This is a genomic window from Pseudomonas sp. B21-047 (genome assembly GCF_024748775.1).
GTDB classification, from domain to species: domain Bacteria; phylum Pseudomonadota; class Gammaproteobacteria; order Pseudomonadales; family Pseudomonadaceae; genus Aquipseudomonas; species Aquipseudomonas capeferrum.
On record NZ_CP087169.1, the window covers coordinates 682501 to 1143873 of the forward strand.

Sequence of the window (461373 nt, forward strand, 5' to 3'; positions counted from 1 at the left end):
GCCCAAGAGTTCATATCGACGGCGGTGTTTGGCACCTCGATGTCGGCTCATCACATCCTGGGGCTGAAGCCGGTCCCAAGGGTATGGCTGTTCGCCATTTAAAGTGGTACGCGAGCTGGGTTTAGAACGTCGTGAGACAGTTCGGTCCCTATCTGCCGTGGACGTTTGAGATTTGAGAGGGGCTGCTCCTAGTACGAGAGGACCGGAGTGGACGAACCTCTGGTGTTCCGGTTGTCACGCCAGTGGCATTGCCGGGTAGCTATGTTCGGAAGAGATAACCGCTGAAAGCATCTAAGCGGGAAACTTGCCTCAAGATGAGATCTCACTGGGATCTAGAATCCCCTAAAGGGCCGTCGAAGACTACGACGTTGATAGGTTGGGTGTGTAAGCGCTGTGAGGCGTTGAGCTAACCAATACTAATTGCCCGTGAGGCTTGACCATATAACACCCAAGCAATTTGCTCATGCAGATTGCGGTGGTGAAGACACACGAACCGAAAGTTCGAATGTACATCACAACATCACATATCCGAATTCGCTAGGCTGTCCATCTGGACGTTCTGGCAACAGAATTTCTTGACGACCATAGAGCATTGGAACCACCTGATCCCATCCCGAACTCAGTAGTGAAACGATGCATCGCCGATGGTAGTGTGGGGTCTCCCCATGTGAGAGTAGGTCATCGTCAAGATTCATTTCGCAAAACCCCTATCTGCGCAAGCAGGTAGGGGTTTTGTCTTTGTCTCGCACAAACACCGGGCTCAAACCGGTCAATAGTCGCCTCCCACATTTCGAGCCAGATCACTAGAATAGAGCCCACGCACCCTTTCAGAAGCTCGATATGCCCAACCCTGTCGAACCCGAAGCACTGGCCCACTTGCCGCTGGACGAACTCGTTGCTTGTCACGAATGCGACCTGTTGCTGCGCAAGCCAGTGCTGCAGCACGATGAAAAAGCCCTGTGCCCGCGCTGCGGCTATGAGCTTTACGCCCACCGGCACAATGTGGTCAACCGCAGCCTGGCCCTGGTACTGACGGCATTACTGCTTTTTGTGCCGGCCAATTTTTTGCCGATCATGCAGCTGCACCTGCTTGGCCAGACTTCGGACGACACGGTCTGGAGCGGGGTGGTGGGCCTGTACAATTCACAAATGCGCGGCGTGGCCGTGGTGGTCTTCCTGTGCAGCATGGCCATTCCTTTGGCAAAGTTGCTGTGCCAGTTGGCGGTACTGCTGAGCATTCGGCTGGATGTGGGGCGCAGCTATGGCCTGTTGTTCTACCGCATCTATCACCACTTGCGCGACTGGGGCATGCTCGAGGTCTACTTCATGGGCGTGCTGGTTGCGATCGTCAAACTGGTGGACCTGGCTGAACTGACCGTGGGGTTGGGGCTGTTCTGTTTCATCAGTCTGCTGTTGATTCAGGTATGGCTCGAAGTGGTGATGTCACCGCATCAGATCTGGAGTGCGCTTTCGGGGGAGGATCTCCATGCGGGCGATTGATGCAGGCATCCTGGTCTGCAATGAGTGTCACCAATTGAACAGGCAGGAGGCCGACAGCGCCTCGCAGACGTGCACGCGCTGTGGGGCCATTGTGCATGGCCGTCGACCGAACAGTATCGTGCGTACCTGGGCGTTGCTGATTGCGGCTTCCATTCTGTACATCCCTGCCAATCTGTTGCCGATCATGACCGTCAGCACCCTTGGCCAGGGTAGCCCCGATACCATCATGTCCGGCGTCATTACCCTGCTCAAGCACGGCATGGTGCCCATCGCTGCCGTGGTGTTCATCGCCAGTATTCTGGTACCTACCTTCAAACTGGTGGGTATTGGCTTGCTGCTGTACTCGGTTCAGCGCCGCCAGCCGCTTTCGGCGCGCCAACGGATCCTGATGTACCGCTTTATCGAATTCATTGGGCGCTGGTCCATGCTCGATATCTTCGTCATCGCCATCCTGGTGGCGGTGGTGAATTTCGGGCGAATTGCCAGTGTCGAAGCCAACCTGGGCGCTGTCGCCTTCGCCAGTGTGGTGATTCTGACGATGCTTGCTGCTTTAACTTTCGATCCCCGACTGATTTGGGATAACACGGAGTCGGATGACGACCATGAGTGACCTGCCTACGGCAAAAACCCGCCCAGCTTCGAACTGGTCGGCCATCTGGATCCTGCCGCTGATCGCGTTGATGATCGGGGGCTGGCTGGCATGGCAGGCCTACCGTGATGCGGGCGTGGAAATCGAGGTTCGCTTTACCACGGGTGAAGGGATCGTCGCCAACAAGACCGAAGTCATCTACAAGGGCATGCCGGTCGGCAAGGTGACGGCGTTGGTGCTGGATGCCAAGGGTGCCAACCAGGGTGTGATTGCCACCATTGAAATGAACAAGGCAGCCGAGCCGCACCTGACTACCGGGACGCGCTTCTGGCTGGTCAAGCCAAGCGTCAGCCTGGCGGGTATTTCCGGCCTGGAAACCTTGGTCTCGGGTAACTACATCGCCGTCAGCCCTGGCGAAGGAGAGAAGGCCAAGCGCTTCAAGGCCTTGTCTACGGCGCCGCCCTTGTCTGACAGTGAGCCGGGCTTGCACCTGACACTCAAGGCTGAGCGGCTGGGTTCGCTCAATCGCGACAGCCCGGTGTTCTACAAGCAGATCCAGGTCGGCCGGGTGAAGAGTTACCGGCTTTCCGATGACCAGGACACTGTCGAGATCAAAGTGTTCATCCAGCCGGCCTACGCCAGCCTGGTGCGCAAACACACGCGTTTCTGGAACGCCAGCGGTATCAGCATCGATGCCAGCCTGTCGGGTGTGAAGGTGCGCAGCGAGTCGCTGTCGAGCATCGTCGCCGGTGGCATCGCCTTCGCGACGCCGGAATACCGCAAGGACAGCCCGCCAACCGACCCCAGCCTGCCGTTTCGCCTGTATGAAGACTTCGATGCGGCCCAGGCCGGGATCCGCATCAAGGTCAAGCTGAGTGACTACGAAGGCCTGCAGGCGGGTCGCACGCCGGTGATGTACAAGGGCATCCAGGTCGGCTCGCTGAAAGCGCTGAAGATGGAAGACAACCTGGGCAGCGCCATGGCCGAGCTGACCCTCGACCCACTCACCGAGGACTACCTGGTCGAAGGTACGCAGTTCTGGGTGGTCAAGCCGTCCATCTCGCTGGCGGGCATTACCGGCCTGGAGGCCTTGGTAAAAGGTAACTACATTGCCATTCGCCCCGGGGAGAAGGGCGACAAGCCGCTGCGGGAGTTCGAGGCACGGCCCAAGGCGCCGCCGCTTGACCTGAAGGCGCCGGGCCTGCACATGGTGCTGTTCGCCGATACCCTGGGCTCGCTGGAAATCGGTAGCCCGGTGATGTACCGCCAGGTGAAGGTGGGCAGCGTGCAGAGCTACCAGTTTGCGCGCAACAGCAACCGGATCCTGATCGGTGTGCATATCGAGAAGGAGTACGAGAAGCTGGTGAACGGCTCATCGCGCTTCTGGAATGTCAGTGGCATTACCCTGACCGGTGGGCTGTCGGGCATCAAGATCAAAAGCGAATCCCTGCAGACGCTCATGGCGGGCGGTATCGCCTTCGACACGCCAAGGCCCGATGTGGTGCTCAAACGCCATATTCCACGCTTCCGGCTGCATGAGAGCCAGGAGGCGGTTAACCGGGCGGGTACATTGATCACCATTCGTGTGGACCGAGCCGACGGTTTGAAGCCGGGTACGCCGATTCGCTTCCGTGGCCTGGACGTCGGCAGCATCGAAAGTGTCGACCTGACTGCAGACTTGCAGGCCGTGATGTTGCGGGCACGCATTACCGAAGCGGCGGAGCGTATTGCACGCGTCGGTACGCAATTCTGGGTGGTCAAGCCTGCGTTGGGCCTGGTGCGCACCGAAAACCTCGACACCTTGATTGGTGGGCAGTACCTGGAAGTGCAGCCGGCGGCCAAGGACAAGGGCACCCAGCGCGACTTTATTGCCCTGGCCGATGCCCCGCAGGTTGCAGGGCCGGAAGTCGGCCTGCCGTTGACGCTCAGCGCCCCGCGGCGCGGCTCGATCAAGCCGGGTGTGCCGGTTACTTACCGTGAGGTCGCGGTAGGCAAGGTGACAGGCTTCGAACTGGGCCAGAGTGCCGACCGCGTGCTGATTCATATCCTTATCGAGCCGCGCTACGCAGCATTGGTGCGCAGTGGCAGCCGCTTCTGGAACAGCAGCGGGTTTGGTTTCGATTGGGGGCTGTTCAAGGGAGCCACGGTGCGTACCGAATCGCTGGAGACGCTCATCGATGGCGGTATTGCCTTTGCCACGCCGGATGGCGAGCAGATGGGCAACCCCGCGCGGCCGCAGCAGACCTTTGCCCTGTTCGACAAGGCAGAGGATCAGTGGCTGCAGTGGGCGCCGAAGATCCCGATCGCCAAGTGATTCAACAGGAGGGGCGCCCCGGCAAGGGCGCTCCTGCTAGAAGCGCGCGGGTAAACAGTTAAATCGCAGGCAACAAAAAACCGACCCTAGGGTCGGTTTTTTGACAAGCATGTCGCTTAGGCAGCTGCAGCTTCTTTCAGCGCCTTGATGTGGCCATTCAGACGGCCTTTGTGGCGAGCAGCTTTGTTCTTGTGGATGATACCTTTATCGGCCATGCGGTCGATTACTGGTACAGCCAGAACGTAAGCGGCTTGCGCTTTTTCAGCGTCTTTTGCGTCGATGGCTTTAACTACATTCTTGATGTAGGTGCGGACCATGGAACGCAGGCTGGCGTTGTGGCTGCGACGCTTCTCAGCCTGTTTTGCACGTTTCTTGGCGGAAGGTGTGTTGGCCACCGTCGAGCTCCTCGAAAGACTTTAGGTAAATAGCAAACAAAATAGGCCGCGAATCATGCCGATCAGTCGAACGGATGTCAAGGCCACCTGCAAGGTTCCGCCGAGCGGTGCGCCAACAAGAGGGAAAGATTCCTTTCTGCTGCGCGACCTGTAAACTCGGGAATTTTGGCTCCCCTGCGAAGGCGCGGGAGTATCGCACATTCGAACGCTCTCTGCAGCGTCCTCTGTCTCTGACGTGAATCTTTTCGATGAATTTGCTGAAATCTCTGGCCGCGGTCAGCTCGATCACCATGATTTCCAGGGTGTTGGGCTTTGTGCGCGACACCATCCTGGCGCGTGTCTTTGGTGCCGGCATCGCCACTGATGCCTTTTTCATCGCCTTCAAGTTGCCCAACCTGCTGCGACGGATCTTCGCCGAAGGTGCGTTCTCGCAGGCTTTTGTGCCCATCCTGGCCGAGTACAAGACCCAGCAGGGCGATGAGGCCACCCGTACCTTCATTGCCTATGTCAGCGGTCTGCTGACCCTGGTCCTGGCCTTGGTCACCGTCGTTGGCATCCTTGCCGCGCCTTGGGTGGTGTGGGCGACCGCGCCAGGGTTCGTCAACAGTGCCGAAAAATACGCACTCACCACCGACCTGTTGCGGGTGACGTTTCCTTATATATTGCTGATATCGCTGTCGTCCCTGGCGGGGGCGATCCTCAATACCTGGAACCGCTTCTCGGTCCCGGCGTTCACCCCGACCTTGCTGAACGTGGCGATGATCTTTTTCGCCGTGGTGCTCACGCCGTATTTCGACCCGCCGATCATGGCGTTAGGCTGGGGTGTACTGGCGGGCGGCCTGGCCCAGCTGCTGTATCAACTGCCGGCGCTGAAGAAGATCGGCATGCTCGTGCTGCCCCGCCTGAACCTGCGTGACACGGGTGTATGGCGCGTGCTCAAGCAGATGCTGCCGGCGATTCTCGGGGTCTCGGTCAGCCAGATATCGCTGATCATCAACACCATCTTCGCCTCGTTCCTGGTGGCCGGCTCGGTGTCGTGGATGTACTACGCCGATCGGCTCATGGAGCTGCCGTCCGGCGTGCTGGGCGTGGCGTTGGGCACCATCCTGCTGCCTACCCTGGCCAAGACTTACGCTAATAAAGACCGCGAAGAGTACTCACGTATCCTCGACTGGGGCCTGCGCCTGTGCTTTTTGCTGGTGTTGCCCTGCACCCTGGCAATGGCCATCCTCGCCGAGCCGCTGACCGTGGCGCTGTTCCAGTACGGCAAGTTCAGCGCGTTCGATGCGGCCATGACCCAGCGCGCCCTGGTTGCCTATTCTGTGGGCCTGTTGGCGATCATTCTGGTCAAGGTACTGGCACCCGGCTTCTATGCGCAGCAGAATATCCGCACGCCGGTGAAGATCGCGGTGTTCACGCTGGTCTGCACCCAATTGTTGAACCTGGCCCTGGTCGGCCCGCTGGCACATGCCGGGCTGGCCCTGGCGATCAGCCTCGGGGCTTGCCTGAATGCCGGCCTGCTGTTCTGGAAGCTGCGCAGCCAAGGGCTGTTTGAACCGCAACCCGGGTGGACCAGGTTCCTGTTCAAACTGGTGTTGGCAGTGACATTGATGTCGGCGGTATTGCTGGCGGGCATGCACTATATGCCGGCCTGGGAGCAGGGTGGCATGCTCGAGCGCTTCGTGCGTCTCGGGGTGTTGATCCTGGCAGGTATCGTCACGTATTTCGGCTGCCTGTACCTGTGCGGCTTCCGGCCTCGGCATTTCGCCCGCAAGGCCCTGCACTGAAGCCAAGCGCACGTCAGGCGTCGGTTTTTCGCATTCCACGCCACCCCCGGGCGCTGCTGCCTGTCACCGGCGCCCGGGTGTGGTTATAATCGGCCACTTTATGAGCAAGAAGCGCGTTATGCAGCTGGTTCGAGGTCTTCACAACCTGCGCCCCGAGCACCGGGGCTGTGTCGCCACCATTGGCAACTTCGACGGGGTTCACCGCGGCCACCAGGCAATCCTGGCGCGTTTGCGCGAGCGTGGCCAAGCACTTGGCCTGCCGACCTGCGTGGTGATCTTCGAGCCACAGCCGCGCGAATACTTTGCCCCCGATACCGCGCCGGCGCGCTTGGCGCGGCTGCGCGACAAAATCGAGCTGCTGGCTGCCGAAGGCATCGACCGGGTGTTGTGCCTGGCGTTCAATCAGCGCCTGAGCAAACTCAGCGCCGATGAATTCGTCAAAGCCATCCTGGTCGACGGCCTGGGCGTGCGTCACCTCGAAGTGGGCGACGACTTCCGCTTCGGCTGCGACCGCGCGGGCGATTTCGCCTTCCTGGTCGAGGCGGGCGACAAGTATGGGTTTACCGTCGAAGCCGCCAACACCGTAATCCAGGACGGCCTGCGGGTCAGCAGCACCGAAGTGCGCAAGGCTCTGGCCGAAGGTAACTTCGAGTTGGCCGAGCACTTGCTGGGCCGCCCGTACCGCATCACTGGCCGGGTCTTGCACGGCCAGAAACTGGCGCGCCAACTCGGCACGCCCACCGCCAACATTCAGCTCAAGCGCCGCCGCGTGCCGCTGTCCGGGGTTTACCTGGCCAGCATCGTAATCGACGGCAAGGCCTGGCCGGGTGTCGGCAATATCGGCGTGCGCCCCACCGTTGCCGGTGATGGGCGCCCGCACCTGGAGATTCATCTTCTGGATTATGCCGGCGACCTGTATGGCCGGCGTCTGACGGTGGAGTTCCACCACAAGCTGCGTGAAGAGCAGCGATTCGCCTCCCTTGAGGCGCTGAAGTCGGCGATCGACGCGGACATCGCCGCCGCACGTGCACATTGGCACGCTCAACCGCTAACGAAGAGCCTGAAATGACCGACTACAAAGCCACGCTAAACCTTCCGGACACCGCCTTCCCGATGAAGGCCGGCCTGCCTCAGCGCGAACCGCAGATTCTGCAGCGCTGGGACAGCATTGGCCTGTACCAGAAGCTGCGCGAAATTGGCAAGGATCGTCCGAAGTTCGTCCTGCACGACGGCCCGCCCTATGCCAACGGCAAGATCCACATCGGTCATGCGCTGAACAAGATCCTCAAGGACATGATCGTCCGTTCCAAGACCCTGGCGGGCTTTGATGCCCCGTACGTGCCGGGCTGGGACTGCCATGGCCTGCCGATCGAACACAAGGTCGAAGTCACCCACGGCAAGCACCTGTCTGCCGACCGCACCCGTGAACTGTGCCGTGAGTACGCCGCCGAGCAGATCGAAGGGCAGAAGACCGAGTTCATCCGCCTGGGTGTGCTGGGCGACTGGGACAACCCCTACAAGACCATGAACTTCGCCAACGAGGCCGGTGAAATCCGTGCCCTGGCCGAGATGGTCAAGCAAGGCTTCGTGTTCAAGGGCCTCAAGCCTGTGAACTGGTGCTTCGATTGCGGTTCGGCACTGGCCGAAGCCGAGGTCGAATACGCCGACAAGAAATCCCAGACCATCGACGTGGCCTTCCCGGCCGCCGATGCCGACAAGCTGGCCGCCGCCTTTGGCCTGGCCGCGCTGGCCAAGCCCGCCGCCATCGTGATCTGGACCACCACCCCGTGGACCATCCCGGCCAACCAGGCGCTGAACATCCACCCGGAGTTCAAGTACGCCCTGGTCGACACCGGCGAGCGCCTGCTGGTACTGGCCGAAGAGCTGGTCGAGGCGTGCCTCAAGCGTTACAACCTGGAAGGTTCGGTCATCGCCACCGCCCAGGGTTCGGCCCTGGAGCTGGTCAACTTCCGCCACCCGTTCTACGACCGCCTGTCGCCGATCTACCTGGCCGACTACGTCGAGCTGGGCGCCGGTACCGGTGTGGTTCACTCCGCGCCAGCCTACGGTGAAGACGACTTCGTCACCTGCAAGCGCTACGGCATGGTCAACGACGACATCCTCACGCCGGTGCAGAGCAATGGCGTGTACGTCGAGTCGCTGGACTTCTTCGGCGGCCAGTTCATCTGGAAGGCCAACCCCGCCATCGTCGAGAAGCTGAGCGAAGTCGGCGCGCTGATGCACACCGAAACCATCAGCCACAGCTACATGCACTGCTGGCGCCACAAGACCCCGCTGATCTACCGCGCCACCGCGCAGTGGTTCGTCGGCATGGACAAGCAGCCAAGCACCGGCGAGCCGCTGCGTGAGCGCGCGCTCAAGGCCATCGAAGAAACCAAGTTCGTCCCGGCCTGGGGCCAGGCGCGCCTGCACTCGATGATCGCCAACCGCCCGGACTGGTGCATCTCGCGTCAGCGCAACTGGGGTGTGCCGATCCCGTTCTTCCTGCACAAGCAGACCGGCGAACTGCACCCGCGCACTGTCGAACTGATGGAAGCCGTGGCCAAGCGCGTCGAGCAAGAGGGCATCGAGGCCTGGTTCAAGCTGGACGCCGCCGAACTGCTCGGTGACGAAGCCGGCCAGTACGACAAGATCACCGACACCCTGGACGTGTGGTTCGACTCCGGCACCACCCACTGGCACGTGCTGCGGGGTTCGCACGACATCGGCCACGCCACCGGCCCGGTCGCCGACCTGTACCTGGAAGGTTCCGACCAGCACCGTGGCTGGTTCCACTCGTCGTTGCTGACCGGTTGCGCCATCGACAACCACGCGCCGTACCGCGAGCTGTTGACCCACGGCTTCACCGTGGACGAAAACGGCCGCAAGATGTCCAAGTCGCTGGGCAACACCATCGAGCCGGAGAAGGTCAACAACACCCTGGGTGCCGACATCCTGCGCCTGTGGGTTTCGGCCACCGACTACTCGGGTGAGATGGCGGTTTCCGAGCAGATCCTGCAGCGCAGTGCCGATGCCTACCGGCGTATTCGCAACACCGCGCGCTTCCTGCTTTCCAACCTGTCGGGCTTCGACCCGGCCCGCGACCTGCTGGCCCCCGAGGACATGCTGGCCCTGGACCGTTGGGCTGTGGACCGCACGCTGCTGCTGCAGCGCGAGCTGGAAGAGCACTACAGCGAGTACCGTTTCTGGAACGTCTACTCGAAGATCCACAACTTCTGCGTGCAGGAGCTGGGTGGCTTCTACCTCGACATCATCAAGGACCGCCAGTACACCACCGGCGCCAACAGTGTTGCCCGTCGTTCGTGCCAGTCGGCGCTGTACCACATCAGCGAGGCGCTGGTGCGCTGGATCGCACCGATCCTGGCCTTCACCGCTGACGAAATCTGGCAGTACCTGCCGGGCGAGCGCAACGAGTCGGTGATGCTCAACGGCTGGTACCAGGGCCTGAGCGAGCTGCCGGAAGGCACCGAGCTGGACCGTGCCTACTGGGATCGCGTCATGGCGGTCAAGGCGTCGGTCAACAAGGAGCTGGAAAACCAGCGTACTGCCAAGGTCATCGGCGGCAACCTGCAGGCCGAAGTCACCCTGTACGCTGACGAAGGCCTGAGCGCCGACCTGAGCAAGCTGGGCGACGAGCTGCGCTTCGTGCTGATCACCTCGGCTGCGAGCGTGGTGCCGTTCGTGCAGGCACCGGCTGACGCCGTGGCTACCGAAGTCGAAGGCCTCAAGCTGAAAGTGGTGAAGTCCGGCCATGCCAAGTGCGGCCGTTGCTGGCACTTCCGCGCCGACGTCGGCAGCCACCCGGAGCACCCGGAAATCTGCAGCCGTTGCGTCGATAACCTGAGCGGCTCGGGCGAGGTGCGTCACTATGCCTAACCCGGCAGTGGGGCGCTTCGGGCGCCTTGCATGGCTTTGGCTGAGCTTGCTGGTCCTGGTCCTCGACCAGGCCACCAAGCTGTATTTCAACAACGCCTTGAGCATGTACCAGCAGATTGTGGTCATCCCTGACTACTTCAGCTGGACCTTGGCCTACAACACCGGCGCCGCTTTCAGCTTCCTCGCTGATGGCGCTGGCTGGCAGCGCTGGCTGTTCGCCCTGATCGCCGTGGTGGTCAGTGCCGTACTGGTGGTGTGGCTCAAGCGCCTGGGGCGCAACGAAACCTGGCTGGCCGTGGCGCTGGCGCTGGTGCTGGGTGGCGCCATTGGCAACCTGTACGACCGCGTCGTGCTGGGCCATGTGGTCGACTTCATCCTGGTGCACTGGCAAAACCGCCATTACTTCCCGGCCTTCAACGTGGCCGACAGTGCCATCACCGTTGGCGCGGTGATGCTGGCGCTGGATATGTTCAAGAGCAAGAAGTCCGAGGATCCGGTCCATGACTGACACCCGTATCGGCCAGAACACCGAAGTCACCCTGCACTTCGCACTGCACCTGGAAAACGGCGACACCGTCGACAGCACGTTCGACAAGTCGCCTGCCGTGTTCAAGGTAGGTGACGGCAACCTGCTGCCAGGTTTCGAAGCCGCGCTGTTCGGCTTCAAGGCCGGCGACAAGCGCACCGTCACCGTGGCCCCGGAAAACGCCTTCGGCCAGCCGAACCCGCAGAACGTGCAAATCATGCCGCGTTCGCAGTTCACCGACATGGAGTTGTCCGAAGGCCTGCTGGTGATCTTCAACGACGCCGCAAACGCCGAGCTGCCGGGCGTGGTCAAAGCCTTCGATGACGCGCAGGTGACCATCGACTTCAATCACCCACTGGCTGGCAAGACCCTGAGCTTCGAGGTGCAGATCCTCGACGTGAAGGCCTTGTAAGCCTGGAGCCGAGCATGCAAATCAAACTCGCCAACCCTCGCGGTTTTTGCGCGGGGGTCGACCGGGCGATCGAGATCGTCAACCGTGCCCTGGAAGTCTTCGGCCCGCCGATCTACGTGCGCCATGAAGTGGTGCACAACAAGTTCGTGGTCGAAGACCTGCGCAACCGCGGTGCCATCTTCGTCGAAGAGCTGGACCAGGTGCCGGATGACGTCATCGTCATCTTCAGTGCCCATGGTGTTTCCCAGGCCGTGCGCCAGGAAGCCGCTGGGCGTGGCCTGAAGGTGTTCGACGCCACCTGCCCGTTGGTGACCAAGGTGCACATCGAAGTCGCCAAGTACAGCCGCGACGGCCGTGAGTGCATTCTCATCGGCCACGAGGGGCACCCGGAAGTCGAAGGCACCATGGGGCAATACGACGCCAGCAACGGCGGCGCCATCTACCTTGTCGAAGACGAGGACGATGTCGCCAAGCTGCAGGTGCGCGACCCGGACCACCTGGCCTTCGTCACCCAGACCACGCTGTCGATGGATGACACCAGCCGTGTCATCGATGCCCTGCGTGCGCGCTTCCCGAACATCGGTGGCCCGCGCAAGGACGACATCTGCTACGCCACCCAGAACCGCCAGGATGCGGTCAAGCAACTGGCCGGTGAGTGTGACGTGGTGCTGGTGGTCGGTAGCCCGAACAGCTCCAACTCCAACCGCCTGCGTGAGCTGGCCGAGCGCATGAGCACCCCGGCCTATCTGATCGACGGTGCCGAGGACCTGCAACGTGCCTGGTTCGATGACGCAGCTCGCATCGGCATCACAGCGGGTGCTTCGGCCCCCGAAGTGCTGGTGCGCGGCGTGATCGAGCAGCTCAGGGCTTGGGGCGCCACCGGCGCAGAAGAGCTGGATGGGCGCGAGGAGAACATCACCTTCTCCATGCCCAAAGAGCTGCGGGTTCGCTCGCTGATCTGATCAGGCACCTGCGCACAAGGGCTCACTCAGTTCATCTGTGCGCAGGCTGACCCTGCCGCTGGTCGCCAGTACCACCCGGTACTGGCTGGCCGCTGCGCCAGCCTGGCAAATGTGCAATGTGCCACCCAGCAAGTTGGCGTTGCGCCCCTGTGGCACGCCCAGTGCGCTGAACTTCACCTGTTGTCCGGTATTCGCGACAATCCTCAGAGGCCTTACCAGGCGCTGCTCGCGCAGAACCTGCTGATTGTGCCCTAGCATCACGCGCCAGCCCTTGCCCCAATCACTTTCCAACGGCAGCACCAGCACCGCCTGGCCTTGCAGCAACGCGTGGCTGCGCGCGCTGCGCAGTGCTTGTGCCAGGTCGCGCGCTGCGGTTGCCCTGTGTAAGCCTTCAGAGAGGTCGTTGTAGGCCGGCATCCCCAGCTGTATCAGAACGGCCGCCATGGCCAGCGCCAACATCATTTGTATCAGTGTTGCACCCTGTTGCCGCACCGTGCATTTCTCCCTGGAAGTGCTTCGCTTCAGCTTCAAGGTCGCCGGGCAATTGATCCAGTCGCCCAGTGAGTAATCAGTTGCAGGAAAAGTCGCAGGGGGCGCAGGGATGCGAGCGATGGAAGGGGGCATGACGCTCCTCGAGGTATTACTGGCCATGGTGGTGGTGGCGGTGGGCATGTTTGCCGCTGGCGCCTTGCAGGTGCGCGCACTGCAGGCAACCGACAGTGCGCGGCACGATGCACAGGCCGCCTTGTGGGCGCACACCCGGCAGGAACGGGCCAGGGCCGCAGGCGAGCCGAAGGCGCAGCCATGAGCCGCACACAAGTCGGCTTCGGTTTGATCGAGGGGGTGCTGGCGCTCGCCATCGGTTTGCTGCTGCTGGCAGCGGCCAGCCAATTGTTCGTGTCTGCCCATGACACTTGGCGCCTGCAGGGCGCGGCCGCACGCTTGCAGGCTGATGCCCGCCTGGCGTTGCAACGCATGGCCCAGGACATTCGCATGGCCGGCATGTTCGGCTGCCTGCGCCTGCAGCCCGACGACTTCACCGACCCGCTAGCGCTTCAAGCCTTCGCCCAGCCCCTGCAGGTGGGCGCGAACAGCCTGAGCCTGGTAGTGGCCGAGCTGCCCGGGCACACCGGTGCCCCGGACTGGACGCTGCTGACCAACTGCATCGACGAGGCTCACGTGCACAGCGGGCGAGTTGATGGCAGCCAGCACCCCTTGGCAATCCCCATAAGCCAGCACCTCTATGTGCTGGATGGCACGACCTTGCGGTTCCGCCGACGAGGGGCTAGCCAGCCGCTGGTCGACCATGTGCGTGAGATGCGTGTGGCGTTTGTCGAAGCACCGCAAGGTGGGCGGGTGGATGTGCACCTGACGCTGTTCGAGCCCACCCTGGGCATAGAGCAGCAGCACGCCTTGAGCGTGGCGCTGCGCAATCCGCTGGCCGGCCCATGAAGCGCCAGCGCGGTGTGGTGTTGCTGTTGGCACTCGTGCTGAGCTTGCTGCTTGGCTTGCTCGCGGCCTCGGCCTTGCGCGATGCGCTGGTGGAGACCCGCATGGCTGGCTTGTGGCGTGACGGTTTCGAGGCACTCGAGCAAGCCGAGCAGGCATTGCTGGCAGGTGCCGCCCAGCTACAACTGTCACCGCCCCCAGCGTGCCAGCCCTGCCAACCACCACCGCGGCCGCATGACTTGCAGGGCAACTGGCAGGGCACCGCAAGCGGCTTCTTCCAGGTGCAGAACCTTGGCCGAAGTGACCGTGCCGCGCACCTGCCCGAGGGCCAGCAGGCTACCTTGTTCAGGGTCACCGCCGTCAGCCGGCAAGCCCGGTCGCGGCATGTACTGGAAGCGGTGTATGCGCTGTCAGGTGATGAGGTGCGGCGCATCCTTTGGCGGCAGCGATTGAGGGAACCCTGACATGCAGCAAGGCCTGAGCCTTATCGAGTTGTTGATTGTCGTGGCCGTGACCGGCATTCTGGCAGCCATTGCCTACCCCAGTTACAGCGAGCAGCTTCGGCGCGCCGCACGCAGCGAAGTGGTCGGTCTGCTGCAGGATGCCGCCCTACGCCTGGAGCGCCATCGCGTTCGCACCGGCCAATACGCCGAAGGCGACCCGGCACTGCCCAGCGGCAACCGTTACTACAGCCTGCACGCCCAGCGCGACAGCGACACCTTCTTGTTGCTCGCCCGCAGGCTGCCGCATGGGCTGATGGCGCAGGACCGCTGCGGTGACTTTCAGCTCGATCATGCAGGCGTGCACAGCAACCTGGGCAGCCTGGACAGCAGCGAGCAGTGCTGGGGAAGCTGAAGCATGAATGGTGCCCGGTGCATCGCGGTTTTACTTCAGGTGTTTGGATCGACAGATGAGCAAGCAAGTAGTGGTGGTCGGCGGCGGGGTTATCGGCCTGCTGACGGCGTTCAACCTGGCGGCGCACGTCGGGCAGGTGGTGGTGTGTGACCAGGGCGAGGTCGGGCGAGAGTCGTCCTGGGCGGGCGGCGGCATCGTCTCGCCGTTGTACCCTTGGCGCTACAGCCCGGCAGTGACCGCCCTCGCCCATTGGTCGCAGGACTTCTACCCACAGCTGGGCGAGCACCTGTTCGCCAGCACGGGTATTGACCCAGAAGTCCACACCACCGGCTTGTACTGGCTCGACCTGGACGACGAGGCCGAAGCGCTGGCCTGGGCGGCACGCGAGGGGCGGCCACTGAGTGCCGTGGATATCTCGGCGGCCTATGACGCGGTGCCGATACTGGGCCCGGGCTTCAAGCACGCCATCTACATGGCGGGCGTGGCCAACGTGCGTAACCCGCGGCTGGTCAAGTCGCTGAAGGCTGCATTGCTGGCATTGCCCAACGTGACCTTGCGCGAGCACTGCCAGATCACCGGCTTTGTTCAGGACGCTGGGCGCGTGACTGGCGTGCAGACAGCGGACGGTGTGCTGCAGGCCGATGACGTGGTGCTCAGTGCTGGCGCCTGGAGTGGCGACCTGCTGCGCACGCTTGGCCTTGAGCTGCCGGTGGCGCCGGTGAAGGGGCAGATGATTCTGTTCAAGTGCGCCGAGGACTTCTTGCCGAGCATGGTGCTGGCCAAGGGGCGCTATGCGATCCCGCGCCGTGACGGGCACATTCTGGTGGGCAGCACGCTGGAGCATGCCGGCTACGACAAGACCCCGACCGAGGATGCGCTGGCGAGCCTCAAGGCTTCGGCGCTAGAGCTGTTGCCGCAGCTCAAGGATGCCGCGGTGGTCGGGCATTGGGCGGGGCTGCGGCCGGGGTCGCCTGAAGGTATCCCGTATATTGGGCCGGTGCCGGGGCATGACGGGTTGTGGTTGAACTGCGGGCATTACCGTAATGGGTTGGTGCTGGCGCCGGCTTCGTGCCAGTTGTTTACTGACTTGCTGACGGGGGGGGCGCCGATCATTGATCCGGCGCCGTATGCGCCGGCGGGGCGTTTGGGCTGAGATTGCCGGGCCCGCTTGGCGGGCCTTTCGCGACGCAAGGCCGCTCCTGCAGGGGCGGGATCATTCAGCTTTCACGCCACTATCGGCGCCTGCAAATGCCGGCTCGGATAGTGCTGCTCATACACCTTGCACACCCGCAGCACCTGCTCATCGGCAAACCGCCCGGCGACCACCTGCAACCCCACTGGCAACCCTTCGCGGGTAAATCCGCACGGCACCGAAGCCGCCGGTTGCTGGGTCAAGTTGAACGGGTAGCTGAACGGCGTCCATTCCATCCACTGCGCCATCCCCGAACCGGGCGGCACGTCATGCCCCGCCTCGAACGCTACCCGTGGCAGCATCGGTGACACCAGCACATCGTAGCGCTGGTGAAAGGCATTCATCCGCGCAATCAGCTCAGCCCGTGCTTCCAGCGCTTGGGTGTACTCGCTCAGGCCCACCCGCGCCCCTTGCTCGGCTATCCCGCGCAGCCCTGGGTCGAGCAGTGCCCGCTGTTCATCGCCAAAGGCACTGGCCAGCCGCGCCGCGCCGGCGAACCACAGGGTGTTGAAGGTCTCCAACGGGTCAGCAAAGCCCGGGTCGACTTCCTCCACTTGCGCCCCCAGCCGGGCCAGGCGTTGCACCGCTTGCGCGACCAGCGCCTGAACCTGCGGGTCGACCTGCACGTAGCCGAAGTCGGCGCTGTAGGCGATGCGCAAACCGCTGAGGTCGTGGCCCTCGCCCAGCCATGGTGCCTGCCGCGGTGCCCCGGCCAGCCCGTCGCGGGCATCCGGGCGGGCTACGCAGTCGAGCATCAGCACTGCGTCGTCGACAGTCCGGGCCATTGGCCCGAGGTGCGACAGCACGGTCATGGCGCTGGCCGGCCATTGCGGCACGTAGCCGAAGGTGGGCTTGATGCCGAAGGTGCCGGTAAAGGCACAAGGAATACGGATCGAGCCACCGGCATCACTGCCCTGGTGCAGCACGCCCAGGTTCAGCGCGGCCGCCGCCGCCGCGCCACCGGAGGAGCCACCTGCCGTCAGGCGGGTATCCCAGGGGTTGCGGGTGATGCCGTAAAGCGGGTTGTCGGTTACCCCCTTCCAGCCAAACTCCGGTGTCGTGGTCTTGCCGACCAGCACCGCGCCGGCCTCGCGCATGAATGCAGTGAAGGGCGCATCGACGTCCCAAGGGCCTGCGCCGCTGGTGGTGCGGGAACCCTTGCGCGTGGGCATGCCACGGGTCAGGGTCAGGTCCTTGATCGACGCGGGCACACCGTCCAGGCGGCCACAGGGCTCGCCGCGTTGCCAGCGTTGTTCGCTGGCGCGGGCGGCGGCGCGGGCGCCTTCACCGTCCACGTGGCAGTAGGCGTTGACCGCTGGGTTGTGCTGGTCGATGCGCGCCAGTACATCGTCGATCACCTCGACCGGCGACAGCTGGCGGCGCTGGTACAGTTCAAGCAGTTCGACGGCGGTGAATTCGCCGATGGCAGTCTTGCTGGTCATCTCAATGCGCCCCCTGATTGGCGGCCTGGAACATGGCGCGCAGCAATACGTCGCAGCCGTCGGCCAGGTCCTGGGGCGCGGCGTTTTCGATTTCGTTGTGGCTGATGCCGCCTTCGCACGGCACGAAAATCATCCCGGCCGGGCCCAACTCGGCCAGGAAGATGGCGTCGTGGCCGGCGCCGCTGACGATGTCCATATGGCTCAGGCCCAGCTCGCGTGCACCCTGGCGCACGGCATCGACGCACTGCTCGGCGAAGTACAGGGGCGGGAAGTCGGCCGTCGGCGTCAGTTCGAAACGCAGCCCGTGCCGTGCCGAGCTGGCTTCGATCACCTCCCGTACCTCGGCGACCATGGCGGCCAGGTGGGTGGGGTCGAGGTGGCGCAGGTCGAGGGTCATGTGCACCTGGCCCGGGATCACATTGCGCGACCCCGGGTGCAGGGTCAGGCAGCCCACCGTGCCGCAGGCATGCGGCTGATGGGCGTGGGCCACACGGTTGACCGCCGCGACCACTTCAGCGGCGCCAACCAGCGCGTCCTTGCGCAGGTGCATCGGGGTGGGGCCGGCGTGGGCTTCGACGCCCGTCAGCACCAGGTCGAACCATTTCTGCCCCAGGCAGCCCTGGACCACGCCGATGGTGGTGCGCTGGTCTTCCAGCACCGGGCCCTGTTCGATGTGCGCTTCGAAATAGGCGCCCACGGCATGCCCGGTGGGCACGCGCGGGCCGGCATAGCCGATACGGGCCAGCTCGGCACCTACCGACAGGCCCTGGTCATCGACCTTGTCCAGGGTGTCCTGCAGGCCGAACTTACCGGCGAACACCCCCGAGCCCATCATGCACGGCGGGAAGCGCGAACCTTCCTCGTTGGTCCACACCACCACTTCCAGGGGCGCTTCGGTGGTCAGTTGCAGGTCGTTGAGGGTGCGGATAACCTCCAGCCCGGCCATTACCCCGTAGCAACCGTCGAACTTGCCGCCGGTAGGCTGAGTGTCGATATGGCTGCCGGTCATGACCGGCGGCAAGGCCGGGTTTCGCCCTGGGCGGCGGGCAAAGATGTTGCCGATGGCGTCGATGCTGACGGTGCAGCCGGCCTCGGTGCACCAGCGCACGAACAGGTCGCGGGCCTGGCGGTCGAGGTCGGTCAGCGCCAGGCGGCACACGCCACCCTTGGCGGTGGCGCCGAGTTGGGCCAGGTCCATCAATGATTGCCAGAGGCGCTCGCGGCTGACCTGTGCGCCTTGGCCGAGCAGGTGCTGCGAGGGGGCGATGCGGGTATTCATGGGCATTCTCCTTTCAGGCGCTCAGGGCCAGGTAGCGGTTTTTGATGCTTGGGTCGTCGCGGAACTGCGCGGCGCTGCCCTGGTAGGCCACACGGCCTTGTTCGAGTACGTAGTGGCGGTCGGCGAGGGCGTCGCAGACCATCAGGTTCTGCTCCACCAGCAGGATCGACAGGCCTTCACCCTTGATCCGCCGCAGGATCTTCACCAACTCGTCGACAATCACCGGGGCCAGGCCTTCGGTGGGTTCATCGAGAATCAGCAGCTTGGGGCCGTTGAGCAGGGCGCGGGCGATGGCCAGCATCTGCTGCTCACCGCCAGAGAGGGCGAAGCCGCCGTTGCGCCGCCGCTCTTTAAGGCGCGGGAACATGCTGTAGACGTCTTCGAGCTGCCAACGGCTGCCCTTGCGCACGGCGATCTTCAGGTTCTCTTCGACGCTGAGCTGGCGGAAGATGCCGCGATGCTCGGGTACCAGGGCGATGCCCTGGCGGGCAATGTCGAAGATTTCGCGGCCGACCAGTTGCTGGCCGTCGAAACTGATCTGCCCCTGACGAGGGCGCACGATGCCGAGGATGCTGCGCAAGGTGGTGGTCTTGCCGGCGCCGTTACGGCCCAGCAAGGTCACCAGCTCGCCGTCCCCGACCTGCAGCGAAACCCCTTCGAGCACGTGGCTTTTGTCGTAGTACGAATGGATCGATTCGACGTTGAGCATCAGGCGGCCTCTCCAAGGTAGGCGGTGCGCACGCGCTCGTCGTTGCGCACCTGTTCAGGGGTGCCCTCGACCAGGATCTGGCCGTGGCTCATGACGGTAATGCGCTGGCTGATCGACATGACGATGCTCATGTTGTGCTCGATCAGTAGCACGGTATGGTCGCGGCCCAGGTCGCTGATCAGGTCGGTCATCACTGGGATATCGTCGATGCCCATGCCCGAGGTGGGCTCATCGAGCATCAGCAGGGTCGGTTTGGCACAGATCGACATGCCCACTTCCAGTACCCGCTGCTGGCCGTGCGACAGCTCGCCGGCCAGGGTCTCGGCGCGGGCCGTGAGCTTCAGGCGTTCGAGCACCTGGTCGGCGGTGTTCCAGTGGCTGCGCTTGTGCTCCACGCTGCGCCAGAAGTTCAGCGCGCCCAGGCCGTCGCGGCCCTGGGCGGCCAGGCGCAGGTTTTCGCGCACCGACAGGTTCTGGAACAGGCTGGTGAGCTGGAACGAGCGCGCCATGCCCAGTGCCACCCGGCCGTGGGACGGCTTGCGGATGATGTCGCGGTCGTTGAAGAGGATCTTGCCGGCGGTGGCCTGGCGCTCGCCGGTCAGGCAGTGGAACAGGCTGGTCTTGCCGGCGCCGTTGGGGCCGATGACGGTGTGGATGGTGCCGGCGCGAACTTTCAGGTCGACGCCTGCGACCGCCTTGAACGGCCCGTAGGCCAGCTCCAGGTTACGGGTTTCCAGCAGGTAATCGCTCATCACAAGGTCTCCTTGGTCTTGGCTGGGGCCTTGTCATCGGCCGTACGCGACGCCAGCAAGCGCTTGCCGAGTGCCGCCAGCCCGCCCCACAAACCACCGCGCATGAACACCACCACCAGGATCAGGATCGCCCCCAGCAGCATCAGCCAGCGTGGCCACAGCTCCGACAGCACATCGCCCAGCACCACGATGGCGCCAGCCCCCAGCAGCGAGCCGAACAGCGAGCCGGTGCCGCCGACGATGGTCATGATCAGGATGTTTTCGCTCATCATCAGGTCGATGTTCGACAGCGGTGCGAAGTGCAGCAGCATCGCGTACAGCGCCCCGGCGATGCCGGTGATGGCGCCAGACAGCATGAACACCAGAATCTTGAAGTGGCGCGTGTCGTAGCCGATGGCGGCGGCGCGGGTTTCGTTCTCGCGGATCGCCAGCAGGGTGCTGCCGAACGGCGAACGGATCACCCGCAGGGCACCGGCGAATATCAGCAGGAACAGCACCGCGACGAACACATAGAAGTGCCGAGGGTCGGCTAGGTCGACCAGCACGTGGCCGGCGATTTCGATGTTGGGCCGCGGCACGTCGAGCAGGCCGTTGTCACCGCCGGTCCAGCCGCTGAGGGTGTAGGCCAGAAAGTAGGCCATCTGGCTGAACGCCAGGGTCAGCATGACGAAGTAGATGCCTGTGCGGCGGATGGCCAGGGCGCCCACCAGCAGCGCCAGGAAGGCACCGAACACCGCTGCGCCGCACAAGGCGCCGAGCATGCCCCACTTCAGGTGGATCATCAGCAGCGCCGCGCCGTAGGCGCCCACGCCGAAGAAGATGCCCTGGCCGAACGACAACAGGCCGGTGTAGCCGAGCAGCAGGTTGCAGGCCAGCGCCGCCAAGGCAAAGATCAGGATCTCGGTGGCCAGGGTGGCCGACGGCAAGATCAGCGGCAACGCCACCAGGCTGGCGAGCACCAGCAACAGCAGGGCAGGCGTGCGGCCAAGGCCCATGGGCAATGCAGTTTTATTGCTCATCGTCATGCTCTCCCGAACAGGCCATAGGGACGAACCAGGATCACCGCCGCCATGGCGCCGTAGATCATCAGGCTGGCGCCTTGCGGCCAGAGGCTGCTCATCATGCTTTGCACCACCCCCACCAGCAGCCCGCCGACCAGCGCACCGCCGAACGAGCCCATGCCGCCGATCACCACCACCACGAAGGCGATGCCGAGGATTTCCGGGCCGACGAAGGGCTGCGCGCCACGCAGCGGTGCAAACAGCACGCCCGCCACGCCGGCCAGGCCCACGCCCAGGGCGAAGGTCAGGGAGAACAGGCGGAAGATATTGGTGCCCAGCAGCGAAACGGTTTCGGTACTTTCGCTACCCGCGCGGACCAGCGCGCCGAAGCGGGTGCGCTCGAGCAGCAGCCACAGGCCCAGGCCGATCAGCGCGGCGAAGCCGATGAGGAACAGGCGGTAGTACGGGTAGATGAAATCACCGAGGATCAGCACCCCGCGCAGCTCCGGTGGCACGGCGATGTTCTTGCCCACCGGGCCCCAGATCAGCACCGAGGCCTCCTGGATGATCAGCGCGATGCCCAGGGTGACGAGGATCTGGAAGGTGTGCGGCAAGTGGTAGATGCGTTTGATCAGCAGGCGCTCGACCGCCCAGGCCAGCGCCGCCACCGCCAGTGGGGCAATCAGCAGCGCCAGCCAGAAGTTGCCGGTAATCGCCACCGCTGTGTAGCACAAGTAGGCGCCCAGCAAGAAGAACGCGCCGTGGGCGAAGTTGACGAAGTTGAGCAGGCCGAAAATGATCGTCAGGCCCACGGCGATGAGGAAGTAGATCATCCCCAGGCCCAGGCCGTTTAGCAGTTGGAACAGGTACAAATCGAGCATGAGTGTGCCCTCGACAGCGCGTGGTGCGGCTGCCTGTACGAGTGGTTTTGACTAACGCCGCGGCTTCAGGCCAGGGCGCAACCGGTGTGGTCGACTTCGATGAACGAGCGGCCGGCGCTGATGATTTCGGCCAGGTCGTCCTCGTCGCGCATCTGCGCCTGGGGCTTGCCGCGCAACAGGTAGTAGTCCTTGAGCACCTGGTGGTCGCCCGGGCGGATCAGCTCTTCGCCGGTCGGGCCCTGGAAGCGCATGCCCTGCAAGGCGGCACTGACGCTGGCGCCGTCCAGGCTGCCGGCTTTGGTAATGGCATCGAGCATCACCTTGGTGCCGATGTAGTCGGCCGCCAACGGGTAGTTGGGGTTGATGCCGTAGGCCTTGCGGGTGGCGGCGACCAGCTGTTTGTTGAGTGGCGTGTCGACCTGGTGCCAGTACTGCGCGCCCAGGTACACACCTTCGAGCACGTCGCTGCCCAGCTCCTGGAACTGGTCGAGCCCGGCCGACCACACCAGCAGCACCTTCATGCGGTCCTTGATGCCAAAGTTCACCGCCTGGCGCAGCGCGTTGGACGACTGGCTGCCAAAGTTCAGCAGCACCAGCACGTCGGGTTTGGCGGCGATGGCGTTGGTCAGGTAACCGGAAAACTCCTGCTCTTGCAGCGAGTGGTAGCTGTTGCCGATGTGCTCCACGCCCAACTCGGCGAACACCTTGCGGGCGTTTTCCAGCAACGCATCACCGAACACGTATTGCGGGGTGATGGTGTACCAGCGCTTGGCCTGCGGCAGTTGACGGATCATCGGCACCAGCGTTTCGCGGATGGCGCCATAGGTGGGTACCGACCAGCGGAAGGTCGACGCGTTGCAGTCCTTGCCGGTGATTTCGTCGGCGCCGACCGGCGTCATGAACACGCCGCCGGCCTTGTGGATTTCCTTCGATACTGCCAACGCCGAGGACGACAGCGTGCAGCCCTGGAAAAAGCGCGCGCCATCCTGGCCGATGGCTTCCTGTACCTTGCGCACCGCCTTGCCGGCGTTGCCTTCGGTGTCGATGACTTTGTACTTGAGCGGGCGCCCGAGTAGCTGCGGGTACTCGGCGATGGCCAGGCGCGACCCCATGTCGGCGTACTTGCCGTAACTGGCGAAGGGGCCAGACATGGACTTGAGCCCGTAGAAGGTCAGCGGTTCGTCGGCGAATGCCCGGTGCGCTCCCAACGGGAGGCTACCTAGGGCACCCAGGGCAAGGCCTGCCTTGAGCAGGGTACGTCTTTGCATGAGTAACTCCTTGGTTGTGGTTATTAGGCAGGAGTGGCAATGACAAAGCGGGTGCGGCCGGGCCTGTGCGCAGGCCTCTGTCCAGGCGGGTCAGTGGTGGTGGTCGAACTCCAGCAGGAAGTTGCGGGCAACCTCGCCTTCCAGCGCGGTCATGTGGTGCTCGGCGTCGCACATGTGTTCGTGCATCAGCCGGCGTACAGCGGGTTCGTCGCTGGCGCGCAGGGCCAGCAACAGTTGCTTGTGGTAGCCGATGTTGGCCGCAGCAAACTGCTGGCGCTTGGGCAGGTAGGCCTTTTTCAGCACCACCAGGTCGCGCAGCAGGTCGTTGAGGAACACCGCCATGAAGCGCAGCAGCGGGTTGGGGCAGCGATGCGCCAGCAAGGTGTGGAATTCCAGTTCGGCCAGGCGTTGCTCGCGCTGGCCCTCTTCGCTGTCTTCCGGGGTGCTGCAAAAATCGATGTTGGCTTGCAGCGCGGCGTAGTCGGCTTCGCTCAGCTGGCCCATGACCGACACGGCCAGCTCCACCTCGATGACCTTGCGCAACTGGTACACCTGCTCGCCATCCAGGTGCTGGAAGTGCAGGTGGTTACGCAGGGCGCGGCTGGCCGGCTCGGTGCCGACCTCGTTGAGGTAGGCGCCGCCGCTGGGGCCGGTGCGGGTGCTGACCAGGCCCTCGACTTCCAGGGCCTTGAGCGCTTCGCGGGCAGTGCCTTTGGAACACTCGAAATGCTCCATCAGCTCGCGCTCGGTGGGCAACCGGTCGCCGGGGTGCAGGGCTTCGGTGACGATCGAGCGCTTGACCGATTCGACGATGACGTCGGACAGCTTCTGGCGCTTGCGTTTGGGTTTGAGCATTTCGCTATTTTTCATATTTATGCGGATAAATAGGATTTAGCGAATTTTGCCCGGGTGGGTCAATGCTGGCGGAGGGGGAGGGGTCGTAAATGGTGCGAAAGGGTCGGGGAGGGATATGTGCGGGTAGTGCATACCCTGTAGAGGCAGGTGAACCCGCCCCCACAAGGTTTTGGGGTCAGTCTTGCCGGCCAGGGCCCTGTTGCAGGTGAGCCTGGCTGCAATACCACTCTTTGCCCTGCTGCAGCGCCCGGTCATTGGGCAGGTGCACGCCGCAATGGGCGCAGCGCACCATCTTCAGCGGGTCGTCGAGTTTGTGCTCCGGTTGCGATTGCTGGCTGATCTTGAACTTGCGCCACAGCCAGAACGCGGCGGCGATCAGGGCGATCCAGAAAAGTAGGCGAACCATGGTGTCCAGCTTGTCGAATGAAGAAGGCCACAGTCTAGGACGCAGCCAATAAAAAAGGGAGGCCTCAGGCCTCCCTTTCTACGTTTCGACACACTCAGTCAAACAGACCAAAGGTCATGTAGCTGAACCACGAACGGTCCTGTTCGGCTTCTTTCGGGCCTTCCGGCAGGATCACGTCGCCGTTTTCGTCCTTCGGCAGCAGCTCTTGCGGCATCTCGGCGCGAGCATCCTGGAACTGCTTGACCACGTCCTGGTTGGCGCGGGTTTCGCCCGGCGGCAGCGGGGTGTCGGTCTCGATCAGGCCCAGGGTTGCCTTGGACAACCAGCCACGGCCGTCAGACTCGGTCTGCTTGGGCTGGAACTCACCGTCAGCCAGGCTCGGGTGGTCGGGGTAGTTGAGCTTGAGGGTTTCCAGGCTGGTAGCGGCCAGTTCGTCCAGGTGCATCTTCTGGTAGGCCTCGACCATGATCGCGAGGCCGTCGCCGACCGACGGCGTTTCCTGGAAGTTCTCGACCACGTAGCGGCCACGGTTGGCGGCGGCCACATAAGCCTGGCGGCCCAGGTAGTAGTCGGCCACGTGGATCTCGTAGGAAGCCAGCAGGTTGCGCAGGTAGATCATGCGCTGCTTGGCGTCTGGCGCGTAGCGGCTGTTGGGGAAGCGGCTGGTCAGCTGGGCGAACTCGTTGTACGAGTCGCGCGCGGCGCCCGGGTCACGCTTGGTCATGTCCAGCGGCAGGAAGCGCGCCAGCAGGCCGCGGTCCTGGTCGAACGAGGTCAGGCCCTTGAGGTAGTAGGCGTAGTCGACGTTCGGGTGCTGCGGGTGCAGGCGGATGAAACGCTCGGCGGCGGACTTGGCGGCCTCCGGCTCGGTGTTCTTGTAGTTGGCGTAGATCAGCTCGAGCTGCGCCTGGTCGGCATAACGGCCGAACGGGTAACGCGACTCCAGGGCCTTGAGCTTGTTCACCGCGCTGGTGTAGCTGGAATTATCCAGGTCAGCCTGGGCCTGCTGGTACAGCTCGGCTTCGCTGAGGTTCTCGTCAATGACTTCCTTGTTAGAGGAACAGGCCGCGGTAAGCCCGAGGATGGCGATCAGCAGCAGGTGTTTCACTTGCATGGCGGCTTGCGTCCCTTTGACGGCCGCTGTCTTGGGCGGTGCCGTCCTGTTATGATGAGCGCCCCGGCCAACCCCGGGACAAAAGAAGCCGTATTTAACCACAAGCTCGCAGCCGAAACCAAAGGCTGTGCGCCCGCCGAATCGAGCATGTCCGAGATCATTCAACTTAGCGCAGAGGTACCGTCCGATCTGGGCGGTCAACGCCTCGACCAGGTCGCCGCCCAATTGTTCGCCGAGTACTCGCGTTCGCGGCTTACTACGTGGATCAAAGAGGGCCGCCTGACGGTCGATGGCGCCGTCGTGCGCCCTCGAGACACCGTCTATGGTGGCTCTGTGCTTGTTCTGGAGGCCGAACAAGAGGCCCAGGGCGAGTGGATCGCAGAAGACATCGAGCTGGACATCGTCTACGAAGACGACCACATCATGGTGATCAACAAGCCTGCCGGGCTGGTTGTGCACCCGGCCGCCGGCCATGCCAGCGGTACCCTGCTCAATGCCTTGCTGCACCACGTGCCAGACATCATCAACGTACCACGCGCCGGTATCGTGCACCGCCTGGACAAGGACACCACCGGTCTGATGGTGGTGGCCAAGACCCTGCAAGCGCAGACCCGCCTGGTCGAGCAGATGCAAAGCCGCAAGGTCAGCCGCATCTATGAGTGCATCGTGATTGGTGTGGTGACCGCCGGCGGCAAGATCGACGCCCCGATCGGTCGCCATGGCGGTATGCGCCAGCGCATGGCGGTAACCGACGGCGGCAAGCCGGCGGTCAGCCACTACCGTGTGCTCAAGCGCTTCCGTTCGCACACCCACGTGCGGGTCAAGCTGGAAACCGGCCGTACCCACCAGATCCGTGTGCACATGGCCCACGTTGGCTTCCCGCTGGTCGGCGACCAGACGTACGGTGGGCGCTTCCGCATTCCGCCGGCTGCCAGCCCAACCATGGTCGAGGCGGTCAAGACCTTCCCGCGCCAGGCGCTGCATGCGCGTTTCCTGGCATTGGCCCACCCGATTACCGGTGAAGTCATGAAGTGGGAATCGCCCTTGCCGGATGACTTCCTCTGGTTGCTGACGCTGCTGAACGAAGACCGCGAGAGCTTTATCGGATGAGTGGTCTGACGCAGGCGCTGCTATTGCCCGACTGGCCGGCCCCGGCCTCGGTTCGCGCTTGTGTCACCACGCGTCAGGGCGGCGTCAGCCTGCCGCCCTTTGACACCTTCAACCTGGGTGATCACGTCGGTGATGACCCTGCCGCCGTCGCCGAAAACCGCCGCCGCCTGAGCGATGCGTTCGCCATCCAGCCTGCCTGGCTCAAGCAAGTGCATGGCCTGGCTGTGGCGGATGCCGACCCGGCCGTGGTGGCCGAGGCCGACGCCAGCTGGACTGACCAGCCTGGCATCGCCTGCACCGTGATGACTGCCGATTGCCTGCCTGCGCTGTTCTGCGACCGTGCAGGCACCCGTGTGGCAGCGGCCCATGCCGGCTGGCGCGGGTTGGCGGGCGGGGTGCTGGAAGCGACCCTCGACCGTTTGGCCGTGCCGGCTGAAGACGTGCTGGTGTGGCTGGGCCCGGCGATTGGCCCGCAGGCGTTCGAAGTGGGCCTGGAAGTGCGTGATGCCTTTACCGCGGTGCACCCGGAGGCAGCGGCTGCCTTTGTTGCGGGTGCGCGGCCGGGCAAGCTGATGGCCGACATCTATGCGCTGGCGCGTATTCGCCTGGCGGCGCGCGGGGTGACGGCTGTGTATGGCGGTGGCTTGTGCACGGTCAGCGATCAGCGGTTCTTCTCGTATCGCCGTACCCCGCAAGGTGGGCGGTTTGCCTCACTGGTCTGGTTAGCCCCCCGCTGACTGCTCCGGCCACGCTGCTAATCCATCAGGTTGATATAGGTCAACCCCGCTACGCTTGAAACTTCCAGAATAAGCCTTATCTATAAGGTCATCTCAGGCAGGTTTCTTCATTAAAGGCGCTGTCCATCGCTCCGACCTGCCCTTACAGGAAGGTATCCCCATGCGAATAGACCGTTTAACCAGCAAGCTTCAATTAGCAATATCCGATGCCCAGTCCCTGGCGGTTGGCATGGACCACCCTGCCATCGAGCCCCTGCACCTGGTGCAGGCGCTGATTGAACAGCAGGGCGGGTCGATCAAGCCGCTGCTGATGCAAGTCGGCTTCGACATCAACAGCCTGCGCCAGGCGCTGGTGAAAGAACTCGACCAACTGCCGAAAATCCAGAACCCGACGGGCGACGTGAACATGTCGCAGGACCTGGCGCGCCTGCTCAACCAGGCCGACCGCCTGGCCCAGCAGAAGGGCGACCAGTTCATCTCCAGCGAGCTGGTGCTGCTCGCCGCCATGGACGAGAACAGCAAGCTTGGCAAGCTGCTGCTGAGCCAGGGCGTGACCAAAAAAGCCTTGGAAAACGCCATCAACAACCTGCGTGGCGGCGCGGCAGTCAACGACGCCAACGCCGAAGAGTCGCGCCAGGCCCTGGACAAGTACACCGTCGACCTGACCAAGCGTGCCGAAGAAGGCAAGCTTGACCCGGTGATCGGCCGTGACGACGAAATCCGCCGTACCGTGCAGGTGCTGCAACGCCGTACCAAGAACAACCCGGTGCTGATCGGTGAGCCTGGCGTGGGTAAAACCGCCATCGCCGAAGGCCTGGCCCAGCGCATCATCAATGGTGAAGTACCCGATGGCCTCAAGGGCAAGCGCCTGCTGGCGCTGGACATGGGGGCACTGATCGCCGGCGCCAAGTACCGCGGCGAGTTCGAAGAGCGCCTGAAGTCGCTGCTTAACGAGCTGTCCAAGCAGGAAGGCCAGATCATCCTGTTCATCGACGAACTGCACACCATGGTCGGCGCCGGTAAAGGCGAGGGCGCCATGGACGCGGGCAACATGCTCAAGCCGGCCCTGGCCCGTGGCGAGCTGCACTGCGTAGGCGCCACCACGCTCAACGAGTACCGCCAGTTCATCGAGAAGGACGCGGCCCTGGAGCGGCGCTTCCAGAAAGTGCTGGTGGAAGAGCCAAGCGAAGAAGACACCATCGCCATCCTGCGTGGCCTGAAAGAACGCTATGAAGTGCACCACAAGGTGGCCATCACCGACGGCGCAATCATTGCTGCGGCCAAGCTCAGCCACCGCTACATCACCGACCGTCAGTTGCCTGACAAGGCCATCGACCTGATCGACGAAGCGGCCAGCCGCATCCGCATGGAGATCGACTCCAAGCCGGAAGTGCTCGACCGCCTGGACCGTCGCCTGATTCAGCTGAAGGTCGAGTCCCAGGCGCTGAAGAAGGAAGAAGACGAAGCCGCGAAGAAGCGCTTGGAAAAGCTCCACGAGGAAATCGAGCGGCTGGAGCGTGAATATTCCGACCTGGAAGAGATCTGGGCGTCCGAGAAAGCCGAAGTGCAAGGCTCGGCGCAGATCCAGCAGAAGATCGAGCAGGCTCGCCAAGAGCTCGAAGCCGCCCGTCGTAAAGGCGACCTGAGCCGCATGGCCGAGCTGCAGTACGGGGTGATCCCGGACCTGGAGCGCAGCCTGCAGATGGTCGACCAGCACGGCAAGTCGGAAAACCAGCTGCTGCGCAACAAGGTCACCGAGGAAGAGATTGCCGAAGTGGTGTCCAAGTGGACCGGCATCCCGGTTGCCAAGATGCTCGAAGGCGAGCGCGAGAAACTGTTGAAGATGGAAGACCTGCTGCACCAGCGCGTGATCGGCCAGCACGAAGCCGTGACTGCCGTGGCCAACGCCGTGCGCCGTTCCCGCGCCGGGTTGTCCGACCCGAACCGGCCCAGTGGTTCGTTCCTGTTCCTCGGCCCGACCGGTGTGGGCAAGACCGAGCTGTGCAAGGCGCTGGCCGAGTTCCTGTTCGACACCGAAGAGGCCATGGTGCGCATCGATATGTCCGAGTTCATGGAGAAGCACTCCGTGGCTCGCCTGATCGGTGCACCACCCGGCTATGTAGGGTACGAAGAGGGCGGTTACCTGACCGAAGCGGTGCGGCGCAAGCCCTACTCGGTGGTGCTGCTGGACGAGGTGGAGAAGGCACACCCGGACGTGTTCAACGTGTTGCTGCAGGTGCTTGAAGATGGCCGCCTGACCGACAGCCACGGCCGTACGGTGGACTTCCGCAACACCGTGATCGTGATGACCTCCAACCTGGGCTCGGCGCAGATCCAGGAGCTGGTGGGTGATCGCGAAGCACAGCGTGCGGCGGTGATGGATGCGGTGGGTGCGCACTTCCGTCCGGAGTTCATCAACCGGATCGACGAAGTGGTCGTGTTCGAGCCCCTGGGCCGCGAGCAGATCGCCGGCATCACCGAGATCCAGTTGGGCCGCCTGCGTAGCCGCCTGCTGGAGCGTGAGCTGTCGCTCAGCCTGAGCCCTGAGGCGTTGGACAAGCTGATCGCAGTCGGTTACGACCCGGTGTATGGCGCACGGCCACTGAAGCGTGCGATCCAGCGCTGGATCGAAAACCCACTGGCGCAGTTGATCCTTTCTGGCAAATTCTTGCCAGGTACAGCGATTACTGCGCGGGTGGAAGGCGAAGAAATCGTGTTTGCCTGATCCCGCTGGCGAAAAAAAAAGCCCCGCACATGCGGGGCTTTTTTATGGCTAAGGGTTTTCTACAGCGTGCCGCAGCCCCTGTGGGGGCGGGTTTGCCCGTGTATAGGCCGGCCTGGACCCCGTAAAACCGGGGGCTTCCAACTTTTTTTGATAACTTGCTGAAAATTTTGAAAAATTTGCTTGCATCAAAAATCGAGTGCACCTAATATACGCCCCGCTGTCAGGCACTAAGCGAATCACCAGCAACATCGGTGTTAGCAAAACAACTTACAAATCAGTAAGTTGAATGAAAAAAAGGGGTTGACAAGCAAAACGAAGAATGTAGAATAGCCGGCCTCAGCAGCGACAACGCGAAAGCGGATAGCCAAAGAGATCGAAGCTAACACAGACTTCGAAGCAGTAAAGATGTACCGAAGTTCAGTTCCGCGATAGCTCAGTCGGTAGAGCAAATGACTGTTAATCATTGGGTCCCTGGTTCGAGTCCAGGTCGCGGAGCCAATCTCGGGGTGTAGCGCAGTCCGGTAGCGCGCCTGCTTTGGGAGCAGGATGTCAGGAGTTCGAATCCCCTCACCCCGACCATTTTCAGGGTCGTTAGCTCAGTTGGTAGAGCAGTTGGCTTTTAACCAATTGGTCGTAGGTTCGAATCCTACACGACCCACCATGTAAAGAGGGCATCTCGACAGAGATGCCCTTTTTCTTTTGCCTCGAATTCTACAAGGGCCGCTCCGGCATCTGTTGTAGGAGCGGCCTTGCCGGGGCGCCGGACCGGTCGGAAAGGGGCGCAAAGCGCCCCCAGCATTCTGTCAGTGCAGCTTCAACCGCGGCTCAGTACCGCGCCCAATCTTGCTACCCAGCATCATCATCGCCGTGCGGAAGAACCCGTACAGCGCCATCTGGTGCATGCGGTACAACGACACATAAAACATCCGCGCCAGCCAGCCTTCCAGCTTCACGCTCCCCATCAAGTTGCCCATCAGGTTACCCACCGCCGAGAAGCGCGACAGCGATACCAGCGACCCGTAGTCCTTGTACGCATACGTTGGCAGCGCCTTGTTCTCCAGCCGTGCCTTCAGGCTTTGCGCCAGCATCGAAGCCTGCTGGTGTGCAGCCTGTGCCCGTGGCGGCACGTTGCGGTCGGTACCCGGTTGCGGGCACGCGGCGCAGTCACCAAAGGCGAAGATGTTGTCGTCGCGGGTGGTCTGCAGGGTAGGGCGCACCACCAGCTGATTGATGCGGTTGGTTTCCAGGCCATCGATGTCCTTGAGGAAGCCCGGTGCACGAATACCAGCCGCCCACACCTTGAGGCTGGCCTGGATCACTTCGCCGTCCTTGGTTTTCAGCCCATCCTCGGTCACTTCGCTGACCGCCGCATTGGTCATCACCTTCACCCCGAGTTTTTCCAGGGTCTTGTGCACTGGCACGCTGATGCGCTCAGGCAGCGCAGGCAATACCCGCGGGCCAGCCTCGATCAGGGTGATGTGCATGTCCTTGGGCTGGATGCGATCCAGGCCATAGGCGGCCAGTTCGTGGGCGGCGTGGTGCAGCTCGGCGGCCAGCTCCACACCGGTAGCACCGGCGCCGACGATGGCCACGCTGATCTGTTCGCTGGCCACGTCACCGGCGTGGGCACGCAGGTAGTGGTTGAGCAGTTGCTGGTGGAAGCGCTCGGCCTGCTTGCGGGTGTCCAGGAACAGGCAATGCTGCGCCGCGCCCAGGGTGCCGAAGTCGTTGGTGTTGCTGCCCACGGCAATCACCAGGGTGTCGTAGCTCAACGTGCGCGCAGGCACCAGCTCGCGGCCCTCTTCGTCGAGGGTGGCGGCCAGTTGGATCTGCTTGCCTTCACGGTCCAGGCCGCTCATACGCCCCAGCTGGAAGTTGAAGTGGTTCCACTTGGCCTGGGCCACGTAGTTCAGTTCATCTTCCGAGGAGTTCAGCGAGCCAGCTGCCACTTCGTGCAGCAGTGGCTTCCAGATGTGCGTCAGGTTGGCGTCGACCAGGGTGATGTCGGCTTGCTTGCGCTTGCCCAGGCTTTTACCCAGGCGGGTCGCCAGTTCCAGGCCGCCGGCGCCGCCGCCGACAATCACGATGCGATGAGTCATGGGGATATCTCATAAGGTTTACGGAATTCTTGGCCCTGGGGGCCGGCCGCAAACTGCATGAGGAGAGGGCGAGCGCAAGGCAGCTCATAGCACCAGTCCACTCAACAGGCGGCTAATGAGGCCCAGACCAATGGTCACGGCCACCACCAGCACCAGGAGCAGCCATGGCCGGAAGGGCCTGCGCTCGACTTGGTGCTGGGGGGCTCGTAGATACTCATCGACACGACGCTGATCTTCCGGGTTCAGTCGGCTGGTCATGGTGGGCCTCGTCAGATAGACGTATGTGACTGCACAAACGCTACAGCGTTCGTGCAAGCGCTTGGAACAAATGATAATGCGTTCTATCGCTGGCGCCGAGTGTACGCCATCGCAAAGAGTCGCTGCACTGGATCAAAGACTGATGCCCACATCGAAGACAATGCTGCGCCCCAGGTTGCCGCGTAAAAAGTCTGGCGCATCGGGGTGGGCGAACAACACCCGGGCGAAAGTCGGCCCGACCAGCGACAACGAGCGCCAACCTTGGCGCAGGTATTCGGTAGGGGGCGGGAAGTGGGTGTTGAGGTCGAGCACTTCGCGCTTGAGGCTGGCGAAGGCGATGATGTCCAGCTCGTTCAGCTCCAGCCCGCGTTCGCGGTAGTTGTGCGCTTTTTTGCGCAAGGTCGGCGCCAGGCGCCCGAGCAGTTCCGTAGCGCTGATCCGCCGCGGGCGTGCTTCGCGGCGCACCAGTTGCGCCAGGGAAAACGCACTGCGCCGGCGCTGCAGCTCTTCGCGCCACTCATCGTTCAGGCGGCGGCCCTCGTCCAGCACGAAGAACACCTCGAATGCCGCATCGCGGAACAGCACATCCGGCGGCTCCTGGCCGGCCGGGGTGAAGTCTTCGCTGCGGTAGGGGATGTTCAACCCTTGCAGCAGGCGTTGGCATACCCAACGCTCACGCTCCCATTTGCGTGCATTGGACAGAAACGCATTGGCTTGTTCGGCCTGGATGGTAAGCAGGCGCAGGTAGTCTGAGTCATCCATGCAGACAAGCTTAGACGCTAATCGATGACGGTAAGATGCTGTTTGTGCGTAGAAATCAGCTCAACACCGGCCATTGCTGAACAACCCCCAGCAAGTGCACCAGGCCAAACCCCAGGCAGACCAGCGAGCTGACCACGATAATGGCCAGGTGCAACAGGCCGATCACAGCGTTGAGCAGCGCTGTCAGCAGCAGTGCGAGGTTGGTTCCTTCCGGCATTTTGAATGCGTCCTGCATCGCGGGGAGGCGCCAGCCTACCGCAGCCGGATGAACGGGAGAATGGGTGTAGACTCACTTTATCCACAAGGCTGAAAGGGGTATTTACCAGGTGATCAGTGCACAGGTGTTGTCAGACACCAGCCTCACGCTGGGCTGGCTGGGTTACGTGCCGCTGTTGCTCTGGGCGGCCAGCCGCGCCCGCTGGGTAGAGCTGTTCACCGACCGGCGCCGCCAGCACCTTCTGTTTGGTACGGTGTTCTGCCTGTTTGCCCTGTGGTTGGTCAGGCGCGACTTTGATACGGGCGTGTCGTATCACTTCATCGGCATGACGGCCGTCACCTTGTTGCTGGACTGGCCGCTGGCGGTGCTGGGCGGCTTTCTTGCGCAGTTGGGGTTGCTGGCGCTGGGGCGTCAGGACCTGGCGGCGCTGGGCGTCAACGGCCTGCTGTTGATTGGCCTGCCGGTACTGATTACCGAACTGTGCGCCATGGCGGTCGAACGTGCGCAACCGCGAAACCTGTTTGTGTATATCTTTTGTTCAGGGTTTTTTCCGGCAGCGTTGACGGTGCTGGTGTGTGTGTTGGCCGGGTTGGGGATTTTGTGGCTGGACGGGCGCTTTGCCATGCCGGAGTGGCTGAGTGACTTTGTCGGCTACCTGTGGCTGATGATGTTCCCCGAGGCGTTCATCAACGGCATGGTGATCAGTGCTTTGGTGGTGTTTTGCCCGGAGTGGCTGGAAACGTTCAACCGCACGCGGTACCTGCAGGCGCCGTGGAAAGAAGACGAACATTGACCGGCCCCGTCCCGCTGCACGACCCCTGTAGGAGCGGCCTTGCGTCGCGAAAGGGCCGCGCAGCGGCCCCCGGTTTCAGCGCCACCACAAATATTGCCGGGGCCGCTGCGCAGCCCTTTCGCGACGCAAGGCCGCTCCTACAGAGGCCAATACAGATGGCCAATACAGAGGCTTAGTGCCGCGGCTCCAGGTCCCCCGAATACAGCTCATCCTCGGACTCTTCCGACCCCGCGATCTTGTGTTCTTCCGCCGCCCAGGCCCCCAGGTCGATCAGCTTGCAGCGATCAGAGCAAAACGGCCGGCACGTGCTTTTCTCGTTCCATTCCACAGGTGCGCCACAGGTAGGGCAGTCGACGGTCAATGGCTGGCTCATGGCTGGCCTCCTCGTAAAGTCAGGTAAAAATGATGCAGACGGTCGATCTGCTCGTGCAACGCGGCAAGGTCGCGGTCATTGACCACCACATCGTCGGCATGGCGCAGCCGCTCTTCGCGGGCCAGCTGCGCATTGAGAATGGCCTGCACCTGCTCCGGGCTGGTGTTGTCCCGCTGCAGCGTACGTTCCACCTGCAACGCCTGCGGCGCATCGATCACCAGCACGCGCTGGGTCTTGCGATACTGGCCAGACTCGATCAGCAAGGGTGACACATACACGGCATAAGGCGATTCGGCCTTGGCCAGGTAGCTGAAAATCTCCTGCCCGATCAGCGGGTGCAGCAACGCCTCCAGCCACTGGCGCTGCGCCGGGTCGGCGAAAATCAGCTGGCGCAAGGCCGCGCGGTCGAGTTGGCCATCGTCCAGCAGCACGCCAGGGCCGAAGCGCTCGACAATGCTGGCCAGCGCCGGTCGCCCAGGCTCGACCACCCAGCGCGCCGCCTGGTCGGCATCGACCAGGTGCACGCCAAGCTCGACGAAGCGCTCGGCGGCGGCACTCTTGCCGCTGCCGATTCCGCCGGTCAGGCCCAGAATCCAAGGGGTGAAAGCTGCAGTGGTCATCAGAATCCAAGCAGTTGCATGTAAGAGGCGTATATTTCATCACCCCAGAGCACGGCAATCCACCCCGCAATTGCCAGATAGGGCCCAAATGGCATGGCCGTACCCATGGAATGCTTGCGCACCCGCAGCAGGTACACCCCAACCAGCGCCCCAAGCACCGACGACAGCAACAAGGTCAGCGGCAGTACCTGCCAGCCACCCCAGGCGCCGAGCAGCGCCAACAGCTTGAAGTCGCCATAGCCCATGCCTTCCTTGCCGGTAACCAGCTTGAACAGCCAGTACACCGTCCACAGGCTGAGGTACCCGACCACCGCGCCGCATAAGGCATCGGGCAAGGGCACCCATACCCCGAAGTAATTGACGATCAGCCCAAGCCACAGCCCCGGCAGCACGATGGCATCGGGCAGCAGTTGCTGGTCATGGTCGATCAAGCTCAGGGCCAGCAAGCTCCAGGTCAGCGGCAGCAGCACCAGTGCCTCGACGCTGGCCCCGTAGCGCCAGGCCACCACCATCGACAGCAGCGCACAACCCACCTCGACCAACGGGTAACGCACGCTGATGCGCTGTTTGCAGGCCGAGCAGCGCCCACGCAACGCCAGGTAGCTGAGCACCGGGATGTTTTCCCACGCCCGTATCCGGTGCCCGCATTGTGTGCACTGCGAGGCCGGCAGGCACAGGTCGAAACGCTCGTGCTCGGTCACCGGCAGCCCCAGCACTTCGTGTGCCTCACGCTGCCATTGGCGCTCCAGCATGATCGGCAGGCGGTACACCACAACGTTGAGAAAACTGCCCACCAACAGGCCGAGCACGGTCGCCAGGGTGATGAAGTAAACCGGCTCCATCGCCAGGAAGGTCCATAAAGTCATGTTCAGATCAAGCTACCCAGCTGGAAGATCGGCAGGTACATCGCCACCACCAGGCCGCCAACCAGCAGGCCCAGGACCAGCACGATGGCCGGCTCCAGCAGGCTGGTCAACTGGTCCAGCGCCTGGCTGACCTGTTCCTCGTAGTGGCTGGCGGCTTTTTCCAGCATCTGGTCCAGCGTGCCACTGGACTCACCGATGGCCACCAGCTGCACCAGCAGCGGCGGGAACAGCGGTTCGGCCGCCATCGCCTGGTTCAGCCCCTGCCCATTGGCCATGCCTTGGCGCAAGCGCTGGATCGCCTGTTGATGCAGCTCGCCACCACTGGCCTTGGCCACCGTCCCCAAGGCATCCAGCAGCGGCACCCCAGCGGCATAAGACGTTGCCAGGCTGCGCGCAAAACGCGCCAGCGCCGCCTGCCCCAGCAGCTTGCCGAACACCGGCAGGCCCAGCACCCGCTGAGTTATCCACAAGCGCGCCGGCCTGTGCTTGCGGTAAAGCTCGCGCGCAGCCACCGCCAACAGCACCGCACTTACCAGCAACACCGGTGCATGACGCCCCAGCCCTGTGGACAAGTCGATCACCCACTGGGTAAAGGCCGGCAGTGCCGCATCAAACCCCGCGAACAGGCTCTGAAACTGCGGGATCACCTCCAGTAACAAAACCGCCGAAACGCCCAACCCGGTCAGCAACAACAGCAGCGGGTAGATCATCGCCTTGCGCAACTTCTTGTGCAGGGCCAAGCGCTGTTCCAGCATGCCCGCCAACTGCTCCAGCTGCCGGTCGAGCGTGCCGGACTGCTCACCCACTCGCACCAGGTTGCAGTACAACGTATCGAACCACCCCGGGTGGCGCTGCAACGCATCCGCCAGCCCCAGCCCCGACGCCACATCCTGTTTCAATCGAACCAGCAACGCCGCCTGCGCCGCATCACAGCCACTGCGCCCCATCACCTCGAACGCCTGCAGCAGCGGCACCCCGGCTTTAAGCAAAGTCGCCAGCTGCCGGCTAAAACCCGCCGGGTCGGTTTTCTCCCGCCGCTTCGGCCAACGCCACGCCCGCCCGCCAGCAGGCCGCAAACGCGCCACCAGAATGCCCTGGCGCAGCAACCCGGCGCGCACATAAGCCGGGCTGCGCCCAGCCATTTGCCCACTGACGGCCAGGCCATCAGCGTTGGTGCCCTGCCAGGCGTAAAGACGTATCGAAGGGTTCATGCAAAGGTCCTTTTTTGCCCGCACGACAAGCCTCGAAACAGCTTGCCGCGTCCATGAGAGGGCGTGCTTCCCTGATGCTCACTAGAGTAGTTCAGCGAAGATGACGCCCAGGCGGGCAGGGGTGACAAAAGGTGTCTGTTCAGGCCTACTGCGCCGCTGCCGGCCTGGGGCCGAGAGTGACCCCAATGTGTATGCGTATCAAACAAGGAAAACGTTCATGAAAGGGCAACGCGGTATCACCCTGATCGAACTGATGATCGTCGTCGCGATCATCGGCATTCTGGCGACCATCGCCATACCGATGTACACCAACCACCAGTCCCGCACCAAGGCCGCAGCCGGGTTGCTGGAGATTTCGGCGCTGAAGACAGCCATGGACCTGCGCTTGAACGAAGGCAAGGATGTGGCAGATGTAGGTGCGCTGGGTGGGCAACCGGCGACAGCGCATTGCGCGATTACCGCCAGCGGCAACGCAGCTGCCGGCACCGGGAGCATTGTGTGCACACTGGTGGATGCACCGGCCACCGTGGTTGGCAAAGCCCTGACCCTGACCCGCTCGGCTACTGGGTGGGGCTGCACCACCAACATCGAGGAAGACCTCGCGCCGAGTGGTTGCAAAGGGGCTTGAGGGCAGGGCAATAAACGAGGGGAAACAGGGGTTTGCGTAACGGGTGCGGCAGTGGTACGTTGCGCTACACGCCGGTGTAGCTCAGTCGGTAGAGCAGCGCACTCGTAACGCGAAGGTCGCAGGTTCGATTCCTGTCTCCGGCACCATATCCAGCTCCACTGCATTCCGCTGAATGCTTTGGAAGCCCTCTAAACCGGCCTTGTGGCCGGTTTTTTGTTTCCACGACCCTCCGTCGGGAACCAACTAGATCCCCAATAACCGGGGGTATTTTTGGGGTACAGCGTCTTTCCTGAATGGAGAACGTACCCCTATGCCACGGCTAGCCACTCCGCTCAGCGACCTCAAATGCCGCACGGCCAAACCGCGTGATCGTGCTTACAAACTGTTCGACGGCGGGGGTATGTACTTGTACGTCGCGCCCAGTGGCTCGAAGACTTGGCGGCTGCGGTATTTCAAACCCAGCGGCAAGGAAGGCACGCTGATTATCGGTAAGTACCCAATCGTTTCGTTGGCCGTCGCGAGGACCAAGCGTGATGAGGCCAAGGCTTTGTTGCTCGACAACCTTGATCCGATGGAAGAAAAGCAGAAGGCCAAGATCGCAGCCCAGCGGGCGAGCCTTCTCTTTGAAACCGTTGCCCTGGAGTGGCACGTCGAAATGTCCCGGCGCTGGACCGAGGGCCACGCCAACACGGTGCTGAGCAGGTTGCGCACCCATGTGTTTCCACTGATTGGTCAGCGGCCTATCGCTGAACTCGACACCCACGATCTGCTTGAGGTCACTCAGCGGATCAAGGATCGCGGCACCATGGATGTAGCGCTGCGTGTGCAGAACTATCTATCCACGATCATGCGGGGTGCGAAGCGGGCGCGACAGATCACTCAGAATCCGGCGCTAGATCTGGCGGGCTCGATTCAAGCGCCACGTACCGTGCACCGTCCTGCGCTCTCGCTGAACCGCCTTCCTGAACTGTTGGATCGGATCGACAACTACACCGGTCGCGAGCTGACCCGGCTCGCAGTGCTGCTGACGCTGCATGTGTTCGTGCGCTCCAGCGAACTGCGCTTTGCGCGGTGGGATGAGTTCGACCTGCAACGTGCGATGTGGGAGATCCCCGATACTCGTAAGCCGATTGAGGGTGTCCGCTATTCCACGCGCGGGACCAAGATGAGTGGGGACATTCAGATAGTGCCGCTGTCGCCTCAAGTCATCGAAATCCTTGAGCGGCTACGCAGCTTGAATCGTTTCTCTGAACTCGTGTTGCCCGGTGATCACAGGTACTGGAAACCCTTGTCGGAGAATACGGTTAACCAGGTGCTGCGCAATATGGGATACGACACCACCAAGGACGTGTGTGGGCATGGTTTCAGGACCATGGCTTGTAGTGCCCTGCTCGAATCAGGGCTGTGGACGGACGCGGCGATTGAGCGGCAGATGAGCCATCAGGAGCGCAACCGCGTTCGCGCCGCTTACATCCACAAAGCCCAATTTCTGGAGCAGCGTCGGTTGATCATGGCGTGGTGGAGTAACTATATCGATGCCAACAGATCGGGCCATGTCACTCCGCATGAGTTTGCCCATCCGGTAGGCGACAACGTCACCGCCTTGCCAAATGGTCATGGCGCATTCAATCGTGGGTGAGCCTGCAAGATCGGCGCTGGCTGCTCTTTCACGCGGGTCCATCCAAACAGGGCTGCAAAGCCGCCCTGTTTGGATGGACCTCACTTTGAAGAGCTAAAAGCCAAGACGTTGTCCGGGATTTACCACGGAATTCCACCAATGGATAACCGCTTTTCACGTCCCCAAGAGCGCCGAATGTAGGCCCTTGACCGGGTTTATCCACAGGCGTAGAACTGGCCGTGCAAGCGCTGTCGATGACAGCACCCCAGGTGGCCTGAACCTTAAAGGTCACGCCGCTCTCGCGGTGGTTCTCCCCAAGGGCGATTCGCATCCGGCAGCTCGCCCGGTCACTACTCATGTGATGGATGCTCTTACACCTATGACGCTCGTGCGCCATATACACCGTACCTCGCTGCCCTGCAGCAACCTATCCGCTTGGCCGAATCTTGCGCCAACCTGTGCCCGTCTCTTTCTTCAGGAAAGAGACGGGCACTTCTATCACTGCTGCAGCCCTGATCGCACATGGCTTTGGGCAATCCCCCTCGTGACAATCGGCGTGACAAACGCCGATGTCACCAGCAACAGCCATGTAGATGATGGTGCCGCAGACCAAGGAATGGACTGCACCTGACTGACAGTCAGGCATGCCCCGGTCATCGCATTGCTGCTTGCACATAGCTCAGGATCTCGCGGCACTGGTCTCGTCAGCCAATGCAGCCTCCACCCGCCCACCGGTAACGGTGTTCAGGAGGCCAGATCATGAGATGCCCTTGCTCCCGGACGTAAGGAGCCGCCAGTCCCGCGTAGAGGACATTCCCCACAGGTCGCAGGGGCCTTGATCCCTGATAACACTCAACATTCTTGGCGGGATGACGTGGGGCGAGGGTCGAGAGCGGACGATGAGGTGACTGACATGGCACTGGTGGGTAGACGTGATGGCCGTAATTTCGGTTACGGCAGGCAATTGAGCTATACAGAGCCGCAGGCACTGAAAGACATGTTCGGTGGCGGTCACTAAGGCACGGTCAAGGTGCATTTTGACAGGTGGCAGACACTCGTGAAGTGGTGCCGTCCGGATGAGTGGCCTGGCATCAATAATGCGTGGCATGCCTGCGCGACGTGGTTAGGCGCGGTGATCTAGCTGCCATTACTGCAAAAACAGATTGTTCAGCGCCAACAGAATTATGGCGAAGCTTCGTGTTGGTCGGTGCATGAAATTGCCGAGTCCGAGTAAGGCGTAGGTATGCAGCGCGCAGAGGTTCGAAATTCATGCCGCAAGGCCGCGACCGTGAACCCACTAAGCAGATCGCTTAAACCGTTAGGTTGAGGCTGAGTGGGAATGCCTGCAGGTACTGCCTAGATCCTTAGGTTGCACACCAATAAACCCTCACAGAGACAGATCCAAAAGCAAAAGGTTTTTGATCTATAAGACTGATTTTATTGATGTTTATAGAAATAGATGTTTCGTATCCAGCGATTATTTTTCGCTGGTAGCGAAAAATGTTTGACACCTGCGAATTTATTTCGCATATTTGTCTGGCGGACGGAGACTCATCTCGTTGCTGTTGGTGCCAAAGCACCGTGGAGACCTAGGTCTCTAACCCTTGGCCGCAGAAGGCGGAATGCCGCGTCAGGCGCCTCCACACCTTCAAGGACAAAAGCGGCTTCGTCGAGAGCGACGAAGCCGGTGTATCGGAGGGGGAAAAGCATTGCTCAACCCGTTTCACTACTTGCTATCTGGTTATGCCCGAGAGACACACATAAGTGTGTCATAACCTAGATAGGAGCTTCGAAAGATGCACAAGAGTGAAGAAAAAACCGCAGAGCAATGTCTGGTCAGTCCAGAAAAGAAGAAGTGGAGCGTTGTAAAGGTTTTCATGGCTGGTTGGCAGGTAGTACGGTTTTTCGTAAACCTCTGCACGCTGATCGATAAATACTGGCCGAAAATCCTTAGCTTCCTCGGAATTGATTCTGAATAAGACCTACCCCGCTGTTTTCACCAGCTCTACTATAGGCATTCGCCATGTTAAATAAAGCGCTTAAGCTGATTCGTACGTTTTACGACGTTTCTCAATCAGACCTTTCTGCCCGGCTTGGAATTTCCAACTCCTATTTATCCGAAATAGAGTCAGGAAAAAAACAACCAACCATGGACATATTGTCCAGATACAGCGAGCAGTTTGACATTCCTCTCTCATCTATATTGTTTTTTTCGGAAAACTTAGAGAGTCCTAAGCCAAGTGACAAGTTCAGGATGCATGTCGCAAAGAAAATAGTCTCAATATTTGAATGGAATCAGGCTAGGAATGAGACCGCTAAAAACTTCGGTAAGAAAGCGAAAACCTTTTAAGCTTTATCCAATAAATCAGAGCGCACTGTACAAGCTAACATCTCCAGGTAAGCTATATCATGTGCTTGATAGCGAGCAAGAGGAGATAAACTCTATTCTTGGTAGTAATGAAAACTACCGGGAATTTACTCTATTGGAAGATTATAATCCTTTTTCACAGAAGGTAACCAAGAGACGGCTTGTACAGACGCCTGCTCGTAAGCTGCGGGCTATCCATGAGCGTATACTTAAGCTTTTGCAAAGAATGGAGTATCCAGGTTACGCACATGCTGGAGTCAAAAAGCGCTCCTATCGGTCAAATGCACTAGCTCATGAAAAATCGAAGACTGTAGCAACTTTTGACTTGAGTAATTTTTACGGTCAGGTCAAAAGCTTTCATGTTAGCGAGTTTTTTTCAACTCAAATGAATTGCGTAGGCGACGTATCGGGAATCCTTACCGGGCTGACAACTTTTCGAAATTGCTTGCCAACTGGAAGCCCGCTCAGTCCGCTACTTGCACTTCATTCATCTCGTCCGATGTATGATGAGTTAAATGCTCTAGCAGAAAAGCATGGCCTAATATTTACGTGTTATGTGGACGATCTGACGTTCTCTGGTGACTTAATTCCGCGCTCTCTTGAGAGAGAGGTGAAGTCAGTGGTCAGGCGGCATGGTCATGTTATCAATGATAAGAAAACCCGGATATTTACTGAGAAACAGCCTAAGCATGTGACTGGAACAGTAATTATCAACAATAAAGTTCACGTGCCATACGCAAGGATTGTATCAGTAAGAAGGTTGGAGGCCGCCATCAATGGCGAAATTGATCGATACGGTTTTAGCGAGCAGAAGCTAATGGAAAAACTAGCTGGTGTGCTTAACGAAGCTTCGTATCTTGATCCTAAATTCAAGCATAAAGCGCTTTTGGCCAGAAATAGTTTGAGTTTAAAGTAAGGGTGTATTCTTTGGGTGCTAGTTTCCGTGAATACGGCGGAACTGACGCGTAAGAATTTCCGCCGTCACGTAACCAGCGGCCTAATTGATCTTGCTGAAGTCTGGATTCCACGCGGGAACGGCGGGCTCCTCATCAACCTGGGGTGCATAGCCCTCAACTGCGCCCACAGTCACACATGGCCAGCCGTTTACCTTGATCGAATGACGAATGCCATTCTGCGCAAGATTCGCGATCTGCGCCTTCTTCGTCTTCGCTCCGGTGAGTTCGCAAACCTGCTCGTGCGTCAAAAATTCTACCGGCATTGATCCACTTCCCCTGGACTGAGTGAGTTCATGACGTTTACACCTCATTGCGGCTGTTGCACTGGTAGGTTTAAGAGCAAAGAAAAAGCAGCCCCTATTGCATGATGTCAAATAGCCTGCATTAATGTCGTTTTCTCAGGGACTGTGAGGAGAGCATTACATGAACAATGAGCAGGTTGGTGAAGTGGCTGCAGTTGGGGTGGCTGCGGCCACTGGAGCGGGTATCGGTGCTGCCTACGGCGTTGGAGTGATCGGTGTAGCAGCGGCGGAAGCGGCGGCAGCGGCGACAATCGCCGCTGGCGCATCAGCAGCGACTACCACGGCCGCTATTGCTGCAGCAGGTGGAGGGGCTGTTGCCGCGGGGGGACAGGTATGGCTGGCGGTGTAGCAGCTATCGCAGGTGCCGCTGCAGGTTCTGCTGTTCTTCCAATCGTTGCTTGCGCCGTCGGCGGCGCTGCACTGCTCGGAGGGGTGGGCTGGGGTGCTTACAAGCTGGGTCAGAAAATTCTGAACAAATAGCCGGGTATCAGTCGTACGTCATTATCAGCCCAGATCGTCGGCTCACCGGAACTCAGTCATGTGGAGCTACAGGTCGCCTTTGAGCCGACGGCGCATTTCTTTTCGCCAAATACTCTCTAGGTTCATTACGCGCCGGACTCGCTTCGATGAAGGCCTATGCTCGACGGATTCCTTATCGAGATCAATCCCGGCAACGACCCCACCAGAGAGTGCCGCTTGGTTACGCTCTCATAATCCTTTGGTCCACGGTTCGAGTCCGTGTGGGCCCACCAATGATTTCAAAGGCTTACGGTTTACGTTCTTAAGCCTTTTTCCTTTGCCTGACTAGATTTTCTCCCTTCATTCTCCGTTTCACCACCGCGCTCTCTACTCTCGTTGAAGCTGTCTACGGCTTTACTGCCGATTTCGTTCAGCTCCAGCAAGCACGAAAAATAGCTGCTCTGGACAGGCCACTCAGGCATACTCGCGCAGTCTCGTGATGGCAGGTTGCCACGGCGCTAGCTAGCTGCTCTCCTTAAGCCATCTGATCGAAGCTTAAATTTATAAATTGGGCGTTGAAGCAGGGAAGCCGCTATGAGTTACTTACACTTGCACTTTGATGGTGACATTACAAGAAATCATACGGTAAGCCTGCGCACGTTAGGTAAGAGCCTTTATCATCTTCAAGGCGCAGTTAATCGTGCGCATCTTGACGTCAAGTACGGCGAAGTAATAAAAAATGCTCGGCTTAGCCCCGAAGACTATCTAGAAACGGAGCTGTGGTCGAGACCGCCAAAGGACGGCGGTTACATCATAGAATTTATTGATAACAGCCCAAAGATCAAGAGCACGCTAAAAAGGATCGTCAGTGCTATTAGCCCTGCAGTTGATAAGGCGCGCGAGCAAGCTTTAGCCAACGCCGGTTCTCTAGCCAACCAATCCGCGCTCCGTGAAGAACAAGTTCGGCTAGGTGTTATCGAGCCTATCACTTACGAAAACTATATTCCAAACGCATCTCAGCACCCTTATGGCGACCGAGCTATCAACAAAGAAATCGACCAGTTGATCGGAGTTGTGCGCCATAAAAATTCCGGGCAGAGCACGATAGAAATTATTGTAAGCGAAGACAAGCAGACCCCCTTTAAGTTCAATAGGACATCCAGCGAGAATTTTCACTCCATGGTTTCCCGCCGAAACTTGGGTGATCCCCTGATATTTGAAGTGCTAGTTACTGAGCTAGACGCAGTCAATAAATCTGCTAAAGTTAAAAATCTAGTCATCGACAGGATGATCAAGCTGCAGTACAAAAGCGAGGCAGAATTTGAGATGATCAAAAAATATCTGGGGTCTCCGCTTCCAATGGTCTTCATCGGTAGCCCCATTTTCGAAGGTGGTGCATACGATGCGAAAGGCGGGGACGTTTTCTTTATCGGATTGGTCTGATGGAAAAGCTAATAGAATATTGCAAGCAGAGATATGACGAAGAGTTAGGCTTCAAGTTTAGTCTATCCAATATATTTGCTTGGCTTTTCTTTGTTGTTGCGACTTACATTGCAACCAACAAAATATCCGACAGCGTCATATGTGGGCTGTCCGGAGTTAAAGTAAAGGCCATGATGGACATGACAGATGGTGTTATCCCATCGCTCAGTATGCTTCAGCTCACTTACTCAATAGCATTTGTCATAGGCGTTGCATGGCTAGCTCGGAGCCTAGCTGAAGGGCTGTTCTACTTTTTCACGCTTAAAGATGAAGTGAAGGATCTTGTTGTTGATATAACTTTAAAATACATCGAAACCAAAAATAATGAGCTTCAGAAAAAAGCCTTAGGCCTTGGGGCCAAGATAGAACTTGATCGTAATATTAAAAAAATACGTCGAAGCGGATCGTTAGCCGAGGTGTTTCTAGTTGTGGGTCTGTCAACCGCACTGCTCATGCCTTTCACAATTATAAATGGGGGTGTCATGCTAGTAAGTGTCATATCATTTACGATTATAACTTGGTCATCGTTCAGTTATTTTATTTCGAGCGTACTGCCATATCATGTGGCTGTAAAATATTCGGCTGGCGAGTTGGTGGCAATAAAAACTAGCCATTCAGAAACTTTAGGGCAATGAAAGTTTAGCCTTTTTCATCATCGCTCCAAATGAGCTCAAGATGTGTCATCAAATCATAGGACACCCCCTTTACCGACGATTGGCAGATCTGCTGAGATTTCGGCCTGTAGCAGCGCTTAAGTTGCTCTGAACGATGTCAAAATGTTATAGCGTTCACCACTCGGATCTGTCAGCTACCGCCCCATACCCGCCCTCGGATAAGTAAATCAAGGGCGGGCGGTGGCCTCGGCCCTGCAAGGTGTCCGCTCCATGAAGCCCACATTCCAAGCGACTACCTGAAGCCCGATGCTGCGCTCCCGATTTCTTTCTGGAGCCAGTCCGCCATGATGCGTCCCGACAGCAAAGTCGAAAAAGTTTACCTCTACCCCAAGCCTGTGGATTTTCGAAAATCCATCGACGGCCTCACCGCCCTGGTCGAGCTGGACATCAAAGTCGCCGTGTTCGACCCCGTACTTTTCGTCTTCCTCAATAAAGCCCGTAACCGCATCAAGGTGTTGTACTGGGAGCGCAACGGCTTCTGCCTTTGGCTCAAGCGCCTCGAAGCCGAACGTTTCAAAACTTCCCCCGACGCCACCGACGAAGCCATCGTCCTGACCGTCCAGGAACTTAACTGGTTACTCGACGGCTTCGACCTCTGGCGCAACCGTCCACATCAGGTTCTGACACCCCGTTTCGTTGCCTGACCCGGTATAATCCGGGGCATGATTTCCTTGCCCGACAACCTTCCAGACGATCCCGTACTACTCAAGCAGATGTTGCTTGAGGCCTACGAAGCACGCTTGCGCGAGCAGGAAGTCAACGAAGCCTATGCCACCCACATCGTCGACCTGAAAGAACAGATCAAGCTGCTGCGTGATCGCCTGTTCAACCGCAAATCCGAGCAGACGGTCGATCCCAATACGCCGCAACTGGCAATGTTCAACGAGCCGGAAAGCGAGCCGTTGCTGGCCGTGGTTGAGGATGCGGACGAAGAAGTCGTTGCCCCAGTCAAACGTCGTGGCAAGCGCAAACCGTTGTCGGCTGAGCTGCCACGTGTCGAAGTCATCCACGACTTGCCCGAGCACGAGCTGACCTGCGTCTGCGGTTGCCGCAAGCATGTGGTTGGCGAGGAAACCAGCGAGCAGCTCGATATCGTGCCGATGCAGATCCGCGTGCTCAAACATGTGCGCAAGGTCTACGGCTGCCGTGGTTGTGAAGCGGCGCCGGTCACCGCCGACAAACCGGCACAGCTGATCGAGAAGAGCATGGCCAGCCCCAGCGTGCTGGCCATGCTGCTGACCACCAAGTATGTCGATGGTCTGCCGCTACATCGTTTTGAAAGCGTACTGTCCCGGCATGGCATCGAAATCCCCCGGCAAACCTTGGCCCGCTGGGTAATCCAGTGCAGCGAACACTTCCAGCCGCTGCTGAACCTGATGCGTGAGCGGTTGTTGGAAAGCCCGGTGATTCACTGCGATGAAACGCGGGTGCAGGTGCTCAAGGAACCGGATCGCGACCCGACCAGCCAGTCCTGGATGTGGGTGCAGGCCAGCGGCCACCTGATCGACAAGTCGTGTTGTTCGACTACACCACCAGCCGTGCGCAGGAGGTACCGTTGCGCCTGCTGGAGGGCTATCGCGGTTATGTCATGACCGATGATTACGCCGGTTACAACGCGTTGGCATTACAGCCCGGTGTCGAACGGTTGGCGTGCATGGTTCATGCACGACGCAAGTTTGTCGAGGCGCAAAAGGTGCAGCCCAAAGGCAAGACGGGACGTGCCGATGTGGCGCTGGCGATGATCAACAAGCTGTATGGCATCGAGCGTGAACTCAAGGATGTCAGCGATGACCAGCGGTTCATCGGTCGCCAGGAACGAAGCCTGCCGATCCTCGGCCAGTTGAAAAGCTGGCTGGACAAGACGCAGTCCCAAGTCACACCGCAAAGCGTGCTGGGCAAGGCGGTGCACTATCTAGCGAACAACTGGAGTCGGTTGGAGCGCTACGTCGAGGCCGGCCATTTGCCGATCGACAATAACCTGGCAGAGCGTGCGATAAAGCCGTTTGTCATCGGGCGCAAGGCCTGGTTGTTCAGCGACACGCCCAAGGGTGCTGCGGCCAGTGCACAGATCTACAGCCTGGTCGAGACCGCGAAGGCCAACGGCCAAGAGCCCTATACGTGGCTGCGCCACGTACTGGAGCGGTTGCCGCATGCCTCGTCGGTAGAGGACTACGAAGCGCTGCTGCCGTGGAACTGCTCACCGGAGATGCAACGGTAAATCGAAGCTCCATCTGGCGGTAGGTGGGGTTCATGGATCGCACTCAATGAAGTGGCCTATAGCGTCGGCTTCGAGGATGCCAACTCGTTCTATCACGCATTAAATTTTGGGCAGAACACAACGCCCGCGCAATGGCGGAACGCCCAGCTGTGAGCGTCGGGCGTGTTCTGGCCGATTGCTGTGCTTCACGAAGGGCAGCTACAGGTTGCTAGCTGCCATCTTCGGACGGATTCTGTCGTTCGTCACCTAGCGTTTGAAGCGGGGGCCGTCGGTCTCACTGAAGTCCAAAAAACCCGATTCGATTCCACGGAAAGCCATAACCAGCTGATTTGTTTATAGATATCCTATGAGGTACATCAAAAAATCCACCAAATTCCAACCCCGCGAAAACCGGGTCCTCACGGCCAACAACCGTCTGTCTGTCTCCGGCACTACATTCAGATTGGCCAATGGCGATTTTTCGCTTGTTGGCCCTGCTAAGAAGCCCGCCTTGTGCGGGTTTTTTTGTGGCTGTTTTTACGCTGTTGATCTGCGTGCTTTTGACTTGAGAGGGCGCGGTTTTCCACTTAGCGTTACAGACTTTTCTAGATAGTGGGTATCTGTTGATTCGGTTTGGACCAATGTTTACGGGGGGGAAGCCGATTTTTTTCTAGATAACGTTTTTCCCGTTTAGAGATAATTTCGAGATGACCCAGTTTTCTCCCTACGACCTGCTGCTGAGTTATTCCGCAGACTGAGGTTGGAGGGAAACACCCCACTCCAAGTGTCCTAGCTGGGAGCAGTGTTGTACGAATTGGCAATGGCGGAGTAGAGCGTCTCGACCACTGTGGTTGAGGTCAAACGTCTTTTGTTCTGTAGGCCAGCGGCGAAGGCTGTGATAATGGAAGGCAATGACAAAGGCCATGCCATGCTGACCATCTCGAATAATGTGCATCTGCCAGATGCCGACATCGAACTGACATACATCCGCGCGCAAGGCGCAGGCGGGCAGAATGTCAACAAGGTGTCCAGCGCCGTGCACCTGCGCTTCGACATTCCCGCCTCGTCGCTGCCCGAGTTTTACAAGGAGCGGCTGCTGGCGCTGCGTGACAGTCGCATCACCGGTGACGGCGTGTTGATCATCAAAGCCCAGCAGTACCGCACCCAGGAGCAGAATCGCGCTGACGCAATGGCGCGTCTTGCCGAGTTGATCATCGCTGCCGGCAAGACCGAGAAGAAACGCCGCCCCACCAAACCGACTCTCGGCTCGAAGACCCGCCGCCTCGAAGGAAAAGCCAGGCGCAGTACTGTCAAGGCGGGGCGGGGTAAGGTTGAGTTCTAGGCTCTGTCTGAAAAAAGCCGTCGCATACACCGCATGACACAAGCCAGCGAGACCATCGCGGCGTAACTTTTTGCGAGCTTGTCGAAGCGCGTGACGATCCGGCGGTTCTCTTTCAGCCAGCCAAACATGCGTTCGATGATGTTGCGCTGTCGGTATTTGGGCCGGTCGAACAGTCTGGGTAAGCCAGGCTTGGGCTTGCGCTTCATCGAGCGCAGCGGGATGACGGGTTGCATTCGATATTGATCGCAGTAGCGGCGTAGCGCTTCGGCGTCGTAGCCCTTGTCGGCAAGTAGCCATTTACAGCGCTTGCGCGGGCGGCCACGTTGGCTCGATGGAATGCTGACCTCGTCCAGCAGTGGTTGTGCGTAGCTGATGTCACTGGCTTGACCGCCAGAGAGGAGAAAGCGCAACGGTATCCCGTTGGCGTCGCAGAGCATGTGGATTTTGGTTGTCAGGCCGCCACGACTTCGGCCTAGAGCGTGATCGGCAGGCTCGTCAGGCCCCCTTTTTTCCGCGCTCCAGATGAAGCACGGGTTGCTCTAACAGCGGTCGAATCGATCATCCAGGTGTGGGGATCGATCAAGCCTTTGTCATTGAGTCTGAGGTGCAATCGTCTGAGCATCTGATCGAACGTTCCGCGGTTTCGTCAGACTCGGAAGCGGTGATAGACAGTCGCCCAAGACCCGAAACGCTCGGGCATATCTCGCCAGGCTGCTCCTGAGCAGAGCACCCAGAGAACACCATCGAGCATCAAGCGATCACTGCTGCGGGGCCTGCCCCTGACGTGGACTGCCGTAAAGAGGTCTGCGACCACCGCCCACGCTTCATCCGAGAGCTCATAACGCTTTGCCATCACAGAATTCCTTTCCGTAGATGGTCGGCGACTGTACCGAACCTGGGCTGTTCCGGGGCCACATTTCAGTTTCTTGGGATTTCAGACAGAGCCTAGTGCGGTGTTTCAGAAGTACCAATGAAAATTGCTCAAGGCCCGTGCCGCACGAGCGACTGAGGCCAGGATGTCCTCTGCTTTTTTAAGGGGGGGATGCCTGGAGATTGTATTCGGGGCCACCAGGTGCCTGGCTTGGCATTTTCAGCGCCTATCAGATCCGGCGCCGCCCTACCTCCAAGCTAAAGACAGGCACCTAGCCGCCATCACCCTATCTCCCGACAAGCACATAGCAGCCTCACTTCTCCAACATTCCGTGAAGAACCATAAAAAAGCCGAGGACATCCTGGCCTCAGTCGCTCGTGCGGCACGGGCCTTGAGCAATTTTCCCCTCGGTAACCGGAAAATCGCGGTACCACAAACAGTTGAATAGCGTAATGAAATCCCGTTCGACTCGCTTCATAACCGTTCTCATCGTTGTGTATGACTCAACGAGCTTTAACGGCTGTCAGGGTGAAATGTTGAGCGTGAATAGCCATGGTCCATCATCCTCCCTGCCTTGCACGCTACGGTTTTGTTTCCCTGTGCATTCGTACAAAACAATGGGACGTTTCCCACAACCAAGAACCTTGCCCTACCTGAAACGAGGCGATAAATTTCCCAAGTCGCGGCAAATTCCGTGACCGGGCGTAGGAACCCGTTGGTAAACTTGGCGCATGCACTAGGCGCCCCTGCACCACAGCTGGCGCTTTTTTTGTGCCTGCCGTGCTGTGTCATGGCGGCTGTGTGTGGGCAGGCTTCGGCCTGGCCGGGTTTCCAAGTTTCCCGGTATTCCTACCCCATGCACAGCTGCCACCCAATCCCGTAGGAAGGATCGTGGCAGCTCCAAATAAAACTTGGAGTCTCATGCATGCTCACCTTAAATCCATCAAGGATCCTCGCATTCGTTCTCCGCCGCCGCCCCGCGCCGGCCCGCACCCCCCACCGTTTCTACCCCATCGACACCCATTCCTGCGCCACCTCCACCCCCCAGGAGGCCCCCCATGACTGACCACGAACGCCTCGCCACCATCCAAAGCTACGCCTGGACCCTCGAGCTGCTAGGCGAAGCCTTGGTCCAGCATGACGAGATGCTGGAGTGCGAACACAACCCGCAGCTGAGTTTTCGCAACACGGCTGGTATCCATCAGGCGATTCGGATTATTAGCCGGTTGGCCAGTGAGCAGTGTGGGAAGGTGATGGAGCTGAATGGGCAGGATCCGGGCGATTAGTTGGCCCGGTGCGAGCGGTTTTACCCGCGAAGCAGGCACTGTGGTGGATGGCACGGGCTTCGCCCGTGTTCGCGGGGCAAGCCCGCTCCCACGGGGGGCATGGCTGTTTTGGAAGTTTGAGCAAGGCAGTTGTGCCCACAAAGGCCAGCCTGGGTATTCGGGTATTCCAGGCTGGCACGGGCTTTAGAAGTTCCAGCGGGTCGTGACCATGACGTTGCGCGGCTCGCCGTAGATGGCCGAGTTATAGAAGCCGACGTTGGTGTAGTAGTACTTGTCGAAGAGGTTGTTGACGTTAAGCGTCGCCGACAAGTTCTGGGTGATCTGGTAGCGGGTCATCAGGTCCACCACCCAGTACGATTCCTGGGTGACGTCCTCGTTCACGCCTTTGGGGCTGTTCCAGATCTGCTGCCAGGCCTTGTTCTGCCAGCGTGCGCCACCGCCAAGGGTAATCTTGTCCAGGTCACCGGTGAGCTTGTAGGTGGTGTAGAGGCTGAACTGGTCTTCGGGCTCGAAGGTCGACAGCTTCACGTCGTTGCTGTCGCGCACCACCTTGTGGGTGTAGCCGCCTTGCACCTGCCAGCCTGGGGCCAGTTCGCCGGACACTTCCAGCTCGTAGCCCTTGGTGGTCGCCTTGCTGCCCTTGAACGCGTAGTTGGATGGGGTAGGGGTCAGGTTGTTGTAGGCGTCGTCCGGCACCGAGCGGTTGGTTTCCTTGACCTCGAAGTAGGCCAGGCTGGCGTTCAGGCGGCCGTCGAAGAACTCGCCCTTGACCCCGATTTCGTAGTTCTCGCCTTCATCCGGCTCGATCAGTTTGTTGTCGCGGTCGCGGTTGTAGTTTTCCTGCGGCATGAACACGTCGGTGTAGCTGGCGTAGACCGAGAAGTTTTCATTCAGGTCGTAGATGGCGCCGGCATAGGGAATGAAGCGTCCGGACTCGGTGTAGGTCGGGGTCAGGCCGGTCAGGCTGTAGTTGACCACGCGGCCGCCCAGCAGCACTTTCAGGTCGTCGGTGACGTTCAGGCGGGTGGTGAGGTAGACGCCGGTCTGGCGGATCACGTCGTCGGTGCGCTGCGACACCGGCCCCCAGTCGGGCTTGGGCAGGTTGCCGTGCCAGTTGTTGTAGTCCACGCGGTTGGGTACCGAGAAGGTTTCGTCCCAGTAACCCTTGCCATCCCAGTGGGCCTTGCTGATGGAGCCGCCGAGCACCAGGTCGTGCTCGCGGCCGAGCAGGTTGAACGGGCCGCTGACATACAGGTCGGCGGAGTCGCTGGTGGTGTCGCCCTTGTAGCGTTGCGCGTTGATTTCGGCGCTGCCGTCGGGCTGCGGCTGGTCGAACTGGATGGCGCCCATCTGCGCGTCATAGCCGTTGTACTTGTGGTCCAGTTGCAGCTTGGTCACCCAACCGTCGCCCATGTCGTGCTCCAGCGTAGCGAAGACCGTGCGGGTGTACTGCTGCCAGCTGCTCCAGTCGGTTGCGTTGCTGAACGAGCGCTTGGCGTCGTTGCGCTCGCCTTTGGAATTGAGCAGCGGGAAGCTGCCGGACCAGGTGGAACCCTTGGGGTCGTTGTCCTGGTAGTCGGCGCCTACGGTCAGCAGCGTATCGGGCGACAGGTCGAACTCGACGATGCCGTAGAACACCGAATTCTGGCTCGAATAGCGGTCGATGAACGAGTGCTTGTCCTGGTAGGCAACCACGGCCCGGCCGCGGACGTTGCCGGTTTCGGTCAGCGGGCCGCTGACATCCAGTTCGCTGCGGTAGTTGTCCCACGAGCCCGCGCCCAGGGTGGCGTGGCCCTGGAAGTCGGCGGTGGGCTTTTTGCGTACCAGGTTGATGGTACCGCCCAGCGAGCCGGCGCCGCTGAGCAGGCCGGAGGCGCCCTTGAGCACTTCGATGCGGTCGTAGATGGCCATGTCGCTCAGGGTGTTGCCGGCTGAGTAGGCAACGTTGCGCACGGCGGAGGGGATGCCGTCGTACTGGAAGTTGTTGATCGAGAAACCGCGGGAATAGTAGTTGGTCCGGTCCGTGTCGTAGGCCGACACGGTGATGCCGGGGGTGTGGCGCATCACCGCGTCGACACTGTTGAGGGCAAAGTCATCCATGTGCTGGCGCGTGACCACGCTGATCGACTGCGGGGTTTCCCTGGGTTTGAGTACCAGGCGGGTGGCCGTGGCGATGGTGCCGGGCGTGTAAGAGCCGGTGCCTTCGGTGACGGTGCCCAGCTGGTTGCTGATGACGTTGGTCGCCTCCAGCTCCAGGGCGCCACCGCTGCCCGCTGCGACCTCCACCGTATAGTTGCCACCGCTATTGAATGCGCGAAGGCCGGTACCCGCCAGCAACTGGGCCAGGCCATCTGCAACGGAATAGCTGCCGTTCAGGCCAGCGCTGCGCTTGCCGGCGGTGAGCTGGGCATCGGCAGAAAGCAAGATACCGGCCTCGCTCGCAAAGCGGTTCAGCGCCTGGTCCAGGCCGCCAGCGGGGATGGCATAGCTGTGTGTTTGCTCGCTGGCGTCAGCCGGTACTGCGGGCAGCGCAAGCAGCAGTGGGCTGGTGCAGAGCAAGCCGGCAAACAGGCTGCGGCGCACCGCAAGGCTCAGTCGAGAACAGGTGGTTGTGGGCAGATACGGCACTCTTGACGTTCCTCTTGAGAATGCTTCTTGGTTGGATTCAAGAGGTATCCCGGACAAGTCGGCAAAACCGACAAGGGGCAGCAGCATTTTTTATCGGTGCGTGCAATGCCGCTACGCAGGACTGATCGTGGTCCAGAGGCTCGTCAGCCTGTGCACCTTTACCGGCAGGGACTGCTCAAGTGCAGTCAGTACGCGGTCTGTGTCTACCAAGGGAAAAACGCCCGTTAGCGGCAGGCCGGCGATGGTCGGGTCACAGCGCAGCATGCCGCGGCGATGGCGAGCCAGTTCTGCAACGAACTGCCCCAGCGGCATGCGTTCGGCGATAAGCCTGCCATCGTGCCAGGCGATGGCGTTGAGGTTCGCGGGCGCGATGTCACCGAACCGGGTCGCGGTAAACCAGCAACCTTGTCCGGCTTGCAGGCGCGTGGCGCGGGCCTGACGCGGGCGCAGTTCCAGCGCGCCCTCGAACAGATCGACCTGGCTTCTATCATCACGTTGGTACACGCAAAAGCGCGTGCCCAGCGCCTGGATTTCCCCGGCGGCGGTGTCCACGATCAAGGGGCGTTGCGCTGGGTCATGGCCGCTGTCGAGCAGCAACTCCCCCGCGAGCAGGCGAATGCGTCGCTCGCTCGCGCTGAACAGGATATCCACCGCGCTACCGCTGTTCAGGCTAAGCCGGCTGCCATCGGCCAGCGTGCGCTGCAGGCGTTCGCCCGTACCGCTGCGCAGGTCGGCGGTGGCCTCGCGCCAGGGTAGTTGCGATTGGGCAAGGTAGCTGCTGCCACCGGCCAACAGCAGCGCGCCGAGCAGTTTCAGCGTCTGCCGGCGGCGCGCATCGGGCAGCTCACGCAGCACCGCCAGCGCAGTATCTGTGGGCACACCGCTCAGGGTGTTTTGCAGGTGCTCCAGGCGCTGCCACGCACGATCATGTTCCGGGTCTGCGGTACGCCATTCAGCGAAGCGACGCTGTTGTTCCTTGTCCAGCTCGCCACCCCATTGCAGCATCAGCCAATGGCTGGCCTGCTCGACGATGGCAGAGGCGACGGGCGCTTCGCTGGTGGTTTTCATTCGGCGTACAGCACCTGGTAGCAGGCGGTGATGGCGCGCAGCATGTACTTTTGCACCGAGCTGACGCTGACCTCGAGGCGCTCGGCGATCTGGCTATAGCTCAGCCCTTCGAACTGCGACAGCAGAAACGCCTCGCGCACCTTCGCGGGCATGCTGTCGAGCATGGCGTCGATCTGCATCAGGGTTTCGATCACGATGGCACGGGTTTCCAGCGACGGGGTTTCTGGCTCGGGCAGGGCGGCGAGGCTCTCCAGGTAAGCTTGCTTGATACGTTGGCGGCGCCATTGGTCGATGACCAGGTTGCGGGCGATCTGCGCCAGAAACCGGCGCCCATCGCTCTGCGCCGGCAGGCGCCGTGTCACCAGCAGGCGCAGGAACGTGTCTTGCGCGATATCCGCAGCCCGCTCACGATCACCAAGGCGCAGACGCAGCCAGCCTTGCAGCCAGCCGTGGTGGTCGCGATACAGGCTATCCAGTGGTTGCAACGGGGCGTCAGTGGGCACTTTCCTCTTCCCATGAATGAGTTGCAGATAGGAATGAGTTGCAATTGTAGTGGGGAGAGGGCGACTTTGGAAACAGCCGATGCAGGAATCGGCTGAACTGCATCCTGGCGCGGCTCAAACCGCTCAGCCGACGGGTATCAACCTCGGGGTGGCCTTTTAGCCCTGGCAGGCAATACTTCTGTGTATACGCAGGCGTGTTCCTGGTGGCGCGCGCCGCTGGGAGGTGTCAGGTGAACAAATTATCCATTGTGGGTGCCGGCTTGGTCGGCGAGGCGGCGGCTCAGGTCATCGCCCGGGATGAGTTGTGCCGTGAGTTGATGTTGATCGATGTGCAGGGTGAGTTGGCACAGGGCAAGGCGCTGGATATCTGGCAGGCGGCGGTCGAGTCGGGTTCCGATACCCGGGTTCAGGGCGGGGCCAAGGCCGAAATGCTGGCGGGGTCTGAGCTGGTGGTGATTACGGCAGGGGTGCCGCGCAAGCCTGGCCAGTCGCGCCAGGATGTATTGAGTATCAACCTGCCCATTCTCGACGGCATCCTGCTGGACATCAAACAACATGCGCCGGCGGCGACGGTGTTGGTGGTGTCGAACCCCGTCGATGTGCTGACCTATCGTGCCTGGTCGCGCAGCGGGCTGGGCCGCAACAAGGTGTTCGGGCAGGCGGGGGTGTTGGATACCGCGCGCATGAAGTGTTTCATTGCCGAGGAAACGGGGTTTTCCGCTCGGGACATCACCGCCCTGGTGCTGGGCGGGCATGGCGACAGCATGGTGCCGCTGATGCGCTACTGCGCGGTCGGGTCGGTGCCATTGGCGCACTTCCTGTCCAGTAAGCAGATAGAGCGCATCGTGCAGCGCACCCGCCAGGGTGGCGGCGAGATTCTGGGGCTGAAGAAGCTGGGCAGTGCCTGCGACGCGCCGGGCGTGGCCATCGCGCAGATGGTGGATGCGATCGCCAATGGGCGAAATCGCATTTTGCCAGCGGTCGCAGTGCTGGAGGGCGAGTACGGGCGCACAGGTATTGCCATGGGTGTGCCTTGTGTACTGGCTGGGGAGGGGATTGCGCGGGTCATCGAGTTGCCGCTGGATGCGCAGGAGCAGGCGATGTTCGACCACTCTGCAGACCAGGTGCTGCGCGATATCGCTGAAATGAATGCGCTATGAACGGGGTGCAGGGCTCTGACAGGGTCGCAGGGCGCAGCGGCCCAAGGGCCCTGACTGACTGGCGTAGCGTTTGAGCAATCAGCGCACGAGCGCTGGCACGACCCGTACGTAAATCAACTCCCCCACCAACTCCACCAGCGTCTGGGTAATCACCGCCGCTGCCGCCAGCCCGCGCAGGTCTGCTGGCAACGCCAGCGCCAGCGGCAGCACCACCAGCGAGTTACGGGTGGCCGCACTGAAGGTCACCGACCTCACCTCGGCCACCGGCAAACGCATCAGCCGCGCCGTGGCAAAGCCGATCAGCGGCGCCAGCAGCATGAAGCCGATGTACACCGGGATCACCGGCAGCAAGCGCGCCAAGTCATGCAGCACGGCAGCGATCTGCGAGCCGATCACCACCATCAGCACCAGTGCCATCGCCGGTACCGGCAGCCACGCCCAGGCGTCGTTCCATGCCGCTGCCACACGCGAGCGACGGGCGCTGGCGCTGGTCAGCACGGCGAGCAGCAGCGGCAACACGATCAACAGGGCAAGCGCTTCCACGAATGGGGTGATGGCAATCGCCACCTCGCCGCCGTCACCCAACATCAACCCCAGGTACACCGGCAACAGCAGCAGTTGCGCCAGCAACAGCACGGGCGTTGCGGCGAGTGTCTGGCGTGAGTCGCCTTTGCCGATATGGGTGAACACCACCACGTAGTCGATGCACGGTGTCAGCAACACCAACAGGGCACCGATCAGGATGGCCGGGTGCGCGACCAGGCCGCGGGTGATCGCCCATACCAGCAGTGGCACAAGGATGAAGTTGGCCACCAGCAGCGCACTGATGAAGCGGCGGTTGCCAAGGCCCTGGCGCAGGTCGAGAAAGGGGATCTGCAGAAACATCGCGTACATCAGCACGGCAATGGCAGGGGTGATCAGGGCTTGCAGGGGGTGAGCGGCGTCAGGGGCCAGCAGGCCGAAGGCCGCGGCAACCAGCACGGCAGCAAAGTAGAGCGGGATCTGGTGGGTTTCGAGTTGCTCTCTGGTCAAGGCAGGGTCCTGTGCGCGCTCGGAGGTCGAAGCGGCACAGGGTAATACGTGGGGCGCGTGCAGGCGACATCAGGTGTCGAGCCAGTCCACCCCGCGTTGTTCGATCAACAGGCTCAAGGTGCATGGCTGGGCCTCGGCATAACACGCCAGAAAGCCGCCGACAGGGTATAGGTTGTGAATTTCCAGAGGGTGGCCATCGCTGCTGATCAACTGGATTTCGCGGCGGCCATCTTCGAGCAGTGTCAGGTCGAAGGCGCTGCCGGTTTGCACATCGATCAGGCTCCACACGCTGGGCTCCTTCGACGTTGAGGTTCTGAGGGTCACCTGCCCATCGACGTTCGTGAACACGCTTTTACCCAGATGAGGGCCGCTGCGCACATACAGCCTGTAACCGGCATCGCTGTGGCGAAAGTACAGCAGCAGCGCACAGGGCGTGGCGCCCTTGTCGAACGTGATCAGCCCTGACTCCTTGCCGTGCTGCCAGTCTTCTTCCGTGCCGTTGAGCATGCCCAGCGCCCGGGCTCCGTCAAATGCATGGCCTGGTGCATAGCGTGGTGTGACCAGGTTCACTGGCCCTGTGGTCAGGCAGTCCAGGCTGTTCACCGGTGATTCGGCTATCTGCAGGGTAGCCGTGAAAGAACGCGCTACATGATCCGCCATGGAAGGCCTCCGGTTTGGCGTGGGGGAGGCCGCAGGCTAGGTCGTCTTGGGGTGGCTACCCAGCTGGAACAGGTTCCGCGAAGCGGTGCAAAACGAAAAAGCCCGGCACAAGGCCGGGCTTTTCACATCAGGCTAACGCCAATCAGTTGCCGTAAACCGGCAGCTTCTTGCAGATGGCCTTGACCTTCTCACGCACGGCGTCGATCACCGCTTCGTTGTTCAGGTCGGCCAGGATGTCGCAGATCCAGCCGGCCAGTTCCTTGCACTCGGCTTCCTTGAAGCCACGGGTGGTCACAGCCGGGGTGCCGAAACGCAGGCCCGAAGTGACGAACGGGGAACGTGGGTCGTTCGGTACCGAGTTCTTGTTCACGGTGATGAAGGCTTTGCCCAGTGCGGCGTCGGCGTCCTTACCGGAGATTTCCTGCTTGATCAGCGACAGCAGGAACAGGTGGTTCTGGGTGCCGCCGGAAACGACGTCGAAACCACGCTCGATGAACACGCTGGCCATGGCCTGGGCGTTTTTCACCACTTGCTGCTGGTACGCCTTGAACTCAGGCTGCAGGGCTTCTTTGAAGCAGATGGCCTTGGCGGCGATCACGTGCTCCAGCGGGCCGCCCTGGGCGCCAGGGAAGACGGCGGAGTTCAGCTTCTTCTCGATGTCGGCGTTGGCACGGGCCAGGATCAGGCCGCCACGGGGACCGCGCAGGGTCTTGTGGGTGGTGGTGGTGACCACGTCGGCGAACGGCACTGGGTTGGGGTACACGCCAGCGGCAACCAGGCCGGCAACGTGGGCCATGTCGACGAACAGGTAGGCACCGACCTTGTCGGCGATTTCGCGGAAGCGTGGGAAGTCCAGCACTTGCGAGTAGGCCGAGAAGCCGGCAACGATCATCTTCGGCTTGTGTTCGACAGCCAGGCGCTCGACTTCGTCGTAGTCGATCAGGCCGTTGCCGTCGATGCCGTACTGGATGGCGTTGTACAGCTTGCCCGAGGAGCTGACGCTGGCGCCGTGGGTCAGGTGGCCGCCGTGGGCCAGGCTCATGCCCAGGATGGTGTCACCGGCCGACAGCAGGGCCAGGTAGACCGCGGCGTTGGCTTGGGAGCCAGCGTGCGGCTGAACGTTGGCGTAGTCGGCGCCGAACAGCTCTTTGGCGCGGTCGATGGCCAGTTGCTCGACCACGTCGACGTACTCGCAACCACCGTAGTAGCGCTTGCCTGGGTAGCCTTCGGCGTACTTGTTGGTCAGTACCGAACCCTGGGCTTCCATGACAGCCGGGCTGGTGTAGTTTTCCGAAGCGATCAGCTCGATATGCTCTTCCTGGCGCAGAGCTTCTTGCTGCATGGCTTCGAAGAGCTCGGCGTCGTACTTGGCAATGGTCAAATCACGGCTGAACATGGCGGTCCTCAAGGATCGGGCTGAATTGGGGGGGCATTCTAACCGATTGCTTCGCGCCTGGCATATGAAGTGACGTCAAGTCGCGGACCAATGGGACTCATGTTGCAAGCCGCGCCCTGACTGGGCTGGAGTTGACTCTCAAGTCCGTTTTTTTGCGGTTGGAGGTGGGGGGTGTAGGAGCGGCCTTGCGTCGCGAAAGGGCTGCGCAGCGGCCCCTCGATTTCAGCGTCACCGCACATATCCGGGGGCCGCTGCGCAGCCCTTTCGCGACGCAAGGCCGCTCCTACCCGGGGTCGCGCAAAGGGGGTGTTACTGGAACATGAACAGGGTCTCGTTGCTGAACTGCGCCTCGAACTGATGCGCCGGCATCGGCCGCCCGAACAGGTAGCCCTGCACCTCGTCGCAACCATGCTCGCGCAAGAACTCCAGCTGCTCATGGGTTTCGACGCCCTCGGCGATCACCGCCAGGTTCAGGCTGTGCGCCATGGCGATGATCGCCCGGGCAATCTGCGCATCCTGCTCGCCCTCGGGCAGGCCGTCGACGAAGGTGCGGTCGATCTTCAACACGTCGATCGGGAACTGCTTGAGGTAGTTGAGCGACGAGTAACCCGTGCCAAAGTCGTCGACCGCAATGCTCAGGCCAAGGTTCTTCAGGCTGGCCAGAATCTGCAAGGCCTCGTTGACCTCGCGCATCAGGATGCTTTCGGTCAGCTCCAGCTCCAGGCACGCCGGTGGCAGCCCGGTTTCTTCCAGGATGGTGGCGATGCGCGTGCCCAGTTGGCCGTCGGAGAACTGCCGCGCCGAGATGTTCACCGACACCTTAGGCACCCGCACCTTGGCCTTGTGCCAGGCCTTGAGTTGGCGGCTGGCTTCGCGCAGCACCCAGTCGCCGACATCCACCACCAGGCCCAGCTCTTCGATCACCGGGATAAAATCACCCGGTGGCACCAGGCCACGGGTCGGGTGGCGCCAGCGCAGCAAGGCTTCGGCGCCGGTCAGGCGCTTGCCGTCGCCGCTGAACTGCGGCTGGTAATAGAGGATGAACTCGTTCTGCTCCATGGCATGGCGCAGGTCGCTCTCCAGCTCCAGGCGCTCCAGGGCGCTGGCGTTCATTTCCGCCTGGTAGAACTGGAAGTTGTTCTTGCCGCGTTCCTTGGCGTGGTACATCGCGGTGTCGGCGTTTTTCATCAACTGGCTCAGCTCGCTGCCATCCTGCGGGCTGAGGGCGATGCCGATACTGGCGGTGACAAAGAACTCGCGGTTTTCCAGCACGAAGGGCCGTACCAGGCTGGCGAGGATGTTCTCGGCCACATGGATGGCGCGGTTAAGGGCCATTTCACGGGTTGCGCGCGGTTGCAGCAGCAGGGTGAACTCATCGCCACCCATGCGCGCCACGGTGTCGTCGTCATCCACGCAGGCCAGCAGGCGCAGGGCCATGTCCTTGAGCATGCGATCGCCCGCGGCATGGCCGAGGGAGTCGTTGATCGGCTTGAAGCGGTCCAGGTCGAGGAACATCAGCACCACCCACGCCTTTTGCCGGTCGGCCTGCTGCAGGGCCGTGTGCAGGCGGTCCTGGAACAGGGTGCGGTTGGGCAGGTGGGTGAGGGCGTCATAGTAGGCCAGGCGGTGGATGCGCTGTTCGCTGGCCTTGCGCTCGCTGATGTCGGTGAAGAAGCACACGTAGCTGGCCAGGTCGCCTTCGTCATCGAGCACCGCAGTGATGCCGACCCAGGCCGGGTAATGGTCGCCGTCACGGCGCTTGAGCCACACTTCGCCTTCCCAGCTGCCGCGCTGGTGCAGTTGCTTGACCACGTAGCGCAGGTGGCCTTCCTGCTGTTGCTCGACGGTAAGCATGCCGGGCAGTTGGTCGAGCACGTCGCTGACCGCATAGCCGCTGACCCGGCTGAACGCCTCGTTGGCCTGGACGATGTAGCCGGCCGGGTCGGTGATGAGGATGGCCGAGGTGGAGTGCTCGAATACCGTTGCGGCCATGCGCAGGTCTTTTTCGGCGCGGCGTTGCTGGCTGATGTCGCGGCCTACCCCGAGCACGCCTTCGAAGTGCTGCTGATCGTCCCACACCAGCACCAGGCGCAGTTCGATCGGGATCTTGCGGCCATCGGCACGCAGGCAGTCGAACAGGAACAGTTGAGTCGGCAGTTGGCTACGTAGCTGGGCCAGTTGCTCGCGGTCGCCCATGGCATTGCTGACGCGCTCCATCAGGCTGTAGATACCGGTCAGCTGCGCCGGGTTGGCAATGATCGATTGCCAGCCGTTGTCGAAGATCCACTCGGCCTGATAGCCCAGTACCGCCTTTACCGAGGGGCTGACGTAGTTCAGCTGCAGCTGGCTGTCGGTAGAGAAAATCACATCGCTGATGCTTTCGGCCAGCATGCGGTAGCGCTGTTCGCTGTCGCGCAGCGACTGGCTGGCCTCGATCTGCACGGTGACGTCCTTGCCCACGCCGATGATGCGCGTCACCAGGCCATCGGGGTCGCGGGTCAGCACCTGTTCGCGAATGTCGTAGCAACGCCAGCTGCCGTCGTGGTGACGGAAGCGCAACTGGCAGTGCAGTGGTTCGCTGTGGCCGGTTTCACGCTGATGCTGGCGCAGCGCCTGGAAGTGCGCGGCGTCTTCGGGGTGCAACAGCAATTCCCAGAACCGGTCGCCCATCTGCGCCAGCTCGGTGCGGCTGTAGCCCAGGGTCTGGCCGAGGTGGCGGTTGCTGAAGATCATGCGCTGGCTGGGCACGTCCTGCACGTAGAGCTGGTCGGGCACGGTACGCACCACGTCCGACCAGAAGCTCTCGCGTTCGAGCAGCGACAGCTCCACCTGCTTGCGGCTGGTGATGTCGCTGATGCTGAGGATCACCGCCTGGTAGTCGCGGCGCTGCAGCGGCAGGCGGGCCATCAGCCACAGGTGCAGTTCGCCGCCCAGCGGCGCCGGCAGGCGCACTTCCAGCTCCAGCAACGAGCGTTGTTCGATCAGTGCATCGATCAGTTGCATGCCGATGCTGTCACGGCCATCGCCGCTGCCGTCGATCAGGCGCTGCCAGGCACCCTCGTGGCATTCGACGTTGAGCAACTGGCGCGCCACCTGGTTGATCTCGGTGATCTTCAACTCCTGCAGCAGCGAGCGGCGCAGGTTCGGGTCCAGGGCCAGGCTGTGCTTGAGGGCCGCGTGGTTGCGCAGGTGGTAGCGGTCGAGCTGGCCGGGCAGGCTGGAGAGGTCGAGCACGCACAGGGCAACGCCGGTGCCTTCGAAGATTTCCTGATAACGCCGGCGGTCTTCCTGCAGCGCGCGTTGGCGGCGGCGCATGTTGATCAATGCCAGCACCGGTAGCAGGGCACAAAACAGCACCAGCATGCACTTGCCGATCAGTGCCGGTAGCAACTTCTGCTGGGCCAGCTCGGCGTCGAACAGGCCGCGCAGCTGCCAGGTGCTGTTGTCGATGAACGCCAGCATCACGCTCTGCAGCGGCGCGGTGCTGGTCCGCGCGGTGGCATGGCGCTCCAGCACCGCGCCGCTGCGGCTGTTTTCCAGCAGCCATAGCGGGTGGCCCGGGTTGTCCAGGTGCACGGTGAGGGTACGGTAATACGCCTCGGACAGGCGCAGCAGCCAATAGCCGCGGTCCTGTTCGGTGGACTGGCGCAGCAACAGGTAGAGGGTGCGGTTGTCTGCCGAGTTGGTGAAGAAGTAGGGGCGCCCCTGGTTCAACCTCAGCAGCTCGCCAATCAATGGGCGGTCTGGGCTGCCGGCCAGGCTGTCGGCGCGGATCTGCCCGCTGGTGTCCAGCCAGGCCAGGTCACGCAGGGCGGGCAAGCGTGCGCGCAGGGTGTCGAGCAGGCTGGGCAGGGCGGCGGGCGTCGGTGCATTGACGTAGGGCTGCACCACATTCACCGCCTGCTGGGCTTTGAGCGCCATGTTCAGGCTGAGGTGGTCGGCAAGCTCCGCAGTGGCCTCCAGGCTTTGCTTGCGCAGGTCGGCCTGGGTATGGCGGAACTGGGCGAACAGCTGCCACAGCAGCAGGGCCAGCAGAATCAGGGCCAACAGCGCCAGCGCACCCTTGATCGACCCGCGCAGGGAAGCAGCAGGGGCCAGTGAAGCGGGACGCAGCGACGACGGATGAGTGAGATTGGTCAAGCGTTGGTCCTGCGATTGGGCTGGCGATGGCAGGGATTGATCATGCACGGTCGGTGCCGGTGTCTGGTTGCCAGACCGCGGTGGCGCACTATAAGGCCGGACACCCTAAACCGGCTAGCATGCCTAGGATTATGGCAAAGTGCCAGCCCGGTTGTCCGCTGGCGCTCGGCCTGCCGACGGTCGTGGTCGCGCCCCTGTGGTTCGGCAAGCCCCTGCAACCTGTGCGAGAATGTCGCCCGCTTCAATGACAACGCTTCGGAGATGTTCGGTTTTGGTTACTCACTTTTCCTCCAATGGCCTCGATTCCGCCTGTGGGCGCAGCAGTCAGACCCTTGTCAGCACTGCCGTGACCGAGGACGTATCCTGCAAGTCGTGCCAGCGTTCGCTGGTCAAACCCGAGGCGGCAGCCGCCTCGAAAAGCAAGGCCCCGTCGCTGGCCGAACTGCGCAAGACCGCCAAGGCGGCAGCAGCACCGGTTGCGGCCGCGCCCGTGGTGAAACAGCCGGCTACCCAGGCCGTCAGCAAGCCTGCCGCCAAGCCGGCCAAGGCCGCCGAGCAGCCTGCCCGCAAGGGTGGCTTCAGCGTCAAGTCTGCCTGGGCCGCGCGCCTGGCCGAGCAGGGTGGCGGTTGCCGGTTGCCGCGGGGCAAGGCCAAACAGCGTCACGTCTGAGCCTTTTCGGGCAATTGTGTTTGCTGGTTCATTCGCGGGGCAAGCCCGCTCCCACAGCCGCAATCGACCTGTAGGGGCGGGCTTGTCCCGCGAATGGGCCGTAAGCGGCCCCCTGTTGATCCCCCCACCCGGCCCTCCTATGCAACGCCGCGCGTTGGCGTAGAATGGTCGACTTTGTTCAATGACACCCCGTAAACACATCCCCCTGGCCCATTGCCGGGGCGTTCGTCGATGTCTTTACCTATTTAGAGGGCTTGGTTTTGGCTCAATACGTCTACACCATGCATCGGCTGAGCAAGGTCGTGCCGCCGAAGCGCGAAATTCTCAAGAACATCTCCCTGTCGTTCTTCCCAGGCGCCAAGATCGGCGTGCTCGGCCTGAACGGCGCGGGTAAATCGACCCTGCTGCGGATCATGGCGGGCGTCGACAAGGAATTCGACGGCGAAGCCCGTCCGATGCCCGACATCAACGTCGGCTACCTGCCGCAGGAACCGCAACTCGACCCGGCCAAGACCGTACGTGAAGTAGTCGAAGAAGCGGTCAGCGTGATCAAGGACGCCCAGGCTCGCCTGGACGAGGTCTACGCGGCTTACGCAGAACCCGACGCCGACTTCGACAAGCTGGCTGCCGAGCAGGCCAAGCTCGAGTCGATCCTGCAGGCTGCCGACGGCCACAACCTCGAGCGCCAGCTGGACGTTGCCGCCGACGCCCTGCGCCTGCCGGCCTGGGACGCGAAAATCGAACACCTGTCCGGTGGTGAAAAGCGCCGTGTGGCCCTGTGCCGTCTGCTGCTGTCGGCACCCGACATGCTGCTGCTCGACGAACCGACCAACCACCTGGACGCCGACTCGGTGGCCTGGCTGGAGCGCTTCCTGCACGACTTCCCCGGCACCGTGGTAGCGATTACCCACGACCGTTACTTCCTCGACAACGTCGCCGGCTGGATCCTCGAACTGGACCGCGGCGCCGGTATCCCGTACGAAGGCAACTACTCGGGCTGGCTGGAAGCCAAGTCGGACCGTCTGGCGCAGGAATCCAAGCAGCAGAGCGCCCACGAGAAGGCCATGAAAGAGGAACTGGAGTGGGTGCGCAAAGGCGCCAAGGCCCGCCAGTCCAAATCCAAGGCACGTCTGCAGCGCTTTGAAGAAATGCAGTCGCAGGAATTCCAGAAGCGCAGCGAAACCAACGAGATCTACATCCCGGCCGGCCCGCGCCTGGGTGACAAGGTCATCGAGTTCAAGAACGTTTCCAAAGGCTATGGCGATCGCGTGCTGATCGACAACCTGTCGTTCGCCATGCCCAAAGGCGCCATCGTCGGCGTGATCGGTGGTAACGGCGCCGGTAAGTCGACCCTGTTCCGCATGCTGATGGGCAAGGAGCAGCCGGACTCGGGCAGCATCGAGATCGGCGAAACCGTGCAACTGGCCTGTGTCGACCAGAGCCGCGAAGACCTGGACGGCAGCAAGACCGTGTTCCAGCAGATCTCCGACGGTTCCGACCAGATCCGCATCGGTAACTACGAGATCCCGTCACGCACCTACGTTGGCCGCTTCAACTTCAAGGGCGGCGACCAGCAGAAGTTCGTCAAGGACCTGTCCGGTGGTGAGCGTGGCCGTCTGCACCTGGCCCTGACCCTGAAGGAGGGCGGTAACGTCCTGCTGCTCGACGAACCGTCCAACGACCTCGACGTCGAAACCCTGCGTTCGCTGGAAGAAGCCCTGCTGGACTTCCCGGGCGCCGCGATCGTGATTTCCCACGACCGTTGGTTCCTGGACCGTGTGGCCACGCACATCCTGGCGTACGAAGACGACTCGAACGTGATGTTCTTCGAAGGCAACTACACCGAGTACGAAGCTGACCGCAAGAAGCGCCTGGGCGATGCTGCTGCCCAGCCGCACCGTGTACGGCACAAGAAGCTGGCCCAGTAAGCCCGTTTTCGATGCACAAGAATGGGGCCCTCAGGGGCCCCATTTTTGTGCCTGGCATCAATGGGTGCCACCCCCTTCGCGGGGCAAGCCCGCTCCCACACAATTTCCAGCGATCTTGGGCCTTTCATAGATCCTGTGGGAGCGGGCTTGCCCCGCGAAGAGGCCCGACCTGCTAACAACAATCCATCAATTTTGTATACATTTATATAAAACGCACCAAATAATTTCAAAAAAACGACATCACGCCCTGTTCTCGTGCGATTGCTTCTTGGTACATTCGAAAAAAAACCAATAAGTCCAATCCCTCTTGGTGAGATGTCTACCATGGTCGAATCTGTCGATAATTTCCTCGCGCGCCTCAAGCAACGCGATCCTGCCCAGCCCGAGTTCCACCAGGCAGTGGAAGAAGTCTTGCGCACTCTGTGGCCGTTCCTCGAAGCCAACCCCCATTACCTGCAGGCCGGTATCCTGGAGCGCATGGTCGAACCCGAGCGCGCGGTGCTGTTCCGCGTTTCGTGGGTCGATGACCAGGGCAAGGTCCAGGTCAACCGCGGCTACCGCATCCAGATGAGCAGCGCCATCGGCCCGTACAAGGGCGGCCTGCGCTTCCACCCGTCGGTCAACCTGAGCGTGCTCAAGTTCCTGGCCTTCGAGCAGGTGTTCAAGAACTCCCTGACCTCGCTGCCCATGGGTGGCGGCAAAGGTGGCTCGGACTTCGACCCGAAGGGCAAGAGCGATGCAGAAGTGATGCGCTTCTGCCAGGCCTTCATGAGCGAGCTGTACCGCCACATCGGTGCCGACGTCGACGTGCCTGCCGGTGACATCGGCGTGGGCGCCCGCGAGATTGGCTTCATGTTCGGCCAGTACAAGCGCCTGGCCAACCAGTTCACCTCGGTACTGACCGGCAAAGGCATGACCTATGGCGGCAGCCTGATTCGCCCAGAGGCCACCGGCTACGGCTGCGTCTACTTCGCTGAAGAGATGCTCAAGCGCCGCGACCTGCGCATCGATGGCCGTCGCGTGGCGATTTCCGGCTCGGGCAACGTGGCCCAGTATGCCGCGCGCAAGGTCATGGACCTGGGCGGCAAGGTCATCTCGCTTTCCGATTCCGAGGGCACCCTGTACGCCGAAGCGGGCCTGAGCGACGCCCAGTGGGACGCCGTGATGGAGCTGAAAAACGTCAAGCGTGGTCGCCTCAGCACCCTGGCGGGCGAGTTCGGCCTGGAGTTCCGCAAGGGCCAGACCCCGTGGAGCCTGCCGTGTGACATCGCCCTGCCGTGCGCCACGCAGAACGAGCTGGACACCGAAGACGCCCGCACCCTGCTGCGCAATGGCTGCTTCTGCGTGGCCGAAGGCGCCAACATGCCGACCACCCTCGAGGCTGTGGATATCTTCCTGGAGGCGGGCATCCTGTACGCTCCGGGCAAGGCGTCCAACGCTGGCGGCGTGGCCGTGTCGGGCCTGGAGATGTCGCAGAACGCCATGCGCCTGCTGTGGACGGCCGGTGAAGTGGACAGCAAGCTGCACAACATCATGCAGTCGATTCACCATGCCTGTGTTCACTACGGTGAAGAGGCTGACGGCAAGATCAACTACGTCAAGGGCGCGAACATCGCCGGCTTTGTGAAAGTAGCTGATGCCATGCTGGCGCAGGGCGTGGTCTGATCCAAAACCGATGGGGCCGCTTTGCGGCCCCATCGGCCCGCCGCTCCTACAGGTGTGGGGGCGGCCTCACGCCTCACCCTCGATGGCGACCACCTCGATCGTCTGATCCCCTACCGGCCGCCGCCAAACCACTTCATCCCCAGGCCCCGCGCCTAGCAAAGCCCGCCCCAGCGGCGACCCCCAATTGATCAACCCGCGCCCCGCATCGGCCTGATCTTCCCCAACCAGCTGCACCTCGTGCGCCTGGTCGTGCTCATCGACAAACCTCACCCGGCTACCAATCTGCACCTTGCTCCGCGAAGTGGCGGCTGGCACCACTTGGGCACTCTGCACCCGGGCGCTGAAGTAGCGCAGGTCACGCTCGGCATCGGCCAGGCGCTGCTTGTCGGCACGCTCGCCCTGGGCCTGCAGCTGGCTGCGCACTGTGTTGAGTTCGGCCACCCGTTGCTGCAGTTGCGCCAGGCCCAGGGCCGTGACGTAGTTGGGCTGCTCGCTGACCCGCCGCTCTACCGGCTGGTCGGCTTGGGCGGCGGCCTGGTCTTCGTTGACGAATGCTCGGCTCATGGTGGCCTCCTTGTGCTGAAGACCATGATGGCAGGCCGCAGGTTTCAAAGGATGTCCGATTGCGACCTAGGGGTGGCGGTAGGCCCGTGCAGCGCCGCGGTCTTTCTCCTGCTCCCAGTCACGGTCGCGTTGGTCCCAGTAGCGGTCGCGGTACTGACGCTGCTCTTCGCTGTTCTGCAGGGCGTGACACTGGCGAAAACCATCGTCCCAGCCGCTTTCGTACTGGCGGTTGTGCAGGTAGCGCGGCACGTCCTTGCGAAAGTCGCCGACCATCAGCCCGGCAGCCTGGCGGCCGCTGCTGCAGCCATCCTGGAAGCCATCGGCGTAGGCGGGCGGGTAACCGTGGTTGAGCATCTGTTCGTGGGTCGTTGCGCACCCAGACAGCAAAAAGGCAAAGCACAGGCCTAACCAGTACCGCGACATAGCCACCAGACCCTCCAGTTGATGCGGGAGAGTCTAGGTGGCGGTTTGTCGGTGGGCTGTCAAAACAGCGTCAAAGAGTCAGTAGTGGTACCACTTCAGCTCCAGCATCACCTCGTTCTGCGCCGTCGCCAGGTGGCTGAACTCACGCGACGCACTTAGCCGCAGGCCCAGGTTGCGGCTGATTTCCCATTGCTGGTTCAGGCTTACACTGCGGCGCACCTCGCCATTGGTGAAGAAGTCGCCCTTGGCCTCCAGCGTCATGTTGCCCAGCCCGTTGCGCCACAGCAGCCCGCCGTTGAAGCCCGCCGCCGGGGAAATGAACTCGGCGAAGTCGTTGTGGTGCTCCACGCGTACCGTGCCCAGGGCGAAGCCCAGCAAGCCATCGGCCAGTTGCCAGGTACCGCCGGCACCGCCGTTCACATGGCTTACCAGCACCTCGTCGTCATGCTTGCCCGGCACCCGCTCCAGGCCGCCGGTCACTTGCCATGACCACGGCTTGAGCAGCGCGTTGCGCGGCGTCAGGGAGCGAATGGTGGCGAGGTCCAGGCGCTGTACCTGCCAGTCGTTGCCTTCGTACTGGCGCACTTTGAGCTGCAAGATCTCGATCTGCGCGCCCAGCGGGAAGCCGTAGGCGTTGTCGTTGAGGTCGTGATAGGCCATGCGCAGGCCGTACTCGGCGTAGGCGCGGTCTTCCCGCGTGCCGACACCGAGCTGCCAGGTGCGTGAGTCATGGCCATCTTCGGGCAGCCCGGGGCGCTCGATATCCAGCGCTGGCGGCGGGTTGCGGTTGATCGCCCGCAGCAGCTCGAAGCTGCGCGTGGCCTGGCCCGGGTCGCGCTCCTGGCCGTTGGCGCGGTAGCGCTCCAGGCGGTAGGCGGCGTCCTGCACCAGCGCCTGGCGCTCGCGCGGCAGGGCGGTGAAGGCCGGGCTTTGCAACTGCGCGGTATCGGCGCTGACCGCCAGTACCTGCTGCTTTTCGTGGGGGGCCAAAGGCTCGGCGCGGGCCAGCAGTTCGCGCTCGCGCGAAGGCCGGTAGTTGACGCTGGCCACCAGGCCAGACTGGCGCACCGCCTTGACCGTGTCGGTGGGGATGGCGGTCAGCGGAAACTGCGAGGTCAGGTCCAGGCTCGGCCGGGCTACTTGCAGCAGTTCCAGCAGGCGATAGGAGCAGTTCTCGTCGAAGAAGAAGTAATCGAACTGGATCTGCTTGAGCTCCCACACATGCTCGACCATGCGCCCGGTCTCTTGCGGGGTGAGGTCCAGCTTGTACTCCCACAGGTCGCGGTTTTCCAGGCTGCGGTACTCGGACAGCTTCTCTTGGTACGGCATCAGCGCAAACAGGCCTGGATAGCCGCCCATCAGGCCCTTCCAGGCGTACAGGATGCTGTTGTCGCTGCCTTCGATGTAGGCGCCGAAGTTGATCGCGTAGCTCAGCAGCGTGGTGTCGTCGCTGTGGGTGGTGGACTGGTCGATGCGCAGCAGTGTATGGCCGAACATCGACGATGGGCTGTTCAGGTAGGCCGCCGGGAAGATCAACGCGGCGCTGTGCGGGTCGATCGAGGTGTACCAGGTCTTGAATTCCTGGCAGTCGGGCTGCGGCAGGTCAGTCAGCCCCAGTTGTTCCTTGAGCCAACGGGTGCGTGCCGGAAAGACGCATTGGGCATGCTTGTCGCCCAGGCTGGCCGGCGCATACAGCGCCTGCACCGTGGCCCGCAACTCCTGGTCGGGGTGGTGCGCGCCATCCTCGGCGAGAAAGAACCGGGTGTCGTCCACATAGCTTCGCCAGCCACCGAGCTTGGCAGTCTCGTAATGGCCCAGGGCGATCCAGTAGGGGGTACTGGCCAGTTGCTGAATACGGCCTTCATCCAGCGCAGGCGCAGCATGAACAGGGGCGCAGGCACACAGCGCCAGGTAAGCGAGGCGTTTGAGCATATCGGGCAACTACTTCTTCACGATGCCGAAAAAAAGGCGAAACCCGCCCCGGAGGTGGGGCGGGGCAAGCTGCACTTAAGCCTCGGTTGCGTACTTGGCCAGGCGTGGGTCGCTCTTCAACACCGCCAGGGTGTTGCTGTGCACGGTTTCGGCCGTGACGTCGGCGCTGCTGAAGATCTGGTTGAAGTGCTGGTGGGTGACCGACTCGAAGTAGGTGCGGTCTTCAGGCGCTACACCCAGTACCACGGCATAGGTGGTCAGAGCCTCGCCCTTGCCCATGGCCATGTCTTCGGACAGTTCGTTCATCATGCCGTTCATGGCAAACCAGGACTTGCCGCCATAGGTCAGCGAAGCCTTGGTGGAGCAGCCGTTGGTGCCGGAGGTCATGCCGAAGGTGGCATTACCGGAGGTACCGTTGGTGGTGGAAGCCAGGAAGTGGGCCGGCGTACCGCGCTGGCCTTCGAACAGCATGTTGCCCCAGCCGCAGTTCGGGCCGCCAGGCGCCTCGGCCATGGCATTGAGGGAGACCACGGTGAACAGAGTACCCAGAAGAATCCGTTTCATAGCATTTGTTCTCTATTTGTCTTAACCAAGGGTCAGGGTTTCTGGCAACTCGGTTGCCAGGCGGGAAAGCTTTTCACCCACCCGCGCAGCTTGGAGTTTAGGCACGATCTAAAGGTTGCGTTGTTGATTGCGAAAAATTTGCCTGAAGCGCTGTGTTATCGCGACTGCGACATAAAGTCCCGCCGAGCCTTGCAAGGCGCGCGCGGGCAGCGCCAGAATGCTGCGTATCCGCCCCGCCGAAGTAAGGAAACCCAATGCCCGATCCTGTCGCTGCGCGCCTGCGTCTTGCGCCTGAAGCCCTGACCCGGCGTTTTTCCCCCGAGCAGTTTGCTTTTACCCACACTGACGATCTGGAGCCGTTTCGAGGTGTCCTGGGCCAGGAGCGAGCAGTCGAGGCCCTGCAATTCGGCGTGGCCATGCCCCGCCCTGGCTACAACGTGTATGTGATGGGCGAGCCCGGCACCGGCCGCTTCTCGTTCGTCAAGCGCTACCTCAAGGCCGAGGGCAAGCGCCAACACACCCCTGCCGACTGGGTCTACGTCAACCATTACGAAGACACCCGCGAGCCGCGTGCCCTGGAGCTGCCTTCGGGCACAGCCGGTGAATTCATCACCGACATGAACGGGCTGATCGACAACCTGTTGTCGACCTTCCCGGCGGTGTTCGAGCACCCGTCGTACCAGCAGAAGAAGGGCGCCATCGACCGTGCCTTCAACCAGCGTTATGACCGCGCCCTGGATGTGATCGAGCGCGCTTCGCTGGAAAAAGACGTGGCCCTGTACCGCGACGCCAGTAACGTCGCCTTCACCCCGATGGCCGAAGGCAAGGCGCTGGACGAGGCCGAGTTCGCGCAACTGCCGGAGGCGGTGCGTGAGCAGTTCCACGAAGACATCGCCCTGCTCGAGGAGCGCCTCAACGAAGAGCTGGCCAGCCTGCCGCAGTGGAAGCGTGAGTCGAACAACCAGCTGCGCCAGCTCAACGAAGAAACCATTACCCTGGCCCTGCAGCCGCTGCTGGCGCCGCTGTCGGAAAAGTACGCCGAGAACGCGGCGGTCTGCGCCTACCTGCAGTCGGTGCAGTTGAACCTGCTGCGCACCGTGGTCGAGCAACTGGTCGATGACAGCAAGACCGACGCCGTGGCGCGCAAGATGCTCGAAGAGCAATACGCGCCGAGCCTGGTGGTGGGTCATCACCACGACGGTGGCGCGCCGGTGGTGTTCGAGCCGCACCCGACCTACGACAACCTGTTTGGCCGGATCGAATACAGCACCGACCAGGGCGCGCTGTACACCTCCTACCGCCAGTTGCGCCCGGGGGCGTTGCACCGGGCCAACGGCGGCTTCCTGATTCTTGAAGCCGAGAAGATGCTCGGCGAGCCCTTCGTCTGGGATGCCCTCAAGCGGGCGCTGCAGTCGCGCAAGCTGAAGATGGAGTCGCCGCTGGGCGAGCTGGGCCGGGTGGCGAGCGTCAGCCTGACGCCGCAGATGATCCCGCTCAACGTCAAGCTGGTGATCATCGGCTCGCGTCAGCTCTACTACGCGCTGCAGGACCATGATCCGGACTTCCAGGAAATGTTCCGGGTGCTGGTGGACTTCGACGAAGACATGCCCATGGTCGACGAGAACCTGGAGCAATTTGCCCAGCTCTTGCGTACCCGCACCAACGAAGAAGGCATGGCGCCGCTGACCAGCGACGCCGTGGCGCGCCTGGCCACCTACAGCGCCCGGCTGGCGGAAAACCAGTCGCGGCTGTCGGCACGCATCGGTGACCTGTTCCAGCTGGTCAGTGAGGCCGACTTCATTCGCCAGCTGGCCAGCGACGAGATGACCGACGCCGGGCACATCGAGCGTGCGCTCAAGGCCAAGGCCACCCGCACCGGGCGTGTGTCGCAGCGGGTGCTGGACGACATGCTCGCCGGCATCATCCTGATCGACACCGAAGGCGCGGCCATCGGCAAGTGCAACGGCCTGACGGTGCTGGAGGTGGGTGATTCGGCATTCGGCATGCCGGCGCGTATCTCGGCCACGGTCTACCCCGGCGGCAGCGGCATCGTCGACATTGAGCGTGAGGTCAACCTGGGCCAGCCGATCCACTCCAAGGGCGTGATGATTCTCACCGGCTACCTGGGTAGCCGCTACGCCCAGGAGTTCCCGCTGGCCATTTCGGCGAGCATTGCCCTGGAGCAGTCCTACGGTTACGTCGACGGTGACAGTGCCTCGCTGGGTGAGGTGTGCACGCTGATCTCGGCGTTGTCGCGCACGCCGCTCAAGCAATGCTTTGCCATCACCGGTTCGATCAACCAGTTCGGTGAAGTGCAGGCGGTGGGTGGGGTCAACGAGAAGATCGAGGGCTTCTTCCGGCTCTGCGAGGCGCGCGGCTTGACCGGCGATCAAGGCGTGATCATCCCGCGTGCCAACGTGGCCACGCTGATGCTCGACGAGCGGGTACTGCAGGCGGTCGAAGGCGGGCAGTTCCACGTGTATGCGGTCAGCCAGGCCGACGAGGCGCTGAGCCTGCTGGTGGGCGAGGAGGCCGGCACGGCGGATGAAAATGGCGAGTTCACCGAGGGCAGCGTCAACGCCCGCGTGGTGGAGCGCCTGCGCGAAATCGCCGAGATGATCAGCGAAGAGGACATCAAAGAGGCAGAAAAGGAACGCCTGGAAGAGGTGATTGCGCAGGCTAAACCGGCCTAAGTCAATAAACCGGCGCTGGCGGCGATGTGCTACCGTTCAGCGCCGGTTTTCCAACTTTCTGTGCTGTTCCTCTATGCTGGAACTTAGGACGGTATCAGCGTTCAGGATGGAAACAGCCTGAGGGTTTCAGGCTGAACAGGGCTCATTGGAGGGGACGCGGCCATGCGCAACCTCAGCCTTACTCGCCAGTGCCTGGGCCTGGTGACCCGCATCGAATGCAGCATCCGCCCACTGGCCGGCGACAACGGCATGTGGACGCTGCTGTTCGCCGCCGGCATGGCCGGCGAGCAACCTTCGGCCATCAAGGCCCAGGGGCCGTTTCACGGGCCGCTGGTGGCCGAGTCGGTGCTCAATGCCATTGTCGACAGCCTGACGCTACACGGGTATCAGGTTGCCGAAGACCCGCAGATCTGGTGCCTGCACCTGCAGGCCCAGTTGCGTCGCATCAATGGCGAGCGCTGTCGTAACCTGGGGGATTACCAGTTCCATCCGGAAAGCTAGGCGATTGCTGGGGCCGCTGCGTGCCCCATTCGCGACACAAGGCCGCTCCCACAGCGGTGGCCGGGTGCGGCCTTGTGTCGCGATTGCGCTACGCAGCGGAGCCGGGCTTTTGCTGCAGCAGGTGGCTGGCTATACTCGCCGTCGCTTTTTCAGTCACCTGACGAGTCCCTACCCTCCATGGAACGTATTCTCGAAAATGCGATGTATGCCTCGCGCTGGCTGCTCGCCCCTATCTACTTCGGCTTGTCCCTCGGGCTGTTGGCCCTGGCCCTGAAGTTCTTCCAGGAAGTCGTTCACGTCCTGCCCAACGTATTTGCCCTGAGCGAAGCCGACCTGATCCTGGTGATCCTGTCGCTGATCGACATGTCGCTGGTGGGTGGCCTGCTGGTGATGGTGATGATTTCCGGCTACGAGAACTTCGTCTCGCAACTGGACATCGACGACAGCAAAGAGAAGCTCAACTGGCTCGGCAAGATGGACTCATCTTCGCTGAAGATGAAAGTTGCTGCCTCGATCGTCGCCATTTCGTCGATTCACCTGCTGCGCGTGTTCATGGACGCACAGAACATCTCCACCGACTATCTGATGTGGTACGTGATCATCCACATGACCTTCGTGGTGTCGGCCTTCTGCATGGGTTACCTGGACAAGCTCACCAAGCACTGAGCCCGCTTGATAGGGTAAAACTGACGAGTGGCGTCAGTTTTACCTTGTGTATTCCCTGCCCCTGTACAAAAAATGAGCACTCATGCGGTTCCCGCTGCGAGGTGCTCTCATGAACCTGCATCAGCTCAATACCGAGGCCAGGGTTGGCCATGTCGACGAACTCAACCTGATCGCCATCGAAGGTGGTGATTACCTGCTTGAGGCCCGGGTCAAGGGCCGTGCGCATCCGCTTTCCGACAGCCGCGGGCAACGCTTGCGCGTGCACTCCGTGGAAGAAGCGCGTGACCTGCTCAAAGCCCTTCCATTGCTGTCACTGAACCTGTTGCACTGGTCAGTGCAGGACGAAATGTGCGGCATGGGCACGCACCCCGAAGAAGACCTGAAAGTACCGATTTCCCAGCGTTCGGCCTGGTAGCTGCTCCAGGCGCCCCAGTGTGCTAGGCTGCTCGCCCTTTTCATCAAGGGCGCGGCTTCACTGCGCCCTGCAGTGGAGCACGACAATGTCCGAACTCAACCTGTCTACCGACGAAACCCGCGTCAGCTACGGCATCGGCCGTCAGCTGGGTGGCCAACTGCGTGACAACCCGCCACCAGGCGTCAGCCTGGACGCCATCCTGGCCGGCCTGACCGACGCCTTCAACGGCGCCGACAGCCGCGTCAGCGAAGCCGACCTGTCGGCCAGCTTCAAGGTCATCCGCGACATCATGCAAGCCGAGGCAGCTGCCAAGGCTGAAGCAGCGGCTGGCGCCGGCAAGGAATTCCTGGCCGAAAACGCCAAGCGCGAAGGCATCACCACCCTGGCTTCGGGCCTGCAGTTCGAAGTGCTGACCGCAGGTGAAGGCGCCAAGCCGACCCGCGAAAGCAACGTGCGTACCCACTACCACGGTACCCTGATCGATGGCACCGTGTTCGACAGCTCCTACGAGCGTGGCCAGCCGGCTGAATTCCCGGTAGGCGGCGTGATCGCTGGCTGGACCGAAGCCCTGCAACTGATGAACGCTGGCAGCAAATGGCGCCTGTACGTGCCGAGCGAGCTGGCCTACGGCGCCCAAGGCGTTGGCAGCATCCCGCCGCACAGCGTACTGGTGTTCGACGTCGAGCTGCTCGACGTTCTGTAATGCCTATGGGGCCGGCTTAGCCGGCCTCAGTTCCAATCCGTCCCCTCAGGGCGCAACGCCCGCGCATAGCAGAACAGAAACAAATTCCGCACCAGCTCCTTGAGCACCCCAGGTTCGCTCGAATTCAGCCCGCTCATGTCCAGGTCGCCCTGGTCGCGCAGTTCATCAAGGGCTTCTTCTTCAAGCACCGCGCACACTTCGCCGGTCTCGCGATGCAAGATGCGCAGGTAAGGGTGAGGGCGGTCCAGCCAGGCGTCGATCAGATAGGTCATGGCTATTCTCCTTGGATAGCAGTTCCAATGAGAATAATTCTTATTATCAAAATAGCAAGGGTCTATTGCCGTATTTTTGCCCAATGGTGCAGTGACCCTGTTGCAGGATCTGTCAGGGCCACCAGAAAGGTAGCCCCGTTGCACCCTAGGGTTAGACCTTGCGCACGAACTCGGACTTCAGCTTCATGGCGCCGATGCCGTCGATCTTGCAATCGATGTCGTGGTCGCCGTCGCACAGGCGGATGTTCTTGACCTTGGTGCCGACCTTGACCACCAGGGACGAGCCCTTGACCTTGAGGTCCTTGATGACGGTGACGGTGTCGCCGTCCTGCAGCACATTGCCGACCGAATCCTTTTTCACCACGTCATCGCTGGCGGCATCGGCTTCGCCGTTGGCCGACCACTCGTGCGCGCACTCGGGGCAGATCAGCTGGGTGCCATCCTCGTAGGTGTATTCGGAATTGCATTTGGGGCAGGGCGGCAAAGTGCTCACTTCGGTTCCTTAAACAGACAGGCGGTTGAAAAGGCCCATATTGTATAAGGTTTTCTCTGTGAAGTGTTTTGTCCTTGCAAAAGCATCGCGGGCAAGCCCGCTCCTACATGGGCCTGTAGGAGCGGGCTTGCCCGCGATGAAGGTGGCGCGATGTTAGTGCGTACGCGCTACCGCAAACTCGCTCAGCTCGATCAACGCATCGCGATATTCACTGGCCGGCAGCACTTCCAGGCACTCGATAGCCCGCTTCACGTAGTCACGTGCCATCTGCGCGGTGTAGTCCAGCGCGCCCGAGGCTTCGACCGCTGCGCGGATCTGCTCGAGGTCTTCAAGGCCACCCTTCTGGATCGCCTGGCGCACCAGCGCAGCCTGTTCAGGCGTGCCTTCGCGCATGGTGTAGATCAGCGGCAGGGTCGGCTTGCCCTCGGCCAGGTCGTCACCAACGTTCTTGCCCAGGGTCTGCGAGTCGCCCTTGTAGTCCAGCAGGTCGTCGACCAGCTGGAAGGCCACACCCAGGTGGTCGCCGAAGGTGCGCAGGGCCTCGCGCTGCGCGTCGCTGGCGCCGGCCAGCGCGGCGGCGCTGTGGGTCGAGGCCTCGAACAGCATGGCGGTCTTGCCGCGGATGACCTCCATGTACACCTCTTCCGTGGTGCTGGCATCGCGCACGCGCGACAGCTGCAGCACTTCACCCTCGGCGATGACGCGGGTGGCCTTGGAGAGGATCTGCATGACCGGCATCGAACCCAGTTCGACCATCATTTCGAACGAGCGCGAATAAAGGAAGTCGCCCACCAGCACGCTCGGTGCGTTGCCCCACAGCGCATTGGCGGTGGAACGGCCGCGGCGCATGCCGGACATGTCGACCACGTCGTCGTGCAGCAAGGTGGCGGTGTGCAGGAACTCGATGGTCGCTGCCAGCAGGCGCAGGTCGTCGCCTTCGCGGCCCAGGGCCTTGCCACACAGCAGGACCAGCAGGGGACGCAGGCGCTTGCCACCGGCCGACGTGATGTAGTCGCCGATCTTCGATACCAGCGGCACGCGCGAGGTCAGCTGCTTCTTGATGATCTCGTCGACGGCGCTGAAATCATCAGCCACCGCGCGGTAGAAGGTTTGGGGTTGCATCGGCTGCTCCATTAACGTTGCGCGGCATGCTAGGTCGCGGGTCCCGGTGTGTCAAGGCGCGGTGCCAGCGCCACGGGGGCGGTACTTGCAAGCAAAACCGGGGTTGCGTACAATCGCGCACCCTAACTTCCTGGGCAGCACCTGCCTTACGCAATTGCACCGGGCCGTTCCAGCCCCATGCAGCCATGCCAGCCAATACTCATCATATAAAGCGCTGGGTGAGCAGGATTATCGGAGAAATACCCATGTCTTACGCAGTAATCGTTACCGGCGGCAAGCAGTACAAAGTCGCTGAAGGTGAATTCCTCAAGATCGAAAAACTGGAAGTCGCCACTGGCGAATCCGTGACTTTCGATCGCGTTCTGCTGGTTGCCAACGGTGAAGAAGTCACCATCGGCGCTCCAGTCGTCGCCGGCGCTAAAGTTGTTGCTGAAGTCGTTTCGCAAGGCCGTCACGATAAAGTCCGCATCATCAAGTTCCGTCGTCGTAAGCACCACATGAAGCGTATGGGCCACCGCCAGTGGTTCACCGAGATCAAAATCACCGGCATCCAGGCTTAATCCCCTAGATCCCCTGAATTTATTTGGAGAATTGAACCATGGCTCACAAGAAGGCTGGTGGTAGTACCCGTAACGGTCGCGACTCAGAATCGAAACGCCTTGGCGTGAAGATGTATGGCAGCCAGGTCGTCAAGGCCGGCAACATCATCGTCCGTCAGCGCGGCACCCAGTTCCACGCCGGCTACGGCGTTGGCATGGGCAAGGATCACACCCTGTTCGCCAAGATCGAAGGCGTGATCAAGTTCGAGAAGAAAGGCGAGTTCAACCGCCGTTACGTGAGCATCGTCGCAGCCTAATCGCGACGTCGCTCCAGAAGCCCCGTCATGCGACGGGGCTTTTTCGTTTGTGGTGAGCCTCTTGCAAAGCTGTTTGTATGGGCTGCCGGCGTGGGTTTCTACGGTCGTACGGGGCCGCCGCGCTCATTTTTGCAAGAGCCTCAGGTTTTTTAAGTATTCAGCTCGTCGGAAGACGAGGGGCGGTTTTAATGAAGTTTGTTGACGAAGTATCGATTCGAGTCAAAGCCGGTGACGGCGGTAACGGTTGCATGAGCTTCCGTCGCGAAAAATTCATCGAAAACGGTGGCCCTAACGGCGGCGACGGTGGTGACGGCGGTTCGGTGTACATGGTTGCCGACGAAAACCTCAACACCCTGGTCGACTACCGCTACACCCGTCACCATGAGGCCCAGCGGGGCGCCAACGGTGGCAGCACCGACTGCACCGGCAAGAAGGGTGAAGACCTGTTCCTGCGGGTGCCGGTCGGCACCACGGTGATCGACGCCACCACCCAGGAAGTGATCGGTGACCTGATCACCCCTGGCCAGAAGCTGATGGTCGCCCAAGGCGGCTGGCACGGCCTGGGCAACACCCGCTTCAAGTCGAGCACCAACCGTGCGCCGCGTCAGACCACCCCGGGCAAGCCAGGTGACCAGCGCGACCTGAAAATGGAAATGAAGGTCCTGGCCGACGTCGGCCTGCTCGGCCTGCCAAACGCTGGCAAGAGCACCTTCATCCGTTCGGTGTCGGCTGCCAAGCCGAAAGTCGCCGACTACCCGTTCACCACCTTGGTGCCGAACCTGGGCGTGGTCAGCGTCGACCGCTGGAAGAGCTTCGTCATTGCCGACATCCCCGGCCTGATCGAAGGCGCATCCGACGGTGCCGGCCTGGGTATCCGCTTCCTCAAGCACCTGGCGCGCACCCGCGTGCTGCTGCACCTGGTCGACATGGCGCCGCTGGACGAAAGCAGCCCGGCCGATGCCGCAGAAGTGATCGTCAACGAGCTGACCCGCTTCAGCCCATCGCTGGCCGAGCGTGAGCGCTGGCTGGTGCTGAACAAGTCTGACATGGTCATGGACGACGAGCGCGACGAGCGGGTCAAGGAAGTGGTCGAGCGCTTGCAGTGGGAAGGCCCGGTCTACGTGATCTCGGCCATCTCCAAGCAGGGCACCGACAAGCTCAGCCACGACCTGATGCGCTACCTCGAAGACCGCGCCGACCGCCTGGCCAACGACCCGGTCTTCGCCGCCGAGCTGGCCGACCTCGACCAGCGCATCGAAGACGAAGCCCGCGCCCAGCTGCAGGCTCTGGACGACGCCCGTACCCTGCGTCGCACAGGCGTCAAGAGCGTCCACGACATCGGCGACGATGACGGTTGGGACGATGATTTCGAGGACGACGAAGACGGCCCGGAAATCATTTACGTGCGCGACTGACCGGTTGCAGTACACTAAACGCCGCTCTCTGGAGCGGCGTTTTTGTATCCACTGTATCTACAGATTCGACATAGGTTGGAAGAAGATGCGAAGCAAGGTGACGGGCGCCAAGCGCTGGGTCGTGAAGATTGGCAGTGCGCTGCTGACCGCCGATGGCAAAGGCCTGGATCGCGGCGCAATGGCCGTTTGGGTCGAGCAGATGGTCGCGCTGCGTGAGGCAGGCGTGGAGTTGGTGCTGGTCTCTTCGGGGGCAGTGGCAGCGGGCATGAGCCAGCTGGGCTGGACCTCGCGACCGAGCGCGATGAACGAGCTGCAGGCCGCCGCTTCGATCGGCCAGATGCGCCTGGTGCAGGCCTGGGAGTCGAGCTTCGGCGAGCACGGCAAGCACACCGCGCAGATCCTCCTGACCCATGACGACCTGTCCGACCGCAAACGTTACCTGAACGCGCGCAGCACCCTGCGCACGTTGGTCGACCTCGGCGTGGTGCCGGTGATCAACGAAAACGACACCGTGGTCACCGACGAGATCCGCTTCGGCGACAACGACACGTTGGCCGCGCTGGTGGCCAACCTGGTGGAAGCCGACCTGCTGGTGATTCTCACCGACCGCGACGGCATGTTCGACGCCGACCCGCGCAACAACCCCGAAGCCCAGCTGATCTATGAAGCCCGTGCCGACGACCCGGCGCTCGACGCCGTGGCCGGTGGCACCGGTGGCGCGCTGGGCCGTGGCGGTATGCAGACCAAGCTGCGCGCCGCACGCCTGGCGGCACGTTCCGGTGCGCATACCATCATCATCGGTGGCCGCATCGAGCGCGTGCTTGATCGCCTCAAGGGGGGTGAGCGCCTGGGCACCTTGCTGTCGCCTGAACGCGGCATGCTCGCTGCGCGCAAGCAGTGGCTGGCCGGGCACCTGCAAACCCGTGGCACGCTGGTGCTCGACGCCGGCGCCGTGCAGGCACTGCGCCAGGCCAACAAGAGCCTGTTGCCGGTTGGCGTGAAGACCGTGCAGGGCAGTTTCCGCCGTGGCGAGATGGTGGTGTGCGTCGGCCCGGACGGCCTTGAAGTGGCCCGCGGCCTGGCCAACTACAGCGCCCTCGAAGCGCAGAAAATCATCGGCCAGTCGTCCGATGCCATCGAGGCCCTGCTCGGTTACAGCGCCGAGCCGGAGCTGGTGCACCGCGACAACCTGGTGCTGGTATGAATAGGTTCAAGCGGGTGATTGCCGTGGCGGCATTGGCACTGCCGATGCTGGCCGCAGCGGAAGAGGTTGGCCAGGTGTCGACCGTGTTCAAGTTCCTCGGGCCGAACGACCGCATTGTGGTCGAGGCTTTTGATGACCCCAAGGTCGAGGGTGTGACGTGCTACCTGTCGCGCGCCAAGACGGGCGGTATGAAGGGCGGCCTGGGCCTGGCTGAGGACCGTGCCGAGGCGTCGATTGCCTGCCGTCAGGTGGGGCCGATCAACTTCAAGGGTGAGCTCAAAGACGGCGAAGAAGTGTTCAAGGAACGCACCTCGCTGGTGTTCAAGACCATGCAGGTGGTGCGCTTCCTCGACAAGAAGCGCAATACCTTGGTGTACCTGGTGTATAGCGACCGCATGATCGAAGGCAGCCCGCAGAATGCGGTGACGGCGATTCCGATCTTGCCTTGGGCTCATTGATAGGCCGGTGAAAGTTGGGAGGCCTTTGGCCTCCTTTCGCGGGGCAAGCCCGCTCCCACAGACTCAGCGCAGTCATCACAGGCGGCGGGGTAGTTGTGGGAGCGGGCTTGCCCCGCGATTGGGCCGCAAAGCGGCCCCTATCGAAGAGTAATCAGGCCAGTGCTTCGGCCTGATCCTCACGCACGTCGGCCTTCACCTCATCCAGCCGGCTGATGAACTTCCAGTCCGCCTCATCAATGTAGATGCCATTTGGCCCGCTACCGCCTTCCAGGTCGATCGCCACCTTGGCCGACACCTGCGGCTTCACACTCGCCAGAATCGGCACAAAGCCCAGTTGCAGGCTGGTTTCCAGCAAGGCCGCCTGGTTGCGTTCGTCGATGTCTGCCGCCTCGTCGAGGTAGTACGGCAGGCGAATGCGCCCGGCCAGGTCACGGTCCATCAGGTGCAGCAACAAGTACATGTTGGTCAGCGCCTTGATGGTCATGGTGGTGCCGTTGGACGCGGCGCCGTCGATGTCGGCGTGGATCACCGGCTGGCCATTGACCTTGGTGATCTCGAAGGCCAGTTCGAACAGGTCCTTGAGGCCCAGCTGGTTGTGGTTGGCCGCCACCAGCCGTGCCAGGTACTCCTTGGCCTCTTCGTTCTTGTGGTCCTGGTCGGAGTTCTGCGTCAGGTCGAACACCGACAGGGTTTCGCCTTCCTCGTACTGGCCGGCGCTGTGGATGATCTGGTCGATGTGCTTGAGCGCTTCCTTGTTCGGTGCCAGCACCACGCGGAAGCTCTGCAGGTTGGACACCTGGCGTTTGTTGATCTCGCGGTTGAACAGCGCCAGTTGGTGCTCGAGGCTGTCGTAGTCGCTACGGATGTTGCGCAGGGTCCGGGCGATGTCGGTGACTGCGGCGCGGCGCGCCTTGGCCAAGGTCAGGGCCTCATCGGTGCGGTGCGCGTAGGCGTTGACCAGCAGTTGCAGGCGGCGCTCCATGTCGTCTTCGCTGTCGAACTTGGCCACGCCCTTGAGGCGCACCTGGGCGTACAGCGCCTCGATCTGGTTGTCCACCCGCTGCAAGCCCTGCCAGCTGTCCTGGTAGTCGTTGAGCATCGGCAGCAGGTTGTCCATCGAGTCGTCGACCGCTTCCATGAACGGCGTGCCGTAAGGCAGGTCGGCTGGCAGCAGCTGGCGGCGGCGCAGGGCGTCTTCAAGGGTGCGCTGCTTGGACTCCAGGTCGCCGAGCTGGCGGCCGACCAGTTGCAGCTTGGCCGACAGTTGCTGGACGCGCTCGGTGAAGGCATCGCTGGAGCGTTTGAGCTCGTCCTGGGCCGCTTCCAGTTGTGACAAGTGCTCCAGTTTCTCGGGTTCTTCGGCCGCCAGTGTTTCGCTGCGACGGAAGTCTTCCAGCGCCTTCTGCGCATCCAGTACGGCCTGGTACAAGGTTTCCGTCTGCGCCTTGGAGGCGGAGCGGTCGGCGGCCACGGCCTGCTGGGTCTTGAGCTGCTTGAGCTCGCGCTCCAGGCGGTCCTTCTGGTCGCGCAGGGCGGCGCGGTCGGCCAGCGCCTGCAGGGCCGGTGGGTCGATGTGCGAGATATCGATGGAAAGGCCCGGAGCCTCGAAGCGCTCGCCTTTGAAGCCATCGAGCACCGCTTCCAGCGACTTCACCCACAGGTCGCTGTCGTCCAGTTCGATGCCACGCTCGCCCAGCGGCAGGCTGAACAGCGCGCCGTTGAACAGGCGCATCAGGCGGTCGACGTCCTGCTGCGAGAACTCCTCGCGCAGGCGGGCATAGCTGTTGTTGTCGGCGTGGTCGAGCTGCTGCTTGACCTGCTTGACGCGTTTTTCCAGGTCGCGTACGCGCTCGTCCAGGTCTTCGGCAGAGAACTGCCGCGACTGGGCCAGGGCGCCCGCCAGTTCGTCGTGGGCATCTTTGGCGGCCAGCAACTGCTGCTCCAGGACCTTGACGTCATCGACCAGGGCGAAGCGGCGCTTGAGTACCGACAGCTCGCCGAGCCAGCGCTGGATGCCGGTGATCTCGCGCTCCAGCCGCATCAGTTCTTGGGTGCCTCCGCGTTGGTCGTTCTGCAGCCGGTCCTGTTCGCCACGGTAGTGCTCGGACTGGATGACCAGCTCTTCCTTGCGCGCCATGGCGTATTCCTGCCAGGTGCCCAGCAGGTTGTCGAGCAGGGGCGAGAGGCGGTGCAGCTTGCCGCGCAGAATGTCGCGCTGGGCAACGCCACCGGCGAGGGCTTCGACCAGCGGGCCGGCGGCGACCAGGGCGTTGTAGTCCTGCTCCATGCGGCGCACGTCGCGGAAGGCTTCTTCGCAGGCCGCGATGTAGTCGACGCTGCCCGAGCGCAGGCTGTGCTCGAAGGCGTCGAGGAACAGCTGCTTGAGCTTGGCTGCGGTGATCTCGCGCATGTGCAGCAGGTTGATGAACAACGCGCGGAAGGTTTTCAGGCTTTGCTCGCTGGTCGAGCGCAGCGGGATCATGGTCAGGTCCAGCGGCACCGAGGTGTGGCCGCCGACCAGCAGCCGACGCAGCTCGTCGGGCTTGAGCTCGTAGGCCTTCAGGCCCAGGCGCTCGAGGTTGGTGAACAGCTCTTTCTGACGCAGGCAGGTGTCGTTCTTCTGGTAATGGGCCAGGTCCAGTTCGCCCTTGTAGGCGAAGAACTGGTGGCCGAAACCGCCGCCCGGGCCGCGGCCGACCACGCCGATCACGTGCGGGCCGTGGGGCAGGTTCAGTTCGCAGAGGATGTACGAGGTGTCGCTGGCGAAGTAGAAGCGACGCGACTGCTCCAGGCTGTACTTGCCGAAGCTCATGTCGGACATGCGCGCCAGGATCGGGAACTGCAGGGCGTTGATCGAGGCCGATTTACCCAGGTTGTTGGCGCCGTATACCGACAGCGGGTGCTCCAGCGGGAACAGGCCAAGGCTGTAGCCGGCGGTGTTGAGCAAAGCGAAGCGGCGGATGCCGTAGCGTTCCTGGCTCATGCGTCAATCTCCTGTTGCTCTTCGCGGATGGCCCGGGCCAGGGCGTCCTCTTCGCTCTCGTCGCCTTCGAATGGCGACAGGTCGAGCGGGTCGTCGGTGCGGTTGAGTTGCTCCGGGCTTTCTTCCTCGGCCAGTACCGGGGTCGGCAAAGGCAGGTCGCTGTGCAGGGTGGCGGCCAGGTCGCGGTCCTGCTGCACCGACAGGCAGACGTCGAGGAAGCGGTGCATCGGCGGCAGGAAGCGGTAGATACCACCTTCCTCGAAGGCGAAGCCGAGCTGGGTCATGCGCCGCAGGATTTTTTCTTCCAGTTCTTCGACGGTTTGCACTTCGGCCTGCAGGAACAGGTCGCGGTACTTTTCCAGCAGCGATGGCAGTTCGTCGCGGCCAATGCTGCCGCCGTCGAGCACGGCCATTGGGTCGCGGCCCTGGTCGGCCAGGTGCTCGACCAGGATGAAGGTGAACAGCGACAGGCGCTGGGCGGTCTTGTTGACCTGCGCGGCGGCAAGCTCGGGCACGAAGTAATAGAAACCACGGGTGTCGCACACCAGTTCGAAGCCCAGGGCCTTGAACAGGGTGCGGTACTGGTCCTGGAAGTTCGACAGCTGAGCGTACAGCTCGGGGTCACGGCGGCTGACGTGGAAACCTTTGAACAGCTCGCGGAAGATCGGTGCGAGCTGGGACAGTTCGGAAAGATCAAGATGCATTGGCTGGGCTCGCGTTGGATTCGGCAGTCGTTCTGGCGACGTCTTCACGGCTGGACGTCAGGGCGAACGAGCGCAGGCTGACCAGGTGTTCGTGGGTGGTGTAGTCGCGGCGTTCGAGGCGCTCGCGCTGGAAGCGCTTCTCGCGCGACAGGCGCGAGAACCAGTACAGCAGTTCGTCGGTGGCGCCGTCGGGCTCCTGCTCCAGCAGCCAGACCATCAGGTCGGGCAGCGGCAGGGCCTGCTCGCAGCGTTGGAGCATTTCCTTGACCGTACGTGGCGCGCGCGGCAATGGGTCTTTGTCGGTCTTGTGCGCCTTGGGGAAGCGCGCAGGCTTGGGCTCGAAACGGGCCAAAGCGTAGACATAGGCCTCGACCTGGCTGGCGCTGCCGAGGAAGGTGCTCTGCGGCCGGGTGAACATCGGCATGGCCGCTTGCGGCACGGCATCGATGCCCTTGCGGCGGATCACCGACAGCGCCAGGGCGGCGCCACGGGTCACGGCGTTGTGCCGGCGCGCTTCTTCGCGCAGTGGCAGCAGCAGTTCCCGGGCGTGGCGCAGGGTCAGCTGGGCGCTGGTCTGCATTTCCAGGATGCGCGCGTGGGTACGCAGCAGCATGTCGTCGTCGACCAGGTGGCCCAGGCGCGCCTGCTCGCCCAGCAGGCGCAGCAGCACGGTTTCGACCTTGCGCACGCCCTGTTCGAAGGCGCCGTCGGCGTTGACCAGCTGGATCATCGGCTCGACGTACTCGTCCCAGGTTGCGAGGACTTCAGCGTAGCGCTGGCGCAGCGGGATCTGGCGGTTGCTGGTCTTGGCCCGCTCGGCCACGGCCACCAGCGCCTGCTCGTCGTTGTCGAGCTTCTTCAGCACATCGCGCACGCGCATGTCGAGCAGGCGCAACTGGCGCGCCAGGTCGTCGCTGTCGCGGTTGTCGAAGGCATCCTGGATGTGCCCGGCAAGGCGTTCCAGGTGGCGCAGGTAGGCTTCGATCTCCAGGCACAGGCCCAAGCGGTGTTCGCGGCGTAGGTAGGCGAGGAAGTCGTGGATCTGGGCGTTGAGCTCGAAGCGGTTCGGGCTCTTGGCCACCGGCACCAAGATATCCAGGCGGATCCACACGTCGAGCAGCTGGGTGATGTCCTGCGGGGTACTCTCGACCTGCTGGCGGGCCACATGCTGACGCAGTTCGACCAGGCTCAGGGTGCCCTGGTCGAAATGTTCGCACAGCGGCTCGATCAGGGCCCAGTGTTCGGCTAGGGCGCGCAGGACGCGCTTGGGTTCGATCATGGCTTCGACTCGTTGCCAAGAAAAAGGGGGCGATTGTACTGCATACGGGGGGGAGGATTTCACCCCTTGGTCTGTAATGAGAAATGGCCTTTGTTTATTTGTGTGTATGGCGGGAGGGCTTTGGCGCCTGGAAGATCGAGCGCCGCCCGGGCGGCGCTTGGTCTCCCAGGCGCTGCAAAAACCCCGCCGTACGCGTTACAATGCCCGATTGATATAACCCCCCGGATACCCGCCTCGTGCTGACCGAACCCCGTCGCCGCGCCTACCTTTCCGCCATGCAAGTGGTGCACTGGCTGCCGCGCGCCGAACTGCCGTTCGCCGCACCGTCGCGCCCGGAACTGTTGTTGCCGGTGGCGCCGGTCGAAGACCTCGACTTCGACGTCAAGCCAGCGCCCGCCGCCAACGAAGCCCCTGCCGCCCCCCAGGCGCGCAGCGGCGAACGCCCGAAAATCGAGATTCCGCGCCCAGGCAGCACCCCCAAGCCTGCCGCCAGGCCCGTCGAAGCCGAAGAGCCAGCCCCCGCACCGCGCCCGGTGCCGGTGCCGCCACCGCGCTTCTCGTTGCAACTGCTGCGCGCCGGCAGCTGCCTGCTGCTGGTGGAACTGGCCACCGGCCAGCCGTTCCAGAGCCGCGACCCGTCCTACTTGTTGCTCAAGGACATGCTGCGCGCCGCCGGCCTGCCCGACGCCCCACAGATCATCGGTGAGCCGGTGCGCTGGCCGCTGCTGGTGCGCGGCAACATGGACCAAGGCCCGGACGCTGCACGCGATTTCGTCCAGGGGTTCATCCAGGCCCGCCTGGAAGAGGCACCCTGTACCTGCTTGTGGTTGATCGGCCTGCCCGCGCTGCGCTTTGCCGGCAATACCGACGCGCACACCTACTACCAAACACTGAAGCTTGAGGGCCTGGGCGATGCCTGGGCCTTGCCGGGCCTTGAACTGTTGATGGACGAGCCGCAGCGCAAGGCGGACGTCTGGCAAGCCATGCGCCAGCTGATGGCGCGCTGGAAGAGCGTTGAATGAGTGACTCGATCAGTTTCCGCCCGATGACCGAGGCGGATCTGGATGCCGTGCTTAAGATCGAATATGCCGCGTTCAGCCATCCCTGGACCCGCGGAATCTTTCAGGATGCGCTCAAGTCCTACGAAGTGTGGCTGATGTTCGACGGCCAGCAGCAGGTCGGCCATGGCGTGATCAATGTGATCATCGACGAGGCGCACCTGCTCAACATTACCGTCAAACCCGAGAACCAAGGGTTCGGCCTGGGCCTGCGTCTGCTTGAGCACCTGATGGCGCGGGCCTACCAGCTCAATGGCCGCGAATGCTTCCTGGAAGTGCGCGCCAGCAACCAGTCGGCCTATCGGTTGTACGAGCGCTACGGGTTCAACGAAATCGGCCGCCGCCGTGACTACTACCCGATGGCCGGCGGCCGTGAAGATGCCCTGGTGATGGCCTGCACCCTGTTCGAGGAGTGACCCCTCGAGTGCAGGCCTTGTCACACAGGTACAACCTGATGAGGCAAGACCATGCACGACCTGCAGGAACTGATCGACAACAATGCGCGCTGGGCCGATGCCATCACCCAGCGTGACCCCGATTTCTTCGCCAAACTGGCCCGTCAGCAAACCCCCGAGTTCCTCTGGATCGGTTGCTCCGACGCCCGCGTGCCGGCCAATGAAATCGTCGGCATGCTGCCTGGCGACCTGTTCGTCCACCGCAATGTCGCCAACGTGGTGCTGCACACCGACCTGAACTGCCTGTCGGTGATCCAGTACGCCGTCGAAGTGCTCAAGGTCAAACACATCCTGGTCACCGGCCACTACGGTTGCGGCGGCGTGCGCGCTGCCATGCAGGACCGCCAGCTCGGCCTGATCGACGGCTGGCTGCGTTCGATCCGCGACCTGTACTACGAAAAACGCGGCGAACTGGCCAAGCTGGAAACCGAAGAGGCGCAGGTCGATCGCCTGTGCGAGCTGAACGTCATCCAGCAGGTCGCCAACGTGGCCCACACCAGCATCGTGCAGAACGCCTGGCATCGCGGGCAGGAGCTGTCGGTGCATGGTTGCATCTATGGCATCAAGGACGGGCGTTGGAAGAGCCTGGACACCACCATCAGCGGCTTTGCCCAACTGCCACCGCAGTATCGGTTGCGGGCGTTGGAGTAGGCGGTGTGTTGCCCTGCGTTTCTGCTTACATAACTTGAAACAGGGTGTTCGATCTCGTTGAGCAGGGGAGTGGGGATGACAGGCGCGAAGTGGCTGCTGATGGCAATGGGCATGTGGGTGGTTAGTGTCGCGCACGCCGATGACCGTGACCTGTGGATGTTCGCCCAATGGGCCGGCGATCATCAAACACGCCCCTTCCGCGAAATGCTGGTGGATGCCCGGCTGTACGGGGTGGTGCCGATCCATCAACTGCTTCGCTCGGCCTCTGACTGGAAGCTGTGCCGGGCATCCCCCTTCGCCGTGCCACCTGCCAGCCAATGGCCCGCAGTGCGCTCGACGCTGTCATTGCTCAACACCCTCGATGACCAGGGCATCCTGCGCCAGTTCGAAGTGGTCTCGGCCTACCGCGACCCCAGCCTCAACCGATGTGCGGGCGGTGCCGTGGGTAGCGCCCATACCCGCGCATTCGCCGTCGATATCCTGTTGCCGGCCTGGGCCGACCCCAACCCACTGTGCAGTTTCTGGCAACAACACGGCCATGCCTGGAACATGGGCCTGGGCCGTTATCCGTCAGGTCGCATCCACATCGACACCGCCGGCTATCGCACCTGGGGTGGTGATGGCAGTGCGGGCTCGTCGTTTTGCACCAGGCCCAGGTGAACCAGGCACGCCTCGCATTCATCGATCACCCACTCGGCAAAACGCTGGCGCTTGCCGCCATCGTCCAGCGGCTGCGGGCTGAGCAGGTGATAGGCAGAGCCGTCGCGCAAGAAGCCGAAGGGGGCCTGCAGTTGGTCGCTGTCGAGCTCGTCGCGCACCATCAGCGCTGAGCCCATGGCCAGGCCCAGGCCTGCACTGGCGGCCTGGATCGACAGGTAGAAATGCTCATAGTCGCTGCGCTCGGTGTGCCTGGCCCGTTGCGTGCTCAGGCGCAGCCAGGTGGGCCAGGCGCTGGGCCGCGTGCGGCTGTGCAGCAGGCGTTGACCATCCAGGCTGGTGACGGCGCCGGGGCGGCACACTGGGCCGATCCATTCGTCGCAGATCTTGCGGTGATGGAGTTGGCGGTCCCAATGGAAGTCGTCGCGGCGCAGCGCCAGGTCGACGCCGCTGCGCGTAAAGTCCACTGGCCCACCGGCGGCTACCAGATGCAGCTGCAGGTCGGGGTGGGCGGCGTTGAAGCGGGGCAGGCGCGGGATCAGCCAGCGCATGGCGATGGTGGGCTCGCAGGAGAGTACCAGCACATTGTCGCTGGCCTGCTGTTGCAGGCGCTGCACGGCGCCTTCGAGCTGTTCGAACATGGCCTGGGTGGTGCCCTGCAGGGCGCGGCCGGCGGCAGTGAGGAAAATGGCCCGGTTGCGGCGCTCGAACAATTCGACGCCAAGGCTTTCTTCGAGCAGGCGTACCTGACGGCTGACCGCGCCATGGGTGACGTGCAGGCGCTCGGCGGCGCGCACGAAGCTTTCGGTTTCGGCGGCGATGTCGAAGTAGCGCAAAGCGTTGAGGGGCGGCAGTTTCATGCTGTGCTGTCTGTGAGAAAAACTAGCGGATAACCGCCACTATAAATCGATTTTTCCCAGTTAATAAGCCCAGGATAATCGGCGCGTCTGTGCATTTCCATCGCCTATCGAGACCCGCCAATGACCGAACTCATCGCCGTAGCCCTGTTCACCGTCCTCGCCGTCATCAGCCCTGGCGCCGACTTCGCCATGGTCACCCGCAGCAGTTATGCACAGGGCCGCAAGGCCGGGCTGGCGGCTGCGGTGGGGATTGCATTGGGCGTACAGGTGCATGTGCTGTACACCGTACTGGGCATTGCGGTGATCATCAGCCAGAGCCCGACGCTGTTCCTGTGCATGAAGGTGGTGGGCGCGGGTTACCTGGTCTACCTGGGCTACAAATCGCTGACCAACACCGCGCGCATCAGCCTGGACGGTATCGACCGGCACACTGGCGCCAGCCTTGCGGCCGCGCTGCGCACCGGCTTTCTCACCAATGCCTTGAACCCCAAGACCATGCTCTTCGTCATCAGCGCCTACACACAAGTGGTGCAGCCGGGCAGCCCGTTGGCACTGGACTTCGCCTACGGCGCGTTCATGTCTTTTGCTCACTGGCTGTGGTTCAGTCTGGTGGCCGTGTTTTTCTCCAGCACGGCGTTGCGCAAGGCGATGATCGAGCGACAGCGGCTGGTGGACCGGGTGATCGGGCTGGCATTGATCGGCCTGGGCTTGGCGGTGGCAGTCACAGGTGTGCGTTGATGTGACGATTGCAAGTTGGGGTGCTGGCCATATAGGCCGCGCCCAAACAGCTCAGGCTGTGCTTTTTCGCAGGCAAAGAAAAAGGGCTTACCTTTCGGTAAGCCCTTTATCATGTTTGGTGGCTACACAGGGACTTGAACCCCGGACCCCAGCATTATGAATGCTATGCTCTAACCAACTGAGCTATGTAGCCAATGGCGCGCATTATTCCCTTGTGATGCCCCTCTGTCAACACTCATTTCAAAAAAAATTTGCACGCTTTCAAAAACTTAGCCGCCAGGGCAGGCCTCAGCGCACGATCAGCCAGTGGCCGAGCACGCCCTGCAGCTGCAATTGCTGGGTGCTGGCCAGTGCGGCAAGGCTTTCGGCAGGGCGGTCGAGGCTGAAGTCGCCGCTCACGCGTCGATGGGCGGCCTGCTCGTCGAGCATCCACAGGCGTTGCCCTTGGTACCCCGCCAGGCGCTCCAACACCTGCCCCAGCGGCATGTCGGTGGCTCGCAGGCGGCCGTTGCGCCAACTGTCGGCGGTCTTCATGTCGGCTTTTTGTACAGGGTCGATCCGTGTGGCATCGAATGTCACCCGTTCGCCGGCAGAGACCAGGCGCTGTTCGCCACCCTGGACCACCATCGCCTTGCCACTGAGCACCACCAGTTCGTTGTGGTCGGCAAAGCGGGCAATTTGCAGGCGGGTACCGAATACCTGGATGCGCGCATCGCCCACGTCCACTTCCATGGCGCGGCCATCGAGCAGTACTTCGAGGTACACCTGGCCTTGTACCAGGTGCAACTGGCGGGTACGCCCGCGCAGGTCGACGTTCATCGCGCTGGCGCTGTCCAGGTGCACGGTCGAGCCGTCGGCCAGGCGCAGGCTGCGGCGTTCGCCAACGTCGGTGTGCATTTCGCTGCCCAAGCGTTGCATCAGCGGCCAGTACAGGTAGGCCAAGGCGCCCAGCACCAGTAGAAACACCAGCGCCAGCCATTTGCCCAGGTGGCTGCGGCGCGCCGTTAGCTGCCGGGGTTGCGGGCGAGCCGGTGCGGGTTGCAGCTGTTGCCAGAAGGTTTCCAGCTCAGCGTAAGCCTGGGCGTTTTGCGGCTCCTGGCACCAGGCGGCGAACACCTGGCGTTCGCCTTCGTCACACCCGGGCTGACGCAAACGGGAGAACCACTCCAGGGCTTCCTGCTGCGGGTCGGGCTGGAATTGTTTGGCGGGCATCGGGCTCATGGGATCGGTCTGCTCACGATAGGGGCCGTTTCGCCCAACGATGACAGGGGAATGAGTCGAGGATGCTAAATATATTGAGAACCATTTACAAGTGCGTCTCGACGGAGGGATAAAAAAGGTAGCTATGTATCTATTTGTTTCCTGATAATCGGATCCCAAATCTGCGGACGGAGATTCAGGCACATGGCCACCAGTAGCACCTCCACGGCTTCCACCAGCGCAGCGGCGAACCCTGCCAACCCCCTGGTGATGCGCATCATCGGTTTCTGCGCCCTGGCGCACCTGATCAATGACCTGATCCAGTCGGTGCTGCCAGCCATCTACCCGATGCTCAAAGCCAACTACGACCTGAGCTTCGCCCAGATCGGCATGATCACCCTGACCTTCCAGATCACTGCCTCGCTGCTGCAGCCTTGGGTGGGCTTCTTTACCGACCGTCGGCCTGCGCCGAACCTGCTGCCGCTGGGCACCTTGTGCACACTGGTGGGCATCGTCATGCTGGCCTTTGTCGGCAGTTTCCCGATGATCCTGCTGGCCTCGGCGCTGGTCGGCATCGGCTCGTCCACCTTCCACCCAGAGACTTCGCGCATTGCACGGTTGGCCTCGGGTGGGCGCTTTGGCCTGGCCCAGTCGACCTTCCAGGTGGGCGGTAACACCGGCTCGGCGCTGGGGCCGCTGTTGGCGGCGGCCATCGTCATCCCGTTCGGGCAGACGCACGTCGCCTGGTTCGGCCTGGCGGGGCTGTTCTTCTTCGCCGTGACCCTGATGCTGCGGGGCTGGTACAAGGAGCACCTGAACCAGGCCAAGGCGCGCAAGGCCGTGCAGGCCACCCATGGCATCTCGCGCAAGCGGGTGATCGCGGCGCTGATCGTGCTGGGCCTGCTGGTATTCTCGAAGTACTTCTACATGGCCAGCTTCACCAGCTACTTCACCTTCTACCTGATCGAGAAGTTCGACGTTTCGGTGGCCAGCTCGCAATTGCACCTGTTCCTGTTCCTGGGCGCGGTGGCGGCGGGTACGTTCTTTGGCGGGCCGATCGGTGACCGTATCGGGCGCAAGGCGGTGATCTGGTTCTCCATCCTGGGGGTCACCCCCTTCACCCTCGCGCTGCCGTATGCCGACCTGTTCTGGACCACGGTGCTGAGCGTGGTGATCGGCTTCATCCTGGCATCGGCGTTTTCCGCCATCGTGGTGTATGCACAGGAACTGGTGCCGGGCAGCGTGGGCATGATTGCCGGGATCTTCTTCGGTTTGATGTTCGGCTTCGGTGGGATTGGCGCCGCGCTGCTTGGCTATGTCGCGGACCTGCGCGGTATCGAGTATGTGTATGGGGTGTGCTCGTTCCTGCCGTTGTTCGGGTTGTTGGCGGTGTTTTTGCCTAGTACTCGTAAGCGCTGAGGCGTTTGGGGCTGCTGCGCAGCCCATCGCGACGCAAGGCCGCTCCTACAGGGATTGCGAGCGGCCCTTGGATTGACGATTCCACCTGGCTTGGCCTAGAGTGCCGCCTCTTTTCTCCAACCTGCGTAGTCAAAGCAATGCGCCGTAACCCGTCCCTGCCAAATGCTCGCCAGCCTGCACTGCAGGCACTGCGTCGTGCGTGGCCGAGTGACACGGTGCTCAAGCGTCGGCGCAGCGTGCTGTTTGCCTTCACCTTCTCGCCACACCTTGCCCTGAACTGATCTGCGCTTTTGCGTCGTCCGCCGCCCTGGCGTGCGCGCTCGTGTTTGCTCGTCTTTTCGGTTTGCAAGGAGTGGTAAATGAACATGCGTTTGCTGGCGGGCCTGTTGTTCGCCGTGTCGGTGGTGGGCTTCAGCCTGGGGGCCAGCCTGCCGTTGGTGTCGTTGCGCCTGCATGAGGCCGGCGCAGGCACCCTGGAAATCGGCATCATCTCAGCCATCCCCGCAGCGGGGATGATGCTCTCGGCGTTCATGGTCGACGCCTGCTGCCGCTTGCTGACCCGGCGGACGATCTACCTGCTGTGCTTCAGCCTGTGCACCGTCAGCATCGCCTTGCTGGAGTCGGCCTTCGACTCGATCTGGCTGCTGGCGCTGCTGCGTCTGGGCCTGGGCATCGGCATGGGGGTTGCCATCATTCTGGGCGAATCCTGGGTCAACGAGCTGTGCCCCGAGCACAATCGCGGCAAGATCATGGCCCTGTACGCCACCAGCTTTACCGGTTTCCAGGTACTCGGCCCGGCGATGCTGGCTGTGCTTGGGGCCAACAGCCCATGGATCACCGGCGTGGTCACCGCCTGCTATGGCCTGGCCCTGCTGTGCATCGTGCTGACGGTGCCCAACGACTATGTGGAACATGAAGAAGGCGAAAAGAGCTTTGGCCTGGCCGGCTTCTTCCGCGTGGCGCCAGCCTTGTGCGTGGCGGTGCTGTTCTTCTCCTTCTTCGATGCCGTGGTGCTGTCGCTGCTGCCGGTGTATGCCACCAGCCATGGCTTTGCCGTAGGCGTGGCGGCGCTGATGGTGACGGTGGTGTTTGCCGGCGACATGCTGTTCCAGCTGCCATTGGGCTGGTTGGCCGACCGGGTCGAGCGTACCGGCCTGCACCTGGTGTGCGGCCTGGTGGCGATGCTGATCGGCATCGGCCTGCCGTGGTTGCTGCAGATGACCTGGTTGCTGTGGCCACTGCTGGTGGTGCTGGGCGCTGTGGCGGGGGGCATCTACACCTTGGCACTGGTGCTGATCGGGCAGCGCTTCAAAGGGCAGGACCTGGTCACGGCCAATGCCAGTGTCGGCCTGCTATGGGGAGTGGGTAGCCTGGTCGGGCCGCTGGTCAGCGGCGCGGCGATGGATGTGGCGCCGCACGGGTTGCCGATGGCGCTGGCGCTGATGGCGGGGCTGTTTGTCTGCTTTGCCCGGCAGTCGTACCGGCGGGCAGGGCGGTTGCGCGCAGTGGCGGACTGATCACAGGCTTTTTCAGGCGGCGCCGATGCTCACCCAGTAACGCGTGCGGTAGTCGACCCGCACCGGCAGGCTGCGGGCTAGCAGTTGCAGAATCTGCTCGGTGTCGGCCAGTTGGTAAGTGCCGGAGACCTTGAGGTTTGCCACGTCGTCAGCACAGCGCAGCAGGCCCGGGCGGTAGCGCGAGAGTTCGGCGGTAAATTCCCCCAGCGGCATCTGCTGCACGCTGAGCACGCCGTCGGTCCAGCCCCAAGGGTCGCTGTGCAGGCTGACGGCCTGCAAGTTGCCGTTGGCCTGCACTTGCAGCGTTTCGCCGGCATGCACCAACCGTGCGTGGGCAGAGGCGGGGAACAACGTCACCTCGCCACCGCGTACTGCCAGCAGCAAGCCCTTGTCGTTTTCGCGTAGCAGCAGTTGCCCGTCGCGGGTGCCCAGGGTGCCAACGCGGGTATCGATGCGGAAAGGGCGGTTGTCGTTGGCGTTGCTGTCCAGGCTCACCTCGCCCCGTAGCAGCTCAAGCTGACGTTGTTCGGCGCTGTAGCGCAGGCCGATGGCGCTGTCGGTGTTGAGCTGGATGCGGCTGCCATCGCTGCCGTGCAATTGCCGGCGTTCGCCCGTGGCGGTGCTGCTGTCGGCCAGTAGCTGCGGCAGGCCCAACGGTTCGCGCGCGGCCCAGCCCAGGCTGCCGCCGGCGGCCAGCAGCGCCAGCAGTTTGAGGTGGTCACGGCGGCTGCTGCGCTGGCGTTGGCTGGCGTCGAGGGTGCTGCGGCTCAGGGCCTTGGGCAGCCCGGCCAATTCGTCGCTGAGGTTGCTGACGCGCTGCCAGGCCTTGGGGTTGTGCGGATGGCTGGCCAGCCATTGCTGGAATTGCCGCTCGGTGCGCGGGCTGGGGTTGTCGAAGCGCAGCTTCACCAGCCAGTCGATGGCCTGGTCGACCTGGGCCTGTGCGGGCGCGCCGTCAGAGGTCGACATAACGCAACCGGTAGCAGACACCCAGGGCCTTGGCCAGGTCGCGCTCGATCGTCGCGCGGGACACGTCGAGCTGCACGGCGATCTGCGTGATGCTCAGCCCGTCGATCTGGGCCAGCAGAAAGGCCTGACGTGTACGCGGCTTCAGCGTGTGCAGGGCGCGGTCGAGGCGCTCCAGGGTATCGAGAATGACCAGCCGGTGTTCTTCGCTGGGCACCTCGGCTTCGGGCAGCAGGGCCAGGCTTTCGTGGTAGGCCCGCTCCAGGGCGCGGCGGCGGAATTGGTCGATCATCAGGCCGCGGGCGATGGCGCTCAGGTAGGCGCGGGGTTCCTTTAGCGGCGAAGCCTGGCGGGCGCGCAACAGCCGCACGAAGGTATCCTGGGCGAGGTCGGCGGCATGCTCGTGGCAGCCGACCCGGCTGCGCAGCCAGCCGCTGAGCCAGGCGTGGTGGGACTGATAGAGCAGAGCAACCTCGGTCGGCTTGAGCGTGTCGGTGGTCTGCATCGTAGCGAAGGCCTGATCCGGTGAGCGTGCGTGATTGTGAATAGTTCTCAATTCTATGCGCGGATCGCGGCGCGGATCAATGGTATGCCAGGAATTAGCCGCGCAAGATCCGGCGTTTCACCGATGAACGGTTGGGCTAAGCTGGGCCTGTCATCGACCTGTTGGAGGCGCAATGATTCTGGCTGACCTTTCGCCCGAAGCTTACCGCGAGGCCAGCCGACACCTGGCCGCATCGGACCCGGACTGGGCACGGCACATTGCCGCGATCGGGCCGTGCCTGCACCAGGCAACGCCCGGGCGCGAGCCTTATGAGGCGCTGGTACGGGCAATTGCCTACCAGCAGTTGCATGCCCGCGCCGCCGAGTCGATTCTGGGAAGGCTGTTGGCGCTGTTCCCCGAGGGCAGTTTTCCCGCCCCGGAGCAATTGCTGGCCGTGACACCTGAAGCGATGCGCGCATGCGGCTTCTCGGCGAGCAAGACGGCCACCGTGCAGGGTATTGCCCAAGCTCGGCTCGAGGGTTTGGTGCCCAGCCGCCAGGAGGCGCTGGCCATGGCTGACGAGGTGTTGATCGAACGCCTTGTGGCCCTGCGTGGGGTAGGGCGCTGGACGGTGGAGATGTTGCTGATTTACAGCCTTGAGCGCTCGGACATTCTGCCGGTCGACGACTTCGCGGTACGCGAGGGGTATCGTCGACTGAAGGGGCTGGAGAAAGCACCGACGCCGGCGCAGATGCGCTCGCTGGGCGGTGGCTGGTGCCCGTACCGGACCGTGGCAGCCTGGTACCTGTGGCGGGCCTGATGTTTTTGCATTGGCGGTACAGGCGAGACAGACAAGAGGTAACCCGCGATGAAACCCTACACCACCCCCGAGCAACGCTGGCAAGCCGTGCAGGCCCGTGACAGCGCCGCCGCCGGCCACTTCGTCTATGCCGTACGCACCACGGGTATCTACTGCCGACCAGGGTGCAAGTCGCGCATGGCCAAGCGCGAGAACATCGCGTTCTACAACGATACCGCCGCCGCCGAAACCGCCGGCTACCGCGCCTGCAAGCGTTGCGCGGGTGACAGCGGTGCCAGTGCAACCCGGCGCAGCGAGCTGGTGACGCGTGCCTGCCGCCTGATCGAGGGCGCTGCCAGCGGGCCCAACCTGGACCAGCTCAGCGCGCAGCTCGCGGTCAGTCCCTTTCACCTGCACCGTCTGTTCAAGGCCGAAACCGGCCTCACTCCCAAGGCCTATGCCTCGGCGTTTCGCGCCCGACGCCTGCGTGAGCACCTGGAACAGGATCAGCGCTCGGTGACCGATGCCATCTACGACGCTGGCTACAACTCCAACAGCCGGTTCTACGAAAGTGCCGGGCAGCGCCTGGGCATGCGGCCCAAGGCCTACCGTGCCGGCGGGGCAGGGGCGACCATTCGTTTTGCGCTGGGCCAGTGTTCGCTGGGGGCGATCCTCGTGGCCCAGAGCGAGAAGGGTATCTGCGCGATTCTGCTGGGCGATGACCCCGAGCCACTGTTGCAGGCCTTGCAGGACCAGTTCCCCAACGCTCGGCTGATCGGCGGTGATAGCCAATACGAGCGGGTGGTCGCCGAGGTGGTGGGCTTTGTGGAAGCCCCCGCGCTGGGCCTTGCGCTGCCGTTGGATATCCAAGGCACGGCATTTCAGGAGCGGGTCTGGCAGGCCTTGCGTGAGGTACCTGCCGGCTGTCGGGTCAGCTACACCGACATCGCCGAGCGTATCGGCGCACCCAGGGCGGTCCGCGCCGTGGCCATGGCCTGCGCGGCCAACCGCATTGCCGTGGCCATTCCTTGCCATCGGGTGGTACGTCGCGACGGCGACATCAGCGGCTATCGCTGGGGGGTGGAGCGCAAGCAGCAACTGCTCAAGCGAGAAACGGCACTCTCCTGATCGCGTGAAGCCGCGTAGAATCCCCCGCCAAATCGAAATGCATAGAGGATTGTTCGATGAGGCGTCTCAGCCTTGCCCGTTATTGCCTAGGCGTATTGGCCCTGATGCTGGCGTTGGCCACTCCGGCCTGGTCCGCTCCGGCCCCGCCAGCCGCCAGCCTGGCGGCTGCCGAGTTGCCGGTGCTCGACGAGAACGCGAGCCTTGAACAGTTGAGTGATCGACTCGACCTGATCCGCCAGGGCGTGACCAGCAGCGCCAATGACGATGTGCTTTCGCAACTGCGCCAGGCTGCCATACAGGTTCAGCGGCAGGCCGATGCCCTTGGTGCGCTGCGTACTGCCGATGTGCAAGGCCTGGACGACAAGCTCAAGGTGCTGGGCCCGAAGCAGCCGGATGAGCCTGCCAGCATCACCCTTCAGCGCAAGGACCTCGAAGCGCAGAAAAAGACCGTGCTGGCCGAGCAGGAGCAGGCCACCAAGCTGACCCAGTCGGCCCGGGACCTGTCCACGCAGATCGTCAACCTGCGCCGCAGCCAGTTCAACTCGCAGGTCACCAGCCGCGCCACCAGCCCGCTGACCCCCGCGTTCTGGCAGTCGCTGATCCGCCCCACCGATGAAGACGTGGCACGCTTGCGCGACCTGCGTGGCGAGGCGGCCGATGCCGTGGCCAGCGCGTTCAGTGCCGAACATCGCTGGTTTTTCCTCAGCAGCCTGGTGGCGGCCATCCTGGTGTGGACGCTGGTTCGTCGGCTGCTTGAGCGCTTGCTGGCAGATGCGATGATCCGCTGGCTGCCCGAAGGCCGCCTGCGCCGCAGCGCCTTGGCCCTGAGCGTCAGCCTGGCGACGCTGGGCACCATCGCCGGTTCCGTGTCGCTGCTGCGCTGGGGCCTGGAAAGCAGCGCCGAGCTGGGCACGGATATCGCCAGCCTGGCTAACCACATCCTTACTCTGGTGGTGTTCAGCGCCTTCATTTCAGGCCTGGGCCGCGCCATGTTGATGCTGCAGCGCCCGTCCTGGCGCCTGCCACCGATCCACGATGAGGTGGCCAGCGCCCTGGGCTGGTTCCCTAAACTGCTGGCCCTGGCGTTGATGGTGCTGCTGACCCAGGAGCGCATCAACAGCGTGATCGGTACCAGCCTGGCGCTGACCGTGGCGACCAACGGCCTGACTGCGCTGGTGGTGGCGGTGATTTTCTCGGTGGCCTTGCTGCGCTACCGCCGCACCTTGCGCAAGCATGAGCTGGAACGCCCGACTGGCCTGGCGGGGCTGATCCCCTTCGTCATCGTGGTATGGGTGGGGCTGATCGTACTGGCCCTGTTGGCCGGTTTCCTGACCCTGGCGTACTTCCTTACGGCAAAGTTGCTGTGGATCAGCGTGGTGGCGACCTGTGCCTACCTGCTGACCACCTTCCTCGGTGACCTGTGCGAAACCCTGCTGTCGCCCCGCCAACCGGGCGGCCTGGCCCTGGCATCGACATTGGGCCTGGCTCCGCGCCATCAGGCCCAGGCCAGCACCATTTTGGCTGGCATCGGCCGTACCGTGCTGCTGTTCCTGGCGGTACTGCTGGCCTTCACGCCTTCGGGCACCAGCCCCGGTGAGTTGCTGCTCAGCCTGGGGGATTGGGATGGCACCGGTGGCAAGATGCTCGGCAACTTGAACATCGTGCCGCAAGATATCCTGCTGGCCGTGGCGATGTTCTTCGGCGGCATGTTCGGCATCCGTGTGCTCAAGCGCTGGTTGAGCGAGCGCCTGCTGCCGGAAACCGACATGGACGCCGGCATGCGTGCCTCGCTGGTGACCCTGGTGGGGTACCTGGGCTTCCTGTTCCTGGCCATGCTGGTGATGTCGACCCTGCGTATCAACCTGACCAGCCTGACCTGGGTGGTGAGTGCGTTGTCGGTGGGTATCGGTTTTGGTCTGCAGCAGATCGTGCAGAACTTCATCTCGGGTCTGATCCTGCTTACCGAGCGCCCGGTAAAGGTGGGCGACTGGGTCAGCCTGGCCGGTGTCGAGGGTGACATCCGCCGCATCAACGTGCGCGCCACCGAGATACAGATGTCTGACCGCTCGACGGTGATCGTGCCCAACTCGCAGTTCATTTCGCAGAACGTGCGCAACGTGACCATGGGCAATGCCCTTGGGGTGGTCAGCGTGACCCTGACCTTGCCGCTGGAAACCGATGCCAACCGCGTGCGCGACCTGCTGCTGGCGGCGTATCACGAGCACGAAGCGATACTGGATGCACCCGCGAGTTCGGTGTCGTTCAAGGACCTGACGAGCAGTGGCATGGTGATTGCGGTCAGTGGTTACGTGGCCGGGCCGCGGCAGGTGTCCGGCACCCGCAGTGACCTGCTGTTCACCATTCTTGGGCGGTTGCGTGATGAGGGGATCCCCTTGTCTTCGCCGCAGAGCATGGTGTTGCTGCAGGAAGGTTCGCGCCCGGCCGACGAGCCGGCGTGAGTATTGGGGGGCGCCCAGCGCCCCCGCTTCAATGCTGCTTGGCCTGCCTGATCCGCAGCAATATCACCAGCAGCACCAGCAACACCGGCGGCGCCATCGCCATCAACGCATCCTTCGCCGTCAGCTCCAGCCCCAGCACATTCAACCCGCCATACAGCAGCTTGAACAGGTTCAGCAGGTAATAGGTGATGGCGATGATCGACAGCCCCTCCACCGCCCGCTGGATCTTCACCTGGGCATCGGCCCGGGCATTGAGGCTGTGCAGAATCCCGGCATTCTGTTCTTCCATCTCCACCTGTACCCGCGCCTGCAACAGGTCACCCAGGTTGGCGACGTTCTTCGCCAGCTGCTCCAGCCGTTGCTCGGTCGCCGCGCAGTAGCGCACCGTTGGTTTGAAACGGCGCTCGATGAACACCCCAAGGCGTTGGCAATCGCCCACATGGCTCTCGCGCAATTCGCCCAGGCGCTCGAACACCAGCTGCGCATAAGCTTGCGTGGCGCCGAACCGATGGCGGGTTTTCACGGTGCGGCTGACCACCTGCCGCGACAGGTGGGCGATGGCGTCGAGCAGGCCTTTGGAGTCGCGGCCATCGCCCCCGGCACTGCGTTCGGAAAGGCTCACCAGGGTCTTGTCGAAGGCGTCCAGTTCCTGGCTCAGCGCCTTGGCCGTGGTCAGGGTCAGCGAGGCCATCATGCGGTAGGTCTCGATCTCCAGCAGGCGCCGGATCATGCGGCCCTGGCGGTAGGCATTGAGGCGGCGGTTGATGAACAGGAAGCGGTTGGTGCCGTCGGCGGTCAGGCGAAAGTCGCTCCACACCACCGCATCGCCACCGCCGACGCAGGAGCCGCAGGGGTCCTTGAAGCCGTAATCGGGCAGGTTCAGGTCCTGCTCGTCGCGCACCAGCACTTGCACCGCGTTGATCAATTGCGCCGCCTGGGGCGCGATGGCATCGGCCAGCACTGCAGGCAGCGGTTGCCATTGGGTGTCGGCGGCCGAGCAGGGCACTACCAGGGTCAGGGTGAAGAACTCGGTATGGCGCTCCCACTTGAACGGGTGGCCATCGAGCTGGGTGATGCCTTGCGCAGCGCCGGCATCTGCAGCCTGCGGGCAGCAGCGCTGCAAAAGCGCGTTACAGGCGGCATCGCCGCCCAGCAGGGCGAGGTGGAAGACATGCGCAGGGCCATCGAAATACAGCGACGGGCGGGCGTGCAGCTCGTTGTGCAAGGCGGTGCGTTGAGGGTGCATGGTGGTCCGGCCTGGTGTTGTGATTGTGGGGGTACCAGGGAGTGGGACTTGGCGGGGGGAGGGCAAAGTCACGCGCGGGAGATTTCTATTGGTTGTGCTGGCCTCTTCACCGGCAAGCCAGCTCGCACAGGTTGGCGCGCCATTCGAGCGCTGGCGCTATCCCTGTAGGCGTTGGCTTGCCGTCGAAAGGGCCGCAATGCGGCCCCAGCGATATCAGCCCAGGCACCGTGTCACATGCTTCACCGACAGATACCCCGACAACCCCCAAGGCCCGAGCTCTCGCCCAATGCCGCTGCCCTTGGTGCCGCCCCACGACGTTTCGACGAACACCGCCTGCACCGAGTTGATCCATACATGGCCAACGTCCAGGGCATCGGCCACCCGCTCTGCGCGTTCCAGGTCCGCTGAGCAAACGGTGGCGACCAGGCCGAAGCGGCTGTCGTTGGCTTCGGCAATTGCCTGCGCTTCGGTGGCGAAGCGGCGTGCGCACAGCACCGGGCCAAAAATTTCTTCAGTCCACAGGCGGCTGTCTGCCGGCACGTCCACATACAACGTCGGGCTGACAAACCAGCCGTCACGGTCCAGCGCCTTGCCACCGGCCAGGCACTGCAGACCCTCTTCGCGTGCAGTGGCAAAGTAGCTGGCAACCTTCAGCCACTGCGCTTGGCTGGTCAGTGGCCCCATGTCCACTTCTTCGCTCAACGGGTTGCCCACCCGCAGGTTGTCCAGTGCAGCCTGCAAACGCGGCAGCAGTGTATCGGCAATGCCGTCCTGCACCAGCAAGCGCGAGGTGGCCGAGCACATTTGCCCGGCGTTCCAGCTGATGCCGGCGACAATCCATTCCACCGCCTGCTCGACATCGCAATCATCGAACACCACGATCGCCGACTTGCCGCCCAGCTCCAGGGTCACCGGCCGGCACTGCGCCGAAGCGCTGCGCATCACCTGGCTACCGACGCTGTTGCTGCCGGTGAACGACAACTTGTCCAGGCCATTGTGGCCACTCAGCGCGGCGCCGGTTTCGGCCTTGCCGTTGACGATGTTCAGCACACCTGCGGGCAGGCCCAGGGTATCGGCGATCTGGCCGTAAGTCTGCTCGATCAGCGGGGTAACCTCCGAGGGCTTGAGCACCACGGTGCAGCCTGCGGCCAAGGCCGGGGCAAGCTTCCAGGCGCTGGTCACCAGCGGGAAGTTCCACGGCACGATCAGGCCGACCACGCCAACCGGCTCCAGACGGGTGCGGGCAGTAAAGCCAGGCGCGGCCAGAGGTACGTCGCAGTTTTTCTGCGGCAACTGCTCAGCCAGGTCGGCGTAGTAATTGAACGTGGCAATCGCGTCGTCCAGGTCGATTTCGGCCTCGTGGCGCGGCTTGCCGTTGTTGCGCATCTGCAGGGTGATCAACGCTTCACGGCGCTGCCCGAGCTGCTCGGCAAAGCCGCGCAGGTACGCAGCACGCTGGCCGGTGCTGGTCTGCTTCCAGGCGTGCAGGGCCTCGCGGGCGGCAGCCACGGCTTGGTCGACTTGGGCGACGCTGGCGGCCATCAATTCGGCGAAGGGCAGGCCCAGGGCAGGGTCATTGACGCTGATGCAGTCGCTGCCTTGGCCTTCGACCCAGCGGCCGGCGATGTAGTGAGAAGTGGTCATGGGCAGACTCCAGTCAGGCTATTTCGGCAGTGATTAGCGGCGCATGCGGGGTGCGTTTGCAGCGCACCCAGCGCGGGCCATCAGGCCCATACACGCCAGCAGGTTCAGGGAACAGGTTGAGCAGCACGAGGTAAAGTACCCCGGCCAGCCCCAGGGTTACCGGCAGGCTCAGGTCGATGCCGCCGGCCAGGTCGCCCAGCGGGCCGACGAACTGCCCCGGCAGGTTGACGAAGCACAGGCCGACCGCCGCGCTGGGGATCCACGCCCCCATGCCGCGCCAGTTCCAGCCGTGCGTGAACCAGTAATGGCCGCCGCGCTGGCCACGGGTGAACACCTGCAGGTCATCGGCATGGTAGAAGCCGCGGCGGGTGATCAGGCCGAGGATCATGATCACCATCCAGGGGCTGGTGCAGGTGATGATCAGCACGGCGAAGGTCGACACGCTCTGCACCAGGTTGAAGGTGAAGCGGCCAATGAAGATGAAACCGATCGCCAGCACGCCGATCAGCAAGGTGGCGCCGGCACGGCTGAGCAGGCGCGGGAACACGCTGGACATGTCCAGGCCGGTGCCATACAGCGCAGTGGTGCCGGTGGACATGCCGCCGATCACCGCGATCAGGCACACCGGCAGGAAGAACCAGCTAGGCGAGACCGCCAGCAGGCCGCCGACGTAGTTGTTGGCCGCGATGTAGTCCGGCGCCTGGCTGGCGACCAGGGTGGCGGTGCACAGGCCGAACAGGAAGGGGATCAGCGTCGCGGCCTGGGCGGCGATCACGGCCAGCATGATGCGCGGCTTGGGGGTTGCCCGCGGGATGTAGCGCGACCAGTCGCCGAGGAAGGCACCGAACGAGACCGGGTTGCTCATGGCCAGGATCGCCGCGCCGACGAAGGCGGCCCAGAAACCCGCCTGGCCGAGGTTGACGCTGCCGGCGTAGCCGGCATCGAACGGACCGGCGAAGGCGACGATGCCTAGCAGAAACAGCAGGCTCGACGCCCACACGGCAATCTTGTTGACCCACAGCATGAAGCGGAAGCCGAAGATGCACACCACCAGTACCAGCACCGCGAACAGGCCATAGGCCAGGCCCAGGGTCAAGTCGGTTTCCGGCAAGCCGGCCAAGCGCTTGGCACCGCCGACCAGGGCATCGCCCGAGCTCCACACCGACAGCGAGAAGAACGCCACGGCGGTGAGCAACGACAGGAACGAGCCGACGATACGCCCGTGCACGCCGAAGTGCGCGCCCGAAGACACCGCGTTGTTGGTGCCGTTGAGCGCACCGAACAGGCCCATGGGGGCGAGGATGATGGCGCCGATGCCGACCCCGAGCAAAATTGCCCAGACCCCGGCCTGGAACGACAGCCCGAACAGCACCGGGAAACTGCCCAGCACGGCAGTGGCAAAGGTATTGGCACCGCCGAAGATCAGGCGGAACAGGTCTAGCGGGGCGGCGTGGCGTTGATCGTCGGGGATCTGTTCGACACCGTTGGTCTCGATACCGGTCGATTGGCTCATGGTGATGCTCCAGCGCGGTTGTTGTTGGCCGGCGCGGTGCGCGGGCCTTATTGTGGGTGCGATGGCAGAGCGGCAAGGCCGCAAAAGAAGGTTCAGGCGGTGGTGACGACCGACAGGTGCTCATGGCAGGCCAGCCAGCGTTCGCCGTGGCGGCGGAACACGATGGTCTCGCGCTCGGCCAGCTGGTGTTCGTCACCGGCGATACGGATATGCGTGGCCACATCGTGCATGAAGATCGCCACGTCGCCTTGCAGGCTCACCTGGGCATTGCCCGATTCACACGCCAGCACGGCGAAGCCTTCGGCCTGCCACTGGGCCCAGAGGTCTTCATAGGCGCGGCGCGACAACAGCGGCTGGGCCAAGGTGTGGAAGAGGAAGGTGGCGTCTTCGCTGAAGCAGGCGAAGTAGCGAGCGGTGTCGTTGCTGGCAAAGGCATCGACGAGGTCGGCGGCGGCCTGCCGTACCTGGAGTGTCTGGTCCACGGGAGTGGCCTCACGGTTTTTGTGATTGTGGTGAGCGATTCTGGTGGCGGTGGGCGAGCGGAAAAATCGCTGGGGGCAAATAATCAGTTCAGGAAATTGTGAAGTGAGCGGTGGGGGCTCGCCTTGGCTGTTTTGGCGCCTATGAGATCGAGCGCCGCCCACGCGGCGCTCGATCTCAAGAACGGACCCGACTGACGGTTACCGCAGTCGCTCATCCTTGCCTACGCTGATACTCCCTATCCGCTGATGCAAGGAGCTCCACCATGGCCTTCCAATACACGCGTCTGGACAAGAACAACGTCGCAGTCCTGCTGGTCGATCACCAGACCGGCCTGCTTTCGCTGGTACGGGATATCGACCCGGACCGTTTCAAGAACAACGTTCTGGCCCTGTCGGACCTGGCCAAGTACTTCAAGCTGCCGACCATCCTCACCACCAGCTTCGAAACCGGCCCCAATGGCCCGCTGGTCCCCGAGCTCAAAGAGCAGTTCCCCGACGCCCCCTACATTGCCCGCCCCGGCAACATCAACGCCTGGGACAACGAAGACTTCGTCAAGGCCGTCAAGGCCACGGGCAAGAAGCAACTGCTGATCGCTGGTGTGGTGACCGAAGTGTGCGTGGCGTTCCCGGCACTGTCGGCCCTTGAGGAGGGCTTCGAGGTCTTCGTCGTCACCGACGCCTCTGGCACCTTCAACGAGTTGACCCGCGATTCGGCATGGCGCCGCATGGAGGCTGCCGGGGCGCAACTGATGACCTGGTTCGGTGTCGCCTGCGAGCTGCACCGCGACTGGCGCAACGACGTTGAAGGGCTGGGGACGTTGTTCGCCAACCACATTCCCGACTACCGCAACCTGATGACCAGTTACAACAAGCTGGCCAAATAACCCGGCCATTGTCCGCCCTCTCCAAAGGGGGGGCGGTGCTGTGGTAGCAAGCGAAGCGGCAAACCCCCGTGGATCGACCATACTGAACCTTCATTCGCCGCCGGGAGCGACCCATGTCGAAGTCAGCCAGGAAGAAGACCCCACAGGCACAGCCGGAAAAGTTGGGCGGCAAGGCCTACGAGAAGGCACTCAAGCAAATTCACGTCGAGTTGGTGAAGCTGCAGGAATGGGTCGTGGCCAAGGGCCTGAAGGTGTGCATCGTCTTTGAAGGCCGGGACGGCGCGGGCAAGGGTGGGACCATCAAGGCCCTCACCGACCGTGTCAGCCCGCGAGTGTTCCGTGTGGTGGCGCTGCCGGCACCTACCGAGCGGGAAAAGTCGCAGATGTACGTGCAACGCTACCTGGGCCATCTGCCCGCTGCGGGCGAAGTGGTGATCTTCGACCGCAGTTGGTACAACCGCGCCGGCGTCGAGCGGGTGATGGGCTTTTGCAGCGATGAGCAAGCCGACAAGTTCCTCATGGTGGTGCCGCTGTTCGAGAAGATGATGGTCGAGTCGGGGATCATCCTGATCAAGTACTGGCTGGAAGTGAGCGCCGAAGAGCAGACCCGCCGCCTGCAGGACCGCATCAGCGATGGGCGCAAGCTGTGGAAGCTGTCACCCATGGACCTGAAGTCGTATAGCCGCTGGGATGATTACACCAAGGCGCGCGACGCGATGTTCGCCGCCTCGGATTCCTCCTGGGCACCCTGGTTCATGGCCCATTCCAACGACAAGCGGCGGGCGCGGCTGAACATCATCAGCCACCTGCTCACTCGCATTCCCTACAAGGACATCACCCGCGACCAGGTCGTGAAGTTGCCCAAGCGCGGCAAGGTCGGCAAGTACAAGGCGGTGGCCTACCCGTTCAAGGTGGTCGAAGAGCGCTTCTGACTCCCTCTTGCGGGGAGCCTAAAGGATGAAATCCTATGCCACATGACGGCAGCCTGCTGCAGGCGACGGTGGTGTTCCTGCTGGCCGTGGTGCTTCTGGTGCCACTGGCGCAACGTTTGAAACTGGGGGCAGTGCCTGGCTATCTGCTGGCCGGCATCCTGATCGGCCCCTCGGTGCTCGGCTTGCTGGGCAACCCGGACAACGTCGCCCGCCTGTCGGAGATGGGCGTGGTGATGCTGCTGTTCGTGATCGGCCTTGAGCTCTCGCCCCGCCGCCTGTGGACCATGCGCCGCGCCCTGTTCGGCATCGGCTCGTTGCAGGTCGGGCTGACCGCCGCTGCACTTGGCCTGCTCGCCTATGGGGTATTTGGCCAGTCGAAGCCGGCGGCCATTGTGCTGGGGCTGGGGCTTGCGCTGTCATCAACGGCGTTCGGCTTGCAGGTGCTCGCCGAGCGCAAGGACCTGGGCAAGCCCCACGGCCGCCTGGCTGTGGCGATTCTGCTGTTCCAGGACATCGCCGCCATCCCCCTGATTGCCGTGGTGCCCTTGCTTGGCGGTGATGTCAGCCATGCAGATGAAGGCAACTGGCCGCTGCTGGCTGTGGCGCTCGGCATCGGTGTGATCATTATCGGCGGCCGCTACTTGATGACCCCGATTTTCAAATGGACAGTCGGCTCCGGGTTGCCGGAGCTGTCCACGGCTACTGCGTTGCTGGTGGTGTTGGGCACCGCCTGGGTGATGGAGCATGTAGGCATATCGATGGCCCTTGGCGCATTCCTGGCCGGCGTATTGATGGCCGAGTCGCCGTTTCGCCACGAACTGGAAACCCAGATCGAGCCGCTCAAAGGGTTGCTGCTCGGGCTGTTCTTTGTCGGCGTGGGCATGAGCGCAGACTTGCGCCTGTTGTTCGGCATGCCCTTGGCCGTGCTTGGGCTCACGCTGCTGCTGGTGGGCATCAAGCTGCCACTGTTGGTTGCCCTGGGCCGCACGGCCGGCGGGTTGAACCGTGCTCAGGCGCTGTGCCTGGGCGTGGTGCTGGCGTCGGGCGGCGAGTTTGCTTTCGTGGTGTTCAAACTGGCGCGTGAGCACCAGGTATTGGAGCAGCAGGTTCACGACCTGCTGGTGCTGGCCATCACCTTGTCGATGGCCGTGGTACCGCTGGTGATGATGGGCCTGACACGGCAGTTGAGCAACGCTGAGGCGTCCCCGCCTGAGCGTCAAACCGACCACTGAACTGCACCCGTTGGCAAAATGAATGTGCGGAGGTGAAGCATGCAGCCGAGTTTCAAGCTGGACAGTGCCCTGTCGCGGGGCCTGCTCGATGTATTGATCAAGGCAGGCCTGGTGGCTGCCCTGGTGATCTTCGCCTTCCAGGTGTTTCAGCCCTTTCTGGAATTGATGCTGTGGGCGGTGATCCTGGCGGTGACCCTGTACCCGCTGCACCAGCGCATCAAACGCGGCACGGGGCTCAAGGACGGCTATGCGGCAACGCTGGTGGTGCTTTTGGTGCTGGTGGTGTTGCTGGTGCCGATCTACCTGGTGGTGGTGTCGATCAGCGAGTCTGTGGACGGCTTGGTGACACTGCTCAAAAGCGGTGCCTGGAGCGTGCCGACGCCTTCGGAGTCGGTGGCCACCTGGCCGCTGATCGGGCCGCGCGTGTATGCCTTGTGGCTGGCGGCTTCCGAGAGCCTGAGCGGGGTGCTCAACAGTGTGATGCCGCAGCTCAAGGATGCCGGGCGTGTGTTGTTGGGCGCCGCTGCCAGTGCCGGGGGGGCATTCTTGATGTTCATCGCGGCGATCATCATCTCGGGGGTGATCATGGCCTTCGGCGAGCGCGGCGAAGTGGCGGCGCAGCGCATTGCCATTCGGGTTTCCGGTGAGTCGCGCGGCAAGCCCATTGCAAGGCTGTGCACCGCCACCATTCGCGCCGTCGCCCAGGGTGTGATCGGCATCGCCTTCATCCAGATGCTGCTGATAGGCGTAGGTTTTGTGGTCAAGGGTGTGCCGGGCGCGGGGATCCTGGCAATCGCCATCCTTATGCTGGGCATCGCCCAGGCGCCGGCCACGCTGATCACGCTACCGGTCATCGCCTATGTATTCCATGCCGAAGGCTTCACCGTCGCGACCATCGTGTTTGCCATCTACACGTTCGTCGCCGGCCTTGCCGACAACGTGCTCAAGCCGCTGTTGCTGGGGCGCGGCGTGGATGTGCCGATGCCGGTGGTGCTGATCGGTGCGCTGGGCGGCATGGTGGTCAAAGGCATCATTGGCCTGTTCATCGGCCCGGTGATTCTGGGCGTGACCTATGTGCTGTTCTGGCAGTGGGTGGCGTTGCAGGTGCCGGAAGACCCTGCCGAACCGTCGGCTTGAGCCGGGGCCTGGCATGCCCGGACCTCGCTGGCGCCGCGCACTGGGCCTGGTGGCTTTGCTGGCAGGCTGTACGCAGGTCGGTCCGGACTACCCGCCGGCGCAATCGCCCTGGCTGGACACCTGGAGCACCCCGCTGCTGGAGCAGGCCAGCCGTAGCGCCGCGGCGCCGGATTTTCGCCAGTGGTGGGCGGTGTTCGCCGACCCGACACTGGATGCCCTGATCGCCCAAGCCGATGCGCACAACACCAACCTGCGCGTGGCTGGGCTGCGCGTCGCCGAGGCACGTGCGCAACTGGCCATCGTGCAGACCGGGCGTTATCCACAACTGCAGCAGTTGCGCGCGCAAAGCCTCTACCTCAAGCAGGACCAGTCCGGTACCGCCAACGCCCGTGATTCGGTGTTTTGGCAGTCCAGCGTGGGCTTCGACATTGGTTGGGAGATCGACTTCTGGGGGCGCTTCAGCCGTGCCATCGAGGCGGCCGATGCCCTGTACTTTGCCTCCGAGGCCAACTACGCCGATGCCATGCTGTTGTTGCGTGCACAGGTGGCCGACACCTATTTTGCCTTGCGTACCGCCGAGGCGCGCCTGGCCATTGCCGAGGAAAACGCCAAGCGCCAGGCGCGCAGCCTGGAGATCACCGAGCGGTTGTTCCGCCATGGCGAGCATGATGAGCTCGACTGGCAGCAGGCACGCACCCAGTACCTGGCGACGCAGGCGACCATCCCCGAGTTCGAAAACCAGCTCAATGCCTTGCGCAACGTGTTGTGTTCGCTGCTTGGGCGGCCACCGGGGCCGCTGCCGGAGTTGCAACCTCGTTATGGGCAGTTACCACTGCCAGACCGGGCACTGTTGCAAGACGTTCCCGCCCGTTTGTTGCTGCGACGCCCGGACATCCGTGCCGCCGAGCAGGCCGTCGCGGCGCAGTCGGCGCTGGTGGGCGTGGCCGAAGCGGACCTTTATCCACAGCTGAGCCTGCTGGGCAGCATCGGCTGGAGCTTCGTGACGGCCAGCCACCTGCCCGACAGTTTCGACCTCGCCGCCGGCCCAGGCCTGATCTGGAACCCGTTCGACTATGGCCGGCGCAAGAACGCCGTGCGTGTGGAGGATGCCCGCTTGCAGCAACTAATCGAGCTGTATCAGCAGGGCGTGCGCGAAGCCGCCCGCGAGGCCGACGATGCAGCCAGCGGCCTGGTGCGCTCGTTGCAGAGCGCGGGTATTCGCGACCAGGCCTCGCAAGCCGCGCAGCGCTCGCTGAGCCTGGCCACCTCGCAATACCGCGAAGGCTTTGCCGACTTCCAGCGGGTGCTCGATGCCCAGCAACTGCTGCTGCAGCAACAAGACGGTTACCTGGTCAGCCGCGGCAATGCCGTCAGCAGCGTGGTGACCTTGTACAAGGCCCTGGGCGGCGGTTGGCAGCCAGGCCGTGCAGCGGTCGACCCGGCCACGCGTCGACAGATGCAGCAACGCACCGATTGGGGAGACCTGCTGGACGCGCCACCCCCTACCGCACAGCAACCCGGTGAACCGAAATGAGCGACGCCCCGCAAACACCGCCCCCGCAAGCGCCTGATCGTGGCATGCGCTGGGTATTGCTGCTGATTGCCATAAGCCTGCTCTGGTACTTGCTGGCAGACCGTTTCACGCCTTACACCCAGCAGGCCCGCCTGCAAGCCTATGTGGTGCCGGTGAGCGCCGAGGTGGCTGGCCCGGTGAAGCGTGTGGCCGTGGGCAACAACCAGGAGGTACGCCAAGGCGCGGTGCTGTTCGAGCTGGACCCGGCGCAATACCGCATTGCCCTGGCTCGCGCCGAGGCCGACCTGGATACCGTGCGCAGGCAGATCGGCGCCAACACCGCCGGCATCGATTCGGCCAAGGCGGCGTTGCTGGCGGCCCAGGCCAACGAGCGCAAGGCGCGCCAGGATGCCGAGCGGCTCAAGCGACTGATCGAGGAAGACCCAGGCACGGTGTCGGTGCGCCGCCTGGAAGGGGCCCAGGCCACGCGCGACCAAGCCATCAGCCAGGTGGCGGCGGCCCGTGCCGAAGTCGAGCGGGCACGTGAACAGCAGGGCGGTTCACAGGCAGACAACGCCCAGTTGCGCAGCGCTGCGGCGAATGTTGAAAAGGCCCGCCTGGATCTGGCCCGCACCGTGGTGCGCGCCGATGCAAACGGTTTGATCACTGACCTGCGCACAGACGTTGGCCATTATGTGGCGGCCGGCAGCCCGATGATGACCCTGATCGCGATCCATGACGTGTGGATCAGCGCCGACATGACCGAAAACAACCTCGGCCGCCTGCGCTCCGGCACAGCGGTGCTGGTGGTGCTCGATGCGCTGCCGGGGGTGGTGCTGAAGGGGCGCATACGCAGCATTGGGTATGGTGTCAGCGTGGGGCAGGGCAGCCCGCCGGGTACGCTGCCGAGCGTGCAGAACAGCCGCGAGTGGCTGCGCTCGGCGCAGCGTTTTCCGGTGATCGTCGAGCTGGACCGTGACCAGCTGGAGGACAAGACCGGGTTGCGGGTCGGCGGCCAGGCCGAAGTCATGGCGCTGCCCAGCGAGGGCAACCCGCTGAACGTGCTGGGCCGCGTGTTCATGTGGCTGATGAGCTGGCTGTCGTATGCCTATTGAGTGGCGGCGCCTGCGGGCGCTACGCCTAGCCTGGGGCGTGGCGCTGTGCCTGGCGGTCAGCTTCGGCATCGGCCTGCCCGTGCCGATCCTGGCCCCGGTGTTTGCGGTGCTGCTGTTGGCCACCCGCAGCCAGCCGCTGCCGTTGCGCGCGGCACCGGCGTTGGCGGTGCTGGTGCTGCTCAGTTGTGGCAGTGGCTTGTTGCTGATTCCACTGCTGCGCCATGCCCCGGTGAGTGGGGTGCTGTTGGTCGGCGTTGGGGTGTTTCTGGTGCTGCGTTACGCGCTCAAGGGCGGCAATGGCCTGGTGGCCAACCTGCTGGTGATCGGCCTGACCATGATCGCCGCAGCCGGCACCCATGATTTCACCTTGGCGCTGTCGGTGGTCGAGGCGTTAGCCAAAGGCATGCTGTTGGCGGCGCTGGGCACGGCGCTGGCGCATGTACTGTTTCCCGAACCTGTCGATGCCCCCGCGCAAGCGTCCCCGCCACCGCTCCCCAGCGCGCGTGCCAGTTGGGTTGCGCTGCGTGCCACGCTGATTGTCATGCCGGCGTTCTTGCTGGCGCTGATTGCCCCGGATGCATTCATGCCGCTGATCATGAAGTCGGTGAGCCTGGGCCAGCAGGCCGGCGAAACCCATGCCCGCAATGCCAGCCGAGAGCTGATTGGTTCGACCCTGCTAGCCGGGCTGCTGGCGATCCTGCTGTGGAGTGCCTTGAGCCTGTTCGTGCACCTGTGGATGTTTTTTCTGTGGGTGTTGCTGTTCACCCTCTGGCAGGCCCGGCGGCTCTACCGGGCGGTGGCGACGCGGCACGGCCCTGCTTACTGGGTCAGTTGCCTGACCACGATGCTGATTCTGCTGGGGCAGTCGGTGCAGGACAGCGCGGCAGGGCAGGACGTGTACCGGGCCTTTGCGGTGCGCATGGCGCTGTTCTTGGCTGTCTCGGTGTATGCCAGCGTCTTGCTGATCTGGATCGACAGGCGCAGGGCGCGGCAGTGGGCGCACTGAGGGGGATAGGGGCGAACGGGACAACACAAATACAAAAGCCCCCATACGGAGGCTTTTGTTGACAGGCAAACGCTGAGCGTCAGACGTTGAAGCGGAAGTGCATCACATCGCCGTCTTTGACGATGTAGTCCTTACCTTCCAAACGCCACTTGCCGGCTTCCTTGGCGCCACTTTCACCCTTGAACTGGATGAAGTCGTCATACGCCACTACTTCAGCGCGGATGAAGCCTTTTTCGAAGTCGGTGTGGATCACGCCAGCAGCCTGTGGCGCGGTGGCGCCAATGCGGACGGTCCAGGCGCGTACTTCCTGCACGCCGGCAGTGAAATAGGTCTGCAGGTTCAGCAGCTCGTAACCGGCGCGGATCACGCGGTTCAGGCCAGGCTCTTCCAGGCCCAGGGCCTCGAGGAACATGTCCTTCTCTTCACCGTCGTCCAGCTCGGCGATTTCGGCTTCGATCTTGTTGCACACCGGTACCACGACCGCGCCTTCTTCCTCGGCGATGGCCTTGACCACGTCCAGGTGCGGGTTGTTGTCGAAGCCGTCTTCAGCGACGTTGGCGATGTACATCACCGGCTTGCTGGTCAGCAGGTGGAAGCCACGGATGACGGCCTTTTCGTCGTCAGCCATGTGCTTCATCAGGCTGCGTGCAGGCTTGCCTTCAGTGAAGTGCGGGATCAGCTTTTCCAGGATGGCCTTTTGCGCCAGGGCTTCCTTGTCGCCACCCTTGGCATTGCGGGCAACCTTCTGCAGTTGCTTCTCGCAGCTGTCGAGGTCGGCGAAGATCAGTTCGAGGTCGATGATCTCGATGTCACGCTTGGGGTCGACGCTGTTGGAAACGTGGATCACGTTCTCGTCTTCGAAGCAGCGCACCACGTGGGCGATGGCGTCGGTCTCGCGGATGTTGGCGAGGAACTTGTTGCCCAGGCCTTCACCTTTCGACGCGCCTGCCACCAGGCCGGCGATGTCGACGAATTCCATGGTGGTCGGCAGGATGCGGTTAGGCTTGACGATCTCTGCCAGGGCAGCCAGACGCGCGTCGGGCATCGGCACGATGCCGCTGTTCGGCTCGATGGTGCAGAAAGGGAAGTTCTCCGCCGCGATGCCGGACTTGGTCAAGGCGTTGAACAGGGTGGACTTGCCGACGTTGGGCAGGCCGACGATGCCGCAATTGAAACCCATGGGTATTCCCTCTCTAGGAAATCAGGCCTTCTGGCTGTGCAGCTCGCGCATCGCCTTGGCGAAATCGCCAGCGAGGACATCTGGCAGCACGCCGAGGGCAAAATCGATGCTGGCGTCGAGCTTCTCCTGCTCGGCGCGCGGCGCGCGGCCCAGGACGAAGTTGGAGACCAGTTTGGCGTCACCCGGGTGGCCGATGCCAAGCCGCAGGCGGTGGAAGTCGTTCTGGTTGCCGAGCTGCGCGATGATGTCGCGCAGGCCGTTGTGCCCGCCATGGCCGCCGCCGCGTTTAAGCTTGGCGACGCCCGGAGGCAGGTCGAGTTCGTCATGCGCCACCAGAATCGCTTCCGGCTTGATGCGGAAGAAATTGGCCAAGGCCGCCACGGACTGGCCGCTACGGTTCATGTAGGTGGTGGGGATGAGCAGACGAACGTCGTTGCCCTGATGGCTGAATTTAGCCGTCAGGCCGAAATACTTGCGGTCAGCGGTCAGCGAGACGCGCTGGGCGCTGGCAATGCGTTCAACGAAAAGAGCCCCTGCGTTATGCCGGGTCTGTTCGTATTCGGGGCCGGGGTTACCCAGGCCAACGATCAACTGGATGGCGGTCACGTCAGGGGCTCTTCCTTGGAGTTGGTGGGTTACAGCGCGCGCGGCACTGTAACCCGATCAACACCGGCGTGCGAGTGGATTACTCGGCAGCGCCTTCTGCTTCTGGAGCAACGCGTGGCGCGTGAACGTTGGCAACAGCCTTGTCATCACCGTGGGCCAGAGCGACGAACTCTACGCCTTTCGGAGCTTTCAGGTCCGACAGGTGGATGATGGTGCCGACTTCAGCGTTAGCCAGGTCAACTTCGATGAACTCAGGCAGGTCTTTGGCTTCGCAGGAAACTTCGATCTCGGAAACAACGTGGGAGATCTCGCCGCCTTTCTTGATCGGCGCTTCTTCGCCGATGAAGTGAACCGGAACCTTGGCAGTCAGCTTCTGGCCAGCAACGACGCGAACGAAGTCAGCGTGCATGATGTATTGCTTGGCTGGGTGACGCTGCATAGCCTTGACGATGACGTTTTGCTTGGCGCCGTCAACGTTCAGCTCGATCACGTGGCTGTAGGCAGCTTCGTTTTCGAACAGCTTGGCGATTTCCTTCGACACGATGGTCAGGGATTGCGCTTCTTTATCGCCACCGTAGACAACGGCAGGGATGCTCAGCGAGTGACGCAGGCGGCGGCTCGCACCTTTCCCCAGGTCAGTACGCACTTTGGCGTTCAGCGTGAAATCAGTCATTTTGTTTCTCCAAAATAGCCTCCCGAGGGCGTTTGCGACCAGCGCCAACGGGAATGGCAAAAAAGCCCCGCCCCAACAAATGCTGGGGCGGGGCGCTTCACATCAACACGTGTTCCGCTTAGCGGAACATCGCGCTGATCGATTCTTCGTTGCTGATGCGGCGTACCGCTTCAGCGACAACCGGTGCGATATCCAGCTGGCGGATACGGTCACAGGCTTGAGCAGCGGCGGACAGCGGAACGGTGTTGGTCACCACCAGCTCGTCCAGTACCGACTTCTCGATGTTCTCGATCGCGCGGCCCGACAGGACAGGGTGCGTGCAATAGGCGTAAACCTTGGCAGCGCCGTGTTCTTTCAGGGCTTTGGCCGCGTGGCACAGGGTGCCGGCGGTGTCGACCATGTCGTCTACCAGGATGCAAGTGCGCCCTTCGACGTCGCCGATGATGTGCATCACCTCGGAGTGGTTAGCCTTCTCGCGGCGTTTGTCGATGATACCCAGATCGACACCCAGGGACTTGGCGACGGCACGTGCGCGCACGACACCACCGATGTCCGGGGAGACGATCATCAGGTTCTCGAAACGCTGGTCTTCGATATCGTCGACCAATACGGGCGAGCCGTAGATGTTGTCGACTGGGATATCGAAGAAACCCTGGATCTGGTCAGCGTGCAGGTCGACGGTGAGTACACGGTCGATACCCACGACAGTGAGCATGTCAGCGACAACTTTGGCGCTGATGGCTACACGTGCCGAACGCGGACGGCGGTCCTGGCGGGCGTATCCGAAGTAAGGAATCACGGCGGTGATTCGGGATGCTGAGGAGCGGCGGAAGGCGTCGGCCATCACTACCAGTTCCATCAGGTTATCGTTGGTCGGGGCACAGGTCGGCTGAATAATGAAGACGTCTTTACCGCGGACATTTTCATTGATCTCAGTGCTGATCTCGCCGTCGGAGAATTTACCGACAGAGACGTCACCGAGAGGGATATGCAGCTGACGTACGACACGCCGAGCCAGATCGGGGTTAGCGTTCCCCGTAAAGACCATCATCTTGGACACGCGCAGTACCTGAAGGCTGAGGGTATACCTGGATGAGTATAGGAAAATGGCAGGGGCGGCTGGATTCGAACCAACGCATGGCAGGATCAAAACCTGCTGCCTTACCGCTTGGCGACGCCCCTGTATCTGTTGCTGCGAGCGCTAGGCACTCGACTTCTTGACCAGACTTTGCAGCTTGCGATGCAACATCGAAACATTGCTTCCTTTCGCCACAAACCCTGTTTGGGTCGCTGAAAGAAGGGCCAGAACTTTATCAGCTTCGGCTTTGCTTGGGAAGGCCCCAAACACACAACTTCCAGTGCCGGTTAATCGAGCTTCAGTGAATTTGCCCAGTGAATTCAACGCATTGCGAACTTCTGGGTAACTCTGCTCTACCACCGGTTGGCAGTCATTTCGACTGTTTCCCTCGGGAACGGGGCGCATCTTAAGGGGGAGGGAATCACGTGTCAACTGCGGATGTGAAAAAATTTCTACAGTACTGACAGACACTTGCGGCACCAGCACGACATACCAGGGCTCGATCGGGTCGACCGGGGTCAGTTGCTCGCCCACACCCTGGGCGAACGCCGCGTGGCCGCGCACGAACACCGGCACGTCGGCACCGAGGGTCAGGCCAAGGCCGGCCAGGCGATCTTCATCCCAGTCCAGCTGCCACAAGTGCGCCAGCGCCAGCAGCGTGGTCGCGGCGTCCGAGCTGCCGCCGCCGATGCCACCGCCCATGGGCAAGACCTTGGTCAGCCAGATGTCGGCGCCAAGGCGGGTGGCGGATTGTTCCTGCAAGTTGCGCGCGGCACGCACGATCAGGTTGCTGTCGTGGGGCACCGCCTCGATTTCGGTGTGCAGGCGGATCACGCCGTCTTCACGCAGGGCGAAGCTCAGCTCGTCGCCATGGTCGAGAAACTGGAAGACGGTTTCCAGCTCGTGGTAACCGTCCGGGCGGCGGCCGATGATGTGCAGCCACAGGTTGAGCTTGGCCGGGGCGGGCAGGGTAAGGGTGGTCATCGATCAGTGCCCCAGCTGGCGCGGCTGCCAGTCCTTGACCACCAACGTCACGTCGAGGTCCTTGCCGTGCAGTTTCAGGCGCTCGGGCAACCAGTAGCCGTTCTGCTCGGTATAGCTCAGGTACTGCACCTGCCAGCCATCCTGTTGCAGGCTGGCCAGGCGGCTGTCGCCGTCCAGGGTCAGCTGGCTCTTGCTGTCGGGCGCGGGCAGGCCGCGTACCCACCAGACCAGGTGCGAAACCGGCAGTTGCCAGCCCAGTTGTTCTTCCAGCAGTGCTTCCGGGCTGGTGGCTTCGTAGCGGCCCTGGTTGGCCACTTCTAGCACCACGCCGCCGGGGCGGCCGGTCAGGCGGGCAGCGCCACGGCCCAATGGCCCGGCCAGGCGGATGTCGTAGTAGTCCTGGCGCTGCAACCAGAACAGCGTGCCGCTGCCGGAATCGCGCGGGGCGCGGATGCCGACCTTGCCGCTGATCTGCCAGCCGTCGAGGGTGCTGAGTTGCGCTTTGTGCTGGCGCCACTGCTGCGGGTCGCCATGGCCCTGCAGGGCTTCACGGCTACCGAAGCCGGCACAGCCCGCGAGCAGGGCAATCAGGGTGAAGGTGATGCAATGGCGCAGGAACATGGCGTTAAAGGGTCTCTGATCCGGTCAGGCGCAGTACGGTCTTGCGCAGGATGGGGCTGTCGGGCTGGGCTTCGAAGGCCTTGGCCCAGACCTGGCGGGCTTCGCGGCGCTTGCCGTTGGCCCACAGGACTTCGCCCAGGTGCGCAGCCACTTCGTGGTCGGGGAAGCGCTCCAGGGCCTGGCGCAGGTAGCCTTCGGCTTCGTCCAGGTTGCCCTGGCGGTAGGCGACCCAACCCAGGCTGTCGAGCACCGCCGGGTCATCCGGGGTGAGCTGGTGGGCCTTGTCGATCAGCGCCTTGGCCTCGGCGTAGCGGGTGGTGCGGTCGGCCAGGGTGTAGCCCAGGGCGTTCAGGGCCATGGCGTTTTCCGGCTCGCGGTCGATGATGGCGCGCAGGTCTTTCTCCATCTGCGGCAGATCATCACGCTTTTCGGCCAGCATGGCGCGGGTATACAGCAGGTTGAGGTCGTCCGGGTAACGCTGGATGCCTTGTTGCAGCACCTGGTTGGCCTGGGCGTCCTTGTTGTTGTTGCTGTAGCTTTCCGATTCGATCAGGTACAGCTGGATGGCGTAGTCCGGCTGGGCCTCGCGGGCTTCGGCGAGCAGGCGCGAAGCCTCGGTGCCGCGGCCGTTGGCAATCAGGATGTCGGCCTGGCGCAGCTGCGCCGGCAGGTAGTCGGGGCCGGTGCCGACCAGGGCGTATTCGCGCAAGGCGCCTTCGGGGTCGTGGCGCTCCTCGCGGATGCGGCCCAGGTTCAGGTGGGCGGCGTCGACGTTGCTGTCGCGTTCGACCAGCTCCTGCAGGTAGCCCTCGGCTTCATCCCAGTCTTTGTTTTCCAGGCATACCAGTGCCAGCGAGTAGCGCAGCTCGTCATCCTCGGGGTACTGCTGGACCAGGCTGATGAACTCCCCCTTGGCATCGGCGATGCGGTCCTGCTCGACCAGGGTACGGGCGTAGGTCAGGCGCAGGCGTTTGTCATCCGGGTTGTCGCGGATCGCGCCACGCAGCAGGGGCAGCGCCTCTTTGCCGCGGTCGAGCGCTTGCAGCAGGCGGGCACGCAGCAGAATCGGGGCGATCTCGCCATTTTGCGGCGGGTGCTCCTCGAGCAGTTCGAGCGCTTCTTCGGCCTTGCCGTCCTGGTTCAGCAGGAGCGCCTTGCCGAACACCAGCTGGCTGTTTTCCGGGTACTTGACCAGCAGACGTTCGAAGCTCTGCAGCAAGCCGTCGCGGGTGCTCTGGTCGGTCTCGGCGGCCGACAGGGCGAGGAAGTCGAAATGGGTATCGCCCTGGCCTTGCAGGACTTTTTCCATGTAGACCATAGCATCGTCGTAGCGACCGGCGCGGGCCAGCTGGATGGCGGCGGCGCGCTGGGCGTCGAGGTTGTCCGGGTCGTTGCGGGCCCAGATCAAGGCGTTTTCCAGGGCCGGCTCGTCGGCGCCGAGGTACTCGGCGATGCGGTAGGCGCGTTCGGAAACGCCAGGGTCCTGGGTTTTTTCGGCCTGGTCGGCGTAGTTGGCCAGGGCGATGTCGAAGCGGTTGCGCTGGCCGGCCAGCTCCGCCACCAACAGGCTATATAGGGTGTCTTGCTTGAACGAACCGTACACCACGGGTTTTTCGGCCTCGCCCTTGCCGGCCTCGGCAACGGGTGGCTCGGCTTTTTGCGGGGCCAGGCTCTGGCAACCCTGGAGCAGGGCGAAGGCAAGCAGCAGTGCGTAGTGTCTGTTCATAGAAAGGCTTAAAAGGACTCACCGGCGGTCGGAGCATGATGACACAAGCGCGGGGGCAAACCCACCTGCGAAGCATTTGCTTAACTGCGACCATGGCAGGGGCGCCCAGGTTCCGCCACCTGTGTGGGGGGGCCTGTTGGGGGCGGCCTTGGGTTGCGAAAGGGGCGCGTAGCGGCCCCAGGTTTTCAGGTTTGTCAGAGATATTGCCGGGGCCGCTGCGCAGCCCTTTCGCGACGCAAGGCCGCTCCTACACGACAATAGCGAACGGTGGTTGTTCTAAAACCTGCGAAAGAGGACAATTATCGGCTTCTCGTCACAACCAGCGACCTTGCATGGCCTTTCTTGCACTTGGTATCAACCATAAGACTGCCTCGGTAGACGTACGCGAGCGCGTGGCGTTTACCCCAGAGCAGCTGGTGGACGCCCTGCAACAGCTCTGCCGACTGACCGCCAGCCGTGAAGCGGCGATCCTGTCGACCTGCAACCGTAGCGAGCTTTATATAGAGCAGGACCACCTGTCTGCCGAGGCCGTACTGCTGTGGCTGGCCGATTACCACCGGCTGAGCCTGGATGAACTGCGCGCCAGCGCCTACATCCATGAAGAGCACGATGCGGTGCGGCACATGATGCGCGTGGCCTCTGGCCTCGATTCGCTGGTGCTCGGCGAGCCGCAGATCCTCGGCCAGATGAAGTCCGCCTACGCCGTGGCGCGTGAGGCCGGTACCGTTGGCCCACTGCTCGGGCGCCTGTTCCAGGCCACCTTCAGTGCCGCCAAACAGGTGCGCACCGACACCGCGATCGGCGAAAACCCGGTTTCGGTGGCGTTCGCCGCGGTGAGCCTGGCGCGGCAGATCTTCAGTGACCTGGGCCGCAGCCAGGCCCTGCTGATCGGGGCCGGCGAGACCATCACCCTGGTCGCCCGCCACCTGCATGAGCAAGGTGTGCGCCGGATCGTGGTGGCCAACCGTACCCTGGAGCGTGCCAGCACGCTGGCCGAGCAGTTCGGCGCACATGCCGTGCTGCTGGCCGACATCCCCCAGGAACTGGCCAACAGTGACATCGTCATCAGCTCCACCGCCAGCCAGTTGCCGATCCTTGGCAAGGGCGCGGTCGAGAGCGCGCTGAAACAACGCCGTCACAAGCCGATTTTCATGGTCGACATCGCCGTGCCGCGTGATATCGAACCCGAAGTGGGCGAGCTCGACGACGTCTACCTGTATACCGTCGATGACCTGCACGACGTAGTCGCAGAAAACCTCAAGAGCCGCCAGGGTGCGGCCCAGGCTGCCGAAGAGCTGGTGTCGGTGGGCGCCGAAGACTTCATGGTGCGCCTGCGCGAACTGGCTGCGGTGGACGTGCTCAAGGCCTACCGCCAGCAAAGCGAGCGCCTGCGCGACGAAGAGCTGCAAAAAGCCCAGCGCCTGCTGGCCAACGGCGGCAACCCCGAGGACGTGCTGGCCCAACTGGCCCGGGGCCTGACCAACAAACTTCTGCATGCGCCCAGCGTGCAGTTGAAAAAGCTCTCGGCCGAGGGCCGCCTCGATGCGCTGGCCATGGCCCAGGAACTCTTTGCCCTCAACGAGGGCTCGACGGACAAATCCCTGCAATGAAAGCGTCGCTGCTGAACAAACTGGATATTCTCCAGGACCGCTTCGAAGAACTGACCGCACTGCTCGGTGACGCTGAGGTCATCAGCGACCAGACGCGTTTCCGTGCTTATTCCCGCGAATACGCCGAGGTCGAGCCGGTTCACACGGCCTATCAGGCATGGCGCAAAGTCCAGGACGACCTTGAAGGTGCCCAGGCGCTGCTCAAGGACAGCGATCCGGATATGCGCGAAATGGCCGTGGAGGAAGTGCGCGAAGCCAAGGAGCAACTGCTGGCGATGGAGGCGCAGCTGCAACGCATGCTGCTGCCCAAGGACCCCAACGACGGGCGTAACGTGTTCCTCGAAATCCGCGCTGGCACCGGTGGTGACGAGGCGGCGATCTTCTCGGGTGACCTGTTCCGCATGTATTCGCGCTACGCCGAAAAGCGTGGCTGGCGTCTGGAGATTTTGTCCGAGAACGAAGGCGAACACGGCGGCTACAAGGAAATCATCGCCCGCGTCGAAGGCGAAAACGTTTACGGCAAGCTTAAGTTCGAGTCTGGTGCGCATCGTGTGCAACGGGTGCCCGAGACCGAGTCGCAGGGGCGCATCCACACCTCCGCTTGTACCGTGGCCGTGCTGCCCGAGCCCGATGAGCAGGCGGTGATCGAGATCAACCCGGCCGACTTGCGCGTGGACACCTACCGCGCTTCCGGGGCCGGTGGCCAGCACATCAACAAGACCGACTCGGCGGTTCGCATTACTCACTTGCCCACCGGTATCGTGGTCGAGTGCCAGGAAGAACGCTCGCAGCACAAGAACCGTGCCCGTGCCATGTCCTGGCTGTCGGCCAAGCTCAACGACATGCAGACCAGCGCCGCGCAGAATGCCATCGCCAGTGAGCGCAAGCTGCTGGTGGGCTCCGGTGACCGCTCCGAGCGTATCCGCACCTACAATTATCCACAGGGCCGGGTAACCGATCACCGCATCAACCTGACCTTGTATTCGCTGGACGACATCCTTGCCGGTGGCGTCGACGCCGTGATCGAACCGCTGTTGGCCGAGTACCAGGCCGATCAACTGGCCGCCCTGGGGGACTGATGACCATCATCGCCAGCTTGCTGCGCAATGCGCAGTTGCCCGAATCGCCCACCGAGCGGCTGGACGCCGAACTGTTGTTGGCTGCGGCCATCGGCAAGTCGCGCAGCTACCTGCATACCTGGCCCGAGCGCATCGTCAGCAGCGAAGCGGCCGACACTTATGCCGGTTACCTGCAGCGCCGCCGCAGCGGTGAGCCGGTGGCGTATATCCTTGGGCAGCAGGGGTTCTGGAAGATCGACCTGGAAGTGGCACCGCATACGCTGATCCCGCGCCCGGACACCGAGCTGCTGGTCGAGACCGCCCTGGAGCTTCAGCCTGCGACACCTGCCAAGGTGCTCGACCTGGGCACCGGCACCGGGGCCATTGCCTTGGCCCTGGCCGGCGACCGCCCGGCCTGGCAGGTGATGGCGGTGGACCGTGTCGAGGAGGCCGCCGCGCTGGCCGAGCGCAACCGCCAGCGCCTGGGGCTGGGCAATGTGCAGGTGCACGTCAGCCACTGGTTTGACCAGCTCGGCGATGAGCGTTTCGACCTGATTGTCAGCAACCCCCCCTACATTGCCAGCGAAGACCCCCACCTGGCCGCTGGCGATGTGCGTTTCGAACCCAGCAGCGCACTGGTGGCAGGTGCCGATGGCCTGGACGACCTGCGCGTGATCATTGCCCAGGCGCCGCAGCATTTGCTGCCAGGCGGCTGGTTGCTGTTGGAGCATGGTTATGATCAGGCAGCGGCGGTGCGCGCCTTGCTGACTGAACAAGGCTTTGCCGAGGTTGCCAGCCGCATCGACCTGGGCAGCCATGAACGCATTACCCTGGGGCGCCTGCCATGCTGAGTGATCAGGAACTGTTGCGCTACAGCCGGCAAGTGCTGCTGGCGCAGATCGATATCGACGGCCAGTTGCGCCTCAAGCAGAGCAAGGCGCTGATCGTCGGCCTCGGTGGGCTGGGCTCACCTGTGGCGCTGTACCTGGCTGCGGCGGGGGTGGGCGAGTTGCACCTGGCAGATTTCGACACCGTCGACCTGACCAATCTGCAACGCCAGGTGATGCACGACAGCGACAGCGTCGGCATGAGCAAGGTGGACTCGGCGCTGCAGCGCCTGGGGGCGATCAACCCGGAGATCAGCCTGGTCGCTCACCGCCAGGCGCTGGACGAAGATTCGCTGGCCGCAGCGGTGGCTGCGGTCGACCTGGTGCTGGACTGCTCCGACAACTTTTCCACGCGCGAGGCGGTCAATGCCGCCTGCGTCGCTGCTGGCAAGCCGTTGGTCAGTGGGGCGGCGATCCGCCTCGAGGGCCAGCTTTCGGTGTTCGACCCACGGCGTGACTACAGCCCGTGTTACCACTGCCTGTATGGCCATGGCAGCGAGGATGAACTGACCTGCAGCGAAGCCGGCGTGATCGGCCCGCTGGTGGGGCTGGTAGGTAGCCTGCAGGCGCTGGAAGCCATGAAGCTGCTGGCTGGGTTCGGCGAGCCACTGGTGGGCCGCCTGCTGCTGATTGATGCCCTCGGCACGCGCATACGTGAACTGCGGGTCAAGCGCGACCCGGCCTGCGCTGTCTGCGGCAAGCGCGATGGCTGAGCGTTCGGCGCCGATTGGCGTGATGGATTCGGGGGTCGGCGGTTTGTCGGTGCTTGCCGAGATCCAGCGCCTGCTGCCCAACGAAACCCTGCTGTATGTGGCCGATTGCGGTCACGTGCCCTACGGTGAGAAGTCGGCGGACTACATCCGCCAGCGCTGCCGACGCATTGCCGAGTTCTTCCAGCAGCAAGGCGCCAAGGCCATGGTCCTGGCCTGCAATACCGCCACGGTGGCGGCGGTTGCCGACCTGCGTGAGCTGTACCCGGTCTGGCCGCTGGTGGGTATGGAGCCTGCGGTAAAGCCTGCAGCCGCCGCCACCCGCTCCGGTGTGGTCGGGGTGCTGGCCACTACCGGGACTTTGCAGAGCGCCAAGTTCGCGGCATTGCTCGACCGCTTCGCCAGCGATGTACGGGTGGTCACCCAGCCTTGCCCAGGGCTGGTAGAGCTGATTGAAACCGGCGACCTGGGCAGCCCCGCGTTGCGCCAGTTGCTGCTCGGGTTTGTGCAGCCACTGCTGGATGCCGGCTGCGATACGCTGATTCTTGGCTGCACCCATTACCCATTCCTGCGCCCCTTGCTGGCCGACATGGTGCCGGCAGACGTGGCCATCATCGATACCGGCGCCGCCGTGGCGCGCCAGCTGCAACGGCTGTTGCACGCCAACGACCTGCTGGCCGAGGGCCCGGCGCTGGATACCCGCTTCTGGACCAGTGCCGACCCGCAAACTCTGAGAAAAATCCTACCGTTGCTGTGGCATAAGTCCGACAGTGTGCAAAGCTTTGCGTTGTGAAAAAAACGTCAAAAGCAGCTGAACTATCGTACCACTGCCGATTTCTACCGATTTGCCTGGCAAGAGGCGAACACTAACAACAGCATCAGGAAGAAGGATGTTTCTTATGAGGAAACTGCTCGGCTTGGCGGCGGTTGCCGCCTTAACTTTGGGGCAAGTGGTGTCGGCGCAGGCTGCCGATGTTTCATTTTCGGTGGGGCAGACCGGTGACTCGACCATGGTCTATCGGCTGGGGTTGCAGTCGAACTGGGAGGCGAGCTGGTGGCAGACCAGCGTTGGTCGTCTCACCGGTTATTGGGATGGGGCTTACACCTATTGGCAGGGTGACGAGACGGCGAGCAACCACAGCTTGTCGTTTGCGCCGGTGTTCGTCTATGAGTTTGCCGGGGAATCGGTGAAGCCTTACATCGAAGCGGGCATCGGTGTCGCGGCCTTCTCCAGCACCGAGCTTGAAAGCAACGAGCTAGGCTCGGCGTTCCAGTTCGAGGACCGGATCGGTTTCGGCTTGCGCTTTGCCGGTGGGCATGAAATTGGCGTGCGCGCCATCCACTATTCCAACGCCGGTATAAAGCAGCCCAACGATGGTGTGGAAAGCTACAGCCTGCATTACCGTATGGCGTTGTAACCCACCTGCTTGGGCAGTGGGAGCGGGTGAGCCGCTCCCACTGCGGTAGCACCTTGCCAACCCTTGGGTCAGCGCGGCAGCGGCCACAAACTGCTAGGGTCCAGCGTCTCCAGCACCAGTTCAGGTTCTCGAAGCGGCAGTCGCCGCAGCAGTTCTTCGGCAGCGCTCTGCGCTGTCCACATCTCCGGCATAGCCTGCGCCGGTGTCACGGGGGTCTTCAATGATTGCGGCGCCACCACCGTCAGGCTGATCTGCAGTTGACCCAGTACCTGGCGTTGCTCGCGAAACCACTGCGCGGTGCTGTTGAAACCGCTGGAAACCTGTGTGGGCGCAAACAGCTGCGAGGCTGAATAGCGATTGAGGATCGCCATTACCTGAGGCGCTTCACCCTTGGTCAGCAGCGGCAAGGCACTGGCCAGGCATTGTTCGCTGGCCAGCAGGTTGCTGGCGGCGATGGCCTCGAACAGCTCGACATCAGGTATGGCGTCGGCCACATACTCACCGGTGCCGGCATTGATGATCAGGCAGTCCAGCGACCCCCAGTTGCCCAATAGCAGCTTGCTGGCTGCCTCGACCTGATCCAGCGCCTGCAACTGGCCCGGCAGGCGCAGCAATTGCGTGCCGTAGCGTTCGCCCAGCGTGTCCAGTGCTTCACACTCCCTGCCGCTTGCGGCTACCCGGTGCCCCTGTTCGAGCAACTGTTGTACCAATGCCAGCCCTAATCCATTAGTGGCCCCTGTCACCCAGACACTGCGAGCTCTATTCACGATACTGCCCCTTAATGCTGCCGACGCGGAAGGCCTTTGAAGGCTTCTGATGCGCGCTGGCGACTGCTGCCGAGATCGACTATTGGATTGTGATACGAATGGGTAGCAAAAAGATCCACAGCCTTAACTGGCTGATGAATGGCTTTATCATCCAGCGCCTGCAGTTCCGGTACCCAGTGACGAATGAAGCGCCCCTGCGGATCGAAGCGCTGAGACTGCGAAACCGGGTTGAAGATGCGGAAATAGGGCACGGCGTCGGTGCCGGTAGATGCGCTCCACTGCCAGCCGCCGTTGTTGGCTGCCAGGTCGCCGTCTATCAGGTGACGCATGAAATGCCGCTCGCCTTTGCGCCAGTCGATCAGCAGGTTCTTGCTGAGGAACATGGCGACGATCATGCGCAGGCGGTTGTGCATCCAGCCGGTGTGCAGCAACTGGCGCATGGCGGCATCGATGATCGGAAAACCGGTGCGCCCCTGTTCCCAGGCCGCGAGGTCTTCAGGTGCATCACGCCAGGGCAGGGCTTCGGTCTGGGCACGGAAAGCGCGGTGACGGGATACCTGTGGATAACCCACCAGGATGTGCTTGTAGAACTCCCGCCAAAGCAACTCGTTGACCCAGGTCTGGATGCCGGTGCTGCCGCTGTCGAACTCGCCACGGTTGCTGGCCAAGGCCCCGTGCAGGCATTGCCGGGGCGAAATCACCCCGGCGGCCAGGTAGGCGGAGAGCTCGCTGGTGCCGGGCTTGGCCGGGAGGTCGCGCTGGTGTTGGTAGTCTTCCACCCGCTCTTCGAGAAAACGCGACAGCCGTGCTTGCGCTTCGGCTTCGCCCGCTGGCCAGCCATCGCGCAAGGCACGCGGTACTGGGTCGAAGCCCAGCACATGCTCAGGTAGCGGGTCGCTGGCGATCGCCAGAGGCGCCTGGGGCTTTAGCCGTGGGGCCAGCGCGGGGAGGCTGCGGTGCAGATGCTCCAGGCAGCGTTTCTTGAATTGGCTGAAGACCTGGAAGTAGTCACCACTGCGGGTAAGGAGGGTGCCAGGGCGGAAGAACAGCTGGTCGAGGTAGCTGTGCGCCTGCACGCCTGATTGCTCCAGCCGCGCCCGCACAGCCTGGTCGCGGCGCTGTTCGTTGATGCCGTACTCGTCGTTCCAGTGCACGCTATCTATCCGATGCTGATGGCATACTGACATTATTGCATCGGATGCCTGATCCCACCTGTCAATTGAGCGGATCAGCAGCGGGATGTTGAGTGTGCCCAGTGCCTGGCGCAGCGCGCGCAGGTTGCGCAGCCAGAAGTCTACTTTGCAGGCGGCGTCGTCGTGAGCCTGCCATTGGCCGGGGCTGAGCAGCCACAGGGCGACGGTCGGGCCGCGCTCACAGGCGGCGCTCAAGGCGGTGTTGTCGTCGATGCGCAGGTCGCTGCGCAGCCAGATCAATTGCATGGTGCATTCATCTCTACAGGCCGGCGGTCATTGCCTTGAAGCAAGCGCAATGCCGCCTGCGGGGTATCGAACAGGAGCAGGTCGGGGAGGTCGAGGGCGTTCAGTTGGGCTTCATGCAGGGCGAGCGTAGCGCCGCCCAGCAGTTTTGCCCCCGGCGTACCCTGCAGCGTGCGCTGCAAGGCCTTGATGTCGATGCGTGGCCCCAGGTGCAGCAACAGGGCGCGCGGTTGCAGCGCGGCGATGGCCCGTTGCAGTTGCGGGCCACCCACCGGCTGTTCAAGCACCTCGACGGGGATGCCGTTGCTGCTGAGCAGCCAGGCGCACAGCCACAGCTCAGGGTCGAAGGCGCGTTCGCTGTCTTCGGCCAGCAGCACTGGCGCACCCTGTAGCAGCTGGTTGTCGTGATACACCCGGGCGCCGAGTTTGCTGCGCAGCCAGCTGTGGAAGAACACTTGCTCAAGCCGTGCATTGAAATAGTTGCGCCAGCGCAGGTCCAGGCTGTCGAGCAGGGGTAGCAGCAATTGCTCGCACAGGGTAATGGCGGGGTACAGCGCCATGGCCTGGTTGAGTTGCTGGTCAAGTGCCCGCTGCGAGAGGTTGGCGATAGCCTCGATCAACTGCGTCTGTCGCGCCTGCCAGTTGCTGTGTGGGGCGGTGCTGGCCGGTTTATCGAGCAGCTCGCGTACCTGCCCCACCGATGCGCCGCGCTGCAGCCAGGCCAGGATCGCTTCGACCCGTTCGACCTGCTCGTTGGAATACAAGCGATGCCCTTTTGCGGTGCGCTGTGGCTTGAGCAGGCCGTAACGGCGCTCCCAGGCCCGTAGGGTGACTGGGTTGACGCCGGTGCGGCGGGCGAGTTCGCCGATCGCTAGCAGGGCCTCAGACGGCATTGCGCAATCCTAGGCTTTCGGGGTGTGGCTGCAGGTAGGCCTGCTGCATCAGGTAAGGGTCGGGGTGCTTGCGCAGGTGGTGCTTGAGCAGCGTCAGCGGCACCACCAGCGGCACCACGCCCTGTTGGTACTGGCTGATGATGGCTTGCAGTTCGGCCTTGTCCTGCTGGGTCAGGGCATCTTTGAAGTAACCGCTCAGGTGCTGCAGTACGTTGCAGTGCGTGCCACGGCTGGCGCAGCGGCGCAGGGCCTGCATCAGCTGGCTGAAATAGTGTGGGCCGACCTGCTGCGGGTCGTCATCCCGGCTCATGCTGCCCAGTAGTCGCCCCAGGGTGCGGTAGGCATGGGGGTTGTTGGCCATCAGCAGGTACTTGTAGCGCGAGTGAAACCGCACCAGGGCGCCGCGGCTCAAGCCTTCGGCCAGCAGGCGCTGCCAATCGGCATAGGCGTATACGCGGCTGATGAAGTTTTCGCGTAGCACTGCGTCATGCAGGCGGCCTTCCTCCTCCACCGGCAGGTCCGGGCGAAGGTTGCAGAAGGCCTGGGCATACACACCACGTCCGCTATGCAACGCAGGGTGGCCGTTATCCTGGTAGACCTTGACCCGCTCCAACCCGCACGAAGGTGACTTCTGCATGAAGATATAGCCGCAGATATCGTCGAGCTCGCCGGCCATCTGCTCGCCATAGGTGCGCAGCGGGCCGGTGAGGTCCATGCCGGGGTTGCGGGTACCGACCACTTCCGGCTGCTCCGGGTCGCCTACCAGGCGAATAGGGTCGCGCGGTACACCGAGGCCGATAGCGACCTCGGGGCAAACCGGCAGCCATTCGAAGTGCGCTTCAAGTTGCGCGCGGCACAAGTCGGATGCCTTGTGCCCACCGTTGTAGCGCACACTGTGCCCGGTCAGGCAGGCGCTGATGGCGATGCGAGGCTTGCAGTGAGCGGAAGGGGATTGCATGGCTGTCTCCGATAAACTTGTACGCGATATCTATTTTGTACAAGTTTATTCCAGCACAGCCTTGGCGTTATGCAAACTGATTTTTTTGTACAGGCTCAGCGCCCGTTCAGTCGAGATGCTCCAGCAGCCGGCGAGCGGCTTCCTGGCCACTCAGCCAAGCCCCCTCGACGCGGCCGGACAAACACCAGTCGCCGCAGGCGTACAGGCCCTGATCGGCATCGGCCAACGCGCCCCACTCATGGTGGCTGGTGGGGCGTGCATACAGCCAGCGGTGGGCGAGGGAGAAGGTGGGTGCCGGCACCACGCAGCCGACCAGTTCGGCGAATTCGCCCCATAACTGCTCGATCACCTCTTCCTTGGGCAGGTCGATATGCTGCCGGCTCCAGCTCGACGTGGCATGCAGCACCCAGGTGTCGAGGTGCTCGTCACGCCCGGGCTTGCTGCGGTTGCGGGCCAGCCAGTCGAGCGGGTTGTCCTGCACGAAGCAACCTTGCATGGGGGTGTCCAGTGGCGTCTGGAAGCCCAGGGCGACGGCCCAGGTAGGCTCCATCTGCACGCCAGCGGCCACGGCAGCCAGTTTGGGCGTCGAGGCCAGTAACGGCGTTGCCTGCGGCGCAGGCACCGCGATCACCACGCGGCTGAACGGGCCGTGGCTGCAGCCTTCGGTGTCTTGCAGGTGCCAGTACTGCTTGCCGCGGAATACTTCAGCGATGCGGCAGCCAAAGTTGACCGTCACATCCTTGAGCATGCCGCGGGTGATGGCACTCATGCGCGGCACGCCTACCCAGCGAGTCTGCTCATCCGGGGAAGGTGTGAGTTCGCCGTCGCGGTAGTTGTACAGTTGCGGCTTCCATTGCTCGGCCCAACCCGCAGCCACCCATTGCTGGACCTGATCGACGAAACGCCGATCACGGGCAGTGAAATACTGGGCGCCGAGGTCCAGCGCGCCAGCGTCGCTGCGCTTGCTGGCCATGCGCCCGCCACTGCCGTGGCCTTTGTCGAACAAATGCACGGATTGCCCGGCCTTTTGCAGCGCCTGGGCGGCGGAAAGACCGGCGATACCGGCACCGATGATGGCAATAGGTACTGTCATGATGGCCTCTTCAAACCTTGCTGTGAGCAGACTACGCTGTCAGGCAAACCTGTACAATGCACAAATTTTGTATAAGGTTATTCCGCTTTATAGAGCAGGTTGGCCTATGTTTATCCGAGAGCGTCGGGTCAAAAAAGTGCCTTGTTCTAAAAATAGACCACTGCCGCATTCTGCGAGGACACAGCCATGCATATATTGCTGACAGGCGGCACCGGTTTGATAGGCCGGCACCTGTGCCAGCTCTGGCTCGGCCAGGGCCATCGCCTTACGGTTTGGAGCCGCCGGCCTGATCAGGTACCCAAACTGTGCGGTAGCCAGGTGCGCGGCATCGCCCGGCTTGAAGAACTGCAGGCGGATGATCAGTTGGATGCGGTCATCAACTTGGCCGGCGCGCCGATTGCCGATCGGCCTTGGACCGGCGCCCGGCGTAACCTGCTGTGGGCCAGCCGGGTCACCCTGACCGAGCAGTTGCTGGCTTGGCTGGGCAGCCGCGAGCAGCGCCCGGAGGTGCTGATCTCCGGGTCTGCGGTGGGCTGGTACGGGGATGGCGGTGAGCGCGAACTGACCGAGGTATCGCAGCCGGTACGCGAAGATTTTGCCAGCCAGTTGTGCATCGCCTGGGAAGAAACCGCCCAGCGTTCGCAGGCACAAGGCATCCGGGTGGTGCTGGTGCGAACGGGGCTGGTGCTGGCCAGCGATGGCGGCTTTTTGTCGCGCCTGCGCCTGCCCTTCAAACTGGGGCTGGGCGGGCCGTTGGGCGATGGCCGGCAGTGGATGCCGTGGGTCCATATAGACGACCAGGTCGCCCTGATTGATTTTCTCTTGCAGCACAAGGACGCCAGCGGTCCTTATAATGCCTGCGCCCCAGAGCCTGTGCGCAACCGCGAGTTCGCCAAGCGCCTGGGCCGGGCCATGCACCGGCCGGCCGTGCTGCCCGTGCCTGCGCTGTTGCTCAAGGCCGGCCTTGGCGAGCTGTCGACGCTGTTGCTCGGTGGCCAGCGGGCGCGCCCGGTGCGCTTGCTGGCGGCAGGGTTCACCTTCCGTTTCAATGATCTGCAATCGGCCCTGGACGACTTGTCCAGCCGCCTCTGACATAGGACGCTGCATGACTGATCACGCCCTGCTGCTGGTCAACCTGGGTTCCCCGGCCTCCACTTCGGTGGCCGATGTGCGCCGTTACCTCAACCAGTTCCTGATGGACCCGTACGTGATCGACCTGCCCTGGCCGGTGCGGCGCTTGCTGGTCTCACTGATCTTGATCAAGCGCCCGGAACAGTCGGCGCACGCCTACGCCTCCATTTGGTGGGAGGACGGTTCGCCACTGGTGGTGCTGACCCGCCGTCTGCAAGCGGCGATGGTCGAGCACTGGCCCCATGGCCCGGTGGAGATGGCCATGCGCTATGGCCAGCCGGCATTGCCCGAGGTGCTCGAGCGCCTGGCCGCCCAAGGCGTGCGCACGGTCACCCTGGCACCGCTTTATCCACAGTTTGCCGACAGTACGGTTACCACGGTGGTCGAGCAGGCGAAGCAGACCATCAGCGAACGCCAGCTGCCGCTGCAGATGCGTGTGCTGCAGCCGTTCTACGATCATCCCGACTACATCGACGCGCTGGTGGCCAGTGCCAGGCCCTATCTGGAGCAGGATTACGATCACCTTCTGCTGAGTTTCCATGGGCTGCCGGAGCGGCACCTGAAGAAGCTGGACCCCACCGGCAAGCATGATTTCCGAGCGGCCGATTGTTGCAAGGACGCCAGTGCCGAGGAGCGCGCAGTGTGCTATCGAGGGCAATGTCAGGCCACGGCCAAGGCGTTTGCGCAGAAAATGGGTATCCCGCACGGCAAGTGGTCGGTGTCGTTCCAGTCGCGGCTGGGGCGGGACAAGTGGATCGAACCCTACACCGAGAATCGCTTGGATGAACTGGCTGCTGCGGGGGTGAAGAAGCTGCTGGTGATGTGCCCCGCGTTCGTTGCCGATTGCATCGAGACGCTGGAAGAGATTGGCGACCGCGGCAAGGAGCAGTTCATCGAGGCGGGGGGCGAGGAGTTGGTGCTGGTGCCGTGCCTGAATGATCAGCCGGAGTGGGTGCGGGTGTTGGCGGGGATGTGCGAAAAGGCTTGAATGCAAAGGGCCGCATTGCGGCCCTTTGCGAGCGGTCTGGCAAGGCCGCTCTTACACATCCAGCTTCTTGTTCTTCCAGCCGTCATTGCCCGGCAGAATGAGGTTCAGGGCAATGGCCACTACGGCGCACAGGGAAATACCCTTGAGGCCCCAGTCGTCCGGGCCGTCACCGCTGCCGATCAAGACCCCGCCAATGCCGAACACCAGGGTCACCGAAACGATCACCAGGTTGCGCGCTTCGGCCAGGTCGATCTTGTGGCGGATCATGGTGTTCATGCCCACCGCCGCGATCGAACCGAACAGCAGGCACAGAATACCGCCCATGACCGGTACCGGAATGCTCTGCAGCAGCGCGCCGAACTTGCCGATGAAGGCCAGGGTGATGGCAAAGATCGCCGCCCAGGTCATGATCTTCGGGTTGTAGTTCTTGGTCAGCATCACCGCGCCGGTCACTTCGGCGTAGGTGGTGTTGGGCGGGCCACCGAACAGGCCGGCAGCCGTGGTCGCCAGGCCATCACCCAGCAAGGTGCGATGCAGGCCGGGCTTTTTCAGGTAGTCGCGGCCGGTCACGCTGCCCACAGCGATCACCCCGCCGATGTGTTCGATCGCCGGCGCCAACGCCACCGGCACGATGAACAGGATGGCCTGCCAGTTGAACGCCGGCGCGGTGAAGTTGGGGATCTCCAGCCAAGGCGCGGCGGCAATCTTGGCGGTGTCGACCACACCGAAGGCGAACGCCAGGGCAAAGCCCACCAGCACGCCGGAGATGATCGGTACCAGGCGGAAGATGCCCTTGCCGAACACCGCGACGATCAAGGTGGTCAGCAGCGCCGGCATCGAGATCAGCATGGCGGTCTGGTAAGGCATCAGCGCAGCACCATCACCGCCCTTGCCCATGGCCATGTTGGCGGCGATCGGCGCCATGGCCAGGCCGATCGAGATGATCACCGGGCCAATCACCACGGGCGGCAGCATGCGGTCGATGAAACCGGTGCCTTTGATTTTGACCATCAGCCCCATGAAGGTGTAGACGAAGCCTGCGGCCATCACGCCGCCCATGGTCTCGGCCAGGCCGAACTGGCCCTTGGCAAGGATGATCGGGGTGATGAAGGCAAAGCTCGACGCCAGGAACACCGGTACCTGACGGCCGGTGACCAGTTGGAACAGCAGCGTACCGATGCCAGCAGTGAACAGCGCGACGTTCGGGTCGAGGCCGGTGATCAGTGGCATCAGCACCAGCGCGCCAAATGCCACGAAGAGCATCTGCGCGCCCGAAACGACCTGGCGCCAGAGCGGGTCGTTGAAGCCGTCCTGCATGGTCAGGCGTCCTTTTGCTTGGTGCCGAAGATCTTGTCGCCGGCATCACCCAGGCCCGGCACGATGTAGCCGTGCTCGTTGAGGCGCTGGTCGATCGAGGCGGTGTAGATCTGTACGTCGGGGTGGGCTTTTTCCACCACGTCGATACCTTCCGGTGCTGCAACCAGGACCATGGCGCGGATTTCCTTGCAGCCAGCCTTTTTCAGCAGGTCGATGGTGGCGACCATCGAGGCGCCGGTGGCCAGCATCGGGTCGATGATCAAGGCCAGGCGCTGGTTGATATCCGGTGCGAGCTTTTCCAGGTAGGTGTGGGCTTCGAGGGTTTCCTCGTTGCGCGCGACGCCAACGGCACTGACCTTGGCACCCGGAATCAGGCTGAGCACGCCGTCGAGCATGCCGATACCGGCGCGCAGGATCGGCACCACGGTAATCTTCTTGCCGGCGATTTTTTCGACCTGCACCTTGCCGCACCAGCCGTCGATCTCGTAGGTTTCCAACGGCAGGTCTTGAGTGGCTTCATAGGTCAGGAGCGCGCCGACTTCCTGGGCGAGTTCGCGAAAATTCTTGGTGCTGATGTCGGCACGGCGCATGAGGCCGAGCTTGTGGCGGATCAGCGGATGGCGGATCTCACGAGTGGGCATAGGGGGGGCTCCGAAAGGCGGGCAAAAAAACCGCGCTAGATTAATCTATTCAACCTGTGCTGTCGTGTAGTCCTTTTGGACGTTAGTCCATAAATGCTTGATCTGTGACGAGCGGATGCGTACCTTTGCCCGCTTTTCCAAAATACCCCCGGAGAGCGCAATGTCCGCCGATCTCGAGCACATCCGTCAAGTCATGCGCGAAGCTGACTGTCTGTACAACGAAGCCGAAGTCGAAGCGGCCATCGCCAAGGTCGGCGAGCAGATCTGCAAAGACCTGCACGACAAGAACCCGGTGGTCTTCTGCGTGATGAATGGCGGCCTGATTTTCACCGGCAAGCTGCTGACTCACCTGCAGTTCCCGCTGGAAGCGTCGTACCTGCACGCCACCCGCTACCGCAACCAGACCAGCGGCGGTGAGCTGTTCTGGAAGGCCAAGCCTGAAGTCTCGTTCATCGACCGTGACGTGCTGATCGTCGACGACATCCTCGACGAAGGCCACACCCTCAGCGCCATCATCGAGTTCTGCAAGCATGCCGGCGCTCGCTCGGTGCACACCGCGGTGTTGATCGACAAGGACCACGACCGCAAGGCCAGCCCGGACCTCAAGGCCAACTACGTCGGCCTGCCGTGCGTCGATCGCTACATCTTCGGCTATGGCATGGATTACAAAGGCTACTGGCGCAACGCCAACGGCATCTTCGCCGTCAAGGGGCTGTGACCATGCGCCAGCCCGCGTTCATCGACCAATCGCTGTTCGCTGGGCTGGCGCAAAAGGCTGCCGCCAACCCTCGCGGGCGGCAGCACCACAATTTCCACGAGATGGAAGAGCCCTGCCACCGCATGGCGGTCGGGTTGCAGCCGAGCACGTACATCCCGCCGCATCGGCATCTGAATGACGACAAGGCCGAAGCACTGATCGTGCTCAAGGGGCGCCTGGGCCTGCTGATTTTCGATGAGCAGGGCGCGCTGACCGACAAGCGTGTGCTGCAGGCTGGCGGTGACTGCCTGGGCGTGGACCTGGCACCCGGTACCTACCATGGGTTGGTGGTGCTGGAGCCAGACAGCATCTTGTTCGAGTGCAAGGCCGGGCCGTACCGGCCGGTGGGCGAGGGCGAGCATGCGCACTGGGCGCCACGCGAAGGCGAAGCGGGCGTGGCCGAGTACCAGGCCTGGATGCACGCGCAGTTCGATTGAGCGGCGGCTCCGGTACAGGCTGAACACAGCATGCTAGAGTGCCTGTTCATGCCAAGGAGCCTCACATGCGTGCGATTGTTCCCCTCCTGCTGGCGGTCAGCCTGCCGATCGGTGCAGCACCCCTGCACAGCCAGTTTCTGCCGCCCGATGACCTGTCGTTGCGCCAGGAAGCGCCGACTGGTCAGCAACTGCTGCAGGTGACCGATTATTCGGTCGTAGTAGGTGCCCAGCGCCAGTCCGACCAGCAGCCGATCCCGATCACCGCCTCGTTGCAGATGCGCCTCAAGGGCAAGCCGCTGAGCAAGGGCGCCACCCTTGCCCAGGTGCTGCTGACCTTCGATGGCGAGCCCGGCAAAAGCTTGAAAAAACCGGTCTATGACGAAAAAACCCGCACCTTGAGCCTCAATTACCCGGTCAGCGATTACCGCGTGATCATGGACCTTTTGCGCAACGAGACGCTCTACGTACAGTTTCTGACCTATGGCAACGGCCATATCTGGGCCGACCTGCACACCGGGACCGTACGTACGCGTTGAGGCGTGCGCCCTGCGGGGGGTAAACTGCCGGCCTTCGAAATTCCGTGATGGTCCAGTTGGAGTCGGCAATGCGTAAAGACAAGAAACAGGTAATCGGTGACGAAATCAGCGACGACTACATCAAGTCGTACCTTCAGTTCGAGCCGGCCGATGGCGTGACTTCGCCTTCTCAGCACAAGCTGATCAAGGCTTACCGCGGTCTGCGTATTGACGACTTCGAGCGTTTCGTCCGCTTCTTCGTCGAAGCTGGCCTGGACCTGGATGGCAAGGACGAGCACGGCAAGACCTTTGTCGAGGTAATCGCCGACCAGCGCGGTGCGCCGGAGTACATCGAGGTCATCGAGAAAGCTCGGGGCTGATGTGTAGCCTGTATCGCAGCCACAAAAAAACGCCCCGAGGGGCGTTTTTTCGTTTCAGCCAGCTCAGGCGTAATGCTGGGCCGGGCTGTCTTCTACCAGTTCCAGCGCCGCATCGTTGTCGGCACTGATCTTGCGGTACAGCGCAGCATCGGTTGCCAAGGTCTTCTCGCGAGCCGGGAAGATCTCCTTGAGCTTGGCAGCCCAGGCACCTTTGGCCTGCTCGGGGAAGCAGCGCTCGATCAGTTCGAGCATGATCGAAACGGTGACCGAAGCACCCGGCGATGCGCCGAGCAGCGCCGCCAGGCTGCCGTCCTGAGCCGAGACCAGCTCGGTACCGAACTGCAGAATGCCGCCTTTTTTCGGGTCTTTCTTGATGATCTGCACGCGTTGGCCGGCCACTTCCAGGCGCCAGTCTTCGGCTTTAGCCTGCGGGTAGAAGCGACGCAGGGCTTCCAGGCGTTGCTCCATCGACTGCATCACTTCACTGACCAGGTACTTGGTCAGGTCCATGTTGTCGCGGGCTACGGCCAGCATTGGGCCGATGTTGCCCATGCGTACCGACAGCGGCAGGTCCATCAACGAGCCATGCTTGAGGAACTTGGTGGTAAAGCCGGCGTAAGGGCCGAACAGCAACGAGGTCTTGCCGTCCACCACGCGGGTATCCAGGTGCGGCACCGACATCGGTGGCGCGCCGACTGCGGCCTGGCTGTAGACCTTGGCCTGGTGCAGTTTGACGATTTCCGGGTTGTCGCAGCGCAACCACTGGCCGCTGACCGGGAAGCCGCCGAAGCCTTTGCTCTCGGGGATGCCGGAAAGCTGCAGCAGCGGCAGGGCCGCGCCGCCGGCGCCGAGGAACACGAAGCGGGCATCGACTTCACGGCTGCCGCCGCTGTTGACGTCCTTGATGCTCACGGTCCAGCCGCTGCCGTTACGGCGCAGGCCGACGACTTTCTTGCTGTACTTGACCTGCGTGTCCGGGGTGTCGGCCAGCAGCTTGAGCATCTTGTTGGTCAGCGCGCCGAAGTTGACGTCGGTGCCTTTCGCCACGCGGGTGGCGGCGATGTGCTGGTCGGCCGGGCGGCCGGGCATCATCAGCGGCATCCAGTCCTTCATCACGGCCTTGTCTTCGGTGTATTCCATCTCGGTGAAGGCGTGATGCTGCTTGAGCAGCTCGAAGCGCTTCTTGAGGAAGGACACACCCTTTTCACCTTCGACGTAGCTCAGGTGCGGGACAGGGTTGATGAAAGCACGCGCCGAGCCGAAGTTGCTCTTCTTGCTCAGGTAGGCCCAGAACTGGCGCGAGACCTCGAACTGGGTGTTGATGTGCACGGCCTTCTTGATGTCGATGCTGCCATCGGCGGCCTGGGGCGTGTAGTTAAGCTCGCACAGGCCAGCGTGGCCGGTACCTGCGTTGTTCCAGGGGTTGGAGCTTTCCGCGGCCCCGGAGTCCATCGCCTCGACGACCTCAAGCTTCAGGGTCGGGTCGAGCTCCTTGAGCAGTACGGCCAGGGTGGCACTCATGATGCCCGCGCCTACCAGTACTACATCAACCGATTCGTTCTGCGCCATTTAACGCGTCTCCACAATCTACAGCTACCTAATTGACAGCATAGGACCTGGGTTTGCCAGGATCGCCATGTCCGACTTTTCGCAGTTCTTGCAACTTCCGCGGACACCGCCAATCAGTCTTCGGGTTCAGGTATTGAACCCCGTTTGCCACAGGTGCGGCAATTCGACTTATGGTCAAGGTGTCGTGCGTGCGTTATGGAGCGGCCTCAAATACTCATCCGGGATGAGCGCAGTTGCCGCCTGTTCAGGGCTGTTCGGGACACATCTGCTGCTTTTGCACATGCCAGACTGTTCATTTGCTCGCCACACTCTCGTGAAGTTGTGAAAAACCGTTTTTTCACGCTCTTTTGGAGACGTGAACCTCAAAAGGGGACTGCGCGATGGCAACCCACAGGTTCATGCAGTGCGAAGGGCCGGAAAAGCAGGCACGACAGCCGATGCAAGACCTGAGTGGAAGGCTCTCTGTGGGCGAAGCGGTGAAGGTGCCGGGGTCAAGCGGCAAATGCGGGGCCCGATCAGGAGACGTCCTTATAATCGGGGGGAGATTATAGCGATGTCGCGGGCAGAAAGGTCGTTATTCGTGGTTTTTATTGCAGCGTTTGTCAGGCCGGCAGGCTGCGTTGATGCCAACGGTTGTTTGCGCGCGCGCAAACCCGAGCGCTGGCGGGCAGTTGGCGGCCCAGCCAGGCGAGCTGCACTTCGCTGACCTGCACCCAGCCACTGCCGCTTGGCGGCTGGCTACAGTGCTTGAACGCCAGGCATTTGCCGTCGGCGTCAAGGTGGGCATAGGGGCGGTGGCGCGGGCGTTGGAAGAGCAGGGTCCAGAGCGAGGCCATGGCGGTGAGTCCTTTGTGTTAGGGCTGGGCCAAGGATAACGGCAGGGGCATGAAACGATTGTGACAGCGCAGCCTTGGCGATGACTGGCCTGTGCGAGGCTGGGTATACTGTGCGCCTTAGCCGCATTTTCTGGAGAAACGCGCATGTTGCAACGTCTGTTGTTCGGTTTGATCGCCGTGGCCAGCCTCAGCCTGGTCGGATGTGCCCACAGCCCGCAACAACTCAGCCCGCAACCCAAGCTCACCGCCCAGCTCGCACCTGTCGGCCAGGGTCAGCCGGTGGTGGTCAAGGTGGTTGATGGTCGGGCTTCGCAGTCCCTGGGCACTCGCGGTGGCATGTACCCCGAGACCAGCACCATCAGCGTCAGTGGCAATGATGTGCTGCCCAAGCTGCAGGCCCAGGCCGAAGCCGCTGTACGCCTGCTCGGTTTCACCCCGACGCCGAACGCTAACAATGCGCCGCAACTGACCGTGACCCTGGCCGAGCTGAAATACCAGTCGCCCAAGGACAACCTGTACGTGACCGAGGCCACCATCGGCGCCACCTTCCGTGCCGACGTGGCCAACGCCAACCGCCGCTACAGCGGCCGTTACGGCGCTTCGCTGGATCAGCGCTTCGGCATGGCGCCGAACCAGGAAACCAACACCAAGCTGGTCAGTGATGTGCTGAGCGACGCCCTGACCCGGCTGTTCAAAGACCCGACCATCGGGCAGGTGCTGGCCGAGTAAGCGTTCAGTTGCCTTACAAAAAACCCGCTGCCTGGCAGCGGGTTTTTTGTGGGTGGCTGCGGGGGCTTCAGGCCGCCTGGATGTGGAAATCCAGCACGCTGAAACCGGTGGCAACATCCACCTCTGGCAAGTCTTCATGAGCATGCCCCCCCAATGCGCAATAGACCAGCCACTGCCGGTCTTGCACATTGATGGCGAAACCGTCGATCAACGCCTGTTGTTCGTCGCTCTGGGCAACGAGATAGAGGCGGTCCTGGTTTTCGGCGTGCAGCATGAACAAGCTCCGGATCGGGGAAAGGCCGACAGGGTGGCCTGTTCTGATGACGAGCATGTGACAGATGAAATTTAGTGACACTTTGTCGCCCAGGCCGGGCGCCTGGGTCGGACTTGGGTAGAATGCCGGCCTTCGTTGTCGTTCAAACCGAGGATGCGTGATGTCGTTGCAAGTGCTCTGGGGGTTTCTGGCCGCCCATCCCACCAAGCTGATCAACCTGCTGGCATTGCTGATGACCTGCCCAGGCGGCCTGCTGCTGCACAGCGCACGGCGCCGCGAAGCGGTCACGCGTGAAAGCCTGGCAATGGATGAAGGGGTGATGGATGCGTTTGACCTGAGGGTGCCGCGTTACTTCTATATTCTCGGTTTTTCGTGCCTGGCCCTGGCGCTGTTGTTGTCCTGGTTCAGTACCTGGGTCTGAAAACCTGGGGCCGCAGAGCAGCCCCAAGGTTAGTCAGGCGACCGGTGCCTGCTGCCTGACCTGATACTGGTTGCGCACCGGCGTCGCATACTGCAACACCAGGTACGGCCGCTGCTCTTCGGGGCATGCCTCCAGGCGCCGCTGCCATTCTTCCTTGGCCCGCGCTAACTCTTCGGCCGGGAACACCTTCTCGGCACTCGGCACCTGCAGTGCCTCATCCTTTTCGTCCCACATCGCGTAGGCCAGGTAGTGCACCGGGAACAGCCGGTAGCCGCCGAGGATCTGCCGGTCGATTTCGGCTGCCAACTGCTTGGTGTCTTCGAAGTATTCGGTCACCGGCGCTGCAAAGTTGATGTGCACACGACCTTTGTAGCCAGTGATGCCTTTGGCGATGCTGTTGTCGTCTTCGCCCGGCGCCTTCTTGTAGGTGCCAGTGGTGGCGCGGATGTACAGCTCACGGGCTTTGGCCTGGTCGCAGGGGTCGTACTCGTAGCTGATCGACACCGGCGTCAGGTTAAGGCTCTGGATGACCGCGCCGAACGGTTCGTCCTTGCGGCTCATGTGGAACATCTTGAGGATCGCCGAGTCGGTGCGGTCGTCACCGTCCTTGGCACGGCCTTCGGCCTGGGCGATCCAGATCGACGCAGTATCGTTGCGGATCGAGTGGTTGATGTAGGCCGAAAGCAGTTGGTAAGCCGCCAGCTTTTCGCGACGACCGCTGAGCGAGCGGTGCACGATGAAGCTCTTGTTCAGGCGCATCATGTCGCTGACGAAGGGCTTTTGCAGCAGGTTGTCACCGATGGCGATGCGTGGGGTCGGCAGGCCGGCGTGGTACACGGCGTAGTTGACGAAGGCCGGGTCCATGACGATGTCGCGGTGGTTGGCCAGGAACAGGTACGCGGTGCCGGCCTTGAGCTGCTCGACGCCCGAGTAGGTGACGCCATCGGTGGCGCGTTCGATGGTTTGATCGACGTAGTACTCGACTTTGTCCTGCAAGGTCGAGACGCAGGTGACGCCGGCGAACTCCTTGCGCAGGCGACGGGCGATTAGCGGCTTGAGCAGCCATCCGAGGGGGCCAGCCGCACGCGGGAAGCGGAAGTGGGTGAGGATATCGAGGAATGCCGGGTCGCTGAGCAGGCGTGCCAGCACGGCAGGGACCTCAGCGTCGTCGTACGGTCGGATGGCATCGAATTCGCCCATCATGCTCTCTTGTTGGAAACGGCTAGGGTAATAAGGTAGGGACGGGGTCCGAAAAACGGCTCGAACACACGCAGGCCCTGTAATCAGACCGGCAATTATACGCATAAGTCACCGCGGAGGCCGCGATGCTGGAAACCGACTTCTATGATTGCCCTTATTGTGGCGAACGTGTGGAAACCACTGTCGATATTTCCGGTGGCGACCAGCGCTACACCGAGGATTGCCAAGTGTGTTGCCAGCCTGTGGTGTTCATTTTGCAGGTGCACGGTGACGAATGGATGCTTGAGGTCAGACGCGAGGACGATGCCTGATGCAGCGAATCTACGAACCGGAGAGTTTGCTGGAGGCCGAAATGCTGATGGGCATGCTGGCCAGTGAAGGTGTCTCGGTACATTTGATTGGGCGCGACCTGGTCGGTGCTGCCGGTGAGCTACCGATGCAGGGCTTGCTGGCGCTGGCCGTGCCCGACGAGCAGGCCGAATACGCACGGCAGCTGATCGATGCGTACAATGCTGCCCAGCCACTGGTTGGCGACGAACCGGAGAGCTATCCCGGTACCTTGATCTGCTAGGTTCAGAATTCGCTCATGTGTGGACGTTACGCCCTGTTTCGCTGGCCCCAGGCCCTTGCCAGTCTGCCGGGCTTTCCGGCCGGCCAGCCGGCCCAATGGAATATCTCGCCGGGTGCTTCGGTGCTGATACAGCGCCAGCTCGACGGCCAGCAGCAACTGGCCAAGGCGCGCTGGGGGCTGACCCCGGCCTGGCTCACCGACCTTTCCCGTACGCCTGCCCATGCCCGCGCCGAAACCCTTGCCGAGCAACCGATGTTCCGCGAGGCGTTTCGCCAGCGCCGTTGCCTGATGCCGGCCAATGGCTTCTATGAGTGGCGCGGTACTGTGCGCAAACGCCCGTACTGGCTGACGCCAGGGGAGGGGGCTTCGCTGTATTTCGCAGCGGTGTGGGAGGCGTATCCGGTACAGGACCAAGTCTGGTTGAGTTGCGCGGTGGTGACCCAGGCGGCCATGAACCAGCGCCGGCCTTTGATTCTGGATGAGGCGGGGCGAGCGGCCTGGCTGGCCCCTGATACGCCGATGGCGCGGTTGCATGAATTGCTGGCCAGCCCGCCGGCCACGTTGCGTGAGCGGGCGTTGGCACACTTCGTCAATGACCCGAAGCTCGATGCGCCAGAGTGCCTGACCCCGGCCTGATGCGCTGGCTGCAGTGCCGGTAAAATTCTTCCCTGCGGCTATGGCGGGCCTGGGCGACTAGGCCTAGGATACGCCGCATGTAAAAGGGAGTGTTTTCATGCGTAAGTCATTTGTTGTCAGTCTGTTGAGCGCCGGTATCCTGCTGGCAGGCTGCCAGTCGGTAAATACGACCAGCGGCGGGGCCGTCGGTGTCGAGCGCAAGCAGTACATGTTCAGCATGCTCTCGACCGATGAGGTCAACCAGATGTATGCCCAGTCCTACCAGCAGACCCTCGGTGAGGCGTCGAACAAAGGCGTGCTGGACAAGTCCAGCGCCGACGCCAAGCGCGTGCAGGTCATCGCTGACCGGCTGATCGCCCAGGCGCCTATCTTCCGCCCGGATGCTGCGCAGTGGAAGTGGGAAGTCAACGTGATCAAGAGCGATGAGCTCAATGCCAACTGCGGGCCTGGCGGCAAGATCATCGTTTACACCGGCCTGATCGACCAGCTCAAGCTGACCGATGCCGAGATTGCAGCGGTGGTCGGCCACGAGATCGCCCACGCCTTGCGTGAGCACAGCCGCGAAGCGATGTCCAAGGCCTATGGTGTGGAAATGGCCCGCCAGGGCGCGGGCGCCCTCTTCGGACTGGGCCAGAGCAGCATGGCCTTGGCCGATACCGTGGTGAACTACGCCATGACCCTGCCCAACAGCCGTTCCAACGAGAACGAAGCGGACCTGATCGGCCTGGAGCTGTCGGCGCGTGCCGGTTACGACCCGAATGCCGCGATCACCTTGTGGAACAAGATGAGCAAGGCTTCCGAAGGCGCGCCGCCTGAGTTCATGAGCACTCACCCGGCGTCCGAGAGCCGTATCGCCTCGTTGCAGGCAGCCATTCCGAAGGTGATGCCGTTGTATCAGGCGGCCAAGAAGTAAGCATTGCCATGGGGGCCGCTTTGCGGCCCTTTTGCAACGCAAGGCGCCCCCAGCTTTGTGTTACCCCACCCAGCCACTGGCTTTCATCGCCGAATAAACGGCCACGACCGCCAGCACGATGAACGCGGTAGCCGCCAGGCGACGAATCAGCGTCAACGGCAGTTTATCCGCCGCAAAGTTACCCGCCAGTACCACCGGCACGTTGGCAATCAGCATGCCCAGGGTGGTGCCGATGATGACCATGATCAGGTGTGGGTACTGTGCTGCAAGCATCACCGTGGCCACTTGGGTCTTGTCGCCGATCTCGGCCAGGAAGAACGCAATCAGTGTGGTCAGGAACGGGCCGAAGCGGCGCGCGGGGTTTTCATCGTCATCCATCTTGTCCGGCACCAGCGTCCACAGTGCAGTGGCGGTGAAGCTGGCGGCCAGGATCCAGTGCAGCGCCGAGTCGCTGAAGAACCCGCCGACCCACGCACCCACGGCGCCTGCGGCGGCATGGTTGGCCAGGGTGGCGGCGATTATACCGGCGATGATCGGCCAAGGCTTGCGAAAGCGGGCAGCGAGGATGAGCGCGAGCAGTTGCGTCTTGTCGCCGATTTCGGCGAGGGCAACGATGGCGGTGGGGACCAGCAGGGATTCCAGCATCAGGTTTCCTACGGGGGCGGGTCGACACGGCTATGACACGTACAGCCTTCCCGCCCCGGGTAAGGTGTGCGTGTCATAGGTCTTGTCAAACCGCGGATCCGTCTGTGCGGATCTCTCTATGCAGGCGCTGCATAGCGGGTCGCACGCGCCATGGCCTGTGGGCCAAGTATGTTGACGCGTGCCGGGCGAGCTGGGTGCTCGCGGGAGACTACTCCCCTAGGACGGTGCGGATTCTGCCTAGCCGAATCGGTTTCGGCAAGCGCTGTTTTTAACCGCGTGTTGCCTGGTAGATACGAAAACCGTCGGCCTCGGCGCGTACCTGGCAGTTGCCCAGCGCCCCTTCGATCAGCGGCTGGTAGCGCAGGAAGCTGTTCGCCACCAGGCGCATTTCGCCACCTTTTCGCAGATGAACGCTGGATTTTTTCAGCAAGTTCTCCGACGCCTGGTAGTTGGTGTGGACCCCGGTATGAAACGGCGGGTTGCTCAGGATCAGGCTCAAGTCGGTGGGGGCCGCGTCGATGCCATCGCCGCTGATCACTTCACCTTCCAGGCCGTTGGCGGCCAACGTCAGGCGACTGGCAGCCACGGCGAAGGCGTCGACGTCCAGCAAGGTCAGCCGGCTTTGCGGATAGCGGCGTTTCACCGTGGCACCCAGCACGCCGGCACCGCAACCGAAGTCCAGTACATGCCCGCACGGTAGGCCATCGAGGTGCTTGAGCAGCAGTGCGGTACCGCGATCGAGGCGGCCATGGCTGAACACGCCCGGCAGGCTGACCACCTGCAGTGGGCCGTCTTCGAGGTCGAGCTCGAAGCGCTCGGCCAGGCTTTGCAGCGGCGTGGCCGCTGGCGCCTGGTTGACGGTCACTTGCCACAACTGGCAATGCCGGGCGCTGTCGAGCTTGCGCGGTTTGCCAAAGGCCTGCAGTTGCTTCGCCGCGCCTTCGATACCGCCGCGTTTCTCCCCGACCAGGTACAACTCGCGCCCGGCCAGGCGCGACGCCAGGGCGTTGAGCAGGTAGGCGGCCAGCTCACGGGACTTGGGCAGAAACAGCACGGCGCTGTCGAAGGCCACCGGGGGCGGTTCGACACCGTAGTGGCTGCGCCCGGCAAAGCGCCCTTCGAGCATGGCCTGGTCGCCGGCATGCCAGGTCCAGCCATGGGCCATGGGCAGGTGGCCGAGCAGATCGTCGGCGGGCGCACCGGCGATCAGCAGCGGGCCCTGGAACAGGTCCGCCTGGCGGAGCAACACTTCACTGCGCGGGTCCATGGACGACGCCTCCTGGAAAAAAGTCGCGCAGTGTAGCAGAGGCTAACGCTGCGCTCAGCTGACCACGCGGCGTGGCTGACCGGCGAAGTAGGCCTGGGCATTCTCGCTGAGCTGGCCGACGATGCGCTGGCGCGACTCCACTGCACCCCAGGCACTGTGCGGGGTGATGATCAGCCGGGGGATATCGCCTGCCAGCAGCGGGTTGCCATTGACCGGCGGCTCGACGCTGAGCACGTCGGTGGCGGCGCCACCGAGGTGGCCCTGGCGCAGGGCGTCGGCCAGTGCCTGCTCGTCGATCAGTCCGCCCCGGGCGGTGTTGACCACCAGGGCACCGGGCTTGAGCAGGGCCAGCTCGTCGGCCCCGATCATGTGCCGGGTATGCTCGTTCAGTGGGCAGTGCAGGGTCAGCGCGTCGACTTGCGGCAGCAGGTCTTGCAGCGGCATGCGGTCGGCGCGCTCCGGGCGGCCGGGGATCTGCCCGCTCAACACGCGCATGCCAAAGGCTTCCGCCAGGCGTGCCACCGCGCCGCCCAGCTCGCCATGGCCGAGCAGGCCAAGGGTCTTGCCCTCCAGCTCGACGATGGGGAAGTCCAGCAGGCAGAACTGGTTGGCCTTGGCCCATTGGCCGTCAGCCACCGCCTGGTTGTAGTCGCACAGGCGCGTGGCCAGGGCCAGCAGCAGGGCGAGGGTGTGCTGGGCCACCGACGGCGTGCCATAACCCTGGCAGTTGCACACCGTGATGCCTTGGGCGCGGGCCGCTGCCAGGTCGACATTGTTGGTGCCGGTGGCGGCCACCAGGATCAGCTTGAGCTGCGGGTTGGCCGCTAGGGCTGCGGCATCGAGCATGACCTTGTTGCTGATCACCGCGACGGCGCCCTGCAGGCGTTCGGCGACCTGCTCCGGGCGGGTGGCGGCAAACAGCTCGAACGCCTCGAACTGCGATTGCAAGGGCGACAGGTCGAGGTCACCCAGGTCCAGGGACTGGTGATCGAGGAACACGGCGCGACGCGGGCTGGGCATGGGGTTCTCCGGTGGCGGGGCGGGCAATGGGCATGGGTTTCGGTGCAAAGCCCGAAGGGGTTAGCCGCAGTGTCTAGCCCGCGGTTACCGCGCGTCAACGCCTGCCACTCATACCTCAACGGCCCAAATCATTCCTTCGGCTGATTTGACCGTCACATTGAGCTACTACAGTAGATCCAGACTTGTCCGGCCCGCTTTTCAGAAAAGGGATACCCATGTTGCAGACCCGCATCATCAAACCCGCCGAAGGCGCCTACGCCTACCCGCTGCTGATCAAACGCCTGCTGATGTCCGGCAGCCGTTACGAGAAAACCCGCGAGATCGTTTATCGCGATCAGTTGCGCCTGACTTATCCACAGCTCAACGAGCGTATCGCTCGCCTGGCCAATGTCCTGACCGAAGCCGGGGTCAAGGCCGGTGACACGGTGGCGGTGATGGACTGGGACAGCCATCGCTACCTGGAATGCATGTTCGCCATCCCGATGATCGGCGCGGTGGTGCACACCATCAACGTGCGCCTGTCACCGGAACAGATCCTCTACACCATGAACCACGCCGAAGACCGGGTGGTGCTGGTCAACAGTGACTTCGTCGGGCTCTACCAGGCCATCGCCGGTCAGTTGACGACGGTCGACAAGACCGTGCTGCTGACCGATGGCCCTGACAAGACCGCCGAGCTGCCCAACCTGGTCGGCGAGTACGAACAGTTGCTCGCCGCCGCCAGCCCACGCTACGACTTCCCGGATTTCGACGAGAACTCGGTGGCCACCACCTTCTACACCACAGGTACCACCGGCAACCCCAAGGGGGTGTACTTCACCCATCGGCAACTGGTGCTGCACACCCTGGCTGAAGCCTCGGTGACCGGCAGCATCGACAGCGTGCGCCTGCTGGGCAGCAACGATGTGTACATGCCCATCACCCCGATGTTCCACGTGCATGCCTGGGGCATCCCTTACGCCGCCACCATGCTTGGCATGAAGCAGGTGTACCCGGGGCGCTACGAGCCGGACATGCTGGTCAAGCTGTGGCGTGAAGAGAAAGTCACCTTCTCCCATTGCGTGCCGACCATCTTGCAGATGCTGCTCAATTGCCCCAGCGCCCAGGGCGAGGACTTCGGTGGCTGGAAGATCATCATCGGCGGCAGTTCGCTTAACCGGTCGTTGTACCAGGCTGCACTGGCGCGCGGTATCCAGCTGACGGCGGCGTACGGCATGTCCGAGACCTGCCCGTTGATTTCGGCCGCGCACCTGAACGACGAACTGCAGGCCGGCAGCGAGGATGAGCGCATCACCTACCGGATCAAGGCCGGCGTGCCGGTGCCCCTGGTGGAAGCGGCGATCGTCGACGGCGAGGGCAATTTCCTCCCGGCCGATGGCGAGACCCAGGGCGAACTGGTGCTGCGAGCCCCGTGGCTGACCATGGGCTACTTCAAGGAGCCGGAAAAGAGCCAAGAGCTGTGGCAGGGCGGCTGGCTGCACACCGGTGACGTCGCGACCCTCGACGGCATGGGTTACATCGATATCCGCGATCGCATCAAGGATGTGATCAAGACCGGCGGCGAGTGGGTATCTTCGCTTGACCTCGAAGACCTGATCAGCCGTCACCCGGCGGTGCGCGAAGTGGCGGTGGTGGGTGTCGCCGACCCGCAGTGGGGCGAGCGACCCTTTGCCCTGCTGGTGGTGCGCGACGGGCAGGCCATTGACGCCAAGTCGCTCAAGGACCACCTCAAGCCTTTTGTCGAAGAGGGGCACATCAACAAGTGGGCAATTCCAAGCCAGATCGCCGTTGTTACTGAAATTCCCAAGACCAGTGTCGGCAAACTCGACAAGAAACGCATCCGCCAGGACATCGTCCAGTGGCAGGCCAGTAACAGCGCGTTCCTGTCGACTCTGTGAGCACCGTGCGGGTCGTGTACGTCAGAACACGACCCGCATGCTAGAGAGCCCGGCGCCTTGCCAAACAGCCAAAATGCGCCATGCTTCAGCACTGCCAGCGCGTCACGAAGAAAAACGTCGGTACGAGTTGGCGGCACGGAGCGCAAATCACACTTTAGAGGGATCAAGCGCCTGTGCCTTGCTGGCTATAGTCGAGGCCAGGGGATTTTCAGGAATGGGGAAGGGCGACACGCGCAAGCCGTGTTGCCGCAGGCGCAAGCCTGCATACCGGTCCCACGGGCCGTTTCTGAAAGGACTCACTGCCATAACAAAAAAGTACATGGAGTAGCGTCGATGAAATCTGCAAACCTGTTCTGGCGCCGGGCCAAGTTGCCCCTGGCCGTCAGCCTTGCTTCCACGCTCGCAAGTCCTGCTTTCGCTGTCAGTTTCAACATTGGTGAAATCGAAGGCCAGTTCGACTCGTCGCTCTCCATCGGCGCCAGTTGGTCGACGGCCAACCCCAACAAGAACCTGATCGGGGTGAACAACGGCGGCAAAGGCCTGTCGCAGACCTCCGACGATGGCCACCTGAACTTCAAGAAGGGCGAAACGTTCTCCAAGATCTTCAAGGGCATCCATGACCTCGAACTCAAGTACGGTGACACCGGCGTGTTCGTGCGTGGCAAGTACTGGTACGACTTCGAGCTGAAGGACGAAAGCCGCGAGTTCAAGGACATCAGCGACTCCAACCGCAAGGAAGGCGCCAAGTCTTCCGGTGCCGAACTGCTCGATGCGTTCGTCTATCACAACTATTCGATTGGCGACATGCCAGGCTCGGTGCGCCTGGGCAAGCAGGTTGTCAGTTGGGGTGAGAGTACCTTCATCGGCGGCGGCATCAACTCGATCAACCCGATCGACGTGTCCGCGTTCCGCCGCCCGGGGGCCGAGATCAAGGAAGGCCTGATCCCTGTCAACATGTTCTACATTTCCCAGAGCTTGACCGATAACCTGTCGGCTGAGGCCTTCTATCAGATCGAATGGGACCAGACCGTCGTCGACAACTGCGGCACGTTCTTCTCCCAGCCAGACATCATCGCCGACGGCTGTACCGACAACCTGCGCGTGCTCAACAGCAGCCGCACGGTGCCGGGCGCAGCCCAGCAGTTCCTCGCCACTCAGGGCGTGAACATCAACGAAGAAGGGGTGATGGTGCGCCGCGGCGCCGACCGTGATGCCCGTGACAGCGGCCAGTTCGGCGTGGCTCTGCGCTACATGTTCGACCCGCTGGACACCGAGTTCGGTGCCTACTTCATGAACTACCACAGCCGCGCGCCGATCTTCAGCGCCACTGGCGCCCCACCGTCGGTGTTCGCCGGCCTGAGCGCGCTGCCTGCACAGTTGCGAGCGCTGGCACCGCTGATTGTGGCCGGTAACTCCGAGTACTTCGTCGAGTACCCCGAGGACATCCGCCTGTACGGCCTGAGCTTCTCCACTACGCTGCCTACGGGTACGGCGTGGAGTGGTGAAGTCAGCTATCGCCCCAATGCCCCCGTGCAACTGAATACCACCGACATCCTATTCTCGGGCGTGCGTCCGATTGGTGGCGCACTGACCAACGCTTCGCTGCTCTCCGGTACCCCCGGCCAAGACCTGCACGGCTACCGTCGCAAGGAAATCACCCAGTTCCAGACTACGCTGACGCACTTCTTCGACCAGGTAATGGGCGCCAGCCGCATGACTGTGGTGGGCGAAGTTGGGGTTACCCACGTTGGCGGCCTGGAAAACGCACGCGAGACCCGCTACGGCCGTGACCCGGTCTTCGGGCCTGGCCCGCTGCCTGCTACCGGCGGTGCGGACACCTGCCAGGCGCTCAATGGCAGCACCATCGCTGGCGCAGGTGCTGGGGCATCCACCACCAACCTGAATCGCAAATGCGAGAACGACGGCTACACCACCAGCACCTCCTGGGGCTACCGCGCCCGGGTCATCTGGGACTACAACGACGTCTTCGCCGGGGTTAACCTCAAGCCCAGCGTGGCCTGGTCGCATGACGTTTCCGGCTACTCGCCTGGCCCTGGTGCCAACTTCGAGGAAGGCCGCAAGGCCGTCAGCCTGGGCCTGGACGCCGAGTACCAGAACACCTATACGGCGAGCCTGTCGTACACCAACTTCTTCGACGGCAAGTACAGCACCGTGGATGACCGCGACTTCGTCGCCCTCAGCTTCGGCGTGAACTTCTAAGAATACTGATTCAGGACGACACAACATGAACAAGACCAGAAGTGTGCTGCAAGCCGGTGTACTGGGCCTGTCCCTGCTGGCGACCAGCGTCATGGCTGCGGTATCCGCCGACGAGGCGGCCAAGTTGGGCAGTACCCTGACCCCGATGGGCGCCGAAAAGGCCGGCAACGCCGATGGCTCGATCGGCCCGTGGGAGCCGCTGTCGAAGACGGCGGGTAGCGTCGACGGCAAGGGCTTCCTGGCCGACCCGTATGGCAGTGAAAAGCCGTTGTTCACCATCACTGCGCAGAACGCCGATCAGTACAAGGACAAGCTTTCTCCGGGCCAACTGGCCATGTTCAAACGCTACCCGGACAGCTTCAGGATCCCGGTATTCAAGACCCATCGCGGCTCCACGGTACCTGCCGACGTGTTCGCCGCCATCAAGAAAAACGCCACCCAGACCACGCTGGTGGAAGGCGGCAACGGCTTGAACAACTTCGACACGGCGGTGCCGTTCCCGATCCCGAAAAGCGGCCTGGAAGTGATCTGGAACCACATTACCCGCTACCGTGGGGGCAGTGTCAGTCGTCTGGTGATCCAGGCCACGCCGCAGCAGAACGGCTCGTTCGTCGCTGTGAACTTCTCGGACCAGTTCGTCTTCCGCGACAAGATGAAGGATTACGACCCGAACAACCCGGGTAACATCCTCTTCTACTTCAAGCAGGAAGTGACCGCGCCCGCACGCCTGGCCGGTACCGTGCTGCTGGTGCACGAAACCCTCGACCAGGTGAAAGAACCGCGCAATGCCTGGATCTACAACGCCGGCCAGCGTCGCGTACGCAAGGCACCGCAAGTGTCGTACGACGGCCCGGGTACTGCTGCCGACGGCCTGCGTACCTCGGACAACCTGGACATGTTCAACGGTGCGCCAGACCGCTACGACTGGAAGCTGGAAGGCAAGAAGGAACTGTACATCGCCTCCAACGCCTTCAAGCTGGATGACCCCAAGCTGAAGTACGTCGACATCATCAAGGCCGGGCACATCAACCAGGACCTGTCCCGTTACGAGCTGCGCCGCGTCTGGCACGTGGTTGCAACGCTCAAACCGAGTCAGCGGCACGTCTACGCCAAGCGTGACTTCTACATCGATGAGGACACCTGGCAGGCTGCAGTGATCGATCAGTACGACGGTCGTGGCCAGCTGTGGCGCGTTTCCGAAGCCCATTCACAGCCGTATTACAACAAAGAAGTACCTTGGTACACCCTGGAAACCATTTACGACCTGCAGTCGGGTCGTTACCTGGCGCTGGGCATGAAGAACGAAGAGAAGCGCGCTTACGACTTTGGCTTCAGTGCCAGCAAAGCCGACTTCCAGCCAGCGGCCCTGCGTCAGTCGGGTATTCGTTGAGCTGATAACCTGCAACTCCGTGTGATCCCCAGAACGCCCCGGCTTGCCGGGGCGTTTCTGTTCAGCCACTGCGCAATTCGCGGCCACCTGCAGGGCCGCGATAAGGCCGGTGAATGTTCCGCCAAAGCCCCGGCCTAGTGCTCGTCCATCAGGGTTGTTGCTTTTTGTCGTAGTCTTTTACAGCGCAATTGCGCCCATCATCTTCAAATGCGCTGCGTTACCCGCTAGTCTCGCAAGCATCCGTATCGCCGTTGTCTTCCCATCAGAACGAGCCGGCCATGACAGATCTGTCCCGTACGCATGGATTCGCCAGCCAGGCCCTCGGCCTGCTGGGCGGGCGTTTCTTTCGGCCACCGCTGCCGGACGGCCACGTGCCGCGTGCACGTCTGTGCCAGCGCCTGCAGGCAGGCCTGAACGGGCGGTTGCTGCTGGTCAACGCGCCGGCGGGCTTTGGTAAAAGCTCGTTGGCCATCGAGTTCTGCGAAGCACTGCCCGAGCACTGGCGAAGCCTCTGGCTTGGCCTGAGCCAGCGCGATGCCGACCCCGGGCGTTTTCTTGAGCGGCTGCTCGAAGGCCTGCAGCAGTACTGCCCCGCCTTGGGTGGCCAGGCCATGGGCCTGCTGAAAATGCGCCAGCGTCACCAGCCATTCGCCTTCGAGGAGTGGCTCGACGGCCTGCTCGACGAGCTGGCGCAGTACCTGCAAGCCGATACGCCCCTGCTACTGGTGCTGGATGACTATCACCTGGCGCAAGGGCCGGTACTCGACAGTTGCCTGCAGTTTATCCTCAATCACTTGCCCAATGGCCTGGTGCTGTTGATCACCAGCCGCCAGCGTCCGGATTGGCACCTGGCGCGCTTGCGTCTGTCCCGGCAACTGGTCGAACTCAACGAGCAGGAGCTGCGCCTGACGCCTGACGAGTCGTTGGCGGTAATCGGCCGCCAACCCACCGGCCTGCGTGGCCAGGCACTGGACAACCTGATCCAGCGCAGTGACGGCTGGGTGGCCGGGCTACGCTTCTGGCAGCTTGCGGCCAGCGAATCAGGCGATGAGCATGCCTTGCCCCACGCCTTGCATGGCGGCGAAGGGCTGATACGCGATTACTTGCTGGAAGAAGTCATCGAGATCCTGCCGGCGGACGTACAGGCCTTTCTCTACGAAACGGCGTGCCAGGAGCGCTTCTGTGCGCCGCTCTGCGATGCCCTGCGTCGCCGCGAGGACAGTACCGCGATCCTGCGCTTCCTGCAGGCTCACCAGGTGTTTCTGGTGCCGCTGGACGAGCACGGTCACTGGTTTCGTTACCACCACCTGTTCTCTGACCTGCTGCGTAGCCGCCAGGCCAGCGAACCGCTGGCGGGCCTGCACTTGCGTGCCTGCCGCTGGTTCGAGGGGCAAGGCTTGCTGGACGAGGCGGTTGAACAGGCGCTGCGTGCCGGCCACCTCGATGTGGCTGCCGACCTGGTGCAGAGCCTTTCCGAGGAGCAGCTGCTGGCCGAGCAGAACGTCGGCATGCTGCTGCGCTGGAAGATGGACCTCCCAGAAAGCTTGCTGATCAGCACGCCGCGGCTGATCGTGCTGTATAGCTGGGCGTTGGGGTTGGCTTGCCAGCTGGATGCGGCCGAAGAACTGGCCGGTTACCTCAGCCGTTTTCTGCCTGCACCGTCGGCGACCGCGCAGAAGTCGATGCTGGCCCAGTGGCTGGCGCTGAGCGGCGTCATCGCGCGCGGGCGGGGTGATCGCGAGCGCACCTTGGCTTATTGCGGTGAAGCGCTGCAAAGCCTGCCGTGCAAGCGTTATGGCCAGCGCCTGGTGTGCCTGTCGACACTGTCCAACCTGGCCATTGCCGATGCCGACTTCTGGCATGCGCGGGGCTGGAACCGCGAAGCTCTGGAGCTGGCCCAGCGTGTCGGCAACCCGCTGTTCGAGGCCCTGGCGCACTATGATCGGGCGCGGGTGCTGCATGCCCGTGGTGAAGTGTTGCGGGCCCTGGACGAAGTGCGCCAAGGCTTGCAGCGCCTGCAGGGGCTGTCGGGGCAGCGCTTGTATGCGGTGCGGGCGCGGCTGACCCTGTACGAGGGCTACCTGCTGGTTTCGCGCCTGCAAGCCGCCCAAGGCCGTGCGCGCCTGCGTGCGGGGCTGGGTGAAGCGCGGGCCTGCCGGGACATCAGCGTGCTGATCGGCCACTGTGTGATTGCGACGCTCGATGGCCGCGAGGGCCACTTCGCCGAAGCGTTCGCCGAGCTGGCCGAGGCGGAGCGGCTGATGCACATCTGGGATGTTCCGCCGATCTACTACCTGGCCATGATTACCCTGGTCAAATGCGAGCTGTGGCTGGCGCAAGGGCGTACCGACCTTGCCGAGTCGTGGTTGCTGCGGCTGGGGCAGACCTACGGCGGCGAGCAGCCCGCAGCGGCCCCGGAGTTTCACCCGTTGCTGCCACTGCATATCGAACTGCAGCAGGCGTTGCTGGCGCGTATCCAGCTGCGCACAGATGAATCTATTCAGCGCCTGTCGGGGCTGGTCGAACGGGGTTTGGCCAGTGGCGGCATGCTGCTGGCCGTCAGTGCACTGTGCCAGTGGCTTGCCCTGCTGCTAGGGGAGGGCCGTGAAGCGCAAGCTGCCGGGCTGCTGCCCAAGGCGCTCGAAGCCGCGCAGGGCGGCGTGCTGCACCCCTTCCAAACGTTGCTCGAAAAACACCCACAGTGGCTGCACGAGCAGCTTGCAGCGCACCCCGGTTGCGCGGTGCAGGCCGAACTGCTCAAGCGCCTGCCGCCATTACCTGTGGTCAGCAGCGGCAGCGGCGAGGCGTTGAGTGGTCGGGAGCGGGCTGTGCTTGAACTGATCGCGCAGGGGTGTTCCAACCAGCAGATCAGCGAGCGGCTGTTTATCTCGCTGCATACCGTCAAGACCCATGCCAGCCACATCAACAGCAAGCTGGGCGTCGAGCGCCGGACGCAAGCGGTGGCCAAGGCCAAATCGCTGGGCTTGCTGGCCTGAGGTAGCCCTCGCGGGGTTTGCTCGCTAAAGTAATGGCTTGAGGCCACTGCGCGCAATTGTTTAGCGCGCTGCATGCTCAACCCTCATCTTTCCCGACCGGTTGCCGATACAGCATTCGGTGGTATGCATCGCCTTGCGCGATTTTTCAATCATCCCAATACAGGTCGTGTTGATGCTGCAGTACGGGCAAAAGAGCTTTCTGATCGTCGACGACTTCACCGACTTTCGTACGTCGACACGTTCCATGTTGCGCGAGCTGGGTGTGCGCGACGTGGACACTGCCGACAGCGGCGAGCAGGCCCTGCGCATGTGCGCGCAGAAACGTTATGACTTCATCCTGCAGGACTTCCACCTGGGCGACGGCAAGAAGAACGGCCAGCAGGTGCTCGAAGACCTGATCCTCGACAAGCACATCAGCCATGAGTGCGTGTTCATCATGGTGACGGCCGAGAGCAGCCAGGCCATCGTCCTCAGTGCCATCGAGCATGAGCCCGATGCCTACCTGACCAAGCCGTTCAACCGGGTAGGCCTGGCCCAGCGCGTCGAGAAGCTGTTCCAGCGCAAGACCTTGCTCAAGCCGATCCTCCAGGCCCTGGACCGCGGTCGCCCGGCCGAAGTCCTGGCGGCCTGCGCCGAGCTGTGCAAGAAGGACCCGCGCTTCGCCCCTTTGTGCCTGCGCTACCGGGCCGATGCCCTGCGCAACCTCAATCGCTTTGACGAGCTGGAAAAGTTCCTCAAGGCCATTCTCGCCAGCCGCCCGCAGCCGTGGGTGTACTCGGCGCTGGGCAGCCTGATGCACAAGCGTGGCCAGAATGCCCAGGCTCAGGGCGTGTACGAGCAGGCACTGAAGGCCTTCCCGATCATGCCGGGCCTGTACGACGGCATGGCCGAAGTGCTGGTGGCGCAGGGCGAGAACAAGCGCGCGCAGAACATGCTGGAAGAAGCAGTGCGGCTGTCGCCGCTGTCGGTACGTCGGCAGGCCACGCTGGGCAAGCTGGCGCTGGGCAACGAGGACTTTGAAACCTCCTCGAAGGCGTTCCGCCATGCAGTGAACCAGGGGCAGAGTTCGCGCTACAAGGATGCCGAGAACAACCTTGGCCTGGTGCAGGCCTTGATGAGCAAGAACGCAGGCTTTGGCCTGGACGCCCGGACCCGCGTCGAGATCAACACCGTGCTCAGTGAAGTGGCCAAGGAAAACCCCGAGGATCAAGGCTTGCAGGTGCGCGCCCGGATGATGAAAGCCGCGAGCCTGCAGCAGGCCGGTGACGCCGAGACGGCCGCCAAGCTCACCGAGCAGGCCATGCAGCGTCTGGACAAGATGGAACAGTTCTTCTCGGTCGATGCTGCGCTGACAGTGGCTGCCCAACTGCAGGCGTCAGGGCAGGAAGCGGCCGCGATTGGGGTGCTCAAAAGCTGTGTGGAAAGCTATGGCGATGACCCCAAGGTCATGCAGAAGGTAGCCAAGCTGACGGATGATCCGGCCGTACTCAATGCGATCACCGAAGCCGTAACCCTCAACCGCCAGGGAGTGCGTAGTTACCAGGGAGGTCAGCTCGACGAAGCGCTGCAGTTGTTCCGCAAGGCCTTGGCCTTGCAACCGAAGAACATCAGCATCGCCCTCAACACCGCCCAGGCGCTGCTGCGCATCGGGGGGGATGACCCACAGCCTGCGATCATGCAGGAATGCCGCAACGCCTTGACCAGCGTTGCCGGCATCCCGGCCAGCGACAACCGCTATGACCGCTATGGCAAACTGCACATCCGAGTGTTCGGCGCATGAATCAAGACAATCAGGGGCTGGATTTTTCCACGGTGATCGCCTCCACCGTGCACGACCTCAAAAACTCCCTGTCAGCGCTGATCCAGTCCCATGACCAGTGGCTGGCGCGCTTGCCCGAAGAGTTGCGCACTGGCACCGAGCAAGGGGTGATGGAGCACGAGTTCCGCCACCTCAACGGTATGCTGGTGCAGCTGTTGGGGCTGTACAAACTGGGTGTCAACCAGCTGCCGGTCTGCCCGGACTACCACGAGCTGGACGACTTCATCGAAGCCCAGTTGGCTGCCCATCAGGAAGTACTCAAGCACAACGACATCCTCGCCACCTGGCGTATCGACACCGACAACCCGTTGGGCTTTTTCGACCGCGAACTGGTGGCGTCGGTGATCGCCAACGTGATCACCAACGCCACCCGTTTTGCCGGGCATGCCTTGTTGATCAGCATCGAGGAAGAGGCCAACCAACTGGTGATCTGCGTCAACGATGACGGCCCGGGTTATCCACAGCGCATGCTCGAACGCCAGGAAGAGTTCATTCAGGGGATCGATTCACACAGTGGCAGTACTGGCCTGGGCCTGTACTTCGCTGCGCGGATCGCGGCGCTGCATGAGAGCGATGGGGTGAAGGGGCGCATCGAGATTTCCAATGGCGGGGCGCTTGGGGGCGGGTTGTTCAGGTTGTTTTTGCCTTGAGGTGAAAGGCTGAAAAAGTGCCTCTATTGTCATAAAGCGTAACCTTTCCGGTCGACTTGGAGGAAAGGTTTCCCGATGTACTGTGGGAAGGATCCGAAGACAGCTAAGAGGGATTTTTAGCCCTTTTTCATTAGGGTTCGAGCTGGTAGATATCCGATTCCAAATGACTGCCAGTGAATGAATCATGAGCAACCCTGTTCAGCAATCCAAGCTCCACTCATGGACTCTGCCTGATCTTCCAGACCGGCTTGAAGGTGAGGGGCGGGCAGTGAGCAATATGAATAGCGTCAAGATGGGTCCGTACGACCTGGCTTCGCTCATCAGTCAATGTGACTTGAATTCGCCGCAATCGGCAGAACTACTGATTTGGGAGCGAATGGGATCAGTCGGGCTTGAGTTCTGAATGGTTATGGAGTCCATTCGGTGGAAGGGACTTCCATGAGGCAGCGAAATATTAATCTTCGTTACCAAGTCTTTCGATCCCAGGCCAGAGCCCTTGTCAATGAGTTCCTGCACCGTCAACCAGAGTTTTTGAGCAACTCTATCGCGACTACCAGTGTCCGAATGGAGCCCATAACGTATGAAGCCATTACTGCTTCCCTTGAGTGGTCAGAGGGTGTCGCCCTGTTCCCTTGGGAGGAGGTTTCTGCCTGGAAAGATAAAGACACGAAGGGTTTCGATCTTTCTATCTGGTACGGTACTGAGCTCTGCGGTCTCTGTTATGCAAGCCCCCGAAGAAGCCGCCTGTGCATAAAGGTCATATTGTTGGAGAGCAACCCTTGTAGGTCTCATCCGCTGAAGGGGCAGGTCGCCTCTCTGGCACTGTTGGCCGTTGATTATTACGCCCGAATGTTGGGTTGTCGGGAGATCGAGGTGCAAGACCCTCTCGCTGGGGCAAGGCCACTATATGAAGCGCTTGGATTCACAAACACGTCTGATGGTCGGCTTGTGATCCAGATAGATCCCTAATAGTATCCGTGCTATGCCCGATCAGGCTTTGGAGGTAATCATGCGATCCGCAAAGAGGCAGGAAAAGCTATTGGTGGCGAAATTTGAGGCTGAGGCTAGACGCCTCGCAGGTCGAATTTCCGAAAACCAAATGCGTTTCCTACAAGTCGCTAAAGGGAAGGGGGCAGAGCTTGAGCCGGTTGGCCCTCTCGCAGGCGCTTCATCCTGAAGATCAAAATGCCATCACCAAGCCGCACCAGCTCCTGTACCTGACTGTCTCAGGTCTTCTGTGTAAAAACCGGCCAAAGTGCCGGTTTTTCGTTTACCGAAGGTGAGTTTTCGCATTCCGATTTTCAGCGGATTGATGATGCTTCGGTGGTTTTCTCATTCCAGGAACTGCGTGGATCCCCCTGTTTTACTACCGAGACGTTGAATGAACCACGCTCCCCCCACCCTCATCCGCGAAACCTTCCCCGTAGGCCCCCTGCAGTGCAATTGCACCCTGATCGGCGACCCGCTGAGCAAAAAGGCCATCGTCGTCGACCCAGGCGGTGACCCGGAGAAGATCCTCGCCCGCCTGCAAGCCCATGGCCTGACCTTGGTAAGCATCATCCACACCCACGCGCATTTCGATCACTTCCTCGCCTCGGGCAAGTTGAAGGAACTGACTGGCGCGACATTGCACCTGCACAAGGACGACCAGTCGCTGTGGGACAACCTGGAGATGCAGTGCCAGGTGTTCGGCGTACCTTACACCCCGGTGCCTGCCCCAGACCGCTGGCTGAGCGATGACGAGGAACTGGCCTGTGGTTGTGGCGTGGCCTTGCATACCCCGGGGCACACGCCCGGCTCGATGAGCTTCTGGTTCGCCGATGCCAAGCTGTTGATTGCCGGCGATACCCTGTTCCGTCGCGGTATTGGCCGCACCGATTTGTGGGGCGGTGATCAGCGGGCTATCGTTCGTTCGATCAAGGAGCGGTTGTACCGGCTGGATGAAACGGCCATCGTGGTCACAGGCCACGGGCCAGACACCCGCCTGGGTGACGAGATGCGCGAGAACCCGTTCGTGCGGGCATGAACCTGCGTGAAAACGTGTTCATGGAATTTTTTTGCCGCTTGGCAATCCAAGGCTGGCATAGATCCATTCGCGGTCTGCCGCATTTATGAATTTCAGTAGGAGCTTGTCCATGTTCACCATGCGTCGTCTGATTATCGTCGCAACCGCTGCAGCCCTGATGACTGGCTGCGCAAGCCAGAACCCGTACGACAACCAGGGTCAGGCGCAGGGCTCCACGGGGATGAGCAAGACCGCCAAGTACGGCGGCTTGGGCGCGTTGGCCGGCGCTGTCGCCGGTGCCGCCATCGACCACAACAACCGGGGTAAAGGTGCGCTGATCGGCGCCGCCGCAGTGGGTGCCGCAGCAGCCGGTTACGGCTACTACGCCGACAAACAGGAAGCCGCACTGCGCGCACAAATGGCCAATACCGGCGTCGAGGTGCAGCGCCAGGGCGACCAGATCAAGCTGATCATGCCAGGCAACATCACCTTCGCCACCGACTCGGCCAACATCGCGCCAAGCTTCTACTCGCCGCTGAACAACCTGGCCGGCTCGTTCAAGCAGTTCAACCAGAACACCATCGAAGTGGTCGGCTTCACCGACAGCACCGGCAGCCGTCAGCACAACATGGACCTGTCCCAGCGCCGCGCGCAGGCGGTCAGCACCTACCTGACGTCGCAGGGTGTGGATGCTTCGCGCATTTCGGTACGTGGCATGGGCCCGGACCAGCCGATCGCCAGCAACGGCGACGCCAACGGCCGGGCACAGAACCGTCGCGTGGAGGTCAACCTGAAGCCGATCCCAGGTCAGCAGTATGACCAGCAAGGGCAGGTTCAGCAGTATCCGTAAGTCATGAGGGTCGCCTTGGGGCTGCCAAGCAGCCCCAAGGCTTCAGCGCACGACGCTGGCCTGAATCGCCGTCAGGGCGATTGTATGCACGATATCGTCCACCTGAGCCCCGCGCGGCAAATCGTTCACCGGCTTGCGCAACCCCTGCAGCATCGGCCCCAGGCTGACCCCATCGGCACTGCGCTGCACCGCTTTGTGCGTGGTGTTGCCGGTATTGAGGTCGGGGAAGACGAACACCGTGGCTCGCCCGGCAACCGGGCTGTTTGGTGCCAGTTCCCGGGCGATGGCCGGGTTGGCCGCAGCGTCATACTGCAACGGCCCATCGATCAGCAGATCATGCTCCGCGCTTTGTGCCAGGCGTGTCGCTTCGCGCACCTTCTCGACTTCTTCATCGCTCGCCGAATCACTTGAATAACTGATCATCGCCACACGCGGCGCGATGCCGAAGGCCTGTGCCGATTCGGCGCTCTGCCGGGCAATTTCTGCAAGTTCTGCGGCACTGGGGTGCGGGTTCATCACGCAGTCGCCGTACACCAGCACCTGCTCGGGGAACAGCATGAAGAACACCGAAGACACCAGGCTGGCACCTGGCGCCGTCTTGATCAGCTGCAGGGCCGGGCGGATGGTGTTGGCGGTGGAGTGCACCAGGCCCGAGACCAGGCCGTCGACCTCATCCAGGGCCAGCATCATGGTGGCGATCACCACCGGGTCTTCCAGCTGCTGCTCGGCCATGGGCGCATTGAGGTTCTTGCTTTTGCGCAGCTCGACCATCGGTTCGACATAGCGCCCGCGAATCAGCTCCGGGTCGAGTATTTCCAGGTCTGGCGGCAGGGTAATGCCCTGGGCGCGGGCAACGGCTTCGACGGCCTCGGGCTTGGCCAGCAGTACGCAACGCGCGATGCCACGGGCCTGGCAGATCGCCGCCGCCTGCACCAACAGCGGCTCGGCGCCCTCGGGCAGGACGATGCGCTTGTTGGCCTGTTGTGCGCGTTGAATCAACTGATAGCGGAACACCGCAGGCGACAGACGCAGCTCACGTGGTGTGCCACAGCGCTGATGCAGCCAGGCCGCGTCGAGGTGGCTGGCGACGAAATCGGTGATGAACTCGGCACGCTCGCGGTCATCCACGGGGATCTCGCGGTTCAGTGAGTTGAGCTGATTGGCCGTGTCGTACGAACCGGTACTCACCGACAGAATCGGCAGGCCGGCTTGCAGGGCGCCGCGGCACAAGCCAAGGATGCGCGCATCGGGCTTGCTGTCGCTGGTCAGCAGCAGGCCGGCCAGGGGCACGCCATTGATCGCCGCCAGGCTCACGGCCAGAATGATGTCGTCACGGTCACCCGGGGTCACCACCAGGGTGCCAGGTGTGAGCAATGGCACGGTGTTGGCCACGGTGCGTGCGCAGATGATGATCTTGCTCATGCGCCGCTGCTCGTAGTCCCCGGCGTTGAGCACCTGGGCGCCAAGCAGGTCGGCCACATCGCGGGTGCGCGGGGCGTTCAGCTCGGGCTGGTAAGGGATGCAGCCCAGCAGGCGGAAGTCGTTGCCGCGCAGCAACGGCGAGTGCTCGCGCAGGCGCGTGGCGAAGTCCGCCATGCTTTCTTCGGTGCGCACCTTGTTGAGGACCACCCCGAGCACTTTCGGGTCGCGTGGGCCGCCGAACAGCTGGGCCTGCAGCTCGACCCGGCCGGACAACTCGCTGAGGACCTCGTTTTCCGGCGCCGACACCAGAATCACCTCGGCATCCAGGCTCTTGGCCAGGTGCAGGTTGACCCGCGCCGCGTAGCTGGCGTGGCGGGTCGGCACCATGCCCTCGACCACTACCACGTCATTGCCCACGCAGGCTTGCTGATAGAGGCGGATGATTTCTTCGAGCAGTTCGTCAAGTTGGCCATCGCCGAGCATGCGCTCGACGTGCGCCAGGCTCAACGGCTTGGGCGGCTTGATGCCGTGGGTCCGTGCGATCAGTTCGGTGGAGCGCTCGGGGCCGGTATCGCCGGGGTGCGGCTGGGCGATGGGCTTGAAAAAACCGACCTTCAGGCCTGCGCGTTCAAGGGTGCGAACCAGGCCCAGGCTGATTGAAGTCAGGCCGACACCAAAGTCGGTCGGCGCAATGAAAAATGTTTGCATGCGTGCTTCTCGAAATAAAGCGGTGCAAGGAATCAACGGCCAAGGGTAGCGCTATCGGCCGCCTGTGCACACCAGCCACAGGCGAAAGCCTGGCCGATGCGCTGCTGGCGCTGAGCGGCATCGAGCACCCACGGGCGTGCTTGCCAGGGCGGTTGGTGGCGAAGGTGCTGGGTGTGGCCGCACGACAGCTCGACCACCCAGTGGCCTTCTTCGTCCTGATGGAAGCCAGTGATCCGACTGATGGGCTGTTCCTCGGCCGAGGCGCGTTCGCAATCGGGCGATGGCTTGGTTACACTTGTCCGCTCTACATACTTTTGCAAAAGGTCTTGCCCCATGCTGATCGCCGCCAACAAGGCTGTCTCCATCGACTATACCCTGACCAACGACGCCGGGGAGACCATCGACAGCTCCGCCGGTGGCGCGCCGCTGGTTTACCTGCACGGTGCCGGCAACATCATCCCGGGCCTGGAAAAAGCCCTGGAAGGCAAACAGGCCGGTGACGAGCTGAATGTCTCCATCGAGCCGGAAGACGCGTACGGTGAATACCTGGCCGAGCTGGTCAGCACCCTGAACCGCAGCCTGTTCGAAGGCGTCGACGAGCTGGAAGTCGGCATGCAGTTCCACGCCTCGGCGCCGGATGGCCAGATGCAGATCGTCACCATTCGCGACCTCGACGGCGACGACGTTACCGTTGACGGCAACCACCCGCTGGCCGGCCAGCGCCTGACCTTCCAGGTCAAGGTTGTCGACGTGCGTGACGCCAGCGAAGAAGAAATCGCTCACCGTCACATCCACGGTGAAGGTGGCCATCACCACTGATTTTCTGCGCTAAGCTCAGAGAGTCGCCAGGCGCTCGGGCAAGCCATTTGCCTTCCCAACGGGAGGTGGACGGCTTGGACGAGCGCTTTTTTATTGGGCGGATTTCGCCCACGCGGCCATCGGGAACCTGAGAGGGGATTACATCATGAGTGCATTTCACGACCTGAAGTTGGAGGCACTGAACGGCGGGGATCTGCCCCTCGCACCGTTCAAGGGCCAAGTGGTGCTGGTGGTCAACGTTGCCTCCAAGTGTGGCCTGACGCCGCAATACGCTTCTCTGGAAAAGCTGCAACAGCAGTTCAAGGGCAAGGGTTTCAGCGTGCTGGGGCTGCCCTGCAACCAGTTTGCCGGCCAGGAGCCTGGCAGCGAGAAGGAAATCCAGGAATTCTGCAGCCTCAACTACGGTGTCAGCTTCCCCTTGGGCGCCAAGCTGGAGGTCAATGGGCCACAACGCCACTCGCTGTATCGCCTGCTGGCAGGGGAGGGGGCTGAATTCCCCGGTGACATCAGCTGGAACTTCGAAAAGTTTCTGGTAGGCAAGGACGGCCGCGTGCTGGCGCGCTTCTCGCCGCGCACTGCGCCGGATGACCCTGCCGTGGTTCAGGCCATCGAGAAGGCCCTGGGCTAAGGTTTTTCCTCAGCCGCGCGGGGCTGTCGAACCTGGCTTGATCGCCAGCGCAGTGCCCGGGGCCTGTTGCGCCGCGCCTGCGCGTTGTTTGCAGGCACCATACAGATAGGCCTCGTACTGCTCGACAATTGCTGGCCAGCCTTGGCGGCTGGCGTGTTGACGGGCATTCAGGCGTACTCGGCGCAGGGTTTCTTCCTCTTCCAGCAACCAGCAGGCGGCATCGATAAAGGCCGCCTGGTCCCCGGGCATGGCCAGCGCGCCGCTGTGCCCATGACGAAGATGTTGCGCGGCCGCCGCCTCATCGTAGGCCACCACCGCCAGCCCCGAAGCCATGCCTTCGAGTACCACGTTGCCAAAGGTTTCGGTCAGGCTTGGGAACAGGAACAGGTCACCGCTGGCATAGTGCTCGGCCAGTGCCTCACCGCGCTGGGCGCCACAGAACACGGCATCAGCCACTTGTTGTTCAAGGGCGGCGCGCTGTGGGCCGTCGCCGACCACGATCAGGCGCAGGCGCTTCTGTGGATAAGTCTGCTTCAGCGCGTCCAGGCACGGGCGCAGCAGCCCCAGGTTCTTTTCTGCCGCCAAGCGCCCGACATGCAGCACGGCGATATCGTCCGGGCCAAGCCCCCAGCTTTCACGCAGCACCTGGCTGCGCCGGGCCGGGTTGAACAGGCAGGCATCGACGCCGCGAGCCAGCAGTTCCAGGCGCTCGAAGCCACGGCGTTCAAGCTCCAGGCGCTGGCTGACGCTGGGCACCAGGGTGATGGCCGTGCGGCGATGAAACCAGCGCAGGTAGTGGGTGAGCAGGCGTGCCAGCAAACCCAAGCCATATTGGCCGGAGTACTGCGGGAAGTTGGTATGGAAACCGCTGACCACCGGCACCCCCAGGCGCCGTGCCGCGCGCAGCGCACTCAGCCCCAATGGCCCTTCGGTAGCGATGTACAGCACATCCGGGCGTTGTCTGCGCCAGCGCCGCAGCAGCTTGTGCATGGACACTTCGCCCCATTGCAGGCCGGGGTAGCCGGGCAAGCCCCAGCCGCGGCACAGCATCAGTTGCGGGTCGTTTTGCACAGGCGCTTCGCCGGCTTGGCGTGGGCGTACTATCTCGATGTCATGCCCGCGTTGGCGCAACCCTTCGCTGAGGCGGCCAAGGGTATTGGCGACACCGTTGATCTCCGGTGGGAAGGTTTCGCTGACGAGGGTGATACGCAGGGCGGGTGTATTCATGACAAAAAGTGTCCTCCTGCAGCATTGCGCGCATGTGACGGCCTTGTGACGTGCAGGTGACGCCTGATCGCCGGTTGTTTCAACGGTGTGAATATTTGTCTGCAGGGTGCTCAAGAACCTGCCACCACCAGCCGATGAAGATGCATTCGATTACGTGCTGCGCTCCAGGAGAGCGGGAATGTTCAACAACAAGCTCAAGCAAGAAATCCAGCAACTGCGTGAAGACCTGCTGTCGGTCGAACAGGTCAAGAGCAGCCTCGACAGCGAGATGCTGGTGCTCCAGCTCGACCCCCAAGGACGGATCGAGATGGTCAACGGCAACTTCGAGAGCGAGATGCTCTACCGTGCCGACCAACTGCTTGGACGCAAACTCGAAGACATTGTCCCGCCCCATGTGAAGACGCTGGATTTCTATCAGCGCATGAAAAGTGCCATCAGCCGTGGCGAGCACCTCAACGGGGCGTTCCGCCTGCTGCGTGGCAATGGCCAGGAAGCCTGGCTGCGCTCCATCCTGCAGCCGGTCAAGAACAGCGAAGGGCGCCTCAAGTATTTCACCCTGCACTCGAGCGACCTTACCCGCACCATCGAAACCTCACGCGAGCACGAAAGCCTGATCAAGGCATTGATGCGCTCGACCGCCGTGATCGAATTTGGCCTCGATGGCACCATCCTGACTGCCAACGAACGCTTTCTGAGCGCGGTCGGCTACCGTCTCGAGCAGATCTGCGGCAAGCATCACCGCATCTTCTGTGAGCCTGCAGAAGCCAATTCGGCAGGCTATCAGGCGTTCTGGGACAAGCTGCGCCGGGGCGAGTACATCGCTGAGCGCTTCAAGCGCATCGATGCCCATGGCCGGGTAGTGTGGCTGGAGGCGTCCTACAACCCGATCTTTGATGCCCATGACGTGCTGTACAAAGTGGTCAAATTTGCCACCGTGATCACCGACCAGGTCAACCAGGAGCAGGCAGTTGCCGAGGCGGCGGACATCGCCTTCAACACCTCGTTGGGCACGGACACCAGCGCGCGCAAGGCCACCGAGGTGGTCACGCAAACCGTAAGCGTCATGCGTGGGCTGGAGGCGTCGATGCAGGAAGCGGCCGAGGGTATCCAGGCGCTGGACACTCAGTCGCGGGTGATCGGCTCAATCATCAAGACCATCAGCGACATTGCCGGGCAGACCAACCTGCTGGCGCTCAACGCCGCCATCGAGGCAGCCCGTGCGGGGGAGCAGGGGCGGGGGTTTGCCGTGGTCGCCGACGAAGTACGCCAGCTGGCCTCGCGAACCAGCACTGCCACCGAAGAGATTGCCCGGGTCGTGCAGCAGAACGAGCAATTGGCCCAGGCTGCGGTGGCGATCATCGACACCAGCAAGCGCCAGGCCGAGCAGGGGCTGGCGCTTGCCGATGAGACCGGCAACGTGATCGTCGAGATTCAGGACGGGGCGAAGCGGGTGGTGGACGTGGTGGGGCAGTTTTCCAGCCGACTGGCTCAGTGATTGTTGTTGTTGTTGTTGTTGTTGTTGTTGTTGTAGGAGCGGCCTTGCGTCGCGAAAGGGTCGCAAAGCGGCCCCGGCGATTTTTGCTGCGCCACAGAACCTGGGGCCGCTACGCGACCCTTTCGCGACGCAAGGCCGCTCCTACACCAGCGCGTGCCAGGCTCAGTTACGCTCGCGTACCCAGAACAACGTAGCACCGGCCACCGCCGCTGGCATCATCAGCACGTTCACCACCGGCACCATCAGCGCCAGGTAGGTGATGCCGCCAAAGCCCAGCGACTGCCAGCGCTTGCTGCGCAGCCAGGCGAGCATGTCCTGCCAGCTCATCTTGTTGTTGTCCGCCGGGTAGTCGATGTATTGGATAGCCATCATCCATACCCCAAAAATCAGCCACAGCGGCGCCGCGATCACGTTGACCACCGGGATCAACGACAGGATGAACAGGCCGATCGCCCGGGGCAGGAAGTAGCCCAGCTTGCGCATCTCGCGGCCAAAGGTGCGCGGCACCATGGCCACCAGCTCAGCCCAGCTGAACGCGGGGAAATTGTCTTCGCCGCGCACCACCACTTCGACCTTTTCGGCCAGAAAACCATTGAACGGCGCGGCAATGACGTTGGCCACCAGGGTGAAGGTGAAGAACACCATCAGCACCACCAGGGCGACGAACAGTGGCCAGAGAATGTACGTGAGGAAGTTCAACCAGCTTGGCAGGGTCGGCATCAGCGCGTCGACCCACACACTGAACTGGTGGCCGGCAAAGTAGATCAGGCCGCCGAACAGCAGCAGGTTGACCGCCAGGGGCAGCAGCACGAACAACCGCAGGTTCGGGCTCAGCACCAGTTTCAGGCCTTCGCGCAGATACTGGGGGCCAGAGAGGACAGGGGCTTGCATCGAGACACTCCGAACATAAGGAAAACGCGCTGACCTTACCGAGTTTGTTGCGCCGACGAAAGGCGGGCGATGTCGGCGAAATTCGCTGTAACAAAAGCATCAGGGCGTTTTTCGTGAATGAAATTGCTGAATAGACGATGCCTATGAGGTGGATTGTCGAAGGATATTTCCTTAATCTTTGCGACCTCGCTACAGTGCGCTCAACTTTTAGGTTCTGGACCGACGCGTTGTAGCCTTCCCCAAGGTTGCGTGGGTCCTTTTTAAATTCCAGCTGGCACCGCCGGCACACCGATGCTGGCCCCGTGCGGCCGGCTCGACAGGAGTTCGACATGTCTGAAGTACGTCATTCGCGCGTCATCATCCTCGGTTCCGGCCCTGCCGGTTACAGCGCCGCAGTCTATGCCGCCCGTGCCAACCTCAAGCCGCTGCTGATCACCGGCATGCAGGCCGGTGGCCAGCTGACGACCACCACCGAAGTCGACAACTGGCCGGGCGACCCCCATGGCCTGACTGGCCCAGCCCTGATGCAGCGCATGCAAGAGCACGCCGAGCGCTTCGAGACCGAGATCGTCTTCGACCACATCAACGCTGTCGACCTGGCCAACAAGCCATTCACCCTGCAAGGTGACAGTGGCACCTATACCTGCGACGCGCTGATCGTTGCCACTGGCGCCAGCGCTCGCTACCTGGGCCTGCCGTCGGAAGAAACCTTCATGGGCAAGGGTGTTTCGGCCTGCGCTACCTGTGACGGCTTCTTCTACCGCAACAAGCCGGTAGCCGTTGTCGGTGGCGGCAACACCGCGGTTGAAGAGGCGCTGTACCTGGCCAACATCGCCAGCAAGGTGACCTTGGTTCACCGTCGCGAAACCTTCCGTGCCGAGAAGATTCTGGTCGACAAGCTCAACGCCCGCGTGGCCGAAGGCAAGATCGAGCTCAAGCTCAACGCCACCCTGGACGAAGTACTGGGTGACAACATGGGCGTGACCGGTGCGCGCCTGAAGAACAACGATGGCAGCAGCGACGAAATCAAGGTCGACGGCGTGTTCATCGCCATCGGCCACACGCCGAACACGTCGCTGTTCGAAGGCCAGCTGACCCTCAAGGACGGCTACCTGGTGGTCAATGGCGGCCGTGAAGGCAACGCCACTGCCACCAACGTCGAAGGTGTGTTCGCAGCGGGCGACGTGGCCGACCACGTCTACCGTCAGGCCATCACCTCGGCCGGTGCAGGCTGCATGGCGGCACTGGACGTCGAGCGTTACCTGGACGGCTTGGCCAACGCCTCGTTCTGATCCAACGTTAAAAAAAAACCGGCCATCTGGCCGGTTTTTTCATGCCTGCAATTTTCTGCGCCTTCAGAGGCTCAAGCGCATCGACAAGTCCACCGCCTTCACATCCTTGGTCATGGCACCAATGGAGATGTAATCGACGCCGGTTTCGGCAATCACCCGCAAGGTGCTCTCGTTGACGCCGCCGCTGGCCTCAAGTTTGGCCTTGCCTGCGGTGATGCGCACCGCTTCGCGCATTTCATCCAGGGTCAGCTCGTCGAGCATGATGATATCCGCGCCCGCACTCAGGGCCTGGCGCAGTTCGTCCAGGCTTTCGACCTCGATTTCCACGGGTTTGCCAGGGGCGATGCGGTGCGCTGCTGCGACCGCTTCAGGCACGCCACCGCTGGCGGCGATGTGGTTTTCCTTGATCAGGAAGGCATCGTAAAGGCCGATGCGGTGGTTGTCGCAACCGCCACAGGTGACTGCGTACTTTTGCGCCAGGCGCAGGCCGGGCAGGGTCTTGCGGGTGTCGAGCAGGCGCACCTGGGTGCCGTCGACCAGGTCGGCCAGAAAGCGCGCGCGCGTGGCGACGCCAGACAGCATCTGCAAAAAGTTGAGCGCACTGCGCTCACCGCTGAGCAGCGAGCGTGCCGGGCCTTCCAGGTGGAACAGCGGCTGGTTGGCCAGCGCGCGGTCGCCGTCGGCGACTTGCCAGTGCACGGCTACCCGCGGGTCGAGCTGGCGAAACACGGCGTCGACCCAGGCGGTGCCGGCGATCACGCAGTCCTCGCGGGTAATGATGGTCGCCTTGGCCAGGCGCTCGGCAGGGATCAGCTGCGCGGTGATATCGCCACTGCCGATGTCCTCCAGCAGCGCGCGGCGCACGTTGGCTTCGATTTCGGCGGTCAGGTCGGCGAGGCGTAGGTTCGGCATGGTCGGCTCCACAAGCTAGATGCCGGCGATTATAGGGCAGGGGGCCGGTGTGTACAGCGCCCTGGCGGGTGACCTTTGGTCGGTCGGTGTGAGCATGTGCGGCAAAGCAGGGTCATTTCCCTGCACGCGAAACGGCGCTGGCAGCTATCAGATTTTTTGCTGATAATAGTGCCCAGTATTTGGCGTCATAGCTTTGACGAATTATTGCCCGCTCGGGCAAGCGAGCCTGCAAGGAGTTCGGGATGCATAAAGAAGGCAAGGTGGTGCCGCTGGCGGCAGCCATCGACAGAGGGGCGCGCACGCCTCTGCCTTGCCTTCCGGTACTGCTCCTGCAAGTGCGCGACAAGGCTGCACTGCAATTGCGCCAAGGCCTGCAAGCCTTGTTCGACAACGCCGACGACACCCTGTTCGAGATGGCCGACAAGGCCTTCGAGCGCTGCGACCAGAACCTGTATTTCGAAGCGATGCGCGACGTGCGCCTGAAGCGCAAAAGCATCGAGCGGGGCTTTCTCGATACCTTCTACGACACCTTCGCCAGCATCGGCAAGGTTGACCCCTTGGGGTGCCTGGGTGAAACGCAAAGCGCAGCGAGCAAGGCGCAACTGGAGCGCGCATCGGCGCTTGAAGGGATGGTCGCGCGCGTGCTCTCGCGTGACGGCATTGCCCTCCAGCAACTGGGCCTGCGCTTGCAGGCCTTGCTCGATCGCCCTGTAGCGGAGCAGCAGAACCCGGTCGGGCCTGCTGCCCTGTGCGGTTATTTTCTCGATGCGGGCCGCAACCTGGGGGTCGGTCTGCGGGTGAAGCTGGTGTTGCTCAAGCTCTTCGAGCGCTACGTGCTGCGTGATGTGGATGTGCTTTACGCGGAGGCCAACCAGTTGCTGGCCGCCGCCGGCGTGCTGCCCGAGTTGCAACCCGCACCGCGTCGGCGTGCCGAGGACCGGCGCATGAGTGCCGGGCGCCGGCCGGCAAACCTGGAGGCACAGGGGCAGGAGGGCGCGGACAGTGCGGGGCAAGCGTTTTTTGCTTCGCTGCAGGCACTGCTGGCCCCGTCGCGTGGGCAGATCGCACCGCGTTTGCAGGCTGTGGCCGCTGCCCAACCGATCAGCACCGGCGACCTGCTGCGCCTGCTCTCGCACCTGCAACACTATGTACCCGCCACCCAAGCGGCAGATGACTTCGAACTCGGCCAGCAGCTTGAGCAACTGCTGTTGCGCGTCAGTGTGCGCAGTGGCACCCGCCGGCGCATCGCCACCGCCGATGAAGACATGATCAACCTGGTCGGCCTGCTGTTCGGCTATATCCACAATGACCACAACCTGCCGCCCAGCCTGCGGGCGCTGATTGCGCGTTTGCATATCCCGCTGCTCAAGGTCGCGCTGCTCGACAAGGGGTTGTTCAGCCGTGCCAGCCACCCGGCCCGCCGCCTGCTCAACGAGATCGCTGCTGCTGCGATCGGCTGGGAGCACGGCGGTGAGGGCCTGCGCGACAGTTTGCATCTGCGGGTGGAGCGAATCATTCAGCGCCTGCTCAACGATTACACCGAGGACGCGTGCCTGTTCGCCGAACTGCTCGACGAATTCCTCGCCTTCAGCCACGACGAGCGCCGCCGTAACGAGCTGCTCGAGCAGCGCACCCGAGACGCCGAAGAGGGCCGGGCGCGCACCTTGCAGGCCCGCCTGCGGGTGCAGCAAGTGCTCAACCAGCGTCTGCGCGGGCGGGTGTTGCCGCAGGTGGTGGTACAGATGCTGGTGCAGGCCTGGAGCCAGGTGCTGCTGCTGGCGTGGCTCAAGCAGGGCGAAGGCTCGCCCGTGTGGCGTGATGCCCTGGCCACCATGGACACTCTGCTCGTCAGCATTGCCCCGCACCAGGCCTGCGAGCAACTGCTGCAACAGGTGCCAGGCCTGCTCAAGGCCTTGCGTGAAGGCCTGGCTGGCGTGGCGCTGGACTCGTCCGCCACCCGCGACTTCTTCCAGCAACTGGAGCAATTGCACCTGCGTGCCTGCTCGGCTTGCGTACCGCCATTGGCCGATGACCACCCGGCGTTGCAAGAGGTACGGGTAGCCGAGGACATCGTCCTGGCCCTCGCCGAAGAGCCGGCCTGTGCGCCCTTGCACATTGCCGATGGGTTCGCCGCGCAACTGCGCCAAGTGCAGCGCCTGCGTATCGGCACCTGGGTCGAGGTGTTCGATGAAGACGACCCACTGCGCTGCAAGCTGGTGGCACGTATCGACAGCAATGATCGGTTGGTCTTTGCCAATCGCACGGGCATGAAGGTGCGAGAATGGAGCACTGGCAGCCTGGCCCAGGCGCTGCAGCGGGGGGATGCGCGTGTGCTCGATGACGGTTTGCTGTTCGAACGGGCGCTGGCGTCGGTGCTTGAAGGGCTGCGGCAACAGCAGGTGCATTGACCCCCTTACAATGATTCACATGCAAACGGCCTCGCCCGCAGGGCATACTGCTGTTCTGTACCCGGCGTTTTTCAGGATCTGCCACCATGCAATTGGACCGTGCCACCGGCTGGTTCCACGGAATCACCCACTGCCCTTCGCCGAACTTCAACGCGCGCCCCGAGGGCGAGTCGATTTCCCTGCTGGTGATCCACAACATCAGCCTGCCGCCCGCGTGTTTCGGCACCGGCAAGGTTCAGGAGTTCTTCCAGAACCGCCTGGACGCCAATGAGCACCCCTATTTCCAGAGCATCTGCCAGCTGACGGTGTCGGCGCACCTGTTCGTCGAGCGCGATGGCGCCGTGACCCAGTTCGTGTCATTGCTCGACCGCGCCTGGCATGCTGGCGTCTCCAGCTTCGACGGGCGTGAAGGCTGCAATGACTTTTCCATCGGCATCGAGCTCGAAGGCACTGACGACCTGCCTTACACCGATGCCCAGTACGCCACGCTGGCGCAGCTTACCCGGCAGATCCGCAACGCCTGGCCGGTCATCGGCCTGGCGCGCATCCAGGGCCACAGCGACATTGCGCCGGTGCGCAAGACCGACCCAGGCCCGGCATTCGACTGGGGCCGCTATCGCCAAACCGTGAAGGATAACGAGGATTACCCATGAGTTTTCTGGTTCTGCTGCTGGCGCTGTGGGTCGAGAAGTTCTCGGCACTGCGCCATCAAGTACAGCGCGATGGTTTTTTCCTGGGCGAGATGGTGCGCCTGGAGCGCAGCGGCAAGGTGCAGCCGTGGTGGACGCTGGCCATTCTGGTGCTGGCGCCGGTAGCGGTGCTGGTACTGCTGCTGCATGTGCTGGAGCCGGTGGCCTATGGCCTGCTGGCATTGCCGGTACACCTGCTGGTGCTGGTCTACAGCCTGGGCCGCGGCGATGCGAAGGCGGCGCTGGGGCCGTTTCGAGATGCCTGGCGGCGCGGTGATGATCAGGCCGCCCTGCACGTTGCCGAGCGCGATCTGGGCCTGGTGGCCGACGAACCGCAAAGCCTGCTGGTGCGCGTGCAGGGCTATTTGCTGTGGCAGGTTTACCAGAGCTTCTTTGCCGTGATCTTCTGGTATTTCGTGCTCGGCCCAGGTGCTGCGTTGGCCTATCGCCTGCTGGCGCTGTGCGGCGAGCATAGCAATCAGCCCGCGCTCAAGGCGCGTGCCGAGCAATTGCGGCACATCATGGACTGGCTGCCGGTGCGGGTGCTGGCCTTGAGCTTCGCGCTGGTCGGCAATTTCGTCGCGGTCACCCGCGTCATGCTCCACGAACTGCTCAACTGGCACATCAGCGCCGGGCACCTGGTGGCCCGGGTCGGCCGGATTGCCGACGATATTCCCGAGGAAGAAGACAGCCAGCGTGGGTTGAGCCGGTTGGACAGCTTGTGGGAGTTGCTGCTGCGCTGCGCGGTGCTGTGGTATGCCGGGTTCGCCTTGTGGACGGTGCTGGTCTGAGCCTACCCAGGTAGCTGGCTACCAGCCAAACAGCTCGCAGGCATTGCGGCTGCTGGCGGCGGCCAGTTGCTCGACATCGACCCCCATCACCTGCGCCAGCGCCGCCGCGATCTCAGGCAGGTGCTCCGGGCTGTTGCGCTCACCCGGGTACATCACCGGGGCCATGTCCGGCGCATCGGTCTCCAGCACGACGCTCTCCAGCGGTAGCCGTGCCAGGGTCTTGCGCAGCCGCAACGCCTGGGGCCAGGTGGCTGCCCCGCCAAGGCCAAGGCGAAACCCGAGCTTGATGTATTCACGCGCTTCTTCGTAGCTGCCCGCAAACGCATGGATCACCCCCGCCCGCGCCGGCTTGTAGCGCTTGAGCGTGGCGATCACCTGGGCGTGGCTGCGGCGCACATGCAGCAAGGCGGGCAGTGCGAAGTCGCAGGCCAGTTGCAACTGGGCCTCGAACAGCGCCTGTTGGCGGCCTTTGTCCAGTGCTTCGAGGTAGTAGTCCAGCCCGAACTCACCCACAGCGCACAGGCGCGGGTCGCCGCGCAGGCGGTCCAGCCAGTCGCGCAGTTGCGTGAGGTGCTCGGGGCGATGCTGGTCGAGATAGACCGGATGCAGCCCAAGGGCTGCAAACACCTGCGTCTCGGCGCAGGCCAGGTCCCATACCCGCTGGAAGTTCGCCTGATACACCCCCAGCACCACTATGCGTTCAACCCCTCGCGCCGCCGCGTTGGCCAGCAGGCGCGGGCGGTCGGCATCGAAGTCGGGGAAGTCGAGGTGGGTGTGGGTGTCGATCAGGCGCATGCTCAGCCCGCTGTGATCCGTTGCTTGAAGGTTCGACCGATGGCGTGTACGCCGGGTTCGTAGCGTTTTTCCTCGATTGCAGCCAAGGCCAGCTCCAGTGCGGTGGCAGCAATCAGCCCGTGCTGCTGGGCCATGGCATTGACCGGAAGCGGCAGGAAATCGAGCAGTTGATTGTCACCGAAGGTGCCCAGCTGCAGCTGGCGCGAGTCGGCGGGGCGCGCCTGCAGGGTGTCGAACACCCCTTGCAGCAGCACGTAGGAAGTGGTGACCAAGGCATCGGGCAACCCGCCTTGCTCGTCGATCAGTTGCTGCATCAGGCGCTGGCCGCATTCGCGGCTGAATGCCTCGCCCTGGTAACGCCGCACTTCACCGGCATAGCCTTGCAGCGCTTCGTCGAAGCCGCCGGCACGGGCCTGGCTGACCGAAAGCTCAGGGCGCGCGCCGATCAGGGCGATGCTGCGCGGGGCAGCGTTTAGCAGGCTGGCCGCCAACTGGCGGCTGGCATCGCGGTCATCGCTGATGACCGAGCAGAAGTGCGCTGGGTCCAGGCGGCGGTCAATGGCGATCACCGGCATGCCCTTGTCCTGCAGTTCACGGTAGCTGTCGTCTTCCACCGGCAGGCAGCTGGCGACGAACAGGGCGTCGCAACGGCGGGCGCGGAACAGTTGCTGCAGCTGGCGCTCGCTGTCGGGCTGGTCATCGCTGCTGGCAATCAGCAGTTGATAGCCCCGGGCGCGGGCGCCTTGTTCCAACTGCTTGGCGATGCGCGCGTAGCTGGGGTTCTCAAGGTCAGGGAGAATGAAGCCCAATGTGCGGGTGTGTCGGCTGCGCAGGCCGGCGGCTTGCGGGTTGGGCGTGAAGCCATGGGCCTCGACCACCGCGCGCACACGCTCGACAGTGCCGCTGCTGATGCGCTGCTGTTCGGCCTTGCCATTGATGACGTAGCTGGCAGTGGTCACGGACACACCGGCCAGACGGGCGATATCGCTGAGTTTCACCGAATTTTCCTTATTATTACCGGGGCTGGCTGCGAGGCCTGACCGGGTAGTTTGACCCGGAGTTGCCACCGCGCGCAGACGACCATTGTCGCAATTGTCCGACAGGATGGGGCTTTTTCCTGGGGAGATTATCGAGTAACGTGGCCGCCTGGTCAGGTTAAACGTTTCAGCTGCCAAATATTCTGCCTTGGCTGCCGCCTGTGCAAGGCTGTTGAACTGGCCGTTTTCGTGAATTTCACAACAATAACCTCAGTACCCGACTTTGGGCACTGTAAAAGGAGAAGGTCATGCTCGAGCTCGCCACAGGGCAGATAGCCATGGGCCAGAAGGCCGCGGACAAGGCCGAGGCATTGCGCCTGCTGGCGGACCAACTGGTTGCCGACGGCCTGGTCGCCGAGGGTTACCTGCAAGGCCTGCAGGCCCGTGAGGCGCAGGGCTCGACCTTCCTCGGCCAGGGCATTGCCATCCCCCACGGCACCCCGCAGACCCGCGACCTGGTGCATACCACCGGGGTGCGCTTGCTGCAGTTCCCCGAGGGTGTGGACTGGGGCGATGGCCAGGTGGTCTACCTGGCCATCGGTATCGCTGCCCGCTCTGACGAACACTTGCGCTTGCTGCAACTGCTGACCCGCGCCTTGGGCGAGACCGACCTCGCCGAAGCGCTGCGCCGGGCCAGCTCTGCCGAAGCCTTGCTCAAGTTGTTGCAAGGTGCGCCGCAAGCCTTGGCGCTGGATGCGCAACTGGTTGGCCTGAACCTGCCGGCCGAAGACTTCGACGAACTGGCCTGGCGCGGTGCGCGCCTGCTGCAGCGCGCCGGTTGCGTCGACAGTGGCTTTGCCGCCGTGCTGCAACAGGCCGAGCCGCTGCCACTGGGCGAGGGCCTGTGGTGGCTGCACAGCGAGCGCCAGGTGCGCCAGCCTGGCCTGGCATTCATTACCCCGCAGCAACCGTTGCGTTACCGCGACCAACCGCTCAACGGCTTGTTCTGCCTGGCAAGCCTCGGCGCTGCCCATCAGGCCTTGCTCGAGCGCCTGTGCGAAGTGCTGATCGAAGGGCGCGGGCAGATGCTCTACCAGGCCACCAGCAGCCGCGCGGTGCTGCAGGTGCTGGGCGGCGAGGCGCCGGCAGATTGGCCCAGCGCGCGCATCGTGCTGGCCAACTCGCATGGTTTGCATGCCCGCCCGGCCAAGGTGCTGGCACAACTGGCCAAGGGGTTCGAGGGCGAAGTCCGTGTGCGCCTGACCGACAGCGCGCAACCCGCCGTGTCGGTCAAGAGCTTGAGCAAGTTGCTCAGCCTCGGTGCCCGTCGTGGTCAGGAGCTGGAACTGATTGCCGAACCCGGTATTGCCGCTGATGCGCTGCCGGTGCTGCTGGCGGCCATCGAGCAGGGCCTGGGCGAGGACGTCGAGCCGCTGCCGCAAAGCGCTGCAGCGCTTGCCGTCCCGCCGCAGGAGGTGCTGCAGGCACCCGCCGCAGGTAGCCGAATTCAGGGCGTCGGCGCGGCCCCCGGCATTGCCAGTGGCCCGGCGCACGTCTGCGTCGAGCGCGACATCGACTACCCGCTGCGCGGTGAGTCCCCCGCCCAGGAACGGGTCAAACTGCGCGAGGCCCTGGCAACGGTAAACGGCGAGTTGCAAACGCTGGTCCAGCGCAGCGACAAGGCCATCGGCGAGATCTTCGTCACCCACCAGGAAATGCTCGCCGACCCGGCGTTGGCCGATGATGTCGAGCAGCGCCTGGCCCAGGGCGAGAGCGCCCCTGCGGCGTGGATGGCGGTGATCGAGGCGGCCGCCCGGCAGCAGGAGTCGCTGCACGACGCCTTGCTCGCCGAGCGTGCCGCCGACCTGCGCGACATCGGCCGCCGCGTGCTGGCCCAGTTGTGCGGCGTGCAGGCGCAGGTTGAGCCCGACCAGCCGTACGTACTGGTGATGACCGAGGTCGGGCCTTCCGATGTGGCCAGGCTGGACCCAAGCCGGGTCGCCGGCATCGTCACCGCCCAGGGCGGGGCGACTGCTCACAGTGCCATCGTCGCGCGCGCCTTGGGCATCCCAGCGGTGGTCGGCGCCGGTGCAGCGATTCTGCTGCTCGATGGCGGCACGCCATTGTTGCTCGATGGGCAACGCGGTGTGGTGAACATCGCGCCAGCCGCCGCCGAGCTGCAACGCGCCCTGGCCGAGCGCGACCAGCGTGAGCAGCGCCTGCAAGCGGCCTGGGCCAACCGTCATGAACCGGCTATCACCCGTGATGGCCATGCCGTCGAGGTCTTTGCCAACATCGGCGAGAGCAGCGGTATCGACAAGGTCGTGGAGCAGGGCGCAGAAGGCGTCGGCTTGCTGCGCACCGAGCTGATTTTCATGGCCCACCCCCAGGCGCCGGACGTGGCCACCCAGGAAGCCGAGTACCGCCGCGTGCTCGACGGCCTGGGTGGGCGGCCGCTGGTGGTGCGCACCCTGGATGTCGGCGGCGACAAGCCGCTGCCTTACTGGCCGATCGCTGCCGAAGACAACCCCTTCCTCGGCGTGCGCGGTGTGCGTTTGACCTTGCAGCGCCCACAGGTGATGGAAGACCAGCTGCGCGCCTTGCTGCGCGCGGCCGACCAGCGCCCGCTGCGGATCATGTTCCCGATGGTCGGCCAGGTGCACGAATGGCGTGAAGCGCGGGCCATGGTCGAGCGCCTGCGTGAGGAAATTCCGGTGGCCGACCTGCAACTGGGCATCATGGTCGAGGTGCCCTCGGCGGCCCTGCTGGCGCCGCAGCTGGCACGTGAAGTGGACTTCTTCAGCATCGGCACCAACGACCTGACCCAATACACCCTGGCCATCGACCGTGGCCACCCGAGCCTGTCGGCCCAGGCCGACGGCCTGCACCCGGCGGTGTTGAGCCTGATCGACATGACCGTGCGCGCTGCCCATGCCGAAGGCAAGTGGGTGGGCGTGTGCGGTGAGCTGGCCGCCGACCCGCAGGCGGTCGCCGTGCTGCTTGGTCTGGACGTTGACGAGTTGAGCGTCGCCGCCCGCAGCATTGCCGAAGTCAAGGCCCTGGTCCGCCAGGCCGATCACCAGACGGCCCGCGCCCTGGCGCGCGAAGCCTTGCAACAAGACAGCGCCGCGGCGGTTCGCGCGCTGGTGGAGCGTTACTGATGGCCAAGATCCTCACCCTCACCCTGAACCCGGCGCTGGATATCACCATCGGCCTCGATACCTTGCGCCCAGGGCACGTCAATCGCAGCCAGGCGCAGCACAGCCATGCCGCCGGCAAAGGGCTGAACGTCGCCCAGGTACTGGCCGATCTGGGCCACAGCGTCACCGTTGGCGGCTTCCTCGGGCAGGGCAACCTGCAGCCGTTCGAAGCCTTGATCGACTGGCGTGGTTTTACCGATTGCTTTGTCCGCGTAGCGGGCGAGACGCGCAGCAACATCAAGCTGGTCGAAGCCGATGGCCGCGTGACCGACATCAACGGCCAGGGGCCAGAGGTCGACGAAGCCGCCCGCGCTGCGTTGCTGCGGCGGCTGCTGCAGGTCGCCCCCGGGCATGATGCGGTGGTGGTGGCCGGCAGCCTGCCCCGCGGTATCAGCCCTGAGTGGTTCCGTCAGTTGCTCGAACAACTGAAGGCTCAGGGCCTGAAAATTGCCCTGGACAGCAGCGGCGAAGCGCTGCGTGCCGGCCTGCAATGCGCGCCGTGGTTGGTCAAACCCAATACCGAGGAACTTGGCGAGGTGCTTGGCCTGGCGGTGCAAAGCCCGGCGCAGCAACGCGCGGCGGCCGAGCGCCTGCTGGCCAGTGGCATCGAGCATGTGGTGGTGTCCGCCGGCGAGCAGGGCGTCAGCTGGTTCGCCCGCGACCTGGCCGTGCATGCCCAGCCGCCCAAGGTACGGGTTGCCAGCACCGTGGGCGCGGGGGATTCGCTGGTGGCGGGCATGGTCCATGGCCTGCTGCTTGGCGAGGCGCCCGCGCAGACCTTGCGCCGAGCCACCGCCATCGCCGCCCAGGCCGTGACCCAGGTCGGTTTCGGCATTCGTGACCGCGAGCAACTGGCACGCCTGGAAGCGGGCGTGCAAGTGACAGAACAACAAGAGGGTTGCCGATGAACATTGCCATTGTCACCGCCTGCCCCAACGGCCAGGTGTCCAGCGTGCTGAGCGCACGCCTGCTGGCTGCGGCTGCCCAGCGTCGTGGCTGGAGCACCAGCGTCGAGGTGGAGGACGCCGAGCACCCCGAGCGGCAGCTGACGCCGGCACAGATCAGCGAAGCCGACTGGGTATTGGTGGTCAGCACCGGGCCAGTGGACCTGGCCCGTTTTGTCGGCAAGCGCGTGTACCGGAGCACACCGTCCCAGGCGTTGGCCGACCGCGAGGGTTTCCTCGACGAGGCGGCGGCCAAGGCCCAGCTGTTGGCCGAGGTGCCCGGCAGCCCGGTCGCGGTGAGTGGCGCTGGCACGCGGATCGTCGCGGTGACTGCCTGCCCGACCGGCGTCGCGCACACCTTCATGGCCGCAGAGGCCTTGCAGCAGGCCGCACAGCAGCAGGGCTACCAACTCACCGTGGAGACTCAAGGGTCGGTGGGCGCGCGTAACCCACTGTCCGCCCAAGCCATCGCCGAGGCCGACGTGGTGCTGCTGGCCGCCGACATCGAAGTGCCCACGGCGCGTTTCGCCGGCAAGCGCATCTACCGCTGCGGCACCGGCATCGCCCTCAAGCAGGCTGGCGCCACCCTGGACAAGGCCCTGGCCGAAGCCAAGGTCGAACATGCCGCCGATGCCGCTGCGGCCTCCAGCGCCGGGAAGGGTGAGAAGACGGGGGTGTACAAGCACCTGCTTACCGGGGTGTCGTTCATGCTGCCGATGGTGGTGGCCGGCGGCCTGTTGATCGCATTATCGTTCGTGTTCGGTATCGAAGCCTACAAAGAGCCTGGCACCTTGCCGGCGGCCTTGATGCAGATTGGCGGCGAGGCGGCGTTCAAGCTGATGGTGCCGCTGTTGGCCGGCTACATCGCCTGGTCGATCGCCGACCGCCCGGGCCTGGCGCCCGGCATGATCGGTGGTCTGTTGGCCAGCTCCCTGGGGGCTGGCTTCATCGGCGGCATCATTGCAGGGTTTCTCGCCGGCTACAGCGCCAAGGCCATTGCCCGTTGGGCGAGGCTGCCAAGCAGCCTGGAGGCGCTCAAGCCGATCCTGATCATTCCGCTGTTGGCCAGCCTGTTCACCGGCCTGGTGATGATCTATGTGGTCGGCCAGCCAGTGGCGGCGATGCTCGAAGGGCTGACGCAGTTTCTCGACAGCATGGGCACCACCAACGCCATCCTGCTTGGGCTGGTGCTTGGCGGCATGATGTGCGTGGACCTGGGCGGGCCGATCAACAAGGCCGCCTACGCCTTTTCGGTGGGCTTGCTGGCCTCGTCGAGCTATGCCCCCATGGCGGCGACCATGGCTGCCGGCATGGTGCCGCCGATCGGCCTGGGGATTGCCAGCTTCATCGCCCGGCACAAGTTTGCCCAGAGCGAACGCGAGGCGGGCAAGGCCGCGCTGGCCCTGGGGCTGTGCTTCATTTCCGAAGGCGCCATCCCGTTTGCCGCCAAGGACCCGCTGCGGGTGATTCCGGCCAGTGTCGCCGGGGGCGCCTTGACCGGTGCGTTGTCGATGTACTTCGGCTGTAAGCTGATGGCACCGCACGGGGGCCTGTTCGTGCTGTTGATTCCCAACGCGATCAACCATGCGTTGCTGTACCTGCTGGCGATCGTGGCGGGGAGCCTGCTGACGGCCGTGGTGTACGCGGTGATCAAGAAGCGTGAGCAGGTGGAACTGGCAGTGGTGCCGGTGAAGGGGTAATCGAGCGTTCTGGGGCTGCGCAGCAGCCCCCTGCCTACCGCTGATGTTTACGCCGCAACGGCTCCAGCAAGTCCATCAGCCCGTTATGATCGACTTCATGCATCAGCGCCAACAACCCCCCCAGTTCCCCGGCCGGGAAGCCCTTGCGCGCGAACCAGGCCAGGTAGTCGCCCGGCAAGTCGGCAATGATGCGGCCTTGATACTTGCCAAAGGGCATGGTCCGGGTGACCAGCAGTTCGAGGGTTTCCGGTTTCATCGGCGCACCTGGCTGTGGAAAAGCGCCGACCATACTGCAATCTGCACGAAGGCCCAAGCGGCAATCATGCAGAACGCCGCTTCGAGCATGGCTGGGCTGTTATTTAACTAATTGATTTAAAAGGATTTAATTCTAAGTCGAGGGTTGGCACGAACGCTGCTCCATTACAGATGACTATCACCTGCCAAGGAGTTCGTGAACATGAGCAACCCCAACAAAGACGTGATCGATGTGCTCAACGACTTGATCGAATACAGCAAGGATGGCGAAAAAGGCTTCAAGGCCTCGGCCGAAGATGTGAAAAACCCCGAGCTGAAAGCCTTCTTCGTCCAGCGTGCCGGTGAATGTGGCAACGCCGCCGGCGAGCTGCAAAGCGAAGTACGCCGCCTGGGTGGCGACCCTGAGACATCCACCAGCATCAGCGGTGACCTGCACCGTGGCTGGGTCAACCTCAAGGCGATGGTCACCGGCAAGGATGAAGAGGCCGTGCTGAATGAGGTCGAGCGGGGCGAGGACCATGCCCTGAAAGCCTACAAGGAAGCCCGTGAGAAACTGGTCAAACTGGGCCGTACCGCCAGCGATCAGACTTACACCCTGGTAGAGAGACAGCTGCAAGGTGTGCAGCGTAACCACGACCAGGTCAAGGCACTGCGTAACGCCGCCCGCGCCCGTTCCTAAAGCGTAGGCCCCTCTACCCGGTTGCGGCCATTGGCCTTGGCCCGGTAGAGCGCCTCGTCCGCAGCCCTCAGTACGCTCGCCAGATCGTGCTGGGGGCCTGCTTCGTACAGGCCAATGCCAATGCTCACCGTCACTGCACGGGTGTCATTGGCAAACGGCGCCAGCGCCGCCACGCTGCTGCGAATACGTTCGGCCAGCAGCCGCGCCCCGGCCAGATCGGTCTCGGGCAAGATCACTTGAAACTCCTCCCCACCATAACGCGCCGCCAGGTCCGCCGGCCGCCTGATGCAGGCCTCGATGCACTTGGCTACTTCACGCAGTGCATGGTCACCCCCGGCATGGCCGTGGCGTTGGTTGAACGCTTTGAAATGGTCTACATCCACCATCAGCACTGCCAACGGTTTGTGGTTGCGTTGCGCGCGCGCCCACTCCAGGCGCAGCACCTGATCCAGCCGACGGCGGTTGGCCAGGCCGGTCAGGCTATCGGTGGCAGCCAGTGTCGCCAGGCCCTGCTCGGCCTCGTGGCGACGGCGCAGTTCGCGGCCTAGCAACAAGGTCAGCCAGAGCAGGCCCATGCACAGCACGCCCGTGGCCACGCCGACCACAATCGCGGTACGCCGCCACGACTGGAACACTTCGTCGGCCGAGTGCACCACCAACACGATCAGTGGCAAGTCGGCCACGTGGGCGAAGGTGTACATGCGTGAGGTGCCGTGGGTGGCGGAGTGGGCAGTGAAGCTGCCACTGCGCTCGCCAAGGATGCGCTTGAAGTTGGGCCGCTCGGCATAGTGGGTGCCGATCAGCGGGTCTTGCGGGCGCGTGGGCTGGCGGGCCAGCAGTTGGCCGTCGGTATTGAACAGGTTGATGCTGCTGTCATCGCCGATGTCCAGGCGCTTGAACAGTTCGCTGAAGTACGAAAGGCGCAGGGCGCCCGCCACCAGGCCGGCAAACTCGCCATCGGGGCCGGAGATGCGCCGGCTGAAACTGATGCACCAGTCCAGGTCGCCCAGCCTGGCCTTGAACGGCGGGCCAACCAGCAAGCCGAGGTCGGCATTGTGTAAATGGGCCTGGAACACCCCGGTGTCGCTGAAGTTGGCCTTGCGCGGTACGGTGCTGGTGGAATCGCCCACCACGTTGCCTTGCTTGTCGAGCCAGAGCACGTCACCGCGCTTGCGGTCGACGAACGCTTCATTGAACAACAGGCGTTGGCGTAGCGCACCGGGGATCTCCGGCAGTTCCTTGCGCCCGACCGCCCAGATCAAGCCCTGCAACGACTGATCGTAAAGTTCGGCGTTGCGCAGGATGTCGCTTTCGATCAGTTGGACGATGTTGTTGGAGGCGCGGATGGCCGACAGTTCGACGCTTTCGCGCTCACGGGCCAGCAGGTAACTGACGATGGCCACGATGGCGAGCACGGCAAGGCAACTGCCCAGGTTGAGGATCAGCTCGGGGTGCGACCTGTAGAGTGCGAAACGCGGTGATCGGGTGAGCATGCTCGCTACTGCTGAGGCAGGGCCATTCGCGGCGGCGCCATTCTAGGGAACTGGGGATTGTCGGACAAGATTTGTCCGACGGAATCACGCGCGTGTTTGGCTGGAAGGGGGCGGTGCCTGTGAGATCGAGCGCCGCCCGCCCCTAATCCCCTATCAGCGTCGCCCTCGCGCCTAACTCAGGTCAGAACACGTTCAACGGATAATCGACGATCACCCGCAGTTCGTCGTTGTCGCTGTTGCTGTCGATCGACGCATAGCCCTGGCTGCCCCGGTGGGCGGCGTAACGCACCAGCACCGAGAGGTCCTTGAAGTCGCCTTCCTGGAACACGTATTTCACGTCCAGGTCACGCTCCCAGTGCATGGCATTCTTGCCATCGGCGCGGTAGTAGTCGTAGTGGGTGTTGTTCTGGTCGGCTTTGGTCAGGTCTGCCTCGCCGCGCGAGTACGACAGCGTCGTGCTCAGGCCGGGGATGCCCAGGCCTGCGAAGTCGTAGCCGTATTGCAGCTTCCACGAGCGCTCGTTGGGCGCGTTGAAGTCCGAGTACATGCGCGAGTTGTCCAGGTACACGCTGTCGCCCAGGTTGATGTAGTCGAACGGCGTATCGCCATTGACCCGCTGGTAGGCAGCCGTGACGCTGTGGAAGCCGGCGTTGACGGTGAAGTGCACGCTGTAGGTGTTGTTGTCGATCTTGCCCAGCAGGGCCTGGCCGGTGTCTTGGGTGTGATAGAAGTGCACACCCGGGTTGAGGCTGACCAGGTCGTTGACCACATAGGTGTAGTCGAAGTCGGCGTAGTACTGGTTCCAGATGTCCTTCAGCTCGGCGGCGTACAGGTTGGCGGTGATGTTTTCGCTACCGCTCCACGCTGCGCCGGCCCAGTTCAGGTGCTTGCTCTTGTCGTGTTCGTCCAGCGAGCCGTAGTAGGTGTCGATGCGGCGGTGGCCGCTCTGGTTGTACGGCTTGGTGAAGCTGACCTGGCCGCCTTCGAGCAGCAGGCCGTCGATGCTGGTGTTGGTCAGGCTCACACCGCGGAAGGTCTGCGGCAGCATGCGGGTTTCGCCACCGGCGATCACCGGGTTGGTGAGGAACAGGTCACCGGCCTTCAGCTCGGTGTCAAAACCCTTCAGTTTGACCGCTGCACCTGCGGTAGAGAACGAATGCGGGGCCGCGCCCAGTTCGCCGTCGTCCTTCACATGCTGCGGCAGAATGCTGGTGCCAGCATGGCCGCCACCGCCATCGAGCTTGAGGCCCAGCATGGCATGGGCGTCCACGCCGAAGCCGATCACGCCGGGGGTATAGCCCGACTCGAAGCGCGCCACTGCGCCCTGGCCCCACTCGCGGGTGTCGCGCGCGCCGGCATTGTGGTTGTCGCGGTTGAAGTAGGCATTACGAAAATGCAGGTTCAGGGAAGACCCTTCGATGAAGCCATCAGCCTTGTCTTCATCTGCCTGGGCGGCGAAAGGCATCGTTGCAGTCAATGCAATGAACAACGGGGTAAAACGAAACGCGGAAGGCACCGGTACTAGCTCCTTTGGTCTGACGGTGGGGCAGTTTTTATTTTTGAATGTGCAACTTTCTTATGGGTGACGTTACCGCCGGGCTGATAGTTAAAACACATAAAAAAAGCCGCTGATTGGCAGCGGCTTTAAAAGGCTAACATATCGGCACCTACGGTGCCCATGGCGTAGCCAAGGGAAAACGGGAGCAGGTACGGCGGCCGATCAGCTGTCGGCATTGGCGTCGCTGGACACCTTGGAAGCTGTCTGGTTTGCGTCTTTTACGGCGTCGGCCTGTTGTGCGGCTACAGCGTCGCGGGCCTCTTGATGGACGGCGGCGAGCTCTGCATTACGGGCGACGAAAGCCGGGGATTCTTCGGCCATGGCCAGGGGCGACAACAACAGGGAAGACAGGACGAAGACGCTGGCAATACCCATACTGTTGGACATTTGAAACTACCTTCTTGCGATGCAAGTGCTAATGAGGACAGGGCTAAAGTTAGTCCCTTCAGGGCACTTTAAACAGAGCGAAGTACGATAAGCACTGTTGCGCAAAAGGTAACGATCATGCGGCGAAAGCTCAGGCTTCTGCGGCAAACCCGCGCAGTTGAGCGCTTGGCAGGCGAATGCCGAAGGTGTTGGCGCCTGCCTCGCTGCGCACAAAAACCTCGCCGCCATGCATCAACGCAATCGCCTTGACGATGGCCAAGCCCAAACCATGGTTGCCACCCCCACTGTTGCTGCGCGCTGCATCCACCCGATAGAAGCGCTCGAACAGCAGCGGCAGGTGTGCGTCTTCGATCGCCGGCCCCGGGTTGCTCACGGCGATGCTGACCTGGCTCGGCCCGCTGTCGATCCGCACCTGGATCACCTGGTTGGGCGCGGTGTGCTGCACGGCATTGTTCAGCAGGTTGATCAGCGCCCGGCGCAGCTGGGCTTTCTCGATGGGCGCCTGGACATCGCCACTGACCGCGACGCGGACCTGTGCGTCTTCGAGGATGTAGTCCAGGTAGTCCAGCGTGGTCGCCACTTCCTCGGCCAGCGAGGCCTGGGTCAGTGCGGTGGCCTTGCTGCCCTGGTCGGCGCTGGCCAGGAACAGCATGTCGTTGATGATGCTGCGCAGGCGCTCCAGTTCTTCGAGGTTCGATTGCAGCACTTCGAAGTAGTGCTCGGCGCTGCGGCCGCGGGTCAGTGCCACCTGGGTCTGGCCAATCAGGTTGGTCAGCGGCGAGCGCAGCTCGTGGGCGACGTCGGCGTTGAACGCCTCCAGCCGTGAGTAGGCCTGGCTGACCCGGTCGAGCGCGGCGTTGAAGGCCCCGGCGAACTGCGCCAGTTCCGGGGCCAGGTCGTGGGTTTGCAGGCGCCCGTCCAGGCGTGGCGGCGCCAATGCCTGGGCTTCGTTGGACAGCGCCAGCAGCGGGCGCAGGCCGATGCGCGCCACCCAGTAGCCGAGCACCGAGGCCAGCAGCACGCCGAGCACCGCCAAGCCAACGATGGCCACCAGCAGGCTGTGCTGCGCCTGCCAGAAGGTCTCGGTGTCGATGCCGATCAGAAAGCGCAGCGGTGGGCGCTCGGCCAGCGCCGGCAACTCGCTGACCAGCACCTTGTAAGGGTAGGGCTGGCCGGGCAGGCGCAGGTCGCGCATGCCCGGCGGGCCTTCGGCAAACGCGCGAACCAGCTCGCTGGGGTGGCCATAGTCGTAGGCCGGGTCGCTGCTGACCACCCAGAAGCGGATGCGCTTGTCCTCTTCACTGAGCAGGTTGAGCTTGTTGCTGACCTTGGCCCAGTGATCGGCCGTGCCGAAACGGTTGAGGGTGGACTCCAGCACACTGAAACGCGCATCCAGCTCGGCGGCCGGCAGCAGGTCGAGGCTGCGGTCCACCTGGCGGTACAGCGCCGTACCGATCAGCAGGAACACGCCCACCGCCACCAGGATGAACAGCGCCGACAGGCGCAGTGCGATGGAGTTAGCCCGCACGGCTTTCCAGGACATAGCCCATGCCTCGGATGGTGTGCAGCAGCTTGTGGTCGAATGGCCCGTCGAGCTTGGCGCGCAGGCGTTTGATCGCCACTTCGACGACATTCGCGTCACTGTCGAAGTTGATGTCCCAGACCAGCTCGGCAATCGCGGTCTTGGACAGGATTTCGCCCTGGCGGCGGGCCAGCACGCTGAGCAGCGAGAACTCCTTGGCGGTCAGGTCCAGGCGTTGGCCGCCCCGGCTGGCCTTACGTGCCATCAGGTCGATCCACAGGTCGGCGACCTGTATCTGCAGCGGTTCGTGGCTGCTGCTGCGGCGGGTCAGGGCCTGCAGGCGGGCGACCAGTTCGAGGAAGGAAAAGGGTTTGCCCAGGTAATCATCGGCCCCTTCGCGCAGGCCATGGATGCGGTCTTCAACCCGCTCGCGGGCGGTCAGCATGATCACCGGCGTCTGCTTGCGCGCCCGCAAGGCGCGCAGCACGCCGTAGCCGTCCAGGCCCGGCAGCATCACGTCGAGCACGATTACCGCATAGTCACCTTCCAGGGCCAGGTGCAGGCCGTCGATACCGTCACGCGCCAGGTCCACGGTAAAGCCTTGCTCGCTGAGGCCGCGATGCAGGTAATCGGCGGTTTTTTCTTCGTCTTCGATGATCAGCACACGCATGGTCTTGTCTCAACTGGCACTTGGCGCGGCCGCGTTGGCGGCCCGACGGCGATGGAACAGGCGCTCCAGGGCCAAGTATATGACTGGGGTGGTGAACAGCGTCAGGGCCTGGCTCACCAGCAACCCGCCGACCACGGCAATGCCCAGCGGTTGGCGCAGCTCGGCACCGGCGCCGAAACCGAACATCAGCGGCACCGCGCCGAGCAGCGCGGCCAGGGTGGTCATGATGATCGGCCGAAAGCGCGTCAGGCAGGCCTGGTGGATCGCCTGCTCGGGCGTCATGCCGTGATGGCGCTGGGCTTCAAGGGCGAAGTCGATCAAGAGGATGCCGTTTTTCTTGACGATGCCGATCAGCAGCACCACGCCGATCAAGCCCATGATGCTGAAGTCCTGGCCCATGGCCCAGAGCAGGATCAGCGCGCCCAGGCCCGCTGAGGGCAGGGTCGAGATGATGGTCAGCGGGTGGACAAAGCTCTCGTAGAGCACCCCGAGGATGATGTACACCGCCACCAGGGCGGCGAGGATCAGCCACGGCTGGCTCGACAGCGAGCTCTGGAAGGCCTGGGCCGCGCCCTGGAAGTTGCCGCTGATCGAGTCGGGCATGCCCAGTTCGCGCTGGGTGCGCTCCAGGATGCTCACCGCGTCGCCCAAGGCCACGCCCGGGGCCAGGTTGAACGACAGGTTGGCAGCTGGGAACAGCCCATCGTGGCTGATCGACAGCGGCCCGGTGCTGGGCGCGGCAACGTGGGCCACGGCGGACAACGGCACCATTTCGTTGCTCAGGGGCGAGCGCAGGTAGAAGTAGTTGAGGCTCTCGGCCTTGCCACGCTGGCGCGCGTCCAGTTCGAGGATCACTTTGTACTGGTTGGTCTCGGTCTGGAATTCGCTGATCTGCCGTTGGCCGAAGGCGTCGTACAGCGCCTGGTCGACGTCGGTGGTGGTCAGGCCGAAGCGCGCGGCGGCCTGGCGGTCGATGTCGATGCGGGTGACGCTGGCTCCCAGTTGCAGGTCGTTGGACAGGTCGCGCAGTGCCGGGCTTTCACGCAGGCGGTCGGTCAGGCGCTGGGTCCACAGGTTCAGTGCCACGCCGTCGTTGCTCTTGAGCACGTACTGGTACTGGGTGCGCGACGGGCCGGAACTGAGGTTGATGTCCTGGCCGGCGCGCATGTACAGGACGATGCCCGGCACCTTGGCGAGCTTGGGGCGCAGCCGGTCGATCAGCTCGCTGGCCGAGACATCGCGCTCGCCGCGAGGCTTGAGGGCGATCCAGAAGCGGCCATTGGCGATGGTCTGGTTGCTGCCGGTGACGCCGACCGAGTGCGAAAACGCACGCACGGCCGGGTCAGCCTCGATGATCTTGGCCAGGGCCTGGTGCTTTTCGATCATCGAAGGGTACGACACGTCCGCTGCCGCTTCGCTGGTGCCGAGAATGAAGCCGGTGTCCTGCAGCGGGAAGAAGCCCTTGGGGATGGCCACGTAACCCACCACGGCCAGGGCCAGAGTCAGGCCGAACACGCCGAGGGTCAGGCGCTGATGGGCCAGGGCGCGGTTCAGGCCTTTTTCGTACCACCTCACCAGGCGCTCGCCAAAGCCGCCGTGCTGCTCGCCGGCCGGGCGGCGCATGAACAACGCGCAGAGGGTGGGTGCCAGGGTCAGCGAGACCACCACCGAAATCAGGATGGTGGCCGTGGCGGTCAGGGCGAACTCCTTGAACAGGCGCCCGACCACCCCGCCCATGAACAGCAGCGGGATGAAGGCGGCAATCAGCGAGAAACTGATCGACACCACGGTGAAGCCGATTTCGCCAGCGCCCTTGAGTGCCGCCGTGCGGCTGTCGTCCCCCGCTTCGAGGTGGCGGTGGATGTTTTCCACCACGACGATGGCATCGTCCACCACGAACCCCACCGAAATGACGATGGCCACCAGGGTCAGGTTGTTCAGGCTGAAACCGAGTACGTACATCAGCGCGCAACTGGCAATCAGCGACACCCCGAGCACGCTGGACACCACCAGGGTCGCCGACCATTGACGCAGGAACAGCGCCATGACCCCGATCACCAGGGCCACAGCGATCATCAGGGTCAGCTCCACTTCGTGCAGCGAGGCGCGGATGGTTTGGGTGCGGTCCTGCAGGACCGACACCTCGATCGAAGCGGGGAGCATTTCCTGCAGCTTGGGCAGGGCCGCCAGCACCCGGTCCACGGTGTCGACGATATTGGCACCGGGCTGGCGAAAGATCACCAGGTTCAGCCCAGGCTGGTCGCCGGACCAGGCCTTGACGTAGGCGTTTTCGGCGCCGTTGATCACCTTGGCCACGTCGCGCAGGTGCACCGGCGCGCCGTCGCGGTACGAGACGATCAGCTGGGCGTAGTCCTCGGGGTGGAACAGCTGGTCGTTGGCCGCGAGAGTCGACACGCTGTGCTCGCCGTACAGCGCGCCCTTGGCCAGGTTGAGGCTGGTCTGCTGGATGGCCAGGCGCAGGTCGGCGAGGGTCAGGCCGATGGCTGCCAGCTTCTCCGGTTGCGCCTGCACGCGGATGGCGGGGCGCAATTGCCCGGTGATATTGATCAGGCCGACCCCGTCGATCTGGCTCAGTTGGCGTGCCAGCAGGGTTTCGGTGTAATCGCTCAGGTCATTGCCGGGCATCTGGTTCGAGCTGACAGTCAGCACCAGCACCGGGCTGTCGGCCGGGTTGACCTTGCGCCAGGTCGGCGGGTTGGGCAGGTCTTGCGGCAAGCGGGCAGTGGCGGTGTTGATCGCGGCCTGGACTTCCTGGGCCGCCGTGTCGATGTTCTTGTCGAGGGTGAACTGCAGAATCAGGTTGGTCGACCCCAGCGCGCTGCTGCTGGTCATCTGGGTCATGCCGGGGATGGCACTGAACTGCACTTCCAGCGGCGTGGCCACCGACGAGGCCATGGTTTCCGGGCTGGCCCCTGGCAACTGGGCAGTGACCTGAATGGTCGGAAAGTCGGCCTCGGGCAGCGGTGCCACCGGCAGGCGGGGGAAGGCGATGGCCCCCAGCATCACCAGAGCGAAGGTCAGCAGCAAGGTAGCGATCGGGTGGTCGATGCACCAGGCCGAAACCCCGTTGCGCGCGTTCATGGCTGGCCCCGGCCGTCGGCCATTTCTGCGGGGGCCGGCGCATCGGTGGTGACTTCGACCCGCGACCCAGGCTTGAGCCGCGACTGGCCGTCGAGCACCAGGCGCTCGCCTGCCTTGACCCCGGCGATAACGTTCAGCCCGCTGTTCTGGTACAGCACCTTGACCGGCACGCTGGTCACCTTGTCACCGTCCAGGCGGTACACGAAATGGCCGTCGACGCCGCGCTGCACCACGGGTGGCGGCACCACCAGGGCGTCTTCTTGCATTGCCGTGCGCAAGCGAACGGTGACCAGTTGGCCGGGCCACAGGCGCCCGTCCTTGTTGTCGAATTCGGCCTTTACCCGCACCGTGCCCGTGGTCGCCGAAATCTGGTTGTCGATCAGCGCCAGGTGGCCTTCACCGAGCAGGCTGCGTTCGCCGTCGGCGTCCATGTAGGCCTGCACCAGCGCCGGGCTGGGCGCCTTGAGCAGGCTTTGCAGGGTGGGCAGCATCTGTTGCGGCAGGGCGAACTCGACGGCGATCGGGTCGATCTGGGTCACGCTGAACAGGCCCTGGGTGTCGCTGCTGCGTACCAGGTTGCCGGGGTCGACGTTACGGATACCGACCCGGCCGGTCACCGGTGAGCGGATCTGCGTGTAGGACAGTTGTACTTCGGCGTTGGCGATGGCGGCCTGGTTGCCCTTGACCGTGGCTTGCAACTGGTTGACCAGGGCCTGCTGCTGGTCGAGAGTTTGCTTGGATACCCCGTCATCGGTACTCAGCAGGCGGTAGCGCTTGAGGTCGACACCGGCGACCTGGATCTGCGCCTGGCTCTGCCCGAGCTGCGCGCGCGCCTGGTCGAGGCTGGCGCGGATCGAGCGGTCGTCGAGGGTGGCCAGCAGGTCGCCTTCCTTTACCCATTGGCCTTCCTTGACCAGCACCTGGGTCAGCACGCCTTCCACCTGTGCGCGGATTTCGACGCTGTGCAGCGACAGCACCGAACCGATGGCGCTGGCATAGCGCGGCACGTCTTGTTGGGTGACGCTGACCACGCGCACGGGGATCGCTGCCTGTGCGCGGGGGGCGGGCGCTGGTTGACGCTGGCTGAACCAGACGCCCAGCGCTACCAGAATGAGCAGCGCCAAGGCGGCAAGGGTGACAGAGCGGGACGGACGTCGCATCGAGGGCGGGCACCTTGGCCAGAAGGGAGAGACGGTTTTCTGTACTCAAGCTTATAGCCCCCGGAGAGGGTCGGCAGCATGACGGCTGGCTGACAGCGGTGACAGTTTCGGGTTTGGCGACGGTTTTGTGGTGGGGCGGAAATCGAGCGCCGCGCGGGCGGCGCTCGATCTCGAATCCGCCACAAGGCCCAAGCCATGCACCCGGCCCCCCCCGCAATCCGCGTTACCCCCTCAAAACCCAATAAACGCGTAATAAACCGGCGTTTCAGAGGTCGTGCTCAGCCCAATCCCCCGCAAACTGGCCGTCAACGCTTCATCCTGCACATGCAGCGTCCACCGGGCCCCATTATCCTCTGGCACCTGCGCCAACGCTGTCGCAAAAGCCCCCATCTCCGGCAGATAAGCCGTAAACCCGTTCCCTTTCAGCGCACTGGTAGTCATGCCCAACGCCTGGCAAACCGCAACCTTGGCCGCGATGTCATCACGATCCGCCTGGCGCGAAGCCTCCACCAGCGCCGCCAGCCCCGCGTCGGCCAGCTGGCTGCCATGAATCAGCGCCGGCCCCTGCTGCCAAGCCTCGGTCGGGCAGTCCTTGTTCTCGGGTCGCAGCGGAATATGCGGGTTGATTTCCACCGGGTAGATGCGACAGACCAGCGGGCGCGTGTCGTAAATGGTGCACAGGTCATTGTCGTCGAGGTTGCGACAGCGCCCCGGGTTGAAGGCCGCGAAGGTCACCGAGACGCGAGCGACCGTGTCGCCGCAGGCCACCGGGTGAGAGCGGCGCAGCACATGCTCGCGTTGCTCCTCCGGCATGCCCGGGCCATCGGCCACGAAGGCTTCTATCAATACCACCACCTGGCCCCCAGACCCCGCCCACTGGCGCGCTTCGTCGAGGGTCAGCGGCACATGGTGGCCGGTGCAGCACTTGCCGCAGCCGGTGCAGGCGAAACGCAGGTTGTCGGTCACTTGGCTTCCGGGTTCCATTCGCTGACGAACGCGCGCTGGTGCTGGCGGTCGTAAAGGCACAATTCGGTGCCGCTACGTTGCTGCATGTGCTTTTGCGGGTAGACGCCTTCGATCAGCAGGGCACTCATGCCGACCTGGTCGTCGAATTCGGCGGGCTTGCCGCGCGCATGGGCGTCCTTGAACTGGCTGGCGGCAAGGCACGTCTTGAGCATCTGCTGGCGCTGCTCGTTCCAGGCCTGGCTGCTGGAGGCCTGGGCGACACCGCTGAACAGCGCGCAGGCGACTAGGAGGGAGCTGAAAAACTTCATACGCGATTCCGGCAAATATCTTCCGAGGGGAGCGAATTATGCCCGAGTCACCCCCGACGGCAAGCCGGGGAGTTTGTCGCTTGATGTATCAACGCTCGGCAAACACCACTGCCCGCGCCGCCACCACCAGGCAATCGGTCAGCTCCGGCGAGGAGAACTTGGTAAGGATGGCATTGGCCCCCGCCAGCCTGGCTTTTTCGCTGCTCATGGCGCTGTCGAGCGAGGTGTGCAGCAGGATATACAGGTGCTGAAAATCGGGCGTTTCACGCAGGGTACGGGTGAAAGCATAGCCGTCCATTTCGGACATCTCGATATCGGAGACGATGATATTGATCTCCTGCGCGGTGCCCTGCAGTTCCAACAACACGTTGATGGCGTCCTTGGCACTGCGTGCGGTATGGCATTCGATGCCCAGGTTGCGCAGGGTGTGCACCGACTGCTGCAAGGCCACCTGGCTGTCGTCCACCACCAGGATGTTGGCGACGGCCAGCAGGCTCGCGTCTTCTTCGGTCAGGGCGCCGTGCTGTGGCTCGGCGGCAGGCGGGGCGATGGCATGGATGACCTTCTCGATGTCCAGTACCTGCACCAGCGCGTTGTCGACCCGGGTCACGCCGGTGATGAACGAGCGGTTGCCCGAACCGAAGGGCGGCGGTTTGATGTCGGTGCTCAGGCAATGCACGATGCGGCTCACGGCCTGTACATGCAGGCCTTGGCGCGAGCGGCTGATCTCGGTGACGATCAGGCAGCCGCCGTCCGGGTCGGCCAGCGGGCGCTCGCCGATGGCGCGGGACAGGTCGATGACCGACAGCGAGTTGCCGCGCAGGGTGGCCACACCTTTCACATGGGGGTGCGATTCGGGCAGCTTGGTCAGTGAAGGGCAGGGGATGATCTCGCTGACCTTGAGCAGGTTGATTGCCATCAGCTTGCCGCTGCGCAGGGTGAACAGCAGCAAGGACAGCGAATCCGCGCGGGCATTTTGCGTGGCCATGGTGACCTTCGTTGGAATAGGGGGATAACGGGTTATCGGCGTATTTGCGTCGGGCTTTAGTGGGCGTGTTGTCGCTGCCTGGCCTGATAGAGCGGGGGGCGCAAAGCGCCCCCACGATTACCGTTCGCGCAGGGCTTCCTTGGCCCGGTTCAACGGCTTGATCAGGTAGTCGAGGATGGTCTTCTCGCCCGTGCGGATATCCACCGTGGCAATCATCCCGGGCACGATCGCAAAGTGCTTGCCGGCCTTGTTCTGCAGGCTGTCCTGCTCGGTGCGGATAAACACCCGGTAGTAGTAGATCTCCGGCTTCACCTCGTCCTGCAGGGTATCCGGCGAGATGCCGACTACTTTGCCTTCCAGCCCGCCGTACACCGAGTAGTCATAGGCACTGATCTTGACCTTGGCCGCCTGGTCGGGGTGGATGAAGGCGATGTCCCGTGGGGCAATGCGGGTCTCGATCAGCAGGCGCTCGTCCATCGGCACGATCTTCATCACTTGCCCACCGGGCTGCACCACACCGCCCAAGGTATTGACCTCGATGTCCTTGACGATGCCGCGCACCGGTGAGCGCAGGGTCAGGCGCGTCAGCGAGTCGCTACGCCCGCGGATCACCTCGGACAGGCTGTCGGCCTCGGCGCTGGCCTTGGCCAGTTCCTCGCGTGCACGCACCAGGTAATCGGAGCGCGCTTCGTTGGCCTTGAGCTGCAGTTCCGAGCGCTGGCGGTTCAAGCGGATCACCTCGACCCGGCTCGAGGCGCCCATCTTCGCCAGGTTCTCGGTGATCTTCAGCTCGCTGCGCACCAGTTGCAGCGAGTCCTCGATACCGGCCAGGGTCTGCTCCAGGCCACGGCGGCGGGTCTGGTACAGCGCGGTCTCGGCGTCGATCAGGTCGGGTGAGTCGCGCAGGCTGTCGGGGAACACCAACGGCTTGCCGGTCACCTCGGCCTGCAAGCGGGCCTGGCTGGCCTTGGCCGCGCGGTACTTGGCTTCGCTTTCGCCGACGCTGGAGGAGGTCTTGGTCGGGTCGAGCTGGGCCAGTACCTGCCCGCGGTCGACCAGGTCACCTTCGGCCACGCTCATCTGCGCGACGATGCCGCCCTCGAACGACTGGATCACCTGCTCGCGTGAACTGGGGATCACCTTGCCGGTGCCGGTGGACACTTCGGTCACCTCGAACCAGGCCGCCCACGCCAGGAACGCCGCCAGCATCAGCGCACAGATCGTGATGATACGGCCGGCGCGGAACACCGCCTGGTCGTCCTGCCCGTCCAGGTAGGACGCCGGGAGTTCATGGTTGCTCATGCCTGGGCTCCTTGCAGTTTCGCCAGCGCGGCATCGCGTTTGTCGTCGATGACGATGCGCCCGCCATCGAGCACGAGGATCCGGTCGACCCGCTGCAGCACGCTCAGGCGGTGGGTGGCGATCACCAGGGTGCGGCCCTGGCAGAAACGTTCGAGGTTATCCAGCAGCTTGCGTTCGGTCATGTCGTCGAGGGACGCGGTGGGTTCGTCCAGCAACAGCACCTGCGGCTGGCGCACCAGCAAGCGTGACAGCACCAGGGCCTGGCGTTGGCCGCCGGACAGGCCCACGCCGCCTTCCAGAATCAAGTGGTCCATGCCTTTGGGCAGCCGCCGGACAAAGTCCAGCGCCCCCGTGGCGGCCAGGGCGGCGACCAACTCCTGATCACTGGCCTGGCCGGCACCCAGGGTGAGGTTTTCCCGCAGGGTGCCGTGGAACAGCCGCGAGTACTGCGGCAGCAGGCCGACATCGCGGCGCAGGTCGGCAGGGTCGAGGTGGGCCAGGGCGATGCTGTCCAGGTTGATTTCGCCCTGCACCAGGTCCATGGCACCGCCCAGGGCCTGCAGCAGGGTGGATTTACCGGCACCGTTGCGGCCGAGCACGGCGATGCGTTCACCCGGCTGGATGTCCAGCTGGGCGATGCTCAGGACGGGCGGGGCCTCCGGGCTGTAGCGGAAGTTGGCCTGGCGCAGCTGATACTCGCCGCGGATGGCCGGCAGGTGCACGCGGGCTTCGTTTTCAGGGTGATCGACCGGTGACTGCATCAACTTGTCGAGGCCTTGCAGGGCCACCTTGGCCTGCTGCCAGCGAGTCAGCACATGGGTCAGTTGTGCCAGCGGCGCCAACATGCGCGACGACAGCATCGACGCCGCCACCAGGCTACCGGTGGTGAGGTCGCCGGCGATCACCATCGGTGCGCCGATGACGATGACCACCGCAAACACCGCACCCTGCACGTTCTGCGTCCAGGTCACCAGGCCGTTGGTCAGGGTGCGCAGGCGCAGGTTGGTGTGGGCGCAGGCGGCGTTGTACTGGTTCCATTGGCGCTCGAAGCGTGCCTCGGCTTGCAGTGCCTTGATTTCGTCCAGGCCCTGGATGCTCTCAACCAGCATGGCGTTACGCAGCGCCGACTCACGCATCGAGGCATTGGCCAGGCGGGCCAGGCGCCGTTGCGCGAGCAGGCCGGGCAGGACCATGGCCAGCAACGCCACCAGCGGGATGAACACCAGCACGCCGCCGATCAGCCAGAACACGAACAGGAACAACAGGAAGAACGGCAGGTCGGCCAGGGCCGTGGCGGTGCTCGAGGTGATCAGGTCGCGGATCGACTCCAGCTCGCGTAACTGCGAGATGAACGAGCCGGTCGACTTGGGTCGCACCGAATTGCGCAGGCGCAAGGCATGCCCATAGACCAGGTCGGAGACGCGCAGGTCGGCGCGTTTGCCCAGCAGGTCGGTCACCTTCAGGCGTAGCAGGCGCATGCTGAAGTCGAACACCAGCGCCAGTACTACACCGCCAAACAGCACGTACAGCGTGGGCAGGGACTCGGCGGGGATCACCCGGTCGTACACCTGCATGGAAAACAGCACGCCGGCCAGGGCCAGCACGTTGGCCACCAGCGAGGCGACCATCACCTGCCCATACGGGCGCAGGTCGCGCAACACGATGCGGGCGAACCAGTGGCGGTCGTAGGGGGCGGTGTAGTCGTCGGTGCGCACATCGCGCAACGGCCGCGCCGGGCGCAGCAGGGCAACCCGGGTGATGCGCCCTTTGAGGGTGTCGCGCGGCAGGCGTGAGGTCAGCCCCTGGTCACCGGCGAAGACTACCGCCAGGTCGTCCTCTTCGGTTACCGACTCGACCACTGCCAACTGGCCGTCGTCGAGTTCCAGTACCAGCGGCGTGCGCCATTGCCGCAGGCCTTTGGCATCGAAGCGCACGAAGCGCAGCGCCAGCCCGGCCTGGCGGGCCATGTGGCGAAGAATTTCATCCAGTGGGCGGGCATCTTCGACGGCCGCCAAGCGTATGCGTTGCGGCGACACGTCCAGGCGGTAGTGGTGCGCGACCTGGAGCATGACCTCAAGCCAAGGCCCCAGGTCTGGCCGTTGCTGGGCCGTTTGCTCCGGGGGCTGGCTGGGCAGGGTCACATTGACGGATTCGTTCATGGCTGGATCTCCACACCTTGCAGGTTACGCCCCTCGAGCCCGAAGGCCGTGCGCAGGGCGCCGGTGTTGTAAAGGCAGTCGACATCCAGGCGCAGCAGGTCGGAGCGGGTGCCGGCGAGTTCGAAGCGTGACTGGTAGATTTCCTGCTCGGCGTTGAGCAGGTCGAGCAGGGGCCGGGTGCCCAGGTCCAGGTACTGCCGGCCGTACAGCATGCGGGCTTCCTGAATGCTGACCTGGCGGGCCTCCAGCGAACTGAGCCGACGGCCCAGCCCTGAGGTCTGCGCCATGGCCTCGGCCAGGCCGCGACGGGCCTGCAGGCGGGCGGCATCTTCGGCCGAGTCGGCGGCAGTCAGCGCATGGCCGGCGGCGCGGCTGCGGGCGCTGATGGCGCCACCCTGGTAGATGGGCACCTCGACGTTCAGGTAGATGCCTGCCTGGGTGCGGTCCATGCGTGAGTTGTCGCGGTCGTAGTCGTTGTCCAGGTAGTGGTTGATCTGCGGCTGCAGCGACACGGTGGGGTAGGCTTCGGCCTTGGCCTGGGCCAGTTCGGCCTGGCCTTGGGCGCGTTGGGCCAAGGCCATCAGCACGGCGGGCAAGCGGTCGTCGCCTTGTGCCGGGCGCTTGCAGGCCTGGTTCAGCTCGGGTGGCGATTCCTCGGCAAGCGCCGGTGGCGTGACCCGCCCCAGCAACGATGCCAGGGTCGAGCGCCAGCGTTCGTACTGTGACTGGTATTCCTCCAGGGTGGCGCGGGCGCTTTCCACGCGGGACTCGGCCTGGACCACGTCGGAGCGGGTGCTGGCGCCCATGTCGCTGCGTTGGCGAGCCATGCCGGCGATGTCGCCGACCCCGCGGATCTGGTCGCGGGCAATGGTGATCAGTTGTTCGTAGCGGCGGGTTTCGACCCAGGCATAGGCGGTGTCGCGGGCCAGTTCGTCGACCACCAGCAGGATATTGGCTTGGGCGCGGGCGGCGGCGGCCTGGGCAGCGCTGACGGCGCTGTCGACCTTGCCGAAGTCGTAGAGCATTTGCTTGAGCGACAGGTTGAGCGCCTGGCTGTTGCGGTCGCCGCCGTAGCCGGTGTCATAGCCAGTGCGCACACCGCCGGAAATCTGCGGGTAGTAACCGGCGCGGGCAACATTGATGCCTTCGCCTTGCTTGTAGAGGTTGCCGATGGCCTCGGCGATGCTGGGGTGCCATTGCGCGGCTTGCAGCACCGCTTCGGTCAGGCCAAGGCGGTCGCCATTGGCGACGGGGGCCATGCCGATGGCAGGGCGGGCGGGCACTGCATCGGGCGCATCACGTAACAGTGATGGCCCGATCTGGCGCAGTTGTGGGTCGATGTCATCGGCCGCCTGGGCAGCCGTGTTGAAGTTCAGGGCCAGGAGCCCCAAGGCTCCCAGCAACAGCGGTGACAGCGGACTGCTTCGCTTCACATAGTTCCCTTACTGCTATTCCGTCCTTGCCGCCGGGCGATGGCCCGGCGGGGTTGCAGCGGCCTCAGACGACATGGATACCGTTCTGCACCCACAGGTGCTGGCTTGGATCCTCCTGGGCCGTGTATTGGTTATAGTCGATGCCGTCGGCGGTTTGGTTTCCGACCAGCGCCCAGTTGTCCGTCATGTGAACCGAGTCGTTTTCATCCCCCTTGATGACCAGTGTGTCGGTGCCGGTTTCGGTGATCGCGACCACGTCCGCCAGGTTCAGGGTCAGCGCCACCGAACTGGTGTCGTTGAGGTCGATCACTTCGATGTCATGCACCCGCCCGACCAGGTTACCCAGGTCGATGCTGGCATCACCGCCGCCCCACAGCAGGGTGTCGGTACCCGTGCCGCCATCGACGCTGGCGAAGTTCTGGTCGACCACCACCAAGGTGTCGTCGCCCGCCCCCCCTTGCAGGGTGATGTGGCCGCCCTGGCTGCCATCGAGGTGGTCGTTGCCGTCGGTGCCGGCGATCACTTCGCTGGAGGCCGCCGCCGCGATACTGGCCAGTGCCACACCTTCGTCGCCGGTGTCGGCCAGCAGCGAGCTGGTGGCGGTGAAGTTGGCGGCGTTGTCCAGGTTGATGGTGAGGTTGGCGGTGTCGGTGGTGCCGTTGGGGTGGGTCAGTTCGTAGGTGAAGGTTTCATGCTGGCCGATCACCGCATTGGTCAGCCCGGCGTTGAGGGTGTAGGTGTAGCTGCCATCGGCGTGCACCAGCAAGGTGCCGTAGTTGCCCGCCACACTGACCCCGTTGTAGCCCGGGATGGTGTAGGTATTGGCCGCCGTCATCACACTCAGCACGGTCAATGGCGAGCCGACGTTGTCGTCGGTCAACAGGTTGCCGGTGACTGCGGTGGCGCCGCTGACCACGAACTCGGTCAGGTGCGTGGTAGTGGCGTTGACGCTGGTGGTGATCGAGCTGGCCAGGCCGATGCCGCCTGCGGTGACACGTATTTGGTAGGCGCCGGCGCCTTGGTTCTGGAACGTGTAGCCGGCACCGCCGCCAAGCAGGCTGATCAGTGAGCCGCCACCGACCGACTGCACCAGCACGTACTGGCCGGTAGCCGGGTTGAGTTTGAGCAGGTCGAGGGTGGTGCCATTGAGCAGGCTCAACAGGTTGGTGGAGTTGACTACCACTTGCAGGTTGGCCGTGGTGTCGGCGGCAACGCTAGTGTCGTAGAGGGCCTGGCGTGAACCAATCAATGGCAAGCGGAGCGTGCCTAGCGTGTCACTGTTGGTGTCTACCCGGTTGGCCAGGGTGAGGTGGCTGGTACCGGCATCGTTGACCGCGTCGACCACCGTGGCCGGTGCGCCGTAGTTGCTGTCGCTCCAGATTTCCGTGGCTTGTGGGCTGTCGATGCGCACATACAGGTTGGCGGCATCGGACGCGCCGTTGGCATGCAGCAGCTGGTAGCTGAACACATCGACCTTGCCGACGCTCGATGGGCTGCCGTTAGGCGTGTAGGTGTAGCTGCCGTCGCCGCGGATCACCAGGGTGCCGTACAAGCCCTGCACCGTGGTGGCGCTGCCCGCCGAGACATAGCTGCCGTCCTTCATGACCTGAAGGACGGCGGCGCTGTCCGGGCCAAGGGCGTCGACGGCGCCGTCGGTGCCGACGTCAGTGATGACGTTCCCCGATGTTGCCGTGCCGGTGCCGGTGAACTGCGTGAGGCTGGTGGTTTCGATGTCCAGCGTGGTGGTCACGTTGGTAATCAGGCCGATGCCGCCACTGCCGACGGTCAGGCGATAGTCCCCCGCCTGCAGCACGCCGATATCGACGCGGATGCCCTGGCCCAGCGGCAGCAGGATCAGGTCGAGCAGGCCTTGGCTGGTGCCTGTGGCCAAGGTCACCCAGTTACCGTCAGCGTTCTTCACCTGCAGGGTGAAGGTCGTGTTGTCGAGCAGCGACAGCGCGCTGCTGGTGTTCAGGGTCAGCGTCGGGTCCACGGTGGTACCGGCACCTACCGTCCAGGTGTAGGTCTTGGTGAAGCCCGCCAGCAAGGTCGTGAAGCTGTCCTGATAAGTCCGCGAGCTGACCACCGGTGCCAGGTTGACCTCGGCGGTCACCAGGTTGTCGCTGGCGATCACCGGGGCATTGGCGTCGACGTCGGGCGCGGTGATGTTGACGTTGCCGGACACGTTGCCGCGCCCGTCGCTGAGGGTGACCGACAGCAACTGGCCATTATCCTGAGGTGGGCTCAGGGCCACGGTGAAGTTGCCGTCCGGTTGCACCACCGCCGTCTGCAGCACGGTGCCGTTGGCACTGCGCACGGTGACGGTGGCACCCACCTCGCCACTGCCGGTGAGGCTGCTGCCGTCGGCGCTGATCACCAGGTTGCTGGCGGCCGCTGGTGGGGTCAGGTCAGGTGCGGTAAGCGCGGTGCCGGTTGAGGCATTACCCGCACCGTCGGTGAGGGTGACGCTCAGGGCCTGGTTGTCGATCTGCGCCGCAGTCAGGCTGACCACGAACAGGCCGTTGCTGCCCACTGTTGCAGTGCCCAGCACGGTGCCTGCGCTGTTGCGCACGGTGACGGTGCTGCCAACCTGGCCAGAGCCGCTGACGGCCGTGCCGTTGGCGTTGATGGTTGCCAGCGGCGCTGCCGGTGGCGTGGTGTCCGGCGCCGTCAGGCTGATGCTGGCGGACAGGTTGCCGGACGGGTCGGACTGGCGTACGACCAGCAATTGCCCATCATTTTGCGCTGTGGTCAGGGTGATGGTGAAGGTACCGTCGGGTTGCACCACGGCCGAGCCGAGCGGGCCGCTCGGGCCTTGCACGGTCACGGTTGCACCGGCCTCGCCACGCCCTGTGAGCTCGGTACCCGTGCCGTTGATGACCACGTTGGTAGGCGCAACAGGCGGCTGTACATCGATAGCCGTGAAGCTGGTGCTGCCAGACGCGTTGCCGGTCGTATCGGCCTGGCTCACGGCCAATACCTGGCCATTGAGCTGCGGCGTGATCAGGTTGATGCTGAACACGCCACCGGCATTCACCACCCCGGTGCCGAGCACGTTGTTGGCGGCGTCGCGCACGGTCACCGTAGCATTGGCCTCACCGGTACCGGTGAGTACCAGGCCATTGGCGGACAGGCCGGTCACCAGCGGGTTGGCCGGTGGCGTGATGTCGGCGGCCTGGACGAAGGTCGGTTGCGATTCGCCGCCCACCAGTGCCACTGCCGTCACGCTAAGGTGCTGGCCGTCGAGCTGCGCCGTGTCCAGTTGCAGGGTGAAGGTGCCATTGAGTGTGGCCCCGCCCGTGCCGATCAGGTTGCCTGCGGCATCGTACACGCGGATGCCGACACCGCTCGGCGCGTTGCCCGACAGGGTCAGGCCGTCGCTGCCCAGGGTCACGTTGGTGGGCGGCACTGGCGGTGCCAGCAGTGGCGTGATATAGGTCGCGACCGCCGAGGTGTTGAAGCCGTCAGACTGCGTCACCGCCAACGTGGCAAGGCTGCCGGCTGCCGGCACCAGGGTTACCTGGAAGTTGCCGGCAGCATCCACCTCGCCAGTGCCCAGCACGATGCCGCCGCGGCTGACGGTGACCGTCGCATTGGGTTCGCCTTTACCGGTCAGCACGTTGAAGGTGTTGTTGATGGCCATGTCCGTGACCACCGCAGGCGGCGAGGTGTCGTTGGTCTGGTAGCTGGCAGGCAGCGAGGCGTTGCCGGCATCGTCGGTGGACACAACGGTCAGCAGTTGGCCATTGTTCTGGGCCGGGTTGAGGGTGACGGTGAACTGGCCGTTCTCAGGTACCTCCACCGTGCCAACCACCGCGTTGTTCGGCCCGCGAACGGTGATGGTGGTGCCTGCTTCGGCAGTACCCGTCATCGAGGTGCCGGCCGGGTTGAGCAACAAGTCGGTCGGTGGTAGCGGTGGCGTCAGGTCCGGTGCGGTCACTTGCAGTGGCGCGGACGGGTTGCCGGTGGCGTCCTGGGCGATGAGGGTCAGGGTTTGGCCGTTGATCTGCGCAGCGTTCAGGTCGAGCACGAAGGTGCCGTCCGGGTCGACTGTCACCTGGCCAAGCAGGTCGCCATTGTTGTTTACCACGGTGACGCGGGCGCCGGCTTCACCGGTACCAACCAGCTGGGTGCCGCTGTCGTTGATCACGGCGATCACTGTGGCTGGCGGGGTAATGTCAGCTGCGGTGGTCGTGCTGATCGGCGAGACGTTGCCGCGCGGATCGGTCAGGGTCACTTGCAGCACCTGCCCGTCAAGCTGCGCCGAGCTCAGGTCGACCACGAACTTACCGTCGGCACCGACCTCGATGGTACCGATCTGGGTGATGCCGACATAGACGCGAACGGTAGCGCCCGCTTCGCCGATGCCGCTGAGCTGGTCGCCCGCCACGTTGAGCCGCAGCTCGGTCGCAGGCGCTGGTGGCGTGAGGTCGGGCGCCAGGATGTTGACCGGCGCACTGATATTGCCGGGTGGGTCGGCCTGCTGTACCGACAGCGGTTCGCTGTTGATCTGCGCGGGGGTCAGCTCGACGCGGAAGCTGCCGTCGGCCTGCACGGTGCCAAAGCCCAGCACGGTGCCTGCAGTGTTGCGCACGGTGACGGTTGCCCCGGCTTCGCCCAGGCCGGTCACCACGCTGCCGTCGACACTGATGTCGACCTCGGTGAGCGCGGCGGGCGGGGTGAAGTCTGGGGTCTGCAGGGTGGCCACCGCCGATACGTTGCCGGCAGCGTCGGTCTGGGTGAAGCTGAGCAGCTCGCTGTTACCCAACGCCGGGGTGAGGGTGACGGTGAAATGCCCGCTGGCGTCGACCGTGGCCCTGCCGACTTCATCGCCATTCGGCGCGGTGACGATGACCTCTGCCCCAACCTCGCCGCGGCCGGTGAGGGTGATGCCATCGCTGGAGATGGCAAGCTCGGTTGGTGCGGCTGGTGGCGTGGTGTCGGGCGCGGTGATGGCACTGGCATCCGACTGGTTGCCGGCGGCATCGATCAGCACCACTTGCACCTGCTGGCCGTTGGCCTGCGGCGTACCGAGGTCTACCTGGAAGCTGCCGTCGCCACGCACGACCGCGGTGCCGAGCACGCTGCCATCGGCAGCCAGCACGCGGACAGTGGCGCCCGCTTCGCCGGTACCGTTGAGCAGGCTGCCGCCCCCGGCGAAGGCCAGGTTCTCGGCGGCATCGGGTGCCACGCGATCAGGCGCGGTGAGGCTGATGCTGTTGGACTCGTTGCCGGCAACATCGGACTGGCTGGCGCTGAGCTGTTCGCCGTTGATCTGCGCGCTGCCAAGGCCAATGCTGAAGTTGCCATTGACATCGACCAGACCGGTGCCGAGATCGATGCCGCCTTCACCGATCACGGTGACGGTGGCACCCGGCTCGCCGCGGCCACTGAGCACCAGCCCGTCGCTGGACAGCACGACATAGGCCAGTGGCAACGGTGCGGTGGTGTCGGGCGCTTGCAGGCTGGCCGGCAGCGACGTGCTGCCGTCGGTGCCTACGGCGCTGACTTGCAGCACTTCGCCGTTGGCCTGGGCGCTACCGAGGTTGACCGTGAAGGTGCCGTCGTTGGCGACCGGGGCGGTACCCAGCAGTACGCCATTGGGGCCATACACATTCACCGTGCTGCCTGGGGTTGCCGTGCCGGTCACTGCCAGGCCATCGGCAGCCAGTACCAGGTTGTCGGGTGTATCCGGCGCCAGCACGCCCGGCGCGGTGACGGTTTGCGCAGGCGAAACGTTCTGCGCGGCATCGGCCTGCACCACGCTGAGGCTTTCGCCGGTAATGGCAGCCGGTGACAGGGCCACGCTGAAGTGGCCATCGGCCCCGACGGTGGCGGTGCCTAGCACGCTACCGTCCGGTGCGCGAACGGTGACTGTGGCGTTGGCTTCACCGGTGCCGGTGAGGGTCGCGCCATTGGCCGCTACAGCAAGGTTGGTCACGACGGCAGGTGGCGTGGTATCGGCTGCGGTGTAAGGCGCGGCTGGCGACACGTTGCCTGCGGCATCGGTGGCGGTTACCTGCACGGTCTGGCCGTTGGTCTGGGCACTGTTCAGGGTGACCTGGAAGGTGCCATTGCTGCCGGCCACTGCAGTGCCGAGCACGTTGCCTGCGGCATCGCGCACGGTCACGGTGCTGCCCGCTTCTGCGTTACCGGTCAGTTGCAGGCCGGTGGCAGCCAGGGCCAGGGTGGTCGGTGCCGGTGGTGGGGTGAAGTCCGGCGCGGTGACTGCCACTGCAGTAGAGGTGTTGTTGCCCGCGTCGGTCTGGGTCACGCTCAAGTGCTGGGCGTTGAGCTGTGCATTGTCGAGCGTCAGTGTGAAGCTGCCGTTGGCGGCCACCAGCCCGGTGCCGATGATGGTGCCATCCGGGCCGCGCACGGTCACGGTGGCGCCTGCTTCACCGAGGCCGCTCAGGGTCAGGCCGTTGTTGTTCAGCACCACATTGGTCAGCGGCGCGGGTGGGGTCAGGTCAGGGGTGCTGACGTTGACTGCCGTCGAGGTATTGCCAGCAGCATCCACTTGCGTGACGCCGATGGCCTGGCCGTTGGCCTGCGGTGTGTCGAACACCACCGTGAAGCGCCCATCGGCCCCGACCACGGCGGTGCCGAGCACGATGCCGGCGGCATTGCGGACCTGGACCGTGGCGCCCACTTCACCGCTGCCCGACAGCTGCCGGCCGTCCTGGCTGAGGACGGGGTTGCTGATGGCGGCAGGCGGTGTGCGGTCTGGCGTCGCCATGCTGGCCGGGCCAGACACGTTACCCGCAGCATCGCTGAGCGTGACCTGCAGGGGGCTGCCGTCGGTTTGCGCGCTCGGCAGGGTGATCTGGAACTGGCCGTTCTGGTTGACGGTGCCGGTGGCCAGGATCGCGCCGCTGGCATCACGCACGGTGACGTTGGCACCGGCTTCGCCTTCGCCGCTGAGCACGGTGGCCGCGCTGTTCAGGCTGAGGTTGTTGGCTGCCAGCGGCGCCTGCAGGTCAGGTGCCTGCAGGGTGGCCGCGAGCGAGACGTTACCCGCGCCATCGGCCTGGGTGACGATCAGGTTTTGCGCATTGGCCAGCGCTGGCGCGAAGCTGATGCTGAACAAGCCATTGCTGCCGACGGTCGCGGTGCCAAGCACGTCGCCCTGGGCATTGACCACGCGAACGGTCGCACCCACTTCGCCCTGGCCGGTCAGCGTGCTGCCGGTACGGTCGATGGCAACCTGGGTCGGCGCATCCGGCGCTGTGCTGTCGTTGGCCACGAGGGTGGCCGGTACCGACGGATTGCCATCGACCGAGGTGCGAGCGGTGACCACAAGGGTCTCGCCATTGAGCTGGGCATTCTGGAAGAACACCCGGAAGGTGCCATCGCTGCCAACCGTCGCCGTGCCCAGGGTGGTGCCGCCGGCGGTCACGGTGATCAGCGACCCGACGGTGCCCTGGCCGATCAGCAGGAAGCCATCGGCGCTGAGGGCGAGGCCGCTTGGAGTGGCGGCTTCGGTGCCATCCGGGCCGTCCAGCGAGACCGGGGTGGACTCGTTGCCGGCAGGGTCGATCACCACCACGTCGACGGTTTCGCCCGCCGTCAGTGGTGGGTTGACCGGTACCACGAAGGTGCCGTCCGGGCCCACGGTTTCGCTGCCGCGCTCGCTGCCGTCCGGGTTACGGATGACCACCGTGCTGCCAGGTTCGGCGCCGCCGCCGACAATGCTGCCATCCGGGCTGACGGTGACCCCCGTGGCCGGCAGTGGGTCGGTGGTGTCGGGTGCGGTGATGGTGATCGGCGCGGAGCCGTTGTTGGCGCCGTCGGTGACGACCACGGTCACGCTTTCGCCATTGGTCTGCGGGGTCGGCAGCGTCACGCTGAAGCTGCCATCGGGGTTCACCGGCTCGGTGGTTTCGTTGCCGTCCGCGTCCCACACCGTCACCGAAGTGGCGCCTGGCGCGTTGCCGGTAACGGTGGTGCCATCCGGGCTGACCACCACGTCGGTGGGCAGTGCTGGCGGCGTGACGTCCGGTGCGATGATCTGGGTAGCCAGGGATTGGTTGCCAGCGGCGTCGGTCAAGGTCACGTCCAGCGCCTGGCCATCGAGCTGCGCAGGCGCCAGCGGTACTGTGAACTGGCCGCCAGCCGGTACCACCACACTGCCCACCAAGGTGCCGTCGGGGGTGCGCACTTCAACAGTCGAGCCCGCTTCGCCGGTGCCCTGGATCGCGTTGCCGCCGGGGGTGATGGAGAGCCCGTCCGGTGCGGTAGGGGCGGTGCTGTCATCGGCGGTGAAGGTGGCCGATGGCGATGCATTGCCTTCGCTGTCGATCAGTACCACCGACAGCACTTCGCCGTTGGTCTGGGCGGGCGTGAGGGTAACGCTGAAGGTGCCGTCCTCGCCCACCGGGAGGGTGCCCAGCAGGTCGCCGGCTGCGTTGCGCACTTCCACGGTGCTACCCGGTTCGCCCTGGCCACTGAGTACCGTGCCTTCGGGGTTCAGGCCCAGGCCTTGCGCCGCTGCCGGTGCTTCGAGGTCAGGCGCGGTCACGGTGCCAGGCGTCGAGTCATTGCCGGCGCCGTCAGCCTGGGTGACGGACAGGGTCTGCCCGTTGAGTTGTGGCGGGTCGATGCTTACGCGGAAGCTGCCGTCGGCCTCGACCACGGCGGTGCCCAAAATCGCGCCAGCCGTGCCGGTGACGGTAACCTGCGCACCCGGCTCGCCGGTGCCACTAACGGTGCGGCCATCGCCCGACAAGGTGAGGCCTGTCGGGGTGTCTGGCGCTTCGCTGTCCGGTGCCGGCAGGGTGACGGCGGTAGACAAGTTGCCGGTGGGGTCACGTTGCTCCACGGTCAGTGCCTGGCCGTTGGTTTGCGGCGTGTCCAGGGTGATTTCGAAGGTGCCGCCCGTACCAACCACGACGCTGCCCAGTACGGTGCCGTCCGGCCCCCGCACGATGACCGTGGCATCGGGTTCACCGGTGCCGGTGACGGTGGTGCCTGCGTCATCGATGGCGACGCCAGTGACCACTTGCGGTGGTGTGGTATCGGGCGCCGTGAAGTCAACCGGGCCTGCGCTGTTGCCCAGGTTGTCGGTGGCTTCCACGGTCAGGCTTTCGCCATTGCGCTGCGGCTGGTTGAGGGTGACGTCGAAGCGGCCGTCGGCAGCCACCGTGGCGGTACCCAGCACGGTGCCGTCCTCGGCGCGCACGGTCACGATCGAACCGCTCTGGCCCTGCCCGGTGAGGTGGATGCCGGCGGTATCGATGGCCAGGCCCGAAGGCTGCAGCGGGCCATCCAGGTCAGGCGCGTTGACGGTTGCGCTGGAGGTGTTGCCTGCGGGGTCGCGCAGTACCACGTCCAGTTCCTGGCCGTCGGTTTGCGCGGGGGTCAGGATAACGCTGATGACGCCGTTGTCGCCGACCTGGGCATTACCCAGCACATCGCCCTGGGCGTTGATGACCTGAACGGTGGTGCCGGGCTCGCCGCGCCCGGTGAGGACGCTGCCATCGGCGCTGAGCTGCAGGTCGCTGGCCTGGTTGGGCGGGGTGATGTCGGGTGCGGTGATTTGGGCCGGCAGCGAGCTGTTGCCATCGGCATCGACGGCGACCACATCAAGCACTTCGCCGTTGGCCTGAGCAGGTGTCAGGCCGATGGTGAAGGTGCCGTCGATGCCTGCCTGGACGCTGCCAATGACAGTGCCCTGGGCGTCGCGCACCTCAACTTGCGTGCCCGCTGGGGCAGTGCCGCTGATGGATGAACCGTCAGGCGCCAGCACCAGATCGCTCGGGCTTTCGGGCAGCGGTGCATCGGCAACGATGACGTCGATGCCCACCGAGGTGTTGCCAGCGGCGTCGGTTTGCACCAGTACGATCGACTCGCCAGCGGCCAATGGGTTGGCGAGGTCGATCACGAAGGTGCCATTCGGGGCCACCGTGCCGGTGCCGATGACAGTGCCACCGGCATCCCGCACTTCCACTTCGGCGCCGGCTTCGCCGCGACCGGACACGGCCAGGCTGCCAGCACCGGCGACGACGTCGGTGATGATCGCTGGCGCGGTGATGTCCGGTGCCACGTAGCTCAACGGCACCGAGGCATTGTCGGCGGCGTCGACCACGGTGATGGCCAGGGTCTCGCCATTGGCCTGGGCAGGGTTCAGGGTCAGGGTGAAGGTGCCGTCGGGCTCGACGATGGCGCTGCCGATCAAGTCGCCCAAGGCGTCACGTACGTTCACCCGCGCGCCCGGTTCGGCGCTACCGGTGAGGCTGTTGCCAGCGGTAAGCACCAGGTCGGTGGGTTGCAGCGGGGCAACCTGGTCCGGTGTGGCCACCGAGCCTGGTTGCGAAACGTTGCCGGCGGCATCGGTCAAGGTCACTTGCAGGGACGAACCGTCTACAACCGCCGACGGCAGTTGCACGGTGAAGTCGCCGTCAGGGCCTACCGTGCCACTTTGCAGCAGTTGGCCCTGGTCGTTGCGTACCTCGACCGTCGCGCCAGGTTCGCCGCGACCAGAAACAGTGCGCCCGTCATCGCTGACCACCAGGTCGGTGGCCGGCTCTGGCGGCGTGGTATCGCCGCCGTTGTCGATATCCGGCGCGGTGACGGTGCCGGCTGTCGAGCTATTGCCCGTGGTATCGGTGGCAGTGACTTGCAGTTGTTCGCCATCGACTTGGGGTGGGGTGAGGGTGACGCTGAAGGCGCCGCTTGGGCCGACCAGCGTGCTGCCCAGCGCGGTGCCATCGGCTGCCAGAACCCGCACGGTGCTGCCGGCTTCGGCACGCCCGGTGACCACGCTGCCATCGGTGCTGACGGCGAGTTCGGTGGGCGTGTCGGGGGCGGTGATGTCCGGTGCGCTGACTTGTACCGGCAGGGACGATGCACCGGTGCTGTCGATGGCCACCACATCCAGCAGCTCGCCATTGGCCTGTGCGGGTGTGAGCACGACGGTAAAGGTGCCTTCGGCACCGACCACCACGCTGCCGACCAGGGTGCCGTTGGCATCGTGCACTTCTACGCGGGTGCCGGTCTGGGCGCTACCGCTGATGCTGGTACCGTCTTCAGCGACCACCAGCTCGCTTGGGCTGGTGGGTACGGTGGCCAGCGGCACATCGTATTGCAGGGCTTCAGAGGCATTGCCGGCCGCGTCGGTCTGGACCAGGCTCAGGCGTTCGCCCGGCTGCGCGGCGGGGTTGAGGTCGACCAGGAAGGTGCCGTTGGCAAGCACGGTACCGCTGCCCAGCAGGTTGCCATCGACGTCACGCACTTCGACGCTGGCCCCCGCTTCGCCGCGGCCGCTGAGGGTCAGGCCGTCGGCACCGACCACGATGGTACTGACCGCTGCCGGTGGGGTGATGTCCGGGGCATCGAACTGCAGCGGAGCAGAGGTGTTGCCGGCGGCATCCACCAGGCGGATGTCGAGGGCTTCGCCATTGGCCTGTGCAGGCGACAGCGTAAGGCTGAAGCTGCCGTTGTCGTTGACCAGGCCCGTGCCGATCAGGTCGCCATCAGCGTCGTGGACCTGCACCGTGGCACCCGGCTCGCCGCTACCGGTCAAGGTCACGCCATTGGCCAGGGCCAGGCCGGTCGGTTGTTCGGGTGCCTGCAGGTCTGGCGAGATGACCGAGCCAGGTTCGGAGGCGTTGCCTGCGGCGTCGGTCAGTACCACTTGCAGGGTACTGCCGTCTTTGACGGCCGGGTCCAGGGTGAGCTGGAAGCTGCCATCCGGGTTGACCGTGCCGGTGGCCAGGAGAGTGCCCTCGGCATCGCGCACCTGCACGCTGGCACCGGCTTCGCCGCGGCCGTTGAGCTGGCTGCCGGCGAGGCCGATCACCAGGTTGGTTGGCGCCTCCGGTGGGGTGGTATCACCGCCGTCGATGTCCGGGGCCGTGACGGTTCCCGCCGTGGAGCTGTTGCCGGCGTTGTCGGTGGCCGACACTTGCAACACCTCACCGTCGACCTGAGGTGGGTCGAGGGTGATGTTGAAGATGCCGGTCGGGCCAACCAGTGCACTGCCAAGTTCAGTGCCATCGGCCGCCAGGATCCGCACGGTGCTACCGGCTTCGGCACGCCCGGTGACCACGCTGCCATCGGTGCTGACGGCAAGTTCGGTCGGTGTGGCGGGCGCGGTGATGTCGGGTGCGCCCACTTGCACTGGCAGCGACGATGCGCCGGTGCCGTCGATAGCCACCAGGTCGAGCAGCTCGCCGTTGGCTTGGGCCGGGTTGAGGATGACGGTGAAGGTGCCTTCGGCGCCGACCACCACGCTGCCGACCAGGGTGCCGTTGGCATCGTGCACTTCCACGCGCGTACCGGCTGGGGCGCTACCGCTGATGCTGGTACCGTCTTCGGCCACCACCAGGTCGCTTGGGCTGGCCGGCGCGGTGGTCAGGGGTACGTCGTATAGCAAGGCTTCGGAGGCGTTGCCGCTTGGGTCGGTCTGCACCAGGCTCAGTTGCGCGCCCGGTTGGGCAGCTGGCGCAAGGTCAATCAGGAAGGTGCCGTTTTCGCCAACGGTGCCGGTGCCGATCAGGTTGCCATCGGCGTCACGCACTTCGACGCTGGCTCCTGCTTCGCCCCGACCGCTCAGGGCCAGGCCGTCGGCGCCGACGACAATGTTGCTGACTGCCGCCGGTGGGGTGATGTCCGGGGCATCGAATTGCAGTGGGGTGGAGCTGTTGCCAGCGGCATCCACCAGGCGCACATCCAGCGCCTCGCCATTGGCCTGCGCAGGGAACAGTGAGAGGCTGAAGCTGCCGTTGTCGTTGACCAGGCCGGTGCCGATCAGGTCGCCAGCAGCATTGCGAACCTGCACCGTGGCGCCCGGTTCGCCGCTACCGGTCAAGGTCACGCCATTGGCCAGGCCCAGGCCGGTCGGTTGCTCAGGGGCCAGCAGGTCTGGCGAGATGACCGAGCCGGGTTCGGAGGCGTTGCCTGCGGCGTCGGTCAGTACCACTTGCAGGGTGCTGCCGTCGTTCACGGCTGGGTCCAGGGTGAGCTGGAAGCTGCCATCCGGGTTGACCGTGCCAGTGGCCAGGAGATTGCCCTCGGCATCGCGCACCTGCACGCTGGCCCCGGCTTCGCCGCGGCCGTTGAGCTGGCTGCCGGCGAGGCCGATCACCAGGTTGGTCGGTGCCTCCGGTGGCGTGGTGTCACCGCCGTCGATGTCCGGCGCCGTGACCGTGCCGGCTGTGGAGGTATTGCCCGCAGCATCGGTTGCGGTGACCTGCAGCACCTCCCCATCGACTTGCGGCGGGTCGAGGGTGATGTTGAAGGTGCCGGTCGGGCCGACCAGGGCAGTGCCCAGTTCGCTGCCGTCAGCGGCAAGAATACGCACGGTGCTGCCCGGTTCGGCGCGGCCGGTGACTGTGCTGCCGTCAGCGCTTACGGCGAGCTCGCTTGGGGCAGTTGGGGCAGTGATGTCTGGTGCTGCGATTTGCACAGGCAGGGACGACAAGCCCGTGTCATCGATGGCCACCACATCCAGCAGTTCGCCGTTGGCCTGGGCCGGGTCGAGGATGGCGGTGAAGGTGCCATCGGCACCCGCCACCACGCTGCCGACCAGGGTGCCGTTGGCATCATGCACTTCAACACGGGTGCCAGCCGGGGCATTACCACTGATGCTGGTGCCGTCTTCGGCCACTACCAAGTCGCTCGGGCTGGCCGGCGCGGTGGTCAGGGGGACGTCGTACAGCAGGGCTTCGGAGGCGTTGCCGCTTGGGTCGGTTTGCACCAGGCTGAGCTGCGCACCAGGCTGTGCGGCCGGGTCGAGGTCGATCAGGAAGGTGCCGTTGGCCAGTACCGTGCCGGTGCCAATCACATTGCCATTGGCATCGCGTACTTCAACGCTGGCACCCGCTTCGCCACGGCCGCTCAGGGCCAGGCCGTCGGCACCGACGACGATGTTGCTGACAGCGCCAGGTGGGGTGATGTCCGGAGCATCGAACTGCAGCGGGGTGGAGGTGTTGCCGGCGGCATCCTCCACGCGGACATCCAGTGCCTCGCCGTTTGCTTGAGCGGGGGCGAGGGTGACGCTGAACAGGCCATCCGCGCCCACCAGGGCGGTGCCGATCACCGTGCCCGCTGCATCGCGTACTTGAACAGTGGCACCCGGTTCGCCGCGACCGGTAAGGGTCACGCCTTCGGCCAGGGCCAAGTCGGTGGGTTGTGCCGGTGGCAGCAGGTCTTGCGAGGCGACCGAACCCGGCTGCGAAACGTTGCCTGCGGCATCGGTCAGGGTCACTTGCAAGGTGCTGCCATCGATCACGGCAGGGTCAAGCGCGATCACGAAGGTGCCATCTGCACCGACGGTTCCGGTCGCCAGCACATTGCCGGCGGCGTCACGCACCTGCACGGTGGTGCCCGCTTCGCCACGGCCGCTGAGCTGAGTGCCAGCAAGGCCGATCACCAGGTTGGCCGGTGTACTCGGTGGGGTGATGTCGACGCCGTCGATGTCCGGCGCGGTGACGGAGCTGGCTGTAGAGGCATTGCCTGCGGCGTCGGTAGCGGTGGCTTGCAGCACTTGGCCATCGACCTGTGGCGGGTCAAGGGTGATGCTGAAAATACCGGTCGGCCCAACCAGGGCAGTACCCAGTTCAGTGCCATCGGCGGCAAGAATGCGCACGGTGCTGTCCGGCTCGGCGCGGCCAGTAACGAGAGTGCCGTCAGCGCTGACGGCCAATTCACTCGGTGCGGCTGGCGCGGTGATGTCTGGCGCGGTGATCTGCGCAGGCAGGGACGACAAGCCCGTGTCATCGATGGCCACCACATCCAGCAGTTCGCCGTTGGCCTGGGCCGGGTTGAGCTCGAGAGTGAAAGTACCGTCGGCACCGGCAATGGCGCTGCCGATCAGCGTGCCATTGGCATCATGCACTTCCACACGGCTGCCGGCTGGGGCGGTACCGGTGAGGGTGGTGCCGTCGGCATCGATGGCCAGCTCGCTCGGGCTGGCCGGCGCGGTGGTCAGCGGTACGTCGTATTCGAAGGCAACCGAAGCGTTGCCGCTCGGGTCGGTCTGTACCAGGCTTAACTGTTCGCCGGGTTGTACGGCCGGGTCAAGGTTGATAGTGAAGGTGCCATTGGCGCCCACCGTGCCGGTGCCGATCACATTACCGTCGGCATCGCGCACTTCGACGCTGGCACCCGCTTCGCCGCGACCGCTCAGTACCAGGCCGCCAGCGCCGATGACAATACCGCTTACGGCGGCAGGCGGCGTGATATCTGGGGCATCGAATTGCAGCGGGGTCGAGGTGTTGCCCGCAGCATCCGCCAGGCGGATATCCAGCGCCTCGCCGTTTGCTTGAGCGGGGGCGAGGGTGACGCTGAACAGGCCATCCGCGCCCACTAGGGCGGTGCCGATCACCGTGCCCGCTGCATCGCGTACTTGAACAGTGGCACCCGGTTCGCCGCGACCGGTAAGGGTCACGCCTTCGGCCAGGGCCAAGTCGGTTGGTTGTGCCGGTGGCAGCAGGTCTTGCGAGGCGATGGAGCCCGGTTGCGAAACGTTGCCGGCTGCATCGGTCAGGGTCACTTGCAGGGTGCTGCCGTCGATCACGGCAGGGTCAAGCGCGACCACGAAGGTGCCGTCTGCAGCCACGGTGCCGGTCGCCAGCACATTACCGGCAGCGTCACGCACCTGCACGGTGGTACCCGCTTCGCCACGCCCGCTAAGTTGGGTGCCGGCAAGGCCGATCACCAGGTTGGTCGGTGCACTCGGTGGTGTGGTGTCGACGCCGTCGATATCCGGCGCGGTGACGGAGCTGGCTGTCGAGGTATTGCCCGCAGCATCGGTCGCGGTAGCTTGCAACACTTCGCCATCGACCTGGGGCGGGTCAAGGGTGATGCTGAAAATACCGGTCGGCCCAACCAGGGCAGTACCCAGTTCAGTGCCGTCGGCGGCGACGATACGCACGGTGCTGCCCGGTTCGGCGCGGCCAGTGATGACGGTGCCGTTGGCATTGACGGCCAATTCGGCAGGTGCGGCTGGTGCGGTGATGTCCGGCGCAGTGATCTGCGCAGGCAGGGACGACAAGCCCGTGTCATCGATGGCCACCACATCCAGCAGTTCGCCGTTGGCTTGCGGCGGGGTGAGTTCGAGGGTGAAGGTGCCGTCGGCACCGGCAATGGCGCTGCCGATCAGCGTGCCATTGGCATCATGCACTTCCACACGGCTGCCGGCTGGGGCGGTACCGGTGAGGGTGGTGCCGTCGGCATCGATGGCCAGGCCGCTCGGGCTGGCCGGTGCGGTGGTCAGCGGTACGTCGTATTCGAAGGCCACCGAAGCGTTGCCGCTCGGGTCGGTCTGCACCAGGCTCAGCTGCTCGCCGGGTTGCACGGCAGGGTCGAGGTTGATGATGAAGGTGCCATTGGCGGCCACGGTACCGGTGCCGATCACATTACCGTCGGCATCACTCACTTCGACGCTGGCCCCGGCTTCGCCACGACCGCTCAGCACCAGGCCGCCAGCGCCGACGACAATATCGCTTACTGCGCCAGGCGGCGTGATATCCGGGGCATCGAACTGCAGCGGGGCCGAGCTGTTGCCAGCAGCGTCCAGTTGACGGATGTCCAACGCCTCGCCGTTCGCCTGAGCGGGAGCGAGGGTGACGCTGAACAGGCCATCGGCGCCGACCAGGCCGGTGCCGATCACGGTGCCTGCGGCGTCGCGAACCTGAACAGTGGCGCCTGGTTCGCCGCGACCGGTAAGGGTTACGCCTTCGGCCAGGGCCAGGTCAGTCGGCTGCGCCGGTGGCAGCAAGTCTTGCGACGCGACCGAGCCCGGTGGCGAAACGTTGCCGGCAGCGTCGGTCAGGGTGACTTGCAGGGTGCTGCCGTCAATCACGGCAGGGTCAAGCGCGATCACGAAGGTGCCGTCTGCACCGACGGTGCCGGTCGCCAGTACATTTCCGGCAGCATCACGTACCTGAACGGTGGTACCTGCTTCGCCGCGGCCGCTAAGCTGCGCGCCAGCGAGGCCGATTACCAGGTTGGTCGGTGCCTCCGGTGGCGTGGTATCACCGCCGTCGATATCCGGCGCGGTGACGGAACTGGTTGTCGAGGTATTGCCCGCAACGTCGGTTGCGGTGGCTTGCAGCACTTCGCCATCGACTTGCGGCGGAGCGAGGGTGATGTTGAACACGCCAGTCGGGCCGACCAGGGCAGTGCCCAGTTCCGTGCCGTCGGCGGCAAGAATACGCACGGTGCTGCCGGGTTCGGCACGGCCGGTGACGACAGTGCCGTCAGCGCTGACGGCCAGCTCACTCGGTGCGGCCGGTGCGGTGATGTCTGGCGCATTGATCTGCGCAGGCAGGGACGACAGCCCCGTGTCATCGATGGCGACTACGTCCAGCAGTTCGCCGTTGGCCTGGCCCGGGTTGAGTTCGAGGGTGAAGGTACCGTCGGCACCGGCAATGGCGCTGCCGATCAGTGTGCCATTGGCATCGTGAACTTCGACACGGCTGCCGGCCGGCGCGGTACCGGTGAGGGTGGTGCCGTCGGCGTCGATGGCCAGGTCGCTCGGGCTGGCTGGCGCGGTGATCAGGGGCACATCGTATTCAAAGGCAACCGAAGCATTGCCGCTCGGGTCGGTCTGCACCAGGCTTAGCTGTTCGCCAGGTTGTACGGCGGGGTCGAGGTCGATGATGAAGGTGCCATTGGCGGCCACCGTGCCGGTGCCGATTACATTGCCGTCGGCATCACGCACTTCAACACTGGCCCCGGCTTCGCCGCGACCGCTCAGTATCAGGCCGCCAGCGCCGACGACAATATCGCTTACTGCAGCAGGCGGCGTAATGTCCGGGGCATCGAACTGCAGCGGGGCGGAGGTATTGCCAGCAGCATCCACCAGGCGGATATCCAGTGCCTCGCCATTAGCTTGAGCCGGAGCAAGCGTCAGGCTGAAGCTGCCATCCGCATTGACCAGGCCGGTACCAATCACGTTGCCTGCGGCGTCACGCACCTGCACCGTGGCGCCTGGTTCGCCGCGACCGGTAAGGGTCACGCCTTCGGCCAGGGCCAGGTCGGTCGGCTGCGCCGGTGGCAGCAAGTCTTGCGAAGCGACCGAGCCCGGCTGCGATACGTTGCCAGCGGCGTCGGTCAGGGTGACTTGCAGGGTGCTGCCGTCGATCACGGCAGGGTCAAGCGCGATCACGAAGGTGCCGTCTGCAGCCACGCTCCCGGTCGCCAGCACATTGCCGGCGACGTCACGCACCTGCACGGTGGTGCCCGCTTCGCCACGGCCGCTGAGCTGAGTGCCGGCAAGGCCGATCACCAGATTGGTCGGTGCGCTCGGTGGCGTAGTGTCTACCCCGTCGATGTCCGGCGCGATGACCGAGCTGGTAAGCGACGTGTTGCCAGCGGCGTCGGTCGCCGTGGCTTGCAGCGTTTCACCATCGACCTGAGGCGGGTTGAGGGTGATGTTGAACACACCAGTCGGGCCGACCAGGGCGCTGCCCAGTTCGGTGCCGTCGGCGGCAAGAATACGTACGGTGCTGCCCGGTTCGGCGCGGCCAGTGATAACCGTGCCGTCAGCGCTGACAGCCAGCTCGCTCGGTGCGGTCGGCGCGGTGATGTCTGGCGCGGTGATTTGTGCAGGCAGGGACGACAGCCCCGTGTCATCGATGGCGACTAGGTCCAGCAGTTCGCCGTTGGCCTGGGCTGGATTGAGCTCGATAGTGAAGGTGCCGTCGGCACCGGCAATGGCGCTGCCGATCAGCGTGCCATTGGCATCATGCACTTCCACACGGCTGCCGGCTGGGGCGGTACCGGTGAGGGTGGTGCCGTCGGCATCGATGGCCAGGCCACTCGGGCTGGCGGGTGCGGTCGTCAGAGGGACATCGAACGCCACCACGGCCGACGCGTTGCCGCTTGGGTCAACCTGTACCAGGCTCAGCTGTTCGCCCGGTTGCGCAGCCGGGTCCAGGTTGATCAGGAACGTACCGTTGGCGCCGACTACACCGCGGCCAAGCAGGTTGCCATCGGCGTCGCGTACTTCCACGGTGGCGCCCGCTTCGCCACGACCGCCCAGTACCAGGCCGCCAGGGCCGACCACGATGTTGCTGACGGCATCCGGGGGGGTGATGTCTGGGACATTGAATTGCAGCGGAGCAGAGCTGTTGCCAGCGGCATCCACCTGGCGGATATCCAGCGCCTCGCCATTGGCCTGAGCTGGGGAGAGCGTCAGGCTGAAGCTGCCATCTGCGCCTACCAGGCCGGTGCCGATCACTGTGCCCGCTGCGTCGCGAACTTGAACAGTGGCGCCAGGCTCGCCGCGACCGGTAAGCGTTACGCCTTCGGCCAGGGCCAGGTCAGTTGGCTGTGCCGGTGGCAGCAGGTCTTGCGAAGCGACCGAGCCCGGCTGCGATACGTTGCCGGCAGCGTCGGTCAGGGTGACTTGCAGGGTGCTGCCGTCAATCACGGCAGGGTCAAGCGCGATCACGAAGCTACCGTCTGCACCCACGGTGCCGGTCGCCAGCACATTGCCGGCGGCGTCACGCACCTGCACGGTAGTGCCCGCTTCGCCACGGCCAGTGAGTTGATGGCCCGCGAGGCCGATCACCAGATCAACAGGGGCGTCAGGCGGCGTGGTGTCGCCGCCGTCGATATCGGGTGCGGTGACGGAGCTTGCTGTCGAGGTATTGCCTGCGTCGTCGGTTGCGGTGGCTTGCAGTACTTCGCCATCGACTTGCGGCGGAGCGAGGGTGATGTTGAACACGCCGGTCGGCCCGACCAGGGCGCTGCCCAATTCGGTGCCGTCGGCGGCAAGAATACGCACGGTGCTGCCGGGTTCGGCGCGGCCAGTGACGACAGTGCCGTCAGCGCTGACGACCAGTTCACTCGGTGCGGTTGGAGCAGTGATGTCCGGCGCGGTGATCTGCGCAGGCAGGGACGACAACCCTGTGTCATCGATGGCGACCACGTCCAGCAGTTCGCCGTTGGCCTGTGCCGGGTTGAGTTCGAGAGTGAAGGTGCCATCGGCACCGGCAATGGCGCTGCCGATCAGCGTGCCATTGGCATCGTGCACTTCCACGCGGCTGCCGGCTGGGGCGGTACCGGTGAGGGTGGTGCCGTCGGCGTCGATGGCCAAGCCGCTCGGGCTGGCTGGCGCGGTGGTCTGTGGCACATCGTATTCAAAGGCAACCGAAGCGTTACCGCTCGGGTCGGTCTGCACCAGGCTCAAGTGTTCGCCAGGTTGTACGGCAGGGTCCAAGTCGATCAGGAACGTGCCGTTGGCCAATACCGTACCGGTGCCAATCACATTGCCATTGGCATCGCGCACTTCAACCGTGGCACCCGGCTCGCCACGACCACTTAAGGCCACGCCTCCGGCACCGACGACGATGTTGCTGACGGCAGCAGGCGGCGTAATGTCCGGGGCATCGAATTGCAGCGGGGCGGAGGTGTTGCCAGCGGCATCCACCTGGCGGATATCCAGCGCCTCGCCGTTGGCTTGAGCGGGCGAAAGCGTCAGGCTGAAGCTGCCGTCTGCGCCCACCAGGGCGGTGCCAATCACGTTACCCGCAGCGTCGCGAACCTGCACGGTGGCGCCTGGTTCACCGCGACCGGTGAGGGTCACGCCCTCGGCCAGGGCCAAGTCAGTCGGCTGTGCCGGTGGCAGCTGGTCTTGCGAGGTAACCGAGCCTGGTTGCGAAACGTTGCCAGCGGCGTCGGTCAGGGTCACTTGCAAGGTACTGCCGTCGATCACGGCAGGGTCAAGCGCGATCACGAAAGTGCCGTCTGCACCCACAGTGCCCGTCGCCAGCACATTGCCGGCGGCGTCACGCATCTGCACCGTGGTGCCCGCTTCACCGCGGCCGCTGAGTTGCCGCCCGGCCAGGGCGATCAGCAGGTCGGTTGGCGCATCCGGCGGGGTAGTGTCGGGCGGCGTTTCGACATCCGGGGCCGTGATCCCGGCGGCTGGCGAAGTGTTGCCAGCCGCATCCTGGGCGGTCACTTCCAGGGCCTGGCCATCGGTCTGCGCAGGCTGCAAAGCAATGCTGAATTGCCCGTCGGCACCGGCCACCGCGCTGCCCAGCAGCACGCCACCGGCGCCCCGCACCGCTACCGTGGAGCCGGGCTCGGCACGGCCGGTGAGGGTTGTACCCTGTTCATTGATGGCAAGCTCGGTCGGCGCTACGGGGGCTGTTGCATCCGGGGCGGTAACACTGCCTGGGGCCGAGACATTGCCAGCGCCATCGGTCAGGGTGACTTGAAGGTTCTCGCTGTTGATCTGCGGGGGGCTAAGCGACACATTGAAACTGCCATCGGCACCCACCGTGCCGCTGCCGATCAGGTTGCCCGCAGCGTCGCGAATGTTCACCGTGGTGCCTGCTTCGCCACGCCCGGTCAGGCGCAGGCCATCGGGGGACACCAGCAGGTCGATGGGCGTGGCAGGGGCGGTGGTATCGCCCGGGTCCGAGCTGCCGCTGCTGCCACCGCCACTGCTGTCTGCAGCGGCCGCCGCGCCGCCGATACCCAGCAGGCTGAGCCCGGCAATCGCCCAGGTGGGCATCTCGCTACCGGCCACACCGATACCCGCGACCAGTTCATCCAGCGAAGCCACTTCGTCGAAGGTAAAGCCAGTGAATGCTGCTGCATCGTAGTTTGCATGCCACAGGGTGCCGTCTTCACCGACGAAGACGATGTCGCTGCCGACCCCCGCCTGATCCACGGCGAAGAAGTTGCCGATAGTGACCTTCTCGCCTGACTTCAAGGTAACGATCAGGTCTTGCCCGCGCTGGGTGACGGTTGCCACTTTATCGGGAGAAACCGGCATCTGCACGACGCCTGGCCCGTTGAGACTGACATTGCCCCAGGCACTCTGGGTGGCGACTGCGGATTGCTTATCGGCGACGACGATGTTGTCCATGGATGCTCCCTGCTGGTGTGCGGCTACACTGGCTCGACTTCGCGACCCAGGGCCGGCGCAACGTGAAAGAACGTGTTGCGCGCAGCCTCGACCATGACGGCCGTGATACCGGTGGTTAGGGAGATATAGCAGCCCAGCAGGAAGCAACCAGATGGCTTTCTGGGTTAATCCTTTGGTAGATAGCCCTCAGCGAAGCCCCAGCCGACGCGCCAGCCGACTGAGGTTGGCGCGGTCCAGGCCCAGTTCGCGCGCAGCGGCGGCCCAGTTTTCTGCATGCCGTTGCAGGCAGTTTTCGATGACCTGGCGTTGGTAGTCATCCATGGCTTCACGCAGCCCACCCTCGGGCAATGACGCCGCTTGCAGCGGGGTGGGTGAGGGCAGGGGGGGCAACGCGGGGGCGGCACGCAAGTCCAGGTCGATGGCATCCAGGGTGAGGATGCGTGGCCGGTCGGGGTGCTGGCCCAGCGCCTTGAGTGCCGAGCGACCGATCAGGTGTTCCAGCTCTCGCACGTTGCCTGGCCAGTCGTAGGCCAGCAGCGCGGCCTGGGCTTCGCTGCTCAGGCGCAGGCTGTTCAGGCCCAGGCGCGAACGGTTCTGTTCGAGGAAATAGCCCGCCAATAGCAGCACATCACGCCCACGTTCACGCAGCGGCGGCACGTGCAGCGGGTACACACTCAGGCGGTGGTAGAAGTCGGCGCGGTAGTTACCGTCGCGTACTTCTGTTGCCAGGTCACGGTTGGTGGCAGCGATCAGGCGCACGTCGACCCGGTGCTCACGGTCCGACCCCAGGCGTTGCAGCTGGCCACTCTGCAGCACCCGCAGCAGCTTGGCTTGCACCATCAGTGGCAGTTCACCGACTTCATCAAGGAACAGCGTGCCGCCATTGGCCAGCTCGAACTTGCCAAGGCGTTCGCCATGGGCGCCGGTGAAGGCGCCGCGCACGTGGCCGAACAGTTCGCTTTCCACCAAGGTGTCGGGCAATGCGGCGCAGTTGAGGCTGACCAGGGGCTTGTCGGCACGGTTGCTGGCCTGGTGCAGGGCCTGGGCCACCAGCTCTTTGCCGACGCCGGTCTCACCGGTGATCAGCACGGTCAGTTCGCTGCCGCCGACCAGGCGTATCTCCTCTTCCAGGCGTTTGTGCGCGGCGCTCTGGCCAATCAGCTGCTTGTCTTGGGTGCTGGCTTGGCGGTAGATCTCGGCGCGGTGGTGTTCGTCTTCTGCGCGCAGGGCCAGGTGCTCGATGCGCTCGGCCACCGTCACCGTGGCGGCGGCCAGGCTGGCGAAGGCCTGCAGGGCATCCAGTTCCAGGCTCTGGAACTGCCCTGGGGTGAGTGCGTCGAGGGTCAGCAGGCCCCACGGGCGTTCGTCGACCATCAAGGGGCAGCCCATGCAGTCATGCACTTCAAGGTCGGCATCGGCGGCGGTGACCAGGCCGTCGTAGGGGTCGGGCAGTTCCGAATCGCTGGGGAAGCGAGTGGGTTGCGGGCGGCTCAACAGGACCTGGAAGCGCGGGTGCTCGCTGACCTTGAAGCGTCGGCCCAGGGTATCGGCGCTCAGCCCATCCACCGCCAGAGGCACCAGCCACTCACCGTCCAGGCGCAGCAGCGCGGCAGCGTCGCAAGGCAACAGCCCACGCATGGCCTGAAGCAGTCGACGGTAACGTTCGTGGTCGCTCAGGTCGCGGGACAGGTCGCTGACCAGAGGGAGGAGGGCGGTGAGCAGGGGCTTTGCAGTCATAAGGACTCCTATTGGTCATTATGACTATACGCCGGCCTGGGTCATTATGACATGGCCTGCGTCAACCCCTTGATTTTGCTGGCGATAAAAGTTGGCACGATTGGTGATATGCCTAATTCAATCATTACAAGCCACAGGTTCAGGAGTCGTTGCAATGCTCAATGCCGAACAACGTGCAATCATCAAGGCCACCGTACCCCTGCTGGAAAGCGGCGGCGAAGCACTGACCACCCACTTCTACAAGATGATGCTCAACGAGTACCCGCAAGTACGCCCGCTGTTCAACCAGGCCCACCAGGCCAGCGGCGACCAGCCACGTGCGTTGGCCAACGGCGTGTTGATGTATGCCCGCCACATCGACCAGCTCGAACAGCTCGGTGGCCTGGTCGGGCAGATCATCAACAAGCACGTCGCGCTGCAGATCCTCCCGGAGCACTACCCGATCGTAGGCAGCTGCCTGCTGCGTGCCATCGAAGAAGTGCTCGGCAAGGAAATCGCCACCCCTGAAGTGATCGCTGCCTGGGGCGCCGCGTATGGCCAGTTGGCCGACATCCTCATCGGCGCCGAAGAAAGCCTCTATAAAGAGAAGGAACAAGCCGCCGGTGGCTGGCGCGGTACCCGCGCGTTTCGCCTGGTACGCCGCGAGCAGGAGAGCAGCGAGATCGTCTCGTTCTACTTCGCGCCGGTGGATGGCAAGCCGGTGCTCAAAGCCGAGCCAGGGCAGTACATTGGCCTGCAGTTGTTCATTGACGGTGCCGAGCAGCGTCGCAACTACTCCTTGTCGTCCCTGTGCGACGGCAAGCAATACCGCATCAGCGTCAAGCGCGAAGCCGGCGGCAAGGTCTCCAATTACCTGCACGACGAATTGGTCGTGGGCGAGACGTTGCAACTGTTCCCGCCAGCGGGCGATTTTACCCTGGCCGCCAGCGACAAGCCGCTGGTGCTGATCAGTGGTGGTGTGGGTATCACCCCGACCCTGGCGATGCTTGAAGCGGCGCTTGCGACCCAGCGCCCGGTGCATTTCATCCACTGCGCGCGCAACGGTGCCGTGCACGCCTTCCGTGACTGGATCGATGGGCTGGCCGAGCGCCACCCGCAGCTCAAGCGCTTCTATTGCTACGCAGAGCAGGATGCCGACGACCAGGCCGATGCCGTGGGCCTGCTGAGCCAGGAGCTGTTGGCGCAGTGGCTGGGGCGTGAGCGTGACGTCGATGCCTACTTCCTCGGGCCCAAGGGCTTCATGGCAGTGATCAAACGTCACCTCAAGGGCCTGGGCGTGCCTGAACAGCAGAGCCGCTACGAGTTCTTCGGGCCGGCGGCAGCGCTGGAGTAACTTGCGCCTATTGTGGGTAGGCGCCCCGACAAGGCCGTGCCTGCCCAGAGCACCTCATCTATATAAAGGAGAGATGAAACAGGCCCCGAACCTTTCATCTTTAATCCTCCTTTAATCACGGTATCCTTCACTCCCGGGTGTCGAGGGGCTTGCTCCTGTGCGGCACCCGGGTAGCCGCTTTTTTGCCGTGGGGCGTTGAACCGACGTCGCCAAGGCCGGTCTCAGCCATCTCCGGATAACCCGCGCAGTGCCATCACGCCGCCACCTCGGCACGCTCAAAAGGCCCTGCCCAGCGTGTAGAATTGCGCACAGGCAGGCGGACCACGCGGCCACTATCCATCGAAGGAATCGGCAATGAACGAACAAACATCGCGCCTGAATCGGGAACGGCGCTTTCTGGTGCTGCTAGGGCTGATCTGCCTGTCGCTGATCGGTGGCGCCCTCTATATGCAAGTGGTGCTGGGCGAGGCGCCTTGCCCGCTGTGCATCCTGCAGCGCTATGCCCTTCTGTTTATCGCCGTGTTCGCCTTCATCGCCGCCGCGATGCCGGGGCGCCGCAGCCTGACCTTGTTCGAAGGCCTGGTGGTGCTCAGCGCGGTGGGCGGAATCGTTGCGGCCGGCAACCATGTGTATATACTCGCCAACCCCATGGTCAGTTGCGGCATCGATACCCTGCAGCCAATCGTCGATGACCTGCCCCTGGCCAAGCTGTGGCCACTGGCGTTCCAGGTCGACGGCTTCTGCAGCACGCCGTACCCACCGATCCTCGGTCTGTCGCTGGCGCAATGGGCACTGGTCGCGTTCGTGCTCACCGCCATTCTGGTACCGCTGGGTATCTACCGCAACCGACGTCAGTCTTAGACAAAAGTCCCGAATTGTGTGAGGTCTTTTGCACCGCGTGAGATGCGCAGAAAGTTGCTCCCCGCTTGATCCAGATCAATCACGAAGCCTTGTAGAATGCGGCTTTGAGGGCTACCGGGCGGGGTGCGACAAACTGTCGCGAAGTTGATTCTTCGGGGTGCATTGTTACGTATTCTGTAAAAGACTGTTGCTCAATAAGTCATAGTCAAGGGTTGGCGACCTATCTACAATCGCCCCCAATTTCCGTTCGGCACTGCTTGCGAGTCGCAGGATTGAAGGAAGCCCCAGCGCTCCCTTTTGCTGACTTCGTCAAGTTTCGCCCAGCGGCGATACCGAGCGGACACCCCTCCGCGTTTTCCCGCACCAAATGGACTTGGTCTGAAGTACAGGCCTGTTGCCTACGAAACCATAAGCACCGCTAACACGCTTGAGCCAAGGTCCTGCAGTCGGACCCCAGGCAGGAGCGAGTACGGGCGCGAAATGCCTCACTTGGCAGGACGAAGTGTTGGCTACCAAAACACAAATTGCATTGAAGCAAGCTGATCTAGAGGTCGTGAGATGAGTAAAAAGCGTTACCCCAGACTGTTTGGCATATTGCCCTTTTTAGGCATGCTTTTACTCAGTGGGTGCAACTGGACCCTGCTCGACCCGAAAGGTCAGGTCGGCATTGAGCAAAAGAACCTCATCCTCATCGCTACCGGCCTGATGCTGCTGGTGGTGATTCCGGTCATCATCATGACCGTGGCGTTCGCCTGGAAGTACCGTGCTTCCAACAAGGCTGCGACCTACACGCCTGACTGGTCGCACTCGACCAAGATCGAGGCTGCGGTGTGGATCATCCCGATCCTGATCATCATCGCGCTGGGTTATGTCACCTACAAGTCCACCCACAAGCTGGACCCGTATCGTCCGCTGGATTCGGACGTCAAGCCGATCCAGATCGACGTGGTCGCACTGGACTGGAAGTGGCTGTTCATCTACCCGGAGCAGGGCATCGCGACGGTCAACAAGATCAACTTCCCGGCTAACACTCCGGTCAACTTCCGCGTCACCTCCGACGCCGTGATGAACTCGTTCTTCATCCCGGGCCTGGGCGGCCAGATCTACGCCATGGCCGGCATGACCACCAAGCTGCACCTGATCGCCAACGAGAACGGTGTGTTTGACGGTATCAGCGCCAACTACAGCGGTGCTGGCTTCACCGGCATGAAATTCAAGGCTACTGCCACTTCCCAGGAAGACTTCGACAAGTGGGTCGCCGAAGTGAAGCAGTCGCCTCTGAAACTGGGCAAGGCCGAGTACGAAGCACTGGCCAAGCCTAGCGAATACAACCCAGTCGCGCTGTACAGCGAGGCGCCAGCGGAGCTGTTCCAGACCATCGTCGACAAGTACGAAGGCATGAACCGCGGCAAGCCGGTCCACGAAGAAGCAGGCAGCAAAGATCTGGCCACCACCACGGGTGTGGAATCGAGTACGCAACCAGCTGCCGGTGCAGAGGAGTAAGAGATGTTCGGTAAATTAAGCCTGGAGGCGATACCCTATCACGAGCCGATAGTCATGGTGACGCTTGCCATGATCGCGCTCGGCGGTATCGCTGTCGTCGGCCTTATCACCTATTTCCGCAAGTGGACCTACTTGTGGACCGAGTGGCTGACCACGGTCGACCACAAGAAAATCGGGGTGATGTACATCATCGTCGCGATGATCATGCTGCTGCGCGGCTTTGCCGACGCCATCATGATGCGTACACAGCTCGCTGCTGCTACCGGCGGCTCCGAAGGCTACCTGCCGCCTGAACACTATGACCAGATCTTCACCGCTCACGGTGTGATCATGATCATCTTCATGGCGATGCCGTTCTTCACCGGCCTGATGAACCTTGCGGTTCCTCTGCAGATCGGTGCACGTGACGTTGCCTTCCCGTTCCTGAACTCCCTGAGCTTCTACCTGCTGCTGGCAGGCGTGCTGCTGGTCAACATCTCCCTGGGCGTCGGCGAATTCGCCAAGACCGGTTGGGTTGCCTATCCGCCGCTCGCGGGCATTCAGTACAGCCCTGGAGTGGGTGTCGACTACTACATCTGGGCGCTACAGCTCTCCGGATTGGGTACGACGCTTACCGGTGTGAACTTCCTCGTCACCGTGATGAAGATGCGCGCACCTGGCATGAAACTGATGGACATGCCGATCTTCACCTGGACCTGCACCTGGGCCAACGTGCTGATCGTTGCTTCCTTCCCGATTCTGACCGCTGCACTCGCTCTGCTGACTGTTGACCGTTATCTGGACTTCCATATTTTCACCAACGAGCTTGGTGGGAACCCGATGATGTACGTCAACCTGTTCTGGGCGTGGGGTCACCCTGAGGTCTACATCCTGATTCTGCCGGCCTTCGGCGTGTTCTCGGAAGTGACTTCGACCTTCTCCGGCAAGCGTCTGTTTGGCCACCACTCGATGATCTACGCATCGGGCGCAATCGCCATCCTGGGCTTCGCGGTATGGCTGCACCACTTCTTCACCATGGGTGCCGGCGCCAGCGTCAACACCTTCTTCGGCCTGGCGACGATGCTGATCTCCATTCCGACGGGTGTGAAGTTGTTCAACTGGCTGTTCACCATGTACCAGGGCCGTGTGCGCTTCACCGCGCCGATGCTGTGGACCCTGGGCTTCATGATCACCTTCTCCATCGGTGGCATGACCGGCGTTCTGCTGGCAGTACCAGGTGCCGACTTCGTTCTGCACAACAGCCTGTTCGTAATTGCTCACTTCCACAACGTGATCATCGGTGGTGCGGTATTCGGCTACATCGCCGGCTTCGCCTACTGGTTCCCGAAAGCCTTCGGTTTCACCCTGAACGAGAAGTGGGGCAAAGCTGCCTTCTGGTTCTGGATCTCGGGCTTCTACGTTGCGTTCATGCCGCTGTACGCCCTGGGCTTCATGGGCATGACCCGTCGTCTGAACCACTCCGACAACCCACTGTGGGAACCCTACCTGTACGTAGCCGTTGTCGGCGCCGTGCTGATCCTGTTCGGTATCGCTTGCCAGCTGATCCAGCTCTACGTTTCGGTCCGCGACCGCAACCAGAACCTGGACGTGACCGGCGACCCATGGGGCGGTCGTACCCTGGAATGGTCGACTTCGTCGCCACCTCCGTTCTACAACTTCGCCCACATGCCTGAGCAGGTTGGTCTGGATGCATGGCATGAATCCAAGGAAACCGGCGTTGCCTACAAGCCGGCGACCAAGTTCGACGCCATCCACATGCCGAGCAACACCTCTACCGGTTTGTTCATGGGCCTGTTCCTGACCGTCTTCGGCTTTGCCTTCATCTGGCACATCTGGTGGCTGGTTGGCGCAAGCCTGGTTGCAACCATCGCTGTCTTCGTTCGCCACGCCGCGCGTGACGACCAGGGCTTCATGGTTCCGGCCGAAGAAGTGGCGCGCATCGAAGGCGAGCGCATGAAAGCGCTGGCCAAAGCAGGTGCTCTGCCTGCCGGCGCACGTGTCGAATCGTTTGAGCGGGTGTAATCAATGTCCAGTCAAGTAATGCACGGCGCTGCTCATGGTCACGACCATGGGCATGACGACCACCACCACGACTCGGGCCAGATGACCGTACTCGGTTTCTGGCTGTACCTGATGACCGACTGCATCCTGTTTGCGTCGCTCTTCGCCACCTACGCGGTGCTGTCCGGCAGTTTTGCCGGCGGCCCGTCGGGTCATGACATCTTCCAGCTCGATTTCGTGCTGGTAGAAACCGCGTTCCTGCTGCTGTCCTCGATCACCTTCGGCTTCGCCATGCTGAAGATGTTCGCTGGCAATAAAGCAGGTGTACTGGGCTGGTTGGCTGTGACCTTCCTGTTCGGTGCAGGCTTCATCGCGATGGAAATCTATGAATTCCATCACCTGATCGCCGAGGGCTTCGGCCCGCAGCGCAGTGGCTTCCTGTCGGCGTTCTTCGCGCTGGTCGGTACCCACGGTCTGCACGTGACTGCCGGCCTGATCTGGATGGCAATCATGATGTACCAGATCAACAAGCACGGCATCACGCCGACCGCCAAGACCCGCATGAGCTGCCTGAGCCTGTTCTGGCACTTCCTGGACGTGGTCTGGATCTGCGTATTCACCGTCGTTTACCTGCTGGGGGTTCTGTAATGGCTAACGCACACGACACTCATCACGAAGGTAATCACGGTAGCGTGAAGTCCTACATGATCGGCTTTGTTCTGTCGATCATCCTGACCGCGATCCCGTTCGGCCTGGTGATGTTTCCAAGCCTGCCGAAGAACCTGACCGTCCTGGTCGTGGTGGCCATGGCCGTCATCCAGGTGGTAGTGCACCTTGTGTACTTCCTGCACATGGACCGCTCGCAAGAGCAGCGTTCCAACGTGTCGACGTTCCTGTTCACCGCCATGGTAATTGCACTGCTGGTCGGCCTGTCGCTGTGGATCATGTTCAACATCCACATCGAAATGATGGCCAAGTGAGGTAAGACTGCATGTCCGTTAAGCACTTTATCCAAATCACCAAACCGGGGATCATTTTCGGTAACGTGCTTTCCGTGGCAGGCGGATTCTTCCTTGCCGCGAAGGGCCATGTGGACTTCGCCCTGTTCCTGGCGGTGGTGGTTGGTACTTCCCTGGTGGTGGCGTCCGGTTGTGTGTTCAACAACTGCATCGACCGCGACATCGACATCAAGATGGAACGTACCAAGAACCGCGTCATGGTCCAGGGCGGCATGTCGCTGACCCTCGCGCTGATCTACGCCACCCTGCTTGGGGTGGCGGGTTTCAGCCTGCTGTATGTCCAGGCCAACCCACTGTCGGCGTTCTGTGCGCTGATCGGTTTCATCGTCTACGTCGGTTTCTACAGCCTCTGGCTGAAGCGTAAATCGGTGCACGGCACGTTGGTCGGCAGCCTGTCCGGTGCCATGCCTCCGGTGATCGGCTACTGCGCCGTCAGCAACAGCTTCGACCTGGCTGCAGTGACCCTGCTGGTGATGTTCAGCCTGTGGCAGATGCCGCACAGCTTCGCGATCGCCATCTTCCGCTTCAAGGATTACAGCGCTGCCAACATCCCGGTTCTGCCGGTGGCGCGCGGCATTCTTGCTGCCAAGAAGCAGATCGTGCTGTACGTGCTGGCCTTCGTGCTCGCGACCCTGATGCTTACCCTCGGCGGTTACGCCGGCTTCGGCTACATGGCCGTGGCGGCAGCCATGGGCCTGTACTGGCTGTACATGGCCTGGGGTGGCTACAAGGCCGAGGACGACAGCAAGTGGGCCCGCAAGGTGTTTGGCTTCTCCATCCTCACCGTTACCGCCCTGAGCGTGATGATGTCGGTGGACAGCCAGACCGCTGCGGACGTGCTGATGACCTACGCACGCTGATACCGCTGCCTGTTACACGAAAACCCCGGCCATGTGCCGGGGTTTTTTTATGGGTGTTCTCCTGTGCCGGCCTCTTCGCGGGGCAAGCCCGCTTCCACAGGTGTAGGGCAAGTCCCAATGCCTGTGTATAACCCTGTGGGAGCGGGCTTGCCCCGCGAAGAGGCCGGCCCTGAAAACATAAAATTCTAATTTTCAAAAAATACATCTGAAAAAATATAATAAAACAGGAAATTGTCATTTACAGGTATCCTGTTTCGGCACTATCTTCTGATCCAGGCCGCTATATCGGCCAACGTCGCTCGGACGGTTCCGGGCGCTTACGTCTGCAGAGGAAACCATGGCCAACCCAGGTTTGCCGCGCCGCTTCGCGCGCATCGATCGTCTCCCCCCTTACGTCTTCAACATCACTGCCGAGCTCAAGATGGCCGCCCGCCGCCGTGGCGAAGACATCATCGACCTGAGCATGGGCAACCCCGATGGCGCCACCCCGCCGCACATCGTCGAGAAGCTGGTGCAGGTCGCCCAGCGCGAAGACACCCACGGCTACTCCACCTCCCGCGGCATCCCACGCCTGCGTCGGGCCATCTCCAATTGGTACAAGGAGCGCTACGAGGTCGACATCGACCCGGAAAGCGAAGCCATCGTCACCATCGGCTCCAAGGAAGGCCTGGCCCACCTGATGCTCGCCACCCTCGACCAGGGCGACACGGTGCTGGTACCCAACCCCAGCTACCCGATCCATATCTATGGTGCAGTGATAGCCGGTGCCCAGGTGCGTTCGGTGCCACTGGTGCCGGGTGTGGATTTTTTCAATGAGCTCGAACGGGCCATTCGCGAGTCCATCCCCAAGCCGAAGATGATGATCCTCGGCTTCCCGTCCAACCCCACCGCGCAGTGCGTCGAGCTGGACTTCTTCGAGCGGGTGGTGGCCCTGGCCAAGCAGTATGACGTGCTGGTGGTGCATGACCTGGCCTACGCCGATATCGTCTACGACGGTTGGAAAGCGCCGTCGATCATGCAGGTGCCCGGGGCCAAAGACATCGCGGTGGAGTTCTTCACCTTGTCCAAAAGCTACAACATGGCCGGCTGGCGTATCGGCTTCATGGTGGGTAACCCAGAGCTGGTCAATGCCCTGGCACGCATCAAGAGCTACCACGACTACGGCACCTTCACGCCCTTGCAGGTGGCCGCCATCGCCGCGCTGGAAGGTGACCAACAGTGCGTGCGGGACATCGCCGAGCAGTATCGTCAACGCCGTAACCTGCTGGTGAAGGGCTTGCACGAGCTGGGTTGGATGGTCGAGAACCCCAAGGCGTCGATGTACGTCTGGGCGAAGATTCCGCCGGAGTATGCGCACCTGGGCTCGCTGGAGTTTTCCAAGAAGCTGCTGGCCGAGGCCAAGGTCTGCGTGTCGCCAGGTATTGGCTTTGGTGATTACGGTGACGACCACGTGCGCTTTGCTCTGATCGAGAACCAGGACCGTATTCGCCAGGCGATCCGCGGTATCCGTCAGATGTTCAGGGCCGACGGCCTGACCCACAAGTAAACCGCGCGGGGCCGCAACGCGGCCCCCATCGGGCAGGAGGTTGGCCTTCCGTCTGCCTGCCCGTTATGCACGCCAATACCTTCAGCACTCATTCTTCCTGTTCAGGTATTCAAATGAGTGTATTCACAGCCTATTTCTGCGGTACCGCTTCCAACCGTTTCGATGATGCAAACCCCAATTTCTGGAACGGTGAACTGGTCTCGACGTTGGCCAGCAACGATAAAGGGTTCGAGTTCGCTCATTGGATTGCAGTCGATGGGCCTGGTAGCGGCAACCTTCAGGACGACAACCTGTTCGTCGAGCCAGGCGGCTACTTCAACTGGAGTGGCCAGTTGTTCGGCCGCGGCTGGGAAGAAAACGTGAACCATGTGCTGCAAGTCATCAAGGGCGAAAGTAACTGGCAGCGCACCAAGCTTAGCGAGGAAGCATACACAAAGCTCAAAGACGCGGGCGTACCGATCCCGGATGCGTCCGCAACGGCATCCTGGTTCTGGCGAACCTACGACTATGGAGACCGCCACCCAACCCCGCAGGAATTGCAGGAGCGGATCATCAGCATGTTCCGCAAGCCGCGCCTGCCCACCCAGGTCAACCTGGTGGGCTGGAGCCGGGGTGGTATCAGTTGCCATATGCTGGCCAATGCGATGGCGCAAGACCCGGTGCTGCGGGGTATCCCGGTCAACATTTTTGCCATCGACCCGGTGCCAGGCATTGGCAACATCCAGACGCAACGGGTGAAACTGGCGGGCAATGTCAGAGAGTACGTCGGTTTCTATTCGCGGGATGAGCGCTCCAAAGGTTTTGCCTGCGTGATCCCCTCTGTAGAGAGCGGCACGCACATGTGCATTTATCCGATGCCGGGCCGGCATGCCACCTTGGTCGGCAATGCGTCGGTCGATGGCGCGGGCGACGGCAAAGTGCTGACTGAGCCCGGTTTGATCGTGCGGCATTTCGCCGAAGTGTGCCTGACCCGTTGGGGTGTCGATTTGGACAGGCGACTGGCGCTGGATGACGACCAGTTGATGCGGCATCACCTGGCCATGGCCACTGCCGATGAGCAATACCAGGCCATGCGTAGCCAGTCGTATACCGTCTTCACCGAAGGCAGCAAGGACGACCGGCTGGTGCACTGCGGCGAAGCCCAGGCGCACTTCAGCCAAGTGAGCGGCGAAAGCTATGACCCAGGCGAAGGCCTTGGCTTGCAACACTGGGATGCCAGCACTTACAAGGCCCTGCGATAGGTCAGGCGGGCGGCCATCCAGTGAGCTGGCCGCCTGTTTTTCGGGCTTCGGGCTGCCCGGATCAGCGGCGATTTTTTTTGCATTGCCCCTCTATCCAGCCGGCCCCGGTTGGATTGAAAATGGCGCAGCGGGCCCTGCCCCGATAACAACAACCTTCCCTCCGTGGCCTCATGTCCGAATATAACCCTTGCCTTGACTGCGGCGCCTGCTGCGGGTACTTCCGTGTGTCCTTCTTCTGGGGCGAATGCCAGTCTGCCGGGGGCGTTGTGCCTGACGACCTGGTGGTGCAGATCAACCCCACCCGGGTCGCCATGATCGGCACCGATGCCAAGCCTTGCCGCTGCGTGAGCCTTGCGGGCGAGATTGGCAAAGAGGTGGCGTGTACCATTTACGCCAACCGCTCGAGCCCTTGCCGAGAGTTTGAAGCGTCGTGGGAGGGTGGGGTGCATAACCCCAGCTGCGACGATGCTCGCGCGGCCTATGGGCTACCGCCGCTGACCCCGCCAGGGGCTAACGAGCCACATTGGCCGGATGACGGGGCTGAGGTAGCTTGAGGTTACTGAGTGGCCTGTATCCGCGAGAGGGTCATCCTGAATGGCCTGTCGGGGCGCGAGTAATGGCTGAAAGGTGCATGACGCAAGGGCTGCAGCGCTCTTGAGATCGAGCGCCGCCCGCGCGGCGCATTGGGTGCAGCTTGGGGCCCTCAAGTGGGCTGCGTAGCAGCCCATCCAGCCATGCTTTGCGCAAAGCCGGAGCAAGGGTTGCACCCATCCGGCAGGCTGGTTATCACGATCACGATCACGCTTTGCGCCCCACCGCAAGACCCCAAAATGATCCCCAAAACACTATAAAAACCCAAGGCATCCCCCAGCCGCCCCGCTTGACGTTAAACTGTCATCTCCCCAGCAATGGACAGGAGATCCGGCGTGACCCCACCCCGCAGTTTCCCCAGTGACCTCTGCCTCGACAGCCCCCGCCTGCAATTGCGCCCGATGCGCCATGGCGATGCCGCGCAATGGCTGGCGATCATGGCCGACCCCGAGGTCATGCGTTATTGGCATCATGCACCCTGGCAAGACCTTGCCGAGGCTGAAAGCGCACTGGCCGCTGACCGCGAAGCCTATGCCAATGGCGACCAGCTCAAGCTAGGCATGTACCGCCGTGACAACGGCGAACTGATCGGCATGGTCCAACTGTTCAATATCGACGACGTTTCCCGCCGTGGCGAAATCGGCTACTGCCTGGCCAGCGCCGTACAGGGCAGGGGCTACATGGACGAGGCATTGACCTGCTTCATCGACTACCTTGCCCATACCCTGCACATGCGCCGCCTTGAGGGCGAAATCGACCCGCGCAACCAGGGTTCGGCACGCACGCTGGAGCGTCAAGGCTTCGTGCTCGAAGGCACCTTGCGGGCGCGTTGGTGCGTGGCCGGCGAGCTGTCCGACTCGGGTATCTACGGCTTGCTGCTGGAGCCACCTGTTGCTTGATGTTGTAGCGAGCATCAACGCCCGCCGAGTATCACACCACCGTAGTTGGCCTTTCGCGGCACCTACTTAGATCTGGAAGCGGGGCAGGGCCTGGGTTATGGTCGCAGCCTGTCCCGTTTTCCCCCAGGTGTGCCCCTTGCCCGTTTTCTACCTGAGCATCAGCCTGCTTTTGTACTTGCTCGCGCTTTTTTTCGATGGCGCGCTGATGAGTGGCGGCCGCCACATGCCGGCCTTGCAGATGTTGCTGTATGGGCCCTGGGGCATGCCGTTCGGGTTGTACCAGTGGTTTGCCAACCCGTTGTTGGCGGTGGCAATTCTTGCCCACCAGCGGTTCCGTCGGATGGCGTTGGGGTGCGGGCTGGCCGCGCTGTATCTGGCCGCCAGCAGCTTTGGCATCGACCGCCTGCCAGACAGCCAGAGCTACGACTTCAATGCACGCACCGGCTTTGGTGCGGGCTTTTATCTGTGGCTTGCGGCGATCGTAGTGTTCTGCGCGGGCCAGGCCTGGCATTGCTGGAAGGCCCGCAGCGCAGCCGACATGCCTGGCTGGCGCTGGCTTGATGTGGCCTTGATTGCTGCGCTGGGGGTGGCGTTGTATGCCGCCACGCAGATGCCGTCGTTGCGTTTCGAGCCGGGCAAGGTGCTGATGCCGCCGGAGCAACCGCAGTCATTTTGATACTCACAAGGAGGGTTTGCATGATCAAGCATTACCTGGCAGGCCTGGCACTGGCCTGCGTGCTGCCGCTGGCGGTGGCGGACGACTATACGCCGGCCTATGGGCAGTGCATGGACAAGGCTTCAAGCACCCTGGCCATGAGCGAGTGCATCAACGCCGAGACCCACGTGCAGGACCAGCGCCTGAACCGGGTGTACAAGCAACTGATGGGCAAGCTGGATGCCGGGCAGCAGAAGACCCTTCGGGATGTACAGCGCAAGTGGATGGCCTACCGTGATGGCAACTGTATGTTCCATGTGCAGGCCAGTGGCGGAACCATGGCACAGCTGGAAGGCGGCACGTGCGTGATGGACATGACCCGTGACCGGGCGGCGGAGCTGGAGCGGGTGTTGGGGCCCGTGTAGGAGCGGCCTTGCGTCGCGAAAGGGTCGCGTAGCGGCCCCAGATTTCAGCTTCGCCGCGAATATTTTGGGGCCGCTACGCAGCCCTTTCGCGACGCAAGGCCGCTCCTACGACGAGCGGGCCTTGAGGTATTCGCGCACCTCTACAGCGTCCCCGGCAAACTCGATACGCTCGGCCTTGGCATCGCGCTGATAGGCATACATCGGGTCGTAATACTCCGTCAGCAACCCTTCGATCCAACCCCTGTGCAAATCCACCGAGCCACAGCGCAGTTGCTCGTCCAGCGCTTCACGCATGACCGCCGACAACCGCTGGAATCGCTCACCGCCCAGGCGCTTGTGGATATTGGCCAGGCTCTGCAGCATGCGCTCGGCGAACAGCCGCCGCCCCAGCTCTTCGCCGTGCAGCGCGACGAATTCGGCGCTCAGGTTGACCACGTAGTCGCGCAGGATACGTTCGACACGGTTCTCGAAGCTGTCCTCCAGCCACACCAACGGGTACTGCTGCATGCCTTGGTACAACGCCAGCGGCACCGTGCAACTGCCGACGATACGGCCTTCATCTTCGAGCACGAACTGCTCGATGCCGCGTGCGCGCTTTTTCAGCACATCGACGGCCAGCTTGTTTTCGAAGTCGATCTGCGCAGGTTGCGCCGTGGCGCGTTTGCCGAAGCTGGAACCGCGGTGGTTGGCGTGGCCTTCAAGGTCGAGGACGTTGCTCAGTTGCTGCAACACATCGGTCTTGCCGGTGCCGGTAAGGCCACCCAGCAGGACGAAATCGCAGTGCTCCACGGCGTCCTGGGTGGTATCGAGGAGGAAGGTGCGCATGGCCTTGTAGCCGCCCTTGACGCGGGGGTAGTCGATACCCGCTTCATCACGCAGCCACTGCTGGACAATCTGCGAGCGCAGGCCACCGCGCGCGCAATACAGATAGCCGTCAGGGTGGGCCCGGGCAAAGCTGGCCCAGGCGTGCAGGCGCTCACGCTTGGTCGTGCCTCTGACCAGTTGGTGGCCGAGGGTGATGGCGGCGGCCTGGCCCTGCTGCTTGAAACAGGTGCCGACCTTCTGCCGCTCCAGATCGTTCATCAGGGGCAGGTTGACGACACCCGGAAAGGCGCCTTTGGCAAATTCGACGGGCGCGCGCATGTCCATCATCGGCACGTCGTTCAAGAACAGCTGGCGGTAGTCGGTGCAGTCGGGGCGCATCAAAGCACCTCGACTGCATGGCCCTGTCGTTCGACCAGGGTGCCGATGGGTGCCAGCGCCAGGCCCAGTTCGGCGGCCACAGCGAGAAACTGCGCTTCACCCTCAGGGCTGACCGCCACCAGCAGGCCACCGCTGGTCTGCGGGTCGCACAGCAGGTGCTTTTGCTCATCGCTCAAGGCGCCGATCTTGTGGCCATAGCTGTCGTAGTTGCGCAGCGTGCCGCCTGGGATGCAGCCCTCGGCCAGGTAATGCTCGACACTCGGCAGGCGGGGGACTGCGGCGTAGTTCAGCCGGGCGGTGAGGTGGCTGCCTTCAGCCAGTTCGACCAGGTGGCCCAGCAGGCCGAAGCCGGTGACGTCGGTCATCGCCATGACACCGTCGAGCTTGCCGAAGCGGCTGCCGGGGGTGTTGAGGGTACACATCCAGTCGCGTGCCAGGCCCTGGTCCTGTTCACGCAACTTGGCCTTTTTCTCGGCGGTGGTGAGGATGCCGATGCCCAGCGGCTTGGTCAGGTACAGCTGGCAGCCTGCAGTGGCGGTGTCGTTGCGCTTGAGGTGGCGCTTGCTGACCACGCCGGTGACGGCCAGGCCGAAGATCGGCTCCGGGGCGTCGATGGAGTGGCCGCCGGCCAGCGGAATACCGGCTTCGGCACACACCGCACGCCCGCCGCGAATCACTTCGCGGGCGACTTCCGGCGGCAGCACGTTGACTGGCCAACCAAGGATGGCGATGGCCATCAACGGGTCGCCGCCCATGGCGTAGATGTCGCTGATAGCGTTGGTGGCGGCGATACGGCCGAAGTCGTAGGGGTCATCGACGATCGGCATGAAGAAGTCGGTGGTCGAGACCACGCCGCGTTCCTCGTCCAGGGCATACACGGCGGCATCATCGCGTGAAGCATTGCCGACCCAGAGCTTGGGGTCCAGGGCCTGGGCGCCGCTTTCGGCCAGGATCACGTCCAGCACCTTGGGGGAAATCTTGCAGCCACAACCGGCGCCGTGGCTGTACTGGGTCAGGCGGATTGGCTCGCTCATACGTTCCTCAGCAGATCAAATCGTTGCGCGATTGTAGCAAAGCTGGTCATTGCGCCGTGGCGCCTTATAATTTGCACGGACGGCGCGGCAGCCGCCCCTAAGCCCACTAATGCCCTGGAGATGTCAATGTTCAAACGCCCTGTGGCGCTCGTCGCCAGCCTCGTGCTGTCCTGCTGTGCCGTGATCGCTCAGGCTGCAGAAACGCTGCGGGTCAGTGCCATCCCCGACGAAGCCCCCACCGAACTGCAACGCAAGTTCAAGCCGCTGGGGGAGTACCTGTCCCGCACGCTGGGCATGGAGGTGAAATTCGTGCCGGTCTCCGACTACCCGGCGGTGGTCGAGTCGCTGGCCTCGGACCGCCTCGACCTGGCTTGGCTGGGCGGCTTCACCTTTGTCCAGGTACATCTCAAAGACCCCAATGCCACGCCGTTGGTACAGCGTGAGCAGGACGCGCAGTTCACGTCCAAGTTCATCACCGCCAACCCCAATGTGAAGAGCCTGGCCGACCTCAAGGGCAAGTCGTTCGCGTTCGGGTCGATATCGTCCACCTCGGGCAGCCTGATGCCGCGTTACTTCATGCTCAAAGAGGACAAGATAAAGCCTGAGGACTACTTCAGCCGTGTGGCTTACTCCGGTGCCCACGACGCCACTGCGGCCTGGGTGCAGGCGGGCAAGGTCGATGCTGGGGTGCTCAATGCCAGTGTCTGGCAGAAGCTGGTGGATGCCGGCAAGGTCGATACCAGCAAGGTCAAGGTGTTCGCCACCACGCCCACCTATTTCGACTACAACTGGACCGTACGCGGCAACATGGACCCGGCACTCAAGGCGAAGATCAAAAAGGCATTCCTCGACCTCGACCCGGCCAACCCCGAGCACAAGGCGATTCTCGACCTGCAGGCGGCCAGCCGTTTCATCGAGACCAAACCTGAGAACTACCTGGGCACCGAACAAGCCGCGCGCGAGGCCGGCCTGCTCAAGTGACGGCTATTCGTTTGCACGGTGCCAGCCTGCGCCACGGCCAGGTGCGTGCGCTTGAAGCGGTGAGCCTGAGCATCGAGCAGGGCGAGCGGGTTGCGATCATCGGCCCGTCAGGGGCGGGCAAGTCCAGCTTGCTGCACCTGATGGCCACCGCTATCCAGCCCAGTGACGGGCGGCTGGAGCTGTTCGGTGTACTGCCCTGGGCGCTGTCTGGCAGGGCGCGTCAGCGGTTGCGGGCGCGGGTTGGCTTGGTGCACCAGGCGCCGCCCTTGCCGCCGCGCCAACGGGTGGTCACGGCGGTGCTGGCAGGGCGGCTGGGGCAGTGGGGCACCTTGCGTGGCTTGCTCAACCTGTTGTACCCGACCGATGTAGCGGGCGTGCGCCAGGCGTTGGCAGAGTTGGGGCTGGCCGACAAGCTTTTCGTGCAGTGCGGGCAGCTGTCTGGCGGCCAGTTGCAACGGGTGGGCATCGCCCGGGTGTTGTATCAGCGGCCGGCACTGCTGCTGACCGACGAGCCGGTGTCGGCGATGGACCCGGTGCTGGCCGACCACAGCCTGGCATTGCTCAACCGTCACGCCCAGGCCAACGGCGTCACGCTGGTGGCCAGCCTGCATGCGGTCGAGCTGGCATTGGCGCACTTCCCGCGGGTGATCGGTATCCGTGAGGGGCAGGTGGTGTTCGACAGCCCGGCCGCAGCCGTCAGCCCGCAGATGCTGGCGGCACTCTACGCCAACGAACAATTGGCGCCGCCGCCCACGCCGGGGCCTACGCCTGCGCTGACGGTACAGATCCCACGATGCTGAAGGCCGATACCCGCGACCCAGCGGCGCTGCCACGGTTGCTGCTGACCCTGCTGGCCTTGGCGGTGTTATGGCCGGGGGTGCAGTTGAGCGAGCTGAACCCGGGTGTGCTGTGGCAGGCCGAGAATCGTCAGCAGATCGCCAGTTTCACCCAGGCGTTCTGGCCACCGGCGCATGATGCCGAGTTTTTGCTGCTGCTGTTCGAGGCCACGCTGCAGACCCTTGCCGTGGCCACGGCCGGCATGGCCCTGGCGCTGCTGCTGGCGGTGCCGGCCAGCCTGCTGGCCAGCCGCGCCTTGTCGTTGCGGGCGGCCTCGCGCGGCGGCCGGGCCGGGCTGTTGTCGCGGGTGCTGCGCATGCCGGTGCGCGGGCTACTGATCTTTCTGCGTAGCGTGCCGGAAATCGTCTGGGCCTTGCTGTTCGTGCGTGCCGTAGGGCTTGGGCCAACGGCCGGTGTGCTGGCCATCGCCATTACCTACAGCGGCATGCTCGGCAAGGTCTATGCGGAAATCTTCGAGTCGGTCGACCAGCGCCCGGCCCATGCGCTGTTGCAGGCGGGTAGTGGCCGGCTGATGGCTTTCTTCTACGGCATCTTGCCCAATGCCGTGTCGGAGGTGGTGTCCTACACCGTCTACCGCTGGGAGTGCGCGGTGCGGGCTTCGGTGGTGATGGGCTTTGTCGGTGCCGGCGGCCTGGGGCAGCAGATCGACCTGTCGATGCGCATGTTTGCCGGTGCGCAAGTGGCGAGCATGCTGCTGACATTCCTGTTGCTGGTGTCTTTTGCTGACATGCTCAGCCGCTTCCTGCGGGCGAGGCTGGCATGAACCGGGTGATCAACCTGCTGGTGCTCGGCGCGCTTGTGGCAGCGGTGGTGGCCTCGTTCGCTTACCTGGAGCTGGACCTGCAGGCGCTGGTAGGTGACGGCGGGTTGGGGCAGATGGCCGAATATGCGCGGCGCTTCCTGCAGCCAGACCTGTCCGCCGAGCATTTGCGCGCGGTGGGGCGTGGCGCCTTGGAGACCTTGGCCATGTCTGGCCTGGGTACCTTGCTGGCAGTCATGCTGGGTGTGCTGCTGGCGTTGCCGGCGGCGGGCCGGTTCGGCTGGCCGCTGCAGGCTGCGGCGCGGGTGCTGCTCAATGCCTTGCGGGCCATCCCCGAGCTGGTCTGGGCGGCGCTCACCGTGCTGGCAGCAGGGCTTGGCCCGAATGCCGGCACCCTGGCCCTGGCGTTGCACACCGCCGGGGTGCTGGGCCGGTTGTTTGCCGAGGCCCTGGAGAACGCGCCGGCCGAGCCTGCGGCCGCCATTCGTTTGCAGGGTGGCAGCCAGATCGCGGCATTCTGCTTTGGCACTTTGCCCAACCTGTGGCCGCAGTTGTTGGCCTACAGCCTGTACCGCTGGGAGAACAACATCCGCATGGCGAGCGTGCTGGGGTTTGTTGGGGCGGGTGGCTTGGGGCAGATGCTCTATACCACCTTGAGCCTGTTCCAGGAGGCGCAGGCCAGCACGGTGATCCTGGCGATGCTGGTGCTGGTGTTGCTGGTGGATGCGTTGAGTGATGTGCTGCGCCAGCGCTATGTGCGCGCCTGATCGGGGCTGCAAAGAGGCCCCGACAGCCGTCAGGTCACCTGTTCCCCATGCTGCGCCTCCCGTTGCATCGACTCCAGGTTGCGCTCGATCGTCTCGCAGATGGTATCCATCTGGATCTGGTGCTCGCTGAACCGAAACGGGCTCTGCAGGTCGGTGCCGATGCGCTCGATGGCCAGCAGCATGAACCCCACCACCGTCGAGGCCAGCGGGGTAAACCAGCCCAGCGACTCGACCAGCCCCACCGGCACGATCAGGCAGAACAGCGTGATGAACAGCCGCGGAAAATACACATAAGGGTAGGGCAGCGGTGTGTTGGCAATCCGCTCCATTCCGCCCTGAGCATTGGACAGGTCCACCAGCGTCGACTCCAGCCTCGCCAGGCGGATGCTGTCCAGGCGCCCGGCCTGGTACTCCCGCGCCAGCAGGGCCGCCGAGCCGCTGAGGATGTCATTGGCGAAGTTGTTCGAGCGGTTGCGCCGCTCGAACTCCGCTGGGGGGATGAACGCCATCAGTTCATCCGGGCAACGGTCACCCTTGAGGTGCGCCGCCAGGCAGTTCACATAGGCGATATGGCGGCGCAGCAAGGTGGCCTTGGCCGGGTTCAGGCTATCGTCCGGGTCGTCGATCAGGGTCAGCGTCTGCCGGGCAAAGCTGCGCGAACTGTTGACCAGGGCACCCCACAACGTGCGCGCCTCCCACCAGCGGTTGTAGGCACTGCTGTTGCGAAAGCTCACCAGCACCACCAGCGCCGAACCCAGCAAGGTCAATGGAATCAGCGGCAGGGTGAACTTGCTGTTGAAGAACAGCATGAAGTCGATGGTGACCAGCACATCCCAGATCAGCAGCCAGAACAGCGACCAGCCGATGTAACCGATGGTCTTCACGACCAGGCGGTACTTGCGGGCGATGATCTTTTTCACACGGGGTACCTCGGAACACGGGGATGCAGGATCGGACGCCGAGTGAGGGTTATGGTTCGGTGTAGTCTCTCTTAGGGTGTTAACAGAAGTGTCGAGCTACCCAAGTATTTGCCTCATCTGCACCAACGCCACCCGCTTCCCATCCGGCGCCTGGCGCGCCTCGATGCCGAACGGCACAAAGCCCATCTGTGGATAGAGCAGCAACCCCGCCGTGTTGTGATTGAAGCACGACACCCAAACCTCCCGTGCCGCAAACTGCTTGCGGGCCAGCTCGACCATGGCGTTGACCAGGTAGCTGGCCACACCATGGCCGCGGGCCGCTGGGGCCACGACCACGTTGCCCAGGGCGCATACCCCGCCGTGCTCGGCTTTGTAGAAGTTGGCGAAGGCCAGCACCATGCCGCCGCCTTCCACCACCGTGGACCCGTTGCGCTGGGCGATGGCGTCGGTCAGTTGCGCGGGCGTGAGCGGGTAGGTGGCCTTGGGGAACATGTAGAACAGTTCGTCCGGGCCTTGAGGGAAGCAGCAGATGGCGGGGATGTCATTGGGCTGTACAGGGCGGTGGCTGAGGTGCATGGCAGGTCCTTTTACAGGCGTGTGGCTGGCGCTCACAGCGTAGCACTGCGCATGGGGCGCGGGCCTGTCGGGAGCGCCTGGCCGCCGCTCAAGGTTTGGCGGCCACCGCCACAAACCCCTTGATCGCGGCAGGCGCATGCGGTTTGGCCTTGCGTGCCAGCAGGTACTGGAAGCGCCGCCATTCCTTGTCGATCTCGCTGTACGACATGAACACGCTGACGCGCTCTTTATCGGCGAGGTCCGGGCGAGCGCGCACGTCGATCTCGTTCTTGGGGATGAACGCGACATTGATACCCACCACCTGGCCGTCATCGGCGAACACCGGCCCGCCCGACATGCCCTTGACCATGGGGCCGTCGTGCAACGAGTAGAAGACACTGCCCGGGGTGCCTTCGAGGCGTACCAGTGTTGGCAGGGCATGGCCCTTGCCCTGTACGGGCATCATCAGGCTGTTGAAGCCGACGGCCGTGACCGACTCACCTGGCACGTATTGCCGCCAATGCGGTACCTCACGCGCCTTGTGCTTGAAGAACACGACATCACCGAGGCCCTCGTGGACCACGTTGCGCAGGAAGGGGGTGTGTTTTGCGGTCACTGCGTAGTCTTCGTTCCACTGGATGGCACTGGCCATCAGCAACATCGGCAACGGCGCACCGGAGGTGACCACGAAAGCCTGGCTGTAGACGGGATCGGAGACGTAGGACGTTGGCACTCCATTGCACCCACTGAGCAGCATCATTGCCGCCAGACAGGGCACGGTTGTTTTCATGTGTCACACAGTCATGGAAAAATGGGAGCGCAAATATGGCTAAGTGCTATCACTCTGGCAATACTTTGTGCATATATCCGACGAGTAACATCTTAAGTAGGGGGGAGGAGGCTAGCCAATAGATTCGAGGCATGGCTGCTGCCCCGCTCGCCAGGCACGCGGCGTCAATTTGATGAGGGATCAAGGGCGCGTTTTTCGTGTTACTCATCACTCGCGATGAGGGTGATGAGCTCCATTGAGCTCCATTGAGCTGTATTGAGCTTGTCGGACAGTGAGAAGCTGCAGTTTGAGCCCTTGTTGCAGGCTGAACTGGATACCCTGACACTGAATAACTGTGCCAGGTATCGGCTGGGCATGAGCCAGGTGCAAGCGTGGATCGAGGCCGGACGCCCACGTTGACGAGGCGTACGCAGGGCATTGGTCGCACGTATTCATAGATCAAAACTGAAAGGAATCAAACATGCTGAAGCTCAATCCCCTGGTCCCCGAACTCATTGTTTCCGACCTCACACGAAGCCTTGCCTTCTACTGCGACATACTCGGCTTCAAGGTCGAGTACGAGCGGCCAGAAGATCATTTCGCTTTTCTTTCTTTCGGCGGCAGCCAACTTATGTTGGAACAGGACTGGCACAGTGAATCGCCTTGGCGGGTCGGGCCTCTTGAGCCGCCTTATGGGCGTGGTATCAACCTGTCCATCGAATGCCCGAACGCTTCAGCGCTGGTGTCGACACTGAAGGCGGCCGGGTATCCCCTCAGAAACCCGGTTGAAGAGCATTGGTACCGCAGCGGTGAATTACTGTTTGGTCAGCGCAATTTTCTGCTGCTCGACCCGGATGGTTACTTGCTCCGTTTTGCAGAAGCTATCGGCAGCAAACCCTGCTAGCCGCACCGGTCAAAGCGACTACCCATTCGGGTTGATTGGATCATCGCTATCATCCAAGGCGCCATTCGATGTCCCGGTGTGTGCTGGCCATTTCTACGGATTGCCCAATTCGATCACGCTATAGGTGAACTCGTTGGCCTGCTTGGCCTTGCCGCGCGCAGAGTCGGCGACTTGAAACCGGTCATCATCGTGGACCACCATTACCTGGCGGGCATTCAACGCTACAACGCCTTCCGGTTTGTTATCGAACCACAAGGGCGAGCCGTCGGGCCCGAGGAACGGTAGCGGTGTACCCGGTCCGTCCGGTTCAAGCAGTGACAATGGCAATGCCCACAAATAGCCACCAATCTGGTCACCCTGCTCATGGCTGGTGGTGGCCAGCAGGCGCTTGTTGAAGGGGTCGTATTCCAGGCTGGAAAGGCTCAGCGGTCTGTCGTCGCCCTGCACGCGCGGTTCGAATTGATAGGCCAGTTCGAAGGCGCCACTGATCTCGGGCTCACCGGCCGGCACTGTGATCGGCGCCTGCAGGTTCATTTTCATTTTGCGGCGCCTTGCACGAGGGATGAAGGCAAGGGCCAGCGTAGGGAAGGGTGCTGAGCCGGGGCAGAGGGCAGTTGTGCCAAGGGGCCGCGCGACGGTGCTTGAGGATTGCTAAACGCCAGGCACAAAAAAACCGACCATAAGGTCGGTTTTTTCTGGATTTTGGTGCCCGAGGGAGACCAATACTGATCAATACAAGCCTTGTAACATAGGGGGTTAAGCTGTTTCGATTGGGAATCTACTCACAAATCTACTCACTTTTTGCGTGCTTTGTAAACCCTCAGACATCTATGCCGTCTATTCGGACTGATGCTTGAGCGCCATCAGCATACGGGATGCTCACCTCGACTTTTTTGCCTGACTCGGTAGTGATTTCAATCACGAGTCGGTGAGGAGGGGCGGCAAAATCGTCTGTGAACAGGACGTGGACTGCCTCTTTGCATGAGTCACCTGTGGAGACCGGCCAGTAAGCTGAGCCGTCTTTGGCCGGCAGGTACACTTGAATGTTGGACATTTCCTTTCTCCTGGCTGCTTTACGTGTCTTAGCATCATGCTAGCCGACATCTATGATCCGTCTTTTACATGCCAATATTCCGAGCGACCCCTTGAAAGCCGAGCCTATCTGTAGGCAATCTGCACTCAGTATCCCTATAGATACCCGCGTGACTGACATACCTACATGCCGGTGGCGAGGTCGGCTGGATCTGGGCCTGACGCGCCGAGGTGAGAACCCTGCCGTCGTGCGTCATGAGCTAAAGTGATTTATTTGAGTTCTTAAATACAACGGAGCTGGTATTGAAAAGCAGTAGAAGAAAAGCAGAGTTTACGGAACGAGTTATCAAAGCCGCTAAGCTTGCGCCAATGCTTTTCCCAAAGCATCTCCGGCACCTCGCCCAAAGCCGTGATGAAATCGCATTCAGCGCTAGGGATTCGAGATTAAAAACTGCAAGCTTATTTTCAAGTGGTAACAATAATCTCAAGCTAAAAAGCATTCACTTATTGGTGGAGCTATCGTCCGAAGAGTTAACAAGATTAGAGGAGTGGCATCAAACCAATAATAGAGGATGGATAGAGGAAAGTCACAGAAATGCGATCTATACCAGGCAGCTTTTGGCGAGAGCTAGAGAGAACTTTATTGGAAAAATTGGAATTAATTCTTCCACTCAGTTTGGCTGCATTGACGTAATAAATGTCTACACTGAAACCTTTAGCAGCTGTTTATTGAGTCTTGTCCATTTGCCGACAGGTAGTGTGCTTCTCAATTTCGTAATATTTTGCACCGACAAAGCCATCAGTAGAATCCAGAATGTAGATATCTCTGAGTTGAGCCCAGTAGTGCAGTTCAAAGGCTATAATATCTTCAGGCGCGAAAGCGCTATAACTTATCATTATAGTCGACAAAATCTAGCGACAGAGTTAGTTCAGGGTGAACTTGGCGCTCTCGAACAGGAATCGCTCAAAATACTTCGCGCCGCGCTAGGAAAGATGAAGATAAACATGGACGAAGATCGTCCTGTTTTTAAAGGATTTGACTTAATTAACGACAGTAAATCCCTAGTATTTCCAGCCGACGCGACTAAGGAGGCGCGCCAGGAGGAATGCGAATTTGTACACAAGTCTCACCACTATCCACGATATCCAGAGCTGGAGAACTCCAATGTTTATCTTGATTTGAACGAATTTAAACATGAGTCGTACGATTTGTTAGTCGTAAGATCTCATGCCTTTGACTCTTTTAAAGGTGAGTTCGAATTAAATAATTTTAGGTGCGGCGAAAATGAAATTTTCGACTCCGCTATGGTTTTCTCTTTGATTACCATTCTTACTCATAAAATCACCTTTCAAATGAAATTGTTGGAAGCAGAAGCAGGCTACGGACAAAGATCGTCCAGCGACTCTGAAAAGCAGCGAGTAGTTTTTAATATTCTTGAAGCCCTCTCGCTCATAAAGGATGAAGCAAATTCTCTGATCGAAAGCGCTAACCGGATTTGCCAAGAGAAGTATCGTCCCCTTTTTTCTCGTCGACTCGATTATCTAGTGAAAGGCCTCGAGCAACTCGTCGCTCGTACAGAGCGAGAATATAAGTTTACAAGCGACAAGCTAAACATGGGCGTTATACGGAGCAATGGGCGTTACTCATTTATACTCAGTTGCTTTGCAGTGGTTCAGATAGCTTTAGCATACCTAGCGATCGACTGGCAGAAGCAACCGAATGTCGGGGTTCAAATTGGACAGATCAAAAATTTCTTCGCTGAAAAAGCGGCTGCTCTCTACCAGCTTATTCAGTTTTTAGTAAGTTAGCTCGTATGCTAGCCCCCCCCACAGGGGCTTCTCCGGCTGGCGGGACATAACTAAATTCAAGTAAAATCTCGCCCCCTCGCTTGTATATTTCTCCGATGATAGCGCGCTGATCTTCACAGATTGACATGTTGAAGTCGATTCGTTTACTACCGGGCGCCACTAGTGGAACTCCTAACAGGTTTCCGGAACAGGCGTAAGCTAAATTTGCGAAGCCTTTCTCAAGGAGGCTTTCAAAATCACACCATTGCTCAAGCTCCACCAGGTCATCGCTTTTTGGCGCATGCAAGTAATTGCCTAACCTCTCCCCGACTGATCTAAGTTCGGGCGTCACAGGAGTATATTTGCAAAGCATGAGCGGATAGCCACCTGAAAAAAGCGTAACTCTTACTTCTTCGGTACATCCTGCAAAAGCTTCCTCCACATTGCGCCCCAAGGCGGCTATCTGCCACCCCTGCTTTTTCTTTTCAGTTACATGCTTCTGATGCTCAAGATACTCTCGCAGCCTAGATTCGATTCCGAATCTCAATTCAAGAGCACTATAAAATAGGTAGGCTGGGTCGCTTTTCCCCTTTCCTAACAGGGTTCGGCCTCGGTTGAGATGATTAACTGCACCTCTGAAAAACTTGTCTGCGTCCATCTAATGCACCCTATATCCTTAATTGTTTTTACTTACCAAATGAAGCGTGTCGATCATTGCTGGCTTTGACACCCTAGACAACTGGCGGGTGTGTCGTATGGTGGATCCCCAAGAGTGTACCTAGAGGAGCTAAAGCTCAGAGCACCCTAAGGTGACCAGGTTCAAGGAGATGGTGGAGCTAGGAGCGATCTTTGACCGCATCTGCCTCAAAGTTTGCATATGGGGATGCACGGCTCGACCTTTTTGTCCAAGCTATCGCCGAAAGCCTCGTCCAACATAAGCACGCCCAGGATCCTAACCTTTATCTCACCTTGCAGCCTGCCACGATAAACGTTTGGGGTGGAACCAATCGGCTTTAGAGGGGCGCCTCATAATTGAGGACACCCCTACATCCCGGAATTTGGGTTGTTTACAGGTGGCTCAGGCTCACATCAAGCCTTGTCCTGCGCCACGATCGATGCCGAGATGATCGCCCCGCCCCAGCGACGATGGCCGATGCAGATCGGTACGGGTAAGCCGCTGGCAGTGGTGTTCTTGGCACTCCCAAAAGCGTAGCTCGGCAGGTTCTCAGGCGCCGCGCTTTGCGACAAGCCCTTAGCCTGTGGGCTGAGCATCTGAATAACACCGCCAGCGACCAACGCGATACCAGGCCCGTAGGTGGCGCCTCCGGTGAACGGTCCTGCAATGATCAGGGCGATTCCGACGATGGTCTGCAGCAGGCCAGCACGCTTGCTGCCATGCACTACCGGCACAAACCACAGCTCTCGAGCACCGCCTAGAGTCAGCTCACCGTCGCTAATGTTTTTGCCGTTCTTGAAGACGGCGAAGCGCAGCCCACGCCCCTCTGCTTCAGTCAGGTCTCGGGCGAAGCCTGGATAGTTAGCATCCAGCGCTTTGGCAGCCTCTTTCGCGTCACCGCGTTCCAATAGGAAGTGGTGATGCTTGCCGTACTTCTTGCCCAAGAAGCCGCCCAGGCGGATCTTGGTCTTCGGGGTGTAATCAATCACGCTTGCGGCCATCACACGGCCTCCTTTGGCATAGCCAGGTGCACACCCAGGCGCCGAGAAAGCATCTCGCGGCACTGCAACGCTTCCAGACGAATGGAGGCCTCTCGGGCAGGGTCAGGGTTCCAGTTGGGCGCATAGCTCCACATGGAAGCGCGAGCGCCGCGCATGGTGCCACGCAGTAAGTCGGCCGAGATTCGTGCCTCCTCCTCTGTGAAGAACACGCCATCGAGTTTCACCCTCTGGCCGGACTGGACATGGTCGACTTCCCACAACAGGTAACACGGACCGCCTTTGTCCAGAGCGAAGGTGACCACGTCACAGGCTCGGGCGAAACGCTCTTGAAAGGTAGATGGAGCTGGTTGAATGGTCATCAGCGGTAAGGCTCCAGGTGTTAACTCGTCGGTGTTAAAGCGTTAACTTTTCGAGGTTAAAGGTGTTAACTCGGTTAACGTCTGTCAGAGCGCGTTATCGGCTTCTATGCGCCTGTTTCCGTGGCTTCCAGCCCCATGCACGTTCGGCATGGTGTTAACGTCGGATTAACATTTTTTGTTAAAGGGGGAAAAAATCTGTGCGTGGGGTCGGAGGCGGTCTAGGTCAGCGGACCTTCCAGACTTTCGACCCGCCCCCTCAGTAGGTCGGCGCGATGTACGGCGGCGCCGACCTGATCTGCTCCAGCGCTTCGGCTGCGCTCAGGCCGCTGGCCAACAGGCGATCGATCTCTTTGCTCAAGCGCTCACGCTCTTCCATCTGGCGCAACAGGGCGCGGCTGTGGGCGATCTGGTTGAGGGCTCGTTGAACTGGCTTGGGTAGATGGGTATGGCTCATGGTCTTCTCCGTTGTGAATGAAAAGGCCCGCGAGTGCGGGCCAGTGCCGGATCACCCCACAAAGGAAAGAAGGGCTCCGACTGCTGCGGTTAGGAGGTCGTGGCACTCACAGCTAACCCACGCTCGTTGTTACGGTGTCGGCGTGCCGGCCAGCGTGACGAGTCGAGTAGCTGTAGGAGCGAACACAGCCAGGCCAGCGCGCAGCTCTGCCAGGATGGTCACCATGTTGCGGCGGAAGTTGTCACCGTCGTGGCGGCTGGCCTCCACGGTCACTTCCTGACGGTCCAGCAACGCGGCCACGCTGGTATCGAGGATCAACGCCTCGCCCTGCGGCATGCCGTTGGTGACGACTACAGGGGTGCCCCACAGGCTGGGCGGCGCTGGATCGCGTGGAGTGCCAATCACATACTGGCCGTCGCCATCCTCGGCGCGCTCGCTCTCGATGGCGAACCAGTCACGCGGGTTCATCACGATGACGTTCGGGTTCCAACCTTCGGCCTTGAGGTCAGTGAGGGCTGCGCCGATGCGGTCAGCTGGCTTGCCGGTGGTGATGCCTGCAGCGGTCGCCTGCTTCTTGAACCCGAGGATTTCACCTGGCCCACCGTCGCCGTTGATGAGCTCGGCTTCCAGCTTCTGGCGAACCCCCACGCTCATCAGCGTGTTGATCTGCCCCTCAAGCTGCTCATTGTCCTGCAGCACCTGGAGGCTTGCCGGAATCCAGGTGGCGATGGTGGCGATCTCAGCCCGCTCCATCTTGGTGGGCATCGACCCTTCGGCCTTCTCCTCACCTTCCTCTTTCTGGTAGGCCGCGCCGTTGATGTAGCCGTCGAGGCGAACGAACTCGTAGGTAGCGCTGGTGACCGGCACGATCGGCAGCACATCCAGCAAGCTCAGCCGCGGCTGCGGAATGCCACGGATGCCGGCGCCATCACGCTGCGGGGCAGTTGGGTAGCTGGTCGAGCCAGTGACGCCTTTGTTGGGGTTGGTGATGGCTGCGCGGACGCCCACTTTGCAATTGATCTGGCCGGTGGACTTCATACCGTTGCGGAAGCCGGCGATGCCATCAGCGGCCACGACCTGGGCAGTCACAGCATTGGAGTCGGTGGAATCGTCGTTAGCGCCTCGGCGGGCGCTGACATTCACCATCTTCTGCTCGATTTCTTGGAGCCGGGCGCCGAACTCGGTTTGCTTCTCGGCTGAGGACGATTTGAAGTCGGCGATCTGCGTGCCGATATTTTGGAGGGTTTGATTCAGCTGGGTCATGTCCTGCTGATACGGGTCTGGCATAGGGTTCTCCGGGGTGTGTAAACGATGTCGTCTACCCTATGCGCGCACGCACACCCCGGTCAGCGGTTAACTTCGACGTCCTCAGTCGGTATCCGTCGCAAAGCGCACTATGTCGGCTATTTTGTAGAACCGCCGATTGCCTCGGCGCACGAATGGCAGCGGTGACCGACCTTCGGCAGCCAGGCGGCGGAGGTAGCTGGGGGCATAGCCCAGCAGGTCTGCCGTGGCTGGCTCGGGCACCAGGCCACCAATCAGCGGCGTGATGCCGGCCTGGGCTAGCCGCTCGGTAACGTCCTGTTCAACGTCCACCATGATTTACATGCTCCTCTGTGATGCATCCGGGTTTTCGCTAGAGGCCCCGTGATCTGTGGCCTGTGTCGGATTTTGTGGGATTGCGTATCTCGGGTATGTCTCGCCTGTGAGTGCGCTCAACCCGAGCCCGTCTAAATGGTCATGCCAGCGTTCCAGCGCTTGGCGCTTGAGGGCTTCGGCGGTGGTGTGGATGTAGGTCGCGTCCATGTTGCGCAGGGCGTGGTTCACCAGCATCTCGCCCACCAGGTAATCCACGCCCAGGTCCATCCAGCAGGTGCGGGCAACCTTGCGCACATCGTGGCTGGTCCACTGGCGGTCGCTCAGTTCGGCAAAGACCTGGCTGGCTGCTGTAGCACCCAGTGGCCCGCGCCGGCTGGCAGGGAACAGGTAGGCACCGTGATAGCCCTGGGCGGCCTGTTGGGCCTGATAGCGGCTCAGCAGTGCACAAGCCTGGCGGGTGAGCGGCAGGTTGTGGTTCTGCTTCGTCTTGGTGTCGTCGGCGGGAATGAACCACTGGCCGGCCTGTAGATCGACGTTGCGCCACAACGCGCTGCGCGTCTCGCCCAGGCGGGTACCGTGGCACAGCATCATCAGCGCCAGCAGGGCGTCACCGGGCCGGGTATCGCTCCAGCCAGCCAGCTTGGCCAGCAGATCGGGCAAGTCTCGCTCCCGCAGCCGTGACGACTTGGGCTTGATCCGCACCCCAACGAAATCCCCGAAGCGCAGCGAGCCCATGGGATTCTGCTCGATCATCCCAAGCCGGTGTGCCTTGCGCATGGCCACCGCCAGCACGTTGAACACCAGGCGCACGAATGACAGGGCATAGCGCTCTTGCAGTGGCCACATGAGCCGCTGATCAAGCGTGGCCTTGCTCACCTCGGCCAGAGGCAGGTCATGCAGCCGTGGAGCCAGGTGGCAGGTGATGGCCGACTTTGCGCCGGCCTTGCGCTTGGCCGACAAGTTGCGATCGCGCAGCATGCGATCCAGGTACCAGTCCAGAAGCTCACCGGTAAGGCTCCAGGTGCTGGTCAGCGAGGTGGCTTCGGCGTCAACCGCACGGCGCGTCAGGATGGCCGGCAGCGCGCTCAGCATGGCCTTGGTGGTCAGGCTGGGGAAGTCGCCGGCCTTGCCCCACTTGCCCCTGACAACAACGTGCCAGGCACCCCGGGTGCGATCTACGGTGGAATAGCGGAATCGCAGCTCGGGATAGCGCGGGTCACGCAATTGGCGCACCGGCTGGCCGGCCTGCTTGCGGATCTCGGCGTCACTGAAGGTGATGTGTTTGGTGGTCATGCTATGTCCTCAAACTGAGGGTGTCGGTTCACCGAACGAGGCCAGATGATCCGAATCAGATCAAATGAGCCGATTCGGATCAGGGCGCCACTGTGTAGAAAGCAACACACTGTGGCGTTTCCTACACAGTGGCGAACGTGGTCGTGCCATCCGATACGGTGGGTAAATCCCATGTTTTGCCAAACCGGGAATTCCCGCTCACCTCGTCGAGCGCTCGACGATTGCCTGCCTAGCTGTCCGGTACGGATCGTCATGAACCCACCTCGGCACCTGGCCACCGCACACGAACATCGGCCAAAGCTTCGTCGCGGGTGATCGGCTCACTGATCATGGTGAACGGTCGACACCCAGGCACCAGCACCGTCCAGTTGCAGCGGCGTTCCAGACCGTCATTCGCGGCCAGTTCCGCCAGCAGCGCCAGCCGGTTAGCTTTGACATACTTGCGCACATCGTCGGTCAGCTTTGAGGCGGGGGAGATCCGCACCCGCATACCTTGTTTCTTTGCAGAAAATCCACGTTCCAGCAGGTAGTCGAGCGCTGCCATCACAGGTCCTCCGCGTCATCATCCAGCGATGGAAGCGGCGCGCCACCCGGCAGCGGATCTTCATGCTGATCCTCCCACTCGTGCCCATTTTCGTTACTCGCGCCTACGCCAGAGGATGGGCACGAGTGGGATTCTGAGGGCACGAGTGGTTGAAAGGGCACGAATGCCGATTCCTTGAAGGCCGCCACATTCTCGCGAAGGCCGCCACGGTTTTTACTGGCGGTCTTCGATGAGTCTTGGCGGTCTTCGGAGCCAAGCTGCCAAACCCACCCCTCCTTCATCCCAACCTTGACCGCTTCAACTGACAGCGATTTTTTGGCTCGTTCGATTGTTCTCCAGGCATACCCGGCGCCAGCAGCATCGGCGCGAATTTGCTTCACCGCGATAGGGCCGTGCGACAGCATGGATACCAGGAACTGTTCGGCGTCCTCCTTCTCGGTCGTTTCTTCACTGTTCGTCGCCTCAGCATCACCCAGGATCTCCCGGGCGCTACCTTCGATGGCTGCGCCCCACGCCACGCGAGTGGTTTCGATCCCATCTCCGATGTCGCATGGCTCGATGGTGTAGGAGATACCTCCCTCGTCAGCGCCGATGTTCGACTTCGCTCGCGCCAGCACGCGTTGGTCGGAGTCTTCCTGCTTGGCAGCTACCAATACCGTGCGCGCCAGCGCCGAGAACGCTTGCGAGCCAATAACTCGATCAGCAGGCGACGAGCCAGCGCCACCCTTGGCGAAGTGAGAAATCCCCACTACGGCGCAAAGATTCTGCTCGGCGAAGTCCACTACGCCTTGCAGCGCCCGACGCACGTCATTGGCCTTGTGCATGTCGCCCTTCACTGCGCTGACGATGGGGTCGAGCATCAGAAGCGACACACCGCCAATTTCGCTGGCCGTTTCACGCAAACGGACAATGTCGTTGGCTGGGTCGAATGGATCGGCGTCGCCTCTGGCGTTGGTGAGCCCCTGGATGATGTAGACGCGGCTCATGTCAGCACCAGCAGCGGTCAAGCGGGGGATCAGCGTATCGGCTGGATCATCCTCACTCGACCAGATGAGTGCATTACCCGGCTCGCTACAGCGGCTGCCATCGGGCCAGCGTCCACCAGTGGTGATGGTGGCGATCAGACCGATCAGCAGCGTGGTTTTCCCGGTACCGCCAGCGCCGGCGAGGATGTGCAGCTTTCCTTTGGCCAGCCAGCCAGGCCACAGCCAGCGGATGGGAACGGCCTTGATTGTCGACGCCTTAACCGCATTGACGCGCCATAGGGGTGTGACGTTTTCACGATTGATAGGGCTAAGAGGCTCTGTCCATTCTTGTGCAAAGCGATCTGTAGTCATATGACCCCCAGGCGCTGCTTGGCGAGGTTGAAGCGCACCAGGTCGTCATCTGCCAAGCTCCCTTGCTGCTGAAGTGATTGGCCGATCCGAAACACCATGCGCTCATGTTCAATTGCAGCCTTACTTGGCCCGCGTCGTGGTTGCTTGTCGCCGGGGAACAAGTCCCGCAACTCCAGGCCAATTGCTGAGACAATCTCTTTAGTTGTGCAGCCGGCCCAGCACTTGAGCAAGAGGACGCCATCCGAAGTTTCACTAATCGCCAAACTCGGTTTTTTGTCATCGTGTGCAGGGCAGCAGGCTTTCCACTTATCGGCGCCAGCGGACTTAACTTTGTCTAACCGGTTGAGCAATTTATCCAGGCAAGCCGATCCCGTCGGCGCAAATGCACCGTTTCGGATATTCATGATCAAGCCCTCGGGAGTTTTGCTTGCAGGTGATACTCAGCAGCTGCTTGGGTATCTACCAAGTTGCTGATGAGCGTACCCATGCTTTCAAGCATCCAGCCGACACTAGTCACGGCTTGATCGCTCAAACCGGTTTCGCCATTCGAAGCAGTACACGCAAGCAAATTGCCTATGCCAGATATGCCGTGCGCCAGTGTGCAGGCGTATTCCTTCGTTGAGTCGGCAGTTTTCCGAAGCTCATCGACCGACATTTCTTTGATTGCCTCATCCTTGGGAAGAAGGCCGTTCCAATTGATCAAGCTCATTGGGCACCCCCGGATTTGATCTCCCCATGTGAGGCGCCTAGGTGACGGTGCTTCCAAAGGAAGTTGCCGCTGAAGAAGATGACCTGTTCCAGGTGCCGCGCAATGTCACACATTGGCCCTTCCTCATGGCTTGAGCACATGGGATAGAGCAGCGCGTAGAGCTTGTGGAACTCGTCTCGCGCGAAGTTCATCGAGCACATGTCACGGGCATCGATCAATGCTTCAGGCAGAACTTCGCCTTCAAGGGGCGAGTTACTTGGGAAGCAGTTCATTGCACACCCCCTTGGGCTTCCAGGGCGCGGGCTTGATCCATGTGGTGGTTGTAGCGCTTCAAGCGGACGGACAGGGACGAATTTGCGCGGAGAGCGCTGAGGGCCATCTTGCGGTGAGCAAGGGCACGGATTTTGGACGGAATGAGGGTGTGCATGGGCGTAGCTCCTTTTGCTGTTGAGGAGCTGCCACGATCCTTCCTACGGGATTGGGTGGCAGCTATGCGTGGGGTAGGAATACCGGGGCAAAAGGGTCCCGGCCAGACCGAAGTCTGCCCACGCACAGCCGCCATAAAGCAGGAATGCGGGCACAAAAAAAGCGCCTGCAATCGAAATGGGGCGCTGTGCGCCTTTTGCTTGCTCGGGTTCCTACGCCCGGTCGCTGAATTTGCAGCGACGTGATCACCATACAATGGGGCGCAGGTAGAGGCAAGGCCTGTATTGCCGAAGACCGCCACTTTTTCGCGTAGGCCGCCACGGCTTTGGCTGGCGGTCTTCGATGAGTCTTGGCGGTCTTCGGTGGAATTGACCGGAACTGCTTGCCCGTTCGTGGCTACGTTTTTTACTGGGCGCGAATGTGGTTTCGAGGGCATGGATGGAGGGAAGGGTGAAAATGCACTCAGTCTTACTCGTGCCCATATTTTCCACTCGTGCCCATCCCTGTGCGTGGGCACGAGTGAGAAATATGGGCGCGAGTAAGGAGAAAGGGCATCAGTGGAGCCAGGGTGAGTCATCACGCCACCTCCCCGCGGCATGCTGCGATCTGCTCGTCACACCAGGCATGAATCTCGGCCTCGATCCACACGACACACTTCGGGCCGAGGGTAACTTGCTTGGGGAAAGCGCCAGCGGCGATACGGCGGTAAATCTCGGTGCAGGACAGGCCGGTGATCGACTCAACGTCCTGGCGCTTGATGAAGCGGCGAGCGGGTGGGGTAGTGTTGGTAGGGCTGGCCATCTACTGCGCCTCCTTGGGCGTTTTGGGGATGACCTATCGTGGCGCTCTGTAACTGTACATAAAATCAGTATGGCGCCACGTTAAAATGGTTTTCCGCAACGTTAAATACCATTTCCGAAACGCTAGCCAGGTTTCTTTGTTCGCCCTGGGCGTATTGCATGCGGGGGGGCAACTGGCCTGATCCACTTACGTACCCCATCAGGATCTTTTGGGAGTACCTTGTCTAGGCCTTCGCTGTGGAGCTGGGCGTAAATGGCTTGAGCCATTTCACCAATACGGATGCATTGATCGTGATCTTCTGCCCATTTCTCCACTGCAACTTCACGCGCCCTGTCTGCTGCACGTTTGAGCGATTTATTACGCGCATTTAGTCCTCGCAAAGAAGCCATTTCTCTATTAACTGCGCGTGAGCTGTAATCAATAAGAGAACCAAATAGCGCAGTGCCAATGGACATCATTGCGACCCTGATGCCTTCAGCAACTTCCTCGTCTTCTGTCGAAATTGCTGCCAAGATTTCGAACGCTTCATTTATGTTCGGCTCGTAGTCATCACGTGACTCTCCTACAGTTAAGCCACATGCCAAGAATATCTCCCTTATCTCGGGTAGATTTGGAGTCTGTCCGGCTTCTAGTGCAGGCTTTAGGCAATCAATCACGCGATCAAGCTGAGGGCCGACTCTTTTTTCTGTAGGCGTGTTGCATTCATCCATTATGTCGATCTCCTGATTGAAACCACATTCGCGCCAGCGCAAAGCGCGTCAATCTCATCCGCCCAGTTCTGCATCATCTCCCGTCGCTGTTCCAGGTAATGCGCATGGTTGTATGTGTCACGGATGGAGTCTTGATCGCCGTGAGCCAGTTGCCGCTCGATCCAGTCGCGGTTGTAGCCCCGGGTGTTGAGGCTGGTGCTCAGTAGGTGGCGGAACCCGTGGCCGGTCTGGCGTCCCTCGTAGCCCATAGTGGATAGCGCCTTATTCACCGTGTTCTCGCTCATTGGCCTGGACCGATCATTGCGGCCAGGGAAGGCGAGGGGATATGAGCCGGTAAGTTCATGCAGGGTACGCAGCAGAACTACGGCCTGACGTGGGAGCGGGACGATGTGAGGGCGCCGTGCCTTCATCCGTCCTGCAGGGATCGTCCAGGTAGCTGACTCCAAGTCGAACTCGTCCCAGGGCGCCAGCCGCAGCTCACCGGGTCGCACTGCTGTTAGCAGTAACAGGCGAATGGCGATTTTGCTGGTGATATCGCACTGGGCCGCGTCCAGCTTCTCCAGCAAATCGGGCAGTTCGCCTTCTGATACGTGCGGATGGTGGCGAGTGCGAGGGGCGTGCGCGGCTACCACGTCCAGATCGGTGGCGGGGTTGCCGGGTACCACGCCCTTGGCCAAGCCGAAACGGAATATCTGGCTCAGCCACTGGCGAACCTTGCGGGCGACGTTGAATGCCTCGCGCCGCTCGATCTTGCGCACCAGGTCGACCAGCTCAGGGCGTTGCACGTCGGCAGCGGGCCGTTTGCCAATCACCGGGAATATGTCCGACTCAAGATACTGCAGCGCTTTCGATGCGGTGGCTGGCGCCCATCGTGGCTGGTTGTAGTCGTACCATTCCCGCGCTAGCACTTCGAGCGTCAGCACCTGGGCGGCGGCAGCGGCCTTTTCCTGCTGTTTATGTGCGCTTGGGTCTATGTCCTGTGCCAGCAACTTTCGCGCGGCATCCCGGCGCTCGCGTGCCTGGGCAAGTGTGACGGCGGGGTAGGCGCCCAGGCCCAGCATCTTGGCCTTGCCCTCGAATCGGTAGCGAAGGCGCCAGAGCTTCCCGCCAGCGGTCGTCACCTCAAGGCAAAGGCCCTGGGCGTCAGCGAGGCGATAGAGCTTGTCGCGGGGTTTGGCGGTGCGGATGGCGGTATCTGTGAGCGCCACGGCTATTCCCTTGCAGTGCCGAACCGCGCTGGATTGCGGTCGGTGTGTGAGTAGGATTCTGGACCGAACTCGTCCTACTCACAAATCTACTCACATACTTTGGGGCTTACAAGGGAATCACTGGGAACGATGGGCACAAAAAAACCGGCTCAGTGGCCGGTTTCTCTGGTGTTCCGGGTCTGGTAGGGACCGCTTGGAACTATATGATGGTGCCCCGAGGGAGACTCGAACTCCCACTCCTTTCGAAAACGGATTTTGAATCCGCCGCGTCTACCAATTCCGCCATCAGGGCTTGTGGCGCGCAGTATAGAGAGGTGCCTCGGGTCGGTCAATCGGGTTTCATGGTCAATTTTCACACATTGGGCTAAACTTCCCGGCCCTGCCGAACCGAACATCATCATGCGCGTCGCCGATTTTTCCTTCGAACTCCCCGATTCCCTGATCGCCCGCCACCCTCTGGCCGAGCGCCATGGTAGCCGTCTGCTGGTCCTCGATGGGCCGAGCGGCGCCTTGGTACATCAGCAATTCACCGATCTGCTCGACTATTTGCGCCCGGGCGACCTGATGGTATTCAACAATACCCGGGTTATCCCGGCGCGCTTGTTCGGCCAGAAAGCCTCCGGCGGCAAGCTGGAAGTGCTGGTCGAGCGCGTGCTCGACAGCCACCGGGTATTGGCCCACGTGCGCTCCAGCAAGGCGCCCAAGGTGGGTGCGCAGATTCTCATCGATGGCGGTGGCGAGGCCGAAATGGTCGCGCGCCACGAGACGCTGTTCGAGCTGCGCTTCACCGAAGAGGTGCTGCCACTGCTCGAACGCGTCGGGCACATGCCGCTGCCGCCCTATATCGACCGCCCCGACGAGGGCGCCGACCGTGAGCGTTACCAGACCGTCTACGCCGAGCGTGCCGGTGCGGTCGCAGCGCCCACGGCCGGCCTGCACTTCGACCAGGCGCTGCTGGAGCAGATTGCCGCCAAGGGCGTGGAGCGGGCCTTCGTGACCCTGCACGTCGGCGCGGGCACCTTCCAGCCGGTGCGGGTCGACAAGATCGAAGACCATCACATGCATAAAGAGTGGCTCGAAGTGAGCCAGGATGTGGTGGATGCGGTTGAGGCCTGCCGTGCCCGCGGCGGGCGTGTGGTGGCCGTGGGCACCACCAGCGTGCGCTCGCTGGAAAGCGCGGCGCGCGACGGCGTGCTCAAGGCATTCAGCGGTGATACCGACATCTTCATTTACCCGGGCCGGCCATTCCATGTGGTCGATGCCCTGGTCACCAACTTCCACCTGCCGGAGTCCACGCTGCTGATGCTGGTCTCGGCCTTCGCCGGCTACCCCGAGACCATGGCCGCCTACGCGGCTGCGGTCGAGCAGGGGTACCGCTTCTTCAGTTACGGTGATGCCATGTTCATCACCCGCAATCCGGCGCCACGCGGGCCCGAGGATCAAGCATGAGTCGCACCTGTCGAATGTCCTTCGAACTGCTGGCCACCGACGGCAAGGCCCGTCGTGGTCGCATTACCTTCCCCCGAGGCACCGTGGAAACCCCGGCGTTCATGCCGGTAGGCACCTACGGCACGGTCAAAGGCATGCTGCCGCGCGACATCGAGGCCATCGGCGCCGAGATGATCCTGGGCAACACCTTCCACCTGTGGCTGCGCCCGGGCACCGAGGTGATCAAGAAGCACAACGGCCTGCACGACTTCATGCAGTGGAAAGGCCCGATCCTCACCGACTCCGGTGGCTTCCAGGTGTTCAGCCTCGGCGCCATGCGCAAGATCAAAGAGGAAGGCGTGACCTTCGCCTCGCCCGTCGACGGCTCCAAAGTGTTCATGGGCCCCGAAGAGTCGATGCAGGTCCAGCGTGACCTGGGCTCGGACGTGGTGATGATCTTCGACGAGTGCACCCCTTACCCGGCCGAGCACGACGTGGCGCGCACCTCCATGGAGCTGTCGCTGCGCTGGGCCCAGCGCTCGAAAAACGCCCACGCCGACAACACTGCGGCGCTGTTCGGCATCGTCCAGGGCGGTATGTACCAGGACCTGCGCATGCGCTCGCTGGAAGGCCTGGAAAACATCGGCTTCGACGGCCTGGCCATCGGCGGCCTGTCGGTGGGCGAGCCCAAGCACGAGATGATCAAGGTGCTGGACTACCTGCCGGACCAGATGCCTGCTGACAAACCTCGTTACCTTATGGGGGTAGGCAAACCGGAAGATCTCGTTGAGGGTGTGCGCCGCGGCGTCGACATGTTCGACTGCGTGATGCCGACGCGTAACGCACGCAACGGCCATCTGTTCGTCGATACCGGGGTGATCAAGATCCGCAATGCGTTCCATCGCCACGATGAGTCGCCGCTGGATCCGACCTGCGATTGCTACACCTGCACCAACTTCTCCCGCGCGTATCTCCACCACCTGGACAAATGCGGCGAAATGTTGAGCAGCATGCTGAATACCATCCACAACTTGCGCCATTACCAGCGCTTGATGGCCGGTTTACGCGAGGCTATTCAACAGGGTAAATTGGCCGCCTTTGTCGACGCCTTCTACGCCAAACGCGGGCTGCCTGTGCCGCCTTTGGGCTGATTGTCAGCACTTAAATATTAAAACTCAGTAATGGAGTGCCTCATGAGCTTTCTGATTCCCGCCGCTTACGCGGACGCAGCAGCACCTGCCGCCGGCCCAGCCGGTACCGGTTTCGAGTGGATCTTCCTGGTCGGCTTCCTGGTCATCTTCTACCTGATGATCTGGCGTCCACAGGCCAAGCGCGCCAAAGAGCAGAAGAACCTGTTGGGCAACTTGCAAAAAGGTGACGAAGTTGTCACCAACGGCGGCATCGCCGGCAAGATCGTCAAGGTCACCGATGATTTCGTGGTGCTGGAAGTTTCCGACACCGTCGAGCTGAAGTTCCAGAAGGGCGCCATCGCCGCGACCCTGCCAAAAGGTACGCTCAAGGCTATCTGAGTTACCGGTTTTATTTTTCCAGTCGGGGCGCGCAACGCGCCCCGCGTCTTGAACGGGCGGCGTGATGCTGAACAAATACCCTCTGTGGAAATACGCACTGATCCTGCTGGTACTGGCGATCGGTTTTATTTATTCCGCTCCCAACCTCTACCCGGATGATCCGGCGGTGCAAGTCAGTGGTGCCAGTTCGGCGCTGCAGGTAAACCAGGCCGACCTCGATCGCGTCTCCAAGGCGCTGACCGATGCCGGTATCACCGTCAAGGGCGCCAGCCTGGGTGAAAAGGGCAGTGCGCTGATTCGCCTGACCAACCAGGAAGACCAGCTTCCAGCCAAGGATGTAGTGCGCAAGGCACTGGGCGATGATTACGTCGTGGCCCTGAACCTGGCCCAGACCACTCCGCAATGGCTGCGTAACCTGGGTGCAAGCCCGATGAAACTGGGCCTGGACCTGTCCGGTGGTGTGCACTTCCTGCTGGAAGTGGACATGGACAAGGCCATGACCGCCCGTATGAAGGTGTACGAAGGGGAGGTCAAAACCCTCCTGCGCAAAGAGCGCATCCGCTACCGCAGCCTGCCTCAGCAGGATGGCGGCATCATGCTGGGCTTCGCTGACGATGCAACCCGCGAGCAGGCACGTGCCCTGATCCGCAAGAATTTCTCCGATTTCGACCTGACGGCCACCGAGCGCAATGACCTCGCCGTGCTGCGTCTGGCGCTGACTCAGGCGAAAGTCGCCGAGATCCGCGAATACTCGATCAAGCAGAACCTGACCACCGTGCGCAACCGCGTCAACGAGCTGGGCGTGGCCGAGCCGCTGGTTCAGCGTCAGGGCGCCAACCGTATCGTGGTCGAGCTGCCAGGCGTGCAGGACACTGCCGAAGCCAAGCGTATCCTCGGCAAGACCGCTAACCTTGAGTTCCGCTTCGGTGCCGAACCTGGCGCGTCCAAGGCAACCACCGAGGTCTTCGAATTCCGCGAGGGCGGCCGCTCCGCCCCGGTCGAGCGTGGCCTGATCATCACCGGTGACCAGGTTACCGACGCCCAGGCCAGCTTCGACGAGCACGGCCGCCCGCAAGTGAACATCCGCCTGGATGGCCACGGCGGCGAGCTGATGAGCCGCGCCACGCGCAGCAACGTCGGGCGCAGCATGGCGGTGATCTTCATCGAGCAGAAGCCGGTCACCCGCTACGTCAAGCAGACCGTCGACGGCGTCGAGAAGGAAGTGCCGGTACAGAGCTTCCAGGAAGAGAAGAAGATCATCAGCCTGGCGACCATTCAGTCGCCGCTGGGTAGCCAGTTCCGCATCACCGGCCTGAACGGCCAGGGCGAATCGTCCGAGCTGGCCCTGCTGCTGCGTGCCGGTGGTCTGGCTGCGCCGATGTACTTCGCTGAAGAACGTACCATTGGCCCAAGCCTGGGTGCGGACAACATCACCAAGGGTATCGATGCGTCGCTGTGGGGCATGCTGTTCGTCTCGCTGTTCATCATCGCCATCTACCGCGGCTTCGGCGTGATCGCCACCATCGCCCTGGCGGGCAACATGGTCTTGCTGCTGGCGCTGATGTCGCTGCTGGGCGCGACCCTGACCCTGCCGGGTATCGCGGGTATCGTGTTGACCATGGGTATGGCGGTAGACGCCAACGTGCTGATCTTCTCGCGTATCCGTGAGGAGCTCAAAGCCGGCATGTCGGTGCAGCGCGCCATCCATGAAGGTTTCAACCGCGCCTTTACCGCGATCATCGACGCCAACCTGACCAGCCTGCTGGTCGGCGGCATCCTGTTCGCCATGGGTACCGGCCCGGTCAAGGGCTTTGCGGTCACCATGTCCCTCGGGATTTTCACCTCGATGTTCACCGCCATCATGGTGACCCGCGCAATGGTCAACCTGACCTGCGGCGGGCGTGACATCAAGAAGCTGTGGGTTTGAGGGAGCTGCGATGAAAACCATCAACTTCATGGGCGTACGCAATGTCGCGTTCGCCATCACTGTGCTCCTCACCGTCCTGGCGCTGTTCAGCTGGTGGCAGAAGGGCCTGAACTTTGGCCTGGACTTCACCGGCGGTACGCTCATCGAGCTGACCTACGAGCGCCCGGCCGACCTCAAGGCGGTACGTGCCGAACTGGTCAACTCCGGCTTCCACGAGGCCGTGGTGCAGAGCTTTGGCGCAACCACCGACCTGCTGGTGCGTATGCCGGGCGATGACCCGCAACTGGGCAGCAAGGTAGCCGAGGCACTGCAAAAAGCCGGCGGCGACAACCCGGCCACGCTCAAGCGCGTCGAGTTCGTAGGCCCGCAGGTGGGTGAAGAGCTGCGTGACCAGGGTGGTATGGGCATGCTCCTGGCCCTGGGCGGCATCCTCATCTACCTGGCCTTCCGCTTCCAGTGGAAGTTCGCCGTGGGCGCGATCATCTCGCTGATCCACGACGTGGTGGTGACGCTGGGTATCCTGTCGTTCTTCCAGATCACCTTCGACCTGACGGTATTGGCGGCGGTGCTGGCGATCATCGGTTACTCGCTCAACGACACCATTGTCGTATTCGACCGGGTGCGTGAGAACTTCCGTGTGATGCGCAAGGCTTCGCTGATCGAGAACATCAACGTCTCGACCACCCAGACCCTGCTGCGTACCATCGCCACCTCGGTGTCGACCTTGCTGGCCATCGCCGCACTGCTGTTCTTCGGTGGCGACAACCTGTTCGGCTTCTCGCTGGCGCTGTTCATCGGGGTCTTGGCCGGTACCTACTCGTCGATCTATATCGCCAACGTGGTACTGATCTGGCTGAACCTGAACAGTGAAGACCTGATTCCGCCAGCCAAGACCGAAGGTGTGGACGAGCGTCCGTAAGGGCTTTCCTACGCCGTTTGGCGAATCAAGAGGCGCGAGTATTGAACTCGCGCCTTTTTTTTTGCTCCAAGGCAGGGAGAAGGCGGGCTATGTCCCGCAGGGAAGATCAGGAGGTTCAGGTGAATAAATCAATGCTGGTGGGGGCGGTACTGGGTGCTGTCGGTGTAACTGCCGGAGGTGCTGTGGCGACCTACAGCTTGGTGAACAAAGGGCCGGAGTACGCCCAGGTCACCGATGTGCAGCCGATCAAGCAGCAGGTCAAGACACCGCGTGAGGTCTGCAAGGACGTCACCGTGACGCGGCAGGCGCCGGTCAAGGACCAGCACCAGATCGCCGGTACGGTCGTGGGTGCCCTGGCCGGTGGCCTGCTGGGTAACCAGATTGGTGGTGGTACCGGCAAGAAGATCGCCACCGTGGCCGGCGCGGTCGGTGGTGGCTATGCCGGTAACAAGGTGCAGGAAGGCATGCAGCAGCGTGACACTTACACCACGACGCAAACCCGCTGCAATACGGTCAATGACATCAGCGACAAGGTCGTTGGTTATAACGTGAAGTACACCATTGGTGACCAGGCGGGGCAGGTGAAGATGGACCGCGAGCCGGGCTCGACCATCCCCCTGGACAAGAATGGCAAGCTGATTCTCAGTGAGAACCAGGCCGGGCAGTAACGCTCATATTGCCGAGCTAGAGGGGCGGGCTGGCGAGCCCGCTCCCAAGCCGGTCTAGCGTAGTTGTTGCTGCGCGCCTAGCTGCTTGCGAAGCCGGGCACGGTCCGGCTTGCCGGTCGGCGTCATGGGTATCCGTTCAAGCACTGCGATACTGGCACTAATGCCCAGGCGTTCCAGCCCCCCGGCCAGTTCCGCCAACCGCTCATGCGCGTCAGCTGTGTTGCCTTGCACAATCACATGGGCGCGCCGGCGATCCTGCTCGTCTACCAGTACCATCACGCGCTCGAACTTCATGGCCTGTGCGATCTGCGCTTCCAGGGCGGGGGCAAACTGCATGCCTTGTTGCGTGAGCAGGGCATCCGTCGCGCGCCCCAGCGGCATCAGGCTGCCGTCGGCAAGGCGCCGGGCGATATCGCCGGTGGCATAGGCCTGGTCCTCGCAAGGGATCGGTGCAGGTGGGAAGTACCCCGAGCCGCGGTGCGTGGAGCGGGCGATGATTTCGCCTACCTCCGGTTGCGCGGGGTCCAGCGGTTCCAGCGTCACCTCGACATCACCTACCGGGCGCATGCCACAGCCGACCTGCAGGTTCGGCGTGAAGTTTGCCAGGACCATGCCGAACTCCGTCGAGCCGTAGATCCTTTTCAGGTGCACGCCCAGGTGGCGCTCGCTTTCCAGCACCACATGGTCGTCCAGGTAGGCGCCGCCGCAGAAAGGTTTGCTCAGTGCTGGCAGGCGGATGCCGGTGTTCTGTGCGGCCTGTGCCAGCTCCAGGTACTGCGACGGCAGTGCGCTCATCACGCTGATGCGCTGTTCGTGCAGGGTGCGCAGGGTGTGCTCAACCTGGGTCGCATCACCCAGGTACAGCGTCGCACCCGTCAGCAAAGCCGGGAATACATGCAGGTCTACTGCATGCCCGCCATCGAGGCTATGGATATTCAGGTAGCGCGCACCGGCGTCCAGGCCGGCGCTGTCTACCCAATGCATGATTTCACGGTACAGCCGGTCCTGGCGCCACAGCGCAAGTTTGGGTGCGCCGGTGCTGCCTGAGGTTTCCTGCATGCGCATCAGCCCGGCGCAGTCGCGCCACGCTGGGGTCTTGAGGTTGACAGGTGTGGGCGAGTAGAGGGTAAAGCCTGGTACACCAAGGCCCGCCGGCACGATGCCGGCTTCGGTGATCAGTAGGGCGGCGCCGACCTGGCCCAGGCGCATTGCCCGCTGGTGCTTGCTGCTGGCCACGCTCACGGGGCAGTGAATCAGCCCCAGGCTCGCCATGGCAAACAGCAGCGCCACATAACCGGTACTGTTGCCCAGTTGAGTGGCTACCACATCACCTTCGCGCAGGCCTGCGGCATGCAGCCTGGCGCGTAACTGGTCGATGTCCTGCAGCAGTTCGCCGTAGCTGCGGGTTTTGCCATGGCTGTCGACGACCGCCGGGTAGTCGCGATGGCGCGCAACCATGCTGAAGAACTGTTGCTGGAACATGCAGGAGGGCTCCTTGTGGGTCAGCCGAAATACAGCTTCAGGTGTTTTCCCGTGCCGTCCATGTGCATCGTGGTGCTGCCTGCCGGTGCAGGCTGGTGCCACGCTAGTAAATAGGCTGCGCGCAGCCCCTGGTACCTCCCAGAACAGGGAGGTTGTGGCGGGTTGGGCAACTGACTAGTGTCTGCGACCGCTTGCTTCTCGTCGGCGAGCACTCTATGCACGTTGATTTCAATGTGCCATGTAACTATCTTATCGACCCACCTGAATGAGGGAGTCGATATTCCCTCGCGTGTTGTCTCGCCATGAGACCACCGTCAAACGGTGCCTACGAGGAAGGGAATGACCCTACTGGTAATGGATGAGCTGCTACGACTCAGCGAAATGGAGCGCTTTGAGGACTGGCTGGCTCACCTTAAAATCCTGACCCGCAAGCTGGGATACTCGAACTTTCTGATCGGTCTCAAGCCTGCGCCCACTGACGCCAATCAGCAGGTGCTGATCTACAGCGACTACCCTGATGCGTGGCGCACACGTTACGACGCCGAGTCCTACGCTGCAGTCGATCCGGTGGTTCAGCACTGCCTGAATGCAAACCGGCCACTGCTCTGGGACCGGGACAACTACCGCCGTCCCTCAGAGTCGGAATTCTTCGAAGAAGCCGCCGCACATGGCTTGCAGCAAGGCCTTGCGCTGCCCTTGCATGGTCCGCGCGGCGAGGCGGGCATGCTCTGCCTGAAGCCCTCTGAAAGTGGTCCGCGAACGACGGCTACGATGATCGAGTCCTTGCCTATGGCGACCCTGCTGCGCGATTACGCGATGGAGGGGATGCTCAAGGCGCGCATCGAATGCTCCACACCCGTGCACCTGACGAGCCGGGAAAAAGAGGTGCTGCAGTGGAGCGCAGCAGGCAAGACCACCTGGGAAATCTCGATGATTCTTTCGTGCACGACCTCGGCCATCGACTTCCACTTCAAGAACATCCGCCGCAAGTTCCAGGTCAGCTCGCGCCAGATGGCGGTACTCAAGGCCATCCAGCAAAAATCGATCACGCCCTGAGTGTCACTGCGGGCGTTGGGCCAGGTCGCTTTCCTCCAGGCGACCGCTGAGGTAAAGGCGCAGCAGGATATACACCGGCGCGGGCACTTGACTGGTGCATTCGATGCGGCTGGCGCAGGCCTGGCTGATGCCGAACCTTGACCAGAATTCGGTCTGGCTCTGCTTGAGGCCCAGGCGCAGGCTGATGGCTTGATGGGCGACCTCGCGCACAGCTGAGGTATTGAGTAGCTTCATCGGGAATCAATCCTGCAAAAGCCGAAAAATTAACAAGTCTGGTTAATGTCGGCCACCTCCCAAATTAGGTAGGATTTTATTTAACCGGCATGAATATACCGTGGGTGGCAATTCAAACCCCTGCCGGTAATTGCCACTATGCTTATTTCCATTGATCGCCGCACTAACATCGACCCGCAAGCGCTGAATGCCATGCATAAACTTCGGGCACGTATCTTCAAAGTTAAAAAGATGTGGGACATCCCGCTGATCAATGACATGGAGATCGATGGCTACGATGCGCTCGACCCCTATTACATGATCATCAACCGCGATGACGAGGCGGGCTATGTCTGTGGGTGCTGGCGGATACTGCCGACCACGGGCCCGAACATGCTGGCGCATACCTTCCCCGAACTGCTGCATGGGCATCCTGCACCGTGCTCCGACGCCATCTGGGAGCTCAGCCGCTTTGCCATCGAACTGCCGGACGGCAATCGGTTCGGCTTCTCCCAGGGCACCACGCAGGCTATTCATGCGATCGTCAATTATGCCATTGGCTGTGGCGTGGAACAGTTTGTCACGGTGACCACGGTGGGGGTCGAGAAAATGTTGATCCGCCTGGGGTTGGATATCAGCCGCTTCGGCCCGGCGTTGCAAATTGGTGTCGAGCGTGCGGTGGCGTTGCGCATCGAGTTGAATGAGAAGACGACCTCGGCATTGGAGGCGGCCATCAAGAATAACTGCCATTGAATAGGCCACGGCTGCCATGCGGCTGTTATATCAATACGTTGTAAGGCTGGTGAAGTGTCGAGCACAATACGTCGCCATAAAAAAAGCACCCCGAGGGGTGCTTCTTTATAACGCCAACGGTACTTAGCGCTTCATGCTCTCTGGCAGGTGCGGCTGGATAGCCGTTAGTACTGCCTTGAAGCACTTGATGTTGCCCGCGACGATGTGGCCCTTGTCGAGGAAGTCGTGGCCACCGTTGAAGTCGCTTACCAGGCCGCCTGCTTCTTGAATCAGCAGTACGCCTGCAGCCATGTCCCACTCGGACAGGCCCGACTCCCAGAATGCATCGAAGCGGCCGGCGGCGACGTAAGCCAGGTCCAGGCTGGCGGAGCCTGCGCGGCGGATGCCTGCCGTCTGGCCAGTCAGGGCACGGAACATGCCCAGGTAGTTGTCCAGGTCGGCCATCTGGCTGTCACGGAACGGGAACCCGGTGCCCAGCAGGGCGCCTTCCAGGCTGGTGCGCGAGCTGACGCGCAGGCGGCGGCCATTGAGTTGGGCGCCACGGCCACGGCTGGCGGTGAATTCTTCCTGGCGAACCGGGTCGAGAACCACAGCGTGCTCAAGGCGACCACGGTATTTGCAGGCGATGCTAACAGCGAAATGAGGGATGCCGCGCAGGAAGTTGGTGGTGCCGTCCAGTGGGTCGATGATCCACAGGTAGTCCTTGCCTTCTTCGCCGGTGCCCGCGTGCATGCCGGTCTCTTCACCCTGGATGGAGTGGTTCGGGTAGGCCTTGCGCAGGGCGTCGACGATTTTCTGCTCGGCGGCGCGATCGACTTCGGAAACGTAGTCCTTGGCCTCTTTCTCATCGACCTTGATGCTATCCAGGCGTTCGATGGAGCGGAAAATCAGTTCACTGGCGCTGCGAGCGGCGCGCAGGGCGATATTCAGCATAGGCTGCATGGGCGGGTCACCTGGAGATGTTAAAGAAGAAAGCCGATCATTCTAGCAGAAAACTTTGACGGCAGAAGTGTCACATTTGCTTTCATGGCGTTACGTCTGTCGGTTCTGTAAGATCGAAGGCCCTGATATCTGCCTCTGAGAGCACAACACCGTGCTGCAAAATATTCGTGTTGTTCTGGTCAATACCAGCCACCCCGGCAACATCGGCGGCGCTGCGCGTGCCATGAAAAACATGGGCTTGTCGCGTCTGGTGCTGGTGCAGCCAAAAGCGTTTCCCGATGCCGAAGCCAGTGCCCGGGCCTCGGGCGCCGACGATGTGCTGGGTAACGCCCAGGTTGTCGACAGCCTTGAGCAGGCGCTGGTCGGCTGTAATCTGGTGATGGGTACCAGTGCCCGCGAGCGCAGCATCCCCTGGCCATTGATCGACCCTCGGGAATGCGGGGCCAAGGCTGTGGAGCATGCGCTGGGCGGCGAGGAAATCGCCCTGGTGTTCGGTCGCGAACACGCCGGCCTGACCAACGACGAACTGCAGCGATGTCACTTCCACGTGCACATTCCCTCGAACCCCGACTTCAGCTCGCTGAATCTGGCCGCCGCGGTCCAGGTGCTCTCTTATGAGGTGCGCATGGCCTGGCTGGCAGCCGAGGATGCCCCGGCGAAAGTCGAGAAGGCCGACGCCAGCGAGCTGGCGACCATGGACGAAATGGAGCTGTTCTACGACCACCTGGAAAAGACCCTGGTGGACATCGGCTTCCTTGACCCCGAGAAGCCCAAGCACCTGATGGCGCGCCTGCGCCGGCTGTACGGGCGCAGCTCGGTGAACCGTCCGGAAATGAGCATTTTGCGCGGCATCCTCACCGAGACCCAGAAAGTGGCTCGGGGCGAACCGCATAAAAGGAAGGACTGACAGATGTTCGAACGCCTGCGTGAAGATATTCAAAGCGTATTCCATCGTGACCCGGCAGCGCGCAACGCTTTCGAGGTGCTGACCTGCTACCCAGGCATGCATGCCATCTGGCTGCACCGGCTGGGCAATGCCTTGTGGACGCGTGATTTCAAGTGGTTGGCCCGGCTGGTGTCGAACTTCGGGCGCTGGATGACCGGGATTGAGATCCACCCTGGCGCCACCATTGGCCGGCGTTTCTTCATCGACCACGGCATGGGGATCGTCATCGGCGAGACCGCCGAGATCGGCGACGACGTCACGCTTTATCAGGGTGTGACCCTGGGCGGCACCAGCTGGAATAAAGGCAAGCGCCATCCGACCCTCGAAAACGGCGTTGTGGTGGGGGCGGGGGCCAAGGTGCTGGGCCCGTTCACCGTCGGTGCCGGGGCCAAGATCGGCTCCAATGCGGTGGTGACCAAGGCCGTGCCGGCGGGGGCGACCGCAGTGGGTATCCCGGGCCGCATCATCGTCAAGAGCGAAGAAAACGAAGTCGAAGCCCGGCGCAAGGCCATGGCCGAGAAGATCGGTTTCGATGCGTATGGCGTCAGTGGCGACATGCCAGACCCGGTCGCACGTGCCATCGGGCAGATGCTCGACCACCTGCAAGCGGTGGATGAGCGCCTGGAGGGCATGTGCGGCGCGCTGACCAAGATGGGCAGCGACTACTGTGCCAAAGAGTTGCCGGCGCTGCCGGAGGATGACTTCACCGAGGCCGCCCAGCGCGACACTCAGTCGCATTGATCGCGTCGCGCTGAAGCCGTGGTGACATACGGGGCGTGTGCTCGCGCCCCTCGTCTGCTACAATCGCGCCCGCCTCCCGACATAAAACCCGACTAAAGCAGTAGGTCTAATAGTTGACTTAAATGCTCGGGAATCGCATACTCGCTCACATCCTGTAACTCCCGTGGTACCCAATAGCCATGCGACTGACTACTAAAGGCCGATACGCCGTGACAGCCATGCTTGACCTGGCGTTGCACGCGCAGCATGGGCCCGTGTCTTTGGCCGACATTTCCGAGCGCCAGGGCATTTCCCTCTCTTATCTGGAGCAGCTGTTCGCCAAGCTGCGCCGCAGCAGCCTGGTATCCAGTGTGCGCGGTCCAGGCGGTGGCTATCAGCTGTCGCGAGGCATGGAAACCATCCAGGTGGCTCAGGTCATCGACGCGGTCAACGAATCGGTCGATGCCACCCGTTGCCAGGGCCTTGGGGATTGCCATGCCGGTGATACCTGCCTGACCCACCACCTGTGGTGCGATCTCAGCCAGCAGATCCATGAATTCCTCAGCGGCATCAGCCTGGCCGACCTCGTCAAGCGCCGTGAGGTGCAGGAAGTCGCCCAGCGCCAGGACCTGCGTCGTGTCGCAGGCCGTTCCGCCCAGTTGGACAAGATTGAGACGTCCGCCGTCGACTGACCTTATAACAGCGACGAGCGACGCCACCGCCTGATAGGAGATATCCATGAAGTTGCCGATCTACCTCGATTACTCCGCGACCACCCCGGTCGACCCACGTGTCGCCCAGAAGATGGCCGACTGCCTGCTGGTCGACGGGAACTTCGGTAACCCGGCTTCGCGCTCCCACGTCTTCGGCTGGAAAGCCGAGGAAGCGGTCGAGAACGGTCGTCGCCAGGTCGCCGAACTGATCAACGCCGATCCGCGTGAAATCGTCTGGACCAGCGGTGCCACCGAGTCCGACAACCTCGCACTCAAAGGTGTCGCGCACTTCTATCAGACCAAGGGCAAGCACATCATCACCTCCAAGATCGAGCACAAGGCGGTCCTGGATACCGCTCGCCAGCTCGAGCGTGAAGGTTTCGAAGTCACCTACCTGGAGCCAGGCGAAGACGGCATCGTCACCCCGGCCATGGTCGAGGCCGTGCTGCGCGACGACACCATTCTGGTCTCGCTGATGCACGTCAACAATGAAGTCGGCTCGATCAACGACATCGCCGCCATCGGTGAGCTGACCCGCTCGCGCGGCGTGCTGTTCCATGTCGACGCGGCCCAGTCGGCCGGCAAGGTCGAGATCGATGTGCAGAAGCTGAAGGTCGACCTGATGTCGTTCTCGGCGCACAAGGTCTACGGCCCCAAAGGCATCGGCGCACTGTACGTCAGCCGCAAGCCGCGTGTGCGCCTCGAGGCAATCATTCACGGCGGTGGCCATGAGCGCGGCATGCGTTCGGGCACCCTGCCAACCCACCAGATCGTCGGCATGGGCGAGGCGTTCGCCATCGCCAAGCAAGAGATGGCCAGTGAAAACGTGCGCATCAAGGCCCTGAGCGACCGCTTCTTCAAGCAGGTTTCGGACCTCGAAGAGCTGTACGTCAACGGCAGCCAGACCGCCCGTGTGCCGCACAACCTGAACCTGAGCTTCAACTACGTCGAAGGCGAGTCGCTGCTGATGTCGCTGAAGGACATCGCGGTATCGTCCGGTTCGGCCTGTACCTCCGCTTCGCTCGAGCCGTCGTACGTACTGCGCGCTCTGGGCCGCAATGACGAGCTGGCGCACAGCTCGATCCGCTTCTCCTTCGGCCGCTTCACCACTGAAGAAGAAGTCGACTACGCCGCGCAGAAAGTCTGCGAGGCCGTTAACAAACTGCGTGAGCTGTCGCCGCTGTGGGACATGTACAAAGACGGCGTTGACATCTCCAAGATCGAGTGGGCCGCCCACTAAGCAGTCGCCGGCAAGAGCGGCTCCCTGATGAGGAAGGAATTGCACCATGGCATACAGTGAAAAGGTCATCGACCACTACGAAAACCCGCGCAACGTCGGCAAGATGAATGCCGAGGACCCGGATGTCGGTACCGGCATGGTCGGCGCGCCGGCCTGCGGTGACGTGATGCGTCTGCAGATCAAGGTCAACGAGCAGGGCGTCATCGAAGACGCCAAGTTCAAGACCTACGGCTGCGGTTCGGCCATCGCCTCCAGCTCCCTCGCCACCGAGTGGATGAAGGGCAAGACCCTGGACGAAGCCGAAACCATCAAGAACACCCAGCTGGCCGAAGAACTGGCGTTGCCGCCGGTCAAGATCCACTGCTCGGTACTCGCCGAGGATGCCATCAAGGCAGCCGTACGCGATTACAAGCAGAAGAAAGGCTTGATCTAAGTCGCCTGTTGCGAGGTAAGGAGTTCTGATGGCTATCAGCATGACAGAAGCCGCCGCCAACCATGTGCGGCGTTCCCTCGAGGGGCGCGGCAAGGGCGAAGGTATTCGCCTGGGCGTGCGCACCACCGGTTGTTCGGGCCTGGCCTACGTGCTGGAGTTCGTCGACGAGCTGGCTGACGAAGACACGGTGTTCGAGAACCATGGCGTCAAGGTGATCATCGATCCCAAGAGCCTGGTGTACCTCGACGGCACTGAACTGGACTTCGTCAAGGAAGGGTTGAACGAAGGCTTCAGGTTCAACAACCCCAACGTGCGCGGTGAGTGTGGCTGCGGCGAAAGCTTCAACGTCTGAGGCTGGCTGTGGGTACTCCTTGTCATTTCGCACTGTTTGACCTCCAGCCAAGCTTCCGCCTGGATCTCGACAAGCTGGCCACTCGCTACCGCGAGCTGGCCCGCGAAGTCCATCCTGATCGCTTTGCCGACGCCTCCGAGCGTGAGCAGCGCGTAGCGCTGGAAAAATCCGCAGCCCTCAACGACGCCTACCAGACCCTGCGTAATGCGCCGCGCCGAGCCCGCTACCTGCTGGCCATCGGTGGCCATGAAGTGCCTCAGGAAGTCACGGTCCACGACCCCGACTTCCTGTTGCAGCAGATGCAGTTGCGCGAAGAGCTCGAAGAGCTGCAGGACGAAGCCGACCTTGAGGGTGTCGGCGTGTTCAAGAAGCGCCTCAAGGTTGCCCAGGACACGCTGAACGAGGACTTCGCCGCCTGTTGGGACGTTGCAGACGAGCGCGAGAAGGCCGAGCGCCTGATGCGCCGCATGCAATTCCTCGACAAGCTCGCCCAAGAAGTGCGCCAACTGGAAGAGCGCCTCGACGATTAACCCGGTGTCTTTCGTGATGACGCCTAAGGTATTCAGATAAGCATGGCCCTACTGCAGATCGCCGAACCCGGTCAGACCCCTCAGCCGCACCAGCGTCGCCTGGCGGTGGGTATCGACCTGGGTACCACCAATTCTCTGGTCGCCGCCTTGCGCAGCGGTCGTAGTGAGCCCCTGCCCGATGCGCAGGGTAATGTCATTCTGCCGTCTGCGGTGCGCTACCTCGAAGGGCGCAGCGAAGTCGGGCAGGCTGCGCGCGATGCCGCTTCCAGCGACCCGCTGAACACCGTGCTGTCGGTGAAACGCCTGATGGGGCGTGGTCTGGCCGACGTCAAGCAACTGGGCGAACAGCTGCCTTACCGCTTTATTGGCGGTGAGTCGCACATGCCGTTCATCGACACCGTCCAGGGGCCGAAAAGCCCGGTGGAAGTGTCCGCCGATATCCTCAAGGTGCTGCGTGAGCGCGCCGAGCAAACCCTCGGCGGCGATCTGGTGGGGGCGGTGATCACCGTGCCGGCCTATTTCGACGACGCCCAGCGCCAGGCCACCAAGGACGCTGCGCGCCTGGCCGGCCTCAATGTGCTGCGCCTGCTCAACGAACCGACCGCAGCGGCCGTGGCCTATGGCCTGGACCAGAACGCCGAAGGCGTGGTGGCCATCTATGACCTGGGTGGCGGTACCTTCGATATTTCCATCCTGCGCCTGACGGCCGGTGTCTTCGAAGTGCTGGCCACCGGCGGCGATACCGCCTTGGGCGGCGATGATTTCGACCATGCCATTGCTGGCTGGATCATCGAGCAGGCTGGCCTGTCCTCCGATCTGGACCCGGCCACCCAGCGCCAGCTGCTGCAGGCCGCCTGCGCCGCCAAGGAAGCCCTGACCGATGCCGACGTTGTCAGCGTCCGCCACGGCGCCTGGCAGGGCGAGCTGAGCCGCGCGGCCTTCGAGACCATGATCGAGCCGTTGGTCGCCCGCAGCCTCAAGGCCTGCCGCCGCGCCGTGCGCGACAGCGGCGTCGAGCTGGAAGAGGTCGGTGCCGTGGTGATGGTAGGCGGTTCGACCCGCGTACCCCGCGTACGTGACGCTGTCGGCAGCCTGTTCGGCCGCACCCCGCTGACCTCGATCGACCCGGACCAGGTGGTGGCCATCGGTGCTGCCATCCAGGCCGACACCTTGGCTGGCAACCGCCGCGAAGGTGGCGAGTTGCTGCTGCTCGATGTCATCCCGCTGTCCCTGGGCCTTGAGACCATGGGTGGCTTGATGGAGAAAGTGATTCCGCGCAACACCACCATTCCGGTGGCGCGTGCCCAGGAATTCACTACCTATAAAGATGGCCAGTCGGCCATGATGATCCACGTGCTGCAGGGCGAACGCGAGCTGATCAGCGACTGCCGCTCCCTGGCGCGCTTCGAACTGCGCGGCATCCCGGCGATGGTTGCCGGCGCCGCGAAGATCCGCGTGACCTTCCAGGTCGATGCCGATGGCCTGCTCAGCGTCGCGGCCCGCGAACTGGGGTCGGGGGTCGAGGCCAGCATTCAGGTCAAGCCATCCTACGGCCTGACCGACGGCGAGATCGCCCGCATGCTCAAGGATTCCTTCGAGCACGCAGGCACCGACAAGCAGGCGCGTCAGCTGCGTGAACACCAGGTTGATGGCGAGCGTCTGCTCGAAGCGGTGCAGGGCGCCCTGGACGCCGATGGCCAGCGGCTGCTCAGCAGCGAAGAACGCGAAGCCATTGAATTCCAGATGCAAGAACTACGTGATTTGCTGGCCGGCACCGATGGCCCTGCCATCGAGCAACAGACCAAGCGTCTGTCGCAGGTGACCGACGCATTTGCCGCCCGTCGCCTTGATTCGACGGTCAAAGCCGCACTGGCCGGGCGCAACCTGAATGAGATCGAGGAGTAACCGATGCCGCTGGTGACATTCCTGCCGCATGAGAAGTTCTGCCCGGAGGGGCTGACCGTGGAGGTCGCGCCCGGGACCAACATCCTGGAGCTGGCCCACGACCATCACATCGAGATGGAAAGCGCCTGCGGTGGCGTAAAGGCCTGCACCACCTGTCACTGCATTGTTCGCAAAGGTTTCGACTCGCTCGATGAAGCCGACGAGCTGGAAGAGGACATGCTGGACAAGGCCTGGGGCCTGGAGGCCCAGTCGCGCCTCGGCTGCCAGGTGGTCGTCGGTGACCAGGACCTGGCCATCGAGATCCCCAAGTATTCGCTCAACCACGCTGCCGAAGCGCCCCACTGAGGATTTTTGCATGAGTCTGAAATGGGTTGATGTACTTGAGATCGCCATCCAGCTTGCAGAAAGCAAGCCGGAAGTCGATCCTCGTTACGTGAATTTCGTCGATCTGCACCGCTGGGTGCTGGCATTGCCAGAGTTCAGCGACGATCCGTCACGCGGCGGTGAGAAAGTGCTCGAGGCCATCCAGGCGGCCTGGATTGATGAAGCCGACTAAGCGCGACGCTGCAGGTTAGGCAATCCCCTGGAACCCGCGTATAATTCGCGGGTTTAATTTTTCGCAACACTCATATTTCTGGAGTTTTCCATGGCTGTTCAACGTACTTTCTCGATCATCAAGCCTGACGCAGTTGCCAAAAACGTCATCGGCAAGATCACCACTCGCTTCGAAGACGCCGGCCTGAAAATCGTTGCCTCGAAAATCAAGCAACTGTCCAAAGCCGAAGCCGAAGGCTTCTACGCTGAGCACAGCGAGCGCGGCTTCTTCGGCGACCTGGTTGCCTTCATGACTTCCGGTCCGGTTGTCGTTCAGGTTCTGGAAGGCGAAAACGCAATCGCTCTGAACCGTGAGCTGATGGGCGCTACCAACCCTAAAGAAGCTGCTGCCGGCACCATCCGTGCTGACTTCGCCGAGTCGATCGACGCCAACGCCGTTCACGGTTCGGACTCCGAAGCTGCCGCTGCTCGCGAAATCGCTTACTTCTTCGCTGCTACCGAGGTAACCACTCGCTAAGCGAAAGCTTACGGGTGAGGGTGAATCCATGACGACATCTACTGGCAAAATCAACCTGTTGGGCCTGACCCAGCCGGAAATGGAACAATTCTTCGACTCTATCGGGGAGAAGCGCTTCCGTGCCGGCCAGGTGATGAAATGGATTCACCATTTTGGCGTCGATGATTTCGCCGCCATGACGAACGTCGGCAAGGCCTTGCGCGAAAAGCTCGAGGCTGTTGCCGAAATTCGCCCACCGGAAGTGGTCAGTGAAGACATTTCCGCCGACGGCACCCGTAAATGGGTGATCCGCGTTGCCTCCGGCAGCTGCGTCGAGACCGTCTACATTCCCACCGACGACCGCGGCACTTTGTGCGTCTCGTCGCAAGCCGGCTGCGCCCTGGATTGCAGTTTCTGCTCCACCGGCAAGCAAGGCTTCAACAGCAACCTCACCGCCGCCGAAGTGATCGGCCAAGTGTGGCTTGCCAACAAATCCTTCGGGACCGTCCCGGCCAAAGTCGACCGCGCGATTACCAACGTGGTCATGATGGGCATGGGCGAGCCTCTGCTGAACTTCGACAATGTCATCGCCGCCATGAAGATCATGATGGATGATCTGGGCTATGGCATTTCCAAACGGCGCGTCACCTTGTCCACCTCGGGCGTGGTGCCGATGATCGACGAGCTGGCCAAGCACATCGACGTGTCGCTGGCCCTGTCGCTGCACGCGCCGAACGACGCGCTGCGCAACCAGTTGGTGCCGATCAACAAGAAGTACCCGTTGAAGGTGCTGCTGGAGTCGTGCATGGGCTACATGGCCACCCTGGGTGGCAAGCGCGTGCTGACGGTCGAGTACACCCTGCTCAAGGACGTCAACGACCAGCCCGAGCACGCCGCACAGATGATCGAGCTGCTGCGCGACGTGCCGTGCAAGATCAACCTGATCCCGTTCAACCCGTTCCCGCATTCCGGTTACGAGCGTCCTAGCAACAATGCTATCCGCCGCTTCCAGGACCTGCTGCACCACGGCGGCTTCAACGTCACCACCCGTACCACCCGTGGCGAGGACATCGACGCCGCTTGTGGTCAGCTGGTCGGCCAGGTCAACGACCGCACCCGCCGCAGTGAGCGCTACATCGCCGTGCGCCAGTTGTCTGCCGACGCCGAGCTGCCAGACAGCGCCGCGCGCCACTGACCGAGAACCTAGCCATGAGCCTGCGCGCCGCGCTGTCGATCCTTGCGCTTTTGCTGCTGGCCGGCTGCGTGTCGGGCGGCGCGGGCGATCCGCTGGCCAGTCGGCAGGGGCGGGAAGAGGCGGGCAGGGCTTATGTGCAGCTTGGGCTTGGGTATTTGCAACAGGGCCTGACCGAGCAGGCCAAGGCGCCGCTTGGCAAAGCCCTCGCCCTCGACGCCAGCGATACCGGCGCACACGCCGCCCTGGCGCTGGTGTTTCAGGCGCAGGGTGAGCCGGGGTTGGCCGAGAAACACTTTCAAAAAGCCCTGCAGTCACGCCCTGGCGATACGCGAATTCGCAACAATTACGGCAGTTTCCTTTATGCTCAGGGGCGATTTGCCGAGGCCAAGCAGATGTTTCGCCTGGCCAGCGCCGATACCCTGTATCCTGAACGCTCCCGTGTGTACGAGAACCTTGGCCTGACTGCCCTGAAGCTCGAACGTCGTGACCAGGCCCACACATATCTGTTCAAAGCGTTGCAACTCAACCCGCAGCAACCGAAAGCGTTGCTGGAAATGGCTGAGTTGTCCTACGAAAACAGGCATTATGTGCCGGCCCTGGACTACTACGATCGTTTCAGCCGGTTGAGTGACCATGACGCCCGTAGCCTTCTGCTGGGCAGCCGCCTTGCCCGGGTATTCGACGAGCAGGGCACACTGGCCGACCTGGGCCAGCAATTACAACGACTTTATCCCGGTACGCCGGAATATCAGCAATACCTGTCGGAGCAACGATGAACGCCGCGCATCCCGAAGTAGCAGTAGCGCCTGGCCAGAACCCCGGTGAGCTTTTGCGCCAGGCCCGTGAGAAGCGGGACTGGTCACAAGCCGAGGTGGCCCGCAAGCTCAACCTCACTGTCAGTTCGTTGAACCACGTGGAAACCGGCGCCTTCGACAAGCTGCCCGGGCACACCTTCGCCCGTGGCTATATCCGCGCCTATGCCAAACTGATGGACCTGGACCAGGCCGCGTTGGTCGAGGCCTTCGACCAGTACACCGGTACCCACGCCAAGGGCAGTGAAGTGCATTCGCTGGGCCGCATCGAAGAACCGGTGCGCCTGTCGCACAACATCCTGCGCGGTGTCAGCCTGTTGCTGCTGGTGGCAGTGGTCGGTGGTGGTTTCGTTTGGTGGCAGGACCAGGGCAGCTTGCGGGGCAAGGACCTGGCCAAGATCGCCCTCGAGCACGTCGAGGTCGAGAGCGCCGACGGCACCACGCAGATCCACCCGCTGGACGAGCCTGAAGACCAGGCCGTGACGGCAGGCCAGCAACCCGAAAGCGCACCGTTGCCGCTGGAGCAGGCCGCTGGCGAACAGCCGCTTGCCGCCGCCGAGCAAGTGCCGGCCAGCCCTGCGCAAACCCCAGCTGCAAACGCAACGCCAGCCCCGGCCGCGCAGGCACAAGTGCCCGCCGCAGCCACTGCGCCAACGCCAGCACCTGCTGCAGTAGCACCTGCTGCCACGGCACCTGTCGCGGCTGCCCCTGTGGTAGCCGCCGCCGAGCCGGCCGCACCGGTCGCAGTACCTGCCGGTAGCGCCAAGGTCGCCATCCAGTTCACTGCCGATTGCTGGACCCAGGTCTCCGACGGCAACGGCAAGGTGCTGTTCAGCGCCGTCAAGCGCAAGGGCGACAACCTCGAGCTGACCGGCAAACCGCCGTTCGCGGTACGCCTGGGCTTTGCCCGTGGCGCCCAGGTCAGCTACAACGGCCAGGCCGTCGATGTTGCTCCGTTCACCAGTGGCGAGACTGCTCGCCTGAAGTTGGGACAGTAAGTCATGCACGGCGAATCTCCGATCAAACGTCGCGAATCCCGCAAAATCTGGGTCGGCAATGTGCCGGTGGGTGGTGATGCGCCCATCGCGGTGCAAAGCATGACCAACACCGACACCAACGATGTCGACGCCACTGTCGGCCAGATCCAGCGTCTGGTCGATGCCGGTGTCGACATCGTGCGCGTCTCGGTACCGGACATGGACGCCGCCGAAGCGTTTGGCCGCATCAAGCAACGGGTCAGTGTACCGCTGGTCGCCGACATTCATTTCGACTACAAGATCGCGCTGCGCGTGGCCGAGCTGGGTGTCGACTGCCTGCGTATCAACCCGGGCAACATCGGCCGTGAAGACCGTGTACGCGCGGTGGTCGATGCCGCCCGTGACCGCGGTATCCCGATCCGTATCGGCGTCAACGCCGGCTCCCTGGAAAAGGACCTGCAGAAGAAGTACGGCGAACCGACCCCAGCGGCGCTGGTCGAGTCGGCGCTGCGCCATGTCGAGCACCTGGACCGCCTGGATTTCCAGGACTTCAAGGTCAGCGTCAAGGCCTCCGACGTGTTCATGGCCGTCGAAGCCTATCGCCTGCTGGCCAAGCAGATCATCCAGCCCCTGCACCTGGGCATCACCGAAGCCGGTGGCCTGCGTTCGGGGACGGTGAAATCCGCCGTCGGCCTCGGTATGCTGCTGGCCGAGGGCATCGGCGATACCATTCGTATCTCCCTGGCCGCTGACCCGGTCGAAGAAGTGAAGGTCGGCTACGACATCCTCAAGTCGCTGCACCTGCGTTCGCGTGGCATCAACTTCATCGCCTGCCCGAGCTGCTCGCGGCAGAACTTCGATGTGGTCAAGACCATGAACGAGCTGGAAGGGCGCCTGGAAGACCTGCTGGTGCCGCTGGACGTGGCGGTGATCGGTTGTGTGGTCAACGGCCCCGGCGAAGCCAAGGAAGCCCATGTAGGGCTGACCGGCGGTACGCCAAACCTGATCTACATCGACGGCAAACCGGCGCAGAAGCTGACCAATGACAACCTGGTCGATGAGCTCGAGAAGCTCATCCGCCAGAAAGCGGCCGAGAAGGCCGAGGCCGACGCGGCGCTGATCGCCCGTGGCTGACACACAGCATTCGTAAGGACTTTTCGTGAGCAAATCGCTGCAAGCCATCCGTGGCATGAACGACATCCTGCCAGAACAGTCGCCACTGTGGCGCTACTTTGAAGGCACCGTGGCCGGTCTGCTGGATACCTACGGGTACAGCCAGATCCGCACGCCGATCGTCGAGTTCACCGAGCTGTTCAAACGCTCCATCGGTGAAGTGACCGACATCGTCGAAAAAGAGATGTACACCTTCGAGGACCGCAACGGCGATTCGCTCACCCTGCGCCCTGAAGGTACCGCCGCCTGCGTGCGTGCCGTGCTGGAGCATGGCATCACCGGCAACGGCCAGGTGCAGAAACTGTGGTACATCGGCCAGATGTTCCGCCACGAGCGCCCGCAGAAAGGCCGTTACCGCCAGTTCCACCAGATCGGCGTGGAAGTGTTCAACCTCGATGGCCCGGACATCGACGCCGAGCTGATCATGCTGACCTGGCGCCTGTGGGGCCTGCTGGGCATCCAGGACGCGGTCAAGCTCGAGCTCAACAGCCTGGGCACCAGTGAAGCCCGTGCGCGCTACCGTGATGCGCTGGTCGAGTTCCTGTCGGCACGCCTTGAGCAGCTGGACGAAGACAGCCAGCGTCGCCTCAAGAGCAACCCGCTGCGCATCCTCGACAGCAAGGACCAGAACACCCAGGCGGTGCTGGTCGGTGCACCGAAGCTCGAAGATTACCTGGACGAAGCGTCCCGCGTGCACTTCGAGGGCCTCAAGGCCCGTCTGGATGCGGCCGGCATCCCGTTCGTGATCAACACCAAGCTGGTGCGTGGCCTGGACTACTACAGCAAGACCGTGTTCGAGTGGGTGACCGACAAGCTCGGCGCCCAGGGCACCGTCTGTGCCGGTGGCCGCTACGACGGCCTGGTCGAGCAGATGGGCGGCAAGCCGACCACTGGTGTAGGTTTCGCCATGGGTATCGAGCGCCTGATCCTGCTGCTGGAGACCCTGGGCAAGGTGCCCGAGTCGATCAGCCGTCAGGTCGATGTCTACCTCTGCGCCTTCGGTGAACAGGCAGAGCTGGCTGGCCTGCGCCTGTCCGAAAGCCTGCGTGATCGCCTGCCGGGCCTGCGCCTGGTGGTCAACGCCGGTGGCGGCAGCTTCAAGAGCCAATTCAAGAAAGCCGACAAGAGCGGCGCGCTGTTGGCCCTGATTCTTGGCGACGACGAGTTGGCCAAGCAGGAAATCGGCGTGAAGCCCCTGCGTGGCCAGGGCGAACAACAGAACATTGCCTGGGATGCTCTGGCTGAGCACCTGGAAACCGCAATCGCTCAGGCGTAACGCGGTTCAACAAGCGAATAGGCGAAAAGGAGTATTGGGGTGTCGAGTACAGATGATGATGACCTGGCAGGGGTCAAGGACTGGTGGAACCGCAACGGCAAGCCACTGCTGACCGGTGCCCTGCTGGCCGGCGTGGTGGTGTTGGGCTGGAATACCTGGAACAAGTACCAGGACAACCAGTCGCAAGGTGCCTCGCAGCTGTACCAGGCATTGCTTGAGACCAGCCTGACGCCAAGCGGCCAGCCAGACGCGACCAAGGTCGCGGAACTGGCCGGCAAGCTCAAGAGCGAATTTGGCGGTACCGCCTACGCCCAGTATGGCAGCCTGTTCGTGGCCAAGGTCGCAGTCGAGAGCGGCAAGCTCGACGACGCCGCCGCCGAGCTCAAGGGTGTGCTGGACAAGCCTGCCGATACCACGCTGGGCGAAATTTCGCGCCAGCGCCTGGCCCGTGTACTGGCTGCCCAGGACAAGGCCGATGAGGCCCTCAAGCTGCTCGACGGCGACGCCGACAAGGCGTTCCTGGCCAGCCGCGAAGAATTGAAGGGTGACCTGCTGGTACAGCTTGGTCGCGCCGACGATGCCCACAGCGCTTATGAAAAAGCCAAGGCCGCGCTGTCCGATGAAGCGGCGGTCGGTGGCCTGCAATTGAAGCTGGATGACCTGGCCAAAGGGGACGCCTGACGTGATCGGTTGGAAACAAGCAGCAGTGCTGACCCTGGCCGTTCTGGCCGCGGGTTGCAGCAGCAACAGCAAGAAGGAACTGCCACCGGCCGAGCTGACCAAGTTCACCGAGGAAGTGGTACTGAAGAAGCAGTGGAGCCGTTCGATCGGTGACGGCCAGGGCGAGACGTACAACACCCTGGTACCGGCCATCGAAAACGACCGTATCTACGCCTCCGACGTCAACGGCGAAGTCTTCGCCCTCGACCGCATCACCGGCGACGTGGCCTGGAAAAAAGACCTCGACCTGCAGGTGTCGGGCGCTGTCGGTGTGGGTTACGGGCTGGTCATGCTCGGTACCCTCAAAGGCGAAGTCATCGCGCTGGACTCCAGCACCGGTGAAGAGCGCTGGCGCTCACGCGTGACCAGTGAAGTGCTGGCACCACCGGCCAACAATGGTGACGTGGTGGTGGTGCAGACCCAGGACGACCGCCTGATCGGCCTCGATGCCGCGACCGGCGACCGCCGCTGGATCTATGAAAGCACCCCGGCCGTGCTGACCCTGCGGGGCACCGGCGCGCCGATCGTGACCAACCGCATGGCGGTTGCCGGCCTGTCCACCGGCAAAGTGATCGCGGTGGATATCAGCAACGGCGTGCCGGTGTGGGAGAGCCGCGTGGCCATCCCGCAGGGGCGTTCCGAGCTGGACCGCGTAGTGGATATCGACGGCGGCTTGCTGCTGTCCGGTGGTACCCTGTACGTCAGCACCTACCAGGGCCGCGTAGCGGGCCTGGACCTGGAAAGCGGCCGTGTGCTGTGGCAGCGTGATGCTTCCAGCTACGTGGGTGTCGCCCAGGGTTACGGTAACGTCTATGTCAGCGAAGCCTCGGGTACCGTTGAAAGTGTCGACGAGCGCTCTTCCAGCGCCCTGTGGACCAACGATTCCATGGCTCGCCGTCAGCTGTCGGCACCGGAAGTGTTCTCCAGCTACGTGGCTGTAGGTGACTTCGAGGGTTACCTGCACCTGCTCAGCCAGGTCGATGGCCGCTTCGTCGGCCGCGAGCGAATCGACAGTGATGGCCTGCGCGCCCGGCCCCTGGTGGTCGGCGACACCATCTACGTCTTCGGCAACAGCGGCAAGCTCGAGGCACTGACCGTCCGCTGAAGCTAAGCTCAAGTCCGCCAACGGGCTTGAGCCGCGGTGTAGGAAACGCCGCACAAACTCCGGCCGCTGCCTTGCAGCGGCCTTTGCATTTTCAAGAATTCAAGAGTGGAGAGCCGCATGGTTCCCGTAATCGCCCTGGTGGGACGGCCGAACGTCGGCAAATCCACCATGTTCAACCGCCTGACCAAAACCCGCGATGCCATCGTCGGTGACCTGTCGGGTTTGACCCGTGACCGCCAGTATGGTGATGCCTCCTGGCAGGGTCGTTCCTTCATCCTGATCGACACCGGTGGTATCACCGGTGACGAAGTGGGCATGGACGAGAAGATGGCCGAGCAGTCGCTCATGGCCATCGAAGAAGCCGACTATGTGCTGTTCCTGGTCGATGCCCGTGCGGGCATGACCGCAGCAGACCTGATGATCGCCGAGCACCTGCGCAAGCGGAACAAGTCGGCGATTCTGGTCGCCAACAAGATCGACAACATCGACCCTGACGTCGCCCGCGCCGAGTTCTCGCCGATGGGCATGGGCAACGCCATCCCGGTGGCGGGCTCCCAGGGCCGTGGTATCAGCGCCCTGATGGAAGCCGTGCTTGGCCACCTGCCGCGCGATGCCGAAGACGAAGCGCTGGACCAGGACGTCGCCGAAGGCGAGGAAGCCGTGCGCATCCCTGGCCCGAGCGAAAAGGATGGCATCAAGATCGCCATCATCGGCCGCCCGAACGTCGGCAAGTCGACCCTGGTCAACCGCATGCTCGGCGAAGAGCGCGTGGTGGTCTACGACGAGCCGGGTACTACCCGTGACAGTATCTACATCCCGTTCGAGCGTGATGGCGACAAGTACACCTTCATCGACACCGCCGGGGTGCGCAAGCGCGGCAAGATCCACGAGGAAGTCGAGAAGTTCTCGGTGGTCAAGACGCTGCAGGCGATCAAAGACGCCAACGTTGTGATCTTCGTCATGGATGCCCGCGAAGGGGTGGTCGACCATGACCTGAACCTGCTGGGCTTCGCCCTCGAAGCCGGCCGCGCCATCGTCATCGCCCTGAACAAGTGGGATGGCATGGAGCCGGGTGAGCGCGCCTACGTGAAGACCGAACTGGAGCGTCGGCTGTTCTTCGTCGACTTCGCCGACATCCACTTCATTTCCGCGCTGCACGGCACGGGCGTGGGCAACCTGTACAAGTCGGTACAGGCCGCGTTCATGTCGGCGGTAACCCGCTGGCCGACCAGCCGCCTGACGCAGATCCTCGAAGACGCTGTGAGCGAGCACCAGCCGCCGCTGGTCAATGGCCGCCGCATCAAGCTGCGCTATGCGCACTTGGGGGGTGCCAACCCGCCGCTGATCGTGATCCACGGCAACCAGACCGACAGCATTCCCAAGTCGTACTCGCGTTACCTGGAAAACACCTATCGCCGCGTGCTCAAACTGGTCGGTACGCCGATCCGTATCGAGTACAAGGGGGGTGAAAACCCGTACGAGGGCAAGAAAAACACCCTCACCGATCGCCAGGTCAACAAGAAGCGCCGCTTGATGTCGCACCACAAGAAGGCCGAGAAGAAGCGCCGCGACAAGCGCTAACTAGCGGCAAGCTACAAGCTCAAAGCTGCAAGAAGAAGCAGACGGTGATGCATGCCGCTTTTTCTTGTGGCTTGAAGCTTGTAGCTTATAGCTCTCAGTCCCCAGGAAAGAGGGCTCCATGATCCGCAGCAAACTGCCGAATGTCGGCACGACCATCTTCACTACCATGTCCCAGCTCGCCGTGCAGACCGGTGCGCTCAACCTCTCCCAAGGTTTCCCTGACTTCAATGGCCCGCAGGCCCTGCTCGATGCAGTGGGCCGGCATGTGGCCGCCGGGCATAATCAGTACGCGCCGATGACCGGCCTGCCGGCCCTGCGCCAGCAGGTTGCGGCCAAGGTCGAGCGCCTGTATGGGGCCAAGGTCGATGCCGATCAGGAAGTGACCATCACCCCCGGTGCCACCGAGGCGATCTTCTGTGCCATTCAGGCGGTGATCCACAGCGGTGACGAGGTGATCGTCTTCGACCCTTGTTACGACAGCTATGAGCCTTCCGTAGAGCTGGCCGGCGGACGTTGCGTGCATGTACAACTCAGTGACGGCGACTTCCGCATCGACTGGCAGAAGTTCAGCGATGCCCTGAGCCCGCGCACACGCATGGTCATCCTCAATTCGCCGCACAACCCCAGCGGCGCGTTGATCACCCGAGAAGACCTGGACCAGTTGGCGCGGCTGATTGCCGAGCGCGATATCTACCTGGTCAGTGATGAAGTTTACGAACACCTGGTCTACGACGGTGTAGGCCACGCCAGCGTACTGGCCCATGCCGAGCTGTATAGCCGTGCCTTCGTGGTCAGCTCGTTTGGCAAGACCTACCATGTGACGGGGTGGAAGACCGGCTACGTGATTGCGCCAGCGGCCCTGAGTGCAGAGCTGCGCAAGGTGCACCAGTACGTCAACTTCTGCGGGGTGACGCCTTTGCAGTGCGCGCTGGCGGACTTCATGGCCGAGCACCCCGAGCACCTCGACCAACTGCCCGGCTTCTACCAGGCCAAGCGCGACCTGTTCTGCGACTTGCTGGCGGGTTCGCGCTTCAGTTTCCGCCGCGCGGCCGGCACCTACTTCCAACTGGTGGACTATTCGCAGATCCGCCCGGACCTGAACGACGTCGACATGGCGCTGTGGCTGACCCGCGAGCATGGTGTGGCGACCATTCCGGTGTCGGTGTTCTACCAGCAACCTATCCCCGAGCAACGCCTGGTGCGCCTGTGCTTTGCCAAACGTGAGGAGACGCTGCGTCAAGCAGCGGAAAAACTATGCGCGATCTGAGTGCACTGCCCAACCTGAAAATCGCCCTGGTGCAAACCACCTTGGCCTGGCATGACCGCGAGGCCAACTATGCGCATTTCGAGGTATTGCTCGACCAGGCGGGTGATGTTGACCTGGTGATCCTGCCCGAGATGTTCACCACTGGGTTTTCCATGGAGTCGCAACGCCTGGCCGAGCCTGAGAACGGCCCGACCTACAAATGGCTCAAGGCCCAGGCCAAGCGGATCGACGCAGTGGTCACCGGCAGCGTGATCATCCAGGCCGCCGATGGCAGCCACCGCAACCGCTTGCTTTGGGCACGGCCGGATGGCGAGATCCTGCACTATGACAAGCGCCACCTGTTCCGCATGGCCGGTGAGCATAAGCACTACACCCCGGGCGAGCGCCAGGTGCAGTTCGAGATCAAGGGCTGGCGGGTGCGCCCGTTGATCTGCTACGACCTGCGTTTCCCGGTGTGGAGCCGCGATGCCCAGGACACCGACCTGTTGCTGTATACCGCCAACTGGCCGGCCGCGCGCCGCCAGCACTGGAACCGCCTGCTGCCGGCCCGCGGCATCGAGAACCTGTGTTATGTGGCGGCGGTGAACCGCGTGGGCACCGATGGCAAGGGCTTCGCTTATTCGGGTGACAGCCAGGTGTTGGACTTCCAGGGCGAGAGCCTGCTCAGCGCGGGCGAGGCGGATGGGGTGTTCACGGTGGTGTTGCGGGCGGCGGAGCTGGCGGCTTACCGCAGCAAGTTCCCGGCTAACCTGGATGCTGATACTTTCGAGCTTCACTGAGTCAGCACCGGCCCTTGTGTAGGAGCGGCCTTGCGTCGCGAACGGGCCGCGAAGCGGCCCCAGAATATTGGCGGCAGCGCTGAAATCGATGGGGCCGCTTCGCAGCCCGTTCCGACCGGTCCGGCGCCCCGGCAAGGCCGCTCCTACACAAAGGTGGGCTGTATCAGTTGTGGCAGTGATCAGTACACATCCCGCCGATAGCGCCCCTCTTCGATCAATTGCTCGACCAACGCTTCTCCGAGAATGCCCTTCAGCGCGGCATCAACACCGGCAGCCATCCCTTGCAGGCTGCCACAGACATACACACAGGCGCCGTCCGCGACCCAGCGCTTGACCGCTTCGGCCTGCTGCAGCAACACATCCTGCACATACACCTTCTCTGCCTGATCCCGCGAGAACGCGAGGTCCAGGCGCGCCAAGTCACCGCTGCCTAGCCAGCCCTGCAGCTCATCACCGCACAGCAGGTCGTGGGCCCGGTTACGCTCACCGAACAACAGCCAGTTGCGCTGCTCGCCCGCGTTGATGCGTGCCTTGATCAGGCTGCGCAAACCCGCCAGCCCGGTACCGTTGCCGATCAGAATCATGGGTGCCGGCGACGCGGGCAGGTGGAAGCCACTGTTGCGGCGCAGGCGCAAGCCCAGCGCGCCATCCACCGGCAGGTACTCGGTCAGCCAACCGGAACCCAGGCCGAGGGTGCCATCGGGGTGACGTTCCTGGCGCACGATCAACTCCAGCACACCGTCACTGGCGATCGAGGCGATGGAGTATTCACGCGTGCCGATCGGTACCAGCGCATCGACCAGCGCCTGGGCGTGCAGCCCCACCAGGTGATCGCGCCGGCTCGGCAACTGGCGGCTGGCCAGCGCCTGACCCAAGGTTTCGCTCAGGCCGTCGAGCTGCACGGACGTGTCGGCATTCAGCCCCAGGCCATGGAGGAAGGCATCGACCCGCGGCTGACCATTGCGCGGCAAGATTTCCACCAGGTCACCAGCCTGCCAGCTGGCGGGCGCTTCGGCACGCAGGCCGATCAGGTAAACCGGCTGGCCTTGGCTGCCCGGGTTCATCAGCGCGCGGTGCGCCAGGGTCCAGTTGCCGAAGCTTGCTGGCTGCCAGGCCGTTACCGGCTGAGCGCCGGTCAGTTGCGCCAGTGCCTGCTGCCATTGCTGCAGGGCCGCCGGGTCGGCGCTGTCTACCTCCACCGGGCTGAACGCAGTGCTGGCGCCGCGCTCAGCCAACCAGGCCTGCAGGCGCCGGGCGAAACCGCAGAAGTGCGGATACTGACGGTCGCCCAAGGCGAGCACTGCGTAGTTGAGGTTGTTCAGCGCCCACGGCTGGCCAAGCACCTTGCGCTCGAACGCGCGGGCGCTGTCAGGGGCTTCGCCATCGCCAAACGTACTGACCACGAACAGTGCACGGCGGGCTTGGCGCAAGTCATCCTCGCCCAGTTCGGCCAAGGCGCGGACCTGCACCGGCAGGCCGGCAGCCTGCAACTGCCCGGCACTCTGCCAGGCCAGCTGTTCGGCAAAGCCGCTTTGGCTGGCGAAGCTGACCAGCCAGCTGTCGCTGCCGGCGTTGACGCTGTCGACGTTGCTGCGGGCGGCGCGCACCTGGCGCTTCTTGCGGCGGCGGTCGAGGTACAGCAGCCAACCCGTCACGAAGAACAGCGGCATGGTCAGGCTGGCGAGGGTGACGATGATGCGCCCCGGCAGGCCGAAGTACTCGCCCACGTGCAGGGCGTAAACGCTCTGCAGCAACTGCGCCTTGAAGGATTTGTCGGCGTAGCGGTCGTGGTTTTTCACCTGGCCGGTGGCCGGGTCCAGCACCAGGGTGTCGAAGGCGCGCGGGTGCGCAGCGTTGTCCAGCAGGAAGAACAGGTTGGCCGGTTGCCCACCTGCCGGTGGCAGGCGCAGGTTGTAGGCGGCCAGGCCGGGGCCTGCGGCAGCCTTGAGGCTGGCCCAGATGGCGTCGTAGTCGACCACCAGCGGCGGTGCGTTTTTATCGACCTTCTGTGGCCCGTGGCGGCCACGGCCTTCGCCGCGCTTTTGCTGCTGGCCTGCTGCCGGCGCGTCGGCCAGCAGGGTGTTCAGGCCTTGGCGATACCATTCGTAGGACCAGAACAGGCCGGTGAGGGCGAACAACAGATAGAACAGCAGGCACCAGGTACCTGCCACGGCGTGCAGGTCCCAGTTGAAGGCGCGGCCTTTCTTGGCCCAGTCGAAGGTCAGCCAGACCCGCCAGTTGAGCGCCTTGCGCGGCCAGCGCAGGTACAGGCCGGAGAGGCAGAAGAAGATCAGCATCAGGGTGCAGGCGCCGGTGATCTGCCGACCACTGTCGCCCATGGCCAGGAAACGGTGCAGGTTGAGCATCAGGTTGAAGAAATCCTGCCCGGCCACTTCGCCCTTGAGCTCGCCGGTGTACGGGTCGGCATAGCGCAGCTCGCCGCGGCGCTGGCCCGGCGGTGGGGTGAAGAAGATTCGCGCTGCGTTGCCCTGATGAAGGTCGACCCACAGCATCGACACCTTCTCGCCTTGCGCAGCCTCGACCCGCTGCACCAGTTCGGCGGGCGGCAGCACGCCCTCGGGGCGCACTTCGACCTTCAGCACATCGGCATTGAACGCACGCAGCAGTTCTTCCTGAAACGACCAGATCGCCCCGGTAATGCCCATCAAGGCCAGCACCAGGCCAGCGGTGATGCCAAAGAACCAGTGCAATTGGAACAGCGTCTTCTTCACCACATCGATCACCTTGTCGTGCTGCCGCAACCTGCGCGGCGTGCATTATGCCTTGGTACGCAAAAGCCCCGCTCACTGGAATGAACGGGGCTCCGGGTTGCTGCTTTAGAAGTGGACGCTGGTGGTCAGCAACGCGGTCCGGCCCGCCGCCTGGTTGGCGAAGTGGGTGGAGAATGCCTTGTCGTAGTACACCTCGTTGGTCAGGTTCTGCACGTTCAGCTGCAGGTCGACGTTCTTGGTCAGCTTGTAGGCCGCCATGGCGTCGTAACGTACATAGCTGTCGACCATGGTGGTGTTGGCCACGCTGCCGTAGACGTCATCCACATAGAACGCGCCGCCACCGACGGTGAGCTTCGGCGTGATCGCGTAAGTGGTCCACAGGCTGGCGCTGTTGTTCGGCGTGTTCGGCAGCTGGTTGCCGTCGTTGGCCTTGCCCAGCGGGCCACCGTCGATCTGGCGGGCCTGCATGTAGGTATAACCGGCGAAAACCTGCCACTTGTCGGTCAGCTTGCCGCTGGCCGACAGCTCGATGCCCTGCACGCGGGTTTCACCGACGTTTTCGTAGCTGGTGGTATCTACCTGCACGCGAGCGTTTTCCTTCTCGGTGCGGAACAGCGCGGCGGCCAGGGACAGGCGCTGGTCGAGCAGGTCCCACTTGGTGCCGATCTCGTAGTTGGTAGTTTCTTCCGGCTCCATGTCGCTGCTCAGCAGGTTGCCGGCGCGGTCGCTGGTGTTGCCCAGCGGGTTGCCTTCGGTGCCTTCACCCAGCATTGCGCCGGGTGGCGTTGCGGAGGTTGCGTAGGAAACATAGATGCTGCCGTTTTCGGCCGGTTTCCAGACCAGGCCCAGCTGGCCGGTGATGAACTCGCTGGTGTCACGGCCCTTGGAAGCAACGCCCTTGCTGTTCACCACGGTAGCGCCGGCGGCATCGTAAGTGCGGTACTGGGTGTCGAAGTGGTCGTAGCGCAGGCCCATGTTCAGCAGCCAGTCAGGCGTCAGCTCCAGGGTGTCGAACACGTAGAGGGCGCGGGTGTTGCTCTTGGTGTCGGTGCCCGCGTAGTTGCGCGCAATGTTGCCGTTCCAAGGGTCGTCCGGGTTCGGGTTGCTCAGCGAGGTGCAGTTGTAGCCGCTGCTGGCGCCGATCATGCCTGGGGTGCAGTTGCTGTTGGCGCTGCCCCCCGGCACGGTATCGGTGTCGACGGTGTAGGACGAACGCTTGCTCTCTTCGCGGCTCAGCTCGATACCGGTGGAGAAGCTGTTCTTCATGCCGCCCAGGTAGAACTCGCCAAACAGGTCAGTCTGGTTGGTGGTGGTGGCGGTGTTGCCGACGCGGCTGTTGGCACGGCGCCAGACGCTGCCGTTGTTGACGTTGCCCTTGCTGTCGTCCGGCTGGGTCAGGATGTAGTCCTGCATGCTGTTGCCATGGCGCAGGGTGTTCTTGACGGTCAGCGAGTCGGTCAGGTCGTGTTCGATCGCGAAGGTGGCGATGTCGACCCGGCTCTTGCGGAAGTCACGGCCGGTCAGGCCGTAGAAGTTGTCGCTGTCGCCACCGTCGTTCGGCTTGCTCGGGTGCGCCGAGGTGCGCCCGCCGCTGCCCGAGGTCGGGATGGTGTAGGGGATGCCCGAGTCCGGCAGGTCGTCGCTTTCCAGGTGGTAGTAGTCGAGGTTGACGCGGGTCGGCGTGCCCAGGCCGAAGGCCAGGGATGGGGCGATGCCCCAGCGGTCGTAGTTGACCTTGTCACGGCCGGCGACGTTGCTCTCGTGGGTCATCAGGTTGAGACGACCGGCGACGGTGTCGCTGAACTGGTAGTTGCCATCGAAGGTGTAGCGTTGGGTCTGGTCACTGCCCCAGGTCCAGGCGCCGTCCAGCGAGTTGCCCAGGTGCGCACGCTTGCTCACCAGGTTGATGGTGCCGCCTGCGGCGCCTCTGCCACCGATGGCCGAGTTCGGGCCCTTGGCCACTTCCACCGACTCGATGGCGAAGATCTCACGGGTTTGCGCGCCGGTATCACGCACGCCGTCCAAGTAGGTATCGCCCTGGGCGTCGAAGCCGCGGATGAACGGGCGGTCGCCCTGGGGGTTGCCGCCTTCACCGGCACCAAAGGTGATGCCAGGTACCGTACGCAGGGCGTCCTGCAGGCTGAGGGCGTTGGTGTCCTTGATCACCTGCTGCGGAATCACCGTGACCGAGCGCGGTGTATCGACCAGCGGCGCGGTGTACTTCTGCGACGAGGCTTTCTCGACCTTGTAGTCGGTGCTGGCCTGTTCGGCCTTGCCGTTGACGCTGGTGGCATCAAGGGTAACGGCACGGTTGGCGGCAGGCTCGGCAGCATAGGCGGTCGAAGCAGTGATGGCGACGCCGATAGCGGTCACGATCAGGCGTGGTGAACTCACAGCAGATGGCACGTAGTGACGCATTGGTAAGGACCTTCCCCAAGGTGATAAGGCGGCGGATCTTAATGTAAGCAATTGTGACTAACAATTGAGAGTCGTTACCATTTGTGAAGAATTTACAATCTTTACAGTTTGCCGTTACGGTTTTCGTCGGCTGAAACGTCTTAAGCGGCGAATGGGGCTTGTGGTGTGTAAAAGGTAATCAATATCATTGACGCCTTTACATTTGCCCAGGTGCCGCCGCCATGCTGCTTCACATTCCCGGCCTGTTCGATGCCGACGAACTCGCGCGTATCCGTGAGGCCCTGGAGCAGGCCGACTGGGCCGATGGCAAGGTCACGGCGGGTTATCAGTCGGCCAAGGCCAAGCACAACCTGCAGTTGCCTGAAGGCCACCCGCTGGCCAAGGAGCTCGGCAGCGCATTGATCGACCGCCTGTGGAACACGCCCCGGTTCATGTCGGCAGCGCTGCCGCACAAGGTCTTTCCACCGCTGATCAATTGCTACCGCGAAGGCGGCAACTTCGGCTTTCACATCGACAATGCCCTGCGCCAGCCCAAGGGCAGCGCGGAGCGGGTGCGTACCGACCTGTCGTCAACGCTGTTCCTCAGCGACCCGGACAGTTACGACGGCGGCGAACTGGTGATCCAGGACACTTATGGCATGCAGCAGGTGAAGCTGGCGGCCGGCGACCTGGTGCTGTACCCCGGCACCAGCTTGCACAAGGTCAACCCGGTGACACGCGGCCAGCGCTATGCTGCGTTTTTCTGGACGCAAAGCCTGGTGCGCGAAGACAGCCAGCGGGCGCTGTTGTTCGAGATGGACAATGCCATCCAGCAACTCACCGCCGATGTGCCCGAACACCCTTCGCTGCTGCAGTTGACGGGTACCTACCACAACCTGCTGCGCCGCTGGGCCGAGGTCTGAGACGTGTCATACCAATTGCGTCGTGAAGAAGTGATGGATGTTGCAGGCCTCAAGGCCATGCTCGAAGACAGCCCCGGCAAGGCTGCCCAGGCGATCCTGGCGGCAGCGGGGCAGGGGGCGGTCGAGGCGCAGTTGCTGCTGGGGCAGATTCTGCTCGACGGGCGTGGCATCGAAGCCGATGCCGGTGTGGCCCGGCGCTGGTTCGGCATCGCCGCCCAGGCCGGCAGTGCCATGGCGCACAACATGCTTGGGCGTTGCCTGGAACATGGCTGGGGGGGGGAGGTGAGCCTTTCGCAGGCGGCCATCCACTATGCGCGTGCGGCTGACGCGGGGCTGGGCTGGGGCCTTTACAACCTAGGTAACCTGCTGGCCACCGGGCGTGGGGTACCGGCAAACCAGGCCCAGGCGTTGCTCTGTTACGAGAAAGCGGCGCACATGGGGCATGCCAAGTCGATGAACTTGTATGGGCGTTACCTGGAACAGGGCATCGCCACGGCACCCAGCCCGGCGCGGGCAGTGCGCTGGTATCGACGTTCGGCAGAGGCGGGGGACTTTCGCGGCATGTTCAGCCTGGCGCTGGTGCTGGTCGAGCGTGGGCAGGTGGCTGAGGCTGGGCCTTGGCTGGAGCGTGCGCGGGTTGAGGGGAATGTGAATTTTCTGCGCAGTGCGGTGGCCACGCTGCAGGGCGCTGGACCGTTGCTGGTGGGGTATGCTGCCGGGTACGCCGAGGAACTCGAACAGCGTCGGGAATGAGGCCGGCATTGACACACATGAAAACGGGGCCTTTCGGCCCCGTTCTTCATTACAGGTAGTAAGCCTTCAGCGGCGGGAAGCCGTTGAATTCCACCGCGCTGTAGCTGGTGGTGTAGGCACCGGTCGACAGCCAGTACAGGCGGTCGCCGATCGCCAGGTTCAGCGGCAGGCCGTACTTGTAGTGCTCGTACATGATGTCGGCGCTGTCGCAGGTCGGGCCGGCGATGACCACTTCTTCCATCTCGCCTTTCTTCTCGGTCCAGATCGGGAACTTGATGGACTCGTCCATGGTTTCGATCAGGCCGGAGAACTTGCCCACGTCGGTGTACACCCAACGCTCGACCGCGGTACGCGACTTGCGCGCTACCAGCACCACTTCGCTGACCAGGATGCCGGCGTTGGCGATCAGCGAACGGCCTGGCTCGAGGATGATTTCCGGCAGGTCGTCACCAAAGTCTTCCTTCAGGAAGCGGATGATCTCTTCAGCGTAGGTTTCCAGGCTGTTGGTACGGGTGATGTAGTTGGCCGGGAAGCCGCCACCCATGTTGATCAGTTTCAGCTCGATGCCGTCTTCTTCCTTCAGGCGCTCGAAGATCACTTTGACCTTGGCGATGGCCGCGTCCCACACGCTGATGTCGCGTTGCTGCGAACCGACGTGGAAGGAAATGCCGTACGGCACCAGGCCCAGGTCGCGAGCGAGGATCAGCAGGTCCATGGCCATGTCGGTCTGGCAGCCGAATTTACGCGACAGCGGCCAGTCGGCAGTGGTGGAGCCTTCGGTGAGGATACGCACGTAGACCTTGGAACCCGGCGCGGCCTTGGCGATGTTGCGCAGGTCGGCTTCCGAGTCGGTGGCGTACAGGCGCACGCCCTTCTCGTAGAAGTAGCGGATATCCTTGGATTTCTTGATGGTGTTGCCGTAGCTGATGCGGTCGGCGCTGACGCCACGGTCCATCACTTTGTCCAGCTCGTAGATCGAGGCGATGTCGAAGCTCGAGCCTTTGTCTTTGAGCAGGTCGATGATCTCGACCGCCGGGTTGGCCTTGACTGCGTAGTAGACCTTGGCGAATTCGAAACCGGCGCGCAGGTCGTCGTAGGCCTTGCTGATCATCTGGGTATCGATGAGTACGAACGGGGTTTCTTGCTTGTCGGCGAACGCCTTCATTTTCTGGAAGGTGTCACGCGCGAAATAGTCTTCGACCTGGATCGACATGCTCAGGGACTCCATGGGCAAACTGAAAAGATAAGTGGCTGCAAACTGAACGTCCTCCGTATCCCCACTTTGGTTCGCCTACTCAGTACTTGAGCCGGATGGATCGTTTCCAGCATGGACGTTCGGCGCGCACTTTAGGGCGTGAAGAATGCAAGATCAACAGGCAATCCGGGCATGTTCGTCGCGGATCGACGACCTGCCATTTGAATAACCGACTCATGTGACCGGCAGATGTTCCTTGGGATGTTTGAAGCGTTAAATATTGTGGAATGGACCGTATCGGCCCTTTGGCGGGTGAACCCGCTCCCATAGGGATTGCGCTAATCCTGTCGGCGCGGGGTCACCCGCGAATGGCCCTGAGGTGTTCATATTTATGGCCACATTTTCCTGGCACTGCAGTGCCTGAAATCCGTATAAATTTTTTGTTACCGACTGACGGATTTGCCGTTCTTGATGAGAAACATTACTATTCGCACCCTTATCTGCCTCCCTGACGAACCCCGACCGTGTCCGGACCCAAAGGCTTCCTCGACCACTACCATGAGCTGATCGGCACCTGGACGCGCAAGCTGCGCAGTCGTCAGCAGGCCGAGGACCTCGCTCACGATGCCTTCGTACGGGTACTGGAAAACCCCCGCGAACAGGTCGAGCAGCCCCGCGCCTACCTGCACCAGACCGCCCGCAACATTGCCGTGGACGGTTTTCGCCGTGAAGACCGGCGCCAGGTACTGGCGCTGGAAGCCTTTGAGGAAAGCGCCAGCCACAGCGGTGACCCTGAAGCCTACGTACACGCGCTGGAGCTTGCCGACAGTGTCGAGCGGGCGCTGGCCGAGTTGCCGCTCAACTGCCGGCGGGTGTTCATCTGGCAGAAGCTCGAAGGCCTGACCCAGGCCGAGATTGCCGAGCGCATGGGCTTGAGCAAGAACATGGTCGAAAAGTATATGATCCGCACCCTCCGACACCTGCGTGAGCACCTGGATGTGTCGGCATGATGAGTCAGGAGACCTTTTCGATGAAACGGCACGGTACCGATAGCGTCCGCGAGCAGGCGGCCGAATGGTTCGCCCGCGTGCAGGATGCGCCGCGGGATGCCGAGCTGCTGGCCCGCTTGCAAGGGTGGCTGGAGGCGGACCCACGCCATCGCGAGGAATACCAGCAGCTGGCCAGCCTCTGGCGCGCCGCCGACTTCATACCGCGCCAGCGCCTCAATGCCCTGTGCGCGCCAGCGCCCGTGCGCCAGTTGCCACGGCGGCGTTTGCTGCGCCAGGCTTTGGCGGCCGGTGTGGCAGTGGTTGCCCTGGGGCTCGGCTGGAGTGGCTGGCAGTACCAGCGCCTCAATCATCAGGACCTGTTACAGACTGCCTTCGGTGAGCGCCGCCAGGTCGAACTGCCGGACGGCTCGCAGCTGACGCTCAACGGCGGTACGCAGTTGCAGGTCGATTTCAGCGCGGGGCGGCGGCACATTCAACTGAACGCCGGTGAGGCGATGTTCATCGTCGCCCACGACAGCAGCCGACCGTTCGTGGTCGACACGGCCCAAGGCAGCGTGACCGTCACCGGCACCCGCTTTGATGTACGGCTGGACCCGGCCGCCACCCGCGTAGCGGTCGAGCAAGGCTCGGTACGGGTGCAGGGCAAGGATGCTTCGCTGGCGCAACTGACGGCCGGCCTGGGCGCGCATATAGATGCACAAGGCAAGGTGGCGGCGCCCTACGCGGTCAATGCCGCAGCCCTGACTGCCTGGCGCCAGGGCAAGCTGGTGTTCGACAACGCCACCCTGGCCGAGGTGGTGGCCGAAGTTTCCCGCTACCGCACACAGCCGCTGCGGGTTGCCCCCGGCAAAGTGGCACAGATGCGCCTCTCAAGCACCTTCAGCACCGACGACACCGATGCACTGCTGCGCGCCTTGCCGAGCATCTTGCCGGTGGTCATCAAAGCCCATGAAGACGGCTCTCGCGAAATAATCGCGAAATAGATTCAGGTTTATTTCAGCTCGTTCGTCTTCCTCGCCAGCTGCAACTGCCAAGCATTTACATTTGCATGCGGTTGGCGTTTATCCCGCACTTCAGGATGTCTGACGACGTGAACAACAACAAATCCTTGCCACGCTTTCGCGCCCTGGCGCTGGCCCTCGCGGTCAGTGCCGTGGCCGTCAACAGCCACGCCGAACAGGCTGGCGGCGCAATCCAGATCCAGGCACAACCGCTGGCCTCGGCCCTGAGCCAATTGGGCCAGCAGACCAACCTGCAACTGTTCTACAGCCCTGAGCTTGTGGCCGGCAAACAGGCCCCGGCGGTGTCCGGCAACCTGGCGCCGGTGCAGGCGCTGCAACAGTTGCTGCAAGGCAGCGGGCTGACCTTCGAGATGGCCCAGGACACAGTGGTGGTAAAGCCGCTGCCGACCACCCTCGACCTGGGCAGCGGTAGCCTGGAGCTGGCGCCCACCGACATCAAGGTGGTCGGTGACTGGCTGGGCGATGCCGACCAGGCCGTGGTGCAGAACCACCCCGGCGCGCGCACCGTGGTGCGTCGCGAGGCCATGCTCGAGCAGGGTGCAATGAACGTTCGCGACGTGCTGCGCGGCATCCCTGGCGTGCAGGTGCAGGATTCCAACGGCACCGGTGGCAGCGACCTGTCGCTGAACGTTGGCGTGCGCGGCCTGACCTCGCGGCTGTCGCCCCGCTCGACCGTGTTGATCGATGGCATCCCGGCGGCGTTCGCCCCTTATGGCCAGCCGCAGCTGTCGATGGCGCCGATCTCTTCGGGCAACCTGGACAGCATCGACGTGGTACGCGGCGCAGGTTCTGTGCGCTACGGCCCGCAGAACGTCGGTGGGGTGATCAACTTCGTCACCCGGGCGATCCCAGAGAAGGCCTCGGCTGAGCTTTCCACCACCTTGGAAACCTCGCAGCATGGCGGCTGGAAGCACACCGAGTCGGCCTTCGTCGGCGGCACCGCCGACAACGGCATGGGCGTAGCACTGCTGTACACCGGGGTGAACGGCAACGGTTACCGCGAGAGCAACAACGGCAACGACATCGACGATGTGATCCTCAAGACCCACTGGGCCCCGACCGACGTCGATGAGTTCTGGCTCAACTTCCATTACTACGATGGCCGTGCCGACATGCCCGGCGGCCTGACCCAGGCTCAGTACGACAGCAACCCGTACCAGTCACTGCGCGACTACGACTACTTCGCCGGCCGGCGCAAGGATGTATCGTTCAAGTGGCAGCGCCAGCTCGACGACGCTACCCAGTTCGAAGTGCTGACCTACTACACCGACAGCTTCCGTGGCAGCGCCATTGCCTCGCGTGACTTGAAGACCCTGTCGTCGTACCCGCGCAACTACCACACCTTCGCAATCGAACCGCGCCTGTCGCGGATCTTCTTCGCCGGCCCCACTACCCAGGAAGTCAGTGTGGGTTACCGCTACCTGAAAGAGGCCATGCGCGAGCAGTCGACCCGCCTGGCGCTGATCGACAACGTGCCGACGCCCACTCCGACCTCTGACGGCCATGTGTTCCAGGACCGTAGCGGCGGCACCGAGGCCAGCGCCTACTACATCGACGACAAGATCGACGTCGGCAACTGGACCATCACCCCCGGTATCCGCTTCGAGCACATCAACACCGACTGGCGCGACCGCCCGGTGCTGGGCGCCAACAACCGCCCGGTGGCAGAGAAGAAGCGCAGCATCACCAGCAACGAACCGCTGCCGGCACTGAGCGTGATGTACCACCTCTCCGATGCCTGGAAGGTGTTCGCCAACTACGAGACCTCGTTCGGCAGCCTGCAGTACTTCCAGCTGGGCCAGGGCGGTACCGGCAACAGCACGGCCAACGGCCTGGAGCCGGAAAAGGCCAAGACTTATGAGGTGGGTACGCGCTATGACAACGGCGGCTTCGCCGGTGAGCTGACAGCGTTCTACATCGACTTCGATGACGAGCTGCAGTACATCAGCAACGATGTCGGCTGGACCAACCTGGGCGCCACCAAGCACCAGGGTATCGAAGCGTCGGTGCGTTATGACCTGGCCGGGCTGGACCCGCGGCTTGAAGGCCTGTCGGTGAATGGCGGCTACACCTATACCCGTGCCACTTACGAAGGGGAGATCCCAGGCTTCAAGGGGCGTGACCTGCCGTTCTACTCACGCCAGGTGGCCACTGCCGGCGTGCGCTATGCGATCAACCGCTGGACCTGGAACCTGGACGCCTATGCCCAATCCAAGCAGCGTGCGCCGGGCACCGGGATCAATAGTGATGGCAGCTTCAATGGTGACTACATCACCGAGCCGAGTGCCGATGGGCAGTATGGGGATATTCCGGGTTACGTGACCTGGCATGCCCGTGGGGGGTATGACTTCGGGCCGCAGACGGCCAACATGAAGGTGGCGGCGGGGGTGAAGAACCTGTTCGACAAGCAGTACTTCACCCGCTCCAGCGACAACAATGCTGGCCTCTATGTGGGTGAGCCGCGGACCTTTTATGTGCAGGCCAGTGTAGGGTTCTGATACAGCGTCGTCCCATTCGCGGGGCAAGCCCGCTCCCCACAGATGTGTAGGAGCGGCCTTGCCGGGGCGCCGGACCGGTCGGAAAGGGGCGCAAAGCGCCCCCAAAAAATCAGGAAACCACCGCCTCAGCCGGTGACACGATGCTGGTCTTCGCCCCACGCGATCGCCCCGAGCTCAAGTAAGCCGCAATCGACTCCTGCGTCACCTCGCCCAAGAACACCTGCTCGGCATCCAGCACCGGCAACCACGCCCGGTTGAACTCGTACATCCGCGACAGCAGGATGCGCAGGTTCTCATCGTGCGATGCGGTGGCATTGAACTGGCGCAGGAAGTCGCCGCAGGCCCCTTGCTGGCGGTGCATGTCGCGCCGGCGCACATAGCCCAGCGCCTTGTTCTGCGCATCGGTCACCACTACATAGCGGCGGTCGTGCTCGTCCAGCAGCTCCAGCGCATCGCTCACTGGCGTGTCCGGGCTGACTGACGGGGCGTTGTCCGCCGCATCTTCGGCACGCACCAGCAACAGGCGTTTCAAGGTGCTGTCCTGGCCGACGAAGTTGCTGACGAAGTCATCCACCGGGTGCGCCAGCAGGGTGTCCGGGTGGTCCAGCTGCAACAGCTTGCCGGCACGGAAGATGGCGATCTTGTCGCCCAGCTTGAGCGCTTCGTCGATGTCGTGGCTGACCATGATCACGGTCTTGTTCAACGCCCGCTGCATCTCGAAGAACTCGTTCTGAATCATCTCGCGGTTGATCGGGTCGACTGCGCCGAACGGCTCATCCATCAACAGCACCGGCGCGTCGGCAGCCAGCGCGCGGATCACGCCGATACGCTGCTGCTGGCCACCGGAAAGCTCACGCGGGTAGCGCTGCAGGTACTGCTTTGGCTCGAGCTTGATCATGTGCATCAGCTCGCGGGCGCGGTCGTGGCACTTCTGCTTGTCCCAGCCGAGCAGGCGCGGGACCACGGTGATGTTCTCCTCGATGGTCATGTTGGGGAACAGGCCGATCTGCTGGATCACGTAGCCAATGTGGCGGCGCAGGGTGACTTCGTCCAGCCCGCTGGTGTCTTCGCCATTGATGAACACCTGGCCGGAGGTGGGCGTGATCAGGCGGTTGATCATCTTCAGCGTGGTGCTCTTGCCGCAGCCCGAGGGGCCGAGGAATACGCAGATTTCGCCTTCGTTGACGGTCAGGCTGACCGCGTCGACGGCTTTGACGTCCTTGCCGTTGACGTTGAAGGTTTTGCTGAGGTTCTTGAGTTCGATCATGAGCGCAGTCCTTCTGGAGTCAGGGCACGTTGCAGGGTTTGCAGGAGCAGGTCGGCGATGATCGCCAGCAGGCTGACCAGCACGGCGCCGACCAGCAACATCGACATGTCGCTGCGGCTGATGGAGGTCAGGATGAGCACGCCCAGGCCACCGGCACCGATGGTCGCGGCGATGGTCATCACGCCGATGTTCATCACCACGGCGGTGCGCACGCCGGCGAGGATCACCGGCACCGCAATCGGCAGCTCGACCATGCGCAGGCGTTGGCCGAAGGTCATGCCGATACCGCGCGCGGCTTCACGGATACCGGGCTCGACGTTGGTCAGGGCGAGGTAGGTGTTGCGCAGGATCGGCAGCAGTGAATAGAGGAATACCGCAGTGATCGCCGGCAGCGGGCCGAGGCCTTGGCCGAACTTGGAATAGAACGGCAGCAGCAGGCCGAACAGGGCGATCGAGGGAATGGTCAGCAGCACCGTGGCGCTGGCCTGCAGCGGGCCTGCGACGGCCGGGAAGCGGGTCATCAGGATGCCCAGTGGCACGCCGACGAGGATGGCCAGGCTGACGGCGATGCCAACCAGCATGATGTGTTGCCAGGTCAGTTGCAGGACCTGGGCCCAGTCAAGGTGGGCGAAGGTGTCGAGCAGGCTCATGGCTGTACCTCCTTCAAAGGATGCTCACGCAGGAAGGCTGCGGCCACGGCGGTGGGGTTCTGGTGTTCGACGTCGACCTGGGCGTTGAGCTGGCGCATGGTTTCGTCGTCGAGCTGCTCGGCCAGCGGCTTGAGCAGGGTGGCCAGGTTGGGGTTGGCGTCGAGCACGGCTTTGCGCACCACCGGGGCGGCGGTGTAGTCGGGGAAGTAGTGCTTGTCGTCGTCCAGCAGTTTGAGGTCGAAGGCGTTCAGGCGCCCGTCGGTGGTGTACACCAGGCCGGCGAACACCTGGTTGTTGCGCATCGCGGTGTACACCAGGCCGCCATCCATCTGGCGGATGTTGCGGCGGTCCAGCGGCAAGCCGTACAGCTCGCGCAGGCCTACCAGCCCATCAGGGCGGTTGGCGAACTCGGTGTCCAGGGCCACCAGGTGGGTGCGGTCGTGCTCATCACGCAGCACCTGGTTGAGGTCGCTGATCGAGTTGACCTGCGGGTAGGCTTCGGCCACTTGCTTGGGCAGGCCCAGGGCATAGGTGTTGCTGAAGTTCGAGGGGGTCAGCCAGATCAGGCCCTTCTTCGCGTCCAGTGCCTTGACCTTGGCGTAGGTGGCCTCGGCGTTGGGCATGCGTTCGTCGATGTGGTTGTACGACACCAGCGATACACCGGTGTATTCCCACATCAGGTCGAGCTGGCCGGTCTCTTGTGCCTGGCGGGCGATGTTGCTGCCAAGGCCGGTGGTCACGCGCACATCGAAACCGTTTGCGCGCAGGTATTGGGCGGTGATTTCGGCAAGCACGGTCTGTTCGGTGAACACCCGCGCACCGATACGGATCAGCGGTTTGTCCGCTGCCTGGGCAAAACCTGCGAACAGCAGGGCCGCGCCCAGCAGCAAGGCGATTCTCTTCTTCATACGTTCCCTCTTCTTATTGGGCCAGGCCACGTTCCAGCCAGCGCCTGCTGGAGAAGCTCACCAGGGCGTCGAGCAGCAATGCCAGCAGCGCCGTACAAGCGGCGCCCAGCAGCAGCTGCGGCTGGTTGTTCAGGGCGATGCCAGGGAAGATCAGGCTGCCCAGGCTGTTGGCGCCGATCAGGAACGCCAGGGGCGCGGTGCCCACGTTCAGGGCCAGGGCCACACGCACACCGCCGACGATGATCGGCACGGCATTGGGCAATTCCACCTGCCACAGTTGCTGGCGCGGGGTCATGCCGATGCCGGTGGCGGCTTCCTTGAGCGAGGCGGGGACGTTTTTCAGGCCCTCGTAGGTGTTGCGCACGATGGGCAGGAGGGAGGCGAGGAACAGCGCGAAGATCGCGGGCCCGGCGCCGATGCCCAGGATACTGAGCGCGATGGCCAGAACGGCCAGAGGGGGGATGGTGTTGCCAACGTTGAAGAACTGCATGAAGCGTTCGGCTTTGTCGACCCGGTGCGGTCGACTTAACGCAATGCCGGCGGGGATGCCCACGGCCAACGCCGCCGCCATCGAAGCCAGCACCAGTACCAGGTGCGCTTGCAGGTAGAACCCAAGATCGTCGCGGTAACGCGCGATCGTGTCGATGCCGATCCAGTGGATCAGCAGGGCCAGGATGACGAGCACGGTGGCGCATCCCAACAGCCCTTTTCCGTAGCGTGTAGCCACAGGCGGACTCCTTGTGTTGTCGGCGAGCACACTTCTTTTTTTGCCGGCCATCACTGGCGGCGGTGGGTGTGTTCGCGAGTAGCAGCGTGATGCGTGCGCAAGGCAGCGATCAGGCCATGAGCCGAACCCCGTCGGGCCCGAAAAAGCTGATGAAACCAGTCCCCAAGCGAAGCGGGTTGCAGGGGAGTGGACGTCTCCGAGGGCGTAAAGGTTCCCATCTGAGGCGGCATTTGGCCAGTGTTAATCACTGGGTCAGTGAACTTTCGTACGAAAAAACAGCGCAATTCCTACCTTAAGGCGTTGGTTTACCTGCTTTCGATCCATTTGTCCTGATGGACAAAATTCCTCTCTCGATTTCCTTGATATCTATTTGAAGAAATATTCTTTGGGGGGTATATTTTGTCTTGGTCGATACATTTCTGTACCGAATTCGTCGTGGAGTTCGAAGGGTTCGACAAGCAGGTCCAGAAAGAGCTCGTGGCCCATCTGAGGCTATTGGAGTTTCAAGGGCCAACCCTGGGTAGGCCGAGGGTGGACACACTGAAGGGGTCTCGTCACAACAACATGAAAGAGCTGAGATTTTCTGCGTGTGATGGAGTCTGGCGTGTTGCATTTGCTTTTGACCCAGCGCGTAAAGCCGTAGCTCTGGTAGCTGGAAATAAGACGGGACTCAGCGAAGCACTGTTTTACCGGAGACTGATCAAGCGGGCCGATGATCGTTTCGACAAGTATTTACGAGAAGGAGATAGCAATGTCCAAGACACTTGATGAGGTCATTGAGAGTTTGCCACTGGAACTGCAGGTGGCAGCCGAAGCGCGAGGGCGTGAGCTGATACGCGAAGAGATGACATTGCAGGCGTTGCGCAAGCAGCTTGAGCTGACCCAGGAAAGCATGGCCGAAAGGCTGGATATCAGGCAGGGCAACATCTCCAAGGTCGAAAATCGCTCCGATATGCTGATTTCTACACTGCGCAGCTATGTTGAAGCGATGGGGGGGACGCTTGAGCTGGTGGCGCGCATGCCGGGTCGCCCTCCTGTCACCTTGGATGGGTTCACCGATAGCGCCACTAGCAGCAAGTAACTCAGCATCCGCTCCACGGGGGGCGGGGATCAAATTTTGGTCCCCGGCCAAACTCAGGTATGATATTGCCCCTTTTCGAATCCCCCAGTCAGGCGATTTCCCATGACCAACCAGGCCGCCGAAGTCGCGAAGCGCCGCACTTTCGCAATTATTTCCCACCCCGACGCCGGTAAGACCACCATCACCGAGAAGCTCCTGCTGATGGGCAAGGCCATTGCCGTCGCCGGTACCGTGAAGTCGCGTAAGTCCGACCGCCACGCCACCTCCGACTGGATGGAAATGGAGAAGCAGCGCGGCATCTCCATCACCACCTCGGTGATGCAGTTCCCGTACCGCGAGCACATGATCAACCTGCTCGACACCCCCGGCCACGAAGACTTCTCGGAAGACACCTACCGCACCCTGACCGCGGTGGACTCGGCGCTGATGGTGCTCGACGGCGGTAAAGGTGTAGAGCCGCGGACCATCGCCCTGATGGACGTCTGCCGCCTGCGTGACACGCCCATCGTCAGCTTCATCAACAAACTCGACCGTGATATCCGCGACCCGATCGAACTGCTCGACGAAATCGAGGCGGTGCTGAAGATCAAGGCCGCGCCAATCACCTGGCCGATCGGTTGCTACCGCGACTTCAAGGGTGTGTACCACCTGGCCGGCGACTACATCATCGTCTACACCCCGGGCCACGGCCATGAGCGTACCGAGGTAAAAATCATCGAGAAGCTTGATTCCGATGAAGCCCGTGCGCACCTGGGTGACGAATATGATCGCTTCCTCGAACAGCTTGAGCTGGTGCAGGGCGCCTGCCATGAATTCGATCAGGACGAGTTCATCAACGGCCAACTGACCCCAGTGTTCTTCGGTACCGCACTGGGCAACTTCGGTGTCGACCATGTGCTCGACGCCGTTGTCGACTGGGCGCCGCGCCCGCTGGCCCGTGTGGCGCACGAGCGTACCGTGGAGCCGGTAGAAGAGAAGTTCACAGGCTTCGTGTTCAAGATCCAGGCGAACATGGACCCGAAACACCGTGACCGTATCGCCTTTATGCGCATCTGCTCGGGCAAGTACGAGAAGGGCATGAAGATGCGCCACGTGCGTACCGGCAAGGACCTGCGCATCGGTGACGCACTGACCTTCTTCTCGTCCGAGCGCGAGCAGCTGGAAGAAGCCTTTGCCGGCGATATCATCGGCCTGCACAACCACGGCACCATCCAGATCGGCGACACCTTCACCGAAGGCGAAGCACTGGGCTTCACCGGTATCCCGCACTTTGCTCCGGAGCTGTTCCGCCGTGTGCGCCTGAAGGACCCGCTCAAGTCCAAGCAGCTGCGCCAGGGTCTGCAGCAGCTGGCCGAAGAGGGGGCGACCCAGGTGTTCTTCCCCGAGCGCAGCAACGACATCATCCTCGGTGCGGTCGGTGTGCTGCAGTTCGACGTAGTGGCCAGCCGTTTGAAGGAAGAGTACAAAGTCGAGTGCGCCTACGAGCCGATCACCGTGTGGTCGGCGCGCTGGATCAGCTGTGATGACAAGAAGAAGCTCGAGGAATTCCAGACCAAGGCCATGGAGAACCTGGCCATCGACGGTGGCGGCCACCTGACCTACCTGGCGCCGACCCGGGTCAACCTGGCGTTGATGGAAGAGCGCTGGCCGGATGTGAAATTCCGCGCTACTCGCGAGCACCACTAAAAGCAGCTTCGAGCCTCAAGCTGGAAGCTACAAGTGGAAGCGAGCCTGTATTGGCCCGCCTTTCTTGTAGCTTGCGGCTTGAAGCTGTTGTCAGTTTCCGGCTTTGATACTGGTCCAGATCCGGGTGCGAATGCGGTCGAGCTTGGCCGGCATCGCCTCCAGCGCATACAGCTTGCCCATCACTTCGTCACTGGGGTAGATCATCGTATTGCCCTTCATCGCCGGGTCCACCAGGCCGTCAGCCTTGAGGTTGCCGTTGGCGTACTGCACGTGGTTACTGATGTTGGCCATCACCTCCGGCTGCAGCAGGTAGTTCATGTAGGCATACCCCGCCTTCTCATCGGGGGCATCGGCCGGCATGGCAACCATGTCGAACCACATCGGCGCGCCTTCCTTGGGGATCGAATACCCCACCTTCACCCCATTCTTTGCTTCATCAGCGCGGTTTTTCGCCTGCAGCACGTCACCGGAGAAGCCCACCACCACGCAGATATCGCCATTGGCCAGGTCACCGGTGTACTTGGATGAATGGAAGTAGCTGATGTACGGCCGCACCTTCATCAGCAAGTCCTTGGCCTTCTCGTAGTCCTTCGGGTCCTGGCTGTGATGCGGTAAGCCCAGGTAATGCAGGGCAATCGGCAGCAGCTCGGGGCCGTTGTCCAGCACTGCGACGCCGCAGCTTTTCAGCTTGCTCATGTACTCGGGCTTGAAGATCAGGTCCCATGAGTCCAGCGGCGCGTTGTCGCCGAGGACTGCCTTGACCTTATCGATGTTGTAGCCAATGCCCGTGCTGCCCCAGAGGTACGGGAAGCCGTACTGGTTGCCCGGGTCGTTGACCTCAAGTGCCTTGAGCAGCACCGGGTTGAGATTTTGCCAGTTGGGCAACTGCGACTTGTCCAGCTTCTTCAGGGCCTTGCCCTGAATCTGCCGGGCCATGAAGTGGTTGGACGGAAACACCACGTCGTAGCCGGAATTGCCGGTCATCAGCTTGCCATCGAGGGTTTCGTTGCTGTCGTACACGTCGTAGGTGGGATTGATGCCGGTGGTTTGCTGAAAGTGCTTCAGGGTGTCCGGCGCGACATAGCTGGACCAGTTGTAGATCTTCACCGTGTCGGCGGCGTTGGCCATGCTGGCGGCCAGCATCAGAGGTGCAAGAAGAAGGGTGCGCATGTCGGGTTTACCTTGCTTTGTCTGTTGTTATCGAAGGCAGGCGATCAGCGGATCAGAAAATAAGCACGTAAGTCTTGCGCACGGTCTCCAGGATGTCCCAGGTGCCGGTGCTGTTGGCCGGTAGCGTCAGTGCGTCTCCGGCTTCTATGTAGAGGGGCTCGCCACCGTCGGGGGTGAAGGTGCAGCGGCCCTTGATGATGTGGCAGAACTCTTGTTGCACGATCTGCCGTCGCCAGCGCCCGGGGCTGCACTCCCAGATGCCGGTTTCGACGCCATCGCTGCGCTCCACGCAGGTGACCGAGGTCACCGCCACGGGCTCGCCGAGCGGCACTGCGACCGGGTTGGTGCTGTCCAGGACGGCGCTTTCAGTGTGTTTGAAGTGAGTGATGTTCATGACCGGTGGATCCTGTGTAGGTGAACGGTAAGTCAGTGCATGAAGCCTTCCATGAAGTCTGCCAGTGAGCTGGCCAGGCGCCGCCGCCACGGTGCGCTGGCGCGGTTGGCGAGGGTGCGGTCCTCGTGGACGAAACTCTGGATGATCGCGTTGTAGCCCAACCAGCGGCAGGGCTCGGGTGGCCAGCTGGCCAGGCTCGACAATGGGCGGTTGTCGAGTACCCAGGGTTGCGCGGTCAGTGCGTTGTGCTGGTTGAGGATCAGTGCCGCCAACGTCCGCCCGCCGAGGTTGGTGGCGCCGACCCCCTCGCCGCCGTAGCCGCCGGCCAAGGCGATGCCGCGCTGGCGGTCGCACAGCATGTGCGGTCGGAAGCGTCGGGCCATGCCCAGGTTGCCGCCCCAGGAGTGGGTGATGCGCACATGCTTGAGCTGCGGGAACAGCTCGCTGAACAGGTAGCGGCGCAGTTCGACTTCGGCTTCGGTCAGGGTGAAGTCTTCGCGCAGGCGGCCACCGAAGCGATAGCCGCCACGGGCGCCGAACACCAGGCGGTTGTCGGCGGTGCGCTGGCCGTAGGTAACCTGACGGCTGCTTTCGCTGAAGGCTTGGCCCTCGGCCAGGCCGATCTGCTCCCAAATCGAATCGGGCAGTGGCTCGGTCGCCACCAGCAAGCTCTGCACCGGTAGCTGATGCTTGCCCAGCGGTGGCAGGCTGGCGGCGTAACCTTCCACGGCGGGCACCGTCCACTGGCAGCGGATGCGCGCCAAGGGGGTGCGAACTTCACCGGGCTGCCAGTCGATGGCAGGGGTGTTCTCGTAGATCGGCACGCCCAGCGCCTCTACCGCTCGGGCCAGGCCGCGGGCCAGCTTGGCGGGCTGGATGGTCGCGGTGTGCGGGCTGTAGATCGCGCCGTAGGCGTTGCTCACCCGCAGTTGTGCGTCCAGTTGCTCGGGCCGCAGCCAGCGGTAGTCATCCTCGGTCATGCCCTGGCGGTACAGGTCATCGAGGTAGGCACGCAGGCTGCGTTCCTGTTCCGGGTAGCGGGCGGCGCAGTACAGCACGCCACCTTTGCGGTAGTCGCAGTCGATGGCTTCGCGTTGCAGCACGGCGTGGACTTCATCGGGGATGCCATGCAGCAGGTCGATGCTGGCGCGGCGTTGTTGCGGCGACAGAGCGGCAAGCAGGCGGTCTTCGCCGAGCAGGTTGCCCATCAGCCAGCCGCCATTGCGCCCAGAGGCGCCGAAGCCGGCGATGTTGGCTTCGATCACGGCAATGTTCAGCTGGGGCGCCTGGCGCTTTAGGTAGTACGCGGTCCATAGGCCGGTGTAGCCGGCGCCGATGATGCACACGTCAACGTCAAGGTCGTTTCGCAGTGCTGGGCGCGCGCACAGCGGCTCGTCGAGCTGGTCCATCCACAGGCTGAGCGTGCGCAGGGGTTGCATCAGTTTCGGCTCCACATCCGTCAAGGTCTGTGGGCGATCCTAGTGGCGTTGGGGGAGGGCTGTCTTACGTGCGTGCACGCAGGGAAATTTGCTTGAGGTAGGCCTTGGGTGTGAGCCCGGTCTGTTCACGGAAGCACTTGTAGAACGCCGACAGCGAATTGAAGCCCGCGCTGAACGCTAGCTCATCGATCGTTGCCTCGACGCTGTCGTCGTTCAGGCTGGCCATCAGGTGCTGTAGCCGCGCCTGGTTCACGTAGCGGTAGAAGCTTTGGCCAAGCACCTGGTTGAGCAGGTAGGAGATCTGGTTGCGGCTGTAGCCGCTGGCATCGGCGACCTGCTGCAAGTCAAGTTCAGGGTCGAGGTAGGGGCGTTGACGCTGGAAGTAGCACTCCAGGTCCTGGGCCATGGTCGACAGCTGGCGCGGTGAAAGGCCCAGGCGGCTGGTGGCCGGGCGCGGGCCGCTGCCAGCTTGCTCTCGGTTGTTCTGCCGGACCAGCGTGGCGTATTCGTTGACGCGCCAGATCAGCCCGTCCTTGACGGTGATGGCCTCGCTGGACTGGAACGCCACCAGGCCTTCACCGCCCTGCACCGTGACCTGGTACTGGATGAACGCAGTGCAGCCATCGACGCGGATTCGGTCGCTGTGGACGATGTCCTCGCCGGCTTCATGGGGCAGGCAGGCGCGCACGTAGTCGCGCAGCGCGTCGAAGCCGAGCACGCGGTTCTGGAAGAAGTCGTGGTACTGGACGTCGGGGTGATAGAGCGCGATCACGCCGTCGAGGTCGCGGTGCTTCCAGCACAAGTGGTAGCGCATCACAGTTTCGGCGGTGATGGGCGTCTGTTGCGGGCCGTCGGCTGGGTACTGGGAGGTCATGGGCAGATAGTGCCAGATCAACCGGCATTGCAGAACACGGCGTTGGCGTGTGGTGAATCCGGCATTTTGCACGGTCTTTGGCTGGCCCAGTGATTTAAGTCATTGATTCAGTTGGGTGTCATTTTTTGACACAACTGGCACACCCCCTGCACTGGCTCTAGGGCGAACGGACTTGTTGATCACTACAAAGGCGAAAAACCATGATCCCCTCTGCCGATTACCCGTATGTCGATTCACAGCATCGCTCTGGCGTGTCCTGGGCGGCCATTTTAGCGGGGGCCGCAGCGGCTGCCGCGTTGTCATTGATCCTGGTGGTGCTGGGTGCGGGGCTAGGCTTCGCGGCCACCTCACCTTGGGCTGATGAAGGTGCCAGCGCCCAGACCCTGGGTGTTTCGGCGATCATCTGGCTGCTACTGACACAGATCTTCGCCTCAGGCTTGGGCGGCTATATCGCCGGTCGGCTGCGGGTGAAGTGGGCCAATCTGCAGGGTGATGAAGTGTATTTTCGTGATACGGCCCATGGCTTCCTTGCCTGGGCAGTGGCCACGCTGGTGGCGGCCATGTTGATACTGAGCACCGCCGGTGGCCTTGCCACTGCCGGTGCGCAAGCCGGGGCGAGCGCGGTAGGGGCTGCTGCCAGCATGGCGCCAAAGCCTGATCCCAATGCCTATTTCGTTGACAGCCTGTTCCGCAATGACGGCCCGGCACCTGTCAGTGATGACGCCGCCAATGGTATTGCGGCGCGCATTATTGCCAAGTCCATCGCGCAAGGGACGCTGGCCGAAAGTGATCGCGCTTACCTGGCGCAACTGGTGGCCCAGCGTACCCGCCTGAGCCAGGCCGAGGCCGAGGCACGGGTCGATCAAGTGTTCGCTCAGGTTCAACAGGCCAAGGTAGAGGTGCAGCAGGCCGCTGACACGGCAGCCAAAGTGGCGGGCTGGACGGCCCTGTGGACCTTCGTTGCACTGTTGTGTGGGGCATTCTTCGCCAGCCTTGCCGCGCTGCTCGGTGGCCGTCAGCGTGATCGCGTCGTATGGCTGGAAGCGGAAGGGGTGGACTACACCGCGCGTCGTACCATTCAACGTTAAGTAAGGAGAAACATCATGCGCTCATTACTGCTGTGGATGATTGGGGTGCCGATTCCGGTGATTATCCTGATTGCGATATTCATGCATTGAGAGTCTTGGGGGCGCTTTGCGCCCCTTCGCGGGGCAAGCCCGCTCCCACAGGTACCTCGCATGTCCCACCAGGCGAGGTAACTGTGGGAGCGGGCTTGCCCCGCGAAAACCTCACACCGATCTAGAGAAACTGCTCCGCATAGTGGCACGCCACCTGCCGCGTCCCCACCTGCCGAAACGCTGGCACCTCCTTCCCACACCGTTCCGTTGCATACGGGCAGCGCTTGTGAAAGGCACACCCATCCGGCGGGTTCAATGGGTTGGGCAGCTCACCGACAATCCTGATCTTCGGTTTCAGCGGGTCGGGGTGGATCGCCGGCGTTGCCGACAGCAATGCCTGTGTATAAGGATGCAGCGGCTTCTCGTAGATGTCCGCCTTAGGCCCCATCTCCGCCGGCCGCCCCAGGTACATCACCAACACGTGGTCCGCCACATGCCGCACCACGGCGAGGTTGTGCGAGATGAATACATAGGCTGTATTGAATTCCTTCTGCAGGTCCATGAACAGGTTCAGCACCTGTGCCTGGATCGACACGTCCAGCGCCGAGGTCGGCTCGTCCGCCACCAGCACCTTGGGCTGTAGCATCATCGCCCGGGCCAGGGCGATACGCTGGCGCTGGCCACCCGAGAACATGTGCGGGTAACGCTGGTAATGCTCGGGCCGCAGGCCGACCTGCTCCATCATCTTCTGCACTTTCTCGCGCCGCTCGGCCTTGCTCAACGAGGTGTTGATCAACAGCGGCTCGGCCAACTGGTCGCCGATCTTCTGCCGCGGGTTCAGCGAGGCATAAGGGCTCTGGAAGACCATCTGCACGTCACGGCGAAGTTGCTTGCGTTCGGCCTTGCTGGCGCCCTTGACCTCGGTGCCGGCGATCTGCAGCGAGCCGGACGAGGGCTCTTCGATCAAGGTCAGCGCGCGGGCCAGGGTCGACTTGCCGCAGCCGGACTCGCCGACCACGGCCAGGGTCTTGCCGGCCTCCAGTTCGAACGATACGCCATTGAGCGCGCGCACCAGGGCATGGCCCTTGAACAGGCCACGGGACACTTCGTAATGGCGAGTCAGCTCGCGGGCAGTGAGTACGACGGCCATCACGCCACCTCCTGGTTCAGCGGGTAGAAACAACGCACCAGGCTATGTGCCTGGGGGGCGAGGGGGGGGCGCTGTTGCCGGCAGTTGTCCTGCACGTAGGGGCAGCGCGGCGACAGCAGGCAGCCTTGCGGCCGGTCATAGCGACCGGGGACGATGCCGGGCAACGTCGCCAGGCGCTCGGCACCCAGGCTGTGCTCGGGGATCGCCGCCAGCAGCGCTTCGCTGTAGGGGTGCGCTGGCACGTCGAACAGCTCGGGCACCTGGCCCACTTCCACGGCTTGGCCTGCATACATCACACAGACACGTCGCGCGGTTTCGGCCACCACGGCCAGGTCATGGGTGATCAGGATGAGCGCCATGTTGCGCTCCTTCTGCAGGTTCACCAACAGCTCCATGATCTGCGCCTGGATGGTGACATCCAGGGCCGTGGTCGGCTCATCAGCGATCAGCAGCTTGGGTTCCCCGGCAATCGCCATGGCAATCGCCACGCGCTGGCTCATACCGCCGGACAATTGGTGCGGGTAAGCGTCCAGGCGGCTTTCTGCGGCCGGGATCTCGACTTTTTTCAGCAGCTCCAGGGCACGCTGGCGCGCCGCCTTGCCCTTCAGGCCCAGATGCTGGCGCAGTACTTCCTCGATCTGAAAACCTACGGTGTAACTTGGGTTGAGCGCGGTCATCGGGTCCTGGAAGACCATGGCGATGTCCTTGCCCACCACCTTGCGCCGCTGCCGGCCGCTGAGCTTGAGCATGTTGGTGCCGTTGAACGTCAAGGTGTCGGCGGTGATGCGCCCGGGGGCGTCGATCAGCCCCATCAAGGCCATCATGGTGACCGATTTGCCCGAGCCGGATTCGCCGACGATGGCCAGGATCTCGCCGGCATCCACTGCCAGGTCCAGGCCGTCGACCACGGGTACCGCGTTGGCGTCGCCGAAGCGCACGTTGAGGTTGTTGATCTGCAACAGTGACATGGCGTTCTCCTCAGGCGGCGTTCTTGAGTTTCGGGTCCAGCGCATCACGCAGTCCGTCGCCCATCAGGTTGATTGCCAGCACGCTGAGCAGAATGGTCACCCCAGGCAGGCTGACCACCCACCAGGCGCGTTCGATGTAGTCGCGGGCCGAGGCCAGCATGGTGCCCCACTCGGGCGTTGGCGGTTGCACGCCCAGGCCCAGGAAACCCAGGGCCGCGGCGTCGAGGATCGCCGAAGAGAAACTCAAGGTGGCCTGCACGATCAACGGCGCCATGCAGTTGGGCAGCACAGTGACGAACATCAGGCGCGGCAGGCTGGCACCGGCCAGGCGGGCGGCGGTGACGTAGTCGCGGTTCAGTTCACCCATCACTGCGGCGCGGGTCAGGCGCACATAGGCGGGCAGCGAGACGATGGCGATGGCGATCACCGTGTTGAGCAGGCCGGGGCCGAGGATGGCGACGATGGCCACCGCCAGCAACAGCGACGGCAGGGCCAGCATCACGTCCATCAGGCGCATGATCGAGGGGCCGAGCAAGTGCGGGAAGAAGCCGGCCAGCAGGCCCAGCAGAATCCCCGGGATCAGCGAAATCACCACCGACGACAAGCCGATCAGCAATGACAGCCGGGCACCCTGGATCAACCGCGACAGCAGGTCGCGACCCAGCTCGTCGGTACCGAGGATGAATTGCCAGGTACCCCCTTCGAGCCACACCGGTGGGGTCAGCAGGAAGTCGCGGTACTGCTCGCTCGGGTCATGCGGGGCGACCCAGGGGGCGAACAGGGCGCAGAACACCACCAGGCACATGAAGGCCAGGCCCATCACCGCGCCCTTGTTGCGCGAGAAGGCGTGCCAGAATTCCTTGTACGGCGAGGGGTAGAGCAGGCTTTGGTCCACCGGGCTGGCCGGTGTGACGGGTTTTGCAAGTGGACTGGTCATGGCGGGGGCCTCAGCGCTGATGACGGATGCGTGGGTTGGCCAGGCCGTAGAGGATGTCCACGACGAAGTTGACCAGAATCACCAGGCAGGCGATCAACAGGATGCCGTTCTGGACCACGGGGTAGTCACGGGCACCGATGGCTTCGATCAGCCACTTGCCGATGCCCGGCCAGGAAAAGATGGTTTCGGTAAGCACCGCACCGGCCAGCAACGTGCCGACCTGCAGGCCGAATACAGTGAGCACCGGGATCAGCGCATTGCGCAGGCCGTGCACGAACACCACGCGGGCCGGCGACAGGCCCTTGGCGCGGGCGGTGCGGATGTAGTCTTCGCGCAGCACTTCGAGCATCGACGAGCGGGTCATGCGGGCGATCACCGCCAGCGGAATGGTGCCCAGCACGATGGCCGGCAGGATCAGGTGCATCACGGCGTCCTTGAACGCGCCTTCTTCGTCGCTGAGCAGGGTATCGATCAACATGAAACCGGTTTTCGGCTCGATGTCGTAGAGCAGGTCGATGCGCCCGGACACCGGCGTCCAGCCCAGGCTGACCGAGAAGAACATGATCAGGATCAGCCCCCACCAGAAGATCGGCATGGAGTACCCGGCGAGCGAAATGCCCATGACCCCGTGATCGAACAGCGAGCCGCGCTTGAGCGCGGCGATCACCCCGGCCAGCAACCCGACGATGCCGGCGAACAGCAGCGCGGCAAAGGCCAGCTCCAGGGTGGCTGGGAACAGGGTGAGGAATTCGGTCCACACGCTTTCGCGGGTGCGCAGCGATTCACCCAGGTCACCCTGGGCGAGCTTGCCCACATAGTCCAGGTACTGGACCGGCAGCGGCTTGTTCAGGCCCAGGCGCTCCATGGCCTGGGCGTGCATTTCGGGGTCGACCCTGCGCTCGCCCATCATCACTTCCACCGGGTCGCCGGGGATCAGGCGTATGAGCGCGAAGGTCAGCAAGGTGATACCGAAAAAGGTCGGGATCAGCAGGCCCAGGCGCCGGGCAATAAAACTCAACATTGTCGGGGTTACCTCATCAGCCGTTGTACGGCAGTGCCGCTGGTCCCCGTGTGGGCTGCCAGCGGTCGTTGTTTTTCTACTTCACCTTGGTGGTGGCGAAGTTGTTGTTGGTCAGAGGGTTGATCACGTAACCCTCCACGTTCTCACGCATGGCGGTAAATATCTTGGGGTGGGCCATGCTGATCCAGGGCTGGTCGTCATCGTACACCTTCAATGCCTCGCTATAGAGCCTTGCACGCTCGCCGTTGTCGGTCACCTGACGGGCCTGGTTGATCAGCGCCTGGAATTTCGAGTTGCACCAGCGTGCGTAGTTCTCGCCATTTTTCGCCGCCTCGCAACTGAGCAGCGGGGTGAGGAAATTGTCCGGGTCGCCGTTGTCGCTTGCCCAGCCTGTGGAAACCAGGTCGGCCTCGCCTTTTTTGGCCCGGCGCAGCATCTCTGCCCACTCCATGACGCGAATGTCGAGCTTGATGCCGACCTTGGCCAGGTCGGCCTGGAGCATTTCCGCCGACAGCCGTGGGTTGGGGTTGGTCGGGCCACCGCCGCTGCGGGTGAACAGGGTGATGACCGTACCGTCCGGCACACCGGCCTGTTTGAGCAGCGCACGTGCCTGGTCGAGGTCGCGCGGTGGGTTTTGGTTGTCGCGGTTGAAGCCGATCATGCTCGGCGGATAGGGGTTGATGCCGACCACGGCATTGCCTTTGCCGAACAGCTGGTCGACGTGGGCCTGGCGGTCGAAGGCCATGTTGATGGCTTTGCGCACACGCACATCGCTGAGGTATTTGTGTTCGGTGTTCATGGCGATGTAGCCGGTGACCAGTGCTTCGGTATTGGCCACCTTGAGCTTGGGGTCGGCCTTGATCGACGGCACGTCCTCAGGCTTGGGGTACAGCGCCACCTGGCATTCGTTGGCGCGCAGCTTTTGCAGGCGTACGTTACTGTCGTTGGCGATGGCGAAAATCAGGGCATCGGCCGGTGGCTTGCCACGGAAATAGTCCGGGTTGGGCTTGTAGCGGACCTGGGCGTCCTTGTTGTAGCGCTGGAAGATGAACGGGCCGGTGCCGATCGGCTTGCTGTTGAGGTCGCCGGTCTTGCCAGCCTTGAGCAACTGGTCGCCGTACTCGGCGGAGTAGATCGAGGTGAAGCCCATGGCCATGTCGCGCAGAAACGGTGCTTCAGGGCGGGTCAGGGTGATGACCACGGTACGATCGTCGGTCTTGTCCACCGACTTGAGCAATTTGCCAAAGGCCATGCTTTCGAAATACGGGTAGCCGACGCTGGTCTTGTCGTGCCAGGGGTGTTGCGGGTCGAGTTGGCGGCGCAGGCTCCACAGCACGTCATCGGCATTGAAGTCGCGGGTAGGGGTGAAGTAGTCGGTGGTGTGGAACTTCACCCCCTGGCGTAGGTGGAAGGTGTAGGTCAGGCCATCGGCTGAGATGTCCCAGCGCTCGGCCAGGGCTGGCTGTATGTCGGTAGTCCCAGGTGTGAAATCGACCAGGCGATTGAACAGCGTTTCGGACGAGGCATCGAACGTCACGGCGGTGGTGTACTGGACGACGTCGAAACCCTCGGGGCTGGCTTCGGTACACACCACCAGCGGCTTGGCCGCAAGCGGCGCGGCGCTGCCCAGGATGAGCGCTGCCAAGGCAGCGTGGAGCGGTAGCGATTTCATGAGTACTCCCTGCAAGCATTGATTCCAGCGTAGCCGCCACGGCCTGTTTTTTTCAGTGGGTGAGGCAGGCCGTGGCGTCATCGGTCAGAGGATGTTGAACGGAATGGTGGTCACCAGGCGGAACTCGTCCAGGCTGCCATCGGCCTGCGCCTTGCTGGCGCGGTGCGCGGTGTAGGTGGCGCGGATACTGGTGTCCTTCAGCGGGCCGCTCTGCACGGCGTAGCTGGTGCCGATGCCCCACTCGTAGTGGGTCTCGCCGTCCATGCCGTTGACGTCATAGGCAGTGCCCCGGTAATGGGTGCCATCGATGCCCCAGCCGCGTGCGTTGTACAGGTTGAACTTGAGGCCCGGCACGCCATACGGCGCCATGTTCAGCACATAGGAAAGCTGCAGCGATTTCTCGTTCGGGCCGTTGAAGTCCGAGAGCAGCGAGTTGGCCAGGTAGATGCCGTTGGTTTCGTGCAGGTAGTCGAAGTACTCGTTGCCGTTGACCTGTTGCCATGACGCGCTGAGGGTGTGGGCCTGGTGGGTGAGGGCGAGCGACAGGCTGTAAGTGTCGTTGTCGATCTCGCCCATCTTCTTGCTGCCTGCATCCACGGTCTTGTAGTAGTTCAGGCCGGTGCTCAGGCTGAGCACGGCGCTGTCGCCCAGCACGTGGTTGGCGCCGAAGTAGTACTGGTTCCAGAAGTCGTCGACCTTGGTGGCGTACAGGCTGGTGCTCAGGCTTTTGAACGGCTGGTAGTTGACCCCGGCAGTGCTGGCGCGGTCGGTCTCGACGCCGGCGGCGCCGTACTCGGAGCGGAACTTGCTGAGGCTTTGTTCGGTTCGGGGCGAGACGCGGTCGAAGGTGCCCAGGTCGAACGACAGGTTGTCGAATTCGGCGCTGTGCAGGAAGGCGCCCTGGAAGCTCGATGGCAGGGCGCGGTTGCCAATGTAGGCGATCATCGGCGTGTCCACCGATTGGCGGCCGAGAGTGAGCGTGGTGTTGGACACGCGGGCCTTGATGTTGCCCAGGCCCAGCTTGCTCCACTGGCCGACGGGGTCGCCGTCGCTGTGGGTCAGCGTGCGGTTGTTGGGCCCGGCGATTGCCTCGCGGCTCTGTTGCAGGGCAATGGCATTGTAGCCGGCGGCTTCGACGGCAATACCGACGGTGCCTTGGGTAAAGCCCGAGCTGTAGTTGAGGATGGTGCCCTGCAGCCAGTTCTCGCGGCTGTGGGTGTCGTGGCGAGTACCGTCGCGCTTGTAGTACTTCCAGAGCGGGGCGCGGGTGGCGCGCTCGCGGGCATACCAGTTACGAGTGCTGCCAGAGACGCTTTGGCCGTCGATGAAGCCGGTTGCCTGGTCTTGTTCACTGCTGGTCTTGAGGCTGAGTGGGACGTAGGCCTGGCTTTGGGGTTCGGCTTCGGCCACGGAGCAGACGCTGCCGAGGGTCAATGCCAGTGCGGTTGAGGTGAATAGTCTCAAGGTGAAAACTCCCTTTCCTTTTTCTAGTTATTACCGGCCTTGTGAGCCGGGCGTGTTGCTGCGGTGTTGCCAGAGTTGCCCGGGGTTGCCGGGCTAATCAGGGGGAGGGGTGTTGTTTGTAGCGGCTAGTGCCTAATCAACACTCACACCGGAAAAATTGTTGCGGCCAAAGGGGCTGACCTTGAAATCGGCAACCTTGATGCTGATCGGCTGGTTCACCGTGGAGTGCGCCACCGGGGTGATTGGCACCTGTTGCTTGAGCCGCTGCTGGGCCTGCCGGTAGAGGGCGGTGCGTTGTTCGCGGTCGGTCACCTGCTTGGCTTGCTTGACCAGGCTGTCGTACTGCGGGTCGCACCACCGGGAGTAGTTGTTGCTGCCGATGGCGTCGCAGTTGTAGAGGGTGCCGAGCCAGTTGTCGGGGTCGCCGTTGTCACCGGTCCAGCCGATCAGGGCAATGTCGTGCTCGCCGCTTTTCATGCGCTTGAGGTATTCACCCCACTCGTAGCTGACGATACGTACCTTGAAGCCAAGCTTGCTCCAGTCGGCCTGGAGCATCTCGGCCATGAGCTTGGCATTTGGGTTGTAGGGGCGCTGCACGGGCATGGCCCACAGGGTGACTTCGGTGCCTTCCTTGACCCCGGCCTGCCTGAGCAGTTGCTTGGCTTTTTGCGGGTCGAAGGGCGCGTCCTCAAGGCTGTCGTCATAGGACCACTGGGTCGGTGGCATGGCGTTGACTGCGCGCTGCCCGGAGTCCTGATACACCGCCTGAAGGATCGCCTGCTTGTTCACCGCCATGTCCATGGCCTGGCGCACTTGCAGGCGGTCGAACGGCGGGTGCTGGGTGTTGTAGGCGATGTAGCCGAGGTTGAAGCCAGGTTGCTGCAGCACTTCGAGTTTGTTATCGGCCTTGAGCGCCGGCAGGTCGGCGGGGCGCGGGTGCAGGGTGACCTGGCACTCGTTGCGCCGCAGCTTCTGAATACGTACCGAGGGGTCGATGTTGATCGAAAACACCAGGTTGTCGATTTTCACCTGGCCCGGCGCCCAGTACGCCTTGTTGCCCTTAAAGCGGATCTGCGAATCCTTCTGGTAGCGCTGGAACACGAACGGTCCGGTGCCGATGGGCTGCTGGTTGATGTCGCTGGGGCGCCCGTTGGCCATCAAGTGCTCGGCGTACTCGGCGGAAAGCACCGAGGCGAAGCTCATGGCCAGGTTCTGCACGAAGGCGGCGTCGACCTTGTTCAGGGTGAACATCACGGTCAGCGGCCCGGTCTTTTCGAGGCGGGCGATGTTCTTGTCCAGGCCCATGCTGACGAAGTACGGGAATTCGGTGGGGTAGGCCTGACGGAACGGGTGGCCCTTGTCGAGCATGCGGTTGAAGGTGAACAGCACGTCGTCGGCATTGAAGTCGCGGCTGGGGCTGAACGCCTTGTTGGCGTGGAACTTCACCCCCTCACGCAGGTGGAAGGTGTAGCGCAGCCCATCGTCGGACACGTCCCATTGGGTGGCCAGGGCCGGCTGCACCGCCGTGCCACCGCGCTCGAACTCGACCAGGCGGTTGTACAGCGGTTCGGCGGCGTCGTTGTCAGTGGCGCTGGTGTACTGGGCCGTGTCGAAGCCGGCCGGGCTGCCCTCGGAGCAGAACACCAGGTTTTTTGCGAGCAGGGCCGGGGAGAGGCTTATCAGGCCCAGCGCGAGCAGGGTCGAAAGGGGGGTGGCAGGGCGCATGGCAAGTCCTTGTTGGTCTGTTTCGCCGCCTCGGGGTACGAATGGCGGCAACAGTTCGCCGATCCCGCTGCGGATGGCGGCGGGGCGGTATGCTGTGATCGGATCTGGTGGGGCTGGCACCCGCCGCCTGGCGGGTGCCGGGATCTACCCTATTTGTCCACGCTGACGCCGTAGAAGGCGTTCAACGCGAACGGGCTGATCTTGAAGTCCTTCACCTTGGCGCTCATGGGCTGGTACACGGTGGAGTGGGCGATCGGGGTGATCGGCACCTGCTCCTTGAGGATGTGCTGCGCCTGCTGGTACAGCTCGGTGCGCTTGGCCTGGTCCGAGGTGGCCTTGGCCTGCTTGATCAGGTCGTCGTAAGGCTTGTAGCACCACTTGGAGAAATTGTTGCCGTCGACGGCATCGCAGCCGTACAGGGTGCCCAGCCAGTTGTCCGGGTCACCGTTGTCGCCGCTCCAGCCAATCAGCATGGCGCCTTGTTCGCCGCCTTTTGAGCGCTTGATGTACTCGCCCCATTCATAGCTGACGATTTTTGCCTTGATGCCGATCTTGGCCCAGTCGGCTTGCAGCATTTCAGCCATCAGCTTGGCATTTGGGTTGTACGGGCGTTGCACCGGCATGGCCCACAGGGTGATCTCGGTGCCTTCCTTGATGCCGGCTTGCTTGAGCAGCTGTTTGGCCTTTTCCGGGTCGTAGGTGGCGTCCTTGATACTGTCGTCATAGGACCACTGGGTGGGCGGCATGCCGTTTACCGCCAACTGACCGGCACCCTGGTAAACCGATTCGATGATTTTCTTCTTGTCCACCGCCATGTCCAGTGCCTGGCGCACTTCGAGTTTGGCCATGGGGTTGGGTGCGTCGCTGCCCTTGATCTTGTCCATCACGTTGTAGGCGATGTAACCGAGGTTGAAGCCGGCCTGATGCGGCATCTGCAGGTTCTTGTCGGCCTTGAGCGGCTCGATGTCCGCCGGCCGCGGAAACAAGGTGACCTGGCACTCGCCCTTTTTCAGCTTCTGCATGCGCACCGAGGCATCGGTGGTGATGGCGAAGATCAGGTTGTCGATCTTCACGTCCTCGGGTTTCCAGTAGTCCTTGTTGCCCTTGAAACGGATCTGCGCGTCTTTCTGGTACTTGCTGAACACGAACGGGCCGGTGCCGATCGGCTTCTGGTTGAGGTCGGCGGCCTTGCCCCCCTTGAGCAACTGGTCGGCGTACTCGGCCGACTGAATGGAGGCGAAACTCATCGCCAGGTTCTGGATGAACGCGGCGTCGACGTCGTTGAGGGTGAACTTGACCGTGTGTTCGTCGACTTTCTCCAGCTTGGCAATGTTCTTGTCCATGCCCATGTCGGTGAAGTAGGGGAACTCGGTGGGGTAGGCCTTACGGAACGGGTGGTCCTTGTCGAGCATGCGGTTGAAGGTGAACAGCACGTCGTCGGCATCGAACGGGCGGCTTGGCTTGAAGTAGTCAGTGGTGTGGAACTTGACCCCTTCGCGCAGGTGGAAAATGTAGGCCTTGCCGTCGTCGGACACTTCCCATTTTGTCGCCAGGCCCGGAATCACGGCGGTACCGCCACGTTCGAACTGGGTCAGGCGGTTGAACACGGTCTCGGCCGAGGCGTCGAAGTCGGTTCCCGTTGTGTACTGCCCTGGGTCGAAGCCGGCGGGGCTGCCTTCGGAGCAGAACACCAAGTTGGACGCCGCGTGGGCGTGGGGGGCGCCAGCGAGCAAACCTGCGCCAAGCAGGAACGGAATGACTGCGTGTTTGAGCATGGTGGCCTCATTGTTGTCATTTTTGATTGAGGTGGCCTCGTGAGCCGACCTGAGGATACTTATGCAGGGGCTATTCCCAATGCAACACTCGGAAGGACAGTTGGCGCCAGAAATGTGGTACGACCGTACATGGATGTCGCATCAGTATAACTTTTGGCGAAGTTAAACGTTTGCGAGGGCAAAATGATGGCTTTTTGCTGAATGTTACGAGGGGGAGGAATTGTAGGCATGCACCGCCAGGGTGCGTAGGAAATGTCTGAAAATGCTAAAAGTGGCCATGCTGCGGGGCTGGCCAGAAGGGGGCGCAACGCGCCCCACTGTGCCTCAAGGCATCTGAACTTCGATCAAGCCATCGGCATTCATGCTGACTTCGCTGGTGCCCGCCTCGATATCCGGCGCCGGTGCCGCTTCGTCACCCGCCATAGCCTTCATGGCCATCGGTGCGCTGCGCATATAAGGGCGCGGGTAACCGCTGCTGTTGAGGTTCAGGTTGACCACTTTGTAGCCCTTGCCACCCAGTGCCTCGGTGGCCAACTGAGCGCGTGCCTTGAAGGCATTGACGGCGTCCTTGAGCAGGTCGTCCTCGCTGGCCTTGCGCGTGGCCGGGGCGATGGAGAAGTCCATGCCGCCCATTTTCAGCGCTTGCAGCAGGTCGGCGGTCAGTTGCGACAGGGCTGGGAAGTTGGCGCTCTCCAGGCGCAGCTCGGCACGTTCACGCCAGCCGGTGATCTTTTGCCCTTTGCTGTCGTACACCGGGTAGCTGTTGCGGCTGCCCTGGCTGATCTTCACATCCTTGACCTGGCGAGACTGCTGCACAGCCTTGTTCATGGTCTCGGTGATCTCTTTGGCAAGCTTGCCCGGGTCGGTGTTCTGCGCTTCGCTGTAGAGGGTCACGACCATCAGGTCGCGCGGCACTTCCTTGCTGACTTCGGCACGCAGCGATACCTGGTTGTAGCGCGGCTCTTCGGCCGCCAGCGCAGGCAGGCTGGCGAGCAGCCCGCACGACAGGATCAGGGCAGTGCCGCGACGAGGGATTTGCATGTAAGACTCCTTGGCAATAAAAGGGCGTGGGATCTGGTCTCCATTCCACGCATGGCCCATCAGACCGGGAACAGTGTAGTGGGTTCAAAAGTGCCACTATGCACCTGTGACAAAGTGTGGCGCTTTGCCGCATCGCTGCAGTGAGGCGCCCGGCTTCGGTATACTCCAGCCGATTTTCTGGAGCACTCATCAGGAGAGCTCATGCTCGCTGACGTACAACCGTTGTCCGCTACCCGTCAGAACCTCTGGCGCCTGACTGTCATCCGCGTGCTGGTCCTGGCTGCCCAGGCAGGCTCGGTGGGCGTCGCCTACTGGACCGACCTGCTGCCCTTGCCATGGTTTTCGCTGGCAGCAACGCTGGCCCTGTCGTCCATCCTGTGTGCGTTCACCGCGTTGCGCCTGCGCCTGTCGCTGCCGGTCACTGAACTTGAGTATGCACTGCAGCTTGCCTGCGACCTGTTGATCCACAGTGCCTTGCTGTATTACTCCGGCGGCTCGACCAACCCGTTCGTTTCCTATTACCTGGTGCCGCTGGCCATTGCCGCGGTGACCTTGCCCTGGCTCTATTCGTTGATCCTTTCGGGCATCGCGCTGACGGCCTACAGCTTGCTGCTGGTGCAGTTCTACCCGCTTGAAGGGCTGCCGATGGCGCGGGACAAGATGCAGGTCTACGGCATGTGGCTGAGCATCGCCCTGGCGGCCGCAGTCATCACCTTCTTTGCCGCGCGCATGGCCGAGGAGCTGCGGCGCCAGGAACAACTGCGCTCCGAGCGCCGTGAAGAGAGCCTGCGCGATGAGCAATTGCTGGCCGTGGCCACCCAGGCCGCCGGCGCTGCCCATGAGCTGGGCACACCGCTGGCGACCATGAGCGTACTGCTTAACGAAATGCGCCAGGACCACCCCGACCCTTTGTTGCAGGAAGACCTGCAGATCCTTCAGGACCAGGTCAAGCTGTGCAAGGAAACCTTGCAGCAACTGGTGCGTGCCGCCGAGGCCAATCGCCGCCTGGCCATGGTCGAGCAGGACGTCACCGTCTGGCTGGACGAGGCGCTCAACCGTTGGCACCTGATGCGGCCCGAAGCCAGTTACCGCTTCCAGCGCCTCAGGGACGGCCAGGTACCCCGCCTGACGCCGCCACCTGACCTGACCCAGGCCCTGCTGAACCTGCTGAACAATGCAGCCGACGCGTGCCCGGACGACCTTGAGGTGCGCCTGGACTGGGACGCCGAGGACATTGTCATCAGCATTCGTGACCATGGCCCTGGTGTGCCCCCGGCAATCGCCGAAGCGATTGGCAAACCCTTTATTACCACCAAGGGCAAAGGCTTCGGCCTGGGCCTGTTCTTGAGCAAGGCCAGCGTGACGCGTGCGGGCGGTTCGGTGAAACTCTATAGTCATGAGCAGGGTGGCACCCTGACCGAACTGCGCCTGCCCCATGGCAAGCGAGGAGATGAATGATGAGTGAAGATATCCAGGTTGAAGGCGAAGAGCTGCCGCACCTGCTGCTGGTGGATGACGATGCCACCTTTACCCGGGTCATGGCACGCGCCATGAGCCGCCGCGGGTTCCGCGTGAGCACCGCAGGCTCGGCTGAGGAGGGGCTGATCCTGGCCCAGCAGGACCTGCCGGACTACGCCACGCTGGACCTGAAGATGGAAGGTGACTCAGGGTTGGTGCTGTTGCCCAAGCTGCTGGAGCTGGACCCGGAGATGCGGGTGGTGATCCTCACCGGTTACTCGAGCATCGCCACCGCAGTCGAGGCGGTCAAACGCGGTGCCTGCAACTACCTGTGCAAGCCGGCCGATGCTGACGATGTACTCGCGGCGCTGCTTTCCGAGCACGCTGACCTGGATGCCCTGGTGCCGGAAAACCCGATGTCGGTCGACCGCCTGCAGTGGGAGCACATCCAGCGCGTGCTGAACGAACACGAAGGCAATATCTCGGCCACGGCGCGGGCGTTGGGCATGCACCGGCGGACCTTGCAGCGCAAGCTGCAGAAGCGACCGGTTCGGCGCTGACCCGTTCGCCGGGCAAGCCCGCTGCCACACATTGTGGGAGCGGGCTTGCCCCGCGAAAGGTCCCTGGCTGTCAGACACTTCTCTGTATCGCATCCCGATCCCCGCAACTCGCAGCCGTTGACGTATCATTAGCCCCCTGACGGCAACTCCCTGCAGGATCGCATGCTCGCCCTTCTTATCCAGACGCTGAACATCACGGCGCCCGTTTTCGCCATGCTGTTCATGGGCATACTGCTCAAACGCATCCACCTGATCGACGACAACTTCAACCGTGTCGCGTCGCAGCTGGTGTTCAATGTCTGCATGCCGGCGCTGCTGTTCCTGGGCATCTACCACGCCGACCTGGCGGCCGCGGTCAAACCCGGCGTCATCCTGTATTTCGTCGCTGCCACCCTGGTTGGCTTCGCCGTGGCCTGGGGGCTGGCCCTCTGGCGTTGCCCGCCGGCAGACCGCGGCATCTACACCCAAGGCGCATTTCGCGGCAACAACGGCGTGATCGGCCTGGCGCTGGCCGCCAGCCTGTACGGCGACTACGGTATCTCGCTAGGGGCGGTGCTGGCAGGCCTGGTGATCCTCATGTACAACTCGCTGTCGGCGGTGGTGCTGGCGGTGTACAGCCCGGACCTCAAGTCTGACCCGTGGAGCATCTGCAAGAGCATCTTCAGCAACCCCTTGATCCTCAGCGTGCTGGTGGCAACGCCCATGGCCTACGGCCAGGTGCCGCTGCCCAACTGGTTGCTCACCTCGGGCGACTACCTGGCGCAGATGACCCTGCCGCTGGCGCTGATCTGCATTGGCGGTACCCTGTCGCTGGCGGCGCTGCGTGACAGTGGCAGGCTGGCGATCGATGCCAGCCTGGTGAAGATGGTCTGGTTGCCGCTGGTCGGCACGTTGGGTGCCTGGCTGTGCGGTTTCCGCGGTGCCGAGCTGGGCATCCTGTTCCTGTACATCGGCAGCCCTACCGCAGCGGCCAGCTACGTGATGGCACGGGCGGCCAATGGCAACCATGAATTGGCTGCCTCGATCATCGTGATCACGACGCTAATGGCGGCGATCACCACCAATATCGGTATTTTCATCTTGCAGTGGGGCGGATGGATCTAGATCCTTGACTGCAAATAACAGCAATAACACTGCCTCACTGAGCTAAAGGACACTTCATGCAAGACCAGAGCACGCCCGAGCGCTTGCAGCGCGGGTTGAAGAACCGCCATATCCAGCTGATCGCGCTGGGTGGGGCCATCGGCACGGGGCTGTTTCTGGGGATCGCCCAGACCATTCAGCTGGCTGGCCCTTCCGTTTTGCTGGGCTATGCCATTGCCGGCCTGATGGCCTTCTTCATCATGCGCCAGCTTGGCGAAATGGTGGTCGAAGAGCCGGTCGCCGGCAGCTTCAGCCACTTTGCCCACCAGTACTGGAGCGAATTCGCAGGCTTCGTCTCGGGCTGGAACTACTGGGTGGTGTACGTGCTGGTGGGCATGGCCGAGCTGACGGCGGTGGGCATCTATGTGCAGTACTGGTGGCCAGATTTCCCTACTTGGGCGACGGCGGCGATCTTCTTCGTGGTCATCAACCTCATCAACCTGACGCAGGTGAAAGTCTACGGTGAGATGGAGTTCTGGTTCGCCCTGGTCAAGGTGGTGGCCATCGTCAGCATGATCGGCTTTGGTGCCTGGCTGCTGAGCAGCGGCCATGGCGGCCCGGATGCCAGCGTGGCCAACCTGTGGCAGTACGGTGGTTTCTTCCCTAACGGCGTCACTGGCCTGGTCATGGCCCTGGCCGTGATCATGTTCTCCTTCGGTGGGCTGGAGCTGGTGGGGATCACCGCTGCCGAGGCGGACAACCCGCGTCAGAGCATCCCCAAGGCCACCAACCAGGTGGTCTACCGCATCCTGATTTTCTACATTGGCGCCTTGGCGGTGCTGCTGTCGCTGTACCCATGGCAGAAGGTGGTGCAGGGGGGCAGCCCGTTCGTGATGATCTTCCATGAGCTGGACAGCGACCTGGTGGCGACGATCCTCAACGTCGTGGTGTTGACGGCTGCGCTGTCGGTTTACAACAGTTGTGTCTACGCCAACAGCCGCATGCTGTTCGGCCTGGCCAGCCAGGGCGATGCGCCGCGTCAGTTGCTCAAGGTCAGCCGCAGTGGCGTCCCGCTGACGGCGCTGGGCGTTTCGGCGTTCGCCACCGGCCTGTGCGTACTGATCAACTACCTGATGCCGGGGGAAGCCTTCGGTTTGCTGATGGCCCTGGCGGTGTCGGCGCTGGTGATCAACTGGGCGAGCATCAGCATTACCCACCTGAAGTTCCGCAAGGCCAAGCTGGGCGCGGGCATTACCCCGTTTTATCAGAGCTGGGGGCACCCGATTACCAATTACCTGTGCCTGGCGTTCATCGTGCTGATTCTGGTGGTGATGTACCTGACGCCGCCGATTCGTATTTCGGTGATGTTGATTCCGGGTTGGATCGCGGTGCTGTGGGTGGCGTTCCGGTTGAAGAAGGCGCGGCAGGCCAAGGGGTGAGGGGCTGACAAGCGCCTGGCTCGATCTCACAGGCGCAGCAAACCGCAAGGCATGCACCTGGCAGCCATCACGCTACCCCTTACGGCACCTCAATGCTGTCGGCGCCAGGCGCGCACGGTGGTATACAGCAACACCACCGCTAGTACCGGCAGCACATAAAACAGCATGAGCCGTTCCAGGCGCCCGGCCAGTGGCATGCCGGTGGTGAAGGCCACCACATGCAGCCCATAGGCCAGGTACAGGCAAAGGAACACCAAGCCTTCAGCGCGGGTAATCCGGTACCCCGAATAAAACACCGGCAGGCTTAGCGCCGCCACACCCAGCATCACCGGCAAGTCAAAGGCCAGTGCGTTGGGTGAGATCGACAGCGGCTCTGGCGTGATCAGCGCAGTCAGCCCCAATACCCCCAGCAGGTTGAACAGGTTGCTGCCGATCACCGTGCCCACGGCGATCTCCCGTTCGCCGCGAAGGGCGGCGATCATCGCCGCCGCCAACTCTGGTAGCGACGTGCAGACCGCCACCACGGTCAGGCCGATGATGCGTTCGGACAGCCCCAGGTCGGTCGCCACCTCGACGACGGCTTCCAGCAGCAGGTGCCCGGCCAGGCTCAGCAGGCCAAGGCCGAGGGCAATCTGCAACAGGGCGCCAGACCAGAAGCGTGCGCCGCTGACGGTGATGACGCTGGGCGCGGGGTAGGTGCGGGCGTAATGCCGCGATTGGTGCCAGAGCATGCCCAGGTAGCCCACCAGTGCCAACAGCAGCAGCAGGCCCTCCCAGCGGCCCAGGTAGCCATTGGCGGCGAGCGCATACACCAGCGCGCTGGCGACGATCATCAGGGGGATATCCAGGCGCACCAGCTGGCGTGATACGCGCAGCGGGATGATCAGCGCGGCCAGGCCGAGAATCACCAGCACGTTGAAGATATTGCTGCCGATCACGCTGCCGACTGCGACATCGGGTGCGCCTTGGTAGGCAGCCTGCAGGCTTACGGTGAGCTGCGGCGCGGTGCTGCCGAAGGCCACCAGGCTCAGGCCGATGATCAATGGCCGCACGTGCAGGCGCAGGGCCAGGCGCAGGGCCACACGTACCAGTAGCTCTGCACCGCAGGCCAGCAGCACGAGGGCGACGCCCAGTTGCAGGAGGCTGAAGGTGGGAAGGGTGGCGAGGTCGAAAATGGTCGGGCTCCAGTCGGTCAGTCGCTCAGACCTTGTACCCGGACGCGCGCCGTTCCGCTACGGAGCATGCCAATTTTTTCTGCTGCGGCGCGTGACAGGTCGATCAGCCGGCCACGTGTGTGCGGGCCGCGGTCGTTGATGCGCACCACCACGCTGCGTTGGTTGGCAAGGTTGGTGACCAGCACCTTGCTGCCGAAGGGCAGGCTGCGGTGAGCGGCGGTGAGGGCATGCTGGTTGAAAGGCTCGCCACTGGCCGTGCGTTTGCCGTGGTGGCGGGCGCCGTAATAAGAGGCGGTACCGGTCTGGTTGTAGCCGCGAGGGTCGATGTCGTGGCTGGCGCAGCCGGCCAGCAGGGAGAAGAGTGCGAGGGTGCCGAGGGATCGTTTTAGCAAGTCGAAAGCTCCGGTGCTGCCGTTGGGGCTGCTGTGCGGCCCTTCGCGGGGCCAGTCGGATCGCCGCACCGCCGCTCCCACAGGTACTGGGCTGCGCAATACCTGTGGGAGCGGCGGTGCGGCGATCCGACTGGCCCCGCGAACGAGGGCAAAGCCCTCGCCGCATTTTTCAGCTCAGCCTTCGAGCTTGGCTTTGAGCAATTGGTTCACTTGCCCAGGGTTGGCCTTGCCCTTCGACGCTTTCATCGCCTGGCCGACGAAGAAGCCGAACATCTTGCCACGCTTGGCCTCGTCGGCGGCGCGGTACTGTTCGACCTGTTCGGCGTTGGCAGCCAGCATCTCGTCGAGCATCGTCTCGATTGCACCGGTGTCGGTAACCTGCTTCAGGCCACGGCTTTCGATGATGCTGTCGGCATCGCCTTCACCGGCGGCCATGGCTTCGAACACGGTCTTGGCAATCTTGCCGCTGATGGTGTTGTCGCGAATCCGCAGCAACATGCCACCGAGCTGCTCGGCACTGACCGGCGCCTGGTCGATCTCGATGCCCAGCTTGTTCAGCAGGCTGCCCAGCTCGACCATGACCCAGTTGGCGGCCAGCTTGGCGTCGCCGCCAATCTTCACCACTTCTTCGAAGTAGTCCGCCTGTTCACGGCTGGAGGCCAGCACGTTGGCGTCGTAGGCCGACAGGCCGTACTGGCTCTGGAAGCGCTCGACCTTTTGCGGTGGCAGCTCGGGCAAGCCGGCACGGATGGTGTCGAGGAAGCTGTCCTCGATGACCACCGGCAGCAGGTCCGGGTCGGGGAAGTAACGGTAGTCGTTGGCTTCCTCCTTGCTGCGCATGGAGCGGGTCTCGTCCTTGTTCGGGTCGTACAGGCGGGTTTCCTGGATGACCCTGCCACCGTCTTCGATCAGGTCGATCTGGCGCTGGATCTCGCTGTTGATCGCACGCTCGATGAAGCGGAACGAGTTGACGTTCTTGATCTCGCAGCGGGTGCCGAACTCGGCCTGGCCCTTGGGGCGGATCGACACGTTGCAGTCGCAGCGCAGCGAGCCTTCGGCCATGTTGCCGTCGCAGATGCCCAGGTAGCGCACCAGGGCGTGGATGGCCTTGACGTAGGCCACGGCCTCCTTGGCGCTGCGCATGTCCGGCTCGGAGACGATTTCCAGCAGCGGCGTGCCGGCGCGGTTCAGGTCGATGCCGGTAGAGCCGCTGAAGTCTTCGTGCAGGCTCTTGCCGGCGTCTTCTTCCAGGTGCGCACGGGTAACCCCGATGCGCTTGATGGTGCCGTCTTCCAGGGCGATATCCAGGTGGCCCTTGCCGACGATCGGCAGCTCCATCTGGCTGATCTGGTAGCCCTTGGGCAGGTCGGGGTAGAAGTAGTTCTTGCGCGCGAACACGTTGCGCTTGCCGATCTCGGCGTCGATCGCCAGGCCGAACATGCAGGCCATGCGCACGGCTTCCTGGTTCAGCACCGGCAGTACGCCGGGCATCCCCAGGTCAACCAGGCTGGCCTGGGTATTCGGCTCGGAGCCGAAGGTGGTGGCGCTGCCGGAGAAGATCTTCGACTGGGTAGCGAGCTGGGTATGAATTTCCAGCCCGATCACAACTTCCCATTGCATGTGTGAACTCCTCAGAAGCCGTTGGGGGCACGGGTGTGCCAGTCGGTCACTTGCTGGTAGCGGTGCGCGACGTTGAGCAGGCGGCCTTCCTGGAAGTACGGCGCCAGCAACTGCACGCCAACGGGCAGGCCATCGACGAAGCCGGCCGGCATCGACAGGCCGGGCAGGCCTGCCAAGTTGGCGGTGATGGTGTAGACGTCTTCAAGGTAGGCGGCGACTGGGTCGCTGCTCTTGGCGCCGAGCTTCCAGGCCAGGTTCGGCGTGGTCGGGCCAAGGATCAGGTCGACGTCGTTGAACGCGGCCATGAAGTCGTTCTTGATCAGGCGGCGGATCTGCTGCGCCTTGACGTAGTAGGCGTCGTAATAGCCGGCCGACAGGGCGTAGGTGCCGACCATGATGCGGCGCTGCACTTCGGCGCCGAAGCCTTCGCCACGCGAGCGCTTGTACAGGTCGGTCAGGTCTTTGGGGGCTTCGCAGCGGTAGCCGAAACGCACGCCATCGAAACGCGACAGGTTGGAGGACGCTTCAGCGGGCGCGATCACGTAGTACGCCGGGATGGCATGCTGCATGTTCGGCAGGCTGATTTCCTTGATCACGGCGCCGAGCTTTTCCAGCTCCTTGACGCTGGCTTGCACCCGTTCGGCGATGCGCGGGTCGAGGCCGGCGCTGAAGTATTCCTTCGGCAGGCCAATGCGCAGGCCTTGCAGCGAGGCGTTGAGGTTGGCGCTGTAGTCCGGCACCGGTTCTTCGATGCTGGTGGAGTCCTTGGCGTCGAAACCGGCCATGCCTTGCAGCAGCAGCGCGCAGTCTTCGGCGGTACGGGCCAGTGGGCCGCCCTGGTCGAGGCTGGAGGCGTAAGCGATCATGCCCCAGCGCGAAACACGACCGTACGTCGGTTTCAGGCCGGTCAGGTTGGTCAGCGCTGCCGGCTGTCGGATCGAGCCGCCGGTGTCGGTGCCAGTGGAGGCTGGCAGCAGGCGCGCGGCGACGGCAGCAGCCGAGCCACCGGACGAGCCGCCAGGCACGTGCTCGAGGTTCCACGGGTTTTTCACCGGGCCATAGTGGCTGGATTCGTTGGCCGAACCCATGGCGAATTCGTCCATGTTGGTCTTGCCCAGGGTGACCATGCCGGCTTCGGCCAGCTTGGCGACCACGGTGGCATCGTACGGCGCCTTGAAGTTGTCGAGCATCTTCGAGCCGCAGCTGGTGCGTACACCGTTGGTGCAGAACAGGTCCTTGTGGGCGATCGGCGCGCCCAGCAGTGCCCCGGCCTCGCCAGCGGCGCGGCGGGCGTCGGCGGCACGGGCCTGGCCCAGGGCCAGCTCTTCGGTGACGCTGATGAAGCTGTTGATTTGCGGGTCGAGTTGCTTGATGCGCGCCAGCAGGGCGCCCGTCAGCTCTTCGGAGGAAAACGACTTGTCGGCGAGTCCGCGGGCGATCTCGGCCAGGGTCAATTGATGCATGGCAGGCTCTATCCCTTACTCGATGACTTTGGGAACCAGGTACAGACCGCTTTCGGTCGAGGGTGCGATGGCCTGGTAGGCCTCGCGCTGGTTGCTTTCGGTGACCTGGTCGGGACGCAGTCGCTGGCTGGCCTCCAGGGGGTGGGCCAGGGGCTCGATGCCCGTGGTGTCGACCGCTTGCATCTGGTCGACCAGCCCGAGAATGCTGTTCAGTGCATCGGTAATACGTGGCAGTTCGCCATCATTCAGCCCCAGACGGGCCAGATGGGCGATCTTTTCCACGTCGCAGCGTTCAAGCGCCATGGGGATCTCCAGGGGGAACAAAGAACGGAATAAGGTCCGTGATGAGGAACATGTCGGCATTCTGGCGGTCATACGGCCGCGATCATCTGCTGGCGTGCTCGGAAAAACGACCAATTTAACATATTGGCTCCTTGCCCAAAATCCCTGCCATTGTTAGAGTTTGCCGCACTTTTTTACCCACGCTTTCCCCAGGGTCACTTTCCCATGTTCAAGAAACTGCGTGGCATGTTTTCCAGCGATCTTTCCATCGACCTGGGTACTGCCAACACCCTTATTTACGTGCGTGAGCGCGGTATCGTCCTGAATGAGCCCTCGGTTGTTGCCATCCGTACCCATGGCAATCAGAAAAGCGTCGTCGCCGTCGGTACCGAAGCCAAACGCATGCTGGGCCGTACGCCCGGCAACATTGCTGCCATTCGTCCGATGAAGGACGGCGTCATCGCCGACTTCAGCGTTTGTGAAAAAATGTTGCAGTATTTCATCAACAAGGTTCACGAGAACAGCTTCCTGCAGCCCAGCCCTCGCGTGCTGATCTGCGTGCCGTGCAAGTCGACCCAGGTAGAGCGCCGCGCGATTCGCGAGTCGGCCCTGGGTGCCGGTGCCCGCGAAGTCTTCCTGATCGAAGAGCCCATGGCCGCCGCCATCGGTGCCGGCCTGCCGGTTGAAGAGGCCCGTGGCTCGATGGTCGTCGATATCGGCGGTGGTACCACCGAAATCGCGCTGATCTCCCTCAACGGTGTGGTCTATGCCGAATCCGTGCGGGTTGGCGGCGATCGCTTTGACGAAGCCATCGTCACCTACGTGCGCCGCAACTACGGCAGCCTGATTGGCGAGTCCACCGCCGAGCGTATCAAACAGGAAATCGGCACCGCCTACCCGGGCGGCGAAGTGCGCGAAGTCGATGTCCGTGGTCGTAACCTGGCCGAGGGCGTACCGCGTGCCTTCACCCTGAACTCCAACGAAGTGCTCGAAGCGCTGCAGGAGTCGCTGGCGACCATCGTTCAGGCGGTCAAGAGCGCCCTGGAGCAGTCGCCGCCGGAGCTGGCCTCCGACATCGCCGAGCGCGGCCTGGTGTTGACCGGTGGTGGCGCACTGCTGCGCGACCTCGACAAGCTGCTGGCCCAGGAAACCGGCCTGCCGGTGATCGTCGCCGAGGACCCGCTGACCTGTGTCGCCCGTGGCGGCGGTCGCGCCCTGGAGATGATGGACAAGCACGCGATGGACCTGCTCTCCAGCGAGTGATCCTGCTCGCGGCTCATGAGCGCCCGGTTTACAGGTAGCACGCACAGTGCTACCTGTATGCGCTGGGCTGGCGTCCGTTTGGGCGTCGTTTCCGTCAACCCGCAACCAGGCTGGTGCGTTGTCCCATGTCCAATGACCTCCTGAGTCGTCCACGAGGAACGGCCCATTAAACCGCTTTTCTCCAAGGGCCCTTCGCTGGGCGTTCGTCTACTCGTATTGGTGGTGCTGTCGATCGCGTTGATGGTGGTCGATGCGCGCTTTGCCGTGCTCAAGCCTGTGCGCAGCCAGATGGGCATGGTGTTGATGGAATCGTACTGGATCACCGATTTGCCGCAGCGCTTGTGGCAAGGCGTGGCGGGCCAGTTCGGCAGCCGTACCGAACTGATCGCGGAAAACGAAAAGCTCAAGACCGAGGCCCTGCTGTTGCAGGGGCGCCTGCAGAAGCTGGCGGCCCTGACCGAGCAGAACGTGCGCTTGCGTGAGTTGCTCAATTCTTCGGCCCTGGTCAACGAAAAGGTCGAAGTGGCCGAGCTGATCGGCGTCGACCCCAACCCGTTCACCCACCGCATCCTGATCAACAAGGGTGAGCGCGATGGTGTGTTCCTCGGCCAGCCGGTGCTCGACGCCCGCGGCCTGATGGGCCAGGTGGTCGAATTGATGCCTTACACCTCGCGGGTGCTGTTGCTGACCGATACCACCCATAGCATTCCGGTGCAGGTCAACCGCAATGGCCTGCGCGCCATCGCCAGCGGTACCGGCAACCCGGAGCGGCTGGAGCTGCGCCATGTGGCCGATACCGCCGACATCAAGGAAGGCGACCTGTTGGTCAGCTCCGGTATGGGCCAGCGCTTCCCGGCCGGCTACCCGGTGGCCACGGTCAACGAAGTGATTCACGACTCCGGCCAGCCGTTTGCCATTGTCCGCGCCATCCCTACCGCCGCACTCAACCGCAGCCGCTACATGCTGCTGGTGTTCAGTGACCGGCGTACCCCGGAACAGCGCGCCACCGACGCGGCGATTGCGCAGGAAGAGGCCGACCGCAAGGGCACCGCGGTGGGTGTTCAGCCTGGCGCCAATGGCGAGCAGGCCGCACCTGCCGGTACCGCAACCGCGCCCGTCGCGCCCGCAACACCGGCAGCCCCTGCCACGCAGCCCGCTGCTGCGCCTGTAGCGCCTGCGGCACCCGCCGTGCCAGCGGCAGCGCCCGCTCAACCCCGGAGGCAATGATGGCTGCATCACGCCGCAACAACGGCTGGGTCATCTGGCTGACATTCGCCATTGGCTTGCTGCTCAGCGTCTCGCCCATGCCTCAGTTCATGGAAGTGTTCCGGCCCATGTGGCTGGCGCTGCTGGTATCGTTCTGGACCCTTGCCGTGCCGAGCAAGGTCGGCATGACCACGGCCTTCGTGCTGGGCCTGGCCGAGGATGTGCTGTATGGCACGTTGCTTGGGCAGAACGCGCTGATCCTGACCCTGATCACCTTCCTGGTGCTGTCGCTGCAGCAGCGCCTGCGCATGTTCCCCATGTGGCAGCAGAGCCTGGTGATCCTGGTGATCTTCGGCATCGCCCAGCTGATACAGCTATGGCTCAGCGCGCTGACCGGCAACCGCCTGCCGACCCTGGCGCTGGTGTGGTCGGCGGTCATCAGCGCCTTGCTCTGGCCATGGATCAGCTTTGCCCTGCGCGACCTGCGCCGACGCTTGCACATAAATTGACGGCGTTGCCGCGACTGACAGGGAGATGTCTACATGAACCCGTTTTACCTGGCCTCTGGCTCGCCCCGTCGTCGTGAACTGCTGACCCAGATCGGCGTACCGTTCACTACAGTAAGCGCCCCCATCGATGAAACCCCGCTGGCCAATGAAGGTGCCCAGGCCTATGTCGAGCGCCTCGCCCGGGCCAAGGCCGAAGCTGGCCTTGCCAGCCTGAAGGGCCCGGCGGTGGTGCTGGGCGCAGACACCGCAGTGGTCCTCGATGGCCGTATTCTCGGCAAACCGGAAAACCGTGAACATGCCCTGGCCATGCTGGCCGACTTGTCTGGCCGCGAACATCAGGTATTGACCGCTGTCGCCCTGAGCGATGGGGCGCGCACCCTGAGCCTGTGCGTCACCAGCAGTGTGCGCTTTCGTGCCATCAGCGCCGATGAAGCAGCGCGCTACTGGGCCAGCGGTGAGCCTGCCGACAAAGCCGGCGGTTATGCCATCCAGGGGCTGGGCGCAGTGTTCGTCACCGGCCTTGCAGGCAGTTACTCTGCGGTGGTGGGTTTGCCGCTGAGCGAGACCGCCGATCTGCTCGCCGGGTTCGGCATCGCCTGCTGGCAACTGCCTGCGCTTTCTCCAGAGGTAACAAAGCCGCAGTAGCCAGCGCTGCCTGCGCGATCCATCATTATCCAAGACCTTTGACGAGAGCCTGCCATGAGTGAAGAGATCCTGATCAACATCACCCCGATGGAGTCACGTGTGGCGGTGGTGGAAAACGGGGTGCTGCAGGAAGTGCACGTCGAGCGCACCCAGCGCCGCGGCATCGTCGGCAATATCTACAAGGGCAAGGTGGTACGCGTGCTGCCCGGCATGCAGGCGGCGTTCGTCGACATCGGCCTGGAGCGGGCTGCCTTCATCCATGCCTCGGAAATTTCCCAGCGCGAAGGCTCGGCGGTAGAAAACATCACCGCGCTGGTGCATGAAGGCCAGGCGCTGGTGGTACAGGTGACCAAGGACCCGATCGGCACCAAGGGCGCCCGCCTGACCACGCAGTTGTCGATCCCTTCGCGCTACCTGGTGTACATGCCGCGCAGCAGCCATGTTGGTATTTCCCTCAAGATCGAAGACGAAGCCGAGCGTGATCGCCTCAAGCAGGTGGTCAGCAGCTGCATGGACAGCGAGAACATCAAGGACGCCGGCGGCTTCATCCTGCGCACTGCCGCCGAAGGCGCCCGCGCCGAAGAGATCCTGCAGGATATTCGCTACCTGCGCCGCCTGTGGGAACAGATCGGCAGCCAGATCCAGACCTGCGGCGCGCCCACGGTAATCTACGAAGACCTCGGCCTGGCCCTGCGTACCCTGCGCGACCTGGTCAACCCGAAGATCGAGAAAATCCGCATCGACTCGCGGGAAACGTTCCAGAAAACCACGCAGTTCGTCGGCGAATTGATGCCTGAGATTGCCGATCGGCTCGAGCATTACCCTGGCGAGCGGCCGATCTTTGACCTGTACGGTGTCGAAGACGAGATTCAGCGTGCCCTGGAGCGCAAGGTGCCGCTCAAGTCCGGTGGCTATCTGGTGGTCGACCCTGCTGAGGCAATGACCACCATCGACGTCAACACCGGCGCCTTCGTCGGCCATCGCAACCTTGAAGAAACTATCTTCAAGACCAACCTTGAAGCCGCTACCGCCATTGCCCGGCAACTGCGCCTGCGCAACATCGGCGGCATCATCATCATCGACTTCATCGACATGGAAGATGAAGAGCATCAGCGCCAAGTGCTGCGCACCCTGGAAAAGCAGCTCGAGCGTGATCACGCCAAGACCAACATCATCGGCATTACCGAGCTGGGCCTGGTGCAGATGACCCGCAAGCGCACGCGTGAGAGCCTCGAGCAGGTGCTCTGCGAACCCTGCCTGGCGTGCCAGGGCCGTGGCAAGCTGAAAACCCCCGAGACCATTTGTTACGAGATCTTCCGTGAGATCCTTCGCGAAGCCCGTGCCTACCAGGCCGAGGGCTACCGCGTACTGGCCAACCAGAAAGTGGTCGACCGCCTGCTGGACGAAGAGTCGGGCAACGTGGCGGAGCTTGAAACCTTCATCGGCAGAACTATTCGCTTCCAGGTCGAGTCGATGTACTCGCAGGAACAATACGATGTGGTGCTGCTCTGAGGCTTACCAAAACGCAGCACAGGATGGCCGGGCTGGCAAAACCGGTACTTGGGGCCATCATGGATAAACGACCTGGAGGGCCATGGCCATGGGACGTCTGAACCGCGTTCTTGTCGCCTTGACTCGCTGGGGGCTGGGCTTGTGTGCGCTGCTGGCGGTGCTGGTGGCGTTGTATGTCAGCCTCGGCCGGCAATTGGTGCCGTTGGTGGCCGAGTACCGAGCCGATGTCGAGAGCAAGGCCGAACAGGCGTTGGGCCTGCCAGTGCATGTCGGCGCCCTTGAGGGGCGCTGGAGCGGGCTGGCGCCTGTGCTGCGCGTTCGCGACCTGCAATTGGGCGAAGGCGCCACCGCGTTGCGCCTGGACGACGTCAAGCTGGTGCCGGACTTGTGGGCCAGCCTGACCTCCCGCGAGGTACGCCTGGCGCGTATTCAGTTAGGCGGCTTGCAACTGATCCTGCGCGAAGATGAGCAAGGCGCCTGGAACCTCGAAGGGCTGCCGAAAAAAGACGATGCCGCCCTCGACCCCGCCGAATTGCTGCAGCGCTTGCGCCAACTGGGGCGTATCGATGTATTCGACAGCCAGGTTACCTTGCAGCCCTGGCAGCGCGACCCCCTGACCTTGACGTATGTGAGTGCCGGCCTGCAGGCCGGTGCCTCGCGCCAGGCCCTCGACGTGCGCGCAACCCTGCCGGACGGCCAGCCCCTGGCGCTGAACCTGCGCAGCCGCGCGTCGGCCAAAGCCTGGCAAGACGCTGAGGTTACGGCATACCTGAGCCTGCCGCAGAGCGATTGGGCGCGCTGGTTGCCGCCGCGTCTGCTGGGCCAGTGGCAGGCTGACGCATTGCGCGCCGGGGGCGAGTTCTGGGTCGACTGGCGCCAAGGCCAGTTGCAACACGCGGTGGTCCGTCTCAATGCGCCAACGCTGCAAGGTGCGTATGCCGGGCGCAAGGCCGCAACCCTGGACAACCTGGCGCTCGCCGCCTGGTTCCAGCGCAGCCCGCAAGGCTTCGATGTGAGTGTCGATTCCCTGGCCATGAGCATCGGCAAGACCCGTTGGGAAACCCATCTGCAGTTACGCCAGCGCCCTGGGCAGGCACCCGCCGACGAGCGCTGGGAAGTGCAGGCCGACCGCCTTGACCTCACTCCGCTGACCCCATTGATCGATGCCTTGGCACCGCTGCCGGATAACCTCATGGCCGTGGTCGATGGCCTGAAGGTCACCGGCGCGCTGCGCAACCTGCGCCTGGAGGCGCGGCCCAAGGCTGAGGGCGACCAGCGGCTGCAATTTGCCGCCAACCTGGAGCAGGTCGGTTTCAACGCCTACCACGGTGCCCCGGCGGCCGGCAACGTCAGTGGCAGCATCAGCGGCGACCTGGGCCATGGCGAGCTGCGGCTCGACACTGAGGCCTTCATGCTGCACTTGTACCCGATCTTCGCCAAACCTTGGCATTACCAGCAGGCCAATGCCCGCCTGACCTGGGCCCTCGACAAGCAAGGCTTCACCCTCGTCGCGCCGTACCTCAAGGTGCTGGGCGAGGAGGGCAAGATCGCCGGTGACTTCCTGATCCGCCTGCTGTTCGAAGAGGGCCGCGAGGACTACATGGACCTGCGGGTCGGGTTGACCGAGGGCGATGGCCGATACACCGCCAAATACTTGCCGGAAGTGCTCAGCCCGGCCCTCGACGAATGGCTGCGCAGTGCGATCGTCAAGGGCACCGTGGATGAGGGCTACTTCCAGTACCAGGGATCGCTGAACCACGGCGCCGCCCCGGAGGCTCGCAGTATCAGCCTGTTCTTCAAGGTGCGTGACGCGGCGCTGGACTTCCAGCCCGGCTGGCCTCAAGTGCAGCAGGTCGATGGTGACGTGCTGATCGAAGACAGTGGTGTGCGCATCAAGGCCCACCATGGCCTGCTGCTCGATACCAAGGTCAGTGACGTCAGTGTCGACATCCCCCACGTCGAAGGCGACCAGCACAGCCATCTGTACCTGGATGGCGATTTCGACGGCAGCCTGGGTGACGGCCTGAAAATTCTCAAGGAAGCCCCGATCGGCACGGGTGAAATCTTCGCCGGGTGGGAAGGCGAGGGCCCGCTCAAGGGCAAGGTCAAGCTCGATATCCCCCTGGCACATGGGCAGCGGCCCAAGGTCAAGGTGGACTTCGCCACCGCTGATGCCCGCCTCAAGGTGGCCCCGCCAAGCCTGGAGCTGAACCGCCTGAAGGGCGACTTCAGTTTCGACTTCGACAAGGGCCTGAGCGGCAAGGACATCAGCCTGCAGGCGTTCGGCAAGCCGGTGACTGCGCAGATCGTCGCCGAGGGCGAGCCAGGGCAGATGCAGACCCGCATCAACGCCAGCGGCCAGGTTTCGCTGAAAGCGCTGACCGAGTGGCTGCAGTTCAACCAGGCGCTGCCTGCCTCGGGCGAGCTGCCCTATCAGTTGCAGGTCAACCTGGGTGGCCGGGACAACAGCCTGAACGTCAACTCGTCGCTCAAGGGGTTGGCGATCAATTTGCCGGCCCCCTTCGGCAAGGCAGCGGCGGATACCCGCGACAGCCGCTTCAGCATGAACCTGCAGGGCCAGGAGCGGCGCTTCGACGCCAGCTATGCCGACCTTGCACGCTTTGCCTATGCCGCGCCCGGCGACAAACTGGCCCAGGGCCGCGGTGAGCTGCTGTTGGGCACAGGCCAGGCGCAAGTGCCAAGCGGCCAGGGGCTGCGGGTACGCGGGCACCTGGAAACACTGGACCTGGCGCCGTGGCAAGCGCAGATGGCTAGCCTGGGCGGTGACGACCCCGGTGGCAGTGCCCGGCAGAGCCTGCAAAGCGTCGACCTGAGCATCGGCCAGCTCAAAGCCTTCGGCATGGACCTGAATCAGGCGGTGGTGCGTCTGGCCCGTGGTGGCCCGGCGTGGGACCTGCGCCTGGACAGCAAGGAAGTCATCGGCAACGCGCGCGTACCCGACGCCAAGGCCGCGCCAATGTCGGTGCGCCTGCAGACCTTGCGCCTGCCAGCGGCGGACCCGGCCCAGGCGCAGGCCGAGGAGGGGCCCGACCCGTTGGCCTCATTCGACCCGCGCAAGGTGCCTGCCCTGGACCTGAGCATCGACAAGCTCTACCGTGGCGACGACCTCTATGGCAGCGCATCGATCAAGTTGCGCCCGACCGCGCGTGGCGTATCGGCAGACGATATCGACCTTGACTTCAAGGGCCTGCGCATCGATGGCGGCGGTGGCTGGGAAGGCCCGCCGGGCAGCAGCAGTAGCTGGTACAAAGGGCGCCTGGACGGCAAGAACCTGGCCGATGTGCTCAAGGCGTGGGGGTTTGCCCCCACCGTGACCAGCCGCGATTTCCGCCTGGATGTCGACGGCCGCTGGCCGGGCTCACCTGCCTGGGTGGGCTTGAACCGTTTCTCCGGGAGCATGGATGCCGCCCTGCGCACCGGCCAGTTCGTCGAAGTCGAAGGCAGTGCCCAGGCCCTGCGCGTGTTCGGCCTGCTCAACTTCAACTCCATCGGCCGCCGCTTGCGCCTGGACTTTTCCGACCTGTTCGACAAAGGCCTGGCCTATGATCGGGTCAAGGGCCTGCTGGTGGCCAGCAATGGCGTCTACGTGACCCGCGAGCCGATTACCGTTACCGGCCCGTCGAGCAACTTCGAGCTTGACGGTACCCTCGACCTGGTCCGTGACCGGGTGGATGCCAACCTGCAGGTGAGCCTGCCGGTGACCAACAACCTGCCGCTGGCTGCCCTGATTATCGGGGCACCTGCGGTGGGGGGCGCGCTGTTCCTGGTCGATCGCTTGATCGGCGACCGGGTATCACGCTTTGCCAGCGTGCATTACCGCGTCGAGGGGCCGTGGAAAGAGCCTAGAATCACATTTGTGAAACCTTTCGAGAAATCGCGCTAGGAGTCTTCATGAAGGCAGCGGTGATCCAGATGGTCAGTCAGGACGACGTGCTGGCCAACCTGCAGCGTGCCGGCGCCCTGCTTGAACAGGCCGCGCTCGGTGGCGCACGCCTGGCCGTGCTGCCAGAAAACTTCGCCGCCATGGGGCGCAAGGATGCTGCAGTGATCGGCCGCGCCGAAGCCTTGAACGAAGGGCCGATCCTGCCATGGTTGAAACGCACCGCGCGCGACCTCAAGTTATGGATTGTTGCCGGCACCTTGCCGTTGCCACCGGTCGGCCAGCCTGATGCCAAGGCCCATGCCTGCTCACTGCTGATCGACGAGCACGGTGAAGTGGCGGCACGCTACGACAAGTTGCACCTGTTCGACGTGGACGTCGCCGACAACCGCGGCCGTTACCGTGAGTCCGACGACTATGCCCATGGCGCGCAGGTGGTGGTGGCCGATACCCCGGTGGGGCGCCTGGGCCTGAGCGTATGCTATGACCTGCGCTTCCCCGAGTTGTACAGTGCCTTGCGCGTTGCCGGGGCCGAGCTGATCTGCGCGCCAGCCGCCTTCACTGCGGTGACGGGCGCGGCGCACTGGGACGTGCTGATTCGCGCGCGTGCCATCGAGACCCAATGCTACCTGTTGGCCGCAGCGCAGGGCGGCACCCATCCAGGCCCACGGGAAACCCATGGGCATGCAGCGATCGTCGACCCTTGGGGGCGGATCGTTGCGCAGCAGGCGCAGGGCGAAGCGGTATTGCTCGCCGAGCGCGACACTGATGAACAAGCGTCCATTCGGGCGCGCATGCCGGTGGTTTCGCACCGGCGCTTTTTCTCGCAGGACGCCTTGCGGCCTGCGCACACCTCGGAGTGACTATGAGCCAGATGTTATCCACCGTCAGCGAGCAGCTCCTGGCCCCAGGCGGGTTGACCCTGGACAGCCTGCAGGCTGTGCTGGGTGAGTTGGCCGGCCCGGGCATCGATGCCGCCGACTTGTATTTCCAGGGCCAGATCTCGGAAACCTGGGCGCTGGAGGACGGCATCGTCAAAGAGGGCAGCTTCAACCTCGACCAAGGCGTGGGCGTGCGTGCCCAGTCCGGTGAAAAGACCGGCTTCGCCTACAGCAACGCCATCAACCTGGAGGCACTGACCTCGGCGGCCCGTGCCGCGCGTTCGATCTCCCGTGCCGGGCAGAATGGTACGGTCCAGGCTTTCCGCAGCCAGGATGTGACGGCCCTGTATGCGCCGGACAACCCCCTGGATGTGCTCAGTCGCGCCGAAAAGGTCGACCTGCTCAAGCGTGTCGATGCCGCCACCCGGGCGCTGGACCCGCGTATCCAGCAGGTCAGCGTGAGCATGGCCGGGGTCTGGGAGCGCATTCTCATCGCGGCGGCCGATGGCAGCCTGGCCGCCGACGTGCGCCCGCTGGTGCGCTTCAACGTCAGCGTCATCGTCGAACACAATGGCCGCCGCGAGCGCGGTGGCCAGGGTGGCGGCGGGCGTACCGACTACCGCTTCTTCACCGAAGAGAAAGTCATGGGTTATGCCCGTGAGGCGTTGCGTCAGGCCCTGGTGAACCTGGAGGCGATTCCTGCCCCGGCGGGTACCTTGCCCGTGGTGCTGGGGCCGGGCTGGTCGGGCGTACTGTTGCATGAAGCGGTGGGCCATGGCCTGGAAGGCGACTTCAACCGCAAGGGCAGCTCGGCGTTCAGCGGCCGGATCGGTGAGCAGGTGGCGTCGAAACTGTGCACCATCGTCGACGACGGCACCCTTGAAGGCCGCCGCGGTTCGTTGAGCGTGGATGACGAAGGCACCCCGACCGAGTGCACCACGCTGATCGAGAACGGTGTGCTCAAAGGCTACATGCAGGACAAACTGAACGCCCGCCTGATGGGCATGGCCGTGACCGGCAATGGCCGCCGCGAATCCTACGCCCATCTGCCGATGCCGCGCATGACCAACACCTACATGCGCGCGGGCGAAAGCGACCCGCAGGAAATCATCGCTTCGGTGAAAAGAGGCATCTATTGCGCCAATCTGGGCGGTGGCCAGGTGGATATCACCAGCGGCAAGTTCGTCTTTTCCACCAGTGAGGCTTACCTGATCGAAGACGGCAAGATCACCGCGCCGGTCAAGGGTGCAACGCTGATTGGCAACGGGCCGGAGGCGATGAGCCGGGTGTCGATGGTCGGCAATGACCTGGCGCTGGACAGTGGCGTCGGCACGTGCGGCAAGGATGGGCAGTCGGTGCCGGTAGGGGTCGGGCAGCCGACGTTGAAACTCGATGCGATTACCGTCGGCGGGACCGGGGCGTGACAGGTGTGGGGGCTGCGCAGCAGCCCCTGGGCAATCAGCGCAATCCGCGCTGCAGCTCGTCGAGGTCGCGGATGTACTTGAACACCTTGCGCGCGGCGGCAGGCGGTTTGTTACGCGCCTTCTCGTGCTGGGCATGGCGGATCAGCGAGCGCATTTGCTGGCGATCGGTATTGGGGTACTCGTTGACGAAGCGTTCGAGGTCTTCGTCATTGCCGTCGATCAACCGGTCGCGCCAGCGCTCCAGGCCGTGGAAACGCTCGTTGTACTGGCGGGTCGAGCTGTCCATCTGTTCGAGCAAGGCATGGATGGCATCCAGGTCCTGCACACGCATCAGCTTGCCGACAAACGACATGTGGCGTTTGCGGGCACCGTGAGCGGTGTGCTTGCTGGCCTCGGCCAGCGCCTTGCGCAGCTCGTCGGTCAACGGCAGGCGTGCCAGGGTGTCGGCCTTGAGCGTAGTGAGGCGCTCGCCGAGTTCGACCAGTGCATGCAGTTCGCGCTTGATCTGGGTTTTGCTTTTTTCGCCGTCGAAGGCGTCGTCGTTTGAATCAACCATGGTGGCAGTCCGCTAGAAATCGCCGCCATGATAACCAGTCGGGGGCCGCTTGTCCGGCCCGGTCGTAGAATGACCCTCGCCGAACGCAGAATTTGAGTGGAGAGAACCATGAGTGCAGTCCAGAGCGTAGGTCCGAAAGACCTGCCAGCCTTGCAGGAGCAGGTCGAAGCGATCATCGCCGAAGCGCGTCGCCAGGGCGCCAGTGCCTGCGAAGTGGCGGTCTCGCTGGAGCAAGGCCTGTCCACCACGGTGCGTCAGCGCGAGGTCGAAACGGTCGAGTTCAACCGTGACCAGGGCTTTGGCATCACCCTCTATGTCGGCCAGCGCAAAGGTTCGGCCAGTACCTCGGCAAGTGGCCCCGAGGCGATCCGCGAAACCGTAGCCGCCGCGCTGGCGATCGCCAAGCATACGTCCGAAGACGAATGCTCCGGCTTGGCCGACGCCGCCCTGATGGCCCGCGATATCCCGGACCTGGACCTTTACCACGACTGGGACATCGAACCCGAGAAGGCGATCGAGATGGCCCTGGCTTGCGAGGCCGCGGCGTTCGACGCCGATTCACGCATTCTCAACGCCGATGGCACCACGCTCAACACTCACCAAGGGTGCCGAGTGTATGGCAACAGCCACGGCTTCATCGGCAGCTACGCCTCGACCCGACACAGCCTGAGCTGCGTGATGATCGCCGAGGGTGATGGCCAGATGCAGCGTGACTACTGGTATGACGTAAACCGCCAGGGCAATTTGTTGGCCGACCCGCGCAGCATCGGCCAGCGTGCGGCCCAGCGTGCGGCCAGCCGCCTCGGCGCCCGCCCGGTGCCGACGTGCGAAGTGCCGGTGCTGTTCTCGGCAGAGCTCGCCGGCGGCCTGTTTGGCAGCTTCCTGTCGGCCATTTCCGGCGGCAACCTGTACCGCAAGTCGTCGTTCCTTGAAGGCACTATCGGGCAGCGGCTGTTCCCAAGCTGGCTGACCCTCGATGAGCGCCCGCATATTCCCCGGGCCTTGGGCAGTGCTGCGTTCGACGGTGACGGCCTGGCGACCTACGCCAAACCGTTCGTCGACAAGGGTGAGCTGGTGTCGTACCTGCTGGGGACCTATTCCGGGCGCAAGCTCGGCCTGCCCAGCACGGCCAACTCCGGGGGGGTGCACAACCTGTATGTGACCCACGGCGTCGAGGACCAGGCGGCCCTGATCCGCCGGATGGGGCGTGGCTTGCTGGTGACCGAGTTGATGGGGCATGGCCTGAACATGGTCACGGGCGACTATTCGCGTGGGGCTGCAGGCTTCTGGGTCGAGAACGGCGAGATCCAGCATGCGGTCCAGGAAGTGACCATCGCCGGGAACATGAAGGACATGTTCCAGCAAATCGTGGCGATCGGCAGCGATCTTGAGACCCGCAGCAATATTCACACGGGCTCGGTGCTGATCGAACGGATGACCGTTGCCGGCAGCTGAGTGGCCGCCTGATCTACAAAACCCGGCCTGCGCGCCGGGTTTTTTTATACCTGCTTACTCCCTGCTTTGGTCGATGCCCTCTTGAAGTGATTCTATTTATCACTTAATAATGAATATCATTACCCAGTTGCTTGGCGATGGTGTTCATGAAATCCGTCCTCCACGAGTTGCCCTACCTGGAAAACTGGCGCTGGCTCAGCCGGCGCATTCGCTGCGCGCTCGAGCCCGATGAGCCGCGCCTGATCGAGCACTACCTGGCCGAAGGCCGCTACCTGGTGTGCTGCACCGAAACCTTGCCATGGACGGTGGCCCTGACCTCCTTTCGCCTGCTCCTGGATACCGCTTGCGACCGCATGCTGCCCTGGCATTGGCGCTGCCTGTGCCTGGACCAGGCCTGGCGACCCTTGCTCGACCTGCGCAACCTCGACCGCCGCGAACAGAACCAGCGCTGGCAGCCCTACGCCCTGCAATTGGCCAATTGCGTGCTGCTGCCTTCGATTTCTCCCGATGAACTGATGCAAGGATTAGACGATGAGTAATACCCGTATCGAGCGTGACAGCATGGGTGAGCTGCAGGTGCCTGCCGAGGCCCTGTATGGCGCCCAGACCCAGCGCGCGGTCGACAACTTCCCGGTCAGCGGCCAGCGCATGCCGGCCCAGTTCATTCGCGCATTGCTGCTGGCCAAGGCCGCAGCGGCCAAGGCCAACATCGAGCTGGAGCAGGTGAGCGCCGAGCAAGGTCAGGCCATCGTCAAGGCAGTCGAACAACTGCTGGCGGAAGATTTCATCCAGCATTTCCCGGTGGATGTGTTCCAGACCGGTTCCGGCACCAGTTCGAATATGAACGCCAACGAGGTGATCGCCACCCTGGCGACTCGCGTGCTGGGTAATGCGGTCAATGCCAACGACCATGTGAACTGCGGCCAGAGCAGCAACGACATCATCCCGACTACCATCCATGTCAGTGCCGCCCTGGCGCTGCACGAGCAACTGCTGCCAGCGTTGCGTCACCTGGTACAGGTGATCGAGGCCAAATCGCAGCAGGTACACCCATTCGTCAAAACCGGCCGTACCCACCTGATGGACGCCATGCCCGTGCGCATGAGCCAGGTGCTCGACGGCTGGGCAGCACAAATCAAAGGCGCGCAGGCGCACATCGAGGCGACCCTGCCGAGCCTGCAGGCGCTGGCCCAGGGCGGCACGGCGGTGGGAACGGGTATCAACGCCCACCCACAGTTCGCTGCCGGCTTCGCGCGCCAGCTCAGTGCCCTGACCCAGGTCGAGTTCACCCCTGGGCAGAACCTGTTTGCCCTGATCGGCTCGCAGGACACCGCCGTAGCTCTTTCCGGGCAGCTCAAGACTGCTGCGGTGGCGCTGATGAAAATCGCCAACGACCTGCGCTGGATGAACTCCGGCCCGTTGGCCGGCCTTGGCGAGATTGAACTGCAAGGCCTGCAGCCTGGCTCTTCGATCATGCCGGGCAAGGTCAACCCAGTGATCCCGGAAGCCACTGCCATGGTGGCTGCGCAGGTCATCGGCAATGACGCGACCATCGCCATCGCCGGGCAGTCGGGCAACTTCGAGCTGAACGTGATGCTGCCGGTGATCGCCCGCAACCTGCTGGAAAGCATCGAACTGATGGCCAACGTCAGCCGCTTGCTGGCCGACAAGGCCATCGCCACGTTCAAGGTCAATGAAGGCAAGCTCAAGGAGGCGCTGGCGCGCAACCCGATCCTGGTCACGGCGCTGAACCCGATCATCGGCTATCTCAAGGCCGCCGAAGTCGCCAAGACCGCCTACCAGCAAGGCCGCCCGATCATCGATGTGGCGCTGGAGCATACCGACTTGTCGCGCGACCAGCTGGAAGCGCTGCTCGACCCGGAAAAACTCACCGCCGGCGGGATCTGACCCCGGCGCAGGAGACACGCCATGCAGCACTGGAAACGCACCACCGAAATGGCCAACCACCTGTTCGAGCAAGGTGAGTGGGTCGATGCACGGGAACACTACCTGCAAGCCCTGGCGCTGGCCCAGGTGCTGTTCGAGCGCTGGCATGACGTCGACGAAGCGGTGGCGGTGTTCGTCATCGCTCACCACAACCTGGCCGACCTGCACCTGCGGCTGAACCAGCCGCACGAGAGCGCCGACTACCTGTGCTCTGCGCATCAGCGCCTGCTGCAGGCCAGCCAGGAGGCCCGCTTGCCCCAGGCGCTGCGCGATGCCGCGCTGCGCCACAGTGGGCGCACCTACACCGAGTTGCTGAATTTCATCGCCGAGTACGGCCAGTACCCGCGCACCGAGCGCCTGCTCAACCGTCACGCACCCGCGGCCAGCGCGCTGGCGGCGAAGGCCGACGTGACACCCAGACCCCACGCTTACGGAATCCACTGACATGCCACACACCTTGCCTGCGTTGCCCTATGCCTACGATGCGCTGGAACCGCACATCGATGCCCAGACCATGGAGATTCACCACAGCAAGCATCACCAGGCCTATATCAACAACCTCAACGCCGCTATCGAAGGCACCGAATGGGCCGAGTGGCCGGTGGAGCAGTTGGTCGGCGCGGTCAAGCAGTTGCCAGAGAAGCTGCAGGCTGCGGTGATCAACCAAGGGGGTGGCCACGCCAACCACACGCTGTTCTGGACCGTCATGGCGCCACAGGGTGGCGGCCAGCCGCACGGTCAGGTGGCCAAGGCAATCGAAGCCGAGCTGGGTGGTTTCGACGCCTTCAAGGACGCGTTCACCAAAGCGGCACTGAGCCGCTTCGGCAGTGGTTGGGCCTGGCTCAGCGTCACCCCGGAAAACAAGCTGGTGGTTGAAAGCAGCGGCAACCAGGACAGCCCGCTGATGCACGGTAATACGCCGATCCTGGGGTTGGACGTGTGGGAACACGCTTACTACCTCAAGTACCAGAACCGTCGCCCTGAATACATCGGTGCCTTCTACAACGTCGTCGACTGGGCGGAAGTAGAACGTCGTTATCTCGAAGCCTTGAAGTGAGTCGATCCGGTATGCGTTCACAGGTGTTGTCCGTCAGCAGCGTGCGTCTGTTTCGCCTGGCGATAGGAACCTTGCTGTTGCTGGTCGGCACTGCGCTGTTGCTGGCGCAGGGCATTGCCTGGCTGGGCCTGGAACCGCGCATGTTGCGCGCCCTCGAGGGGGGCGCACTGTGCGCGTTGGGGACGGCGCTGGGCGCGGTACCGGTGTTGGTGATACGTAATATGCCGGTGGCCCTGGCCGACACACTGCTGGGCTTCGGCGCCGGCGTGATGCTGGCAGCCACCGCGTTTTCCCTGATCATTCCGGGGCTGGAAGCGGCTCAAGGTATCGGCTTCAGCCCCTGGGGCGCGGGCGGCCTGATCAGCTTTGGCTTGATGTTCGGCGCCTTGTGCCTGTTTCTGGTCGACCTCAAGGTTTCCGGGGCCTCGCCGGAAGCCTTGGTCGGCACGGATAACCAGCCAGTGATCGCCGCGCGAATCTGGCTGTTCGTGATTGCCATCATTGCCCACAACATTCCTGAAGGCATGGCCATCGGCGTGTCGGCGGGTGGCGGTATGGCGGATGCCGACAGCCTGGCCATGGGCATCGCCTTGCAGGATGTGCCTGAGGGCCTGGTGATAGCGCTGGTGCTGGCGGGGGCGGGCATGCCGCGGTTCAAGGCGTTTCTGATCGGAGCCGCTTCAGGCCTGGTCGAACCCGTGGCTGCGGTGATCTGTGCCTGGCTGGTCAACGTAGCCGAACTGCTGCTGCCGTTGGGGTTGGCGTGTGCGGCGGGAGCGATGCTGTTGGTGGTGACCCAGGAAATCATCCCTGAGTCGCGCAGCAATGGGCATCACCGCTTGGCCAGCCTGGGGCTGTGTATCGGTTTCTGCCTGATGATGGTGATGGACACCGCGATGTCCTGAGCGGTTTACTCGCCTTCGTCGAAGTAGTTGTTGATCAGCTCGATCAAGGCTTCCAGCGCTTCGTTGTCCTGTTCGCCTTCGGTCAGCAGGTGCACCTGGGTGCCTTTGCCTGCCGCGAGCATCATCACTGCCATGATGCTTTTGCCGTCCACCAGCTTGTCGGGCGCGCGGCCCACGCGCACCTGGCAGGGGAAGCGCCCGGCCACGCCGACGAACTTGGCTGCCGCCCGGGCATGCAGGCCCAGCTTGTTGATGATGGTGATTTCGCAGGCGGGCATCGTGGGGTGGATCCTGTGGGCTAGAGGTCGCGGTGGCGGACCTGGACGTTTTTCAGTGATTGCTGCAGCAACTCGCCGAGGCGTTCGGTCAGGTACACCGAGCGGTGATGGCCGCCGGTGCAGCCGATGGCGATAGTGACGTAGGCGCGGTTGCTGGCGGCGAAGCGGGGCAGCCATTTGAGCAGGTAGCTGGAAATGTCGTTGAACATCTCTTCGACATCCGGCTGGGCGGCGAGGTAGTCGATCACCGGCTGATCGAGGCCGGAGTGCTCACGCAGCTCGGGCTTCCAATAGGGGTTGGGCAGGCAGCGCACATCGAACACCAGGTCGGCATCGACCGGCATGCCGCGCTTGAAGCCGAACGATTCGACCAGAAACGCAGTGCCAGGCTCTGGCTGGTTGAGCAGGCGTAGCTTGATCGAGTCGCGCAGTTGGTAAAGGTTTAGGCTGGTAGTGTCGATTTTCAGGTCAGCCAGATCGGAGATCGGCCCCAGCATGTCGCTCTCGACCCGTATTGCCTCTGCCAGGGAACGGTTGGCATTGGTCAGCGGGTGGCGCCGGCGCGTCTCGGAGAAGCGTTTGAGCAGCGTATCTTCGTCGGCGTCCAGGTACAGCACGTCGCATTGGATGTGCCGCGCTCGGGCCTCTTCGAGCAGTTCGGGGAAACGCGACAGGTGGCTGGGCAGGTTGCGCGCGTCAATCGACACGGCGACCTTGGGTTGCAGCAACTCGGTATTGATCAACGCGTTTTCCGCCAGCTGCGGTAGCAGGCCGGCGGGCAGGTTGTCGATGCAATAGAAACCGTTGTCTTCCAGCACATCGAGGGCGGTGCTCTTGCCGGAGCCGGACCGGCCGCTAACGATGATCAGACGCATGTTCAGGGCTCGCTCTGGACGTCCAGGACAACCTGGTAAAGGGCCTCGTTACTGCTGGCTGCACGCAGACGATCACGAACCTCTTTGCGATCGAGCATGCTGGCAATCTGGCGCAGCAGTTCCAGGTGCGCATCGGTGGCAGCTTCGGGCACCAGCAGGACGAACAGCAGGTCCACGGGTGCGCCATCGATGGCGTCGTAGTCGATCGGTGCCTCCAGGTGCAGCAAGGCGCTGACGGGGGCGGTGCATCCTTCGAGCCGGCAGTGGGGGATGGCGATGCCGTTGCCGAACCCGGTCGAGCCGAGTTTTTCACGGGCGACCAGTTTTTCGAAGACGTCTTGCATCTCCAGTTCTGGCACTTGGTCGGCGATGACAGTGGCGACCTTTTCGAGGGCGCGCTTCTTACTGCCGCCCGGCACGTTCACGAGGGAACGGCCGGGGGTCAGGATGGTTTCAAGTCGGATCATGGATGAGGGGGATCAGCGGGCAGCCGTGCCTTGCAGCAGGCTTTGCTGTTTTTCCTTGTGTTTTTTCAGTTGGCGGTCGAGCTTGTCGGCCAAGGCGTCGATCGCTGCATACATGTCTTCGTGTTCCGCGTTGGCGACCACTTCACCGCCAGGAATCTGCAGGGTCGCTTCGACCTTCTGCTGCAGCTTCTCGACCTTCATGATGACCTGCACGTTGGTAATCTTGTCGAAGTGACCCTCCAGGCGCTTGAGTTTCTGCTCGATATAGTCGCGCAGCGGCGGGGTGACTTCTACATGGTGTCCACTGATGTTGACTTGCATACAGCTTCTCCTTTGTTGCCCGTGCATCATAAAGAGGCAGGTCTTGCACCTGCCCCGCAAATGCTGTGGCACATACCAGGGGCTACATCAGTCGCTTGCGCTCGCTCGACGGTGCGATGCCGAGAGACTCGCGGTACTTGGCGACGGTGCGACGGGCTACCTGGATGCCTTGTGCCTCCAGTAAACCAGCGATCTTGCTGTCACTCAATGGCTTTTTCTGATTTTCCGCCGCAACCAGTTTCTTGATGATCGCGCGGATCGCCGTGGACGAGCATTCTCCGCCTTCGGCGGTGCTCACATGGCTTGAGAAAAAGTATTTCAGTTCGTAGATACCGCGGGGCGTGTGCATGTATTTCTGCGTGGTGACCCGCGAAATGGTCGACTCGTGCATGCCCACCGCTTCGGCAATGTCATGCAGCACCAAGGGCTTCATCGCTTCGTCGCCATGGTCGAGAAAACCGCGCTGATGCTCGACGATCTGCGTGGCGACCTTCATCAGCGTTTCGTTGCGGCTCTGCAGGCTCTTGATGAACCAGCGCGCTTCCTGCAGCTGGTTGCGCATGAAGGTGTTGTCGGCGCTGGTGTCGGCGCGTCTGACAAAGCCTGCGTACTGCGGGTTGACGCGCAGCCGCGGGATCGCCTCCTGGTTCAGCTCGACCAGCCAGCGCTCACTGTCCTTGCGCACGATGACGTCGGGCACGACGTACTCGGGCTCGCTCGATTCGATCTGTGAACCGGGGCGCGGGTTGAGGCTTTGCACCAGTTCGATGACCTGGCGCAGTTCGTCTTCCTTGATCTTCATGCGCCGCATCAGCTGGCTGTAGTCGCGGCCACCCAGCAGGTCGATGAAGTCGGTGACCAGGCGCTTGGCCTCGGCCATCCAGGGGGTGCTGGCCGGCAGCTGACGCAGTTGCAACAGCAGGCATTCGCCGAGGTTGCGTGCACCGACGCCGGCAGGCTCGAACTGCTGGATGCGGTGCAAGACCGCTTCGACCTCGTCCAGCTCGATATCCAGTTCAGGGTCGAAACCGGCGCAGATCTCCTCCAGGGTGTCTTCCAGGTAGCCCTGGCCATTGATGCTGTCGATCAGAGTGACGGCGATCAGGCGATCGGTATCGGACATCGGCGCCAGGTTCAGCTGCCACAGCAGGTGGCTTTGCAGGCTCTCGCCGGCCGATGTGCGGGTGGTGAAGTCCCACTCGTCGTCATCGTTGCTTGGCAGGCTGCTGGCGCTGGTCTGGTAGATGTCTTCCCAGGCGGTGTCGACCGGCAGCTCGTTGGGGATGCGCTCGCTCCACTCACCGTCTTCCAGGTTTTCGGCACTGGCGGTGCTTTCCTGGAAGCTGTTGTCCTGGGCTTCGGCGGCCGGTTTGCTCTCGGCGTTATCGGCCATCGGGTCGCTATTGTCGAAGTCCTCGCCGTCTTCCTGACGTTCGAGCATCGGGTTCGACTCCAGCGCTTCCTGGATTTCCTGTTGGAGGTCCAGGGTGGACAGCTGGAGGAGGCGGATGGCCTGTTGCAACTGAGGAGTCATCGTCAGTTGCTGGCCCATTTTTAGGACGAGCGATGGTTTCATGGCAGGGGCTTAATACCTTGTTCGCCGGCGCGCATGCGCCATCCACTACACGAGGGCGCCGGAGCGCCAAATTCAAGCAAGTTTTATGCCTTAAATTGTAGCGTTTGCCTAGAGCACCGTAACAACTTAAACCCCGTCAAGGGTTATTTGCCGGTGCTCCAGGTGCGTCCCGGGGTCAGAGTCGGAACTCGTGACCCAGGTAAACCTCTTTGACCAGGTCGTTGGCCAGGATGGTCTCGGCATCGCCTTCGGCGATCAGTCGGCCATCATTGACGATATAAGCGGTTTCGCAGATATCCAAGGTCTCGCGCACGTTGTGGTCGGTGATCAGTACACCGATGCCCTTGGCCTTGAGATGGTGGATGATCTGCTTGATGTCGCCGACCGAAATCGGGTCGACACCCGCGAAGGGTTCGTCCAGCAGGATGAACTTCGGTGCGGTTGCCAAGGCCCGGGCGATCTCGACGCGGCGGCGTTCGCCACCCGAGAGGCTCATGCCGAGGTTGTCGCGGATGTGGCTGATATGGAACTCCTGCAGCAGGCTTTCCAGCTCCTTGCGGCGGCCGTCGCGGTCGAGTTCCTTGCGGGTCTCGAGGATCGCCATGATGTTGTCGGCCACCGACAGCTTGCGGAAGATCGAAGCTTCCTGCGGCAGGTAGCCGATACCGGCGCGGGCGCGACCGTGCATGGGCTGGTGGCTGACATCGAGGTTGTCGATCAGCACGCGCCCTTGCTCAGCCTGGACCAGGCCGACGATCATGTAGAAGCAGGTGGTCTTGCCGGCGCCGTTGGGGCCGAGCAGGCCGACGATCTGGCCACTGTCGATCGACAGGCTGACATCGCGCACGACCTGCCGACCCTTGTAGCTCTTGGCCAGGTGCTGGGCTTTAAGGGTTGCCATTTACTCGGCCTTCTTCTTGGGCTGGATCACCATGTCGATACGCTGACGCGGTGTAGTCACGTTGCCACCGCGACCGGCGGTCGCTACCTGGGTCTGGGTGTTGTAGACGATTTTCTCGCCTTCGGTGGTGTTGCCTTCGTTTTCGACCTTGGCGCGGTCGGTGAGGATCACCAGGTCCTTCTGCGACTGGTACTGGATAGTCACACCCCAGCCCTTCATCTTGTCCGGCTTGGCGGCGCTCTGTTGCTGCTCGAAGTAGGCCAGGTTGCCTACCGAGGTCACCACGTCGATATCGCCGGTGGCGGAGCGGGTGATGGTCACGGTGTTGCCAGTGATTTTCATCGAGCCCTGGGTGATGATCACATCGCCGGTGTAGGTGGCCACACCCTGCTTGTCGTCCAGATGGGCATTGTCGGCCTGGATACGGATCGGCTGATCACGGTCGTTCGGCAGTGCGAAGGCGCTCGCGCTTCCCAGTGCTGCGCTCAGGCTGAGCAAAAGGGGGAGGGTTTTAACGAGCCTCATACTGTCCTCTTACGTTAGAGAGCAGGTCCATCCTGCCTTCTTTCAAATACGCTTTCATTCCTTTGCCCGTAGTTGTGCCACCGGCGCCGTCGATTCTAACGGCTTGCTCGGTCTGCGCATATTGCTTCTGCGGGAACACGGTCATGCGTGAGCTGGTAATGATGGTCTCACGCTGCTTTTCGTCGGTGCGGGCAACGCGTACCTGGTCGATCAGCTCGACCTCGGTACCGTCCGGGTTGACCTCGGCGCGGGCGCTCTGCACGTGCCATGGGTACTCGGTGCCGCGGTACATATGCAGGTCGGGCGTGGTCAGCAGGGTGATTTCGCTGGCCTTGAGGTGCTCGACCTTGTCGGCGGTCATTTCATACTGCAGTTTGCCGTCGGGCAAGAATTGCAGGCTGTGGGCGTTGGTCGCGTAGTAGTCGATAGCGCTATCGTCGACCTGGCTCACCGGCTTGTCGAGGAAGCTTTCCGGGCTGACGTTCCAGTAGCCGATCGCCACCAGCAGGGCGGCGATGACCCCGAGCAGCGCAAAGTTGCGGACTTTCTTGCTGAACATGGGCAGCCTTACAGGTAGTTGGCGTTGGCAGCGTCCAGGGTGCCCTGGGCCTGCATGATCAGTTCGCAGAATTCACGGGCGGCCCCTTCGCCGCCGCGCGCCTGGGTCACGCCCTGGGCGTGCTGGCGAACGAACGGCGCGGCGTTGGCTACCGCCATGCCCAGGCCCACGCGGCGAATCACCGGCAAGTCTGGCAGGTCGTCGCCCAGATAGGCGACCTGATCATAGCTTAGGCCCAGTTCGGCGAGCAGGCCGTCAAGAACCACCAATTTGTCCTCGCGGCCCTGGAAAAGGTGAGGAATACCGAGGTTCTTCGCGCGGCGCTCGACCACCGGGGTCCTGCGCCCGCTGATGATTGCGGTGGTTACGCCCGAGGCCATGAGCATCTTGATGCCCTGGCCATCGAGGGTGTTGAAGGTCTTGAATTCGCTGCCATCTTCGAGGAAATAAAGGCGACCGTCGGTGAGCACGCCGTCGACGTCGAACACCGCCAGCTTGATGGCCTTGCCCCGTTGCATGAGGTTCTGGTTCATTTACATCACTCCGGCGCGCAGCAGATCGTGCATGTTAAGGGCACCGGTCGGCCGGTCGTCGCGGTCCACGACCACCAGGGCGCCGATCTTGTGGTCTTCCATGATCTTCAGGGCTTCGGCAGCGAGCATCTCGGCGCGGGCAGTCTTGCCGTGCACGGTCATCACGTCGTCGATCAGCGTGGTGTGCACGTCGATATTGCGATCGAGGCTGCGGCGCAGGTCGCCGTCGGTGAACACCCCGGCCAGGGTGCCATTGGCTTCGACGATCACGGTCATGCCCAGGCCTTTGCGGGACATTTCAAGGAGTGCGTCCTTGAGCAGGGTGCCGCGTGCCACCTGGGGCAGTTCGTCGCCGGTGTGCATGACATTCTCGACCTTGAGCAGCAGGCGACGGCCCAGCGCGCCACCGGGGTGCGAGAAGGCGAAGTCCTCGGCAGTGAAGCCGCGGGCTTCGAGCAGGGCGATCGCCAGGGCATCGCCCAGTACCAGCGATGCCGTGGTGGAGGAGGTCGGCGCCAGGTTCAGCGGGCAGGCCTCCTGGGCAACACGGGCGTCGAGGTTGACCTCGGCGGCCTGGGCCAGGGGCGAATCAGGGTTGCCGGTGAGGCTGATCAGCTTGATGCCCAGGCGCTTGATCAAGGGCAGCAGTGTGACGATTTCGGCGGTGCTGCCGGAGTTCGACAGGGCCAGGATGACATCGTCGCGGGTGATCATGCCCATGTCGCCATGGCTGGCTTCGGCCGGATGCACGAAAAACGCAGGCGTGCCAGTGCTGGCCAGGGTGGCGGCGATCTTGTTGCCGATGTGCCCGGACTTGCCCATGCCGACCACGACGACCCGGCCCGTGCTTGCCAGGATCAGTTCGCAGGCCTTGACGAAATTGTCGTCGATGCGCGCCAACAGGGCCTCTACGGCCTCGAGTTCCAGGCGCAAGGTGCGTTGGGCGGATTGGATCAGCTCGCTGGATTGGCTCATGTCGAAAAAGCAATGCCTGATGAAAAGGCGGCGATTATAGCCGCAATGAAAGAAACCCTCACCCTTTCGATTGCTGTGACGAATGCCATCAAAGCCTGTCTCAGGGCTGAACGACTCGCTCCCCGGCCTTGGGGCGGCGCTGTCAGCGGTGCTATAGTTCGCCGCTATTCGGCCTGCCACGGGCGCGTGTGCCTTCAAGAAGAGGGCCGGCGTCCATTAGGACGAGGCTGCACTAGCAAGGAGTCTAGATGAGTGTGGATAGCGCCTACGCGGTCGAGTTGAAGGGGGTATCCTTCAAGCGCGGTTCGCGCAGCATTTTCAGCAATGTCGACATCCGCATCCCGCGCGGCAAGGTCACCGGCATCATGGGGCCATCGGGTTGCGGCAAGACCACGTTGCTACGCCTGATGGGCGCGCAGTTGCGCCCGTCCGGTGGTGAGGTGTGGGTAGCGGGGCAGAATCTGCCGACGCTGTCGCGCAGCGACCTGTTCGACGCGCGCAAGCAGATGGGCGTGCTGTTTCAGAGTGGCGCGCTGTTCACTGACCTCGATGTGTTCGAGAACGTCGCCTTCCCGCTGCGCGTGCATACCCAGCTGTCGGAAGAAATGATCCGTGACATCGTGCTGATGAAGCTGCAGGCCGTGGGCCTGCGCGGAGCCATCGACCTGATGCCCGACGAGCTGTCCGGTGGCATGAAGCGCCGGGTGGCGTTGGCCCGTGCGATTGCCCTGGACCCGCAGATCCTGATGTATGACGAGCCGTTCGTCGGCCAGGACCCGATCGCCATGGGCGTATTGGTGCGCCTGATCCGCCTGCTCAACGATGCACTGGGCATCACCAGCATTGTCGTTTCCCACGACCTGGCCGAAACCGCCAGCATTGCCGACTATATCTACGTGGTCGGTGATGGTCAGGTGCTGGGGCAGGGCACGCCCGACGAACTGATGGGCTCGGACAACCCGCGTATTCGCCAGTTCATGAAGGGCGATCCGGACGGTCCGGTACCCTTCCACTTTCCCGCGCCTGATTACCGCGCCGACCTGCTGGGGGCGCGTTGATGCGCAGAAAATCCTTACTCGAACGTGTTCGCCTGTTCGGTCGCTCGGCGATCGACGTGGTGGCGGTGCTCGGGCGTTCCTGCCTGTTCCTGTTTCACGCGCTGGTCGGGCGTGGCGGCATTGGCGGTGGTTTCCAGCTGCTGACCAAGCAGCTGTATTCGGTGGGCGTGCTGTCGCTGGCGATCGTTGCCGTGTCCGGTGTGTTCATCGGCATGGTGCTGGCGCTGCAGGGTTACAGCATCCTGACCAAGTACGGTTCGGAGCAGGCGGTCGGGCAGATGGTTGCCTTGACCCTGCTGCGTGAGCTCGGGCCGGTGGTGACCGCCTTGCTGTTCGCTGGCCGTGCGGGCTCCGCGCTGACCGCCGAGATCGGCAACATGAAGTCCACCGAGCAGTTGTCTAGCCTCGAGATGATTGGCGTCGACCCGCTCAAGTACATCATCGCGCCGCGATTGTGGGCCGGTTTCATCTCGCTGCCGCTGCTGGCGCTGATCTTCAGCGTGGTCGGCATCTGGGGTGGTTCGTGGGTCGCAGTCGACTGGCTGGGCGTGTACGAGGGCTCGTTCTGGGCCAACATGCAGAACAGTGTTTCCTTTACCGACGACGTGTTGAACGGCTTGATCAAGAGCCTGGTGTTCGCCTTCGTCACCACCTGGATTGCCGTGTTCCAGGGGTACGACTGTGAGCCCACCTCAGAAGGGATCAGCCGCGCCACCACCAAGACCGTGGTCTATGCCTCGTTGGCAGTCCTGGGTCTGGACTTTATTCTGACCGCCTTGATGTTTGGAGATTTCTGATGCAAAACCGCACCCTGGAAATCGGTGTCGGCCTGTTCCTCCTGGCCGGGATCCTGGCGCTGCTGCTGCTGGCCCTGCGTGTCAGCGGGCTGTCGGCCAGCCCGAGCAGTGATACCTACAAAGTTTATGCGTACTTCGACAATATCGCCGGTTTGACGGTCAGAGCTAAAGTGACCATGGCCGGTGTGACGATCGGCAAGGTCACCGCCATCGATCTGGACCGTGATTCCTACACCGGTCGGGTGACGCTGCAGCTGGACAAGACCGTCGACAACCTGCCGACCGACTCCACTGCCTCGATCCTGACCGCCGGGTTGCTGGGCGAGAAGTACATCGGCATCAGCGTGGGCGGCGAAGATCAGGTGCTCAAGGATGGCGCGACCATCCACGACACCCAGTCGGCCCTGGTGCTGGAAGATCTGATTGGCAAGTTCCTGCTCAACTCCGTTGGCAAGGAACCGAAAGAAGCGCAACCGGCTAATTAAGGAGTTTCCATGATTTCGATCCTGCGACGTGGCCTGCTGGTCCTGCTGGCGGCCTTCCCCCTGCTGACCCTGGCGGCACAGACGCCCCACGAGGTGGTTCAAGGCACGACCAACGAACTGCTGGGTGACCTCAAGGCCAACAAGGAGCAGTACAAGTCCAACCCCAGCGCCTTCTACGATGCGCTCAACCGCATCCTCGGCCCGGTGGTGGACGCTGACGGTATTTCGCGCAGCATCATGACCGTCAAGTACTCGCGCAAGGCCACGCCTGAGCAGATGCAGCGCTTCCAGGAAAACTTCAAGCGCAGCCTGATGCAGTTCTATGGCAACGCCCTGCTGGAATACAACAACCAGGGCATCGTCGTCGATCCTGCCAAGGTCGATGACGGCAAGCGTGCCAGCGTCGGCATGAAGGTGACGGGCAACAACGGTGCCGTGTATCCGGTGCAGTACACCCTGGAGAACATCGCCGGCGAGTGGAAGGTGCGTAACGTCATCGTCAACGGCATCAACATCGGCAAGCTGTTCCGTGACCAGTTCTCCGACGCCATGCAGCGCAACGGCAACGACCTGGATAAAACCATCGACGGCTGGGCAGGCGAAGTGGCCAAGGCCAAGCAGGAAGCCGATCAATCGTCCGATAAGGTCGTGAAATGAGTGAAACCGGCGTAAGCATGGCCGAGCCGGGCGTACTGCGCCTGGCAGGCGTGCTGGACTATCGCAGTGGCCCGGCCTTGCGCAAGCAAGGCAAGGCGCTGGTCGAGGCTTCCAAAGAGCCGCGCCTGATCCTCGATTGCTCGGCGGTGGACAAGTCGTCGAGCGTCGGCCTGTCGCTGCTGCTGGCGTTCATCCGCGATGGCCAGGCCACTGGCAAGGTCTGCGAAGTGCGTGGAATGCCCGAAGACATGCGGGAGATTGCCGAGGTCTACGACCTCGATGAAGTGCTGGCCAGCTGATGGCCTGACACGGATGGATGGCCCCTCGGTCAGCGCAAACCTTCAGTGGGCTTCGCAGGCGAGGGGCTTTTTTGTATGATGGCCGACCCGTGCGCATCGGGCGCCGATTGAGGTTGAGCATGCAGGCCGTAGAAGTTAAAAGCTTCCTTGAAGAAAAATTGCCGGGATCCCGGGTCGAAGTTGAAGGCGAAGGCTGCAACTTCCAGTTGAACGTGATCAGCGACGAGTTGGCTGGCCTGAGCCCGGTCAAGCGTCAACAGGCGATCTATGCTCACCTTAATCCCTGGATCGCCAATGGCAGCATCCATGCGGTAACCATGAAATTTTTCAGCAGCGCAGCCTGGGCTGAGCGCACCTGAGCCAACTTGGCGGCGAGACTCCAATGGACAAACTGATTATTACTGGCGGTGCTCGCCTTGACGGCGAGATCCGCATTTCGGGCGCGAAGAACGCGGCCCTGCCGATTCTGGCGGCGACCCTGCTGGCTGACGGCCCGGTCACCGTGGGCAACCTGCCGCACCTGCACGACATCACCACTATGATCGAGCTGTTCGGGCGCATGGGCATCGAGCCTGTGATCGACGAGAAGCTGTCGGTGGAAATCGACCCGCGTACCATCAAGACGCTGGTCGCGCCGTACGAGCTGGTCAAGACCATGCGCGCCTCGATCCTGGTGCTGGGCCCTATGGTCGCGCGCTTCGGCGAGGCCGAAGTGGCTCTGCCTGGCGGTTGCGCCATCGGCTCGCGCCCTGTCGACCTGCACATCCGTGGCCTGGAAGCCATGGGTGCGAAGATCGAAGTCGAAGCCGGCTACATCAAGGCCAAGGCCCCTGAAGGTGGCTTGCGCGGTGCGCACTTCTTCTTCGATACCGTCAGTGTGACCGGTACCGAGAACATCATGATGGCCGCAGCCCTGGCCAAGGGTCGCAGCGTACTGCAAAACGCCGCGCGCGAGCCTGAAGTGGTCGACCTGGCCAACTTCATCAACGCCATGGGCGGCAAGATTCAGGGCGCCGGCACCGACACCATCACCATCGATGGCGTCGAGCGCCTTCACTCGGCCACCTACCGGGTCATGCCAGACCGTATCGAGACCGGTACCTACCTGGTCGCCGCTGCCGTCACCGGTGGCCGCGTCAAGGTCAAGGACACCGACCCGACCATCCTTGAAGCAGTACTGGAAAAACTCAAGGAAGCGGGCGCCGACATCAACACCGGCGAAGACTGGATCGAGCTGGACATGCACGGCAAGCGGCCCAAGGCTGTGAACCTGCGTACCGCGCCTTACCCGGCGTTCCCGACCGACATGCAGGCGCAGTTCATCTCGCTCAACGCCATCGCCGAAGGCACTGGCGCGGTGATCGAGACGATCTTCGAAAACCGCTTCATGCACGTCTACGAAATGCACCGCATGGGCGCGCAGATCCAGGTCGAAGGCAACACGGCCATCGTCACGGGCGTCAAGGCGCTCAAAGGTGCACCGGTAATGGCCACCGACCTGCGTGCTTCGGCCAGCTTGGTGCTGTCGGCACTGGTTGCCGATGGCGATACCCTGATCGATCGCATCTACCACATCGACCGTGGTTACGAGTGCATCGAAGAAAAACTGCAGATGCTGGGCGCGAAGATCCGTCGCGTACCGGGTTAAGAGTCTGCAGGGGCAGGGTGTGGGAGCGGGCTTGCCCCGCGAAGCAGCCACCGCGGTTATGGCACCGGCTTTGCCGGTGTTCGCGGGGCGAGCCCGCTCCCACACACGAATTGTATGCGACCGGGCTTAACGCCCGGTCGGCAGTAGCCGCTTAAGGACCGACGTTTCCCATGTTGACCATCGCGCTATCCAAAGGCCGAATTCTCGACGATACCCTGCCATTGCTGGCCGAGGCCGGTATCGTGCCGACCGAGAACCCGGACAAGAGCCGTAAACTGATCATCCCCACTACGCAGGACGACGTGCGCCTGCTGATCGTGCGTGCCACCGACGTGCCGACCTATGTCGAGCATGGTGCCGCCGACCTGGGTGTGGCTGGCAAGGACGTGCTGATGGAGTACGGCGGCCAGGGCCTGTACGAGCCGCTGGACCTGCAGATCGCCTGCTGCAAGTTGATGACCGCTGGCGTGGTTGGTGCACCCGAGCCCAAGGGCCGCCTGCGCGTAGCCACCAAGTTCGTCAACGTTGCCAAGCGTTACTACGCCGAGCAAGGCCGTCAGGTCGATATCATCAAGCTGTATGGCTCGATGGAGCTGGCCCCGCTGATCAACCTCGCCGACAAGATCATCGACGTGGTCGACACCGGCAACACCCTGCGCGCCAATGGCCTGGAGCCACAGGAAATGATCGCCACGATCAGTTCGCGCCTGGTGGTCAACAAAGCCTCCATGAAGATGCAGCATGCCCGGATCCAGAGCCTGATCGACACCCTGCGCAAAGCTGTCGAATCGCGACACCGCGGCTAAGACGCTCTACCTCCTGCGCGCGACCTCCGCTGTCGCGCCCGTCTATCCGCGTCATAGCCACTTTTCTCAGGTGCCCGCGCGGATGGACTGGTAGCCTAGGGCGCCTGAGCATTCGCTAATAATCGAGGCCCTCGCCATGACCGTGTCCACTGCAATTGCCCGTCTCAACGCCGCTGATCCGGATTTCGCCCGACATCTGGATCATCTGCTGAGCTGGGAAAGTGTGTCTGATGACGCGGTCAACCAGCGCGTGCTCGACATCATCAAGGCCGTGCGCGAGCGTGGCGATGCGGCGCTGGTGGAGTTCACCCAGCGTTTCGATGGTGTTCAGGCCACCCGCATCGAAGACCTGATCCTGGGCCGTGAGCGCCTTGAGCTGGCGCTGACCCGCATCACCCCGGCGCAGCGTGAGGCCCTGGAAAAGGCCGCCAACCGTGTGCGTATCTACCACGAGCGGCAGAAGCAGGACTCGTGGCAGTACACCGAAGCCGACGGCACCGTGCTGGGCCAGAAGGTCACGCCGCTGGACCGCGCCGGCCTGTATGTGCCCGGCGGCAAGGCGTCGTACCCGTCCTCGGTGCTGATGAACGCTATCCCGGCCAAGGTCGCAGGTGTGACCGAGGTGGTGATGGTGGTACCGACCCCGCGTGGCGAGGTCAATGAACTGGTCCTGGCAGCAGCCTGCATTGCCGGTGTCGACCGCGTGTTCACCGTCGGCGGTGCCCAGGCCGTCGCCGCCCTGGCGTATGGCACCGAGAGCGTGCCGCAGGTGGACAAGATCGTCGGCCCCGGCAACATTTATGTGGCGACTGCCAAGCGCCACGTGTTCGGCCAGGTCGGTATCGACATGATCGCCGGCCCTTCGGAAATTCTCGTGGTGTGTGACGGCCAGACCGACCCGGACTGGATCGCCATGGACCTGTTCTCCCAGGCCGAGCACGATGAAGACGCCCAGGCCATCCTGGTCAGCCCGGATGCCGAGTTCCTCGACCGCGTCGCCGCCAGCATCGACAAGCTGCTGCCGACCATGGAGCGCGCCGAGATCATCGAGAAGTCGGTCAATGGCCGCGGCGCGCTGATCCAGGTGCGTGACATGCAGCAGGCCATCGAAGTGGCCAACCGGATCGCCCCCGAGCACCTGGAGCTGTCGGTCGCAGACCCGCAAGCCTGGCTGCCGCAGATCCGCCACGCCGGCGCGATCTTCATGGGCCGCCACACCAGCGAAGCGCTGGGTGACTACTGCGCAGGCCCCAACCATGTGCTGCCGACGTCCGGCACTGCGCGCTTTTCTTCGCCACTGGGGGTGTATGACTTCCAGAAACGTTCGTCGATCATCTTCTGCTCCGAGCAGGGCGCGTCCGAGCTGGGCCACACCGCCTCGGTCCTGGCCCGTGGCGAGTCGCTGACGGCCCACGCCCGCAGCGCCGAATACCGTATCCTGACCCAAGCCAAGGGGAACTGAGCATGAGTCGATTCTGGAGCCCCTTCGTCAAGGACCTGGTGCCTTACGTGCCGGGCGAGCAACCCAAGCTGGCCCGCCTGGTCAAGCTCAACACCAATGAAAACCCTTATGGCCCGTCGCCCAAGGCGCTGGAAGCCATGCGTGGCGAGCTGAACGACAACCTGCGCCTGTACCCGGACCCGAACGGTGACCGGCTCAAGCAGGCGGTGGCCGAGTACTACGGGGTAACCCCTGGCCAGGTGTTCGTCGGCAACGGTTCGGACGAAGTGCTGGCGCACATCTTCCACGGTCTGTTCCAGCACGACGCGCCGCTGTTGTTCCCGGACATCAGCTACAGCTTCTACCCGGTCTACTGCGGCCTGTATGGCATCGCCTTCGAGCAGGTGGCGCTGGACGAGCAGTTCCAGATCCGTGTCGAGGACTACAACAAGCCTAACGCTGGCATTATCTTCCCCAACCCGAACGCGCCCACCGGCTGCCTGATGCCATTGCAGGCGGTCGAGCAACTGCTGCAAGCCAACCGTGATTCGGTAGTGGTGGTGGATGAAGCCTACATCGACTTTGGTGGCGAGACGGCCATCAGCCTGGTGGACCGCTATGACAACCTGCTGGTCACCCAGACCCTGTCCAAGTCGCGCTCGCTGGCGGGTTTGCGCGTTGGCCTGGCGGTCGGCCACCCGGACCTGATCGAGGCGCTGGAGCGGATCAAGAACAGCTTCAACTCCTACCCGCTGGACCGTGCCGCGATCGTCGGTGCGGCCGTGGCGTTCGAAGACCGTGCCTACTTCGAAGAAACCTGCCGCAAGGTGATCGACAGCCGGGAAGTGCTGGTCGAGCAACTGACTGCCAAGGGCTTCGAGGTGCTGCCGTCGGCGGCCAACTTCATCTTCGCCCGTCACCCGCAACAGGATGCGGCCGAATTGGCGGCGCGCCTGCGTGAGCAGGGGGTGATCGTGCGGCACTTCAAGCAGGCGCGGATTGCCCAGTTCCTGCGCATTACCATCGGTACCCCGGAAATGAACCAGGCATTGCTCGATGCGCTGAACTGATCAGGCAGGCTCAAGCAGCCGTCCGCTTTGATCGAACCCCGCCTGGCACTGGCTGCCAGGCGGGGTTTTTCATTCAGGGCGCAACGTTCAGTAGGCCACTTCCTCGATGTTGTAGGGTTGGCCGGCAGGCCTGTTGCGCACCGCCACCGGGGTGGCATCAAGTACCAGCACGTAGTCGTTGACGGTATCCATGCCGTCCGGGTCGGTCCATTGCCCGGCCGCGGCCGGTACTTGTGCAACCACATGCCCGTTCTTGAGGATGGTCAGGTAGCCCTTGGCGCTGCTGTGCCAGCGTAGACGCGCATTGGCTTCATCGGCCCTGGCCTTGCGCGCACCTGCCTTACCCAGCAGGGGGGGGCCGTCCAGTAGCCACTGGGCTTGCAGCGCCTGGCCCATGTGGCGCAGGACGGTGGGCGCCACCGAGGTCTGCGCGGCAAGGCAATAAAGGTTGTTTGGCCCGGGGTTTTCTTCTGGGAGGATGGGCTCGGTCAGCTCTTCGTTCATCGGTTTGTTGCTGGCGATGAAGGTGGTCTTTTCCTGCTCGGTGACGCCACCATGGCCCTTGCCCCGATAGTCGCGGCCATGGTCGGTACTGACAATCACCAGCCAGTCTTCTTGCGGGTGATTGAGGCGCCGTTCGTCGACCTTGTCCAGCAGTCTCCCCAGCCGGTTATCGGCATTGCGCAGTGCCTGTTGGTAGCGCTCGCCGAAGCCTGCAGCGTGGCCGGCTTCATCAGGTTCGCCCAGCTCAATGAAGGTGAAGTCGGCAGGCGTGCTGCCGAGAATCTGCAGTGCTCGCAGGGTGACCTGTTCATCGGACAAGCCGCTTTCGCGCACATCGTTGCCATGGGCATCTTCGAGCAAAAATGCGGTGTTGATGGGCGACCTGTGCACCACACTGGCGAGGTAGGCCGTCGGCAGTGCCTCACGCAGCCGCTTGAACAAGCTGGGAAATGCCGGGTCGACCCGCAGCGACTCGGCATTGGAGTCAACGCCATGCTTGTTGCTCCAGACCCCAGTGAGCAAGGTGACCCAGCCTGGGCCGCTGAGGGTGGGCTGCTCGCTGGCCTTGCCGGTGATGCCGCCGGTATAGGTGTACGCGTAATACAGACGTTGCTTCAGGTGGGTGGCATCGCCCAATGCCTCGTACTGTTCGAATTGCACACCTTGGATGCCGACGATCAGGGTTTTCGGTTCAGGCCCTTTTTGCGCGGGGCCGCAACCTGCCAGCAAGGCCAACGTCAGCAGAAGCAAGGCTGATGGTCGCATGGAGAGGCATCCTTGGAAGGTACAGCGAGCGTTGCAATAAAGTGCGCTGCTCACAACTGGCAGAAATACCAGGTGGTTTGCCGTCCAGAGCGCCATCCATTAAGCTTCGGTAATTCATCGGATGATTGGTTGAATGTGATGAGCGTAGCGTTGACCAAGCGTTCCCTGGTCGAACTCGCCGTGGAGCGCATGCGTGAGCGCATCCTTCAGGGCGACTGGCAGGTAGGGCAGCGACTGCCGACCGAGCCTGAGCTGGCCCAGGCGCTGGGCATCAGCCGCAACACCGTGCGTGAGGCCATGCGTGTGCTGGCGTTCAGTGGCCTGGTTGAGATCAGGCAGGGCGATGGCAGTTATCTGCGTGCTGTGCAGGACCCGCTGTTGGCTGTGCAGGCGATGTCGCGTTGCACGCCTGAACAGGCGCGGGAAACCCGCCATATCCTCGAGACCGAGGCCATCGGCCTGGCGGCGTTGCGCCGCACCGACGCAGACCTGAAGGCGCTGCGTGAAGCCCTTGAAGGCAGTGCCGGGCACTTTCACGGCGACATCGATGCCTACGTGACCTGCGACCTGGTGTTCCACCAGCGCCTGGTCGATGCCGCCCACAACCCTGCATTGAGTGAGTTGTACCGGTATTTCTCCGGTGTGGTAGCGGCAGCGCTGCAACACAACATGACCACCGTCCCACGCTGCCAGTCCACGTTCGATCTGCACGGGGAAATCCTCGATGCCATCGAACAACGTGATGCGGAGCGGGCCAAGCGCCTGAGCCGCACCCTCATCGAATCCTGACCCAGAGAAGGCCATGGCTGAATCCATCACCCGTAGCACCCCCACCGGCGAGCGGGAACTCGACGAACTGTTGATCGACGCCGAAGCCGATGACGAGCAGGTTCAGCAGCAGCCTGTGCTGCTGCGCAGGCCCTGGCTGTTGCTGCTGGGCCTGGTGCTGGTGGCGCTGAACCTGCGCCCGGCGTTGTCGAGCATGGCCCCGGTACTCGGCCTGGTTTCCGAGGGCTTGGGCCTGAGCGCGTCGCAGGCGGGCCTGCTGACCACCTTGCCGGTGCTGTGTCTGGGCTTGTTTGCGCCGCTGGCGCCGGTCCTGGCGCGGCGTTTTGGCAGTGAGCGGGTGATTTTCGGCATTCTCCTCACCTTGGCCTTGGGCATTGTGGTGCGCAGCGCGTTTGGGACGGCCGGGGTATTCTTGGGCAGCCTCATGGCCGGCGCCAGTATTGGCATCATCGGCGTGCTGTTGCCGGGCATCGTCAAGCGCGATTTCCCGCAGCACGCCGGGACGTTGACCGGCGTGTACACCATGGCCCTGTGCCTGGGCGCAGCCATGGCAGCCGGCGCCACGGTGCCCCTGGCTCAACGCTACGAGGGCAGTTGGGCGCTGGGGCTAGGCTTCTGGGCGGTGCCGGCACTGCTGGCCATGCTCGTCTGGATACCGCAGGCGCGCCAGGGGCACGGCCTGCACAAGGTTGCTTATCGGGTGCGTGGCCTTTGGCGCGACCCCTTGGCCTGGCAGGTGACCTTGTACATGGGCCTTCAGTCATCGCTGGCCTATATCGTCTTCGGCTGGTTGCCGTCGATTCTGATTGGCCGCGGCCTGACCCCGACCGAGGCGGGGCTGGTGTTGTCGGGGTCGGTGATCGTGCAATTGGTCAGCTCGCTCAGTGCGCCTTGGCTGGCAACACGCGGCAAGGATCAGCGCCTGGCTATCGTGATCGTCATGCTGGTTACCTTGGCCGGCCTGTTCGGTTGCCTGTATGCGCCGATTTCAGGGCTGTGGGGCTGGGCTGTACTGCTGGGCCTGGGGCAGGGCGGCACCTTTGCCCTGGCGCTGACGTTGATCGTGCTGCGTTCGAAGGATGCGCATGTGGCGGCGAACCTGTCGAGCATGGCACAGGGGGTAGGGTACACCCTGGCGTCGATGGGGCCGTTTGCAGTGGGCCTGGTGCACGATATGACCGGTGGCTGGGCGGCAGTGGGGTGGATTTTTGCCGTGCTGGGCATAGGTGCTATTGGTTTCGGGCTTGGCGCAGGGCGCGCGTTGCATGTGCAGGTGACCAGCGAAAAAGTCTGATGCTGATTCTGTCCATGCTGGCCCTTTCGCGGGGCAAGCCCGCTCCCACAATTGAAGTTTGTGAAGTACTTGTGGGAGCGGGCTTGCCCCGCGAAAGGGCCAGCACTGGCGCAAGCGCAGCGGGCAGATTATCTTGCATCCTTCTATTCCCAGGACGGACCTGCCCTCATGAGCGATGCCAACCGCGACCTGATCACCCGCTTCTACCAGGCCTTCCAGCGCCTGGACGCCGAGGCTATGGTGGCCTGCTACAGCGACGACATCGTGTTCAGCGACCCGGTCTTCGGCACCCTGCGCGGTCAGGATGCCTGCGATATGTGGCGGATGCTGACCACGCGCGCCAAGGGCTTCACCCTGAAGTTCGACAACGTTCGCGCGGATGCGCACAGTGGTAGCGCGCACTGGGTCGCGAGCTACCTGTTCAGCCAGACCGGCCGCACCGTGGTCAACGATATCCAGGCGCGGTTTGTCATCCGTGACGGGTTGATCTGTCAGCATGACGACAGTTTCGACCTCTGGCGCTGGTCGCGTCAGGCACTGGGCTCGCCAGGTGTGCTGCTCGGCTGGACGCCGCTGTTGCAGAACAAGGTACGCCAGCAGGCGTTCAAGGGGCTGCGGGCTTACCAGCACCAGCAGGGCAACGTACCCACTCCGTGACGCAAAGAGCAGCTGTCGTGAGCGAAGAAGTACCGAATCAGGCCGTCAAACCCTGGTATGTCTACCTGGTGCGTGCGGCCAATGGGTCGCTGTACTGCGGGATCAGTGACGACCCGCAGCGGCGCTTTCTGGCGCATCAGAAGGGGCAGGGCGCGCGTTACTTCAAGACCAGCCCGGCGCAGGCGCTGGTGTATGTCGAGCAGTGGCCGGACAAAGGCGAAGCGTTGCGCCAGGAGCGCCTGGTGAAGCGGCTGCGCAAGTCGGCCAAGGAGGCGCTGGTGGCGTCCTATCAGATTTAGAGTGCGCCCCCGCCGATATCAATCTTTACGCCGCTTCAACTGGTCCACCAACTGCGTCGGCAGCCCCTTGATGATCAAGGTGCCCGCCACTTCGTCATACTCCACCTTGTCCCCCAGCAAATGCGCCTCGAAGCTGATCGACAGCCCTTCGGCACGCCCGGTGAAGCGGCGGAACTGGTTAAGGGTGCGTTTATCCGCAGGGATTTCCGGCGACAGGCCGTAGTCCTTGTTGCGAATGTGATCGTAGAACGCCTTGGGGCGGTCCTCATCGATCAGGCTGGACAGCTCGTCCAGGGCAACCGGCTCGCCCAGCTTGGTCTGGCTGGTGGCGTAGTCGACCAGGGTCTGGGTCTTCTCGCGGGCCGACGCTTCGGGCAGGTCCTCGCTCTCGACAAAGTCGCTGAAGGCCTTGAGCAGGGTGCGGGTTTCGCCGGGGCCGTCGACGCCTTCCTGGCAGCCGATGAAGTCACGGAAGTAGTCGGAGACTTTCTTGCCGTTCTTGCCCTTGATGAACGAGATGTACTGCTTGGAGTTCTGGTTGTTCTTCCACTCGGACAGGTTGATGCGCGCTGCCAGGTGCAACTGGCCGAGGTCCAGGTGGCGCGATGGCGTCACGTCGAGTTCGGCGTTCACTGCCACGCCTTCGCTGTGATGCAGCAGGGCGATGGCCAGGTAGTCGGTCATGCCTTGCTGGTAATGGGCAAACAGAATGTGCCCGCCGGTGGAGAGGTTGGACTCTTCCATCAGCTTTTGCAGGTGTTCGACGGCTACACGGCTGAACGCGGCGAAGTCTTTTTCCGCATCCAGGTACTGCTTCAGCCAGCCACTGAGTGGGTAGGCGCCCGACTCACTGTGGAAGAAGCCCCACGCTTTGCCTTGCTTGGCGTTGTAACTGTCGTTGAGGTCGGCCAGCAGGTTTTCGATGGCATCGGAGGCGCCAAGCTCGGTGTCGCGTGCATGCAGCACGGCGGGGCTGCCATCGGGCTTCTTGTCGATCAGGTGAACGATGCAATGACGAATTGGCATGAAGTCCTCGGCGAGTCTGGGGCGGTGCACGGCCGCGCTGCAAAAGTCGTCCAGTTTACCCCAGAGACAAGGCGATGCAGTGGCCGGATGTTGGCAGAAATGCCGGTTGTTCGTTTTTTGTTCAGTTTTTTGCGTTTTAAGCCAAAACCCCTGAAAAACCTGCATTAAATCGATGTGCGCAGCGGATATTTATCTATTCCTGTGGTAGCTTTGCGCGGTCTTGCGCCCCTCGTGTGGCGCATTGCTGGCAGCACGCTAGCGTCGTGTCGAACCAAACGCCGATTTACGTATCTACATACCCGAATTGGCGCGGCCCTCCAGAATTCAGGGGCTGGCCCGATCACGTCGTAGCTCGCTGCATAACTACTGAATTTGATAGGGAAGGAACATCACCATGGCATTGACCAAAGACCAACTGATTGCCGACATCGCCGAGTCGATCGCCGCGCCAAAAGCCACCGCCAAGAACGCACTGGAGCAACTGGGCCAGATCGTTGCTGACCAACTGGAAAACGGCGCTGAAATCACCCTGCCAGGCATCGGCAAGCTGAAAGTCTCCGAGCGTCCTGCCCGTACCGGCCGCAACCCTTCGACTGGCGCTGCCATCGAAATCGCTGCCAAGAAAGTCGTCAAGTTCGTCCCAGCCAAAGTGCTGACCGATGCCATCAACAAGTAATTGTTGAAGCGTTGACCAAACCGCGTCCGGCTTGCCCGAACGCGGTTTTTTTTCATCCTTGCGTTTTGCGTCGCGCGTGCCAGGCCTGGCGAGCGTTGTCGTCCTGGAAGCTCCAGGCGACCATGCGGCTCTGCTTTTGCCCTTGGCCCATTTCGACAATGCGCACAGCCTTGGCGCCGGCCTTTTTCAGCGCCGCTTCGATGCCTGGCAGGTTGCTGGCCTTGGACACCAGGCTGGTGAACCACAGCACGCTTGCGCCGTACTGCGCGCTTTCCCCGACCATTTGGGTCACGAAGCGGATCTCGCCGCCCTCGCACCACAGTTCGTTGTTCTGGCCGCCGAAATTGAGCACGGGCAGTTTGCGCTTGGGGTCCTGCTTGCCCAGGTTCTTCCACTTGCGCTGGCTGCCGCGGGTGGCCTCCTCGCGTGAAGCATGGAAGGGCGGGTTGCACAGGGTCAGGTCGAAGCGCTCGTCGTCCTGCAGCAGGCCGCTGAGGATGTGCGTGCGGTTGGCCTGTTGGCGCAAGCTGATGGCTTTGTTCAGGCCGTTGGCCTGGACGATGGCCTTGGCCGAAGCCAATGCCACGGGGTCAATGTCCGAGCCCAGGAAGCGCCAGCGGTAGTCGCTGTGGCCGATCAGCGGGTAGATGCAGTTGGCCCCCACGCCGATATCCAGTACGCGTATCTGGGCGCCTTTGGGGATCTCGCCGGCGTTGTCATCGCCCAGCAGGTCGGCGAGCACGTGGATGTAGTCGGCGCGCCCGGGGATGGGTGGGCACAGGTAGTCGGCGGGGATGTCCCAGTGCTGGATGCCGTATTGGGCCTTGAGCAGAGCGCGGTTGAACACCCGTACCGCTTCGGGGTTGGCAAAGTCGATGCTGGGCTTGCCGTGCGGGTTGGTGATGGTGAAGCGGGCCAGGTCGGGGTGGGCCTTGATCAGGCTGGGGAAGTCGTAGCGACCCTGGTGGCGGTTGCGCGGGTGCAGGGTGGGTTTTTCGGTCATGGTCGGATCCGGTGTTGCAGGCCGTGGGGCTGCTTTACAGCCCTTTCGCGACACAAGGCCGCTCCTACAGGATAGCGGCGCCCTTCAAACCGGCGCCGTCCCTGTAGGAGCGGCCTTGTGTCGCGAAAGGGCCGCAAAGCGGCCCCAGCGGTCTATCAGATTGTTACAGCGCAGCAATACGCGCATGCTGCTCGGTGAAGTTGGCCAGGGCCTGTTCGGACTCGGCCAGCTTGGCGCGTTCCTTTTCGATCACCGCAGGCGGTGCCTTGTCGACGAACGCCGCGTTGGACAGCTTGCCGCCGACGCGCTGGACTTCACCCTGCAGACGCTGGATCTCCTTGTTCAGGCGAGCCAGTTCGGCGTCCTTGTCGATCAAGCCGGCCATGGGCACCAGCACCTGCAGATCGCCCACCAGCGCGGTGGCCGACAGTGGCGCTTCGTCGGCATCGCCGAGCACGGTGAACGACTCGACCTTGGCCAGTTTCTTCAGCAGGGCTTCGTTTTCCTGCAGGCGACGCTGGTCATCGGCATTGGCGTTCTTCAGGAACAGTGGCAGCGGCTTGCCCGGGCCGATGTTCATTTCGGCGCGGATGTTGCGCAGGCCGACCATCAGTTCCTTGAGCCACTCGATGTCGCCTTCGGCGGCAGCATCGATGCGGCTTTCGTTGGCCACCGGCCACGGCTGCAGCATGATGGTCTTGCCCTTGACGCCGGCCAGCGGCGCGATGCGCTGCCAGATTTCTTCGGTGATGAACGGCATGAACGGGTGTGCCAGGCGCAGTGCCACTTCCAGCACACGCACCAGGGTGCGACGGGTGCCGCGGGCGCGCTCGACGGGGGCGTTCTCGTCCCACAGCACCGGCTTGGACAGCTCCAGGTACCAGTCGCAGTACTGGTTCCAGATGAATTCGTACAGGGCCTGGCTGGCCAGGTCGAAGCGGAACTGCTCGAGCTGGCGGGTCACTTCGGCTTCGGTACGCTGCAACTGCGAGATGATCCAGCGGTCGGCCAGCGAAAGCTCGCAGGCTTCGCCGTTCTGGCCGCAGTCCTCGCCCTTGTCCAGCACGTAGCGGGCGGCGTTCCAGATCTTGTTGCAGAAGTTGCGGTAGCCTTCGACGCGGCCCATGTCGAACTTGATGTCACGGCCGGTGGAGGCCAGCGAGCAGAAGGTGAAGCGCAGGGCGTCGGTACCGTAGCTGGCGATGCCTTCAGGGAACTCGGCCTTGGTCTGCTTGGCGATCTTCTCGGCAAGCTTGGGCTGCATCATGCCGCTGGTGCGTTTTTTCCAGCAGGGCGTCGAGGGTGATGCCGTCGACGATGTCCAGCGGGTCAAGGACGTTGCCCTTGGACTTGGACATCTTCTGGCCCTGGCCGTCCCGCACCAGGCCGTGTACGTACACGGTCTTGAACGGAACCTGCGGGGTGCCGTCCTCGTTCTTGATCAGGTGCATGGTCAGCATGATCATGCGCGCAACCCAGAAGAAGATGATGTCGAAGCCGGTCACCAGCACATCGGTGGAGTGGAACTTCTTGAGGAACTCAGTCTGTTCCGGCCAGCCCAGCGTGGAGAAGGTCCACAGGCCCGAGCTGAACCAGGTGTCCAGCACGTCATCGTCCTGACGCAGGGCAACGTCGGCGCCCAGGTTGTGCTTGGCACGTACTTCAGCCTCGTCGCGGCCGACATAGACCTGGCCGGCCTCGTCGTACCAGGCCGGGATGCGGTGGCCCCACCACAGCTGGCGGCTGATGCACCAGTCCTGGATGTCGCGCATCCAGGAGAAGTACATGTTTTCGTACTGTTTGGGCACGAACTGGATGCGGCCATCTTCCACGGCAGCGATGGCAGGCTCTGCCAGCGGCTTGGTGGAGACGTACCACTGGTCGGTCAGCCACGGTTCGATGACGGTGCCCGAACGGTCGCCTTTCGGCACTTTCAGGGCGTGGTCGTCGATGCTGACCAGCAGGCCCTGGGCGTCCAGGTCGGCGACGATCTGCTTGCGTGCGACAAAGCGGTCGAGGGTGGCGTACTGGGCGGGCAGGGTGGTGTCGACCTGCTCGTTGACGCTGCCGTCGAGGTTGAAGGCCTGGGCACTGGCCAGGACCATCGCATTCTTGTCGAAGATGTTCAGCAGCGGCAGGTTGTGGCGCTTGCCGACTTCGTAGTCGTTGAAGTCGTGAGCCGGGGTGATTTTCACACAGCCGGTGCCGAATTCAGGGTCGCAATAATCGTCGGCGATGATCGGGATGCGGCGGCCGACCAGCGGCAGCTCGACGAACTTGCCGATCAGGGCCTGGTAGCGTTCGTCGGTCGGGTTGACCGCGACAGCCGCATCACCCAGCAGGGTTTCCGGACGCGTGGTGGCAACCACCAGGTAGTCCTTGCCCTCGGCGGTCTTGGCGCCGTCGGCCAGCGGGTAGCGCAGGTTCCACAGGTGGCCCTTCTCGTCGTGGTTTTCCACTTCGAGGTCGGAGATTGCCGTGTGCAGCTTGGTGTCCCAGTTGACCAGGCGCTTGCCGCGGTAGATCAGGCCGTCTTCGTGCAGGCGCACGAAGGCTTCCTTGACCGCTTCGGACAGGCCATCGTCCATGGTGAAGCGTTCACGGCTCCAATCGACCGACGAGCCCAGGCGGCGGATCTGACGGCTGATGTTGCCGCCGGACTGATCCTTCCACTCCCAGACTTTTTCCAGGAACTGTTCGCGGCCCAGGTCATGACGGCTCTGGCCTTTGGCTTCGAGCTGACGCTCGACCAGCATCTGCGTGGCGATACCGGCGTGGTCGGTACCCGGCTGCCACAGGGTGTCGCGACCCTGCATGCGGCGGAAGCGGATCAGGGCGTCCATGATCGCGTTGTTGAACCCATGGCCCATGTGCAGGCTGCCGGTGACGTTCGGCGGTGGGATCATGATGGTGTAGGACTCGCCTGCACCTTGTGGAGCGAAATAGTTCTCGGACTCCCAGGTGTTGTACCAGGAAGTTTCGATGGCGTGCGGCTGGTAGGTCTTATCCATGCGCGGCGGGACCCTGTGCATTTATTCGGGAAAGCCGGGAAGTATAACCAAGGTGGGGGCCGCAGGCGACACGCGGCTGTCATCTGCAGGCGGGCGGTGGTTACTTCGCGGGTAAAACCGCGAAGAGGGGCGTGCGCGGGGCCGGTTTACTCGGAGCGCTTGATCAATCGTTCGATGCGCGCATCCAGTCGACGCTTGATCTCGTTCTCGATGTGCGGGGTGAAGTCATTGATCACGTCTTGCATGATCGCCTGCGCTGCCGCGCGCAACTCGCTTTCCAGGTGCAACAGGGTGTCCTGGCGGCGGGTTTGCGAATCTTCCTCAGGTTCAGCGACGGCAGGCGCGATGGCAGGTGCGGCATTGCCGCCAGGCTCGTCTAGCAACAACGGGATCTGTTCCACCGTCTCGGTCAGCAGCGGCGGTTGCAGGTCAGCGTCGCCCAGCAGTTGGCGGATCGACTCGAGGTCATCGAGCAGGTGGGCGGAGTCGGGCAAAGGGGAGGGCTTGTCCATCGTCGTCAAAGTCGCTGTAAGCGGTGGTCTTGCAGAGCATAGCCCTGTTCACTGTAGAAACGGAACCGCTCACGGGCCGATTGGCGGATGCTCGGTTCCTCGACGACGATTTCGGCAACCCGTTCGAACTGCCCTACGAACGCGGGTACGCCAGCACCCAGGTTGATCAGCAGGTCACGGTGTTGCCCGGCATCCTCGCCAAGCCCTAAGGCCACGGTGGCATCAGCGTGCAGCTCCGCCAGGTCGTGGGGCACGAAAGCCTCGCCTTTGAAGTGCCATAGACGTTGGTCCAGTTCGCTGCGCTGCTCGGCGTCCTGGCAATGCAAGTAGACCCGGTGGCCGAGGCGCCAGGCTTTGTCGCACAACTTGCAGGCGAAATCGAGCCGCGCCGACAAGGAATCGGTGGGCAGGATGTAGAAATCGACTTTGCTCATGGTGGGGTCTGCCGGCCGGTGGCGCGCATGGCGCCACCGGTCTCACGGCATCAGGCGCCAGCGCGATCGAGCAGGTACTGGGTCAGCAGCGGGACCGGGCGGCCAGTGGCGCCCTTGTCCTTGCCACCGCTGATCCAGGCGGTGCCCGCGATGTCCATGTGCGCCCAGTTGTAGGCCTTGGCGAAGCGCGACAGGAAGCAGCCCGCCGTGATGGTGCCGGCCTTCGGCCCACCGATGTTGCCCATGTCGGCGAACGGGCTGTCCAGTTGCTCCTGGTACTCGTCGAACAGCGGCAACTGCCAGGCGCGGTCGTCGGCGCGCTTGCCGGCATCGAGCAACTGGCCGACCAGGTCGTCGTTGTTGCCCATCAGGCCCGAGGTGTGGCTGCCCAGGGCAACGATGCAAGCACCGGTCAGGGTGGCGATGTCGATCACCGCCTGGGGCTTGAAGCGTTCGGCGTAGGTCAGGGTATCGCACAGCACCAGACGGCCTTCGGCATCGGTGTTGAGGATTTCGACGGTCTGGCCGCTCATGGTGGTGACGATGTCACCTGGCCGGGTAGCACCGCCGCTCGGCATGTTTTCGGCGCAGGCCAGCAGGCACACCAGGTTGATCGGCAGTTGCAGTTCGAGTACCGCACGCAGGGTGCCGAACACACTGGCGGCGCCGCACATGTCGTACTTCATTTCGTCCATGCCGGCGCCTGGCTTGAGGCTGATGCCGCCGGTGTCGAAGGTGATGCCCTTGCCCACCAGCACGAACGGCTTGTCAGCCTTCTTGGCGCCCTGGTAGTTGAGCACGATCAGGCGTGGCGGCTGGTCGCTGCCCTGGCCCACGGCGTAGAACGCGCCCATGCCCAGGTCCTTGATCTTCTTCTCGTCGAGCACTTCGACCTTGAGGCCTTTGTGTGCCTTGCCCAGTTCCTTGGCCTGCTCGGCGAGGAAGCTTGGGTGGCACAGGTTGGGCGGCAGGTTGCCCAGGTCGCGGGTGAAGGCCATGCCGGTGGCGATGGCAGTGGCGTGCTTGACGGCGCGCTCGACCTCGGCCAGGCCCGCCTTGTCGGCTAGCAGGGTGACCTTTTTCAGGGCACGTGGCTCGGCCTTCTGGCTTTTGAAACGGTCGAACACGTACTCGCCGTCGAGCAGGGTCTCGGCCAGCAGGCGGTATTTGCCGTAGTGGGCGTCGCGGTTGCTGACGGCGACATCGTCCAGGGCAAGTACGGCGTCACCACCGTTCAGGCCTTTGAGCACGCCGGCGACACTGCCGACCAGCTTGCGCCAGGCGCGATCGCCCAGGGCTTCGTCCTTGCCGCTGCCAACCAGCAGCACACGCTCGGCCTTCAGGCCCGGCAGGCTCTGCAGCAGCAGGGTCTGGCCCGGCTTGCCGGCCAGGTCGCCACGCTTGAGCACGGCGCTGATGGCACCTTCGCAGGCTTGGTCGACGGCCTTGGCAACAGCGCCGAGCTTGCGGCCTTCACCAACTGGTACGACCAGAGTGGCGGTTTTTACCGATGCAGCAGCTACGCTTTTTACAACCAGTTCCATGTCAGGGTCCCCGAATGATCGATACAGTTGGCGCTTTGTGTTCCAGCGCTCTGGGCGGGCCAGGCCGCGTGGTCGCGTACCCGTGGAAAAGCTGCCAGTTTGAGCCTGCGGCAAGGCTGCTGACAACCCTGTTTTGCGGCTTCATGCGCGGCCAAGTGACAGGGGCGGTCAATCACAGGATAATGCGCGCACTTTACATGGAGGTTCGCCTATGGCGAACCGGCATTGGTCTTGGCTGTACTAAGTCATTGTTTGGCGCCATTGTTTGGCAGTCCGCCCTGACAACCCAGGAGTGTCTGGTTTGATCGTCTTTCGTTATCTCTCCCGCGAGGTCCTGGTGACCTTGAGCGCCGTCAGCGCAGTGCTGCTGGTGATCATCATGAGCGGGCGCTTCATCAAGTACCTGGCCCAGGCCGCCCAGGGCGTGCTCGACCCGAGCGTGCTGTTCCTGATCATGGGCTTCCGCCTGCCGGGCTTCTTGCAGCTGATCCTGCCGTTGGGGCTGTTTCTCGGCATCCTCCTGGCGTATGGCCGCTTGTACCTGGAAAGCGAGATGACCGTGCTTTCGGCCACGGGCATGAGCCAGCAGCGCCTGCTTGGCATGACCATGGCGCCGGCTGCGCTGGTCGCCTTGCTGGTCGCCTGGCTGAGCCTGAGCCTGGCGCCGCTGGGCGTTGCCCAGGTGCAGCAGATCATCAGCCAGCAGGATGCCCTGACCGAGTTCGATACCCTGGTGCCGGGGCGCTTCCAGACCCTGCGCGACGGCTCGCGGGTGACCTACACCGAAGAGCTGTCGGACGATCGCGTCAACCTGGCCGGGGTGTTCATCTCCGAAAAGCGCTTCAACCAGGACAAGACCAAGGACCGGGCGCCGTCCGTGCTGGTTGCCGAAAAAGGCCACCAGGAAATCCAGGCCGACGGCAACCGCTACCTGATTCTCGAAAACGGCTACCGCTACGACGGCAACCCGGGCCAGGCCGATTACCGTGCGATCAAGTACGACACCTACGGTGTACTGCTGCCCAAGCCTGAAGTCAGCGAAGAAGTGACCGAGCGTGAGGCCATCCCCACTTCGCAGCTGATCGGCCAGAAGGGCTTGCGCGAACGTGCCGAGCTGCAATGGCGGCTGTCGTTGCCGATTCTGGTCTTCGTCGTGACCCTGCTGGCGGTGCCGCTATCGCGGGTCAACCCGCGCCAGGGCCGCTTCCTCAAATTGCTGCCGGCGATTCTTCTGTACATGGCCTACCTGACAATGCTGATTTCCGTACGCGGCGCCCTCGAGAAGGGCAAACTGCCGATCGCCCTGGGCATGTGGTGGGTGCACGGGCTGTTCCTGCTGATCGGCCTTGGGCTGATGTACTGGGAGCCGCTGCGCCTGAAGCGCGCCGCACGTCGTGCGGAGGTGGCCCATGGGTAAGCTGGATCGTTACATCGGCCAAAGCGTGCTGATGGCCATTCTGGCCGTGCTGGGGATCATCCTCGGCCTGGCCTCGCTGTTCGCCTTCATCGATGAGATGAGCGACCTGAGCGACACCTACACGGTCATGGAAGCGGGCAATTTCGTGCTGCTGACCGCACCCCGGCGCTTGTATGAAATGCTGCCGATGGCGGCGCTGATCGGTTGCCTGATCGGCCTGGGCAGCCTGGCCAGCAGCAGCGAACTGACCATCATGCGTGCGGCGGGGGTTTCCATCGGCCGCATCGTCTGGGCGGTGATGAAGCCGATGCTGGTGCTGATGCTGGTGGGTGTGCTGATTGGCGAGTACGTGGCGCCGGTTACCGAAAACAAGGCCCAGGCAGACCGTTCGCTGGCTCAGGGCGGTGGTGAAGCGCAGAGCTCCAAGCGGGGTATGTGGCACCGCCAGGGCGAGGAGTTCGTGCACATTAACGCCGTGCAGCCCAATGGCCTGTTGCTGGGCGTGACCCGCTACCGCTTCGACGACGAGCGCAAGATCGTCACTTCCAGCTTTGCCCGTCGGGCGCAGTACAACGACGACCACTGGCTGCTAAGCGATGTGCGCACCACGTATTTCCGTGGCGACCACACCGAAGTGGTGACGACGCCGCAAGAGCGCTGGGACGTTTCGGTCACGCCGCAACTGCTCAATACCGTGATCCTGGCCCCGGAGTCGCTGTCGATCACCGGGCTTTGGGATTACATCCACTACCTGTCGGACCAGGGCTTGAACAACGCCCGCTACTGGCTGGCGTTCTGGACCAAGGTGCTGCAGCCTGCGGTAACCGCAGCGCTGGTGTTGATGGCTATTTCCTTCATCTTCGGCCCGCTGCGTTCTGTAACCTTGGGCCAGCGGGTGTTCACCGGCGTGCTGGTGGGCTTCGTGTTCCGCATCGCCCAGGACTTGCTTGGCCCTTCAAGCCAGGTGTTCGGCTTCCCGCCGCTGCTGGCAGTGGTGATACCGGCCGCGGTGTGTGCACTGGCAGGGGTGTGGTTACTACGCCGAGCAGGTTGATGACCTGAACGATGCACACAAGCCGACCTCAGGGTCGGCTTTTTCATTTCTTCTGCTTGGGTACCCGCACCAGCTGGGTCTCGGAATAGATGTCATGCCAGCCGCGTTTGCGCTTGTCGATCAACGCCCAGAAAAACCCCAGGCCCAGGCACAGCCACGAAGCGATCGAGACCACGAAGCGCAACAGCGCCTGCCACAGGCTGATGGCACTGCCATCGGCGTTCTGCACGCGCACGCCCCATACCTGCATGCCCAGTGTCTGCCCGCCATGGGTCCAGAACTTGGCAAAGAAACCGAATAGCGCGAACAGCAGGATCGTCGACAACAGCGGGTCGCCATCCAGCGCACCGGCGTCGGTCAGCTCACGCATGCGGGCCTCACCGATGATTGCCATCTGGATCATCTTGTACGCGCCCGCCGTCACGATCAGCAGGGCAGTGCACAGCAGGAAGTCATAGAACATCGCCGCCAGGCGGCGGCCTAGCCCGGCAGGTGGAAAGTTACCCTGAGGCATGAGGGGGGGCTTGGACATTGCGCAGCAGCTCCAGAAGGCAAAGGCTCATTCTAGGGAACTGCAGGCAAAAAAAAGCCCCTGCGCGTCAACGCAAGGGCTCTTTTTTATGGATTATCAGGCTTCTGGCTGGACTTCGTCAGCCTGCATGCCTTTTTGGCCTTGAACGGCTACGAAGGTAACCTTCTGGCCTTCTTTCAGGCTTTTGAAGCCGTTGCCCTGAATGGCACGGAAGTGCACGAACAGATCCGGACCGCTCTCTGGGGTGATGAAACCGTAACCTTTCTCGTCATTGAACCACTTGACGGTACCGCTCTGACGCTGTGCCATTTTCTTATTTCCTATGAATCTATTAATTTTATAACAGTGACTTTCATGTCGTATTGGCATGAAAGCTTACTGGGCTGGGTTGCTGGAAAGTAAGAGACGTCGAACGGGTTGTAGCAGATCGCGGCTACTGGCCCAGGTCACGAACTGTTGCGACCCATGCAAACACAGTGCAGTGACTCTACGCCAACTCCCGAGAAAAAAACAAGCCCTTGCTCGTCTGCAAAAACGGGCGTTCGCCGATAGCCGAACGATTTGTCGGAAACGGCATGGCGCCTGGGCTGGCGCCATGTTCATTCGTTATTGAACAGGTTCGCAATCGAATATGACAAACCTGTTCAAACACTTCACGTCTTGCTTTCAGCCGCGGTAGTAACGTTGTGCCACGAAAGGCATTTTGCTGACTTTCAAGGCCACCTTCTTGCCGCGTACAAGTGCAAACAGTGGTGTGTCTAGTGCGGTATGTTCGCTGTCGATATAGCCCATTGCGACAGGGGCGCCGAGTGTTGGGCCAAAGCCACCGCTGCATACTTCGCCCACTGGCTGGTCGGCTGCATCGACGATCGGTGCACCTTCACGTACCGGCGTGCGTTCCTGCGGCAGCAGGCCGACGCGCTTGCGTGCCACGCCCTGTTGCTGTTGCGCGAAGATCGCCTCGGCACCCGGGAAACCACCGGCGCGGGCACCGTCGGCGCGGCGCACTTTCGAGATGGCCCACAGCAGGCTGGCCTCGATCGGCGTGGTTGCGGTGTTCATGTCGTGGCCGTACAGGCACAGGCCGGCTTCCAGGCGCAGCGAGTCACGCGCCCCCAGGCCGATCGGTTGCACCTCTGGCTCGGCCAGCAGGCGTCTGGCCAGCGCATCGGCGGCATTGGCCGGCACCGAGATCTCGTAACCGTCCTCACCGGTATAGCCCGAGCGGCTGACGTAGCAGGCTTCACCCAGCAAGGTCACCGGGCGGAACTGCATGAAAGTCATGGCGGCCACTTCCGGGGCCAGGCGCTCCAGCACCTTGACCGCAGCCGGCCCTTGCAGGGCCAGCAGGGCGCGGGCCTCGAACAGCGGCTCAATCTCGCAGCGACTGCCGATGTGTTTTTGCAGGTGGGCCAGGTCCTGGTCCTTGCAGGCGGCATTGACCACCAGGAACAGCACGTCGTCACCGAGGTTGGCGACCATCAGGTCGTCGAGGATGCCGCCTTGCTCGTTGGTGAACATGGCATAGCGCTGCGTGCCCACTGGCAGGTCGACGATATCCACCGGCACCAGGCTTTCCAGTGCCTGGGCCGCATCGCTGCCACGCAGGATGATCTGGCCCATGTGCGAGACGTCGAACAGGCCGGCCTGCTCACGGGTGTGCAGGTGCTCTTTGAGCACGCCCAGCGGGTACTGCACCGGCATGTCATAGCCGGCAAACGGCACCATGCGCGCACCCAGCTCCAGGTGCAGGGCGTGCAGCGGGGTCTTGAGCAGTGTTTCGGACATCGGTGACTCCTTGGTGTTGTTATCGGGTCAACATTCGATGATGTTGACGGCCAGACCGCCGCGGGCGGTCTCCTTGTATTTGCTTTTCATGTCGGCGCCGGTCTGGCGCATGGTGCGGATGACCTTGTCGAGCGACACGAAGTGCTGCCCGTCGCCGCGCAAGGCCATGCGCACGGCGTTGATCGCCTTCACCGAGCCCATCGCGTTGCGCTCGATGCAGGGCACCTGGACCAGCCCGCCGATTGGGTCGCAGGTCAGGCCCAGGTTGTGTTCCATGCCGATCTCGGCGGCGTTCTCCACCTGTTGCACGGTACCGCCCATGACTTCGCACAGGGCCCCGGCAGCCATCGAGCAGGCCACGCCGACCTCGCCCTGGCAGCCGACTTCGGCACCCGAGATGGAGGCGTTTTCCTTGTAGAGGATGCCGATTGCCGCCGCCGTGAGCAGAAAGCGCACCACGCCGTCTTCGCTGGCGCCTGGGACGAAGCGCATGTAGTAGTGCAGTACCGCCGGGACGATGCCCGCTGCACCGTTGGTGGGCGCAGTGACCACGCGCCCGCCGTAGGCATTTTCCTCGTTGACCGCCAGGGCATAGAGGTTCACCCAGTCCAGCACCGACAGGGCATCGCGCAGGCTGGCTTCCGGGTGTTGGCTGAGCTGGCGGTACAACGCCGGGGCCCGGCGCTTGACCTTGAGCCCGCCTGGCAGAATGCCCTCATGCCGGTAACCGGCCTCGACGCAATCCTGCATCACCTGCCAGATCCGCAGCAGGCCGGCGCGGGTTTCGGCCTCGGGGCGCCAGGCCGCCTCATTGGCCAGCATCACCTGGCTCACCGACAGATGGTGTGCAGTGCAGTGCCCGAGCAATTGCTTGGCGGTTGTGAACGGGTAGGTGAGTACCGTGCTGTCCTCGACGATGCGGTCGTGCCCCGCAGCCTCTTCGTCGACCACGAAACCGCCGCCCACCGAGTAGTACTCGCGGCTGCGAATTTGCAAACCGGCACTGTCCAAGGCGCGGAAGATCATGCCGTTGGGGTGATAGGCCAGTGGCTTGCGGATCATCGCCAGGTGCTGTTTTTCGATGAAGTCGATTTCGTGCTCGCCGAGCAGGCGCAGGCGGCCGCTGTCACGGATCGCCTGCAGGCGGGCGGGGATGGATTCGGTGTCGACGGTATCGGGGTGCTCGCCTTCCAGGCCAAGCAATACCGCCTTGTCGCTGCCGTGGCCCTTGCCGGTGGCGCCGAGTGAGCCATACAGCTCGGCCTTGACGCTGACCGTGTCGGCCAGCAGGCCGTCGCGGCGCAGGCCTTCGGCGAAGCGTGCAGCGGCGCGCATGGGGCCGACCGTGTGGGAGCTGGAGGGTCCGATGCCGATCTTGAACAGGTCGAAGACGCTCAGTGACATGGTGGTGCCTCCATTTGAACTTTTTGGGGCCGCGCGGCGGCCCCAAAGTTCTACAGACCGCCTCAGGCGTCCTGATAGCTCTCGATCGACGGGCAGGCGCAGACCAGGTTACGGTCGCCGAACACGTTGTCGACACGGCCGACCGGTGGCCAGTACTTGCTTTGCACCAGGCTCGGCAGCGGGTACACAGCCTGCTCGCGGCTGTAGCCATGGGCCCAATCGCCAACCAGTTCCGCTGCGGTGTGCGGGGCGTTTTTCAGCGGGTTGTCGTCCTTGTCCAGGCTGCCGTTTTCCACGGCGCGAATTTCTTCGCGGATCTGGATCATCGCGTCGCAGAAGCGGTCCAGCTCTTCCTTGGCCTCGCTTTCGGTCGGCTCGATCATCAGCGTGCCGGCTACCGGGAAGGACATGGTCGGGGCGTGGAAGCCAAAGTCGATCAGGCGCTTGGCCACGTCGTCGACGCTGATGCCGCTGGTGTCCTTGAGCGGGCGCAGGTCGAGGATGCACTCGTGGGCGACCAGGCCATTACCACCGGTGTACAGAACAGGATAGTGCTCTTCCAGGCGGCGGGCGATGTAATTGGCGTTGAGGATCGCCATTTGCGAGGCGCGCTTGAGGCCGGCACCGCCCATCATGCGGATGTACATCCAGGTGATCGGCAGGATGCTGGCGCTGCCGAACGGCGCGGCGCACACCGCGCCCTGCGGGTTCTCCAGCTGCGCATGGCCCGGCAGGAAGGGCGCCAGGTGCGACTTGACGCCGATCGGGCCGACGCCCGGGCCGCCACCGCCGTGGGGGATGCAGAAGGTCTTGTGCAGGTTCAGGTGCGAAACGTCGCCGCCGAACTTGCCCGGGGCGCACAGGCCGACCATGGCGTTCATGTTGGCGCCGTCGATGTAAACCTGGCCGCCGTTGTCGTGGATGATCGCGCAGATTTCGCCAATCGCTTCCTCGAACACGCCGTGGGTCGACGGGTAGGTGATCATGATAGCGGCCAGGCGCTCGCGGTGTTCGATGGCCTTGGCCCGCAGGTCCTCGACATCGACGTTGCCACGGGCATCACAGGCGGTGACTACCACACGCATGCCCGCCATGTTGGCGGTCGCCGGGTTGGTGCCGTGGGCCGAGGACGGGATCAGGCAGATGTCGCGATGGGCCTCGCCGCGGCTGCGGTGGTAGGCGCGGATGGCCAGCAGGCCTGCGTACTCGCCCTGGGAGCCGGCGTTGGGTTGCAGCGACACCGCGTCGTAGCCGGTGGCGGCGCACAGCATGGCTTCCAGCTCGGTGGTCATCTGCAGGTAACCCTGGCTCTGTTCGGCCGGGGCGAACGGGTGCAGGTTGCCGAACTCGGCCCAGGTGACCGGGATCATTTCACTGGCAGCGTTGAGCTTCATGGTGCACGAGCCCAGGGGGATCATGCTGCGGTCCAGCGCCAGGTCCTTGTCGGCCAGGCGGCGCAGGTAACGCATCAGCTCGGTTTCGCTGTGGTAGCGGTTGAACACCGGGTGTTCGAGGATCGCCGACTGGCGCAGCAGGCCGGCAGGCAGCAGCGAGCCGGTGCTGGCGGCGAGGGTGGCGAAATCGGGTTGCGGCTGGTCGCCGGCCAGCAGTTGCCACAGCGCTTCAACGTCCGCCTGGGCGGTGGTTTCGTCGAGCGACAGGCCGACATGGCCCGCATCGACCTGGCGCAGGTTGATGCGCTGGGCACGGGCCTTCGCGTGCAGGCTGGCGGTGGCTTCGCCGGTTGCCAGGGTCAGGGTATCGAACGCGCTCTGGCCGACGACCTGGATGCCCATGGCCTTGAGGCCGGCGGCGAGGATGGCGGTCAGTGCGTGGGTGCGTTGGGCGATGCGCTTGAGGCCGTCCGGGCCGTGGTACACGGCGAACATGCTGGCGATGTTGGCCAGCAGCACCTGGGCGGTGCAGATGTTGCTGGTGGCCTTTTCGCGGCGGATGTGCTGCTCGCGGGTTTGCATGGCCAGGCGCAGGGCGGTCTTGCCGAAGCGGTCGATCGACACGCCTACCAGGCGGCCCGGCATGTCGCGCTTGAAGGCATCACGGGTGGCGAAGTAGGCCGCGTGCGGGCCACCGAAGCCCAGGGGCACGCCGAAGCGCTGGGCGCTGCCGATGGCCACGTCGGCCTCGAACTCGCCCGGCGGGGTCAGCAGGGTCAGGGCCAGCAGGTCGGCCGCCACGGCCACCAGGGCGTTGGCCGCGTGCAGGCGCTGGACCAGTTCGCGGTAGTCGAACACTTCACCGTTGCTGGCCGGGTACTGCAGCAGTGCGCCGAAGAAGGCGCTGACATCGGTCAGCTCGCGTTCGTCGCCGACCACCACGTCGATGCCCAGCGGCTCGGCACGGGTGCGCAGCACGTCAAGGGTTTGCGGGTGGCAGTGCACCGACGCAAAGAAGGCATGGCTGCCCTTGTTCTTCGACAGGCGTTTGCAGAAGGTCATGGCCTCGGCAGCGGCGGTGGCTTCGTCGAGCAGCGAGGCGTTGGCGATCGGCAGGCCGGTCAGGTCGCTGATCAGGGTCTGGAAGTTCAGCAGCGCTTCCAGGCGGCCTTGGGAAATCTCGGGCTGGTAAGGGGTGTAGGCGGTGTACCAGGCGGGGTTTTCCAGCAGGTTGCGCAGGATCGGTGCCGGGGTGTGGGTGTTGTAGTAACCCTGGCCGATGTAGCTCTTGAACAGCTGGTTGGTGCCGGCGATGGCTTTCAGCGCCGCGAGGGCGTCGGCTTCGCTCTGGCCATCTTCTGCGCCGAGCACGCTGGTGCCCTTGATGCTGTCGGGGATGACCGCAGCGGTCATGGCGTCCAGCGAGTCGAAGCCCAGGGTGGCGAGCATGGCCTGTTCGTCAGCGGCGCGTGGGCCGATGTGGCGGGCGATGAATTCGTTGGCGGTGCCGAGGTTGATGGTCATGGTGTGGTTCCTCAGGCGTCGTCGTTGGCTTTGATCAGGCGGTCGTAGGCGTCCTGGTCGAGCAGGGCGGTCACTTCGCTCATGTCGGCCGGGATGAAGCGGAAGAACCAGCCTTCGCCCATCGGGTCTTCGTTGACCAGCTCAGGGCTGTCCTCGAGCCCTTGGTTGACGGCGACTACTTCACCGGTCAGTGGCATGTACACGCCGCTGGCGGCCTTGACCGATTCGACGGTGGAGGCTTCGGTAGCTTTTTCGTAATGCTGCAGCTCCGGCAGTTGCACGAAAACCACATCGCCGAGGGCGTTCTGGGCGAAGGCGGTGATGCCCACGGTGACGCTGCCGTCGGCTTCAACGCGCAGCCATTCGTGATCTTCGGTGAAACGCAACTCGCTCATGGGAAATCCTCGAAAGCAGGGCGGTAGGCGTGGTTAGCCACGCACTTGTTGGATTTCCTGTAGCAAAAATGTGGCCAATAAAATAAAACGCTTATAAATCAATGGCTTGATAAATATTCGAAAGCCTGTTGAAAAAAAAGGTGGAATGAAATCGATACAGAACATCCACGGCCCAAATCGCTAGTCGTGGCAAACCCTTGCAGATACACAACGGAGTAGGGGTGTATTGATTTCAATACGATGTATTGAAATCAATACAGTCACATCATCCAAGCCTGTCGGGCTACACCAGGCTCAGGCTGGCGACGCTTGACGCTGTTGCAGGCGCACCGTCAGCATCCCCGACAGCGAGATCAGCCAGAGCACCGCGAACACGCCCGCGATCGCCAGGTTCGACGCCAAGGGCAGTGCACTGACGATGCCCGAAGCCAGCGACCCGAATACCAGCATCAGGCAGCCCTGCAGGCTGGCCGCCACCCCTGCGCGGTCGGGGAAGAGGGACATGGAGCGGGCCATGGCGTTGGAGAAGATAAAGCCCTGGCCGAACGCGACAAGCATGATGCCACCCAGGATGCTGACCAGGTTCAACCCAGCAGGCATGGCGGCGATGCTCAACACGCCGAGCAGGAACAGCAGCATGCCCGTCCACATCAACGTGGCCGCCTGGACCCTGCGGATCAACGCGCGATTGACCAGCGTCCCAACCAGATAGCAACTGCCCACCGCCAGTGCCGTAGTGCCGAAGTATTGGGCGTCGTGGCCCAGCCGCTCCTGGACGATATGCGGGCCGATCACGTTCCACAGCAAAAACGCCGAGAAACTCGCGCCCAGTACAATTACCGACGAGCGAAAGCGCCCGTCAGCCAGGATGCACCGGTAGCCAACCAGGGTTTGCATGGCACTGCGACGGGCAGTGGCGGGCAGCGATTCCTTGAGCCCGGCCAAAACGAACGCCATCACGATCACGGCATAGACCGCATACAGGACGAAATTGTAGCGCCAGCCCAGGTAGACCTCGATCATGCCGCCCACATACGGTGCGATGACGGGCCCGAGGCCGAACGCCAGGCTCAGATAGATAATGGCCACATAGAAGCGCGGGCCCTTGACGATATCGACCAGCAAGGCACGGGCAACCACTTGGCATGCACCAATCGCAAAACCTTGCAGTGCGCGGGCCACCAAGAGCATTTCGATGGAGGTCGAGAAGGTGGCCAGCAGGCTGCCGCTGAGGAACAGCGCCAGGCCCAGGATTACCGCCGGCCGGCGCCCGCGTGCATCGGTCATGATGCCGAAAAACAGCTGGCCGATGGCGTAGAACAGCAAGGTGATGGTGATGGTGTTCTGCATGAGCGACGGGCTGGCGCCCAGCTCATGGCCGATTGACGGCATGCTGGGCGCATACAGGTCGATGGCGATCCCCCCGACGCTATTGATCAGGGGAGCAAGGAACACGATGAAATTCTCGTAACGCTTGTTTGCGTTCATGGTTACCTCCAGTGCTCCGGGCACGGCCATGCCCGGAGCCAGATGTGGTCAGGCGGATGCCTGGCAGGTGAAATGCGGCTGGCTCAGCGCCAGGGCGGGGGCATTGCCCCAGGTACTCGGCGCAGACAGGCGCGAAGCCACCACCCGTGGTCCGTGTTCGTAGTAGTTGCCCCAATTGACGCCAGGGTCCCTGAGCCTGTTGCGGTCGGCACCGCCCAGGTCCTCGAGGGTGTCTACGAGGGGGATCAGCAACTGCCGCACCTGCTCGGTGGCGGTCAGCACCACCAAGCCGAAATTTCGCAGGGCCAGTGTCTTGATCACGTTGTTGAGCAGGTACTTCCCGGCCCCGCTACCGCTATGAAACGAGGCGAACGCGCCAACTTCGGCAATGCGTGCCCGATCGATGTGGTAGCGCTCATCCAGGCTCTGGTCCAGGTAGTACTCGCTGAACAGCTTGCCGGAATCGCCGTAGCTGATCCCCGCACAGGCATAACCTGGGGCCCCACCGTTGGCGCCGGTCAGGCAGACGAACAGATCGGGCTGTGGCTCTGGCGTCGCGCCATAGTGCTTGAGGTAGTGGGCACGTACCGCTTCCTGCAGGCATCGGTAGCCAGGTCGGCCTTTGTAGAAATTACGCACGATGTACATGGTGGCTTCCTCAGGCGTACATCTGGTCGATGAACCGGGCTTCGATCTCGGCCCTGCGTGGCCGCCCCGTGACCGTGTAGAACTGATCACGGAAGGTGGCGATGTCAGCGATGACGCGAATCTGCCTGACCCTGGCAAAGTCGGCGAGCCGGTGCTCCAGGCGCGCCATTTCCTGGCGGACCGAGTCTGCGCAGGCGCTGCTCAAGACAATGGCGCAGGGCTCGTCCTTGCCTTCACCCATGACGATCATGTCGTCTACCAGGGCGCTCTCCTTGTAGACGTTCTCGACCCACTCGGGCGAGATGTTGCGTGCGGTAGACAGGATGATCACGTGCTTCTTGCGGCCGGTGATGTACAGAAAGCCGTCGCGAAATTCGGCGATATCGCCGGTATGCAGATAACCGTCGGACAGGTCGCAGGCTGTATCGTCGGCGTTGTAGTAACCGGCACAGAGGGTCGGCGTGCGGACCAGCAGTTCACCGTCGACCAGCTTGGGTTCGATACCATCGAGCAAGGTGCCTGCCGACCCGATACGCCGTTGCGCCGGTGAGTTGAGCGAAATGATCGAGGAGTTCTCGCTCAGGCCATAGGCTTCGAACACCTGTACGCCGTGCGCCTCCAGGGCTTCCAGGACCGTGACCGGAATTTTCGCGCCGCCGGTGATGATGTGCGGGCGTTGTGGCCCGAACAGTTCCTCGACCGAGCAGTGCTCGAGCAGCAGGTTGGCCTCTTCCAGCAGCTTGGGCGGCAGGTACAGGAAGTTCGGCTGGTTGGGCGCAATCAGCTGCAGGTACTGCCGTGCGTTGCCGCTGGCTGCGCCGTATTCGGTCATACCTTCGGGCATGAGGGTCAACGTGCCGCCCGAAAGAATCGGGATGAACACCCCCAGCACCTGCTCGATCAGCAAACTCATGGGGACGATCGAGAAGTAGTGCAGCGGCTGTTGCGGCAGACGCTTCATCACGTTATCGACCAGCAGCCCGACTGCCTCGTCGCGGATCATCACCCCTTTGGGTTTGGAGGTGGTGCCCGACGTGTGGATGATCGAAACAATCCCGTCCGGGATGAGCTCGTCCTCCTGGCGCCACTCGTCACCGATGGTGTCGTGCATGAGTTGCGCGGGGATGAAGCACGCCTTGTCCGGCAGAATAGCGTGCAGGCGGGCGGCGGTTTGCTCATCGCTGACGAACACTGCCGCCGCTTTGCCCAGTAGGCTGCCGATCTGGTCGTCGGAAAACTCGATGGGCACCGGCAGCAACACACCGCCTACTTTTTGGATCGCCAACAAGGTGTACACCCACTCGTAGCAAGAGCGCATGGCGATGCCAAACACTTTGCGTTCGCAGCGGCCAACCCGCCCCTCCAGTGCACTGGCCAGTCGCATCACGTCACGGCGTAACTCGTGCAAGGTGTAGGCGCGACCGTTCATTTCCTTGATCACTACGCGGTCTGGGGTGGCGGCCAGGTAGTCCTGCATTTTTTGGCTGATCATTGGCCGATACCCCCAATGCGATAGCTTTGCGCGCCGAATATGCGCCGAGAGGGGTCATCCAGGCGCCGGCGCCCGTGCATGACGCGCGTGTTGTCGATTACCACCAGGTCGCCCTTCTGCCAGAAGTGGCTATACGTATTGCGGGCGGTCACTTCTTTGATCTCGTCCCATATATCCAGGGCGATATCCTCGCCATCGGCCCAGGTGATAAGCGGCGGTTCATAGTTGACGCTGGGGCCGAGCATTGAATTGCAAAACGCTTGCTTGCCGCTGAAGCAACTGGTTTCAACCGCCGAGATAATCAGTTCGGACGCAATCAGGTTCTGATCGATGCGGCGATAGGTTTGGCCACTGACCTGTTGATTGACTTGGTGCAAGTGCTCGTCGGTGATGTCATCGATGGGCAGTTGCAGTTCAATGCTCAGAAAACGTTTTACATTGTTCCAGGGGATGCGCCGGCTGTAACGAATCTCGCGGTTCTCAAAACACTTTCGGGTTTTCGCAGACAAGTCGAACAGTACGCGTTGGCCGTCGCACAAGGTCGTTTCAGAGCCCACTGCTGCAGGCTCCAGGCAGTAGAACCACTGCAGGTCGGGGTTGAATGGCAAGTTACCGTTCTCACGGTGCAGCCCCATTTCATTCACACCGGCCTCGATTTCTGCCGTGTTGGCCGTAGCGGCTTTGCGGGCAGGGTCGAATGTCACGCGAGCGGAATGCGCGCTGACGAAATCGTTGAAGTCCGGCAGTGTATCGGCAAAGTCGCGGTAGATAATGGCGCCACTGTGGGCGAGGTCTTCGTAGAGTGTCGCACTGTTGATCGAATCGCCTACCCGCAGGGCGCGGTCGACGGCATAGATACATTCGAAACCGTAGCACGGTGTCGGTTGTCGATAGAACGGAAACACCGTGGATTGTACGTGCGCCAGCATGACTTATTCCTCCTTGAACTGTGGGTCAGGTAGAACATCGCTACCCGATAACCTCACAGTAAGTGAAAAGAACAAGCTGCTGGTTTTAAGAAATTTAAACGCCCTGGGAAAATTTAATAAAGCGGGGTCATCGTTCCGTCAACAGCGTTTGCGCCACCGCTTCGACCAGTGCGCGCAGGCTGGAAATATCCTTGCTGTCGCTGCGATCGCGCGACCAGATCATGTCGAGGGTGAAACTGGGGAAGCCCAGCGGCGGTGTGCAGACCTTCAGCCCAGGTGCGATGCGCAGGTGCGGCAACAGGCGTGCGGGCAGTGCCACCGTGGCTGGCACGGCGGCCACAATATTCACGCAGGCCTGATAACCATTGGCGCGCACCAGCACGTTGCGTGATCGGCCAACCTTGTCCAGCCAGCTGTCGACCATGTTCTTTTCCGATATCCACGGTGTCGGGAACACATGGGGCGAAGCACAGAACTCGTCCAGGCTCATGGCCTCTTCACTGGCCAGCATGCCTTGGCTGGTCACGCACACGAAATCATCACTGAGCACCGGTTGCCATTGCAGCTCGGGGTGCATCTGGTGATAGCCCGGGCCGAAGCCGATGGCAATGTCGATGTCGCCTGAAATCAGCCGGTCCACCGGCAGGTCACGGCTTAAGCGATCGAGGTGCAGCGAGGTATTGCCGTGTGTACGTGACAGTACCGCCAGCGCCTGCGGCAAGAAGGAAAGTTCGAAATACTCGGGCGCGCAGATGCGCCAGATCTTGCGCTGTGCTTGTGGCGAGGCGCTGCTGTCGTCCTCGGCGCAGCGGTTTACGGACTCGACCACCACGCGAAGGTACGGCGCAATCTTTTCCGCTTTGGTGGTGGGTTTCAGCACCCCTTGCGAAGACGAGAACAGGGTGTCGTCGAAGCACCCGCGCAGGCGCTTCAGGCAATAACTGACGGTGGGCTGGCTGATATTCATCAATTCGGCAGTCCGCTTGGCGCTGCGCAGTTCGAGCAGGTTGATGAACACCACGATGTCCTGCAGATCCAATTGCTTCAGGTAATTGCTGTGAAGCATGAAAATTCCTCCTGAATTTTCCAGTTCATTGCCTGGGCGCACCCTCACCTGGCAGATGAGCGAGCATTTGCTTCAACACCTGCGCGAATAGCTCACGCTGCTCGGCGCCCAGGGGGGCCAGTACCAGCTCCTGGATCTCAGTATGGGTAAGGACTGCCTTATCAATCAATGCCTTGCCCTGTGCTGTGAGGGCCACTTGGGAGCTGCGCTTGTCTTGATTGTCGGCAATGCGCTCGACCATCCCGGCGCTTTCCAGTCTCGTCAAGCGGTTGGTCATCGCGCCGGACGTTATCAGCAACGAGCGATACAGCTCGGTTGGCGTCAGGCGGTAGGGTGCCCCTGCACGGCGCAAGGTTGCCAGGACGTCGAATTCGCCCTCTTTGAAGCCATACTGCGCCAGGGCTTCTGCACGCATGCGCTCCAGGTGCTTGCTGATACGCGCCATTCGGCCAAAGATTTCCATGGAGGAAACATCCACGGAAGGCATCGCCTGCGCCCACTGCGCGACGACGAAATCGACATGATCGTTCATTGCTGCACTCATCGTTGAACCTGGAAATGTTTAACCAACGCACCTTCTGAACCCCCGCGCCTTTTAACAATCTTAACGTTAAGTTATCTTGGCGCGATGAAGCTCAAGGATCAGGAGGCAGCATGGCTTTTTTCATACATGGACAGCACCGTCACTATTATCATGACACCGGCTCCGGCAGCCCCGTACTCCTGCTGCATGGCTTTGCCAACAGCGGCAGGGCGTGGATGCCGCAGCTCAGCGCGCTGCTTGGCCTCGGGCACCGTGTCATCGTACCCGACCTGCTAGGGCACGGTGCATCCAGTGATGCCCCCGAAGGCATCACCGCCCATGCCCAAGCCTTGGAAATGCTGGCGCTGCTGGACCACCTCGGGCTCGACAGCGTCCAGCTGGTCGGCTTGTCCCTGGGGGGCATGGTGGCCCTTGAGATGGCCTGTAATGCCCCGCACGCAGTAGAGAAACTGATCGTTGCCGGCACGTTCGCCAGCATGAACACTGCACATCGTAAGGGACTGCTCAGCGAGTGGGCGGCCGCCTTGGGCAAGCAGGATGGTTGCCTTAAACACTTCAAGTCGAGCTGGCCCGCATTGGTCGGTGCGGACTTCGCCGCCTCGCCCCGTGGTCAGCGGCTTTACCAGGCGTGGCACGCCCAGGCCGCGCAGTTACGGGCGCACAACCAGATCCGCTGGTGCGAGGGCATGAAGCAGTACGACCTGACTGGCGATTTGCAACGCATTCAGGCCGCCACACTGGTACTCGCCGCAGAATTTGACCCGATCAGCCCGAGCGCCGAAGCCGAAGCCATCTGCAACAACATCGGTCACGCTCGCCTGGCCACCCTCGCGGGCGAGGGGCACGTATTCAACGTACCGCTCGCACAGGCATTCAACCAGGCAACCGGTGCGTTCCTGCAGGAGCCCCTCCATCATGACTGATACCCCCAACAAAGCCTGCGTCGGGTTGCTGGCGATACTGATCGGCTTGAACCTGCGCCCGGTCATGGCTGCCATCGGCCCGCTGCTGCAATTGCTGCAGCACGACCTGGGGCTGAGCAACACCCAAGCCGGCCTGCTGACGACCTTGCCGGTGATGATGATGGGCGTGTTCGCGTTGTCCGGCCCCTGGCTGCTGCGTCTGGTCGGTGAGACCAAGGGCGTGGCTGCAGGCATTGTGCTGATTGCGCTGAGCTGCGCTGCACGCGCCTACGTCAGCACTGCCGAAGCGCTCATCGCCACAGCGGCACTGGGTGGTATCGGCATTGCGATCATTCAGGCGCTGATGCCGGCGTTCCTCAAGGGCAGCCATCCGCAAAGTGCTGGCATGCTGATGGGCTTGTTCACCACCGGTATCATGGCGGGCGCCGCGTTGGCCGCCGCCACGGCAGCACCTGGCGCCGGCCTGTTCGGCTGGCAACTGTCGTTGGGCTACGCTGCCGTCCCGGCATTGGTCGCCCTGATCGTCTGGCTGCTGCTAGCGCGTGGGACCCCTGGCAGACAGGTGTCGGCCACATTGCCCTACCGTAGCCCGCGGGCCTGGTTGCTGTTGCTGTTCTTCGGCATTGGCACAGGTGCCTACACCTTGGTGCTGGCCTGGTTGCCGCCGTTCTACATCGAGTTGGGGTGGACAGCAGCCGAGGCGGGTTACCTGCTGGGGGCATTGACCGTCACCGAAGTGCTCGCCGGCTTGCTCGTGTCATCCTTGATCCAGCGCTTTGCGGATCGCAGATACCCCTTGGTGTGGGTCATTTTGCTATTGATAGCAGGGTTGGCCTGCCTGATGGTCGCGCCGGTAGCGTTGGCGGCCGTGGCCACAGTGTGTCTGGGCCTGGGCATTGGGGCGCTTTTCCCACTCTCGTTGATCGTTGCCATGGACCACGCGGATTCACCGGCCAAGGCTGGCGCGCTGTTGGCGTTCGTGCAAGGTGGTGGGTACCTGATCGCCGCCAGCATGCCACTGCTCGCCGGTATCGTGCGTGACCAGCTCAGCTCATTGCACTGGGCTTGGGCGGTGATGATGATCGGCGCCTTCGTGCTGCTGGGGTTGAGCACACTGTTGCGTCCGCCGTTGCGGCACAAAGAAGCCATGGTTCGTCAGGCTTGAATCGGCAAGGCTGACGCGCCTATTCCGGTTACCGAGCGTGCGTGCCAGTTCGGCCGCACGCATGCCGCTGATTTTTCACCAAATCTTATGATTTTCCCGATATGCCGTACTTGCGCAGCCGCTGTGCAATGGCGGTGTGTGAAGTTTGCAGCCTGCCGGCCAGCTGCCGTGTCGACGGATAGCTGGCATACAAGCGCTGCAACAGCTCCCGTTCGAAGTTCGCCACGGCCTGCTCCAGGCTCGCCACTTCGCCATCCTGGCCACGGGCCACCGAGGTGCCAGCGATGTCCAGGTCGCCAATGTCCACCAGGTTGCTCTCGCAAATGGCCGCCGCGCGGAAAATCACGTTCTGCAATTGCCGCACGTTACCTGGCCAAGGGTTGGCCAGCAGCGCCGAATGGGTGGCCGGGGTTAGGCGGCAAGCGGGGCGCTGAATCTGCGTACAGGCCTGCTGCATGAAGAAATGCGCCAGCATCAGGATGTCCTGGCCACGGTCACGCAAGGGCGGCACTTGCAGGTTGAGCACGTTGAGGCGGTAGAACAAATCTTCACGGAAGGTGCCTTCGGCCACCATGTGCTCCAGGTCGCGGTGGGTAGCGCTGATGATCCGCACATCCACCTTCACCTCACGGTCACCCCCCACGCGGCGGAAGCTGCCGTCGCTGAGAAAACGCAACAATTTGGCCTGCAGGTACGGCGACATTTCGCCGATTTCGTCGAGAAATACCGTGCCTTGGTTGGCCAGCTCCATCAACCCGGGTTTGCCACCCCGTTGCGCGCCGGTAAAGGCGCCTGGGGCATAGCCGAACAGCTCGCTCTCGGCCAGGCTCTCGGGCAGCGCGGCGCAGTTCAGGGCCAGAAACGGCGCAGCGTGGCGGCTGCTGATGGCATGGCAGGCACGGGCCACCAGCTCTTTGCCCGTGCCGGTCTCGCCGTGTACCAGCAAGGGCGCATCCAGGGCCGCCACACGCAATGCGCGGGCCTTGAGGGTACGGATGGCCGGTGATTCGCCGAGCAGCGCGTCGAACCCTTCAGCATGGTCATGGTGCAACGCCGAAAGGCGTTCCCCCATGCGCGTCGGTGGGTACAGGGTCAGCAGGCCGCCGGCGTTGGTGATGGGCGTGGCGTCGAGCAACAGGCTCTGGCCGTTGAGCTGCATTTCGCGCATCGGCAGGTGGAAGTTGTTGTCCTGCAGGGCCTGCAGCAGGCCGTTGTCGCCGAACAGTTCGCCCACCGAGCGCCCGGCCGATTCGCGCCCGCACAGGGCAATCAGCGCCGGGTTGGCCAGCAACACCAGGCCTGCGCTGTCCACGGCCAGTACCGGGTCGCTCATGGCCGCGAGCAGGGCATCGAGCTGCAGGTGGCGGCGTTGGCCCGGGAGGATGTCGACCACATCCACCGACTGCACGCCTTGCACGTCGAACAAAGCGTCGTGCAGCTCTTCGAGCACGGCGGGGCTGAGGGTCGGGGCGTCGATGTAGACGTTCGGCGGGACCATCTCCACGGCGTCCAGGTTGAGGTGGCGGGCACCGAGCAGGGCGAGGACTTCCTGGGTGATGCCGACGCGGTCGATGAAGCTGACGTGGATGCGCATGGGGAGGCGGTTGGTCATGGCCGGGGAGGGCCGTAGTATGCCTTGATAGGTGGGCTTGGCCCAACACTGCCGGGGCTGCACAGCAGCCCCAGTTCATTGTTACTCCAGATGTTCAGGCTTGATCGGGTCGCCCGACTTCACCTCGAGTTTTTCGCGAATATCGCTGAACATGAAGTCATAGATCTTGTGCGGCGACCCCAGGTTCTCGAATTTCTTCGGCGGTGCCAGGTAGGACTGAGCCTTGCGGGTCAACAGCATGAGGAAACTGGGCAGCACTTGGTCCTTGGCCAGGAAGAACTTTTCGTCCACCGTCTTGCCTTCGATGCTGCCATGCATGTGGAACTGAATGCCTCTGCCTTCCTTGGGATCCGACGCTGCCTCGTATTCGATGTTCAGGTCATAGCTGTGGTCATTGGTGTTCAGCGCGCTGCGCTCGATGTGTACATGACCAGGGTGGTACTGGGCCATGGCAAGCTCCTTTGGAAGGTCGAAAATGGCGGACGCCAGGCGCCCGCCCACTGCATTCAACGGTAGCTGATCCCAGGCGTGGCGGTGGAAACCCGGGTGCCCGCGGTGCCTTTGACAATGTCCTCGATGTTTTCCAGCGAGCTGATCACCGCCACTTTGCCGGTGTTACGGGCAAAGTCACTGGCCGCTTGCACCTTTGGCCCCATGGAGCCGGCGGCGAAGCCTAGGCGTTCGAGTTCGTCGGGGTGGGCCTGGGCAATGGCTTTTTGCGTGGGCTTGCCCCAGTCAATGTAGGCCGCATCGACGTCGGTGGCGATGATCAGAAGGTCGGCTTCCAATTGCTCGGCCAGCAGGGCAGAGCACAGGTCTTTGTCGATGACCGCTTCGATGCCTTTGAGCTTGCGGTTTTCATCGTACATGGTGGGGATGCCACCGCCGCCGGCGCAAATCACGATGCTGCTCTTTTCCAGCAGCCACTTGATCGGGCGGATCTCGAAGATGCGCTTGGGTTTGGGGCTGGCCACCACGCGGCGGTACTTGTCGCCGTCGGGCTTGACCACCCAGCCTTTTTCCTTGGCCAGGCGCTCGGCCTCTTCCTTGCTGTAGACCGGGCCGATGAACTTGGTCGGGTCTTTGAAAGCGGGGTCGTTGGCGTCCACTTCAACCTGGGTGAGCAGCGTGGCGAACGGTACTTCGAACGCCAGCAGGTTGCCCAGCTCCTGTTCGATCATGTAGCCGATCATGCCTTCTGTCTCGGCACCGAGCACGTCCAGCGGGTAGGCTTCGTCGGGCTTGTAAGACAGCGCCTGCAGTGACAGCAGGCCTACCTGCGGGCCGTTGCCGTGGGCGATGACCAGCTCGTTGCCGGGGTGGATCTTGGCGATCTGCTCGGTGGCGGTGCGGATATTGGCGCGCTGGTTGTCAGCGGTCATGGGCTCGCCGCGACGCAGCAGGGCGTTGCCGCCCAATGCAACAACGATACGCATGGGGAATGTCCTTTATCGGGAATTTTGACGGTCGACGCAGCCCCGATGGGGCACGGGCAAGCCCGCGCGCCATCGGGGCCGGTGTGGCCTTTAGAGGTCAGCCAGGGTCGACACCAGGATCGCCTTGATCGTGTGCATGCGGTTTTCCGCTTGCTCGAAGGCGATGCAGGCCGGTGACTCGAACACGTCATCGGTCACTTCGATACCGTTGGCCAGGTCCGGGTACTGTTCGGCAATCTGCTTGCCGACCTTGGTGTCGGAGTTGTGGAAGGCCGGCAGGCAGTGCATGAACTTGGTGCGCGGGTTGCCGGTAGACTTCATCAGCTCGGCATTCACCTGGTAAGGCTTGAGCTGCTTGATGCGTTCGCCCCAGGCTTCGATGGGCTCGCCCATCGATACCCACACGTCGGTGTGCACGAAGTCCACGCCCTTGACCGCAGCTTTCGGGTCTTCGGTCAGGGTGATGCGGGCGCCGCTTTCTTCAGCGTACTTTTTGCAGCGTTCGACCAGGTCGTCATGCGGCCACAGCGCCTTCGGCGCGGCAATGCGCACGTCCATGCCAAGCTTGGCACCGATCAGCAGCAGCGAGTTGCCCATGTTGTTGCGGGCATCGCCCAGGTAGGCGTAGCTGATGTCGTGAAGTGGCTTGTCGCTGTGCTCGCGCATGGTCAGCACGTCGGCGATCATCTGGGTCGGGTGGTACTCGTCGGTCAACCCGTTGAACACCGGCACGCCGGCGAACTTCGCCAGTTCTTCGACGATTTCCTGCTTGAAGCCACGGTACTCGATGGCATCGTACATGCGCCCGAGCACGCGGGCGGTGTCCTTCATGCTTTCCTTGTGGCCGATCTGCGAGGAGTTGGGGTCGATGTAGGTGACGTTGGCGCCCTGGTCATAGGCCGCGACTTCGAAGGCGCAGCGGGTGCGGGTCGAGGTCTTCTCGAAGATCAAGGCAATGTTGTTGCCCTTCAGGTGCTGCTGTTCGGTACCGGTGTACTTGGCGCGCTTGAGGTCGCGGGACAGGTCCAGCAGGTAGCGCAGCTCGCGCGTGGTGTGATGTTCGAGGCTGAGCAGGTTGCGGTTGTGAATATTGAACGCCATGACGGTTTCTCCTTGAATTCGGTGAGGTGCCCGGCCGCAGTCTTGTGGAGGCGGCCGGGTGTGATGGTCGTTAGTAGTCGAGCGGGTCGCGGACGATCGGGCAGGTCATGCAATGGCCGCCGCCACGGCCCCGGCCAAGTTCGCCGGCGCTGATGGTGATGACCTCGATACCGGCCTTGCGCAGCAGGGTGTTGGTGTAGGTGTTGCGGTCGTAGCCGATGACCACGCCGGGCTCTACCGCCACCACGTTGTTGCCGTCATCCCACTGCTCGCGTTCGGCGGCGAAGCTGTTGCCACCGGTTTCGACCACGCGCAGCTTGACGCCCAGTTGTTCGCCGACCACGTCGAGGAACGACTTGTTCTCGCGGCGCACGTCCATGCCATAAGGCTTGCTTTCGTCGGGGCGGATGATGAACGGCACGATCTCTTTCACCACTTCCGGGAAGACCGTGACCAGGTCGCGGTCGCAGAAGCTGAACACGGTGTCCAGGTGCATCGCGGCGCGCGATTTCGGCAGGCCGGCGACGATGACTTTTTCCACCGCGCCTTTGGCGAACAGGTTCTGCGCCAATTGGCCGATGGCCTGGCGCGAGGTGCGCTCGCCCATACCGATCAGCACGATGCCCTTGCCGATCGGCATCACGTCACCGCCTTCGAGGGTGGCGTTGCCGTGCTGTTTGTCCGGGTCGCCGTACCAGACCTGGAAGTCGGCACCGGTGAACTCCTTGTGGAACTTGTAGATGGCGGTGGTCAGCAGGGTTTCCTGGCGTCGCGCCGGCCAGTACATCGGGTTGAGCGTAACGCCGCCGTAGATCCAGCAGGTGGTGTCACGGGTGAACTGGGTGTTGGGCAGCGGTGGCAGGATGAAGCTGGAGTGGCCCAGGTAGTCGTTGTACATCTTGACCACATCGGCGCCTTCGCTCTGCGGCAGGTCCTGACCTGCCACGCCGCCGATCAGGAACTCGGCCAGATGGCGTGGCTCAAGGCCTTCGAGCCAGCTGCGCACTTCGTTGGTCAGGCCTACGCCGACAGTGTCAGGGGTGATCTTGCGGTCGAGGATCCACTTCAGGGCCTCTTTGTCTTGCACGATGTCGGTCAGCAGGTTGTGCATTTCCAGTACATCGACGCCGCGCTCGCGCATCTTGGTGACGAAGTCGAAATGGTCGCGCTTGGCCTGGTCGACCCAGATTACATCGTCGAAAAGCAGTTCATCGCAGTTGCTCGGGGTCAGGCGCTTGTGTGCCAGGCCTGGGGAGCAGACCATCACTTTGCGCAGTTTGCCGGCTTCGGAGTGGACACCGTACTTCTGTTTTTCAGCGGACATTGTTCATTCCTCCATGTGTGCGAAGACGTGGGTCAAAGGGTCAGGAAGCCGTCGTACAGGCCATAGGCAGCCACCAGGGCGCCGACGACCACGGCCGCGAAGATCAGTTTTTCCACGTTGGTGAAGATAGGTTGGCCAACCTCGCGCTTGGCCTTGGCGAACAGGATGGCCCCCGGGGCATACAGCAAGGCCGAGAGCAGCAGGTATTTCACGCCGCCGGCGTACAGCAGCCAGATGGCGTACAGCAGAGCGATGGCGCCGATGAACAGGTCCTTCTTGCGTTCGGCCAAGGCTTGCTCGTAGGTTTCGTTGCGCAGTGCCAACAGGAATGCATACGCCGCCGACCACAGGTAAGGCACCAGGATCATCGAGGTGGCGAGGTAGATCAGCGACAGGTAGGTACTGCTGGAGAACAGCGTGATGACCAGGAAGATCTGCACCATGGCGTTGGTCAGCCACAGGGCGTTGGCTGGCACCTGATTGGCGTTTTCGCGGCGCAGGAACTCCGGCATGGTGTGGTCTTTGGCGGCGGCGAACATGATCTCGGCGCACAGCAGCACCCACGACAGCAGGGCCCCGAGCAGCGAGATAATCAAGCCGACGCTGATCAGCACCGCACCCCAGTGGCCGACCACATGTTCAAGCACGGCGGCCATCGACGGGTTTTGCAGTTTGGCCAGTTCCGGTTGGGTCATGATGCCCAGCGACAGCACGTTGACCAGCACCAGGAACAGCAGCACGGTGACGAAGCCGATGACGGTGGCCTTGCCCACGTCAGCGCGTTTTTCCGCCCGTGACGAGAAGATGCTCGCGCCCTCGATGCCGATGAACACCCAGACGGTGACCAGCATCATGTTGCGCACCTGGTTCATCACGCTGCCCAGCTCCGGTGTGCCCAGGCCCCAGATGTCGGCGGTGAACACGTCGAGTTTGAAGGCGAACAGGCAGATCAGGGTGAACAGCACCAGCGGCACGATCTTGGCCACGGTGGTGACCAGGTTGATGAACGCCGCTTCCTTGATGCCGCGCAGCACCAGGAAGTGTACGGCCCAGAGCAGGATCGAAGCGCCGATGATCGCGGCGGGCGTGTTGCCCTCACCGAAGATCGGGAAGAAGTAACCGAGGGTGCTGAACAGCAGCACGAAGTAACCGACGTTGCCCAACCAGGCACTGATCCAGTAACCCCAGGCTGAAGAGAAGCCCATGTAGTCACCAAAACCGGCCTTGGCGTAGGCGTAAACCCCGCCGTCCAGGTCAGGTTTGCGGTTGGCCAGGGTCTGGAACACGAACGCCAGGGTCAGCATGCCGACCGCGGTGATGGCCCAACCGATAAGCACCGCGCCAACCCCCGCGCTGGCCGCCATGTTTTGGGGCAGCGAGAAGATCCCGCCACCGATCATTGAACCCACTACAAGTGCAACTAGCGCACCGAGTTTTAATTTTCCGGATGAATCAGACATTTAACAACTCCTGCCAGGAGAAAGTTGACGACAGAATAAATCCGACGCCGGGGCCATTCGCTGACGTGGGTCAGTTCATGGTCATGTGAAGTAGGAAAAATCCTTCACATGGCTCCTGGAGAGTGCCGACAGCTTTGCCGCAGGCCTTGTGGGCTGGCACCTCCATGTCGTACTAGAGCAAACGCTCTGTTCGGCCTGCGCTGCTTGAAGCTAGCCGTTTTTGAGGCTTTCGCAAATTTTTCACAAGAATTTCGAGTTTTAACAGCGCCTTCCCTAGTTGCTGGGCAGCTGCTAATTTTTACAGAGGGTTGGCATAGACAAAGCAGTTATTAGTGCTATAGCTTTTATGGCGTTAACCCATATAAGCCACCGCGCTTAATATGGCCGGCATGGCTGTTTCAAACGAATGACAGCGGGTGAAAAAAAGGGAGGCACATGAGCGAACCGGGACAGAAGCTGCGCCTGGGCGCGCTGATCGCACTGGTGGTGGGTTCGATGATCGGTGGCGGGATCTTCTCGCTGCCGCAGAACATGGCGGCGCGTGCCGATGTCGGCGCGGTACTGATCGGTTGGGGCATCACGGCGGTTGGCATGCTGGCCCTGGCGTTCGTGTTCCAGACCCTGGCCAACCGCAAGCCTGAACTGGACTCGGGCGTGTATGCCTACGCCAAGGCGGGCTTTGGCGACTACATGGGCTTCTCCTCGGCCTGGGGCTACTGGATCAGCGCCTGGCTCGGCAACGTCGGCTATTTCGTGCTGCTGTTCAGTACGCTGGGGTTCTATTTTCCGGTGTTTGGCGAGGGCAACACGCCTATCGCCATCGGCTGCGCCTCGCTGCTGCTGTGGGCTGTGCACTTTCTGGTGTTGCGCGGCATCAAGGAAGCGGCGTTCATCAACCAGGTGACCACCGTGGCCAAGGTGGTGCCGTTGCTGATTTTCATCGTCATCGCGGCGTTTGCCTTTCGCGCCGACATCTTCACCCGTGATATCTGGGGCTTGAGCAACCCGCAGTTCGGCAATGTGCTGGACCAGGTGCGCAACATGATGCTGGTCACCGTGTTCGTGTTCATCGGCATCGAAGGCGCCAGCGTGTATTCCGGGCGTGCACAGCGCCGGTCGGATGTGGGCAAGGCCACGGTGATCGGCTTTCTGGGCGTGCTGGCGCTGCTGGTGCTGGTCAACGTGCTGTCGCTGGGGGTTATGACCCAACCGGAGCTGGCCGGGCTGCAGAACCCGTCATTGGCATCGGTGCTCGAACACATCGTTGGCCCGTGGGGCGCATTGTTGATCAGTATCGGCCTGGCCGTTTCGCTGCTCGGCGCCTTGCTTTCATGGGCATTGCTGTGCGCCGAGATCCTGTACGCCACCGCGCGTGACAAGACCATGCCGCGCTTTCTGGCCAAGGAAAACGCCAACCATGTGCCGGCTAATGCCCTGTGGCTGACCAACTGCATGATCCAGGGCTTCTTGCTGATCACCCTGGTTTCGGCCGGGACCTACACCAGCCTCATCTACCTGGCTTCGTCGATGATTCTGGTGCCTTACCTGTGGTCGGCGGCGTATGCGGTGTTGCTGGCGCTGCGTGGAGACTCCTACGCCGGGCAAGCGGGCCTGCGGCGCAAGGACCTGCTGGTGGCGATGGTTGCCCTGCTGTATGCGGTGTGGTTGCTGTACGCCGGTGGGCTCAAGTACCTGCTGCTGTCGGCGCTGCTGTATGCCCCCGGTGTGATTCTGTTCGCCAGGGCCAAGCACGAGCAGGGGCAGACCCTGTTCACCACGTGGGAGAAGCTGATTTTCGCTGCGGTGCTGGCGGGCGCTGCGCTGGCGGCGTATGCCCTGTATTCAGGGTTGCTGAGCTTGTGACCCGGCTACGCAAGCTTGTTCTGGGCGCGACCAGATCCACAGGTTGCCCAGGGTCATGCCGCCGATTGCCAGAAACACCGGCCAGTGGTGTTCGAGGAAGGCCAGCATCAGGCCTGCGCACAGCAGCATGCTGATGGTGGCGCTGACCTTGGCCCGGCGCTGGATCACCTTGCCATTGCGCCAGTTGAACAGAATCGGCCCGAACAACCGGTGATTCTCCAGCCAGGCAGAAAGGCGCGGTGAACTGCGGGTGGCTGCCCAGGCGGCCAGCAGGATGAACTCGGTGGTCGGCAGGCCGGGAATGACGATCGCGACCAGGCCAACCCCCAGGCTTACGTAAGCCAGGATTCCATACAGCAAACGAGCGAGTTTCGAGCGGGCAGGTTGGGTCATGGTCTCACTGCGAAAAACGGTTCGGCCACCGGTGGGGTGGCCGGGTACAGCGTGTCAAACCAGCGCGGCATCTGCCGCATAGGCGTGCTTGAGCAGCTCGGTGAAGCGCTCGAAGGCTGCGACCGCGCCCCGTTCGGCGGCGGCCTCTTCTTCGGCCGACAGCGCCAGGCCATCGAGGATGCGGGTGAACTGTTTCCAGCCTTCGGCACGGCCGCCGGCCGGTTCGCCCAAGTGGCGGGCGCCGAAGCTGTCGGACAGCTCAAGGGCCACGGCACGCTTGATCAGAAACGCAGCGCCCAGTTTGGAGCCTTCGGAGACGAAGATCCAGCCCATGGCCTCGCCCAGGCTCGGATTTTGTACCGCGCCAGGGACTGCGCCGGGCACTTCGGTGTCGAGGTCGGCGAGGTCCAGGCGGGCCTGTTCGGCGCGGCAACGCTCGGCCAGGTCGGGGACGATGGCGATCAGTTGCGGGTCGTTGTACAAGGCCTTGAGTTCGGACTGGAACAGGTACTGGGCGACCACGAAGCGGGCGAAGTTTTCACGGCTGTCGAAGGGGGCGTGGGCCTTGACCAGGGCATCCAGCTCGGTGTGCGGGGCGTGGGTGATCTGGTTAAGGCGCTGGGAGCGCAGGGCTGGGCGTTCGGTCATGGGGGCAGTCCTTGGAAAAAGGGGTGTCTAGATACAAGACGAAATAGCGGGGGCGGGACAGTAAAAAAACTGGGTTTTTTGGGTGGTGGCCTTGAGGGTTGCAGCGCTCGATCTGGCAGACGCTGCAACGCTCAAGGCCTACCCAAGGGATCAAATATCCCACACCACATTGATGCCAAAGTTGCGCCCCGGCATGGTCAGGCGGTCCATGTTGGCTGGCTGGGTTACCGCAGCCTCACCCTGGCCGTCGTAGCTGCGTACCGAGTCCCACTGCCAGTACTTCTTGTCGGTGAGGTTGTACAGGCCGGCGTTGATGGTGACGTCGTCGGTCACCTTGTAGAAACCGGTCAGGTCCAGCACGCCATAGCCCGGGGTGCGGAACTTGGCGCTGGCGCCATCGGGTGCGTAGAAGTGGGTGTCGTCTACGCGGGTCTTGCGCTTGACCAGCGTCCAGCTCAGCAGGCCGCCGTAGTTTTGCTGCTCGTAACCCAGGCCGAACACACCCTTGAGCGGGTTGACGGTGTTCAACGGCTGGCCGGTGTCATCGTTGCGACCGTAGGCGTAGGCAATCGAGCCCTGGGTGTACAGGCCTTGCGGCGCGCCGAAGTGATCCAGGTTCAGGCGGCCCTTGACCTCGGCGCCTTTGATGGTGGCGTGCTTGATGTTGTTGGCCTGGAAGGTTTGCTCCAGGTTGGCGCTTTGCACGGCATCTTCATCGATGAAGTCGCGGTACTTGTTGTAGAACACCGCCACATCGAAGTTACCCGCGTCGAAGTTGCCACGCAGGCCGGTTTCGTAGCTTTTGCTCTTTTCAGGTTCGAGGCCCGGGTTGCCCTCTACGCGGTAGCCTTGCTCCAGGTTCTGGAAGCGGCCGTACATGGACTTGGCCGTGGGCGTGCGGAAGCCTTCGGCATACTGGCCGTACCAGGTGTAATTGTCGTTGAACGCGTAAGTCAGGCCAAACTTGGGCGAGACGCGGTGCCACTTCTTGTCCGAGTCGTCCTGCGAGGTGGGTGCCGTGCCGGTGGACTCCAGGCCACGCAAGAAGGCATCGGTGAACTTGGGCTCCATGTGCGTGTAGTCATAGCGTGCGCCTGGCATGAAGGTCCAGTTGTTCCAGCGGATCTCGTCCTGGACGAACAGGCTGTAGGTGTTGATGGTCGGGTCCGGGAAGTCGCTGACCAGCACCTGGCCGTCGCGAGCGCTGTCCTGCCCGATGGCGGTGCAAGTGCCGCCAACGTTCAGGCAAGTGCCCGAACCGCTACGGGAGCCGGTGACCTTTTCATGCTTGAGCGTGGTGCCGTAGGTCAGCAAATGATCGGTTGCACCGATGCTGAAGGCTTTGTCCAGCTGGGCATCAAAGACCCATTGGCGATCCTTGTAGGTGGTCTGACGTTCACGAAGTACCTGCCGACCCGAGGCGACATACAGCTCATCGGTGGTTTGATCGGTTTTGGCAATCTGGTAGTTGAGGCTCCATTTGACATGGTCGGCGACCAAGCTATCGAGACCGAACTCATGGTTGATGCCGAAGCGTTCGCGGGTCACCGTATCGTTGCCCTGGCGCATACGATAGGAATTCATGGCACCAAAGCCTGGAATGAACGGCCCACCCACCGCACTGAGGATATTCTGGTCGCGGTCATCCTTGTAGCGCTCGTAGGTGAACCCCAGGCGCGCATCGTCAGCGTAGTTCCAGCCCAGTTTGGCCAGCACGTTGGTGCTGCGCACGTCCTGCGGGTTGGCTTCGGTGCGGGCCAGGCCGTCACCGCTGTGGCCACCGTAGGACTCGGTCTCGTGGCCGTTACGCTGGCTCAGGTGGAGCAAGCCGTCGAAGTCGCCCTGGCGGCCGGCGACGGTGGCGGAGGTCAGCCAGCTTTCGTCGGCCGAGCTATAACCGGTCTTGAGTCGCGCACCCACGTCCTTGCCGGGCTTGATGATGTCGTCCGGGTCGAGGGTGAAATAGCTGACCGCGCCGCCGATGGCATTGCTGCCATATAGCACTGATGCGGGGCCGCGCAGTATCTCCACGCGCTTGACGATCTCGGGGTCGACGTAGTTGCGCTGGGTCTGGGCGTAAGGGCCGTAGAAGAAGCTGTCGGGGATCGACACACCGTCGATCTGGGTGAGGATCCGCTCACCGTCGATGCCGCGGATGTTGTAGCCGTTCAGGCCGCTGCGCTGGCCGGTACCGGCCACCGAAACACCTGGCTCGTAGCGCACCAGGTCCTGGATGTTGTTGACGTTCTGCCGGTCCAGTTGCTCGCGGGTCTGCACGCTGACGGTGCTCGGCACCTGGCTGACGTCCTGGGCGCTGCGGGTGGCGCTGACGGTCACCTGCTGCAGGGCGATGACATTGCCCGTGGTCTGGCGCTCGAGCACCACGTTGCCGTTACCGATCTTGCGATAGCCAAGGCCGGTGCCCTTGAGCAGGCGCTTGAGCGCGGCCTCCGGTGGCAGCGAGCCCTGCACCCCTTGCGAGGCGACGCCATCGGCCAGTTCGGCACTGAAGCCGACCTGCCAGCCGGTGACCTGGCTGAAGGCATTGATGGCCGAAACCAGTGGCTGCTGGCCGATGCTGAAGCGATAGTCACCCATGCGCGGGCTGCTGGCCTGGGCAGGTTCGGCGGCCAGGGCCGGCAGGCTGCAGGCGCCGCAGGCGAGCAGGGCCAGGCTCAGCAGGGACAATTGCCCTGTGCGGCGGGAAAGTGTGGACGGGCGAGTTGGACCTGTGGACATCGAAAGCGCTCCCAGACGCGCGAACTGTTATAGGTGATGACCGTTCTTGTTATCAAACAAGAATCAGTTGCATTGGCTATAACGAGACGGGCGGGGTAGCGCGATTGCGTAAAAATAATTTATCGCAGTCGCAGCACCTGCAGTGGCAACTCAGTTGAGAATCACCACAGCGGGGTATTCGTGCAACTGGGCAGAGGTGATGTGGGCCAGGGCGCGCAGGGTTTCCAGCGGTTGGTCGAGGCGATAGTTGCCCGTGACCGCGACGTCTTCCAGGCCGGCATTGCGGTTGATGATCCAGCCCGGGTAGTAGCGCCTGACCTCGGCCAGCACCTGGCTCAACGGGCAGTTCTCGAACACCAGGCGGCCGTCGATCCAGGCCAGGTCCTTTTGCATGTCCGCGCGCTGGCGCTGGCCAAAGCCCTGGGGGCCGACGCTGATGCTGTCGCCGGCGCTGAGGCGGATGCGCTGGTCGCTGGCGGCCTGCAAGTCGACATCACCGCGCTGCACCCGCACCTGGGCTTCGCCGTCGAGGTAACGCACGGCGAAGTCGGTGTCACGCACCTGGGCCCGTAGCGGGCCGGCCTGGACTTCGAGCGGCCCTTGCGCGCCCTCGGGCACCTGGAAGTAGGCCTCGCCCTGCAGCAGGCGCGCGACCTGGCGCCCTTCTCGCAGGTCACTGGCGAACGCCGAGTTGGTGTTGAGCAACACTTTGGCGCCGTCGTCCAGTTGCAGGCGCTGCCGTTCGCCCACCACGGTCAGGTGATCGGCCTGCAGGCGCATGGGCAGGTTGCCGAGGGTGAACAGGCCGATCAACAACACCGCGGCGGTGGCCAAGGGCTTCCAGTGGCTGCGCAGGCGCCCGCGCAGGGATCGACGTTGGCCCTGATGCAGCTGCGCGGCCGCCTGGTGCAATGGCGTGCCATTCCACAGCGCTTCTGCTTCAACATAGGCTTCGGCGTTTTCCGGTGCGGCGCTGAGCCAGGCTTCGAAGGCCTGGGCGTCGTGCGCATCGGCGCATTGCAGGCGTACCAGCCAGTCCAGTGCCTCGTCCATGGCACGGGCACGGGCGTTGGGCCCGGCAGGTGTCGGGCGAGGGACAGGGCGGTCGGTCACGGTGAATCCTTGCAAGGGTTGTTCACGAATCATCAAGGCTAAGGTCGGGTGTGGCAAGTGCTTTGCGTTGCCCGGCTGGCCGACGGTCGCATCACTTGAGGCGGTCGGCGACGCCCATGCAGATGGCCATGATCAGTTTCAACTCCTTCTGCACCGTGCTGGCCGAGACGTTCAGTTGCTCGGCAATTTCCAGGTAGGTGGCGCCATGCAGGCGGCTGAGGATGAAGATGCGCTGCTGGCGCTCGCTCAGTTGATTGAGGCTGACGCTCAGGTGCTTGAGCAACTGCTCGGCGTGGGCGGCGTCCTCGCTGCTGCTGGCGGGCGCAGCGACACTGTGCAGCACCTCGTCGGGCACGTCGTCGACCAGCATGCGGGACTGCACCCGGCGTGCGCGCAAATGGTCGAGGGCCAGGTTGCGCGCGGTCTGGAACACGAACGGTTCGATATGTTCGATGGGCCGTTCGCTCAGCGCACGGGAAACCCGCAGGTAGGTTTCCTGCAGCAGGTCCTCGGCCGTGCTGGGGTTGCCCACCATGCGTTGCAGGGTACGCAGCAGGGTGAGGCGCTGGACGAGGAAAACGGAGTTGAACCGGGACTGACTCACAGGGGGACCTGGCCGACGAAAGGTTAATGATAATGCTTATCATCTGTACCAAAGGTCAAGCCTGGATGTGTTTAGTAAAGGTAAAGATTGCCGTTCGGCCCTGTCGCCGGCACGCCGGCGACAGGGCCAAGTGGGCTCAGCGTGCGTTGCACAACGCCAGGCAGTTATCCAGCATCCGGTTGGAGAAGCCCCATTCGTTGTCGTACCAGGCCAGCACCTTGAGCATGCGCCCGTTGGCCCGGGTATGGTTGGCATCGAAGATCGCCGACAGCGGGTTGTGGTTGAAATCGCACGAAACCAATGGCAAGGCGTTGTAGCCCAATACCTTGGAGTGCCGGCTGGCCTCCTGGAACAGCTGGTTGACCTCGTCGGCGCTGGCGTCACGCTTGAGGTTGACGGTGAGGTCCACCAGCGACACGTTGATCACCGGCACCCTTACCGCCATGCCGGTCAGCTTGCCGGCCAGTTCCGGCAGCACCAGGCCCACGGCTTCGGCGGCGCCGGTCTTGCTCGGGATCATCGACTGGGTGGCCGAGCGCGCACGGTAGGGGTCGCTGTGGTAGACGTCGGTCAGCACCTGGTCGTTGGTGTAGGCATGGATGGTCGTCATCAGGCCTTGTTCGATGCCGAACTCGCGGTGCAGCACCTGGGCGATCGGCGCCAGGCAGTTGGTGGTACAGGAGGCATTGGAAATGATCTGGTGCGACGCGCGCAGCACGTCATGGTTGACCCCGTACACCACGGTGGCGTCAGCCCCCTTGGCCGGTGCCGAGACGATCACCTTGCCAGCCCCTGCAGCCAGGTGCGCGGCAGCCTTGGCCCGGTCGGTGAACAGCCCGGTGCATTCGAATACCACGTCGATCGCTTCGGCCTTCCAGGGCAGCTCGGCCGGGTTGCGGATGGCACTGACCGCGATACGGTCACCATTGACCGTGAGGCTTTCATGATCGGCTTCGACGCTGGCGTCGAAGGTGCCGTGCACGCTGTCGTACTTGAGCAGGTGGGCGTTCATGGCGCTGTCACCCAGGTCGTTGATGGCGACGACCTGCAGGTCCTGGCGGTAGCCTTGGGTATACAGTGCGCGAAGGACATTGCGCCCTATGCGGCCGAATCCATTGATGGCGATGCGAAGGGTCATGGCGTTACCTCTGGCGGTCCGAGTGAGGCCTGTGGCACAAAGGGGCTTCACTGAAACGGTTTTGTTGTTGGAATTACAAGATTATTCACTATCAGATAGAAAACAAGCCTTTTTAGTGGCAGTATTTTGTTTAAACATACAACGAGTGGTCGGGCAGGCCTCTCAGCGATGCCTCCAAGGCCCTTTTCTAGAGCCTAGGTCGCAATCGTTTGGAGGGGAAATGCCCGGTAAGCCGCCCATACAGTTAGCCTGGAGTCCAGTACATGCACCCGCGCATCCTTGAGGTCACCCAACGGCTGGTCGAACGCAGCCGTGCCACCCGTGAACGCTACCTGCAGCTGATTCGCGGCGCGGCCAGTGACGGACCCATGCGTGCCAGCCTGCAGTGCGCCAACTTTGCCCACGGCGTGGCCGGTTGCGGCGCCCAGGACAAGCAGAGCCTGCGGCTGATGAATGCGGCCAACGTCGCCATCGTCTCGGCCTACAACGACATGCTCTCGGCGCACCAGCCGTACCAGCACTTCCCCGAGCAGATCAAACAGGCCCTGCGAGAAGTCGGCTCGGTCGGCCAGTTCGCCGGCGGCGTGCCGGCCATGTGCGATGGCGTGACCCAGGGCGAGCCGGGCATGGAGCTGGCCATCGCCAGCCGTGAAGTGATCGCCATGTCCACCGCCGTGGCCCTGTCGCACAACATGTTCGACGCCGCGCTGATGCTCGGCATCTGCGACAAGATCGTCCCCGGCCTGATGATGGGCGCGCTGCGTTTCGGGCACTTGCCGACCATTTTCGTGCCAGGTGGCCCGATGCTCTCGGGCATCTCCAACAAGCAGAAGGCCGACGTGCGCCAGCGCTATGCCGAGGGCAAGGCCAGCCGCGAGGAGCTGCTGGAGTCGGAGATGAACTCCTACCACAGCCCCGGCACCTGCACCTTCTACGGCACCGCCAACACCAACCAGCTGGTGATGGAAGTGATGGGGTTGCACCTGCCAGGCGCCTCGTTCGTGAACCCCTATACGCCGTTGCGCGATGCGCTCACTGCCGAGGCCGCGCAGCAGGTCACGCGCCTGACCAAGGCCAGCGGCAGCTTCATGCCACTGGGCGAGGTCGTCGACGAGAAGTCGCTGGTCAACTCGATCGTCGCCCTGCATGCCACCGGCGGCTCGACCAACCACACCCTGCACATGCCGGCGATCGCCCAGGCGGCGGGCATTCAGCTCACCTGGCAGGACATGGCCGACCTGTCCGAGGTGGTGCCGACCCTGTCCCATGTCTACCCCAATGGCAAAGCCGACATCAACCACTTCCAGGCCGCTGGCGGCATGGCCTTCCTGATCCGCGAGCTGCTCGATGCCGGGTTGCTGCACGAAGACGTCAACACTGTCGCGGGCCACGGCTTGCGCCGCTACACCCAGGAGCCATTCCTCGACAACGGCAAGCTGGTCTGGCGCGAAGGCCCGCTGCACAGCCTGGACGAGACCATCCTGCGCCCGGTAGCGCGGCCATTCTCGGCCGAAGGCGGCCTGCGGGTGATGGAAGGCAACCTTGGGCGTGGGGTGATGAAGGTTTCCGCAGTCGCTCGCGAGCATCAGGTGGTTGAAGCCCCGGCGCGGGTATTCCACGACCAGCAGTCGCTGGCCGACGCCTTCAAGGCCGGCGAGCTGGAGTGCGATTTCGTGGCCGTGGTGCGCTTCCAGGGGCCGCGTTGCAACGGCATGCCGGAGCTGCACAAACTGACGCCGTTCCTCGGTGTGCTGCAAGACCGCGGCTACAAGGTTGCGCTGGTCACCGATGGGCGCATGTCGGGCGCGTCGGGCAAGATCCCGGCTGCCATCCACGTTTGCCCCGAAGCCTTTGACGGTGGGCCGCTGGCACGGGTGCGCGATGGTGATATCGTGCGGGTCGATGGTGTCGAAGGCACGCTGCAGCTCAAGGTGTCGGCCGAGGAACTGGCCAGCCGCGACCTGCCGCCAGCACCTCAGGGCAACGACCTGGGTTGCGGGCGCGAGCTGTTCGGCTTCATGCGCATGGCGTTCAGCTCGGCCGAGCAAGGCGCCAGCGCCTTTACCTCGGCCCTGGAGAACCTCAAATGAAGGACCTGCTGGTTGGCGACATCGGTGGCACCAATGCCCGCTTTGCGTTGTGGCGTGACAACCAGCTGTACCAGGTGAAGGTCTTCGCCACCGCTGACTACACAAGCCCCGAGCAGGCGATTGAAGCCTACCTGCACGATCAGGGCATTGCCCGTGGCGGCCTGTCGGCGGTGTGCCTGGCCGTCGCCGGGCCGGTCGATGGCGATGAGTTTCGCTTCACCAACAACCATTGGCGGCTCAGCCGGCGTGCGTTCTGCAAGACCTTGCAGGTCGAGCAGCTGTTGCTGATCAACGATTTCACGGCCATGGCCTTGGGCATGACGCGCCTGCAAGCGGGCGAATTCCGCGAAGTCTGCCCTGGCCAGGCGGACCCGCTGCGGCCTGCTTTGGTGATCGGGCCGGGTACCGGCCTTGGTGTCGGCAGCCTGCTGCGCCTGGGTGAACAGCATTGGCAGGCATTGCCGGGTGAGGGTGGGCATGTCGACCTGCCGGTGGGCAATGCCCGTGAGGCGGCGATCCACCAGCAGATTCATGGCCAGATTGGCCATGTCAGTGCCGAGACGGTGCTCAGTGGCGGTGGCCTGGTGCGCTTGTATCAAGCCATCTGCGCACTGGACGGCGACATACCGCGACACAAGACCCCAGCCGATATTACCGATGCCGCCCTGGGCGGCGAACCGCGGGCGTTGGCGGTGGTCGAGCAATTCTGCCGCTTCCTGGGGCGGGTGGTGGGCAACAATGTTCTGACCCTGGGCGCCCGGGGTGGGGTTTACATTGTCGGCGGTGTGATCCCGCGGTTTGCCGAGCTGTTTTTGCGTAGCGGGTTTGCCGCGAGCTTGGCCGACAAGGGCTGCATGAGCGGGTATTTTGCCGGGGTGCCAGTGTGGCTGGTGACGGCGGAGTTTTCCGGGTTGCTGGGGGCGGGGGTGGCTTTGCAGCAGGTGCTGGATCAATAGAGCGAAGCAGCCCAATATCGAAACAGCAGGCGAAAGACCTGTGACAACAAGAGGGCGGGACACCTTGAGCACTGCCGGTAAATCCATCCTGATGGTCGACGACGATCAGGAAATCCGTGAGCTGTTGCAAACCTACCTGAGCCGTTCCGGCTTCCAGGTTCACGCCGAGGCCGACGGGCAGGGCTTTCGTCAGGCCCTGGAAAGCACCGCCTGCGACCTGGTCATCCTCGATGTGATGCTGCCCGATGAAGACGGCTTCAGCCTGTGCCGCTGGGTGCGCCAGCACCCGCGCCAGGCGCGGGTGCCCATCATCATGCTCACCGCCAGCTCCGACGAAGCCGACCGGGTCATCGGCCTGGAACTGGGCGCCGACGACTACCTGGGTAAACCCTTCAGCCCGCGTGAGCTGCAGGCACGGATCAAGGCCTTGTTGCGCCGTGCCGAGTTCGGCCAGGCGGCGCCGAGCAGTGCCGTGCTGGCCTTCGACGACTGGCGCCTGGACACGGTTAGCCACCGCCTGTTCCACCGCGATGGCGAAGAGGTGATCTTGTCTGGCGCCGACTTCGCTTTGCTCAAGCTTTTTCTCGATCACCCCCAGCAGATCCTCGACCGTGACACCATCGGCAATGCCACCCGTGGCCGTGAGCCGATGCCGCTGGACCGTATCGTCGACATGGCGGTCAGCCGCCTACGCCAGCGCTTGCGCGACACCGACAAGCCGCCGCGGCTGATCCGCACTGTGCGTGGCAGTGGTTACCTGCTGGCTGCCCATGTCTGCTGTGCTTGCTGAGCGGCGTTGGCGCCTGCTGCCACGCTCGCTGCTGGGGCGCATGCTGCTGCTGACCTTGCTGGTGGTACTGCTGGCGCAGGGCTTGTCCAGCGTCATCTGGGTCGCCCAGCTACGTGCCAGCCAGTTGCAAGGCTTGCGCGCCAGTGCCGGCAGCCTGGCCCATTCGATGAGTGCCAGCGTCAGTTATTTCCGTTCTTTGCCAGTGGCCTATCGGCCGATGGTGCTGGACCAGTTGCGCAGCATGGGCGGTACGCGTTTTTTCGTGTCGCTCAACGACAAGCCGCTGGACATGCCGGTATTGCCCATAACACCGCGCAAGCAGGCGGTCATCGATGTGTTCCAGCAGGTGCTGCACGAGCGGCTGGGCGCGCAGATGGAGATTTCCGTGGAGTTCGTCGCCCCCGATGACCTGCGCATCTTCAACAGCGGCCTTAAGCTCGATGAGCTGCCGCGCTCCTGGGCCCATTATTCGCTGACCCTGGAGCCACTCAACCCCCCGGTGCTGGTCACGCAGATTCGCCTGGGCGAAGGCGAGTGGCTGTACATCGCCTCGCTGCTGCCCGAGCCGTATACCAGCCTCGAAGCCGAACGCCTGCCGCGTCAGCAAATCGGCTTCATCGTTATGACGACGGCCTTGCTGCTGCTGTTCATCGGCCTGCTGGTGCACTGGCAAAGCTGGCCGCTCAAGCGCTTGGCGCGCGCCGCGCGGGACCTGTCGCTGGGTGCCGATGTGGCGCCAGTGCCCGAGGGCGGTGGTAGCGAGGTGGTCGAGGTGGGGCGGGCGTTCAACAGCATGCGTGAGCGCATCAGCCGCTACCTGACCGAGCGCAGCCAGTTGTTCAGCGCCATTTCCCACGACCTGCGCACGCCGATCACCCGCCTGCGGCTGCGTGTCGAACTGTTGGAAGATGAGCGCCTGCAAGCCAAGTTCAGCCAAGACCTGGATGAACTGGAGCTGTTGGTCAAAGGCGCCTTGCAGTGCGTAAAAGACACCGACATTCACGAGAACATCGAGCCGGTCGACCTCAACCAGGTACTGGAGATTCTCGCCGAGCCCTACCTTGGCGATGGCCGCATCACCGTCGAAGGCCAGGCGCTGGCGCCGTACCCGGGCAAGCCGCTGGCCTTGCGCCGCTGCATCGGCAACCTGATCGACAACGCCATCAAGTATGGCGAGCGGGCACGCCTGCGCATCATCGACAGCAACGAGGGCTTTGTCCTGCAGGTGGATGACCAGGGGCCGGGGGTGCCGCAGCAACAGCAGGAGCAGGTGTTCGTGCCGCACTTCAGGCTGGCCGGGCAGCAGCAGGGGTACGGGTTGGGGTTGGGGATTGCGCGCAACATCGCCCATAGCCATGGCGGGGAGGTCAGCCTGCTGAACTTGCGCGAGGGCGGGTTGCGCGTGACCCTTCATCTACCCCGCAGCCTGGACTGATGGCCATGTCACTGACCGGTGACACAACGGCAGGCCTTCGTGACATTCCAGCCAGGACGGCTGGCTAGACTCTGCACACCTCTGGCATGGAAGACGTGGCTGCATGGACTCTATCGATTCGCTGGAACATACCGCCTGGCTCACCCACGAAGGGTGGCGGCTGCTGGCGTTCGCGATGGCCTCGCAAGTGCCTGAAGGCTTCGCCAATCTTGACGCCCGTGGCCAGTTGCCGCCCTCGGCCCTTGCCGAAACCCTGACAACTGCGCGCATGACCCACAGCTTCGCCCTGGCGCACCTCCAAGGTGTACCAGGCTGCCTGGCATTGGTGGAGCATGGCGTACAGGCCTTGCGCGGGCCGTTGCATGACGCCACGCACGGCGGTTGGTTCGATCGCCCGCAAGGGCAGGGTGGCAACGGCAAGGCGGCCTACCTGCATGCCTTCGTCGCGCTGGCCGCAAGCTCGGCAGTGGTAGCCGGTGCCAGCGGTGCGCAGGGTGTGCTGGAGGAGGCGATCCGGGTCATCGAGGAACGCTTCTGGAGCGAGGAAGAGGGGGCGTTGTGCGAGTCCTTTGCCAGCGACTGGCAGCAGCCGGAAGCCTACCGTGGTGCCAACAGCAACATGCACGCCACCGAGGCCTTTCTCGCCCTGGCGGATGTGACCGGCGATGCGCTCTGGCTGCAGCGCGCCCTGCGCATCGTCGAGCGCATCATTCAAGGCCATGCGGCTGCCAGCGACTACCGCGTGGTCGAACATTTCGATGCGCACTGGCAACCGCTGCCTGAATACAATCAGGCCAACCCCACCGATCACTTCCGGCCTTATGGCACGACGCCTGGCCACGCGTTCGAATGGTCACGCCTGCTTCTGCACCTGGAGGCCGCACGGCACTTGGCCGGGTTGTCTACGCCGGCGTGGCTGCTGGCCAGTGCGCGAGCGCTGTTCGCCAACGCCTGCCGGCATGCCTGGAACGTCGATGGCGCCGAGGGCATCGTCTACACCCTGGGCTGGGACAACCAGCCCAGGGTGCGCGAGCGCCTGCACTGGGTGCATGCCGAAGCGTGCGCCAGTGCGGCAGCCTTGCTGCGGCGCACCGGTGAGCAGCAGTACGCGGATTGGTATGGCTGTTTCTGGGCATTCATCGACAGCCACTTCATCGACCGCGTCGGTGGAAGCTGGCACCACGAACTCGACCCTGGCAACCAGCCTGCAGCGGCTATCTGGGCAGGCAAGCCAGACCTCTATCACGCCTATCAGGCTGTGCTGTTGCCCACCTTGCCGTTGGCGCCGAGCCTGGCGAGCGCACTGGCGCGCAATGTAACCAAACGATGACATTCACGCATCGCTTCGTTACCTGGCGCAGCGACCGCTCTGATTAGACTCCATGCAATGCAAGCGATCGACTTGCCCGGCATAACAACAAGAAAGGTATTCCGATGAATTCGACTCTCCGCCTCGCTGCCGCGATCTCCCTCGCCTCGTTGTTCCCGCTCAGTGCCCTCGCCGCCGACGCCAAAGGCAGTGTCGAAGTGGTGCACTGGTGGACCTCGGGGGGTGAAAAAGCGGCTGTCGATGTGCTCAAGGCCCAGGTCGAGAAGGATGGCTTCACCTGGAAGGATGGTGCAGTCGCCGGCGGTGGCGGCGCCACCGCCATGACCGTGCTCAAGAGCCGCGCCGTGGCCGGCAACCCGCCCGGCGTTGCCCAGATCAAGGGCCCCGACATTCAGGAGTGGGCCGCCACCGGCCTGCTCGACACGGATGTGCTCAAGGATGTCGCCAAAGAAGAGAAGTGGGACTCGCTGCTCGACAAGAAAGTCGCCGACACCGTGAAGTACGACGGTGACTACGTGGCCGTACCGGTGAACATCCACCGCATCAACTGGCTATGGATCAACCCCGACGTCTTCAAGAAAGCCGGCATCGACAAGGCGCCGACCACCCTCGACGAATTCTACGCCGCCGCCGACAAGCTCAAGGCCGCCGGCTTCATTGCGCTCGCCCATGGTGGCCAGCCCTGGCAGGACAGCACGGTGTTCGAAAGCGTGGTGCTGTCGGTAATGGGCGCGGACGGCTACAAGAAAGCCCTGGTCGACCTCGACGAAGCGACGCTGACCGGGCCGCAAATGGTCAAGTCGCTGACCGAGCTGAAGAAGGTCGCCACCTACATGGACCCTGACGGCAAAGGCCAGGACTGGAACCTGGAAGCGGCCAAGGTCATCAATGGCAAGGCCGGCATGCAGATCATGGGCGACTGGGCCAAGAGCGAGTGGACCCTGGCGCACAAGACCGCCGGCAAGGATTACCAGTGCGTCGCGTTCCCCGGTACCGACAAAGCGTTCCTGTACAACATCGATTCGCTGGTGGTGTTCAAGCAGAAGGACGCAGGCACGGCTGCCGGCCAGCAGGACATCGCCCGCAAAGTGTTGGGCGAGGACTTCCAGAAGGTCTTCAGTACCAACAAAGGGTCGATCCCGGTGCGTAACGATATGCTTGCCGATATGGGCAAGTATGGCTTCGACGCCTGCGCGCAGACGTCTGCCAAGGACTTCCTGGCCGACGCCAAAAGCGGTGGCCTGCAACCAAGCATGGCGCACAACATGGCCACCACGCTGGCGGTGCAGGGCGCCTTCTTCGATGTGGTGACCAACTACATCAACGACCCCAAGGCCGACCCGGCCGATGCGGCGAAGAAGCTGGCGGCGGCGATCAAGTCGGCCCGGTAATCGATCCCAAAGGTGTAAACCAGGCCCGCCCCCATGGGGGGCGGAGCTCTCAATCGTTTGGGAAGCAGATCATGACCACAACTACCGCCCGACTGCGGGCCTCACCCCTGGACGCTCTGCAGCGCTGGCTACCCAAGCTGGTGCTGGCGCCGAGCATGTTCATCGTCCTGGTGGGCTTCTATGGCTACATCCTGTGGACCTTCGTGCTGTCCTTCACCACCTCGACCTTTCTGCCAACCTACAAATGGGCGGGCCTGGCGCAATACGCCCGGTTGTTCGACAACGACCGCTGGTGGGTGGCCAGCAAGAACCTGTTGGTGTTCGGGGGGCTGTTCATTGGCATCAGCCTGGCCATCGGTGTACTGCTGGCGGTGTTGCTCGACCAGCGCATCCGCCGCGAGGGCTTCATCCGCACGATCTATCTCTACCCCATGGCGCTGTCGATGATTGTCACCGGCACCGCCTGGAAGTGGCTGCTCAACCCCGGCATGGGCCTGGACAAACTGCTGCGCGACTGGGGCTGGGAAGGTTTTCGCCTGGACTGGCTGATCGACCCCGACCGGGTGGTGTACTGCCTGGTGATCGCCGCCGTGTGGCAAGCCTCGGGCTTCATCATGGCAATGTTCCTCGCCGGCCTGCGCGGCGTCGACCAGTCGATCATCCGCGCCGCACAGATGGACGGCGCCAGCCTGCCGCGCATCTACTGGACCGTGGTATTGCCAAGCCTGCGACCGGTGTTCTTCAGCGCCGTGATGATCCTCTCGCACATCGCCATCAAGAGCTTCGACCTGGTGGCCGCGATGACCGCCGGTGGCCCGGGGTACTCGTCCGACCTGCCGGCGATGTTCATGTACTCGTTCACCTTCAGCCGCGGCCAGATGGGCATGGGCTCGGCCAGCGCCATCCTCATGCTCGGGGCGATCCTGGCGATCCTCGTGCCTTACCTGTATTCGGAGTTGCGGAGCAAACGCCATGCATAGCCCTGCCGAAAAACCGGCGTTGAGCATCAGCCGCATCGCCATCCACGCGGTACTGCTGATTGCCGTGCTGCTGTACCTGGTGCCGCTGGTGGTCATGCTGCTGACCAGCTTCAAGACCCCCGAAGACATCAGCAGCGGCAACCTGTTGAGCTGGCCGACCGTGGTCAGTGGCATCGGCTGGGTCAAGGCGTGGGGCACGGTCAACGGGTACTTCTGGAACTCGATCATGATCACCGTGCCCGCCGTGCTGATCTCCACGGCCATCGGTGCGCTCAACGGCTATGTGCTGTCGATGTGGCGCTTCCGGGGCTCGCAACTGTTCTTCGGCCTGCTGCTGTTTGGCTGCTTCCTGCCGTTCCAGACGGTGCTGCTGCCGGCCTCGTTCACCCTTGGCAAACTGGGCCTGGCCAGTACCACCAGCGGCCTGGTGCTAGTGCATGTGGTCTACGGCCTGGCCTTTACCACGCTGTTCTTTCGCAACTTCTACGTGAGCATCCCCGATGCGCTGGTCAAGGCTGCGCGCCTGGACGGTGCCGGGTTCTTCACCATCTTCCGCTGCATCATCCTGCCGATGTCGACACCGATCATCATGGTCTGCCTGATCTGGCAATTCACCCAGATCTGGAACGACTTCCTGTTCGGTGTGGTGTTCGCCAGTGGTGACTCGCAACCGATCACCGTGGCCCTGAACAACCTGGTCAACACCAGCACCGGGGCCAAGGAATACAACGTCGATATGGCGGCGGCAATGATCGCCGGCCTGCCAACCCTGCTGGTCTACGTGGTGGCAGGCAAGTATTTCGTCCGCGGCCTCACGGCCGGCGCCGTCAAGGGGTAAGTCATGGCAACGCTTGAACTTCGCAATGTGAACAAGACCTACGGCAGCGGCTTGCCGGACACCCTCAAGGACATCCAGCTGTCGATCAAGGACGGCGAGTTCCTGATCCTGGTCGGCCCCTCGGGCTGTGGCAAGTCGACCTTGATGAACTGCATCGCCGGCCTTGAGCAGATCACCGGCGGTGCCATCCTGATCGACGAGCAGGACGTCAGCGGCATGAGCCCCAAGGACCGTGACATCGCCATGGTGTTCCAGTCCTACGCGCTGTACCCGACCATGAGCGTGCGTGAGAACATCGAGTTCGGCCTGAAGATCCGCAAGATGCCCCAGGCCGCCATCGACGAGGAGGTGGCGCGGGTGGCCAAGCTGCTGCAGATCGAGCACCTGCTTTCACGCAAGCCTGCCCAGCTCTCCGGCGGCCAGCAGCAGCGCGTGGCCATGGGCCGGGCGCTGGCGCGGCGGCCGAAGATCTACTTGTTCGACGAACCGTTGTCCAACCTCGACGCCAAGCTGCGGGTCGAGATGCGCACCGAAATGAAACTGATGCACCAGCGCCTGAAGACCACCACGGTGTACGTCACCCATGACCAGATCGAGGCCATGACCCTGGGCGACAAAGTGGCGGTGATGAAGGACGGCATCATCCAGCAGTTCGGTACCCCGCAGCAGATCTACAACGACCCGGCCAACCAGTTCGTCGCCAGTTTCATCGGTTCGCCACCGATGAACTTCATTCCGGTGCGCCTGGCTCGGCAGGACGGGCGCCTATTGGCCCTGCTCGACAGCGGCCAGGCGCGTTGCGAGCTGCCGTTGGGTGTGGCCGGCGCTGAACTGGACGGGCGCGAGATCATCCTCGGCATCCGCCCCGAGCAGATTGCCCTGGGCACGGGGGAGGGCAATGGCCTGCCCGGCATCCGCGCCGACGTGCAGGTTACCGAGCCCACCGGGCCGGACCTGCTGGTGTTCGTCACCCTCAACCAGACCAAGGTCTGCTGCCGCCTGGCGCCGGATGTGGCGTGCAAGGTCGGCGACAGCCTGAACCTGCAGTTCGACCCGGCACGGGTACTGCTGTTTGACGCCGCCAGCGGTGAACGCCTGAGCCTGGACACCGCCAACGCTTCAGTGAAGGACAACGTGACTCACTTCAAGAGCCGTTGAATCGTCTACACCATCAATAAGAAAAAAGAGGACGCAAAGGGATGGAACAGCGCAATCGCATCAGGACCTTGGGCTCACTGGCCTTGCTTGCCATGGTTGGCAGCAGCGGGGCGCAGGCCGCCGAGGCCTTCTCCAGCGAGTCGAAATGGATGACCGGCGACTGGGGCGGTACTCGCACCGAGCTGCTGGAAAAAGGCTATGACTTCACCCTCGACTACGTGGGCGAGGTGGCGGGCAACCTCAACGGCGGCTACAACGACGACAAGACCGCACGCTACAGCGACCAGTTTGCCCTGGGTGCGCACCTGGACCTGGAAAAGATCTTTGGCTGGCATGACACCGAGTTCAAGCTGGCGATCACCGAGCGCAGCGGCCGCAACCTGTCCAACGACCGCATCAGCGACCCGCGTGCCGGCCAGTTCAGTTCGGTACAGGAAGTGTGGGGCCGCGGCCAGACCTGGCGGCTGACCCAGATGTGGATCAAGCAGAAGTACTTTGACGGTGCCCTGGATGTGAAATTCGGCCGCTTCGGCGAGGGCGAAGACTTCAACAGCTTCCCCTGCGACTTCCAGAACCTGGCCTTCTGCGGCTCGCAGGTGGGCAACTGGGTGGGCGGCATCTGGTACAACTGGCCGGTCAGCCAATGGGCGCTGCGGGTCAAGTACAACATCACGCCTGAGTTCTTCGTGCAGGTCGGCGCGTTCGAGCAGAACCCCTCGAACCTGGAAACCGGCAACGGCTTCAAGCTCAGCGGCAGCGGCACCAAGGGCGCGATCCTGCCGGTGGAGGCGGTCTGGTCACCCCAGGTCAACGGCCTGCCGGGCGAGTACCGCCTCGGCTACTACTACAGCACGGCGGATGCCGAAGACATCTACGAAGACGTCAATGGCAACCCGCAAGGCATCAGCGGCGCGGGCTTCAAGTCGCACTCCAGCAAACATGGCTGGTGGGTGGTTGCGCAGCAGCAGGTCACCGCCCAGGGCGGTGATGCCAGCCGTGGTCTCAGCCTGTTTGCCAACTTCACCGTGCACGACAAGGCCACCAACGTGGTCGACAACTACCAGCAGGTCGGGCTGGTGTACAAAGGCGCCTTCGATGCCCGGCCCAAGGACGATATCGGGTTTGGGATCGCCCGCATTCACGTCAACGACGATGTGAAGAAGCGTGCCGAGCAGCTCAATGCCCAGAGCGGCATCAATGATTACGACAACCCGGGCTTCGTGCCGCTACAGCGCACCGAGTACAACGCCGAGCTGTATTACGGCTTCCACGTCACCAACTGGCTGACCGTGCGCCCCAACCTGCAATACATCAAGAGCCCGGGCGGGGTGGATGAGGTCGACAACGCGCTGGTCGCTGGTTTGAAGATTCAGTCGTCATTCTGAGCACATTTGTTGTAAATTTACGCCAATCCAATTTCGGCTCCCGGCACCCACTGGCTTGCAGTGGTTGTCGGGGATAGGCCGAGACAGCGCTATCTCAAACAACAAGAGCTTGGAACCATGCCCGAACATCCGCTACATCGCTTCTTTTCCGCACAGCGGCCCAGGCCGACATTCGAGTGGGAGCGTTACCAGCAGCGCGATGTCCTGATCATCGACCACCCTCTCTGCCAGGCTGTGTTCAGCCGGCAGGGCGCGCAGCTGCTGCACTTTCAACCCGCTGGCGAAAAGCCCTGGTTGTGGTGCGCCGAGCAGTGGCCGCAGGTGGGGGCGATTCGGGGAGGTGTGCCGGTGTGCTGGCCGTGGTACGGCCGCCACCCCAGCGAGGACCTGTGGCCGGCCCATGGCTGGGCGCGGCTGCTGGACTGGAAGCTGGTGGACAGCCGCGAGGACGAGGAGGGCGTGACATTGAAGTGGCGCCTGGACCTCTGCGACTGGCAGGTCGACCTGCATGCACGGCTTGGCAGCCGCATGGAGCTGCGCCTGAGTACCGAGCACCAGGACAGCGAGCCGTGCCAGTTGAGCCATGCGCTGCTGGCTTACTGGCGTATCAGTGACGTGTCCGAGATAGCGCTGTCTGGGCTTGAGGATATCGAAGGCTACGACCGCCTGAGCCGGCAGGCCTGCCGCGAGGAAGGTGCGCTGAAGCTCAAGGGTGGCTGCCAGAAGGTCTACCCAGGCACCCCGCGGGTGCAACTACAGGACCCGGCCTGGCAGCGCGAACTGTGCATCGACACCGGTGACAGCGATGACACCGTGGTCTGGCACCCGGGCAACCGCCCGCTGATGGGCGTGACGGGTCGCGAATGCCAGGGCTTCGTCTGTGTCGAAGCCGCCAGTGGCAGTGGCGAGGGCCTGAGCCTGGCCCCGGGGCAACGTGCGCACTTGCGTTTGCAAGCGCATCGGCTCAGTTGAGTTCGTCGTCCTCGATCGGGTAACGGCTGGCGTTGAGGCTTTCCTTGATCTTGCGCAGGTGCGGCTGGAAGTCCACGCCGCGGCGCAGGGTCATGCCGGTGGCCAGCACGTCGAGCACGGTCAGCTGGATGATTCGCGAGGTCATCGGCATGTAGATGTCGGTGTCTTCCGGCAGTGGAATGTGCAGGCTCAGGCTGCAGGCCTGGGCCAGCGGCGAGCCGGCAGCGGTCAGGCCCAGTACCGAGGCGCCGTTTTCACGGGCCACGCGCGCCACCTCGACCAGTTCGCGGGTGCGCCCGGTGTAGGAGATGATCACGAACAGGTCGCCGGTGTGGGCCACCGAGGCCAGCATGCGTTGCATCAGCACGTCGGCGTGGGCCGACACCGCCAGGTTGAAGCGGAAGAACTTGTGCTGGGCATCCAGGGCCACCGGCGCCGAGGCGCCAAGGCCGAAGAAGTGGATCTGCCGGGCCTGGATCATCATGTCCACGGCGCGGCTGACCTGCTGCGGGTCGAGTTGCTGGCAGGCGCTGTCGAGCGAGGCGATGGCGCTGCCGAAAATTTTCTGGGTGTAGGCGGCAGGGTCGTCGTCGGCCTCGACGGCGCGGCTCACATAGGCAGCGCCACTGGCCAGGCTCTGCGCTAGCTGCAGCTTGAGCTCGGGGTAGCCGCTGACGCCGAACGACCGGCAGAAGCGGTTGACGGTCGGTTCGCTGACCTTGGCCGCCTGGGCCAGTGCAGCAATGCTGAAACGGGTGGCTTGTTGCGGATTGAGCAGGATGACTTCGGCGACTTTGCGTTCGGCCTTGTTCAGCTCGTCGAGGCGTCCCTGGATCTGTTCCAGGAGGTTTCGCACGCGGTCCATGGGTGTGTCCTTGGGTCGGGAAGACAGCCGGCTGACGGAGCAGCGGGCCTTTTGCACGGTCGTCTATCGTACTGTCGGTGCGTGTGCTGCACCACTTGTCTGTAGTATTCGTCGGTAATGTTGTTAGTTTTACTACATTACCCCTTGAAAACCGTATGTGAAAGCGGTATTCCTAGACCAACTTTAGGAAAGAACCAACATCATGGCTGCGATCAGTGTCGAACCTTGCACCTTTGCCCTGTTTGGCGCCCTGGGCGACCTGGCATTGCGCAAGCTGTTTCCAGCGCTCTATCAGCTCGACCGTGCCAACCTGCTGCACCCGGACACCCGCCTGCTGGCGCTGGCACGCGAGAGCGGCAGCGCGCAGGAGCACCTGCACACCATCGAAGCGCACCTGCGTCGGCACGTCGCCGATGCCGACATCGAGCCAGCCGCGCTGGGGCGCTTCCTGGGCCGGCTGAGCTACCAGCATCTGGACTTCCTCCAGCCTGAGGGCTACCAGGCGCTGGCCGAGCAGTTGCCAGGCGAGTTGCCCTTGATTGCCTACTTCGCCACGGCGGCTGCAGTCTATGGCGCCATCTGCGAAAATCTCGACAGGGCCGGCCTGGCAGCGCGCACCCGCGTGGTGCTGGAAAAGCCGATCGGACATGACCTGGAGTCGTCGCGCCGGGTCAACGATGCCGTGGCGCGGTTCTTCCCCGAGAGCCGGGTCTATCGCATCGACCACTACCTGGGCAAGGAGACGGTGCAGAACCTGATTGCGCTGCGCTTTGCCAACAGCCTGTTCGAAACCCAGTGGAACCAGAATTCCATCTCCCATGTGGAGATCACCGTGGCCGAAAAAGTCGGCATCGAAGGCCGCTGGGGCTATTTCGACAAGGCCGGCCAACTGCGCGACATGATCCAGAACCACTTGCTGCAGCTGCTGTGCCTGATTGCCATGGACCCGCCGAGCGAGCTTTCGGCCGACAGTATTCGTGACGAGAAGGTCAAGGTACTCAAGGCCCTGGCGCCGATCACTGGCGATGGCTTGAGCACCCGTGTGGTGCGCGGCCAGTACATCGCCGGCTACAGCGACGGCAAGCCGGTGCCCGGCTACCTGGAAGAAGACAACGCCAACGCCCAGAGTGACACCGAGACCTTCGTTGCCCTGCGTGCCGATATCCGCAACTGGCGCTGGTCGGGCGTGCCGTTCTACCTGCGTACCGGCAAGCGCATGCCGCAGAAGCTGTCGCAGATCGTCATCCACTTCAAGGAAACGCCGCACTACATCTTCGCCCCGGAACAACGTTTGCAGGTCGGTAACAAGCTGATCATCCGTCTGCAACCTGACGAAGGCATTTCTTTACGGGTGATGACCAAGGAGCAAGGCCTGGACAAGGGCATGCAACTGCGCAGTGGCCCGCTGCAGCTGAATTTTTCCGACGCCTGGCGCAGCGCGCGGATTCCGGATGCCTACGAACGCCTGTTGCTCGAGGTGATGCGCGGCAACCAGAACCTGTTCGTGCGCAAGGATGAAATCGAATATGCCTGGAAATGGTGCGACCAGTTGATCGCTGGCTGGCAAAGCGCAGGTGATGCGCCCAAGCCGTACGCGGCGGGGTCCTGGGGGCCGATGAGCTCGATCGCACTGATCACACGAGACGGGAGGGCGTGGTATGGCGATATCTGAACTGCAATTGCCGGCGGCGGTGAAGGCGCATGAACTGGCTGATGGCAAGACCCTGGCGGCAACGCTGGCCCGCGATGTGGCCGAGCGGTTGCGGGCGGCGATTGCCGCCAAAGGCCAGGCTTGCGTGGTGTTGTCCGGCGGGCGCAGCCCGGTGCCGTTTCTCGAGCGCTTGGCCGCTGAGGCGCTGGACTGGTCGAAAGTGACCGTGAGCCTGGCGGATGAGCGCTGGGTGCCGGTGGAACATGCCGACAGCAACGCCGGCCTGCTGGCCCGTCACCTGCTCAAGGGCGCGGCGGCCAAGGCCCGCTTCATTGGCCTGTACCAGCAGGCCGAGAACCTGGAGCTCGCGGCGGCCAACGCCGATCAGGCACTGGCAGACCTGCCGGCCATCGACGTGCTGGTGCTGGGCATGGGCGACGATGGCCATACCGCCTCGCTGTTCCCCAACAGCCCCAACCTGGACGACGGCCTGGCCGCCAGCAGCCCGCGCCGCTGCCTGCCGATGCTGGCACCCAGTGTGCCGCACCAGCGCCTGTCGATGACCCGCACGTTGCTGGCCAGCGCTGGCTTCATCGCGCTGGCCGTGCAAGGCCCGAACAAACTCGCTACCCTGCGCGCCGCGCTGGCGGGCAATGACCTTACCGAAATGCCGATACGCGCTTTTCTCCACGACCCCCTGGACATCTACTGGTGCCCATGAGCCAAGGATCCACAGTCATGACCACCCTTGAACGCCCACAGACTCTGCTCTCGATGGCCGACAAAGCCGCCCGGATCGACGCGATCTGCGACAAGGCGCGCATCCTGCCGGTGATCACCATCGCCCGTGAGCAAGACATCCTGCCGCTGGCCGACGCGCTGGCCGCAGGTGGCATTCGTACCCTTGAGGTGACCCTGCGCTCCCAGCACGGCCTGAAGGCCATCCAGGTGCTGCGCGAACAGCGGCCAGAGCTGTGCATTGGTGCGGGTACGGTACTTGACCGCAGCATGTTCGCGGCGGTCGAAGCGGCTGGTGCGCAGTTCGTGGTCACCCCAGGCATCACCCAGGACATTCTCCAGGCGGGTGTCGACAGCGACATCCCGCTGCTGCCGGGTATCAGTACGCCGTCCGAAATCATGATGGGCTACGCCCTGGGTTACCGTCGGTTCAAGTTGTTCCCGGCGGAAATCAGCGGTGGCGTAGCAGCGATCAAGGCGTTTGGCGGCCCGTTCGGCGACATCCGCTTCTGCCCGACTGGCGGGGTGAACCCGGCCAATGTGCGCAACTACATGGCGTTGCCCAATGTGATGTGTGTGGGGGGTACCTGGATGCTCGACAGCAGCTGGATCAAGAATGGCGACTGGGCGCGGATCGAAGCGTGCAGTGCCGAGGCGATTGCGCTGCTGGACTGAAACTGAATTTGTTGTGTGCTTTACGGCTTATGGGGCGCTTGGTCGGCGCCCCTTTTTTTTGCCTGCAGGTTTGGTGTTGCCGGTGCTTGCCCCGCGAAAGGGCCAGTTCGGGCAATAAAAAAGCCCGCATCAAGGATGCGGGCTCTTGGCCATCGAACCGCAGCTTACGCCGCCTTGGCCTCTTGCTGGCTCAGCGAGCGGTTCAGCGCACTGAACAGCGCCTTGAAGCTGGCGGTGGTGATGTTCTCGTCGATGCCCACACCATGCACCGGGCGGCCACCGGCCACGCGCAGCTCGATGTAGGCCGCCGCCTTGGCGTTGGTACCGGCACCGATGGCGTGCTCGTTGTAGTCCATGATCTCCACAGCAATCGGCAGGCCGGCGACCAGGGCTTCCAGGGCGCCATTGCCCTTGCCGCGCCAGTGCAGGGTGGTTTCGCCTTCACCAGCGACTTCCACTTCCACGGCGCTGTGGCCGTTTTCTTCCTGCAGGCGGTGGCTGACCAGTGCATACGGGGCGTTGGCCTGGAGGTACTCTTTCTGCAGCAGGCTGTAGATCTGCTTGGCAGTCATTTCCAGGCCCAGGCGGTCGGTTTCACCCTGGACCACCTGGCTGAACTCGATCTGCATGCGGCGTGGCAGGCTGATGCCGTATTCCTGTTCCAGCAGGTAGGTGATGCCGCCTTTGCCCGACTGGCTGTTGACGCGGATCACCGCCTCGTAGCTGCGGCCGATGTCGGCCGGGTCGATCGGCAGGTACGGCACTTCCCACAGTTCGCCTTCCTGTTGCTTGGCGAAGCCTTTGCGGATGGCGTCCTGGTGCGAGCCGGAGAACGCAGTGTGAACCAGGTCGCCGACATACGGATGACGCGGGTGCACCGGCAACTGGTTGCACTCTTCGACGACCTTGCGCACGCCGTCGATGTCGGAGAAGTCCAGTTGTGGGTCGATGCCTTGGGTATAGAGGTTCAGTGCCAAGGTCACCAGGTCGACGTTGCCGGTACGCTCGCCGTTGCCGAACAGGCAGCCTTCGGCGCGGTCGGCGCCGGCCATCAGGCCCAGCTCGGTGGCGGCGATGCCGGTGCCACGGTCGTTGTGGCAGTGCAGGCTGATGATCACGCTGTCGCGGCGGCTGATGTTGCGGCAGAACCACTCGATCTGGTCGGCGTAGATGTTCGGCGTGGCGACTTCCACGGTGGCTGGCAGGTTGAGGATGAGCTTGTGCTCAGGCGTTGGGTTCCACACTTCAATGACCGCGTCGCAGACTTCCTTGGCGAACTCCAGCTCGGTGGCGCTGAAGGTCTCGGGCGAGTACTGGAAAGTCCACTGGGTGTCCGGCTGCTGGGCAGCGTACTTGACGAACAGTTTGGCCGCGTTCACGGCGATGTCCTTCACGCCTTGCTTGTCTTGGTTGAAGACGATGCGGCGGAACGACGGGCTGGTCGCGTTGTACAGGTGGACGATGGCCTTCTTGGCCCCACGCAGCGATTCGAAGGTACGGGCGATCAGGTCTTCACGGGCCTGGGTCAGCACCTGGATGGTGGTGTCGTCCGGGATGTGGCCATCTTCGATCAGGGTGCGCACGAAGTCGAAGTCGGTCTGCGAAGCGGACGGGAACGAGGCTTCGATCTCCTTCACGCCAACCTGCACCAAGGTCTTCCAGAAACGCAGCTTCTTCTCCGCATCCATCGGCTCGATCAGCGACTGGTTGCCATCACGCAGGTCGGAGCTGCACCAGATCGGCGCTGCGGTGATGGTTTTCGATGGCCAGGTGCGATCAGGCAGGTCGATGGTCGGGAAGGCGCGGTATTTCTTCGAAGGGTCTTTGAGCATGGTCATGGAAGCAATCCTTTTGTATGCGGCCGAGATCGGGCCTGCCGAGCAATAACGAGATGAAGAGGCGAGGCGACGCGATTCAACCTGGTAGTCGTGCGCTGACCAGGCAGAGGCTGCGATGTTGTCGGAGCAGAATGAGGGTGCTGGAGGTTTTCATGCTTCAACCCTAAGCCAGCGGGGTGAGGGATGGCAAGTGTTCGCGAAAAATTGAGAGGAATGCTTAAAAAAAGCTGGATGGCGAGATTTTGTAGCGCTTATTGCTGCGAGGCTTTCGGGTTTTTGCGCTGTAGGTTTTGATGGCGCAAGACACGGGAAGTGGGGTGTCAGTGCCGGCTTCTCGCGGGTAACCCCGCGAAGAAGCCCGCCCTTTCAGGGCTGGAATGCACCAATGAAGATGGCCGGGTCCACCCGCGCATCATTCAGGCTGACATTCCAGTGCATGTGCGGCCCGGTAGCCCGCCCGGTCGAGCCAACCCGGCCAACCACCTCACCGCGGCGCAGCGCCTGCCCCACGGCCACATCGATTTTCGACATGTGGCAGAACATGCTGATGAAGCCCTGGCCATGGTCGACGAATACGGTACGGCCGTTGAAGAAATAATCACCCACCAAGATCACTTTGCCATTGGCCGGGGTCTTGATGGGCGTACCGGCGGGCACGGCGAAGTCCAGGCCGGCATGCGGGTTGCGCTCTTCGCCATTGAAGAAGCGGCGCACGCCGAACTTGCTCGACAGTGGGCCGTTGACCGGCTTGTCGAGAATCAGGTTGCTCGGCAGGGCCGGGCTGAAGCTGCGGTAGGCCTTGATCTGTTCGGCCAGTTCGCCCTCGATGCGCTTGAGGTCCGCCGGGTTCGGGTTGACCTGCCGCGTGTTCTTCAGGGTGATGCGCTGCTCGGGGTACTTCTTGCTCCCGACCGTGAAGGGCAGGCTGCGGCCGCCCTGGCTCAGCACGGCGGTGCCGGGCTTCTGGGTCAGCGGAATACCGACGATCGCCAGCCAGTTGTCCTGTTCCTTGACCACCAGCACCGGCTTGCCGTCAAAGCGTGCATTCGGCGCCGTGCTGGCAGGCCCCAGGTCGACCACGGCCACGCCGCCGGGCACCGGCTTGTTCAAGGTACGGGTGATGTAGCTGGCCTGAGCGCCGCAGGCCAGCAACAGCAGGGAAAGGGCGAGCAGGGGCGCGAACAGGCGGGGCATGGTTCAGTCCAGTAGTGAGAGGGTAACGGGCGTCAGGTGGTTGTCTTCGACCCGCACCTGCAGTTCGCCTTCATTCAGGCGAGCGGTCAGGCGCTGGCCGTTGTGGGTCTGCTCGGCGCTGCGGATGGCCTGGCCGCGCTCATCGAGCAGGATGCTGTAGCCGCGGGCGAGGGTGGCCAGCGGGCTGACCACTTGCAGCGTCTGCAGTTGGGCCTGGAAGCGCTGGCGACGGTCCTTGAGCACCTCGCGCATGGCCCGGGGCAGGCGTTCGGCAAGGCTGTCCAGGCGCTGGTTCAGCAGCTTCAGGGTGCGCCCCGGGTGCTGCGCGGCCAGGCGGGTATCAAGGCGCCCCAGGCGCTCGCGGCGCTGGTTGAGGTTGCCGAGGAAAGCGCGACGCAGGCGCATGTCCAGATCGTCCAGGCGCTGAGCCTGCTGGCGCAGACGCTCGCCTGGGTGGCGCAGGCGCCGGGCCAGCGACTCCACGCGCAGGCGGTCGTGGCTCAGGCGGTTCTGCATGCGCAGCAGCAGGCGCCGTTGCAGGCTGTCGAGGCGGTGCTGCAAGCCACTGTTGTCGGGGGCCAGCAGTTCGGCGGCGGCGGACGGGGTGGGCGCGCGGACGTCGGCGACGAAATCGCAGATCGACACGTCGGTCTCATGGCCGACGGCACTGACGATAGGCGTGACACAGGCGGCCACGGCGCGGGCCACGGCTTCTTCGTTGAAGCTCCACAGGTCTTCCAGCGAGCCGCCGCCGCGTGCCAGGATCAGCGCATCGAAACCAAGGCTGTCGGCCAGTTGCACGGCGCGCACGATCTGGGCGATGGATTCGCGGCCCTGCACAGCGGTGGGTATCAGGTTCAGTTCGACTTGCGGGGCGCGGCGGCCGAATACGCTGATGATGTCGCGGATCACCGCGCCCGTGGGCGAGGTGATGATGCCGATGCGTTGCGGATGCGCCGGCAGCGGTTTCTTGCGTTCGGCGCTGAACAGGCCCTCGGCGCCGAGTTTCTCTTTCAGTGCTTCGAACGCCAGGCGCAGCGCACCGTCACCGGCCGCTTCGACGGTGTCGAGGATCAGTTGGTAATCGCCACGCCCTTCGAACAGCGAGACTTTGCCGCGCACCCGCACCGCCAGGCCGTCACGCAGGGCCTGGCGGACCCGCGTGGCGTTCTGGCGGAACAGCGCGCAGCGCACCTGGGCGCCGCTGTCCTTGAGGGTGAAGTACATGTGGCCGGAGGCCGGGCGGGCGAGGTTGGAAATCTCGCCTTCCACCCAGACGCTGCGGAACACGTCTTCCAGCAGCACCCGGGCGCGGCCGTTGAGCTGGCTGACGGTGAGGACCTCGCGGTCCAGGCCGAGTCGTTCGAAGGGGTCTCTGATCATGGCGGGCATCATAAAGGACATCGGGGGCGGTTGTCTGTGTTGGGGCTGGGAGGTGAGAGGATTGGCGGACGTGGGGCTGCCAGTGCAGGGCGCAGAATAACCACCGTCATGCACTACGGGCCCCATCACCCCCCCAACATCGCCGCCAGAAACTGCCGCACCATCACCCCCGCATCGCGCCTGCAGGCCAATGCCACGGTGCTCTCACAAGGTTCCCCCAACCCCACGAACCTGACCGATGCCGGCGCAATATCACGCATGCATTCAGGCAATAGCGCCACCCCGAATCCCGCCTGAATCAGCTGTAATTGCGTGGTCTTGCGTGAAATCACCTGGGCTGCCTGCGGAAAGAACCCAGCCTCCATGCACAACGACGCCGACAGGTAGCTCAACCCGCCACGATCACGGTGCGGGATAGAGATGAACCGCTCCCCACGCAACTGCTCCAGTCGCACGACTGCCTCTTCAGCCAAAGGGTGCCCCGCCGCAACGGCCAGCAACAACGGCTCGCTGAACAGCTCATGCAGCACCACCCCCTCATGCTGGCGCAGCACCGGCAGCCGCAGCAGGCCGATATCCAGCCGCCCAGCGGCAATATCCTCCAGCTGCGCCTCCGACGACTGCTGCGCGATTTCCAGCGAGATCCCTGGGTGGCCCTGCAAGTAACAGCCCAGGCGAGCCAGCAGCGGCCCGGTCAGCGGCACGGTACTGGAATGGTTCAGGCGCAAGCTGCCTTGCAAGCCATCCCCCACGTCACGGGTGATGCGCTCAGCGTGCGTCAGGTCGGCCAGCAAGCGGCGGGCACGCTGCAAAAAGGCGTCCCCGGCAAGCGTCAGCCGTGGCCGCCGGGCGGTACGTTCGAACAACGGCGTTCCCAGGTGCTGCTCCAGCTCCTTGATCTGCCGGCTCAGCGCCGATTGGGCGATATACAGCCGCTCGGCGGCAACGCTGAAGCTACCGCTTTCAGCGATCTCCACGAAGTAACGCAACTGGCGGATCGACGTCATGTCATGCCTTTTCGAGATAGGTAATGGCGAAAAGGCATATTAGTCGGCATGGCGCATGGCTGGCTAACCTTTGCATGACCTTCCAAGAACACACGCCATGCTCACCCAATTGCCATTCTCCGGCCTCGATTGGCTGCCCATCCTGCTCGGTGTCGGCCTGGCCTACATCGTCTTCGGCATTGCCGGTTTCGGCACCGCGCTGGTGGCCGGCCCGGTGCTGATCCACTTCATGCCGCTGTCGCGCATCATCCCGCTGTTGGTGCTGCTGGACTTCGTGGCGGCCTTTGGCAACCTGCTGCCGTCGCGCCGTGATGTGGTGCGTGGCGAACTGCTGCGTCTACTGCCCTTCATGGCGATAGGCTGCACCCTGGGCGTGGTGTTTCTGCTGCGGCTCAAGGCTGACGTGTTGCTGTTGCTGATGGGGTTGTTCGTCAGCGCCTATGCGGTCTATGGCTTGGCGGTGAGGGTGCGCCCGGCGAACCTTTCAGGCTTCTGGGCGGTGCCCATGGGCACGGTGGGGGGCTTGTTCGGTGCGTTGTTCGGCAGTGGCGGGTTTCTCTATGCCCTCTATCTGAGCGCGCGCCTGGAGGCCAAAGAGCAGGTGCGCGCTACCCAGAGCGCGTTGATCAGTTGCAGCACCGTGGTGCGCCTGTCGCTGTTTCTGATCGCCGGAGTCTACGCCGACAGCAGCCTGCTGTTGCTCGCTGCCTGCCTGTTGCCGGTGATGTTCGTCGGCCTGTGGGCCGGGCGCCGGCTGACCCTGAAGCTGTCCCGCGAGGCTTTTGTGCGCCTGGTCACCTGGCTGGTGCTGGCCAGCGGCCTGGCCATGATCGGTCGCTACCTGAGCCTGTGAGCGGTAGAATTGCTGCATTACCGCAGTTCGCAGGCTTGCCTCTTTAATGAACACCCAGAGCATCATCGTCCCCAAGCTTTCCACCGTCCCGGCTCACGAGGCCCGCGCCCGGGCGATCGTGCGCTGGCTGGTGCGCGAGAAAGTCATCGAGGAACAACTCACCACCTGCGGTCGCACCGGCAACCGCATGGGCCATGCCCTGGCCGACGGTGCGCGCAAGGTGGCCCTGCACCCGGACAAACTGCCGTTCGGCGAACAAGCCAACGGCCTGGAGATCATGCTCAAGCGCTGCATCTATACCCCGACCAACGGTTTTCTCGAAGAAGCCGGCTGCCCGGAGTGCCGGCGCGAGGTCGGCGAGCCGCTGTTCGAGAGCCTTGAAGAGTGGATGCCAGGGGTCAGTGACAACTTCACCTGCCCGCTGTGCGGCTTCGAAGACGACATCAACGGCTTTCTTTACCTGCAGCCATGTGCCTTTTCCAACCTGGGGTTCATCTTCAACAACTGGGGCGAGGCCGGGTTCACCCAGGCCTTTCTCGACAGCTTCGCTGACTGGCTGGACCAGCCAGTGGCCGTGGTGCAGGTAAAACTGCCACAAGGCTGACCGAAGGCCCTTATTTTGCATTGAGCGGCGCGCCGTGCATGAGTATAATGGCGCGCTTCCATTTTTCCCGCCCGGGAGCCCCCGCGATGCTGCGTATCAGCCAAGAAGCCCTGACCTTCGACGATATCCTCCTTGTACCTGGCTATTCCGAGGTACTGCCCAATGAAGTCAGTCTCAAGACCCGTTTGACTCGTGGCATCGAGCTGAACATTCCGCTGGTTTCCGCTGCCATGGATACCGTGACCGAAGCGCGTCTGGCCATTGCCATGGCTCAGGAAGGCGGCATCGGCATCATCCACAAGAACATGACCATCGAACAGCAGGCCGGCGAAGTCCGCAAGGTCAAGAAGTTCGAGGCTGGCGTGGTCAAGGACCCGATCACCATCGAAGCAGACGCCACCGTGCGCGACCTGTTCGACCTGACCCGCCTGAACAACATTTCGGGTGTTCCGGTGCTGGAAAACGGCGACCTGGTCGGCATCGTCACTTCCCGTGACGTGCGCTTCGAAACCCGTCTGGATGCCAAGGTCCGCGATGTGATGACGCCGAAAGAGCGTCTGGTCACCGTGCGCGAAGGCGCCAACAAGAACGAAGTCCGCGAGCTGCTGCACAAGCACCGCCTTGAAAAAGTCCTGATCGTCGACGACAAGTTCAGCCTCAAGGGCATGATGACCGTCAAGGACATCGAAAAAGCCAAGGCCTACCCGCTGGCCAGCAAGGACGACCAAGGTCGCCTGCGCGTCGGCGCCGCGGTCGGTACCGGCAAGGACACCGGCGAGCGCGTAGCCGCCCTGGTTGCCGCCGGCGTTGACGTGGTGGTGGTCGACACCGCCCACGGTCACTCCAAAGGCGTGATCGACCGCGTGCGTTGGGTCAAGGAAACCTACCCGCAGGTTCAGGTGATCGGCGGCAACATCGCCACCGGTGCCGCGGCCAAGGCCCTGGCTGAAGCTGGCGCTGACGCCGTCAAGGTCGGCATCGGCCCAGGTTCGATCTGCACCACCCGCATCGTCGCCGGTGTCGGCGTACCGCAGATCAGCGCCATCGCCAACGTCGCTGCCGCACTGGAAGGCACTGGCGTGCCGCTGATCGCCGACGGTGGCATCCGCTTCTCCGGTGACCTGTCCAAGGCCATCGTTGCCGGTGCTTCCTGCGTGATGATGGGGTCGATGTTCGCCGGTACCGAAGAGGCCCCGGGTGAAGTCGAACTGTTCCAGGGCCGTTCCTACAAGGCTTACCGCGGCATGGGCTCGCTGGGTGCCATGGCACAGGCGCAGGGCTCTTCCGACCGTTACTTCCAGGACTCCTCGGCCGGTGCCGAGAAGCTGGTACCGGAAGGTATCGAAGGCCGAGTGCCGTACAAGGGCGCCCTGGCTGCGATCATCCACCAGCTGATGGGCGGCCTGCGTTCGTCCATGGGCTATACCGGCAGCGCGACCATCGAAGAGATGCGTACCAAGCCGGAGTTCGTGCGCATCACCGGTGCCGGCATGGCCGAGTCCCACGTGCATGACGTGCAGATCACCAAAGAAGCCCCTAACTACCGGGTCGGCTGAGGCCTCCAGCGGTAAGTAGCAAGCTTCAAGCGGTAGTTGCGTTGCAGCAGCTACCGCGTTTTCCCCGATCAACTTGCAGCTCGCAGCTAGACGCTTGCAGTTGCACCAGAGATTGAGTCATGGCCCTCGACATTCACGCTCACCGCATCCTGATCCTCGATTTCGGTTCCCAGTACACCCAGCTGATCGCCCGCCGTGTGCGCGAAATCGGCGTGTACTGCGAACTGCATCCGTTCGACATGGACGATGAAGCGATCCGCGAATTCAACCCGCGCGGCATCATCCTCGCCGGCGGCCCCGAATCGGTACACGAAGCCAACAGCCCGCGCGCGCCGCAGGCCGTGTTCGACCTGAACGTACCGCTGCTGGGCATCTGCTACGGCATGCAGACCATGGCCGAGCAACTGGGCGGCAAGGTTACCGGGTCGGACCTGCGCGAATTCGGTTACGCCCGCGTTGACGTGGTCGGCAAGAGCCGTCTGCTCGACGGCATCGAAGACCACGTGGACGCTGACGGCGTACTGGGCCTGGACGTCTGGATGAGCCACGGTGACAAGGTCACCCAGATGCCAGGCGACTTCCACGTGCTGGCCAGCACCCCGAGCTGCCCGATCGCCGGCATGTTCGACGACGCGCGCGGCTACTACGGCGTGCAGTTCCACCCGGAAGTGACCCACACCAAGCAAGGTGGTCGCATCCTCTCGCGCTTCGTCCAGGACATCTGTGGTTGCGAAGCCCTGTGGACCCCGTCCAACATCGTCGAAGACGCCATCGCCCAGGTGCGTGAGCAAGTCGGTTCGGCCAACGTCCTGCTGGGCCTGTCTGGCGGCGTCGACTCGTCCGTGGTTGCCGCGCTGCTGCACCGCGCCATCGGCGACCAGTTGACCTGCGTATTCGTCGACAACGGCCTGCTGCGCCTGCACGAAGGCGACCAGGTGATGGCCATGTTCAAGGAGAACATGGGCGTCAAGGTGATCCGTGCCGACGCCGAGGCGCAGTTCCTGGGCAACCTGGAAGGCGAAGCGGACCCGGAGAAGAAGCGCAAGATCATCGGCCGCACCTTCATCGACATCTTCGATGCCGAAGCCAGCAAACTGGACAACATCCAGTTCCTGGCCCAGGGCACCATCTACCCGGACGTGATCGAGTCGGCTGGCGCCAAAAGCGGCAAGGCCCACGTGATCAAGTCGCACCACAACGTCGGTGGCCTGCCTGAGGAAATGAACCTCAAGCTGGTCGAGCCGTTGCGCGAACTGTTCAAGGACGAAGTGCGCAAGATCGGCCTGGAGCTGGGCCTGCCGTACGACATGGTCTACCGCCACCCGTTCCCTGGCCCGGGCCTGGGCGTGCGCATCCTGGGTGAAGTGAAGAAGGAATACGCCGACATCCTGCGTCGCGCCGACCACATCTTCATCGAAGAACTGCGCAAGGCCGACTGGTACCACAAGACCAGCCAGGCCTTCGTGGTGTTCCAGCCGGTCAAGTCGGTGGGTGTCGTGGGTGACGGCCGTCGCTACGCCTGGGTCGTGGCCCTGCGTGCCGTCGAAACCGTGGACTTCATGACCGCGCGTTGGGCACACCTGCCGTACGAGCTGCTGGAAACCGTCAGCGGCCGTATCATCAACGAAATCGAAGGCATTTCGCGCGTCACTTACGACGTCTCGAGCAAGCCGCCTGCCACCATCGAGTGGGAGTGATCGGGCGTCCGGCTGTGGCCGGAACCCGTTAGCCAAAAAGCCCGCATTGCTGCGGGCTTTTTCGTTATTGACGGGCAGGTTGTCAGCGCCTGGCGCGTTGGCGAAAATACATGCAGTTTGTATGTAAAGGAGAGAGTGATGGTCCGTCGCACGCGCGCCGAAATGGAAGAAACCCGCGCCACGTTGTTGTCCACTGCGCGCCAGGTGTTCAGCGAGCATGGCTATGCGGGTACCTCGATGGATGAGCTGACCGCCAGGGCGGGCCTGACGCGGGGGGCGCTCTATCACCACTTCGGCGACAAGAAGGGCCTGTTGGCGGCAGTGGTGGAGCAGATCGATGGTGAGGTCGACGCGCGACTGAACAGCATCTCCGAGAATGCCGGCGATGCCTGGGAGGGCTTGCGACAGCGTTGCCGTGCCTACCTCGAAATGGCACTGGAACCCGATATCCAGCGCATTGTGCTGCGTGATGCCCGGGCAGTGCTGGGGGGCGCCTCGCAGGAATCGCATCTGCACTGCCTGGCAACGATGCAACGGCTGGTTCAGAACCTGATCGAGCAAGGCGTGCTGGCTCCGGCCGAGCCGCGGGCGCTGGCCTCACTGATTTATGGCGGCCTGGCCGAAGCCGCGTGCTGGATTGCCCAAGGCGAGGAGGGCGACGCACGCCTGACGCAAAGCCTTGTCGCACTTGAGCTGTTGCTGCGCGGGTTGCTGGCCAGGCCCTGAGCGGCTCTGGGTACGATTGTTCACAGACGCTCAGGCTGTAATTGCGCACACTGCGCTTCTTCGGCTTTGCGCAAGGACAATCGCAATGGCAGGCAACATTCCTCATGTAGTGGTGGTGGGCGGCGGTATCCTCGGCGCGTCCGTCGCCTGGCACCTGGCGCGGCGTGGTGCTGCGGTCACTGTGCTCGAGCGCGAGCGGGGCGTTGCGCGGGGTGTCACCGGGCACTCCTATGGTTGGGTGGGCACGGGTAGCCGCCTGCCGTCTGCAGACCCGGCATGCTTTGCCCTGGAACAGCGTGCGCTGGCACAGTTCCCCCGTCTGACGCAGGCACTCGGCCCACTGCCGGTGGCGGCGCAAGGTGGCTTGATATGGCTCGACAGCGAGGAGCAGACCCTTGCCATGCTCGCCGAGCAGCAGGCGGCCGGGGTTTCGATGGCCGCAGTGGGGCGTGAGCGCATCCGCGAGCTCGAGCCTGGCCTGGTGCAGCCACCCGCCATGGCTATCTGGGCTCCGGACGATTTCGCGGTCGAACCTGATGTGCTGGCCCAGCGCTTGTTGGCGGCAGCGCAGGCTGAAGGCGCTCGGGTACTTGAGGCGCGCGAGGTACTGGCGCTGGAAGTGCAGGGTGCGCGCATTACCGGTGTACGTACCGGTCTGGGCATCGTGCATGCGGATGTCGTCGTGCTGGCCAATGCCATGGGGGCTCAGCGCCTGGCCCGTCAACTGGGGCAGGAACTGCCTATCCATGAAGCCCCCGCGGTGTTGCTGCGCTTCGGTGCCGCGCAGGTGCCGCTGCGCCATCTGCTGTATGGGCAGGGGCTGGAAGTGCGGCCAGGGCTGGGCGGCGGTTTGCTGTCGGCAGACGATTTCCCTGGTGAAGAGGGTATGGCCGAACTGGGTCGCGAAAGCCTGCAGGCGGTTGCCAGCCTGTTTCCGCCGGAGTGCGAACTGTCGCTGCAATCGATACGGGCGGTGTACCGGCCCAAGACCGACAGCGGCCTGCCACTGCGCACGTTCCTTGACGGGTGCGAAGGGCTGTACGTCATGGTCGCTCACCCGGGCGTGATACTGGCGCCAGCACTGGGCTACGAGGCTTGTGAAGACATTCTCAAGGGGCAGGTCCATGGCGATGCATATGCCTGCTGAACACCCGCTGCGACAAGACTTCACTTAATATTTCGCAAATGCAGGTGTATCGTATTCGCCCTTCATTGCCAGCCCTGCTGGCAGCTGGCTTGCGCAATAAACGAGGTACCCGCACCAATGTCCTTCACCCGTCGACAAATGCTCAAGGGCCTCACCGGCCTGGTTGTGGTAGGCCTGGGCGCCGGAGGCGCGGCGCGGTACTGGCTGGGCAAGGTCGAGGACGAGAATGCCGGGCACGACTACGAACTGATCGCCGCGCCCCTGGAAGTGGAGCTGGTGCCGGGCTTCAAGACCGAGGCCTGGGCCTTTGGCCCGTCGGCGCCGGGCACCGAATTGCGGGTGCGCCAGGGGACCTGGCTGCGGGTGCGTTTCATCAACCACCTGCCGGTCGAAACCACCATCCACTGGCACGGCATCCGCCTGCCGCTGGAAATGGACGGCGTGCCCTATGTGTCGCAACTGCCGGTCAAGCCTGGCGAGTACTTCGACTACAAGTTCCGCGTGCCGGATGCCGGCAGCTACTGGTACCACCCGCACGTCAGCAGCTCCGAAGAGCTTGGCCGCGGGCTGGTCGGGCCGCTGATCGTCGAGGAGCGCGAGCCTACCGGGTTTCTGCACGAGCGCACCCTGAGCCTGAAAAACTGGCACGTGGACGAGCAAGGCGCCTGGCTGCCGTTCAGCATCCCCCGCGAGGCCGCGCGCAACGGCACTGCCGGGCGGCTGATCACCATCAACGGCCAGCCCGATTCGGTGACCGAGTTGCCCGCCGGCCAAGTGGTGCGCTTGCGCCTGCTCAACCTGGACAACACCTGGACCTACCGCCTGAACCTCAAGGGCAACTGCGAGGCCAGGATCTACGCGCTCGACGGCAACCCGGTCACCCCGCGGCCACTGGACGACGATTACTGGCTGGGGCCAGGCATGCGTATCTGCCTGGCGATTCGCATTCCTGAGGCGGGTGAGGAAATCTCCCTGCGCGACGGTTTCGTGCGCCTGGGCACCTTGCGTTCGGTGGCCAGCAACGACGCCCCCAGCGACTGGCCGCCAGCCTTGCCGCCGAACCCGGTGGCCGAGCCGGACCTGGAGAATGCCGAAAAGCTCAACTTCAATTTTGAATGGGTCGGCAAGGTCTCGGTCAACACCGAGAACGGCAGGCCGCCGAGCCTGTGGCAGATCAACGGCCAGGCCTGGGACATCACCGACAAGACCTGCGCCGACCGGCCCATCGCGACGCTGCAGAAGGGCAAGAGCTACATCTTCGAGCTGAAGAACATGACCCAGTACCAGCACCCGATCCACCTGCACGGCATGAGCTTCAAGGTGATCGCTTCCAACCGCCGTGAGATCGTCGAACCGTGGTTCACCGATACCTACCTGCTGGGCAAGAACGAGCGCGCCCAGGTCGCGCTGGTGGCGGATAACCCAGGCACCTGGATGTTCCACTGCCACGTCATCGACCACATGGAAACCGGCCTGATGGCCGCGATCACGGTGGTCTGATGCGCCCGCAAATCATCGATCGCAGCCGCGATCAGGAATTCATGCGCCTGGCCCTGACACTGGCCGCCGAAGGGGCGGCGATGGGTGAGGTGCCGGTGGGGGCGGTGCTGGTGCAGCATGGCCAGGTGATCGGGCAGGGCTTCAACCGGCCGATCGTCGACAGTGACCCCAGCGCCCATGCCGAAATGGTCGCCATTCGGGCAGCCGCCAAGTCAGCGAGCAATTATCGGCTGCCGGGCAGCACGCTGTATGTGACCTTGGAGCCCTGCAGCATGTGCGCGGGGTTGATCGTGCATTCGCGGGTAGCGCGGGTGGTGTACGGGGCGCTGGAGCCCAAGGCGGGGATCGTGCAGAGCCAGGGGCAGTTCTTTGGCCAGGGCTTCCTCAATCATCGGGTGATGGTAGAGGGTGGGGTGCTGGCCGAGGAGTGCGGGGCGATCTTGAGCGAGTTTTTCAAGGCTCGGCGGGCCTTGCGCTAGTCAGTGCGGGCCTCTTCGCGGGGCAGGCGATCGACAGTGGCCAGGCCGGCAACGGTCACATCGGCGGCGACTGCTCTGCCGGCTTATCCTTGTTGACCCCGGGCACATGCAAGTTGCCTTCGGCCATCTGGCCCTCGAGCTGCGGCTGGGTCACCCAGGTGAGGATGTCGTAGTAGCGGCGGATGTTGGCCACGAAGTGCACCGGCTCGCCGCCACGGGCATAACCGTACTTGGTCTTGCTGTACCACTGCTTCTGCGCCAGACGCGGCAGCATCTTCTTCACATCCAGCCACTTGTTCGGGTTGAGCTTCTCACGCTTGGCCAGGGTGCGGGCGTCTTCCAGGTGGCCGCTGCCGACGTTATAGGCGGCCAGCGCGAACCAGGTGCGGTCGGGTTCCTGAATGCTGTCGTCGAGCTGCTGCTTGATCAGCATGAAGTACTTGGCGCCGCCCTGGATGCTCTGCCTCGGGTCCAGGCGGTTGGATACGCCCATGGCCTGCGCCGTGCGCTGGGTGAGCATCATCAGGCCGCGCACGCCGGTCTTGGACGTGACTTCCGGCTGCCACATGGATTCCTGGTAGCCGATGGCCGCCAGCAGGCGCCAGTCGACCTGCTCGACCTTGGCGTAGCTCTTGAAGTGCTTCTCGTACTTGGGCAGGCGCTGCTGCAGGTGCTGGGCGAAGGTGTAGGCGCCGACATAGCCGAGTACATCCACATGGCCGTAGTAGCGGTCTTTGAGGCGCTGCAGGGTGCCGTTCTTCTGGGCCTTGTCGAGGAACTCGTTGACCTCGTTGAGCAGGCTGTTGTCTTCACCGGCCGCCACGGCCCAGCGCTGATCGCGGGTATCGCCCAGGTCGAAGGCGACCCGTACGTTGGGGAAATACACCTGGTTCATCGCCAGTTCGTTGGAGTCGACCAGGGTCAGGTCGATCTGGCCTTCATCGACCATGCGCAGCAGGTCGACCACCTCGACGGCGTCGGATTCTTCGTATTCCAGGCCTGGGTACTGTTTTTTCAGCTCGGCCAGCTGGTCGGCATGGCTGCTGCCTTTGAGCACCATGATCTTCTTGCCGACCAGGCCCTTGGCCTCTGTGGGGCGGGAGCGGCCGTTGCGATAGATGACCTGTGGAGTGACTTCCAGGTAGGGATGAGAGAATTTTGCCTGGGTCTTGCGCCGCTCGCTGCTGACCAGGCCGGCGGCGGCCAGCACCGGGCCGGAGGGCTTGCCCAGTTCGTCGAACACTTGATCAAGGTTGTCGGCGGTCTCGATCTGCAACTTTACGCCGAGATCGTCGGCGAAATGCTTGACCAGCTCGTATTCGAAGCCGGTTTCGCCGTTGCGGTCCTGGAAATAGGTGGCCGGGCTGTTGCGGGTGATGACGCGCAGCACGCCATCCTCCTTCACGCGCTCTAGGGTGCTGGGTTTTTCAACACAGGCACCGAGCATCAGAAAGAGTCCGGTTGCGAGAAGCCATTTGGCGCAACGCTGGCGCAGAGCAGTATGGGCGAACATAGCTTGCAGTATACGCAAAGGACGAGGGCCGCCATATCTCGACAACGGTTAGCTTGTCTGGTAGCGCGTTGTGTGCTTCGGCGGGCTTGGCTGAGGATTGTGGCGCCAAACCCTCAGCAAACACGTGATTTTTTTTGACCCCGAAGTCCGGTTCCGCCGCCCGGCAGCATTGCCCTCTGGCGGGTGCCGAAAGCCGCGGAATTAGGCTAGAATGCACGGCCTCTAAGCACACCCCTTCCTGAGGCTGTCCCGACGATGTTGATCCTGCGCGGCGCTCCTGCCCTTTCTGCCTTTCGCCACGGTAAATTACTCGAGCAACTGAGCCAGAAAGTCCCCGCTGTTACTGGTTTGTATGCCGAATTCGCCCACTTCGCCGATGTCGATGGCGAGCTGACCGCCGACCAGCAGCAGGTGCTGGGCCGTCTGCTCAAGTACGGCCCGAGCGTGCCGGTACAGGAGCCGACCGGCCGCCTGTTCCTGGTCGTGCCGCGCCTGGGCACCATTTCGCCCTGGGCCAGCAAGGCCAGCGACATCGCCCACAACTGCGGCCTGCAGTCGATCCAGCGCCTCGAGCGCGGCATCGCCTACTACGTAGCCGGTAACCTGAGCGAGGCCGACGCACAGGCCGTCGCCGCCGAGCTGCACGACCGCATGACCCAGCGCGTGCTGGCCCAGCTGGAGCAGGCTTCCGACCTGTTCAGCCACGCCCAGCCCAAGCCGATGACCTCGGTCGATATCCTCGCCGGTGGCCGCGATGCGCTGGCCAAGGCCAACGTCGACTTGGGCCTGGCCCTGGCCGAAGACGAGATCGACTACCTGGTCAACGCCTTCCAGGGGCTCAAGCGCAACCCGAACGACATCGAACTGATGATGTTCGCCCAGGCCAACTCCGAGCACTGCCGCCACAAGATCTTCAACGCCAGTTGGGACATCGACGGCCAGGCGCAGGAAAAAAGCCTGTTTGGCATGATCAAGAACACCTACCAGATGCACAGCGAAGGCGTGCTGTCTGCGTACAAGGACAACGCCTCGGTGATCGTCGGCAACGTTGCCGGCCGTTTCTTCCCGAACCCTGAAACCCGCCAGTACGGCGCGGTGCAGGAGCCGGTGCACATCCTGATGAAGGTCGAGACGCACAACCACCCGACCGCCATCGCGCCGTTCTCCGGTGCCTCCACCGGCTCCGGCGGCGAAATCCGCGACGAAGGCGCCACCGGCCGTGGCGCCAAGCCCAAGGCTGGCCTGACCGGCTTCACCGTGTCCAACCTGCGCATCCCGGGCTTCGAGCAGCCATGGGAGCAGGCGTACGGCAAGCCTGAGCGCATCGTCGACGCCCTCGACATCATGGTCGAAGGCCCACTGGGTGGCGCTGCGTTCAACAACGAATTCGGTCGCCCGGCCCTGACCGGTTACTTCCGTACCTTCGAGCAGGCGATCAACACCCCCCACGGCGAAGAAGTGCGCGGCTACCACAAGCCGATCATGCTTGCCGGCGGCATGGGCAACATCCGTGAAGAGCACGTGCAGAAGGCCGAGATCACCGTCGGCGCCAAGCTGATCGTGCTCGGCGGCCCGGCCATGCTGATCGGTCTGGGTGGCGGTGCAGCTTCGTCGGTCGCCACCGGCGCCAGCTCCGCCGACCTGGACTTCGCCTCGGTACAGCGCGAAAACCCGGAAATGGAGCGCCGTTGCCAAGAGGTCATCGACCGCTGCTGGCAGCTGGGTGACAAGAACCCGATCGCCTTCATCCACGACGTCGGCGCGGGGGGTATTTCCAACGCCTTCCCTGAGCTGGTCAACGACGGTGGCCGTGGTGGCCGCTTCGAACTGCGCAACGTGCCCAACGACGAGCCGGGCATGGCCCCGCACGAAATCTGGAGCAACGAATCGCAGGAGCGTTACGTGCTGGCCGTCAGCGCCGTCGACTTCGACCGCTTCCAGGCCATCTGTGAGCGCGAGCGTTGCCCGTTCGCCGTGGTCGGCGAGGCGACTGAAGAGCCGCACCTGACCGTGACCGACAGCCACTTCGCCAACACCCCGGTAGACATGCCGCTGGACGTGTTGCTGGGCAAACCGCCGCGCATGCACCGTTCGGTCACCCGCGAAGCCGAGCTTGGCGATGAGTTCGACCCAAGCACACTGTCGCTGGCCGATTCCGTCGAGCGCGTGCTGCACCACCCTGCGGTGGCCAGCAAGAGCTTCCTGATCACCATCGGCGACCGCACCATCACTGGCCTGGTGGCCCGTGACCAGATGGTCGGCCCATGGCAGGTGCCGGTGGCCGACTGCGCCGTTACCGCGACCAGCTTCGACGTCTACACCGGTGAAGCCATGGCCATGGGTGAGCGCACCCCGCTGGCCCTGCTCGACGCCCCGGCGTCCGGCCGCATGGCCATCGGCGAAACCCTGACCAACCTGGCGGCCTCGCAGATCGAAAAACTGTCCGACATCAAACTGTCGGCCAACTGGATGTCCGCCGCCGGCCACCCCGGTGAAGATGCCCGTCTGTACGACACGGTCAAGGCCGTAGGCATGGAGCTTTGCCCTGAGCTGGGTATCACCATCCCGGTCGGTAAAGACTCGATGTCGATGAAGACCAAGTGGAGCGAAGACGGTGTCGAGAAGAGCGTGACCTCGCCGATGTCGCTGATCATCACTGGCTTCGCCCCGGTCACCGACATCCGTAAAACCCTGACCCCGCAACTGCGCATGGACAAGGGCGAAACCGACCTGGTCCTGATCGACCTGGGCCGCGGCCAGAACCGCATGGGCGCCTCGATCCTGGCGCAGACCCACGGCAAGTTGGCCAGTGCCGCACCGGACGTCGACGATGCCGAAGACCTCAAGGCCTTCTTCGCCGTGATCCAGGGCCTCAACGCCGACGGCCACCTGTTGGCTTACCACGACCGTTCCGACGGTGGCCTGATGACCACCGTGCTGGAAATGGCCTTCGCCGGCCATTGCGGCCTCGACCTGGAGCTGGACACGCTGACCAGCAAGCCGGAAAAAGCCGCCGCCATCCTCTTCAACGAAGAGCTGGGTGCGGTAATCCAGGTTCGCCAGGATGCCACGCCAGACGTACTGGCTCAGTTCAGCGCCGCTGGCCTGGGTGAAGACTGCGTTGCGGTGATCGGCCAGCCGATCAACAACAGCGAAGTCGTCGTGCGTCTGAACGGCGAGGCGCTGTTCAAGGGTGACCGTCGCCTGCTGCAACGCCAGTGGGCCGAGACCAGCTACCAGGTTCAGCGCCTGCGTGACAACGCCGAATGCGCCGACCAGGAATTCGACGCGCTGCTCGAAGAAGACAACCCGGGCCTGTCGGTCAAGCTGGGCTTTGACGTCAACGATGACATCGCAGCGCCGTACATCAAGAAAGGCGTGCGCCCGCAAGTGGCGATCCTGCGTGAGCAGGGCGTCAACGGCCAGGTCGAGATGGCTGCCGCCTTCGACCGCGCCGGCTTCGCCGCCATCGACGTGCACATGAGCGACATCCTGGCTGGCCGTGTCGACTTCGAAGCCTTCAAGGGCCTGGTTGCCTGCGGTGGTTTCTCGTACGGCGACGTGCTGGGTGCCGGTGAAGGCTGGGCCAAGTCGGCGCTGTTCAACGCCCGTGCCCGCGATGCCTTCCAGGCCTTCTTCGAGCGTACCGACAGCTTCGCCCTGGGCGTGTGCAACGGTTGCCAGATGATGTCCAACCTGCACGAGCTGATCCCTGGCACCGAGTTCTGGCCGCACTTCGTGCGTAACCGCTCGGAGCAGTTCGAAGCCCGTGTGGCCATGGTCGAGGTGCAGAAGTCCAACTCGATCTTCCTGCAGGGCATGGCCGGTTCGCGCATGCCGATCGCCATCGCCCACGGCGAAGGCCACGCCGAGTTCGCCAACGAAGCAGCATTGCTGGAAGCCGACGTGTCCGGTTGCGTGGCCCTGCGCTACGTCGACAACCACGGCAAGGTCACCGAAACCTACCCGGCCAACCCGAACGGTTCGCCGCGTGGTATCACCGGCCTGACCAGCCGCGACGGCCGTGTGACCATCATGATGCCGCACCCGGAGCGTATGTTCCGCGCCGTGCAGAACTCCTGGCGCCCGGATGAGTGGCAGGAAGATGCCGCGCTGATGCGTATGTTCCGCAACGCGCGGGTGTGGGTGAACTAAGGCGTGTACAAGCTCGCCTTCTTCGTCCCGGCCAGCCACGTCGAGGTGGTCAAGGCCGCTGTGTTTGCCGCTGGCGGCGGACGCATCGGCGACTATGACCACTGTGCCTGGCAAACCCTGGGCCAAGGCCAGTTTCGCCCGTTGGATGGCAGCCAGCCATTTCTCGGGCAAGCCGGGCAGGTCGAGGTGGTGGAGGAGTGGAAGGTGGAGCTGGTGGTGGCCGATGACCTGATTACCCAGGTCGTCGCCGCGCTCAAGCAAAGTCACCCTTATCAGACGCCTGCCTACGAAGTCTGGCCATTGGCTGCCTTCTGAGCAGTCACGTGGCAGGATGTGCAATGAAAAGGCCCGGCAGGCAACTGCCGGGCCTTTTCATTGGGATTGCGTTAGATGGGGAACGCAATCCTGAGCGTTTCGTAGTAATGCTGCAGGGAATAGTTGTCGTCGTTACCGAGCTTTTTCAAGCGTTCGAGTGACGCTTGCATTTCTTGCTGGCGACGCTGTATCAGGCGGGTAGGGTTACAGGCTTCTTCGATTTTTTCGGGGTTGGCGGCGGCCCAGTCTCTGGCCATTTTCTCGTACCAGGTATTGTCACCCGGGTGGCTGAAGTAGCTGCTGGCCAGATAGGCGGGTTGGCGCTGGGCATTACCCTCCCATGCCTCTTTCATCGCTCTTGCTACCCGCTCGACGGCATCTTGCGCCAGCAACGCTGCCAGCTCGTGAAGGGGGTGGGTAGCGTGGTCCTTGGCCAGCTGCGAGTGCGAAACGATGGCCTCACTGTCGGTATTCGGGTCGCTGTTGAAGGCGGTCTGCAGGGGGCCGATGCTGTCGCCTGCCCATGTCGCCAGCTTCTGCATGAGCCAATTCTTTGCAAAGTTGACCGAATTCAGTGGCAGGTCCCGGGCCCACCGGACACCTTGTACTAGGCGCAACAGCGGGTTGCGCGCGGCGATGTCACGTTGGCGCAGGGTCAATTCATAGGCCTCTTTCATCTCGGGATAATCGCTACCCTCAAGCAAGATCGACAACGCTTGTTCATTGTCGCTGCGCTCCCCCGCCTCGATCGGCCTGAAGGCAAGGGAATTGGTCGGGAAGAGGATCCTGGCCAACGGCTCGGCCACACTGCCGATGACGTCCAAGCCGCTGAACCGGCCGGTTACCACCGGGCACGGGTGTTTTGCCCCGATAAGGTCGGTGGACCACGCGGCAACATCGGCATGGCCAATCTTGCGCAAGCACAGTTCGACGTAGTTGGAGTGGGCGAACAAGTCTTCGAGCACATGCAGTGCTTCGCCGAGGTTGCGCATGCCGGTGGCTGTCTTCCCTTCGGCTTTTGCAGCGTCGAGCTTTTTGCTCATATAGCGCAGTGAAGTCTTGAAATACATCATTACCGAATACTTGGGGTGCGGCACATTGAGCGGATTATCGCGCCGCACCAGTGCTTCGAACTCGGGGTCAATGGTGCGAGGGTCGATCGGCGCTTCGTCGAGGTTAATGGGGTTGTCGATGTGCTCCGAGGGCCGGTACACCCCAAGCAAGGCAGGCGTGACGGTATAGGCCTCGCGGCCTTGCGGGGTGTTCTGCAAGGCGTGGAATTTTTTCAACGCGAGAAAATCCACCAGCTTGGTCAGTGTCTGTCGGGTGAACATGGCCGGGAATTTCGCTTCTGCACCCGGCGCGCGGACGATCTTGGGGTCGATCAGTTGTGAATGATCACGCAGCCAGTTGCCAAAGTAGATTGCCTGGCACTGCTCAGCAGTAAAGCCCACGCGGGTCAGGGCCACCTTTTCGATGGTCTCGTGCGCATGCGTTGCGTCGCCATGGTCTTCTATTTCGGCAGCGAAGCGCTTGTGTCGGGTGCCCCTTTCCGGTTCGTCGGGTGCTGCTTCAAGGGCCGGCAAGGTCAACTGGATCGGGCCGTCGTAGGCGGCGCTGGTGTAATGGGCAAAACTCACGCCGTCGCCGGGGATCTGGTCGAAGTACGTCAGCATGGCGGCGTAGTGAGTCGCCAACCCTTCGGGCGCCTCCAGCAGCACGGCAGCGGTGTCAGCTTGAGTGCTATCGGCCAGGTCATTGCGCAGCAGATTATCGATGTGCAAGGCGAATGCTTCGATCAGCGCGATCAGCAGGGTGGGTGTTGTTTCCGGTTGCGCGAGGGCTTTTTCGATCGCCCCCGTGTCCACATCGATCACCCGGCGCTGGTAGTCGTAGACCGCCACCGACTCGCCCTGGTCGACCATGTTAAACGCTGGGTTGGTCACGGTGTCGTCGGCCAGCGCAGCCCTCAATGCTTCCAGGCGTGCAACGGGGATGTTCGCGTCGAATACCGGTAACAGTACCTGGTAGAACAGCAACTCATTCGAAGCGCGGGCAAATCTTTTCAATTGCTCCAGCGCGTAAGTGCTCTGGAAGCTCGGCGTGAAGTGGGTGTCGTTTGTGCTCATGGCCATTCTCGTTGCTGTCGGAAATGGCCATGGTGCATCGCTGTTATTCAGGCGAGCAGCGGGAAGTGACTCCGGGGCCGCGGGGCATCAGCGCCTCGCTCAGGGGTGGGCAGCGGGCTTGTGCAATGCCCCGCACGCCAACAACCCCACCTCGAACAGCACCCACATCGGCACCGCCAGCATCGTCTGCGAAAACACGTCCGGCGGCGTCAGAATCATCCCCACCACAAAACAGCCGACGATCACGTAGGGCCTGCTGCGCCTGAGCGTTGCGACATCCGCTAGCCCCACCCACACCACAATGAACGTCGCCACCGGGATCTCGAAGGCCAGCCCGAACGCCAGGAACAGCGCCATGATGAAGTCCAGGTACTGGCTGATGTCGGTCATCATCGCCACGCCATCGGGCGTCACGCTGGCGAAAAAGCCGAACATCATCGGGAACACCAGAAAGAACGCAAACGCCATGCCGGCATAGAACAGCAAAATGCTCGACACCAGCAGCGGCAGGGCAATGCGCCGTTCGCGGCGGTACAGGCCCGGCGCCAGAAACCCCCACGCCTGGTGCAGCAACAGCGGCATGGCGACGAACAGCGCGCACATTGCGGTCAGCTTGAAAGGGGTCAGAAAGGGTGAGGTGACACTGGTCGCGATCATGCTGGCGCCTTCCGGCAGGAAGCGGCGCAGCGGTTCGGAGATCAGTGTGTAGAGGGGCTGGGCGAAGGGGAACAGCCCTGCGAATACCAACGCGACCACTGCCAGGCAGCGCACCAGGCGCTTGCGCAGCTCGCGCAGGTGCTCGGTCAGCGGCATAGCTGCCGCAGGGTCCATGGCGAGGCTCATGAGGCATTCTCCCTGGGCACTGGGACGGTTGCCGGGTCATTGGCCGGTTGTGCGGCAAGGCTGATGCCCTGGCGAATGTCCTGCTCAAGGCGCTGCAGGGGCTCGCTGTCGAAGTTGGGCAACTCGATCTCCCGTTCCATCTGTGCGCGCAGGCCCTGCATGGCCCTGCGTGCCTGGCCCAGGCCGCGCCCGAGCGTACGTGCCGCAACCGGCAGCCGCTCGGGCCCGAGCACCAGCAGTGCGACGATGCCAACCAGCAACAACTCGCTGAAGCCTACCTCGAACATCAGGCCTGACGGTCCGTTTGCGACTGCGCCGTAGCCTGGCCGGCCAGCGGTGCCTGCTGCTGCACCTGAGCCGGGCCGGATGGGTTGGCTTCGTTGTCACCGCCCATGGACTTGCGAAACCCTTGTATGGCTTCGCCAACATCGCTGCCCAAGCCCTTGAGGCGCTTGGTACCAAACAGCAGGAATACGATCATCAGTACGATCACCAGTTGCCAGATGCCAATGCCACCCATTGCGACCACTCCTGTAAGGCCATGAAAAGGAAGGGTAATCCTGCCTCGCGTAGATGACGCGAACATGACGGAAGGGCGATTGCCATCTACCTGCAACAACTGGCGTGTTGACTGGCGCTTTTACGGGCCATGAGAGGCGCACGCGGATGGGCGGCAGACGACAGCAGGGCGCGGCCCTGCTGATGGTAATGGTGGTGTTGGCGATGCTCGCGGCAGGTATGGCCTGGCTGGTGGAGGATGGCCGGCGCCAGGTCGATGAAGTGCGCCTGTTACACCAGCGGGTGCAGGTGCGGGCGATGGAACAGGCCGGCCTGGCCTATGCCGAGCAGGCGCTGCGCGACCCGGCCTGGCGGCTTAGCCCGTTGTTCTGGCAGGCGTTGCGTGGGCAGCCGCTGGACTACGACTTTGGCGCAGGCCAGGCGCAATTGCAGGTACGCGACCAGCATGCCTGCTTCAACGTAAACGCTTTGCTCGGTGCCGACGGTGAACGTGCCGAGCGCCAGTTGCGCCGCCTGCTGGGCGATGACATGGCGGCCGAGCGCCTGGTCGACGGCCTGGCCGACTGGCTCGACAGTGACAGCGATGCGCGTTTGCAGGGGGCCGAGAGTGCCCAGTACCTGCGCCAGCAACCCCCGCGCCTGGCGGCCAATCAAGCGATGCTCGACACCAGCGAGCTGAACCTGCTGCTGGAGCCGGACGCCACGCGCCAGCGCCGCTACCCGATGCTGTGCGCCCTGCCGCAGACCACGGGCTGGCGCTTGAACGCCAATGCCCTGGGGTTGGAGCATCTGCCGTTGCTCGATGCCCTGTATGAGGGGCGGTATCCGCGTTCGCTGCTCAGCCGCATCGTCAGTGGCCGGCCGGCATCAGGCTATGTGGATGCGGCGGCGCTGCGCCAGGCGTTGGGGGCGGTGGATGATGAGACGTTCGAACGGTTGAGCGAAGGGTTGCTGCTCAACAGTGGGCACTTTGTGTTGCAGCTGTCGTTCGAGGAAGAGGGGCGGGTGATGCGCAGCGCGTTTCAGGTCGAGGCGCTGGGGGTGGTGCAGTGGCATGCGCGGGTGCCGGCGCAGCAGGTGCGGGTGAAGAGTCGTGAGCCGATACTCTGGTAAACCTCGCCGGCCTCTTCGCGGGCTTGCCCCGCGAAGAGGCCGGTACAGCCAGCGCGAGGCTGACGGCCCGGCGCCTGGTCAGGCGGTGCCGATCTCCCCGCCATCATCACGCTGAATCACCACGGTCGAAGCCCGCGGCCTTACCGTAGCCCCCGCCGGGGTAGCATCGGTAGCCTTGTCGGTATACGGCCAGTTCTCCGGATGCTGGATGTTCACGAACATCGATTTGTTGTCCGGGCTGAAGGCAATCCCCGTCACCTCGCAGCCGTTCGGCCCAACGAAGAAACGCCGCAGGTCCACCTGGTTCTGCGCGTTGACTGGCACCTGTTTGCCCGTGGCATCCACCAGGTCCGTCGGGATCACCGCCAGCAACTGGTCGTTGGTGTAATCGGTCAGGGTGCTCTCACCGTTGTCGGTCTCGAACCACAACACGCCACGGCTATCGAAACTCATGCCATCGGGGCTGGCGAACTGGTTCAGCTCGGTCAGCCCGGAGCGGTTGATGTCGGCGGTGCCGGCAGCGTTGGCGCCAAACACGAAAATGTCCCAGGTGAAGCTCAGCTGATCGTCGCTGTCGTGCCAGCGGATGATGTGGCCGTGACGGTTCGGGCCACGCGGGTTGGCGGCATCGACTTTTTCCGGGGTGCGCGCGCTGTTGTTGGTCAGGGTCAGGTAGACATCGCCATTGAGCGGGTTGACTGTGGTCCATTCCGGGCGGTCCATCGGGGTCGCGCCCACGGCATCGCCCGCACCGCGAGTGTTGAGGATGATACCCGGCAGGTCACCGTACAGCGCGCCAAGGGTGCTGCCGCCGGTGGTGGCAGTGGCCACGTCGAGCAGCAGCCACACGCCTGTGCCGTCGGCATTGAAGCGGGCCACGTAGAGCTTGCCCTGGTCCATGTACTTGGCCCCGGTGGCCAGGCGGTCGGCTGGGCTTGCGTCGGCGGCGTCCCACACGGCGGTGGAGACGAACTTGTACAGGTACTCGTTGTTCGAGTCGTCGCCCATGTACCACACCAGCGGCTTGCCGGCCACCGGCAGGCCCGGGCAGCAGCCTTCGTGACGGAAGCGCCCCAGCGCCGTCCGCTTAGTCGCCAGGGTGGCGCTGTTGTACGGGTCGATTTCGACGATGTAGCCGTAAGTGCTGGCTTCGTTGCGGTAGTCGTCGGTGGCGCTGGCGCCTTTGACGGTGACGTCGAAACGGGTGAATTCGTCGGCCACTTCGGTGCTGTCACCGGCAGCGCTTTCCCATTTGTACTGGCCGCTGGAGGTGCCCACGCCGATGCGGCGCTGGTCTTCGGGGCGGGTGCCCTTGTTGACGAAGATGCCCGGCCAGTTCTCTTCACAGGTCAGGTAGGTGCCCCATGGGGTGTAGCCGTTGCCGCAGTTGTTGTTGGTGCCGCGGCAGTGGGTGCCGGCGCTGGAGTACTTGGTCTTGACGTGGTCGGTGCCGCGCAGCGGGCCAGTGATTTCCATGCGCGAGGCGGTGGTGAAGCGGCGGTTCAGCGGGTCGTTGTCGACCACCTGCCAGCGCCCGCTGACCTTCTGCAGGCGCACCACGCCAGCGCCGTGGGCGTTGATCTCTTTGCGGATCTCTTCGGCCGGGCGCTTGCCGTTGGCATCGAGGGTCGGGCCAGCCGGGTGCAAGGCGGCAGCATCGATGTACTCGAAGTTGATCGCCAGCAGGCCGTCTTCGGAGCTGCCATTGATCGGGAAGAAGTGCATGCCGTCGTGGTGCATGCCCATGGCATTGGCCTGGTCGGCCGAGGTGTTGCTGCCATCGGACTTCCACGGGCTGGCATTGCTGTTCAGCGGCGTGCCCCAGGGCGCCAGCACGTAGGCGCTGTAGCCTGCGGCGACGACACAGGCATCGGTGCGCGAACCTGGGATGGACTGGAAGCCCAGTGCCAATTTCGGGACTTCCGGTTCGGTAACAGGTGGCTCCGTCACCGGTGGCTCGGTGACAGGATCATCGTGATCGGAACCACCACCGTCGAAGCAGCCTGTCAGGCCGGTACCGGCGATCATGGCGATGGCGGCGCCCAGGCTGCCACGCATGATGCTGCGGCGGCTGAGGTAGGCGTCCATGACGTTGGCCATCGGCATATTGCCGCTGTGGTTCCGGTCCAGGTTGTCGCCGGTATCTCGACTCATCAGGGTGTCCTTATGTTTGGCTGAGTTGAAGGAAACCGCGACTTTAGAGCGCAAGTGTGATGATTCCTTGGCAGAAATGTTAACGAGTGCTTAAAACTGTCGGTTCTTAGATATGTGTCCGACAGATCAATTTGGAATTGCTGTCGGATTTCTGCCATCAAACTGTCATGCGAACGCCGCAACATCCGGGCCCAACGTGAACGTGGATAAGGATGGCGGGTTCGATGGCAAGCAGTGTTAACAGGCGCGAAGTGATCAGCTGGATGGGTGTCGGTGCCTTGGCACCGTTGCTCGGCGCCTGTTCCGCCTTGCCGGGGCCGCGCGGTGGCAATGCCCGCCTGGACTTGCTCTATGTCGCCGACACCCTCGATGCCCGCCAACCCGGCCGGGCTGTGGTCCCGGCGACGCGCCTGGGGCCGGTCAGCCACCTCGGGCGTGCGCCGTGGATGACCGGTGCCAGCGCCAGCATCGCCTTTCCGCAACTGGCGCCACTGCTCGATGCCGGCCGGGCCGACGAGGCCAACCTGGGTGGCTATGCCGTACTCGGCGCATTGCTGGAGCAACTGCGTGGCGAGGCCGGTGCAGGCAACAGCCTGACCCTGGAGAACGGCCAAGGTTGGAATGGCAGCGGCCTGGCCTACCTGACCCAGGGTGAAAGTGGCGTGCAAGGCAGCCAACTGCTGGGCAGCGAAGCGCGGGTCAGCAGTGACGAGCGCGTGCTCTGGCCACAGCGCAGCGCAGCACTCTACCGCCAGGCGTCCGCCACTACGCTTGGCGCCGGGCTCGCTGACGAACAACGCCAGGCCCTTGGGCTCGAACCCCTGCAGCTGTTCGAACGGGGCGGCGCGCGCATTGCCGTGGTCGGTGTCACCGACCCTTACGCGCAAGACCAGAAAGCCTCCCTCAAACAGTGGTATCAGGCCTTGCTGCCGGTTTTCCAACAGGCCCGGCGCGAGGCCGACCTGGTGGTGGCCCTGGCCGATGTCGGTACCGGGCCGGGGCTGTGGCTGGCTGAACGGCTGTCGGCCATCGACCTGTTACTGTGCGCACGTGGCCAGGACCTGTGGCCAACACCGGTGCAGGCCACCCAGGCCAGCGGCCGCCGCGTGCCGGTGCTGTTCGCCGGCTGCCGGGGCAGCGGTGCGTTTCGCTTGCGCTGCCAGCAGGTGGCGGGGCAATGGCAGTTCGAGGGGCGCTTCTTCCCGACGTTCGAACAGACGCTTTCACCGGCAGCGCAGGTGCGTGCCGGGCAATTGCAGGCGCAGTTGAACCAACAGCGCGCCGGCCACGCGGCGTGGCTCGATCAACCGCTGGCCCGCGCGCCCCAGGCGCTGTGGCGGCGTGACACCCGTGGCGGCAGCTGGGACCGCCTGCTGCATCAGGCTTTGGCCGATGACGGCAGCCTGCCGGTGTTGCTGCCGGGCCTGCGTTACGACTGCCCGTTGGCGGCGGGTACAGCGATTACCCGTGAGCACCTGATCAGCCTGACCGGCGGTTACCCGGCCCCGGTGGTCGAGGCTCCGGCCCGGCAGGTCGAACAAGTGCTGGAAAATGCCGCGGAACAGCTGTTTGGCGACCCGTTGCTGCTGGACAACAGCCAGGACCTGCCGCGCTGGCAGGGCCAGGCCTGGCAAGTCAGCTACAGCCCCCAGGGCAAACGCATCAGCGGCTTGCAGCCGAGCGAGGGGTTGTGCCGCACGTTTGGCCTGCAGTTCGCGTCGCAGGCCGGCGAGCCGCTCTGGCAGCGGGTAGAGGCCTGGCTGGCACGGCAGGCGCCTGACTGGCAACTGACAGCGCTGCAATGGCCCGAAGTGCGCTATGTGCAGGGCCACCCAGGCTGGCACCCCCGGCAGATGGCTTCGTGAGCTTCGCTTCGCGGCTGATCACCGGTGGCTGCCTGACCCTGGCCGGCTGGCTCGCTGCACAGTGCGTGTTGCAACTGGGCCGCCAGCCACAGCCGGCCAGCCGCTCGCCGGCCACCGAGACGCAACTGCCGGGGTTGATGGTCGGCCACTGGCAGGCACCCGTCGACGACGGCGCGATCGTCATCACCCGTTTGCCCCTGCACTACCTCGGTGGCCTCAAGGCCCAGCCGTTGTCGGCCAGCGTGGTGGTGCTGCGTTATGAACAGCAAGTGCGCACCCTGGCCCGCGGCCAGCGCCTGGCACCGGGGATCGTGCTGCAGGACATCGACAGCGATGGCCTGATTTTCAATAACCAGGGGCGGCGTGAACGCCTGCCCTGGCCGCCACGCCCCGCCGTGACCGGCCTCAAGCGGCAAGGATGAACGATGCCTGTTAAATACTGCATGGCGGCTGCACTGAGCCTGGCCTTGGCCGTGGGCCTGCCGGTTGCGAGCGCCGAGGAGCCGGTGTTCGATGACGACGGCACGCCGATGTACGAGGTGAACTTCGTCGACACCGAGCTGGGTGAATTCATCGACAGCGTGTCGCGCATCACCGGTACCACGTTCATCGTCGACCCGCGGGTCAAGGGCAAGGTCACCGTGCGCACCGTCGACCTGCACGACGCCGATGCCATCTATGACATCTTCCTCGCCCAACTGCGCGCCCAGGGCTACGCCACCGTCGACCTGCCCAATGGCAGCGTGAAGATCGTCCCCGACCAGGCGGCGCGCCTGGAGCCGGTGCCGGTGGAGCCTGCCGGGCAGCAGGGCGAAGGCAGCGACAGCGTGGCGACCCGGGTATTCAATGTGCGCAACGCCGCCACCGAGCAGGTGCTTGGCATACTCAAGCCATTGATCGACCCACGGGTTGGGGTGATCACCCCGTACCCGGCGGCGCACCAGTTGGTTGTCACCGACTGGCGCAGCAACCTCGAACGCATCGCCAGCCTGCTGCATCAGCTCGACCGCCCCAGCGAGACGGCGGGCAGCAGCAGTACCCAAGTCATCTACCTGCGGCACGCCACGGCCAGTGAAGTGGTCAAGGTGCTGCGCGGGCTCAGCCAGGAAGGCATGGCGCCGGCAGAAGGCGTGGCCGAGGGCGAAGCCAAGGACCGGCCGGTGATGGCCGCCCCCGGTGGCTCGGGCATTCGCCTGGAATACGAAGAGGGCACCAACGCTGTAGTCATGGTCGGCCCCGACAGCGAGCTGGCCGCCTACCGTGCCATCGTCGAGCAGCTGGATATCCGCCGTGCCCAGGTGGTGGTCGAGGCGATCATCGCCGAGGTGTCCGACAGCAGTGCCCAGGAGCTGGGTGTGCAGTGGCTGTTCGCCGACGAGAAGTTCGGTGCCGGTATCGTCAACTTCGGCAGCAACGGGGTGAACATCGCCAACATCGCCGGTGCTGCCGCCAGCGAAGACACCGAGGCACTGGGCAAGCTGTTGTCTGCCACCGCCGGGGCCACTGCCGGCATCGGCCACTTCGGCGGCGGTTTCAACTTCGCCATGCTGGTCAATGCGCTCAAGGGCAAGAGCGGCTTCAACTTGCTGTCCACGCCAACCTTGCTGACCCTGGACAACGCCGAGGCGTCGATCCTGGTTGGCCAGGAAGTGCCCTTCGTCACCGGCTCGGTGACGCAGAACAACGCCAACCCTTACCAGACCATCGAGCGCAAGGAGGTCGGGGTCAAGCTGCGGATCAAACCGCAGATCAACATCGACAACAGCGTGCGCCTGGACATCGTCCAGGAGGTCTCGTCGATTGCCGACTCCAGCGCTGCCAGTGATGTGATCACCAACAAGCGTGAGATCAAGACCAAGGTCATGGTCGAAGACAATGGCCTGGTGATTCTGGGCGGCCTGATCAGCGACGAGCTGAGTACCAGCAACCAGCGCGTACCGCTGCTGGGTGACA

General features: G+C 63.0%; 412 protein-coding genes, 7 tRNA genes, 2 rRNA genes, 6 pseudogenes and 1 riboswitch (2 of these 428 cut by a window edge). Of the genes and pseudogenes, 229 read left to right on the top strand and 198 right to left on the bottom strand.

The features are described 5' to 3' along the window. The 5 genes from LOY26_RS03090 to LOY26_RS03110 form a co-directional block, all read left to right on the top strand. Positions 1-441, top strand: a 23S ribosomal RNA gene (locus tag LOY26_RS03090); it begins 2452 nt to the left of the window's first position. Positions 442-574: 133 nt separating this feature from the next. After that, positions 575-690: ribosomal RNA gene (rrf, locus tag LOY26_RS03095) — 5S ribosomal RNA — on the top strand. A gap of 150 nt (positions 691-840) precedes the next feature. Continuing rightward, the gene (locus LOY26_RS03100) at positions 841-1500 is read left to right on the top strand and encodes a paraquat-inducible protein A (protein ID WP_033701471.1); all 660 of its coding nucleotides are present in this window, start codon (positions 841-843) and stop codon (positions 1498-1500) included. Next, positions 1487-2110, top strand: a complete 624-nt coding sequence (locus LOY26_RS03105) for a paraquat-inducible protein A (RefSeq protein ID WP_033701470.1) — start codon at positions 1487-1489, stop codon at positions 2108-2110. The genes LOY26_RS03100 and LOY26_RS03105 overlap by 14 nt, the downstream gene beginning before the upstream one ends. Next, entirely contained in the window at positions 2103-4403 is a 2301-nt protein-coding gene (locus LOY26_RS03110) for a PqiB family protein (RefSeq protein ID WP_047582848.1), read from the top strand. Before LOY26_RS03105 ends, LOY26_RS03110 begins: the two co-directional genes overlap by 8 nt. Positions 4404-4519: 116 nt before the next feature. Here the strand turns inward: LOY26_RS03110 and rpsT are convergent, their stop codons facing one another. Beyond that, positions 4520-4798, bottom strand: coding sequence for a 30S ribosomal protein S20 (rpsT, locus tag LOY26_RS03115; RefSeq protein ID WP_003247625.1), 279 nt, complete (start codon positions 4796-4798; stop codon positions 4520-4522). A gap of 248 nt (positions 4799-5046) precedes the next feature. Here rpsT and murJ point away from each other — a divergent pair, with 248 nt between their 5' ends. From murJ to ispH, 6 genes are all read left to right on the top strand, one after another. Further along, a complete protein-coding gene (gene murJ / locus LOY26_RS03120) occupies positions 5047-6585 on the top strand; it encodes a murein biosynthesis integral membrane protein MurJ (RefSeq protein WP_258714382.1) in 1539 nt (512 codons plus the stop codon). Positions 6586-6703: 118 nt separating this feature from the next. Beyond that, on the top strand, positions 6704-7654 hold the full coding sequence (gene ribF / locus LOY26_RS03125) for a bifunctional riboflavin kinase/FAD synthetase (protein WP_186660639.1): 951 nt from the start codon (positions 6704-6706) through the stop codon (positions 7652-7654). Beyond that, complete coding sequence (gene ileS / locus LOY26_RS03130) at positions 7651-10482, top strand: isoleucine--tRNA ligase (RefSeq protein WP_186665972.1); 2832 nt, start codon at positions 7651-7653, stop codon at positions 10480-10482. The genes ribF and ileS overlap by 4 nt, the downstream gene beginning before the upstream one ends. Next, complete coding sequence (gene lspA / locus LOY26_RS03135; protein WP_033701462.1) at positions 10475-10990, top strand: signal peptidase II; 516 nt, start codon at positions 10475-10477, stop codon at positions 10988-10990. The genes ileS and lspA overlap by 8 nt, the downstream gene beginning before the upstream one ends. Next, entirely contained in the window at positions 10983-11420 is a 438-nt protein-coding gene (gene fkpB / locus LOY26_RS03140; protein WP_033701461.1) for an FKBP-type peptidyl-prolyl cis-trans isomerase, read from the top strand. The genes lspA and fkpB overlap by 8 nt, the downstream gene beginning before the upstream one ends. 14 nt (positions 11421-11434) lie before the next feature. Next, on the top strand, positions 11435-12382 hold the full coding sequence (gene ispH, locus LOY26_RS03145; protein WP_186660629.1) for a 4-hydroxy-3-methylbut-2-enyl diphosphate reductase: 948 nt from the start codon (positions 11435-11437) through the stop codon (positions 12380-12382). Here ispH and LOY26_RS03150 read toward each other — a convergent pair whose 3' ends face one another. Then, positions 12383-12874 carry a GspH/FimT family pseudopilin gene (locus LOY26_RS03150; RefSeq protein WP_186660627.1) on the bottom strand — a complete coding sequence of 164 codons (492 nt, stop codon included), beginning with the start codon at positions 12872-12874 and terminating at the stop codon, positions 12383-12385. A gap of 109 nt (positions 12875-12983) precedes the next feature. Here LOY26_RS03150 and LOY26_RS03155 point away from each other — a divergent pair, with 109 nt between their 5' ends. From LOY26_RS03155 to thiO, 5 genes are read left to right on the top strand one after another with little or no spacing between them, the layout of a single operon-like run. After that, positions 12984-13190, top strand: coding sequence for a prepilin-type N-terminal cleavage/methylation domain-containing protein (locus LOY26_RS03155; protein WP_186660625.1), 207 nt, complete (start codon positions 12984-12986; stop codon positions 13188-13190). After that, on the top strand, positions 13187-13834 hold the full coding sequence (locus tag LOY26_RS03160) for a PilW family protein (RefSeq protein ID WP_186660623.1): 648 nt from the start codon (positions 13187-13189) through the stop codon (positions 13832-13834). Before LOY26_RS03155 ends, LOY26_RS03160 begins: the two co-directional genes overlap by 4 nt. Further along, positions 13831-14295: a hypothetical protein gene (locus tag LOY26_RS03165; RefSeq protein WP_186660621.1), complete on the top strand. Its 465-nt coding sequence runs from the start codon at positions 13831-13833 to the stop codon at positions 14293-14295. The genes LOY26_RS03160 and LOY26_RS03165 overlap by 4 nt, the downstream gene beginning before the upstream one ends. A gap of 1 nt (position 14296) precedes the next feature. Continuing rightward, positions 14297-14686, top strand: a complete 390-nt coding sequence (locus LOY26_RS03170; protein ID WP_033701454.1) for a type IV pilin protein — start codon at positions 14297-14299, stop codon at positions 14684-14686. Between the two features lie 55 nt (positions 14687-14741). Beyond that, on the top strand, positions 14742-15839 hold the full coding sequence (thiO, locus tag LOY26_RS03175; protein WP_033701452.1) for a glycine oxidase ThiO: 1098 nt from the start codon (positions 14742-14744) through the stop codon (positions 15837-15839). A gap of 71 nt (positions 15840-15910) precedes the next feature. Here the strand turns inward: thiO and LOY26_RS03180 are convergent, their stop codons facing one another. The 10 genes from LOY26_RS03180 to LOY26_RS03225 form a co-directional block, all read right to left on the bottom strand. After that, positions 15911-17320, bottom strand: a complete 1410-nt coding sequence (locus LOY26_RS03180) for an amidase (protein ID WP_258714383.1) — start codon at positions 17318-17320, stop codon at positions 15911-15913. A 1-nt stretch (position 17321) separates the two neighbouring features. Then, positions 17322-18599 carry a Zn-dependent hydrolase gene (locus tag LOY26_RS03185; protein ID WP_408980755.1) on the bottom strand — a complete coding sequence of 426 codons (1278 nt, stop codon included), beginning with the start codon at positions 18597-18599 and terminating at the stop codon, positions 17322-17324. 13 nt (positions 18600-18612) lie between these two features. Beyond that, positions 18613-19308 carry an ABC transporter ATP-binding protein gene (locus tag LOY26_RS03190; protein WP_186660615.1) on the bottom strand — a complete coding sequence of 232 codons (696 nt, stop codon included), beginning with the start codon at positions 19306-19308 and terminating at the stop codon, positions 18613-18615. Continuing rightward, on the bottom strand, positions 19308-20060 hold the full coding sequence (locus tag LOY26_RS03195; RefSeq protein WP_033701448.1) for an ABC transporter ATP-binding protein: 753 nt from the start codon (positions 20058-20060) through the stop codon (positions 19308-19310). The genes LOY26_RS03190 and LOY26_RS03195 overlap by 1 nt, the downstream gene beginning before the upstream one ends. After that, a complete protein-coding gene (locus tag LOY26_RS03200; protein ID WP_258714384.1) occupies positions 20060-21079 on the bottom strand; it encodes a branched-chain amino acid ABC transporter permease in 1020 nt (339 codons plus the stop codon). The genes LOY26_RS03195 and LOY26_RS03200 overlap by 1 nt, the downstream gene beginning before the upstream one ends. Positions 21080-21081: 2 nt before the next feature. Continuing rightward, positions 21082-21942, bottom strand: coding sequence for a branched-chain amino acid ABC transporter permease (locus LOY26_RS03205; RefSeq protein WP_033701444.1), 861 nt, complete (start codon positions 21940-21942; stop codon positions 21082-21084). 65 nt (positions 21943-22007) lie between these two features. Beyond that, entirely contained in the window at positions 22008-23210 is a 1203-nt protein-coding gene (locus LOY26_RS03210; protein ID WP_186660611.1) for an ABC transporter substrate-binding protein, read from the bottom strand. Positions 23211-23300: 90 nt separating this feature from the next. Then, complete coding sequence (locus tag LOY26_RS03215) at positions 23301-24065, bottom strand: FadR/GntR family transcriptional regulator (RefSeq protein WP_186660609.1); 765 nt, start codon at positions 24063-24065, stop codon at positions 23301-23303. Positions 24066-24240: 175 nt separating this feature from the next. Next, positions 24241-24471: a PP0621 family protein gene (locus tag LOY26_RS03220; RefSeq protein WP_186660607.1), complete on the bottom strand. Its 231-nt coding sequence runs from the start codon at positions 24469-24471 to the stop codon at positions 24241-24243. A 94-nt stretch (positions 24472-24565) separates the two neighbouring features. Then, positions 24566-25585 (bottom strand): outer membrane protein assembly factor BamD, encoded by a 1020-nt coding sequence (locus tag LOY26_RS03225; RefSeq protein WP_033701439.1) that lies wholly within the window; start codon positions 25583-25585, stop codon positions 24566-24568. A gap of 147 nt (positions 25586-25732) precedes the next feature. Between LOY26_RS03225 and rluD the strand changes: the two genes are divergently transcribed. The 6 genes from rluD (at position 25733) to LOY26_RS03255 (ending at position 30818) form a co-directional block, all read left to right on the top strand. Then, positions 25733-26695, top strand: coding sequence for a 23S rRNA pseudouridine(1911/1915/1917) synthase RluD (rluD, locus tag LOY26_RS03230; RefSeq protein ID WP_033701534.1), 963 nt, complete (start codon positions 25733-25735; stop codon positions 26693-26695). After that, the gene (gene pgeF, locus LOY26_RS03235; protein ID WP_186660604.1) at positions 26692-27432 is read left to right on the top strand and encodes a peptidoglycan editing factor PgeF; all 741 of its coding nucleotides are present in this window, start codon (positions 26692-26694) and stop codon (positions 27430-27432) included. Before rluD ends, pgeF begins: the two co-directional genes overlap by 4 nt. 160 nt (positions 27433-27592) lie before the next feature. Continuing rightward, a complete protein-coding gene (gene clpB / locus LOY26_RS03240; protein ID WP_033701436.1) occupies positions 27593-30157 on the top strand; it encodes an ATP-dependent chaperone ClpB in 2565 nt (854 codons plus the stop codon). 422 nt (positions 30158-30579) lie between these two features. After that, a tRNA-Asn gene (locus tag LOY26_RS03245) sits at positions 30580-30655 on the top strand. Between the two features lie 4 nt (positions 30656-30659). Continuing rightward, positions 30660-30736 (top strand) — tRNA-Pro (locus tag LOY26_RS03250). A 6-nt stretch (positions 30737-30742) separates the two neighbouring features. Beyond that, a tRNA-Lys gene (locus LOY26_RS03255) sits at positions 30743-30818 on the top strand. 142 nt (positions 30819-30960) lie between these two features. On the opposite strand, the gene LOY26_RS03260 is transcribed toward LOY26_RS03255, so the two are convergent. The 4 genes from LOY26_RS03260 to LOY26_RS03275 form a co-directional block, all read right to left on the bottom strand. Continuing rightward, a complete protein-coding gene (locus LOY26_RS03260) occupies positions 30961-32256 on the bottom strand; it encodes an NAD(P)/FAD-dependent oxidoreductase (RefSeq protein WP_033701435.1) in 1296 nt (431 codons plus the stop codon). An 84-nt stretch (positions 32257-32340) separates the two neighbouring features. Then, entirely contained in the window at positions 32341-32514 is a 174-nt protein-coding gene (locus tag LOY26_RS03265) for a DUF3094 family protein (protein WP_013970765.1), read from the bottom strand. A gap of 132 nt (positions 32515-32646) precedes the next feature. After that, positions 32647-33276, bottom strand: coding sequence for a DUF1780 domain-containing protein (locus tag LOY26_RS03270; RefSeq protein ID WP_013970766.1), 630 nt, complete (start codon positions 33274-33276; stop codon positions 32647-32649). A 55-nt stretch (positions 33277-33331) separates the two neighbouring features. Continuing rightward, positions 33332-33493 (bottom strand): hypothetical protein, encoded by a 162-nt coding sequence (locus tag LOY26_RS03275; protein ID WP_258714385.1) that lies wholly within the window; start codon positions 33491-33493, stop codon positions 33332-33334. Positions 33494-33602: 109 nt separating this feature from the next. Between LOY26_RS03275 and LOY26_RS03280 the strand changes: the two genes are divergently transcribed. Continuing rightward, positions 33603-34286: an energy-coupling factor ABC transporter permease gene (locus LOY26_RS03280; RefSeq protein WP_258714386.1), complete on the top strand. Its 684-nt coding sequence runs from the start codon at positions 33603-33605 to the stop codon at positions 34284-34286. A gap of 172 nt (positions 34287-34458) precedes the next feature. Here LOY26_RS03280 and yacG read toward each other — a convergent pair whose 3' ends face one another. The 4 genes from yacG to LOY26_RS03300 are packed head-to-tail and all read right to left on the bottom strand — an operon-like array spanning position 34459 to position 37356. Further along, the gene (gene yacG, locus LOY26_RS03285) at positions 34459-34659 is read right to left on the bottom strand and encodes a DNA gyrase inhibitor YacG (RefSeq protein WP_047582821.1); all 201 of its coding nucleotides are present in this window, start codon (positions 34657-34659) and stop codon (positions 34459-34461) included. Beyond that, the gene (coaE, locus tag LOY26_RS03290) at positions 34656-35279 is read right to left on the bottom strand and encodes a dephospho-CoA kinase (protein ID WP_047582819.1); all 624 of its coding nucleotides are present in this window, start codon (positions 35277-35279) and stop codon (positions 34656-34658) included. Before coaE ends, yacG begins: the two co-directional genes overlap by 4 nt. Then, positions 35279-36145: an A24 family peptidase gene (locus LOY26_RS03295; RefSeq protein ID WP_258714387.1), complete on the bottom strand. Its 867-nt coding sequence runs from the start codon at positions 36143-36145 to the stop codon at positions 35279-35281. Before LOY26_RS03295 ends, coaE begins: the two co-directional genes overlap by 1 nt. A gap of 2 nt (positions 36146-36147) precedes the next feature. Beyond that, positions 36148-37356, bottom strand: a complete 1209-nt coding sequence (locus tag LOY26_RS03300; protein WP_186665983.1) for a type II secretion system F family protein — start codon at positions 37354-37356, stop codon at positions 36148-36150. 217 nt (positions 37357-37573) lie between these two features. Here LOY26_RS03300 and LOY26_RS03305 point away from each other — a divergent pair, with 217 nt between their 5' ends. The 7 genes and pseudogenes from LOY26_RS03305 (at position 37574) to LOY26_RS03335 (ending at position 42886) form a co-directional block, all read left to right on the top strand. After that, a complete protein-coding gene (locus LOY26_RS03305) occupies positions 37574-37984 on the top strand; it encodes a pilin (protein WP_033701422.1) in 411 nt (136 codons plus the stop codon). 70 nt (positions 37985-38054) lie between these two features. Next, positions 38055-38130 (top strand) — tRNA-Thr (locus tag LOY26_RS03310). 164 nt (positions 38131-38294) lie between these two features. Further along, positions 38295-39623, top strand: a complete 1329-nt coding sequence (locus tag LOY26_RS03315) for a phage integrase central domain-containing protein (RefSeq protein ID WP_258714388.1) — start codon at positions 38295-38297, stop codon at positions 39621-39623. An 892-nt stretch (positions 39624-40515) separates the two neighbouring features. Next, positions 40516-40910 (top strand): annotated as a pseudogene (locus LOY26_RS03320) (integrase); the annotation flags it as partial. A 488-nt stretch (positions 40911-41398) separates the two neighbouring features. After that, positions 41399-41581 (top strand): hypothetical protein, encoded by a 183-nt coding sequence (locus LOY26_RS03325; RefSeq protein ID WP_258714389.1) that lies wholly within the window; start codon positions 41399-41401, stop codon positions 41579-41581. A 44-nt stretch (positions 41582-41625) separates the two neighbouring features. Next, positions 41626-41952 (top strand): helix-turn-helix domain-containing protein, encoded by a 327-nt coding sequence (locus tag LOY26_RS03330; RefSeq protein ID WP_258714390.1) that lies wholly within the window; start codon positions 41626-41628, stop codon positions 41950-41952. Beyond that, a complete protein-coding gene (locus tag LOY26_RS03335; protein WP_258714391.1) occupies positions 41909-42886 on the top strand; it encodes a reverse transcriptase family protein in 978 nt (325 codons plus the stop codon). The genes LOY26_RS03330 and LOY26_RS03335 overlap by 44 nt, the downstream gene beginning before the upstream one ends. A gap of 81 nt (positions 42887-42967) precedes the next feature. Here LOY26_RS03335 and LOY26_RS03340 read toward each other — a convergent pair whose 3' ends face one another. Continuing rightward, the gene (locus LOY26_RS03340; RefSeq protein ID WP_258714392.1) at positions 42968-43189 is read right to left on the bottom strand and encodes a DUF4224 domain-containing protein; all 222 of its coding nucleotides are present in this window, start codon (positions 43187-43189) and stop codon (positions 42968-42970) included. A gap of 1092 nt (positions 43190-44281) precedes the next feature. On the opposite strand from LOY26_RS03340, the gene LOY26_RS03345 reads away from it, so the two are divergent. The 5 genes and pseudogenes from LOY26_RS03345 to arfB all read left to right on the top strand — a co-directional run bounded on the left by LOY26_RS03345 (position 44282) and on the right by arfB (position 49382). Beyond that, complete coding sequence (locus LOY26_RS03345; protein ID WP_258714393.1) at positions 44282-45130, top strand: hypothetical protein; 849 nt, start codon at positions 44282-44284, stop codon at positions 45128-45130. Next, the gene (locus tag LOY26_RS03350) at positions 45130-45804 is read left to right on the top strand and encodes a hypothetical protein (protein WP_258714394.1); all 675 of its coding nucleotides are present in this window, start codon (positions 45130-45132) and stop codon (positions 45802-45804) included. The genes LOY26_RS03345 and LOY26_RS03350 overlap by 1 nt, the downstream gene beginning before the upstream one ends. Before the next feature lie 323 nt (positions 45805-46127). Next, positions 46128-46487, top strand: coding sequence for an IS66 family insertion sequence element accessory protein TnpB (tnpB, locus tag LOY26_RS03355; RefSeq protein ID WP_009687920.1), 360 nt, complete (start codon positions 46128-46130; stop codon positions 46485-46487). 18 nt (positions 46488-46505) lie between these two features. Continuing rightward, positions 46506-48061: pseudogene (gene tnpC, locus LOY26_RS03360) on the top strand (IS66 family transposase). 907 nt (positions 48062-48968) lie between these two features. Further along, positions 48969-49382 carry an alternative ribosome rescue aminoacyl-tRNA hydrolase ArfB gene (gene arfB, locus LOY26_RS03365; protein WP_095064151.1) on the top strand — a complete coding sequence of 138 codons (414 nt, stop codon included), beginning with the start codon at positions 48969-48971 and terminating at the stop codon, positions 49380-49382. On the opposite strand, the pseudogene LOY26_RS03370 reads toward arfB, so the two are convergent. Then, positions 49379-50235, bottom strand: a pseudogene (locus tag LOY26_RS03370) (IS5 family transposase). The gene arfB and the pseudogene LOY26_RS03370 sit on opposite strands and share 4 nt — an antisense overlap. A 1076-nt stretch (positions 50236-51311) precedes the next feature. Between LOY26_RS03370 and LOY26_RS03375 the strand changes: the two are divergent. Then, positions 51312-51539, top strand: a complete 228-nt coding sequence (locus LOY26_RS03375; protein ID WP_095063997.1) for a hypothetical protein — start codon at positions 51312-51314, stop codon at positions 51537-51539. 183 nt (positions 51540-51722) lie between these two features. Here the strand turns inward: LOY26_RS03375 and LOY26_RS03380 are convergent, their stop codons facing one another. The 3 genes from LOY26_RS03380 to LOY26_RS03390 all read right to left on the bottom strand — a co-directional run bounded on the left by LOY26_RS03380 (position 51723) and on the right by LOY26_RS03390 (position 55738). Then, entirely contained in the window at positions 51723-54167 is a 2445-nt protein-coding gene (locus LOY26_RS03380; RefSeq protein ID WP_258714395.1) for a TonB-dependent siderophore receptor, read from the bottom strand. A gap of 111 nt (positions 54168-54278) precedes the next feature. Next, entirely contained in the window at positions 54279-55235 is a 957-nt protein-coding gene (locus tag LOY26_RS03385; protein WP_186660579.1) for a FecR domain-containing protein, read from the bottom strand. Next, positions 55232-55738, bottom strand: coding sequence for a sigma-70 family RNA polymerase sigma factor (locus LOY26_RS03390; protein ID WP_033701403.1), 507 nt, complete (start codon positions 55736-55738; stop codon positions 55232-55234). The genes LOY26_RS03385 and LOY26_RS03390 overlap by 4 nt, the downstream gene beginning before the upstream one ends. A 230-nt stretch (positions 55739-55968) precedes the next feature. Here LOY26_RS03390 and LOY26_RS03395 point away from each other — a divergent pair, with 230 nt between their 5' ends. Then, positions 55969-56898: a malate dehydrogenase gene (locus LOY26_RS03395; protein WP_258714396.1), complete on the top strand. Its 930-nt coding sequence runs from the start codon at positions 55969-55971 to the stop codon at positions 56896-56898. 78 nt (positions 56899-56976) lie between these two features. Here LOY26_RS03395 and LOY26_RS03400 read toward each other — a convergent pair whose 3' ends face one another. The 4 genes from LOY26_RS03400 to LOY26_RS03415 form a co-directional block, all read right to left on the bottom strand. Next, a complete protein-coding gene (locus LOY26_RS03400) occupies positions 56977-57930 on the bottom strand; it encodes an arsenic resistance protein (protein ID WP_258714397.1) in 954 nt (317 codons plus the stop codon). Positions 57931-57999: 69 nt separating this feature from the next. Further along, the gene (locus LOY26_RS03405; protein WP_186662854.1) at positions 58000-58590 is read right to left on the bottom strand and encodes a hypothetical protein; all 591 of its coding nucleotides are present in this window, start codon (positions 58588-58590) and stop codon (positions 58000-58002) included. Positions 58591-58732: 142 nt separating this feature from the next. Further along, complete coding sequence (glyA, locus tag LOY26_RS03410; RefSeq protein ID WP_033701398.1) at positions 58733-59986, bottom strand: serine hydroxymethyltransferase; 1254 nt, start codon at positions 59984-59986, stop codon at positions 58733-58735. Between the two features lie 309 nt (positions 59987-60295). Next, positions 60296-64126: a bifunctional diguanylate cyclase/phosphodiesterase gene (locus LOY26_RS03415; RefSeq protein WP_258714398.1), complete on the bottom strand. Its 3831-nt coding sequence runs from the start codon at positions 64124-64126 to the stop codon at positions 60296-60298. Between the two features lie 271 nt (positions 64127-64397). Here LOY26_RS03415 and LOY26_RS03420 point away from each other — a divergent pair, with 271 nt between their 5' ends. The 3 genes from LOY26_RS03420 to gdhA all read left to right on the top strand — a co-directional run bounded on the left by LOY26_RS03420 (position 64398) and on the right by gdhA (position 68389). Beyond that, on the top strand, positions 64398-64796 hold the full coding sequence (locus LOY26_RS03420; RefSeq protein ID WP_047582799.1) for a hypothetical protein: 399 nt from the start codon (positions 64398-64400) through the stop codon (positions 64794-64796). Between the two features lie 260 nt (positions 64797-65056). Continuing rightward, positions 65057-66724, top strand: coding sequence for an energy-dependent translational throttle protein EttA (gene ettA, locus LOY26_RS03425; RefSeq protein ID WP_027594531.1), 1668 nt, complete (start codon positions 65057-65059; stop codon positions 66722-66724). A 324-nt stretch (positions 66725-67048) separates the two neighbouring features. Next, the gene (gene gdhA / locus LOY26_RS03430) at positions 67049-68389 is read left to right on the top strand and encodes an NADP-specific glutamate dehydrogenase (protein ID WP_033701391.1); all 1341 of its coding nucleotides are present in this window, start codon (positions 67049-67051) and stop codon (positions 68387-68389) included. 66 nt (positions 68390-68455) lie between these two features. On the opposite strand, the gene LOY26_RS03435 is transcribed toward gdhA, so the two are convergent. The 4 genes from LOY26_RS03435 to LOY26_RS03450 all read right to left on the bottom strand — a co-directional run bounded on the left by LOY26_RS03435 (position 68456) and on the right by LOY26_RS03450 (position 71872). Then, positions 68456-68953, bottom strand: coding sequence for a GreA/GreB family elongation factor (locus tag LOY26_RS03435; RefSeq protein ID WP_258714399.1), 498 nt, complete (start codon positions 68951-68953; stop codon positions 68456-68458). Positions 68954-69019: 66 nt separating this feature from the next. Then, on the bottom strand, positions 69020-69376 hold the full coding sequence (locus tag LOY26_RS03440; protein ID WP_033701385.1) for a lipoprotein: 357 nt from the start codon (positions 69374-69376) through the stop codon (positions 69020-69022). Positions 69377-69454: 78 nt separating this feature from the next. Continuing rightward, positions 69455-71308, bottom strand: a complete 1854-nt coding sequence (locus tag LOY26_RS03445; protein ID WP_033701384.1) for a DUF4105 domain-containing protein — start codon at positions 71306-71308, stop codon at positions 69455-69457. Positions 71309-71383: 75 nt separating this feature from the next. Beyond that, complete coding sequence (locus LOY26_RS03450; protein WP_033701382.1) at positions 71384-71872, bottom strand: DUF3015 domain-containing protein; 489 nt, start codon at positions 71870-71872, stop codon at positions 71384-71386. A gap of 254 nt (positions 71873-72126) precedes the next feature. Here LOY26_RS03450 and LOY26_RS03455 point away from each other — a divergent pair, with 254 nt between their 5' ends. From LOY26_RS03455 to LOY26_RS03475, 5 genes are all read left to right on the top strand, one after another. Beyond that, positions 72127-74565, top strand: coding sequence for a Lon protease family protein (locus LOY26_RS03455; protein WP_033701381.1), 2439 nt, complete (start codon positions 72127-72129; stop codon positions 74563-74565). A 162-nt stretch (positions 74566-74727) separates the two neighbouring features. Continuing rightward, positions 74728-75066 carry a hypothetical protein gene (locus tag LOY26_RS03460; RefSeq protein ID WP_016713353.1) on the top strand — a complete coding sequence of 113 codons (339 nt, stop codon included), beginning with the start codon at positions 74728-74730 and terminating at the stop codon, positions 75064-75066. 177 nt (positions 75067-75243) lie between these two features. Next, entirely contained in the window at positions 75244-75732 is a 489-nt protein-coding gene (locus LOY26_RS03465) for a TIGR00645 family protein (protein ID WP_016501546.1), read from the top strand. A 109-nt stretch (positions 75733-75841) separates the two neighbouring features. Next, the gene (locus tag LOY26_RS03470) at positions 75842-76147 is read left to right on the top strand and encodes a DUF6482 family protein (protein WP_033701379.1); all 306 of its coding nucleotides are present in this window, start codon (positions 75842-75844) and stop codon (positions 76145-76147) included. 85 nt (positions 76148-76232) lie between these two features. Then, positions 76233-76850, top strand: coding sequence for an FKBP-type peptidyl-prolyl cis-trans isomerase (locus LOY26_RS03475; protein WP_033701378.1), 618 nt, complete (start codon positions 76233-76235; stop codon positions 76848-76850). A 26-nt stretch (positions 76851-76876) separates the two neighbouring features. On the opposite strand, the gene LOY26_RS03480 is transcribed toward LOY26_RS03475, so the two are convergent. The 3 genes from LOY26_RS03480 to LOY26_RS03490 all read right to left on the bottom strand — a co-directional run bounded on the left by LOY26_RS03480 (position 76877) and on the right by LOY26_RS03490 (position 78737). After that, the gene (locus tag LOY26_RS03480; protein WP_095064002.1) at positions 76877-77122 is read right to left on the bottom strand and encodes a hypothetical protein; all 246 of its coding nucleotides are present in this window, start codon (positions 77120-77122) and stop codon (positions 76877-76879) included. Between the two features lie 151 nt (positions 77123-77273). Then, positions 77274-77615 carry a zinc ribbon domain-containing protein YjdM gene (locus tag LOY26_RS03485; RefSeq protein WP_033701376.1) on the bottom strand — a complete coding sequence of 114 codons (342 nt, stop codon included), beginning with the start codon at positions 77613-77615 and terminating at the stop codon, positions 77274-77276. A 153-nt stretch (positions 77616-77768) separates the two neighbouring features. Then, entirely contained in the window at positions 77769-78737 is a 969-nt protein-coding gene (locus LOY26_RS03490; protein ID WP_033701373.1) for a polyprenyl synthetase family protein, read from the bottom strand. 245 nt (positions 78738-78982) lie between these two features. On the opposite strand from LOY26_RS03490, the gene rplU reads away from it, so the two are divergent. From rplU to LOY26_RS03515, 5 genes are all read left to right on the top strand, one after another. Further along, positions 78983-79297, top strand: coding sequence for a 50S ribosomal protein L21 (gene rplU / locus LOY26_RS03495; RefSeq protein ID WP_003247466.1), 315 nt, complete (start codon positions 78983-78985; stop codon positions 79295-79297). A gap of 38 nt (positions 79298-79335) precedes the next feature. Next, complete coding sequence (rpmA, locus tag LOY26_RS03500) at positions 79336-79593, top strand: 50S ribosomal protein L27 (RefSeq protein WP_008092023.1); 258 nt, start codon at positions 79336-79338, stop codon at positions 79591-79593. A 188-nt stretch (positions 79594-79781) separates the two neighbouring features. Next, positions 79782-81008, top strand: coding sequence for an Obg family GTPase CgtA (cgtA, locus tag LOY26_RS03505; protein WP_033701372.1), 1227 nt, complete (start codon positions 79782-79784; stop codon positions 81006-81008). An 85-nt stretch (positions 81009-81093) separates the two neighbouring features. After that, positions 81094-82212 carry a glutamate 5-kinase gene (proB, locus tag LOY26_RS03510; RefSeq protein ID WP_033701371.1) on the top strand — a complete coding sequence of 373 codons (1119 nt, stop codon included), beginning with the start codon at positions 81094-81096 and terminating at the stop codon, positions 82210-82212. After that, a complete protein-coding gene (locus LOY26_RS03515; RefSeq protein ID WP_047582786.1) occupies positions 82209-82670 on the top strand; it encodes a CreA family protein in 462 nt (153 codons plus the stop codon). The genes proB and LOY26_RS03515 overlap by 4 nt, the downstream gene beginning before the upstream one ends. A 151-nt stretch (positions 82671-82821) precedes the next feature. On the opposite strand, the gene mksF is transcribed toward LOY26_RS03515, so the two are convergent. The 3 genes from mksF to mksB are packed head-to-tail and all read right to left on the bottom strand — an operon-like array spanning position 82822 to position 87636. After that, a complete protein-coding gene (gene mksF, locus LOY26_RS03520; protein ID WP_258714400.1) occupies positions 82822-85653 on the bottom strand; it encodes an Mks condensin complex protein MksF in 2832 nt (943 codons plus the stop codon). Continuing rightward, entirely contained in the window at positions 85650-86357 is a 708-nt protein-coding gene (gene mksE, locus LOY26_RS03525) for an Mks condensin complex protein MksE (protein ID WP_033701368.1), read from the bottom strand. Before mksE ends, mksF begins: the two co-directional genes overlap by 4 nt. Then, entirely contained in the window at positions 86347-87636 is a 1290-nt protein-coding gene (gene mksB / locus LOY26_RS03530; RefSeq protein ID WP_258714401.1) for an Mks condensin complex protein MksB, read from the bottom strand. Before mksB ends, mksE begins: the two co-directional genes overlap by 11 nt. A gap of 236 nt (positions 87637-87872) precedes the next feature. Here mksB and LOY26_RS03535 point away from each other — a divergent pair, with 236 nt between their 5' ends. The 4 genes from LOY26_RS03535 (at position 87873) to LOY26_RS03550 (ending at position 90460) form a co-directional block, all read left to right on the top strand. Then, positions 87873-88658, top strand: a complete 786-nt coding sequence (locus LOY26_RS03535; RefSeq protein WP_258714402.1) for an energy transducer TonB — start codon at positions 87873-87875, stop codon at positions 88656-88658. Beyond that, positions 88655-89110: a ribosomal protein S18-alanine N-acetyltransferase gene (gene rimI, locus LOY26_RS03540; protein WP_186660307.1), complete on the top strand. Its 456-nt coding sequence runs from the start codon at positions 88655-88657 to the stop codon at positions 89108-89110. Before LOY26_RS03535 ends, rimI begins: the two co-directional genes overlap by 4 nt. Positions 89111-89161: 51 nt before the next feature. Beyond that, the gene (gene can / locus LOY26_RS03545) at positions 89162-89800 is read left to right on the top strand and encodes a carbonate dehydratase (protein ID WP_033701363.1); all 639 of its coding nucleotides are present in this window, start codon (positions 89162-89164) and stop codon (positions 89798-89800) included. A gap of 75 nt (positions 89801-89875) precedes the next feature. Continuing rightward, the gene (locus LOY26_RS03550) at positions 89876-90460 is read left to right on the top strand and encodes a D-Ala-D-Ala carboxypeptidase family metallohydrolase (protein WP_186662859.1); all 585 of its coding nucleotides are present in this window, start codon (positions 89876-89878) and stop codon (positions 90458-90460) included. Here the strand turns inward: LOY26_RS03550 and LOY26_RS03555 are convergent. Next, positions 90400-91317, bottom strand: coding sequence for a LysR substrate-binding domain-containing protein (locus LOY26_RS03555; RefSeq protein ID WP_258714403.1), 918 nt, complete (start codon positions 91315-91317; stop codon positions 90400-90402). The two genes, LOY26_RS03550 and LOY26_RS03555, sit on opposite strands and share 61 nt — an antisense overlap. A 120-nt stretch (positions 91318-91437) precedes the next feature. Here LOY26_RS03555 and LOY26_RS03560 point away from each other — a divergent pair, with 120 nt between their 5' ends. Beyond that, a complete protein-coding gene (locus tag LOY26_RS03560; RefSeq protein ID WP_033701361.1) occupies positions 91438-92055 on the top strand; it encodes a LysE family translocator in 618 nt (205 codons plus the stop codon). Between the two features lie 116 nt (positions 92056-92171). On the opposite strand, the gene LOY26_RS03565 is transcribed toward LOY26_RS03560, so the two are convergent. Both LOY26_RS03565 and LOY26_RS03570 read right to left on the bottom strand, forming a co-directional pair. Next, a tRNA-Met gene (locus tag LOY26_RS03565) sits at positions 92172-92248 on the bottom strand. A gap of 95 nt (positions 92249-92343) precedes the next feature. Continuing rightward, positions 92344-93267 carry a FecR domain-containing protein gene (locus tag LOY26_RS03570; RefSeq protein ID WP_258714404.1) on the bottom strand — a complete coding sequence of 308 codons (924 nt, stop codon included), beginning with the start codon at positions 93265-93267 and terminating at the stop codon, positions 92344-92346. A gap of 192 nt (positions 93268-93459) precedes the next feature. Here LOY26_RS03570 and LOY26_RS03575 point away from each other — a divergent pair, with 192 nt between their 5' ends. The 3 genes from LOY26_RS03575 (at position 93460) to LOY26_RS03585 (ending at position 96191) form a co-directional block, all read left to right on the top strand. After that, positions 93460-94674 (top strand): MFS transporter, encoded by a 1215-nt coding sequence (locus LOY26_RS03575; protein ID WP_033701358.1) that lies wholly within the window; start codon positions 93460-93462, stop codon positions 94672-94674. A gap of 137 nt (positions 94675-94811) precedes the next feature. Next, entirely contained in the window at positions 94812-94955 is a 144-nt protein-coding gene (locus LOY26_RS03580) for a hypothetical protein (protein ID WP_167334465.1), read from the top strand. Positions 94956-95033: 78 nt separating this feature from the next. Continuing rightward, entirely contained in the window at positions 95034-96191 is a 1158-nt protein-coding gene (locus tag LOY26_RS03585; protein ID WP_033701357.1) for an MFS transporter, read from the top strand. Between the two features lie 12 nt (positions 96192-96203). Here the strand turns inward: LOY26_RS03585 and LOY26_RS03590 are convergent, their stop codons facing one another. Together LOY26_RS03590 and LOY26_RS03595 are read right to left on the bottom strand one after the other, a co-directional pair. Next, positions 96204-97160, bottom strand: coding sequence for a FecR domain-containing protein (locus LOY26_RS03590; RefSeq protein WP_186660299.1), 957 nt, complete (start codon positions 97158-97160; stop codon positions 96204-96206). Then, entirely contained in the window at positions 97147-97662 is a 516-nt protein-coding gene (locus LOY26_RS03595; protein ID WP_186660297.1) for a sigma-70 family RNA polymerase sigma factor, read from the bottom strand. The genes LOY26_RS03590 and LOY26_RS03595 overlap by 14 nt, the downstream gene beginning before the upstream one ends. Before the next feature lie 172 nt (positions 97663-97834). Here LOY26_RS03595 and LOY26_RS03600 point away from each other — a divergent pair, with 172 nt between their 5' ends. The 3 genes from LOY26_RS03600 to LOY26_RS03610 are packed head-to-tail and all read left to right on the top strand — an operon-like array spanning position 97835 to position 102027. Beyond that, entirely contained in the window at positions 97835-98461 is a 627-nt protein-coding gene (locus LOY26_RS03600; RefSeq protein ID WP_156310551.1) for a DNA-3-methyladenine glycosylase, read from the top strand. 48 nt (positions 98462-98509) lie between these two features. Then, positions 98510-99568, top strand: a complete 1059-nt coding sequence (ada, locus tag LOY26_RS03605) for a bifunctional DNA-binding transcriptional regulator/O6-methylguanine-DNA methyltransferase Ada (protein WP_258714405.1) — start codon at positions 98510-98512, stop codon at positions 99566-99568. A gap of 56 nt (positions 99569-99624) precedes the next feature. Next, a complete protein-coding gene (locus tag LOY26_RS03610) occupies positions 99625-102027 on the top strand; it encodes a DUF3772 domain-containing protein (RefSeq protein ID WP_186662864.1) in 2403 nt (800 codons plus the stop codon). 28 nt (positions 102028-102055) lie between these two features. Here the strand turns inward: LOY26_RS03610 and LOY26_RS03615 are convergent, their stop codons facing one another. The 4 genes from LOY26_RS03615 to LOY26_RS03630 form a co-directional block, all read right to left on the bottom strand. Continuing rightward, entirely contained in the window at positions 102056-103273 is a 1218-nt protein-coding gene (locus LOY26_RS03615) for a DUF3422 domain-containing protein (protein WP_186662865.1), read from the bottom strand. Positions 103274-103486: 213 nt separating this feature from the next. Further along, entirely contained in the window at positions 103487-104917 is a 1431-nt protein-coding gene (locus LOY26_RS03620; RefSeq protein WP_258714406.1) for an aldehyde dehydrogenase family protein, read from the bottom strand. A 13-nt stretch (positions 104918-104930) separates the two neighbouring features. Then, entirely contained in the window at positions 104931-106430 is a 1500-nt protein-coding gene (locus tag LOY26_RS03625; RefSeq protein ID WP_186660288.1) for a cytosine permease, read from the bottom strand. Between the two features lie 92 nt (positions 106431-106522). Then, positions 106523-106912 (bottom strand): nuclear transport factor 2 family protein, encoded by a 390-nt coding sequence (locus LOY26_RS03630; protein WP_186662867.1) that lies wholly within the window; start codon positions 106910-106912, stop codon positions 106523-106525. A gap of 263 nt (positions 106913-107175) precedes the next feature. Here LOY26_RS03630 and ycaC point away from each other — a divergent pair, with 263 nt between their 5' ends. From ycaC to LOY26_RS03665, 7 genes are all read left to right on the top strand, one after another. Next, positions 107176-107796: an isochorismate family cysteine hydrolase YcaC gene (gene ycaC, locus LOY26_RS03635; RefSeq protein WP_033701343.1), complete on the top strand. Its 621-nt coding sequence runs from the start codon at positions 107176-107178 to the stop codon at positions 107794-107796. Positions 107797-107909: 113 nt separating this feature from the next. Continuing rightward, positions 107910-108728, top strand: coding sequence for a polyphosphate kinase 2 (gene ppk2 / locus LOY26_RS03640; protein WP_258714407.1), 819 nt, complete (start codon positions 107910-107912; stop codon positions 108726-108728). Between the two features lie 35 nt (positions 108729-108763). Then, a complete protein-coding gene (locus tag LOY26_RS03645) occupies positions 108764-109960 on the top strand; it encodes a monovalent cation:proton antiporter-2 (CPA2) family protein (protein WP_186660283.1) in 1197 nt (398 codons plus the stop codon). A 39-nt stretch (positions 109961-109999) separates the two neighbouring features. Beyond that, a complete protein-coding gene (locus LOY26_RS03650) occupies positions 110000-111097 on the top strand; it encodes an AI-2E family transporter (protein WP_186662868.1) in 1098 nt (365 codons plus the stop codon). A gap of 13 nt (positions 111098-111110) precedes the next feature. Further along, entirely contained in the window at positions 111111-112631 is a 1521-nt protein-coding gene (locus LOY26_RS03655) for an efflux transporter outer membrane subunit (RefSeq protein WP_186660279.1), read from the top strand. Next, positions 112628-113725 (top strand): HlyD family secretion protein, encoded by a 1098-nt coding sequence (locus LOY26_RS03660; RefSeq protein ID WP_033701336.1) that lies wholly within the window; start codon positions 112628-112630, stop codon positions 113723-113725. The genes LOY26_RS03655 and LOY26_RS03660 overlap by 4 nt, the downstream gene beginning before the upstream one ends. Further along, a complete protein-coding gene (locus LOY26_RS03665; RefSeq protein WP_258714408.1) occupies positions 113715-114731 on the top strand; it encodes a DUF2955 domain-containing protein in 1017 nt (338 codons plus the stop codon). The genes LOY26_RS03660 and LOY26_RS03665 overlap by 11 nt, the downstream gene beginning before the upstream one ends. 79 nt (positions 114732-114810) lie before the next feature. Here LOY26_RS03665 and ychF read toward each other — a convergent pair whose 3' ends face one another. The 8 genes from ychF to LOY26_RS03705 all read right to left on the bottom strand — a co-directional run bounded on the left by ychF (position 114811) and on the right by LOY26_RS03705 (position 121599). Continuing rightward, a complete protein-coding gene (gene ychF / locus LOY26_RS03670; RefSeq protein ID WP_033701333.1) occupies positions 114811-115911 on the bottom strand; it encodes a redox-regulated ATPase YchF in 1101 nt (366 codons plus the stop codon). Between the two features lie 21 nt (positions 115912-115932). Continuing rightward, complete coding sequence (gene pth, locus LOY26_RS03675) at positions 115933-116517, bottom strand: aminoacyl-tRNA hydrolase (protein WP_008099045.1); 585 nt, start codon at positions 116515-116517, stop codon at positions 115933-115935. Between the two features lie 79 nt (positions 116518-116596). Continuing rightward, positions 116597-117190 carry a 50S ribosomal protein L25/general stress protein Ctc gene (locus LOY26_RS03680; RefSeq protein WP_258714409.1) on the bottom strand — a complete coding sequence of 198 codons (594 nt, stop codon included), beginning with the start codon at positions 117188-117190 and terminating at the stop codon, positions 116597-116599. A gap of 118 nt (positions 117191-117308) precedes the next feature. Beyond that, the gene (locus LOY26_RS03685) at positions 117309-118250 is read right to left on the bottom strand and encodes a ribose-phosphate pyrophosphokinase (RefSeq protein WP_003247410.1); all 942 of its coding nucleotides are present in this window, start codon (positions 118248-118250) and stop codon (positions 117309-117311) included. 47 nt (positions 118251-118297) lie between these two features. Continuing rightward, positions 118298-118372 (bottom strand) — tRNA-Gln (locus tag LOY26_RS03690). A gap of 19 nt (positions 118373-118391) precedes the next feature. Beyond that, a complete protein-coding gene (gene ispE, locus LOY26_RS03695; RefSeq protein WP_258714410.1) occupies positions 118392-119252 on the bottom strand; it encodes a 4-(cytidine 5'-diphospho)-2-C-methyl-D-erythritol kinase in 861 nt (286 codons plus the stop codon). Positions 119253-119255: 3 nt separating this feature from the next. Further along, complete coding sequence (lolB, locus tag LOY26_RS03700; protein ID WP_033701330.1) at positions 119256-119873, bottom strand: lipoprotein insertase outer membrane protein LolB; 618 nt, start codon at positions 119871-119873, stop codon at positions 119256-119258. A gap of 4 nt (positions 119874-119877) precedes the next feature. After that, positions 119878-121599, bottom strand: coding sequence for a tetratricopeptide repeat protein (locus LOY26_RS03705; RefSeq protein ID WP_156310538.1), 1722 nt, complete (start codon positions 121597-121599; stop codon positions 119878-119880). A gap of 332 nt (positions 121600-121931) precedes the next feature. On the opposite strand from LOY26_RS03705, the gene hemA reads away from it, so the two are divergent. From hemA to LOY26_RS03735, 6 genes are all read left to right on the top strand, one after another. Further along, positions 121932-123209: a glutamyl-tRNA reductase gene (hemA, locus tag LOY26_RS03710; RefSeq protein WP_033701328.1), complete on the top strand. Its 1278-nt coding sequence runs from the start codon at positions 121932-121934 to the stop codon at positions 123207-123209. Next, complete coding sequence (gene prfA, locus LOY26_RS03715; RefSeq protein ID WP_186660275.1) at positions 123206-124288, top strand: peptide chain release factor 1; 1083 nt, start codon at positions 123206-123208, stop codon at positions 124286-124288. Before hemA ends, prfA begins: the two co-directional genes overlap by 4 nt. Beyond that, complete coding sequence (gene prmC / locus LOY26_RS03720; RefSeq protein WP_186660273.1) at positions 124288-125118, top strand: peptide chain release factor N(5)-glutamine methyltransferase; 831 nt, start codon at positions 124288-124290, stop codon at positions 125116-125118. Before prfA ends, prmC begins: the two co-directional genes overlap by 1 nt. After that, positions 125112-125867, top strand: coding sequence for a molybdopterin-synthase adenylyltransferase MoeB (locus LOY26_RS03725; RefSeq protein ID WP_033701323.1), 756 nt, complete (start codon positions 125112-125114; stop codon positions 125865-125867). The genes prmC and LOY26_RS03725 overlap by 7 nt, the downstream gene beginning before the upstream one ends. Then, positions 125860-126657, top strand: a complete 798-nt coding sequence (gene murI, locus LOY26_RS03730; protein WP_186660271.1) for a glutamate racemase — start codon at positions 125860-125862, stop codon at positions 126655-126657. The genes LOY26_RS03725 and murI overlap by 8 nt, the downstream gene beginning before the upstream one ends. 106 nt (positions 126658-126763) lie before the next feature. Continuing rightward, positions 126764-127282 carry an acyloxyacyl hydrolase gene (locus LOY26_RS03735; RefSeq protein ID WP_033701321.1) on the top strand — a complete coding sequence of 173 codons (519 nt, stop codon included), beginning with the start codon at positions 126764-126766 and terminating at the stop codon, positions 127280-127282. A gap of 68 nt (positions 127283-127350) precedes the next feature. Here LOY26_RS03735 and LOY26_RS03740 read toward each other — a convergent pair whose 3' ends face one another. The 5 genes from LOY26_RS03740 to LOY26_RS03760 form a co-directional block, all read right to left on the bottom strand. Continuing rightward, entirely contained in the window at positions 127351-128049 is a 699-nt protein-coding gene (locus LOY26_RS03740) for an SDR family oxidoreductase (protein WP_258714411.1), read from the bottom strand. Positions 128050-128060: 11 nt separating this feature from the next. Continuing rightward, positions 128061-129488, bottom strand: coding sequence for a deoxyribodipyrimidine photo-lyase (phrB, locus tag LOY26_RS03745; protein ID WP_258714412.1), 1428 nt, complete (start codon positions 129486-129488; stop codon positions 128061-128063). Continuing rightward, positions 129479-130378 carry a MerR family transcriptional regulator gene (locus LOY26_RS03750; protein ID WP_186662872.1) on the bottom strand — a complete coding sequence of 300 codons (900 nt, stop codon included), beginning with the start codon at positions 130376-130378 and terminating at the stop codon, positions 129479-129481. The genes phrB and LOY26_RS03750 overlap by 10 nt, the downstream gene beginning before the upstream one ends. Further along, positions 130368-131336: a DUF523 and DUF1722 domain-containing protein gene (locus LOY26_RS03755; RefSeq protein WP_033701316.1), complete on the bottom strand. Its 969-nt coding sequence runs from the start codon at positions 131334-131336 to the stop codon at positions 130368-130370. Before LOY26_RS03755 ends, LOY26_RS03750 begins: the two co-directional genes overlap by 11 nt. Positions 131337-131442: 106 nt before the next feature. After that, a complete protein-coding gene (locus LOY26_RS03760) occupies positions 131443-132429 on the bottom strand; it encodes an NAD(P)/FAD-dependent oxidoreductase (RefSeq protein WP_186662873.1) in 987 nt (328 codons plus the stop codon). A gap of 186 nt (positions 132430-132615) precedes the next feature. Here LOY26_RS03760 and LOY26_RS03765 point away from each other — a divergent pair, with 186 nt between their 5' ends. Next, positions 132616-133521 carry a TIGR01777 family oxidoreductase gene (locus LOY26_RS03765; protein WP_033701313.1) on the top strand — a complete coding sequence of 302 codons (906 nt, stop codon included), beginning with the start codon at positions 132616-132618 and terminating at the stop codon, positions 133519-133521. Between the two features lie 13 nt (positions 133522-133534). Continuing rightward, on the top strand, positions 133535-134548 hold the full coding sequence (hemH, locus tag LOY26_RS03770; protein WP_258714413.1) for a ferrochelatase: 1014 nt from the start codon (positions 133535-133537) through the stop codon (positions 134546-134548). A gap of 51 nt (positions 134549-134599) precedes the next feature. Here hemH and LOY26_RS03775 read toward each other — a convergent pair whose 3' ends face one another. Together LOY26_RS03775 and upp are read right to left on the bottom strand one after the other, a co-directional pair. Further along, a complete protein-coding gene (locus LOY26_RS03775; RefSeq protein WP_033701311.1) occupies positions 134600-135865 on the bottom strand; it encodes a uracil-xanthine permease family protein in 1266 nt (421 codons plus the stop codon). A gap of 2 nt (positions 135866-135867) precedes the next feature. Next, on the bottom strand, positions 135868-136506 hold the full coding sequence (gene upp / locus LOY26_RS03780) for a uracil phosphoribosyltransferase (protein WP_033701309.1): 639 nt from the start codon (positions 136504-136506) through the stop codon (positions 135868-135870). Between the two features lie 160 nt (positions 136507-136666). Between upp and LOY26_RS03785 the strand changes: the two genes are divergently transcribed. The 4 genes from LOY26_RS03785 (at position 136667) to LOY26_RS03800 (ending at position 138595) form a co-directional block, all read left to right on the top strand. Continuing rightward, positions 136667-137224 carry a hypoxanthine-guanine phosphoribosyltransferase gene (locus LOY26_RS03785; RefSeq protein WP_033701308.1) on the top strand — a complete coding sequence of 186 codons (558 nt, stop codon included), beginning with the start codon at positions 136667-136669 and terminating at the stop codon, positions 137222-137224. A 2-nt stretch (positions 137225-137226) separates the two neighbouring features. After that, complete coding sequence (locus LOY26_RS03790; RefSeq protein ID WP_258714414.1) at positions 137227-137700, top strand: WbuC family cupin fold metalloprotein; 474 nt, start codon at positions 137227-137229, stop codon at positions 137698-137700. 65 nt (positions 137701-137765) lie between these two features. Next, positions 137766-138236 (top strand): hypothetical protein, encoded by a 471-nt coding sequence (locus LOY26_RS03795; RefSeq protein ID WP_033701305.1) that lies wholly within the window; start codon positions 137766-137768, stop codon positions 138234-138236. A 68-nt stretch (positions 138237-138304) separates the two neighbouring features. Continuing rightward, entirely contained in the window at positions 138305-138595 is a 291-nt protein-coding gene (locus LOY26_RS03800) for a PA4642 family protein (RefSeq protein ID WP_033701304.1), read from the top strand. A gap of 63 nt (positions 138596-138658) precedes the next feature. Here the strand turns inward: LOY26_RS03800 and mqo are convergent, their stop codons facing one another. Continuing rightward, entirely contained in the window at positions 138659-140164 is a 1506-nt protein-coding gene (gene mqo / locus LOY26_RS03805) for a malate dehydrogenase (quinone) (RefSeq protein WP_186660253.1), read from the bottom strand. Between the two features lie 602 nt (positions 140165-140766). Further along, positions 140767-141000 (bottom strand): hypothetical protein, encoded by a 234-nt coding sequence (locus LOY26_RS03810; RefSeq protein WP_033701301.1) that lies wholly within the window; start codon positions 140998-141000, stop codon positions 140767-140769. A gap of 144 nt (positions 141001-141144) precedes the next feature. Between LOY26_RS03810 and LOY26_RS03815 the strand changes: the two genes are divergently transcribed. Further along, a complete protein-coding gene (locus LOY26_RS03815) occupies positions 141145-141729 on the top strand; it encodes a YajG family lipoprotein (protein WP_033701300.1) in 585 nt (194 codons plus the stop codon). Positions 141730-141796: 67 nt separating this feature from the next. Here the strand turns inward: LOY26_RS03815 and LOY26_RS03820 are convergent, their stop codons facing one another. Continuing rightward, positions 141797-142003 (bottom strand): hypothetical protein, encoded by a 207-nt coding sequence (locus LOY26_RS03820; protein WP_033701299.1) that lies wholly within the window; start codon positions 142001-142003, stop codon positions 141797-141799. Positions 142004-142163: 160 nt separating this feature from the next. Between LOY26_RS03820 and LOY26_RS03825 the strand changes: the two genes are divergently transcribed. Next, a complete protein-coding gene (locus LOY26_RS03825) occupies positions 142164-142424 on the top strand; it encodes a hypothetical protein (protein WP_033701298.1) in 261 nt (86 codons plus the stop codon). Between the two features lie 33 nt (positions 142425-142457). Here LOY26_RS03825 and LOY26_RS03830 read toward each other — a convergent pair whose 3' ends face one another. Beyond that, positions 142458-143627, bottom strand: coding sequence for a 1-acyl-sn-glycerol-3-phosphate acyltransferase (locus LOY26_RS03830; protein WP_033701297.1), 1170 nt, complete (start codon positions 143625-143627; stop codon positions 142458-142460). 122 nt (positions 143628-143749) lie between these two features. Between LOY26_RS03830 and LOY26_RS03835 the strand changes: the two genes are divergently transcribed. From LOY26_RS03835 to LOY26_RS03850, 4 genes are all read left to right on the top strand, one after another. Further along, the gene (locus LOY26_RS03835; RefSeq protein ID WP_033701296.1) at positions 143750-143935 is read left to right on the top strand and encodes a CPXCG motif-containing cysteine-rich protein; all 186 of its coding nucleotides are present in this window, start codon (positions 143750-143752) and stop codon (positions 143933-143935) included. After that, positions 143935-144195 (top strand): putative signal transducing protein, encoded by a 261-nt coding sequence (locus tag LOY26_RS03840; protein WP_033701294.1) that lies wholly within the window; start codon positions 143935-143937, stop codon positions 144193-144195. Before LOY26_RS03835 ends, LOY26_RS03840 begins: the two co-directional genes overlap by 1 nt. A gap of 15 nt (positions 144196-144210) precedes the next feature. Next, positions 144211-144831, top strand: coding sequence for an SOS response-associated peptidase (locus LOY26_RS03845; protein ID WP_186660251.1), 621 nt, complete (start codon positions 144211-144213; stop codon positions 144829-144831). Between the two features lie 97 nt (positions 144832-144928). Further along, positions 144929-145744, top strand: coding sequence for a M48 family metallopeptidase (locus LOY26_RS03850; RefSeq protein WP_033701292.1), 816 nt, complete (start codon positions 144929-144931; stop codon positions 145742-145744). A gap of 60 nt (positions 145745-145804) precedes the next feature. On the opposite strand, the gene LOY26_RS03855 is transcribed toward LOY26_RS03850, so the two are convergent. The 3 genes from LOY26_RS03855 to LOY26_RS03865 form a co-directional block, all read right to left on the bottom strand. Further along, positions 145805-146386, bottom strand: coding sequence for a TMEM165/GDT1 family protein (locus LOY26_RS03855; protein WP_177326489.1), 582 nt, complete (start codon positions 146384-146386; stop codon positions 145805-145807). Positions 146387-146476: 90 nt separating this feature from the next. Then, positions 146477-146618, bottom strand: a riboswitch (yybP-ykoY riboswitch). Positions 146619-146657: 39 nt separating this feature from the next. Then, on the bottom strand, positions 146658-147656 hold the full coding sequence (locus LOY26_RS03860; protein ID WP_186662876.1) for a class I SAM-dependent methyltransferase: 999 nt from the start codon (positions 147654-147656) through the stop codon (positions 146658-146660). A 54-nt stretch (positions 147657-147710) separates the two neighbouring features. Further along, positions 147711-148676 carry a 2-hydroxyacid dehydrogenase gene (locus tag LOY26_RS03865; protein WP_033701288.1) on the bottom strand — a complete coding sequence of 322 codons (966 nt, stop codon included), beginning with the start codon at positions 148674-148676 and terminating at the stop codon, positions 147711-147713. A 215-nt stretch (positions 148677-148891) separates the two neighbouring features. Here LOY26_RS03865 and LOY26_RS03870 point away from each other — a divergent pair, with 215 nt between their 5' ends. From LOY26_RS03870 to LOY26_RS03905, 8 genes are all read left to right on the top strand, one after another. After that, positions 148892-150574 carry a fatty acid--CoA ligase gene (locus LOY26_RS03870; RefSeq protein ID WP_047582748.1) on the top strand — a complete coding sequence of 561 codons (1683 nt, stop codon included), beginning with the start codon at positions 148892-148894 and terminating at the stop codon, positions 150572-150574. A 333-nt stretch (positions 150575-150907) separates the two neighbouring features. Beyond that, positions 150908-152794 carry a DUF1302 domain-containing protein gene (locus LOY26_RS03875; RefSeq protein ID WP_186660245.1) on the top strand — a complete coding sequence of 629 codons (1887 nt, stop codon included), beginning with the start codon at positions 150908-150910 and terminating at the stop codon, positions 152792-152794. Positions 152795-152819: 25 nt separating this feature from the next. Further along, positions 152820-154184 carry a DUF1329 domain-containing protein gene (locus LOY26_RS03880; RefSeq protein WP_186660243.1) on the top strand — a complete coding sequence of 455 codons (1365 nt, stop codon included), beginning with the start codon at positions 152820-152822 and terminating at the stop codon, positions 154182-154184. Positions 154185-154462: 278 nt separating this feature from the next. Further along, a complete protein-coding gene (locus tag LOY26_RS03885; protein ID WP_258714415.1) occupies positions 154463-157180 on the top strand; it encodes a LuxR C-terminal-related transcriptional regulator in 2718 nt (905 codons plus the stop codon). 172 nt (positions 157181-157352) lie between these two features. Then, complete coding sequence (locus tag LOY26_RS03890; RefSeq protein WP_033701281.1) at positions 157353-158960, top strand: tetratricopeptide repeat-containing response regulator; 1608 nt, start codon at positions 157353-157355, stop codon at positions 158958-158960. Next, on the top strand, positions 158957-159649 hold the full coding sequence (locus LOY26_RS03895) for a sensor histidine kinase KdpD (RefSeq protein ID WP_033701279.1): 693 nt from the start codon (positions 158957-158959) through the stop codon (positions 159647-159649). Before LOY26_RS03890 ends, LOY26_RS03895 begins: the two co-directional genes overlap by 4 nt. A 1381-nt stretch (positions 159650-161030) precedes the next feature. Then, positions 161031-161675, top strand: coding sequence for an MBL fold metallo-hydrolase (locus LOY26_RS03900; protein WP_186660238.1), 645 nt, complete (start codon positions 161031-161033; stop codon positions 161673-161675). 109 nt (positions 161676-161784) lie between these two features. Beyond that, positions 161785-162504 (top strand): OmpA family protein, encoded by a 720-nt coding sequence (locus LOY26_RS03905; RefSeq protein ID WP_033701275.1) that lies wholly within the window; start codon positions 161785-161787, stop codon positions 162502-162504. 42 nt (positions 162505-162546) lie between these two features. Here LOY26_RS03905 and pta read toward each other — a convergent pair whose 3' ends face one another. Both pta and LOY26_RS03915 read right to left on the bottom strand, forming a co-directional pair. Continuing rightward, positions 162547-164634 carry a phosphate acetyltransferase gene (gene pta / locus LOY26_RS03910; RefSeq protein WP_033701274.1) on the bottom strand — a complete coding sequence of 696 codons (2088 nt, stop codon included), beginning with the start codon at positions 164632-164634 and terminating at the stop codon, positions 162547-162549. A 32-nt stretch (positions 164635-164666) separates the two neighbouring features. Further along, positions 164667-164969 (bottom strand): DUF3565 domain-containing protein, encoded by a 303-nt coding sequence (locus tag LOY26_RS03915; RefSeq protein ID WP_095064021.1) that lies wholly within the window; start codon positions 164967-164969, stop codon positions 164667-164669. Here LOY26_RS03915 and LOY26_RS03920 point away from each other — a divergent pair. Together LOY26_RS03920 and LOY26_RS03925 are read left to right on the top strand one after the other, a co-directional pair. Continuing rightward, positions 164968-165453 carry a peptidylprolyl isomerase gene (locus tag LOY26_RS03920; protein ID WP_016501463.1) on the top strand — a complete coding sequence of 162 codons (486 nt, stop codon included), beginning with the start codon at positions 164968-164970 and terminating at the stop codon, positions 165451-165453. The two genes, LOY26_RS03915 and LOY26_RS03920, sit on opposite strands and share 2 nt — an antisense overlap. Positions 165454-165598: 145 nt before the next feature. Continuing rightward, a complete protein-coding gene (locus tag LOY26_RS03925; protein ID WP_186660236.1) occupies positions 165599-166081 on the top strand; it encodes a glutathione peroxidase in 483 nt (160 codons plus the stop codon). 9 nt (positions 166082-166090) lie between these two features. On the opposite strand, the gene LOY26_RS03930 is transcribed toward LOY26_RS03925, so the two are convergent. Further along, positions 166091-167308, bottom strand: a complete 1218-nt coding sequence (locus tag LOY26_RS03930) for a glycosyltransferase family 1 protein (RefSeq protein WP_186662881.1) — start codon at positions 167306-167308, stop codon at positions 166091-166093. 307 nt (positions 167309-167615) lie between these two features. Between LOY26_RS03930 and LOY26_RS26970 the strand changes: the two are divergent. Further along, positions 167616-168215, top strand: a pseudogene (locus tag LOY26_RS26970) (PAS domain-containing protein); the annotation flags it as partial. A gap of 168 nt (positions 168216-168383) precedes the next feature. After that, positions 168384-168803: pseudogene (locus LOY26_RS26975) on the top strand (methyl-accepting chemotaxis protein); the annotation flags it as partial. Between the two features lie 162 nt (positions 168804-168965). Here LOY26_RS26975 and cysZ read toward each other — a convergent pair. Further along, a complete protein-coding gene (cysZ, locus tag LOY26_RS03940) occupies positions 168966-169694 on the bottom strand; it encodes a sulfate transporter CysZ (protein WP_186660229.1) in 729 nt (242 codons plus the stop codon). A gap of 329 nt (positions 169695-170023) precedes the next feature. Here cysZ and trxB point away from each other — a divergent pair, with 329 nt between their 5' ends. Continuing rightward, complete coding sequence (trxB, locus tag LOY26_RS03945; protein ID WP_033701267.1) at positions 170024-170986, top strand: thioredoxin-disulfide reductase; 963 nt, start codon at positions 170024-170026, stop codon at positions 170984-170986. A gap of 63 nt (positions 170987-171049) precedes the next feature. On the opposite strand, the gene nadC is transcribed toward trxB, so the two are convergent. Next, the gene (gene nadC / locus LOY26_RS03950; RefSeq protein ID WP_186660227.1) at positions 171050-171898 is read right to left on the bottom strand and encodes a carboxylating nicotinate-nucleotide diphosphorylase; all 849 of its coding nucleotides are present in this window, start codon (positions 171896-171898) and stop codon (positions 171050-171052) included. 242 nt (positions 171899-172140) lie between these two features. Here nadC and LOY26_RS03955 point away from each other — a divergent pair, with 242 nt between their 5' ends. The 3 genes from LOY26_RS03955 (at position 172141) to ampE (ending at position 175786) form a co-directional block, all read left to right on the top strand. Continuing rightward, on the top strand, positions 172141-174306 hold the full coding sequence (locus LOY26_RS03955) for a DUF1631 domain-containing protein (protein WP_258714416.1): 2166 nt from the start codon (positions 172141-172143) through the stop codon (positions 174304-174306). A gap of 86 nt (positions 174307-174392) precedes the next feature. After that, entirely contained in the window at positions 174393-174959 is a 567-nt protein-coding gene (ampD, locus tag LOY26_RS03960) for a 1,6-anhydro-N-acetylmuramyl-L-alanine amidase AmpD (RefSeq protein ID WP_033701263.1), read from the top strand. Further along, positions 174956-175786, top strand: coding sequence for a regulatory signaling modulator protein AmpE (gene ampE, locus LOY26_RS03965; RefSeq protein WP_186662890.1), 831 nt, complete (start codon positions 174956-174958; stop codon positions 175784-175786). Before ampD ends, ampE begins: the two co-directional genes overlap by 4 nt. 18 nt (positions 175787-175804) lie before the next feature. On the opposite strand, the gene LOY26_RS03970 is transcribed toward ampE, so the two are convergent. Both LOY26_RS03970 and cra read right to left on the bottom strand, forming a co-directional pair. Next, on the bottom strand, positions 175805-176581 hold the full coding sequence (locus LOY26_RS03970) for a TatD family hydrolase (RefSeq protein WP_258714417.1): 777 nt from the start codon (positions 176579-176581) through the stop codon (positions 175805-175807). Between the two features lie 2 nt (positions 176582-176583). Further along, entirely contained in the window at positions 176584-177579 is a 996-nt protein-coding gene (gene cra / locus LOY26_RS03975; protein ID WP_186660221.1) for a catabolite repressor/activator, read from the bottom strand. Positions 177580-177866: 287 nt separating this feature from the next. Here cra and ptsP point away from each other — a divergent pair, with 287 nt between their 5' ends. From ptsP to LOY26_RS03990, 3 genes are read left to right on the top strand one after another with little or no spacing between them, the layout of a single operon-like run. Next, positions 177867-180719 (top strand): phosphoenolpyruvate--protein phosphotransferase, encoded by a 2853-nt coding sequence (gene ptsP / locus LOY26_RS03980; protein ID WP_258714418.1) that lies wholly within the window; start codon positions 177867-177869, stop codon positions 180717-180719. Next, a complete protein-coding gene (gene pfkB / locus LOY26_RS03985) occupies positions 180719-181666 on the top strand; it encodes a 1-phosphofructokinase (RefSeq protein WP_186662892.1) in 948 nt (315 codons plus the stop codon). The genes ptsP and pfkB overlap by 1 nt, the downstream gene beginning before the upstream one ends. Then, positions 181663-183402, top strand: coding sequence for a PTS fructose-like transporter subunit IIB (locus LOY26_RS03990; protein WP_258714419.1), 1740 nt, complete (start codon positions 181663-181665; stop codon positions 183400-183402). The genes pfkB and LOY26_RS03990 overlap by 4 nt, the downstream gene beginning before the upstream one ends. Positions 183403-183436: 34 nt before the next feature. Here LOY26_RS03990 and LOY26_RS03995 read toward each other — a convergent pair whose 3' ends face one another. Beyond that, complete coding sequence (locus tag LOY26_RS03995) at positions 183437-183658, bottom strand: DUF3820 family protein (protein ID WP_095064025.1); 222 nt, start codon at positions 183656-183658, stop codon at positions 183437-183439. 201 nt (positions 183659-183859) lie between these two features. Between LOY26_RS03995 and LOY26_RS04000 the strand changes: the two genes are divergently transcribed. After that, positions 183860-184336 carry a PA2169 family four-helix-bundle protein gene (locus LOY26_RS04000; RefSeq protein ID WP_186660213.1) on the top strand — a complete coding sequence of 159 codons (477 nt, stop codon included), beginning with the start codon at positions 183860-183862 and terminating at the stop codon, positions 184334-184336. Here LOY26_RS04000 and LOY26_RS04005 read toward each other — a convergent pair. From LOY26_RS04005 to norR, 15 genes are all read right to left on the bottom strand, one after another. Then, positions 184333-185829, bottom strand: coding sequence for a sensor domain-containing diguanylate cyclase (locus LOY26_RS04005; protein WP_186662893.1), 1497 nt, complete (start codon positions 185827-185829; stop codon positions 184333-184335). The two genes, LOY26_RS04000 and LOY26_RS04005, sit on opposite strands and share 4 nt — an antisense overlap. 181 nt (positions 185830-186010) lie before the next feature. Beyond that, the gene (locus tag LOY26_RS04010; protein ID WP_095064026.1) at positions 186011-187345 is read right to left on the bottom strand and encodes an OprD family porin; all 1335 of its coding nucleotides are present in this window, start codon (positions 187343-187345) and stop codon (positions 186011-186013) included. A gap of 204 nt (positions 187346-187549) precedes the next feature. Next, positions 187550-187774 carry a hypothetical protein gene (locus LOY26_RS04015; protein WP_033701248.1) on the bottom strand — a complete coding sequence of 75 codons (225 nt, stop codon included), beginning with the start codon at positions 187772-187774 and terminating at the stop codon, positions 187550-187552. A 130-nt stretch (positions 187775-187904) separates the two neighbouring features. Further along, positions 187905-189317 (bottom strand): heavy metal sensor histidine kinase, encoded by a 1413-nt coding sequence (locus LOY26_RS04020; protein ID WP_258714420.1) that lies wholly within the window; start codon positions 189315-189317, stop codon positions 187905-187907. After that, entirely contained in the window at positions 189292-189966 is a 675-nt protein-coding gene (locus LOY26_RS04025) for a heavy metal response regulator transcription factor (protein ID WP_186661069.1), read from the bottom strand. The genes LOY26_RS04020 and LOY26_RS04025 overlap by 26 nt, the downstream gene beginning before the upstream one ends. A gap of 9 nt (positions 189967-189975) precedes the next feature. Further along, on the bottom strand, positions 189976-193068 hold the full coding sequence (locus tag LOY26_RS04030; RefSeq protein ID WP_258714421.1) for a multidrug efflux RND transporter permease subunit: 3093 nt from the start codon (positions 193066-193068) through the stop codon (positions 189976-189978). Next, positions 193065-194228 carry an efflux RND transporter periplasmic adaptor subunit gene (locus tag LOY26_RS04035; protein WP_258714422.1) on the bottom strand — a complete coding sequence of 388 codons (1164 nt, stop codon included), beginning with the start codon at positions 194226-194228 and terminating at the stop codon, positions 193065-193067. The genes LOY26_RS04030 and LOY26_RS04035 overlap by 4 nt, the downstream gene beginning before the upstream one ends. Positions 194229-194459: 231 nt before the next feature. After that, complete coding sequence (locus tag LOY26_RS04040) at positions 194460-195194, bottom strand: YkgJ family cysteine cluster protein (RefSeq protein ID WP_186661063.1); 735 nt, start codon at positions 195192-195194, stop codon at positions 194460-194462. Next, positions 195191-195502: a hypothetical protein gene (locus LOY26_RS04045; protein WP_186661061.1), complete on the bottom strand. Its 312-nt coding sequence runs from the start codon at positions 195500-195502 to the stop codon at positions 195191-195193. Before LOY26_RS04045 ends, LOY26_RS04040 begins: the two co-directional genes overlap by 4 nt. A gap of 88 nt (positions 195503-195590) precedes the next feature. Then, the gene (locus LOY26_RS04050; protein WP_186662897.1) at positions 195591-196490 is read right to left on the bottom strand and encodes a chemotaxis protein; all 900 of its coding nucleotides are present in this window, start codon (positions 196488-196490) and stop codon (positions 195591-195593) included. 117 nt (positions 196491-196607) lie between these two features. Further along, on the bottom strand, positions 196608-197792 hold the full coding sequence (locus LOY26_RS04055; RefSeq protein ID WP_033701238.1) for an HlyD family type I secretion periplasmic adaptor subunit: 1185 nt from the start codon (positions 197790-197792) through the stop codon (positions 196608-196610). Then, positions 197789-199951: a type I secretion system permease/ATPase gene (locus LOY26_RS04060; protein WP_258714423.1), complete on the bottom strand. Its 2163-nt coding sequence runs from the start codon at positions 199949-199951 to the stop codon at positions 197789-197791. Before LOY26_RS04060 ends, LOY26_RS04055 begins: the two co-directional genes overlap by 4 nt. Then, positions 199948-201384, bottom strand: a complete 1437-nt coding sequence (locus LOY26_RS04065; RefSeq protein ID WP_033701236.1) for a TolC family outer membrane protein — start codon at positions 201382-201384, stop codon at positions 199948-199950. Before LOY26_RS04065 ends, LOY26_RS04060 begins: the two co-directional genes overlap by 4 nt. Positions 201385-201448: 64 nt before the next feature. Further along, positions 201449-223216, bottom strand: coding sequence for a BapA/Bap/LapF family large adhesin (locus tag LOY26_RS04070; RefSeq protein ID WP_258714424.1), 21768 nt, complete (start codon positions 223214-223216; stop codon positions 201449-201451). 186 nt (positions 223217-223402) lie between these two features. Further along, positions 223403-224953 (bottom strand): nitric oxide reductase transcriptional regulator NorR, encoded by a 1551-nt coding sequence (gene norR, locus LOY26_RS04075; protein ID WP_186662899.1) that lies wholly within the window; start codon positions 224951-224953, stop codon positions 223403-223405. Between the two features lie 154 nt (positions 224954-225107). Here norR and hmpA point away from each other — a divergent pair, with 154 nt between their 5' ends. The 13 genes from hmpA to LOY26_RS04140 all read left to right on the top strand — a co-directional run bounded on the left by hmpA (position 225108) and on the right by LOY26_RS04140 (position 237887). Beyond that, entirely contained in the window at positions 225108-226286 is a 1179-nt protein-coding gene (gene hmpA, locus LOY26_RS04080; RefSeq protein ID WP_186662900.1) for an NO-inducible flavohemoprotein, read from the top strand. Between the two features lie 354 nt (positions 226287-226640). Beyond that, positions 226641-227147, top strand: coding sequence for a disulfide bond formation protein B (locus LOY26_RS04085; RefSeq protein ID WP_033701229.1), 507 nt, complete (start codon positions 226641-226643; stop codon positions 227145-227147). A gap of 558 nt (positions 227148-227705) precedes the next feature. After that, positions 227706-228650: a ubiquinol oxidase subunit II gene (cyoA, locus tag LOY26_RS04090; RefSeq protein WP_012316183.1), complete on the top strand. Its 945-nt coding sequence runs from the start codon at positions 227706-227708 to the stop codon at positions 228648-228650. A 3-nt stretch (positions 228651-228653) separates the two neighbouring features. Continuing rightward, positions 228654-230672, top strand: a complete 2019-nt coding sequence (gene cyoB, locus LOY26_RS04095) for a cytochrome o ubiquinol oxidase subunit I (protein ID WP_033701227.1) — start codon at positions 228654-228656, stop codon at positions 230670-230672. 3 nt (positions 230673-230675) lie between these two features. Then, positions 230676-231299: a cytochrome o ubiquinol oxidase subunit III gene (cyoC, locus tag LOY26_RS04100; protein ID WP_033701226.1), complete on the top strand. Its 624-nt coding sequence runs from the start codon at positions 230676-230678 to the stop codon at positions 231297-231299. After that, a complete protein-coding gene (gene cyoD, locus LOY26_RS04105; protein ID WP_186661044.1) occupies positions 231299-231631 on the top strand; it encodes a cytochrome o ubiquinol oxidase subunit IV in 333 nt (110 codons plus the stop codon). Before cyoC ends, cyoD begins: the two co-directional genes overlap by 1 nt. 11 nt (positions 231632-231642) lie before the next feature. After that, complete coding sequence (gene cyoE, locus LOY26_RS04110; RefSeq protein WP_186662901.1) at positions 231643-232530, top strand: heme o synthase; 888 nt, start codon at positions 231643-231645, stop codon at positions 232528-232530. Positions 232531-232867: 337 nt separating this feature from the next. Next, positions 232868-234076 (top strand): alanine transaminase, encoded by a 1209-nt coding sequence (alaC, locus tag LOY26_RS04115; RefSeq protein WP_033701220.1) that lies wholly within the window; start codon positions 232868-232870, stop codon positions 234074-234076. 113 nt (positions 234077-234189) lie between these two features. Next, positions 234190-235317: a hypothetical protein gene (locus LOY26_RS04120; RefSeq protein ID WP_186662902.1), complete on the top strand. Its 1128-nt coding sequence runs from the start codon at positions 234190-234192 to the stop codon at positions 235315-235317. Between the two features lie 170 nt (positions 235318-235487). After that, positions 235488-235871, top strand: a complete 384-nt coding sequence (locus tag LOY26_RS04125; protein ID WP_033701218.1) for a YkgJ family cysteine cluster protein — start codon at positions 235488-235490, stop codon at positions 235869-235871. A gap of 372 nt (positions 235872-236243) precedes the next feature. After that, positions 236244-236807, top strand: coding sequence for a GNAT family N-acetyltransferase (locus LOY26_RS04130; protein ID WP_027595514.1), 564 nt, complete (start codon positions 236244-236246; stop codon positions 236805-236807). A 136-nt stretch (positions 236808-236943) separates the two neighbouring features. Then, positions 236944-237483, top strand: a complete 540-nt coding sequence (locus LOY26_RS04135) for a hypothetical protein (RefSeq protein ID WP_033701217.1) — start codon at positions 236944-236946, stop codon at positions 237481-237483. Positions 237484-237503: 20 nt separating this feature from the next. Then, positions 237504-237887: a lysozyme inhibitor LprI family protein gene (locus tag LOY26_RS04140; RefSeq protein ID WP_033701215.1), complete on the top strand. Its 384-nt coding sequence runs from the start codon at positions 237504-237506 to the stop codon at positions 237885-237887. A 105-nt stretch (positions 237888-237992) separates the two neighbouring features. On the opposite strand, the gene mnmH is transcribed toward LOY26_RS04140, so the two are convergent. Both mnmH and selD read right to left on the bottom strand, forming a co-directional pair. Continuing rightward, on the bottom strand, positions 237993-239090 hold the full coding sequence (gene mnmH, locus LOY26_RS04145) for a tRNA 2-selenouridine(34) synthase MnmH (protein ID WP_186661034.1): 1098 nt from the start codon (positions 239088-239090) through the stop codon (positions 237993-237995). Next, positions 239090-240124, bottom strand: a complete 1035-nt coding sequence (selD, locus tag LOY26_RS04150; RefSeq protein WP_186661032.1) for a selenide, water dikinase SelD — start codon at positions 240122-240124, stop codon at positions 239090-239092. The genes mnmH and selD overlap by 1 nt, the downstream gene beginning before the upstream one ends. Before the next feature lie 126 nt (positions 240125-240250). Between selD and LOY26_RS04155 the strand changes: the two genes are divergently transcribed. The 4 genes from LOY26_RS04155 to phnE are packed head-to-tail and all read left to right on the top strand — an operon-like array spanning position 240251 to position 243490. After that, positions 240251-241105: a putative selenate ABC transporter substrate-binding protein gene (locus LOY26_RS04155; RefSeq protein WP_186661030.1), complete on the top strand. Its 855-nt coding sequence runs from the start codon at positions 240251-240253 to the stop codon at positions 241103-241105. Continuing rightward, complete coding sequence (locus LOY26_RS04160) at positions 241102-241905, top strand: phosphonate ABC transporter ATP-binding protein (protein WP_186662903.1); 804 nt, start codon at positions 241102-241104, stop codon at positions 241903-241905. The genes LOY26_RS04155 and LOY26_RS04160 overlap by 4 nt, the downstream gene beginning before the upstream one ends. Next, positions 241899-242726, top strand: a complete 828-nt coding sequence (locus tag LOY26_RS04165; protein ID WP_033701209.1) for an ABC transporter permease — start codon at positions 241899-241901, stop codon at positions 242724-242726. Before LOY26_RS04160 ends, LOY26_RS04165 begins: the two co-directional genes overlap by 7 nt. Next, entirely contained in the window at positions 242723-243490 is a 768-nt protein-coding gene (gene phnE, locus LOY26_RS04170; RefSeq protein WP_258714425.1) for a phosphonate ABC transporter, permease protein PhnE, read from the top strand. Before LOY26_RS04165 ends, phnE begins: the two co-directional genes overlap by 4 nt. Before the next feature lie 29 nt (positions 243491-243519). Here the strand turns inward: phnE and LOY26_RS04175 are convergent, their stop codons facing one another. From LOY26_RS04175 to LOY26_RS04185, 3 genes are all read right to left on the bottom strand, one after another. Then, positions 243520-244410, bottom strand: coding sequence for a bestrophin family protein (locus tag LOY26_RS04175; RefSeq protein WP_258714426.1), 891 nt, complete (start codon positions 244408-244410; stop codon positions 243520-243522). 96 nt (positions 244411-244506) lie between these two features. Further along, complete coding sequence (locus tag LOY26_RS04180) at positions 244507-244986, bottom strand: GNAT family N-acetyltransferase (RefSeq protein ID WP_033701206.1); 480 nt, start codon at positions 244984-244986, stop codon at positions 244507-244509. 88 nt (positions 244987-245074) lie between these two features. Next, a complete protein-coding gene (locus tag LOY26_RS04185) occupies positions 245075-245722 on the bottom strand; it encodes a trypsin-like peptidase domain-containing protein (protein ID WP_186661077.1) in 648 nt (215 codons plus the stop codon). A gap of 493 nt (positions 245723-246215) precedes the next feature. On the opposite strand from LOY26_RS04185, the gene LOY26_RS04190 reads away from it, so the two are divergent. Next, positions 246216-246638: a VOC family protein gene (locus LOY26_RS04190; protein ID WP_258714427.1), complete on the top strand. Its 423-nt coding sequence runs from the start codon at positions 246216-246218 to the stop codon at positions 246636-246638. A gap of 93 nt (positions 246639-246731) precedes the next feature. Here LOY26_RS04190 and LOY26_RS04195 read toward each other — a convergent pair whose 3' ends face one another. Further along, positions 246732-247178, bottom strand: a complete 447-nt coding sequence (locus tag LOY26_RS04195; protein WP_258714428.1) for a hypothetical protein — start codon at positions 247176-247178, stop codon at positions 246732-246734. A gap of 280 nt (positions 247179-247458) precedes the next feature. Further along, positions 247459-247692: a hypothetical protein gene (locus tag LOY26_RS04200; RefSeq protein WP_258714429.1), complete on the bottom strand. Its 234-nt coding sequence runs from the start codon at positions 247690-247692 to the stop codon at positions 247459-247461. 281 nt (positions 247693-247973) lie between these two features. Between LOY26_RS04200 and LOY26_RS04205 the strand changes: the two genes are divergently transcribed. Next, positions 247974-249479, top strand: a complete 1506-nt coding sequence (locus LOY26_RS04205; RefSeq protein ID WP_258714430.1) for a hypothetical protein — start codon at positions 247974-247976, stop codon at positions 249477-249479. Here LOY26_RS04205 and LOY26_RS04210 read toward each other — a convergent pair. The 17 genes from LOY26_RS04210 to LOY26_RS04295 form a co-directional block, all read right to left on the bottom strand. After that, entirely contained in the window at positions 249457-250116 is a 660-nt protein-coding gene (locus LOY26_RS04210) for a hypothetical protein (RefSeq protein WP_258714431.1), read from the bottom strand. The genes LOY26_RS04205 and LOY26_RS04210 overlap by 23 nt on opposite strands. 431 nt (positions 250117-250547) lie before the next feature. Then, complete coding sequence (locus tag LOY26_RS04215; RefSeq protein WP_258714432.1) at positions 250548-251135, bottom strand: tail assembly protein; 588 nt, start codon at positions 251133-251135, stop codon at positions 250548-250550. Continuing rightward, complete coding sequence (locus LOY26_RS04220) at positions 251135-251494, bottom strand: hypothetical protein (protein WP_258714433.1); 360 nt, start codon at positions 251492-251494, stop codon at positions 251135-251137. The genes LOY26_RS04215 and LOY26_RS04220 overlap by 1 nt, the downstream gene beginning before the upstream one ends. 256 nt (positions 251495-251750) lie before the next feature. After that, entirely contained in the window at positions 251751-251948 is a 198-nt protein-coding gene (locus LOY26_RS04225; RefSeq protein WP_033698165.1) for a hypothetical protein, read from the bottom strand. Positions 251949-252077: 129 nt separating this feature from the next. Then, positions 252078-253235, bottom strand: a complete 1158-nt coding sequence (locus LOY26_RS04230; RefSeq protein ID WP_258714434.1) for a phage major capsid protein — start codon at positions 253233-253235, stop codon at positions 252078-252080. 81 nt (positions 253236-253316) lie between these two features. Beyond that, entirely contained in the window at positions 253317-253547 is a 231-nt protein-coding gene (locus LOY26_RS04235) for a helix-turn-helix domain-containing protein (RefSeq protein ID WP_081874717.1), read from the bottom strand. Positions 253548-253550: 3 nt separating this feature from the next. Beyond that, entirely contained in the window at positions 253551-254840 is a 1290-nt protein-coding gene (locus LOY26_RS04240; protein ID WP_258714435.1) for a site-specific integrase, read from the bottom strand. 250 nt (positions 254841-255090) lie between these two features. Further along, a complete protein-coding gene (locus tag LOY26_RS04245; protein WP_232866086.1) occupies positions 255091-255384 on the bottom strand; it encodes a hypothetical protein in 294 nt (97 codons plus the stop codon). Beyond that, a complete protein-coding gene (locus LOY26_RS04250; RefSeq protein ID WP_258714436.1) occupies positions 255384-256721 on the bottom strand; it encodes an AAA family ATPase in 1338 nt (445 codons plus the stop codon). The genes LOY26_RS04245 and LOY26_RS04250 overlap by 1 nt, the downstream gene beginning before the upstream one ends. Further along, complete coding sequence (locus LOY26_RS04255) at positions 256718-257125, bottom strand: virulence-associated protein E (RefSeq protein WP_258714437.1); 408 nt, start codon at positions 257123-257125, stop codon at positions 256718-256720. The genes LOY26_RS04250 and LOY26_RS04255 overlap by 4 nt, the downstream gene beginning before the upstream one ends. A gap of 2 nt (positions 257126-257127) precedes the next feature. Continuing rightward, positions 257128-257430 carry a hypothetical protein gene (locus LOY26_RS04260; protein ID WP_258714438.1) on the bottom strand — a complete coding sequence of 101 codons (303 nt, stop codon included), beginning with the start codon at positions 257428-257430 and terminating at the stop codon, positions 257128-257130. Next, a complete protein-coding gene (locus LOY26_RS04265) occupies positions 257427-257702 on the bottom strand; it encodes a hypothetical protein (protein ID WP_258714439.1) in 276 nt (91 codons plus the stop codon). The genes LOY26_RS04260 and LOY26_RS04265 overlap by 4 nt, the downstream gene beginning before the upstream one ends. Then, a complete protein-coding gene (locus LOY26_RS04270) occupies positions 257699-257857 on the bottom strand; it encodes a hypothetical protein (protein ID WP_258714890.1) in 159 nt (52 codons plus the stop codon). The genes LOY26_RS04265 and LOY26_RS04270 overlap by 4 nt, the downstream gene beginning before the upstream one ends. A gap of 575 nt (positions 257858-258432) precedes the next feature. Then, entirely contained in the window at positions 258433-258657 is a 225-nt protein-coding gene (locus tag LOY26_RS04280) for an AlpA family transcriptional regulator (RefSeq protein ID WP_258714440.1), read from the bottom strand. A gap of 122 nt (positions 258658-258779) precedes the next feature. Next, positions 258780-259367, bottom strand: coding sequence for a hypothetical protein (locus LOY26_RS04285; RefSeq protein ID WP_258714441.1), 588 nt, complete (start codon positions 259365-259367; stop codon positions 258780-258782). Further along, positions 259367-260575, bottom strand: a complete 1209-nt coding sequence (locus LOY26_RS04290; RefSeq protein WP_258714442.1) for an integrase arm-type DNA-binding domain-containing protein — start codon at positions 260573-260575, stop codon at positions 259367-259369. The genes LOY26_RS04285 and LOY26_RS04290 overlap by 1 nt, the downstream gene beginning before the upstream one ends. A gap of 207 nt (positions 260576-260782) precedes the next feature. After that, a tRNA-Leu gene (locus LOY26_RS04295) sits at positions 260783-260867 on the bottom strand. Positions 260868-260974: 107 nt separating this feature from the next. On the opposite strand from LOY26_RS04295, the gene queA reads away from it, so the two are divergent. The 6 genes from queA to LOY26_RS04325 all read left to right on the top strand — a co-directional run bounded on the left by queA (position 260975) and on the right by LOY26_RS04325 (position 267046). Continuing rightward, positions 260975-262024, top strand: a complete 1050-nt coding sequence (gene queA / locus LOY26_RS04300; RefSeq protein WP_033701201.1) for a tRNA preQ1(34) S-adenosylmethionine ribosyltransferase-isomerase QueA — start codon at positions 260975-260977, stop codon at positions 262022-262024. 14 nt (positions 262025-262038) lie between these two features. After that, positions 262039-263154 (top strand): tRNA guanosine(34) transglycosylase Tgt, encoded by a 1116-nt coding sequence (gene tgt / locus LOY26_RS04305; protein WP_077068621.1) that lies wholly within the window; start codon positions 262039-262041, stop codon positions 263152-263154. A 42-nt stretch (positions 263155-263196) separates the two neighbouring features. Next, complete coding sequence (gene yajC, locus LOY26_RS04310) at positions 263197-263532, top strand: preprotein translocase subunit YajC (RefSeq protein ID WP_027595530.1); 336 nt, start codon at positions 263197-263199, stop codon at positions 263530-263532. Positions 263533-263596: 64 nt separating this feature from the next. Beyond that, complete coding sequence (gene secD / locus LOY26_RS04315; RefSeq protein ID WP_033701200.1) at positions 263597-265459, top strand: protein translocase subunit SecD; 1863 nt, start codon at positions 263597-263599, stop codon at positions 265457-265459. Between the two features lie 10 nt (positions 265460-265469). Next, complete coding sequence (gene secF, locus LOY26_RS04320; RefSeq protein WP_258714443.1) at positions 265470-266378, top strand: protein translocase subunit SecF; 909 nt, start codon at positions 265470-265472, stop codon at positions 266376-266378. A gap of 119 nt (positions 266379-266497) precedes the next feature. Beyond that, positions 266498-267046 (top strand): glycine zipper 2TM domain-containing protein, encoded by a 549-nt coding sequence (locus tag LOY26_RS04325; RefSeq protein WP_186656957.1) that lies wholly within the window; start codon positions 266498-266500, stop codon positions 267044-267046. 54 nt (positions 267047-267100) lie between these two features. On the opposite strand, the gene LOY26_RS04330 is transcribed toward LOY26_RS04325, so the two are convergent. Beyond that, a complete protein-coding gene (locus LOY26_RS04330) occupies positions 267101-268528 on the bottom strand; it encodes a class I adenylate-forming enzyme family protein (protein WP_186656959.1) in 1428 nt (475 codons plus the stop codon). A gap of 339 nt (positions 268529-268867) precedes the next feature. Here LOY26_RS04330 and LOY26_RS04335 point away from each other — a divergent pair, with 339 nt between their 5' ends. Further along, positions 268868-269584, top strand: a complete 717-nt coding sequence (locus LOY26_RS04335) for a LuxR family transcriptional regulator (RefSeq protein WP_258714444.1) — start codon at positions 268868-268870, stop codon at positions 269582-269584. Positions 269585-269587: 3 nt separating this feature from the next. Here the strand turns inward: LOY26_RS04335 and LOY26_RS04340 are convergent, their stop codons facing one another. Next, a complete protein-coding gene (locus LOY26_RS04340) occupies positions 269588-269818 on the bottom strand; it encodes a hypothetical protein (RefSeq protein WP_027595536.1) in 231 nt (76 codons plus the stop codon). Positions 269819-269956: 138 nt separating this feature from the next. Here LOY26_RS04340 and LOY26_RS04345 point away from each other — a divergent pair, with 138 nt between their 5' ends. Next, a complete protein-coding gene (locus LOY26_RS04345) occupies positions 269957-270550 on the top strand; it encodes an acyl-homoserine-lactone synthase (protein ID WP_186662908.1) in 594 nt (197 codons plus the stop codon). A gap of 123 nt (positions 270551-270673) precedes the next feature. On the opposite strand, the gene suhB is transcribed toward LOY26_RS04345, so the two are convergent. Then, positions 270674-271492 carry an inositol-phosphate phosphatase gene (gene suhB / locus LOY26_RS04350; protein ID WP_033701193.1) on the bottom strand — a complete coding sequence of 273 codons (819 nt, stop codon included), beginning with the start codon at positions 271490-271492 and terminating at the stop codon, positions 270674-270676. A 151-nt stretch (positions 271493-271643) separates the two neighbouring features. Here suhB and trmJ point away from each other — a divergent pair, with 151 nt between their 5' ends. The 21 genes from trmJ to LOY26_RS04455 all read left to right on the top strand — a co-directional run bounded on the left by trmJ (position 271644) and on the right by LOY26_RS04455 (position 290267). Then, complete coding sequence (gene trmJ / locus LOY26_RS04355) at positions 271644-272399, top strand: tRNA (cytosine(32)/uridine(32)-2'-O)-methyltransferase TrmJ (protein WP_033701191.1); 756 nt, start codon at positions 271644-271646, stop codon at positions 272397-272399. Positions 272400-272402: 3 nt separating this feature from the next. After that, on the top strand, positions 272403-273179 hold the full coding sequence (gene cysE, locus LOY26_RS04360) for a serine O-acetyltransferase (RefSeq protein ID WP_186656967.1): 777 nt from the start codon (positions 272403-272405) through the stop codon (positions 273177-273179). Between the two features lie 179 nt (positions 273180-273358). Further along, positions 273359-273850: a Fe-S cluster assembly transcriptional regulator IscR gene (gene iscR / locus LOY26_RS04365; protein ID WP_027595541.1), complete on the top strand. Its 492-nt coding sequence runs from the start codon at positions 273359-273361 to the stop codon at positions 273848-273850. Positions 273851-273896: 46 nt separating this feature from the next. After that, on the top strand, positions 273897-275111 hold the full coding sequence (locus LOY26_RS04370) for an IscS subfamily cysteine desulfurase (protein ID WP_033701189.1): 1215 nt from the start codon (positions 273897-273899) through the stop codon (positions 275109-275111). Between the two features lie 46 nt (positions 275112-275157). Then, a complete protein-coding gene (iscU, locus tag LOY26_RS04375; RefSeq protein ID WP_003248539.1) occupies positions 275158-275544 on the top strand; it encodes a Fe-S cluster assembly scaffold IscU in 387 nt (128 codons plus the stop codon). Between the two features lie 28 nt (positions 275545-275572). Next, entirely contained in the window at positions 275573-275896 is a 324-nt protein-coding gene (gene iscA, locus LOY26_RS04380; protein ID WP_033701188.1) for an iron-sulfur cluster assembly protein IscA, read from the top strand. Between the two features lie 8 nt (positions 275897-275904). Then, a complete protein-coding gene (gene hscB, locus LOY26_RS04385; RefSeq protein WP_033701187.1) occupies positions 275905-276426 on the top strand; it encodes a co-chaperone HscB in 522 nt (173 codons plus the stop codon). Between the two features lie 42 nt (positions 276427-276468). Next, entirely contained in the window at positions 276469-278331 is a 1863-nt protein-coding gene (gene hscA / locus LOY26_RS04390; RefSeq protein WP_186656973.1) for a Fe-S protein assembly chaperone HscA, read from the top strand. 3 nt (positions 278332-278334) lie between these two features. Further along, complete coding sequence (gene fdx / locus LOY26_RS04395) at positions 278335-278676, top strand: ISC system 2Fe-2S type ferredoxin (RefSeq protein WP_258714445.1); 342 nt, start codon at positions 278335-278337, stop codon at positions 278674-278676. Positions 278677-278686: 10 nt separating this feature from the next. After that, positions 278687-278887: a Fe-S cluster assembly protein IscX gene (gene iscX / locus LOY26_RS04400; protein ID WP_003248529.1), complete on the top strand. Its 201-nt coding sequence runs from the start codon at positions 278687-278689 to the stop codon at positions 278885-278887. A gap of 90 nt (positions 278888-278977) precedes the next feature. Further along, complete coding sequence (gene ndk / locus LOY26_RS04405) at positions 278978-279403, top strand: nucleoside-diphosphate kinase (RefSeq protein WP_033701183.1); 426 nt, start codon at positions 278978-278980, stop codon at positions 279401-279403. 28 nt (positions 279404-279431) lie between these two features. Further along, positions 279432-280577 (top strand): 23S rRNA (adenine(2503)-C(2))-methyltransferase RlmN, encoded by a 1146-nt coding sequence (gene rlmN, locus LOY26_RS04410; protein ID WP_033701180.1) that lies wholly within the window; start codon positions 279432-279434, stop codon positions 280575-280577. 14 nt (positions 280578-280591) lie between these two features. After that, the gene (gene pilW / locus LOY26_RS04415; protein ID WP_258714446.1) at positions 280592-281353 is read left to right on the top strand and encodes a type IV pilus biogenesis/stability protein PilW; all 762 of its coding nucleotides are present in this window, start codon (positions 280592-280594) and stop codon (positions 281351-281353) included. Continuing rightward, positions 281350-282387, top strand: coding sequence for a RodZ domain-containing protein (locus LOY26_RS04420; protein ID WP_186656980.1), 1038 nt, complete (start codon positions 281350-281352; stop codon positions 282385-282387). Before pilW ends, LOY26_RS04420 begins: the two co-directional genes overlap by 4 nt. A gap of 3 nt (positions 282388-282390) precedes the next feature. Beyond that, the gene (gene ispG, locus LOY26_RS04425) at positions 282391-283500 is read left to right on the top strand and encodes a flavodoxin-dependent (E)-4-hydroxy-3-methylbut-2-enyl-diphosphate synthase (protein WP_033701177.1); all 1110 of its coding nucleotides are present in this window, start codon (positions 282391-282393) and stop codon (positions 283498-283500) included. A gap of 25 nt (positions 283501-283525) precedes the next feature. Next, positions 283526-284815 carry a histidine--tRNA ligase gene (gene hisS, locus LOY26_RS04430; protein ID WP_186656982.1) on the top strand — a complete coding sequence of 430 codons (1290 nt, stop codon included), beginning with the start codon at positions 283526-283528 and terminating at the stop codon, positions 284813-284815. Between the two features lie 39 nt (positions 284816-284854). Then, positions 284855-285496, top strand: a complete 642-nt coding sequence (locus LOY26_RS04435) for a tetratricopeptide repeat protein (protein WP_258714447.1) — start codon at positions 284855-284857, stop codon at positions 285494-285496. Position 285497: 1 nt separating this feature from the next. After that, positions 285498-286640 carry an outer membrane protein assembly factor BamB gene (gene bamB / locus LOY26_RS04440; protein ID WP_033701523.1) on the top strand — a complete coding sequence of 381 codons (1143 nt, stop codon included), beginning with the start codon at positions 285498-285500 and terminating at the stop codon, positions 286638-286640. A gap of 117 nt (positions 286641-286757) precedes the next feature. Beyond that, positions 286758-288221, top strand: a complete 1464-nt coding sequence (gene der, locus LOY26_RS04445; RefSeq protein ID WP_033701174.1) for a ribosome biogenesis GTPase Der — start codon at positions 286758-286760, stop codon at positions 288219-288221. 118 nt (positions 288222-288339) lie between these two features. Further along, positions 288340-289488, top strand: coding sequence for a pyridoxal phosphate-dependent aminotransferase (locus tag LOY26_RS04450; protein ID WP_033701171.1), 1149 nt, complete (start codon positions 288340-288342; stop codon positions 289486-289488). After that, entirely contained in the window at positions 289476-290267 is a 792-nt protein-coding gene (locus tag LOY26_RS04455; RefSeq protein WP_033701169.1) for an amidohydrolase, read from the top strand. Before LOY26_RS04450 ends, LOY26_RS04455 begins: the two co-directional genes overlap by 13 nt. A gap of 179 nt (positions 290268-290446) precedes the next feature. On the opposite strand, the gene LOY26_RS04460 is transcribed toward LOY26_RS04455, so the two are convergent. Both LOY26_RS04460 and LOY26_RS04465 read right to left on the bottom strand, forming a co-directional pair. Next, complete coding sequence (locus LOY26_RS04460; protein ID WP_258714448.1) at positions 290447-293002, bottom strand: sulfite reductase flavoprotein subunit alpha; 2556 nt, start codon at positions 293000-293002, stop codon at positions 290447-290449. Positions 293003-293104: 102 nt separating this feature from the next. Continuing rightward, positions 293105-295417, bottom strand: a complete 2313-nt coding sequence (locus LOY26_RS04465; RefSeq protein ID WP_186656991.1) for a TonB-dependent siderophore receptor — start codon at positions 295415-295417, stop codon at positions 293105-293107. A 221-nt stretch (positions 295418-295638) separates the two neighbouring features. Between LOY26_RS04465 and LOY26_RS04470 the strand changes: the two genes are divergently transcribed. Further along, positions 295639-296319 (top strand): Fe2+-dependent dioxygenase, encoded by a 681-nt coding sequence (locus LOY26_RS04470; RefSeq protein WP_186662914.1) that lies wholly within the window; start codon positions 295639-295641, stop codon positions 296317-296319. A 3-nt stretch (positions 296320-296322) separates the two neighbouring features. Further along, complete coding sequence (locus LOY26_RS04475) at positions 296323-297072, top strand: tetratricopeptide repeat protein (RefSeq protein ID WP_186656997.1); 750 nt, start codon at positions 296323-296325, stop codon at positions 297070-297072. 49 nt (positions 297073-297121) lie between these two features. Here LOY26_RS04475 and LOY26_RS04480 read toward each other — a convergent pair whose 3' ends face one another. Further along, positions 297122-298285 carry a type III PLP-dependent enzyme gene (locus LOY26_RS04480; protein WP_047581355.1) on the bottom strand — a complete coding sequence of 388 codons (1164 nt, stop codon included), beginning with the start codon at positions 298283-298285 and terminating at the stop codon, positions 297122-297124. 506 nt (positions 298286-298791) lie between these two features. Between LOY26_RS04480 and LOY26_RS04485 the strand changes: the two genes are divergently transcribed. The 3 genes from LOY26_RS04485 (at position 298792) to LOY26_RS04495 (ending at position 302797) form a co-directional block, all read left to right on the top strand. Continuing rightward, positions 298792-299277, top strand: a complete 486-nt coding sequence (locus LOY26_RS04485) for a sigma-70 family RNA polymerase sigma factor (RefSeq protein ID WP_186657000.1) — start codon at positions 298792-298794, stop codon at positions 299275-299277. A 20-nt stretch (positions 299278-299297) separates the two neighbouring features. Beyond that, the gene (locus tag LOY26_RS04490) at positions 299298-300260 is read left to right on the top strand and encodes a FecR family protein (RefSeq protein ID WP_186662915.1); all 963 of its coding nucleotides are present in this window, start codon (positions 299298-299300) and stop codon (positions 300258-300260) included. Positions 300261-300367: 107 nt separating this feature from the next. Beyond that, a complete protein-coding gene (locus LOY26_RS04495; RefSeq protein ID WP_186662916.1) occupies positions 300368-302797 on the top strand; it encodes a TonB-dependent receptor in 2430 nt (809 codons plus the stop codon). A gap of 109 nt (positions 302798-302906) precedes the next feature. On the opposite strand, the gene LOY26_RS04500 is transcribed toward LOY26_RS04495, so the two are convergent. From LOY26_RS04500 to LOY26_RS04515, 4 genes are read right to left on the bottom strand one after another with little or no spacing between them, the layout of a single operon-like run. Further along, entirely contained in the window at positions 302907-304064 is a 1158-nt protein-coding gene (locus tag LOY26_RS04500; protein WP_033701154.1) for a betaine/proline/choline family ABC transporter ATP-binding protein, read from the bottom strand. Beyond that, the gene (locus LOY26_RS04505) at positions 304061-304714 is read right to left on the bottom strand and encodes an ABC transporter permease (RefSeq protein ID WP_008090677.1); all 654 of its coding nucleotides are present in this window, start codon (positions 304712-304714) and stop codon (positions 304061-304063) included. Before LOY26_RS04505 ends, LOY26_RS04500 begins: the two co-directional genes overlap by 4 nt. Beyond that, on the bottom strand, positions 304711-305622 hold the full coding sequence (locus tag LOY26_RS04510) for a glycine betaine ABC transporter substrate-binding protein (protein ID WP_095064044.1): 912 nt from the start codon (positions 305620-305622) through the stop codon (positions 304711-304713). The genes LOY26_RS04505 and LOY26_RS04510 overlap by 4 nt, the downstream gene beginning before the upstream one ends. A 13-nt stretch (positions 305623-305635) precedes the next feature. Further along, a complete protein-coding gene (locus LOY26_RS04515) occupies positions 305636-306349 on the bottom strand; it encodes an ABC transporter permease (protein WP_033701148.1) in 714 nt (237 codons plus the stop codon). Between the two features lie 435 nt (positions 306350-306784). On the opposite strand from LOY26_RS04515, the gene LOY26_RS04520 reads away from it, so the two are divergent. From LOY26_RS04520 to LOY26_RS04530, 3 genes are all read left to right on the top strand, one after another. Next, a complete protein-coding gene (locus tag LOY26_RS04520) occupies positions 306785-307117 on the top strand; it encodes a type II toxin-antitoxin system RelE/ParE family toxin (protein WP_258714449.1) in 333 nt (110 codons plus the stop codon). Then, on the top strand, positions 307101-307430 hold the full coding sequence (locus LOY26_RS04525; protein WP_033701147.1) for a helix-turn-helix domain-containing protein: 330 nt from the start codon (positions 307101-307103) through the stop codon (positions 307428-307430). Before LOY26_RS04520 ends, LOY26_RS04525 begins: the two co-directional genes overlap by 17 nt. A 102-nt stretch (positions 307431-307532) precedes the next feature. Continuing rightward, positions 307533-309116 carry a peptide chain release factor 3 gene (locus LOY26_RS04530; RefSeq protein ID WP_033701146.1) on the top strand — a complete coding sequence of 528 codons (1584 nt, stop codon included), beginning with the start codon at positions 307533-307535 and terminating at the stop codon, positions 309114-309116. A gap of 90 nt (positions 309117-309206) precedes the next feature. Here the strand turns inward: LOY26_RS04530 and LOY26_RS04535 are convergent, their stop codons facing one another. The 4 genes from LOY26_RS04535 to LOY26_RS04550 all read right to left on the bottom strand — a co-directional run bounded on the left by LOY26_RS04535 (position 309207) and on the right by LOY26_RS04550 (position 312993). After that, complete coding sequence (locus LOY26_RS04535) at positions 309207-310286, bottom strand: polyamine ABC transporter substrate-binding protein (RefSeq protein WP_258714450.1); 1080 nt, start codon at positions 310284-310286, stop codon at positions 309207-309209. 52 nt (positions 310287-310338) lie between these two features. Further along, the gene (locus tag LOY26_RS04540; RefSeq protein ID WP_033701144.1) at positions 310339-310680 is read right to left on the bottom strand and encodes a cupin domain-containing protein; all 342 of its coding nucleotides are present in this window, start codon (positions 310678-310680) and stop codon (positions 310339-310341) included. A gap of 32 nt (positions 310681-310712) precedes the next feature. Further along, positions 310713-312119: an FAD-binding oxidoreductase gene (locus LOY26_RS04545; RefSeq protein ID WP_186657017.1), complete on the bottom strand. Its 1407-nt coding sequence runs from the start codon at positions 312117-312119 to the stop codon at positions 310713-310715. A 64-nt stretch (positions 312120-312183) separates the two neighbouring features. Continuing rightward, the gene (locus LOY26_RS04550; protein ID WP_186657020.1) at positions 312184-312993 is read right to left on the bottom strand and encodes an AraC family transcriptional regulator; all 810 of its coding nucleotides are present in this window, start codon (positions 312991-312993) and stop codon (positions 312184-312186) included. A gap of 200 nt (positions 312994-313193) precedes the next feature. Between LOY26_RS04550 and LOY26_RS04555 the strand changes: the two genes are divergently transcribed. Then, positions 313194-314081, top strand: coding sequence for a hypothetical protein (locus tag LOY26_RS04555; RefSeq protein WP_186657022.1), 888 nt, complete (start codon positions 313194-313196; stop codon positions 314079-314081). A 211-nt stretch (positions 314082-314292) separates the two neighbouring features. Here LOY26_RS04555 and LOY26_RS04560 read toward each other — a convergent pair whose 3' ends face one another. The 9 genes from LOY26_RS04560 to LOY26_RS04600 all read right to left on the bottom strand — a co-directional run bounded on the left by LOY26_RS04560 (position 314293) and on the right by LOY26_RS04600 (position 325864). After that, complete coding sequence (locus tag LOY26_RS04560; protein ID WP_033701139.1) at positions 314293-315261, bottom strand: peptide ABC transporter ATP-binding protein; 969 nt, start codon at positions 315259-315261, stop codon at positions 314293-314295. Beyond that, positions 315261-316229, bottom strand: a complete 969-nt coding sequence (locus tag LOY26_RS04565; RefSeq protein WP_033701138.1) for an ABC transporter ATP-binding protein — start codon at positions 316227-316229, stop codon at positions 315261-315263. Before LOY26_RS04565 ends, LOY26_RS04560 begins: the two co-directional genes overlap by 1 nt. 10 nt (positions 316230-316239) lie before the next feature. Beyond that, positions 316240-317166, bottom strand: a complete 927-nt coding sequence (locus LOY26_RS04570; protein WP_033701137.1) for an ABC transporter permease subunit — start codon at positions 317164-317166, stop codon at positions 316240-316242. A 10-nt stretch (positions 317167-317176) separates the two neighbouring features. Further along, on the bottom strand, positions 317177-318187 hold the full coding sequence (locus LOY26_RS04575) for an ABC transporter permease subunit (protein WP_016485006.1): 1011 nt from the start codon (positions 318185-318187) through the stop codon (positions 317177-317179). 76 nt (positions 318188-318263) lie between these two features. Then, positions 318264-319859 carry an ABC transporter substrate-binding protein gene (locus tag LOY26_RS04580; protein ID WP_047581366.1) on the bottom strand — a complete coding sequence of 532 codons (1596 nt, stop codon included), beginning with the start codon at positions 319857-319859 and terminating at the stop codon, positions 318264-318266. 84 nt (positions 319860-319943) lie between these two features. Beyond that, entirely contained in the window at positions 319944-321323 is a 1380-nt protein-coding gene (locus tag LOY26_RS04585) for an OprD family porin (protein WP_033701134.1), read from the bottom strand. Between the two features lie 132 nt (positions 321324-321455). After that, positions 321456-323048, bottom strand: coding sequence for an ABC transporter substrate-binding protein (locus tag LOY26_RS04590; protein ID WP_033701133.1), 1593 nt, complete (start codon positions 323046-323048; stop codon positions 321456-321458). A gap of 149 nt (positions 323049-323197) precedes the next feature. Continuing rightward, positions 323198-324823 carry an ABC transporter substrate-binding protein gene (locus LOY26_RS04595; RefSeq protein WP_047581369.1) on the bottom strand — a complete coding sequence of 542 codons (1626 nt, stop codon included), beginning with the start codon at positions 324821-324823 and terminating at the stop codon, positions 323198-323200. 324 nt (positions 324824-325147) lie between these two features. Then, the gene (locus tag LOY26_RS04600) at positions 325148-325864 is read right to left on the bottom strand and encodes an SIMPL domain-containing protein (RefSeq protein WP_186657034.1); all 717 of its coding nucleotides are present in this window, start codon (positions 325862-325864) and stop codon (positions 325148-325150) included. Between the two features lie 201 nt (positions 325865-326065). On the opposite strand from LOY26_RS04600, the gene LOY26_RS04605 reads away from it, so the two are divergent. The 4 genes from LOY26_RS04605 (at position 326066) to LOY26_RS04620 (ending at position 330404) form a co-directional block, all read left to right on the top strand. After that, on the top strand, positions 326066-327322 hold the full coding sequence (locus LOY26_RS04605) for an ATP-binding protein (RefSeq protein ID WP_033701130.1): 1257 nt from the start codon (positions 326066-326068) through the stop codon (positions 327320-327322). Continuing rightward, the gene (locus LOY26_RS04610; RefSeq protein ID WP_033701129.1) at positions 327322-327882 is read left to right on the top strand and encodes a response regulator transcription factor; all 561 of its coding nucleotides are present in this window, start codon (positions 327322-327324) and stop codon (positions 327880-327882) included. The genes LOY26_RS04605 and LOY26_RS04610 overlap by 1 nt, the downstream gene beginning before the upstream one ends. 162 nt (positions 327883-328044) lie before the next feature. Next, entirely contained in the window at positions 328045-328986 is a 942-nt protein-coding gene (locus LOY26_RS04615) for an AEC family transporter (protein WP_033701128.1), read from the top strand. 56 nt (positions 328987-329042) lie between these two features. Beyond that, complete coding sequence (locus LOY26_RS04620) at positions 329043-330404, top strand: amino acid permease (protein ID WP_033701127.1); 1362 nt, start codon at positions 329043-329045, stop codon at positions 330402-330404. 89 nt (positions 330405-330493) lie between these two features. On the opposite strand, the gene LOY26_RS04625 is transcribed toward LOY26_RS04620, so the two are convergent. The 5 genes from LOY26_RS04625 to gatC form a co-directional block, all read right to left on the bottom strand. Next, positions 330494-331537, bottom strand: a complete 1044-nt coding sequence (locus LOY26_RS04625) for a calcium/sodium antiporter (protein ID WP_033701126.1) — start codon at positions 331535-331537, stop codon at positions 330494-330496. Between the two features lie 59 nt (positions 331538-331596). After that, positions 331597-331971, bottom strand: coding sequence for a septal ring lytic transglycosylase RlpA family protein (locus LOY26_RS04630; RefSeq protein ID WP_186657038.1), 375 nt, complete (start codon positions 331969-331971; stop codon positions 331597-331599). A gap of 174 nt (positions 331972-332145) precedes the next feature. Next, positions 332146-333591 (bottom strand): Asp-tRNA(Asn)/Glu-tRNA(Gln) amidotransferase subunit GatB, encoded by a 1446-nt coding sequence (gatB, locus tag LOY26_RS04635; protein ID WP_033701124.1) that lies wholly within the window; start codon positions 333589-333591, stop codon positions 332146-332148. Between the two features lie 11 nt (positions 333592-333602). Continuing rightward, positions 333603-335054 (bottom strand): Asp-tRNA(Asn)/Glu-tRNA(Gln) amidotransferase subunit GatA, encoded by a 1452-nt coding sequence (gatA, locus tag LOY26_RS04640; protein WP_258714451.1) that lies wholly within the window; start codon positions 335052-335054, stop codon positions 333603-333605. Positions 335055-335069: 15 nt separating this feature from the next. After that, positions 335070-335357: an Asp-tRNA(Asn)/Glu-tRNA(Gln) amidotransferase subunit GatC gene (gatC, locus tag LOY26_RS04645; protein ID WP_027595588.1), complete on the bottom strand. Its 288-nt coding sequence runs from the start codon at positions 335355-335357 to the stop codon at positions 335070-335072. 204 nt (positions 335358-335561) lie between these two features. Between gatC and mreB the strand changes: the two genes are divergently transcribed. The 8 genes from mreB (at position 335562) to tldD (ending at position 346677) form a co-directional block, all read left to right on the top strand. After that, a complete protein-coding gene (gene mreB, locus LOY26_RS04650; protein ID WP_003255163.1) occupies positions 335562-336599 on the top strand; it encodes a rod shape-determining protein MreB in 1038 nt (345 codons plus the stop codon). Between the two features lie 195 nt (positions 336600-336794). Beyond that, positions 336795-337826 carry a rod shape-determining protein MreC gene (gene mreC / locus LOY26_RS04655; protein WP_236643889.1) on the top strand — a complete coding sequence of 344 codons (1032 nt, stop codon included), beginning with the start codon at positions 336795-336797 and terminating at the stop codon, positions 337824-337826. Then, entirely contained in the window at positions 337826-338314 is a 489-nt protein-coding gene (gene mreD, locus LOY26_RS04660; RefSeq protein ID WP_019473693.1) for a rod shape-determining protein MreD, read from the top strand. The genes mreC and mreD overlap by 1 nt, the downstream gene beginning before the upstream one ends. A gap of 33 nt (positions 338315-338347) precedes the next feature. Continuing rightward, a complete protein-coding gene (locus LOY26_RS04665) occupies positions 338348-338959 on the top strand; it encodes a nucleoside triphosphate pyrophosphatase (protein WP_033701122.1) in 612 nt (203 codons plus the stop codon). Between the two features lie 54 nt (positions 338960-339013). Then, positions 339014-340471, top strand: a complete 1458-nt coding sequence (gene rng / locus LOY26_RS04670; protein WP_033701120.1) for a ribonuclease G — start codon at positions 339014-339016, stop codon at positions 340469-340471. A gap of 82 nt (positions 340472-340553) precedes the next feature. Then, positions 340554-344375, top strand: coding sequence for a YhdP family protein (locus tag LOY26_RS04675; protein WP_258714452.1), 3822 nt, complete (start codon positions 340554-340556; stop codon positions 344373-344375). Between the two features lie 8 nt (positions 344376-344383). Further along, positions 344384-345235, top strand: a complete 852-nt coding sequence (locus tag LOY26_RS04680; protein WP_258714453.1) for a carbon-nitrogen hydrolase family protein — start codon at positions 344384-344386, stop codon at positions 345233-345235. A gap of 2 nt (positions 345236-345237) precedes the next feature. After that, positions 345238-346677, top strand: a complete 1440-nt coding sequence (gene tldD / locus LOY26_RS04685; RefSeq protein WP_033701116.1) for a metalloprotease TldD — start codon at positions 345238-345240, stop codon at positions 346675-346677. 34 nt (positions 346678-346711) lie between these two features. Here tldD and yjgA read toward each other — a convergent pair whose 3' ends face one another. After that, positions 346712-347233 carry a ribosome biogenesis factor YjgA gene (yjgA, locus tag LOY26_RS04690; protein ID WP_258714454.1) on the bottom strand — a complete coding sequence of 174 codons (522 nt, stop codon included), beginning with the start codon at positions 347231-347233 and terminating at the stop codon, positions 346712-346714. Positions 347234-347341: 108 nt separating this feature from the next. Here yjgA and pmbA point away from each other — a divergent pair, with 108 nt between their 5' ends. The 6 genes from pmbA to LOY26_RS04720 all read left to right on the top strand — a co-directional run bounded on the left by pmbA (position 347342) and on the right by LOY26_RS04720 (position 352597). After that, positions 347342-348688, top strand: a complete 1347-nt coding sequence (pmbA, locus tag LOY26_RS04695) for a metalloprotease PmbA (protein WP_033701112.1) — start codon at positions 347342-347344, stop codon at positions 348686-348688. A gap of 137 nt (positions 348689-348825) precedes the next feature. Continuing rightward, positions 348826-349227, top strand: a complete 402-nt coding sequence (locus tag LOY26_RS04700; protein WP_033701111.1) for a hypothetical protein — start codon at positions 348826-348828, stop codon at positions 349225-349227. Beyond that, positions 349220-350596, top strand: a complete 1377-nt coding sequence (locus LOY26_RS04705) for a lyase family protein (protein WP_258714455.1) — start codon at positions 349220-349222, stop codon at positions 350594-350596. Before LOY26_RS04700 ends, LOY26_RS04705 begins: the two co-directional genes overlap by 8 nt. 21 nt (positions 350597-350617) lie before the next feature. Continuing rightward, complete coding sequence (locus LOY26_RS04710; protein ID WP_186662925.1) at positions 350618-351079, top strand: hypothetical protein; 462 nt, start codon at positions 350618-350620, stop codon at positions 351077-351079. Between the two features lies 1 nt (position 351080). Next, a complete protein-coding gene (locus LOY26_RS04715) occupies positions 351081-351692 on the top strand; it encodes a superoxide dismutase (protein ID WP_258714456.1) in 612 nt (203 codons plus the stop codon). 11 nt (positions 351693-351703) lie between these two features. Beyond that, a complete protein-coding gene (locus tag LOY26_RS04720; protein ID WP_099452996.1) occupies positions 351704-352597 on the top strand; it encodes a ZIP family metal transporter in 894 nt (297 codons plus the stop codon). Positions 352598-352602: 5 nt separating this feature from the next. On the opposite strand, the gene LOY26_RS04725 is transcribed toward LOY26_RS04720, so the two are convergent. The 10 genes from LOY26_RS04725 to LOY26_RS04770 all read right to left on the bottom strand — a co-directional run bounded on the left by LOY26_RS04725 (position 352603) and on the right by LOY26_RS04770 (position 359607). Then, positions 352603-352875, bottom strand: coding sequence for an HPr family phosphocarrier protein (locus LOY26_RS04725; RefSeq protein WP_033701105.1), 273 nt, complete (start codon positions 352873-352875; stop codon positions 352603-352605). 20 nt (positions 352876-352895) lie between these two features. Continuing rightward, positions 352896-353750, bottom strand: a complete 855-nt coding sequence (rapZ, locus tag LOY26_RS04730) for an RNase adapter RapZ (RefSeq protein ID WP_033701103.1) — start codon at positions 353748-353750, stop codon at positions 352896-352898. 2 nt (positions 353751-353752) lie between these two features. Continuing rightward, positions 353753-354217, bottom strand: coding sequence for a PTS IIA-like nitrogen regulatory protein PtsN (gene ptsN / locus LOY26_RS04735; RefSeq protein ID WP_033701102.1), 465 nt, complete (start codon positions 354215-354217; stop codon positions 353753-353755). A 12-nt stretch (positions 354218-354229) separates the two neighbouring features. Next, positions 354230-354538, bottom strand: coding sequence for a ribosome hibernation-promoting factor, HPF/YfiA family (gene hpf / locus LOY26_RS04740; RefSeq protein ID WP_033701100.1), 309 nt, complete (start codon positions 354536-354538; stop codon positions 354230-354232). Positions 354539-354620: 82 nt separating this feature from the next. Next, on the bottom strand, positions 354621-356114 hold the full coding sequence (locus tag LOY26_RS04745; RefSeq protein WP_033701099.1) for an RNA polymerase factor sigma-54: 1494 nt from the start codon (positions 356112-356114) through the stop codon (positions 354621-354623). A 175-nt stretch (positions 356115-356289) separates the two neighbouring features. Further along, positions 356290-357015, bottom strand: a complete 726-nt coding sequence (gene lptB / locus LOY26_RS04750; protein WP_033701098.1) for an LPS export ABC transporter ATP-binding protein — start codon at positions 357013-357015, stop codon at positions 356290-356292. Then, positions 357016-357540 carry a lipopolysaccharide transport periplasmic protein LptA gene (lptA, locus tag LOY26_RS04755; RefSeq protein WP_033701097.1) on the bottom strand — a complete coding sequence of 175 codons (525 nt, stop codon included), beginning with the start codon at positions 357538-357540 and terminating at the stop codon, positions 357016-357018. Beyond that, entirely contained in the window at positions 357527-358099 is a 573-nt protein-coding gene (gene lptC / locus LOY26_RS04760; RefSeq protein ID WP_033701095.1) for an LPS export ABC transporter periplasmic protein LptC, read from the bottom strand. Before lptC ends, lptA begins: the two co-directional genes overlap by 14 nt. 8 nt (positions 358100-358107) lie before the next feature. Continuing rightward, positions 358108-358632 (bottom strand): HAD family hydrolase, encoded by a 525-nt coding sequence (locus tag LOY26_RS04765; protein ID WP_258714457.1) that lies wholly within the window; start codon positions 358630-358632, stop codon positions 358108-358110. Further along, complete coding sequence (locus LOY26_RS04770) at positions 358633-359607, bottom strand: KpsF/GutQ family sugar-phosphate isomerase (RefSeq protein ID WP_033701093.1); 975 nt, start codon at positions 359605-359607, stop codon at positions 358633-358635. Positions 359608-359855: 248 nt separating this feature from the next. On the opposite strand from LOY26_RS04770, the gene LOY26_RS04775 reads away from it, so the two are divergent. The 10 genes from LOY26_RS04775 (at position 359856) to hisC (ending at position 367868) form a co-directional block, all read left to right on the top strand. Beyond that, positions 359856-360665, top strand: a complete 810-nt coding sequence (locus LOY26_RS04775; protein ID WP_033701092.1) for an ATP-binding cassette domain-containing protein — start codon at positions 359856-359858, stop codon at positions 360663-360665. Further along, positions 360665-361462, top strand: a complete 798-nt coding sequence (gene mlaE / locus LOY26_RS04780; protein WP_033701089.1) for a lipid asymmetry maintenance ABC transporter permease subunit MlaE — start codon at positions 360665-360667, stop codon at positions 361460-361462. Before LOY26_RS04775 ends, mlaE begins: the two co-directional genes overlap by 1 nt. Next, the gene (gene mlaD, locus LOY26_RS04785) at positions 361462-361947 is read left to right on the top strand and encodes an outer membrane lipid asymmetry maintenance protein MlaD (RefSeq protein WP_016501327.1); all 486 of its coding nucleotides are present in this window, start codon (positions 361462-361464) and stop codon (positions 361945-361947) included. Before mlaE ends, mlaD begins: the two co-directional genes overlap by 1 nt. 9 nt (positions 361948-361956) lie before the next feature. Continuing rightward, positions 361957-362604 carry a phospholipid-binding protein MlaC gene (locus tag LOY26_RS04790; protein ID WP_033701088.1) on the top strand — a complete coding sequence of 216 codons (648 nt, stop codon included), beginning with the start codon at positions 361957-361959 and terminating at the stop codon, positions 362602-362604. Next, a complete protein-coding gene (locus LOY26_RS04795) occupies positions 362601-362903 on the top strand; it encodes a lipid asymmetry maintenance protein MlaB (protein WP_033701086.1) in 303 nt (100 codons plus the stop codon). Before LOY26_RS04790 ends, LOY26_RS04795 begins: the two co-directional genes overlap by 4 nt. A 119-nt stretch (positions 362904-363022) precedes the next feature. Further along, entirely contained in the window at positions 363023-363262 is a 240-nt protein-coding gene (locus LOY26_RS04800; protein ID WP_003255121.1) for a BolA family protein, read from the top strand. A 23-nt stretch (positions 363263-363285) separates the two neighbouring features. Then, complete coding sequence (gene murA / locus LOY26_RS04805) at positions 363286-364551, top strand: UDP-N-acetylglucosamine 1-carboxyvinyltransferase (RefSeq protein WP_033701085.1); 1266 nt, start codon at positions 363286-363288, stop codon at positions 364549-364551. Between the two features lie 170 nt (positions 364552-364721). Beyond that, entirely contained in the window at positions 364722-365357 is a 636-nt protein-coding gene (hisG, locus tag LOY26_RS04810; protein ID WP_033701084.1) for an ATP phosphoribosyltransferase, read from the top strand. Positions 365358-365493: 136 nt separating this feature from the next. Next, complete coding sequence (gene hisD / locus LOY26_RS04815) at positions 365494-366819, top strand: histidinol dehydrogenase (protein ID WP_033701083.1); 1326 nt, start codon at positions 365494-365496, stop codon at positions 366817-366819. A gap of 2 nt (positions 366820-366821) precedes the next feature. Continuing rightward, complete coding sequence (gene hisC, locus LOY26_RS04820; protein ID WP_156310381.1) at positions 366822-367868, top strand: histidinol-phosphate transaminase; 1047 nt, start codon at positions 366822-366824, stop codon at positions 367866-367868. 87 nt (positions 367869-367955) lie between these two features. Here the strand turns inward: hisC and LOY26_RS04825 are convergent, their stop codons facing one another. Beyond that, positions 367956-369137, bottom strand: a complete 1182-nt coding sequence (locus tag LOY26_RS04825; RefSeq protein WP_033701081.1) for an alkaline phosphatase family protein — start codon at positions 369135-369137, stop codon at positions 367956-367958. Between the two features lie 138 nt (positions 369138-369275). Here LOY26_RS04825 and LOY26_RS04830 point away from each other — a divergent pair, with 138 nt between their 5' ends. The 4 genes from LOY26_RS04830 to LOY26_RS04845 all read left to right on the top strand — a co-directional run bounded on the left by LOY26_RS04830 (position 369276) and on the right by LOY26_RS04845 (position 372176). After that, positions 369276-369926: a FadR/GntR family transcriptional regulator gene (locus LOY26_RS04830; RefSeq protein ID WP_033701080.1), complete on the top strand. Its 651-nt coding sequence runs from the start codon at positions 369276-369278 to the stop codon at positions 369924-369926. A gap of 13 nt (positions 369927-369939) precedes the next feature. Continuing rightward, entirely contained in the window at positions 369940-371220 is a 1281-nt protein-coding gene (locus tag LOY26_RS04835; protein ID WP_033701078.1) for an MFS transporter, read from the top strand. Between the two features lie 168 nt (positions 371221-371388). Further along, entirely contained in the window at positions 371389-371877 is a 489-nt protein-coding gene (locus LOY26_RS04840; protein WP_033701076.1) for a nuclear transport factor 2 family protein, read from the top strand. Positions 371878-371894: 17 nt separating this feature from the next. Next, entirely contained in the window at positions 371895-372176 is a 282-nt protein-coding gene (locus LOY26_RS04845) for a GIY-YIG nuclease family protein (protein WP_033701075.1), read from the top strand. A gap of 18 nt (positions 372177-372194) precedes the next feature. On the opposite strand, the gene yejK is transcribed toward LOY26_RS04845, so the two are convergent. Then, positions 372195-373202 (bottom strand): nucleoid-associated protein YejK, encoded by a 1008-nt coding sequence (gene yejK, locus LOY26_RS04850; RefSeq protein WP_033701074.1) that lies wholly within the window; start codon positions 373200-373202, stop codon positions 372195-372197. 394 nt (positions 373203-373596) lie between these two features. Here yejK and LOY26_RS04855 point away from each other — a divergent pair, with 394 nt between their 5' ends. Beyond that, the gene (locus tag LOY26_RS04855; protein WP_003255106.1) at positions 373597-373878 is read left to right on the top strand and encodes an HU family DNA-binding protein; all 282 of its coding nucleotides are present in this window, start codon (positions 373597-373599) and stop codon (positions 373876-373878) included. A 52-nt stretch (positions 373879-373930) separates the two neighbouring features. Here LOY26_RS04855 and rlmF read toward each other — a convergent pair whose 3' ends face one another. The 5 genes and pseudogenes from rlmF to LOY26_RS04880 all read right to left on the bottom strand — a co-directional run bounded on the left by rlmF (position 373931) and on the right by LOY26_RS04880 (position 380382). Beyond that, a complete protein-coding gene (gene rlmF, locus LOY26_RS04860) occupies positions 373931-374881 on the bottom strand; it encodes a 23S rRNA (adenine(1618)-N(6))-methyltransferase RlmF (protein ID WP_227696794.1) in 951 nt (316 codons plus the stop codon). A gap of 163 nt (positions 374882-375044) precedes the next feature. Further along, a pseudogene (locus LOY26_RS04865) lies at positions 375045-377892 on the bottom strand (valine--tRNA ligase). Positions 377893-378038: 146 nt separating this feature from the next. Continuing rightward, positions 378039-378404 carry a DNA polymerase III subunit chi gene (locus LOY26_RS04870; RefSeq protein ID WP_227696795.1) on the bottom strand — a complete coding sequence of 122 codons (366 nt, stop codon included), beginning with the start codon at positions 378402-378404 and terminating at the stop codon, positions 378039-378041. A gap of 5 nt (positions 378405-378409) precedes the next feature. After that, on the bottom strand, positions 378410-378838 hold the full coding sequence (locus LOY26_RS04875; RefSeq protein WP_258714458.1) for a DNA polymerase III subunit chi: 429 nt from the start codon (positions 378836-378838) through the stop codon (positions 378410-378412). Between the two features lie 50 nt (positions 378839-378888). Next, entirely contained in the window at positions 378889-380382 is a 1494-nt protein-coding gene (locus LOY26_RS04880; RefSeq protein ID WP_047581429.1) for a leucyl aminopeptidase, read from the bottom strand. A 301-nt stretch (positions 380383-380683) separates the two neighbouring features. Here LOY26_RS04880 and lptF point away from each other — a divergent pair, with 301 nt between their 5' ends. Beyond that, entirely contained in the window at positions 380684-381799 is a 1116-nt protein-coding gene (gene lptF / locus LOY26_RS04885; RefSeq protein ID WP_033701066.1) for an LPS export ABC transporter permease LptF, read from the top strand. Then, the gene (gene lptG, locus LOY26_RS04890; RefSeq protein WP_033701064.1) at positions 381792-382853 is read left to right on the top strand and encodes an LPS export ABC transporter permease LptG; all 1062 of its coding nucleotides are present in this window, start codon (positions 381792-381794) and stop codon (positions 382851-382853) included. The genes lptF and lptG overlap by 8 nt, the downstream gene beginning before the upstream one ends. A gap of 43 nt (positions 382854-382896) precedes the next feature. Here lptG and LOY26_RS04895 read toward each other — a convergent pair whose 3' ends face one another. From LOY26_RS04895 to LOY26_RS04950, 12 genes are all read right to left on the bottom strand, one after another. Further along, positions 382897-383385 carry an RDD family protein gene (locus LOY26_RS04895; RefSeq protein ID WP_258714459.1) on the bottom strand — a complete coding sequence of 163 codons (489 nt, stop codon included), beginning with the start codon at positions 383383-383385 and terminating at the stop codon, positions 382897-382899. Between the two features lie 96 nt (positions 383386-383481). Further along, positions 383482-383694, bottom strand: a complete 213-nt coding sequence (locus LOY26_RS04900; RefSeq protein WP_186657096.1) for a cold-shock protein — start codon at positions 383692-383694, stop codon at positions 383482-383484. A 357-nt stretch (positions 383695-384051) separates the two neighbouring features. After that, on the bottom strand, positions 384052-385173 hold the full coding sequence (gene gcvT / locus LOY26_RS04905) for a glycine cleavage system aminomethyltransferase GcvT (protein WP_258714460.1): 1122 nt from the start codon (positions 385171-385173) through the stop codon (positions 384052-384054). 27 nt (positions 385174-385200) lie between these two features. Beyond that, entirely contained in the window at positions 385201-386577 is a 1377-nt protein-coding gene (locus LOY26_RS04910; RefSeq protein WP_033701059.1) for an L-serine ammonia-lyase, read from the bottom strand. 62 nt (positions 386578-386639) lie between these two features. Beyond that, positions 386640-389495 carry an aminomethyl-transferring glycine dehydrogenase gene (gene gcvP / locus LOY26_RS04915; protein ID WP_186657102.1) on the bottom strand — a complete coding sequence of 952 codons (2856 nt, stop codon included), beginning with the start codon at positions 389493-389495 and terminating at the stop codon, positions 386640-386642. An 11-nt stretch (positions 389496-389506) separates the two neighbouring features. Continuing rightward, on the bottom strand, positions 389507-389890 hold the full coding sequence (gene gcvH / locus LOY26_RS04920; protein ID WP_033701056.1) for a glycine cleavage system protein GcvH: 384 nt from the start codon (positions 389888-389890) through the stop codon (positions 389507-389509). A gap of 294 nt (positions 389891-390184) precedes the next feature. Continuing rightward, entirely contained in the window at positions 390185-391378 is a 1194-nt protein-coding gene (locus tag LOY26_RS04925; RefSeq protein WP_186657108.1) for a multidrug effflux MFS transporter, read from the bottom strand. A 48-nt stretch (positions 391379-391426) separates the two neighbouring features. Beyond that, positions 391427-392026, bottom strand: coding sequence for a thermostable hemolysin (locus LOY26_RS04930; RefSeq protein WP_186657111.1), 600 nt, complete (start codon positions 392024-392026; stop codon positions 391427-391429). 10 nt (positions 392027-392036) lie between these two features. Further along, positions 392037-393518, bottom strand: coding sequence for an AMP-binding protein (locus LOY26_RS04935; protein ID WP_186662930.1), 1482 nt, complete (start codon positions 393516-393518; stop codon positions 392037-392039). Beyond that, positions 393515-394447: a TauD/TfdA family dioxygenase gene (locus tag LOY26_RS04940; protein ID WP_186657114.1), complete on the bottom strand. Its 933-nt coding sequence runs from the start codon at positions 394445-394447 to the stop codon at positions 393515-393517. The genes LOY26_RS04935 and LOY26_RS04940 overlap by 4 nt, the downstream gene beginning before the upstream one ends. Before the next feature lie 127 nt (positions 394448-394574). Next, positions 394575-395513 carry a LysR family transcriptional regulator gene (locus LOY26_RS04945; RefSeq protein WP_033701053.1) on the bottom strand — a complete coding sequence of 313 codons (939 nt, stop codon included), beginning with the start codon at positions 395511-395513 and terminating at the stop codon, positions 394575-394577. A 25-nt stretch (positions 395514-395538) separates the two neighbouring features. After that, positions 395539-396045 (bottom strand): MarR family winged helix-turn-helix transcriptional regulator, encoded by a 507-nt coding sequence (locus LOY26_RS04950; protein WP_258714461.1) that lies wholly within the window; start codon positions 396043-396045, stop codon positions 395539-395541. Positions 396046-396167: 122 nt separating this feature from the next. Between LOY26_RS04950 and LOY26_RS04955 the strand changes: the two genes are divergently transcribed. Together LOY26_RS04955 and LOY26_RS04960 are read left to right on the top strand one after the other, a co-directional pair. After that, a complete protein-coding gene (locus tag LOY26_RS04955; protein ID WP_258714462.1) occupies positions 396168-396980 on the top strand; it encodes an alpha/beta fold hydrolase in 813 nt (270 codons plus the stop codon). Continuing rightward, complete coding sequence (locus tag LOY26_RS04960) at positions 396973-398145, top strand: MFS transporter (protein WP_186657125.1); 1173 nt, start codon at positions 396973-396975, stop codon at positions 398143-398145. Before LOY26_RS04955 ends, LOY26_RS04960 begins: the two co-directional genes overlap by 8 nt. Positions 398146-398230: 85 nt before the next feature. Here the strand turns inward: LOY26_RS04960 and LOY26_RS04965 are convergent, their stop codons facing one another. From LOY26_RS04965 to arcD (LOY26_RS04990), 6 genes are all read right to left on the bottom strand, one after another. Continuing rightward, entirely contained in the window at positions 398231-399739 is a 1509-nt protein-coding gene (locus LOY26_RS04965) for a sigma-54-dependent transcriptional regulator (RefSeq protein ID WP_186663048.1), read from the bottom strand. Positions 399740-399838: 99 nt separating this feature from the next. Continuing rightward, positions 399839-400207, bottom strand: coding sequence for a DUF5064 family protein (locus LOY26_RS04970; protein WP_033701048.1), 369 nt, complete (start codon positions 400205-400207; stop codon positions 399839-399841). Between the two features lie 56 nt (positions 400208-400263). After that, a complete protein-coding gene (gene arcC, locus LOY26_RS04975) occupies positions 400264-401193 on the bottom strand; it encodes a carbamate kinase (protein WP_033701047.1) in 930 nt (309 codons plus the stop codon). Between the two features lie 90 nt (positions 401194-401283). Further along, positions 401284-402294, bottom strand: a complete 1011-nt coding sequence (locus LOY26_RS04980) for an ornithine carbamoyltransferase (protein WP_016485079.1) — start codon at positions 402292-402294, stop codon at positions 401284-401286. 70 nt (positions 402295-402364) lie between these two features. Further along, positions 402365-403618 (bottom strand): arginine deiminase, encoded by a 1254-nt coding sequence (gene arcA, locus LOY26_RS04985; protein ID WP_033701046.1) that lies wholly within the window; start codon positions 403616-403618, stop codon positions 402365-402367. A gap of 32 nt (positions 403619-403650) precedes the next feature. Beyond that, the gene (arcD, locus tag LOY26_RS04990) at positions 403651-405078 is read right to left on the bottom strand and encodes an arginine-ornithine antiporter (RefSeq protein WP_186657128.1); all 1428 of its coding nucleotides are present in this window, start codon (positions 405076-405078) and stop codon (positions 403651-403653) included. Positions 405079-405513: 435 nt separating this feature from the next. On the opposite strand from arcD (LOY26_RS04990), the gene arcD (LOY26_RS04995) reads away from it, so the two are divergent. Continuing rightward, positions 405514-406941, top strand: a complete 1428-nt coding sequence (arcD, locus tag LOY26_RS04995) for an arginine-ornithine antiporter (RefSeq protein ID WP_033701042.1) — start codon at positions 405514-405516, stop codon at positions 406939-406941. Here arcD (LOY26_RS04995) and LOY26_RS05000 read toward each other — a convergent pair. The 6 genes from LOY26_RS05000 to gap all read right to left on the bottom strand — a co-directional run bounded on the left by LOY26_RS05000 (position 406921) and on the right by gap (position 413576). After that, entirely contained in the window at positions 406921-407334 is a 414-nt protein-coding gene (locus tag LOY26_RS05000; RefSeq protein ID WP_186662934.1) for a YbaN family protein, read from the bottom strand. The genes arcD (LOY26_RS04995) and LOY26_RS05000 overlap by 21 nt on opposite strands. 54 nt (positions 407335-407388) lie before the next feature. After that, entirely contained in the window at positions 407389-407982 is a 594-nt protein-coding gene (locus LOY26_RS05005; protein WP_033701040.1) for a biliverdin-producing heme oxygenase, read from the bottom strand. Between the two features lie 150 nt (positions 407983-408132). Beyond that, positions 408133-410721, bottom strand: a complete 2589-nt coding sequence (locus LOY26_RS05010) for a TonB-dependent receptor (RefSeq protein WP_258714463.1) — start codon at positions 410719-410721, stop codon at positions 408133-408135. A gap of 150 nt (positions 410722-410871) precedes the next feature. Then, positions 410872-411834 carry a FecR domain-containing protein gene (locus tag LOY26_RS05015; RefSeq protein ID WP_033701038.1) on the bottom strand — a complete coding sequence of 321 codons (963 nt, stop codon included), beginning with the start codon at positions 411832-411834 and terminating at the stop codon, positions 410872-410874. A gap of 91 nt (positions 411835-411925) precedes the next feature. Beyond that, positions 411926-412438: an RNA polymerase sigma factor gene (locus LOY26_RS05020; protein ID WP_186657139.1), complete on the bottom strand. Its 513-nt coding sequence runs from the start codon at positions 412436-412438 to the stop codon at positions 411926-411928. Between the two features lie 136 nt (positions 412439-412574). Continuing rightward, the gene (gene gap / locus LOY26_RS05025) at positions 412575-413576 is read right to left on the bottom strand and encodes a type I glyceraldehyde-3-phosphate dehydrogenase (protein ID WP_186657145.1); all 1002 of its coding nucleotides are present in this window, start codon (positions 413574-413576) and stop codon (positions 412575-412577) included. Between the two features lie 263 nt (positions 413577-413839). On the opposite strand from gap, the gene edd reads away from it, so the two are divergent. The 11 genes from edd to LOY26_RS05080 all read left to right on the top strand — a co-directional run bounded on the left by edd (position 413840) and on the right by LOY26_RS05080 (position 426901). Continuing rightward, positions 413840-415666: a phosphogluconate dehydratase gene (gene edd, locus LOY26_RS05030; protein ID WP_186657149.1), complete on the top strand. Its 1827-nt coding sequence runs from the start codon at positions 413840-413842 to the stop codon at positions 415664-415666. Further along, a complete protein-coding gene (locus LOY26_RS05035; protein WP_186657151.1) occupies positions 415663-416622 on the top strand; it encodes a glucokinase in 960 nt (319 codons plus the stop codon). The genes edd and LOY26_RS05035 overlap by 4 nt, the downstream gene beginning before the upstream one ends. Before the next feature lie 64 nt (positions 416623-416686). Next, positions 416687-417412 (top strand): two-component system response regulator GltR, encoded by a 726-nt coding sequence (gltR, locus tag LOY26_RS05040; RefSeq protein WP_186662936.1) that lies wholly within the window; start codon positions 416687-416689, stop codon positions 417410-417412. Further along, the gene (locus tag LOY26_RS05045) at positions 417393-418847 is read left to right on the top strand and encodes an ATP-binding protein (RefSeq protein WP_186662937.1); all 1455 of its coding nucleotides are present in this window, start codon (positions 417393-417395) and stop codon (positions 418845-418847) included. The genes gltR and LOY26_RS05045 overlap by 20 nt, the downstream gene beginning before the upstream one ends. A gap of 103 nt (positions 418848-418950) precedes the next feature. After that, a complete protein-coding gene (locus LOY26_RS05050; protein ID WP_186657157.1) occupies positions 418951-420177 on the top strand; it encodes an AGE family epimerase/isomerase in 1227 nt (408 codons plus the stop codon). Between the two features lie 104 nt (positions 420178-420281). After that, positions 420282-421568 (top strand): ABC transporter substrate-binding protein, encoded by a 1287-nt coding sequence (locus LOY26_RS05055; RefSeq protein WP_186657160.1) that lies wholly within the window; start codon positions 420282-420284, stop codon positions 421566-421568. Between the two features lie 71 nt (positions 421569-421639). Further along, complete coding sequence (locus LOY26_RS05060) at positions 421640-422548, top strand: carbohydrate ABC transporter permease (protein WP_186662939.1); 909 nt, start codon at positions 421640-421642, stop codon at positions 422546-422548. Further along, entirely contained in the window at positions 422541-423386 is an 846-nt protein-coding gene (locus LOY26_RS05065; RefSeq protein ID WP_258714464.1) for a carbohydrate ABC transporter permease, read from the top strand. Before LOY26_RS05060 ends, LOY26_RS05065 begins: the two co-directional genes overlap by 8 nt. Before the next feature lie 3 nt (positions 423387-423389). After that, entirely contained in the window at positions 423390-424544 is a 1155-nt protein-coding gene (locus tag LOY26_RS05070; protein WP_033701023.1) for an ABC transporter ATP-binding protein, read from the top strand. Positions 424545-424636: 92 nt separating this feature from the next. Next, a complete protein-coding gene (locus LOY26_RS05075; protein ID WP_238338609.1) occupies positions 424637-425929 on the top strand; it encodes a carbohydrate porin in 1293 nt (430 codons plus the stop codon). 117 nt (positions 425930-426046) lie between these two features. Further along, the gene (locus LOY26_RS05080; RefSeq protein ID WP_047581462.1) at positions 426047-426901 is read left to right on the top strand and encodes a D-hexose-6-phosphate mutarotase; all 855 of its coding nucleotides are present in this window, start codon (positions 426047-426049) and stop codon (positions 426899-426901) included. Here the strand turns inward: LOY26_RS05080 and hexR are convergent. Then, complete coding sequence (hexR, locus tag LOY26_RS05085) at positions 426894-427757, bottom strand: DNA-binding transcriptional regulator HexR (RefSeq protein ID WP_172960401.1); 864 nt, start codon at positions 427755-427757, stop codon at positions 426894-426896. The two genes, LOY26_RS05080 and hexR, sit on opposite strands and share 8 nt — an antisense overlap. Positions 427758-427968: 211 nt before the next feature. Between hexR and zwf the strand changes: the two genes are divergently transcribed. The 3 genes from zwf to LOY26_RS05100 are packed head-to-tail and all read left to right on the top strand — an operon-like array spanning position 427969 to position 430830. Continuing rightward, entirely contained in the window at positions 427969-429438 is a 1470-nt protein-coding gene (gene zwf / locus LOY26_RS05090) for a glucose-6-phosphate dehydrogenase (RefSeq protein ID WP_033701019.1), read from the top strand. Next, complete coding sequence (gene pgl / locus LOY26_RS05095) at positions 429425-430138, top strand: 6-phosphogluconolactonase (RefSeq protein ID WP_186657169.1); 714 nt, start codon at positions 429425-429427, stop codon at positions 430136-430138. Before zwf ends, pgl begins: the two co-directional genes overlap by 14 nt. Before the next feature lie 17 nt (positions 430139-430155). Then, the gene (locus LOY26_RS05100) at positions 430156-430830 is read left to right on the top strand and encodes a bifunctional 4-hydroxy-2-oxoglutarate aldolase/2-dehydro-3-deoxy-phosphogluconate aldolase (RefSeq protein WP_033701015.1); all 675 of its coding nucleotides are present in this window, start codon (positions 430156-430158) and stop codon (positions 430828-430830) included. A 164-nt stretch (positions 430831-430994) separates the two neighbouring features. On the opposite strand, the gene leuA is transcribed toward LOY26_RS05100, so the two are convergent. The 4 genes from leuA to LOY26_RS05120 all read right to left on the bottom strand — a co-directional run bounded on the left by leuA (position 430995) and on the right by LOY26_RS05120 (position 436252). Then, on the bottom strand, positions 430995-432668 hold the full coding sequence (gene leuA / locus LOY26_RS05105) for a 2-isopropylmalate synthase (RefSeq protein WP_033701014.1): 1674 nt from the start codon (positions 432666-432668) through the stop codon (positions 430995-430997). A gap of 366 nt (positions 432669-433034) precedes the next feature. Next, positions 433035-433862, bottom strand: coding sequence for a M23 family metallopeptidase (locus LOY26_RS05110; protein WP_033701012.1), 828 nt, complete (start codon positions 433860-433862; stop codon positions 433035-433037). 3 nt (positions 433863-433865) lie between these two features. Beyond that, a complete protein-coding gene (gene xseA, locus LOY26_RS05115; RefSeq protein ID WP_033701011.1) occupies positions 433866-435245 on the bottom strand; it encodes an exodeoxyribonuclease VII large subunit in 1380 nt (459 codons plus the stop codon). A 125-nt stretch (positions 435246-435370) separates the two neighbouring features. After that, positions 435371-436252 carry a LysR family transcriptional regulator gene (locus LOY26_RS05120; RefSeq protein WP_186654245.1) on the bottom strand — a complete coding sequence of 294 codons (882 nt, stop codon included), beginning with the start codon at positions 436250-436252 and terminating at the stop codon, positions 435371-435373. Between the two features lie 97 nt (positions 436253-436349). Here LOY26_RS05120 and LOY26_RS05125 point away from each other — a divergent pair, with 97 nt between their 5' ends. The 8 genes from LOY26_RS05125 to tadA all read left to right on the top strand — a co-directional run bounded on the left by LOY26_RS05125 (position 436350) and on the right by tadA (position 444814). After that, positions 436350-437105 (top strand): sulfite exporter TauE/SafE family protein, encoded by a 756-nt coding sequence (locus LOY26_RS05125; protein WP_186654247.1) that lies wholly within the window; start codon positions 436350-436352, stop codon positions 437103-437105. A 46-nt stretch (positions 437106-437151) separates the two neighbouring features. Beyond that, a complete protein-coding gene (locus tag LOY26_RS05130; RefSeq protein ID WP_033701006.1) occupies positions 437152-437709 on the top strand; it encodes a hypothetical protein in 558 nt (185 codons plus the stop codon). A gap of 86 nt (positions 437710-437795) precedes the next feature. After that, the gene (gene guaB, locus LOY26_RS05135) at positions 437796-439265 is read left to right on the top strand and encodes an IMP dehydrogenase (RefSeq protein WP_027595680.1); all 1470 of its coding nucleotides are present in this window, start codon (positions 437796-437798) and stop codon (positions 439263-439265) included. 119 nt (positions 439266-439384) lie between these two features. Beyond that, complete coding sequence (gene guaA / locus LOY26_RS05140; RefSeq protein ID WP_027595681.1) at positions 439385-440962, top strand: glutamine-hydrolyzing GMP synthase; 1578 nt, start codon at positions 439385-439387, stop codon at positions 440960-440962. 138 nt (positions 440963-441100) lie between these two features. After that, positions 441101-441688, top strand: coding sequence for a TetR/AcrR family transcriptional regulator (locus LOY26_RS05145; protein ID WP_156310618.1), 588 nt, complete (start codon positions 441101-441103; stop codon positions 441686-441688). Between the two features lie 85 nt (positions 441689-441773). Then, complete coding sequence (locus LOY26_RS05150; RefSeq protein WP_258714465.1) at positions 441774-442835, top strand: FAD-binding oxidoreductase; 1062 nt, start codon at positions 441774-441776, stop codon at positions 442833-442835. Between the two features lie 117 nt (positions 442836-442952). Continuing rightward, positions 442953-444335, top strand: coding sequence for a multicopper oxidase family protein (locus LOY26_RS05155; RefSeq protein ID WP_033701003.1), 1383 nt, complete (start codon positions 442953-442955; stop codon positions 444333-444335). Further along, positions 444335-444814 (top strand): tRNA adenosine(34) deaminase TadA, encoded by a 480-nt coding sequence (gene tadA / locus LOY26_RS05160; protein WP_033701001.1) that lies wholly within the window; start codon positions 444335-444337, stop codon positions 444812-444814. Before LOY26_RS05155 ends, tadA begins: the two co-directional genes overlap by 1 nt. 55 nt (positions 444815-444869) lie before the next feature. On the opposite strand, the gene mltF is transcribed toward tadA, so the two are convergent. Then, positions 444870-446327: a membrane-bound lytic murein transglycosylase MltF gene (gene mltF / locus LOY26_RS05165; protein WP_186701742.1), complete on the bottom strand. Its 1458-nt coding sequence runs from the start codon at positions 446325-446327 to the stop codon at positions 444870-444872. Positions 446328-446582: 255 nt separating this feature from the next. Between mltF and purL the strand changes: the two genes are divergently transcribed. Together purL and LOY26_RS05175 are read left to right on the top strand one after the other, a co-directional pair. Then, the gene (gene purL / locus LOY26_RS05170; protein WP_033700999.1) at positions 446583-450482 is read left to right on the top strand and encodes a phosphoribosylformylglycinamidine synthase; all 3900 of its coding nucleotides are present in this window, start codon (positions 446583-446585) and stop codon (positions 450480-450482) included. A gap of 3 nt (positions 450483-450485) precedes the next feature. After that, positions 450486-450797, top strand: a complete 312-nt coding sequence (locus tag LOY26_RS05175; protein ID WP_033700996.1) for an NGG1p interacting factor 3 protein, NIF3 — start codon at positions 450486-450488, stop codon at positions 450795-450797. A 71-nt stretch (positions 450798-450868) separates the two neighbouring features. Here LOY26_RS05175 and LOY26_RS05180 read toward each other — a convergent pair whose 3' ends face one another. From LOY26_RS05180 to tatA, 4 genes are all read right to left on the bottom strand, one after another. Further along, the gene (locus tag LOY26_RS05180; RefSeq protein ID WP_186662945.1) at positions 450869-452926 is read right to left on the bottom strand and encodes an HET-C-related protein; all 2058 of its coding nucleotides are present in this window, start codon (positions 452924-452926) and stop codon (positions 450869-450871) included. Positions 452927-453025: 99 nt separating this feature from the next. Next, positions 453026-453769 carry a twin-arginine translocase subunit TatC gene (tatC, locus tag LOY26_RS05185; RefSeq protein WP_186654264.1) on the bottom strand — a complete coding sequence of 248 codons (744 nt, stop codon included), beginning with the start codon at positions 453767-453769 and terminating at the stop codon, positions 453026-453028. Next, positions 453766-454056: a Sec-independent protein translocase protein TatB gene (tatB, locus tag LOY26_RS05190; protein WP_186654266.1), complete on the bottom strand. Its 291-nt coding sequence runs from the start codon at positions 454054-454056 to the stop codon at positions 453766-453768. Before tatB ends, tatC begins: the two co-directional genes overlap by 4 nt. Then, positions 454056-454289 carry a twin-arginine translocase TatA/TatE family subunit gene (gene tatA / locus LOY26_RS05195; RefSeq protein ID WP_033700993.1) on the bottom strand — a complete coding sequence of 78 codons (234 nt, stop codon included), beginning with the start codon at positions 454287-454289 and terminating at the stop codon, positions 454056-454058. The genes tatB and tatA overlap by 1 nt, the downstream gene beginning before the upstream one ends. 146 nt (positions 454290-454435) lie before the next feature. Between tatA and gspK the strand changes: the two genes are divergently transcribed. Next, on the top strand, positions 454436-455401 hold the full coding sequence (gene gspK / locus LOY26_RS05200; protein ID WP_186654269.1) for a type II secretion system minor pseudopilin GspK: 966 nt from the start codon (positions 454436-454438) through the stop codon (positions 455399-455401). A gap of 78 nt (positions 455402-455479) precedes the next feature. On the opposite strand, the gene LOY26_RS05205 is transcribed toward gspK, so the two are convergent. Further along, on the bottom strand, positions 455480-457555 hold the full coding sequence (locus LOY26_RS05205; protein ID WP_033700991.1) for a PhoX family phosphatase: 2076 nt from the start codon (positions 457553-457555) through the stop codon (positions 455480-455482). 224 nt (positions 457556-457779) lie between these two features. Between LOY26_RS05205 and LOY26_RS05210 the strand changes: the two genes are divergently transcribed. The 3 genes in view from LOY26_RS05210 to gspD are tightly spaced (at most 21 nt apart) and all read left to right on the top strand, a layout consistent with a single transcriptional unit that may run on beyond the window. After that, positions 457780-459420 carry a lipoprotein UxpA gene (locus LOY26_RS05210; RefSeq protein WP_258714466.1) on the top strand — a complete coding sequence of 547 codons (1641 nt, stop codon included), beginning with the start codon at positions 457780-457782 and terminating at the stop codon, positions 459418-459420. Continuing rightward, positions 459417-459842: a pilus assembly protein PilZ gene (locus LOY26_RS05215; protein WP_095064066.1), complete on the top strand. Its 426-nt coding sequence runs from the start codon at positions 459417-459419 to the stop codon at positions 459840-459842. Before LOY26_RS05210 ends, LOY26_RS05215 begins: the two co-directional genes overlap by 4 nt. Before the next feature lie 21 nt (positions 459843-459863). Beyond that, positions 459864-461373: the 5' portion of a type II secretion system secretin GspD gene (gspD, locus tag LOY26_RS05220; RefSeq protein ID WP_186663049.1), read on the top strand. Its footprint extends 248 nt past the window's final position; 1510 of the gene's 1758 nt are visible here — the first part of the coding sequence; its start codon is at positions 459864-459866; its stop codon lies off the right edge, out of view.

Bases quoted from the DNA above. Each gene is read 5' to 3' on its own strand.
- arcD (WP_033701042.1), top strand. From the start codon at position 405,514: ATGAGCGAACCGGGACAGAAGCTGCGCCTGGGCGCGCTGATCGCACTG.
- LOY26_RS04880 (WP_047581429.1), bottom strand. From the start codon at position 380,382: ATGGAACTGGTTGTAAAAAGCGTAGCTGCTGCATCGGTAAAAACCGCC.
- LOY26_RS04575 (WP_016485006.1), bottom strand. From the start codon at position 318,187: ATGTTGAGTTTTATTGCCCGGCGCCTGGGCCTGCTGATCCCGACCTTT.
- LOY26_RS03375 (WP_095063997.1), top strand. From the start codon at position 51,312: ATGACTGACCACGAACGCCTCGCCACCATCCAAAGCTACGCCTGGACC.
- LOY26_RS04765 (WP_258714457.1), bottom strand. From the start codon at position 358,632: ATGAACCAGAACCTCATGCAACGGGGCAAGGCCATCAAGCTGGCGGTG.
- tatA (WP_033700993.1), bottom strand. From the start codon at position 454,289: ATGGGTGGCATTGGCATCTGGCAACTGGTGATCGTACTGATGATCGTA.
- LOY26_RS03645 (WP_186660283.1), top strand. From the start codon at position 108,764: ATGCCACATGACGGCAGCCTGCTGCAGGCGACGGTGGTGTTCCTGCTG.
- yjgA (WP_258714454.1), bottom strand. From the start codon at position 347,233: ATGGTTGATTCAAACGACGACGCCTTCGACGGCGAAAAAAGCAAAACC.
- lptG (WP_033701064.1), top strand. From the start codon at position 381,792: ATGGGTAAGCTGGATCGTTACATCGGCCAAAGCGTGCTGATGGCCATT.
- LOY26_RS04285 (WP_258714441.1), bottom strand. From the start codon at position 259,367: ATGGATGAATGCAACACGCCTACAGAAAAAAGAGTCGGCCCTCAGCTT.
- LOY26_RS04665 (WP_033701122.1), top strand. From the start codon at position 338,348: ATGAACCCGTTTTACCTGGCCTCTGGCTCGCCCCGTCGTCGTGAACTG.
- LOY26_RS03475 (WP_033701378.1), top strand. From the start codon at position 76,233: ATGTCCGAACTCAACCTGTCTACCGACGAAACCCGCGTCAGCTACGGC.
- LOY26_RS04800 (WP_003255121.1), top strand. From the start codon at position 363,023: ATGCAGGCCGTAGAAGTTAAAAGCTTCCTTGAAGAAAAATTGCCGGGA.
- LOY26_RS03930 (WP_186662881.1), bottom strand. From the start codon at position 167,308: ATGAATACACCCGCCCTGCGTATCACCCTCGTCAGCGAAACCTTCCCA.
- LOY26_RS03185 (WP_408980755.1), bottom strand. From the start codon at position 18,599: ATGAATACCCGCATCGCCCCCTCGCAGCACCTGCTCGGCCAAGGCGCA.
- LOY26_RS04900 (WP_186657096.1), bottom strand. From the start codon at position 383,694: ATGGCACAGCGTCAGAGCGGTACCGTCAAGTGGTTCAATGACGAGAAA.
- cyoC (WP_033701226.1), top strand. From the start codon at position 230,676: ATGTCCAGTCAAGTAATGCACGGCGCTGCTCATGGTCACGACCATGGG.
- pfkB (WP_186662892.1), top strand. From the start codon at position 180,719: ATGGCCAAGATCCTCACCCTCACCCTGAACCCGGCGCTGGATATCACC.
- LOY26_RS05005 (WP_033701040.1), bottom strand. From the start codon at position 407,982: ATGACCGAACGCCCAGCCCTGCGCTCCCAGCGCCTTAACCAGATCACC.
- rplU (WP_003247466.1), top strand. From the start codon at position 78,983: ATGTCTTACGCAGTAATCGTTACCGGCGGCAAGCAGTACAAAGTCGCT.
- mlaE (WP_033701089.1), top strand. From the start codon at position 360,665: ATGCGCAGAAAATCCTTACTCGAACGTGTTCGCCTGTTCGGTCGCTCG.
- LOY26_RS04605 (WP_033701130.1), top strand. From the start codon at position 326,066: ATGCTCGCTGACGTACAACCGTTGTCCGCTACCCGTCAGAACCTCTGG.
- mksF (WP_258714400.1), bottom strand. From the start codon at position 85,653: ATGAGCCAGGAACGCTACGGCATCCGCCGCTTCGCTTTGCTCAACACC.
- LOY26_RS05060 (WP_186662939.1), top strand. From the start codon at position 421,640: ATGACCACAACTACCGCCCGACTGCGGGCCTCACCCCTGGACGCTCTG.
- LOY26_RS03895 (WP_033701279.1), top strand. From the start codon at position 158,957: ATGAATCAAGACAATCAGGGGCTGGATTTTTCCACGGTGATCGCCTCC.
- LOY26_RS03840 (WP_033701294.1), top strand. From the start codon at position 143,935: ATGCAGCGAATCTACGAACCGGAGAGTTTGCTGGAGGCCGAAATGCTG.
- tatB (WP_186654266.1), bottom strand. From the start codon at position 454,056: ATGTTCGAGGTAGGCTTCAGCGAGTTGTTGCTGGTTGGCATCGTCGCA.
- LOY26_RS04910 (WP_033701059.1), bottom strand. From the start codon at position 386,577: ATGTCACTGAGCGTCTTCGACCTGTTCAAGATCGGCATCGGACCCTCC.
- hemA (WP_033701328.1), top strand. From the start codon at position 121,932: ATGGCCTTTCTTGCACTTGGTATCAACCATAAGACTGCCTCGGTAGAC.
- LOY26_RS03105 (WP_033701470.1), top strand. From the start codon at position 1,487: ATGCGGGCGATTGATGCAGGCATCCTGGTCTGCAATGAGTGTCACCAA.
- LOY26_RS05110 (WP_033701012.1), bottom strand. From the start codon at position 433,862: ATGCCCCGCCTGTTCGCGCCCCTGCTCGCCCTTTCCCTGCTGTTGCTG.
- LOY26_RS05130 (WP_033701006.1), top strand. From the start codon at position 437,152: ATGAACACCCAGAGCATCATCGTCCCCAAGCTTTCCACCGTCCCGGCT.
- LOY26_RS04565 (WP_033701138.1), bottom strand. From the start codon at position 316,229: ATGTCACTGTTGCAGATCAACAACCTCAACGTGCGCTTCGGCGACGCC.
- LOY26_RS04490 (WP_186662915.1), top strand. From the start codon at position 299,298: ATGAAACGGCACGGTACCGATAGCGTCCGCGAGCAGGCGGCCGAATGG.
- lptC (WP_033701095.1), bottom strand. From the start codon at position 358,099: ATGTTCAGCAAGAAAGTCCGCAACTTTGCGCTGCTCGGGGTCATCGCC.
- LOY26_RS04925 (WP_186657108.1), bottom strand. From the start codon at position 391,378: ATGAACGCAAACAAGCGTTACGAGAATTTCATCGTGTTCCTTGCTCCC.
- LOY26_RS03600 (WP_156310551.1), top strand. From the start codon at position 97,835: ATGATTCTGGCTGACCTTTCGCCCGAAGCTTACCGCGAGGCCAGCCGA.
- LOY26_RS03210 (WP_186660611.1), bottom strand. From the start codon at position 23,210: ATGCAAAGACGTACCCTGCTCAAGGCAGGCCTTGCCCTGGGTGCCCTA.
- LOY26_RS05210 (WP_258714466.1), top strand. From the start codon at position 457,780: ATGGCAAGCAGTGTTAACAGGCGCGAAGTGATCAGCTGGATGGGTGTC.
- ispE (WP_258714410.1), bottom strand. From the start codon at position 119,252: ATGACCACCCTTACCCTGCCCGCCCCGGCCAAGCTCAACCTGTGGCTG.
- lptB (WP_033701098.1), bottom strand. From the start codon at position 357,015: ATGGCAACCCTTAAAGCCCAGCACCTGGCCAAGAGCTACAAGGGTCGG.
- LOY26_RS05000 (WP_186662934.1), bottom strand. From the start codon at position 407,334: ATGACCCAACCTGCCCGCTCGAAACTCGCTCGTTTGCTGTATGGAATC.
- yajC (WP_027595530.1), top strand. From the start codon at position 263,197: ATGAGCTTTCTGATTCCCGCCGCTTACGCGGACGCAGCAGCACCTGCC.
- rlmF (WP_227696794.1), bottom strand. From the start codon at position 374,881: ATGACCGAAAAACCCACCCTGCACCCGCGCAACCGCCACCAGGGTCGC.
- edd (WP_186657149.1), top strand. From the start codon at position 413,840: ATGCACCCGCGCATCCTTGAGGTCACCCAACGGCTGGTCGAACGCAGC.
- LOY26_RS04260 (WP_258714438.1), bottom strand. From the start codon at position 257,430: ATGAGCTTGATCAATTGGAACGGCCTTCTTCCCAAGGATGAGGCAATC.
- ampD (WP_033701263.1), top strand. From the start codon at position 174,393: ATGCAATTGGACCGTGCCACCGGCTGGTTCCACGGAATCACCCACTGC.
- LOY26_RS04610 (WP_033701129.1), top strand. From the start codon at position 327,322: ATGAGTGAAGATATCCAGGTTGAAGGCGAAGAGCTGCCGCACCTGCTG.
- LOY26_RS04955 (WP_258714462.1), top strand. From the start codon at position 396,168: ATGGCTTTTTTCATACATGGACAGCACCGTCACTATTATCATGACACC.
- LOY26_RS04465 (WP_186656991.1), bottom strand. From the start codon at position 295,417: ATGCGTCACTACGTGCCATCTGCTGTGAGTTCACCACGCCTGATCGTG.
- prmC (WP_186660273.1), top strand. From the start codon at position 124,288: ATGACCATCATCGCCAGCTTGCTGCGCAATGCGCAGTTGCCCGAATCG.
- LOY26_RS03570 (WP_258714404.1), bottom strand. From the start codon at position 93,267: ATGCCCGCCAAACAATTCCAGCCCGACCCGCAGCAGGAAGCCCTGGAG.
- LOY26_RS03705 (WP_156310538.1), bottom strand. From the start codon at position 121,599: ATGAACAGACACTACGCACTGCTGCTTGCCTTCGCCCTGCTCCAGGGT.
- leuA (WP_033701014.1), bottom strand. From the start codon at position 432,668: ATGACCATGCTCAAAGACCCTTCGAAGAAATACCGCGCCTTCCCGACC.
- arcC (WP_033701047.1), bottom strand. From the start codon at position 401,193: ATGCGTATCGTTGTTGCATTGGGCGGCAACGCCCTGCTGCGTCGCGGC.
- LOY26_RS04255 (WP_258714437.1), bottom strand. From the start codon at position 257,125: ATGAATATCCGAAACGGTGCATTTGCGCCGACGGGATCGGCTTGCCTG.
- LOY26_RS04720 (WP_099452996.1), top strand. From the start codon at position 351,704: ATGCGTTCACAGGTGTTGTCCGTCAGCAGCGTGCGTCTGTTTCGCCTG.
- LOY26_RS04680 (WP_258714453.1), top strand. From the start codon at position 344,384: ATGAAGGCAGCGGTGATCCAGATGGTCAGTCAGGACGACGTGCTGGCC.
- LOY26_RS03845 (WP_186660251.1), top strand. From the start codon at position 144,211: ATGTGTGGACGTTACGCCCTGTTTCGCTGGCCCCAGGCCCTTGCCAGT.
- LOY26_RS04335 (WP_258714444.1), top strand. From the start codon at position 268,868: ATGACCCTACTGGTAATGGATGAGCTGCTACGACTCAGCGAAATGGAG.
- LOY26_RS04045 (WP_186661061.1), bottom strand. From the start codon at position 195,502: ATGAAGTTTTTCAGCTCCCTCCTAGTCGCCTGCGCGCTGTTCAGCGGT.
- LOY26_RS03835 (WP_033701296.1), top strand. From the start codon at position 143,750: ATGCTGGAAACCGACTTCTATGATTGCCCTTATTGTGGCGAACGTGTG.
- LOY26_RS03440 (WP_033701385.1), bottom strand. From the start codon at position 69,376: ATGTCGCGGTACTGGTTAGGCCTGTGCTTTGCCTTTTTGCTGTCTGGG.
- LOY26_RS04870 (WP_227696795.1), bottom strand. From the start codon at position 378,404: ATGGACAAGCCCTCCCCTTTGCCCGACTCCGCCCACCTGCTCGATGAC.
- rlmN (WP_033701180.1), top strand. From the start codon at position 279,432: ATGACGACATCTACTGGCAAAATCAACCTGTTGGGCCTGACCCAGCCG.
- LOY26_RS03815 (WP_033701300.1), top strand. From the start codon at position 141,145: ATGTTGCAACGTCTGTTGTTCGGTTTGATCGCCGTGGCCAGCCTCAGC.
- phnE (WP_258714425.1), top strand. From the start codon at position 242,723: ATGAACCGGGTGATCAACCTGCTGGTGCTCGGCGCGCTTGTGGCAGCG.
- LOY26_RS03160 (WP_186660623.1), top strand. From the start codon at position 13,187: ATGAGCCGCACACAAGTCGGCTTCGGTTTGATCGAGGGGGTGCTGGCG.
- LOY26_RS04250 (WP_258714436.1), bottom strand. From the start codon at position 256,721: ATGACTACAGATCGCTTTGCACAAGAATGGACAGAGCCTCTTAGCCCT.
- LOY26_RS04200 (WP_258714429.1), bottom strand. From the start codon at position 247,692: ATGTCCAACATTCAAGTGTACCTGCCGGCCAAAGACGGCTCAGCTTAC.
- LOY26_RS04020 (WP_258714420.1), bottom strand. From the start codon at position 189,317: ATGTCCTGGAAAGCCGTGCGGGCTAACTCCATCGCACTGCGCCTGTCG.
- LOY26_RS05035 (WP_186657151.1), top strand. From the start codon at position 415,663: ATGAAGGACCTGCTGGTTGGCGACATCGGTGGCACCAATGCCCGCTTT.
- LOY26_RS03590 (WP_186660299.1), bottom strand. From the start codon at position 97,160: ATGTCGACCTCTGACGGCGCGCCCGCACAGGCCCAGGTCGACCAGGCC.
- LOY26_RS03295 (WP_258714387.1), bottom strand. From the start codon at position 36,145: ATGACTTTATGGACCTTCCTGGCGATGGAGCCGGTTTACTTCATCACC.
- LOY26_RS04600 (WP_186657034.1), bottom strand. From the start codon at position 325,864: ATGCAAATCCCTCGTCGCGGCACTGCCCTGATCCTGTCGTGCGGGCTG.
- coaE (WP_047582819.1), bottom strand. From the start codon at position 35,279: ATGACCACTGCAGCTTTCACCCCTTGGATTCTGGGCCTGACCGGCGGA.
- glyA (WP_033701398.1), bottom strand. From the start codon at position 59,986: ATGTTCAGCCGTGATTTGACCATTGCCAAGTACGACGCCGAGCTCTTC.
- LOY26_RS03885 (WP_258714415.1), top strand. From the start codon at position 154,463: ATGACAGATCTGTCCCGTACGCATGGATTCGCCAGCCAGGCCCTCGGC.
- LOY26_RS03970 (WP_258714417.1), bottom strand. From the start codon at position 176,581: ATGCGCCTGATCGACACCCACACCCACCTCGACTTCCCCGACTTCGAT.
- cysZ (WP_186660229.1), bottom strand. From the start codon at position 169,694: ATGCAAGCCCCTGTCCTCTCTGGCCCCCAGTATCTGCGCGAAGGCCTG.
- LOY26_RS04970 (WP_033701048.1), bottom strand. From the start codon at position 400,207: ATGGCCCAGTACCACCCTGGTCATGTACACATCGAGCGCAGCGCGCTG.
- cyoD (WP_186661044.1), top strand. From the start codon at position 231,299: ATGGCTAACGCACACGACACTCATCACGAAGGTAATCACGGTAGCGTG.
- LOY26_RS03480 (WP_095064002.1), bottom strand. From the start codon at position 77,122: ATGACCTATCTGATCGACGCCTGGCTGGACCGCCCTCACCCTTACCTG.
- LOY26_RS03225 (WP_033701439.1), bottom strand. From the start codon at position 25,585: ATGCAAGTGAAACACCTGCTGCTGATCGCCATCCTCGGGCTTACCGCG.
- LOY26_RS03100 (WP_033701471.1), top strand. From the start codon at position 841: ATGCCCAACCCTGTCGAACCCGAAGCACTGGCCCACTTGCCGCTGGAC.
- LOY26_RS04455 (WP_033701169.1), top strand. From the start codon at position 289,476: ATGCGCGATCTGAGTGCACTGCCCAACCTGAAAATCGCCCTGGTGCAA.
- tldD (WP_033701116.1), top strand. From the start codon at position 345,238: ATGAGCCAGATGTTATCCACCGTCAGCGAGCAGCTCCTGGCCCCAGGC.
- iscA (WP_033701188.1), top strand. From the start codon at position 275,573: ATGGCTATCAGCATGACAGAAGCCGCCGCCAACCATGTGCGGCGTTCC.
- LOY26_RS03900 (WP_186660238.1), top strand. From the start codon at position 161,031: ATGAACCACGCTCCCCCCACCCTCATCCGCGAAACCTTCCCCGTAGGC.
- LOY26_RS03995 (WP_095064025.1), bottom strand. From the start codon at position 183,658: ATGAAACCGGAAACCCTCGAACTGCTGGTCACCCGGACCATGCCCTTT.
- LOY26_RS03650 (WP_186662868.1), top strand. From the start codon at position 110,000: ATGCAGCCGAGTTTCAAGCTGGACAGTGCCCTGTCGCGGGGCCTGCTC.
- LOY26_RS04060 (WP_258714423.1), bottom strand. From the start codon at position 199,951: ATGAACGAATCCGTCAATGTGACCCTGCCCAGCCAGCCCCCGGAGCAA.
- LOY26_RS04530 (WP_033701146.1), top strand. From the start codon at position 307,533: ATGACCAACCAGGCCGCCGAAGTCGCGAAGCGCCGCACTTTCGCAATT.
- hmpA (WP_186662900.1), top strand. From the start codon at position 225,108: ATGCTCAATGCCGAACAACGTGCAATCATCAAGGCCACCGTACCCCTG.
- LOY26_RS03735 (WP_033701321.1), top strand. From the start codon at position 126,764: ATGAGGAAACTGCTCGGCTTGGCGGCGGTTGCCGCCTTAACTTTGGGG.
- LOY26_RS04070 (WP_258714424.1), bottom strand. From the start codon at position 223,216: ATGGACAACATCGTCGTCGCCGATAAGCAATCCGCAGTCGCCACCCAG.
- LOY26_RS04055 (WP_033701238.1), bottom strand. From the start codon at position 197,792: ATGAGCAACCATGAACTCCCGGCGTCCTACCTGGACGGGCAGGACGAC.
- gdhA (WP_033701391.1), top strand. From the start codon at position 67,049: ATGGTCGAATCTGTCGATAATTTCCTCGCGCGCCTCAAGCAACGCGAT.
- LOY26_RS04705 (WP_258714455.1), top strand. From the start codon at position 349,220: ATGAGTAATACCCGTATCGAGCGTGACAGCATGGGTGAGCTGCAGGTG.
- LOY26_RS03305 (WP_033701422.1), top strand. From the start codon at position 37,574: ATGAAAGGGCAACGCGGTATCACCCTGATCGAACTGATGATCGTCGTC.
- LOY26_RS03555 (WP_258714403.1), bottom strand. From the start codon at position 91,317: ATGAAACTGCCGCCCCTCAACGCTTTGCGCTACTTCGACATCGCCGCC.
- murJ (WP_258714382.1), top strand. From the start codon at position 5,047: ATGAATTTGCTGAAATCTCTGGCCGCGGTCAGCTCGATCACCATGATT.
- cyoB (WP_033701227.1), top strand. From the start codon at position 228,654: ATGTTCGGTAAATTAAGCCTGGAGGCGATACCCTATCACGAGCCGATA.
- LOY26_RS04960 (WP_186657125.1), top strand. From the start codon at position 396,973: ATGACTGATACCCCCAACAAAGCCTGCGTCGGGTTGCTGGCGATACTG.
- LOY26_RS03165 (WP_186660621.1), top strand. From the start codon at position 13,831: ATGAAGCGCCAGCGCGGTGTGGTGTTGCTGTTGGCACTCGTGCTGAGC.
- LOY26_RS03905 (WP_033701275.1), top strand. From the start codon at position 161,785: ATGTTCACCATGCGTCGTCTGATTATCGTCGCAACCGCTGCAGCCCTG.
- LOY26_RS03315 (WP_258714388.1), top strand. From the start codon at position 38,295: ATGCCACGGCTAGCCACTCCGCTCAGCGACCTCAAATGCCGCACGGCC.
- hemH (WP_258714413.1), top strand. From the start codon at position 133,535: ATGACTGATCACGCCCTGCTGCTGGTCAACCTGGGTTCCCCGGCCTCC.
- thiO (WP_033701452.1), top strand. From the start codon at position 14,742: ATGAGCAAGCAAGTAGTGGTGGTCGGCGGCGGGGTTATCGGCCTGCTG.
- queA (WP_033701201.1), top strand. From the start codon at position 260,975: ATGCGCGTCGCCGATTTTTCCTTCGAACTCCCCGATTCCCTGATCGCC.
- LOY26_RS04675 (WP_258714452.1), top strand. From the start codon at position 340,554: ATGGCCATGGGACGTCTGAACCGCGTTCTTGTCGCCTTGACTCGCTGG.
- LOY26_RS03820 (WP_033701299.1), bottom strand. From the start codon at position 142,003: ATGCTGCACGCCGAAAACCAGGACCGCCTCTATCTCGTTGCCCAGAGC.
- LOY26_RS03765 (WP_033701313.1), top strand. From the start codon at position 132,616: ATGCATATATTGCTGACAGGCGGCACCGGTTTGATAGGCCGGCACCTG.
- LOY26_RS04825 (WP_033701081.1), bottom strand. From the start codon at position 369,137: ATGCGACCATCAGCCTTGCTTCTGCTGACGTTGGCCTTGCTGGCAGGT.
- guaA (WP_027595681.1), top strand. From the start codon at position 439,385: ATGGCCCTCGACATTCACGCTCACCGCATCCTGATCCTCGATTTCGGT.
- LOY26_RS04210 (WP_258714431.1), bottom strand. From the start codon at position 250,116: ATGGACGCAGACAAGTTTTTCAGAGGTGCAGTTAATCATCTCAACCGA.
- cyoA (WP_012316183.1), top strand. From the start codon at position 227,706: ATGAGTAAAAAGCGTTACCCCAGACTGTTTGGCATATTGCCCTTTTTA.
- LOY26_RS03155 (WP_186660625.1), top strand. From the start codon at position 12,984: ATGCGAGCGATGGAAGGGGGCATGACGCTCCTCGAGGTATTACTGGCC.
- LOY26_RS03220 (WP_186660607.1), bottom strand. From the start codon at position 24,471: ATGGTTCGCCTACTTTTCTGGATCGCCCTGATCGCCGCCGCGTTCTGG.
- LOY26_RS04555 (WP_186657022.1), top strand. From the start codon at position 313,194: ATGATCCCCTCTGCCGATTACCCGTATGTCGATTCACAGCATCGCTCT.
- ychF (WP_033701333.1), bottom strand. From the start codon at position 115,911: ATGGGTTTCAATTGCGGCATCGTCGGCCTGCCCAACGTCGGCAAGTCC.
- LOY26_RS03265 (WP_013970765.1), bottom strand. From the start codon at position 32,514: ATGACCAGCCGACTGAACCCGGAAGATCAGCGTCGTGTCGATGAGTAT.
- LOY26_RS04895 (WP_258714459.1), bottom strand. From the start codon at position 383,385: ATGTCCAAGCCCCCCCTCATGCCTCAGGGTAACTTTCCACCTGCCGGG.
- LOY26_RS05070 (WP_033701023.1), top strand. From the start codon at position 423,390: ATGGCAACGCTTGAACTTCGCAATGTGAACAAGACCTACGGCAGCGGC.
- LOY26_RS04595 (WP_047581369.1), bottom strand. From the start codon at position 324,823: ATGCTCAAACACGCAGTCATTCCGTTCCTGCTTGGCGCAGGTTTGCTC.
- LOY26_RS04015 (WP_033701248.1), bottom strand. From the start codon at position 187,774: ATGTCCAACAGTATGGGTATTGCCAGCGTCTTCGTCCTGTCTTCCCTG.
- LOY26_RS03350 (WP_258714394.1), top strand. From the start codon at position 45,130: ATGGAAAAGCTAATAGAATATTGCAAGCAGAGATATGACGAAGAGTTA.
- LOY26_RS04855 (WP_003255106.1), top strand. From the start codon at position 373,597: ATGGCATTGACCAAAGACCAACTGATTGCCGACATCGCCGAGTCGATC.
- LOY26_RS03335 (WP_258714391.1), top strand. From the start codon at position 41,909: ATGAGACCGCTAAAAACTTCGGTAAGAAAGCGAAAACCTTTTAAGCTT.
- LOY26_RS04550 (WP_186657020.1), bottom strand. From the start codon at position 312,993: ATGACCTCCCAGTACCCAGCCGACGGCCCGCAACAGACGCCCATCACC.
- LOY26_RS05120 (WP_186654245.1), bottom strand. From the start codon at position 436,252: ATGACGTCGATCCGCCAGTTGCGTTACTTCGTGGAGATCGCTGAAAGC.
- LOY26_RS03595 (WP_186660297.1), bottom strand. From the start codon at position 97,662: ATGCAGACCACCGACACGCTCAAGCCGACCGAGGTTGCTCTGCTCTAT.
- LOY26_RS03385 (WP_186660579.1), bottom strand. From the start codon at position 55,235: ATGAAAACCACCAGCGAAGCGCCCGTCGCCTCTGCCATCGTCGAGCAG.
- LOY26_RS05065 (WP_258714464.1), top strand. From the start codon at position 422,541: ATGCATAGCCCTGCCGAAAAACCGGCGTTGAGCATCAGCCGCATCGCC.
- LOY26_RS04560 (WP_033701139.1), bottom strand. From the start codon at position 315,261: ATGGCCGTCGTACTCACTGCCCGCGAGCTGACTCGCCATTACGAAGTG.
- iscU (WP_003248539.1), top strand. From the start codon at position 275,158: ATGGCATACAGTGAAAAGGTCATCGACCACTACGAAAACCCGCGCAAC.
- LOY26_RS03340 (WP_258714392.1), bottom strand. From the start codon at position 43,189: ATGCCGGTAGAATTTTTGACGCACGAGCAGGTTTGCGAACTCACCGGA.
- can (WP_033701363.1), top strand. From the start codon at position 89,162: ATGCACGACCTGCAGGAACTGATCGACAACAATGCGCGCTGGGCCGAT.
- LOY26_RS04165 (WP_033701209.1), top strand. From the start codon at position 241,899: ATGCTGAAGGCCGATACCCGCGACCCAGCGGCGCTGCCACGGTTGCTG.
- LOY26_RS03585 (WP_033701357.1), top strand. From the start codon at position 95,034: ATGAACATGCGTTTGCTGGCGGGCCTGTTGTTCGCCGTGTCGGTGGTG.
- LOY26_RS03990 (WP_258714419.1), top strand. From the start codon at position 181,663: ATGAACATTGCCATTGTCACCGCCTGCCCCAACGGCCAGGTGTCCAGC.
- hscA (WP_186656973.1), top strand. From the start codon at position 276,469: ATGGCCCTACTGCAGATCGCCGAACCCGGTCAGACCCCTCAGCCGCAC.
- LOY26_RS05100 (WP_033701015.1), top strand. From the start codon at position 430,156: ATGACCACCCTTGAACGCCCACAGACTCTGCTCTCGATGGCCGACAAA.
- LOY26_RS03190 (WP_186660615.1), bottom strand. From the start codon at position 19,308: ATGCTCAACGTCGAATCGATCCATTCGTACTACGACAAAAGCCACGTG.
- guaB (WP_027595680.1), top strand. From the start codon at position 437,796: ATGCTGCGTATCAGCCAAGAAGCCCTGACCTTCGACGATATCCTCCTT.
- tgt (WP_077068621.1), top strand. From the start codon at position 262,039: ATGTCCTTCGAACTGCTGGCCACCGACGGCAAGGCCCGTCGTGGTCGC.
- LOY26_RS04715 (WP_258714456.1), top strand. From the start codon at position 351,081: ATGCCACACACCTTGCCTGCGTTGCCCTATGCCTACGATGCGCTGGAA.
- ispH (WP_186660629.1), top strand. From the start codon at position 11,435: ATGCAAATCAAACTCGCCAACCCTCGCGGTTTTTGCGCGGGGGTCGAC.
- mreB (WP_003255163.1), top strand. From the start codon at position 335,562: ATGTTCAAGAAACTGCGTGGCATGTTTTCCAGCGATCTTTCCATCGAC.
- der (WP_033701174.1), top strand. From the start codon at position 286,758: ATGGTTCCCGTAATCGCCCTGGTGGGACGGCCGAACGTCGGCAAATCC.
- ptsP (WP_258714418.1), top strand. From the start codon at position 177,867: ATGCTCGAGCTCGCCACAGGGCAGATAGCCATGGGCCAGAAGGCCGCG.
- LOY26_RS04280 (WP_258714440.1), bottom strand. From the start codon at position 258,657: ATGGCCAGCCCTACCAACACTACCCCACCCGCTCGCCGCTTCATCAAG.
- ycaC (WP_033701343.1), top strand. From the start codon at position 107,176: ATGGCCTTCCAATACACGCGTCTGGACAAGAACAACGTCGCAGTCCTG.
- mnmH (WP_186661034.1), bottom strand. From the start codon at position 239,090: ATGCGCCCCGACTGCACCGACTACCGCCAGCTGTTCTTGAACGACGTG.
- cysE (WP_186656967.1), top strand. From the start codon at position 272,403: ATGTTCGAACGCCTGCGTGAAGATATTCAAAGCGTATTCCATCGTGAC.
- LOY26_RS04590 (WP_033701133.1), bottom strand. From the start codon at position 323,048: ATGCGCCCTGCCACCCCCCTTTCGACCCTGCTCGCGCTGGGCCTGATA.
- LOY26_RS04930 (WP_186657111.1), bottom strand. From the start codon at position 392,026: ATGTACATCGTGCGTAATTTCTACAAAGGCCGACCTGGCTACCGATGC.
- ada (WP_258714405.1), top strand. From the start codon at position 98,510: ATGAAACCCTACACCACCCCCGAGCAACGCTGGCAAGCCGTGCAGGCC.
- arcD (WP_186657128.1), bottom strand. From the start codon at position 405,078: ATGTCTGATTCATCCGGAAAATTAAAACTCGGTGCGCTAGTTGCACTT.
- LOY26_RS04725 (WP_033701105.1), bottom strand. From the start codon at position 352,875: ATGCCCGCCTGCGAAATCACCATCATCAACAAGCTGGGCCTGCATGCC.
- LOY26_RS04240 (WP_258714435.1), bottom strand. From the start codon at position 254,840: ATGACCACCAAACACATCACCTTCAGTGACGCCGAGATCCGCAAGCAG.
- LOY26_RS04025 (WP_186661069.1), bottom strand. From the start codon at position 189,966: ATGCGTGTGCTGATCATCGAAGACGAAGAAAAAACCGCCGATTACCTG.
- purL (WP_033700999.1), top strand. From the start codon at position 446,583: ATGTTGATCCTGCGCGGCGCTCCTGCCCTTTCTGCCTTTCGCCACGGT.
- LOY26_RS04950 (WP_258714461.1), bottom strand. From the start codon at position 396,045: ATGAACGATCATGTCGATTTCGTCGTCGCGCAGTGGGCGCAGGCGATG.
- LOY26_RS03660 (WP_033701336.1), top strand. From the start codon at position 112,628: ATGAGCGACGCCCCGCAAACACCGCCCCCGCAAGCGCCTGATCGTGGC.
- LOY26_RS03205 (WP_033701444.1), bottom strand. From the start codon at position 21,942: ATGCTCGATTTGTACCTGTTCCAACTGCTAAACGGCCTGGGCCTGGGG.
- LOY26_RS04330 (WP_186656959.1), bottom strand. From the start codon at position 268,528: ATGTTCCAGCAACAGTTCTTCAGCATGGTTGCGCGCCATCGCGACTAC.
- ispG (WP_033701177.1), top strand. From the start codon at position 282,391: ATGCACGGCGAATCTCCGATCAAACGTCGCGAATCCCGCAAAATCTGG.
- LOY26_RS03275 (WP_258714385.1), bottom strand. From the start codon at position 33,493: ATGCCGGAAGGAACCAACCTCGCACTGCTGCTGACAGCGCTGCTCAAC.
- LOY26_RS05205 (WP_033700991.1), bottom strand. From the start codon at position 457,555: ATGAGTCGAGATACCGGCGACAACCTGGACCGGAACCACAGCGGCAAT.
- LOY26_RS03825 (WP_033701298.1), top strand. From the start codon at position 142,164: ATGTCGTTGCAAGTGCTCTGGGGGTTTCTGGCCGCCCATCCCACCAAG.
- LOY26_RS05155 (WP_033701003.1), top strand. From the start codon at position 442,953: ATGTCCTTCACCCGTCGACAAATGCTCAAGGGCCTCACCGGCCTGGTT.
- LOY26_RS03200 (WP_258714384.1), bottom strand. From the start codon at position 21,079: ATGAGCAATAAAACTGCATTGCCCATGGGCCTTGGCCGCACGCCTGCC.
- LOY26_RS03170 (WP_033701454.1), top strand. From the start codon at position 14,297: ATGCAGCAAGGCCTGAGCCTTATCGAGTTGTTGATTGTCGTGGCCGTG.
- suhB (WP_033701193.1), bottom strand. From the start codon at position 271,492: ATGCAGCCTATGCTGAATATCGCCCTGCGCGCCGCTCGCAGCGCCAGT.
- LOY26_RS03515 (WP_047582786.1), top strand. From the start codon at position 82,209: ATGAATAGGTTCAAGCGGGTGATTGCCGTGGCGGCATTGGCACTGCCG.
- LOY26_RS04085 (WP_033701229.1), top strand. From the start codon at position 226,641: ATGAACGAACAAACATCGCGCCTGAATCGGGAACGGCGCTTTCTGGTG.
- LOY26_RS04500 (WP_033701154.1), bottom strand. From the start codon at position 304,064: ATGATCGAACTCAAGAACCTCAGCAAAACCTTCAACGTCAACGGCAAG.
- LOY26_RS04035 (WP_258714422.1), bottom strand. From the start codon at position 194,228: ATGCGACGTCCGTCCCGCTCTGTCACCCTTGCCGCCTTGGCGCTGCTC.
- LOY26_RS04840 (WP_033701076.1), top strand. From the start codon at position 371,389: ATGAGCGATGCCAACCGCGACCTGATCACCCGCTTCTACCAGGCCTTC.
- LOY26_RS03405 (WP_186662854.1), bottom strand. From the start codon at position 58,590: ATGGCGGATCATGTAGCGCGTTCTTTCACGGCTACCCTGCAGATAGCC.
- LOY26_RS03925 (WP_186660236.1), top strand. From the start codon at position 165,599: ATGAGTGCATTTCACGACCTGAAGTTGGAGGCACTGAACGGCGGGGAT.
- mltF (WP_186701742.1), bottom strand. From the start codon at position 446,327: ATGTTCGCCCATACTGCTCTGCGCCAGCGTTGCGCCAAATGGCTTCTC.
- hpf (WP_033701100.1), bottom strand. From the start codon at position 354,538: ATGCAAGTCAACATCAGTGGACACCATGTAGAAGTCACCCCGCCGCTG.
- LOY26_RS04230 (WP_258714434.1), bottom strand. From the start codon at position 253,235: ATGCCAGACCCGTATCAGCAGGACATGACCCAGCTGAATCAAACCCTC.
- LOY26_RS04420 (WP_186656980.1), top strand. From the start codon at position 281,350: ATGAACGCCGCGCATCCCGAAGTAGCAGTAGCGCCTGGCCAGAACCCC.
- secD (WP_033701200.1), top strand. From the start codon at position 263,597: ATGCTGAACAAATACCCTCTGTGGAAATACGCACTGATCCTGCTGGTA.
- hisG (WP_033701084.1), top strand. From the start codon at position 364,722: ATGTTGACCATCGCGCTATCCAAAGGCCGAATTCTCGACGATACCCTG.
- LOY26_RS03435 (WP_258714399.1), bottom strand. From the start codon at position 68,953: ATGAGCCGAGCATTCGTCAACGAAGACCAGGCCGCCGCCCAAGCCGAC.
- LOY26_RS03870 (WP_047582748.1), top strand. From the start codon at position 148,892: ATGTTGCAGACCCGCATCATCAAACCCGCCGAAGGCGCCTACGCCTAC.
- LOY26_RS03750 (WP_186662872.1), bottom strand. From the start codon at position 130,378: ATGCCGTCTGAGGCCCTGCTAGCGATCGGCGAACTCGCCCGCCGCACC.
- LOY26_RS03180 (WP_258714383.1), bottom strand. From the start codon at position 17,320: ATGACCAGCAAGACTGCCATCGGCGAATTCACCGCCGTCGAACTGCTT.
- gap (WP_186657145.1), bottom strand. From the start codon at position 413,576: ATGACCCTTCGCATCGCCATCAATGGATTCGGCCGCATAGGGCGCAAT.
- rimI (WP_186660307.1), top strand. From the start codon at position 88,655: ATGAGTGACTCGATCAGTTTCCGCCCGATGACCGAGGCGGATCTGGAT.
- rpmA (WP_008092023.1), top strand. From the start codon at position 79,336: ATGGCTCACAAGAAGGCTGGTGGTAGTACCCGTAACGGTCGCGACTCA.
- cyoE (WP_186662901.1), top strand. From the start codon at position 231,643: ATGTCCGTTAAGCACTTTATCCAAATCACCAAACCGGGGATCATTTTC.
- LOY26_RS04480 (WP_047581355.1), bottom strand. From the start codon at position 298,285: ATGTCGATCCAGGTCGAAGACTATTTCGCGCGTGACACCTTCCAGAAA.
- LOY26_RS03615 (WP_186662865.1), bottom strand. From the start codon at position 103,273: ATGCACCCTCAACGCACCGCCTTGCACAACGAGCTGCACGCCCGCCCG.
- LOY26_RS03560 (WP_033701361.1), top strand. From the start codon at position 91,438: ATGACCGAACTCATCGCCGTAGCCCTGTTCACCGTCCTCGCCGTCATC.
- hisD (WP_033701083.1), top strand. From the start codon at position 365,494: ATGACCGTGTCCACTGCAATTGCCCGTCTCAACGCCGCTGATCCGGAT.
- LOY26_RS04535 (WP_258714450.1), bottom strand. From the start codon at position 310,286: ATGCGCACCCTTCTTCTTGCACCTCTGATGCTGGCCGCCAGCATGGCC.
- LOY26_RS04220 (WP_258714433.1), bottom strand. From the start codon at position 251,494: ATGACCATTCAACCAGCTCCATCTACCTTTCAAGAGCGTTTCGCCCGA.
- trxB (WP_033701267.1), top strand. From the start codon at position 170,024: ATGTCTGAAGTACGTCATTCGCGCGTCATCATCCTCGGTTCCGGCCCT.
- LOY26_RS03755 (WP_033701316.1), bottom strand. From the start codon at position 131,336: ATGCAATCCCCTTCCGCTCACTGCAAGCCTCGCATCGCCATCAGCGCC.
- LOY26_RS04700 (WP_033701111.1), top strand. From the start codon at position 348,826: ATGGTGTTCATGAAATCCGTCCTCCACGAGTTGCCCTACCTGGAAAAC.
- LOY26_RS04945 (WP_033701053.1), bottom strand. From the start codon at position 395,513: ATGCTTCACAGCAATTACCTGAAGCAATTGGATCTGCAGGACATCGTG.
- secF (WP_258714443.1), top strand. From the start codon at position 265,470: ATGAAAACCATCAACTTCATGGGCGTACGCAATGTCGCGTTCGCCATC.
- murA (WP_033701085.1), top strand. From the start codon at position 363,286: ATGGACAAACTGATTATTACTGGCGGTGCTCGCCTTGACGGCGAGATC.
- gspK (WP_186654269.1), top strand. From the start codon at position 454,436: ATGGGCGGCAGACGACAGCAGGGCGCGGCCCTGCTGATGGTAATGGTG.
- phrB (WP_258714412.1), bottom strand. From the start codon at position 129,488: ATGCAATTGATCTGGCTGCGCAGCGACCTGCGCATCGACGACAACACC.
- LOY26_RS03760 (WP_186662873.1), bottom strand. From the start codon at position 132,429: ATGACAGTACCTATTGCCATCATCGGTGCCGGTATCGCCGGTCTTTCC.
- tnpB (WP_009687920.1), top strand. From the start codon at position 46,128: ATGATGCGTCCCGACAGCAAAGTCGAAAAAGTTTACCTCTACCCCAAG.
- LOY26_RS04005 (WP_186662893.1), bottom strand. From the start codon at position 185,829: ATGCTCACCCGATCACCGCGTTTCGCACTCTACAGGTCGCACCCCGAG.
- LOY26_RS03955 (WP_258714416.1), top strand. From the start codon at position 172,141: ATGCATAAAGAAGGCAAGGTGGTGCCGCTGGCGGCAGCCATCGACAGA.
- LOY26_RS04215 (WP_258714432.1), bottom strand. From the start codon at position 251,135: ATGGCCGCAAGCGTGATTGATTACACCCCGAAGACCAAGATCCGCCTG.
- LOY26_RS04980 (WP_016485079.1), bottom strand. From the start codon at position 402,294: ATGGCGTTCAATATTCACAACCGCAACCTGCTCAGCCTCGAACATCAC.
- LOY26_RS04510 (WP_095064044.1), bottom strand. From the start codon at position 305,622: ATGAAGAAGAGAATCGCCTTGCTGCTGGGCGCGGCCCTGCTGTTCGCA.
- gatB (WP_033701124.1), bottom strand. From the start codon at position 333,591: ATGCAATGGGAAGTTGTGATCGGGCTGGAAATTCATACCCAGCTCGCT.
- norR (WP_186662899.1), bottom strand. From the start codon at position 224,953: ATGACTGCAAAGCCCCTGCTCACCGCCCTCCTCCCTCTGGTCAGCGAC.
- LOY26_RS03345 (WP_258714393.1), top strand. From the start codon at position 44,282: ATGAGTTACTTACACTTGCACTTTGATGGTGACATTACAAGAAATCAT.
- zwf (WP_033701019.1), top strand. From the start codon at position 427,969: ATGGCTGCGATCAGTGTCGAACCTTGCACCTTTGCCCTGTTTGGCGCC.
- LOY26_RS03445 (WP_033701384.1), bottom strand. From the start codon at position 71,308: ATGCTCAAACGCCTCGCTTACCTGGCGCTGTGTGCCTGCGCCCCTGTT.
- LOY26_RS04875 (WP_258714458.1), bottom strand. From the start codon at position 378,838: ATGAGCAAAGTCGATTTCTACATCCTGCCCACCGATTCCTTGTCGGCG.
- LOY26_RS03920 (WP_016501463.1), top strand. From the start codon at position 164,968: ATGCTGATCGCCGCCAACAAGGCTGTCTCCATCGACTATACCCTGACC.
- LOY26_RS03810 (WP_033701301.1), bottom strand. From the start codon at position 141,000: ATGGCCTCGCTCTGGACCCTGCTCTTCCAACGCCCGCGCCACCGCCCC.
- gatA (WP_258714451.1), bottom strand. From the start codon at position 335,054: ATGCATCAATTGACCCTGGCCGAGATCGCCCGCGGACTCGCCGACAAG.
- gcvT (WP_258714460.1), bottom strand. From the start codon at position 385,173: ATGTCCGAAACACTGCTCAAGACCCCGCTGCACGCCCTGCACCTGGAG.
- LOY26_RS03890 (WP_033701281.1), top strand. From the start codon at position 157,353: ATGCTGCAGTACGGGCAAAAGAGCTTTCTGATCGTCGACGACTTCACC.
- LOY26_RS04545 (WP_186657017.1), bottom strand. From the start codon at position 312,119: ATGCAACCCCTGCGCACGCTCAGCCTGTGGATGGACCAGCTCGACGAG.
- LOY26_RS04195 (WP_258714428.1), bottom strand. From the start codon at position 247,178: ATGAAAATGAACCTGCAGGCGCCGATCACAGTGCCGGCCGGTGAGCCC.
- LOY26_RS04940 (WP_186657114.1), bottom strand. From the start codon at position 394,447: ATGCTGGCGCACGTACAATCCACGGTGTTTCCGTTCTATCGACAACCG.
- LOY26_RS05145 (WP_156310618.1), top strand. From the start codon at position 441,101: ATGGTCCGTCGCACGCGCGCCGAAATGGAAGAAACCCGCGCCACGTTG.
- LOY26_RS04190 (WP_258714427.1), top strand. From the start codon at position 246,216: ATGCTGAAGCTCAATCCCCTGGTCCCCGAACTCATTGTTTCCGACCTC.
- LOY26_RS04185 (WP_186661077.1), bottom strand. From the start codon at position 245,722: ATGCTGCTCAGTGGGTGCAATGGAGTGCCAACGTCCTACGTCTCCGAT.
- LOY26_RS03465 (WP_016501546.1), top strand. From the start codon at position 75,244: ATGGAACGTATTCTCGAAAATGCGATGTATGCCTCGCGCTGGCTGCTC.
- LOY26_RS03850 (WP_033701292.1), top strand. From the start codon at position 144,929: ATGCGTAAGTCATTTGTTGTCAGTCTGTTGAGCGCCGGTATCCTGCTG.
- LOY26_RS03785 (WP_033701308.1), top strand. From the start codon at position 136,667: ATGTCCGCCGATCTCGAGCACATCCGTCAAGTCATGCGCGAAGCTGAC.
- LOY26_RS04965 (WP_186663048.1), bottom strand. From the start codon at position 399,739: ATGCGCATCCACGTCAGCTTCATCGACCGCGTCGGCATCACCCAGGAA.
- LOY26_RS03450 (WP_033701382.1), bottom strand. From the start codon at position 71,872: ATGAAACGGATTCTTCTGGGTACTCTGTTCACCGTGGTCTCCCTCAAT.
- ribF (WP_186660639.1), top strand. From the start codon at position 6,704: ATGCAGCTGGTTCGAGGTCTTCACAACCTGCGCCCCGAGCACCGGGGC.
- LOY26_RS04000 (WP_186660213.1), top strand. From the start codon at position 183,860: ATGAGCAACCCCAACAAAGACGTGATCGATGTGCTCAACGACTTGATC.
- LOY26_RS03680 (WP_258714409.1), bottom strand. From the start codon at position 117,190: ATGACTGATTTCACGCTGAACGCCAAAGTGCGTACTGACCTGGGGAAA.
- LOY26_RS04525 (WP_033701147.1), top strand. From the start codon at position 307,101: ATGTCCAAGACACTTGATGAGGTCATTGAGAGTTTGCCACTGGAACTG.
- LOY26_RS03215 (WP_186660609.1), bottom strand. From the start codon at position 24,065: ATGCTCAAACCCAAACGCAAGCGCCAGAAGCTGTCCGACGTCATCGTC.
- murI (WP_186660271.1), top strand. From the start codon at position 125,860: ATGGCTGAGCGTTCGGCGCCGATTGGCGTGATGGATTCGGGGGTCGGC.
- gcvP (WP_186657102.1), bottom strand. From the start codon at position 389,495: ATGACCATCAACCTCGGCACCGCCAACGAATTCATCGCCCGCCACATC.
- LOY26_RS04835 (WP_033701078.1), top strand. From the start codon at position 369,940: ATGGCTGAATCCATCACCCGTAGCACCCCCACCGGCGAGCGGGAACTC.
- mreD (WP_019473693.1), top strand. From the start codon at position 337,826: ATGGCTGCATCACGCCGCAACAACGGCTGGGTCATCTGGCTGACATTC.
- LOY26_RS03610 (WP_186662864.1), top strand. From the start codon at position 99,625: ATGAGGCGTCTCAGCCTTGCCCGTTATTGCCTAGGCGTATTGGCCCTG.
- LOY26_RS04770 (WP_033701093.1), bottom strand. From the start codon at position 359,607: ATGAGCCAATCCAGCGAGCTGATCCAATCCGCCCAACGCACCTTGCGC.
- mlaD (WP_016501327.1), top strand. From the start codon at position 361,462: ATGCAAAACCGCACCCTGGAAATCGGTGTCGGCCTGTTCCTCCTGGCC.
- yejK (WP_033701074.1), bottom strand. From the start codon at position 373,202: ATGCCAATTCGTCATTGCATCGTTCACCTGATCGACAAGAAGCCCGAT.
- LOY26_RS05080 (WP_047581462.1), top strand. From the start codon at position 426,047: ATGCCCGAACATCCGCTACATCGCTTCTTTTCCGCACAGCGGCCCAGG.
- iscX (WP_003248529.1), top strand. From the start codon at position 278,687: ATGAGTCTGAAATGGGTTGATGTACTTGAGATCGCCATCCAGCTTGCA.
- LOY26_RS05055 (WP_186657160.1), top strand. From the start codon at position 420,282: ATGAATTCGACTCTCCGCCTCGCTGCCGCGATCTCCCTCGCCTCGTTG.
- LOY26_RS04570 (WP_033701137.1), bottom strand. From the start codon at position 317,166: ATGACCAGTCCACTTGCAAAACCCGTCACACCGGCCAGCCCGGTGGAC.
- LOY26_RS04155 (WP_186661030.1), top strand. From the start codon at position 240,251: ATGTTCAAACGCCCTGTGGCGCTCGTCGCCAGCCTCGTGCTGTCCTGC.
- pmbA (WP_033701112.1), top strand. From the start codon at position 347,342: ATGAGTGCAGTCCAGAGCGTAGGTCCGAAAGACCTGCCAGCCTTGCAG.
- arfB (WP_095064151.1), top strand. From the start codon at position 48,969: ATGCTGACCATCTCGAATAATGTGCATCTGCCAGATGCCGACATCGAA.
- LOY26_RS03550 (WP_186662859.1), top strand. From the start codon at position 89,876: ATGACAGGCGCGAAGTGGCTGCTGATGGCAATGGGCATGTGGGTGGTT.
- pta (WP_033701274.1), bottom strand. From the start codon at position 164,634: ATGCAAACATTTTTCATTGCGCCGACCGACTTTGGTGTCGGCCTGACT.
- LOY26_RS04620 (WP_033701127.1), top strand. From the start codon at position 329,043: ATGCAAGACCAGAGCACGCCCGAGCGCTTGCAGCGCGGGTTGAAGAAC.
- gatC (WP_027595588.1), bottom strand. From the start codon at position 335,357: ATGGCGCTTGAACGCTGCGACGTGGAAAAGATCGCCCATCTGGCCCGT.
- LOY26_RS04775 (WP_033701092.1), top strand. From the start codon at position 359,856: ATGAGTGTGGATAGCGCCTACGCGGTCGAGTTGAAGGGGGTATCCTTC.
- mksB (WP_258714401.1), bottom strand. From the start codon at position 87,636: ATGATCGAACCCAAGCGCGTCCTGCGCGCCCTAGCCGAACACTGGGCC.
- LOY26_RS04265 (WP_258714439.1), bottom strand. From the start codon at position 257,702: ATGAACTGCTTCCCAAGTAACTCGCCCCTTGAAGGCGAAGTTCTGCCT.
- gcvH (WP_033701056.1), bottom strand. From the start codon at position 389,890: ATGAGCGAGTTGCGTTTCACCGAAGATCACGAATGGCTGCGCGTTGAA.
- lptA (WP_033701097.1), bottom strand. From the start codon at position 357,540: ATGAGGCTCGTTAAAACCCTCCCCCTTTTGCTCAGCCTGAGCGCAGCA.
- LOY26_RS03795 (WP_033701305.1), top strand. From the start codon at position 137,766: ATGCGTGCGATTGTTCCCCTCCTGCTGGCGGTCAGCCTGCCGATCGGT.
- LOY26_RS05045 (WP_186662937.1), top strand. From the start codon at position 417,393: ATGTCTGCTGTGCTTGCTGAGCGGCGTTGGCGCCTGCTGCCACGCTCG.
- LOY26_RS05125 (WP_186654247.1), top strand. From the start codon at position 436,350: ATGCTCACCCAATTGCCATTCTCCGGCCTCGATTGGCTGCCCATCCTG.
- selD (WP_186661032.1), bottom strand. From the start codon at position 240,124: ATGAGCGAGCCAATCCGCCTGACCCAGTACAGCCACGGCGCCGGTTGT.
- LOY26_RS04120 (WP_186662902.1), top strand. From the start codon at position 234,190: ATGAGTGTATTCACAGCCTATTTCTGCGGTACCGCTTCCAACCGTTTC.
- LOY26_RS03330 (WP_258714390.1), top strand. From the start codon at position 41,626: ATGTTAAATAAAGCGCTTAAGCTGATTCGTACGTTTTACGACGTTTCT.
- LOY26_RS04245 (WP_232866086.1), bottom strand. From the start codon at position 255,384: ATGGCAGCGCTCGACTACCTGCTGGAACGTGGATTTTCTGCAAAGAAA.
- LOY26_RS04370 (WP_033701189.1), top strand. From the start codon at position 273,897: ATGAAGTTGCCGATCTACCTCGATTACTCCGCGACCACCCCGGTCGAC.
- LOY26_RS04050 (WP_186662897.1), bottom strand. From the start codon at position 196,490: ATGGCCACGCAAAATGCCCGCGCGGATTCGCTGTCCTTGCTGCTGTTC.
- clpB (WP_033701436.1), top strand. From the start codon at position 27,593: ATGCGAATAGACCGTTTAACCAGCAAGCTTCAATTAGCAATATCCGAT.
- LOY26_RS04540 (WP_033701144.1), bottom strand. From the start codon at position 310,680: ATGAACATCACTCACTTCAAACACACTGAAAGCGCCGTCCTGGACAGC.
- lolB (WP_033701330.1), bottom strand. From the start codon at position 119,873: ATGTTCCTGCGCCATTGCATCACCTTCACCCTGATTGCCCTGCTCGCG.
- LOY26_RS03195 (WP_033701448.1), bottom strand. From the start codon at position 20,060: ATGAGCGATTACCTGCTGGAAACCCGTAACCTGGAGCTGGCCTACGGG.
- ileS (WP_186665972.1), top strand. From the start codon at position 7,651: ATGACCGACTACAAAGCCACGCTAAACCTTCCGGACACCGCCTTCCCG.
- LOY26_RS03865 (WP_033701288.1), bottom strand. From the start codon at position 148,676: ATGCCCAGCCCGCGTCGCGCCGTGTTCCTCGATCACCAGTCCCTGGAC.
- LOY26_RS04745 (WP_033701099.1), bottom strand. From the start codon at position 356,114: ATGAAACCATCGCTCGTCCTAAAAATGGGCCAGCAACTGACGATGACT.
- LOY26_RS03580 (WP_167334465.1), top strand. From the start codon at position 94,812: ATGCGCCGTAACCCGTCCCTGCCAAATGCTCGCCAGCCTGCACTGCAG.
- LOY26_RS04270 (WP_258714890.1), bottom strand. From the start codon at position 257,857: ATGCACACCCTCATTCCGTCCAAAATCCGTGCCCTTGCTCACCGCAAG.
- LOY26_RS05010 (WP_258714463.1), bottom strand. From the start codon at position 410,721: ATGTCCACAGGTCCAACTCGCCCGTCCACACTTTCCCGCCGCACAGGG.
- LOY26_RS03270 (WP_013970766.1), bottom strand. From the start codon at position 33,276: ATGGATGACTCAGACTACCTGCGCCTGCTTACCATCCAGGCCGAACAA.
- LOY26_RS05180 (WP_186662945.1), bottom strand. From the start codon at position 452,926: ATGAGCACAAACGACACCCACTTCACGCCGAGCTTCCAGAGCACTTAC.
- fkpB (WP_033701461.1), top strand. From the start codon at position 10,983: ATGACTGACACCCGTATCGGCCAGAACACCGAAGTCACCCTGCACTTC.
- LOY26_RS03725 (WP_033701323.1), top strand. From the start codon at position 125,112: ATGCTGAGTGATCAGGAACTGTTGCGCTACAGCCGGCAAGTGCTGCTG.
- LOY26_RS05050 (WP_186657157.1), top strand. From the start codon at position 418,951: ATGGACTCTATCGATTCGCTGGAACATACCGCCTGGCTCACCCACGAA.
- LOY26_RS03775 (WP_033701311.1), bottom strand. From the start codon at position 135,865: ATGCAGGACGGCTTCAACGACCCGCTCTGGCGCCAGGTCGTTTCGGGC.
- LOY26_RS04470 (WP_186662914.1), top strand. From the start codon at position 295,639: ATGCTGCTTCACATTCCCGGCCTGTTCGATGCCGACGAACTCGCGCGT.
- LOY26_RS04140 (WP_033701215.1), top strand. From the start codon at position 237,504: ATGATCAAGCATTACCTGGCAGGCCTGGCACTGGCCTGCGTGCTGCCG.
- LOY26_RS04580 (WP_047581366.1), bottom strand. From the start codon at position 319,859: ATGAAATCGCTACCGCTCCACGCTGCCTTGGCAGCGCTCATCCTGGGC.
- tatC (WP_186654264.1), bottom strand. From the start codon at position 453,769: ATGAGCCTCGCCATGGACCCTGCGGCAGCTATGCCGCTGACCGAGCAC.
- ppk2 (WP_258714407.1), top strand. From the start codon at position 107,910: ATGTCGAAGTCAGCCAGGAAGAAGACCCCACAGGCACAGCCGGAAAAG.
- LOY26_RS03880 (WP_186660243.1), top strand. From the start codon at position 152,820: ATGAACAAGACCAGAAGTGTGCTGCAAGCCGGTGTACTGGGCCTGTCC.
- LOY26_RS03260 (WP_033701435.1), bottom strand. From the start codon at position 32,256: ATGACTCATCGCATCGTGATTGTCGGCGGCGGCGCCGGCGGCCTGGAA.
- LOY26_RS03665 (WP_258714408.1), top strand. From the start codon at position 113,715: ATGCCTATTGAGTGGCGGCGCCTGCGGGCGCTACGCCTAGCCTGGGGC.
- LOY26_RS05150 (WP_258714465.1), top strand. From the start codon at position 441,774: ATGGCAGGCAACATTCCTCATGTAGTGGTGGTGGGCGGCGGTATCCTC.
- alaC (WP_033701220.1), top strand. From the start codon at position 232,868: ATGGCCAACCCAGGTTTGCCGCGCCGCTTCGCGCGCATCGATCGTCTC.
- LOY26_RS03460 (WP_016713353.1), top strand. From the start codon at position 74,728: ATGCGCAACCTCAGCCTTACTCGCCAGTGCCTGGGCCTGGTGACCCGC.
- proB (WP_033701371.1), top strand. From the start codon at position 81,094: ATGCGAAGCAAGGTGACGGGCGCCAAGCGCTGGGTCGTGAAGATTGGC.
- arcA (WP_033701046.1), bottom strand. From the start codon at position 403,618: ATGTCCGCTGAAAAACAGAAGTACGGTGTCCACTCCGAAGCCGGCAAA.
- LOY26_RS03620 (WP_258714406.1), bottom strand. From the start codon at position 104,917: ATGACCACTTCTCACTACATCGCCGGCCGCTGGGTCGAAGGCCAAGGC.
- LOY26_RS04235 (WP_081874717.1), bottom strand. From the start codon at position 253,547: ATGGTGGACGTTGAACAGGACGTTACCGAGCGGCTAGCCCAGGCCGGC.
- LOY26_RS04790 (WP_033701088.1), top strand. From the start codon at position 361,957: ATGATTTCGATCCTGCGACGTGGCCTGCTGGTCCTGCTGGCGGCCTTC.
- LOY26_RS04450 (WP_033701171.1), top strand. From the start codon at position 288,340: ATGATCCGCAGCAAACTGCCGAATGTCGGCACGACCATCTTCACTACC.
- LOY26_RS04935 (WP_186662930.1), bottom strand. From the start codon at position 393,518: ATGATCAGCCAAAAAATGCAGGACTACCTGGCCGCCACCCCAGACCGC.
- nadC (WP_186660227.1), bottom strand. From the start codon at position 171,898: ATGCCGAACCTACGCCTCGCCGACCTGACCGCCGAAATCGAAGCCAAC.
- LOY26_RS04710 (WP_186662925.1), top strand. From the start codon at position 350,618: ATGCAGCACTGGAAACGCACCACCGAAATGGCCAACCACCTGTTCGAG.
- LOY26_RS03655 (WP_186660279.1), top strand. From the start codon at position 111,111: ATGCCCGGACCTCGCTGGCGCCGCGCACTGGGCCTGGTGGCTTTGCTG.
- LOY26_RS03490 (WP_033701373.1), bottom strand. From the start codon at position 78,737: ATGCAACCCCAAACCTTCTACCGCGCGGTGGCTGATGATTTCAGCGCC.
- ampE (WP_186662890.1), top strand. From the start codon at position 174,956: ATGAGTTTTCTGGTTCTGCTGCTGGCGCTGTGGGTCGAGAAGTTCTCG.
- LOY26_RS05075 (WP_238338609.1), top strand. From the start codon at position 424,637: ATGGTTGGCAGCAGCGGGGCGCAGGCCGCCGAGGCCTTCTCCAGCGAG.
- LOY26_RS03625 (WP_186660288.1), bottom strand. From the start codon at position 106,430: ATGAGCCAATCGACCGGTATCGAGACCAACGGTGTCGAACAGATCCCC.
- xseA (WP_033701011.1), bottom strand. From the start codon at position 435,245: ATGATCAGAGACCCCTTCGAACGACTCGGCCTGGACCGCGAGGTCCTC.
- hisC (WP_156310381.1), top strand. From the start codon at position 366,822: ATGAGTCGATTCTGGAGCCCCTTCGTCAAGGACCTGGTGCCTTACGTG.
- LOY26_RS03455 (WP_033701381.1), top strand. From the start codon at position 72,127: ATGCCCGATCCTGTCGCTGCGCGCCTGCGTCTTGCGCCTGAAGCCCTG.
- LOY26_RS03110 (WP_047582848.1), top strand. From the start codon at position 2,103: ATGAGTGACCTGCCTACGGCAAAAACCCGCCCAGCTTCGAACTGGTCG.
- LOY26_RS04345 (WP_186662908.1), top strand. From the start codon at position 269,957: ATGCTTATTTCCATTGATCGCCGCACTAACATCGACCCGCAAGCGCTG.
- rng (WP_033701120.1), top strand. From the start codon at position 339,014: ATGAGTGAAGAGATCCTGATCAACATCACCCCGATGGAGTCACGTGTG.
- LOY26_RS04795 (WP_033701086.1), top strand. From the start codon at position 362,601: ATGAGTGAAACCGGCGTAAGCATGGCCGAGCCGGGCGTACTGCGCCTG.
- LOY26_RS04125 (WP_033701218.1), top strand. From the start codon at position 235,488: ATGTCCGAATATAACCCTTGCCTTGACTGCGGCGCCTGCTGCGGGTAC.
- fdx (WP_258714445.1), top strand. From the start codon at position 278,335: ATGCCGCTGGTGACATTCCTGCCGCATGAGAAGTTCTGCCCGGAGGGG.
- rluD (WP_033701534.1), top strand. From the start codon at position 25,733: ATGTCCGAGATCATTCAACTTAGCGCAGAGGTACCGTCCGATCTGGGC.
- LOY26_RS04030 (WP_258714421.1), bottom strand. From the start codon at position 193,068: ATGAACGCGCGCAACGGGGTTTCGGCCTGGTGCATCGACCACCCGATC.
- LOY26_RS03830 (WP_033701297.1), bottom strand. From the start codon at position 143,627: ATGATGGGCGAATTCGATGCCATCCGACCGTACGACGACGCTGAGGTC.
- LOY26_RS03790 (WP_258714414.1), top strand. From the start codon at position 137,227: ATGCGCCAGCCCGCGTTCATCGACCAATCGCTGTTCGCTGGGCTGGCG.
- LOY26_RS03800 (WP_033701304.1), top strand. From the start codon at position 138,305: ATGCGTAAAGACAAGAAACAGGTAATCGGTGACGAAATCAGCGACGAC.
- LOY26_RS04505 (WP_008090677.1), bottom strand. From the start codon at position 304,714: ATGAGCCTGCTCGACACCTTCGCCCACCTTGACTGGGCCCAGGTCCTG.
- pgl (WP_186657169.1), top strand. From the start codon at position 429,425: ATGGCGATATCTGAACTGCAATTGCCGGCGGCGGTGAAGGCGCATGAA.
- yacG (WP_047582821.1), bottom strand. From the start codon at position 34,659: ATGAGCCAGCCATTGACCGTCGACTGCCCTACCTGTGGCGCACCTGTG.
- mksE (WP_033701368.1), bottom strand. From the start codon at position 86,357: ATGCATCTTGATCTTTCCGAACTGTCCCAGCTCGCACCGATCTTCCGC.
- pgeF (WP_186660604.1), top strand. From the start codon at position 26,692: ATGAGTGGTCTGACGCAGGCGCTGCTATTGCCCGACTGGCCGGCCCCG.
- mqo (WP_186660253.1), bottom strand. From the start codon at position 140,164: ATGGCGCAGAACGAATCGGTTGATGTAGTACTGGTAGGCGCGGGCATC.
- LOY26_RS03300 (WP_186665983.1), bottom strand. From the start codon at position 37,356: ATGAACCCTTCGATACGTCTTTACGCCTGGCAGGGCACCAACGCTGAT.
- ptsN (WP_033701102.1), bottom strand. From the start codon at position 354,217: ATGATCCGACTTGAAACCATCCTGACCCCCGGCCGTTCCCTCGTGAAC.
- ndk (WP_033701183.1), top strand. From the start codon at position 278,978: ATGGCTGTTCAACGTACTTTCTCGATCATCAAGCCTGACGCAGTTGCC.
- tadA (WP_033701001.1), top strand. From the start codon at position 444,335: ATGCGCCCGCAAATCATCGATCGCAGCCGCGATCAGGAATTCATGCGC.
- LOY26_RS04830 (WP_033701080.1), top strand. From the start codon at position 369,276: ATGAGCGTAGCGTTGACCAAGCGTTCCCTGGTCGAACTCGCCGTGGAG.
- LOY26_RS03325 (WP_258714389.1), top strand. From the start codon at position 41,399: ATGCACAAGAGTGAAGAAAAAACCGCAGAGCAATGTCTGGTCAGTCCA.
- LOY26_RS03915 (WP_095064021.1), bottom strand. From the start codon at position 164,969: ATGGGGCAAGACCTTTTGCAAAAGTATGTAGAGCGGACAAGTGTAACC.
- cgtA (WP_033701372.1), top strand. From the start codon at position 79,782: ATGAAGTTTGTTGACGAAGTATCGATTCGAGTCAAAGCCGGTGACGGC.
- LOY26_RS04225 (WP_033698165.1), bottom strand. From the start codon at position 251,948: ATGAGCCATACCCATCTACCCAAGCCAGTTCAACGAGCCCTCAACCAG.
- LOY26_RS03875 (WP_186660245.1), top strand. From the start codon at position 150,908: ATGAAATCTGCAAACCTGTTCTGGCGCCGGGCCAAGTTGCCCCTGGCC.
- LOY26_RS04180 (WP_033701206.1), bottom strand. From the start codon at position 244,986: ATGCACCTCAGCCACCGCCCTGTACAGCCCAATGACATCCCCGCCATC.
- pilW (WP_258714446.1), top strand. From the start codon at position 280,592: ATGAGCCTGCGCGCCGCGCTGTCGATCCTTGCGCTTTTGCTGCTGGCC.
- LOY26_RS04340 (WP_027595536.1), bottom strand. From the start codon at position 269,818: ATGAAGCTACTCAATACCTCAGCTGTGCGCGAGGTCGCCCATCAAGCC.
- prfA (WP_186660275.1), top strand. From the start codon at position 123,206: ATGAAAGCGTCGCTGCTGAACAAACTGGATATTCTCCAGGACCGCTTC.
- LOY26_RS03860 (WP_186662876.1), bottom strand. From the start codon at position 147,656: ATGGACCCGCGCAGTGAAGTGTTGCTCCGCCAGGCGGACCTGTTCCAG.
- rapZ (WP_033701103.1), bottom strand. From the start codon at position 353,750: ATGCGTCTGATCATCGTTAGCGGCCGGTCCGGCTCCGGCAAGAGCACC.
- LOY26_RS03470 (WP_033701379.1), top strand. From the start codon at position 75,842: ATGAACCTGCATCAGCTCAATACCGAGGCCAGGGTTGGCCATGTCGAC.
- upp (WP_033701309.1), bottom strand. From the start codon at position 136,506: ATGCCCACTCGTGAGATCCGCCATCCGCTGATCCGCCACAAGCTCGGC.
- iscR (WP_027595541.1), top strand. From the start codon at position 273,359: ATGCGACTGACTACTAAAGGCCGATACGCCGTGACAGCCATGCTTGAC.
- lspA (WP_033701462.1), top strand. From the start codon at position 10,475: ATGCCTAACCCGGCAGTGGGGCGCTTCGGGCGCCTTGCATGGCTTTGG.
- LOY26_RS04615 (WP_033701128.1), top strand. From the start codon at position 328,045: ATGCTCGCCCTTCTTATCCAGACGCTGAACATCACGGCGCCCGTTTTC.
- LOY26_RS03575 (WP_033701358.1), top strand. From the start codon at position 93,460: ATGGCCACCAGTAGCACCTCCACGGCTTCCACCAGCGCAGCGGCGAAC.